Raw genomic sequence first — 331,558 nt, forward strand, 5'->3', positions numbered from 1 at the left:
AGAGCGAAGCCAACGAGAAGCGTCTGGCTGAGGAGCGGGAGTACGACCGCGTCCGTCTGGAGGTCACCCGCTTCAAGGCGGATGTGCTCAATTTGTACCGCAGCCACGTGGAGTCTTTGAGCCGTCTGCCGGAGTTCCAGAAGGAAACCAAGGACGCTGAAAAGGACGCCCCCGCACAGGACGCAGAGCCTGCGCAGGAAGCTGCCGCAGAGCAGCCCGCCGCACAGCCCGAGACTGCCCCTGCAGCCGATGCCGCAGCAGCCCCGGCACAGCAGCCTGCCGAACCGACCGAAACCACCGAACCTGCCGCCCCTGCCGATGACGACAAGGCGGCTGACAGCAGCGAGGATTTCTGGGCAAAGGACGAAAGCCAGCTCAAGCTGGACCCGCCTCCTGCTGATATGAAGCCGGACGAGCCGGACTACGACGCTTTTCAGGGCGTAAAGTTCAGCGAGTAAGGCACCCAACGCAAAAATAGAGGAGAGTGTAAACCATTGGCTAAGAACAAATCGCAGTACGACAGCACGTTGAATCTGCCCAAGACCCTGTTTGAGATGCGCGCCGGTCTGCCTAAAAAGGAACCGGTCATGCTCAAGGACTGGGACGACAACGACCTGTACAACCAGCTCATGAAGCACAACGAGGGCAAGCCCCAGTTCATTCTGCACGACGGCCCTCCGTATGCAAACGGCAATATCCACATGGGCACCGCCCTGAACAAGATCATCAAGGATATCATCATCCGCGAAAAGAACATGGAGGGCTATCAGGCTCCCTATGTGCCCGGCTTTGATACCCATGGCCTGCCCATTGAGCTGAAGGCTCTGTCCTCGGTGGGTGACAAGAAGAAGGACATCTCCAAGCTGGAGCTGCGCCAGATCTGTGAAAAGTTTGCCACCGAGCATATTGACATTATGAGCGACCAGTTCAAGCGTCTGGGCGTCATCGGTGACTTCGAGCACCCCTACCTGACCCTGAAGCCGGAGTTTGAAGCGCGTCAGATCGAGATCTTCGGCGAGATGGCCAAGAAGGGCTACATCTACAAGGGCCTGAAGCCCGTGTACTGGTGCCCGGACTGCCGCACCGCGCTGGCAGAAGCCGAGATCGAGTACGGCGAGGACGACTGTGATTCTATCTTTGTGCGCTTCCACGTCTCGCAGGACCCCAACGGTGTTTTGGCAAAGTACGGCATCCCCATGGATAAGACCTACTTCGTCATCTGGACCACCACCACTTGGACCCTGCCCGCCAACGAGGCTATCTGCCTGAACGGTCAGTTCGAGTACTCCTTCGTCAAGATCGGCGAGGAGTACCACATCATGGCGACCGATCTGGTCAAGAGCGTCATGGATGCCTGCCACATCGAGAACTACGAGATCGTGGGCGAGCCCGTTTCCGGCGCTGAGTTCGAGCTGATGCGCTACAACCACGTCTACCTGCCCAAGGAGGGCTGGGTCATTCTGGGCGACCACGTCACGCTGGAAAGCGGTTCCGGCTGCGTGCACACCGCAGGCGGCCACGGCGTGGACGACTTCAACGTCTGCCAGAAGTATCCGCAGGTGCCTATCACTGTGCCTGTGGACGACGGCGGTTACCTGACCGAACTGGCCGGTAAGTACGCTGGTCAGCGCGTGTGGGCAGCCAACAAGACCATTCTGGCCGACCTGACTGCCTCCGGCGCTGTGATGGGTCAGGTGCACATCAAGCACCAGTACCCCCACTGCTGGCGCTGCCACAACCCCATCATCTTCCGCGCTACCGAGCAGTGGTTCTGCTCCATTGCCAAGTTCCGCGAGGACGTGTACAAGGCAATTGATACCGTCACCTGGATGCCGGATTGGGGTCACGACCGCATGACCGGCATGGTGCGTGACCGCAACGACTGGTGCATCAGCCGTCAGCGCACCTGGGGCGTGCCTATCCCCGCTTTCTACTGCAAGAAGTGCGGCACCTACCACATTACCGATGCTACCATCAAGGCTGTCAGCGCCCTGTTCCGCAAGGAAGGCTCTGACGCATGGTATAAATACGATGCCGAGCAGATCATCCCCGCAGGCGAAGTGTGCGAAAAGTGCGGCGCTTCCGAGTGGGAGAAGGACACCGACATCATGGACGTCTGGTTCGACTCCGGCTCCACCCATGCCGCCGTGCTGGACGAGCGTCCCGAGCTGCGTTTCCCCGCCGATATGTATATGGAAGGCGGCGACCAGTTCCGCGGCTGGTTCCAGTCCAGCCTGCTGACCAGCGTTGCAAGCAAGGGCTGCGCACCCTATAAGTCCGTGCTGTGCCACGGCTGGGTTGTGGACGAGCAGGGCAAGCAGATGCACAAGAGCGCCGGCAACGGCGTGGAGCCCAGCGAGATCATCAAGGACTACGGCGCAGATATCATCCGTCTGTGGGTGGCTTCTTCCGACTACACCGTGGACGTGCGCGCCGGTAAGAACATCTTCAAGCAGCTCAGCGAGGCTTACCGCAAGATCCGCAACACCGCCCGCTTCATTCTGGGCAATCTGGACGGCTTTGACCCCAACACCGATTGTGTTGCAGACGACCAGCTGCAGGATATCGACCGCTGGGCACTGGCTGCGCTGGATGACCTGATCGTCAACACCAACGCAGGCTACGCTGTGTACGACTTCAACAAGGTCTACCACGCCGTGTACAACTTCTGCGTGGTGGCTATGTCCAACTTCTATCTGGACGTTACCAAGGATCGTCTGTACTGCACCAACGGCGCAGCCCGCAAGGCCGCCCAGACCACCATGTACAAGATTCTTGTCGCTCTGGACAAGATCATTGCCCCCATCCTGTGCTTCACCAGTCAGGAGATCTGGGACTTCATGCCCAAGACCGAGGGCATGAACAAGTATGTGGTGTTCGAGCAGATGCCCAAGGCTGGCCAGTACGCCGCCGACGATGCCTTCAAGGCAAAGTGGGCACAGCTCATCGCCGTGCGCGACGAGGTCAAGAAGGTGCTGGAGCAGGCCCGTGCTGAAAAACTCATCGGTGCTTCTCTGGAAGCTTCCGTCACCCTGTACTGCAACGATGCCGTCTATGACCTGCTGAACAGCATCCCCATGGACGAGCTGGCCGACCTGATGATCGTCTCCCATGTGGAGCTGGTCAAGGGTGAGGGCGGCGCTGCCAGCGCTGTCGAGGGCTTGGGCGTTGCAGCTGCACACGCCACCGGCGACAAGTGCGAGCGCTGCTGGAAGTACTCTGCTTCCATCGGCAGCCACCCCGCACACCCCACCCTGTGCGCACGCTGCGCCAGCGTTGTGGAAGCATAAGCGTCCCGCATAAATACAAATCTGTTTTGTAAAAGGGCGGCGCTCCCTTGACCGGGGAGCGCCGTTTTTTATAGCAGAAATGAGGTAGCTAATGGCATTTGTACTCTTCAATCTGGCAGCTGTGGCGGCTCTGGTCGGCATCGACCAGCTAATCAAGCTGTGGGCAGTGCAGGCGTTGCAGCCGGTAGGCGCTATGCCGTTCATCCCCCATGTGGTGGAGCTGCGGTTCGTGCTCAATCAGGGCATGGCCTTCAGCCTGCTCAGCGGCAAGCAGCTGTTCCTGATCATCGCCACAAGCGCGGCGCTGCTGGCGGTCGCCTACGGCCTGTTTTTCCGCAGCCGCGGCAAGTACTTGCAGCAGGCGGCGCTGGTGCTGGTGCTGGGCGGCGGTATCGGCAACCTGATCGACCGTGTGCTCAACGGCGAGGTAGTGGACTACATCAACCTGCTGTTCATGCGGTTTGCCGTGTTCAATTTTGCGGATATCTGCGTTTGCGTGGGTGTGGCACTGTGGGTGCTGGTGATCTTTCTGGATGAGCTCCACGCCGATGATGCCTCCAAGGAGCAGTAAATCATGGAACAGCGTGAATTTATCGTAGAGCAGGAGACTGCCGGGCAGCGCATCGACCGCTTTCTCAGCGGCGAGGACACCGGCCTGTCCCGCTCGGCGCTGCAGGCGCTGGTGGCCGAGGGGCATGTGCAGTGCAACGGCAAAACCGTTGCCAAAAGCCTGAAGCTCAAGGCAGGGGACACCGTGCTGCTGGAGATCCCGGACGCAAAGCCCATCGAGGCCGTGCCGCAGGATATCCCGCTGGACATCGTCTACGAGGACTCCCATCTGCTGGTGGTCAACAAGCCCAAGGGCATGGTGGTGCACCCCGCGCCCGGCAACCCGGACGGCACGCTGGTCAACGCCCTGCTGTGGCACTGCAAGGGCAGCCTTTCCGGCATTGGCGGCGAGATCCGCCCCGGCATCGTCCACCGCATTGATAAGGACACCAGCGGCCTGCTGGTGGTGGCAAAGGACGACGCTACCCACATCGGCCTTTCCCAGCAGATGGCGGTGCACAGCGTGGAGCGCGCCTACCAGACGGTGGTCTACGGCGGCTTTGCGCAGGACGAGGGCTTTGTGGAAGCGAACCTTGGCCGCAGCAAGACCGACCGCAAAAAAATGGCGGTCTACCCGGCCACCGAGCCCCACACCAAGTACGCTTATACCGGCTATAAGGTGCTGGAGCGGCTGGGCGAGTTCACCCTGCTGGAATGTCGCCTAAAGACAGGCCGCACCCATCAGATCCGCGTACACATGGCCTCCATCCACCATCCGGTGGCGGGGGATCCGGTGTACGGCCCTCACAACTGCATCACCAGCCTCCACGGTCAGTGCCTGCACGCCAAAACGCTGGGCTTTATCCACCCCATTACCGGGGAGCAGCTGCGGTTCGATTCTGAGCTGCCGGACTACTTTACCCATTTTCTCGCAACTCTCAGGAGGAAAAACACATGAACGATTCTCTGGCATCCACTCTGGTGCTCTGTGATCTGGATAACCTGCTGCTGGGCGAGGATGGCAATCTGACCCAGGTGGTGCGGGACGTTTTGCAGCTGTTCAGCAGCCGCGGCGGCAGACTGACCGTTTTTTCGCAGCGCTCTCCGCGTGCCGTGCGCTCCATTTTGGGCAGCGTGCGTCTGGCAGCGCCTGCGCTGGTGTGCGGCGGCACTATGGCCTACCACTATGCCGATGGCAACCGGGTGCCTCTGTGCAGCTTTGCCCAGCAGCAGGAGCTTTTCAATTGCCTGCCGGACACCCCCGGCGTGGGTGTCGCCGTGCAGATGCAGGATGGCACCACCCGGGTGCTGCGCATGAGCAACGCACTGGAGCGCCATCTGCGGCAGGAGTGGACCCCCTATCTGCTGGCAAACGCCGCTGATATCCACCCCGAGCAGGTGCTGCGGGTGCTGTTGTATCAGGACAGCAAGTCTGTGCCCCTGATCTCGCTGGCGGAAAAGGCCATTGGAGATCGTGTTGCCCTGCTGGGCGAACGTATCGCCCCGGACACCCTTGTCCTTACCCCCAAGCGCATCTCCGGCCGGGAAATGCTGGACACCGTCTGCACCATGGCGCAGGTGGGTGCAGAACAGGTTCTGGTGCTGGCTGGCAGTCAGCCCATGCTGGAGCTGGTGCAGGCTGTGGAGCACAGCGCTGTTGCCGCCGATGCCCCGGCAGAGCTGCGCCTTGCCGCCAGGCAGATCACCCTGACGGATGCCGCCGGTGGCGCTGCCGTGGAGGTTTTGTACCGCATGGTGCGTGCTGCTGAAAAATCCGTGTAAAACTTATGCAAAGTCCTCTGTGATTTTTCCGCAGAGGGCTTTCTTTTTGGCAAAAAATCAGGTAGAATGGGAGAAGAAACTATGCCGGACAAAAAGCGCCGCGAAAGGCTGTTTCTGCTGCTGTGCCTTGCCGTCGCAGGGGTCTGCGCAGGGCTGGCGTTTTGCTTCGCAGTGCCGCTGCGGTCGCAAAAGCCGCAGACACTGCCGGACACAAAGGAACTGGCAGCGTACACACAGGTGGAGCTGAACACAGCCGATGCGGATGCTTTGTGCACTCTGCCCGGTGTCGGCCCACGCAATGCTCAGGCTATACTGGACTACCGGGCGCAGTACGGCCCGTTTGCACAGGTGGAGGATGCCGCGCAGGTGCCGGGCATTACCCAAGCAATGGTGGATTCATGGGCAGGGCAGGCGTATGTCCGCTAGGGTGTAGCCTGCTTGCTGCCTTGGTCAAAGAGGAAATACGGAGATATATTGTTATGAGTGACGAATCGATCTTTATCAACCGCGAACTGAGCTGGCTGGATTTCAATCGCCGCGTTCTGGCGCTGGGCAAGGACAAGAACGTCCCGCTTGGCGAACGGATCAAGTTTCTGGCAATTTACGGCTCCAATCTGGACGAGTTTTTCATGGTGCGCGTGGGCTCCTTGCAGGAGCGCGCAAACCTTGAGCAGAGCAAGACCAAAAAGGAAAAGCGGGAAAACAAGACCAACATGACCGCCGCCGAGCAGCTGGCCGCCATTATGCCCAAAACGGCGCAGCTGCAAGAGGAATGCGATAAATTCTACGCAAAGGCGCTGGAAAATCTGGCGGAGAACGGCTACCATAAGGTGGATTTCGACCACCTGACCAAGGAGGAAGAGCATCTCTGGAAAAAATACTTCCAGTCGGAGCTGTTCCCCATCCTCAGCCCGCAGATCGTAGATAACCGCCATCCGTTTCCGTTTTTGCGCAATAAGGAGATCTATCTTGGTGTGCTTCTCAAGGAAAAGCATACGCAGGAGCAAAGTCTTGGCATCGTGCCTATCTCCAGCCAGATGGAGCGGATGCACTTTATCAAAAAGGACGGCGCTGTGCAGTTTGCACTCACCGAGGAGCTGGTGCTGCACTATGCGTCCAGCATCTTCGGCAAGGATTCCATACAGGAAAAATGTCTGTTCCGGGTCACCCGCAACGCGGATATCGACGTAAAAGAGGGCATGATGGATCACGATATTGATTATCGTGAGATCATGACCGAGCTGCTCCGGCGCCGCCGCAAGCTGGCCGCTGTCCGTTTGCAGATCACCCCCGCCCCGGCACCGGAGGTGGAGCGGCTGCTGTGCAGCCGTCTGGAGCTGACCCGCAAGCGGGTATTTCTGCAAAAGAGCCCGCTGGACCTGAGTTTCTTCTTCAAGCTTTCCGGCCGCATGGAGACCGAGGGGCACCCGGCGCTGTTCTATACCCCCGCACGCCCCATGCTGCCGCCGCCGGATTATGATCTGGCCACTGAGGTACAGAAGCATGACGTGCTGCTCAGCTACCCGTACCAGTCCATCCGCCCCTTTATCGCCATGCTCAAAAAGGCCGCACAGGACCCGGACGTCATCTCCATCAAGATGACCCTTTACCGCATGGCGCGGGAGTCCCAGATCGTGCAGGCGCTGATGGAAGCAGCCGAAAACGGCAAGGAAGTGGTGGCGCTGGTAGAGCTGCGCGCCCGCTTTGACGAGCAGAACAACATCGACTGGTCCAAGCAGCTGGAAAGCGCCGGCTGCACCGTCATCTACGGCTTCGAGGATTATAAGGTGCACTCCAAGCTGACCCTCATCACCCGCAAGGGCGCAGAGGGCTACTCCTATATCACCCAGATCGGTACCGGCAACTACAACGAAAAAACCAGCGAACTGTATACCGATTATTCCTTCATCACCGCAGACGAGCGCATCGGCGAGGAAGCCTCCAAAGTGTTCCGCAATCTGGCTGTGCAGCAGCTCACCGAGGAAAGCGACAAGATGCTGGTTGCCCCGCTGCGCTTCAAGAGCGTGCTGCTGGACGAGATGGATCACGTCATCGCTGCCGCCCGCATGGGTCGTCCGGCTTCCATGATCCTGAAAAACAACTCCATCAGCGACCGGGACATCATCCTCAAATTGCAGGAAGCCAGCTGCGCCGGGGTGCGCATTGATATGATCGTGCGCGGCATCTGCTGCGTGCGCGCAGAGGTGCCCGGCAAAACCGAGAACCTGCACATCCGCAGTCTGGTGGGACGGTATCTTGAGCATGGCCGTATTTACAGCTTCTTCGATGGCACCCATACCCGCATTTATATTGCCTCCGGTGACTTCCTCACCCGCAATACCGAGTGCCGCGTGGAGGTCGGCGTGCGGGTAGAGGATCCTGTTCTGGTGCAAAAGCTCACCGATATCCTTCAGTTGCAGCTGCGGGATAACGTCAATGCCCGGGTCATGGATGCCAACGGTAACTACCAGAAGGTAAAGCCCGCCGAGGGTGAACCGTTGGTCAACAGTCAGATGGGCATGTACGAGCTGCTGCGCAACGACTGGCAGCGCACCGAGCCGTGGAAGTGCACCACCCCTGCGCCTGAAGCAGAAAAACCGGCGGCAGTCTGTCAGGAAGTCACTGTGGAACAGCTCAAACAGGAGCTGCCCCATGTGTTCCAGCCTGCGCCGGAAAAGGCCGAGAAGGCCGCCCCGGCGGCACAACAGCCCGATCACTACGAGGCGCTGGAGCAGATGCTGAACAATAAGCCCCGCGCTGCGCAGCCCGCCCCCAAAGCTCCGGCTGCACCCCGCCCGGTTGTAAAGCCTGTTGTCACCGCACCTAAGAAAAAGAGCCTGCTGGAACGCATTGGGAGCTTTTTCCGGCGCTGATCTGTAAAATCATATAAACAAAAACCAGAGCTGCTGCGCAGAAATTTGTGCGGCGGCTCTGCTTTTTTGTTTATGTTCTCCCGCCTGCCGCTTGTGCATACACTTTTCAGGATAGGGGGGATAGCGTATGCGAGCAAAACGAAGTGGACAGGCAGCAAAAATACGCAGACGGCGGTGGGGCGTTGTGGCGCTGGTGCAGGCAGGGCTGGCACTCTGCCTGCTGGCTGCACTACCGGTGCAGGCCGCGCGGAATACGAAAAAGTACTGTTTTCCGCTGGATACTGCGGTGTGGCGCGTCTCGGATGTCTATGGCAAGCGAACAGACCCCTTTACCGGCAAGCCTGCGTTTCATCAGGGGCTCGACCTTGCCTGTGCGGCGGGTACAGCGGTGCGGGCAGTGCAGGATGGTGTGGTGACTGCGGCGGCATACAGCCCAAGCTACGGCAACCATCTGCGTATCCTGCACCCGGATGGCTGCGAGACCCACTATGCGCACCTGCAATACCTCTATGTCCGCTCAGGAGAGGTGGTACAGGCCGGGCAGACGCTGGGTACGGTAGGGCAGACAGGGCGCGCCACCGGTGCGCACCTGCATCTGGAGCTGTGGCAGCAGGGCGCTGCCTGCGACCCCGCCGCCCTGCTGGAGAATGCCCCATGAGCCGGGTACGGGCCGGGAAGCTTATATTCCGGGACCCTGTGCTACTGTGCGGTGTGGTATACCTGTTGCTGTATTTTGATGCCAGCGGCTTTCTGCGTCTGGGGCTACTGGCGGCTGTTCTGCACGAACTGGGGCACATCCTCGTCTACTGCATCCAGCAAAGGCATCTGCCGGTCATCGAGGTGACCATGACCGGCTTTTGTATGCGCACGGCAGGGGAGAGGCTTTCCCCGCGCCAGCGGCTCGTGCTTGCCGCCGCCGGGCCTGCGGTCAATTTTTTGCTTGCCGGGGTGTGGGCGCTGCGCCTTTCACAGACCACCACCATCCGCGGCAGCGCGTTCTGGGCGGCGAATCTGCTGACGGGGCTGTTCAACCTTTTGCCAATCCCGCCGCTGGATGGTGCACAGATGACGGCGTGTGCAGGGGCGCTGTGGCAGCAAAAACACGGAAAGTATGCACAAACCGCCGGAAACGATTGCAAAACCGGCACATTTGGGGTAAAATAAAAAGAACGCAAAAAACGGATTGTTTATGGAGGACCCGATGTTTGATCCCAAACTGAAAGAAGCGCTGGGACGGGTGCAGAAGCCCGGTCGCTATACCGGCGGCGAGCCCGGCAGTATCTATAAAGAAAAGGACAAGGTGGATGTGCGCTTTGCCTTCTGCTTCCCGGATACCTACGAGGTGGGAATGTCCTTTCTGGGCGAAAAGATCCTGTACGAGCTGCTCAACAGCCACGAAAACTGGTGGTGTGAGCGCGCCTTTATGCCCTGGCTGGATATGAAGGCAGAGATGGAGCGCCTGCAGCTGCCGTTGTACACCATGGAGAGCAAGGACCCTCTCACGGCCTTTGATGCTGTGGGCTTTACCTTGCAGTACGAGCTTTCCTATACCAATATCCTTGCCATGCTGGACTTGGCAGGTATCCCGTTCTACTCCAAAGACCGCGATGACCGCTGGCCGCTGATCGTAGCGGGCGGTCCCTGTGCCTGCAACGCGGAGCCTATTGCGGATTTCTTTGATGTTATCCAGCTGGGCGAGGGCGAAAACCAACTGCCCGCCATCTGCGCCGAGATCGAAAAGGCCAAAAAAGAGGGCATCTCCAAAAAGCAGCTGCTGTTCAACATTGCAAAGATCCCGGGCGTGTACATTCCGGCCTTCTACGATGTCACCTACCACGAGGATGGCACGGTCAAGGCCATCACCCCCAACGAGCCGGGCATCCCCGCGCGCATCACAAAGGCCATCATCAAGGATCTGAACCAGTTCGCCCCGCCCACCAACTTTGTGGTGCCTATGGTGGGTGCTATTCAGGATCGCGCCAGCATCGAGGTGCTGCGCGGCTGCGTGCGCGGCTGCCGGTTCTGTCAGGCGGGCTTCTTGTACCGCCCCATGCGCCAGCGCGATGCCAGTTTGCTGAACAAGGCGGCACAGGATCTGTGCGCCAACACCGGCTACGAGGAACTGAGCCTTTCCAGCCTTTCCACCTCTGACCACGGTCAGTTGGAAGAACTGCTGGACGATCTGAACGAGTGGGCACCCAAGGAGCACGTCAGCCTGTCGCTGCCCTCCCTGCGTGTGGACAACTTCTCCCAGAGCCTCATTGAAAAAACCACCAAGGTGCGCAAGAGCGGCCTGACCTTTGCTGCCGAGGCCGGTACCCAGCGCCTGCGCAATGTCATCAACAAAAACGTCACTTGGGACGAGATCGAAAAGACCTGTACCATCGCCTTTAACGCAGGCTATACCTCGGTCAAGCTCTACTTCATGATGGGTCTGCCCACCGAGACCATGGAGGATATCGAGGGCATTGCCGAGACCGCTCAGAAGGTGGTAGACCTCTACTACAAGAATACGAACCACTCCAAGGGACGCGGCGTGCAGGTGACCATCAGCTGCGCCTGCTTTGTGCCCAAGCCCCACACCCCCTTCCAGTTCGTGCCCATGGATACCGCCGAGACCCTGCAGGCCAAGCAGAAGCATCTGCTGGAAAGCGTGCACAGCCGCAAGATCAAGGTGAACTACCACGACAGTACCACCAGCTTTTTGGAGGGCGTGTTCGCCAAGGGCGACCGCCGCCTTGCCCCGGTCATCGTAGAGGCATACAAGCGCGGCTGCTACTTCGACGGCTGGGAAGAGTGCTTCAAGTACGATACATGGATGCAGACCTTTGCGGATCTGGGCATCGACCCCGCCTTCTACTGCCAGCGCCCCATCGCACTGGACGAGGTGACCCCGTGGTCTCACATGGACTACGGCATCACCCACGAGTATCTGGTGCGGGAGTACAACAAGGCTCTGGCCGCCCAGACCACCCCGCCCTGCAACCGTGCCTGCAACGCCTGCGGCGCCAACCATCTGTTAGGAGGTCCCTGCTTTGATTACAGTCAGAATCTCGTTTGAAAAGAAAAATGAAGCCTCCTATATCTCCCTGCTGGATCTGCAGCGGGTGATGCAGCGGGTGCTCAAGCGCAGCGGTCTGCCGGTGTGGCATACGCTTGGCTTTAACCCTCATATCTACATGACCTTTGCCTGCCCGCTCTCGCTGGGACAGGAGAGCGAGTGCGAGTGCGTGGACGTCAAGACCGAGGCCGAGGCCCCGGATTTTTCCCAGTGGCAGACTGCGCTCAACGCTATCATGCCCGCCGGTATCCACGTTACCCGTGTGGCTCCGGTGGAGATGAAGGCGGACAGCATCGCCTTTGCATGCTACTGCATCAGCTACCCGGCGGCTGCCGCTGCGGTGCTGGAGCAGTATAACGCGCTGGAGACAGCCCCCGTGGAAAAGCACAGCAAGCGCGGCAAAAAGATCGTGGATCTTAAAGAACATATCCCGCAGCTGCGCTATACCGCACTGGGGGACACCGTGCAGCTGGACCTTTGCCTGCCCGCTGCGCAGGAACTGAACCTGAACCCCTCGCTGCTTACCGGTTTTCTGGAAGAAAAGTTCGGCCTGCCTGCCGCAAGCGCTAACATCCTACGCACCAAATTTTTAACGGCAGACCGGCAGCTGTTTGTCTAAAGCTGCGCAAAAGTCCGTCTACCGGGCAAAACAGAAAATTTTTGCAAGATTTTTCGCTAAATTGCTTGCATTCAAGCCGGTTTTGTGCTATCCTATTAAGGCGTTAGTGTCCGCTGAGACCACAGCGGGGTTAATGACAAGTATTTATCATTAAACGGGCGGTCCTCTGACGGCTATGCCGTGCATGAACGTCTAAAAACAAATGGAGGATTCAAAAATGGACGCACTGAAGATTATTTCTGAAGGCAGCATCAAGGCTGAAAAGCCTCAGTTCAACGTTGGCGATACCGTCCGCGTTGATGTTCGTATCAAGGACGGCGACCGTGAGCGCATTCAGGCCTTTGAGGGCACTGTCATCGCTAAGAAGCACGGCGGCGTTGCAGAGACCTTCACCGTTCGCCGCGTGGCTTACGGTGTCGGCATCGAGCGTGTCTTCCCCGTCAACAGCCCCTTCGTTGAGAAGGTCACTGTTGTCCGCAAGGGCAAGGTTCGCCGCGCAAAGCTGTTCTATCTGCGTGGCCGTACGGGCAAGGCTGCCAAGGTCAAGAGCGATATTTGATCATCCCCGATTTGAAACCGGGAGAAAAGGGACAACTTGTTGTCCCTTTTTTCTTTTTCAAAGCCCGGGCGTATGTGTAAAATCAGGAAAGGCTGGTGGCAAGGCTATGGAAAAACAGCAGCAGTCTGCCCCCGCAGTGCGCGGGCAGGGCATACTGGAATGGTACGAAGCGCTCATCTCCGCAGCGCTGGTGCTGGTTCTGATCTTTTCGTTTTTCTTCCGCATCATTCAGGTGGACGGGCGCTCTATGGTGCCCACCCTGACCCACGGCGATAAGCTTATCGTCTGGGCGGCAGGCTACACCCCGCAGCGGGGCGATGTGGTCATCGTGGATAGCTACACCGTCTACGGTAAGCCGCTGGTCAAGCGGATCATCGCCAAAGGCGGCGACACCATCAGCATTGATTACGATGCCGGTACGGTCACGGTGAACGGTGAACTTTTGCAGGAGGACTACATTGCAGCTCCCACCTATCTGGGCTACGATGTGCAGTTTCCGTTCACGGTGCCTGAGGGCACTCTGTTTGTGATGGGGGACAACCGCAACGAATCGCTGGACAGCCGCTCCTCTTATGTCGGCTGCATTGACGAGCGTGATATTCTGGGCAAAGTGCTGCTGTGCTTTATGCCCTTTACAGATTTTGGGGTGGTAAAATGAACGAAATGGATACCCGGTTTACAAACCAATACAATATTCAGTGGTTCCCGGGCCACATGACCAAGACTTTGCGCATGATGGAGCAGGAGATCCAGCACGTTGATGCCAGCCTTGTGCTGCTGGATGCGCGCATCCCGCTTTCCAGCCTGAACCCGGAGATCGAGCGCATCACCGACCGCAAGCCCAAGCTCTATGCGCTGAACAAGGCCGACCTTGCCGACCCGGCTGTGACCGAGGAGTGGATCCGCTACTTCCACGCCGCAGAGGCCGGCTGCGTGGCCATTAGCGCCAAGCAGAAGGGCGGCGCAAACGCCGTAAAGGTGGCTATTGAAAAGGAGCTTTCCGGCTTGCTGGAGCGCCGCCAGAACCGCGGCATGGGCGGTGCCAAAACGCAGGTAATGCTGTGCGGCATCCCCAACGTGGGCAAATCCACCTTTATCAACACCTTTGCAGGCTCTGCCCGCGCCAAGGCGGCAGACCGCCCCGGCGTGACCAAGGGCAAGCAGTGGGTCAGCACCGAAAAGTTCGACCTGCTGGATATGCCCGGCGTGCTGTGGAAAAAGTTTGATTCCAAGACCATCGCCTCTAATCTGGCCTTCATCGGCTCCATCAAGGACGACATTCTGGATGTGGAAGAGCTGGCCATGAACCTGCTGGACGAGGTGCGCCGCAACTATCCCGACCTTGTGGCACAGCGCTACAAGCTGGATGCCGAAACGCTGTCGCTGCCGCCCTATGAGCTGCTGGAGGCCATCGGTCGCAAGCGCGGGCTGCTGGTGCGCGGCGGCGAGGTGAACACCGAGCGCTGCGCCATCATGCTGGTGGACGAGTTCCGCGCCTGCAAGTGGGGTCGCATCTCGCTGGAGCGCCCGCCGCAGCGGGACGATCTGGCCGACTTTGCCGAGGAGAACGAGGAATGAAGCGCCGCTCGGATGAGGAGATCTCGGCTCCGCTGTACGCCTTTGATGCCGAGGTGCGCAGACAGTACGGCTGCTTTGCCGGTGTGGACGAGGCCGGGCGCGGCCCGCTTTGCGGCCCTGTGTGCGTAGCGGCCTGTATTCTGGATCCGGAAAACCCGGTGTACGGCATCAACGATTCCAAAAAGCTGACCGAGAAAAAGCGCGAAGCACTGTTTGACGAGATCTGCGAAAAGGCGCTGGCCTACCGCATCGTCTTTGTGGGGCCGGAGGTCATCGACCGGGAAAACATCCTGAACGCCACCATGGGCGGGATGCAGCAGGCGGTGGAAGAGCTGGACATCGTGCCCAATCTGGTGCTGGTGGACGGCAACCGCACCCCCGCAGGCTTGCAGATCCCGGCACAGCCGGTGGTCAAGGGCGATGCCACCAGCGCCAGCATCGGTGCGGCCTCAGTGCTGGCCAAGGTCAGCCGTGACCGCTATATGCTGGAGCTGGACAAGCAGTACCCGCAGTATCAGCTGGCAAAGCACAAGGGTTACCCCACAAAGCTGCATTACGAGCTGATCGCGCAGTACGGCATCCAGCCGTTCTACCGCCGCAGCTTCCTTAAAAAGCAGGGCTACTGGCCGGAGAGCGGCAAATGAACCGCGCCGAGACCGGCCGCAGGGGAGAAGCTGCCGCTGCCCGCTGGTATCAGAAGCAGGGTGCGCAGCTGCTGGCGCATAACTATCATACCCGCATGGGAGAGCTGGATCTTGTGCTGCGGGAGCCGGACGGCACCATCGTCATCTGCGAGGTAAAGACCCGCAGCCAAGGAATGCTGCAGCGACCCGCTGCCGCCGTAGACCCGGCCAAGCAGCACCGGCTGATCTGCGCTGCACAAGGGTATTTGCAGCAGACCGGCCAAAGCGAAGAACCGGTGCGTTTTGACGTTGCAGAGGTAGTTCCTCTTGACAGCGGGCGCTGGATGGTACATATTATAAAGGGTGCCTTTCTCTGCGAACCTTAGGCAGAAACCGTGGCACCGGTGGGAAGTATGCGGCAAAGCGAGGGTTTTGCCGTACAACCGGGAACGTGCCCGGCACGTTCCGTGGCGAAAAGGAGCGATGACCATGCAGTTTTTCAGTACCAGAGATCAGAACCGCAAAGTAACTTCTTCTCAGGCAATTGCACAGGGGCTGTCCGATGAGGGCGGTCTGTTTGTGCCGGAAAGTTTTCCGCAGGTGGATGTAAAAGCCCTGTGCGGGCTGGATTACCCCGCGCTGGCAGCAGCCGTTGTGCGGGAGTACCTGACCGATTACGACCCCGCCTTCCTGACCGAGGCCACCCGCAGCACCTACGGGGCTGCTTTTGGCGGCAAGGCAGGCTATCTTGCCCCGGTGGAAGGGGACACCTATGCCCTCGAGCTGTGGCACGGCCCGACCTGTGCCTTTAAAGATTACGCCCTGCAGCTGATGCCCAAGCTGCTGGTGGAGGCCAAAAAGAATCTGGGCCGCACTGAAAAAACTCTGATCCTTGTGGCTACCAGCGGCGATACCGGCAAGGCTGCGCTGGACGGCTACCATGATATCCCCGGTGTGGAGATCGCTGTGTTCTACCCCACCGGCGGCACCAGCGAGATCCAGCGTTTGCAGATGGCAACGCAGGAGGGCGCTAACGTTGCTGTGTACGCCGTGCGCGGCAACTTTGATGATGCCCAGACCGGCGTAAAGAAGGTGTTCGGCGATAAGGCCATCGCTGCCGAGCTGGAAAAGCGGAACATCCGTCTTTCCAGTGCCAACTCCATCAACTGGGGCCGTCTTGTGCCGCAGATCGTCTACTATTTTGCCGCCTACGCCCAGCTGCTCAAGGCCGGTAAGATCACCTTCGGTGACGAGGTGGACTTCTGTGTGCCCACCGGCAACTTTGGCGATATCCTCGCCGGTTATTACGCAAAGCAGATGGGTCTGCCCGTGGGCAAGCTGGTCTGCGCCTCCAACGAGAACAATGTGCTGACCGATTTCCTCACCACCGGTACTTACACCGCAAAGCGGGAGTTCTTCAAGACCACCTCGCCCAGCATGGACATTCTGGTGTCCTCCAATCTGGAGCGCCTGCTGTACCATGTGACCGGCAGCGATGCCGAGGTGGCGGGCTTTATGCAGCAGCTGGCTGCCACCGGCAGTTACACCGTCCGTCCCGAGACGCTGGCTGCCATTCAGCAGACCTTCTCCTGCGGCTGGAGCAGCGAGAACGAGGTGGCAGAGGAGATCCGTTCCCGCTACGAAAAGGACGGCTACCTGTGCGATACCCACACCGCCGTGGCCTTCCATGTGGCTGCACAGAAAAAGCGGCAGGGCGTGCCCATGGTGGTGCTTTCCACCGCATCGCCCTTCAAGTTCCCCCGCAGCGTGCTGAGCGCACTGGGCAAAACTGCCCCGGAAAACGATTTTGAAGCCATGCAGCAGCTGGAGGTTGCCACCGGCCACGCCGCACCGGCAAGCCTTGCCGCTCTGCGCAGCAAGCCGGAGCGCTTTGATACCGTCATTGCCCCGGCACAGATCGCCGAGGTGGCGCTGGGCTATCAGGCATAAGCTTCTGCGGACAGACAGAACAGGAGTAAACAGACTATGGCACTTTTTGTGCTTGGCGACCCCCATCTTTCTCTGGTCGCATCCAAGCCGATGGATATCTTCCCCGGCTGGAACGATTATGTGGACAGGCTGGAGAAAAACTGGCGCAAGCTCATCACCCCGCAGGACACCATCGTGCTGGCGGGGGATATCAGCTGGGCTATGCGCCTGACCGATACCCGCAAAGACTTTGCCTTTTTGCAGCAGCTGCCCGGGCAGAAGATCATCATGAAGGGCAACCACGATTACTGGTGGTCCACCGCCAACAAGATGAATGCCTACCTCAAGGCAGAGGGCTTCGATACCCTGCATATCCTGCATAACAATTCTTACAGCGTGGAAGGGTACGCTATCTGCGGCACCCGCGGCTGGCTGTTCGATGTGGGCGAGCCCCACGATGAAAAGGTGATGAACCGCGAGATCGGCCGCCTGCGCATGAGCTTGCAGGCAGCGGAGCCAGGGCTGGAAAAGCTGGTATTCCTGCATTACCCGCCGGTCTACACCGGTACCAGCGCCCCGGAGATCGTAGCCACCCTGAAGGAGTACGGCATCAAGACCTGCTTCTACGGGCATCTGCACGGCAACGCCATCCGGTTTGCCGTACAGGGCGAGGTGGACGGCATCCGGTACAAGCTGGTAAGTGCCGACGGCCTGCGTTTTTGCCCCTACCGCATCAATTAACGGCGGTATAAAAGGGCAAAAACGACAAAATTTAAAAATTTGGTATGGCAATTGTGTCCAGAGCGTGCTATAATAAGTTTTGACGCGATTGTTGCACCCAATTGAGCGCGCGCGTCCCCGCATTCCGTGTGCATACAGCAAGGACGTGGTGCGCGGTTGCCCCGGGCAAAAACTTCCTGCCCTGAGCAATAGAATATTTGAGTGGAGGATAAACAAATGAATCTCATCAAGTGTGAAAAGCTCGAGAAGAGCATGGCAGAACTGCAGTTCTCCATCGACGCAGAGGCCTTCAAGAAGGCTGTTGCCGATGTTTTCAAAAAAGAGGGCAAGAAGTACCCTGTGCAGGGCTTCCGCAAGGGCAAGGCTCCCAAGGCTCTGATCGAGAAGATGTACGGCGCAGACGTCTTTACCTACGACGCTATCAACGAGCTGTTCCCGGAGGCTTTTGAGGCTGCCGTTAAGGAAGCCGGTGTGGAGCCCGTGGGCCGTCCTGAGGTCACCGTGGATTCTGCCAGCGAGGCAGAGGGCGCTACCCTGACCGTTAAGGTCGCCGTGAAGCCCGAGGTCAAGGTTGGCAGCTACAACGGTCTGACCGTGGAAAAGACTGTCCATACTGTTACCGATGAGGCTGTGGACGCTGAGCTGAAGCGTGTGCAGGAGCGCAACGCCCGTGAGCTGACCCGTGAGGGCGCTGCTCAGAATGGCGATATCGCTGATATCGACTTCGAGGGCTTTGTGGACGGTGTCGCATTCGAGGGCGGCAAGGCTGAGCACTACAACCTGACTCTGGGCAGCGGCAGCTTCATCCCCGGCTTTGAGGAGCAGGTCGTTGGCCACTCCGCCGGCGAGGAGTTCGACGTGAACGTCACCTTCCCCACCGAGTATCAGGCTGCTGAGCTGGCTGGCAAGGCTGCTGTCTTTAAGATCAAGCTGCACGAGGTCAAGTACAAGGAGCTGCCCGCTCTGGATGACGAGCTGGCAAAGGACTGCTCCGAGTACGACACTCTGGACGAGTTCAAGGCTTCCATCCGCAAGAACAACCAGGAGCAGCTGGACAAGCAGGACGATCTGGCTGTCGAGAATGCTCTGGTCGATCAGGTCATCGAGAGCATGGAGGGCGAGATCCCTCAGGCTATGTACGATGTCCGCATGGACGAGATGGTCAACGACTTTGCTTTCCGTGTGGAGCAGCAGGGTCTGCGTCTGGAGGACTACCTGAAGTATATGGGTCAGTCCATGGAGCAGTTCCGCGCCGCTTTCATGCCGCAGGCTGAGAAGCAGGTAAAGATCGGTCTGGCTCTGGAGGCTGTTGCCGCTGCTGAGCACATCGAGGCTTCCGAGGACGAGATCAATGCCGAGATCAAGCGCATTGCTGATCAGTACAAGATGGAAGAGGACAAGGTTCGTGAGCTGATCAACCTCGAGGATCTGAAGCAGGATCTGGCTCGCACCAAGGCCATCGACTTCATCAAGAGCCACGCTAACATCGTGGAGAAGCCCGCAGAGGCTGAGAAGGCTGCTGACGCTGAGTAATCAGTGCCGGGCCCTGTAAAGCGCCGCAGGCGTTTTATCAAAGGTTGTTAAAATTGACCGGTACGGCTGAACTTTACAGGGAACCCGTATCGGTCAATTTTGCCAATAAACTTAAACCATTTTCAGGAGGCGAACTTTATGAGTTTTGTTCCTTACGTTGTCGAGCAGTCGGCGCACGGAGAGCGTTCCTATGATATTTTCTCTCGTCTGCTGAACGATCGTATCATCGTGCTGAGCGAGGATGTCAACGATACCACCGCAAGCCTTGTGGTGGCGCAGCTGCTGTATCTGGAAGGGCAGGACCCGGATAAGGACATCAGCCTGTATATCAACAGCCCCGGCGGTTCCATCAGCGCCGGTATGGCCATCCACGACACCATGCAGTATATCAAGTGCGATGTTTCCACCATCTGCATGGGCATGGCTGCCTCTATGGGCGCATTTCTGCTGGCAAGCGGCACCAAGGGCAAGCGCTTTGCGCTGCCTAACGCCGAGATCATGATCCACCAGCCGCTGATCGGCGGTCAGGGCGGCGGCCTTTCCGGTCAGACCACGGATATCAAGATCCATGCCGAGCACATGGTCTATATCCGCGATAAGATGAACCGGATGCTCAGCGAGTACACCGGCCAGCCGCTGGAAAAGATCCAGCAGGACACCGAGCGCGACAACTACCTTACCGCGCAGCAGGCAAAGGAATACGGCCTGATCGATGAGGTCATTGCCCACCGGTAAACCGCTATAATCTATCCAGGATAAGGAAAAACAGCTATGGCAAATAACAATTCCGGCAAAAACGAAAAGGATCTTGTTTGCAGCTTTTGCGGCAAGCATCAGGACGAAGTGGAGCGCATGATCATCGGCCCCGGGGTCAATATCTGCAGCGAGTGCATCGGCCTGTGCCACGATCTGCTCTCTGACAAGCCGGATCAGCCCAAAAGCGCCCGTCCGGCTCGCGGCAGCGCAAGCCGCGCCCATGTCCAGCCCGCTGCCGCAGATCTGGATATCAACATCATGACCCCGGCCGAGATCAAGGAAGGTCTGGATCAGTATGTCATCGGTCAGGACGAGGCAAAGCGTGTGCTGTCCGTTTCGGTCTACAACCACTATAAGCGCATCCTCAGCGGCAAGGGCGGCGACGTGGAGCTGCAAAAGTCCAACGTACTGCTGCTGGGTCCCTCCGGCGTGGGCAAGACCCTGCTGGCCCAGACGCTGGCCAAGATGCTGGGCGTGCCCTTCGCCATTGCGGATGCCACCACCCTTACCGAGGCCGGTTATGTGGGCGAGGACGTGGAAAACATTCTGCTCAAGCTGATCCAGGCGGCAGATTTTGATGTGCAGAAGGCACAGATCGGCATCATCTACATTGATGAGATCGACAAGATCACCCGCAAGAGCGAAAACCCCTCCATCACCCGCGATGTGGGCGGCGAGGGCGTACAGCAGGCACTGCTGAAGATCTTGGAGGGCACTGTCAGCAACGTGCCGCCGCAGGGCGGCCGCAAGCACCCGCAGCAGGAGTTCATCCAGATTGACACCACCAACATCCTGTTCATTTGTGGCGGTGCCTTTGATGGTCTGGACAAGTATATCCTGCGCCGCACCGATAAGTCCGCGCTGGGCTTCGGCAGCGCGCTGAAGGATAACTCCACCGAGGCTGAGCGTGCATTGCTGCGTAAGGTGGAGCCCCACGATCTGGTCAAGTTTGGCCTGATCCCGGAGCTGATCGGCCGTCTGCCGGTCATCACCGTGCTGGATGATCTGGACGAGGATGCGCTGGTGCGCGTGCTCAAGGAGCCCCGCAACAGTCTGGTCAAGCAGTATAAAGAGCTGCTGGGCATGGATAACGTGGAGCTTACCTTCACGGACGAAGCCCTGCACGCCATTGCCCGCAAGACCATCGAGCGCAAGACCGGTGCCCGTGGTCTGCGCAGCGTGATGGAAAGCATTCTGCTGCCCATCATGTACGAGGTGCCCAGCGATGCCACCATCATCCGCGTGACTGTGGACGAGGACACCGTGGAGGGCGGCGAGGCACATCTGGAATACGGCGCTGTGCGCAAACGCTATAAAAATCAGGCCACTCTCAGCTGACGGCATCGCCGCACAGCAGGGGAGTGTACCCGCTTGCAAGGCCCTGTTTCAAAAGCTTTTTGCTTTTGACAGGGCTTTTTGCTTTCAAATTCTTGTTTCTGACAGGAAAATGTACTATAATAGTAAAGTGTGGATCGTGCGGCGTGTGTTCTCTGGCAGGGGCATACCGCAAAAGACGAGCCACAGTATCGGGTAACAGGAAGAGTACTATAAAGGAGTGTGTATTCAATGGCAAATTATCACGAGATGGATCGCGCTGCGCTGACCGCTGAAAAGGCAGCGCTGGAACAGGCTTATAAGCAGTTTCAGGCAAAGGGTCTGAAGCTGAATATGGCACGCGGCAAGCCCGGCCCCCACCAGATGGATCTGGCAATGGACCTGCTGAAGATGACCGACTACACCACGGATGCAGGCACCGATGCCCGCAACTACGGCGAGCTGGAGGGTCTGAGCGAGGCACGCGCCCTGTTTGCAGATGTGTTCGGCGTAAAGCCCAACGAGGTATTCGTGGGCGGCAACTCCAGCCTGCAGCTGATGTACAACCTCATCAACATCGGTTATGTGTTCGGTTTCCCGGAGTCTCCCTGCCCTTGGTCTCAGGTGGAGAAGCGCAAGTTCCTCTGCCCGGTGCCCGGCTATGACCGTCACTTTGCCATTACTGAGGAGTTCGGCTTTGAGCTCATCAGCGTGCCCATGACCCCCAACGGCCCCGATATGGACGTTGTGGAAAAGCTGGTGGCTGAGGACGATACCATCAAGGGTATCTGGTGCGTGCCGCAGTACTCCAACCCCGATGGCTACACCTACAGCGATGAGACCATCGAGCGCTTTGCCAAGATGAAGACCGCCGCCCCGGATTTCAAGATCTTCTGGGATGAGGCCTACATCGTCCACCACCTGACCGAGGAGATCATCGAGACCCCCGTTCTGCTGAACGTGAGCAAGAAGTATGGCACGCAGGATCGCGTGTTTATGTTCACTTCCACCAGCAAGATCACCTTCCCGGGTGCCGGCGTTTCTGCCATTGCATGCAGCGACAACAGCATGAAGTATATGTGCAAGCGCTTTTCTGTGATGATCATCAGCTACGATAAGATGAACCAGCTGCGCCATGTCCGCTTCCTGAAGAACAAGGAGGGCGTTCTGGCACACATGGCAAAGCACCGCCGCCGTCTGGTGCCCTGCTTCGATGCTGTCAAGACCGCCTTTGCCGCCAACCTCACCCCCTGCGGCGATATTGCCCACTGGACCAACCCCAAGGGCGGCTACTTTATCAGCCTGTATGTCATGCCCGGCTGCGCTAAGCGCGTGGCAGAACTGTGCAAGAACGCAGGTCTGGTGCTGACCGGTGCAGGCTCTGCTTACCCGTACCACAAGGACCCGCAGGACTCTCACCTGCGCATCGCCCCCACTTATCCCAGTCTGGACGAGGTGGAGACCGCTTCCGAACTGCTGTGCGTCTGCGTGCGTCTGGCCGTTGTGGAAAAGCTGCTGGCTGATATGGCCTAAGGCTTAAAATAATTTGTATATTCTCCTCTGCGGGGCTCTTTGCAGGGCTGGCAGGGGAGTTTTATCACAGAAAGGTCGGCACGACGGCTGCTCTGTGAGGAGAGGAACCGTCGGCAAAACTTGCGGTTCACAACAAAAACGGCGGCGGCTGCACAGCCGCCGCTTTTGGAGGTTCCCGACTTATGAAAACAAAAGGCAAAGCATGGCAGCTGGTCGTTACCGCGCTGCTGATCGTTGTGTTTGTCTACACTGCCTTTTTTGGCGTGGCGGCAAAATACGGCGATGTGACCACCACCTACATCAAGGGTGCAAAGGATATCCGCTTTGGTGTGGATATCAAGGGCGGCGTCAACGTCACCTTTGTGCCCTCGGATGGCTACGATGCAACGGACGAGCAGCTGGATGCCGCCCGTCTGGTCATCGAGAACCGTCTGGTCGCGTTGAACGTGACCGACTACGAGCTGTATGTGGACAACAACTCCGACAGCCTGATCCTGGAGTTTCCGTGGCAGTCCGGCGAGACGGATTTTGACCCCGAGGCTGCCATTCAGGAGATCGGCACCACCGCCTACCTGACCTTCCGCGAGGGAGCCAGCAAGGACGGCGAGCTGATTTTGGACGGCTCCATGGTCGAAAGCGCTTCGGCACAGTACGGTGCTGTGAGCAACGGCGGCAGCTCTGAGTATTACGTTGCCCTCAAGTTCACCACCGAGGGCGCCAAGGCCTTTGGCGATGCCACCACCAAACTGGCCGCCGATAAGGGCAGCATTAGCATCTGGCTGGACGACGAAAACGTGAGCACCGCCACCGTCAACACCGCCATTACCGACGGACAGGCCATCATCACCAGCTCGGCGTCCAATCCCTTTACGCAGGATGCCGTGGTCAAGATGGCACGCCAGATCAACTCCGGTGCACTGCCCTTTGCTTTGAGCGTGGACAGCTACTCCACCGTAAGCCCCAGTCTGGGCGAAAACAGCCTTGGCGCTATGGTGCTGGCCGGCCTGATCGCTTTTGCCCTCATCGTGGTGTTCATGACGGTGCTGTACCGTCTGCCGGGCTTTCTGGCCTGCATCGCGCTGGCCGGTCAGGTGGCGGCTACGCTGGCCTTTGTGTCCGGCTACTTCCCGGTATTTGAAAGCTTCACCCTGACCCTGCCCGGTATCGCAGGTATCATTCTGGCTATCGGTATGGGTGTGGATGCCAACGTCATCACCGCCGAGCGCATCAAGGAGGAACTGAAAAACGGCAAATCTCTGGACGGCGCACTGAAGAGCGGCTTTGCCCGCGGCCTGACCCCTATCATTGATGGCAATGTGACCATCGTCATCGTGGCCATCGTGCTCATGGGTGCCTTCGGCCCCTCGGATGGCCTGTTTGCCAAGGCACTGCACTTTGTATTCTTCGCCTTCGGACCCTCTACCGCAGGCACCATCTACGCCTTCGGTTATACACTGCTCACCGGCGTGCTGCTGAACTTTGTGTTCGGTGTGTTCGCTACCCGTGTTATGATCCGTGGCGCAGCTGCCATCAAGGCACTGCGCAACCCGTGGCTCTACGGTGCTGCAAAGCCCGGGCAGGAAAAGACTGAAAAGAAGCCGGTGGATTTCGTATCCCTGCGCAAAAAGTTCCTGACCTTCTCTGCCTGCCTGATGGCAGTCATCCTGCTGTGCGCCGCAGTGTTCGGTGTGCATCTGGATACCGAGTTCACCGGCGGTGCCATGATCACCCTGTCCTACGAAGGAAGCTTTGACCAGTCCGCAGTGCAAAAGACCGCTGCTGCGGCGCTGGAAAACACCGGCCTGACCCTGCAGACCGGCGAGAACGTGGCCACCGGTGACCAGACTTTAAAGATCTCCATGCCCGGCACCGAGACCGTGACCACCGAGCAGGTGGAGAACCTGCTGGATTCCCTGAACGAGAACTACCCGGATAACCAGTTTGCCCAGCTGTCCCTGAGCAATGTCAGCGCAGCCATGGGCACCAAGTTCCTGCAGAAGAGCTTGGTAGCTGTGGTGTTTGCACTGGTGCTCATTCTGTTGTATATCGCCCTGCGCTTCAAGAACATCGGCGGTCTGACCGGTGGTATGATGGCAGTGCTGGCGCTGGTCAACGACCTGATGGTGGTGTTCGGCACCTTTGTGCTGCTGCGCACCGCACTGGACGGCAACTTTATCGCCGCGATGCTCACCATCCTCGGCTACTCCATCAATGATACCGTTGTGGTGTACGACCGTATCCGCGAGAACCGCGCCCTGATGGGCAAAAAGGGCAGCTTTGAGGAACTGGTCAACCAGTCGGTCAACCAGTCTGCCCGCCGCACCCTGATCACCACCATCACCACTGTGATGGCATTGGGCGTGATGTGCATTGTGGCAAAGCTCTACGGTTTGGACAGTATCTTTACCTTTGCGTTCCCGCTGATGATGGGTATGATCAGCGGTGTGTACACCTCTCTGTGCGTTTCCACCTCGGCATGGGTGCTGTGGAGCGAGCGCAGCAAAAAGAAAAACTGAGGCGGAGGAACAAACGATGAAGTGCCCTTATTGCGGTGCGGAGGAATCCAAGGTGATCGACTCCCGCCCGACTGAAGATAACGAGCGCATCCGCCGCCGCCGCGAGTGCCTGAACTGTCATATGCGTTTTACCACCTACGAGGTGGTGGAAACAGTGCCGCTGGTAGTCATCAAAAAGGATAACTCCCGCGAACCCTTTGACCGGCAGAAGCTGTTCAACGCCATGCTGCGCGCCTGTGCCAAGCGTCCTGTCAGCTACGAAACGCTGGAACGTGCCGTCAGCAGCATTGAGCAGGCTTTGTTCAGCTCCTACGACCGCGAGATCCCCAGTGTGCGCATCGGCGAGCTGACCATGGAGGAACTGAAAAAAATCGACGAGGTGGCCTATATCCGCTTTGCATCGGTCTATCGCCAGTTTGCGGACGTGGAAAGCTTCCTTGATGAACTGAAAAAGCTTGTGGGCGACCGCAAGGAAAACCAGTAAACTATAATTTAAGACCGAGAGATGCTTTTGGGTGTCTCTCGGTCTGTTTTTGTTGTGAAAAAATTGCTTGTCGCGGCCCGCAGGACTCGACAAGCGTAAAAATAAATATAGTATTTCCGCTGATAATATCCAGAGCGTAAGCGGAGGATATTCAAAACGGTTATTCCCCCAAAAGACACTGCACGGCGTTTCGTGCAGTGTCCTTTTTGCTCATCTTAAACCAGCCGCCGGGCAAGCCATTCCAGCCGCTCCACCTCCACCTGTGCGCGGCGCAGTTCGCCCAGCGCCTCCTCTGCGGCCTGCTGCTCAAGGTATCCGTCTGCCGCCCGCAGCGCGGCTTCCAGTTCTGTGTAGTCGGCTGTGCGCAGCAGATGGCTCATAGTCTCCCGCATGGTGTCGCACAGCTCTGCACCCTCGGCAAGTGCCTGCCGCGCGGTGGGAAAGTCCTTCTGCCGTACAGCCTCAAGGGCACAGTCCAAGTCAGCTGAGATATCCTGTGCAAAGCCCTGCACCCGTCCGCTGCTGTAAAGGGATACCCCCAGCAGCGCCGCCACGATTAGGATACACGCATAGATCCGCTTCATCGTTTTCCTCCCGGCTGGCGGCCTTCCTTTTTTAGCAGAAAATAGTCCTCGGTCTCGTTGCCGATAAGCAGTAGGATTTCCTGCGGCAGAACAGTGTTTGCCGTGGCGGTGCGTTCCAGCCACGCACGGTCTTTGCCGCACCAGCGCAGATTATCCTCCAGCACCTGTCCGTCCAGCACAAAAGGGATGGTGGCCTGTGTCTGTTGCACCTTCAGCTGCAAGTCGGACAGAGTCGCTGCTTCCTGCTCCGGGCGCAGCGCCGCCGACAGTGTGCCGTTTGTTTCAATTACGGCGTAGGATACCCTGCGCGGGTCAAAGATATCCTTGCCGCGCAGCGCCTCCATCAGGTCAGCAGTGGTCAGCCGCAGCATCCGCAGTGCATTCTGATCAATCTTTCCGTCCAGAATCACCGTTTTGGGACGCCCAGAAAGAAAATTGAAGAATTTCTGGCTGCGGAAGCTCACTACTGAACCCAGCAGCTCCAGCGCCGCAATAAGAAACAGCGGGATCAGACTGGCGGTGATGGGCACATCTTCTGATTCAATGGAGATGGATGCCAGATTGGAGATCAGGATGGTGGATACCAGCTCCTCCGGCTGCAATTCTCCCAGCTGACGCTTGCCCATCAGCCGCATGGCAAACAAAACACAGAGATACAAAATAATAGTGCGGCAAAGCAGCAGTTTCATGCACAAACCCTCCCGATCCGGTGTGCGCGCGTATTCCGTTGCGGCAAAGCGGGTATACTGCACACACAAAGGAGTGATGGATGTGCAGCAGCTTTCGCAAAGCCTTGCGGAAAACCTGTCCGCGCTTGATGCTAGGTTTGGCAAATCGGCAGATTATTATGCGAAGAAGATCGTTTTGTACGGCTGCCCAGGGTGCATTGTATTGTTTGACGGCATGGCAAGCTTGGATTCGCTCTGGGAGCTGTTGCTGGACGCCGCCGGGCGGCAGTCTGCTTCTGTTCGGCTTACTGGTACGCAAGCCTATGCGCATATCCTGCACGGCTCGGCTTTTCCGGCCGAGAGCACTCCGGTGCAGGATATGCCGCAGCTGGTAGCGCGGCTGACGGCGGGCATGGCGGTGCTGCTTTTAGAGGGGTGCAGCAGCGGCATCGTTTTTTCGGTACAGGGGCTCAAGTTCCGCTCCGTGGAAGAACCATCCGGTGAGGGCAATCTGCGCGGCAGCAGGGAAGGCTTTACCGACCTTCTGCGGGTGAATCTGAGCCTTCTGCGCCGGCTTGTCCGTACCGATACCCTTATGCAGGAGGCCGCACAGGCGCACACTTGCTGCAATACCGAGTACGCTCTCTGCTACTGTAAGGACCGTGCCGACCCCGCCATGGTACAGCGGGTGCGCGCCATTTTGCAAAGCGCACGGCCGGAGCTGCTGCTGGATTCCAGCTATTTTGTACCGTGGCTGCTGCCCGGCAAGGCGCGGCTGTTCACCCCGGTGCACTACACCGAGCGCCCGGCGGTCGCTGCCGCAAAGCTCTGCGAAGGCAAGCTGGTAATTTTGGTCAACGGCAGCCCCTCAGCACTGGTGCTGCCCGCGCTGTTCAGCGAGCAGTTTGAATGTCTGGACGACTATGCCTCTACGGCGGCGTTCTCCTCTTTTTTGCGGGTGCTGAAATATTTTTCCTTCTACCTTACGGTGTTTTTGCCGGGGGTCTTTGTGTGCGTGGCGGTGTATCTGCCGGAGCTATTGCCCCCGCAGCTGCTGTATAAGATCGAAGCAGCCGAAAAGGCCACTCCGCTGCCCCTGTTTGCCGAGATGCTGCTGGTCATCCTGATCTTAGAGATCATCCGGGAAGCCGGGCTACGGATGCCGCAGTCACTGGGGCACTCGGTCAGTCTGGTGTCAGCGCTCATCATTGGCGATGCCGCCATTGCCACCGGGCTCATGAGCACCCCGGTCATCTTTGTTGCAAGTATTACTGCCATTGCAGTCTTTGTCACCCCAGGCCTGTACGAGCCTGCCACTCTGCTGCGCATTGGCACGGTGCTGCTGGCAGGGCTTGCCGGGCCGGTGGGACTTGCCGCAGCATTTTTCGGCTTTCTGCTCAGCATCGTCAGCACCGAAGCACTGGGCGTGTCCTATCTTGCGCCGCACCCGTTCCCGCAGCAGCCGCTTCCCGAGGACGGCGTTCTGCGCCGCAACTACCGACAGCTGTCCCGGCACGGGTTCAATATCTGGCAAAAACGGGAGAGGGGGAGAAAGCAGTCATGAAACAGCACACAGAACGTTTTACCCCGGCGGCGCTGACGCTCAGCGTGGTCACCGCAGCACTGGCAGACGGCATCCCGCAAAGCGTCCCGGTGCGTCGGGCGCTGTGGCTGGGCGCAGTCAGCACGGTGTGCCTGTGCATCCTTTCGGCGCTGGCAGCGGCGGCACTGCGGGATAAAGCACCCTCCTTGGCGGTGCGGCTGGCGCTGACAGCCGGGCTTTTTATGGAGCTGATGCACACCCTCGTGCAGGCACAAGGACTGTGTACGGCAGAGTTTTTCTCCATGGCGCTGCTGGGCTTTCTGCCGCTGCTGCTCTGGGCGGGGTGGGCCGTCCCACCCGCAAGCTGGAATGCTTCGGCGCGGGTGTTGTGGTGGTTTGTAGCTGTGGGCGGCGTGGTCTGCCTGTTGGGGCTTGCAGGGCAGCTGCACTGGTACCGGCTGTTTACCCCGGCACAGCCGGCCGCAGCAAACTGGGGCGTACCGGTCTACGCTGAATATTTTGCAGGAGCCCTTCTGTGCAGTGCGAGGTCTGCTCGCCACACGGTCTGGTTGCCGGTATGGGGCTTTGCGGTGCAGGCGGCGGCTTTGATGGGCAGTGCTTTGCTGTTTGGCAGCGGCGCATACCCTCGGCTGGAGTTGCTGCGGGCGTGGAGCAGCGGAAGCTTTTCCCGCATGGATGCGCTGCTTTTGCTGCTGTGGCTGCTGTGTGCCGTCTACCGGGCAGCCATGCTGTGTGCCGCTATCCGCTTGCTCTGGCGGCAGCCGAAGGCAGAGGTGCAGCCATGAGAAAACAGAAATCTTGCAAGCCGCTGCTGTATTTGCTGCTGACGGGGTGGTGCTTTTTGTTCCTGCGCTGCGAAAGCACCGAGAAAAGCATGGTGCGGGCGGTGTATCTGGCACAGACCGAACAGGGGTATCAGGCAGGGCTGCTCTATCAGGCACCGCAGGCCGCCGCCGATGCCGCCGAAGCCTCTGCCGCATTGCAGTTTGTGCAGGCAGAGGGGCAAACGATGGAGCGGGCGCTGGCTGCGGCAGAGCAGGCACTGCCCCAAACCGCAAGCTACCGCCTGTGTGACTACCTGTTGCTGCCAAAGGCGGCAGAGCCATTACTAACAGAGTACGAGCAGCTGGTGCTGCGGCGCGGCTGTGGGCGCACGGCTGCAAGGCTGTTTTGCGCAGAAGGAGAGATAGAGCACCTGACAACACAAGCCACACTGCCGGACGCCCTGATGGCACAGCTAAAGGCTGCCGCGCCCACCGCGCCCCGTCTGTATCAGCACACAGAGCCGGGGCTTCTGCCTGTTATCCGGTGGAGCGCGGAAGAAGTGACGATACAGGAAGGCGGCGTTCTGCATACTGTGGCAGCTAATACGCCCCTATCCCCGGAGCAGGCCGAGGTGTACCGTCTGCTTGCCGGGCAGGGCGGCACCAGGCAGCTCTGGCTGGAAGGGGAGCGCATCGGCATCCGGCGCAGCACCGTTTCAGTCACCTTGCAAAAGGCGCAGGTGCTTGTGCGGCTGGACTGCCAACGTGCCGCCCACAGCCCATTGCCCACGCAGGCGCAGCGGCAACAGCTTGCGGCGCAGTGCACCGCACTTTTGCAAAGCTGCTGGCAGCAGGGCGTGGATGTGCTGCACCTGCAAGCCCGGGAAGCGCTGCGGAGCGGCAGCGGCGCAAGCTTTGACCCAACAAAAAACGCCTGCCCGCAATGGCGGACAGACGTGCATTTCATGCTGTATTAAGAGGCGGTAGGAAAGGTGACAGTGATGGTGGTGCCAACGTCTACCTGACTTTCCAGCTTGATGCGGGCGTTGTGGATACGGGCAATGTGCTTGACGATGGCAAGCCCAAGCCCGGTGCCGCCGGTGGCTTTGCTGCGGCTCTTATCCACCCGGTAAAAGCGCTCGAACACGCTGGACTGCGCTTCCCGCGGGATGCCAATGCCGTTATCCGTTACGGTCAGGGAGCAGTGCCCGTCCCGGCTGCAAGTGGTAATGATCTGCACCTTGCCGCCCGGGCGGTTGTAGCGGATGGCGTTGTCGCACAGGTTCTGGCACAGCTCATCCAGCAGTGCGCGGCTGCCAAGCACCGGGGCGCTCTCGCCCAGATAAGTCAGGGAGATATACGCGCGCCGGGCGTTCAGTTTCTGGCGCTCCACGCACTCCTTGACAACCTCCAAAAGATCTACCGTTTCCATCACCGGGGCGTCTCCGGTCTCGCTTACGGTATCCAGCTTGGAAAGCTGCAAAATATCGTTGACCAGCTGGATCATGCGGGTGGCCTCGCTGTGGATCTTGCGGCCGAAATCCGGCACATCCTCCGGCTTTGCAATGCCGGTCTCGATCAGCTCTGCATAGCCGGAAATGCTGGTCAGCGGGGTCTTGAGCTCGTGGCTGACATTGGCGGTAAACTCCTGCCGCATCTTCTCGTTGTTTTCCCGCAGAATGCGGTCAGAATGGATGCTTTCCGCAAAGGGGATCAGCTCCCGGTAGGGCACGTTTTCCTGAATGTGATCCAGATCCTCGGTCATGTTCAGCACCGGCTGCACCAGAGCTTTGGTCAGCAGGGCTGCCAGCACCGCAGCGGCCAGCATCAGCGCCACACAGCTCAGTACGATGGCAGGGATGGTGGCATCATAGATGGACCACACGGTCTCAGCGTCCTGCGCCACACGCAGCACATCCCCGCCGGAAAGCCGGAGCGCGTAGTAATAGGTCTCGTAGCCCATGGTCTGGGAGTCGCGGATGTCCCGACCCTCGCCGTTTGCAATGGCATCGCGGATCTCCGGGCGGGTCAGATGGTTCTCCATGGGCTGGTCGGTGGCAGATTCAAACAACACGATGCCGTCCTGACTGATCAACGTCACGCGCAGATCATCGGTCACAAAGGTACTCAGCTGCGCGGGGTCTCCGGTCTGCTCGTACCCGGCGCGCACAAGGTCGGTCTCGCGCTCCAAAGCCGACCATGCCTGCGCCGTAAAGGCCTTATGAAACACAAAAATGCACAGCGCTGCGGTGAATATAAGCCCCAGAAAGCCCATCAGGAACAACCGGTAGCTGATCTTTTCTTCCATGCTGCGCAGCTTCACTCTTCTTCGGCCTCCTCATCGGTCAGCTTGTAGCCCACCTTGCGCACGGTGCAGATGTAACGCCCCGCATCGCCCAGCTTTTTTCGCAGGGTGCGGATGTGCATATCCACGGTACGGCTCTCCACCGAGATATCGGTGCCCCACACCACCTGCAAAATGGTCTCGCGGGTCACCACCAGACAGGTGTTTTCCAGCAGCAGCCGCAGCAGGCAGTATTCCTTGTAGGTCAACTCCACAGGGGTGCTGTTTACTGTAACGCTGTGGCGGGCGTTGTCCAGCTGAATTTCATGGAACACCAGCACGTCCGGCCTTACCTCCGGGGCAGAGCGCCGCAGCGCTACACGCACCCGGCTGAGAAATTCCATAATGCCAAAGGGCTTTGCAATGTAATCGTCCGCGCCGCAGTCCAGCCCGCGCACGGTGTCCAGCTCGCTGGATTTTGCAGTGACCATAATGATGGGCAGCTTGCGCAGGGAAGGAGTATTGCGCAGCTTTTTCAGGATGGAAAAGCCATCCTCGCCGGGCAGCATCACGTCCAAGATCACCAGCTCCGGCTCAGCAGCGTGCATGGCCTGCCAGAAGGGCTCTGCACTCTCAAAGCCCTGCACCTCGTAGCCGTTGGATTGCAGGGCGTACTGCTCCAGTTCGCGGATGGAAGCATCGTCCTCTACAATATAGATCATAACTCAGTTCTCCTCAGCAGTCTGTCCGTCCGGGAACAGATACCGCTCACGGTAGCGGCCCAGACGGCGGTGGAATTCTTCGCTTTCCTTAGTGTCGTTGCCGTGGCGCAGATCGTTCAGGTAAGCGTGGGTGTCAAAGCTGTCCTGTGCCACCTCGATCTGCGCAACTGCCACGTTGCTGCAATGGTCGCACACACGCTCGTAGTTGGTCAGCAGATCGTCCAGCACAAAACCGTACTCGATGGAGCAGCTGCCGGCCTGCAGCCGGGCAACGTGCCGCGCCTTGATGGCACGCACCAGCTCGTTGACCACGGCCTCCAGCGGCTCAACCTTGGAAGCAAGGTGCAGATCCCCCTTGCGGAAGGCGTCGGTAGTGCGGCTCAGGGTATCCTGCACCGCATCCTCCAGCACCTGCAGCTCCTCCTGTGCATCCTTGGAGAAGTGAATCTCCTTCTGGTGCATCTCCTCGGCAGATTCCAGCAGGTTAACGGAATGGTCGCTGATGCGCTCAAAATCACTGATAGTGTGCAGCAGGGTGTTCACGCTCTGGCTGTCGGTGTGGTTCAGCTCCCGGCCGGACAGCTTGACCAGATAAGTGCCCAGTGCGTCCTCGTACCGATCCACCCGGCACTCCTCATCCCGCACCTTCTGGGCAAGTTCATCGTTCCATTCGTGGGTCAGGCTCATGGCCTGCACCACGCCCACCCGGGCAAGCTCGGCCATTTCAGCGGTAGCGGCGCGGGCACGCTCCACAGCCACAGCGGGGGTGTTCAGCAGACGGTCATCCAGCAGAGCAAACTCCTCTTTTTCCGGGGAATCGGGAATGGTCAGGATGGCCAGCTTTTCCAGCCCGGTGGCAAAGGGCAGCAGAATTACGGTAGCCAGAATGTTAAATACCGAGTGCACGATTGCAATGCCCCATGCCTCGATGGTGGTATTCACAAAGGCAAAGTGGCAGACGGCGTTGAGCCCATAGAACCCGAACAGGAAGATGCTTACACCGATGATGTTGAAGTACAGGTGCACCATAGCGGCCCGGCGGGCGTTCTTATTCGCACCCACCGAGGACAGCAGTGCGGTCACACAGGTACCGATGTTCTGCCCCATGATGATGGGAATGGCACTGCCGTAGGTGATCACACCGGTGGCGCTCAGTGCTTGCAGGATGCCCACGCTGGCGCTGGAGCTCTGGATGATGCCGGTGACCAGTGCGCCCACCAGAACGCCCAGCAGGGGGTTGGAGAAGCGGGTGAACAGACTGGTGAACCATGCCTCGTTTTGCAGCGGCAGCACCGCGTTGGACATGGTGGTCATGCCGGTCATCAGCACGGCAAAGCCGATAAGGATGGTGCCCACGCCTTTTTTCTTCTCACTCTTACACATATACAGCAAAATGCCGATAAATGCAAGCACCGGGCTGAAAGAAGTAGGTTTGAGCAGCTGGATGAACAGGCTGTCGCCCTGCAAACCGGAAAGGCTCAAGATCCAGCTGGTCACGGTAGTGCCTACGTTGCTGCCCATGATCACGCCAATGGCCTGATGCAGCTCCATGATGCCACTGTTGACAAAGCCTACCACCATAACGGTGGTAGCGCTGGAACTCTGGATGACGGCAGTCACGCACAGACCCAGAAAAAAGCCCTTGAGGGGGTTATCGGTCAGTTTGCTGAGAATTTTTTGCAGCTGGCCGCCGGCCTGCTTTTCCAGTGCCTTGCCCATGATGTCCATACCGAACAAAAACAGGGCCAGACCTCCCAGCAGCGAAAAGACATTAAAAATGGTCATAAGTGGTTTCCTCACTTTATCTTGACGTGTTTTTCTCCTGTGCTTTAAGTATAGAAAAACAATGTAAAATCTGAAATCGCCGGAATGTAAAACCCATGTAAAGTAAGAAAAATGTAAAAATCCTGTGTACGGGCTGCGATGCAGCGTCGGTTTCCCGCCGTGGGTACAAAAACAGCGCCCCGGGCGTTGTATTTGCCGCCGAATTTTATTATAATAGAAATATGAGTGCCCGCAGCACAGCGCGGCAAAAGGATACAGGAGGAACCAGGATGGGTACGTTCAATGTTTCGCTTAAAACGCTGACCGACCGCGTCAGCATGGAAGTGGTATACACCCCCCGGGCGCTGGATGAGATCAGCGTGGAGATCGCCGAGGTCAACCGCCCGGGTCTGTTTCTGGCGGGCTATTATGATTACTTTGATAAGCTCCGCTTGCAGATCATGGGTCTGGCAGAGATGAACTTTCTGTCCGGTCTGACGGCAGAAAAGCGCTACGAGGCGCTGGAACAGCTGTTCCGGCAGCAGCCCCCGGCGGTCATCGTCTGCCGCAGCGAGGAACTGACCCCCTTCCCGGAGATGCAGGAGCTGGCGCAGAAGCATGATGTTGCCCTGCTGCGCTCCAACGAGACCACCTGCACCCTGATGGGCAGCCTGATCAGCGTGCTGAATCTGGAGCTCGCCCCCCGCATCACCCGGCACGGTGTGCTGGTGGAGGTGTACGGCGAGGGCATCCTGATCCTTGGCGACAGTGGCATCGGCAAAAGCGAGCTGGCCATCGAGCTGGTCAAGCGCGGTCACCGTCTGGTGGCAGATGACGCCGTGGAGCTGCGCAAGGTGTCCAACCGTCAGATCATGGGTACTGCACCGGAAAATATCCGCCACTTCATTGAGCTGCGCGGCATCGGCATCGTCAATGTGGCTCGTGTGTACGGCGTGGGTGCTGTCAAGCTGAGCGAAAGTCTGGATCTGGTGGTGCAGTTGGAGACATGGGACCCCACCAAGAACTACCAGCGCACCGGTCTGGAAAGTGAATACTACGACATTCTGGGCGTGAGCATTCCCAGCACCAGCATCCCGGTCTCTCCCGGTCGCAATCTGGCTGTGGTGCTGGAGACCGCAGCCATCAATAACCGCCAGAAGAAGATGGGCTACAACGCAGCCAAGGAGCTGCTGATCCGGCTGGGACTGGATGACAAAATGGACTGAACCTCTCTATAAAAAGGAGCCTGACCCTATGGAACAACTCAAGCAGCTGCTGATCGCAGCAGACATTGCTTATAAAGAAAATGAGCCGCTGGCGGCGCATTGCACCTTTAAAATCGGCGGCCCGGCGCGGCTGTTCGTGCAGCCGGTAGATCGGGCACAGCTTTGCCGCGCCGTTGCCCTGTGCAAGGCGCAGGGCGTTCGGTATTATTTGCTGGGTAACGGCAGTAATATCCTGTTTGCCGACGAGGGCTACAATGGCGCAGTGCTGGCTATTTCCTCCATGCAGGACACCGTGGAGGTGCACGGAACACAACTCACCGCCGGAGCGGGCGTGCGGCTCTCGGCGCTGTGCAAGACGGCGCTGGAACATGGCCTGACCGGGTTGGAATTCGCCTACGGCATCCCCGGCACGGTGGGCGGCGCGGTCTACATGAACGCCGGTGCTTACGGCGGTGAGATGAAGGACGTGCTGACCACAGTGCAGTACCTTACCGCCGAAGGCGAAATAAAAGAGGCTGCGGCAGCAGAACTTGATCTGCGCTACCGCCACAGCATTTTTGAAGAAAACGGCGGCTGCATCCTCTCGGCGCAGTTTGCCCTGACTCCGGGCGAGCCGGAAGCCATCCGCACCAAAATGGACGAACTGATGGCAAAGCGGCTGGACAAGCAGCCGCTGGATAAGCCTAGCGCAGGCAGCACCTTTAAGCGCCCGGTGGGTGCTTTTGCCGCTGCCCTCATTGACCAGTGCGGTCTGCGGGGCTACCGGCACGGCGGTGCCGCCGTCAGCGAGAAGCACTGCGGTTTTGTGGTAAATCTTGGCGGTGCCACCTGTGCCGATGTGCTGGCGCTGTGCGAGGAAGTACGCGCCATCGTAAAAGAAAAGACCGGCTATGATCTGGAAAAAGAGATCCGCGTAGTCCGCTGAACTGCGGGAATAGAGGGAGTGTGGAATACAGATGGAGCTATTGATCGTCAGCGGACTTTCCGGTGCGGGAAAGTCTGTGGCTATGAATGCGCTGGAGGATATCGGATTTTTCTGCATCGATAACGTCCCGGCGGGGCTGCTGCCCAGCATTACGGCGTTTTCCAAGGCTGGCGACAACCAGCTGGAGCGGGTGGCGCTTTCCATGGACGTGCGCGGCTGCCGCAGCAGGGAGCAAATTGAGACGGCCTTGCAGCAGCTGGACGAGCAGAAAACACCCTATAAGATCCTGTTTCTGGATGCACCGGACGATGTGCTGATGCGCCGTTACAGCGAGACCCGCCGCCGCCACCCCATCAGCATTGCAGAGGGCATCTCCACCCGGGATGCCTTTTTGAAGGAGCGGCAGATCTTACAGCCTTTGAAAGACCGCGCAGACTATACCATCAACACCGGTCTGCTCTCTACCTCCCAGAATAAAGAGCGCATCTGCGATCTCTTTCTAAAAAACGGCGGGGCAAAAAATGCCATGCGGCTCACCGTCATGTCCTTCGGGTTCAAGTTTGGTCTGCCGCCGGAGGCCGATCTTGTGCTGGATGTGCGCTGCCTGCCAAACCCCTTCTATGTGCCGGAACTGAAGCACAAGACCGGACTGGATCAGGAAGTGGTGGATTTTGTCATGAGTCACCCCGAAGCACAGGAGCTGCTGCACCGGTATGAGAACTTTTTACAGTACGCTCTGCCGCTCTATGTCAAGGAAGGTAAAAGCCAGCTGACCATTGCGGTGGGCTGTACGGGCGGTAAGCACCGCTCTATCACATTTGCACGCAAACTTGCGGAGTACTGCACCGCTCTGGGGTATGAACCCGGGGTGCAACACCGGGATGCCGTGCGCTGAAAACAGAGGAACTACTATGAGTTTTGCATCCAGTGCGCGGGAGGAAATCGCGCAGCGCAGCCCCACCAAGGAATGCTGTGTGCGTGCAGCTGCCTATGGCATTGCCTGCTTTGCCAAATACTTTGATGCCCGCGGCCTTGTGCTGCAAACCGAGCAGCCCCACACGGTGCAGCTGGCGCAGCAGCTGTTTGCACGCTGCGGCATCCGGGGCGAGATATTGGAAAAGCCCCGCGCCAGCGGTGTGCTGTACGAGTTCAATATCCGCGATGCGGAGCAGGTCACCCGCCTGCACGAGCTATTCGGCACTACCGGCAGGGAGACCAGCTTGCAGATCGACCCCGGGCTCATCCGCTGCCAGACCTGCGTCAGCGCCTATATCGCCATGGCCTTTTTGTGCAGCGGCACGGTCACCGACCCGCAAAAGGAATATAATCTGGAATTTCTCACCTCCCGGACAAATCTCGCCCGGGATTTTGAAGCGCTGCTGGCCGAGCACGAGTTTGCGCCCCACCGCACCCGCCGCAACGGCGTGAACCTGATCTACGTCAAGACCGGTGCCAATGTGGAGCGTTTGCTCCGCTTTATGGGCGCTGCGGATGCTGCGACCCAGATCAGCGTGCTCAAAGCATTCAAGCAGGTGCGCAACCAGACCAACCGGCAGACCAACTGCGATACCGCAAACCTTGGCAAAACGGCGCGGGCGAACGCCCAGACCCTGAAAGCCATCCGCTATTTGCAGGAGCAGCACGCACTGGAAACTTTGCCGGAAGTATTGCAGCAGGCAGCAGCCAAGCGTCTGCAATACCCGGATCTTTCGCTCACCGCGCTGTGCGGCTGCTTTGACCCGGCTGTGAGCAAATCCGGCTTATCGCACCGGATGAAAAAGCTGGAGGCACTGGCAGAGAATCTCCGTCAGCGCCAGCAGGAGGGACAGGAGGCAGTACAATGAGTGAACCCACCGCAAATACCCGTCCCTTTGCCCACCTGCATATCCATACGGAATACAGCCTACTGGACGGTGCTTGCCGCATCGACCAGCTGATGGAGCGGGTGAAGGAGTGCGGACAGACCGCCATTGCCTGCACCGACCACGGCGTGATGTACGGTTGTGTGCAGTTTTATAAAGCCGCTAAAAAGGCGGGCATCAAGCCCATTATCGGCTGTGAGGTCTATGTTGCCACCCGTACCCGCTTTGATAAGGTAAATAAAATCGATGGCAACAACCACCTGATTCTGCTGTGCAAAAACGAGACCGGTTATAAGAACCTGATCAAAATGGTCTCTGCCGGTTTTGTGGAGGGCTTTTATTCCAAGCCCCGTGTGGATAAGCAGCTTTTGGAGCAATACCACGAGGGACTGATCTGCCTTTCGGCCTGTCTTGCGGGCGAGATCCCGCAGGCCATTCTGGCAGGGGACTACGAGCGCGCAAAGGCGACTGCGCTGTGGTACCGGGACCTGTTCGGTGCAGAGAATTACTACATCGAATTGCAGGATCATGGCCTGAAGGAGGATACTACCGTTCTGCCGCAGCTTATCAAGCTTTCGCGCGAGACCGGCATCCCCATGGCAGCCACCAACGACGCCCATTATCTGCGCAAAGAGGACGCCAAGATGCAGAGCATCCTGCTGTGCATCCAGACCGGCAAGACCATTCAGGATGCCGATCGCATGGAGTTCCAGACCGATGAATTCTACGTCAAGACCACCGACGAGATGTACGAGCTGTTCTCCATGGTGCCGGAAGCCTGTGCCAATACGGCTAAGATCGCCGAGCAGTGCAATTTTGACTTTGAGTTCGGCCACACCAAGATTCCCTACTACAAAGCCCCGGACGGCATGGACAATCAGGCCTACTTTGAAAAGCTCTGCTGGGACGGCTTGGAGCGCCGCTATGGCCCGGACGTGCCGCAGGCCAACATCGACCGCCTGAAATACGAGATCGGCGTGGTCAAGACGATGGGGTATACCAACTACTACCTCATCGTGTGGGACTATATCAATTTTGCAAAAAGTCAGGGTATCCCGGTGGGGCCGGGACGCGGCTCCGGTGCGGGCAGTATCGCTGCCTACTGCGTGGGCATCACGGATATCGACCCCATCCGCTATAATCTAATCTTCGAGCGCTTTTTGAACCCCGAGCGCGTCAGTATGCCGGATTTCGATGTGGACTTCTGCTACGAGCGCCGACAGGAGGTCATCGACTACGTCAACCGCAAATACGGTGCGGACCATGTGGCGCAGATCGTTACCTTTGGTACCATGGCCGCCCGCAACGCCATCCGGGATGTGGGCCGCGTGATGGGTATTCCATACCAGCAGGTGGACGTGGTAGCAAAGCTTGTGCCCATGGAACTGAAAATGACCCTGAAGCGGGCGTTGGAGGTTTCCAGCAAGCTGAAAAAGCTCTACGATACCGACCCGCAGGTGACCGAGCTCATCGACACCGCACTGAAGGTGGAGGGTATGCCCCGGCACGCCTCCACCCACGCGGCGGGTGTGGTCATTACGCCGGAGCCGACGGATTATTATTTGCCGCTTGCCACCAACGACGGCCTGCCGGTGACCCAGTTCAACATGACCGAGATCGAAGAACTGGGTCTTTTGAAGATGGACTTTCTGGGTCTGCGCACCCTGACCGTCATCCGGGATGCGGAGGTTGCGGTGCAAAAGCAGCACCCGGAGTTTTCCATCCGCAAGCTGGACTATGACGACCCGGATACCTATAAAATGCTTGGTCAGGGCGATACCGAGGGTGTGTTCCAGCTGGAATCCTCCGGCATGAAGCAGGTGCTTGTGGGCTTGCAGCCGCAGAATCTTGAAGATGTCATCGCTCTGATCAGTCTGTACCGCCCGGGCCCCATGGACTCCATTCCCACCTATCTGCGCAACCGGCACGAGCCGGACAAGATCAGCTACAAGACCCCGCAGCTGGCGCACATTCTGGATGTGACCAACGGCTGCATCGTCTATCAGGAGCAGGTCATGCAGATCTTCCGGGAGCTGGCGGGCTTCTCCTTCGGACAGGCAGATAACGTCCGCCGCGCCATGAGCAAAAAGAAGCACGCCGTCATGGAAGCCGAGCGGGAACATTTTGTGCACGGCTGCACCGAGCCCGGCCACGAGTGCCCGGGCTGTGTTGCCAACGGCATCCCGGAGCAGGTAGCAAACCAGATCTACGACGAAATGTCCAGCTTTGCGTCCTACGCCTTCAACAAGAGCCATGCGGCCTGCTACGCCTATGTGGCTTTCCAGACCGCTTACCTCAAGTGCCATTACCCCAGCCAGTTCATGGCAGCATTGCTGACTAGTGTGCTGGATAATACGGATAAGGTCATTGAGTATTCCGGCGAGTGCGCCCGTCTGGGCATTAAAGTCCTGCCGCCGGATGTGAACATCTCCAACGGCGGTTTTACCGCCGATGATAATGGTCAGATCCGTTTTGGCCTGAACGCGGTGAAAAACGTGGGCCGCAACCTCATCGAGAACGCAGTCACTGAGCGCAGGGAAAAGCCCTACACCAGTCTTTACGATTTCTGCAAGCGGATGCACGGCAGTGAGCTGAACCGCCGCGCGGTGGAAAGCCTGATCAAAGCCGGTGCCTTTGACTGCTTTGGCTCTAACCGCCATAGTATGGTGGAAGCGGTAGAGGGCATTCTCAAAAGCATCGAGACCGACTCCCGTCGCAATCTGGAGGGGCAGCTGGATCTGTTCTCCGTGATGAGCGGGGAAGTGCAGCAAGGCCCGCAGGAGGATGTCTACGAGATCCGCCCCTTGGCAGAGTACACCCCTGCCGAGCTGTTGCAACAGGAAAAAGAGGTCAGCGGCCTGTACCTGTCCGGTCATCCGCTGGACGCTTACCGGGAAAAATCTGCCCGCATCGGCTCCCACACCATCAAAGACCTCACCGGCGAGGACGCCCATGTGCAGGACGGCGAAAAGGTGCGCATTGTGTGCGCAGTGGTCAAAAACCGCATGATGACGACCAAATCCAACAGCATGATGGCCTTTACCAGCGTGGAAGATCTGACCGGCACTATGGAAGTGATCGTGTTCCCCAAGGTGCTGGACAGGTTCCGGGATGCTATTCAGGAAAACGCTGTTGTGGTCATCGATGGTCGGCTTTCCGTGCGGGAGGATGAAGCCTCCAAACTGCTGGCAGACAGCATTCTGCCCATCGACAGCTACGATCCGACCCGCTTGGACAAAGGCCGCCCGGACCCTGTCAAAACAGCTGCCCGGCGGGTATTCATTCGTCTGCCGTCCCGCAGCTGCCCCCAGTACGATAAAGTGGTGAACCTGCTGGAGATTTTTGATGGCGATATCCCGGTGATCCTGTATCTGGAGGATACCAAGCAGAAGCTGGCCGCACCGCGCCGGCTGTACACTTCTGGGCATCCGCTCTTCTTCAAAGAACTGGAGCGGCTGCTGGGTGCAGAAAACGTTGCAACAAAATGACATATTTGTGCACGAATGGCACCGCATGGGACGATTTTAAATTTTCCAAGTGGCACAAAACGCAAAAATAACACGATATATCGCTACTATTTTGTACTGCATGGAATTGCATAAAGTCTCAAAACCCTATTGAAATTTGTCTGGATGGTGTGCTATAATCATTAAAGGCGAATCAAAGCTGTTGCAAAGCAACTGGCCTGTTTCTGGAAGAAGAGGGGACAGGCAAAAGGGTAAATGAAGAACTGAACTGTAAATTGGAGGGAATCTCTCGTATGGAAAAGCAAATCAAAACGATTGGCGTGCTTACAAGCGGTGGTGATGCTCCCGGCATGAACGCTGCTGTGCGCGCTGTGGTACGCACCGGCCTGCATAAGGGCTTCCGTATGATCGGCATTCAGCGCGGCTATAACGGCCTGCTGAACGGCGAGTGCTTTGAAATGAACCTGCGCAGCGTTTCTAACATCATCTCTGCTGGCGGCACCATTCTGTATACGGCACGCTGCCTGGAGTTCAAGACCAAGGAAGGTCAGGATAAGGGCGCTGAAAAGTGCCGCGAGCTGGGCATTGATGCGCTGGTCGTTATCGGCGGCGACGGCTCCTACCGCGGTGCCCGTGCACTGGCACACCGCGGCATCCCCATGATCGGCCTGCCCGGCACCATTGATAACGATATCGGCTGCACCGATTACACCATCGGCTACGATACCGCCATGAACACCGCGCTGGAAATGATCGACAAGCTGCGCGACACCACCCAGAGCCACGACCGCTGCAGTGTGGTCGAGGTCATGGGCCGCAACGCCGGTTATATTGCTCTGAACGTGGCCATCGCCTCCGGCGCTATGGCTGTGCTGCTGCCCGAGAAGGAATTCGATATGCAGCGCGACATTCTGGATAAGATCGCCGAAACCCAAAAGACCGGCAAGCGCCACTTTATCATCATTGTGGCCGAGGGCGTGGGTCATGCACAGGAGATCGCCAACGAGATTCAGGCACGCACTGGTATCGATTCCCGCGCAACCATTCTGGGTCATGTGCAGCGCGGTGGTTCTCCCACCCTGCGCGACCGCGTGAATGCTTCTGCTATGGGCTATCAGGCTGTCTGTCTGCTGGAGCAGGGCAAGTATAACCGCATCGTCGGCATGAAGGGCGAGAAGCTGGTGGACTACCCCGTGGACGAGGCTTTGGAGATGACCAAGAGCCTTGACCCCGTGCTGGTGGACGTGTGCAACACTATTTCCATCTGATCATAACATCAAATGCAAGAGCCATCCTCTCAGGTTTTCTGAGCGGATGGCTTTTTTGCTGCCAATTTTTCAGAATTGACGTATTATAAGTAAAAACCAACAACTTTTTGTTTACAAACGCCTCCGATTCAGTTATACTGAGAAAAACGGAGGTGCTGCCATGAAATACAGCTGGATCGACACGGAACTTCTGCAAAAGCCTAGCGTTACCAAAGACTTACAGGCAGAGTGGAACTGGATAAGGTATCACATCGGCGGCAAAATGTTTGCAGCCGTCTGTCTGGATGATGCCACGGGAAAGCCGGTGTATATCACCTGCAAGCTGGACCCCGCCGAGGGCGATTTTCTGCGCCGACAGTATGAGGATATCATTCCGGGCTACTACATGAACAAGGTGCATTGGAACTCCGTAAAAGCAGATGGAAACGTGCCGGACGCACTGCTGCGGGAGATGCTGGAAAAATCTTATCGGCTTGTGCTGGGCGGCTTTAGCAAAAAGAAACAGCGTGAACTGTTGGAAGGAGAAAAGAAAGATGCCGTTTGATTATAAGAAAGAATACAAAGAATTCTATCTCCCGCCGAAGAAACCGCAGATCATCACCGTCCCTGCGATGAATTTTGCTGCGGTGCAGGGCAAAGGCGACCCCAACGACCCGGCAGGGGAATACAAGGCAGCGCTGGAGTTGCTGTACGGCATTGCATTTACTATCAAAATGAGCTACAAGGGTAGCCATAAGATAGACGGCTATTTCGAATATGTCGTTCCGCCGCTGGAAGGATTGTGGCATCAGCCCGGGGCAGAGGGCGTGGATTTTTCCAACAAGGAGACCTTTATCTGGACCTCCATGATTCGTCTGCCGGAATTTGTCACCCGTGCCGAATTTGACTGGGCGGTGCAGGAAGCTACGGCCAAAAAGAAAAAGGATTTTTCTAAGGTGGAATTTTTTACCTACGATGAAGGCTTGTGCGTACAATGTATGCACATCGGCTCCTATGACACCGAACCGGAGACTCTGCGGCAGCTGGATACGTTTGCAGCGGAGCAGGGATATTGCCCGGATTTTTCAGACACACGCTTCCATCACGAGATCTATCTGGGAGACCCGCGCCGCACCGCACCGGAGAAGCTGAAAACCGTGCTGCGACATCCGATCCGCAAAAGAGAATAACAGAAAACTTCACAAAAACTGTCGCTTTTTGTTGTGAGATGTGCTATACTAAAACTATCTGTAAAACACACTTAAAAATGGAGGAAAACATCATGCAGCATGAAACTGTCATCGTGCTGGACTTTGGCGGACAGTACAATCAGCTGATTGCCCGCCGCGTCCGAGAAAATAATGTCTACTGCGAGATCTATTCCTATAAAACCGATCTTTCGGTCATCAAGGCCAAGAATCCCAAGGGCATCATCTTCACCGGCGGCCCCAATAGCGTTTATCTGGAGGACTCTCCCACCATCGACCCCGAGATCTTCAGCTGGGGTGTGCCTGTGCTGGGCATCTGCTACGGCAGCCAGCTGATGATGCACCTGCTGGGCGGTCATGTCTGCCGCGCTCCCGAGCGTGAGTACGGCAAGACCGAGGTGTTCGTAAACACCAAGAGCAAGCTGTTCACCGATGTACAGCCCTCTACCATCTGCTGGATGAGCCACAACGACTACATTGAGCAGGCTGCTCCCGGATTCCAGATCACTGCCCACACCGCAAACTGCCCTGTTGCAGCCGTTGAAAATGCCGAAAAGGGTCTGTACGCCGTACAGTTCCACCCGGAGGTGCTGCACACCGCCGAGGGCAAGAAGATGCTGCGCAACTTTGTGTACAATGTCTGCGGCTGCTCCGGCGACTGGAAGATGGATTCCTTTGTAGAGAACAACGTCAAGGCTCTGCGGGAGCGCATCGGCGAGGGCAAGGTGCTGTGCGCTCTGTCCGGCGGCGTGGATTCCTCCGTGCTGGCCGCTATGCTGGCTAAGGCCATCGGCAAGCAGCTGACCTGCGTGTTCGTGGACCACGGCCTGCTGCGCAAGAACGAAAAGGAAGAGGTATGCTCTGTCTTTGGCCCGGGCAATGCCAACGGCTTCGACATCAACTTCATCTGTGTGGATGCCCGCGACCGCTACTTCAGCAAGCTGAAGGGCGTCACCGAGCCGGAGCGCAAGCGCAAGATCATCGGCGAAGAGTTCATCCGTGTGTTCGAGGAAGAAGCCAAGAAGATCGGCAAGGTAGACTTCCTTGCACAGGGCACCATCTACCCCGACGTGGTGGAGAGCGGTTTGGGCGGCGAGTCCACCGTGATCAAGAGCCACCACAACGTGGGCGGTCTGCCCGATACCGTGGACTTCAAAGAACTGGTGGAGCCTCTGCGCAACCTGTTCAAGGACGAAGTTCGTCAGGCTGGCCGCGAGCTGGGCCTGCCCGAGTATCTGGTCAGCCGTCAGCCGTTCCCCGGCCCCGGTCTGGGCATTCGCATCATCGGCGAAGTGACCCCCGAGAAGGTCACTATCGTGCAGGACGCTGACGCCATCTGGCGCGAGGAGATCGCCAAGGCCGGTCTGGATAAGGAGATCAGCCAGTATTACGCAGCTTTGACTAATATGCACAGCGTTGGCGTTATGGGCGACGAGCGCACCTACGATTACGCCGTTGCGCTGCGCGCCGTGACCACCACCGACTTCATGACCGCAGAAAGCTACGATATGCCGTGGGATGTTCTCGGTACTGTCACCAGCCGCATCGTCAACGAAGTCAAGCACGTCAACCGCGTGTTCTACGATTGCACCGGTAAGCCGCCTGCAACGATCGAGCTCGAGTAATCCATAATAGCACCATCACCCCGGAGGGTTCCGTAAAAACGAAACCTCCCGGGGTGTTTTTCATCTTTTGGCACGATTAAACAAGCCGTAACATTCAAAGTGGTTCCTATATCAGCGCAAACTCTAAGCATTTTGACCGCAGTATTTTACACAAAAAAGCCCGAAACCCCTTTCTTCTCCGCCCGCAGGGGAGTATAATAAAATCTGTTGTTTGCAAAATAGGAAAGGGGAAGTATCAACTATGGAATCGAAGCAGAGGCTTTTAGAGCCGCAGCTCGTCCAAACAGGAAGGGCAGATCAGTTCAGCCGCAAGGTGTTCTGCGATGGAATGCGGGATGGCGTGCCCATTGCGCTGGGCTATTTTGCGGTATCATTTTCACTGGGCATTGCGGCGCGCAAGGCGGGCTTTACGCCGTTTCAGGGATTTCTTGTCAGCCTGCTGAACAACGCCTCCGCAGGCGAATATGCCGCATTTGCGCTGATTATGGCAAATGCCACCTATTTTGAGGTGGCGGTCATCACCCTGATTGCTAATGCACGGTATCTACTGATGAGCTGCGCGCTGGCACAGCGCTTTGCGCCGGAAACACCCTTCTGGCATCGGCTGCTCATCGGCTATGACGTCACGGACGAGCTGTTCGGCATTACCATCGCCCGCCCGGGCAGCCTGAACCCGTACTATACCTATGGTGCTATCCTGCTGGCGGCACCGGCTTGGGCATCCGGTACGGCGCTGGGCATTATAGCGGGCAATCTACTGCCGCTGCGGGTGGTCAGCGCCCTGAGTGTGGCACTGTACGGGATGTTTTTGGCCATCATCATCCCGCCGGCTCGCAAAGACCGGATCGTTGCGGTGCTGGTGGTCATCAGTTTTGCGCTGAGCTTTCTGTGCAGCTATCTGCCGGGCATCTCGGCGCTCTCCGAGGGCACTCGCACCATTCTTTTAACGGTGGCGATCTCCGGCGCAGCAGCAGTACTGTTCCCGGTCAGGCAGGAGGAAAACGAAGATGACGCATAACAACTATATCTATATTGCGGTCATGGCGCTGGTATCCTATGCCATCCGTATTCTGCCGCTGACACTGATCCGCAAACCGATTAAAAACCGCTTTATCCAGTCGTTTTTGTACTATGTGCCCTATGTAACGTTGGCTGTGATGACTTTTCCGGCCATCATTCAGGCAACGCAGAGCCCGGCAGCCGGTGCTGTTGCACTGGTAGTTGGCATTGCTGCCGCATGGTTTGGCGCGAGCCTGTTTCAGGTGGCTGCAGGCTGCTGTGCAGTGGTGTTCGTGCTGGAATTTTTTATCTGAGACCTTATAGCGGGGGAACAAAATGAAGAAGATCCTTGTAACCGGTGCAGGTGGCTTTGTGGGCTCCCGCGTGATGCAGCAATGGGCGGGGCGTTACGAACTGTGCACCTTTCCTAAAGGCTTTCTGGCAACAGCAGGGGAGGACGCCGTGCGGCAGGCTGTTTTGCAGCAGCGCCCGGATGTCATCCTGCACACCGCAGCCATTTCAGATACCGGTTACTGCGCCGACCACCCGGAACGGGCTTATCGTGCCAATGTGGAGCTGCCGGTCTGGTTTGCCCGGGCGGCAGCTGAGACCGGCGCAAAGCTGGTGGCCTTCAGTTCGGATCAGGTCTATGCAGGGGTGGAGCAGTCCGGCCCGCTGCCGGAAACCATTCCGTTACAGCCTGCCAATGTGTATGGGCAGGGCAAGCTGGAAATGGAGCAGCGGGTGCAGGCGCTCTGCCCGAGCGCCGTGTTGCTGCGCGCCACATGGATGTACGACCTGCCGGGCTACCAGCTGCCCATCCGGGGCAATCTGCCGCTGAATCTTTTGCGTGCGGCACAGCGGGGAGAATCTGTCCGCTTTTCTGTTCGGGATTTCCGGGGCATCACCTATGTCCGTCAGGAGGTGGCGCTGCTGGAGCCTGCCTTGACCCTGCCCGGCGGGGTCTACAACTTTGGCAGTGAGAATGCCGAAAATATGGTATTGACCGCCCGGCAGTTTGCTGAGACACTGGGAATTACAGTCGATATTCAGGAAGCTGACTGGGCACGGAACCTTGCAATGGATTGCAGCAAGCTGCGGGCGCAGGGCATCGTATTTGACACCACACAGACCGGTCTTACGCGTTGTCTGCGGGATTATGGACTGCTCTGACCACAGAGAATCAAATTTTTCCGTATCGCACAAAAAACAGAGAAAAGCACAAAAAAAGCAGGGGATTCTGTATGCTGCCAGCAACATCAGGCTGGATAAATCATGCAGAAACTCTGCTTTTTTGCTTGTCTGCCGGAGAAAAGTTCGATTATAGAATGCAGCAATTTTTCATATAAAAGTCATACTTATTTTACATCTTATCTGCATTTTGCTATAATATTTTCGCTTTTTTGCAAAGCATCCGAACCGCATAAACCTTTAAAACCTTGAGGAGAGTGGAATTTTTGAAGGAAGTCAAGCTTGAAGAAGCGGCTTATCAATTTGAAGCCAAAATGTCCCTGCGTCAGGCCATCCCGCTGGGCTTGCAGCATGTCTGCGCCATGTTCGTGGGCAACCTGACCCCGCTGCTGATCATTACCAGCGCCTGCGGCATTGCAGGCGGCGAGTTTGCAGACCTGCAGGTCACCCTGCTGCAGAGCGCCATGTTCGTGGCAGGCATCGTCACGCTGGTGCAGCTGTTCACCATCGGACCCGTGGGCGGCGCAGTACCTATTATCATGGGCACCAGCTCCGGCTTTATTGGCGTGTTCAACAGCGTTGTGGGCACGATGGGCGGCGGTGTGCTGGCCTATGGCGCGATCATGGGCGCATCCATCATCGGCGGTATTTTTGAAAGCGTGCTGGGCTTCTTCCTGAAGCCGCTACGCAGGTTCTTCCCGCCGGTGGTCACGGGTACGGTGGTGCTTTCCATCGGCCTTTCGCTGATCTCGGTGGGCATCAACTCCTTCGGCGGCGGCAACAAAGCCAAGGACTTCGGCTCTGTAGAAAATCTGCTGCTGGCGCTGTTTGTGCTGGTGGTCATCCTGTTCTTCAAGCACTGGACTACCGGTTTTCTCAGTTCCTCTGCCATCCTTATCGGCATTCTGGCCGGTTATGTGGTTGCTTTCATCATGGGGCTGGTACTGCCCACCACCGGTGTGACTGCTGATGGCGTAGAGTTCACCAAGGCATGGGTGCTCAACTGGAGCAAGGTGGCGCAGGCTTCCTGGTTCGCAGTGCCCAAGCTGATGCCGGTCAAGGTGGTATTTGACGCCCGTGCGATCCTGCCGGTGCTGATCATGTTCATCGTTACCGCAGTGGAGACCGTGGGCGATATCTCCGGCGTGATGGAGGGCGGCATGAACCGTGAGCCCTCTGATAAGGAGCTGTCCGGCGGCGTCATCTGTGATGGCCTCGGCTCTACCTTTGCCGCACTGTTCGGCGTGCTGCCCAACACTTCTTTCAGTCAGAACGTGGGTCTGGTGGCCATGACCAAGGTGGTCAACCGTATGGCACTGGCTTCCGGTGCTGTGTTCCTGATCCTCTGCGGTCTGATCCCCAAGCTGGGCGCGCTGATCTCCATCATGCCGCAGGCCGTTCTGGGCGGTGCTGCCGTTATGATGTTCTCTTCCATCGTGGTCAGCGGTATCCAGCTGATCACCAAGGAAAAGATGACCCCGCGCCACCTGACCATCGTTTCCGTGGCACTGGGCGTAGGCTATGGTATGGGTGCCAACAGCGGTATTCTGGCACAGGCACCGCAGGCTCTCCAGCTGATCTGCGGCGAGTCCGGCATCGTTCCGGCCGCCTTTGTGGCGATTCTGCTGAACGTGCTGCTGCCCAAGAACGATATGGCAGAGTAAGCTTTAGCCTTTTTGCCGGGCAAGGACTTCCAGCTGCTGCAACACCTCCGGGGTGTCTGCATCCAGCAGTTCTGCGCTGTCTGCAATGCAGATCGTGCGCACCTGCGCAGGGTACTTTTTAAGCAGCACGTTGCCGCCTTTGTTTTCCGGCAGGGTGAGCAGTTCCGAAAAGAAACTGCTTCCAAACAGAACGGGACTTCCAACAAGAGGTGTCGGGTCGTTATCGGCCACGGCGCCCAGACGGAAGATCTCCCGTTCTGTTTCTTTTTGCCATTCTGTCGGGGATGGCTGTTCGTGGCAAAAGCGCTCTGTCATGGTTTCTACCGTCTCCCGGCGCAGCAGGGGCTGATCCCCGGGCAGAAACATACAGCCGCTAAGCTCCGGCTGCTGCTCCAGCAGTGCCGAAAGGCCCAGCCGAACGGTATCATTGCGGCCGGGCAGACTGTGCAGCAGCACCGGGACGCCCTGCGCCCTGCACAACGCCTGCACCTCTTCCGAGCGGGTCACCACAATGCGGGCAGCGATACCGGGTGTGGCGGTAGCGTCAAAAGCACGGCAGAGCATGGGCTGCCCGCAAAAATCCGCCAGTAGCTTGTTTGTGCCAAACCGGCGGCTCAACCCGGAGGCCATGATCACGCAGCCGACCGTAAGCGACTTCTTCATACAAAAACACCCCTTCAGCAGCATTTTATAATAGTATTATATCGAAAGCTGTGCTAAAATAAAAGCAGAGATATCGCAGCGATAGAAAAGAGAGGTACTGCACATGATGACGATCCGAGAATACAAGCGGGCAGAAAGTCTGGAGGAAGCTTGGCAGCTGAACCAGAAAAAGCCAAACCGCATTTTGGGCGGCATGATCTGGCTGAAGATGGAAACCATCAATGTCGGCACCGCCATCGACCTTTCCGGTCTGGGGCTGGATACCATTGAGGAGACCGAGGATAGCTTTTCCATCGGTGCTATGGTCACCCTGCGCCAGCTGGAGCAGCATCCGGGGCTTGCTGCCTACACCCACGGTGCCATGCGTGAAGCTGTGCGCCATATCGTGGGCGTGCAGCTGCGCAATCTGGCAACGATGGGCGGCAGCATCTACAGCCGGTTTGGCTTTTCGGATGTGCTGACCATGTTCCTTGCCATGGATTGTGATGTTGAACTGTACAAAGGCGGCATCCTGCCTTTGCAGGAATATGCCCAGCGCCCCTACGACCGGGACATTCTGGTGCGGCTGATCGTAAAAAAGACACCGATGCAGCTTTATTACCAGTCGGTGCGCAACAGCCAGACCGATATCCCGGTGCTGACCTGTGCCGCTGCCCGGATGGAGACTGGAGATTACCGCATCGTCATCGGTGCGCGTCCGCTGCGCGCCGTGCGGTTCGAGCTCCCGGCAGAGCCTGCCCTTGCGGCAGAACAGCTTGCTGCACAGTTTGCCGAAAGCGTAAAGGCGCAGGTCATTACCGGCTCCAATATGCGCGGCAGCGCCGAATACCGCAGGCATCTGGCTGGCGTGCTGACAAAGCGCGCGGTATTGGAACTGGAACAGCGTAAAATGCAGGAGGAAAAGTAAATGCAGATCACACTTACATTGAACGGTGTCCGGGTATCCGAGGAGATCGCCCCGGATATGCTTTTGATCGATTTTGTCCGTGCACACGGCTGCAAGAGCGTTAAGCGCGGCTGCGAGACCTCCAACTGCGGTCTGTGCACGGTGTTCATGGACGATAAGCCCGTGCTGTCCTGCTCGGTGCTGGCAGCCCGCGCCGATGGACATAAGATCACTACGCTGGAGGGCTTGCAGGAAGAGGCTGCCGAGTTTGGTGCCTTTATTGCAGATCAGGGCGCAGAACAGTGCGGCTTCTGCAACCCGGGCTTTATCATGAACGCGCTGGCTTTATTCCGGGAGCAGCCGTACCCCACTGAAGAGCAGGTGAAGGAATACCTTGCCGGAAACCTGTGCCGCTGCTCCGGCTACGAGGGTCAGCTGCGCGGTATTATGAGCTTTCTGGCATGGAAAAAGCAGAAGGAGGGCGTACAGTGAAAACCGTCAACAAACCGTTCCGCAAAAAAGACGCGATGCAGTTGGTCACCGGCCAGCCTGTCTATATGGATGATCTCATCCCGCAGGACTGCCTGATCGTCAAGCTGCTGCGCTCGCCCCATGCAAACGCCATCGTCCGCACCATCAACACCGCCGTTGCCAAAAAAGTGCCCGGCATAGAAGCTATCTTCACTTGGGAGGATGTGCCGCAGGATGCCCGCCGCTACACGCAGGCCGGCCAGACCTACCCGGAAGCCAGCCCCTACGACCGTCTGCTGATCGATCGCCATGTCCGCTTTGTGGGAGACGTGGTGGCCATCGTAGCCGGTAAGGACGAAAAGTGCGTGGACAAGGCGCTCAAGCTCATTAAAGTGGATTATGAGGTGCTGGAAGCCGTGCTGGATTTCCACACCGCAAAGGATAATCCTATCCTTGTGCACCCGGAGGACAACTGGGAGAGCCTTGCCCCCGTGGGTGCCGACAATAAGCGCAACCTCTGCGCTCATGATGAATGCGGCAACGGTGATATCGACGCTGTGCTGGCCGGGTGCGATGTGGTCATCGACCATGTGTACCACACCAAGGCCTGCCAGCAGGCCATGATGGAAACCTTCCGCACCTATTGCTCCATCGATACTTACGGCCGGCTGAACGTGCTCAGCTCTACCCAGATCGTTTTCCATGCCCGCCGCAACATCGCCAATGCACTGCATATCCCCAAATCTATGGTTCGCGTTTCTAAGCCCCGCATCGGCGGCGGCTTTGGTGCAAAGCAGACCGCTGTCAGCGAGGTTTACCCGGCCTTTGTGACTTGGATGACCAAAAAACCTTCCAAACTCATCTTCAGCCGCGTGGAAAGCCAGACGGCTTCTTCGCCGCGCCATGAGATGGAAATGCACGTCCGTCTGGGTGCGACCAAGGACGGTATTGTGAAGGGCATTGACCTGTACACCCTGTCTAACACCGGTGCTTACGGTGAGCATGGCCCCACTACCGTGGGTCTGTCCGGTCATAAGTCCATTCCGCTGTACGGCAAGGCCGAAGCCTTCCGCTTTGTCAGTGATGTGGTATATACCAACCACATGTCTGCCGGTGCATATCGCGGCTATGGTGCTACGCAGGGTCTGTTTGCGGTGGAGTCTGCGGTGAACGAGCTGGCACATAAGCTGAACATGGATCCCATTGCACTGCGCCTGAAGAACACCGTGCAGGAGGGTGATGTGATGCCCGCCTACTACGGCGCGGTAAATACCAGCTGCGCGCTTGACCGGTGCGTACTCAAGGTACGCGAGATGATCGACTGGGAGCACAAGTACCCCGCCCGGGATATGGGCAACGGCAAGATCCGTGCCGTAGGCATGGGTATGGCCATGCAGGGCTCCGGTATCTCCGGCATGGACGTGGGCAGCGCTACCCTCAAGCTGAATGATGACGGCTTCTATACCCTGATGATCGGCGCAGCCGATATGGGCACGGGCTGCGACACCACGCTGGCACAGATTGCTGCCGAGGTGCTGGACTGCCCGCTGGATAACATTACCGTCTTTGGTGCGGATACGGATTCCTCTCCCTATGATTCCGGCTCCTATGCTTCCAGCACAACTTATGTCACCGGCAAGGCCACTGAGAAGTGCGCCATGAAGCTGCGGGAACAGATCTGCAAACTGGGCGCAGAGCTGCTGGACTGCCCGGCGGATGCTGTGGAGTTTGACGGCAAGGTCGTGTTTGAAAGCGCCGACCCCACCCGCCAAAAGACCCTGTCCGAGATTGCCTTTGCTTCCCAGTTCGGCCATAAGATCCCGCTGGAATTCACCGAGACTCACACCTCGCCTTTGTCGCCGCCGCCGTATATGGTGGGCGCTGCCGAAGTAGAGGTTGATACCGAGACCGGCGAGGTGAAGGTGCTGGAATTTGATGCCTGTGTGGACTGCGGCACCCCCATCAACCCCAACCTGACCCGTGTGCAGACCGAGGGCGGCATTCTGCAGGGTATCGGTATGACCCTGACTGAGAACATCACCTACGACAAAAACGGCTACCCGGAAGAGAACTCTCTGTTCCAGTACAAGATCCCTGCCCGCAACGATATCGGGCATATCCATGTGGAGTTTGAGAACAGCTACGAGCCCAACGGCCCCTTTGGCGCAAAGTCCATCGGTGAGGTGGTCATCAATACGCCGCTGCCCGCCATCTCGGACGCCATCTACAACGCCATTGGCACCCGCTTCTACGAGCTGCCCATCACCCCGGAGCAGATCGCAATGGCAGTTGCAGCCAAGCAGTAATAGCAGATGCTGAACGAAAAAGAGCTTCCGTTTCTGGCAGAGAAAGGGCATATCGTTTCTCTGGTAGGCGGCGGGGGCAAAACCACCCTGCTGTATGCCATGGCAGACCACTGTGCCCGTAAGGGCTGGCGGGTGCTTGTGACCACGACTACCCATATCCGGCAACCGGTAGCCTGCTACGCACCGGATGAAGCGGCTCTTTCTGCCCTATGGCAGGCGGGTCACTACGTAGTGATCGGCACCCCGGCAGAAAACGGGAAGTTGACCCTGCCGCCGCAGCAGCTTTTGCGCCGGATGGCGCAGGCAGATGCGGTATTCATTGAGGCAGACGGGGCAAAACACCACCCCTGCAAGCTCCCGGCGGCGCACGAGTCGGTGCTGCTACCCCAAAGCGATATTGTTTTGGCGGTAGCAGGGCTTTCGGCGCTGGGTAAGCCCCTGCGGGAGGTCTGCTTCCGCTATGATGCCATCCGTCCGCAGTTTTTAGCGGCTGCGCCGGATGCGCCCCTTACGCCGCCCATGCTGGCACAGCTGCTTGCAAGCACGCAGGGGGGGCGCAAGGCGGTGGGAGACCGGCAGTTTTACGCCGTACTCAATCAGGCCGATACGCCGGAATTGCAGCAGCAGGGCATACAAATACAACAGCTTTTGCGTCAGCAGGGCATTCCGTGCGTACTGACGCATTTTAAAGAGGAAGAACGTGCATGAGCAAGGAAGATAAGATTGTATTCTGTACCGGGGGTGGCTGCACCGCAAAGCTGGGTGCCGGGGTGCTGAGCCGTATTCTGGAAAAGCTGCCCCGGGGCGAAAAAGACCCGGATCTTCTGGTTGGCTACGACAGCCGGGATGACGCCGCAGTCTACCGCATTACGGACGACATTGCGCTGGTGCAGACCGTGGATTTTTTTCCGCCGATGGTGGACGACCCCTACACCTTTGGGCAGATCGCAGCCACAAACGCTCTGAGTGATGTCTACGCCATGGGCGGCGAGGTAAAGACCGCCCTGAATCTGGTCTGCTTCCCGGAGGATATGAATCTGAACGTGCTGGGCGAGATTTTGCGCGGCGGTGCTGAAAAGGTGGCAGAAGCCGGCGGCAGTCTTGCAGGCGGGCATTCCATTGCGGACAGCGGGGTGAAATACGGTCTTTCCGTAACAGGCCTTGTTGACCCACACCGGATGTACACCAACGATACCGGCGTGCCCGGTGATAAGCTGGTATTGACCAAGGCTTTAGGCGTGGGTCTGCTGTGCACGGCAAACCGCGTGGGTGAAGCTTCCCCGGAGGAGATGGAAGCCGCCATCCGCTCCATGACCACCCTGAACAAAACGGCGGCAGAGATCAGCCGCAAATACCGCGTCCATGCTGCTACGGATGTGACCGGCTTCAGCTTTCTCGGCCATCTGCATGAAATGATGGGCGGCAAGCTTTCCTGTATCATCCATGCAAATGCCGTGCCGGTGTTGCCGGGCGCAGAAAAGGCAGCCGATGCGTTTTTGTACACCGCCGCCGGGCAGCGCAACCGCAACCATACCGGGCCATTCGTCCGGTTTAAAAACGTAAGCTTTGCCATGGAGGAAGTTCTGTTCGACCCGCAGACCTCCGGCGGGCTGCTGCTGGCGGTAGACCCGGCGGATGCCGCGGCACTGGAACAGGCGTTGCGCGCCGCAGGGCTGCCGGCAAGCATCGTTGGAGAAATCCTGCCGAAGCAGGAAATTGAGATCACCGTAACAGACAAATGAGAGGAGTAATCAGCATGGCTGAATTTATCAAAGTGGATGCACTGGGCGATGCCTGCCCGCTGCCTGTCGTCAAGGCAAAAAAGGCGATTTCTGAGCTGCAGGGCGCGGGACAGGTGGAGGTACTGGTGGACAACGAGATCGCCGTACAGAACCTGACCAAGATGGCACAGCAGAAGGGCTATCAGTATAGCGCTGAAAAGCTGGAAGAGCGCAAATACCGTGTGCTGTTCACGCTGGGCGAAGTAGAAAGCGCCCCAGCAGAAGCTGCTCCTGTCTGCGTACCGGATGCCCGCACGGATACGGTGGTGGCTATTTCCGCTGCCGTTATGGGCGAGGGCAGCGAGGAGCTGGGCAAGACCCTGCTCAAGGCCTTTGTGTTCGCACTGACCCAGCAGGACAAGCTGCCCAAGACGATCCTGTTCTATAACGGCGGCGCAGCGCTGACCTGTGAAGGCTCTGCCATGCTGGAGGATCTTAAGGCATTGGAAGTACAGGGCGTAGAGATCCTGACCTGCGGCACCTGCCTGAACTTCTACGGCCTTACCGAGAAGCTGGCTGTGGGCAGCGTGACCAACATGTACACCATTGCCGAAAAGCTGACGCAGGCAGGGAACGTGGTAAAGCCGTGATTTATCTTGACAACGCAGCCACCACCCTGCATAAACCGCCGCAGGTGGAGCAGTCTATTGTGGAGGCACTGCATACGGCTGGCAATCCCGGGCGCGGCGCACACGAGCCCACGCTTCACGCCGCACGGGTCGTGCTGGACACCCGTCTGGCGCTGACAGAGCTTTTCCATGCGCCAGACCCCTCCTGCATCGTTTTTGCTGCCAACGCAACCATGGCACTGAACACGGTACTGAACGGCGTGCTGCATCCGGGTGACCATGTGATCACAACGGTATGCGAGCATAACTCCGTTCTGCGTCCGCTGTACCGGCTGCGGGCACAGGGGGTAGAGGTCTCTTTTACCGGGGTGGATGCAGCTGCCCGGCTGTGCTACGACCAATGGGAAGTATTGCTGCGTCCCACGACCCGGGCACTGGTGGTGACGGGAGCTTCCAATGTGACCGGCAACTGCACTGACCTTGCCCGCGCAGCAGACTTTGCGCACCGGCATGGTCTAGCGCTGATCGTGGACGCAGCCCAGACCGCAGGTGCGCAGCCCATTGATGTGCAGCAGCTTGGCATAGATGCTTTGTGCTTTACCGGGCACAAGGCGCTTTTGGGGCCGCAAGGCACCGGCGGCGCTTATGTGCGCCCCGGCCTGCGTGTTGCGCCGCTCCTTGTGGGCGGCAGCGGTGTGCACAGCTTTGACGAAACGCACCCCTTGCAGATGCCTACTGCACTGGAGGCCGGCACACTGAACGTGCACGGCCTTGCCGGGCTGTGCGCCGGGGTGCGCTGGCTGCTGGAGCAGGGTGTAGCAAGCCTTGTTGCCCGGGAAAGCTCCCTTGCCCGCCTGTTTTATGAGCAGGTGCGTACTGCGCCGGGCGTAACGGTGTATGGCGATATGACCCTACAGCCCCGCGCGCCCATTGTAGCACTGAACATCGGGCAGGAGGATTCTGCCCGGGTGGCAGATATTTTGTGGGAGGACTATGGCGTCTGCGTGCGTGCCGGAGCGCACTGTGCTCCGCTGATGCACAAGGCGCTTGGCACTGTGGAGCAGGGCGTAGTACGGTTCAGCTTTTCTCATTTCAATACGGAGCAGGAGGTGCAGCGGGCAGCGCAGGCGGTCTGCGCACTTGCCCGGGAACTTTTATGCGAATAAAACGAAATTATATCGTGCTTTCCTTCCGTACCACTTTAGAGGCTATGGAGTGGGAAAAGCAATGCCATGCCCGACAGGTGCCCGGGCGTCTGATCCCGCTGCCGCGTGAGATCTCGGCGGGGTGCGGGCTTGCATGGCGGATGCTGCCGGAGGACTGGCAAAGTTGGCAGGCAGCACTGGATCAAACACAGTTTGATAAGGTAACGCCTGTGGAGCAATAACAGAGGGAGAAAAACACCAATGAACAGACAAACGCTTGCAGACGTTCTGCAAGATACAAACCAGACCGGCAGCTATACGCTGGCTACCGTGCTGGAAGGTGCAGAGACGGGCAGTCAGCTGCTGCTGCGGGACGGTGCCGTTGTGTGGCAGACCCAGAGTACCGAGCTTTTGCAGCGCCAGCTTTCAGCCCTGCAAGCCTGTACCGCCACAGGCTTTCTTACACTGGACGGGCGGCGGGTATTTGCCGAGCGCTTTGGTGCTGTGCCGCAGCTGGTAGTCTGCGGCGGCGGTCATGTGGCTGCTGCTCTTGTAAAGCAGGCAAAGCTTCTCGGTCTGCCGGTGCTTGCCATAGACGACCGGGAGGAATTTGCCCAACAGCTGCGCGCCGCCGGAGCGGATACCGTGCTTTGTGCCCCCTTTGCACAGGCACTTCAAAATGTGCCCGGCGGGGCAGAGACCTATTTTGCAGTGCTGACCCGCTCCCACGCCTTTGATTTGGATTGCCTTACTCAGATTTTGCAAAAACCTGCGGCCTATGTGGGCATGATGGGCAGCCGTGGTCGTGCCGCACTGGTGCGCCGTCAGCTGTTGGAGAAAGGGCTGGACAACCAGCGAATCAATGCACTCTGCGCGCCCATTGGCCTTGCCATTGGGGCGCAGACCGCTGCGGAGATCGCGCTTTCCATTCTGGCGCAGATCGTGCAGGTCAAGAATGCCCGCCCCCAGACCGAGGGCTATCCCGTCACATTGCTGGATGCGATGGTGCAGGCAGAAAAAGCCAGCACCCCGGCGGTGCTGGCTACCATTGCTGCGCGGCACGGCTCCACTCCACGGGATGTGGGCGCAAAGATGCTCATTATGCCCGATGGCAGTACAGTTGGCAGCGTGGGCGGCGGTATTATGGAGCATTACACGGTACAGGCTGCTCAGAAGCTGTTGGCACAGGCTACGCCCGTTCTGCAATGCCTGCAGCTTTCGGCTGACGGCAAAAACGAGGATGCGGCCATTGCTGCCTGTGGCGGCTCCATGGAGGTGCTGTTGCAGACACTTTTCCCCGGGGAGAAAGCAAAATGAAAAAGGATGCCTTAATTATCGTGCGCGGCGGCGGCGACCTTGCCACTGGAACCATCCACCGGTTGTGGAGCGCCGAGCTGCGGGTGCTGGTACTGGAAACGACACAGCCCGCGGCCATCCGCCGTCAGGTGGCCCTGTGTGAAGCAGTGTATGAAGGCGAAACAACTGTTGAGGGTCTGCGCGCTGTCCGCATTGAAACATTAGAGCAGGCGCAGTCTGTCTGGGCGCAGAGCGCTGTTCCGGTGCTCGTTGACCCGGAGGGAGCCTGTATTGCCCGAGCAAAGCCTGATGTCGTGGTAGACGCCATTCTGGCTAAGCGGAACCTTGGCACCCGCCGGAATATGGCACCGCTGACCATTGCCCTCGGTCCCGGCTTTGTTGCTGGGCAGGACGTGGACGCCGTGGTGGAGACCAAACGCGGCCACCGGCTTGGACGGATCATTCGGGAGGGAAGCGCTATCCCCAATACCGGCATCCCCGGCATTATTGGCGGGTACGGTGCAGAGCGGGTGATCCATGCACAGGCTGGCGGTGTTTTTATGAATGTGCGTAAAATTGGCGATTTTGTAGAGAAGGGTGAAACTATTGCTACCATCCGCACCCCGGATGGGAAAGATATCCCGGTCACTGCACAAATTTCCGGTATTCTGCGCGGATTGCTGCGCAGCGGCTATCCGGTCACACCGGGCTTTAAGATCGCGGATATTGACCCCCGGCGGGAGGAACTTTCCAACTGTTTCCTGATATCGGATAAATCCCGCTGCATCGCCGGCAGTGTACTGGAACTTGTCTGTGCACAGGTGTGGCAGTAAAGCCTGTATAAAAAATAACCCCTGCCGTTTTGCGGAAAGGTCTGCAAATACGGCAGGGGTTTTAAGGTTCTATGTTAGTTGCGGTAGCAGCGGTCCTGTCCTACAAGCCAGTTTTCGCACAGGCGCTGGGCTTCCTCAAGACTGCGGCTCTCGCAGTCAAAGAAGACACCGCGCATGGAACAGTAGGAGTAGTGCACCTTAGAAACGCCGTTACCATCCTTGAAGCGCTCGTATCGTTCTTCACCGGGCATCAGAAAAAGCTGTTCCATGGTTCCTTCTCCTTTGTTTTCAAGCAGTATAAACGGCCGCCGGGCGGCGGCACACAACGCTTGCTATTGTATCACGATGGAGATCGGTTTGCCATTGTCTTTTTATCCAAAGATACGCCAGCTTTTTCTCTGCGGTTGTGTCAAAGAAGGGCTTGACAAATCATTCGTGCAAACTGCGTTCCTTTTCCAGCGCTACTTTCATGCCGTGGATACGCCCCAGTGCATAGGAGAGCATTGCTGCGCACAACAGGTTCAGCCAGCCGTAGCGAGCCTGATTTAAAGAGTTCGTTATACCAAGGATCAGATTTGCCAGACAGAGCAGGGAAAGCATCCGATTGATGCGGCTCAGGTGCGTCAGACGGGAGTCGATATCCGAGAGCAGCTCAAAGCTGCCAAGCTCCGCTTTCCGACGGAAGTACACCCAGTTGACACAGCCGCCGATATACTCTGCACCCAGTTCCTTTACAAAGGCGCGGTAATCGCTGCTGGGGTTCATCTCCAAGCGGATGATATATTCGCCCGGTTCGCAGCGTACAAAGGTATAAAAGGAAAACCCGGTATTGTCCAGTACCCAGCCCTCCTGCGCCATCTCGTTCAGCCAGCGCTCTTCTTTTTCAAAATCCCACACAAAGAAAAGCTTGAAAACGGTTTTCTTTTCCCTCATAAGGTTTCCTCCTTCAGGATGCTTTCACCATTTGCCACAAGCTGCTGCAAGCGGGCAAGCTCATGCTTTAAAACCTGTACGCCCTCTCCGGTAAGCTGGTATTCCTTTTTACGGCTGCCGCTCTCAGCAGGCAGGGGACGGATCCAGCCTTTTTCGCACAGAGAGGTCAATGCACCATACAGCGTCCCGGCGGCAAGATGGACTCTGCCGCCGGAAAGCTGCTCCGTCTGCTGCATGATGCCATAGCCGTGCTGTGGATGGTAAAGAGACAACAGGATGTAATAGGTTGATTCTGTCAATGCAAGGTTTTCCATACTGAAATACTCCATGGATTCTATCGGACGTCTTTATATCGTCAACCGATATATCGTGCTTAAAGTATATCGTCATCCGATATACTTTGTCAAGCGTTTTCAGAAAAAAGTCATCAAAAAGCTTTAAGACACAGTTCGTATGGAAAAACCGATGGAATGTAGGAAAATATTTTGTGCACTTTTCATAGTTTTCTTCTGAAGATTTTGGTGGTACAATATAGTCATCAAATTCTGCAATTCGGGAGGAGCTCCATGGCGGAAAAGTGTATTGAACTGGATAGTGTAGAGATCGCAGCGGCTGTTTTTGGCAACTGCGACCGGAATATTCGCTTGTTGGAAAAAGAGTTTTCGGTCACCGCTGTCTGCCGCGGTACACAGCTGCGCATTTCCGGCGAGCCTGCCAACGTGGCCGCTGCGAACCGCGCCGTGGAGGGAATGCTGCTTCTGATCGAGAACCGCACCCCGCTGGAGGATCAGACCGTGCACTACTGCATCAGTTTGGCGCATGATGGCGCGGAGAAGCGGGTAAAGGAGCTGACCGAGGATTTTGTTACTGTCACGGTCAAGGGACGGCCAATCCGCCCCAAAACGCTGGGACAGAAGGAATACCTGAGTGCTATCCGCTCCAATGCCATTACCTTCGGTGTCGGCCCGGCGGGTACTGGCAAGACCTATCTGGCCGTTGCCATGGCAGTGAAGGCCTTCAAGGCCAAGGAGGTATCCCGCATCATTCTGACCCGCCCGGCGGTGGAGGCAGGGGAGAAGCTGGGCTTTCTGCCCGGTGACCTGCAGCAGAAGGTAGATCCCTATCTGCGGCCGCTGTACGACGGCCTGTTTGATATGCTGGGCGCAGAGACCTACGAGCGTCTGGTGGAAAAGCAGATCATCGAGGTTGCTCCGCTAGCCTATATGCGCGGGCGCACACTGGATGATTCCTTTATCATTCTGGACGAGGCGCAGAACACCACCCCGGAGCAGATGAAAATGTTCCTTACCCGTATGGGCGTAGGCTCTAAGGTGGTCGTTACCGGCGATGTGACCCAGATCGATCTGCCGGGCAGCACCCGCAGCGGTCTGGTGGACGCGCTAAAGGTGCTGAAGGATGTGAACGGCATTGCACAGTGCTACTTTACCGATAAGGACGTTGTGCGTCACCGGCTGGTGCAGGAAATCGTTAAGGCTTACGAGCGTGCGGCCCATCCGGCTGCCGAAGCGGAAAATAAAGAAAACAAAAAGAATTTTAAGTAACCCTTTGAAAGGAGTGGACCGATATGTCCAACAAAGTTTTGATCACCAACTCCCAGAAAGCTGTCAAGGTGCCCTCTGGGCTCCGCATCCTCATCCGCCGTGCCTGCAATGCCGTGCTGGAATATGAGCATTTCGACCGCCCCGCCGAGATCAGCGTTACCTTTGTGGACAACGCTGCCATTGCCGAGCTGAATAACCAGTACCGCAACAAGCCCATGCCCACCGATGTGCTGAGCTTTCCTCTGGGCGAGAATGGCAAGTATGATATCGATGAGAATAACGGCTGCATGATGCTGGGCGATATTGTCATTAGCATGGAGCGTGCCATGGAGCAGGCGAATCTGTATGGGCATCCGCTGCAGCGGGAGGTAGCCTTTTTGACCGTTCACTCCATGCTGCATCTGCTGGGCTACGACCACGAAAACGGCGGTCTGGAAGCCATGCGCATGCGCGAAAAGGAAGAGGCTGTGCTGCTGCAGCTGGGTCTGCCCCGCACGGTCAGCTACACGGAATGATATTCCTTCACTGCAACAGAACATAAAAACAAGACAGGAGTTCACTTTGAGTACTACAACACCCGTTCAGGAGCATTACGACACCTCCTCTGTATTCGTTGCTGTCATCGGACGGCCGAACGTGGGCAAATCCAGCCTGACGAACCTCTTGGTCGGCGAAAAGGTGGCTATCGTCACCTCCAAGCCCCAGACGACCCGCACCCGCATCACCGGCGTGATCACCCGGGGGCCGCTGCAATATGTGCTGCTGGATACCCCCGGTGTGCACAAAGCTCACAATAAGCTGGGCAAACGCATGGATAAGACTGCCAGCGATTCCATTGCGGATGTGGATGTTTCCATGATGCTGTTCGAACCCTACGGTGCACTGAACGAATCCGAGATGGTGCTGGTGGAGGCGCTACAGCGCAGCGGCCCGGCCATTGCGGTCATCAACAAGACCGACCTTGTGAAAGATCCTGCCGACCTGGAAGCCCGCAAGGCAGAGCTGAAGGCGCTGGGTGTATTTGATGCAATCTACACTATCAGTGTGCGCAACAAGGAGGGCAGCGAGGAGCTGTTCGATGCCTTGAGCCGCTATGCCGTGGAAGGCCCCCATTACTTTGATGACGACGCCTATACCGATATGCCGGAAAAGGAGCTGGTGGCCGAGGTCATCCGCGAAAAGGCACTGCTCTTTATGCGGGATGAGATCCCGCACGGCATTGCAGTGGTGGTTGAGCGCTTCAAGGAGCGCCCGGGCACAGACCTGATCGACATTGATGTGAACATCTACTGCGAGCGGGAGAGCCATAAGGGCATGGTCATCGGCAAGGGCGGTGCCATGCTTAAAAAGATTGCCAGTGCTGCCCGCGCCGACTGCGAGGAGTTCTTGGGCTGCCGGGTCAATTTGCAGTGCTGGGTCAAGGTAAAATCCGACTGGCGGGACAACGAATTTTTGCTGAATAACTTCGGCTTCAAGCAGAATCCATCCAACCGCTGAGCGCTGCCAAAGCAGGACAGTTTTCCCTTGTATGCTGTGCTAGAATCAGGCTGACACTATAATAAAAGCAGCCTGTGTACAGGAAAGGGAAGGAGTGCTGAAAATGGATGCTGCTGCAAGCTGGCAGGCCTTTGCCTGCACGGGGAATATTCTCCGTTATCTCGATTACAAACAACGGGTGCAGCTGCCCGCCGAGCATCCGGCAGGAGAAACGGACGATGGAACCATTTGTGACCATGGGTCTGGTACTGAAGGAGACCCGTTATAGAGAAGCAGACCGTATTCTGACGATCCTTACCCCGAAACTGGGTGTGATCACGGCAATGGCTGCAAACAGTCTGCGACTGAAAAGCAAGCTGTTCAGTGCCTGCGGGCTGTTCTGCTATTCAGAGTTTACGCTGGTGCCCGGACGCAATATGTATACCGTGCGAGAAGCCGAGGTGCAGAACATCTTCCACGGCATTTCCTCTTCCATTGAAGGGGTAAGCCTTGCCATGTATCTGACAGAACTTGCTGCTGCGCTTTCGCCTACCGGCGAGGAAGCTGCCCGGGAATTGCGTCTAGTGCTGAACAGCCTGTATATGATCAGCGAGCATCGCACCGACCTGCGGGTGATCAAGGCAGTATTTGAGCTGCGCACTATGAGCGAGTGCGGCTTTATGCCGCAGCTGGTCTGCTGCCGGGATTGCGGCACCTACGATGAAGGAGATGCCTTTTATCTGGACGCACAGGAAGGGCATCTGCTTTGCGCGTCCTGTGCGGCAAAGGCAGGCAAGAACTGCAATCTGGACAAGGCTGCGCTGTTTGCGCTGCGCCACATCTGCTTAGTAGAGGACAAAAAAATATTTGCATTCAAGATCTCTGTGGGCAGTCTGGCAAAGCTTTCCACAGTGGCTGAAAACTATGCCCTGACGCATCTGGATAAGCCGCTGAAGAGCTATGCCTTTTTGAAAAGTGTGCTGCCCTGACCAAAAAGGAACAGTATGGAAACAAGCTACTTAAAAACATTAGAACTGGATAAGATCATTGCCCGTGCAGCAGAGGGCTGCGTATGCAAGGAAGCCCGTGCCATGCTGCTGGCTATTGAGCCGCAGTGCGACCCGGATGAGGTGCGCTATGCACTGGAGCAGACAGATGCCATCAACACCCTGCTGATCAAAAACGGCTCACCGCGCTTTGGCGGAGTGGAAGGGGTCAGTCAGCTTGCCGCCCGTGCCGTAAAGGGCGGTGTGCTTTCCATGGGCGAACTGCTGATGGTGGCTGGTGCGCTGCGCAATTTTCAGCACCTGACTAGCTGGTACGGCTCCTCCGAGCACGACGCGCTGCCGACCGATGATCTGTTTTACGCACTTGCACCGGAACCGGGTCTTGAGCAGCAGATCTCAAGTGCCATTCTGGCACCGGACGCCATGGCGGATACCGCCTCCCGCACTCTGGCAGAGCTGCGCAAAAAGATCCGAGCCACCGAAAACAGCATCCGCGACCGGCTGGAAAGCATGGTGCGCAATATGGACACCTCTAAATACCTGCAGGAAAGCGTGGTTTCTATGCGCAACGGCCGGTACGTTGTGCCGGTCAAGAGCGAGTACCGCGGCGAAGTGAGCGGTATCATCCACGATGTATCCTCTACGGGCGCTACGGTGTTTGTAGAGCCGCAGGCTGTGGTGGAGGCGAATGCCCGCATCCTGCAATACCGTGCACAGGAGGCGCAGGAGATCGAGCGCATTCTGGTGGCCTTTACCGCACAGGTGGCCGCCATTGAGCCGCAATTCCAGTACAGCTACAAGGCCATGCTGGAAATCGACATCCTACTGGCGAAAGCGCGGCTTGCGCTGGAACTGAAAGCCTTCAAGCCCGCTGTGCGGACGGATTCTTCTTTTAACCTGATCCGTGCCCGCCACCCGCTGATCGACCCGCAGAAGTGCGTTCCTGTGGATATTGCACTGGGCGGGGAGTATGATTCTCTTATCATCACCGGCCCGAACACCGGCGGTAAAACAGTTACCCTGAAAACCGCCGGTCTGCTGTGTGCCATGGCGCAGTGCGGCTTTCTGATCCCGGCTGACGAGCGCAGCGAGATTTGCGTATTTGATGAATTTCTGGTAGATATTGGCGATGAGCAGAGCATTGAGCAGAGCCTTTCCACCTTCTCCGGCCACATGAAAAAAATCACCGGCATTCTGGAACTGGCCATGCCGCACACCCTTGTGCTGCTGGATGAACTGGGTGCCGGCACCGACCCCGCCGAGGGCGCTGCGCTGGCAGTTGCCATCATTGAGGAGCTGCGACGCCGTGGCGTTCTGCTGATGGCGACCACCCACTATGCAGAGCTGAAGGTCTTTGCATTGGAAACGAAGGGCGTGGTCAATGCCAGCTGCGAGTTTGATTTGGAGACCCTGCGCCCAACCTATAAGCTGAGTGTGGGCGTACCGGGAAAATCCAATGCGTTCCTGATCAGCGAAAAGCTTGGCATCCCAAGCCGCGTCATTGAGGCTGCCCAGCAGCATCTGTCTGCCGAGGATAAACGTCTGGATGCAGTTCTGGGTCAGCTGGATGATCTGAAACTTCAACTGAAAGAAAGCCAGAACGAGGTGGAACAGCTGCGCAACGAAGCCTCCCATCAGCTGGAAGCTGCCCGTAAAAAGCGGGACGAGCTGATCCAGCAGGGCGAGAATGAATTGGAAGCTGCTCGTGCCAAGGCGCGCACGCTGGCACAGCAGGTGGAAACACAGGCCTATGCGCTGACCGACGAGCTGCGCCAGCTGCAAAAAGATGAGCGCATGAGCGCCCAGCAGAAAGCGCAGCGTGCCCGCGAGATTGCCAAAAAGGAGACCGAAAAGCTGTTTGCCGGTACGGAAGTGGTGCATAACCCCGTTAAGGAGTTTGTGCCACTGAAGGAGGTAAAGGTAGGGCAGGAGGTCTGCATTGCAGAGCTGAACCAGCTGGCCACCGTTCTGGCGCTGCCTGATAAAAACGGCGATGTGCTGGTGCGCGCCGGTATCATTAAGACCAAGGTACCCCTCAAGGGCTTGAAGCAGCCGGAAAAGCTGGTAAAAGAACCCACTGCACCAAAAACCAAGGCGCAGCAGCGGTATTCCCGCCTGACAGGCGATACCAACCGTCCCAACGGCAGGGTAGAGCGCGTACAGCGTACTGCCAAAATGGAGTGCAACCTGCTGGGACTTACGGTGGACGAGGCACTGTCGGAGGTGGATTCCTTTATCGACCGCGCCATCCTGAACGGACAGACGGTGGTCTATCTGATTCACGGCAACGGCACTGGCGCGCTGCGCACTGCCATTCATAAGCATCTGCGCGGCAACCGCATGGTCAAAAGCTTCCGTCTTGGTCGTTACGGCGAGGGCGAAAGCGGTGTAACGGTTGTAGAACTGAAATAACCCAGTAAAGACTGTCTTTTGAAAAATTGGCAGTCTTTTTTTGTTGCAGAGCAGGGAAAAGGCGAGTATACTCGTATTATAAATGTAAAACGAACAGGAAGTAAAACTTTATGCCAACCAGTCATCGCAGACACGCAAATAAGCATAGTAAACGCAAAACGCACCGCCGCAAAGCCCAGCGTCGGATTTTGCATGGACTACTGCTTGTTTTTGCGGCATTGATGCTCTGTTTCGGCCTGTTTTTATGGAAAGCGGCGCTGGAATTGAACGCACCCGCAGAACCCGCAGTCTCGTCCGCAGAGGATGATTTTCGTCCTGTGGTGGGCGACCCGCCGTACCGGGTGGCAATAGATGCCGGACATGGCGGCAGCGACCCGGGCGCAAGGGGAGTAGTCGAGGAAAAACAGATCACCGCAGCAACGACTGCTGCGCTGCTTCAGTGGTTAGAAGAGGATTCTAATTACATTCCGTTGCAGACCCGGGAAAGTTTTGATGAAACCGCGACACCTGCCCAACGTGCAGCCACCGCCAGTGCCCAAAGCCCGCAGCTGTTGCTGTCCATCCACGGCAACTCCGCAGCCAATGGCTCTGCGGCATCCGGCTTTGAATGCTATCCGGCAGTGCCCGGACGTACATGGCATCAGGAAAGCTTTTATTTTGCAAGACTGCTGGCCGGTGGAATGCAGAGCATCGGTGCAAAGCTGCGCGGACGTGGAGGAGTGCGGTACATTTATTATCTGGAAAACGACCAGAAGCAACTGGTGGAGAACACCTACACACAGGTACGGCCTGAGCGCAGCTTTACGCTGCTGGAAGATGTGGATTGTCCGGCAGTGTTGGCAGAGCAGTGCTTTGTAACGAATGCCGAGGATGTAGAGCGCTTTGGCAGCGAGGAGAGCTGCAAGACTGTGGCGCGCATTTATTACGAAGCCATCTGTGCATATTTCGGCACAGAACCGCTGCCGGTGAAATGAACATCGCATCACCGAAGCAGAAGAAACAATACTACTTTTATAACATGACCTGTAACGCACTAGAACAGCCAACCGCAGGCAGAAAGTCAAACGCTTGAACATACTGGTAATATGTCCAGCGGCGTAGAAGCGCGCGTGTGCAAACTGAAAAGCATCCACAGAAGCTGCCGGAAATCTGACAGAAAGAGAGAAGGGCAGCTTCTGTTTTTTTGATTACTGCTGTTTCGTATAATGCACGTTATGCGAAACTTAGGGAAGTGAAAAAAGCCAACTTCCCGGATTTTTGGCGTCTCAGCCTCGGCTGGCTCATTTTTTGGCTTGGCTTAACCGTTCTGCGCATTCTGCACTTTTTATTATATTTTATTGTTTTATTTGTCTCACGCTTACAGATACTTCCTGTGTTATGTGCTGCCGAATCGGTTCGATTATTCTTGCAGCGTCTTTGCGTTTGCTTTATAATGTTTCATGCTGCGTTTTATGATTTACAGTTTGCGGCTGTGGTTGATCATTCCAGTTGATTTTTGTGTGGACATGGCTTAGTACGTTTCTACCAGAATCTTCTGAGGACGCTCCTGTATGGCTGCTGACTGCTTACATTGTAAATTATAAAGACCCATGGCAGCATCCAGTCAAACCGGGTCGCGCCATGGGTCTTTGAACCGTCTTAAACGTTTTGTGTAGGTTTAAGTATTGCTTGATGAATCGTCAGTTTCTTCGATAGACATTGCCGAAATATCTGCCCGAAAGCCATCCTGTGCAGCGCCCTTAAAGGCGGTCATTGGGCCGGACGGTTCAGAAGCGTCCTCTCTCGCCGTGGCATTTTCGGCAGATGTCTCCCCTGCTGTTTCTGTTGTATCCAAGCTTGCTTTTGTAGCTTTTATGGGCAGTACCTTGCCCAGCGGATTTTCTTCAATGGCAGAGCGAACCTGAAATTCTTGTAGGTGCGTATAAATTTGCGTTGTTCCGACGCTGCTGTGACCCAGAAGCTGCTTGAGGGTAAGGATATCCACATTGCCGGTTTGATACATCAACGTAGCGGCAGTATGGCGCAGCTTATGGGTGGAAAAACCCTTCAGTCCGGCAGCCTTCATTGCGCCGGAGATCAGCTGTTCTACCCTGCGGTTCGAGATACGCTCCTTGCGCATCCGCGTAATGAACACGGCTTTTTCCTTGGGTGAAAGCCCTTCCATAGTATTGCGCTTGCGCAGATACAACTGCAACGCCTCCACGCAGGCATCGTTCAGGTAGACCATGCGTTCCTTATGGCCTTTGCCAAATAGGCGGATCTGTCGCTGCTCTAAGTCAATGTCTCCAAGGTCCATACCTACCAGCTCTGCAAGGCGCATACCGCAGTTGAGGAACAGCACCACCATGCAGTAGTCCCGCTCCGGGAAATCGCTCTGGGTCTGGGTGCTCTCCAAAAGCGAGATGGACTGCTCTGCCGTCAGGTACTTGGGCAATACTTTATCCTGCTTGGGCGGACGGATAGCCGCCGTAGGGTCCTCGGATAGGCGGTTGACCTGATTGACCAGATAATCATAAAAGCCGTGCAGGCTGGCCAGCCGCCGGGCGGTAGAGGATTTTTTGTTGCCGCACTCCCGGTTTAAAAAGTACAGATATTCGTAGATATCCTCTTTTGTTATGCTGCCCCAAAAGGCCGTATCCAGCCCTTTGGGGTCGATCTCCTTAAACTCTGCATCTGCGGCCACAAGCCCGCGGCGGCGCTTCATAAAGCGGCTGAAGGAGCGTAGGTCACAGTAATAACTGAACGCTGTATTGGCGCTTTTGCCGGCGATCACTTCAAGATAACGCACATATTCTACAATATCCGGGGCGGCATCCTCAAAGGGTGCATGCTTGCCGGGATTTCTTTCGTCCAGATAAATCGACATAGGTTCCTCGTTTCATCACAGGCGGTCATTTTTTAGCGCATTGATGGCATCTGCAATATACGCCGCACCGACCAGCTTCATGCCGGGATAGTCTGCGGCATTCAGGTGCGCAAGACTGTGCTTGGGAATGACCGCCCGCTCAAAGCCGATACGCTCTGCCTCGTGCAGACGCTGTTCCAGATTGGGCACGCTGCGCACTTCCCCGCCCAGACCTACCTCGCCAATGGCGATAAGCTTATCGCTGACCGGGCGATCGAGCAGCGAAGAGACCATGCTCAGACAGACTGCAAGGTCGCAGGCGGTATCCCGCAGTGCAATGCCGCCCACGATATTGACATAGACATCCAGATTGCCAAAAAAGTACCCTGCCCGCTTTTCCAGCACGGCGATCAAAAGATTCATGCGGTTATAGTCGTATCCACTGCAAGCACGGCGAGGTGCCGGGAAATTCGTCTTGGTGGCAAGTGCCTGTATCTCGCTCAGAATGGGACGGCTGCCCTCCATGGTGCAGGCCACACAGTTGCCGGAAACCCCCAGCGGACGTCCTTCCAATAGCATCTGGGAGGGGTTTTCGATCTCGGCAAGTCCTGTGCCGGTCATATCGAACATTCCCAACTCATTGGTGGAGCCATAACGGTTTTTGGCTGCCCGCAGAATGCGGTACGGCAGCATCTTGTCGCCCTCAAAGTAGAGCACCGTATCCACGATATGCTCCATGACCTTGGGGCCTGCAATTGCACCATCCTTGTTCACATGACCCACGATGAACATTGGAATTTCCTGCTTTTTGGCGACTGCCAGCAGCCGCGCGGCGCTCTCCTTCACTTGACTGACGGTGCCGGACGAGGACGAGATATCCATGCAGCGCATGGTCTGGATAGAGTCGATGACCACAAGGTCCGGCTTTTCCTTTTCGATCAGACCGCAGATCTCATCCACGTCATTTTCCGCCGCCAGAAAAATGTTATCCTGCGGTACCTTCAGCCGCGCTGCACGCAGCTTGACCTGCCGGACAGACTCCTCGCCGGTGATATACAATACGCTGTGCTGGTTGGAGATGGCGCCGCACAGCTGTAACAGCATAGTGGATTTACCCACGCCCGGCTCACCGCTCAAAAGCACCACGCCGCCCAGCACGATGCCGCCGCCCAATACGCGGTCCAGCTCCGAGATACCAGTCAGGATGCGGCTTTTTTCCTCCGTGGTGCTGATCTCTGACAGCCGCCGGGCGGTCAGGGTGGTCACGCCCTCCTGACGAGCCGCAGCAGCCTGCCGGGCAGCAGGAGTCCCCGCCTTGGGTGCCTCGGCTACAACGTCCTCGTTCATGGTATTCCAGCTGCCGCAGCTGGGGCAGCGCCCCATCCAGCGGGGGCTTGTCTCTCCGCAATTGGAGCATACATAGACGGATTTTAGTTTCATGTCTGTCCCTCATTTATTATGGTCTTTTGTTATTGTAACACACTGTGCCAAAACCCGCAAGAAAAGGATGCCGTTCACAGGCGGCTGCCCAGATACGAAAGCCCTGCCGCCGCGCCGCACAGCGGCAGCAGCACCACCATAGTCAGCAGATATTGTCCAAGCAGTGCCTGTACCCCGGGGCGGGCTTGTCCGCCGGGATGCCTGCGGAAGGAGTAGGCGTGGATCCGGCTGCTGACCTGCAAAGCACAAGCCCCGAAAAAGCACAGACAGCCGCTTGCTGCTGCCGCCGGCAGGCCTGTCCACGGCAGCGCCAGAAGTACCGTTTTCCATCCGCCTGCGGCGCAAAGCTGTACCATAAGCAACCCGCTGCCCAAACCGTACAACATCATGCTGCCAAAGATCATCACTGGCCCAAGGGCAGACAGCCCCAATACCAGAAACAGGCTGACCACAAGGCCGAGAGCCAGATATTCCATGCCGAAAAGCTGTACCGCCCCCTGCATACTGCCCGGTGCAAACAGCCCTTGCCATGCTTCCAGATAATACTGCAGCAGTTCTGCCTGCCGGGCATCGCATACGGCCTGCAATACACCGGCTGCCGAACTCCCCAGCAGAAAGGCCGCAGCCAGCAGCCAGCAATCCCGGGTGGCGTGCCGCTTTGACGGGATGCAGGGTTCTTTTTGCGGCAATTTCTCTACGGTTTCCGGTGCGGTTTCCGGTACAGTCGGCAGAGTGGGCTCCGCTTTCTGCACCGGCAGGCTGACCGTCTGCGGCAACAAAGACAAGGCTTCTTCCGGTTTGGTTTGTTCATAGATCCACATACGCTGTTTTCCCCTCTGATGTATTCGATTTGCCAGATTGATCAACGAAGTGCATGCCTGCGGCTGCGCAGGGTGACGCCAAACAGCCCGCCAATGCAGCCGCAGAGCAGCACCGCCAGAATGCGGCACACCACAGCAGACTCGGCGACTGTGCCGTTCCATACAGCAGAAAGCACAAGCGGTGCCGCCAGAAATGTACTTTGAAGCAGTCCTGTCAACAGACCGCGCGCCTTTTTTCGGAACGCTGCCGCCAGTGCACACAGCAAACTGCCCATGCATACGGCTGTTGTGGCAAGTATCGGCACTACGCTGCCGGAGCAGCCCTGCCCGGCCATCAGCTGCGCAAAACCGGCCAAAGCTGCCGCTGTTACAGCTACCCCCAACGCTCCGAAAAGCAGAAACGAAAGAAGTTCCGCCGGGAAACCTCGAGATTCAGACATAACAAAACCGCCTCCCTGCACATAGTCTATGCAGGGAGGCGGTTCACGTATGCACGGTGTAAACGCTTACTTCTTGTCGGCAGGAGCCTTGTCCATGTTCAGCTTTTCGACCGAAGAGATAGCAGACTTGGTGAAGCGGATCTTCACGCGGTCAGCGCCGGTCTCCAGAACAAAGGTGTCGTCCTTGATAGCGACAACGCGGCCAATGACACCGCCGATGGTAGTGACCTGATCGCCGATCTCCAGACTGCTGCGCATAGCGGCATCCTTCTTTTCCTGCTTCTTCTGGGGACGATAGATCATGAAGTACAGCAGGACCAGCATCAGTGCCAGCGTGAAGAACAGGCTGATATAGCCTTCGGACGTGGTAGTCAGAAATTGCATGGGGCAAAATCTCCTCTCAAAAATTCAGATAATGCTATTATACCCTCTTATCGGCCTTGTTGCAAGGCTAAAGTTTAAATTCGGGTATCCAGAAGCTTCACGTATCTGTCGTGGAAGGCGGTAAAGGTACCGGCATCCAGTTCATCCCGGATACGCTCCATCAGGTGGTTGTAGAACCACAGATTGTGCATCACGGTCAAACGCATACCCAGCATCTCGTCTGCCTTGAGTAGATGCCGGATGTAGGCACGGGAGTAATTACGGCACACCGGGCAGCCGCAGGCGGGGTCGATGGGACGCTCGTCCCGCTCGTACTTGGCATTTTTGATGTTGATGATGCCGCTCCATGTGTTCAGGTGACCATGGCGGGCGTTGCGGCTGGGCATAACGCAGTCAAACAAATCCACACCACGGGCTACGGCCTCGATGATGTTGCCGGGTGTGCCGACGCCCATCAGATAGCGGATCTTGTCCTTGGGCATGTGCGGTTCCACCTGACTGATCATCTCATACATCACTTCGGTGGGCTCGCCCACAGCCAGACCTCCAATGGCGTAGCCGTCCAACTCCAGCTCTGCGATCTGTTTCATGTGCTCCACGCGCAGGTCTGCATAGGTACAGCCCTGATTGATGCCGAACAGCAGCTGATCCGGGTTGACAGAGATGCCCTCGTGCTTCAGGCGTGCCATCTCAGCCTTGCAGCGCTTCAGCCAGCGGGTGGTGCGCTCGCAGCTGTCCTTGGAGTAATCGTGCTGGGCGGGGTTCTCCACACATTCATCAAAGGCCATGGCAATGGTAGAGCCCAGATTTGCTTGGATCTGCATGCTCTCCTCCGGGCCCATGAAGATGCGGTGACCGTCCAGATGGGAGGCGAAGGTCACGCCCTCCTCGGTGATCTTGCGCAGCTTTGCCAGACTGAACACCTGAAATCCGCCGCTGTCGGTCAGGATAGGCCCATTCCAGCGGGTGAACTTGTGCAGACCACCCATATCCGCTACCAGCTTATCGCCGGGACGCAGATGCAGGTGGTAGGTGTTGCACAGCATAACCTGCGCGCCAATATCCTTCAGATCCTGCGCCGATAGGCCGCCCTTGATGGCACCGGCGGTGGCAACGTTCTGAAAGGCAGGGGTCTGCACCGTGCCGTGCACGGTTTTGAACTCGCCCCGCCGGGCGTTATGCTCCTGCTTGAGCAGGGTGTAGGTCGTCAAAGAAGGCATGGTCTTTTCCTTTCTGCGCACGGAAAACAGCCGTGCAGCCTCGATGCAGGCCGCAAGCCTGCAAGTTATCAGAATAATCGTAACAACATTATGCTGTAATTACAAAATAAGCATCGCATCGCCAAAGGAGAAGAAACGGTACTTCTCTGCCACGGCTACCTCATAGGCGTGCATAGTCTTTTCGTAGCCGTACAGAGCGGACACCAGCATGATCAGGGTGCTCTCCGGCAGATGGAAGTTGGTGATCAGACCGTCGATGCAGTTGAACTTCACCCCCGGGTACAGGAAGATGGAGGTGTTGCCGCTGCAAGCCTTGATCTCGCCGTACTTGGCAGCGGCGGCCTCCAGTGTGCGGCAGCTGGTGGTGCCCACAGCGATGACCCGGTGGCCTGCGGCCTTGGTCTCACGGATGCGGCGGGCGGTCTCCTCGCTGATGGAGTACCACTCGCTGTGCATCTTGTGGTCGGAGATCTCGTCCTCCTGTACAGGGCGGAAGGTGCCCAGACCAACGTGCAGTGTGACCTCGGCAATGCCGACGCCCATGGCGCGGATGGTGTCCATCAGCTCCGGGGTAAAGTGCAGCCCGGCGGTGGGAGCAGCTGCGCTGCCCAGCTCCTTGGCGTAGACGGTCTGATACTGGCTCTGATCCTCCAGCTGCTTTGTGATGTAGGGCGGCAGCGGCATCTTGCCAAATTCATCCAGCTTTTCATAAAGCGTTTCGGTATCATAATAGAATGTAACGTACTTGTTGCCGTCCTCCATGGTCTCGTCCACCACAGCGGTCAGGCTTCCGTCGCCAAAGCTTACCTTTGTGCCGGGCTGCATCCGCTTGCCGGGCTTTGCCAGGCACTCCCACTGGTCGCCCTTCACCTGCCGCAGCAGCAGCAACTCGCATACGGCACCGGTAGGCTGCTTGACGCCCACGATGCGGGCGGGCAGAACCTTGGAATTGTTCACCACCAAAAGATCCCCCGGCTCCAGAAATTCCGGCAGGTCGCGGAACACCTTGTGCCGGATGCTGTCGTCCTTTTGGCTCAGAACCATCAGCCGTGCCGCATCCCGCGGGGACGCAGGTTCCTGTGCAATGAGCTCTTTGGGTAAATCATACCAAAAATCTTTTTTTAACATACTGTGCATTTGCCTTTCCGATGATTGACACGGACAACGTATCAATGATATCATAGAATCTGTATAAACAGTATCTATTATATTGCATCGCTGTCCGGTTTGCAAGCCGTGTTGTGCACAATGATAAGATTTGCTGTTTTGTTTTTTGAAAGGAAAGGTGCTGGAAATGGAAAGACAGTATAAAGTGGGTATTGTAGGCGCAACTGGCATGGTGGGTCAGCGTTTTGTGACTCTGCTGGAGAATCATCCCTGGTTCAAGCTGACCGTACTGGCCGCATCCGGCCGCAGTGCGGGCAAGAGCTATGAGGATGCAGTAGGCTCCCGCTGGGCCATGACCACTCCCATGCCGGAAAGCGTGAAGAAGATGACCGTTCTGGACGCTTCCAAGGTGGAGGAAGTGGCTTCGCAGGTGGATTTTGTTTTCTGCGCTGTCAATATGCCCAAGGACGAGATCAAGGCACTGGAGGAAGCATACGCCAAGGCTGAGTGCCCGGTGGTCTCCAACAACAGTGCCCATCGTTTCACCCCGGATGTTCCCATGGTGGTTCCCGAGATCAACGCCGACCATATCGAGATCATTCCTGCCCAGCGCAAGCGTCTGGGTACCAAACGCGGCTTCATCGCAGTCAAGTCCAATTGCAGCCTGCAGAGCTATGTACCCGCCCTGCATCCCCTGATGAAGGACTTTGGCGTGAGCAAGGCACTGGTGTGCACTTATCAGGCCATTTCCGGCGCAGGCAAAACCTTTGACCGGATGCCCGAGATCGTGGACAACGTGATCCCCTACATCGGCGGCGAGGAGGAAAAGAGCGAGCGCGAGCCGCTGAAGCTGTGGGGCCACATCGAGGGTGACCAGATTGTCAACGCCGAGAAGCCGGTCATCACTGCACAGTGCTTCCGTGTGCCTGTTTCGGACGGCCACACTGCAGCCGTGTTTGTAAGCTTTGACAAAAAGCCCACCAAGGAGCAGATGCTGGAAGCATGGGCGAATTTTCGCGGCCCCGCACAGGAGCTGAACCTGCCCAGCGCCCCCAAGCAGTTCCTGCACTACTTTACTGAGCCGGATCGTCCGCAGCCCAAGCTGGATCGCAACACCGAAAACGGTATGGCAGTATGCATCGGCCGTCTGCGGGAGGATACCCTGTTTGACTACAAGTTTGCCTGCATGAGCCACAACACCCTGCGTGGTGCTGCCGGCGGTGCTGTGCTGCTGGCCGAGCTGCTGGCAGCAAAGGGCTATATGGACTAATGCCTGAATTTTTGCGCGATACACGCAGCAAAGGAGTTTTTACTATGAAGAAGCCTGTCTTTACCGGTGCGGGTGTTGCCATCATCACCCCGATGTACGAGGACGGAAGCATCAACTTTGACGAGCTGGGCCGCATTATCGAGGATCAGATTGCCCGCCACACTGATGCCATCATCATCTGCGGCACCACCGGCGAGTGCTCTACCATGACCGATGAGGAGCAGCTGGCCGCCATCAAGTTTGCCGTGGATACGGTCAATCACCGCGTACCGGTCATTGCCGGTGCCGGTTCGAACGATACCGACCACGGCTGCGCACTGGCAGCAAAGTCTGCTGCCTGCGGTGCCGATGCCCTGCTGATGGTCACCCCCTACTACAACAAGACCTCACAGGCCGGTCTGGTGGCGCACTTTACCGCCATGGCTGAGGCTGGCGGCATCCCGGTCATCCTGTATAATGTGCCCTCCCGCACGGGTCTGAACATTGCACCCGAGACCGCTCTGGAGCTGAGCAAGCACCCGCTCATCAACGGCATCAAGGAGGCCTCCGGCAACATCTCTCAGGTGGCCAAGGTAGCTGCACTGTGCGGTGATGCGCTGAATATCTACTCCGGCAATGACGATCAGGTGGTTCCCCTGCTGGCACTGGGCGGCAAGGGCGTTATCAGCGTGGTGTCCAATGTTGCGCCGGAGCTGGTGCATAACTGCTGTCAGGCTTTCTTTGACGGCGACACCGCCAAGGCCTGCGCTTTGCAGCTGGAAATGCTGCCGCTGGAGGAGGCTCTGTTCTGCGAGGTGAACCCCATTCCGGTCAAGTACGCCATGAACGTGCTGGGCTGGAACGCAGGCGAATGCCGTCTGCCGCTGGTAGAACCCAGCGATGCCCACAAGGCAAAGATCGAGCAGGCTTTGCAGGCTGCTGGTCTGATCAAGGAATAAAAAGCGTACAGAATGCCCGGGAATTTTCAGCTTCCGGGCATTCTGCCATATTATAGAAACGAGGAAACAACAATGACAGAGATCGTGATTCAGGGCATTGGCGGCCGCATGGGCCATGTGCTGTGCGATATGATCGCACAGCGGGAGGACTGCCGTGTGGTGGCCGGTATCGATATGCAGGACGGCGAACAGAACGGCATCCCGGTCTACGACAGTCTGGAAAAGCTGAACGGCAAGGGCGATGTGATCATCGACTTCAGTTCCCCTGCCGCAGTGGAAAAGGCACTGCCCTACTGCCAAAGCCACAAACTACCCATCGTGGTGTGCACCACCGGCCTTTCAGAGGAGTTGCAGCTGAAGGTAGTACAGCTGTCCCGCAGCGTTCCGGTGTTCAAGAGCGCCAATATGTCCATGGGCATCAACGTGCTGGCCGAGCTGTGCAAGCGCGCCTCTGCTGTGCTGGGCGTCAACTACGATATCGAGATCGTAGAGCAGCATCACCACAACAAGCTGGATGCTCCCAGCGGAACGGCGCTGATGCTGGCAGACGCCATCAACGAGCAGAATGACGGCGCATACCATTATGTGTACGACCGCTCTTCCGTGCGCCAGAAGCGCGACCCGAAGGAGATTGGCATCAGCTCTGTGCGCGGCGGCAGCATCGTGGGCGACCACGAGGTTCTGTTCTGTGGCCCGGACGAGGTGATCACCCTGCGGCACACCGCCTACTCCCGCAGCATCTTTGCCAACGGCGCAGTGAATGCTGCGGTCTATCTGGCAAAGAAGGAGCCGGGTCTGTACGATATGGGCGACCTGATCGCCGCCCTCTGAAAAATAAGCTGCCCCGGCATACGCCGGGAGAAGAGGTAAACGATGAAGCAGGAACCTTTAAAGCGGCGGCGTCCGGCTGCCCGTAAGCGCGGCCGAAAGCAAACGTTCCGGGCGGTGGTGCTGTCGGTTCTGACTGTGAGCGTGATCGCACTATGTCTGGGGATCTGGACAAAGCTGCCGGGAAAAGATGTACCGGTGGGTGGTATCGAGCCGCCGGAGGATGCGCTATCCCCTGTTTCATCCGTTGTGACCCCGGAGCCGGAGCCTGAACCGCAGCCTGTGGTGGAAACGATCAGGTTTTCTGCAACAGGAGACAACCTGATCCATGCTCCTATCTATAAACAGGCCGCCCGCCGGGCAGGCGAAGATGGAACGTACAGCTTTGATTACTGTTATGAACATATTGCGCCTTTCTATGCCGAGCAGGATGTGAACTGGATCAATCAGGAGACCCTTTGCAGTGACACCCTTGCGCCCTCCACCTACCCATGCTTTTCTACCCCCGGCGACTGTGCGCGGGCACTGTACCGCGCCGGGGTGCGAGTGTTCAGCCTGTCCAATAACCACACCTACGACAAGGGCGCATCCGGCATTGCGGCTACACTGCAATTCTGGGAGTCCATGCCGGAGGATGTGGTCACCACCGGTCTGTGGCGCGGCGAAGAGGATTACGACCGCATCCCGCTGCAAACCGTCAACGGTGTGACCATCGCCTATCTCTCCTATACCGAGCACACCAACGGCATCCGCCAGAACAAGAATATGACGGCCAATGTCATCTACACCAGCCAGACCGATGTGATCGAGCGGCAGGTGCGCTTGGCGCGTCAGCAGGCAGACTTTGTGGTGGTGGGGGTACACTGGGGCGTTGAGGACAGCCACGCCATCGTGGACAGCCAACGCACACTGGCGCAGAATCTGGCAGACTGGGGTGCAGACGTCATTGTTGGCACCCACCCTCACGTATTGCAGGACGCCCAGTGGCTTATCGCAGCAGATGGACGGCGAAGCTTTGTTGCCTTCTCGCTGGGCAATTTCCTCAGTACCCAGAGCCACCCGGATCAGCTGGTTGGTGCCATCCTGACCCTGCAGCTGCAAAAGACCACCCAGCCAAACGGCTCGGTGCAGTGTGAGGTGCTTGCACCGCAGCTGCACCCCACCGTGACCCATTACGATGCCGGAAAATCCAATGTGCGCACCTACCTTTTGCGCGATTACACGCAGGAGTTGGCGGCAGCGCATGGCGTGCGGGCAAATTATTCTGATTTCAGCCTTGACAGGATACAAAAAATCGCGCAAAATAATATCAGCGCATCCTTTTTATCGCAAGACAAAAATTAGCGCAACGTGAAAACAGCGTATTTGCGATATGCAATTCAACGCTGTTGCTGTTGCATTAAAAAGTTGAATTGCGATAGCACTTACATAAAAATGTGAAATGATTGAGCGTTGTCCGGCAACCCGGGCAGAACGGAGGACTTTTTATGTACGGAGTATCGAAGATCAATATCGAGGCTGACCTGATGATGATCAGCGTGCAGGACGTAGCGTTTCGGGGCAACAGTCTGTCCCGGTATCTGGATATCTTTGCAGAGACCGGCGTGGTGGTGGATATGATCAGCCAGAGCGCTCCCCACGGCACCACCATTGATTTCAGCTTTACCGCATCCAGCAGCGATCTTCCGCTGGTGATGAAAGCAATCTCGGCGGCAAATCTGGACAAGGACGCCAAGGCTTCTCCCCTGATCAGCGTGGGCTATTCCAAGCTGAATCTGTTCGGCGAGGACATGGTCACCAGCTGCGGTGTGGCTGCGCGGGCACTGAATGCGCTGGCTATGGCCGGTATCGAGGTGCTGCTGATCACCACCAGTGATCTGGATATCTCTCTGCTCGTCCACGCTGAAAACGAGGACGCCGCTTATGAGGCGCTGAAAAAGGCATACAAACTGTAACAGTAATCAACCGGGGCCGAAGGGGCAGTTTCCCTTTCGGCCCTGTTTTTGAGGAATGCGCAGAAACAGGCAAAATTCCATGCTGAAAGAAGGAAACCGGAATGAAAGACCCCGCAACTCTTGTGCATAGCGTCCGGCAGCGGCTGCTGGCACATTTTGAGAAAAGCGCGCCGTTTGCCCCGGAATCCCCTGCAACGGAAGCTGCGCCTGCAGACAGCGGGCAGTTGCTTTATGCACCGGTCACGGGACGCATCCGCGCACTGACCCGGATCAAGGACCCGGTGTTCTCCAGCGAGGTGTTGGGCAAGGGCTGCGCCATCGAGCCAAGCTGCGGCGAGGTGGTAGCACCCGCAGACGGCATCGTGAAAAAGATCGCCAAGACCCACCACGCTGTCAGCCTGCTGTGCGACAACGGGTTGGAGGTACTGATTCATGTTGGCATGGACACCGTGGAGCTGAAGGGCAAAGGCTATGAGCTATTTGTACAGGCTGGTGACCATGTGCAGAAGGGACAGCTGCTTTTCCGGTTTGATCTGCAAGCCATCGCAGCAGCAGGCTACACGCTGACCACTCCGGTGATCGTGACCAACAGCAACCGGTTTGCACGGATAGAGCCTTTGCTCTCCGGTCGGGTAACTGCAGGGCAGCAGCTTTTACGCGCCAAAATGTAAAAATGGGCCAGAAACGTCCACAGACGTTTCTGGCCCATAAATTTTATAATGCTTTTTACAGCGTGACCTTGTGGTAGATCTTTTTGCCCTTCTTGATAACGATACCCTTGGCCAGCTGCTCTGCGGTAAAGCTGACGGTAGGAGCGGCGACCTTTTCACCGTCTGCCAGCACACCGCCCTGCACCACCAGACGGCGAGCCTCGCCGTTGGAAGCAGCCAGACCGGCCTTGACCATCATGGTCAGGATGCCAATAGCACCGTCAGTCAGGTCAGCCTCGGTCAGCTGGGTGCTGGGCATGTGTTCGGTGTCCATTGCGTTGCCGCTGAACAGTGCACGGGCAGCGTTCTGAGCCTTTTCGGCCTCTTCCTTGCCATGCACCATGCTGGTCATCTCGTAGGCAAGGATCTCCTTGGCCTCGTTCAGACGCTGATCCTGCCAAGTGCTCATCTCTTCGATCTGCTCCAGCGGTAGGAAAGTGAGCATACGGATGCACTTCATCACATCGGCATCGCCCACGTTGCGCCAGTACTGGTAGAACTCGAAGGGACTGGTCTTGTTGGGGTCCAGCCAGACAGCGTTGCCAGCAGTTTTGCCCATCTTCTTGCCCTGAGAGTCGGTCAGCAGAGTCACGGTCATAGCGTAGGCATCTTTGCCCAGCTTGCGGCGGATCAGCTCGGTGCCGCCCAGCATATTGCTCCACTGGTCGTCGCCGCCGAACTGCATATTGCAGCCGTAGTGCTGGAACATGTAGTAGAAGTCGTAGCTCTGCATGATCATGTAGTTGAACTCTAAGAAGGACAGACCCTTCTCCATGCGCTGCTTGTAGCACTCGGCGCGCAGCATGTTGTTCACGGAGAAGCAGGCGCCTACCTCGCGCAGCAGCTCAACGTAGTTCAGATCCAGCAGCCAGTCGGCGTTGTTCAGCATCAGCGCCTTGCCCTCGGAGAAATCGATAAACTTCTCCATCTGCTTCTTAAAGCAGGCAGCATTGTGGGCAATATCGTCCTTGGTCAGCATCTTGCGCATATCGGTGCGGCCGGAAGGATCACCGATCATAGTAGTGCCGCCACCGATCAGGGCGATGGGCTTGTTGCCTGCCAGCTGCAGGCGCTTCATCAGGGTCAGTGCCAGAAAATGGCCGGCGGTCAGGCTGTCGGCAGTGCAGTCAAAGCCGATGTAAAAGGTGGCCTTGCCGTTGTTGATCAGATCAATGATCTCTTCATCGGTGATCTGAGCTACCAGACCGCGGGCTTTCAGTTCTTCGTACAGCGTCATGGGAAAAACCTCCTGTTTTTGGGGCAGAGGAAACAAAAAACGCCCTCTGCCAAAATTGAATTTGGCAGAGGGCGAGATAACTTCGCGGTACCACCTCTGTTTGCCGCTTCCTCACGAAAGCGGCCTCACGAGTGCACACCCCAGAGTAGAGTGACACTCCTGCGTCTTTAACGCTCGCACGCGGCACAGCCTACTAGCCTTACGCATTCAGCCTGCAGCTCCGGGAGGTATTTCCCCTGCTGTTCTGTAATCCCTTGCACCAACCGGGACTTCTCTGGACAGAACGCTTCAGGGTACTTGTTCCCTTCATCGCCATTAACAATGTCTACTCTATCACAAGACCGTCGCCTTGTCAAGAGTTGCCTTTTTGCAAAAGCGCATTCTGCTAAATCAGCCGCCGTGCTTGTGCTCCTGCAGCATCTCTCGTGCATTGGCACGGGAAAGTTCGGTAACGTGGTCACCGGAAATCAGGCGTGCCAACGCCTCTACGCGGCCATTTTCGTCCAGCGGGTGGATCTCGGTATAGGTACGCTCGTTGGACACGTTTTTCTGGATAAGCAGATGACAATCGGCCAGTGCTGCGATCTGCGCCGTATGGGTGATACACAGGATCTGATGTCCCTGTGCGCTCTGGCGCAGTACCTCGCCAATGCGTCCGGCTGCCTTGCCGGACACACCGCTGTCGATCTCATCATAGATCACAGTAGGCACAGCGTCCTTATCGGCCATTGCATTCTTGATGGCAAGAGTGATACGGCTCAGCTCGCCGCCGGATGCGATTTTTGCCAGCGGCTTGGGCGCTTCACCGGGGTTTGTTGAGATGTAGAACTCGATGCTGTCCTGCCCATGGCTGGCCAGCGGGCCGCGGGTGTGCCGCAAAGTCATACGCACACCCGGCATATTCAAAAAGTCCAGCGTGCCGGAAATGCGGGTGTTCAGTTCCTCAAAGGCTTTCAGCCGGGTCTGGGTCAGCGCCTCTGCCTTTTCCCGCGCTTTTGCGTAAAGACGCAGCTTTTCGGCCTGCAATGCATCGTGGCGCTGCTGGGAATTCTGGATGTTATCCAGTTCCTCCCGGGCCTTCTGCCCAAAAGAAATCACGTCCTCCACCGTGCTGCCGTACTTGCGCTTCAGCCGATACAAGAGATCCAGCCGTTGCTCTACCTCGTCCAGTTCTGCATCGTTGGTGTCGTAGGCATCCAGCCGCCCGATCAGATCTGCGGCCACATCCTTGGCGTTATAGTATAAGTCCAGCAGCTGCCCGGCGGCGGCTGTAAGCGCGGGGTCCAGCTGCGCGGCAGCGTCCACCGCGTTGGAGGCTTCCCCCAGCAGATCCACTGCGCCTGCGGCATCATCACTGCCGGAAAGCAGCGCATAGCTTTGTGCCAGCCGGTCCCGGATTGCAGAGGCATTGGACAGCACCTTGCGGCGGTTTTCCAGCGTCTGCTCCTCACCGGCAGTCAGTCCGGCATCCTCGATCTCCTGCACCTGATATTGCAACAGGTCGATCTTGCGCTGTTTTTCAGCCTCATCCGTAATCAGGGCATCCAGTTCCCGCTTGACCCGCACCAGCTCACGGTACAGGGTATAGTACTCCTGAAAAACAGTGCGGTTCTGCGCATAATCATCCAGAATGTCCAGATGATGCGCCGGATTGAGCAGACCCACAGAATCGTGCTGACCGTTGATGTTGATCAGACCACCGCACAGCTCCCGCAGAACGGCTGCCGTGGCCGGCATCCCGTTGATGCGGCAGCTGCTTTTACCCTCGGCGGTGATCTCGCGGCTGAGCAGCAGTGCCTCCGAGCGCTCGTAGCCGGACTGTTCAAGCTTATCCAGCACAGCCGGCGGCACCTGCTCAAAGGCGGCGCGGATCACCGCCTTTGCAGCCCCGGTGCGCACCAAGTCCTTAGAGGTGCGGTTGCCAAGGATCGCATTGATGGAATCGATCAGGATGGATTTGCCCGCACCGGTCTCGCCGGTCAGCACATTCAGCCCCGGTTCAAAGTGCACCTCCGCCTTCTGGATCACGGCAACATTTTCAATTTGCAGGCTGCTCAGCATGGCTTCGTTCTCCTACTGTCATCTCTGTCCCACATAGCGGGTCAGCTCCGAACAAATGGTCTTTGCATCGCGCTCCGAGCGCGCAACAATTAAGAAGGTGTCGTCGCCGGAAAGAGTGCCGACAACGTTTTTCCACTGCAAGGCGTCAAAAACCTCGCAGGCAGCATTTGCCATGCCGGAATAGCATTTTACCAGCACAACGTGCCCGGCGTAATCCACCCCCAAAACGGACTCATGAAAGATGGTCTCAAAGCGCCCTTGGGTCTTGGGGTTGAAGCTTTCGTTCCGGCTGGAAACATAGCGGTAACCCTCGGTGGTGGCTGCCTTTACAAGGCACAGCTCTCGGATATCGCGGGAAACGGTGGCCTGCGTTACCTCAAAGCCTTCGTTCCGCAGGTGTTCCAGCAGCACCTCCTGTCGGCTGATGGGATGCTCCTGCACAAGACGCAGAATCGTCTGTAAGCGTTCCGCTTTTGTTTTTGTATCTTCTTTGCGGCTGCGTGCCATCTTAAAAATCGCCTCCCGTGTTATTGTCTTTTGCGCAGTTTCTGGTCAATGGCCTGAAACTGGTCTGCCCGCCCAAAGGTGATAAGCTTGACGTTTTGATCAGACAGACGGATCTCTGCGGTGGCACCCGCCTTGAGGGGGTAGCCCGTACCGCCGTCACAGCTGATAAACACTTCATCATCTGCCACCTGTCCCACGCAGACGTTCAGCTTGCGCTCCTGCGCAAACACCATGGCCGGGCTGGCCAGACTGTGAGGGCAGATGGGAGTCACCACGACGCCCTTGGTCTGCGAGTCCAGAATCGGGCCTCCGGCTGCCAGCGAGTAGGCCGTAGAGCCGGTGGGCGTCGCCACAATAACGCCATCACCCCGGTAGTGCTCTACCAGAATATCATCGCAGTAAATGCTGAAGTCGATGGCTTGCTGCAAGCGCCCTTTGGTCACCACCACATCGTTGAGGGCGTGACCCTCCCAGCCGTCCTGACCAAGCACCCGGGCATATAAAAGCATCCGGTTATCCAGCTGGAACTCACCCCGCGCCACGGCGGACAGCTTTGTTTCCATTTCGCCGATCTCGCAAGTAGCCAAAAAGCCGCAGCGTCCCAGATTGATGCCGAGGATGGGCTTTGCGTACCGGAGCGAAAGATTCGCTTCGTGCAGGATGGTACCGTCCCCACCGATGGTCAGGATCACGTCAGCACGCTCCAGACACTGCTCCAGCGGCAGATAAACGACCCCTGCCGTGTTGTTTTCTTGCAAAGCATCGTTCATCAGCACGGCTGCGCCGTGGGTCAGTAGGATCTGCGCCGCACGCAGCGCAATCTCGCTGGCGGAGGTCTTGCCCGGGTTGGGCGAAATGTAGATCGTCATGCCGGCTTCTCCTTTGCTGACGGCTGGGTCTTAACGATCCAGCGTGGTGTGGCTTGCTGCCACCACCTGTGCGGCGGCTTCATCGTCCAACACTGCGGGCTGGTCACTCTTCTGCACAAACATCAGGTACTCGATATTGCCCTCCGGCCCCTTGACCGGGCTGTAATCCAGCCCGCGCACCACGAAGCCGTTTTCCGCAGCATAAGACATGGCATTGTGCAGCACCTCACGGTGCACGGCGGGGTCGCGCACCACACCGTTTTTGCCTACCTTCTCGCGGCCTGCCTCGAACTGCGGTTTCACCAGACAGACGCCCATGGCGTCCGGGGTTGTGATGCGCTGTGCCACCGGGAAAATGTGGTGCAGAGAAATAAAGGAAACATCCACACTGAAAAACTCAATAGGCTCTGCCAGATCTTCCGGCGTGACATAGCGGATGTTCGTGCGTTCCATGTTCACCACGCGCTCATCCGTCCGCAGGCTCCATGCCAGCTGACCATAGCCAACGTCTACGGCATACACTTTCACTGCACCATTTTGCAGCATGCAGTCGGTAAAGCCGCCGGTGGACGCACCGATGTCCATGCAGACCTTGCCGTTAGGGGTAAGCGGGAAACACTTCATGGCCTTTTCCAGCTTCAGACCGCCGCGGCTGACGTAACCGATATCGTGGCCGCGAACCTCGACCACTGCGTCCTCTTTGATCATCTCACCGGCCTTGTCCACCTTTTGCTGATTGACAAAAACCACGCCGGCCATAATCAGAGCTTTGGCACGCTCCCGGCTCTGCACAAGGCCGTTCTGCACAAGATATTGATCCAACCGAATTTTCACAGCTCGTTTTCTCCTTTCATAAGGGCAGCCCGGACTGCCTGCACAAGATCCGCAGCATCCAGACCAGTGCACTGTTTGATCTGCGGAACAGTCGCGTGCGGCAGACAGGCTATGCGGACGGCGCAGTGCAAAAAGCGTCCGTCCCAGCCTTTTTGCTGCAAAGCATATGCCAGATGTTCGCCAATGCCACCGGCTGCAACACATTCCTCTGCAAACAGTACAATTTTATATTTCAACACAGCATCGATAAGTTTATCTGTAAAGGGATACAACTTTACAAGCTTCAGAACGTCCGTATTCTGCGATGCATCGTTCAATTGGTCGGCAGCTTCCAGCAGATCCTCCAACTCATCCGCATAGCTGACCAGAAGGATCTTTGCTCCGGGCGTCTGTTTCAGGAAATCGTAGTCCTGCTTTGTGCAGGGATACTGCGCCAGCTTTGCACTCTCGCCGCCGCGGGGATAACGGATAGCCCGCGGGCCGGAGACTGTATCCTGCAGTAAATAGTGCAGCCAGTATTGCAGCTCCTCGTAGTTGGAGGGCGCATAGACCGGGATGCCCATCTGGCTGAGGAAGGCTGCATCGTAGATGCCCTGATGGGTCTCGCCGTCTGCGGGAACAAAGCCCGCGCGGTCAATGGCAAAGACCACGTTTTCCTTTAAGAGGTTGACATCATGGATGATCTGGTCGTAGGAGCGCTGTAGGAAGGTAGAGTAGATGCACACCACCGGTAGCATTCCCTGACTGGCAAGACCTGCTGCAAAGGTGACAGCGTGTTGCTCTGCCATGCCCACATCAAAAAAGCGCTGCGGGTGACGATGGGCAAAGAATTGCAATCCGGTACCGTACTTCATGGCAGCGGTGATCGCGCAGAGCTTCGGGTTTTGGATTCCCTCCTGCACCAGCATCTTGCCGAAAACGGTGGAGAAGGACTCCTTCGGCGCAACCTCCGGGTCCGGCATTCCATCCGGGTCAAAGGCGGATACACCGTGATAGTTGCCCGGGTTCATCTCTGCCGGCTGATAGCCCTTACCTTTTTTAGTCACAACATGCAAAAAGTGCGGGCCCGGCCGCTGATAGATCGAGCGCAGAGTGCGCTCCAGTTCCTCCACATTATGACCGTCCACCGGGCCGATGTACTCAAAGCCCATATCCTCGAACATGGTGGAGTGGTACATAGCGCGGCGCACCAGCGTTTTTGCGCCCATCAGCGACTTTTTCATCGGCGTACCGATCAATGGCACGCCGTCCAGAAAGCTGCGCACATTATCCTTGGCATCATAATAGGCCGTAGTCGTGCGCAGATGGGTCAGATACCGCGCCAGCGCACCAACATTTTTAGAGATGGACATCTTGTTATCGTTCAGGATCACGAGCAGGTTGTCCAGCCCGCCGATATTGTTCATCCCCTCATACACCATGCCGCCGGTAAAAGCGCCATCGCCAATCACCGCCACCACAAGCCCGGATTCTCGCTTGATTTTTTTTGCCCAAGCCATGCCAATGGCCAGCGAAAGCGCCGTATTGCCATGTCCGGCAATAAAGGCATCGTGCACACTTTCATGGGGGTTCGGGAAACCGGAAATACCATCCAGCTGCCGCAAATGGTCAAACTGCTTCCGGCGTCCGGTGAGCAGCTTGTGGGTGTAGCACTGATGCCCCACGTCGAATACGATCTTATCCTTAGGCGTTTCCAATACACGGTGCAGCGCCACTGTAAGCTCTACGGTGCCAAGATTAGAGGCCAGATGCCCGCCCGTTTTGGAGATGTTTTCCAGCATAAAATGCCGTATCTCCGCGCAAAGCTTTTCCACCTGCTGTGTGTTCAGCTTTTTAAGATCGCTGGGCTGATCGATCTTGTCCAGCAACAACGATTCCATATTCACACGTCCTTTATGCGTTTGTACTTTGGGCGTTTCTGCCGTTTTTTACATGACCGGGAACAAAAAGCCTACCAGAGAGCCGAGCAGCACACCTGCCACGACCTGCAGCGGCGTGTGACCGACCATTTCCTTCAGGTGCATATTCTGCAAAAAGGGAGCGTTTTTCTCACTTACATCGATCCACTGGGCGATCATCTGGTTCAGCACCTTTGCCTGCTCGCCGGTCTCGTGCCGGACGCCCATAGCATCGTGCATGGTGATGATCGCTACAACGCAGGCAACCGCGAAAATGGGCGAAGAGATCCCGGCACTGCGCCCGGTAACAATGGCCATGGCGCAGACGGTCGCGCTGTGTGCGCTGGGCATACCGCCATCGCCCCACATCCGCTCTAGCTGGAACTTGCCCAGCAGAACAAAGTTGATGATGGTCTTTAACACCTGCGCAATGAACCAGCTGAGGAGCGATGCCGTCAAGATCTGATTGGCTGATAAGATGTTTTGAATAAACTGCATATCCGTATTCCCTTTTCTTTAGTTTTTGCGCACCAGAAGTTGCTGTGCCAACTGCCGCAAAAAAGCCGCTTTTACGCCAAAATGCTGTTGCAGATCATCGCAAATCTGCTCGTTCAGTTTTTGCGCCAGCGCCATTGCACCGTCTGCCCCGTACAGGGTGACGAAAGTTGTCTTGCCGTTTTCACTGTCGCTGCCAATGGGCTTGCCCAGCTGCTCCGGGGTGCTGGTAACATCCAGCACATCGTCCACGATCTGGAACACCAGCCCCAACCCGTATGCGTAGGAGGCCAGGATCTCGCACTGCTGCGGCGTTGCACCGGCTGCGGCAGCGCCCATCTGGACGGCGGCGTTGATCAGTGCACCGGTCTTGTTGCGGTGGATGAGGCGCAGCTGCTCCTCGGTGGCCGCCTGTGCCTCATATTTCAGATCCAACTCCTGTCCGTAGACCATGCCGCGGCTGCCTGCACCTGCACCCAGCGCACGGGCGGCTGCCACGCAGACTTGCGGCGCAGCGGGTGCGTTGGCGATCACCTCAAAGGCCTCGGTCAACAGCACATCACCGGCCAGCATCGCCGTGGACTCGCTGAAAGCCTTGTGGCAGGAGGGTCGGCCCCGGCGCAGATCATCATTGTCCATGCAGGGCAGATCATCGTGAATCAGCGAGTAGCAATGCAGCATCTCCACAGCTGCCGCAAACTGTGCAGCAGTCTGCATCTCGCCGCCCAGCATATCACAGACGCTGAGTGTCAGAATTGCGCGGATGCGCTTTCCGCCGCCCAGCAGGCTGTAACGGGCGGCTCTGCATACCTCCGATTCCTCGGGCAGAAAACGGGCGCTGGCAGCATCCAGCGCAGCCGTGGCTTGCAGCAGATATTCCTGGTATTGCGCCTTGTATTCCATTATTCTTCCTCCTGCTCCTGCGGGGCTTCTACGGTCTCAGCGATCTTTGCACTGATCTCCTCGATCTGCAACGAGGTTTTTTCCAACGTTGCATGGCAGTACTGCATCAGGGAGGCCGCTTCCGCATACAGCTTGACGGAATCTGCCAGCGAGGTGTCCTCCTGCTGCATCTGTGCAAGGATCGCGTTCAGTCGATCCATTCCTTCTTCAAAGCTTTTGGGTGCTCTCATTGATCTCCTCCACCGTTTCCACACGGCATCGTGCCTGATATTGTCGGCTGCGCACGCAGATGGTCTGCTCCGGTTGCAGCTGCTCCACGGTACAGACCTTTCCTTTTGTATCGGTTACAAGGGCATAGCCACGGGCCAGCACGCGGTATGGATCCAGCGATGCCGCCAGTGCAGCCGCGTGTTGAAGTTGCATATTTTTGTCATTCATACGCGTTTTTTGTTGCATCTGAATGACCTGCCGCATCTGTTGCAGACGGCCTGAATACTGCTGTAAGATTTTGCTCGGCGCGCTTTGCTCCAACAAAAAGTTGTATTGCTCCAGACCATTATAGCACAACGCAAGTCGTTTTTGTATATTTTTGTGAATATTTTCTTCAATATTTTCAAAAATGCGCTGCTGCTCCTCCCGATCCGGCACCGCAAGCTCTGCGGCGGCGGACGGCGTGGGCGCACGCTGGTCGGCTACAAAGTCCAGAAGGGTGTAGTCGATCTCGTGACCAATGGCGCTGATCAGCGGCGTTTTGCAGCGAAATGCTGCCCGGGCGATCTCCTCGGCGTTGAACACCCACAGATCCTCCCTGCTGCCGCCGCCCCGGGCCACGATGATCTCGTCCACCCGCCCGCTCTGGTCCAGCGTGCGGATGGCGGCGGCGATCTGCCGGGCGGCTTCAAAGCCCTGCACAGTGACCGGGCATAGCAACAACCGGACAGACGGCCAGCGGCGGCTGATCACGTTGCGGATATCCTGCAATGCCGCCCCGGTTTTGCTGGTGACGACACCAATACATTTGGGGTACACAGGCAGCGGCTTTTTATGTGCAGGGTCGAACAGGCCTTCCTTTTCCAGCCGGGCTTTCAGCTGCTCCAGTGCAAGCTGTGCTGCGCCCAGACCATCCGGGAACATCTCGTTCACATAGACCTGAAACGCGCCGTCCCGCTCGTAGAGGGTAGCGCGGCAGCGTACCACGACCCGCATCCCCTCCTCCGGGCGAAATGCCAGACGGCGGGCATCGGTGCGGAACATCACTGCTTTCACGCTGCAAGCTTCGTCCCGCAGAGAAAAGTAGCAGTGTCCGCTGCGGGCGTTCTGCACAAAGTTTGCGATTTCGCCCCGCAGGGCAAGATCAAACAGGCCATCGTTCACATCCAGCAGCGTTTTGACATAATGGTTCAGCTCGGATACCGAGATCACATCAGCCATAGACCGGCCTCCCGTGCAGCGAGAATGGACACGCCGATGGCGTTATCACTGGAATACTGCCCCGGCACAAAATAGACTTGCGGCAACCGCTGCTGCACCCATGTGCGGATGATATCGCTGCTCATCACGCCGCCGGCGCAGACCACCGGCAGACCGGGATATTCCTTCTGCGCGGCCTTTGTCATGCGGACAACGGTATCTGCCACACAAAGCAGACAGTACTTGCAGACGTATTCCGGCGCTTTGCCGGCAGCCAGTAAGGCGTTGCACTGGTTTTCCAGCCCGGAAAGGCTGCATTGCAGTCCCTTTACGCTGGACTTGGGGCGGATCTCCTCGGTGCACTGCGCTGCAAGGCGGGAGACCTCGACCCCAGCGGGAAAGCCAAAGCCCAGCCGTACGCCTACGCGGTCCACCGCCTGACCGGCGTACAGATCGGTACTGGTGCCAAGGGTGGTGATGGTGCGCACCTGATCACACAACAAAAGATCCGTTGTCCCGCCGGAAATATGGAACAACAGTACCTTCTGGGAGAACAGCGCCTCGCCTTTCGCTGCATACAACGCCGCCGCAGCGTGCCCCTGCTGATGGGTGGTGTGGATCAGCGGAATGCCCCGCGCCACTGCAAAGGCAGTTGCCGCACTGACACCGGCCAGAAAGCAGGGCATATAACTGCCCTCTACCGTACGCGGCTTTTGCGAAACACCCACGGCATCTATTTTTGTCAGGTCGAATTCCTGCGCCAGCTCCTGCAGCATCTCCGGCAGAGCTGCCGTATGATGGAACAGCGCATCGCTCTGCCGCAGGCCAAGCTGTCCGGCTTTTACCGGCAAAAAGCGCTTTTTTGCACAAACAACCTCCCCGGCTGTATCAAAAACTGCCAGAGAGGTTGCATAGTTGCTTGTATCGACCCCGAGCGTATAACGGCTCACTGTTCAGCCGACTCCGCGACGGCTTCATCACTCAGGCCATGGTCGCGTGCCACAGCACCCAGCAGGCCATTCACAAACTGATAGTCCTCGCCCGCGCCGTACTTCTTGGTCAGCTCCACAGCCTCATTGATTGCAACACCGGGCTTGTTTTCGCCGCCGAACAGCATCTCAGCCACGGCCAGACGCAGCACGGTCAGGCTGACGCGGGGCAGACGCTCCATGGTCCAGTTGCGCAGATGGGCACGGATCTCGTCATCCACCTCTGCGGAATGATCGTAGTAGGCGTTCAGCAGCAGACGGCTGAAGGCGTCCACGGGATGCTCCTCATCGTTCTCGGCGTGATTGGACAGTGCCTCGGCCAGAGGAATGTCACCGAAGGTCTGCGAAAATGCCAGCAAAAAGGCGTTTTCGCGGGCTTCTCTACGGGGCAGAATATTTTCCATAATGTTCCTTTCGCAATACAAACCCTCCCCGCCGGGCGTGCCGGGAGGAGGATCGTTTTCTGATATGATTTTTTGCTAAATTTGTTACTGCGCCTCGGCAAGGCCTGCAATGACCAGATCCACGCGACTGACCGTCACATTGGTCATGTTCTGTACAGCAGACTTGACGTTTTCCTGTACCTTTTCGGCCACGGAGGGGATCCGTGCGCCGAACTGCATCATCAGGTGCAGGGTGATGCTGGCCGTGCCGTCCCGCATCTCTACCGCCACAGGCGGCTGGATGCTGGCAGATTCCAGCAGGTTTTTCAGCTTTTTGTTCTGCACGCCGCAGGACACCTCGGCAACGCCGTCCACTTCCAATGCGGCACAGCGGGCGATCTTACCCACGACCTCGGTCGAAATCTGAAGGCTGCCGCCCTGAAGATCCATGTTCTGTAAATCCATTGTGCTGTCCTCCATCCAAAGGCGGTTGCGGCAGTGGTTTCAATACTCTGAAACTGGCCTGCCGTAGCTGCCTTTTTTGTTCAAACGCGCCCCTGCGCTATGCATAAAGGCACACGGCATTCGTTTTTGATAGAGTTATTATACCATCAATGCGGGGGCAATTTCAATACTTGTTTGGAAAAGAAAGATGGAAATCAGCACAGAATGGCACCCCGGCAGCGGGCGCGGCTTTCTGCCTGCAAGAAAAGCTGCACCTGCGCCGCCGGGGTGTCAGCATAAATAAAGAGCGCTTACTTTACCTCCACCACCGTGATGTTTTGGGCGCTCACACTGCTTTTGTTCATCACAACATCCCGGATCTGCGCCACCTGTGCCGCTGTGAGCGGCTCGCCTGCCGTCATCACGGTCAGATCCGCCCGCCCTGCCTGCAAAAAGCACAGGCAGTCCGCAAAGCCCTTGGCACGCACCAGCGTCTCGATCTCGTTTTCTGCGTTCAGATCTTCCAGCCCTGCCGCCATTTGTGCGGTGTACTCCTTTTTCTCCTCGGCTGTCAGGGAGGAGGACTTCAGGCTCTTTTGCAGGGTGTCCATGGCTTCGTCATGTGCCTTTTCCCGCTTGAGACGAGCCTGTTCAAAAAAGCGGGTACCGCTGTCGTTTGCAACGCTGACAAGCTGTGCTTCGCCATAGTTTTTACTGGCACCGGAGACGGCTTCCGCCTCTGTGGGCAGCGCATCCGTGATGGTAGTCTCTGCTTTTGCATCCACCGGTTCTGCCGAGACCATGAGGGTGTCATCCTCTGTCTGCGGGGTGATGTCTGCCCGGGCATACTGCCAATTTAAGTAGACGGCAACGACCAGTGCCGCCGCTAGCGTCAGAGCGGTGACCCTGCGGGTGTTTCTGGAAAGTGCTCTCATAAAACGGTTCCTCCTTTGGTATTTCGGTAAGCAATTGTGGTACTTGACAAAAGCAGCGGGTCAGCGCTTGCGCTGCTCCACACAGATGCGGTTTGTGGGCAGATCCAGCAGCGAATGCAGCAGCTCCGTGATACGGGCTGCAACGTGGACATCTCCCCCGCCCTCACACAACACGGCGACCCCGCAGACCTGTGGCAGATAGGTTGTCTCGGCCAGCGCAGAGCCATCCTGTAAAAGAACGTGCGTCTCCTGCTGTTGCATATCCCCCGTCTGGGTGTCTACTGCGTAGACAGTCTCCTCCCCGGTGGACAGAGTGACCATGACCGTGGTGTGCCCCGCCCCTTGCAGCTGGCTGATCAGTTCTTCCAGCTGCTGCTCCAGCCGGGCCTGGTACTGGCTGACGGCAGCTGTTTGGGCGGCGGATACCGCCGCTTTCTGCGTGTTCCCGCTGGGTAAAAGCTCCGACAGCAAAAGCAGCAGCATTGCCAGCACACCGACTACCACCACCAGCGAAGTGCGGTTTTTGCCGCTTTGCAGAGCGCGGAAAACGGAAAGAAATTCGTTCTTTTTCATGGTGCGCTCTCCTCCGCCGCCGTAGGAGCGGTGCCCAGCGTCTGCTGCAAAAAGCTGAGCACCGCCTGTTTTTGTGCAGCGGTACAGCCCGCCGGGAAGGCAGCAACAGCCTTTTTTACCACGACCTGCTGCCCGGCTTTTTCCAGCGTGACCGTCACACGAATATCCAACCCGAATTGCTGTCGGCACTGTGCAGTGCAATACTCTTCCAGTTGAGCCTTGGTCTCAGTCAGGATCTCCGTTTCCAGTGCATCCGGCTGTGCAGTGGATGTGGCCGCCGGGGCTGTATTCCCCGAAAAAGCGGTCATAACCTTGCCCGGCAGGTGCGGCAGCTGCGCAAGAAGGACTGCTAAAATATATAGCCCGGCTACGGCTTTTATGCACCGGCCAGCCCAGCTTTGCCCGCCAAAAAGGCTGACCAGTTCCGCCCCGATGCACGCCATGCAGAACACTGCCGCAGCCCGCTGAAACGCCTGCATCTAACCACCCCCTGTCAGCATCAGCAGCACGATGCCCACCACAAACAACATGAAAAACAAAGCTGTAACTGCCGCCATGCAGCGCACGGCTTCGGCAAAGCATTGCAGCAGCTTATGGCAATGCTCCAGCCCGCCGATCCCGGCAAGCCAGCCGCAGCAGGACAGTAAAAACAGATGCACCAGAAGCCCGAGATATAATGGCACAAATTCTGCCCCGATGCTGAGCAATGCGGCAATGCCAAGGGTGCTTTTGAGTAGCTGCATCCCGGCCAGCACTGCGTCTGCCGCGCTGCTCAGCGCCTGTCCCACAATGGGCACGCTGCCGGTCAGCAGCTGTCCCAGACGAGAGGCAGAACGATCCAACTGCACCGTGACTACGCGCTGCAGGCTCATCAGGGCGGCGAACGCTTTACCCGCCCAGCCGATAGCCTGCCGCAGCAACCGCCCGGTCAGGGTACAGCCCTCGGACAGGCTTTTGCGGGAGCTGATGCCACAGGCCATGCTGATGACAAGGTAGCTGCGCAGCAGTGGTTGCAGCCAGAGGGTGACCGCCTGTGCAATAAAGCACAGCACCGTGAGCAGAAAGCCATTTGCGGCAGCTCCGGCGTTCCATTCGCCTCCAGCTGCCAACACGCCGCTGTATACCGGCAAAAAGCCCAGCAGATAGCTTTTCCACCCAGCCATCCGGGTGCATAGCGCGGCAGCAAGCTTGTCCAGTTCCTGCCACAATAAAACGCCGCAGCCACCGGCAGCCGCCAGTTCCAGCAGTGCTTTGTCGGCGGTGTCCTGTAAGAGAAATGCAAGCCCGGCCGCCAGCGATAAAAACAGCAGAACACCGGCATATTGATGCAGCACTTCCCGCAGCAATTGCACCGGCTCGGCAGCAAACAAACGCAGCAAGGTGCCCAGCGGGTCTGCCGCAAACTGCTCGGCCTGTACAGGTGCTTTGTCGAGATAGGTCTGCCACGGCGTTGTCTCTGCCGCCGCAGCTTTCAGAGCGGTTTTGCTGCACAGGATGCTCAGTATTACCATGCAAATGATAAGGCCGCGTTTTTTCATCCCACCAGCCCCCAAATCGTCTGGAATATCTGTTCCAGCAGCGGCCACACCGCCACCAGCACGAGACACCGTCCCGCCAGCCCGGCGCACCATGCAAGCGTATCCGCTCCGGCTTCCTCGCAGAGGGTGCGGACGTAATCTGCCAGCAGCAAAATCCCTGCACTGCGCAAAAGACAGGAAAAAGCCTGTGCATTGGTACGCTGCCCTAGCTGCACTAATGCTTGCAGTACCCCGCGCAGCGGCTGTGCCAGACGGAGCAGCAACCACACCGCAGCGCCCAGCGAAAGCAGCAGTGCAAACGCCGGGGAGTACCGCTGCAATAGAATACCAGCAAAGGCCATTAGCAGCAGCGCCGTCAGCACCGGAACCGCCGCGCTCATAGCGCAAACAAAGACCGGATCGTGGCAAACAGGGCACTGATCTGCTTGACCAGAATGGAGAGCACCACAACAAGCCCCGCCAGCGTGGTCATCATGGCCTGATCCTCCCGCCCGGAGCGGATGAGCAGCTGATTGAGCACCGCGACTATGATGCCGATGGCCGCAATTTTGAACACAAGCTCGATATCCATCCGTTTCTCCTTTGTTCCGTACAGCCTTTACAAAAAGAGCAGTGCCAGCATTATGCCGCCTGCCAGTCCCAGACGGTGCGGCAGACCGGCCTGCCGCTGTGCTGTGCGGCGCGCCTGCTGTAAATAGTCCTCGAACCGCGCCGTATAGTAGCTAATCCGTTCGCATTCCTGTGCAGCCTCTGCGCGGCCGATGCCGCAAAAGCACTCTGTAAAACAGGCGCGCTCTGCCGCAGAAAGTTGTTCCGGCGCAGGCAGCTGCTGCAATGTACCGCCGGGAGTTTGCGTCAACAGGCCCTCGCGGCAAAGCTGCCGGTAGAGACTTTGCAGGTCTGCCCGGCGGTACTGGATCTCCTGCCGGATGCGCCGTAATAGCTCGATAGTGCGCTGTAAAGCGGCAAGATGCAGAGTTATTCTGACTTGTACTGCATCCCCTGCCAGCCAACCGCACAACGGGAGCAAAAACAAGCCGAACCCGCGCAGAAGGCCGCTCATACGGCGCACACTTCCCGGATGCAGCCCGGCGTCTCCCGCCCGGCAAGGACGACCAGCTGCCGCAGCATCCCGCGTTGCAGTAATGCCTGTACCTGCGGACGGCATCGTGCCTGTGCAGCGTCCGGAGCATGGATGCTGGCAATAAAGTCCACCCCGCTGAAAAAGCCCTGTTCCAGTGCCATCGTTTCCTCCAGACTGCCCAGCTCGTCCAGCAGGATCACCTGTGGTGCCAGCGTACGCAGCGCCATCTGGACGGCGCGGGCTTTATCCACCCCGCCAATGCGCTCCAGCGGCGGCAGCGGCCCTTCCGGCGGGAAAAGCTCGCCCCGCTCGTCCACTACTGCTACCAAACGCTGCCGCTCGGCTAGCGTCCGGGCAATGGTGCGCAACAGGGTGGTCTTGCCGCTGCCGGGTTCTCCCACCACCAGCAGCCCGGTAAAATGCTGCTCCAGCAGCTTGTCCAGTGCAGGCAGCAGACGGATGGTGCAGCTGCGTGCGATACGCAGGTTGAGCGAAGTGACCTTTTGCAGGGTGATGCCATGCCCTTCCCGCTGCACGAACTGCCCTGCCACGCCCACACGGTTTCCGGCAGCGGTGGTTAGGTAGCCCTCGGAAAGTTCCCTTTCATGGGTGTGCACTGAGCCGTTGCAAAGGGTGTGGAAGATCTCCTCTATTTGCAGCGCGTCCAGCCGCATTGCAACCAATGCCGGAGGACAACCCGGCAGTGCAGAAGCAGAGCATTGCCGCCCCTGCACGGTAAATGTGACCGCGCAGTCTGTGCGCAGCCGCAGCTCCTGTATGTGCACTACTGTTTGTGTGGGCAGCTGTGCCAGCGGCGCTGCCAGCCAAGCGGGAAGGGCTCTGACGGCCCGGTAATACTCGTCCACTTTGGTTTCTCCTTCCACGAAAGCTTTGTGCTAGCATTGTATGCGCTTTGTGCGTTCTTAGAACCGCGAATCAGAAAACAAAAAAGCCCCTGCAACAGCATTGCAGAAGCTTTTGAAATTATCTGTATTTCGACGTTCAGGAAAGCTGCTTTAAGTCGTTTCCGGTTCTGCCGGGGCATCTTGCAGCATGGTAAGAAATTCCTGTTCGGTCAGTACCGGCACGCCCAGCGCCTGCGCTTTGGTCAGCTTGGAGCCCGCCGCCGCACCGGCCACCACATAGGCTGTTTTTTTGGAGACGGAGCCGCTGGCTTTGCCGCCGTTTTTCACGATCAGTGCTTCGGCCTCGTTGCGGGAGAGGGTTTCCAGCGTACCGGTGACCACCAGCGTTTTGCCCGCCAGTTTATCCCCCTTCGGCTCGCCCTTCCACTGCATATTGACCCCGGCGTCTGCCAGACGGTGCACAAGGTCGGTGGTGCCTTCCTTGGCAAAGAATTCCACCACGCTCTGCGCCATCACGCCGCCAAAGCCGTCGATTTGACTGACCTGCTCTGCGGTGGCTTCTCGGATGGCTTGCAGCGTGCCGAAATGCTCTGCAAGCAGCGCGGCTGCCTTATCGCCGATATTGCGGATGCCAAAGCCGAACAAAAGTTTATCCAGATTGTTTTGCTTGGAGGCAGTAATGGCCTGTAACAGATTGTCTGCGCTTTTCTCCTTGAATTTGTCCAGCTCCAGCAGCTGTTCCCGGGTCAGCGTGTAGATATCTGCTGCAGAATGCACCAGCTCCTTTTCCACCAACTGGGTAGCCACTGCCTCGCCCAAGCCCTCGATATCCATGGCATCCCGGGAGGCAAAATGAATGATATTGCGCAGCGCCTGTGCCGGGCACTCCGGGTTCACACAGCGCAGGGCGGCTTCGTCCTCCAGATGCACCACCGGCGCGCCGCAGGAGGGGCAGACCGTGGGCATGGTGTAGGGCTCAGCGTCCTCCGCATGATGGGTGACTCCGATGACCTCCGGGATGATATCGCCCGCCTTGCGCACCTGAATGGTGTCCCCGATGCACAGCCCGAACTGCCGGATAAAGTCCTCGTTGTGGAGGGTGGCGCGAGCTACCGTAGTACCTGCCAGAAACACCGGGTCAAAGCAGGCGGTGGGGGTAAGCACACCGGTGCGGCCCACAGCAACCTCGATGCTGCGCAGGGTGGTCTCCTTGACCTCCGGCGGGTATTTGAAGGCAATGGCCCAGCGCGGGAATTTGTTAGTAGAACCCATCAGCTCCCGCTGGGCAAAATCGTTCACCTTGATAACGGCACCGTCCATGTCGAAATCCAGCTTTGCACGATTCTGGCCGATGTTCTCGATCTCAGAAATGGCGTCCTCGATATCATGCACCACATGGTAGCGCGGCGATACCGGCAAACCAAGGCTCTTGAGGTAATCCAGACTTTCGGAGTGCTTGGTCAGGGTTTTACCCCGGATCTGCTGCACATTGAACACAAAGATAGAAAGCCCACGGCTGCCGGTGATGCGGGCGTCCTTTTGCCGCAGAGAACCAGCAGCAGCATTGCGGGGATTTTTAAAAGGCGCAGCACCCTGCAATTCCTGCTCGGCACACAGGTGCTGAAAGGCCTTGTGGGGCATATACACCTCGCCGCGTACTTCCAGAAACTCCGGTGCATCTTTAAGGGTCTTGGGGATGCTGCGGATGGCGCGCACGTTTGCGGTAACGTCCTCGCCCACCACGCCGTCACCGCGGGTGGAGGCACGGACAAGCTGCCCGTTCTCGTACTCCAAGCTGCAGGAAAGACCATCGATCTTGATCTCCACAACATATTCCGGTTCTACTCCGGCCTCGCGGACGCGGCGGTCAAAGTCCCGCAGCTCATCGAAGGAGAACGCATCCAGCAGGCTTTCCATCTTGACAGCGTGGGTCACCTTGGGCAGCTTGCTGCTGGCGGTGCCGCCTACCTTCTGGGTGGGTGATGTTGCTGTAATCAGCTGGGGAAACTGTGCTTCCAGCTCCTTTAATTCCCGCGTCAGGGCATCGTATTCAAAATCTTCCAGCTCCGGCGCATCCTGATCGTAGTAAAGCCGGTTGTTTTTCTCAATAACAGCGCGCAGCTCTTCCACGCGCTTTTTAGCCTGTTCCAGTTCCAAATGTTCCACTCTCCTGCGATATCATTTTGCCGCCCGCCGTGCTGTTTTCCCGGCAGAAACAGTGCTGTACACCGGACACAGCAGACGAGCGGCAGTCGTTTGCATTTGCATCTTCCTTAGTATACCACATCCATGGATGGTCTGCAAAGCGTTAAATACAAATCGTATTTTTGAAGTGTTCTCATGCCTTGAAATCGATATCAGTACGGTTCGTGTGTTGATTTATAATCACTTGCATAAGATACTAAACGTATATTCGTTATGTTTTGTATTGATAATACGTTTTATTTTAGGAATCCTTTTGTAGTGACTTTTAGTAATTCTTTGTGCTGCTTTTTTCTGCGCAGGCACAGGCAAAAAGAATCCCCCTCCCCGGCGCGGTAGCTTGTGCCATCCGGGAAAGGGGTACAGTTAAGTTTGCAGCTCAGGTGACCGGGATCAGCAGCCGCTGTGCCTGCGGCAGCCTGGCAAGCTCCTCTTCTAGCTGATTCGCCGCAAGGATCTGCGCCGGAGCCACATGGAACCGCCGGGCCACTGCAAACAGCTCCTCCCCGGCCTGCGCGTAGTAGATTCGCAGAGCGATCTCGGGGTCGGTATCGGGCAGCGGGTCGCCAAGGGTGATGCTGCCGATGACCGGGCTGGTGGTGCAGCCTAAAATCGCGCCCTCTGCCCGGACAGTAATCGTAGCTTCCAGTGTGCCGCCCGCACAGGTGCATTGCACGTTCTCGGTGCTCAGCCAACATTCCGGCACAAGCACCGTTCCCTCCGGCGGCGTGATGGGCAGCGGGACAGCGACCTCCAAGGTTTTCTCGTAGCTTTCCAGTTCACCGAGGGTATTCTCCGCAAGGGCTGTTACCACCGCCTTTGCGGCAAGCACCCAGCCCTCCCCTTTTTGGATGGCCTGCTGAGGGCCATAGTGCACAAAGCAGGCTCGCAGCTGCGCCCCTGCATCCGGCAGCGGACCGGAGCCTGTGGCGGTAGCGGTATCGTTCAGGGTGCAGAGCAGTTGCTCTGTAACGAGCGGCTGCGGCGTGAGCTCCGTTTCAAATCGGGTGGAAAAAGCATCCACTGCCACCTGCAGCTGGTAGCTGCGCCATGCCCGCAGATGCAGCATGACATTCGCCGTCAGCTGGGCGGCGGCGCTTTCCGCCTGCGACAGGGTAAAGCCCACCGGCTCTGCCACGCACAGGCAGCGGCAGTCCTCGGTAATACCTTCTAAATCTATCACCTGCTGGAAGGGCAGCGCCGCCGCCTGACTTTGCAGGGCAGTGTCCCCTTCTGCCCGCCATGCACACTGCACCCGCAGCTCCCCCTTGACCACAGCCTTTCCGGCAAGAAGCTTTACCTCTGCCACACAGGCGTTTCCAGTAATATCCAGTACAGCCGCCGGGGGCTTTGCAAAGACAAGCTCTCCCTCTAAGGTAACCAGCTTATCCAGCACAGCCACGCTGCGCACACCTTGCAATGTACGCAGCTGCTGCTCAATGCCGCCATCTGCCAGTGCAGTGATGACCTCGGTCTTGCATTGGGTGTGCACCGTGACCACCAGCCCATAGGCACCCCGCATCTCAATACGGCGCGGGTCTGCCGCGCGGGTGTTGAGGTACTCTGTCTGCCCTTCCACCACGGCTGTCCATGCGGTAAAGGCAAGCTCCGGCAGCTCCAGCTGCCGGGTGAAGGGCAGCTTTTGCTCGGTCTGGCACAGGCCTTTTTCCGCTTCGCTCTGATAAAACACTGTGCAGCGCAGATAGCCCTCTAGGGTAAGCCTGCCCGGCTGCAACTGCCGCTGCAGCACCACCGGGCGGACAAAGCACTTGACCAGCTTACCCACCGGCGGTAGGTCATCCGAGATGCGGATCTCGGTTTCCAGAGGAAGTTCTGCTTTTACGGTACAGCCTGCCCCGCCCTGCGGCAGCGTGTCCCGGAATATCTTCAGTTCCATGTGTAGTGTGCTCCTTTCCCTGTCCGTTTCCGTAAGAGTGTATGCAGCGGCAGGCGGCGGTATGCCGACAGCAAAAGGCCGGTGTGCAGCAGCTGCCACACACCGGCCTTTTATGGATTTAGTTCTCTTTGCGGATGCCGAACAGCTTGCGCAGAATGCCGCACAGCGCTTTCGGGCTGCGAATGACCACTACCTGCATCTCCACCCCGCCTTTCGCTCATGTTTACCCCATTATAGCGTCTGACAGGCAAAAATGTTCCGGGAAGGGTTCAATCTGCGATGGTCTCCACCACCACAAGCGCACCCTGCCGGGTGCTGACGGTGATGCAGCTTGAGCCTTCGGCGTACTCGTTGCTCACACCCAGCGGATAGCCTGCTGTGAGCACGGCATCTTCCAGCTCATAGAAGGAGCCTTTTTCGTACACACCCTCGGCGCGCCCCTCCATGGGGAAGGCCGAGAAGTAGAAAAACTCCTCCTTGGGGTAGCAGCGGCTCTCGCCCGGCAGCACAAAGGTGATGCGGGAGCGCTCGTCCTGCAAGGCGGCACGGATGCCGCGCTGCTCCAGCCCAAGACCGGTGCACAGGTTTGCAAGGGTATGCTCCACCCGCCTGCCGCCCAGTGCACCCAGCAAAAGCACCTCGTCAAAGCCCTTTTGCGCCGCGAGCTTTGCGGCATACTCGGTATCGGTGTCGTCCTTGACGTGGGGCAACACAACGATATCGTCCGCATTCTGCTGCGGACAGGGAGCGGAATCAAAATCGCCTACAATGATATCCGGCTTGCAGCCCAGCCGTTCGCAGTTGCGGTAGCCCGCATCGCAGGCAATGATAAAATCATCACTGCGCAACAGGTGTTTGAGTTCCGGCTGCACCGGGCAGGCGGAAAGGATCACACAACGGGACATTTTATTCTTCCTTCCGTTTTACACTTTCGGGCGCTGCCAGTCCTTGACATCCTTTACCTCGTCGTACATGGCGCAGTAGCTGTCGTACCGGGTCTTGGAAAGCTTGCCCTCTGCCAGCGCTGCCCGCACAGCACAACCTTTTTCGCTGCGGTGGGAGCAGCCGGTAAACTGGCACTGACCAAGATAAGGGCCAAATTCCGGGAAGGCGTGCTCCAGATTCTCCTTGGGGATGAATCCGGCGCGGTTGGCTTCCAGACTGGCAAAGCCCGGGGTGTCGGCAATGCGTCCGCCGTAGGCTTCAAAGACGGTCACCTCACGGGTGGTGTGGCGGCCGCGTCCCAACTTCTGGCTGATGGCGCTGGTCTCGCGGGCAGCATCCGGCAGCAGCGCGTTCAGCAGGGTGGATTTACCCACGCCGGAGTTCCCGCAGAAAGCGCACAATCTGCCGTTGATCCACTGTTTTATTTCGTCCAGCCCGGCACCGCTTTCGTAGTCGATGCGGATAAACGGCAGAGTGGACTTTGCGTAGGCGTTTGCCAGAAAATCCGCCTCGACAAGGTCGCTTTTGGTGCACACCACCACCGGCTGTACGCCTTTATCCACCGCAATGGCAGAAAGCTTATCCAGCACCAAGGTGCTGGGGGTGGGCTGGGTAGTGCTTGCCACAAGGAACAGCACATCCAGATTTGCCACCGGCGGGCGCACAAAAACGTTTTTACGGGGGGCGATCTGCGCAATGACCGCTGCACCGTTCTCAGTTTCCAACGTCACCTCATCCCCTGCCACAGGGGTGATCTTCTGCTTGCGGAAGATGCCGCGGGGCTTACACTCCACGATACCGTCCGGCGTTTTTACATAGTAAAAGCCGCCAATGCCTTTTACGATATAACCGTTCATGCACATCCTCCGTCAGCCCAGCAGCGAGGACCACCAGTCCAGAATACCGCCGCCTGTGGAGCTGCTGCTGGAGCTCGGCTCGCTGCTGCCGCCGGTGCTCTCGCCGCCGGTAGAGCCTTCGCCCGTGGTGCCGGAAGTGCCGTCACCGCTAGGCTGCTCCGGTTCCTGTGCCGGTGCAGCGCCCGCGCTGACCACAACGTTTACGCGGCTGTTCAGCTTTGCGGTAGCACCTGCCGCCGGGTTCTGGCTGAGCACCGTACCTGCGGGCTGGTCGCTGTATTCTTCGCTCTGGCTGCCAAGACCCAGATGATTCTGCACCAGCAGGGTGCGGGCATCATTCACGCTCATGCCGGTAAGGGAGGGCACCTTGGTAGTGGTGGACACCTGCGGACGGCTGATATAAAGAATGACCGTAGAGCCTGCCGCTACCTGCGTACCGGCGGCAGGGTCGGTGCGGATGACCGCACCGGAGGCCACGGTGGTATCCACAGCCTGCGTGACCAGCACCGAAACGCCCAGTGCCTTGAGCTGCTGTTCGGCATCGGTCTGCACATAGTTGGTCAGATCCGGCACAGTGACATACTGGGTACCCAGACTGACGGTCAGCGTTACGCTTTGTCCCTCGCGGACGGTGCGGCCGGATACCGGCGACTGCTTATAGATATAACCGGCAGCATAGTTGCTGTTATATTCTTCTTCCCACTCCGGGGAGATCTGGCCGGATGCGATCTGATCCGTGGCCATGGCCTGATCCTTGGTCATGCCGATATAATCTCCAAGGGTGACATCGGCTTTGTTGTTCATCAGGTTGGAGGAATCGTTCAGGATCATCCAGCACAGTGCCATGCAGGCCAGTGCAAAGGCAATGGTGATGCCGAACAAGGCTGGCAAAAAGACGGTACGGCGCTTTTTGCCCGACCTGCTCTTGCCGTTTTTGCGGGGGGCTGGCTGTTCGTTCTGACGGATCGCGCGGTTCTGGTTCATGGTACGTTTCACCACCTTTTCGGGTGCTTCTTCTGTAATATACTGATATTCAAACAGCACGGAAGGGTTCTGCACATAGGTGTCCAGTGCTTCCAACATTGCCCGTGCCGAGGGGTAGCGGTTCTGGGGGAGCTTCGCCATGGCTTTTTCGGTGATCTCCACCAGCGCATAGGGAACCTCCGGTGCCAGTTCATGCAGCGAGCGGGGCTCGTCCGAGATCTGCTTGATGGCGACCTCCACCACATCATCGGCATCAAAGGGCAGATGACCGGAGAGCATCTCGTACATCATGACGCCTACCGAGTAAATGTCACTGGTGCAGTCGGTCTCGTCCCCTTTTGCCTGCTCCGGGCTGATATAATGCACGCTGCCCATCGCCTTGCCGGCCAGCATCTGGTTATCTGCCCGGGAAATACGGGCGATGCCGAAGTCCATCATGCGCAGCTGGCCATTATCCAGCAGCATAATATTCTGGGGCTTGATATCCCGGTGCACGACGCCGTTGGCGTGGGCATGCTCCAGCGCCTTGAGGATCTGGGAGATGAAGTGCACGGTCTCCCGGCTGGAAAGCTTGCCGCCCCGCTCGTTGAGGTACTCCCGCAGGGTCATGCCGTCCACATACTCCATGACGATATACTGCAGATGGTCGTTGACCGAAACATCGTACACCTTAACGATATTGGGGTGGTTCAGCAGCGAGATGGCCTTGGATTCATTTTTAAAGCGGCGCACAAGATCCGGGTCGTGCATATACTCCTGCCGCAGCACCTTGACCGCCACCACAGTCCCGGCGGGCACAGGGCCGTTCTGCCCCCGCATGACCGCCTTATATACGTTGGCCATGCCGCCGGAGCCAATCAGTTCCTGCACCTCGTACAGGCCGTCCAGTCTTTTACCGATCAGGTTATCCATGGCGCACCTCCATCGGCTCTATCCCCACCAGCAGGGCGGTGATGTTGTCCGGGCCGCCGTTTTCGTTAGCGGTGCGGATCAGAGCATCCGGCAGGTCGTAAAAAGACCCGCTGCGCAGCAGCTGTTCCAGCTGCTCCATAGGCACAGCATTGGTCAGACCGTCCGTGCATAGCAGCAGAACATCCCCTGCCTGCAGCGCCACGGTGGTGAACTCCGGCTCCAGCCGGTAGTCCACGCCCAGTGCCCGGGTAATGATGTTTTTCTGTGGGTGATGCTCTGCTTGCTCCTGCGTAATAGTGCCGCAGTCCACCAGCTCCTGTACATAGGAGTGGTCGTGGGTCAGCTGCGCCAGCTTACCGTCCCGGTACAGATAGGCGCGGGAATCGCCCGCATGGCTCAGATAGGCCTTGCCGCCGCGCACCAGAGCGCAGACAGCGGTGGTGCCCATACCTGCCAGGGACTCCTCCCGCAGTGCCTTCTGGAACACATAGCGGTTGGCGCTGAGCAGCGCCTTCTTTAGAAAAGTCTCCTCTTCGCCGGGGATGCACTGGCTGTACTGCTCCTGAAAGCAGCGCTCGATGACGCTGCACGCACACTGCGAGGCTTCCCGCCCGCCGCGTGCGCCGCCCATGCCATCGCACACCAGTGCCCAGGCTGCATCGCCGGGCAGCTCCCCGGCACGGTAGTCATCCTGATTGTCCTGCCGGACGCGTCCTACATCCGTTTTTCCTGCAAGTTTCATAGGTTTCTCCCTCTATTTATGCCTTGCCGTTCATTTCGTCGCGGCGTAGCTGGCCGCAGGCGGCACTGATCTCGCTGCCAAGGCGGCGGCGCACCGTGGCGTTTACGCCAAGACTTTCAAGCTTTTGCTGGAACCGGCGCACATTGGCTGCATCCGTAGCAGAATACGGACTGCCGTCCACCGGGTTGATGGGGATCAGATTTACATGCGCGCCCATGCCCCGGATCAGGTCTGCCAATTGCTTTGCGCAGACATCAGAATCATTGACACCGCGCACCATGGAATATTCAAAACTGACCCGGCGGCCGGTGGTCTCCTGATACCGGCGCACCGTCTGGATCAGCTGCTCCACCGGGTAGGCATCGTTGACCGGCATCATGCTGCTGCGGATCTGGTTGGTAGGTGCGTGCAGCGAGATGGAAAGGGTAAGCTGCAGCTTTTTCTCCGCCAGCTGGTCGATTTTGGGGACAAGACCGCAGGTGGAAAGGCTGATATTGCGCATGCCGATATTGACGCCCTCGGGCGAGGTGATGTTTTCCAAAAAGCGCATCACCTCGTCAAAGTTATCCAGCGGCTCGCCGATGCCCATAAGCACGATATGCGAGATACGCTCGCCGATATCCTTCTGGGCAGTGTAGATCTCAGAGCAGATCTCGCCTGCTTCAAGGTTGCGCACCCGCCCCGCCTGTGTGGAGGCGCAGAACCGGCAGCCCATGCGGCAGCCCACCTGCGTGGACACGCACACGGTATTGCCGTAGTGGTAGCGCATGACAACGGTCTCGATGCAGTTGCCGTCCGCCATGCGCAGCAGATACTTCACAGTACCGTCCTTAGCTTCCTGACGGCGTTCGATCTGCGGTGCAGCGATATAAAAGGTTTCTTCCAGCTTTGCCAGCAGGGTCTTGGGCTGGTCGGTCATGGCAGAAAATTCGGTGACCAGTTTCTGGTGTACCCAGTGGAAGATCTGCTTTGCCCGGAAGCCCGGCTGCCCCAGAGCTTTCAGCTCTGCGGTCAGCTCTGCCAGCGTCAGGGAAGAAATACAGCGTTTTTGTTCCATTCTGTTCTCCTATAACAGGATACGACCCTCAGAGAGTCGTGGTTATTGCGTTCCGGCGGCTTTTTGCAGCACACACAGGAAAAAACCGTCCATGCCGGTGCGAGTGGGCACTGAGAGGCAGCCGTACTCCCCTGCCGTCATCCCGGCGGGCAGCAGCACATCCGGTGCGCAGACCGCAAATTCCGGGTGGCGCTGCAAAAAGGCTGCGATCTGCTGCTGATTTTCTGCCGGGTCGATGGTGCAGGTGGAGTAGACCAGCCGCCCGCCCGCCTTGAGCAGCGCCGCAGCGGTATCCAGAATTGCCGCCTGTGTGGCAAGCAGTTCTGCCTGCCGGGCAGCTTCCAGCTTTTTATAGCGGAGATCCGGCTTTTTTGCCAGAATGCCCAAGCCGCTGCAAGGCACATCCGTCAGGATGCGGTCTGCCATGGGCAGTGCAGGGTTCGGTTTGGTGGCATCATTGCACAGGGTGTGCACCCCGGTAAAGCCCATGCGGTCTACCGCGGTGCGGATCAGCCCCACACGGTTTTCGGCTGCATCGCAACTGTACAGTGTTCCTGTGCCCTGCATCTGCTCGGCCAGCAAAATCGTCTTGCCGCCGGGGGCAGCGCACAGGTCCAGCACCGTTTCACCGGGGGCTGCGCCCACGCAAAGGGCTGCCAGCTGACTGGCCTGCCCCTCCACATGGTAGTACCCCTGCCGGAACAGCTCGTTATCTGCCGGGCTGCCCGCGAACCGTGCCAGCACACTGCCGGGCACGATGCCCTGCCGCACCTCTGCTGCGCCCTGCTCTGTAAGCAGCGCACACAGCTGTGCAGCGCTGGCCTTGAGGGGGTTTGCACGCAGACTGGTCAGACCGCCATCGGCCTGATAGGTCAGGATGCCCAGTGCTTCATCCGGGTAGTTTTTGTGGAGGAATTCTGCCACATCCCGCCCGGCAGAGCCTAAAACCATCAGGCGCTGGATCTCGTCTGTAAAGACGGCAGCGTCTAAATCATAGCCGCAGGCCTTGCGCAGCACAGCGTTGACAAGGCCGGAAGCGCTGGATTTTTTAAAGGTGCGGGTCAGCTTGACCGCTTCGTTCACCGCAGCGGAGACAGGCACCTGCATATAGCGCGCCTGTGCCAGAGCGGCGCGCAAGATTTCCCGCACAGGGGCATCCAGCTTCGCCAGACCCTTGGGCAGAAACTGCTCCAGAATATAGTCCAGCGTGCCGCGGTGCTCCAATACGGTGTAGAAGATGGCGCTTGCAAAGCCCTTATCCCGGCCTTCCAGCTTCTGGCGCTTGAGCTCTGCGTCCAGCACCAGATTGGAAAAGCCGTCCTGCTCCTGCCGTACCAGTGCGGCAACTGCTGCCGCACGCGGATTTGCCGCCATCAGAGGCTATCCCCCATTTTCAGGCGCAGACCCGCTGCAAAAGCAGTGCCGTCCATAGGCTTTTTGCCCTCCGGCACGACTTCCAGCAGCTGGATGGCACCCTCGCCGCAGGCTACGGTCAGGGGCTTTGTAGCCAGCACAGTGCCGGGGGCTTCACCGTTGGCGGCAGCCACGCGGCAGGACATCACCTTAAGCTTTTTGCCGCCGGAAGTGATAAACCATGCACCCGGCCAGGGATTCATGCCGCGCACCCAGTTGTGGATATGGGTGGCAGTGTCGGTCAGGTGGAACTCTGCCATCTCCTTGTTCAGCATGGGGGCAAGGGTGGCGTTTTCGTGCTTTTGCGGCACAGCCATCAGGGTGCCTGCGGCGATTTGAGGAATAGTCTCGCACAGAGCTTCGGCACCCACAGCGGTAACGCGGTCAAACAATTCGCCGCTGGTCTCCTCAGGGTCGATGGCAATCTTTTTGCAGTACAGCACATCGCCGGTATCCAGACCCTCATCCATCTGCATAATGGAAACGCCGGTCTCGGCATCGCCGTTCAGCACCGACCACTGCACCGGGGCGCTGCCGCGGTACTTCGGCAGCAGCGAAACGTGCAGGTTGATGCAGCCATAGCGGGGCATTTCCAGCACGGACTTTGGCAGAATGCAGCCATAGGCCACCACCACGATCAGCTCCGGGGCGAGAGCGCGGATGTTTTCATCCTCGCTGCCGTCCCGCAGGGTGCGGGGCTGGAACACGGGTGTGCCGTGCTCTAGAGCCACCTCCTTGACCGGCGGTGCGGTGAGCACCTGCTTGCGTCCGACGGGCTTATCCCGCCGGGTGTACACGGCACAGATATCGTGCCCGGCGGCATACAGGGCTTTCAGGCACTCGGCGGCAATATCCGGCGTGCCCATGAACAAAATGCGCATCAGTTGTTTCCTTTCGCTTCGCGGGCGGCCTTTTTGCCTTCCTCGGTATCCTCATAGAAGTACTCGCTGGATTCCATGATGGTGATGCCGTCCAGATGGTCGTTCTCGTGCTGGATGCAGCGACCCAGCAGGCCGTCAGCTTCCAGCTCGAACCATTCGCCGTTGCGGTCCTGCGCACGCACCTTGACAGCAACCGGGCGGGTCACAGCGCCGTTATGCCCCGGGAAGGACAGGCAGCCCTCGTAGGCAGTCTCCTCTTCCTCAGAAACGGCGAGGATCTCGGGGTTGACAAAATCAATGAACTTGTACTCGTAATCCTCGGGGATCTCCTCCGGGGCGTCGGTGGTGTCCCACACCACGAACAGGCGGCGCATCATACCCACCTGCGGGCCAGCCAGACCCACGCCGTCGGCGGCGATCATGGTCTCGCGCATATCGTCCAGCAGGGTGGCCAGACGGTCGTCAAAATTGGTCACGGGGCGGCAGACTTTGTTCAGGATGGGGTCGCCTTCTTTAACAATATTACGGATAGCCATAATGGTACCTCCAAATCAAGCTTTTAATTCTTATTGTATCCAAACTCTCTTGTCCGAAGTGTTTCTTTCCACCAGGACTCACGTCTCAAAATGTATTCGTCATCCATCCTTGCATTATAATTTTCAAGGATAGAATACTGGAAATTTTCTTTTACATAATCGAAGCCCTGCTTTTTTACGAGCTCTTTTAATGCTTCGTTTCCACCATGGCCATCAGCAATATAATTTGACCAACGTTGGAGAAGCATTCCCGTCTGCGATGTAGCAGAGCCAACATATAATTTACCGGTCTTGTTATCCGTAATCAGATAGACCGCTTTCTGGTTTTGCAGCGCTGCGATCCACCCCGGAAGATGCCGGTCGATTACATTTTTCAATTGCCGATAACTCAGCCGTACATTTTCATAACCCGGAAAATCCTCGCCAGTGAACTGGTCGTTTAAAATCTCAAGAACTTCCAGCTCGTCCATTACTGACGCATAAGTGCGCCCCATTGTACGGCAGGGATTATGATAACGCAGAACAAGCCGTCCGAAATATTTCCCGTAACGGGCATCATCCTGCGCCTCGTAACCAACACCGCCATTTGTTTCATCAACTTTTTTCTCCCCGGTTATCGTCTTGATGCACGTCATGAGCCATGTATCATTTCCGATTTTTAAAAAGCAGATTGCCGTTTGTCCTACACTAAAATAACGGCGGCGGTCACGCCACAGAAACCAGTCGATATTTACTTCATCCGGGTCAGTTTTATAAAGTTCCAACGGATCATCGTAACCATTGTAAATATTGAATTTCACGCGTACATTCGGAATCTCTTCTTTGCTAAAGTTCAGAATATCATTAATGCGTATTTTATCCATTTTACAATCCACCGTTCAGATGTCACCGTCCGAGTGCAGGTCTACCACGACCGATGCCTTGGACGGCAGTTTTTCTTTTTCATACAGTGCCAGTGCAGCACGCACAAGGTCGCGGAAGCGGCGGTCGTTGCGGCACTTGACAGTAAGCTTATAGCGGTAGGTGTCGTTGATCTTTTCAATGCTGCCGGGCGTAGGACCCAGAATGCGCAGGGGCAGATCCGGCTGCTTTGCCGCCTGCTGCCCTAAAAGCACCGAGAACCGGGCAGCAGCACGCGCTACCTCGTTCTCCTTTGCACCGGCAAAGCCGATGACGCACAGCCCACAGAAGGGCGGGTACAAGCCGAGCTTGCGGTAGGCGATCTCCTGCTCGTAGAAGGCGTCGTAATCCTGTGCGGCGGCAAGGGTGAGCACTGGGTTGTCCGGGTCGGTGGTCTGGATGATGGCAAAGCCGGGCTCTTTTGCGCGGCCGCTGCGTCCCACCACCTGTGTGATCAGGCTGAACACGTTCTCGTATGCCCGGAAGCCCTGCGCAAACAGCAGCGAATCGATGCCCAGAACACCCACAAGGGTCACGTCCTCGAAGTCCAGACCTTTTGCCACCATCTGGGTGCCCACCATGATGTCGTATTCATGCGCTGCAAATTTGGCAAGCAGCTTTTCGTGGGCGTCCTTGGCGGCGGTAGAGTCCTGATCCATGCGCAGCACCCGCGCCTCCGGGAAGAGCTTTGCCAGTTCCTCCTCGGCCTTCTGGGTGCCAAAGCCCCGGTACTGCAGCTTGCCGCCGCAGGCCGGGCAAAGGGTGGGCGGCGGCTCCTGCTGGGAGCCGCAGTAGTGGCACAGCACCTTATGCGCTGATTTGTGGTACACCATGGGCACGCTGCACTTGGGGCACTTGAGCACCTCGCGGCAGTCCTCGCACTGGGCAATGGTCTGATAGCCCCGGCGGTTGAGCAAAAGGATGGTCTGCTTTTCTGCCTCCAGATTACGGCGGATGGCGTCCTCCAGCGCAAGGCTGATCTCCCGGGGGTTGCCCGCAGCCAGCTCTGCCCGCATATCCACGATCTGCACGCTGGGCAGCGGGTTGCCGCCGTAGCGCTTGGTCAGGCGCACCAGCTGGGTGCGTCCGTTCTGTGCAGCGTAAAAGCTCTCGGTGCTGGGGGTGGCACTGGCCAGGAGCAGCAGTGCGCCGTTTTCGGCGGCACGCTGCCGGGCGACCTCGTGGGCAGAGTAGCGCGGCGCGGATTCCGACCGGTAGGTGTGCTCCTGCTCTTCGTCAATGATGATAAGGCCGATGTTTTCCAGCGGCGAAAACACTGCGCTGCGGGTGCCGACCACGATATCTGCGCCGCCGTCCTGGATCATCTGCCATTGCAGTAGGCGCTCGGTGTGGTTGAGCGCAGAGTGCTGCACCGCCACGCGGCGGCCGAACTGCCCTTTTAGCCGCAGGATCATCTGAGGGGTCAGGCTGATCTCCGGCACCAACACCAGCGCCTTGCGGCCAAGCTCCAGACAGCGGGCAATCAATTTTAAAAATACCAGCGTCTTGCCGCTGCCGGTCACGCCGTACAGCAGCGCCGAATGGGGCGCGGCATCTTCTAGCTTGGGCAGCAGCGTGTCGTAGGCTGACTGCTGCTGCTCCGTGAGGGTGATGGGGTCGTTGCGCAGCGGGATGGAGGCGTACAGGTCGATGGACTTATTCACCTTGCTGCATTCCAGCACGCCCTTGGTGCACAGATTATCCAGCACCGCGCGGCTGATACCTTTATCCTCCAACTCGTTCAGGGTGCGAGGGCCGCCGCTCAGCAGCGCCACCGCTGCCAGCTGTTTTGCCGTAGGCTTTGGCTTTTGCGGCAGTGTACCCACCAGCTTATAGGCGTTTTCGGTGTGGCGGGTAAGCTGCTTTTGCAGCACCGGGGTCACACCGTCTGCCGCCACGGCGGGCTTATACTGCGCACCATACGGAATGACCGCCTTGACGGCCTCGTAGTAGGTGCAGAAGGTGCGTTCCTTTAAAAAATGCACCAGCCGCAGCAGCTCCGGTGTCAGACAGGCCGAGGCCGGGGCTACATCGAACAGATATTTGAGCTTGGAGTGCTCCGGCTCGGCATCGCAGGCCAGTACCACGCCCATGCGGGCGCGGCTGCCCTTACCAAAGGGCACCAGCACCATACTGCCCAGACGCACCGCATTCTGGTGCTCCGGCAGAACAGCGTAGGTATACAGCTTATCAAAATGGAAGGTCGCATTGCTGACGGCAACGCCTACCGTCTTGGGCATTCGTCCAACTCCTTCAACGCTTGATTTTTAGCCTTGCAGCCCGGCGCGCTGGCAGATGACCTGATACAGCTCTGCGGCGCAGGGCTCGATCTGATTATTGACCAGCTTTACAGTAAACTTATCCTGCTCAGCCAGCTCCTGCCGGGCAGTGGCAAGACGTTCCTGAATGCTTTCCTCAGTCTCGGTGCCGCGGCCGCGCAGGCGATGCTCCAGCTCCTCCACAGAGGGCGGCAGCAGGAACACGGTGGTAGCGCCCGGGAACATCCGGCGGATATTGGCAGCGCCGTGCACATCGATGACCAGCACGACCACCTTACCGGCTTCCAGCCGCTTTTCCACCTCAGATTTCAGGGTGCCGTAGTAGTTGCCGTTATAGAAGTTGTGCTCCACCACCTGATCGTTTTCCAGCAGCTGCTGGAACTGTTCGCGAGTGCGGTAGTAGTAGTCCACACCCTCCTGCTCGCCGGGGCGCGGGGTGCGGGTGGTGGCAGAGACGGTCTTTTCGATCTCGGGGTGTGCCTCGCGCAGTGCCTTGACCACGCTGTCCTTACCAGTACCGGCTGCACCGGAAACTACAAACAGAAATTTATCATTCGCCATGAGATGCTTCTTCCTCCATTGATGTTCTGCCCTCCTGCCCTGCGGCGCGGCTTGCCACCGTTTCGGGCTGAAGAGCGGACAGCACGACGTGATCGGAGTCCATGATGAGAACCGCACGGGTGCTGCGGCCATAAGAGGCATCGATCAGCATTCCCCGCTCGCGCGCTTCCTTCACCAGACGCTTGACCGGTGCAGAGTCCGGGCTGACGACTGCCACCACGCGCCCTGCACTGACCATATTGCCAAAGCCGATGTTGATGAGTTTCATAGGCTCCTCCACAACATATTATTCCAGATTCTGGATCTGCTCGCGGATCTTTTCGATCTCCGCCTTCATATCCACCACAATGCGGGTGATATCCAGATCCTGACACTTGGAGCCGATGGTATTGGTCTCGCGGTTCAGCTCCTGCGTCAGGAAATCCAGCTTGCGGCCCACGGGCTCGTCCAGCTGCAGGATATCGCGGTACTGTGCAATGTGGCTGCGTAGACGGACAGTTTCCTCATCCACGGCAGTCTTATCGCCAAAGATGGCGGCCTCGGTCAGCACACGGGCATCATCAATGTCCCGATCCTGCAGGATGACCTTGAGCTTTTCGTACAGGCGGTTGGTGTAGTTTTCTACCCGGCCTGCACTCAGGCTCTCCACCTTGCCGACGCACTGTTCCAGAAACACAAGACGGCTTTCCACGTCTGCCTTCATCTTGGCGCCCTCGGCAGCGCGCATCTCCACAAAGCGATCCAGTGCCTGCGCGGTAACGGCAGACACATCCTGCCACAGCTGTTCCTCGTCCACATCGGCGTGGCGGGTGGTCAGCACATCCGGGAAGCGGGTCAGAACGGCGGTGGACACATCATTTTTGACCCCCAACTGCTCGGACAGGTCCCGCATGGCCTGCTGATAGCTGCGGGCAAGCTCCATGTTAACGGCGACCACGGTATCTGCCGCGTCCACATTCTGCACGGTCATGCTAAGCTCTACCTTGCCGCGGGAGATCCGCTGGTTGAGCTGTTTTTTCAGGCGGCTGTCCAGAGAACTGCAGGTGCGCGGGATGCGGGAGGAATACTCGAAATAGCGGGAGTTCACGCTGCGCAGCTCCACAGTGATCTCGCGGCCATTGAGTACGGCAGTCCCCCTGCCGAAACCGGTCATGCTTAAGATCATACTAGCTCCTATTCTTTTGCGGTTTAACTTCGGTTTTTCTGTATAGGTATCCGCTTTGGGCACACAAGCCCATGTTACGATACATATAGCATCATTTTACTATTCTTTTCTGAAAAATTCAAGGTGCAGACTGCATCCGCGCAAAAAACACAATTCCCATTTTTTACTGCTGCGCAGTCAAAATAACATGACTGCGGCAGTTACTGCCTTTTAGCAGCTTTTCGCTGTAAAAATTATAACCCCGCGTTTTCACGCAGGGTTATAACATCAGTTCGTCTTATAAACGCAGGTCACGCTGGTTTGCAGGATATCCGCGTTAAGCAGCGTGCGCTCCACCCAATGGATGTTGTCCGCAATGGTATCCAGAGAGACCTCGTATTCCTTGGCAATGCTTTCCATCGTGCGGTACTCGTAGCGATAGATCAAGGTCAGGATGAGCTTGTCCATCATGGAGATCTTGGTAAAACGGGTCTTGCGCTTGTGCTCCTGACGGTAAGCCTCATGCAGGGCCTGAAGCATCCGGTCAAATTCCAGCTTTGAAATGCCAAAATACAGTTGATAATCCTGCTCCTGAAACTCAGCAATGCGCTGCTCCGGGATGCTTCGCATAGCATTTTCCTCCACATCATTTGTTGTATTGTACGGCTATACCAACCATTATAAAAGGTATTAGGCTGCAAGTCAATGTGTAAGCAGAAGTTTTTCCGGTATTACGCGACAGAGTGCGCCCTGCACCTTTGCCGACTGCACAAAAAAGGGCTGCCGCACAGCATTTTGTGCAGCAGCCCTGAAAGGGACTTATTTATCAGACAGGATGGGACTGGTTGGTGTAGTCCACATGATCACCGTCCACGCCCTGCTTTTTGGCATTGCGCTTATCGAAGAACTTGGGTGCGACCTGCGGGAACATTGCGTAGGTCAGAACGTCCTCTTCCTGCGTTGCCCACTTGGCAGCTTCGGCCTTCAGCTTGTCCATCTCGGGAGCCAGCGTGTCGGCAAAGCGGCAGGTAATGGGCTGCTCGTCGCCAAGGATCTTCTTGGTGAACTCGGGCTTGATGGGAGCGGGAGTCTTGCCGTAGTCGCCGTGGACCAGACCCTTGAACTCCTTGGTAACCATCTTGTAGCGCTCGCCCATGATGACGTTGAACACAGCCTGCGTGCCAACGATCTGGCTGGTGGGGGTGACCAGCGGCGGATAGCCTGCATCCTCACGGACGCGGGGAATCTCGGCCAGCACTTCGTCCAGCTTATCTTCCTTACCGGCATCCTTCAGCTGCTTGAGCATGTTGGAGAACATACCGCCCGGCACCTGATACAGCAGAGTGTTGGCGTCCACGCCCAGGCTCTTGGGGCTGATCTGGCCGTTGGCAATGTACTTCTCACGCAGCTTTGCAAAGTAAGCGCGCACGACGTTCAGCTGCTTCAGATCCAGACCGGTGTCGTAATCGGTGCCCTGCAGGGCAGCCACCAAGCTCTCGGTGGGCATGTGGCTGGTGCCAAGGCTCAGGGGGCTCATAGCGGTATCGACGATGTCGGCACCTGCCTCGATGCCCTTGAGGATGGACATGGAAGCCAGACCAGCAGTGTAGTGGCTGTGGATATCCACAGGGATGCTGACGGTCTCCTTCAGCTTCTTGACCAGATCATAGCAGGTATAGGGAGTGAGCAAACCGGCCATATCCTTGATGCAGATGGAGTTTGCGCCCATCTCTTCCAAAGTCTTGGCGTAGGCTGCAAAGTACTCGTTGTTGTGCACAGGGCTCAGGGTGTAGCTGATGCAGCCCTGCACATGAGCGCCCTCCTTGTTGGCAGACTTGATGGCGGTCTGTAGGTTGCGGGGGTCGTTCAGAGCGTCGAATATGCGGATGACGTCGATGCCGTTGGCAACGGACTTCTGTACAAAGTACTCCACAGCGTCATCTGCGTAGGGGCGGTAGCCCAGCATATTCTGGCCACGGAACAGCATCTGCAGCTTCTGGTGGGGCAGCTCCTTGCGCAGGATGCGCAGACGCTCCCACGGGTCCTCGTCTAGGAAGCGGATGCAGCTGTCGAACGTAGCGCCGCCCCAGCACTCCACGGAGAAGTAGTTGATCTTGTCCATTTCGGGCAGGATGGGGCGCATCTCGTCCATGGTCATACGGGTAGCCAGCAAAGACTGGTGCGCATCACGCAGGACGACCTCGGTCACCTTGATCGGCTTTTTTGCCATGGTTGTCACCTCTTCCTTAGTTCATGGAAACCAGAACGTCACCGGAGTTGACGGTATCGCCCTTGTTCACGTTGATGGAAGCCACAGTGCCATCCTGAGGAGCAACGATCTCGTTCTCCATCTTCATGGCCTCGAGGATGACCAGCACGTCACCGGCCTTGACAGAAGCACCGGCAGCGACCTTGACATCCAGAATGTTGCCGGGCATGGGAGCCTTGACAGTAACAGCACCGGCGGCACCGGCGGCTGCCTTGGGAGCAGCTGCGGGAGCGGGAGCGGCCTTGGGTGCGGCGGGTGCGGCGGGAGCAGCGGCAACAGGAGCAGCGCCTGCGGCAGTTTCCTCAACGGAAACGCTGTAAGCAACACCATTGACAGTAATATTGTAGTACTTCATGGAAGGATCCTCCAATTCAAAATCGAACTCAATTAACTTACATTCGGACGCTTACAGGGCCATATTGCCGTGCTTCTTGGGCAGGCGGGCGGCGCGCTTGGTGCTCAGCAGCTCCAGTGCAGCCACAACGCTGGCGCGCACATTGGCGGCATCGCAGCTCATATCGGCAGCACCGGCATCCACTGCGCTGGCAGCGCTGCACACCTCTGCAGTGTAGGCAGCAGCCTTTGCCTTGGTGGCGGCAATGATGTTGTCGGAAGCATCGATCTCGTCCTTGTACAGCACGCTGACAGCGGCGCTGGGCTCCAGTGCGCTGACGGTGCAGCCGGTCACAGCGATGCGCAGGTCGGCAGCAGCCAGAGCGGTGTACACAGGACCCACAGCCTTACCGGCCAGCACAGCCACCTTTGCGGTGGTAGCATCGGCGTAGGTAGCGGCCAGACGGGCAGCCTCGCGGATGCCGCCAGCCACGTCATCAGTAACGCTGGGCACAAAGCCCTCGGTGTCCACGATGGTGACCACAGGCACGCTAAAGGCATCGCACAGGCGCACAAAGCGGGAAGCCTTGGCTACGCAGTTGTGGCACAGCTGCTTGCCGGTTGCCACAACGCCCACGGCGTTGCCGCCGATGGTTGCAAATGCAGTGTAGACAGACTTGCCAAAGCCTGCGTACAGCTCCACAGCGCTGTCCTTATCGATCACAGCGGCAGCAGCCTTTGCGGGCTCGGCATCGGCAGCCAGAACAGCGGTAGGCTGCTCGAACTCGAAGATTGCCGGGCCGGTCAGGTTGTTGGCGGGCAGCAGACCCACGATATGAGCAGCCTTTTCAGCAGCCTCTGCGGCGTCGGCAGCCACGATGGAAGCCACACCTGCCTTTGCGGCAGCAGCGGCGCTGCCTGCATCGGCAACCTTATCGCCCTTGGCAGCGGAGGTGAACGGAGCAGTGAAGAACAGCTCTGCGCCCTCGGCCATGATGCAGACGTCTGCGTTGGCAGCGCTCAAAGCGCTGGTGCCGCCGCAGACGCCCAGAACAACGGCCACCTGCGGAACAACGCCGGAGACCTTTGCAATCTGTGCATTCAGCTTTGCGCTGGCGGTCAGCACGTCCAGACCCTCGGCCAGCTTTGCGCCTACCGAGTTATAGAAAGTGACCACCGGGCAGCCGGTCTGTGCAGCCATTTCCAGAACCTTGATGTTCTTTTCAACATCCTTTACGGTGACAGCCTCGCCGTTCTGATAAACAGCGTAAGCCTGCTGACCTGCAGCATAGCCGCAGGCAGCGCTCACTGCACCATCAGCAAACAGTGCAGTGTATTCCCCGTCATCGAAGAACTTGGCGAGGATTTCTCCCTTATTGATCTTTGAAGCCATAATTAGACCTCCTGGTTGTCTGTGTGAGCTTTCAAAATTATATTTATTATACAGAAGCTGGCAAAAAAATGCAAGGGATTCTATAAAAATCCATGCGATTCAACATCCATCGCTTATGGAAAGCCAAATTTTTAACGATTCATCGTTTTGCGCGTTTTATCTGGGTAAATCATCATTTTGCGGATGTAGAAATTTTCCCGGTTTTTTTGGCGAAACTGCACCCGTCTGCTGCGTTTTCTTTCCCGTCTGTTTATGTTACACTATGGTTACAAAACATAGATTGCCGGGCAATCTGCCAAACTGTACTTATACAGCGCATGAGAACTGCCCGGTAAAAATGAAAAAGAGGTTGAAGCTATCTTGAAGCGATTTTCCGTCAAGTTCCGGCAGCAGGAGCAGATCTACCGTTTCCTGCACAATGCTGTCCGTTCCCTGCTTTCGCCAAAAGGACGGGTATTTCTGCTTTTTCTGTTGTTTTATAAGGTACTGACAAACCTCCTGTTCGTACCGGCGTTGCAGCTGATCTGGGCGCTGACGCTGCGGTTCGCGCCTATCCGCTACCTCAACAACAAGACGGCGTCCCGCATCTTTGCCTCCCCTGCCATTATCGGGTGTATCGCCGTGCTGGCGGTGCTGGCAGCTTTCTGGAGTTTGTACGAGGCCGCCACGATGCTGCAGCTGCTGACACGGATACGGCACGGGGAACCGCTGCGGGCAAGGGCGGTGTTCCGGGACGCCTTTTGCAGCCTTGTGCGGGTGTTTCTTCCACAGAACCTGCCGCTGCTGCTGTATGGCGCTGCTTTGATCCCGCTGACGAACTTTTTTCTGGCAGCAAACCATCTGACCCAGTTTGCCGTGCCGGAATATCTCTGGGGACTGCTGAAGGCGCGCATCAGCAACCGTTTGCTGTTTGCACTGGCGGTGCTCTGCGTGCTGGCACTGCTTCTGGACGGACTGGTAGTGCTGCCAAAATTTCTGCTGGAACGCAAAAGCTTTGGCTGTGCGTTTGTGGAGAGCCTGCGGATTTTGCGCAGCCGTACCGGGCAGCTGCTTGCACTGGCACTGCGCTGGATGCTGACCGCTGCCGTGTGCACCGGGCTGATGCTTCTGGGTGGCGCAGCACTGTTCTATTGCGTTATCCTTGGTGTCGGCTTCGCCAGCACTGCTGCCCTGCTGGCACTCTCCCGCGCGGCACTGCTGATTGGGCTGCCGTTCCTTTGCCTGCTCATGGACTGTGCCATGACGGCGGCGCAGAGCACCCTTACAGAGGTACTGTACGAAACGACCCGCCAGCCCGATGCAATACTGCCGACCGTTTCCGGTGCATTCCCTGCCCCGCACCGCGAACAGACGGTACTGGCCGGGATGATGGCCTGTGCCGCGCTGGTCACCTGCGGCGTGGCGGCGGTGTACCTGCTGTTCCCGCAAACGCAGCCGTTGCAGAGCGTGCTGGGGCTTGCCGACCCGGTGATCACCTATCACCGGGGCTATTCCTCCCGTGCGCCGGAAAACACCATGGCTGCCTTCGAGGCTGCGCTGGAAGATGGCAGTCCCCGCATTGAGCTCGACGTGCAGATGACCGCTGACGGCGTGGCTGTGGTGACCCACGACACCAGCCTGCGCCGGTGCACCGGCTGCAACGCCAACATCTACGACCTGACCTATGCACAGGTGCAGCAGCTGGATGCCGGACGCTGGTTCCATCGGCAGTTTACAGGCACTTATGTTCCAACGCTGGAAGAGGCTCTGGCGCTGTGCAAGGGTAAGGCAGAGCTGAACATTGAGATCAAGCCCAGCACCTTTACGCCAACATTGGAGTCTGAAACGGTGCGACTGATCCACGCATACGACTACGGCGCGGACTGCGTGGTCACCTCTCAAAGCTACGAAACCCTGTGCAAGGTGAAGGAGCTGGACCCGGACATTACCACAGGGTATATTCTGGCGCTGGGCGTGGGCACTTACTACGACCTGCCTGCCGCAGACTTTTTCAGTGTGGAGTCAACCTTTATCACCGCCGGTATGGTGCAGCAGATTCATTTGCGCGGCAAGACCATCTCCGCATGGACTGTCAACCGTCAGCAGGATGCCGAAAAGCTGTTGCAGCTTGGCGTGGACGACCTGATCACAGACAAGCCTGAAATCATTGCACCGCTGCTGGCACGGGATAAGGCGCTGGATAACCGTCTGCTCTGGTTGCGGGATCAGCTTCAGGAGCTATTCAACGCGCCGGACACTGAAGAAGCGATGGAGGTTGAGGAGACTATCGAGGACGCCATTGAGGACCCCGAAGAGGTTTTGGACGAAGCATAAACAAAAAACTTTTTACAGCAATACCGGGCAGCCCGCAGGCTGCCCGGTATTGCATTTTCACAAACAAAAAGGAGCCGCAGCACCCTGTTACAGGTACTGCGGCTTCCCTCTTTTGTCTTTGGAAGTTTAAATTACTTCACCATGCTTGCAACTTCAGATGCGAAGTCGTCAGCACGCTTCTCCAGACCCTCGCCCTTGACAAAGCGGGCGAACTTGACGATCTTGATCTCGCCGCCCAGGTCCTTAGCGACCTTAGCGGTGTACTGAGCAACGGTCAGGTCGCCGTCCTTGACGAACTCCTGATCGACCAGACAGTTCTCCTTGAAGAACTTCTTGATCTTGCCCTGGATCATCTTCTCCTTCACAGCCTCAGGCTTGTTAGCGGTCTTGGGATCCTGAGCCATCTGGGCCAGCATGATCTCCTTCTCCTTAGCCACGACCTCGGCGGGGACAGAAGCCTCGTCGACGTAGCCGGGGTTAGCAGCAGCGACCTGCATAGCGATGTCCTTGCCGTAAGCAACGAACTCGTCCTTAGCATCGATGTCGTTGGTGGTCTCGAAGTTGACCAGAATGCCGTGGGTGCCGCCGCCGTGGACGTATGCAGAGCAAACGCCCTCGTAACGGGTGAAGCGGCGAACCTTGATGTTCTCTTTGATGACCAAGATCAGGTTCTTCAGAGCCTCGTCAACAGTCTCGCCAGCCTCGGTCTTGCAAGCCATCAGAGCCTCGACATCAGCGGGGTTCTGCTTCATGATGACCTTGGTGGTCTCCTTGACGAAGTCAACGAACTTGTCGTTCTTGGCAACGAAGTCGGTCTCAGCGTTGACCTCGATGACAACACCGACCTTGCAGGCGGGGCAGTAGTCAGCGTAGACCATACCCTCAGCAGCAACGCGGCTTGCCTTCTTGGCGGCGGTAGCCAGACCACGCTCGCGCAGGATCTCGATTGCCTTCTCGAAGTTGCCGTCAGCCTCGGTCAGAGCCTTCTTGCACTCCATCATGCCGCAGTCGGTCTGCTTGCGCAGTTCCATAACGTCCTTTGCAGAAATAGCCATTTTTGTTTTCTCCCTTACACGTTATTTGTTTGGTTGCGGAATGGGAAATCAGGCGTTTGCTGCGTCCTCGGCGGGAGCGGCTTCCTGGTTGCCCTGCTTGCCTTCCAGCACAGCGTCAGCCATAGCGCCGGCGATCAGCTTGACAGCGCGGATAGCGTCGTCGTTGCCGGGGATCACGTAGTCGATCTCATCGGGGTTGCAGTTGGTATCAACGATAGCAACGATGGGGATGTTCAGCTTGCGAGCCTCAGCAACAGCGATGCGCTCCTTGTGAGGATCGACGATGAACATAGCCTTCGGCAGGGTCTTCATGTTCTTGACACCGCCCAGATACTTGTCCAGCTTCTCCATCTCCAGCTCCAGCTTAGCCACTTCCTTCTTGGGCAGCAGCTCGAAGGTGCCGTTCTCCTTCATCTTAGCCAGCTGATCCATACGGTCGATGCGCTTACGGATGGTGCGGAAGTTGGTCATCATGCCGCCCAGCCAACGAGCGTTGACGTAGTGCATGCCGCAGCGCAGAGCCTCGTCACGGATGGACTCCTGAGCCTGCTTCTTGGTGCCGACGAACAGGATGTCGCCGCCCTCGGCTGCAACTTCCTTCACGTAGTTGTAAGCCTCGTCCAGCTTCTTCACGGTCTTCTGCAGGTCAATGATATAGATACCATTGCGCTCGGTGAAGATGTACTTAGCCATCTTGGGGTTCCAGCGGCGGGTCTGGTGACCGAAGTGCACACCTGCCTCGAGAAGCTGCTTCATAGAAACGACTGCCATAATAAAATACCTCCAGATATTGTTTTGCCTCCGCACACCATGATCTGCACGGTACATCGGGTACCGGCGGACTGCCCTCAACCCAAAAGGGCACAAAAGGGCATAGTGATGCGTGTGTAATGCTTTGTTATAATAGCACAAAAAGAATGCGGTTGCAAGTAGTTTTCTCTGTTTTGTATAAAGAATTCCTTGCTTTTTCTCTTATTTGCCCGTATTCATCCCGCTCAGGCCCGCAACACCCATACGGTTGAGGGCGTATCCCTTGCCGAACATCAGGTCGTATTGCAGCATCCAGTGCTCGTTTGTCCAGCGCTGCTGGAACTCCGTGGGCTGCTGGGTGGTGGTGCCGTCTAAGTTCATGGTGGTGCCGCGAGTACAGCTGCGGCTGGCGACCCGCAGCTGCCGGTTGAGGAACTGGAAGTACAGCGGCTGCTCCAGCCCGAACAGTTCCATCATCACCGGGGAGATATCGTAAGCGGCAATGGTGCCAAAGTCCACCTGCTGCTGGCTGTAATTTGACCACATCAGCAGCGTGGTCTGGTGCAGACGGGGGTCTGTGCTGGAGCCGCTCGCGTAGCCGGTGGTGGTGTAGACATCGTAGTTGGAGTCAATGGGGTTATAGTGGTCGCCCCAGAATACCAGAATGACCGGCTCGTCCACCTGAGAGAAATACGCTGTCAGCTTGCCCAGCATTGCGTCCGCATCCCGGACGCCGGTAGCAAAATCTTCCAGCGCACCCACGGTGCTGCTCTTGAGCCCCACCGGATGGGATACAACGTGCACCCGCTCGTCGTCCGGGTAGTTGTCTCTATTATAATTGGTATGGTTCTGCATAGTGACCGCGTGCAGGAAGATGGGCTTATCAGAGGAAGTGCTCATCTTCTCGTACTGCTGAATGATCTGGTCGGCCATGGAGTCATCGGTCACAAGGCCGCTGGTCCAGTAGTGCTTGCGCACCTTGGTAACGCCGTGCATATCCTCCAGACTGATAAAATCGCTGAAGCCGAGGTTGGGGTAGGCCTTATCGCGGCTCCAGTATTTTGCCCAGAAGCAGTGCACCGCAGCGGTCTGATAGCCCTTGAGTTTAAGGTAATTGGGCAGGGCGAACATGGGCTTTGTGACGTGCTGCTGGTAGGGCTTGCTGCCGCTGGGCAGGAAGGACACCGAGTAACCGGTCAGAGCTTCAAACTCCACATCACAGGTGCCGCCGCCAAAGCTGGGGCTGTATGCCCTGCCGTAGGCGCTGGTCTGCTGCAAAGCGTGGAGGTTCTGCGATACATCGGTATCAAAGGTGATACCGTACTGTTCCAGCTCGGAAACATCCCAGTAGGACTCGTCCATCACATAAATAATGGTGGGCTGCTTTGCCTGCTCCTCCTTGGGGGTGGTGGCGGCATAACTGCCCGCATACATGGGGCCGGTAGAGAATTTTTCGCTCTCGGCTACGTTATCCAGAATATCGTCCACTGCCTGCTCCGAGTAGCCCTCAGGCTTGTCAATCTCCAGATTGGTGAGGTTGGTCATAAAACCGGTAAGTACACCGTAGTAGCGGTAGTAGCGATCCTGCATCCATGCATCCGGCGTGATGCCCAAAACCTGTGTGACAGCAGGCTGTAAGTAAACGCCAAACACCAGCAGGCATAGCGCCGCTGCCGAAGCACCGGTACCCGCAAGCCTTGGCAGCCAGCGCTGACGCAGCCGTCCACGGTAAATAAAGAAGCTTGCCACCGTCAGTACCAACACCAACACAATGGAGACCACCATGCTGGTCTGCAACTTGAGCCCGGCAGCAGAGGCCACACCGGCGGCTTCGGACACCTGCATCAGATCCCACGGCAAAAAGGGCTCACCCCGCAGCTGCATGGTATAGAAGTTTACCGCGCAGGGCGCACAGCCAAGAACAGCCATGCCCAGCGTGGCAAGCGGCGGGATGCGCAGCACCCAGTCCAGCAGTTCCCACACCAGAAACAGCAGCAGCCATGCCAGCAGATACGCCCCGAAATGGGGGAAAATAAAGCTGATAAAGGTATCAGCGGTCAGTGACCCGCGCGCGATCCACTCGCCCAGCAGCAGCACGATAAAGGAAGCTGCCGCCGGGAAGAGCATCCGCAGGGTCAACAGCGGTTTGGATGTTTTCATAGTCGATATCCCTTTCCACGTCCCGAACCCTATTTTCAAAGTGGCTGTGCTATTTGCACAAGCCTTTCTTGCCTATTATAGTCACTTTGCTGAAAATGTCCATTCATGATTTTACAAAAATTAGTGTTTGATTTTTCAAAATATTCCCCTATTTTTCACAGACCCAGCTTTGCCCGCAGCTGCTGCCAGAAGCCGTGAGGTGCTGCCGGTGCTGCCGGCACAGCGGTATGCACCAGAATGGCATCCGTGCCGATGGTTTCGATCTCCCGCCATGGGATGGTCAGGCTCTCGTCCCGGCCCAGCAGGCCCAGCAGCCGCGGTCTGCCCAGCAAGATCAGGCCTTGTAGCTGCGCCGTTGCGGGGTCAAACTCCAGATCATCCGCGCGGCCAAGGCATACTCCCTGTTCCAGCTGGACGACCTCCTTCTCGCACAATTCCCGAATCGTCACGGCGCTCTCCCCTTTCTGCCACAGCATACGCCAAGGCAGCACTTTCTATGCCAAAGGGGTGGAAAGCACCTGCCCGGTTGTGGTATACTATGGAAAAAACTTAAGAATATATCCAGAACAAGCGAGGACGCAGTTATGTATAAAAGCATTATTTTTGATATCGGCGGTGTGCTGGTGGATTTTGACCCCAGGGCATACCTTGTAGACCGGCTGTGCAACGCCGAAATGGAGGAGAAAGTTTACGACCTGACCTTTGGCAGCGAAGAATGGCAACTGCTGGACGCTGGTAAGCTTTCCCGCTATGACGGCAACCAGCGGATGCTGGAGCGTGCCCGCGCCGAGGGCTGCGCCTTTGAGGTGCAGGGCGTGCTGGACGACTGGATGCATATTCTGCGCCCGCGTCTGCGAATGCTGGAGCTGGTGCGGCGGCTGAAGAACCACGGCTATTGCGTGTATTACCTGAGCAATATTCCGCAGGACGTGCTGGAATTGCTGACCGAGCGCGGCGTACTGACCCAGTTTGACGGCGGCGTAGCCTCCTGTGAGGTACAGGTGAACAAGCCTGACCCACAGATCTACAAGGCTCTGCTGAAGAAATATCAGCTGAAGGCCAGCGAGTGTGTATTTATCGATGACAGACTGGAAAACGTGCAGGCGGCCTTTGCGCTGGGCTTTGCCGGCATCCAGATGAAAGATAGCGTAGGCACACTGATCCGCAGCCTTGCCACCTGTAACGTGACGTTGCGCTGAGCATTGATACAGTAAAACGCAGCAGCCCCTGCCGGAAAGATTTCTCCGGCAGGGGCTGCTTTGCGTTGGTGGGAACTTACTTTTCCTCGTAGCTCTGGCAGTAGTGCGGGGTCTCCACCTGCTGGGTGGTGCAGCTGCACTGCTCCGTCACCTTGATCTGCGGCAGATCACATTTGCAGCCGTCCACATTGTGGCAGCACGCGCAGACATCACAGGTCACGCCGATGTTTTCCATGCTTATCACCTCTTTGTCCATAGGTTGCCCCGTGGACAAAGGGTTTATACATGGGTTTTACCAAGCAGCCAGATCTGCGCCCAGCTTACGGCAGGCGGCTTGCACATCATCATCGGGCGTTTCGTTGCAGATGAGTCCCTCTTCGCTGAACAGCTGTGCGCCGTCGTCCTGTGCGCGCTGTGCCCAGTCACGCATCCACTGGCCATCGCCCCAGCCGTAGGAGCCGAACAGTGCGATCTTTTTGCCGTTCAGCGAGCCTTCCAGTGCAGCAAACATGGGCTCGAACTCGCTCTCTTCCAGCTGCTCTGCACCCATAGCCGGGCAGCCAAAGGCCACCACATCAAACTCTGCCAGCTTTGCAGGGGTCATCTCGGCGCAGGACACGATGGTGCCGTTGGCACCTGCGCCCTCGGCGATGCAGTTTGCCATGGTCTCGGTGTTGCCGGTGGCGCTCCAGAATACGATTGCTACTTTGCTCATAAAACTCTACCTCTTTCTCTGTGCAGTTAGTTTAGAATAACTTCAAGTTTTGAAAAAATGCGTCCATGTTTCATGACGCATTTTTGTAGTTAGCATCATCTAACCATCAACAGGATACCACAGCCCTGCCCTGCTTGTCAAGGTATTGGCGCAATGTTTGCATGATGCAACAATGCCGCCTTGCTCAAAAGTGCATGAAGCGTGTGTTTCAGCCGCCTAATACGCGGAAAACCACCAACAGCACCCCGTAGATGACCGGCTGATGCAGCAGATACAGCAGCAGCGAGTGCCGCCCAAGCCAGCCCAGCGGCGGGCAGACCGAGCAGCGCAAGGGCTCCATGCGCTGCCGCCCTACAATGCCGTAGAGAAAGTACCCCGCCCAGAACAGAAACAGCCACGGCAGAAGGGCAAAATAATCCGTAGAATAGAACCACCACGGATAAAAGCCAAAGTACGCTGTGACGTAGTTTGCATACAGTGTCTGCGGCAGCCAGAGGCGCAGGCTTCCAAAACCCAGATAGCCTGCCGAAACATTGCGGGTCAGGGCAAACAGCACTGCGGAGATAGCAAACCCTGCTGCGGGTGGAATGCGCCGCAGCGGCTTTTCCAAAAGGCCGGTCAGCAGCATAGCGCTGCCCAGCAGGGTCAGCACACCAAAAACGACCCTGTCCTCCGGCATAAAAAGCAGCGTGACCGCCGTGACAAGCACCCCTGCCCCAAACACCTGTGCGCCCCGGCGCAGGGTATGATGCCCCAGCTGCACACAAAAGCCGGACAGCAAAATAAACACCCAACAGATGCTCTGCTGCCACAGATGCCCGGGCAGGCCATAATACCAGTTTGCCTGAATGCCGAACAGATTGACCAGATCCCAGCAGCCGTGATAGAGCATCATGCTAACTAAATCCAGCCCGCGCAGCTCGTCCAGAAGGGCGTAGCGGCCAGAAGTGTTATTGTACTTCACGGCGTTTTCCTTCCTTTTTGTCACGATGTTACACCGTTTTCCGGCGCAGCAGGCTCATGGGCGGCAGCTCCGGGGTGGGTATGGTATATTTTTCCATGGCGTGAGGGGTGCTTTCCACCCGCTCCCCTGCTTCGTTTTCAATCCATTCCGGGGTAAGTGCAATGCTGCGGCCGTCCGGGCACAGCGCCTCCAGCGTATCTCCAAGGCTCCATTTGCCGCGCTGCTGGCAGTGGGCGATGCCGTTTTCCCAGCTGTCCACCGTGCCAACGAACTCCCACTCGCGGATGTAGGTGGCGCTGTCGGTGGCCTGTTTGGCCTGTTCGCGGCCAAAATAGAAGCCGGGGGAGTAGTGCCGGTGGCTGGTACGGGTAAGCTCTGCGTACACCTCCGGCGGCAGTTCAAAGTTATCGTTTGCCGGGTCGGCCAGATAGGCGTCCAGTGCCTTGCGGTAGGCAGCGGTAACGCTGGCCACATAGTAGAAGGTCTTGGCACGGCCTTCGATCTTCAGGCTGTCCACGCCCGCCTTGCAGATCAGGTCGATGAAGGGCGCGGTGCACAGATCGTTGGCGTTAAGAATGTAGCTGCCGTTCTCGTTTTCGCCGATCTCGTACAGCTGGCCGGGGCGGGTCTCCTCGCTCAGGTAGTACTTCCAGCGGCAGGGCTGGGCGCACTGGCCACGGTTGGCGTCACGTCCGGCCATGTAGTTAGACAACAGACACCGGCCGGACACGCTCATGCACATAGCACCATGCACAAAAGCCTCAATTTCAAGCTCCGGCGGAGTCTTATCGCGCAGGATGGCGATATCCTGCAAGGTCATCTCCCGGGCCAGCACCACCCGCTTTGCGCCCATTTTGTAGGCGGCGCGGGCAGCTGCCCAGTTGGTGATGCCGGTCTGGGTAGAAAGATGCACGTCAATGTCCGGGGCAAAGGTCTTACAGGCATCCAGCACACCAAGGTCTGCCACGATAAAGGCATCCACACCGGCCTTGGCAGCCTCCTTGATGGCCTCCGGCAGACGGTCGGCCTCCTCGTTGGTGGGCAAGGTGTTCATGGTCAGGTAGACCTTGCGACCACGGGCGTGGGCGTAGATGACGCTTTCCGTCAGCTGCTCCGGGGTGAAATTAGCCGGGGCAGAGCGCATACCAAACTCCGGCAGGCCGCAATAAACGGCATCGGCACCGTAGTTGATGGCATAACGCAGACGTTCCGCATCGCCCGCCGGGGCAAGCAGTTCCGGGATCTGTAACATTTGTAGTTTCCTCTCTTATGTATCACAGGTTTTAACTGGAAAGGGGCCGCTGCACCGTGTTTTAGTGCAGCGGCCTTTCCTCAGTTTTTCAGGCTTTTGTTCACAGCTGCGGCAGTTTTGCAGTTTGCGTTATGCTCTGCCAGCGTGTGGGCGTAGTAGTAATTGCCCTTGAGGTCGGTCACAAAGAAGTAAGCGTCCTTGGCTTCCTCATCGGGCTGTGGCTCCAATGCCGCCTTGATAGCGGCAAGGCCGGGGTTCGAGATAGGGCCTGCGGGCAGACCGGCGCAGCTGTAAGTGTCGTAGGCTGCAAGGATATTTTCCGGGATATCATCCCAGCCGCCGTAGTAGGGTGCGACCCAGTTCCAGAGATAGTTGTTGTCGGCGTCGCTCTGGATATGGCTGGAGGTGTTGCTTTGCAGCCGGGGGTAGGGCGAGCCCTCCGCCAGACGGTTGCGGAACACCTGCGCCACATTGGAGTCCTGACTGTTGCCCGCTTCCTCCTGCACAAAGGAGGCAAGGGTGACCAGCTCCGGCAGGGTCATGCCCTGCTTTTTGAGCGCTGCGTACATTTCCTTGGTAAATTGTGCATCGAACTGGGCGTAGAAGGTAGCCACATAGTTATGCACCGTATCGCCCTTCAAAAAATCGTAGGTCTCCGGGAAAAGATAGCCCTCGCACTTCATAAAGCGGTTCGGAGCATCCTTATCCTCCGGGACATACTGCCAGAAAGTATATGCGCTGAAATCGCCCTCGTTGGCTTCCTTCAAAAACTCCTCAGCGGTGCACAGACCGGCGGCTTCCATCTTCTGGGCAATGGCAATGGCCGTAGTGCCCTCCGGGATGGTCACCCGCACCGTTTCTGCCTTGGCGTACTGGGAAAGGGTGCTGATGAGTGCATCGTAGGAGCTGCCGGTGGTCAGTTCAAAATCGCCATACTGCAGCTTTGCGGCAGCGCCCTTTTCCCCTACATACCAGCGGAACAGATAGGCAGAGCGGATGACGCCCGCCTCCTTCAGCTTGTTGGCGATCGTGGCTACGCCGCTGCCCTGCGGGATGCTCACCGTTACCTCCGTGCCGGGTCTGCCATTGCCGCTGATCTCGTTGTGCGCAAACAGCAGCGCCCCGCCAACGGCCAGCGCCAGCAGTACCACCAGTACCAGCAGGATCTTCCCTACACCGCCTTTTTTGCGGGTGTTTTTTTTGTGTGCCATAAGCACCTTCCTTTTATCTTAGTTTTCCAGCATCAGGCGCATGTAGCTTTCGCTCACGTCAAAGGGCTCTGCGTCAAAGCGGATCATACCGTATTCCTGCCGGGTACCCTCGCCCAGAAACAGCGGCTGGGCAGCACCTACCGTGATGACTGCCTTTTCCACGATGACTTCCTTCTCGCGGGCGGCTTCCATCAGGATCTCGGCGGCGCGGTCGCTGTCGGCCATCATCTCCACAAAATACAGGGTATCCTCCTTGCGGAAGTAGATGCCGTAGCCATGTTCGTTGGACACGATGGTAGCGCCCCGGGCGTACAGCTCCTGCAACACCACCGCCATGCGTTCCGGGCTCAGCTGCACGGTATCCTTCCAGAACTGTTCCCGCAGCTCGCACAGCTTTTTGGCTGTCACCGTGTCAAATTCCGCCTGGCTCCACAGGTTGCGGCTCACCTCACGAGGCAGGCAACGCAGGGCAAAAGCCTTTGCAAAGCCTTTATCCTGCAGCAGAGCGGCCTGTGCTGCGTCTGCCGGGACTGCCACGGTAAAGCCTGCGCCCCGCAGCTTTTGCTGGGCACACAGGGTATCCAGCAGACCCGCCAGCAGCAGACTGCCCTCACCGCACAGGCACAGGTAATTACCCACCCGCCCCTGCAGGGTGACCGGCACGGCCAGCGCAGCCGCCACGATGGCGTCGTTTTCGTCGGCCACATAAATGTTCTGCACACCGGCAAAACGTTCCAGTACCATTTTTGCAAAATCTTCGGTATCATGATGTTGGCTCTGCCACAAAGCCAGCACTGCCGCCTCGTCGGACGGCTGCATCAGACGATACATCGTTCAGGATGCCCCCTCTTATCGTATTTTATTGTTCAGCCCAGTGTTTTCCGGGCAAGCTGCTGTACCTCTTGCTGGATCTCTTCAATACTGCGCATGGCGTCCCCGCTGGTGCAGTGCACGGTATCCCAGCCAAGATGCCGGGCGCAGAACTCGGCAGCGGCGCGGCTGCGCGCCAGATAGGCAGTATCTTTCTCGTGCACGTCCTTTTTGCTTTCGTCGCCGTGGTAGCGCTGGGTCATCAGCCGCTGGCTGACCGCCGGGTCTACCTGTAAATAGATGACCCTGTCCGGTGCGGGCAGCCCCAGCAGACGGAACTCGTAATCAAACAGCCAGTGCAGATATTCCTCCCACTGCTCCTGCGGAAGCTTCGAGCACTGGTGCACCGCGTTGGAGGTGGTGTATCGATCAGCGATGATCACACCGCCCTGCTCATAAAAGCTGCCCCAGCTGGTTTTATAGCTGGCATAGCGGTCCACCGCGTAAAAGCTGGAAGCCGCATAGGCGTTTACATCGTCCGGGTGCTGGCCGAACTGCCCTGCCAGATACATCTTGACCAGCGCGCTGGAATCGCTGGCATAATCCGGGAAGGTGATCTTCTGCACCGGCACGCCCTGCGCGGCAAGGTGCTCTGCCAAGAGCTTTGCCTGTGTGGCTTTGCCGCTGCCGTCCAGCCCTTCCAGCACGATGAGTTTTCCCTTGCTCATACAACGACACCTTCTTTAATGACGGCATATTTTGCGCGCACCTCCGCGGTCTTACCGCAGCACATCTTGCCCTCCGGGCAGGGGCCGCACAGGCAGGCAGGGCCGGCCTTGGCAAAGATATGGGGTGCCACCGGGTAAACCAGCGTGAACATTTTTTCAGCCAGTTCCCGGATCTCCCACTGGGCGCGGTTGCAGCAGCGCAGCTGGAAGAAGTTCATCAGGCTGCGGGCGTTCATAGTGACCACCATTTTGGTCTCGCAAGCGTTGGGCAGCACAAAGCGGGCGTCCTCGTTGGCCTGTTTAGAAGCCTTGGCGCGCGCCTGCTTTTCCGGCATTCCCTCGGCCATCAGGCGGGCGGTGTGCCCCTCCTCCAGCTTATGGGCAAGGTCGAGATAACGCTGGGCATCCTCCTCCATACTGGCAAGGAAAGCGGCCTTTGCTTCCGGGATAGCCTCGATCTCCGGGGGCGTCACATAGCGGAAATCATCCAGACGCACATAGCGCTGGCTCTGCACGCTGAAGGACGCGATGCGGTGCCGGGTGATCTGGGCAAGCAGGGTACGGCTGACCCCCTCGATGCCAAAGGTAAAGCTGGCGTGCTCAATGGGGCTGGCATGGCCAAGGTCACTGAGCATGGTCAGGAATTTTGCAGTTTTTTCCTCGTCCAGCCCGTCCAGAAGGTCGGTGATGTGGGCGTCGGAATAGCAGAGCTTTGCAGCAGCCGCCACCACCTTTTCCGGTTCCGGGGTGTGGGCGATCAAACGAACAGTCATCATAGGGTCATTCTTCCTCCATAATCTTGGTCAGGGGCGCAAAATTGGCCATCGTTTTCTTGATGCCCACTTTTTCAAAGTTGATCTCCACGATCTGATCCCCGGCAGCGGGCTTTACCTTCAGCACTGTGCCGCGGCCAAATACTTTGTGCTCCACGATGTCACCCGGTTCATAGTGCTTTGCGCCAGAAGCTGCCGGTTTTACGGCAGAATTTGCCGTAAAGGTTGTTTGCTTTACAGCGTTTTTTGCCGAATTTTCGTTGGAATATGCAGTTCCAAAGCCACTGCTTCTGGTGGTCGGCTGGGTAGAGCTGTTGCCATAGTGACTGCCAAAACCAGAGGAAGTGGTGCTTCTTCCACCGTAAGAGGAGCCAAAACCACGGCTTTCACCGGCGTTATATTCCCGGTTCAGGTAGCCGCTGCGGTTATTTGCGCTGTAACCGCTGCCATAACCGCCGCCGTAGCTGCTGCGGCTGTAACCGGAGGGGCCGGAGTAACCGGATGCCCCGCCGGGCACGGTATCGCTATAACTGCTGCCCCAGCCGCCCATACGGGAACGCTGTTCCAACACCGGACTGCGGGTCTCCTCTATATATTCCGGCTCGATCTCCCGCAGAAAGCGGCTGGGCTCGTTGCGCTGGGTGCGGCCATACAGCATCCGGGTGACGCTGTTGGAGATGTACAGCTCCTTTTTGGCGCGGGTGATGCCAACGTAAGCCAGACGGCGCTCCTCTTCCAGATCTGCCTCGGAGTACTTGCTCATCTCGCTGGGGAAAACGCCCTCTTCCATGCCGATGAGGAACACATAAGGGAACTCCAAACCCTTGGCCGAGTGAATGGTCATCAGCACCACCTGATCGCTACTTTCGTTGTAGCTGTCGATATCGCTGATGAGGGCGATATCCTCCAGATAGCCCTCCAACGTGGCTTCCTCGCCGTGCTGGTCGCAATAATTTTTGACGTTGTTTACCAGCTGGCCAAGGTTCTGCAGCCGGTCGGCGGCATCCTCGTGCCCCTTGGCGGCGTCTGCCTCCAGCATGGCTTTATAGCCGGTCAGCTCGATGACATCCGAGGCAAACTCGTCCAGTGTGCGGGTTGCAAGAGAATCCTGCAGGCGCTGGTAGATCTGCCAGAACTTGAGCAGCGGCATCACCGCGCGGGAAAGCTTCGCGTACTGGTCGGCATGGCTGATGATATCCAGCATACTGACCCCCTGCTGCCCGGCAAGGTCTGCAATAACGTCCACGGTGGTGGCACCGATCTTGCGGGCGGGCTCATTGATGATGCGGCGCAGCCGCACATCGTCCCGGGGATTGGCCACGATGGACATATAAGAGTGGATGTCCTTGACCTCCTTGCGGTCGTTGAAGCGCTGCCCGCCCACGATCTTATGCGGGATGCCCGCGCGGGTGAAGTAGCTTTCGATGGGGGCAGACTGGGCGTTCATGCGGTAGAGAATGGCGTGGTCTGCCAGATGCCCGCCCGCTTTCAGGTGCTGGCCGATGACATCCGCGATATGGCTGGCTTCGTCCTGCTCATTCTCGGCGGTATACACCTGTACCTTATCGCCCTCGCCGTTGTCCGTCCACAAGGTCTTGCCCTTGCGCTCGGTGTTGTGCTGGATGACGCAGTTGGCTGCGTTGAGGATGTTGGAGGTGGAGCGGTAGTTCTGCTCCAAACGGATCGTCTTGGTACCGGGATAGAGCTTTTCAAAATTGAGAATGTTCTCAATGGTAGCGCCGCGGAAGCGGTAGATGCTCTGGTCGTCATCGCCCACAACGCAGATGTTGCGCTCCGGCCCGGTGAGCAGGCTGACCAGACGGAACTGTGCCACGCTGGTATCCTGATACTCGTCCACCAGCAGGTAGCGGTACTTGTTCTGGTAGAATTCCCGCACGTCCGGGTGTTCAGCCAGCAGCTGCACCGTCTGGTAGATGAGGTCGTCAAAATCGAACGCACCGGCCTCTTTCAGCTTTTTCTCGTAAGCTGCGTAGATGCGGGCGGTCTGGGTGCTCTTCACGTCTCTGGCGTGGTCTGCAAGGGCCTGCTCCGGGCTGACCAACTGATCCTTCCAGCGGCTCATCTGGTTGATGGCAGCTTTGATGGGCAGAAATTTATCGTCGATGCTCAGCTCTTTATACACCGTTTTCATCACACGCTGGGCATCGTCTGTATCATAGATGGTAAAGCTGCGGGGGTAGCCGATCTCTTCGGCCCAGCGGCGCAGAATACGCACACAGGCCGAGTGGAAGGTGGAGGCGAACACTTCGTCTCCTTCCTCGCCGCCCAGCATCCGGCGCAGGCGTTCCTTCAGCTCCCCTGCCGCCTTGTTGGTAAAGGTAATGGCCATCACGTTCCAGCTGCGCACCGCGTTGCGGCGCAGCATCCCGTCCAGCCAGCTGGGGGCATCCGTACCAGTCATGATGGCGGTACGCAGAGCCTTGACGTCCTCCTCGGTCACCGGGCGGGGCGTTTCCTTGGAGCCGTGCGCCGAGCCGAACCGGATGAGGTTGGCGATGCGGTTGACCAGCACAGTGGTCTTGCCGCTACCGGCACCGGCAAGGATGAGCAGCGGGCCATCTGTGGTAAACACAGCCTGCCGCTGCATATCGTTCAGGCGGCCGAATTGCTTTTCAATGTAAGTATCACGCAGGGTGCAGAATTCCTGCCCGAGAGATGCTGCCATGGTTTCACCTGTTTCCTTCGCTGTTATTCATACCGTATAGTATAACACATTTCAAAAAGGTTGTACACCAAAACTGCATAGAGTTACAGCTGCTTTTCCAGCAGATAGCGGTCGTAGCCACCGTACATCTCCCGGCGGCAGCGGATGACAAAGCCGGAAGCCTGTGCGTTGTGCAGGCTGTAACTGTTATCCGGGCTGACGGTAGCCCCCAGATGGGTGATCTGCAGGGGCAGCAGCGGCAGAGCCGCCTGCAGCATAGCGCGCTGCAAGCCGTTGCCCCGCCAATCCGGGTGCACTACTGCGCTGTCTGCGTTGGCCCAGTGCTGCCACTGACTTTGCGGTACGCCCAGAAAGGCAGCGTAGTTTTCACTGCTCTGCCCGCACAGGCGCAGGATGAGGTATGCCCCCAGCCGCCTTTGCTGCCACGCACCGATACATATCCCGGTGCGCAGATAGCCGGTAATGTTTTCCAGCGTGTCCGGCACGAACTGCTCCGGGTGCGGCATGGCGGCGCGCACTTCGTTTTGCAGCGCGAACACCGCCGGTACTTCGACAGGGGTGCAGCGCCGCAGGGTGACAGCCTGCCGGGCGGGCTTGCCGCATACTTTTTGCAGAAAATAGTCCATCTGTACTATGCCCTCCAAAATAAAATCGTACTTTTCAGCAGATTCCAGTATAAATGACGCTTTTCTAAATGTCAAATTATGCTATAATAGGAGAGAAGGGGCTGTGGAGGAATCCTCCTTGCCCGTTTGTATGAAGTTCGGGGCGGCTTGCCGCCCGGAAACGGAGGAACCATCCATGAAAGATCCCGCACTGGCATCGTCCAGCCGTCTGGGCGGCGCTGTGATCAGCGACCGTGTTGTTGCAAGCCTGCTGGAGGAGCTGTCCAACGGGCGCTATGCCCAAGCCGACCGTCTGCCCGCCGAGGTAGACCTTGCCACCGAGCTGGGGGTAAGCCGCACCGTGATCCGTGACGCGCTGAGCGAGATGGAGCGCGCCGGTTATGTGGAGCGAGTGCGCGGCATTGGTACGGTAGTGAACCGCGCTGTGCTGGGGCTGCGCAGCCGCCTGGACCAGAAGCTGGAGTACTACCCGCTGATCCGCAGCTTTGGCAGCTACCCCCATGCCGACGGCATTCAGGTGATGCTTCTTCGTGCAGGCGAGGAGATGGCGCATGCGCTGGCGCTGGAAGTTGGTGAAGAGGTGATCTGCATCAAAAAGCGCATCCTTGCCGACACCACCCCGGTGATCTACTCCATCGACTACCTGCCCCGCAGCCTGTTCGGCAACCGAGACTACACCCGTATCGACCTGACCGGCGACATCTTTGAAATTTTGGAGCAGGAGTGCCACCAGCAGATCTCTTCCAACGTGGCGCACCTGAAAGCCAGCTGCGGCGACGAAGCCATCCGTGCAGCCATGCGGCTTGCCCCGGGCGAGGCCATGCTGCTGCTGGACGAAGTGTGTTTCAATCGTTTGTGCAGGCCGGTGATGCGCTCGCTGAGCTACTACACGAACTTTTTTGATTTTTCCATTTTACGCAAACTGCTTTAAAAGGAGGTATCCTATCTATGCGTCATCTGATCGATCCTTTGGATCTCACCCAGCAGGAGATCACGCAGCTGCTTGATCTTGCCGACCGTATCTGCGCCGACCCTGCCGCCTATCAGGAGGTAGCCAACCACAAAAAGCTGGCTACCTTGTTTTACGAGCCCTCCACCCGCACCCGCCTGTCCTTTGAGGCGGCTATGCTGAACTTAGGCGGTCATGTGCTGGGCTTCCCCAGCGAGAACGTGTCCAGCGCCACCAAGGGCGAGAGCGTGGCTGACACCATCCGGGTGGTGTCCTGCTATGCCGATATCGTTGCCATGCGCCATCCCAAGGAGGGCGCACCGCTGCGTGCTTCCCGCTATTCCCGCATTCCAGTGATCAACGCCGGTGACGGCGGCCACCAGCACCCCACCCAGACCCTGACCGACCTGATGACCATCCGCCGCCGCATGGGCAGGCTGGATGATCTGACCATTGGTCTGTGCGGCGATCTGAAGTTCGGCCGCACCGTCCACTCCCTGCTCAAGACCATGGCACGCTGCAAGAACGTCCGCTTTGTGCTGATCAGCCCGGAGGAACTGCGGGTGCCGGATTATATCATCAACGACGTGCTGGAGGCCAACGGCATCCCCTACAAGGAGACCCGCAGTCTGGAGGAATCCATGCCGGAGCTGGATATCCTGTATATGACCCGCGTGCAGAAGGAGCGCTTCTTCAACGAGGAGGACTATATCCGCCTGAAGAACAGCTATGTGCTGACCCGCGAAAAGATGGCGCAGGCCAAGCCCACCATGGCGGTGCTGCACCCCCTGCCCCGTGTGAACGAGATCGCACTGGATGTGGACGATGACCCCCGCGCCGCTTATTTTGAACAGGTGCAGAACGGCGTTTACGTCCGTATGGCACTAATCATGACCCTGCTGGGGCTTGCAGACCCCAAGGCACCGAAGGAGGAGAACTGATATGTTGAATATTGACGAGATTCAGAATGGTATTGTTATCGACCACATCAAGGCAGGTACTGCTGTTGGTCTGATGGATCTGCTGGGCATTGCGGGCAACCGCACTGCCAGCGTGGCACTGATCCAGAACGCACGCAGCAAAAAGACGGCCAGCGGCCGCAAGGATATCATCAAGGTAGAGGGCGACGCCTCGTGGCTGAACCTGGATGTGCTGGCCTATTTGGACCCGAACATCAGCGTGACCATTATTGAAAACGGCAAGGCTGTCCGCAAGGAGCAGCCCAAGCCCCCCAAGCGTCTGGTGAACATTGTGCGGTGCAAGAATCCCCGCTGCATCTCCAGCATTGAAGAGGAGTGCGACCAGATCTTTGAGCTGAGCTCCAATGGCAAGTACCGCTGCATCTACTGCGAGCAGGAGCTGCAGGTAAAGCCGGAGTAACTGCGCTTTTTACGATTTTAAATGCGCTCTGCTTCGCTCTGCGCATAGTTTAAGGAATTGCATTTTAGTTTTGCAGCTCAGCCAAGCCTGCGGGCTTGGCTGAGCTGCTTTTTCACGGGAGGGACGCAGAGGGAAACCGCAGCTGCCGCGCTGGTTTTCTACCGAAACAGTCGCGCGGCTGGTCGACTTTCTGCTGACTGGCAGATATGATGATTTAATAGATAAAAAGGACTGCTATACTGGGCAAAACCCATGTACAGCAGTCCTTTTTTGTGCAAAAGAAAACTGACGGAACTCTTTGCAGCGCACGAGACTCCGGTTTGCCTACGCCATTCCCATACAGCAAACAAAACCGGAATTGCGACGCATCGAGAAACTTTATCGACTGCAACCCCCAAAAGGCCCGCCGCAGAAAGTCCCGTCAGCAAGGCACTGTGCATTTCTGCACAGCCCAAAAAAGCAAAGGTAGGCAGCCCGCTTACACGCACCGCAGACTGTTTTTCCATCCAGCAACAAAGCTCTTAAAAAGAAGGGTGTTACCCTCCCACCGCAACGTGACAATGTCCGCACGGAAGGCTTCCTTTACCTGCTTTAGTATAGCAGAGTTACGCTTCTGTTGCACAAAAATTGTCATATTCTGACGGTACAGATGTCATGAATTGTCGGTGGGCACCGCACAGGTAAAGCGGAACCAATTGTCCCGGCAGCTCAGGGTATACTCCGCACCGTGGCGCAGCAGAACGTCCCGCACGTTGGAAAGCCCCATGCCGTGGCCGGGCTCTTTGCGGGTGGTGCGGGGCAACTGCCCATCCGGCGGCAGCTCCACATCCCGTTGCACCCGATTGCGCACCGAGAGAAGGTATTCCTCCTCCGTTTTTCGCACCCGCACATACACCTCCGGTGGGTATGCCTGCGCTGCGGCACAGATGGCGTTATCCAGCAGATTTGCCAGCACGGTGACCATATCCACCCCGCTCAAGGGAAAATCCCGCAGGTCGCAAAGGTCAAAATACACGCTTACGCCCTGCCGGGCGGCTTCCTCGTACTTGCGAGTCAGGATGGAGTCCAACAGCGGGTTGTGGGTGTCCATAATGGTGGTGCTGGCCGCCACAGCCTTATCCACACCGGCAATATAGTCCTGTGCACCGGCCACATCTCCCTGTGCCAGCAAGGCACGCAGCGCACTGATGTGGTTGGTGAACTCATGGGTCAGACGGCGCTGGGCGGTATAGGAATCCAGCAGAGCCGAGGCTCGCTGCTGCTCCAGCTCGGCCTGAAAATGCAGGCTGCGCCGCTGCATGACCTGATCATTGAACATCGCCACGATACACAGATGCACCATGACAGCCACCGTAAGCCCCACTGTCATCCCCATTGTGGCCATGGTGGCCCTTTTGTTGTTATCTGTGAGCATGAGCAGGATGTTCAGCACCACGACCACACCCGGAAAAAAGCTCATGGTCAGCGCCTGCAAAGGCTCCAGCGCATTGTATCTGCGCCACTTGCCCACAAAGAACGATACCCCGGTGCTGACTACCAGATTTGCGAATGACATTATGATCAGACAATCTGCGCGCTGGATGACCTGCTGTAGCTCACATTTCAGCACCCACGATATGACATACCGCACACTGTTTTCAACCAACAGGCACATGGTGCCGTTGATCAGACAGGCGGTAAATTTCTGCCCCGGTGTGCCGCCAAACAGCATAACTGTGATGAACAGAAAAAGAAGCGTGTAAACCACTGCCATCGGCGTAAAAAAGCCATGGTTGCGCACGACCGAGAGGGTCATTGTGAGCACGGTTATAATGCAGGACCACACCAGCGGGTGCTTTACCCTGCCCTTGCCAAGGTAAGCATATTCAACCATGATAAAGCCGAGCCATTGGGTCATGCAGACCCAGTGGCCGTACATATACCAGCGCCAGAATTCTTCATTCATCGCCGAACTGCCCCTTCCATTCCAGCCATGCGCTGCGGATAGCCGGAAAATCCTGTCGGCTTGCGTTCAGTTCTACCCCACTGCGCAGTTCTACCTTATAGTTGCGGATGGAACGCACATATTGCAGATTGACCACATCGCTGCGCCCTACCTGCAAAAAACCGTTTTCGTACAGCATGGCGGGCAGATCAGCGATTTTGCCGTAAAAGGTGCAGATGGGCTGGTGCGGGATATCGCCGTAGACGTTGATCTGCCGCAGATCACTTTCCAGATAATAGATCTGGTCGAGAGGTATCTCGCTGGTGGTACGGTTGTGGCGCACCTCCAGCGTCTTTTTAGGGTCGGTCATGCCGGCAAAGATATCCTCCAGACAGCTGGGCAGCTGGGCGGCAATATCGCGCTTGAGTAGGTAACGGTAGGCGTTGACCGTGTAGCCCTGCGGGGCAAATTCCAGATAAGCCGAGATGTACACCAGCACGATATCCGGGGCGACCTGCCGCAGCTTGCGCCCCAGCGCAATGCCGTCGGTTGTTTTCAGGTCTACATCCAGAAACGCCAGCTGGTAGTGCCCCAGCTCTGGGGTGGCCAGCAGCTGCTCACCGCTGGTGCAGACAGTGCTCTGCACCTGAATTTCCCGGGCGCGGAACCATTCCGAGATGTACTCGTCCATCTGCGCAGCGAACGCCGCATCGTCGTCACAGATAAGAATGTGCATGGGGTGTTTCCTCCTTTTGAATACAAAAAAGCATATAGCAGTGTTCCCCGCCGGGAGAAGCACTGTATATGCTTTTATATTACACTTGTGCCGCCCGTTCGTCAATCAAAGGCGGAGCAGACGCATGGAAATCAATTTTCCGACTAAAGGCTTCCCCCGGTCGGGGGAAGCTGTCACCGAAGGTGACTGATGAGGGCGCAGGTAAGCAGCAGCTTACGGGTAATTACCCCTCATCCGTCATTGCTGACGCAATGCCACCTTCCCCCCAAGGGGTGAAGGCTTTTGCTCTGGGTCAAACCTCAAAAGTTGATTTCCATGGAGCAGACGCCGGGATCACTTATGCAAGAAATTTGTCGTAAAGGCCAAACGCAAAGATGAACACCACGATGAGCGGCAGCACATAGGTCAGGTAGCCGCGCATCCAGTCCTGCACCTTGAGCCCCTCGCCGGTGTTGACCTCTTTTTTGTAGTTCTGCCAGCCCCAGCCGTAGCGGGTAACACAGAACAGCAGATACACCAAGCTGCCCAACGGCAGAAAGAGGTTGCTGACCAGAAAATCCTCTACATCCAGCACAGCACCGCCGAATACCGCAAAGCCATCCCATGCCCACAGGTTATAGCCCAGCACACAGGGCATGGACAGCAGGATGATGAGCACGAGATTCACCAGACTGGACTTTTTGCGGCTGCATCCGGTCAGCTCCATGCCGCAGCAGATGATATTTTCAAACACTGCCAGCACGGTGGACGTGGCTGCAAAGGCCATAAACAAAAAGAACAGGCTGCCCCACAGCCGCCCCATGGACATATTGGCAAAAATATTGGGCAGGGTGATAAAAATCAGGCTGGGGCCGCTGGTCTGGTCTACATGGTAGGTAAAGCAGGCCGGGAAGATGATCAATCCGGCGGTGATGGCTACGAAGGTATCCAGCACCACGATACGGACAGACTCGCCCAGCAGGGAGTGTTCCTTGCCGATATAGCTGCCAAAAATGGACATAGCACCGATGCCAAGGCTCAGGGTGAAGAAGGCCTGATTCATGGCGGAGACCAGCGTGTTGACCACGCCCACCTCCTGCATCCGGGCAAAGTCCGGCACAAGGAAGAAGGAAAGACCCTCTTTTGCCCCGGGCATGAACAGGCTGTTGACAGCCAGCACCACCATAATGAGAAGCAGGGCAATCATCATGCCCTTAGTCACGCGCTCCAGACCGCTTTGCAGACCCTTGGCGCACACCAGAATGCTCACTACCACCACAAATACCATCCAGAAGGTCATAGTAGCGGGGCTGGCCAGCATTTCGGTAAACTTACCGGCCACCTGCTCGGCGTCGAGCCCTGCCAGCTTTCCGGTGGCAGTCATGTAGAAATAGTGCAGCATCCAGCCCGCTACGGTGGTGTAGAACATCATCAGCAGGTAACAGCCGATGAGGGTAAAGTAGCCGTGGATGTGCCACTTCTGCCCCGGCTTTTCCAGTGCCTGATACGCCCGCACCGGGCTTTTGCGGGAGGCGCGCCCCACGGCAAACTCCATGGTCATGATGGGCAGACCCAGAATGACCAGAAAAATCAGGTAGAATAGCACAAAGGCACCGCCGCCGCCCTGACCGGCAATATACGGGAACTTCCATACGTTGCCGATGCCGATGGCACAGCCTGCGGAAAGCAGAATAAAGCCCAGACGGGATTTCAGAGTTTCTCGTTCCATGATCCGATAACTCCTTACTTCTGCTTCCGGGGTGCGTTTTTGCCCACGGGGCCGCGGGGACGGCGCTCGGCAGCCTTGGACTGCTGGACAGCAGAGCGGGTCTGTGCACGACCCTTGACCGCTGCGGCGCGCAGAGCGTTCACCTCGGCCTTGGTCAGCTCGCGGTAGGTACCGGGCTTGAGCATTCCCAGCTTGACCACACCCTCAGCGTTGCGCTTTAGACGCACCACCTCAAGACCCACGCTCTCGCACATCCGGCGGATCTCGCGGTTCTTGCCCTCTTTCAGGGTCATTTCCATCACGGTGCGGCCGGGCTCATCGGTGACCACGTTGATGGCGCAGGGCATGGTCTTGGTGCCGTCGTCCAGCACGACGCCGCTGCTCAGCTTGAGGATGGTGGCTTCATCGGCGCGGGGCTGCACGGTAACGCGGTACAGCTTGGAGATGCCGCCGGATGGATGGGTAACGGCCTGTGCAAAGGCACCGTCGTTGGTCATCAGCAGCAGACCCTCGCTGTCCTTATCCAGACGCCCCACCGGGTACAGGCGGGCGGGGATGTCGCTGACCAAGTCCATCACGGTCTTGCGGCCTAACTCGTCGCTAGCGGTGGTTACATAGCCACGGGGCTTGTACAGCGCCAGATAATACAGCTGCTGGTTCTTCTGGATGTAGATGCGCTCGTCATCCACATGGAGCACGTCACGGTTGGGGTCCATCTTGTCGCCCACCTTGACCGGGTGGCCGTTCACCTTGACGCGGCCCTCGGCAATGATCTGCTCGGCGGCGCGGCGGGAGCACAGACCCTGCTCGGCCATGATCTTCTGAATACGTTCTTCTGCCATAATATTACTCCTTGTGCGCCTCACGGCGCTCAAAACGCGCACCGCTCCCCTGCTTTTGCGGGGCACGGTGCGCGGCTATATAAACCGCAGGCCAAAAGGTCTGCGGCTGCGGCTTGATTTGTGTAAAGGGTTACTCTGCCTTGGGCTCCTCTGCGGGTGCCTTATCGCCCTTTTTGACCAGCGTGGTGAGCTTTTCCACCAGCTCGGGCAGCATGGTCAGGGCGCGGTCGATGCTGTTGGAGCTATCCGACAGCTGGATGGTGCGCACGCAGCCATCCTTGATGACCAGAAATGCCACCGGCTGGATGTTGACACCGGCACCGGAGCCGCCGCCGAACAGATCCTTGTTGGCAGCGTTCTTGCCGTTAAAATCGGTACCGCCGGAAGCGAAGCCGAAGCTCACCTTGGACACCGGCAGAATGGTGATGCCGTCCTCGGTGGTGATGGGCTTGCCGATGATGGTGTTGGAGTCCACCATCTGGTGGATCTTTTCCATTGTAACGTTCATCAGACCCTGAATAGGATGCTCTGCCATAAAAACAACTCTCCTTTATTCATCCGTACAGACGTTCGCCCGCCGGAAAGCATTCTGATATAGATTTAGTGTACCACACTTTATATAAAGATGTCCAATACTTTTTTGCGCCAGAACTCGTACAGCACACGCACGGCGGCAATGACGATGAACAGCGCCTGTGCGCTGACACGGAAGGACACCTTGTCCTGCACAGTGGGCTGGGCGCTGCCAAAGTCCGGCAGGACACGCAGCTGATCAAATTCCAGAAAGAAAAAGCGATCCAGCACGCCAAGGGTCGGGTACAGCCACGCTTGCAGCTTGCCGTAATTGCGGGCAGCTTCAGCGGGGTCGTCCCCGCGCACGCCAAAACAGACCGAGATCTTTGTAAAGCGGATGGCGCCAAACACTGCCCGTAGCAGCGTACCCACGCCCCGCAGCATGGTGCAGATCACATCCAGCGTGATCTTTGCTTTTTGGCGGGGCGGCTTTTCCGCTTTGGGCTTTGCGGGCTGCGCAGCCTTTTTTTCAGCTTTTTTGCGCTTGCGCTCCGCACGCCAAGTGCGGAATTTTGCTTTCAGTCTGCCGGTAAAGCCCTTGGGCTCCTCCGGCTGGGCGGGAGGTTCCGGCTTTGGGTATTGGAACACCGGAAAAGTGATGCCCAGTGCCCCGGCTTTTACGGTAAGCGTATCGTTTTGCCAGCAGACATCCGCACAGAAGGGGCACAGCAGCAACAGCGCCGCCAGCACCAGAATGATCAGCAGCAGGATGCCCACCACCTTGAGGATGAACAGCAGACAAGCGCCCACTGCGGAAAGAACCATGACCATGGGTCAACCCTCACTTTCGGTCGGATCATCTGCCGGTGTATCGCTGTGCACCGGCGGCAGGTCTGCCAGACTGGACAGACCGAACACACGCAAAAATGTATCGGTGGTGCGGAAGCTGACCGGACGACCCGGCAGGTCCAGACGACCGGCTTCCTCGATCAGACCTTTTTCCAGCAGGCCGGACACGCTGGAGGAGGAGTCCACGCCGCGCACCTGCTCGATAAAGGCGCGGGACACCGGCTGGTTGTAGGCGATGACGGTCAAGGTCTCCATAGCCGCAGGGCCAAGCGGCACAGCGCGGCGGCTGTCCAGCACGCGGCGTACACAGTCCGCCCACTGGGTCTTGGTGGCAAGTTGCCACCGGGTATTGAGATGCAGTAGGCACAGACCGCTGTCCTCCCGCTGGTAGCGGGTGTGCAGGGCTTCCAGCGCGGTCTCTACGGTAGACTGCGGCAGCTGCACCGCCTGTGCCAGCTTATCGGCAGCTATGGGGTCGCCGCAGGCAAAAAGCATAGCCTCCACGGCGGCAAGGGTTTGTTTCTGGTTCATGGGTTCTCCTTATTGCGTTCCGGGCGGGTACGGCGCATGGTCAACTCTCCCCTGTCGTCCAGCGCGATGCGTCCGCCGCGCACCAGCTCCAGCAGCGCCAGAAAGGTAGCTACGTTGGTGCTGCGGCTCTGGCTGCGGGAAAACAGCTGTTCCATCTTTGCCACGGTACCGCCCAGCATCCGGCGCAGGATATACACCACCCGGCTGGTGACCGACACCATAGGCGCGGTGACCAGCGGCTCAAACTGCTGCTGGGTGGGCACACGGCGGGTCTTGGTGCGTCCCGCCAGCGCCTGCCAGTAGTCCGCAAGCATCTGCGGGGCATGGTGCAGCGCGTAGGTGTTGTCCAGCTCCATCTCCATAGGACGGCGCACGAACACCGGGGCGGCTTCTCCTTTTGCGCGCAGCAAAGCCGCCATGCGGCGGCACTGGTCGTACTCGATCAGCTGACCGGTGAGTTCTTGCTTCATGCGCTCGCCCTCTTCGCTGCGGGGCAATAGCAGAAAGCTTTTCATCTCCACCAGATGCGCCGCCATCTCAATGAAGGCGCTGGCAGTCTCGGGATTGGGGTCGGCCTGCTCCACGGTGCGGGTGTACTGGTCGATGAGCTGCAAAATAGGGATATTATGCAAGTCCATTTTATGTTTGGCCACCAGCGCCAGCAATAATTCCAGCGGGCCGTCAAAATCTTCCAGATGGAAGGTCAATTCCTCTGCCACTCAGATCACCGCCCCAAGGCTGCTTGCATAAACGGCGTAGGCGATCTTATCAATATACCCGGTGCCTGCGCCCAAAAGCGACCACACCACGTTATTCAGGTAGTACAGCGGCACATCCAGAAAGCCGCCCCACACCGCTGCCAGCATGACGATCATAATATATTTTTCGTACCGCATCAGACCAAAGTAGATGCGCTGCGGCAGCACCACCAGCAGAATGCGGCTGCCGTCCAGCGGCGGCACGGGAATGAGGTTGAACACCGCAAGGCTCACGTTCATCAGCACCAGAGAGCGTAGGAACATGGCAATATAAATGATAGCGTTATTGACCGGTGCCCAGTAGTACAGCACCTTCCATGCCACCATGCCAAGGTAGGCCAGCAAAAGGTTTGCCACAGGGCCGGCCAGCGCCGTAAGCGCCATACCCCACTTGGGGTTTTTGAAGTTGCGGGGGTTGGTGGACACAGGCTTTGCCCAGCCCACGCCCGCGAACACCATGCACAGCGTGCCCAGCAGGTCAAAGTGGGCAAAGGGGTTCAGCGAAAGACGCCCTTCACGTTTGGCGGTGGCATCGCCCAGCAGCCATGCTGCCAGCGCATGGCCAGCCTCATGGAACGGAATGGCCACCAGCGCCACCAGTGCGCGGATGATAATTGCCTGTGCGGTCATGTAAATCTCCTGTCAAAACGAATTTCTTCCTTTATAATACTATTTTTTTGTGCCCTGCACAAGCCCCACAGAACCGGGAATGCAAAAAGCTGCAAGAAATTTAAAAAAAGACTTGCTTTTTCTTTGTATCTCTGGTAAAATAGTCAAGCTGATTATTTTGATTCCATACTTCACTGTAGGAGGTGCAATTACCATGGCTAAGTGTGAATGCTGCGGCAAGGGTGTTACCTTTGGTATTAAGGTTTCTCACTCTCATCGCCGTTCCAACCGTACCTGGAAGCCGAATGTCCGTCGTGTCAAGGCGGTCGTGGAGGGCTCTCCCAAGTATGTCTACGCATGCTCCCGTTGCCTGCGCGCTGGCAAAGTTACCCGCGCTGTCTAATTTGGTGTATGTGGCCGGTCACTTTGTCGAGTGGCCGGCTTTTTTATTTGCCGCAAGGAGAGGAATAAAATGTCTTTGCCTGTTGATCCCATCATGCTACTGAGCGTGGTGAACCTGAAACTGCGGGATCAGTATAAGGATCTCGATGCGCTGTGCGAAGATCTGGAGGCCGACAAGGCCGGTCTGTGCACAAAGCTGCACGCTGTGGGCTACGATTACGACCCGCAGCGCAACCAGTTTGTCTGATTATAGCTTCCAAATCCGGCACCGGTGCGCAGCGACTGTGCCCGAGCCGGTGAATGATAAAATAAGGAGTGCTTGATTTATGATCCAGGGTACCTATTACAAAGAGTGGAGCACGGTTCTTGGCCGTGAGATGGAGTTTAAAGTGTACGGCCATGCCGGTGTGCCGGTGCTGGCACTGCCCGCCCGCGGCGGCCGTTTTTACGACTGGGAGAATAATGGGATGCCCGATGCCATTGCCCAGCTGCTGAACGAGGGCAAGGTGCAGCTGTTCTGCGCGGATGCCGTGGACAGCGAGGGCCTTTTGAACGGTGATCTGCCCCAGCGCCGCCGTGCCGAGCTGCAGGAGAAGTATTTCGTCTACCTGACCGCTGAGCTGGCTCCCCGCATTCTGACCCTGAACAACGCCAAAAAGGGTACCCGGATCTGGACTGCCGGTGTGGATTTGGGTGCTTATCACGCTGTCCACTGCCGTCTGCGCCGTCCTGCCCTGTTTGCAGGTGCTGTGGGCATGGGCGGCATCTACGACCTGACCCGTTTCTGGGGCACCGACAGCGACGACATGGTGCTGCGCTGCTCTCCCCTTGCCTATCTGCAGGAGAACGGCATTGCCAACAAGCTGGCATTGACCAAGGCAGAAGAGAACTGCCTGATCCTCTGTGCCGGTCAGGGTGCCTACGAGGGCGATGCACTGGACGACACACAGGCATTGGCTGATCTGCTGAAGGATCAGGGTATGCCCGCACATCTGGAGATCTGGGGCGGTGACGTCTCCCACGACTGGTACTGGTGGGGCAAGATGTGGAGTCTGTTTGCACCGCGCATTCTGGAAGTAAAGTAAGAATTTTTAACGAGGGAAAGCCTGCGGGGCTTCCCTCGTTTTCTTATATGCAGCGGTTTTGAATGGTCTCCGCGTGTGCTCTGGCCATGTTCAGAGGTATTTTACTTTTAAATTTATGGTTCAGAAACACCTGCGGCGTTTCTGAACCATTTTTTGTTTGCAGCACCATTTATTCTTGATTTCCTACTTGAATTGTCGGATATTATGTGCTATACTGCTGTTGCAAGAAAATATACCCCATGGGGGTTTACGAAAGGAGCGATTCCGATATGGAAGAGACCAAAAAGCACTGTTGCTGCTGCGTTGATACGCCGGAAGCGGACGCTGCGGCAGATACTGCTGTCCCCTGCTGCTGCCGCCACAAGGAGCGCAGCCAAGAGGAATACAAAGCTCTGCTCAACCGCCTGAACCGCATTGAAGGACAGGTACGCGGCATCCGCGGGATGCTGGAAAAGGACGCCTACTGCGTGGATATTCTGGTTCAGGTGGCCGCAGCAAACGCGGCGCTGAACAGCTTTTCCCGGGAATTGCTGGCGCAGCACATCGGCAGCTGCGTGGCGGACGACCTGCGTGCCGGCAGCGACGAAAAACTGGAAGAACTGCTCCGGCTGCTGCCCAAGCTGATGAAATGACCGCCCGCCGGGCAGACTGACCACAAGGAGAAACAACAATGGAACAATTCAATGTTACCGGCATGAGCTGCGCGGCCTGCTCTGCTCGGGTAGAAAAGGCCGTAAAGAGTGTGCCGGGCGTCACCGGTTGTTCGGTAAGCCTGCTGACAAACTCTATGGGCGTGGAAGGCACAGCAGAGGATGCCGCCATTATCCGTGCCGTAGAGCAGGCCGGTTACGGCGCAAGCCCCAAAAAAGCCGCCGCAGCAGCCAGCACCAGCGCAGAGCTGGATGCACTGGCAGACCACGAAACGCCCAAGCTGAAACGGCGGCTTATCGCCTCGCTGGGCTTTTTGCTGGTGCTGATGTACTTTTCCATGGGGCACATGATGTGGGGTTGGCCGCTGCCCCACTGGTTTGACGGCAACCACATTGCCATGGGGCTGGTACAGCTGCTGCTGGCGGGCATCGTGATGGTGATCAACCAGAAATTTTTCATCAATGGCTTCAAAGGGCTGGTACACCGCTCCCCCAACATGGATACGCTGGTGGCTATGGGCTCGATGGCAAGCTTTGTATGGAGCACCTACGCCCTGTTTGCCATGACCGATGCGCAGCTGCACGGCAACGAGGAACTAGTCATGCACTACATGATGGAGTTCTATTTTGAGTCTGCCGCCATGATTTTGACCCTCATCACAGTGGGCAAAATGCTGGAGGCACGTTCTAAAGGTAAAACCACCGATGCACTCAAGAGCCTGATGAAGCTTGCCCCCAAGACTGCCACCTTGCTGCGGGACGGCGCAGAGGTGACTGTGCCCATTGAGCAGGTGCAGAAAGAGGACATCTTTGTGGTGCGCCCGGGCGAGAACATCCCGGTGGACGGCATTGTGCTGGAGGGCAGCAGCGCCGTAAATGAGAGCGCTCTGACCGGCGAAAGTATCCCGGTGGACAAGGCCGTGGGTGATAAAGTAAGCGCCGCCACCACCAACCAGTCCGGTTATTTGCAGTGCCGCGCCACCCGCGTGGGCGAGGACACCACGCTGGCGCAGATCATCCGCATGGTCAGCGATGCCGCCGCCACCAAAGCCCCCATTGCAAAGATCGCAGATACCGTATCCGGCTTTTTCGTGCCTGCGGTCATCAGCATTGCAGTGGTCACCACTCTTGTCTGGCTGCTGCTGGGGCGGGATGTGGGCTACGCGCTGGCGCGGGGCATCTCGGTGCTGGTCATCAGCTGCCCCTGTGCGCTGGGTCTGGCAACGCCGGTGGCTATTATGGTGGGCAACGGCCTTGGTGCGAAGAACGGCATCCTGTTCAAGACCGCTGCGGCGCTGGAAGAAGCCGGGCGTACCCGCATCGTGGCGCTGGACAAGACCGGCACTATCACCTGCGGCGAGCCCACTGTTACCGACCTTCTGCCCGCTGCGGGCGTGACCGAGACCGAGCTGCTCACGCTGGCAGCCGCGCTGGAGGGCCGCAGTGAGCACCCGCTGGCGCGGGCAGTGCTGGCCTATGCGGAGGAAAAGCAGCTGGAGCTGCCCTCTGTTACCGATTTTACCGCCCTGCCGGGCAACGGTCTTACCGCCACGCTGGAAGGCAAAGAGATCTTTGGCGGCAATGCGGCCTTTATCGGCGCAAAGGTCGCCATCCCTGCTGCGCTGCAAATGCAGGCCGCTGCACTGGCTGCGCAGGGTAAGACGCCCCTCTTCTTTGGCGGCGCGGATCATTTGCTGGGCGTTATCGCAGTGGCAGATACCATCAAGGAGGACAGCCCGCAGGCCATCCGGGAGCTGCGGAATATGGGCATCCGTGTGGTAATGCTGACCGGCGACAATCAGCGCACCGCCGAAGCCATTGGCCGACAAGCCGGGGTGGACGAGGTGATCGCCGGAGTGCTGCCGGAGGGCAAGGAGACTGTTATCCGGCAGCTGCAAAAGTACGGCAAGGTTGCCATGGTGGGCGACGGCATCAACGATGCCCCTGCTCTGACCCGCGCTGACACCGGCATTGCCATCGGTGCAGGCACGGACGTAGCCATTGACGCTGCGGACGTGGTACTGATGAACTCCAAACTGTCGGACGTGCCCGCCGCCATCCGGCTGAGCCGTGCTGCCCTGCGCAACATCCACGAAAACCTGTTCTGGGCGTTTATCTACAACATCATCGGCATCCCGCTGGCAGCCGGTGTGTTCATTCCCTTGGGGCTGACGCTGAACCCCATGTTCGGCGCAGCTGCCATGAGCCTTTCCAGCTTCTGCGTGGTGAGCAACGCTTTGCGGCTGAACCTGTTTGATCTGCACAGCGCAAAGCATGACCACCCGCCCAAACACGTCCCTGCCCTGCCTGCTGCCCTTGTGCAGCCCGCAGCGGAGGAAGATACAACTCAAAAGGAGGAGACCACAATGAAAAAGACCCTGACCGTAGAAGGTATGATGTGCCATCACTGTGAAGCCCGCGTCAAGAAGGCTTTGGAGGCTCTGCCGCAGGTGGACGAGGCTGTTGTCAGCCATGAAGCCGGTACCGCCATCGTTACCCTGAACGCTGAAGTGGACGATGAGGTGCTGAAGAAGGCCGTGGAAGCACAGGATTATCCTGTTACCGGCATCCAGTAAGGGTATCAGCACCACAAATGCAAAAAAGGCAGCTGCGTAAATTTCTGCGCAGCTGCCTTTTTTTGTAGGTAGGACGATTCTGAATGCGCTCCACGTTCGCTTTGCGCATCTTTAAGATCCCATTTTGTTTCGGAGCACCGGAGCGCCTGCGGATGCTCCGGTGCTCCATTTTAACGAAAGAAGTCGTCGCCACGATTGAAACACAAAAAGCCCGCTGCAGGGCAAAATGTCCTTGCAGCGGGCAGCATAGATAACCGGGGAACCCTTATCAGACTTCAGTGTTGAAGTAGCGCTTCAGCAGGCCCTCGAAGCCGCGGCCGTGACGGGCTTCGTCCTTTGCCATCTCATGGACGGTATCGTGGATGGCGTCCAGATTCAGAGCCTTAGCCTTCTTGGCCAGATCCATCTTACCGGCGCAGGCACCGCACTCGGCCTCGGCACGCATCATCAGGTTCTTCTTGGTGCTGTCGGTCACGACCTCGCCCAGCAGCTCTGCAAAGCGGGATGCGTGGTCAGCTTCTTCGTAAGCATAACGCTTGTAGGCCTCGGCGATCTCAGGGTAGCCCTCACGCTCTGCCACGCGAGCCATAGCCAGGTACATGCCGACCTCGCTGCACTCGCCCTCAAAGTTAGCGCGCAGACCATCAACGATCTCCTGCGGCACGCCCTCAGCCTTGCCGATGCCAACAACATGCTCGGTGACGTAGGTGTTACCGGTCTTCTCCACAAAAGCGGAAGCGGGAGCCTTGCAAACGGGGCACTGAGCGGGGATCTCACCCTCAGCGATATAACCACAAACGGTGCAAACGTATTTCTTCATAAGAATTTACCTCCATTCGATCTGTTAAAAATGATACAGGACGGAAACCACCCGCCTGTTGTTTCTATGCTGGGCAGCCGCGCTGCCGGGTATAGAAAGAGCCATGGAAAGAAGTTTTGTGCTTTGTGCACTTCCCTTTCCATGGCTCTATTATAGCGAATAATTCCTAGTTAGTCAAGTATATTTTTAAGAATTATTCCTACTTATTAAAATCTGGCAGAATGTCCAAATTCCACTGCAGAAAACTGGACGCATTACCGGAATCAGACCTGCAGGTTGCCGCTGGTAGCAGCATCGGTACCGGCAGTGGCGTCAAATTCGTAGTCATTGCCGGGCAGGATAGCGTTGAGCAGGATACCTGCAATCGCAGCCACAGCCAGACCGGACAGATTGATGGTGACGCTGCCAACGGTAAAGCCAACGCCGCCCACAGAGTTGAAGCCCAGTGCACACACCAGAATGACGGCGGCAACGATCAGGTTGCGGCTGTTGGTGAAGTCCACGCGGTTCTCGACTACGTTGCGCACGCCGATGGCAGAGATCATGCCGTACAGCACAAAGCTGATACCGCCGATAATGCCGGTGGGAATGGTGTTGATGACGGCCTCAAACTTGGGGCTGAAGCTCAGGATGATGGCCAACACAGCTGCAATGCGGATGACCAGCGGGTCGTAGATCTTGCTCAGTGCCAGCACGCCGGTATTCTCGCCGTAGGTGGTGTTGGCGGGGCCGCCCAGCAGACCGGCCATGGTGGTGGCCAGACCATCGCCCATCAGGGTGCGGTTCAGGCCGGGGTCGTTGATATAGTTGTGGCCGACGGTGGCGCTGATGGCGGCGATATCGCCGACGTGCTCCATCATGGTAGCCAGTGCGATGGGGATGATGGTGAACAGCGCGCTGATGAACTCCGGGCTGCCGTCAATGGCAAACAGACCCATAGCCTCCTTGTGCAGGGGGATACCCAGCCAAGCGGCCTCGGAGATCTTCTGGAAATCCACTGCGCCGGTGACCAGTGCCACCGCGTAGGAGACCAGCACACCAATGAGGATGGGCAGAATCTTGACCATACCCTTGCCCCAAATGTTGCACACGATAACAGTGCCCAGCGCCACAAAGGCCAGCAGCCAGTTGGACTGGCAGTTGGTGATGGCAGAGGGGGCAAGGATCAGGCCGATGGAGATGATGATGGGGCCGGTGACCACCGGCGGGAAGAACTTCATGATGCGGCGGATGCCAAAAGTGGAGATCAGCAGGCTGGCCACCAGATAGACCAGACCCGAGAACGCAACGGCAGCGCAGGCATACGGCAGCATCTTGGTGTTGGCAACGGTCAGGTTGCCATTGGCATCAGCCAGCATGGGAGCCACGATGGAAAAGCCGCCCAGATACGCAAAGGAGGAGCCGAGGAATGCAGGCACCTTCTTTTTGGTGATGAGGTGGAACAGCAGCGTGCCCAGACCGGCACACAGCAGAGTGGTGGAAACGCTCAGGCCGGTGAGCAGCGGCACCAGAACCGTTGCACCGAACATGGCAAACATGTGCTGCACACCCAGAATGAACATCCGGCCGGTGCCCAGCTTTTTGGCGTCATATACGCCCTTGGAGTAATCGATCTTTTCGCTCATAGAAAACCTCCTGTACTGTTATTCCCAAAAAAAGAGGCATTGCCGTTGAAACAGCAGTGCCTCTGAATTTCAGGAACAAGACCTCCACACAAAAACGGGAAAGAAACCGCTATGCAGTCGCTCACGCTTAAACATTGTGCTCCTCCCCTTCTTTTTGTGTTCCTTCCAACAACCGGAACCGCTCCGGCAAGGCAGCAGCAACGCTGCGGCCTTTTTTTATAAGTATAGCAGATTTTGGGCTTTCCAGCAAGGTGTTGACAGCTTTTTCTTGCCGGTTACACTGCACCGTGGGCTGCGGGGGTTGCGCTTTTGGACGGAATGCCCTATAATAGAGCCTGTTCTTATTTCCTACTATCATAATGTGTTGATATTACAGGAGGCTCTATGCTCTATCTGGATTACTCTGCCAACACCCCTGTGGACGAGGCGGTGCTGCAATGCTTCTGTGAAGCAGAGCGGCGTTACCCGGGCAACGCCAACGCCCACCATCAGGCAGGCACTGCCGCGAAAGCCGCTATAAACGAGGCGACCCGCAGCATCGCCCGCTGTCTGGGCGCACCGCCTGCGGGCATCATCTACACCTCCGGCGCAAGCGAAGCCAACAACCTTGCTGTAAAGGGGCTAGCGGCGCTGGGGCGTGCGGCAGGCAGGCACATCCTCTCTACTCCGCTGGAGCATTCGTCCGTCAGCGGCAGTCTGGAGGCCCTGCAAAAGCAGGGGTACGAGGTGGAGCTGCTGGACATCTGTTCGGACGGCACGGTGGACCTTGCAGACCTGAAAAACCGGCTGCGCCCGGACACTGTGCTGGTGGCTGTGACTGCCGTGGACAGCGAACTGGGCGTAGTGCAGCCCATTGCGGAAATTGCAGAGCTTTTAAAGGCATATCCCAACTGCCATTTCCATGTGGACGCCACGCAGGCTGTGGGGAAAATTCCCGTACAGTTTGAGGGCGTGGACACCATGAGCCTGACAGCCCATAAGTTTTACGGGCTCAACGGCATCGGTGTGCTGGTAAAACGGCTGGGACTGGCACTGCCGCCCCTCATTCATGGTGGAGAGAGCACTACTCCCTACCGCAGCGGCACACCTACCGTAGCGCTGGCTTGTTCGCTGGCGCTGGCCTTGGAAAAGGCTGCTGCGGAACTTCCCGCCCGCGCCGCAACTGTGCGCAGCCTGAACGATCGACTGCGTGCAGAACTTTCCCGCTATCCAAAAGTGCGCATCAACAGCCCGGCAAACGCTGTGCCGCATATCCTGAACCTGAGTGTGCAGGGCGTAAAGGGCACCGTATTCCAGCGGGAGCTGGACGCACGCGGGGTGTGCGTCTCGGTCAAATCTGCCTGTTCGTCCGATGGACTGCCCTCCCGGGCAGTGCTGGCGGTCAGTCAGGATCGGCGCAACGCCCTTTCCTCTTGGCGCATCAGCCTGAGCCACCTTACCACAAAGGAGGAAGTGACCGGCTTTCTGTACGCCTTTGCAGAATGTTACAGCACTCTGATCCGGTAAAAAACCAAGAAATCAAACCGTTTGCAGCTGCCATAAACAAACAAAAAGACCTTCCCGCTCTCCGGAACGGGAAGGTCTTTATAAATTGCTAGTTAGCCTTGGAACTTACGTTCAAGGACAAAATCACTCAATGATCTTGCCAACAACGCCGGAACCAACGGTACGGCCACCCTCACGGATAGCGAAACGCAGGCCCTCTTCCATAGCAACAGGGGTCAGCAGCTCAACGTGCATCATGACGTTATCGCCGGGCATGCACATCTCGGTGCCTTCGGGCAGGGTGATGATGCCGGTCACGTCGGTGGTGCGGAAATAGAACTGAGGACGATAGTTGGAGAAGAACGGGGTGTGACGGCCGCCTTCGTCCTTGGTCAGGACGTAGACCTGAGCCTCAAAGACGTTGTGGGGGTGCACAGTGCCGGGCTTAGCCAGAACCTGGCCACGCTCGATCTGGGTACGATCAACACCACGCAGCAGAGCGCCGATGTTATCGCCAGCCTCAGCGAAGTCCAGAGACTTACGGAACATCTCCAGACCGGTGATGGTGGTGTTCAGACGATCGGGCTTGATGCCGACGATCTCCATAGCGTCGCCAACCTTGGCGATACCACGCTCAACACGACCGGTAGCAACGGTACCACGGCCAGAAATGGTCATGACATCCTCGATGGGCATCAGGAAGGGCTTGTCCTCCTCACGATCCGGGTTGGGGATGTAGGAGTCAACAGCATCCATCAGCTCCTTGATGCAAGCGTAAGCAGGATCCTCGGGATCGTTGGGAGCCTCCAGAGCCTTCAGAGCGGAACCACGAATGATCGGGGTGTCGTCGCCCGGGAAGTCGTACTCGGTCAGCAGCTCACGGATCTCCATCTCGACCAGATCCAGCAGCTCTTCGTCGTCGACCATATCGCACTTGTTCATGAACACAACGATATAGGGCACGCCGACCTGACGAGCCAGCAGGATGTGCTCACGGGTCTGGGGCATGGGACCATCGGTAGCAGCAACGACCAGAATAGCGCCGTCCATCTGAGCAGCACCGGTGATCATGTTCTTAACGTAGTCAGCATGGCCCGGGCAGTCAACGTGAGCGTAGTGGCGCTTCTCGGTCTGGTACTCAACGTGAGCGGAGTTGATCGTGATACCACGAGCACGCTCCTCAGGAGCCTTATCGATGTTAGCGTAGTCCATGAACTCTGCATCACCCTTCAGAGCCAGGTACTTGGTGATAGCAGCGGTCAGAGTGGTCTTGCCGTGGTCAACGTGACCGATGGTGCCGATGTTAACATGCGGCTTAGAACGGTCGAACTTTGCCTTTTCAGCCATTGGAATATCCTCCCTTAATTTAGGTTTTGATATTGGTTACAACAACCCTGCAAAATGCAGACATTGCACTGCAAGGCTATTCTACTAAATTTGCCCTGTAAAATCAAGTGCTTTTACAGGAAATTTTGCCGGAGTTACACTACCCCGGCAAAATTCTTATGCTTTACAGCGCTTAGCCCTTGGTACGGCCAGCAATGATCTGGTCAGCAATGTTCTTGGGAACCGGCTCGTAGTGAGAGGGCTCCATAACATACTGGCCACGACCCTGAGTCTTGGAACGCAGGTCGGTAGCATAGCCGAACATCTGAGCCAGAGGCACAAATGCGTTGACACGCTGGGTACCGGCCATAGCCTCCATGCCCTGGATCTGACCACGGCGGGCGTTCAGGTCACCGATAACATCGCCCAGATACTCATCGGGAACGATAACAGCAACCTTCATGATGGGCTCGGTGATGATGGGATCAGCCTTGCGCATAGCATCCTTGAATGCCATGGAACCTGCGATGGAGAAGGCCATTTCAGAGGAGTCGACCTCATGATAAGAACCATCCCACAGGGTGACCTTGACATCAACAACAGGATAGCCTGCCAGAACGCCGGACTTCATAGCACCCTGAATACCGTTGTCGATAGCAGGGATGTATTCCTTCGGGATAGCGCCGCCAACGATGGCGTTGACGAACTCGTAACCCTTACCGGGCTCGTTGGGCTCGATCTTGATCTTAACGTGACCGTACTGGCCCTTACCACCGGACTGACGTGCGTACTTGGTCTCCTGGTTGGCCTCCTTGCGGATGGTCTCACGGTAAGCAACCTGGGGAGCACCCACGTTTGCCTCGACCTTAAACTCACGCAGCAGACGGTCAACAATGATCTCCAGATGCAGCTCGCCCATACCAGCAATGATGGTCTGGCCGGTTTCTTCATCGGTGTAGGTCTTGAAGGTCGGGTCCTCTTCGGCCAGCTTTGCCAGCGCGATGCCCATCTTCTCGTTACCAGCCTTGGTCTTAGGCTCGATAGCAACGCGGATAACGGGCTCGGGGAACTTCATGGACTCCAGAATGATGGGATGATTCTCATCACACAGAGTATCACCAGTGGTGGTGTTCTTCAGACCGACAACAGCAGCAATATCACCTGCATAGCAGCAGTCGATATCCTTGCGGTGGTTGGAGTGCATCTGCAGGATGCGGCCCATACGCTCCTTGCTGTCCTTCACGGAGTTGTAAACAGTAGTACCTGCCTCAACCTTACCGGAGTACACACGGAAGTATGCCAGCTTACCAACGAACGGGTCGGTAGCGATCTTGAAAGCCAAAGCTGCGAAGGGAGCGTCGTCAGAAGACGGACGGGTCTCCTCTTCCTCAGTCTCGGGATTCACGCCCTTGATGTCAGGGACATCGGTAGGAGCGGGCATATAGTCAACGATAGCGTCCAGCAGCTTCTGCACACCGCGGTTCTTGTAGGAAGAGCCACAGACAACGGGAACCAGAGTATTTGCAATGGTTTCCTTGCGGATAGCCTTCTTCAGCTCCTCGCGGGTGATCTCCTCGCCCTCAAGGTACTTCTCCATCAGCTCTTCGTCGTTCTCGGCAACAGCCTCGACCAGAATGTTACGGTACTCTTCAGCCTGCTCGACCATATCCTCGGGGATAGGCTCGGTACGCATATCGTTGCCCATGTCGTCGTAGTAAACCTCAGCGTTCATGTCAACGAGGTCAACGATACCGCGGAAGGTATCTTCCTGACCGATCGGCAGCTGGATGGCCACGCCGTTGGCGTGCAGACGATCATGCAGCATCTTGATGCAACGGAAGAAGTCAGCACCCATGGTATCCATCTTGTTGACGTACACCATACGGGGGACTTTGTATTCATCAGCCTGACGCCAAACGGTCTCAGACTGAGGCTCGACACCACCCTTTGCGGCCAGAACGGTCACAGAACCGTCCAGAACACGCAGAGAACGCTGAACCTCAACAGTGAAGTCCACGTGGCCCGGAGTGTCGATAATGTTGATGCGGTGACGATTCTTCTTGAACGCAACCGGATCCTTCTGGGTCTCGGAGTGAGACCAGTAGCAGGTGGTAGCAGCGGAAGTGATGGTGATACCACGCTCCTGCTCCTGAACCATCCAGTCCATGGTGGCACCGCCATCGTGGACCTCACCGATCTTATGGTTGATACCGGTGTAGTACAGGATACGCTCGGTAGTGGTCGTCTTGCCGGCATCGATATGAGCCATAATGCCGATATTTCTCGTCATCTGAAGAGAAACTTCTCTGGGTGTAGCCATGAAATTAACCTCCTACAGAACAGATCAATAACGGAAATGTGCGAAAGCCTTGTTAGCTTCTGCCATCTTGTGAGTGTCCTCACGCTTCTTCACGGCGTTACCAGTGTTGTTGGCAGCATCCATGATCTCAGCAGCCAGACGCTGTGCCATGGTCTTCTCACCACGGGTGCGGCTGTAGGCAGTCAGCCAGCGCAGACCCAGAGTCTCGCGGCGAGCGGGGCTGACCTCCAGGGGAACCTGGTAGTTAGCGCCACCAACACGGCGGGTCTTGCACTCGAGGCTGGGCATGATGTTCTCCATCGCCTTCTCGAAAGTCTCCAGAGGATCGTTGCCGGTCTTTTCCTGAATCATGGAGAAAGCTTCGTAAACGATCTTCTGAGCGACGCCCTTCTTGCCATCCAGCATGACGCTGTTGACCAGGCGGGTGACCATCTTGGAATTGTAAATAGGATCAGCTAAGACATCGCGCTTAGCAATGTTACCTCTTCTAGGCATCTTTCTTCCCTCCTTCACAGAATGATATCATCGGTACTCGAAAGTAATAAAACTCCCGTTGTGTCACAAAGAGCTGACCTTACATAAACCGTTACCCTCCGCTTTTAAGCGGACTTGTTATTTATATAAAGGAAAGCCGTTTATGGCGGTTGTCCTCAATTACTTCTTTGCAGCACCGGCCTTAGGACGCTTTGCGCCGTACTTGGAGCGGGCCTGATTACGGCCTGCCACACCCTGAGTATCCAGGGTACCACGGATGATGTGGTAACGCACACCGGGCAGGTCCTTAACACGGCCGCCACGGATCAGCACGACGGAGTGCTCCTGCAGGTTATGGCCGATACCGGGAATGTAAGAGGTGACCTCGATACCATTCGTGAGGCGGACACGAGCAACCTTACGCAGAGCAGAGTTAGGCTTCTTGGGGGTCATGGTACGAACTGCAGTGCAGACACCACGCTTCTGGGGGCTGCTCAGATCAGAGTACTGCTTCTTCTGAGAGTTATAAGTCTTCTGCAGAGCGGGAGCGGTGCTCTTGGTAGTCAGGACCTCACGGCCTTTGCGTACAAGCTGGTTAAAAGTAGGCATTTTGTTTCTCCTTTCTTAATGATGAACATCGGAAGCATTTTCCGACTTTTTTGCCGCACTATCCCCATGAGGGACGCGCAACAGTTATATAATACCCGCTTTGCAGCCGGATGTCAACAGTTTTTGCAAATTTTTTTGTATTTATTCCAGATTTTTTCTTTTGGGCAGTTTTCGGCAGAAAATATGCCTTTCCCCTCCCCTGCTGTGCCGCTTTTGCACGCAAAAACCGCCCCGTAGGCTTTCGCCCACGGAGCGGTTTTGTTTAACGGATCAGATCCTGACGGATGCTGCGCTTACTGTGCGGAGGCAGCCAGCTCGGCTGCGATCTCGGCGTCGCGCTCAGCCTCACGGTTCTTCAGATCCTCACGCACCTCCGGCAGACCGGTACCGGCGGGGATCAGCTTACCGATGATGACGTTCTCCTTCAGACCGGACAGCGGGTCAACCTTGCCCTTGATGGCGGCCTCGGTCAGCACGCGGGTGGTCTCCTGGAAGGATGCAGCGGACAGGAAGGAGTCGTTGGCCAGAGCAGCCTTGGTGATGCCCAGCAGTACCTGCTGGTACTCCACTAGCTTCAGACCCTCTTCGCCTGCATCAATGCGCTTCTGCAGATCGGCATTGATGTTCTCCACCTCCAGACGGCTTGCCAGAGCACCGCCGATCAGGTTGGAGGAGCCGGAGTCGGTCACACGCACCTTGCGGCACATCTGACGGACGATGACTTCGATATGCTTATCGTTGATCTCAACGCCCTGCAGACGGTAGACTTTCTGGACCTCGTTGATCAGGTAGTTCTGCACGTCCTCCAGACCCTTGATGGCCAGAATATCCTGCGGGTACAGCACGCCCTCGCGGGTGATGATGTCGCCCTTCTCCACACGGTCGCCGGGCATCACGCGGGCATGCTGGGTGAACGGGATGGAGTAGCTCTTGACTTCCTCTGCACCGTTCTCGTCCTTGCCGGTGACCTTGATGACCACGTTCTTCTTGGTGTCGTCCTGAGAGACCACACCGGAGATCTCACTCATGATAGCCATGCTCTTGGGACGGCGACTCTCGAACAGCTCCTCAACACGGGGCAGACCCTGTGTAATATCCTCGGCAGATGCGATACCGCCGGTATGGAAGGTACGCATGGTCAGCTGAGTACCGGGCTCACCGATGGACTCTGCGGCGATAACACCGACAGACTCGCCCAGACGGACCGGCTCGCCGTTGGCCATATCAGAGCCGTAGCAGCGTGCGCAAACGCCGGTCTTTGCACGGCAGGTCAGCAGGCTGCGGATCTTCAGGCGGGTGATACCGGCGGCCTCGATCTCGTTGGCGTCGTACAGGTCGATCATCTTACCCTCGGGCACGATGACCTTGCCGGTGATGGGGTTGACCACATCGCCCACGGCAAAACGGCCGATCAGACGCTCGCGGAAGCTCTCGATCTTCTCCTTGCCCTCGTGGATCTCAGAGACCCACAGGCCATCGGTAGTGCCGCAGTCGATCTCGCGGACGATGACGTCCTGAGAGACGTCGACCATGCGGCGGGTCAGGTAACCGGAGTCAGCGGTACGCAGAGCGGTATCGGCCAGACCCTTACGAGCACCACGGGCAGAAACGAAATATTCCAGAATGTTCAAGCCTTCGCGGTAGTTTGCACGAATAGGCATCTCGATGGTGTGACCGGCAGTGTTTGCCAGCAGGCCGCGCATACCGGCCAGCTGCTTGATCTGGTTCATAGAACCACGAGCACCGGAGTCTGCCATCATATAGATCTCGTTGTCCTTGGGCAGGTTGTCTGCCAGAGCCTTAGAGACCTTATCGGTGGTCTTCTGCCAGATATCGATGGTCTTGTTGTAACGCTCGTTATCCGAGATCAGACCACGGTTGAACAGCTTGCCGACCTTGGCGATCTCCTTGTCAGCCTCGGCGATCAGCTCCTGCTTCTGGGGCGGGATCACAGCATCGCACACAGCCACGGAGATAGCGGACAGAGTGGAGTACTTGTAGCCCTGTGCCTTGATGGCATCCAGCATCTTAGCACACTTGCGGGTGCCGTTGCGGGTCATGCAGCGGGAGATGATCTCAGGCAGGGTCTTTTTGGTCACGCGGAAGCTGACCTCGTACTCCAGCCAGTGCTCGGGATCGGTACGATCCACATAGCCCAGATTCTGGGGAATAGGATTGTTGAAGATGATGCGACCGGCGGTGGCATCCACCAGACCGGTGCGCTCCACGCCGTCAATGGTCATGGTGCGGCGCACCTTGATGGGTGCGTGCAGGGTGATGACGTGCTCGGCGTAAGCCATCAGAACCTCGTTCTCATCACGGAACACCTTGCCTGCGCCCTCGTCGTTCTCGCGGACGGTGGTCAGGTAGTAGCTGCCCAGGATCATATCCTGCGTAGGCACGGTAACAGGTGCGCCGTCAGAGGGCTTCAACAGGTTGCCGGAAGCCAGCATCAGCATCTTGGCCTCACGGCAGGCATCCTCGCTCAGGGGCAGATGGACTGCCATCTGGTCGCCGTCGAAGTCGGCGTTGAATGCGGTACAGGCCAGCGGGTGCAGTTTGACGGCACGGCCTTCCACCAGCACGGGATTGAATGCCTGAATACCCAGACGGTGCAGGGTAGGTGCACGGTTCAGCAGCACGGGGTGACCCTTGATAACGGTCTCAAGGCTGTCCCAGACCTCGGGCTTTGCGCGCTCGACCATCTTACGGGCGGACTTGATGTTGTTGGCAATGCCCTTCTCCACCAGATCCTTCATGACAAAGGGCTTGAACAGCTCCAGAGCCATCTCCTTGGGCAGACCGCACTGATCCATCTTCAGCTCAGGGCCGACAACGATAACGGAACGGCCGGAGTAGTCAACACGCTTGCCCAGCAGGTTCTGACGGAAACGGCCCTGCTTGCCCTTCAGCAGATCGGAAAGACTCTTCAGTGCGCGGTTGTTGGGGCCGGTGACCGGACGACCGCGGCGGCCGTTGTCGATCAGGCTGTCCACAGCCTCCTGCAGCATACGCTTCTCGTTGCGCACGATGATGTCGGGAGCGCCCAGCTCCAGCAGACGGCGCAGACGGTTGTTGCGGTTGATGACGCGGCGGTACAGGTCGTTCAGGTCGGAAGTGGCAAAGCGGCCGCCATCCAGCTGGACCATGGGGCGCAGGTCAGGCGGCAGCACAGGCAGCACATCCATGACCATCCACTCGGGGCGGTTGCCGGAGATGCGGAAGGCCTCGACAACTTCCAGACGCTTGAGGATACGCACACGCTTCTGGCCGGAGGACTTTTCTACCTCGGCGGTCAGCTCAGCGCTCAGCTGATCCAGATCGATCTCCTTCAGCAGGGTCTGGACAGCCTCGGCGCCCATAGCAGCCTCGAACTCGTCGCCGTAGCGATCGCGCATTTCGCGGTATTCCTTCTCGGTCAGCAGCTGCTTCTTGTCCAGCGGGGTCAGACCGGGATCGGTGACGATATAGCTTGCAAAGTACAGCACCTTTTCCAGCAGGCGGGGGCTGATGTCCAGCATCAGGCCGATGCGGCTGGGGATGCCCTTGAAGTACCAGATGTGGCTCACAGGAGCGGCCAGCTCGATGTGACCCATACGCTCACGGCGAACCTTGGCCTTGGTGACCTCGACGCCGCAACGATCACACACCTTGCCCTTGTAACGGATACGCTTGTACTTGCCGCAGTGGCACTCCCAGTCCTTGGTAGGTCCAAAAATGCGCTCGCAGTACAGGCCGTCACGCTCCGGCTTCAGGGTGCGGTAGTTGATGGTTTCGGGCTTTTTGACCTCGCCGTAGCTCCAAGCGCGGATCTGCTCCGGGGAGGCAAGGCCGATTTTAATGGAATCGAAAACGTTGTTTTCCATGAAACGAACCCTTTCTTAATCTCTAGTTGTCTCGATGATACAGGCGGCTTTTCTGTTGCAGGATCACAAGCACTTCTCCCCTGCCGCAGCACGCGGCTAAGGGGCGAAGGCTGTGTTCAGTATCCAGATCAGAAATCTACTTCGTCAGAAGCAGCCGGAGCCTCAGCACCGGAGTTATCATCCTCCAGCACAGAAGGATCATCGAAACCTGCATCGGCGTCCTTGATGTTATAATCGGTCAGTTCGCTCTCCTGCACCACAGTCTCAGTGCCGGCAACATCACGCATATCAAAGCCGGTCTCTTCGTCGTCGAAGTTCTGGCGCATGTCGATCTCGTTGCCGTCCTTGTCCTGCACGATCACGTCCAGACCCAGAGACTGCAGTTCCTTCAGCATAACGCGGAAGGACTCGGGGATGCCGGGCTGCGGGATGGGCTCGCCCTTGACGATGGCCTCGTAGGTCTTGACACGGCCCTCCACGTCATCGGACTTGACAGTCAGGATCTCCTGCAGGGTGTAAGCGGCACCGTAAGCCTCCAGTGCCCAGACCTCCATCTCGCCGAAGCGCTGGCCGCCGAACTGAGCCTTGCCGCCCAGAGGCTGCTGGGTAACCAGAGAATAGGGACCGGTGGAGCGGGCGTGGATCTTATCATCGACCAGATGATGCAGCTTGAGGTAGTACATATAACCAACGGTAACGCGGTTATCGAACTTTTCACCGGTACGGCCATCGTAAACGGTGGTCTTGCCGTCACGATCCAGCTCGATCTTGGAGAAGTCAATGATGTGACCCTTCTCGCCCATGATCTTGGGGAGCTTGGTGGGATATGCGGGAGCATTCTCGCCGTGCCACATCTCGCGGGCAGTATCAAAGGTATCGCCGATGTCGTTCTCACGAGCAGAGTCAAAGACGGGGGTCATAACCTTGATGCCGCAGGCCTTGGCAGCGTAGCCGAGGTTGACTTCCAGCACCTGACCGATGTTCATACGGGAAGGCACGCCCAGCGGGTTCAGCACGATGTCCAGCGGAGTGCCGTCGGGCAGGTAGGGCATATCCTCCTGCGGCAGGATGCGGGAAACGACACCCTTGTTACCGTGACGACCTGCCATCTTATCGCCGACGCTGATCTTACGCTTCTGGGCGATATAGCAGCGGACGACCTCGCGCACACCGGGCTGCAGCTCATCGCTGTTCTCCGGGGTAAAGACCTTGACATCCACAATGATGCCGTATGCGCCGTGGGGCACACGCAGAGAGGTGTCGCGCACCTCGCGGGCCTTCTCGCCGAAGATGGCGCGCAGCAGGCGTTCCTCGGCGGTCAGCTCGGTCTCGCCCTTCGGGGTGACCTTACCGACCAGAATGTCGCCGCTCTTGACCTCAGCGCCGATGCGGATGATGCCGCGCTCGTCCAGATCCTTCAGGGCATCCTCAGAAACGTTGGGGATGTCGCGGGTGATCTCCTCGGGTCCCAGCTTGGTATCGCGGCTCTCGGTTTCGTACTCCTCGATGTGGATGGAGGTGTACACGTCCTCACGCACGATCTTCTCGTTCAGCAGAACGGCGTCCTCGTAGTTGTAGCCCTCCCAGGTCATGAAGCCGATCAGGGCGTTCTTACCCAGAGAGATCTCACCGTTGCGCATTGCGGGGCCATCGGCCAGCACCTGACCGGCGGTGACGGTCTCGCCCACTTCCACGATGGGGCGCTGGTTGATACAGGTGCCTGCGTTGGAGCGGGCAAACTTGATCAGGGAGTAATCCTCCAGAGCACCCTGCTCGTTGCGCACGACAATGTGGTCAGCATCGACCTTCTCCACAATGCCGTTGCTCTTGGCCAGCACAGCGGTGCCGGAGTCGGTAGCAGCCTTGTACTCCATACCGGTAGCAACGATGGGCTGCTGGGTGACCATCAGAGGCACTGCCTGACGCTGCATGTTAGAACCCATCAGAGCACGGTTACAGTCGTCGTTCTCCAGGAAGGGAATGCAGGCGGTAGCAACAGAAACCATCATACGCGGAGAAACGTCCATGTAATCGACCTTCTCTGCGTCGATTTCCAAGATCTCGTCGCGGCGGCGGGCAGACACACGGGGACGGATGAAGTGCTTGCCTTCGTCCAGCGGCTCGTTGGCCTGTGCCACAACGTACTCGTCCTCCACATCGGCGGTCATATACTCCACCTCGTCGGTGACGACCTGCTCGATGAGGTTGTTGTTCTCGTCGTAGATCTTCTTGACCTTGCGGTAGGGAGCCTCCACGAAGCCGTACTCGTTGATCTTGGCGTAGGATGCCAGATAGGAGATCAGACCGATGTTGGGGCCTTCAGGGGTCTCGATGGGGCACATACGGCCATAGTGGCTGTAATGAACGTCGCGGACTTCGAAGCCTGCGCGGTCACGGCTCAGACCGCCGGGGCCCAGAGCAGACAGACGGCGCTTGTGGGTCAGCTCAGCCAGAGGGTTATTCTGGTCCATGAACTGAGACAGCGGAGAGGAGCCAAAGAACTCCTTGATAGCTGCCACCACAGGACGGATGTTGATCAGTGCCTGCGGAGTGATAACGCTCTGATCCTGGCTCTGCAGGGTCATGCGCTCACGGATGACGCGCTCCATACGGGAGAAGCCGATGCGGAACTGGTTCTGCAGCAGCTCGCCCACGCTGCGGATACGGCGGTTGCCCAGATGGTCGATATCATCGGTGGTGCCGATGCCGTAGCCCAGATCGTTCAGATAGTTGATGGAGGACAGGATATCGTCGATGGTGACGGTACGGCCGATGAGCAGGTCGTGATCCTTCTTCAGGCTCTCCATGACCTCCTCGGCGCTGGAAGCGTTATCAAGGATCTTACGCAGTTCCTTGAGGTTGCAGCGCTCGTTGATGCCGCACTCCTTGACATCCACACCCTTGAATGCGGGGTAGTAGTTGTCGATGATGGCCTGTGCGTCCACGCAGCCATTGGTGATGACCTTGACCTTGTGGGGCTTATCCTTCATGGGATCATCGATCTTCAGCACCACCAGATCCACGCCGGCGGCATCGATCTGCTCAGCCAGCTTGCGGTCGATCTTCTTGTCGGCCTCGACGAGGATCTCGCCGGTGAAGGGATCCACCACGTTCTCTGCTGCCACATAGTTCATGATGCGGCGTGCCAGAGACAGCTTTTTATTCATCTTATAGCGGCCGAAACGGGACAGGTCGTACCGGCGCGGATCGAAGAACAGCATATCGATCTGGCTGGTAGCGGACTCCACCGTGGGAGGCTCGCCGGGGCGCAGCTTGCGGTAGACTTCCAGCAGACCTTCCTCGCGGTTCTTGGTGGTATCCTTTTCCAGCGTAGCCAGAATGCGCTCGTCCTCGCCGAAGTAGTTCAGGATATCCTCGTTGGTGGACAGACCCAGTGCACGGCACAGCACCGTGACGGGCAGCTTACGGTTCTTGTCGATACGGACATAGAATACGTTGGCGGCATCGGTCTCGTACTCCAGCCATGCACCGCGGTTGGGGTTCATAGTGGCACTATACAGGTCGTTGCCGACTTTATCCTTAGCATGGCCGTAGAACACACCGGGAGAGCGGACCAGCTGGCTGACGATCGCACGCTCAGCACCGTTGATAACAAAGGTGCCTGCGTCGGTCATCAGGGGGAAGTCGCCCATGAAGATCTCCTGATCCTTCACCTCGCCGGTCTCCTTGTTCAGCAGACGGGCGGTGACGCGCAGGGGGGCTGCATAGGTAACGTCGCGCTCCTTGCACTCCTTGATGCTGTACTTCGGCTCCTTATCCAGCCGGAAGTCCACAAAGCTCAGTGCCAGATTGCCGGTGTAGTCCTCAATGGTGCCGATATCGTGAAAGACCTCCTTCAGGCCTTCATCCAGAAACCACTGATACGAGTTCTTCTGCACCTCGATCAGGTTCGGCATACTGATGACTTCGTCGATGTGGGAGAAGCTCATGCGCTCGGTTTTGCCGAGCTTAACGGGCTTGACTTTCATCATAAAATCAACCACTCCTTACTTTTATATTCTACGGGATGTCGTATACACGGGTCAAATTTGAGCAGACACACATAATTCGACCCGCGTCCTGCGGAACGTTCCGGCGTTTTGCACAAACTTTTCGGGGCACCCCCTCAAGCGGCAGCCATCGCAGTTCCTTTTTTGGCGCACTAGTCCATTATGTGATACTAATGCAGTATACACCCAAAAACCCCTGTTGTCAAGCCATTTTTCAGTTTTTTGCTGAAATAAATTTAATTTTCGTTTTGTTTTCGCACGCCCGGCAGCGTGTAGTCGTTTGTCTTCCAAGTACTTGATTTTTTTATTTTGCACGTTCCTGTTCATAAACCCCTTGTGCAATTTGTCTATCTTTACTCTTGTGCCCGGAAGTGTGACTTTTGCACTTTCCTACTGCAAAAAAGAGACCGCCGCACAAAATGCCGTGCGGCAGTCTCGTCCTATCATATAGAATGCTCATTCGTCCAGATAATCCCGCAGCAGCTTTGCGCGGCTGGGGTGGCGCAGCTTGCGCAGCGCCTTTGCTTCAATTTGCCGCACCCGCTCCCGGGTCACATTGAACTCCTTGCCCAGTTCTTCCAGCGTGCGGGCACGGCCATCCTCCAGGCCAAAGCGCAGGGTGATGACCCGCTCCTCCCGGGGTGTCAGGCTTTTGAGGACGTGCAGCAGCTCCCGCCGCAGCAGCTGACGCCCGGCTTCGTCTACCGGGACACCGGCATCCTCGTCCTGAATAAAGTCCTCCAGATGAGCGTCCTCTTCCTCCCCCACCGGCGTTTCCAGACTGATGGGTTCCTGCGACAATTGCAGCAGCTCCCGCACCTTGTCCGGCTCCATATCCAGCGCGGCGGCGATCTCCTCCACGGTGGGTTCCCGCCCGTTTTTGTGCAACAGATCACCCGCCGTTTTCTTGACCCGGTTGATGCTCTCTACCAGATGCACCGGGATACGGATGGTGCGTCCCTGATCCGCAATGGCGCGGGTGATGGACTGGCGAATCCACCACGTCGCGTAGGTGGAAAACTTGAATCCCCGCTCCGGTTCAAACTTTTCCGCCGCCTTCATCAGGCCGAGGTTGCCCTCTTGAATCAGGTCCAAAAAAGGCAGTCCCCGCCCGGCGTAGCGCTTGGCCACCGATACCACCAGCCGCAGGTTTGCCTCGCTCAAAGCGCGGCGGGCATCTGCATCCCCCGCCCGGGCGGCCTTTGCCAGCGCCATCTCCTGCCCAGCGGTCAGCAGCGGCACCCGACCGATCTCCTTTAAATAGGTCTTGACCGGGTCATCCAGCGCCACACCCTCCGAGGAAAGCTCATTCTCCAGCCTGCCGATCTGGGCATCATCCAGCACAGGCAGCTCGGCAGGCTCTTCCTCTGCCAGATGAACGCCCCGCTGTTCCAGCGCAGCGTAAAGCTCGTCCAGCTGTGCAACATCGAAATCCGTTTCTTCCATGGCACGGCTGATCTGCTCCGGGGTCAGGGTGTGACGGCGAGCCTTTGCGGCAAGGCTGCGGGCAAGTTCTTCCGTTTGCGACAATTTCTGCATGATTCCTGCTCCTTTTCTCTCCAGCTCCAGCCGGAGGGAAAACAGGGATCAGTCTTGTTCGGGCAGCGTCCCCTGCTTTTTTTCGCGCATCGACTGAAGATACTGTGTGATCTCATCGCCGGACATTGCAGCAGCTTTGCTTGCGACCGGCATCCCCCGGGCGATCCTGTCCAGATACAGATGGATATCCTCCGGGGTGCAGTTCACATCGCTGTATTGTGCCGCAAGTCGGCTCAGTTCATTCAATGCTTCTTCGCTTGCAAATGCCCGCAGTGCCGTCAGGCTGAGCTCCACGCCCTCCCGGCTGCAATTGAGCATTGCTTCGTATAATTCCTTCTGCTGCGGCTGGATAAATTGCTCCGCCGTCAGCTGCTGTTTGGCCAGTTCTAGATAGCGCGGCTCCCGCAGGATGGCTGCCAGCAGCCGCTGCTGGGCACTGGCGATGCCCAGCGCCTGACTGCCGCCTGCGCTGTATGGTACCTTGATCTGATCCATCTCGCCGGAGCGCAGCAGCTCACGGTTTTTCTCCCGGCGGTACTTGCCGCCCGCCCGCTTTGCTGCGGTGCCCAGCTGCGCCAGAATAGCGGTTTTGGAGATGTTGGTCTCCTCTGCCAGCCGCCCGGCGTACACCTCCTGCTCGGTGGGGTTGGAGCGCTCTGCCAGCATTTCCACAGCATCCTTTATATATTGCAGACGCTGTGCGTCCTGCGAGAGATCATACTGATCCCGCAGGCGCTTGAGCCGGAAGTCCAGCGCGTTGCCCACCCCATCCAGAAGCGCCTGAAAGCGCTCCGGGCCATATTTTTTGATATACTCGTCCGGGTCCTTTGCACCGGGGATCTGCAAGACGCCCACCTTTACCGGGCTGTTGCGGAACAGCTCCAGCGAGCGCAGGGTCGCCTTCTGACCGGCCTCATCCGAGTCATAGCTCAGAATGACCTCGTCGGCATATTCGCTGATGATGCGCACCTGCCCGGGGGTCAGCGCGGTGCCACAGGCGCAGACGGCGGTATCAATGCCCGCTTGCTGCATACTGATGACGTCCATGTAGCCCTCGCACAGCACGAACCGCCGGGAGGCGCTGCGCTTGGCGATCTGCATAGCAAACACCGTCTCGGATTTGTGGTAGACCAGCGTTTCCGGGCTATTGACGTATTTGGGCTTGGAGTCGTCCATCACGCGCCCGCCAAAGGCTATAATATTGCCGCGCAGGTCAAAGATGGGGGTCATGACACGCTTCCAGAACAGGCAGTAGATACGGCCGGACTGGCTGCGCTTGAACAAGCCGCTGGCGTCCAGTTCCTGCTGGTTGTAGCCCTTATCCCGCAGGTACTGGTACAGCGCTTGCCCGTCGTTGGGGGCATAGCCCAGCCCGAACCGGACGATGGTCTTATCGTCCAGCCCGCGCCGCCGCCAGTAGGCACGCGCCTGCCGTGCCTCCTCCACAGTAGAGTTCAGGCAGGCGTGGAAAAAGCGGGCAGCCTCCTTGTTCATAGAAAGCACCCGGCTGCGCAGACGTCCGGTCTTGTCGTCCTCCTGCGGCTCCGGCATACCGGCGCGGGAAGCCAGCATCTTGATGGCTTCGCCGCTGCTGATATTGTTGATCTTTTTGACAAAACTGATGGCATCTCCTGCCGCCTGACAGCCGAAGCAGTAAAAGCTTTGGGTGTCCGGGTACACATAGAAGGACGGTGTTTTTTCGCTGTGAAAGGGGCACAGACCGCCGTACAGACGTCCCTTACGCTTGAGCTGCACATAGCTGCCCACCAGTTCCACGATGTCGGTGCGGCGGGTAAGCTCCTCGATGTATTCGTGTGGGATCATGTTGATTTAAACGACCTCTCCAGTTTTAAAGGACGTGCCATTTTTGGGGCACGAACAGTTCTTCAAAGGTGCGGATGGCAAACTCATCGCTCATACCGCTGATGTAGTCAGTGACGGCGCGCTCCCGCCCCTCCTGATAGGCCAGCTGCACATAAAAGTTGGACATCCGGTCCACATGGGTCAGGTAGTACTCGTACAGCTCCGCGATAAGCTTGTCTACTTTCTGCTCCTCGCGCTTGGCATTTTTGTCCACATACACGGTGGCGTACATGAAATCCCGCAGGGCGAGAAACGCCTCGTATTCCTCCGTGCCCATGCGGACATCCCCCTCGCTGTGGGTGAGGATGCTGTTGATCATGGTGGTGATACGGGCGGATTTGGTCTGTCCCAGCACCGCTGTGCAGTCCTTGGGCAGGGTGGCAGCGTCCAGCACACCGGCGCGCACGGCGTCCTCAATATCGTGGTTAACAAAGGCGATCTGATCTGCCAAGCGCACGATGCGCCCTTCCGGGGTAGCTGCCCATGTGCCCTTGGTGTGGGTGACGATGCCGTTGCGCACCTCCCACGTCAGGTTAAGCCCCTCGCCGTCCTTTTCCAGCCGGTCCACTACACGCAGGCTCTGCATATAATGGTGAAAGCCTTCCGGGCAAAGATCGTTCAGCGCCTTTTCGCCTGCGTGGCCAAAGGGAGTGTGCCCCAGATCATGCGCAAGGCTGATGGCCTCGGTCAGATCCTCATTCAGGCGCAGGCCCCGGGCGATGGTGCGGGCGATCTGCGAGACCTCCAGTGTATGGGTCAGCCGGGTGCGGTACAGGTCGCCCTCCGGCGAGAGGAACACCTGCGTTTTCTGCTTGAGACGCCGGAAGGCCTTGCAGTGCAGCACCCGGTCGCGGTCCCGCTGAAACACCGGGCGCAGCGGGTCCTGCGGTTCCGGCACGACTCTGCCGCGGCTTGCATCACTGAAGGTCGCCCACGGTGCAAAGGTGAGGTGCTCGATCTCTTCGGTTCTCCGGCGCACATCCATACAGATCCTCCTTTTGTTTTTCGGGCTTCTCCCCCTCCCCTCTGCACGCAGCCGATCCCAATTGCTGCGCTGCAGCAATTGTAGCACATCGGCCGTGTCGAAGGGGGAAGTTCGGTGTCGGTTTGCAAAAAAGACTTTGTTTTTTAAAATGGTGCGTAGAACGGGTCAGACACCGTTACCTGAGCACTGCCCCGGGTCAGTTCTCGCAGCTGCTCCAGCAACGGCGCTTCGGTGTGCTCCGGCATCTGCCAGCGCAGGGTGACACGGTCTGCAAACTCCGGCGGTGCCTGTTTTGCCCCGGCGGCGTCAATGAGCAGAGATGCACGCTCGTAGAGGGCGTAGTCCACGGTGACCTGCAGCTCCACCACGCTGCGCACCGTGACCACCTCGGCATTTTCCAGTGCGCGGGCGGTAGCGGTGGTGTAGGCACGCACCAAGCCGCCGGTGCCCAGCAGCACTCCGCCAAAGTAGCGGGTGACCACCACGATCAGGTCTGTCAGGCCGCTGTGCTGCAGCACTTCCAGCGCGGGCGTACCGGCGGTCTTGGCCGGCTCGCCGTCATCGGAATAGCGCTCGCGGTTGCCCACCCGAAGGCGGTAGGCGTAAACATTGTGCCGCGCGGTGCGGTTGGCTGCCCGCACCTGCTCCAGAAAGGCAACGGCGGCTTCCTCGCTGTCGGCAAAGGAGAGCTGCGCGATAAAGCGGCTCTTTTTCTCTTCATATTCGCCGGTGGCCGTGCCCCGGACGGTACGGTAATCCTCCACGTTAGATCCTCCTGATAATAATTCAAAATAAGTATAACACAAACAGGCACAAATAAAAAGACTGACGAAGCCTTGCGGCCCCGCCAGTCTTTTTATAAGAAGAAAGCAGTTAATCACTTGGTAAAGATCTGGATCCACTGATGACCCCAAGTGCTGTTGCTGTTATAGTAGTAGCCAACACTCATCTTGCGAGCCTCAGGGTTCAGGATGTTAGCGCGATGGCCTTCGGAGTTCATCCATGCGTTGACGACCTCTTCAGGAGAGACGCTGCCCCATGCGGCATTCTCGCCGGTGGGGGTATCGGTGACACCGTAGTCCTTCAGGACGGTGAAGCACTTGGAGCCATCGGGACGGACGTGGGAGTTCACAACGGCGATCTCCTCGGCGCGGGTCTGTGCAGCGGCGGTCAGGTCGTCATCACCCATTTCCAGAGCGGTCAGACCGTACTTCGCGCGCTGGGCATTGACCAGATCCAAAACTTCCTGACGGTAATCTTCAGTGTGGGAATTTTCGGGGTAAGAGAAGATCAGCACCCAGTAGTTATTGTAGACGCCGCCTTCGTAGTGGCCAACGCTCACAGTAGTAGCATCGGCGTTCAGGATACGCTCGCGGGTAAAATCTGTAGCCATCCACTGATCCATTGCGGCATCGGGGGTGGAGCAGCCGGCCATGTAGTTCTCGCCGGTGGAAACATCGCTGATGCCGTTCTCTGCCAGAACGGTGAAATCGCGCTGACCGTTGGGACGAACGTAGGAATAAGAAACTGCCAGCTCCTCGGCACGCTCCATTGCAGCGGCGTTGTGGCTGCTGTCGCCCAGAGCAACGGGAGCCAGACCGGCCTGTGCGCGCTCGTTATTGACCAGAGTCAGGAAGCTGCGCTGGTAGGTGTCTTCCTCAAAGTAAGAGTTTTCTTCTTCCACAGATGCAGTAGAAGGAACGGCAGCCTGTGCGGCGTTTGCGGTGACGGGCTTGAAGCCTGCAAAGCCAAAAACCACAGCCAGCGTCATCACAGTCGCTGCGATATTCTTTACGGTACTCATTGCACGCTTCATAAGATTGCCTCCGGTCTGTTGCCTTATGCAGTGTGATGTTGGATGTTGCAACTCATTTGCAACTCTGTCGTATCACATCCGCAACTCTTGTGTCACAAGAGTATCACAAAACCATACAGACGTCAAGAGGTTCAGAGGCTGTTTTGAAGAAAAAATACAGATTTTTTAAAAAAATCCCGCCCTTTTATCGCAACTCAAGCGTAACAAACAATCCGAAAACGTTACAGTTGTGTTGCGCTTCTCCTCAAAATCAGCCGAGTGCAACAGGCATCGCACACTTTTGGGGACGTTCTGGTGCGCTCCGGTTTGCATATTATAGTATTTATATACATTTATTTGCATATCAAGGCTTTGTGTACGCTTTTGTGCCGCTTCGTTCTATTCCCTTTTCTGCTCCTTTCCCATGGAAAGCCAATTGGAGCTGCTGTGCAGTGTCCGGCACAACAGCTCCATCATTAAAAAACACAAAAAAGAGGCCGCTGCACAAAAATGTGCAACGACCTCTCACAATTCAGGCTATGCTATTGAATGATGCTCAGGAACAGGCGATCACAGAGCAGCCTTTGCTGCCTCGATCTGCTTGATCAGCTCAGGCACGACCTTGAACAGATCGCCCACGATGCCGTAGTCAGCAACACCGAAGATGGGAGCACCCTCGTTCTTGTTGACAGCGATGATGCACTCAGAATCCTGCATACCGGCGGTGTGCTGGATGGCACCGGAAATGCCCAGAGCCACATAGATCTTGGGGTGCACGGTCTTACCGGTCTGACCGACCTGATGGTCAGCGGTCATCCAGCCTGCATCGGTGACGGCACGGGAAGCACCCACAACGCCGCCGCCCAGAGCGGCTGCCAGCTGCTCGGCCAGCTCGATGCCCTTGTTGACATCCTTGCTAATACCACGGCCAACGGAGACGATGACGTCTGCGCCGATCAGATCAACCAGCTTCTCAGCGGCCTTCTCCACGCTCAGAACCTCGGTCTTGATGTCCTCAGCGGTCAGGCTGAAGGCGGGCTTGACGATCTGGCAGGCATCAGCCTTGGCCTGATCGAAGGGAGCCTTCTTCATAACACCGGGACGCACGGTGGACATCTGGGGACGGAAGCGGGGGCAGATGATGGTAGCCATCAGATGGCCGCCGAATGCGGGACGGGTCATCTTCAGGTTGCGGTCTTCCATATCGAACTTCTGCTTGGACAGGTCGATGGTGGAGCTCTCCTTCAGGAAGTCGATGTACTTTGCAGTGTCGATATCCAGATGGGTAGCGTCGGCGGTCAGGCCGGTGTGCAGACGGGCTGCGCAGCGGGGGCCGAGGTCGCGGCCAATGTTGGTAGCGCCGATCAGCAGCACCTCAGGCTTGTACTCGTTGACCATATCGCACACGACCTTAGCATATGCGTCGGTGGTGTAATCCTTCAGCAGGGGGCTGTCGCACACCAGAACCTTGTCGGCGCCGTAGCCGCCCAGTTCCTTGGCAATGCCCTCAACGTTGTCGCCCAGCAGCAGACCGGTGACTTCGCAGCCCAGCTCATCGGCCAGCTTACGGGCCTCGCTAACCAGCTCGAAGTCAGTGGACATCAGTGCGCCCTGGCGCTGCTCGCAAAAGACCCATACGCCCTTGTATTCGTTAAAATCAGCCATTGTAATCCTATGCTCCTTTCATCAGATCAGGTGCTTCTTGGCCAGGATGCCAGCCAGCTGGGCAGCAACATCGTTGCCCTGCAGCATGGTGCCTGCGCCCTTCTGCGGAGGAGTGAAGGACTTAAAGACGTTCGTCGGAGAACCCTTCAGGCCAATGGTGTCCACCTCGATCAGCGGATCGTCCTTCAGTGCGTTGTAATCAAACACTTCCATGGGCTTGTCGTAGCAGGTAAAGATGCCGTTCACGCTCATGTAGCGGGGGTCGTTCAGCTCCTTGATGCAGGTCAGCAGGCAGGGAGTCTGCACCTTGACCATCATGTAGCCGTCCTCCAGCATACGCTTCACGGTCAGGGTGTTGCCGTCCTTCTGGATGTCGGCAACGTAGGTGACCTGCGGCAGATGCAGCTTTTCAGCGATCTGGGGGCCGACCTGTGCGGTATCGCCATCGATTGCCTGACGGCCGCAGAACACAACGTCCTCGGGGCCAACGCCGATCTTGTTGACGGCAGCAGCCAGAATCTGGCTGGTTGCAAAGGTATCGGAACCGCCGAACTCACGGCCGGAAACCAGAACAGCCTTATCAGCGCCGCGGGCCAGCAGCTCACGCAGCATGCCCTCTGCCGGCGGGGGACCCATGGTGACAACAACGACCTCGCAGCCGGTGGCGTCCTTCAGCTTCAGGGCGGCCTCCAGAGCATTCAGGTCATCGGGGTTGGTGATGGTTGCCATGGATGCACGATCCAAAGTGCCATCGGGCTTGACGGACACCTTGCCGGAGGTATCAGGAACCTGCTTTACACAAACAATTGCTTTCATTGTAACTCTTGCCTCCCTTACTTCAGCAGCGCGCCGGAAATGACCATCATCTGCACTTCGCTGGTGCCCTCGTAGATCTCAGTGATCTTGGCATCACGCATCATGCGCTCGATGGGGTAGTCACGGGTGTAGCCGTAACCACCGAACAGCTGCAGGCAGCGGCGGGTCACATCGCTTGCAGTGCGGGCTGCGATCAGCTTAGCCTGTGCAGCCTCAACGCTGTAACGAACCTTTGCGCCATCCATAGCCTGCTGCTTCTTTAGAGCGGCAGCATAAACCAGATACTTAGCAGCCTCAACACGAGCCTTCATCTCAGCCAGCTCGAACTGGGTGTTCTGGAAAGCAGCAATAGCACGGCCGAACTGCTTACGCTCCTTGACGTAAGCAATGGTCTCCTCCAGAGCACCCTCGGCAATGCCCAGAGCCTGAGAAGCGATGCCGATACGGCCGCCGTCCAGCGTAGCCATAGCCAGCTGGAAGCCCTTGCCGCGCACGCCCAGCATACGATCCTTCGGGATGCGGCAATCCTCAAAGATCAGCTCGCAGGTAGAAGAACCGCGGATACCCATCTTGTCCTCTGCCTTACCAACAGAGAAGCCCGGGTCGGTGCGCTCCACGATGAAGGCGGAGCAGAGCTTGGTGGGACGGCCGCGCTTATCCAGCACGTTATCGGTAACGGCGATGACGATGAACACATCAGCAAAGCCTGCGTTGGTGATGAAGATCTTGGAGCCGTTCAGCACCCAGTAATCGCCATCTTCCTTGGCAATGGTCTGCTGGCCCTGTGCGTCAGTGCCAGCGCCCGGCTCGGTCAGGCCGAAAGCACCCAGCCACTCGCCGCTGCACAGCTTCGGCAGGTACTTAGCCTTCTGCTCGGGGGTGCCGTTCTCGTAAATGGGAGCAGCGCACAGGCTGGTGTGAGCAGAGACGATGACACCGGTGGTGCCGCAGACCTTGCTCAGCTCCTCCACGGCCATGACGTAGGACAGCACATCGCCGCCTGCACCGCCGACCTCAGTCGGGAAATAGATGCCCATCATGCCCAGCTTGCCCATCTTTTCGACGGTCTCCTTGGGGAAGTATTCCTCTGCGTCAACCTTCTTTGCCAGAGGCTTGACTTCGTTCTCAGCAAACTCGCGGTACATTTTCTGCACCATCTGCTGCTGCTTGGACAGAGTAAAATCCATCGCTATATCCTCCTAACAGGTCTTTTTCATTTACCGGAATAGCCCGGTGCAAACAAATTCCTCCCGACCGCTTTCCCCGCAGCCGGGAGAAATGTTTATCAGAACTTACAGCTGGTCAACAGGGGTCTTGGTGCGGTCTGCGTTGTAAACGTAGAAGCCCTTACCGGTCTTGCAGCCCAGATTGCCGCCGCGCACCATCTTGCGGATCAGCGGGCAGGCACGGTACTTGCTGTCGCCGGTCTCGTTGTACAGCACGTCCATGATGGCCAGGCAGATGTCCAGACCGATGAAGTCGCCCAGTTCCAGGGGTCCCATGGGGTGGTTAGCGCCCAGCTTCATGGCGGTGTCGATGCCAGCGATATCGGAAACGCCCTCCATCTTAATGAAGGCAGCCTCGTTGATCATGGGGATCAGGATGCGGTTGACCACAAAGCCGGCAGCCTCGTTGACCTGAACGGGGCTCTTGCCGATGGCAACGGCGATCTCCTTGATCTTCTCAACGGTCTCAGCGGGGGTGTTGCAGCCGGCGATGACCTCGATCAGCTTCATGCGGTCTGCGGGGTTGAAGAAGTGCATACCGATCAGGGGACGGGTCAGGCCCTTGCCGATCTCGGTGATGGACAGAGAAGAAGTGTTGGAAGCGAAGACGCACTCGGGCTTGCAGATCTTGTCCAGCTCGCCAAAGGTGGTCTGCTTGACCTTCATATCCTCGAAAGCAGCCTCAACGACCAGATCGCAGTCTGCGCACAGATCTTCCTTCAGGCCCGGGGTGATGGCGGCGACGATCGCGTCAGCCTTCTCCTGGGTCATCTTTCCCTTAGCGACCAGCTTCTCGTAGCCCTTCTTGATCTTTGCCAGACCATTCTCGGCCCACTCCTGCTTGATGTCGCACAGAGCAACGGTGTTGCCCTCAACCTGTGCAAATGCCTTTGCGATGCCCTGACCCATAGTGCCAGCGCCGATAACACCGATCTTCATAGGAAATCTCTCCTTTAATATCAAAATTATGTAATGGATTAGTTGTTGGTGAACACTGCCTTGGGCTTCGGTTTCTCACGGGACAGGAAGCAGGCCATGCCCTCCTTCTGGTCGTGGGTCTCGAAGCAATCGCCGAACAGCTTCTCCTCGACCTCAACAGCCTTCTCGATGGGCAGGCTGATGCCGTCGTTCATTGCCTTCTTGCAGTTGCGCACAGCAATGGGAGCGTTCTTTGCGATCTTGCCGGCCAGCTTCAGCACGTTCTCCATCAGCTCAGCCTGCGGATACACCGCATTGACCAGACCAATGCGGTAAGCCTCGTCAGCCTTGATGTTCAGAGCAGAGTAGACCAGCTGCTTTGCCATACCCATGCCGACCAGACGAGCCAGACGCTGGGTGCCGCCGAAGCCCGGGGTGATGCCCAGACCGACTTCCGGCTGACCGAACACAGCGTTGTCAGAGCAGACGCGGAAATCGCAGCTCATAGCCAGCTCGTTGCCACCACCCAGTGCAAAGCCATTGACGGCTGCGATGACGGGGATGGGGAAATGCTCGATCATCAGGAACACATCATTGCCCAGCTTGCCGAAGGCCTCGCCTTCTGCCTTGGTCATGGTGCTCATGGAACCGATATCAGCACCAGCAACGAAGCTCTTGTCGCCTTCGCCGGTCAGAACGATGCAGCGGACAGTCTCCTGATCGACTGCCTCAAAAGCAGCCTTCAGGTCAGCCAGAACCTCGGGGTTCAGGGCGTTCAGTGCCTTGGGACGGTCGATGGTAATGATCTCAACAGCGCCCTGCACCTCGGTTTTTACAAATGCCATTGTGAAAACCTCCATTTCATACAGTTCAGTTTTTTCAAAACAGCCCCCGGAACGCGGGAGGGCTCTCCGGTTCCCTCCGGCGCTCCGGGTCTGTGGTTCAATCAGGATTCAGAGAAAGAGTGCTTAGTCCATCTCAACGATGGTAGCGCAGCCCATGCCGCCGCCGATGCACAGGGTAGCCAGACCCTTGTGAGCACCACGGTGCTTCATAGCGTACAGCAGGGTGACCAGAATACGAGCGCCGGAAGCACCGACCGGGTGGCCCAGAGCGATTGCGCCGCCGTTGACGTTCAGCTTGTCCTTATCGAAGCCCAGAGCCTCGCCGACAGCGATGGACTGTGCTGCGAATGCCTCGTTGGCCTCGACCAGATCCATATCAGCAACGGTCATGCCGGTCTTGGCCATGACCTTCTTGGTAGCAGCGATGGGGCCCAGACCCATGACCTCGGGCTCAACGCCTGCCAGAGCACCGGCGACCCAGGTTGCCAGAGGCTTCACGCCCAGCTCCTTAGCCTTCTCCTCGCTCATGACGACCAGAGCAGCAGCGCCGTCGTTGATGGCGGAAGAGTTACCAGCGGTGACGATGCCGTCTTTGGTGAAGGCGGGCTTCAGCTTTGCCAGAACCTCGGGAGCGCTCAGACGGGGGCCCTCATCGGTATCGAACACGGTGTCGCCCTTCTTGCCCTTGATGACAACAGGAACGATCTCGTCCTTGAAGGCGCCGTCCTTGATGGCCTTGTCAGCCTTCAGCTGGCTGTTGTATGAGAACTCGTCCAGCATCTCGCGGGTGATGGGGCTGTAGCCGTACTTCTTCTGGTAGGTCTCGTTGGTGCAGACGTTCTCAGCGGTCATGCCCATGTGCTTGTTGAAGCCGCAGGCATCCCACAGTGCATCGTTGACCATGGTATCCACGATCTCGCTCTTGCCCATGGGAGCGCCCATGCGGTAGCCATAGCGAGCCTTCTGCAGTGCGAAGGGAGCCATGTCCATGTTCTCCATGCCGCCTGCAACAACGATATCAGCATCGCCTGCCTCGATCATCTGAGCAGCCATGTTCACGCAGTTCAGACCGGAGCCGCAGACCACGTTGACGGTGACAGCGGGGGTCTCGATGGGCAGGCCAGCCTTCAGGGCAGCCTGACGAGCGACGTTCTGGCCCAGACCAGCCTGAATGACGCAGCCCATGTAAACATGATCGACCTGCTCGGGCTTGACGTTTGCACGGTTCAGAGCCTCCTTGATGACGATGGAGCCCAGCTCAACAGCGGGAACGTTGGCCAGAGTGCCACCGAACTTGCCGATAGCGGTGCGGCATGCAGATGCGATAACGATCTTTTTCATGTGAATAGCCTCCTGAATTGTGTATGTGTGTTACTTATCGGTTACCCATTTATCAAAACGCCCTGCGGCATTTTTGCGGTATCAGATCTTTTCCCTCTCCCGGAGCTGTGCGTATTTTTCGTTGACGGCCTTTTCCACATTGGGTGTGACGAACTTGCTGATGTCACTGCCGTAGTACGCTGCTTCCTTTACAATGGTGGAGGAAAGATAACTCCATTTGATGCTGGTGGCAAGGAACATGGTCTCGATGCCGGGCATCAGTGCGTGGTTGGTTTGCGCAAGCTGGATCTCGTTTTCAAAGTCCGTTACTGCCCGCAGTCCCCGCACCATTACGGATGCGTGACGCTTTTTTGCGAACTCTACGGTCAGGCCGTCGAAGCCTTCCACGGTCACGTTGGGGATGTTCTTGCAGCATTCCTGCAGCATAGCCACCCGTTCCTCCACTGTGAACAGCGGATGCTTGGCGCTGTTGATCAACACCGCCACAATGAGGTGGTCGTTGATCTTTGCTGCGCGTTTGATGATATCAAGGTGTCCCTTGGTGACCGGATCGAACGACCCGGGATAAACTGCTGTTGCCATCGGTCAGTGTCCTCCTTGTGCGCTGTAATTACTAAGCGCGATGTGGTTCTGCCATGATAGCACTTTCCAGCCTTGGGTGCAACCTGAAACTGCTGCGGTGCGTTTTATCGTTAAATTTTAAACGAATCATCCCGCACTGCTCCGCAGTTGCTTCCCACGCTATTAGTAAAGCACATCGTCAAAATTTTATCAAGTCTTTTTCTCAACTTTTTTGTTTTTTGCATACCAAACAATCCCCACATAAAGCCAAGAAAACTGTTCATTATGCTATACTGGCTGTTTTTTAGCCAAAACTATTGATTCTACACTTTGTTAATGTTATAACTAAGTTGAGCTGTTCTGCGCGGAGCGGAGCACACACTGCTGCCTTGTTTATAAGGTTACCATACAGATGTGGCAAAACGGTGTGCATTCCGCAAAACAGGCGTAAAACAGCTGCATAATTTGTCCGCACAGAATTGTTTACAATTCTTTTATGTATTTTAAGAGAGGATGGTTTATAATGGATTGCAAGGAACTGTACGCACAGAAGCTTATGACTGCTGCGCAGGCTGCCGCTCTGGTCAAAAGCGGCGACTGGGTGGATTACGGCTGGGCTGTGAACACCCCTGTGGCCGTGGACGCCGAGCTGGCAAAACGCCTGCCGGAGTTGGAAGGGGTCAACTTCCGGGGCGGCATCCTGATGTGGGTGCCGGAGATCTTCCAGATCAACGACCCTGCTACCCACATGACCTGGAACAGCTGGCACATGGGTGGCATTGAGCGCAAGGCCATTGCGCAGGGTTTCGCCTTCTACTCCCCCATCCGCTACTCTGAGCTGCCCCGCTACTACCGCGAGAGCAGCGACCCCGTGGATGTAGCAGTATTTCAGGTGACCCCCATGGACGAGCACGGCTACTTCAACTTCGGTCCCAGCGCTTCGCATCTGGGTGCTGTGTGCGAAAAGGCCAAGAAGATCATCGTGGAGGTCAACACCAATATGCCGCGCTGCCTTGGTGGCATGGAGAACTGCGTACACGTTTCTCAGGTAAGCGGCATTGTGGAGGGCGCAAATCCCCCCATCGGCCAGATGGCAGCTGCCGGTGCCGCTACCGAGGTGGACCTGAAGGTAGCCAACCTCATCGTGCCGCAGATTCCCAACGGTGCCTGCCTGCAGCTGGGCATCGGCGGCATGCCCAACGCCATCGGCGGGCTGATTGCACAGAGCGATCTGAAGGATCTGGGCGTGCACACCGAGATGTATGTGGATGCCTTTGTGGATATTGCCAAGGCCGGCAAGATCAACGGCAGCCGCAAGCAGCTGGACAAGGGCCGTCAGGTCTACGCCTTTGGTGCCGGCACCCAGAAGATGTACGATTACCTGAACGATAACCCGGAGTGTATGTCTGCCCCGGTGGACTACACCAACGACATCCGCAGCATTTCCGCACTGGACAACTTTATTTCCATCAACAATGCTGTGGATATCGACCTGTTTGGTCAGGTGAACGCCGAGAGCGCCGGTGTGAAGCACATTTCCGGCGCAGGCGGTCAGCTGGACTTCGTGCTGGGCGCATACCTTTCCAAGGGTGGCAAGAGCTTTATCTGCCTGTCCTCCACCTTCTTTAATAAAAAGACCGGCCAGCTGGAAAGCCGCATCCGTCCCACGCTGGAGAATGGCAGCATCGTTACCGACACCCGCGCCAACGTGCACTATCTGTGCACCGAGTATGGCTGCGTGAACCTGAAGGGCTTGACCTCTTGGGAAAAGGCCGAGGCTCTGATCAGCGTGGCACACCCGGACTTCCGTGAGGAGCTGATCCGCGAGGCTGAAAAGCTGCACATCTGGCGCAGAAGCAACAAAATTTAATAAGCGCTGTGGGTATTCCCGCTGCCCGCAGCAGGAATGGAGTTTGTCATGATGGACAAAAAGCCGCACATCAAACCGTATCTCTATGGGATGCTCGCAGGGTTTGGTGCCATTGCACTGAGCATCATCTTCTTTTTCCTTATTTACCGCTTTGACGGCTTCGGCTCGGCCATCTCTACCCTGACCGGCATCCTGATGCCCTTTATCTACGGTGCCGTCATTGCCTATCTGCTCAAGCCGGTATGTAACAGCATCGAAAGCTTTCTGCGCCGGTTCATCCCGGAAAAGATGAATGGTCTGATCAACGCGCTGTCCGTGGCGCTTACCATCCTGTTCGGGCTTTTGCTGGTGTATGCACTGGTCATGATGATCGTGCCGCAGCTGATCACCAGCGTGACTACCCTGTACTACACCGCGCAGGCCAACATTACAAAGTTCATGAACTGGGCAAACCATCTGGAGTTTATTGAAAAGAACGAACAGATCACGGAGCTGCTCAATTCAGCCTACGCTGCTCTGAACACCAATCTGGACACATGGAACACATGGCTCAAGAACACCCTGCTGCCCTCCATGCAGAACATCCTGAGCGGCGCAGCCATTGGTGTGCTGAACGTGGTGACGGTGGCCAAAAACCTGATCATCGGCATCATCGTGGCGGTGTATATGCTGGCTAGCCGCAAGCGGTTCGTGCAGCAGGGCAAGCTGGTGTTGCACAGCATCGTCCGCCCCCGCTGGGCGCAGCTGATCACTGAAGAAGTGAAGTACGCAGACAAAATGTTCGGCGGCTTTATCAACGGCAAGATCATGGACTCTGCCATCATCGGCGTGCTGTGCTATATCGGCTGTCTGATCTTCAAGTTCCCCAGTGCGCTGCTGGTGTCGGTGATCATCGGTGTGACCAACGTGATTCCCTTCTTCGGCCCCTTTATCGGTGCCATTCCGGCCACGCTGCTCATCCTCATCCAGAGCCCCATCAAGGCGCTGTGGTTCGTGTTGTTCGTGCTGGTTTTGCAGCAGCTGGACGGCAACATCATCGGACCCAAAATTCTGGGCAACACCACCGGCCTTTCCAGCTTCTGGGTACTGTTCGCCATCCTGCTGTTTGGCGGCCTGTGGGGCTTTGTGGGCATGATCGTTGGCGTGCCGCTGTTTGCTGTTATCTACGATGTCATCAAAAAGCTGGTCATCCACGGCTTGCAGCGCAATCAGGAGCTGACCCTGCTGAACAGCTATCACGACCAGTTCGGCGACCCCACAGACGATGCAGCAGCACAGCCCGCCGCACCGCAACCTGCTGAGAACCAGTAAACCTTCCCTGCCCCGCATCAGAGCCCTTCCGATGCGGGGTATTTTTTAATCATATTACAAATTATAAATCGGAATTTGTGAAGGAGGAATATACTATGAATATAGGGTTTTGGCTATGTGGAGTTTTGGTTATTCCATTTGTGATTATAGGAGTGTTATTTGCAATATTTAAAGAAAAAGCGGCTAAATTTGTTTCGGGATTTAATTCATTACCGAAAGAAGAACAGGCATTGTATGATAAAGCTCATATTTCTCGTGATATAAAAAATCAGTGTTTTACATGGGCTGGCATAATGTTAGTAGGCGCAGTGTTGTCTTATTTTTTAACACCATATATGGCTATTCCGGCTTTTATTATTTGGCTCGTTTTATTTTTCAAAGAGGTTCACTTTGACACGCACAAAGCATTTGAAAAATATTTATTAAAATAAATTCCAGTTTACACAGCAAGACCCCCGCCTTATGTTCCGGGCAAGAACACAGGGCGGGGGTCGTTTATTGCTTTGATTCAGATTTCAGCTCAGTCCTGCGGCTGAGAGGGCTTCCAGTCCTTATAGTTCTCGTAGCGGCTCTCGCGGACCTTGTGGTGAGACCAGATCTCGTCAGCGGTGGGCTGCCAGTCGGCGGCGTAAGCCTTGCACTTCTCGCACAGGTGCTCGACGCTTTCCGGAGACTGCAAGTCGGTGCTGTGGGCACCGGTCTCGTGCACCATCTTTTCCAGCAGCTCGGGGTTTTCCAGCATCGGGCAGGGACGCAGATGGTTCTTGTTGAAGGGCTGACCGTTGTGGTAAGCCATGAACAGCGGGCTGTGCAGGATCTCCAGAATAGACTGGTCGTGGATGTTGGCATTGGAGTAGTGGATGAACACGCAGGGCTCGGCGTCACCGGCAGAGTTGATGTGGAAGTAGTTGCGACCGCCGGCGATGCAGCCGCCCACGAACTCGCCGTCGTTCTGGAAGTCCATGGGGTAGAACGGGATATCGCACGCAGAAGAGCGCAGATACCGAATGCGGTCGATCATGTACTTGCGCTGCTCCGGGGTGGGCATCAGCTCCGGGGCGGCCTCGTTGCCCACGGGCATATAGTGGAAGTAGAAGCCGAAGTGTGCCCCCTTCTCGCACAGAAACCGCATGAACGCATCGTTGGTAACAGCGTCGATGTTCTGGCGGGTGTAGCAGATGGAGGTACCGAAGAGGATGCCGTACTTTTTGAGCAGATCCATGGCGTGCATCACAGCGGCATAGTGGCCTTCGCCGCGGCGGGCGTCGTTGGTCTCCGGGGTGCCCTCGATGGACAGCATAAAGGCGATATTGCCCAGACGCTGTACTTCTTCACAGAATGGCTCGTCGATGAGGGTGGAGTTGGTGTAGATGGCAAACTGCACATCGTTATGCTTTTCGGCCAGCTTAAGCACGTCCTTCTTGCGCACCAGCGGCTCGCCGCCAGTCAGCATATACAGATACACGCCCAGCTCCTTGCCCTGCGTAACGATCTTATCCATGTCCTCAAAGCTGAGGTTGTTCTTGTGGCCGTACTCGCCTGCCCAGCAGCCCACGCAGTGCATATTGCAGGCAGAGGTGGGGTCGAACAAAATCAGCCAAGGGATGTTGCACTGGTATTTGACGCGGTTCTCGCGGATCATCTTAGTGCCGCGGAAGAAGGCTTCGTAGCCCAGATTCAGCGCAGTGGTGCGCGCAACATGGGGGTTGGTCTGGTCCAGCACGCAGTTGATGAGCTTCGTCCACTTGCTGTTGGGGTCGGTCAGCACCTTTTTGGCGTTCTCGTAGGTCTCGTCGCTGAAGCCGCTGCCGTAGAACTGCTTTGCAGCATCTACCAGCTGGCACATTGTTTTTTCACGGTCTTGCTCGGCGCGGGAAAGCGCCACGTCCACTATTTTACCAAGCGCAGCACGCTGCATCTTGTGAGTCAGGTTATCAAGAGATGTATTCATAGCTTTTTCCTCCCGAAATGATTCCTTTGGAAATTCTTATTTGCTTGACCACATCCTACCACTTTGCGTGTTTTTGTGCCATAAACAGAAAATACGCCGTGATGGAAAACCCATCACGGCGTACCCTTTGATAAAATTTTATTGAAGCCGCACAGCCACAAAGCACATCATTCCTCTATTTTCAAGCTGCCGCTGCTCAGGCGGCACAGTGCACGGCGGAAATCCCCGTGGATCATGGTGCTCACGCGCTCCACCATCTTCTTGGGGTCGCCTTTCATATCCCGGCGGGTCCATTCCAGCGTCATACCCACCAGTGCATACTTGTAAAAATCGACAACAAACTGCTTATCTGCATCCTGCACGGTGATATCGTGGCATTCACGGTCTGCAAAATCCTTCAGGATGGTGTCCAGCAATCTATAAAGGTACTGCTCCACCTGTTCCCTGCCCACCGAGCGGTAAACGTTGAGCACAAGGGTCTTGTTGTCCTGCAGCTGGTGTAGGACGTCCAGATAGGCTTCGCTCCATGTACCAAAGCCCCGGCGGCCTTCCATTGCCTTGGCGGCATCCTCCGCTAAGATCCAGTCCACCAGATCGTAAATGTCCTTGAAATGGTAATAAAAGGTCATGCGGTTGACCCCGCAATCCTCGGTGATATCGTTGATCGTGATCTTGTTCAGGGGCTTTTCCAGCAGCAGCTTCTTCAAAGATGCCTCCAGTGCCCGTTTTGTCGTTTGTGACACAAAAACCCATCCTTTCCCGGCAGACTCCTCTGCCGTTTCCGTGAAATATACCCCATAATTTATTTTACCGCAAAATACGACCTTATTTCAAGTAAAGATTTTACCTTTTTATGAAATTTGTGTGTGCGCTGCCCGCCGCGAAGGTGCTGTTTTTACATTATATCCGCCCAAAATAAGACAAAAGTCTTGATTTTCTCCCAGCGGTTGCTTAGAATGAATAAGAAGCAGAATTTTATGCAGTGCATACCTGCCGAGGGAGGGTTATTATTATGATGAAAACCATTGGGTTTTTAGGCTGTGGAAACATGGGCGGTGCTATTGCCCGCGCTGTGTGCAAAGCTACTGCGCCTGAGAATGTATTTCTGGCCAACCGCACGGTGGCCAAGGCTGAAGCACTGGCCGCAGAACTGGGCTGTCAGACAGCCACCAACGCCGAGGTCGTCGGTGACTGCGACCTGATCTTTCTGGCGGTAAAGCCCCAGATGATGGAGGCCATGCTGGAGCCGCTGCGGTTCATCCTTGCCGAGCGCGCCAAGCGGTTCGTGCTGTGCACCATGGCCGCCGGTCTGCCGGTGGCACGCATTCAGGAGATGGCGGGCGGCGACTACCCTGTCATCCGCATCATGCCCAACACCCCGGCGTCGGTAGGCGAAGGCATGATCCAGTATTGCTCTGCCAACGTGACCGCCGAGGAGGAGGCCGCATTCTGTCAGCTGATGGCTCCCGCCGGGCGTCTGGACGCCGTAGCCGAGGGCATGATCGATGCTGCAAGCTGCGTTTCCGGCTGTGGCCCGGCATGGGTGTACCAGTTTATTGAAGCGCTGGCCGACGGCGGCGTGGCCTGCGGTCTGCCCCGGGCAAAGGCACAGGAGTACGCCGCACAGATGGTGCTGGGCAGCGCAAAGCTGGTGCTGGAAGGCGGCAAGCACCCCGGTGCGCTGAAGGACGCTGTGTGCAGCCCCGGCGGCAGCACCATTCAGGGCGTGCGGGTACTGGAAGAACACGGGCTGCGCGGTGCGGTGATGGATGCCGTGCTGGCCGCTTACGACAAAACAAAGGAAATGGGAAAGGGTTAAAGGAATCATGCGCATCGTTGTGAAAGTAGGCACCTCCACATTGGCATACCCCACCGGGCGGCTGAACATCCGCCATGCAGAGGAACTGGTCAAGGTATTGAGCGATTTAAAGAACGAGGGACACGAGGTCATTCTGGTGTCCTCCGGCGCTATCGGCATGGGCGTTGGCAAGCTTTCGCTGCCTGCACGCCCAAAGGATACCACCACCAAGCAGGCCTGCGCTGCCGTGGGGCAGTGCGAGCTGATGTACACCTACGACCGGCTGTTCAGTGCCTACGATCACACGGTAGCGCAGATCTTGCTTACCGGCGTGGACGTGGAGCACACCGAGCGCCGGGTGAACATCCAGAACACGCTGACCCGCCTGCTGGAGCTGGGTGCACTGCCCATCATCAATGAAAACGACAGCGTTGCCACCGATGAGATCACCTCCATTGGCGACAATGACACGCTGGCCGCTATTGTGGCCTGCTGCTGCAAGGCCGACCTGCTGGTGCTGCTGAGCGACATCGACGGCCTGTACACTGCGAACCCCCACACTCACCCGGATGCGGCGCTCATCCCACTGGTGGAGGAGATCACCCCGGAGGTGATGGCGCTGGCAGACGGTGCGGGCTCGGCGCTGGGCACCGGCGGCATGGCCACCAAGCTGCGGGCTGCCCGCATGGTGACCGGCAGCGGTGCGGACATGGTGATTGCCAACGGCGCACACCCGGAGCTGCTGTATGATATCGCTGCGGGCAAGCCCATCGGCACCCGCTTTGCCGGGCATAAGCAGCCCGTACTGTCCACACAGGAGGTTTGAGCTATGACCACACAGGAAATTCTGGAAGCCGCCCGCGGGGCAAAGGCTGCGCTGGCACTGGCTGACGGCGCTACCCGCGCACAGGCACTGCACAGTATGGCTGCGCAGCTGTGCAGCCCGGCAAGCATGACTGCCATCCTTTCCGCCAACGCCGACGATATGGCCGCCGCAAAGGGACATATCAGCGAGGTGATGCTGGATCGTCTTGCCCTGACCGAGGAGCGTATCCGCGCCATGGCAAAGGGCATTGAAGAGGTTGCCGCCCTGCCCGACCCGGTGGGCCGGGTGCTGAAGCGTGTAGAGCGCCCCAACGGGCTGGTGATCGAAAAGACCGCCGTGCCCATGGGCGTGATCGCTATCATCTATGAGAGCCGTCCCAACGTGACCAGCGATGCCGCCGCCCTTGCCATCAAGAGCGGCAACGCCTGCATCCTGCGCTGCGGCAAGGAGGCATGGCGCAGCGCCAACGTCATTGTACAGGCGCTGCGGCAGGGGCTGCGGGAGAACGGCCTGCCGGAAAATGCGGTCTGCCTGATCGAGGACACCACCCACGCCTCTGCCAACGCCCTGATGACCGCCGTGGGCTATGTGGATCTGCTGATCCCCCGGGGCGGTGCAGGGCTGATCCGCGCCTGCGTGGAGAACGCCAAGGTACCCTGCATCCAGACCGGTACCGGCATCTGCCACATTTTTGTGGACGACACCGCCGATCAGGCCAAGGCGCTGAACATTATTGAAAACGCCAAGGCCAGCCGCCCCAGCGTGTGCAACGCCGAGGAGGTGTGTCTGGTGCATTCTGCCATTGCGCAGGAGTTTCTGCCCAAGCTTGCACAGCGTCTTGGCCCCGACCGCGTGGCTGCGGGCAAGCTGCCGGTAGAACTGCGGCTGGACGCACGCGCCGCCGCCATCATTCCCGGCACACCTGCCGGTCCTGCGGACTTTGACACCGAGTTTCTGGACTATATCCTTGCCGTCAAGGTGGTGGACAGCGTAGACGAAGCCATTGCCCACATCGCACAGCACTCCACCGGCCACAGCGAGGCCATCCTGACCCGGACGCAGGCAGACGCCGATCGGTTCACCGCTGCGGTAGACAGCGCCGCCGTGTATGTAAACTGCTCCACCCGCTTTACGGATGGCGGCGAGTTTGGTCTGGGCTGCGAGATGGGCATTTCTACCCAGAAGCTGCATGCCCGGGGTCCCATGGGACTGGAGGAGCTTTGCAGCTACAAGTACGTCATCCACGGTGACGGGCAGATCCGCTGATTTCCCCTGCCCTCCAACCATCGCGTTTAAATCGTTTCTCAGATAACAAAAGGCTTCAGAAATGTCTGCGGGCATTCCTGAGGCCTTTTTTCATAGGAAGAGCCTAGAGATAGGCGAAATCTGCAATTTTGCGTTTTATAAGCAAATATTTTTATGCAGAAGAACTGCCGCTCTCATGCTGCACCGCAAGCTTTTGATAGCTGAAAAAAATTTCCTGTACAGGCCGATGTAAGCTGCTTTGGCCTGTATTTTTGTTTTATCGGGATGGACTGTATTTCGATTCAAGTGAGAAAAGTGAAAAATATTTCACTTTTCTCAGAAAATGAATTCTCTTGGATGGTGGTATGTATCCAAGAATTCGCCGTTTCTCACAATGTAAAAGTAGTACTTTTATGTTTTTATAGGTAAAAAAAGCAAAATTTTCTCTTGACAGAGCGTTTTCTGTGCGGTAAAACTATAGTGTAAGATTTGATATCGATTTCACTTCCGTTTCACAGGATTTCAAAATTCGTACATCATAACTGGTACTATGTAAAAATAAGTAAAGGAGAGAGCATCTTATGACGATCGCAATTCTTGCCCATGATTCCCGCAAAGAACTGGCCCTGCAATTCTGTACCGCTTACAGTGCCATCCTTTCCCGCAATAATGTTATCGCCACCGGTACTACCGGCCGGATGCTTGCCCAGACCACCGGCCTGCCGGTGCACTGCTACCTCTCCGGTAAACTGGGCGGTGTGCAGCAGATCACCTCCCGCGTTGCCTGCGATGAAGTGGATCTGGTGCTGTTCTTCCGCGACCCGCTGAAGGCCGATGCCGCCAGCCTGACCGAGCAGAATCTGCTGCGCCTGTGCGATATGCACAGCGTACCCATTGCTACCAACATTGCTACCGCAGAGGTGCTGCTGCGCGGTCTGGATCAGGGAGATCTGGACTACCGTGAAGGGATGCACCCGGCCTTGATCGAGCCGATCCCCGTGGTGCAGGCCCGTGCCGTGTAAGCGTTTATTTGTGTGTTACTTTTTGTGTGTTACTTTGTGTATAGAGGGAAAAAAGGAGCTATCGCAGCGTGTTGTGCGATAGCTCCTTTTTGTTATAAGGATATCCTGCCCGCAGGGCAAACATTACTCCTTAAAATAAGCTTTCTGGATAGCCAGCAGCACACCGGCGCGGCTGGCGGCAAAGTTCAAGCCGCCCTGCAGATAGCAGGTGTAGGGGGCGCGCAGAGGGCCATCGCAGGAAAGCTCGATGGTGCTGCCCTGCGTAAAGCTGCCGCTGGCCATGACTACCTCATCGGTATAGCCCGGCTCCGGGCTGGGTTCCGGGGCGGCGTAGCTGTCCACGGGGCTGGCAGCCTGAATACCCTGACAGAAGCCGATGAGCGCCTCTGCCGTACCGGCATCAAAGCAGGTAACGATATCGTTGTGATCCTCGCAGTAGCGAGGGATGGGCTTTTTGCCCAGCAGCTCCAGCATACACTGGGCGTAGATGGCAGTCTTGATGGCCTCACACACCACGCCGGGAGCGTAGTAGAAGCCCAGATACATATCCCGGGGGGTCTCCAGCGTGCAGCCCAGCTCCTTGCCAAGGCCGGGGGCGTTCAGGCGGTAAGCGCACAGCTCCACCAGATCCTTGCGGCCCACGATGTAGCCGCCGGTGGGAGCAATGCCGCCGCCGGGGTTCTTGATCAGGCTGCCTACTGCAATATCCGCGCCCACCTGACAGGGCTCCTGCGTCTGGGTGAACTCGCCGTAGCAGTTATCCACAAAGATGATGATCTCCGGGTTTGCGGCGCGGGCGGTATCCGCAATTTTGCGGATAGTAGCCAGATCAAAGGCGTTGCGCTGTAAATAGCCGCGGCTGCGCTGGATGTGGCACACCTTTGCACCGGGGGCTTTCTGGGCGATCAGGTCGTAGTCCGGGGTGAAGTCGGGCTTGAGGGGGGCTTCGTCATAGTTTACACCGTAGTCCATCAGGGTGCCGGTGCCCTTTCCCTTGCCGTCCAGACCGATGACGCCCTCCAGCGTATCGTAGGGGCGGCCGGTTGCGGCCAACAGGGTATCCCCTGCCCGCAGCAAGCCGAACAGCGCCACCGCCAGCGTGTGGGTGCCACTCTGGAACTGGCTGCGCACCAGCGCATCCTCTGCGCCCATGACCTGTGCAAAGATCTGCTCCAGCTTGGCACGGCCGGTATCCCACAGGCCGTAGCCGGTGGTGCCCAGCATATCGGTGGAGGACATCTGGGTATCGGCAAAGGCCTTGAGCATCTTCAGCTGGTTGAAATCCCGGATCTCCTCCATCTGGCGGAAGTAGGGCTGGCACAGCTCCATGGCCTTTTCGTCCAGCGCCAGCACCTCGGGCTTATAATCAAAAAAGTGGTTCAGAATCGACATTATAACGTGATAGTTCCTTCCTGTTATTTTTGGGTTCTTTGTGTAAAAGCTTTGTCATTTCTCGGGCACATAGCGGGCGTACTCTGCTTGTTTTGCAAAGCCAAGGCGGGTATAAAACCGCACCCGCTCCGGTGCACAGAGGAATACCGGGCGCAGGCCTTCAGCGGCAAGGCTGTTTGCCATTTCCACAATGAGCCGCCCGCCGATGCCCTTGCCCCGCAGCGGCTCTGCGGTCTGCCCGCAGGCCATGTAGGCTTGCCCATTGCACAGGGCATAAGCACCCACGGTGCAAACGACTGTACTCCCCTGCTCCAACGCCCATGCCGCTGCCCTGCCCCGGCTGCGCTTTGTGCACAGTTCTGAGTAAAAGTCTGCCTGCCGGGTGAGGTCTGCAGGGTAAAGCGCCTGCGCCACCCGGACGGCGGGCGCTTCCCGGCAGAGGGTCAGCTGCGCCCACAAAGCTTCGTCCACGGCGGGCAGGGGCAACGGACCGCCCTGCGGTAGACCGAACACGGTCAGCGTTTCCGCCTTGTGCCAGCCGTCCGGCGGCGGGCAGACAGTCTCATCCAGAATGGCGCTCTCGCACCCACAGAAGGACAAAAAGCCTGCCAGCTCTGCGGGGTTTGCGTGCCCGGCCAGCCATGCCGTGCTGCCGGAAAGTTCCAGTGCCAGCGTGGGGCCCGCGTAGAACCGCCACGGCTGACTTTTGCGAAAGAGCGCGCAGTCCAGCGGCAGCAGAGCGTCCAGCACCGGCAGACCCCGGCAGGCATTCGCGAACCGGGTGCGGCGCTTTGCATCCTTTACCTGTGCGATCACTTGAGCGCGTTGACGATCTTTTTGAACTCGCGGCCGCGCACCTCAAAGTTGGGGTACAGGTCAAAAGAAGCACTTGCCGGGGACAGGATGATGATATCTCCGGGCTTTGCGGCGGCGCGCGCCAGCTCTACGGCGTGCTGCATATCATCTGCGTGCTGAATTGGCAGCGCAGTCTCGTCAAAGCCGGGGCACTCCCGCACAGCCTTTTCGATGCGGGGGCCGGTAGCACCCATCAGCACCAGATCCTTGACATGGGCGATGATCTCCGGTGCCAGCGGCTCGTAGGGGATGTGCTTATCGTAGCCGCCCGCGATGAGGATGACCTTCCGGTCAAAGCTGCGCAGACCGGCGATGGTGCGGGTGGGGCTGGTGCCGATGGAATCGTTATAGTACAGCACGCCGTCCAGAGTACGCACCGGCTCGATGCGGTGCTCCACGCCGGTGAAGGTGCTGCCCACCTGACGGATAGCTTCTACGGGCACCTCGCCCCACACGGCAGCGGCAGCAGCCAGCAGGTTCTCGATGTTGTGCAGGCCGCGCAGCTTGACATCCTTCTGGGCAAGGAAGGGGGTCACAACGCCATCCTCTGCCATGCAGAGCATGCCATCCTTGCGCAGGAAGGCACCGTTGTCAGTATCGTGCAGGCGGGTGAACCACACCTGCTTGCCCTTGCAGTCGGCCTGCATGGAGCGGCTGATCTCGTTTTCATAGCCCAGCACGGCGCGGCAGGGCTGCTTCTGGTACAGCAGGATATTGCGCTTTGCATCGATGTATTCCTGCATATCCTTGTGGTGATCCAGATGGTTCGGGGTCACGTTGGTGACCACCGCAATGTTGGGGCTGGCGTGCATACTGATCAGCTGGAAGCTGGAAAGCTCCACCACAGCCACATCCTCCGGGGATACCTCCGGCAGCATGGGCAGCAGCGCTGCGCCGATGTTGCCGCCCAGATGCACCTTGCGGCCTGCGGCCTCATAGAACTTGGAGATAAGGGTGGTGGTGGTGGTCTTGCCGTCCGAGCCAGTCACTGCCACGATCTCGCAGGGACAGAAGTCGAAGAACAGTTCCACCTCGCTGGTGACCATGGTGCCGGCGGCCATGGCGTCCTGCAGGGGCTTTTCAAAATAGCCCACAAAGCCCGGGGTGCGCATGATGATGTCCTGCCCCTTGAAGCCGTCCAGATAGTTTTCGCCAAGGCTCAGGTCAATGCCCAGCTCCCGGATGGTGGCGGCGTAATCGCCAAAGTCCTCCACGCTCTTTTTCTGGTCACACAGGGTCACATGAGCGCCCAGCTCCACAAACTCCTTAATAAGGGTCTTGTGGCTGACGCCTGCGCCGATAAAGGCGACCTTTTTGCCCTGAATAAGCTGGGCAAGCTTCTGCTGATCTTTCTGCATAAAAACAGTTCCTCCTCTAATAGGATCATGGTATAACACCGCGCCGCACGGGCAGCGCGGGGATCACTTTGCTGTACCATTATAGTCCATTTGCGCGCAATTGGCAACGGAAAACCGCACAGTCTGCTTCAAAAAGCCCGGTAAATTCACAAAAAGGCAATTGTTTTTTCTGTTGCTTTCTGCTACACTTGTCGTTGCAGAGCGTTTTTTGCCATTTCTGCGCGAAGATGAACGGAATGAGGTTATTCTTTTTGAAACGATGGTTACGTTTTACCGCAGCGGTGCTGGCTGCTGCGTTTCTTTTTGCCCTGACCGGCTGCGGCAGCTCCACAAACTCTGCCAGCTTTACATGGTTCGTGGACAGCATCCCTGCAAATCTGGACCCGCAGGTGGCCTCCGGTGCGTCGGATGTCATCGCCTGCGAGAATCTGTACGGCACGCTGGTGCGCAAGGACCCGGATGGCGAGCTTGTGCCGGGTCTCTGTGAGAAATGGACGGTCTCCCCGGACGGGCTGACCTACACCTTTACCCTGAAGGACGGCCTGACCTACGCAGCCGCCAAGGATGCCGCCACAGAGTACGACATTACCGCCGAGGATTTTGTGTTTGCGTTCCGGCGCATTTTCCGCGCCGATACCGCCTCGCCCTACGCAGTGGAGTTTTCCGCCATCCAGAACAGCGCCGCCGTGCAAGCGGGGCTGGCGGACGAAAGCAGTCTGGGCGTTTCGGCCAATGGGGCGCTGACGTTGGTGTTCCGGTTGAGCGAACGGGACGATAACTTCTTAGCAAAGCTGACATTGCCCGGTGCAGCCCCCTGCGACGAGGCCTTTTTTGAGAGCACCCGGGGCACCTACGGGCTGACCGCCAAGACCACGCTTGCAAGCGGCAGCTTTTACCTGTATAACTGGACGACAAACGGTCTGTTTTTACGCCGCACCGTGGAAAGCCCGCTGGTTGGCAGTCTGCGTCTGGTGCAGGACACCAGCGGCAGCGGCAAAAGTGCAGCCCAGCTTATTGCCGACGACAAATGCTCGGCAGCACTGGACGAGAGCGGCGAAGCCACCAGCTTACAGACGGTAAGCTATTCCGACACCACATGGGCGCTGCTGTTCAACGCGGCGGAGGGGTCGGTGTTCCAGAACCAGCAGCTGCGGCAGGCGCTGGCCGGTATTGCCCGGGAAAACGCCACCGTGCCCTCCGGCGGCCTGTATGCCGCTGCAAAGGGGCTTGTACCGGAGGGGCTGACCGTGGACGGGCTGGACTACCGCGATGCTGCCGGTGACCCCCTGCCCACCATCTCTGAACCTAAGGCTTTGTATCTGGCTGCCCGGCAGGGCATGGCTACCTCAGATTTTTCCGGTGTGACCCTGCTGCTGCCCAAGAACGCCGGGCTGGGCGAACTGGCCGACCAAATCAACAGCGCATGGCAAAAGGAGTGCTCCCTGTTCTTCTCGGTGGAAGAGGTAGAGCAGGACGAGTTTGACGCCCGCATTGCCGCCGGGAAATACACCATTGCCCTTGCGCCCATCCGTGCGGAGGGCGGCAGCGTGTACCAGATGCTGCAGCAATTCACCGCTGAGGGCGGCAGCCTGACCGGCTACGCCGATACCGTTTATGCCGACCGGCTGGCTTTGAGCGCACAGCAGACCGGCAAGGACCGTTGCGCTCTGTTGGCGCAGTGCGAACAGCAGCTGCTGGAAAGCTGCACCGTGGTGCCCCTGATGGCGCAGCAGAAGCGTCTACTGCTGGCGAACGGCGTGCGCGACTTGGTATTCGACCCGTTCTTCCCGGTGCTGGACCTGACATGGGCCAAAATGAGTTGACCGCAAATTTCGTGCGGAAAAGCCTTGACATTCCTGCCCTGCTTTGTTACAATAATGGAGCACTTGCAGGGTTAGCTCATCCGGTAGAGCGACTGCTTCCCAAGCAGTAGGCGGCGGGTTCGAGTCCCGTATCCTGCTCCAGAATATGGCGGTGAAACGTTTAAAATTCGTTCGTTTCACCGCTTTTTTGTTTCATCTTGCTTCCGTTCGCAAATCATGCTATACTCCTATCAACAGAAATGCCCGGGCGTTTATCGCCCTCCTCGGTCTTGAAGACCGTGACAGCGCATTTCTGCTTTTTTATTGCCTTTGGTAGCAGCTTGTGTTATGATAAAAAGTAGAAAGCAGCTTAGGGGCGTTACTGCCCTGCTCGGTCTTGAATACCGTGGTAAGGCTGCTTTTATTTTTGTTTGCTTTTAACGGCAGACCATGCTATAACTTTGAGCAGAGATTTTCCGGCTGTCTACTCCTTGAATCTTCAGATTCTACGTGGGTACCACCGGAGGGCTTTTATAAAGCCCTCTGGCAATCTACTTCTGGAATCTACGGATTCTACGTGGGTTTCGCCGGAGGCTTTATTTTTTGCTGCAAAAAAACACTCCCGGGCTTTTTATGGAAAGTCCGGGAGTGTTTGCGTTCAACTGATTTTATATCGTGTTACTTTGTCACGAGTTCTGCGGCAAGGGCGTCCATCTGTGCCTCAGCGGCGGCGTTAGCGGCAGAACGGATGGTGACCACGTTCTCGCAGAGGGTGATATTTTTCATACTCTCCAGCTCGGCACGCATAAGCTTTGCAGCCATGGGTGCCCAAGTGCCGTTTTCCATCAGGCCGACGGTGCGGTTCTGGAAGCTCTTGGTCTTGAGGTGAGTCAGCAGATTCTCCATCGGCGGGAAGAGGAAACCATCGTAGGTGGCGCAGGCCAGCACGATCTTACCGCAGCGGAAAGCCTCGGTGACGGCATAGGACACATCGGTACGGGTCAGATCCATCTCCACCACCTTTGCGCCCTGTGCGCGCAGCTTTTCAGCCATGGTGTGGGCGGCGGCGCGGGTGTGGCCGTGGATGGAAGCGCTGGCCACCAGAATCTTTTCCGGCTCCTCTGCCTTATAGCTGGACCAGAGATCGTAGTAGTTCAGGTACTTACCCAGATCGCCGGTAAGCACCGGGCCGTGCAGCGGGCAGATGGTCTTGATATCCAGTGCAGCAGCCTTTTTAAGCAGCGCCTGCACCTGCGGGCCGTACTTGCCCACGATATTCAGGTAATAGCGGCGGGCTTCGCTTGCCCAGTCGGCATTTTCGTCAAACTTTGCCACGGCACCAAAGCGGCCAAAGCCATCGGCAGAGAACAGCACCTTTTCGCTGCTCTCATAGCTGACCATGACCTCCGGCCAGTGCACCATGGGAGCAAACACAAAGGTGAGGGTGTGGGTGCCAAGGCTCAGGCTCTCGCCGTCCTTCACCACCACGCGGCGCTCCGGGGCAATGGCATCTGCGCCAAAGAACTGCTCCATATACTGGAAGGTCTTGGCGTTGCCAACCACCTGCATTTCCGGGTAAAGTGCTGCCAGCTTTGCCACGTTAGCACCGTGATCCGGCTCCATGTGGGAGACAACCAGATAGGCGGGCTTGCGGCCGCCCAGTGCCTCGGCAAGGTTTTCCAGCCAAGGCTCGGTAGCGCGGGCGTCCACCGTGTCCAGAATGGTGGTCTTTTCATCCAGAATGACATAGGAATTATAGCTGACCCCGGTGGGCACCGGATACTGGCTCTCGAACAGGTCGATGGTGGTATCGTCCACGCCCACACCAAGGATGGCTTCACTGATTTTTTTCATGCTCATACCGTTCAGACTCCTTTTGGGTTTATCTTGTGCCGTAAATTGGCAAATATTTCTGAGAACAATTCCTATTGTAGCACATCGTCAGAAATTTCGCAAGGGATAATGCGGGGAGCTTCTGCGCATCAAAGCTCTTCCCCGCTCTCCGGCAGACGTGCCGTTACCGGTCTGCCCGGCTCGGTGTCCAGCTCCAGCAGGGTGGCGGCGGTGTTTTCGTCCAGCGTCTGCACCGCACGCAGCTTGCGGCTGATGGCACGGCTGCGCACCCCGATGAGGTTGTCCAGCTCTTCATCGGTCTGGCGCAGGCGCTGCTGCATCTTGGAAAGCCCCTGCCCGAACTTATCGAACTCGGTCTTGACCGCACCCAGCAGCTGCCACACCTCGCCGGAGCGCTTTTGAATGGCAAGGGTCTTGAAGCCCATTTGCAGGCTGTTGAGCAATGCTGCCATGGTGCTGGGGCCGGCCACGTTCACCTGATAATCCCGCTGCAAAACTTCCAACAGCCCGGCGTTCACCACCTCGGCGTACAGCCCCTCAAAGGGCAGAAACAGGATGCCGAAAGCCGTGGTATAGGGCGGCTCCACATATTTTTCCCGAATGTCTTTTGCCTCGCTGCGCAGCACCAGTTCCAGCGCGTGGCGGGCGTTTTCCACCGCCTGCGCATCGCCGGAAGCCTGTGCGTCCTGCAAGTGGGCGTAGGTATCGCCGGGGAATTTGGAGTCGATGGGCAGCCAGACGCTGTTGCCGTCCACGCCGGGCATACGGATGGCGTACTCCACCCGCTGGGTGCTGCCGGGGATGGTGGCCACGTTGGTGTCGTACTGCTCCGGTGCAAGGATCTCTTCCAGAATCGCGCCCAGCTGGATCTCGCCCAGAATGCCGCGGGTCTTAACGCCGGAAAGCACCTGCTTCAGCCCGCCCACATCGGCGGCAAGACTCTGCATCTCGCCCAAGCCCTTGTACACCTGCTCCAACTGGTCGTTGACCGCCTTAAAGCTTTCGGTCACCCGCTTTTGCAGCGCGTCCTGTAATTGCTCGTCCACAGTATGGCGGATCTCATCCAGTTTCTGGGCATTCTGTGCCTGCATGGCGGCAAGGCCGTCTGCCAGCGCTTTGCGCATCTCCTCCAGCTTGCGGGCATTAGAGGCTTCCAGTCCCTGCAAGCGCTGCTCCATGGTCTGCTGCTGGGCGTTCTGCCCTGCCGTCAGGGTACTGCTCATGCCCTGCACTGCGGTTTGCAAGGTGTCGCTGATGTGCGCCATCGCGGCCAGATTCTGCTGTGCCTGCTGCGCCTGCTTTTCTTCCAACACCCGCGCCTGTGCTTCCAACTGCTGGCGCAGCCACTCTTTCAGAGCTTCGTCATCCTGCCGGGCGGCGGGCTTGCCGGTGCGGTACAGCAAAAGTGCCTGCAACAGGCAGATGGCCACCAGCAAAAGCGTATACAGTCCTGCCAAAAATCCCATAGACATTCTCCTTTAACTCAAAAATCCGGGTCTTGCGGTAATGGCAGACCCGGATGTGCTTATACTTCCTGATGCTTTACGATTTCATGTGTAGTCTCCACCTGCTGGCCGTACAGACCCACGCCGTCTACCTCTATCTCGCCTACCTGATTATCACAGGGGTCGGCGCGGAAGGAACACATGGGCGGGTCGAAGGGCGCGCAGATATCGCTGTTAGCTACCATGCGGTCGGTGTCCAGATTGCCGAAGTAGTGCAGGCGCATCTTCTCGTTGCCCGCACGCGCCATAGACGCACCGGCAGAGCAATCGGCGTACATCCAGCCCTTGGGGGCAATATAGAACATTGCCCAGTCGTGGCAGCCAGCTGTCTCCGGCCGTGCCACCATGCCGCTCTGCCACTTTGCCGGGATGCCTGCAATGCGGCAAAGGGTGATAAAGGTGGCAGCCATCACGCCGCAATCGCCCCGGCGGCTGCGGGCGCAGTTATCGGTGATGTTCTCGTGCACAAAATACATAGGCTGGAAGTGATAGTGCACATTCAGGGTGACAAAATCATAAATGCGCTTTGCCTTCTGCACTGGGTCGGTGATGCCCTCGGTCAGCTGCGCAGCCAGTGCCTTCATATAGGGGGTAAAGGCGATGTGGGGCAGCTGCTCGGCGGTGTCAAAATCCGGCTGCACCGGGTCGGCCTGCATTTCCAGCGGGGCAGCGTAGTGTGCAGTGCTGCGGTAGCTGTACTGTGCCCCAAAGCGGCAGTTCTCGGCAAGGTCTGCCTCCCAGTACGCGGTGCGCTGGGGTGCAGTTTCCGGCGCAATATAAGTGGGCTGGGCGGTGAAGCTGTCCAGCGTGATATTGCTCTGTGCCGGGCAGGCAGCGGGCAGCGGCAGCCATACCTTGACGTGCACGGTGTTTCTGCCCTCAGCCTTTGCGGCAGCAAGGGCGCGGGCAAAGGTCTCGTCCGTCATGCCGATGCTGGTGCGCAGGGTGATGTCTGCGCTGACGGCGCCGGTGCGCACCATCTGGTCGTGCTGGGGCTCAAAACGATCCCAGCTGCGCTCCGGGACGGGCGGGTCCAGCTGACGGGCGGCAAGGTCGGGATGGGTAGCCACCAGCGTTTCGGCGGCGCGGTAGATATAGCGCTTCTGCCCTTCCACAAAACGCCAGTCCATCTGACCGGCAGCATCCAGCGCGGCGAACTCCTCGGCGGTAAAGTCCCGCAGGGTGGCTTGCAGCTGGTTCAGCAGCTGCTCGGCGGTCAGGGTGTAGTCCTGCGGCAGACGGCGCAAAATCTCCCGGTGCGCCAGCAGACCCTGCCGCCATGCGTCCACACCGTGAGGAGTGGGGTTTACCGGCAGCGCGCCCTGCGGGTGCAGGGGCTGGTTCTGGCTGGCAGTCCAGTCCTCGGCCAGACAGGCGTCGATGCGCGCAATGGCGGCATCGTAGTAGCCTGCCTCCTTCAGGCGGCGGATGTCGTCCGGCAGCTCCATATTCAGGTATGCAAAACAAGTATTCTGATCCATCATACTCTACTCCTTTTTATTTATGGTCAAGCAGCGGTCTGCTGCTCCCAGAAAGCTACAGCTTCCGTCAGCCAGCCCTCGGCATCAGTGTTATCGCCTACCCCGATGCAATGGGGTGCAGACTCAAACACTTTTACAACATAAGGCACCTTATGAGCTTCCAGCGCCGCTTGCAGCGCCGGGCCCTGCACCTGATTGATCATCCAAGGCAGCACCTTGTCATCCTTCCCGTACCAGAAAAATACCGGCGGATAATCATCCGTGATAAGATCTGCCACACTGGAGCAGTAATAGTGCCACCCATAGTTGCCGGTATCCATAAACGCCTGATACGCGATCTTTACCTCTGAAAAGTTCACAACTGAATAACCCAGCAGCAATACGCCGGGTCTTGCAACGCCGTAATGGCCGTAGCCGCGCTCCTTGTTCGCAAACACACCCGCAAGCTGACCACCGGAGGAGTAGCCTACCAGCGCATAGTCCTGCGTCTGGATGGAAAGCTCCTCGTCAAGGCTCGTCACCAGCTGCACCGCCCGTGCCAAATCCTGAAGCGGGGCATTATCGCCCAGATCCAAGAAGGTGCGGTAGCGCAGCACAAACACAGCATAGCCCAGTTTATGCAGCTCGTAGGCGGTGGAGCCGCCCTCGCCCATCTCTGAGGTTATGGTCAGGGCGTTGCCGGGGATCACGATAGCCGTTTTGGCGTTGGGCGTCTCTGCCGGGTAATAAAACAGCTGCACACAACCCAGACTGGAATTTTGTTCGATCTCCTCCGGGGTGTAGACCTGATAGGTGACCTTGACGCCCTTATTATAGTTATCAATGATAAGGTTTAGCGCAGCAATGCCGGATTCCCGGTCGGTGTCGCCAAAATAATCGTGCAGGGTCTTGTTTTTCCAGCGTGCCACCATCAGCGGCGTCATCTCGCGGCAATATGTATAATAGCCGGTTCCTTGGATCGCCGGGTTTGCGCGCAGCTGTGCCATCGTAGTTTCCGCAGTAACATGGGGTGCGATTTCTGCGCCAAAGGCAGGCAGCGCCGCGCAAAGCACAAACCATACCATACACAGCAGCACATGTACAGTTTTCTTCATACATCCTCCATGGGAGACAGCACGCCCCTGCACTGCCCCGCTCCGTATTCTTGTTCCCCTATTGTATCACAAACGGGTGGGATGTCAAAGCAATTTCTGTGCAGTCCGCTTCTTGTACCGTCCGGCAAATTCTGCTATACTGAAACCTATCCGGGAGTGGAAAGAGAGTGCGGGCATTTTTCGGCCCGCCGAGGATGAAAGTATGGATAAGATCATCATCCGGCCTATGACGCCGGAGGACTGGGGCGCGGTCTCCAGAATCTATGTTGAGGGCATCGCTACGGAATACGCAACCTTCCAGACCGAATGCCCGCCCTATACCGCGTGGGACGCTTCCCACACAAAGGAGTGCCGTCTGGTCATTCTTTCCGGCGGGGTGCTGGCGGGGTGGTGCGCCTTGCACCGGGTAGACCCCCGCTGGTGCTACCGGGGCGTGGCCGAGGTGAGCATCTATGTGGGTGAGCAGTTTCGGGGGCACGGACTGGGATTCCGACTTTTGAGCGCCCTATGCGCCGCTGCCGAAAAGGCCGGCTACTGGACGCTGCAATCCACCGTTTTGCAGGATAACGTTGCCAGCCGCGCTCTGCATGCCAAGTGCGGCTTCCGGCTGGTAGGACGCCGGGAGCGCATTGCACGGGACTGCCACGGCCGCTGGCTGGATACCTATCTGATGGAGCGCCGCGCCGCCGCAGACGAACCGGAGGGGTTCAAAAAGCTGTAAAAAGCAGAAGGAGCCGCTGCACTTTTTTGGTGCAGCGGCTCCTGTTATTTGCGATGATCCAGTTTTACCACTCGTCGTATTCGCCGTTGGCGTTTTTGGCGGCAGCCACGCGGCTGCGCTTGAACATGCTTTCCACCACGGCGCAGTACTTATCGGCAAGGCAGACGATGATGGCCTCGCGGCAGCTGGGCACATGACGGAAGGTCAGCGGCCACATGTGGCTGGAAATGATGCTCTGTTCCTTTTTGGTGATATGGAACACCTTTTCTGCATTGACGCAGGCGCGGCTCGGGTGAGAGAAGCCGTGCATCTCGAACAAGCGGCGGATGCCATGGAAGGTACCTTTTTTATGCCAGTCGTACAGATAAAAATCGTGCAGGAAAGCACCGACAGCCAGCGAGGTCTCGTCTGCACCCAAATGCAGCCGATGGTTCAGCCACCAGCTGACCAGCACCACATTCTTGCAGTGCTGATAGGTGGTAACGTCCCCATGCTGGATGAACTCCCGCATCTGCTGCACCTTGGGGTTTTGATCGTATTTTTCCAAAATGGCATAAAGCTGTTCGCGTTCCGTAACAGAAAGCTGCATGAGCAAAATTTCCTTTCAACTCAATACGTTAACGTTTGTTCAGGAGCGGAGCTGCACCGGGTTGGAATTGCCGAAGTTTTCGGCCTCGGAAGGGTTTGCCCGCTTGAGGGTCAGATCTACCAGATACTGCTTGCCGTCGCCCAGTTCTTCCAGCTGGGCAATCTTTGCATTGGCAGCGGCTTCGTCCGGGTACCACTGGATGAGGAAGAAGTTTTCCGCTTCCACCCCGTAGTACAGCCAGAAGCCGTCTGCCCGCAGCAGATCATCCAAATGATCCACCTCTTCGCCGTCCGGCAGGCCAAGGCCTTCCTCTGCGTAGAGGTTTTCCGGCTCCACCTGAAGCATCTCAATAACCTGAATGGAGCTTTGCAGGTATTCGTCCTGCGAGGTGCTTTTATCGGAGCGCTCCCAGCCGGTGAGAAATGCCTGCATAAGCAGGTCGCGCACCTTGATGCGCGGCAGTGTGGGATCCATAACCATTTTTGTTTCCTTCTTTCGTGGTCTTATCCCCGTTGGACAGTATACGGCATACGCCTGTGCAAGTCAACGGTTTATTTGTGAATTTTTTGTAGGTACGGCCAAAATTTACAAACGCTTTTCCTGTTTCAGTCGGTTATCTCAGGCATGGAAGGAAAAGGTATCGTTCAGCCACTCCACCGCAAGCTTGACCCAGTGGTGGCGGTGGGCGCTGTCGGCATCCACCTCCGGGGTGGAGATGCTGGTGCCGTGGCATCCCTTTTCAAACAGGTGCACTTCGCATGGCACGCCTGCCTTGTGCAGGGCGCTGAGCAGCAGCAAGGTGTTTTCCACCGGGACAGTTTCGTCCTCCATGGTATGCCAGACGAACACCGGTGGTGTGGCGGGGGTGATCTTATCCTCCAGCGTAAAGCGCTGGTGGGCGGCAACATCCTGCGTGCCTGTCAGCTGCACAAAGCTGTCCCTGTGGGCGTATTCTCCGGCGGTAACCACCGGGTATGCCAGCAGCAGGGCGTTGGGGCGCGGCTGGTCTGCCATGCCGGGGATCTCCCACACCGCACCGGACAGTGCCAGATGCCCGCCGGCAGAAAAGCCGCACAAAGCGATCTGATCCGGCAAAATATTCCACTGTTCTGCGTGCTGCCGCACAAGGCCGATGGCCTGTGCCAGCTGCCGCATGGGCAGCGCATCCCGGGCGCTCTCCCTTACTGCGTAGTGCAGTACCGCCGTGTGGTAGCCAGCTGCCGCAAATTGCAGCGCTACGGGGTCGCCCTCCCGGGGGCTGACGTGGGTATAGCCGCCGCCGGGCACCACCAGCACCAGCGGGCGCTGCCGGAAATGCGGCATGGCCTCCACGCTCTCCCGCAGGTAGAGCGTCAGCGTACCGCCGCCGGTCAATTCCAGTTGTTCAATCTGCATTTACACATCCTCCTTATAAAATCCGTGCCGTCCCTCCGGGTGCGCCGCAATAAATTCTGCGCACAGTTCTGCGCACAGGCGGCATAATTCCGGGCAGGGGCGCTTTTTATAGTAATCTGCGGTGCGGTCCTCTGCCGCCGTGCCCCCAGTAGGAGCAGCACCCGCCTTTGCCAGCAGCTCCCGGCAGATGATGCTGCCGCCGCCGTTGCGGCTGCGGTACTGCTCTGCCGCCTGCTGCACCAGTGCGTACATCCGGGATTTATCCTTGGGGTCAGCAGGGTCGGCGTAGACCATGCTCAGCACGGTCACCACACCGCAGAACGCCCCGCACACCTCCCGCATCCGGCCAATACCTGCGCCAAAGCCTGCAGAAAGGCGCAGCGCTGTTTCTTCGGTCAGGCCAAGCTGGGGTGCAAACGCCGCCACCACGCTCTGACTGCAATTATAGCCCTTTAAGAACCATGCGTAGGCGGCATCGCCCTGTTTTGACATTTTCTCACATCCTTCCGGCATACTCGCTCCATTATAGCACAGTCTGCGCAAAAGTGGGAAAGCTTTTCAGGAAAAATTTCGTCCTCTATATAACAAACGATCCCGGAGCGCCGTTTCGTGCACCGGGGCAGCAAATCTTTTACTTTTTTAACTTTTTATGAAAAGCCTTGATTTTCCCTGCAAGTCGTTGTATATTAGCACTCAGAAGTTATGAGTGCTAAGTATCCCGGCAGTTTACCGGGTACGGCGCACCAAATATGTGATAAAAGAGGTTTTGTATTATGGCCAAGAAAGAATTTCAGGCAGAGAGCAAAAAACTGATGGACATGATGATCAACTCCATCTATACCAATAAAGAGATCTTCCTGCGGGAGCTGATCTCCAACGCTTCGGACGCCATTGATAAGCTGTACTATAAGAGCCTGACCGACACCTCCGTGGGCATGAACAAGAGCGATTTCCGTATTCTCATCACCCGCGATAAGGAAAACCGCATCCTGACCGTGGAGGATAACGGCATCGGTATGACCAAGGAAGAGCTGGAGCAGAATCTGGGCACCATTGCCCACTCCGGTTCTCTGGATTTCAAGAAGGACAACAAGGACGAGAACATTGATATCATCGGTCAGTTCGGCGTGGGCTTCTACTCCGCCTTTATGGTGGCCGATAAGCTGACCGTTATCTCCAAGGCTTATGGCTCGGACGAGGCTTGGCAGTGGGAGTCCTCCGGTGTGGACGGCTACGAGATGACCCCCGCCCAGAAGGATACCGTGGGCACCCAGATCATTCTGCACATCAAGCCGGATACCGACACTGAGAAATACGACAACTTCCTGGACGAATACGGCATCGTGGCCATTGTGAAGAAGTACAGCGACTATGTGCGCTACCCCATCCAGATGGAGCGCGAAAAGAGCCGTCAGAAGCCGGAACCGGACCCCAAGCCCGAGGACTACAAGCCGGAGTGGGAGACCTACACCGAGCTGGAGACCCTGAACAGCATGATTCCCATCTGGAAGAAGCAGAAGAGCGAAGTGACCGATGAGGAGTATAATAGCTTCTACAAGGATAAGTTCGGCGATTACGCCGACCCCGCCCGGGTCATCGTGAGCCGCACCGAGGGTACTGCCAACTACAACGCCCTGCTGTTCGTGCCCAGCCACCGTCCCTACGACTTCTACACCAAAGACTACGAGAAAGGTCTGGCGCTGTACGCTTCCGGTGTTCTCATTATGGAAAAGTGCGCCGACCTGCTGCCGGATTACTTCAGCTTTGTAAAGGGCATTGTGGACAGTCAGGATCTGAGCCTGAATATCAGCCGCGAGATGCTGCAGAAGGACAGCCAGCTGAAACTGATCCACAACGCACTGGAAAAGAAGATTAAGAACGAGCTGCACGCCATGCTGAACAACGACCGTGCAAAGTACGAGGAGTTCTGGAAGGAGTTCGGCCGTCAGATCAAGTTTGGTGCTTATTCTGATTACGGTATGCACGCTGAGCTGCTGCGTGACCTGCTGCTGTTCTGGTCTGCCAAGGAGCAGAAGATGGTCACCCTGCAGGAGTACATCGACAAGATGCCCGCAGAGCAGAAGTACATCTACTTTGCCGCAGGCGACTCCACCGACCGTCTGGCAAAGCTGCCCTCCGCAGAGCTGGTGCTGGACAAGGGCTTTGACGTGCTGCTGCTGACCGAGGATGTGGATGAGTTCTGCCTGCAGATCCTGCACAGCTACCCCCGCAAGGATGCCGAGGGCAAGGACGGCACCGTGGAGTTCAAGAACGTGAACAGCGGTGATCTGGGTCTGGAGTCCGAGGAGGAGAAGAAAGCCGCCGAGGATGCCACTGCCGAGAACAAGGCACTGTTCGATGCCATGAAGGACGCGCTGAACGGCAAGGTGAAGGAGGTTAAGGTCTCCACCCGCCTGAAGGATCACCCCGTCTGCCTGAGCTCTGACGGCCCGCTGTCCATTGAGATGGAGAAGGTGCTGTCCAAGCAGCCCGGCAGCGAGGGCGTGAAGAGCGACAAGGTGCTGGAGCTGAACGTGAACCATCCCGTGTTTGCTGCCCTGAAGGCCGCACAGGAAGCCGGTGACACCGAGAAGCTGAACAAGTACAGCGCCCTGCTGTACGCACAGGCACAGCTGATCGAAGGTCTGCCCGTGGATGACCCCGCCGCTTATGCCGAGGCCGTTTGCAGCCTGATGAAGTAAGTTTTTCACGCACAGAAATACCCCCTTAACAAAAAGGCCGCGCTCCGCTATAATAGAGTGGAACGCGGTCTTTTATTTTTATCTTTCTGTGAAAGGAAATTTATTTCATGGAGCCGAGAAAACATTATTTTGCAAAGATCCCCACCATTGCCATCTTTATCGTGATGGCGATGTCCGGGCCGTTAGGGGTGCTGTTGTTTATCCTGAAAGGCATCGACCAGAAGGTGCAGAAGGAAGAACAGGAAGCTGCCCGTGCCCGGGGTGACTACCGCCCCGCCCCAAACGCACCCATGCCTAAAACGCCGCCTTTCCCCGGGCAGGATGTTCCCACGGCAGAGCAGAAGAGCGCAAAGCAATGGCATAAAAACATTGCCACCCTCTGCACCATCATGGGTGCTGTGTTTCTGTTTGCCGGCGTGACGGACGCGGTGGATGTCATCAGTGTGTGGAAGTTTTGGCCCGACCCCGGGGAGCTGTTTTCCAATATTGCCATGGCCATTGGCGGCGGCGGTGCACTGCTGACCGGCCTGCGGATGAAGAGCACCCGCAAGCTGGAGCGGCTGCTGGATAAGGTGGTAGGCGAGCGGGATAATATCTCTTTGCCGGAGCTGTTCGCCGCTGCCGGGGTGGATGCCGCCCGCGGACGCGCTGCCGTGAAAAGCGCCATCGAGCACGGATACTTCGGCGCGGATGCCTATATTGACAACCGCACCGACACGCTGGTGGTGCGGGGTGCGGCACCACAGCCGAAAAAGCCTGCGCAAGCCCCGACACCTAAAGCTCAGCCCGCTGCAGAGGACGAGTACGCCGCCCTGCTGCGCCAGCTGCGGGAGGTGAACGATGCCATCCCTGACCCGGTGATGAGCCAGAAGATCTCCCGGCTGGAAGAGGTCAGCGGGCGCATCTTTGCGCTGGCGCAGAAGGACCCGGAGAAAAAGGCGCAGCTGCAAAAGTTTATGAATTACTATCTGCCTACCGCCCTCAAGCTGCTGAACACCTACGCCAGCCTTTCCGGGCAGGCAGTGGAGGGCACGAACATCACCGACGCCAAGCACAGCATTGAGCGCAGCATGGACCTGCTGGTGACCGCCTTTGAAAACCAGCTGGACAAGCTGTTCCAAGCCGATGCGCTGGACGTGAACGCCGACATTGCCGCACTGGAAGGAATGCTGAACCTTGACGGACTGACCGGCAGCGAATTTACCCGCTGAACCACACCCCCGCACCCGATGGCTGCATCGGTGCGGGGGTATTTTTTGTGCAAAGTGCAATTTTCCATCCCGTCTTTTTTGGGCGCTGCGCTCAAAATTCCGGGATTTGTGTGCATTTATGCCAAGCATTTTGATTTACCCAAGAAATTTTTATTTTATTTGTTTGCAAGCAGCCGATCAGCTTCCATCGGCGTTTTTTGCAACTTTTCATCGAGATGCAACAATAACACATGGTTTTTTGCGCTGCATTTGACTATTATAGAATCAGCTACGGCAGCTGCGAACGGCTGCATCGACTTTTCCGATCATAATAGTAGGAGGAAATTTCCATGATGAAGTCTATTTCCACCTGGAAGCAGGAACTGACCGAGGGTGCACACGCTGCGCGTCTGGCTGCGCTGTACTGCTGCGCCCCCGACGAGACCCCTGCACAGGCAGCCCGTTATACGGCTGTTCTGGACGGGTTAGAGACCACCTTCGGCGCACATACCGAGGCCGGTCTGTATAGTGCCCCTGGCCGCACCGAGATCGGCGGCAACCACACCGACCACCAGCATGGCCGTGTACTGGCTGGCAGCGTGAACATTGACATGATCGCTGCTGCCGCCCCCAACAGCCTGAACCAGCTGCGCGTACAGAGCGAGGGGTACGACCTTTGCGTCATCGACCTTGACGACCTGACTGCCCGCAAGGAGGAGGAGAACACCACCGCTTCCCTGCTGCGCGGCGAGTGCGAGGCTTTCCGTCAGCGTGGCGCAAAGCTGTCCGGTCTGGACGTGTACATCTCCTCTAACGTGCCCAAGGGTAGCGGCGTTTCTTCCTCTGCCGCCTTTGAGGTGCTGGTCGGCGTGATTTTGAACGACTGCTTCATGGCTGAAAAGGTCTCCCCCATCGCTATTGCACAGATCGGCCAGTGGGCTGAAAATGTGTACTTTGGCAAGCCCTGCGGCCTGATGGATCAGATGGCCTCCAGCGTGGGCAACATTATCACCATCGACTTTGCCGACAAGGCAAACCCAGACGTGGAACCGGTGCAGGTGGACTTTTCCAAGGCAGGTCTGGCACTGTGCATTCTGGACTCTGGTGCAGACCACGCCGACCTGACCGATGAGTATGCCGCCATCCCCAACGAGTGCCGCGCTGTGGCCGCTGTGTGCGGTGGCGAGGTACTGCGGGACGTGCCCTTTGAGACTTTCCTTGCAAATATCCCGGCCTGCCGCAAGCAGTGCGGCGACCGCGCTGTGCTGCGCGCTTTCCACTTCTACGCCGATAATGACCGCGTGCCCCAGCAGGTAGCCGCCCTGCGCGAGGGCGACTTTGAAGCCTTTTTGCAGTTGGTAACTGCCTCCGGCGACAGCAGCTGGGAGTATTTGCAGAACGTGATCCCCGCCGGTTACAAGGAGCATCAGGAGGTGGCTGTGACCATCGCCGCTGCCAAGCATTATCTGGGCGGCAAGGGTGCTGTGCGCGTGCACGGCGGCGGTTTTGCCGGTACGGTGCAGGCCTTTGTGCCGGTGGAGATGCTGGCAGACTTTAAGGCAAACATGGAAAAGATCCTCGGCGCTGGCCGCTGCCATGTGCTGAACATCCGTCCTGAGGGAGGTGCTGTGCTGTGATCTCCACCGCCATCCAGCAGCTCGTGAACTACGGGCTGGACACCGGGCTGATCTTGCCCGATGACGAGATCTATATCCGCAACCAGCTGCTGATGACCATGCAGCTGGACGACTTTACCGCCCCGGAGGGCGAAGCGTGCTACACCGACTTGGAAAGCATTCTCAAGACCCTTGTGGACGATGCCGTTGCCCGCGGCGTGTGCGAGGATAATTCCACCGCACGCGATCTGTTTGACACCAAGCTGATGGGCGTGCTGACCCCGCGCCCCAGCATCGTGCGCGCCAACTTTGAGGAGCGGTACGAAAACGAGGGGCCGCAGGCCGCCACCGACTGGTTCTACAAGTTCAGTCAGGACACCGACTACATCCGCCGCTACCGTATCAAGCGCGATCTGAAATGGGTCACCAAGACCGAGTACGGCGATCTGGACATTACCATCAACCTGTCCAAGCCGGAAAAAGACCCCAAGGCCATTGCCGCCGCAAAGCTTGCACCCCAGAGTGCTTACCCCAAGTGCCAGCTGTGTGCGGAGAACGAGGGCTACGCCGGCCGTATGAACCACCCTGCGCGCGAAAACCACCGCATCATCCCGCTGACCATTAACGACAGCGCATGGAATTTGCAGTACAGCCCCTACGTTTACTACAACGAGCACTGCATCGTGTTCAATAACCAGCACACCCCCATGAAGATTGAGCGGGCGACCTTCCGCAAGCTGCTGGATTTTGTGGGACTGTTCCCCCACTATTTTGTGGGCAGCAACGCTGACCTGCCCATCGTGGGCGGCAGCATCCTGAGCCACGACCACTTCCAGGGCGGTCACTACGAGTTTGCAATGGCCAAGGCTCCCATTGAAAAGGCTTGGGTGTTCCCCGGCTTTGAGGATGTGGAGGCCGGCATCGTGCACTGGCCCATGAGCTGCATCCGTCTGACCTGTGCCGACGATGCACGCCTTGTAGAGCTGGCCGATAAGCTGCTGACCGCATGGCGCGGCTACACCGATGAAAGCTGCTTTATCTTTGCCGAGACCGACGGCGAGCCCCACAACACCATCACCCCCATTGCCCGGATGCGGGACGGCAAGTATCAGCTTGATCTGGTGCTGCGCAACAACATCACCACCCCGGAACATCCGCTGGGTGTGTACCACCCCCATGCCAAGCTGCACCACATCAAAAAGGAGAACATCGGCCTGATCGAGGTCATGGGTCTTGCTGTGCTGCCTAGCCGCCTGAAGCAAGAGCTGTTCGACCTTGCCGATGTGCTGGTGGCGCATCGGCCCACCGCAGAGTACCCCGAAGCCCTGCAAAAGCATGCCGAGTGGGCGGAAGAGATCCTTGCAAAGCACCCGGAACTGAGCGCCGACAACGTCCACACCATCCTGCAGGACGAGGTGGGTCATGTGTTTGCACAGGTGCTGGCCGATGCCGGTGTGTACAAGCTGGATGAAGCAGGCCGCGCCGGTTTTGTCCGCTTCCTTGAAAGCGTAAAATAAACCATAACTCCCCGAGGCTGTTGCACATATCATGGCGCAACAGCCTTTTTTAGAACACAGCATCAAACAAAAGCACTTTTCCTTTGCTCTCCCCCCTGTGAAAAAATCAATGGGAAAATCCGCAGATTCTCCCATTGATAAATTAAAATATTCATTCCGCTGAAAATGGCCAAAGCAGCGCGGCGGCCATTCAAAATCGTTTTTTGTAGATGGAGGTATCGCTATGCACTGCACTTTGGAAGTATGCGTAGACAGCACCGCCAGCGCGCTGGCGGCAAAACGCGGCGGCGCTGACCGGTTAGAGCTGTGCGCCGACCTTATTATCGGCGGCACCACCCCTTCCCCTGCCCTGCTGCGTCAGGTCAAGGCTGAGACCGGTCTGCCGGTGCGGGCGCTTATCCGTCCCCGCTTCGGCGATTTCTGCTACGACCGTTACGAGCTGGCACAAATGGCCGAGTGCGCCGCCGAGCTGGTAGCCGCCGGTGCCGACGGCATCGTGACCGGCGTGCTGACCCCGGCGGGGGCGCTGGACACCGATGCTCTGCGCCCTATCTACGCCGCAGCCCGACAGGCGGCAGAAAAAGCACACCGCACCGTGGACTGCACCCTGCACCGCGCCTTTGATGTTTGCTTCGACCCCTTTGCCGCGCTGGAGGCTGCAAAGCAGCTGGGGCTTGCCACCATTCTGACCAGCGGACAGGCCGCAAGCGCCCCGCAGGGTGCTGCCCTGCTGCGGCAGCTGGTGGAAGCTGCCGGGCAGGAAGTGGAAATATTGGTAGGCGCAGGCGTATCTGCTGCCAACATCCCCGCCCTTGCCGCCCAGACTGGTGCCCGGGCGTTCCACCTTTCCGGCAAGCAGGTGCTGGACAGCCGCATGACCTTCCGGCGGCAGGGCGTGCCCATGGGTCTGCCGGGCTTTTCGGAGTTTGAGATCTGGCAGACCAGCGAAGCAAACATCCGTGCCGCCCGCACCGCATTGGATGCGCTATAACTGCAAAACAAAAAGCTTCACTGGTCTGCCGGCAGTGGCTGTTTTCCATTACGTTTCCTCCCGTGAAAATGCAAAATCGGGCAGTCCGCAGACTGCCCGATTTTGCTCTACTCAAATGAGTTTTTCCGCTGAATATGTCCAAAGCAAAGCGGAGGGCATTCCAATTCGTCCCACTTTAGTGCAGGGCGGCAAACCGGGCTGCGCCGCGGGTGCACAGCCAGCGGTGCAGCAGTAAATCCAGCCCCAGCAGCACAGCCAAACAAACAGTCTGTGCAGCCAGCGGCGGCACAGCGTAGTCCAGTAAGATCAGGGGCAAAAACAGCACCCCGCCCGCCAGCAGCCACCCGCCGAACATGGCAAGCATACTGGCGGCGCTCCGCTTGACCACGGCGGCTTCACTGACCCAATGGAGGTTGGGCAGGCACAACCCCAAAGCAAGCCCCAGCTGCGCTGTCAGCCACACAAAGGCTGTTAGCACGGCAAGCACCGGCAGCCACTGCCCTGCCGGAATGCGCAGCGCCGCCATGGCACACCCGGCACACAGCCACGCCGCCGGCAGCGTGAGCAGCAATTGCAGCTCCACCTTTGCCTGCAGCACCTGCTGCGGAGTCACCGGCAGGCTTTGCAGCAGCCAGAGGGTGCCACCCTCCAGCGACACCGACGGCGCTGTGATAAAGTTCATGGCGGCTATGGTGCACACCATCCCGCACACCAGCATGGGCAGGCTCTCCGGCAGGTAAGCAACGGTAAAGGTGCGCAGGTCTGCGGCCTTCCACAGTACTGCCACGCCCAGCACCGGCAGCAGCAGACTGCTCAGTGCACAGTTGAGCAGCCACATGGGGCAAGCGCCCAGATGCAGCAGTTCCCGCCGCAGCAATGCCCGGTGCGGGGGCTGCTTTTTTTGTGTCTTTGCGCGGTATTCCGTTTTGGCTCTGCCCGGTTCAAGGGTCAGCAGCCGCAGATAGGGCTTTGCCAGCGCCTTACCACACAGCGCCATACAGGCCGCAGCCAGCGCCAGAAACAGCAGCAGCGCCGGGACGTTGCCCACTGCCGCCAGACCCAGCAGACGCAGCGGCGCAGCAGCACGGCTGGCTGCTGCGCCCGCCTGCACGGCATCCAGCGCAAGGGCATCTACCGCGTTGCCCACCCATTGGAACACTGCATAGTAGACCGCCAGAAACAGCAGCGTACCGACCACGGTGACAAGGTTTTTGTGCCGGGCGCGGCGGTTGAGCAGCGCCACCGCCCAGCCCAGCAGAACAGCCAGCACCATGGAAACTCCCGCCAGCGCCAGTGCCACCGGCAGCGCTGCCAGCAGGGCTCCGCCGGGACAGGGTGCCGCCAGCGCATAGCAGACCACCGAGGGCACCCACGCCAGCAGCAGATAAATCAGCCCGGTCAGGTACACCCCGCCGCAGCGCACCGCAAAAATAGCGCCCGGCGGGATGGGCAGCGCCAGCAGTTGCTGGTTGTCCCGGCAGCGGAACAAATGCCCGTAGCTGGTAAAAGCGCTGGCCAGCACACTGACCGTCAGCGCCGAAAGCTCCATCAGCACAAAATAGAGCCAGTCCAGCCCCTGCGGCACCAGCGTTACCGCCAGCGGCAGCGCCATTGAGCCAAAGCTGAGCATGACCAGCAGAATCAGCACCGCAAACAGCAATGCATACCCGAATGCTCCTGCCCGGGAGCGCCGCTTGCCCGTTTTGCTGCTGCGCACAAAGGCCGCCCCCAGTTCCAGAAGCTGTTTTTTGAGCAATGCACGGATCATAATGCTCCCCCCGTATCCTCCAGCTCCAGAAATACCTCTTCCAGCGTGTCGTCGCCGCGCACCTGCTCCATGGCACCCTCGCGCACCAGCTGGCCTTTGCGCAGAATAGCCACCCGGTCGCAGAGCTTTTCGGCCACTTCCAAAACATGGGTGGAGAAGAAGATCGCGCCGCCCTGCGCACAAAAAGCTTTCATCTGGGTCTTGAGCTGATGGGAGGCCAGTGGGTCCAGCCCGACAAAAGGCTCGTCCATTAAAATCAGCTTTGGCTCGTGCAGCAGCGCCGCAATGATGGCAAGCTTCTGCTTCATGCCGTGGGAGTATGCCCCGATGGACTGCGCAAGGTCCTGCGTCAGGCCAAAGGCATCGCCGTACTGCCGGATACGCTGCGTCCGCTGTGCGGCGCTTACGCCAAAGATATCCGCGATAAAATCAAGGTACTGGATGCCGGTCATATACTCGTACAGCTGCGGGTCATCCGGCAGGTAGGCTAAGCGCCGCTTGCATTCCAGCGGATTTTCCCGCACTGAAATGCCGTCCACATAAATTTCTCCGGTATCGAATTGCTGGATGCCGCAGCAGCATTTTAAAGTAGTGGTCTTGCCCGCGCCGTTGTGGCCAATAAAGGCGCACAGCTCCCCCGGTCGGATATGCAGGCAAAGGTCCTGCACGGCGGGTTTGCCGCCGTAGGTTTTGGTCAGATGTTCTATCTTTAACATGAGCTGCCTCCTTGCTTTCAGTTTTGAGCCAAGTATACACCTTCCGACGGGGGGAAGGTCAAGCATTTCTCCGGTTTTTCTTGCGTTTTGTAAGGGGCTGTGCTATACTTTTTGTCGAACTGAACAGAAAACAACAGGTGCGTTCCGTCACTTTGCCCCATCGGGCGGCGGCAGGAACGTTAAAAGGGAAGCGGGTGCAAATCCCGCACGATCTCGTCACTGTGATAAGGGAGTCTACTGTCAGGGTGCTTTTGCACCGGTCACTGAGCCATCCGGCTTGGGAAGGCGGCAGCGGGCGTTGAGCTTTGAGTCAGGAAACCTGCCTGCTGTTGGTACCGGGGCTTTGCCGCCCCAGATCACGAGGAATTGGTTGTACCAAAAAGCCTGTAAAATACGGGGTCTTTTTGCTTTGCCATTTCGCAAGCAAAAGGCCCCGTTTTTTAGGTGTATCTGAAAACAAAGAAAATGACGGATATTTCGCAAGCACAAGCGGGATTTAAGGCAAATAGCCGCAGGAATCCTTTGTGGATTTCAAGGCTGATTCACGCAAAATCCAGCTGTGCTTGTAAAAATAGACTAAATTTTCGACTTTTCAGATACACCCTAGGTTCTCTTTCCTGTACCCTTCTGTTCGGCGCCGTATTTCACCCACATCAGGAAAGGAAAACAAGATGAAAAAACGCAACATCCGCAAAACGGCGGTCGCTCTGACCGCTCTGGCTCTGTGCGCCGGTGTACTGACCGGTTGCGGCGGGGCTGCATCCAGCACTGCCAGCTCTGCTGCTGCCAGCTCTGCCGCCAGCAGCGAAGCTTCCGGTGCAGACGCTGACGCACTGGCTGCACAGAATGTGGCAGACCTGATCGATGCCATCTATGTGCAGCAGCGCACCGACGATACCGATGCCCAGTGCGAAGCCGCCAAGGCCGCTTGGGACGCTTTGACCGATGCCCAGAAGGAGCTGGTGGAGGGCGAGAACGCCGACCCCGACTACTTTGGCCGCGACACCGGCGATGCCTCCAAGGACGATGCCCGCAACGCCGATGAGATCGGCAAGAACGAGCTGCTGGTGGTGTCCTTCGGCACCTCCTTCAACGACAGCCGCGCTGCCGACATCAAGGGCATTGAGGATGCCCTGCAGGCTGCCTACCCCGACTGGAGCGTGCGCCGCGCCTTTACCGCACAGATCATCATCAACCATGTGCAGGCACGCGATGGTGAGAAGATTGACAACATGCAGCAGGCGCTGGACCGCGCTGTGGCAAACGGCGTGAAGAACCTGATCGTGCAGCCCACTCATTTGATGCACGGTGCCGAGTATGACGAGATGACCGAGATGCTGGACCAGTACCGCGACAAGTTTGAGAGCGTTGCTGTGGCTGAGCCCCTGCTGGGCGAGGTGGGCGCAGACGCTTCCGTCATCAACGCAGATAAGGAAGCTGTTGCCAAGGCCGTTACCGCTGCCGCTGTGAAGGATGCCGGTTACGACAGCGCCGCCGCTGCCGCTGCCGATAAGACCGCTTTCGTCTTTATGGGTCACGGTACCTCCCACACCGCTAAGGTGAGCTACAGCCAGATGCAGACCACCATGCAGACCTTAGGCTACGACAACGTGTTCATCGGCACGGTGGAGGGCGAGCCTGAGGAGACCTCCTGCGAGGCTGTCATTGAGGCCGTGAAGGCTGCCGGTTACACCAAGGTCATCCTGCGCCCGCTGATGGTGGTGGCAGGCGACCACGCCAACAACGACATGGCCGGTGAGGACGCCGACAGCTGGCTGAGCCAGTTTACCGCCGCAGGCTGCTTTGAGAATGTGGACTGCCAGATCTCCGGTCTGGGCCGCATTGCGGACATCCAGCAGCTGTACATTGCACATACCAAGGCCGCTATGGATCTTCTGAACGGCTAATGGATTCAGAAGCCCTCTCCGGCGCTGCCCTGCACACGGAGAGGGCTTCTTTTATGGGCGCGTTCCCCGCGCGAGGAGAACATGCCCCCTACCCCGGAAAGCCAAATTCCGGGTCAAAATTTATGATACTGAGGTATTTATTTTATGCGCTGCAAACAGTTTATTACCGTTTCTCTGGCCGGCGTGGTGCTGGCTGCTTCTCTGGCAGGCTGCGGCGGGACTGCTGCTCCCGCTTCTTCCGTTGCCGCAAGCTCTGAAGCGGCTTCCTCCGTGGTGGCTTCCTCTGCTGTGGCCGAAACCGCTCTGCCGGACGGCGTGTACACCGCTGATTTCGAGACCGACAGCAGTATGTTCCACACAAGTGAAGCCTGCAACGGCAAGGGCACCCTGACCGTGGAAAACGGCGTGATGACCTTTCACGTCAGTCTGGCTTCCAAAAAGATTGTGAACCTCTACCCCGGCCTTGCCGCCGACGCCGAGGCCAACAAGACCGCATGGCTCATCCCCACCGTGGACACCGTTACCTACGCGGATGGCTCCACCGAAGAAGTGTACGGATACGACATCCCGGTGGAGGCACTGGACACCGACTTCCAGCTGGCATTGCTGGGCACCAAGGGCAAGTGGTATGACCACACCGTGAGCGTGCGCAATGCCGAGCCTAAGACCGAGCAGACTGCTGAGACCCCCGCAGACGGCAACTACACCGCTGCTGTGGTGCTGGAGGGCGGCTCCGGCCGCGCCACCGTAGAAAGCCCTGCTGCCCTGACCGTGGCAGATGGCAAGATGACCGCTACCATCGTGTGGAGCAGCCCCAACTACGACTACATGATCGTGGATGGTGAGAAGTATCTGCCCACCAACACCGAGGGCAACTCTACCTTTGAGATCCCGGTAGCTGCTCTGGGCACCCCGCTGGCTGTTACCGCCGACACCGTTGCCATGAGCAAGCCCCACGAGATCGAATACACCCTGACCTTTACTTTGGAGTAACCTTCCATGAAGCTGACCCGCGCTCAATTTTTAAAGGCTCTGCCCGCCGCCGCGCTGGTGCTTGCAGGCTGCACGGCCGCACCCACCGCACCCGCCGATACGGACGCGCTGGTTTTTGACCACGCCTACCCGCTGGACTACGCCACCCAGTTTACCGCCGACTGCTACGCGGACGGCTCTACCCTGCTGACCATCCCGGACGCACAGGCAAAGTTCCTTATCCGGCCGGAGGGCGCTGCCACTCTGCGCACCGTGCCTGCCGGGGTGACCGTTCTGCAGCAGCCGGTGCAGAACATCTATCTGGTGTCCACCTCTGCCATGGACTTATTTCTCCATCTGGACGCGCTGGACAGCATTGCCCTTTCCGGCACCCGCGCCGAGGGCTGGTATCTGGACGAGGCAAAGCAGGCCATGCAGGCCGGGCGCATCGCCTACGCGGGCAAGTACAGCGCCCCGGACTACGAACGCATCCTGACCGCAAACTGCGGCCTTGCGGTGGAAAATACCATGATCTACCACACCCCGGAGGTGAAGGAACAATTAGAACGGTTCGGCATTCCGGTGCTGGTGGAGCGCTCCAGCTACGAGAGCAGCCCGCTGGCACGGATGGAATGGATCAAACTGTACGGCATCTTGCTGGGCAAAGAAACCCTTGCCGAGGAGGTTTTCGCCCAGCAGGCACAGCGCATTGCACCGCTGCTGGAGCAGCCCTCCACCGGCAAACGCTGCGCGTTTTTCTCCATTACATCCAGCGGCCTTGCCACTGTGCGCAAAAGCGGAGACTATGTGGCGCAGATGATCGGCATGGCCGGGGGCGAATATGTTTTTGCCCACCTTGCCGACAGCGGCAACAGCCTTTCCACCCTGAATATCCCGCTGGAAGATCTTTACGCCGGGGTCAAGGATGCCGATGTGCTCATTTATAACGGCACTATCGAGGGCACCATCTCCACAAAAGAAGAACTGCTTGCCCGCTGCGCGTTGCTGGCAGAGTGCAAGGCGGTACAAAGCGGGAATATCTGGTGCACGACACCCAGCTTTTTCCAGCAGAGCATGGCGCTGGCGGATTTTATGCTGGACCTCCACGCTGTTTTTACCGGGGAAACTGCCGACCCCGACACCCTGCATTTTTTGACCAGGATCATCTAAGGAGCCGCTTATGACCAGCCGCAAACGCCTTGTTTTTTCCTATTGCTGCCTTGCCCTGCTGCTGGCGGTGCTGTTTGCCGTAAGCCTGTTCTGGGGCAGCGTTGCGCTTACCCCGCAGGCTGTGCTTGCAGCCCTGACCGGACGCGGACAGGACACGCTGAGCGTGGGCATTATTACCCAACTGCGCCTGCCCCGCGCGGTGATGGCCGCGTTGCTGGGCGCTGCGCTCTCGGCGGCGGGTTATCTGTTGCAGACCTTTTTTGCAAACCCCATTGCCGGCCCCTTTGTGATGGGCATTTCCAGCGGGGCAAAACTGGCGGTGGCGCTGGTAATGGTGCTGTTTTTGAACTACGGCCTGCTGACAAGCTCTGCCGTGCTCATCCTTGCAGCCTTTGCGGGCGCTATGGCGGCTATGGCCTTCGTGCTGGCTGCTGCCCGCCGGGTACAGCGCATGAGTATCCTTGTAATCTGCGGCGTGATGATTGGTTACATCTGCTCTGCCATCACCGAGTTTGTGGTGGCCTTTGCGCAGGACAGCAGCATCGTCAACCTGCACAACTGGTCACAGGGCAGCTTTTCCGGCATGACGTGGGGCAACGTGCGCACGGCAGCGCTGGTGGTGCTGCCCGCGTTGGCGGCAGCCTTCTGCCTTGCAAAGCCCATGGCCGCTTACCAGATGGGCGAGGCCTACGCCCGCAGTGTGGGCGTGGATGTGCGGCGGTTTTCCCGGCTTTTGGTGCTGCTTTCCAGCCTGCTGGCCGCCTGCGTTACCGCCTTTGCGGGGCCTATCTCCTTTGTGGGCATTGCGGTGCCGCACCTTGTTAAGCAGCTGCTGGGCAGTGCCCGCCCGCTGTATGTGCTGCCCGGGTGCTGTCTGGGCGGGGCAGCGTTCTGCCTGCTGTGTGATTTAATTGCCCGCAGCCTGTTTGCGCCCATGGAGCTCTCCATCAGTGCAGTCACCGCTGTATTTGGTGCGCCGGTAGTCATTGGGCTGCTGCTGCGCCGCAACCGGGAGGATGTGCGATGAAAAACTCCGTTGAAACCAAAGCGCTTGCCATCGGCTACGGCAAAGCTGCCCTTGCGCGGGATATCGCGCTGGGTGCTGCCAAGGGGCAGGTGCTGGCACTTATCGGGCCGAACGGTGCGGGCAAATCCACCCTGCTCAAAACGTTGGCGGGACAGCTGGCCCCTTTGGGCGGCGCGGTGCTGCTGGAAGGGCAGGAGCTGGCACGCATTCCCGGCAACGCCCGGGCGCAGAAGCTGGCGCTGATGCTGCCCCACACCCGCCGCACCGAGTTGACCACCTGCTTTGAGTTTGCGGCGGCGGGGCGCATCCCCTATACCGGGCGGCTGGGCATCCTTTCCGCCGAGGACAAAAAACAGGTGCAGAATGCACTGGAGCTGGTGGGCGCAGCGCATCTGGCTGGCCGGGACTTCAACTGCATCAGCGATGGGCAGCGGCAGCGCATTTTGCTGGCGCGGGCAGTCTGTCAGCAGCCGCAGGTGCTTCTGCTGGACGAGCCCACGTCATTTTTAGATGTAAAAGGCAAGATAGAGCTGCTGACCATCCTGCAAAAGTTGGCGCATGAGCAGCAGCTTGCGGTCATTGTCACCCTGCACGAGCTGGACATGGCGCAGAAGATCGCGGACGCGGTGGTCTGCGTTTCGCCGCATGGCGTCTCTGCCCCCATGTCCCCGGAGCAGGCCTTTGCCCGGGAAAATATCAAAGCACTCTACGGCCTGACCGAGGAACAGTACAGCGCTGTTTTTGACCCGCCAAAGCCGGAAAAACCGCAATTTGAGCACTATGTGCGCAGCGGGCAGAAGCTGCTGCGCTGCGGCTACACCACCGGCACCTGTGCGGCGCTGGCTGCTGCCGGAGCTGCTCGTCTGCTGCTGACCGGCACTGCTCCGGAAACCGTCGCTCTGCGCACGCCCAAGGGCATCGTGGTGGAGGTTGCCCCCCTGTTCTGCCGCGCTGCTGCCGAGGGCGCGGAATGCGCCATTGAAAAGGACGGCGGCGACGATGTGGACGTGACCACCGGTCTGCCGGTGACTGCCACGGTGACGCTGCTCCCCGGCACACCCGAGGTGCGCATTACAGGTGGCGCAGGGGTTGGCCGGGTGACGAAGCCCGGGCTGGACCAGCCGGTCGGGCAGGCCGCCATCAACCATGTGCCCCGACAGATGATCACCGAGGCGCTGCGCCGGGAGGCGGAAGCCGCCTGTTATCCCGGCGGCTTTGCCGTGACCATCTCCATCCCCGGCGGCGAGGAGGTAGCCCGGCGCACCTTCAACCCCCATATCGGGGTGGAGGGCGGGCTGTCGGTGCTGGGCACCAGCGGCATCGTGGAGCCAATGAGCCAGCAGGCCATTCTGGACACCATCCAGCTGGAAATGAATCAGGCGGCGCTACGGGCAAAAGACCACCGGCGGCTCATCCTTGCCCCGGGCAACTACGGGCTGGACTATCTGCACGAAACGTATCCGCAGTTTGCCACTATCCCGGTGGTCAAAACGTCCAACTTTATCGGAGATACGCTGGATATGGCAGCAGCAGCACACTTTGAACAGGTGCTGCTGGTGGGGCACGTCGGCAAGCTGTGCAAGCTGGCGGGCGGCATTATGAACACCCACTCCCACACGGCAGACTGCCGCACGGAGTTGTTCTGCACCCACGCCGCCCTGTGCGGTGCTGACCGGGAGGTGTGCACCGCGCTGTACAATGCAGCCACTACGGATGCCTGTCTGGAGATTCTGGATACAGCCGGGCTGCGGGAACCGGTGCTGCAAAGCCTGCTTGCCGCCATCCAGCTGCATCTCGACCGCCGCGCGGGCGGGGCATTCCGGGTGGGCGCGGTGCTGTTTTCAAACCAGCACGGCCCGCTGGGACAGACCGAAACTGCCGCCCGCCTGCTGAACGAATGGAAGGAGTAACGTACATGGTACATTTTGTGGGTGCCGGCCCCGGCGCACCGGATCTGATCACCCAGCGCGGTGCAGCATTTTTACAGGCTGCTGACTGCATTATTTACGCGGGTAGTCTGGTCAACCCGGCGCTGCTGGGGCTGGCAAAGCCGGGATGTGCTATCTATAACAGCGCCGAGATGACTCTGGAGCAGGTACTGGACGTGATGCATCGGATGGAAAACGCAGGCAAAACCACCGTGCGTCTGCACACCGGCGACCCCTGCCTGTACGGTGCCATCCGGGAGCAGATGGATGCACTGGACACAGACGGCATTTGTTACGATGATACCCCCGGTGTTTCCAGCTTTTGCGGCGCTGCCGCTGCGCTGAACGCCGAGTATACCTTACCCACGGTCAGCCAGACGGTCATTATCACCCGCATGGAAGGGCGAACCCCTGTGCCGGAGCGGGAAAAGCTGGCAAGCCTTGCCGCACATGGCGCGACCATGGTGATTTTCCTATCCATCGGGCTGATCGATAAGGTGCAGACGGCGCTTTTGCAGGGTGCGTACACACCGGACACCCCCGCTGCCGTAGTGTACAAGGCCAGCTGGCCGGAAGAAAAAATCGTGCGGTGCACAGTTGGTTCTTTGGCCGAGAGCACCCGTGCAGCGGGCATTACCAAAACAGCGCTTATCGTGGTGGGGGATTTTCTCGGCAAGCAGTACGAGCGCAGCAAGCTGTACGACCCCGCCTTTACCACCGAGTTCCGCAAGGGAGACCCGGTATGACCCGCGCCTACCTTGCCTTTACGGAGACCGGCCTTGCGCTGGCAAAACGCCTTGCCGACAGCCTGCCCGGCAGCGTTGCCCGGTGCGGACAGAATGGCGCTTCTCTTGCAGAATGGACAAGCGCACAGTTTGTGCAGTCGGATGCGCTGATATTTGTAGGGGCTGTGGGCATTGCGGTGCGGGCTATCGCGCCCCACTGCAAGAGCAAGACCACCGACCCGGCTGTGGTGGTGGTGGACGAATGCGGGCGCTTTGCCGTGCCCATTTTGTCCGGGCATCTGGGCGGTGCAAACGATCTGGCGCGGGCCATTGCCGCTGTATGCGGAGCCGTGCCGGTGCTCACCACCGCCACCGATGCCCACGGCATTTTTGCGGTGGACGAGTGGGCAAAGCACCAAAACTGCATGGTACTGGAGCCGGAACGCATCAAGCTAGTCAGCGGCAAATTACTGGCCGGGCAGCCGGTATATTACCAGGCTGATTTCCCGGTAACAGGCACTGTGCCCGCAGGGTTATTCCCCGCTGACACCCCGGAAAAAGCCGACTTTGCACTCACCCTTTGCCCCACCGGGCAGGCACTGCATCTTGTGCCGCGTATCGGGGTGCTGGGCATCGGCTGCAAGCGGTGCACTAGCGCTGACACGCTGGAAGCTGCTTTTGCCGCTTTCTGCGCCCGGCACGGTTTTGCTGCGCAGGCAGTTACCGCCGCTGCAAGCATCGACCTGAAACAAAATGAACCGGGCTTGCTGGCCTTTTGTCTGGCACACGGCTGGCCGGTGCGGTTTTACTCTGCCGCGCAGCTGCGCAGCGCGCCCGGGCAGTTCACCCCCTCCTCTTTTGTACAGAGCGTGACCGGGGTGGATAACGTCTGCGAGCGAGCGGCAGTGCTGGACGCAGGCGGCAACTTATTTTATCCGAAATTTGCCTGCAACGGCGTGACCTTTGCGCTGGCGTGCAGGCCCTTTGCCCCGGACTGGAGGTGGCAGAATGCTTGACGTGATGGATATTGACATTGACCGCCCCGAAAAGGTGGTTTATGTCGTGGGGCTTGGCCCCGGCGAGCCTTTTTATATGACCCAGCAGGCTGCAAACACGCTGGAAAGCGTTGACGCGATTTGTGGATACAAGGTCTATCTTGACCTCATCCGCGATGAATTTCCCTGCGAAGAATACTATTCTACCGGCATGACGCAGGAGCTTGCCCGCTGCCGCTGGGCACTGGAAAAGGCACACACCGGCAAGCGGGTGGCTCTGGTCTGCTCCGGCGATGCCGGGGTGTACGGCATGGCAAGTCCCCTGCTGGAACTTGCCCCGGACTACCCGGATGTTGCCGTGGAAGTTGTGCCCGGGCTGACCGCTGCCCTCAGCGGCGGGGCAGTGCTGGGCGCACCGCTGGCGCACGATTTCTGCGTCATTTCCCTTTCCGACCGGCTGACCCCGTGGGAAGTCATCGAGAAGCGGCTGGCCTGCGCCGCTATGGGGGATTTCTGCGTTGCACTGTACAATCCCTCCTCCAAGGGCAGGCCGGACTATCTGGCAAAGGCGGTGCGCATTCTGCTGGAAAACGGCAAAAGCGCCGCTACCGTCTGCGGCATCGTGCGCAACATTGGCCGGGAGGGGCAGACCGCGCGCGTTTTGACCCTTGCCCAGCTGGAAAACACTGCGGTGGATATGTTTACCACCGTGTACATCGGCAACGCCGCCACAAAACAGCTGGGCGACAGAATGGTCACCCCACGGGGGTACCGCAGATGAAGGCAGTGGTTTTCAGCGGCACGACCGAGGGACGGGTGTTCTCCCGGCAGCTGGCGGCGCTGGGCGCACAGGTGCTGGTCAGCGTCGCCACCCCGCTGGGCGCGGAGGAACAGGGCGAAGCGGACGGCATTACTGTGCACTGCGGACGGCTGACTACCGAGGAAATGACCGCCCTTTTGCAGGGTGCTGCCCTGTGCGTGGACGCCACCCACCCCTATGCGGTGGACGCCACAAAAAACATCCGGGCTGCGTGTGCCGCTGTCGGGGTGGAGTACCACCGGCTGCTGCGGGAAGAAAGCCCGCTGCCTGCCGGGAGCATGGTGTTTGCCACCGCCGCCCACGCCGCCGCGTTTCTGGCCGGATGCAGTGGCAATGTGCTACTGGCTACCGGTGCAAAGGAGCTTGCCGCCTTTGCGGCGCTCAGCCCGGAGCGGCTGTTCCCCCGGGTGCTGCCCACGCGGGAGGGCATTGCCGCCTGCGAGGCCGCCGGTATCCCGCACAAAAATATCATTGCCATGCAGGGGCCATTCACCTATGCGCTGAACTGCGCCCTGATGAAGCAATTCTCCATCCGGTATCTGGTCACAAAGGACGGCGGCGCTGTGGGCGGCTTTGCCGAAAAGGCACAGGCCGCGCAGGACACCGGCGCACAGCTGATCGTGGTGCGCCGCCCGGCTGAAAACGGACAAACTGCTGCACAAATTCTGACACGCTGCAAGGAGGTTCTGGTATGATCTCTCTCATCGGAATGGGCTCCGGCTGCCCGGAAAGCCTGACCGTGCAAGGGCTGGCCGCACTGCAAAGCGCAGGGCTGATTCTTGGAGCAAAGCGCTTACTGGAGCATTTACCGGCCGGGTGCACCTCCGACCGTAAGGCGGTGTATAAGCCCGAGGAAATCCTTGCCTGTCTTGCTGCGCAGCCGGATATGGATACCGCTGTTTTGTACAGCGGCGACACCGGGTTTTACTCCGGTGCGGCAAAGCTGCTACCCCTGCTGCGGGTCATGGGATACTCCGTCCGGGTGCTGCCCGGGCTTTCCAGTGTGCAGCTTTTAGCCGCCGCTGTGGGACGCCCTTGGCAGGACTGGAAGCTGGTATCTGCCCATGGCCGTGTCTGCGACCCGGTAGCCGAGGTTTTGTCGCATCCACAGGTATTTTTTCTTACCGGCGGCGGGGACTCTCCTGCCACTCTCTGCTCGAAGTTGACCGCCGCCGGGCTGGGCGCTGCTCACGCCCTTGTGGGCGAAAACCTTGGCACCCCGGCAGAAGCCATCCGCTTTGGCCTTGCCCGGGAACTGGCAGAGCAAGCCTTTGCACCGCTGAGCGTATTGCTCATCGAACGGGAGGCTTTGCCGTCCCGCCGCACCCCCGGCCTGCCGGACGATGCTTTTATCCGGGGCGCTGTGCCCATGACAAAGCAGGAGGTGCGCGCCGCCGCGCTGGCAAAGCTGGCAGTTACACCCACGGATATCCTATGGGATGTGGGCGCGGGCACCGGCAGCGTGAGCGTGGAATTGGCGCTTGCCGCCCCTGCCGGGCAGGTATATGCCGTAGAGTGTGACCCGGAAGCCTGTATACTTATCCAGAAAAACCGGGAGAAATTTGCTGCTTATAATCTGACCCTGATCGAGGGCAAAGCCCCTGAAGCTTTGGACACGCTGCCTGCCCCGGATGCTGTATTCATCGGCGGCACAAAGGGCAATATGGACGCTGTTATAGACGCTGTGCTGCACAAAAATCCAGCCGCACGGCTGTGCATCGCCGCCATTGCGTTGGAAACGCTCAGCGCCGCCGTGGCAGCCCTGACCGCCCACGGCCTTGCCGCGGAGGTGACACAGATCTCCGTCAGCCGCACAAAAGCGGCGGGTAGTCTGCATTTGCTGATGGCCAACAACCCGGTGTTTCTCATTACGGGGGCACGGACATGATGCAGTTTCTCATCGCCGCGCCGCGCTCCGGCAGCGGCAAGACCACCGTTACCTGTGCAGTGCTTACCGCCTTGCAGCGGCGCGGGGCTGACCCCTGCGCTTTCAAGTGCGGACCGGATTATATCGACCCTATGTTTCACCGCAGTGCGCTGGGGGTGGAAAGCCACAATTTAGACCTCTACCTCTCTGCCCCGGATACGGTGCGCACACTTTATGCCCGGTATGCCGCTGGGCACGGCGCTGCCGTATGCGAGGGTGCCATGGGCTTTTACGATGGGCAGGGACTGACAACCCGCGCAAGCGCATGGGAACTGGCCGACACGCTGGCACTGCCGGTGCTGCTGGTGGTGCAGCCAAAGGGGTCAAGCATCACCCTTGCCGCCGAGCTGCAGGGGCTTTTGCAGTTCCGCACACCCAGCCATATCGTGGGCATTCTGCTCAATGATTGCTCTGAAGCCTTGTACAAAACGCTGCGACCGATGCTGGAAGCCGAGACCGGTCTGCCGGTGGTGGGGTATCTGCCCCATCTGCCGGGATGCGCCATTGAGAGCCGCCACCTCGGGCTGAAAACCGCCGGGGAGGTTGCGGACTTACAGCAAAAGCTGGGCAAGCTTGCCGATGCTCTTGTGCTGAACTGGGCACAGCTGGCAGTGTTGACCGACCGCCCTGCCCCGGCTGTGCCGCCGCTTGCCGCACCGTGCGCACCCGCCGTGCGCATTGCCGTGGCGCGGGACGAAGCCTTCTGCTTTGCCTACACTGAAACGCTGGACGCCTTGCGGGATGCAGGTGCGGAGCTTATGTTTTTCAGTCCGCTGCGGGATGTCTCTCTGCCGGAAAATATCGGCGGGCTGTACCTGCCCGGGGGCTACCCGGAGCTGTACGCAAAGCAATTGAGCGAAAACTCCGCTCTGCGTGTTGCCATCCGCAAGGCGGTACAGGGTGGTCTGCCCACCGCTGCCGAGTGCGGCGGCTTTCTGTACCTAGGGCAGGCGCTGGAGGGTACGGACGGCAAGGTTTACCCCATGGCGGATGTGCTGCCGGGCAGCGGGCACAACGCCGGGCGGCTGGTGCGCTTTGGCTATGCCGCCATGACGGCAAAGGCCGACAGTATGCTTTTCCGCGCCGGAGAAGCGCTGCCCATCCATGAATTTCACCACTGGGATTCCTCCGAAAACGGTACAGACTTTTCTGTGTACAAAACCGAAAAAAGGCAGTGGGAATGCGGCTTTGCAAACGCGCATTTGTACGCCGGTTTCCCGCATCTTTACTGGGCGGGCACTGCCCTGCCCCGCCGCTTTGTACAGGCGGCGCAGCACTTTTTAAAACACAAAGGATGACGAAAATGACCGAAGCTGAACTGATGCAGCTGCTTGCTGCCATCACCCCGCCGGACGACGCTGCCCGTGCTGCCGCCCATGCCCATTGGGCAAGCCTTGCTAAGCCCTTGGGCGGGCTGGGGGCGTTGGAAACGCTGCTGGAGGACGCCGCCGCGCTGACCGGCAAGGCGCAGTTTGATTTTTCCCGCCGGGCAGTGGCGGTGCTCTGCGCGGACAACGGCGTAGTAGCGCAGGGCATAAGCCAGACCGACCAGAGCGTGACCCGCACCGTGGCCGAGAACCTTGCCGCGCGGCGCACCAGCGTCTGCCGGATGGCACAGACGGTGCACTGCGATGTACTGCCGGTGGACATGGGCATAGCCGGTGCGCCTGTGCCCGGGCTGCGGGACTGCCGCGTTGCCGCCGGAACTGCAGACTTTACCAAAGGCCCCGCCATGACCCGCGCCGAGGCGGTGGATGCCATTGGCCGGGGCATTGCCCTGACCCGGCAGCTTGCCGCCGAGGGCTACGGGTTGGTGGCTACCGGCGAGATGGGCATTGGCAACACCACCACTTCCAGCGCCGTGGCTGCCGTGCTGCTGGCACAGCCGGTGCAGACCATGACCGGGCGCGGTGCAGGGCTTTCTGATGCAGGGCTTGCCCGCAAGGTGGACACCATCCGGCGGGGCATTGCCTGCAACAGCCCCGACCCCGATGATGCCTTGGATGTCCTGAGCAAGCTGGGCGGCTTTGATATCGCCGGACTGTGCGGGATGTTTCTGGGCGGGGCGCTGGCGGGTGTGCCCGTGCTGATGGATGGCTTTATCAGCGGAGTGGCAGCTTTGTGTGCTGTGCGGCTGTGCCCGGCTGCGGCAAAGGCCGTGTTTGCCAGCCACTGTTCCACTGAGCCTGCCGCCCGGCTGGTGCTGGACGCGCTGGGCAAAACACCCCTGCTTACCGCCGGGCTGCATCTGGGCGAGGGCACCGGCGCAGTGGCCAGCATCCCGCTGTGGGACATGGCGCTGGCGGTGTACGATGGGTGCTATTCCTTTGCGGAGGGCGGCATTGCGCCGTATACGCCCCAATGCTAACGCTGGTACTGGGCGGCGCTGCCAGCGGCAAAAGCGAATACGCCGAAGCCCTTGTGCTGCGCTGCGGTTTGCCGCGGTACTATCTGGCAACCATGCAGGTGTGGGATGCCGAGTGCGCCGCCCGGGTAGAAAAGCACCGCAAAATGCGCGCCGCAAAACAGTTTGAGACCATCGAGTGTCCGCTGCATTTAGAGACGGTGTGTCTGTCCCGTAGGGGGACGGCGCTGCTGGAGGACTTGGGCAACCTGACCGCCAACGAGCTGTACGACCCCGCCGGGGCGGGCGATGCCGCTGCCGAGCACATTTTGCAGGGGCTGAATGCCCTTGCAGCGCAGTGCGAAAATTTAGTTGTTGTCTCTAACGAGGTTTTCAGTGGCGGCGCGGACTATGCCGGAGACACGGACCGCTATCTGCTGGCGCTGGCACAGGTGAACAACGCCCTTGCCGCCCGGGCAGATGCCGTGGTGCGGGTGGTGTGCGGCGTCCCTGTCTATTATAAAGGAGTGGAAAAATGATCGTTTTGCAGACTATTGCAGTGGCCTTTGCCATGTTTTCGGCGGTGCCGGTGCCGCAGTTTGCGTGGAACGAAAAGAATATGCGGTACGCACTGTGCGCCTTTCCGCTGGTGGGGCTTTTATGCGGGGCGCTGTGGTGCGTGTGCGGGGTGCTGCCGCTGCCTGCCCCGGTGCGGGCGGCAGGGTTCTGCCTTGTGCCGGTATGGGTGACCGGCGGCATCCATCTGGATGGCTACGCCGACACCTGTGACGCCCTTGCCAGCTACGGCGACCGGGAAAAGAAGCTGGAAATTTTAAAGGACCCGCACTGTGGAGCCTTTGCCGTTATCCGGCTGTGCAGCTATTTTGCGGCTTATCTCTGCCTTGCCGCCTGCGTGCAGTTCACGCCCCGGGTGGGTGCGCTGTGGACGCTGGTGCTGGTGCTGGAGCGGGCGCTTTCCGGCCTTGCGGTGGCGGCCTTTCCCATGGCGAAAAACACCGGCCTTGCCCACACTTTTGCCTGTGCCGCAGACCGCACCGCCGTGCGCAATGTGCTGACGGTGCTCGCAGTTCTGCTTTGTGGGGCGCTGCTTGCTTTGGGCGGCGGAGCACTGGCAGCAGTTGCAATTTTGCTGTTCTTGTGGTATCACCATGTGGCTGTGCAGCAGCTGGGCGGCATTACCGGCGATCTTGCCGGGTGGTTTTTGCAAAAGACTGAGCTGTGGATGCTGGCGGCGCTGTGTGCCTGCCAATGGGGAGGGATGTTATGATCTTCATCACCGGGCCGCTTTACAGCGGCAAGCGAACCTTTGCCCGCACCCTGCCCGGCCGCTGCATTGCAGACGTGCAGCAGCTTGCCGCCGGGTGCAAAGACAACGCTGAACTTGAGAAACTTGCGGACAAATTATCCGCTTATGATATCGTGCTGTCCACCGAGGTGGGCGGCGGTGTGGTGCCCATAGACCCCGCAGAGCGTGCCGCGCGGGAAAATGCCGGGCGGCTTGCCTGTATGCTGGCGGCACGCGCTGCGTGCGTGGTGCAGATGTTCTGCGGCATCCCCACCGTTTTGAAAGGAGAATTGCCGGAATGCTGATTTATTTATTGCGTCATGGCCTGACCGAATACAACGCCGAAAAGCGCTATCAGGGGCAGCGGGATATCCCGCTGTCTGCCTCCGGGCGCTCTGTACTGTGCAGGGCAGACATCTCCCCCAAGACCGTATACATCACTCCCCTTTGCCGCACCCGGCAAACCGCCGAGGTACTGTTCCCGGGCGCAAAGCTTATAGAAATAGACGGGCTGAAGGAGATGTGTTTTGGCAGCTTTGAGGGGAAAAATTATATTGAAATGGAGCACGACCCGGACTACCTTGCATGGGTAGCCGCCAACTGTGAAAGTCCTTGCCCGGACGGCGAGACCAAGGCCGCTTTTTGTGAACGTATCTGCGCGGCATTTTCTGCACTGGTGGACAAAGCTCTTGCGGACGGCGAGGAGATGCTGGTCATCTTAGCCCACGGCGGCACCCAGATGGCTGCCATGGAACGCTATGCCCTGCCCCACAAGGACTATTATGAATGGTGCGCTCCCAACGCCGGCGGCTTTGTACTGGACGCCCGGGATTGGGCGGCAAAGCGGGTGCTGCATCTGGTAAAGACCGTGCAGTACACGAAGGAGGCGCGGGAATGATCGGCTACGCGGTACTGGGCGGCTTTGTGCTGGATGCCGTTTTCGGCGACCCTGCGTGGCTTCCGCATCCGGTGGTGTACATGGGCAAGGCCATCTCTGCGCTGGAAAAAGGGCTGCGTGCCCGCCTGCCCAAAACGCCGGAAAGTGAGCTTTGGGGCGGGCGCATTTTAGCCTTTTGTCTGCCGGTGGGCACCTTTGCGCTCACAAGTCTTATCTGCATAGGAGCCGCCGCCCTGCACCCACTGCTGGGGCTGGCAGTACAGATGTTCTGGTGCGGGCAGGCACTGGCGGCAAAGGGACTTGTGCAGGAAAGTATGAATGTCTACCGGGAGCTGCTAAAACCCGACCTGCCTGCGGCACGCATTGCGGTAAGCCGCATCGTGGGGCGGGATACGCAGGCGCTTACCGCCGAAGGCGTGACCAAAGCCGCTGTGGAGACCGTGGCGGAAAACGCCAGCGACGGCGTGATCGCGCCGCTGTTGTATATGCTGCTGGGCGGCGCACCGCTGGCGCTTACTTATAAAGCCATTAACACCATGGACAGCATGGTGGGCTATAAAAACGAGCGGTATCTGCACTTTGGGCATGCGGCGGCAATGCTGGATGATATTGCAAACTTTTTGCCCAGCCGCATTGCTGCATTGCTGTGGGTTGCAGCTGCCGCCCTGACCGGCAACGATGCCCGCAATGCGTGGCGCATCTGGCGGCGGGACCGCCGCAACCACGCCAGCCCCAACAGCGCCCAGACCGAGAGCGCCTGCGCCGGTGCACTGAACGTGCAGCTGGCGGGCCCCGCCTATTATTTTGGTGAATACTACAAAAAGCCCACCATCGGCGATGCTGTGCGTCCCATTGAGCCGGAGGATATCCGCCGCGCGGACCGCATGATGTACGCCGAAAGCCTGCTGGCGCTGGCGCTTGGGCTGGTGATACGAGGTATTTTATGATGCAGCTTGTACATGGCGGCGACTGGGCCGGTTACCGGGCGCAGTACGGACAGGATGCGCTGGATCTTTCAGCAAACGTCAGCCCGCTGGGATTGCCGGAGGGGGTGGCAAAGGCCATTACTGCCGCGCTTGCCACCGCCGACCGCTACCCCGACCCCCTTTGCCGTGCTTTGCGGGCAAAGCTGGCAGTGCACGAGAAGGTGCCCATGGAGCACATCCTCTGCGGCAACGGCGCGGCAGACCTCATCTTCCGTCTGGTGTGGGCGGCAAAGCCCCGCACGGCGCTGCTGCCCGCCCCTACCTTTGCGGAGTATGCCGCCGCGCTGGAAACGGCAGGCTGCACCGTCCGGCGGCATTTCCTGCGGGAAAGCGAAGATTTTGCAGTGACGGAAGCGTTTGTTTCCGCTGTGGACGAGCACACCGACATGGTATTCCTCTGCCAGCCCAATAACCCCACCGGGCAGCTGACGCCGCTAGCGCTGGTGGAGGCGCTGCTGCACCGGTGCGAAGCTTGCGGTGCGCTGCTGGTGGTGGACGAGTGCTTTCTGGACTTTCTGCCGGAAAGCGAAGCGATGTCTGCCAAAAAGCTGCTGGCAAGCCCGAACCTCATCATCCTGAAAGCCTTTACAAAGCTGTACGGCATGGCCGGGGTGCGGCTGGGCTACTGCCTGTGCAGCAACACCGCCCTGCTGGAGAAAATGCAGGCCGCCGGGCAGCCGTGGGCAGTTTCAAGCCTTGCACAGGCGGCGGGGCTGGCGGCGCTGGACGAGACCGCCTATGTAGCCCGGGTGCAAGAATTGATTGCGCAGCAGCGTCCTGTTTTGCGGGACGGCTTGCGTGCGCTGGGGCTGCGGGTGCTGGATGGCAACGCGAATTATCTGCTGTTCCAGGCATCGGAAACGCTGGGCGACGCCTTGCGGCAGCGCGGCATCGTGCTGCGCGGCTGCGGCAACTACCCCGGGCTGGACGGCAGCTGGTACCGCACCGCCGTGCGCACCGCGCCGGAAAACCAGCAGCTTTTAAAAGCCTTACAGGAGGTGCTTGCATGAGCCGGGCAAAATGCATTATGGTACAGGGCACGATGAGCGGGGCGGGCAAAAGCCTGCTGTGCACCGCGCTGTGCCGTATTTTTGCACAGGACGGCTACCGGGTAGCCCCCTTTAAAAGCCAGAACATGGCGCTGAACAGCTTTGTCACCCGGGACGGACTGGAAATGGGCCGGGCACAGGTGGTGCAGGCACAGGCCGCCGGCATGGAACCGGATGTGCGCATGAACCCCATTCTGCTCAAACCCAGCAGCGATGTGGGCAGTCAGGTCATCGTGAACGGCGAGGTGCGTGGACAGATGCCCGCAGCCGCCTATTTCAAGCTGAAAAAGAGCCTGATCCCGGATATTTTAGCCGCGTACAATAGTCTGGCCGAAGAAGTGGATATCATCGTTATTGAGGGCGCGGGCAGCCCGGCAGAGATCAACTTAAAGACAGACGATATCGTCAACATGGGGCTGGCAAAGCTGGTGGACGCACCGGTGCTGCTGGCGGGAGATATCGACCGGGGCGGCGTGTTTGCACAGCTGTACGGCACGGTAGAGCTGCTGGAGCCCGCCGAGCGGGCACGCATCAAGGGGCTGGTCATCAACAAATTCCGGGGCGATGCCGCCATCCTGAAACCCGGCCTTACCATGCTGGAGGAAAAGACTCATCTGCCGGTGCTGGGCGTTGTGCCCTACCTGCGGGTGGATATTGAGGATGAGGACTCCCTCTCCTCCCGGCTGGAAAGCAGCAATGCTGTCAAGCCGCTGGATGCTGCCATTCTGCGGCTGCCGCATATCTCCAATTTTACGGATTTTATGCCGCTGGAGCAGCACCCGCTGCTGAGCGTGCGGTATGTGCAAAGTCCCCGGCAGCTGGGCGCACCGGATGTGGTCATTCTGCCGGGCACTAAAAACACCATCGATGACCTGCTCTGGCTGCGTCAGTGCGGTCTGGAAAGCGCGGTACAGAAGCTGGCGGCCTCCGGCACGCCGGTGCTGGGTGTATGCGGCGGCTACCAGATGCTGGGCGATACTCTTGCCGACCCCGAGGGCACTGAGAGCGGACGCAGCCAGACCGTGCGCGGGCTGGGGCTGCTGCCCATCCAGACTGTGTTTACGGACGCAAAGCACCGCACGCAGGACACCGCCACCGTCACCGCGCCGCAGCTGGCGGGGGCAGTGCTGACCGGCTACCAGATCCATACCGGACGCACTGCCGTGCAGGGCGTGCCCTTCTGCCGCCTTGCAGACGGCAGCGCCGAGGGCTGCGTGCAGGGCAACGTGGCGGGCACTTATCTGCACGGCCTGTTTGATACCGGGGAACTGACCGAAAAGCTGGTGCAGCTGCTGTGCAGCCGCAAGGGCATCTCCCCTGCCAATGCGCCGCTGCTTTCCATGCAGGAATATCGCCAGAAGCAGTTTGACCTGTTGGCTGACGGTGTGCGCCGGGCGCTGGACATGAACGCCCTGTACACCGCCATGGGACTGGAAAGGAGGAGCACCGTATGACCCCGCAACACCATCTGCCCGCCGACATTGAACGGACGAGCCTTTCTATCATCACCGCAGAGCTGGACGCAATGGGTCTGACTCCGCCGCCGGAGACTGCCGCCGTGGTCAAGCGGGTGATCCACACCACCGCCGATTTCGACTACGCCCGCAATCTGCGCTTTACCCCCGGCGCAGTAGCGGCGGGCGTGGCGGCGCTGCAAGCCGCTGCGCCCATCGTTACCGACACCAACATGGCGCTTTCCGGCATTACAAAGCCGGGCCTTGCGCGGCTGGGCGGCATGGCACTGTGCTACATGGCCGACCCGGAGGTGGCCGCGCTGGCAAAGGCCAACGGCACCACCCGGGCGGTGGCGTCCATGCAAAGAGCCGCCGCCGAGCACCCCGGTGCCATCCTTGCGGTGGGCAACGCCCCCACGGCACTGCTGACCATTGCCGACCTGATTGAAACCGCCGGGCTGCGCCCTGCGCTGGTCATCGGGGTGCCGGTGGGCTTTGTGAACGTGGTGGAGAGCAAGGAGCGGCTGTTCAGTGTCTGCACTGCCCATGGTGTGCCCGCCATTGTTGCCATGGGGCGTAAGGGCGGCAGCAACGTTGCCGCTGCCATCTGCAACGCGCTGGTGTATTCCGCCGCCGGGATGCTGGACCCCACCGACCGGGGATGGAAATAATATTTTTATTGTTCGCGTTTGAAGTGCTCTGCGGAACGCTTCAAACGCTTTTTTCAGCCAATTCTCCCCTAGATGGGTATACTTTCATTGGCTGGCATGGTATACTCGGCTTAGTTCAACAAATCGGAATTTATATATAAAGGAGAATATTGATGAAACTGTTTTTATGTTCGCACTTTTCAAGTGTAGGAAGTCTGATAAAGGAAGAAATTGAAAATAAAAAAGTCGCATTTATTCCAACAGCTTCGCTGCGTGAAGGCTACACCGGTTATGTCGGCTCGGCTCGAAAATTATTCAAAAAGTTGGGAGCAATCGTAACTGAAATTGATATTTCAACGGAGGCTTATTCAACGATACAGTCTGTTTTTGAAGATGCGGATGTGATATATTTTACCGGCGGAAATTCTTTTTTCCTTATAGACCAGCTCCGTAAAACGGGAACGGATGAGCTGTTGAAGAAAGAATTGGCAAAGGGAAAACTGATGATTGGTGAATCGGCAGGTGCGATTATATGCGCTCCAAGCATCCAATATATCGAGCAAATGGATGAAAAGCCGGAGGACTACTCACAAGAAGATGATGCAGGGCTTGATTTGATTGATTTCTATGTTCTTCCGCATTATCTTACAGCACCATTTAAGAAAGTTACCGAGAAAATAATGACTGAGTTTTCGGATTTGAATCTATGCCCAATTAACAACCGTCAGGGAATTGTAATTGATGGTGAAGGTTCAAAGGTTATTTGCAAAGACTAATTTGAAAATTCGCGTTTGTGGAGCGAAGCAGAACAATGAAAGCCCCAGTGGGGCTTTTAAGCGACAGAACGGTCTTGCGTAGCAAGATGGAGGGGCTTTGCCCCGACAAGTTCCAGTTTGTCGCACTCATTATTTTTCTTTCTTGTATAAACGGGATACCGGAGCGTCCACAGACGCTCCGGTATCCCGTTTTTATCTATAACTATAATTCTTCTCTTTTTATCTGCGGCTGCGCGCCGGGCGGCGGTGGAGGGCGCAGTAATAGCCGAAGGCGGTACCGCACAAACCGCCCACGATGTGCATAAAGTTTGCCACGTTATCGTGCACAAAGATGATATCGTACACCTGCTGGCCGAAGTACAGTGCCGCCACCAGCAGCATAGTGACCGGGATGCCGCCGGAAAAGCCCGCCAGCGAGGACAGCATGATGAGCATGAACACGATGCCGGATGCACCCAGCAGCCCCGTGTGGGGAAACAGGATGCATTGCAGCACGCCGGTGACCAGCGCGGTAAACAAAATGCCCTTGAGCAGCGGGATGCTGCCGTATTTTTCCTCCATGGGCGGGCCCACTACCAACAGCAGCAGCATATTGTTGAGAAAATGCTCCCAGTTGGCATGACCCAGCACATGACCGAACAGCCGGATGTAACCCAGCGGGTCCCGCCACGAGGAGCGGTACACGCAGAACAGGTTCATGGTGCTCCAGCCGTTCGTCCAGCCGTCTGCCAGCAGCACCAGCATGGACAACAGAAAAAAGGTAAGGATCACCGGCGAGTTATACTGGAGCTCCAGCTTCAGCTTGATCTTTTTCGTAAACAGTCATTCCCTTCACAGTATTGTTGGCGTTACCCTCTGGTTTGTGCCCAGTATGCGCCCATGCTCTGGCCGGGCTGGTTCGTCACTTCATCGTTGAGGTATGCCGCAAGGCCGCAGGCTTCCGGCTGCCAGCTGAGCGCGGCTTCCACCGTGGGGTACTCCACCTCGGCGTACCAGAACGCTGTGGGCAGGCCCTCGTCCACATGGTTCACCTCCAGCACCGTGCCGTCCGGCAGGCGATAGCTCCGGCGCACCTTTTTGATCAGGGGCTTGCCAATGATCTTCTCTTCCAGCTGCACAAACAGGTCTTTATCGATGCTGCGCTCGATCTCCTCCCGCGCCAAGCCCCCTGCGGACTTGAAGCAGAGGATATAGTCGGTGCTGCCGCCGGTCAGTGCTTCCTCCCGGATGCGCACCGTGGGCTGCACGCTGATATAGCCCTGCCGCATGGTGAACTCCTCCTCAAGGGGCAGCCCCTCCGGCCAGCCGGTCACCATCCATTTGCGTTCGATCTCCATAGCGTTTTCTTCCTTCCGCAAAATTTTGTATTTATTCTACCATATTTTTATGTTATGATAAAGAGCAGAACAAGCATCATTTTGCGCATTCTTAGTTGAAGGAGCATTTTATGAAAAGCGAACGCACTTATCCTGTATATAAAGTCAACAAGCACGCCGAGGGTCTTCTGGTGGGCGGGCACCCCTGGGTGTACGAGAACGACATTCTGGAAGCCCCCGGCACCGCGCCGGAAAACGGCACGCTGGTGGATGTGGTCAGCCCCAAGGGCGCTTATCTCGGCACCGGCTTTCTCTCGCTGCAAAGCAAGATCCGGGTGCGGCTCATTTCCCGCAATGCTAACGATACCTTTGATGCCGCCTTCTGGCGCCGCCGGGTGGAGTACGCATGGGCTTACCGCAAGACCGTGCTGGAGCCCGCCGACCTCTCTGCCTGCCGCTTCATTTTTGGCGAGGCAGACCAGTTCCCCGGCCTGACGGTGGACCGTTTCAACAACGTTCTGGTCACCCAGACCCTGAGCGTAGGCATGGAAAAGCTGAAGCCGGTGCTCTTCCCGCTTTTGGCTGAGGTACTGCGGGCGGACGGACAGACCATTGACGGCATCTACGAGCGCAACGATGAAACCCTGCGTGCCAAGGAGGGGCTGGAACAAAACAAGGGCTGGTTCACCCTGCCCGGCGAGAGCCACCCGGAAACCACCCAGACCGAGATCTGTGAAAACGGCGTGTACTACCATGTGGACTTTGAAAACGGGCAAAAGACCGGCTTTTTCCTTGACCAGAAATATAATCGTCGGGCGGTAGCACGCCTTGCCGCCGGGCATACCGTGCTGGACTGCTTTACTCACACCGGCAGCTTTGCCTTGAACGCTGCCAAGGGCGGGGCTGCCCGGGTGACTGCTGCCGACATCAGCGCCGAAGCCATTGCCATGGCAAAGCGCAACGCCGAACGCAACGGTCTCGACAACATGGATTTCCTCTGTGAGGACACCTTTGCCCTGCTGCCCCGGCTGGAAAAGGAGGGCAGCCCCTACGACTTCATCATTCTGGATCCCCCTGCCTTTACCAAGGCACGCCGCACGGTGGAGAATGCCATGCGCGGCTACAAGGAGATCAACTACCGCGCCATGAAGCTGCTGCCCCGGGGCGGGTATCTGGCTACTGCCAGCTGCTCCCACTTTGCCACCGAGGAGTTGTTCATCAAGATGCTGCGCGCCGCCGCCAAGGACGCTCACCGGCAGCTGCGGCAGATCGAGGTAAAGCAGCAGGCACCGGATCACCCCATTTTGTGGGGCGTACCGGAGACGAACTACCTCAAGTTTTTCCTGTTTCAGGTCATCTGACGCTTTTATAATAAGGGCAGCTGCCGCGCAGTGTGCACCTTTTAGCCGGAGAAAGCCGTTCTGAAGGGGGCTTTTCCGATGCAAAAGTCATACTAATCGCGGTTATTCCAAAAATCCGAGATCGTGTTTGTGCAGAATCGTCAGTTTTGTCAATTGCCTTTTTTGCCCGCAAAGACTATAATCTTAGCCATAGACAGCAACGGCGCTGTGGGTCACCTCCTGACTCGCAGCGCCGTTTTTGTTAAGATGTAAGCACGCTTTGGGTTTCTGCATTGCGGCAGACCCAAGGCGAAAGAAAAAAGTAAGATCAAGTAAGGAGTAGGATTTATGGCAGCAAATGTTATGGAGATCTACGGCAGCAAGGTCTTTAATGAGCACGTTATGAAGGAGCGCCTGCCCAGCGCTACCTACAAGAGCCTGAAGAACACCCTGCACAAGGGTGCTCCGCTGGACATTGAGGTGGCAAACGTTGTCGCCAGCGTGATGAAGCGCTGGGCTATGGAGTTGGGTGCTACCCATTACACCCACTGGTTCCAGCCCCTGACCGGCATCACCAGCGAGAAGCACGATGGCTTCGTCAGCCCCGTGGGCGATGGCACCGCCATCATGGAGTTCTCCGGCAAGGAGCTGGTACGTGGCGAGCCCGACGCTTCCTCCTTCCCCTCCGGCGGTCTGCGCGCTACCTGCGAAGCACGCGGCTACACCGCATGGGACCCCACCAGCTACGCCTTTGTGAAGGATGATGTGCTGTGCATCCCCACTGCATTCGTCAGCTACACCGGCGAGGCTCTGGATAAAAAGACTCCCCTGCTGCGTTCCATGAATGCACTGTCCGGTCAGGCTGTCCGCATCCTGAAGCTGTTCGGCAAGGATGTGGACTACGTCTCCACCACCGTTGGCCCCGAGCAGGAGTACTTCCTTGTCAAGAAGGAGGACTACGAGGCACGTCAGGATCTGATCCTCACCGGCCGCACCCTGTTTGGTGCTCCCTCTGCCAAGGGTCAGGAGCTGGAGGAGCACTACTTCGGCGTCATCCGTCCCGAGGTTTCTGCGTTCATGAAGGAACTGGACGAGGAGCTGTGGAAGCTGGGCGTACCCGCCAAGACCAAGCACAACGAGGTTGCTCCCTGCCAGCACGAGCTTGCTCCCATCTTCGATACCACCAACGTGGCCATCGACCACAACCTGCTGACCATGGAAATGATGCGCAAGATCGCACCCAAGTACGGTCTGGTCTGCCTGCAGCATGAGAAGCCTTTTGAAGGCGTGAACGGCAGCGGCAAGCACAACAACTGGTCCATGAGCACCACCCACGAGAACCTGCTGGATCCCGGCGACACCCCCATGGAGAACCTGCAGTTCCTGATCTTCCTGGCCGCTGTCATCAAGGCTGTGGATGAGTACGCCGACCTGCTGCGCACCTCTGTGGCTACCCCGGGCAACGATCACCGTCTGGGCGCTAACGAAGCACCTCCGGCCATCATCTCTATCTTCGTAGGCGAGGAGCTGGAAGCTGTCATCGATGCTATCGCATCCGATTCTCCCTATGCCGGCCCCGTCAAGATGAAGATGGATCTGGGCGTGGACGTTCTGCCCAAGTTCAGCAAGGACACCACCGACCGCAACCGTACCTCCCCCTTCGCCTTTACCGGCAACAAGTTCGAGTTCCGTATGCCCGGCTCTGCTGAGAACCTGAGCGATTGCAACACCATCCTGAACACCGCTGTCGCCAAGGAGCTGAAGGGCTACGCCGACGAGCTGGAGGGCGCTGAGGACTTTACCAGCGCAGCTATCGCTCTGGTCAAGCGTACCATCCGCGACCATCGCCGCGTTATCTTCAACGGCAACGGCTATACCGCCGAGTGGGAAGCCGAGGCAGCCAAGCGCGGCCTGCCCAACAAGAAGAATACCCCCGCTGCTCTGCCCGCACTGGTCGAGCCCAAGAACATCGCCCTGATGGAAGAGTTCGGCGTGCTGACCAAGGTGGAGATGGAAAGCCGCTACGAGGTCGAGATGGAGCATTACTCCAAGATCATCAACATCGAGGCTCTGACCATGCTGGAGATGGCCCGCAAGCAGCTGCTGCCCGCCATCAACGCCTACATGAGCGAGGTTGCCAACACCGCCGCCTCCAAGCTGGCTGTCAGCGAGCATATCAGCGTGCGCAGCGAGACCAAGACTTTGGAAAAGCTTTCTTCTGACGCCGATGCCATGAGCGATGCCATCGACACCCTGCAGGATGCCGTGAATGCCGCCAAGGCACTGCCCACCGAGAGCGAGAAGGCTGTTGCTTTCCACGATAACGTTCTCCCGGTGATGGACGCCCTGCGTGCCGCTGCCGACGATGCCGAGACCATCTGCGGCGAGGATTACTGGCCTCTGCCCAGCTACAGCAAGATGCTTTACTACGTCTGATAATCTCCTGACAACGTAAAAAATAAGCATCCGCCGGCTGCCGGATCAATTAGCCATTCTCCTTTTCCTATTTCTTACACCAGCCCAAAGACCTGCTCCCTTTTTGAGGGCAGGCCTTTGGGCGTTTTATTTGAAATGCAGTTTTTGTAAGGGGGGTATTTATGAGCTATTCCACCCAACAGGATATTCTGGATTTTGTGGAGGACAACAACGTCAAATTTGTGCGCTTTGCCTTCTGTGATATTTTTGGCACCCAGAAGAACATTGCCGTGCTGGCCAGTAATCTGTCCAAGGCTCTGGAAGAGGGCGTGTGCTTTGACGGCAGTTCCATTGCGGGCTTTATGCACGTTGAGGAAAGCGACCTTGTACTGCGGCCGGATCTTTCTACCGTGACCATCCTGCCGTGGCGTCCCACCGAAGGGCGGGTGATGCAGTTCTTCTGCGATGTGGAAATGCCGGACGGCGCAGCCTTTAGCGGCAACTGCCGGGGCTTTTTACGGGATATGAACCGCAAATTCAAAAAGCTGGGACTTACCTGCAACGTGGGTACCGAGTGCGAGTTTTATCTGTTTGAAAAGGACGACCGTGGCCGCCCCACCTGCATTCCCATTGACTTTGGCGGATATTTTGACGTTGCGCCGCTGGATGCGGGTGAAAACCTGCGCCGGGATATCTGCCTGACCATGGAGCAGATGGGTATGGCACCCCAGCACAGCCACCACGAAAGCGGCAACGGCCAGAACGAGATCGACTGCCGCTACGCAGGGCCGCTGAAAACTGCCGACAACGTGATGACCTTTAAGCAGATCGTCCGTGCCATTGCCATGCGCAACGGCCTGCACGCCAGCTTTCTGCCCAAGCCCCTGCCCCAGCAGGCCGGCAGCGGGCTGCACATCAACCTCTCGCTTTACATGGACGGCAAAAACCTGTTTGAGGGCGATATTGCCCCGGACAGCGTAGCAGGCAGCTTTATGGCCGGTGTACTGGCCCACAGCCGGGAACTGACCGTGTTCACCAATCCCCTGCCCAACAGCTACCAGCGCTTTGGCTGTGACGAAGCGCCCCGCTATGTGAGCTGGAGCCGCCAAAACCGCAGCCAGCTGGTGCGCATCCCCATGGTCAAGGGCGACAGCTGCCGCATGGAGCTGCGCAGCCCGGACCCTGCCTGCAACCCGTATCTGGCCATTGGCCTGATTTTGGCTGCCGGACTGGACGGCATTGAGCAGCGCATGGTCTTGCAGCCGCCGGTGAACCGCAACCTGTTCGATGCCGCCGAGGCCGAGGGACTGGGTCTTGAGACCCTGCCCGCCACCCTTGAGGAGGCGGTGCAGGTAGCCGAGGAGAGCGAGTTTTTGCGCAAGGTGCTGCCGGAGGGGCTTTCTAAGCGCTATTTCTCGGAGGAACTCAAGCGCTGCGCCGCATTGCGGAGTGCGCCTGACCAGGCCGAGCACGAGCGCGTCTACTATTTTAACGCCATCTGATCCCTGCCTGCGCAGGAGAAAGGAGTGCGGAAAATGGGACGCGCACTGATCGTAAGCGCCGGTGCCAACTCCAACGAGTATATCGCCACGCGGCTGTCCGAGATGGGTTACAGCCGCCCGGTGATCATTCCCAGCGGAGCCGAGGCGCGGCGCAGAATGTCGGAATCTGATTTTGAGTTGATCGTGGTCAACGCTCCCCTGCCCGATGAGTTCGGGCACGAATTGTGCATCACCGCTGTGGAGCAGACCGATGCCGGTGTGGTCTTTCTGGTAAAGGCCGCACAGGCTGAGCAATTGCTTGCCCCTCTGAACGAGCAGGGGGTGCTGCTGCTGAGCAAACCCTTCACCACCCCGTTGTTTTTGCAAGCCATGCACATGGCAGCTGCCGGCAACCACCGCCTGCAGCGTCTGCGGCAGGAGAACGCCCGCCTGCAGGACAAGATCGGGCAGCTGCGGCTGGTCAGCCGGGCAAAGTGCTGTCTGGTAGAACACGCCCACATGACCGAGGCCGAAGCGCACCGCTACCTTGAAAAACAGGCTATGGACACCCGCCGCGACCGCGCCGAGGTGGCGCAGGAGGTGCTGGAGGAGTACGCTGACAGAAGCGAATGAGACGCACCCGCAGGGAAAGGGGTGCGCCGGGAGCGAGCCTTTTATAGAAAAGTTTTATTTTACGAAAGAGGAAGGTATATTTTTATGGCAAAATTTATTTTTGTGACCGGCGGCGTGGTCTCCGGTCTGGGCAAGGGCATTACTGCTGCATCTCTGGGACGGCTTTTGAAGTGCCGCGGCCTGAAGGTGGCCAGCCAGAAGCTGGACCCCTATGTGAACGTGGATCCGGGCACCATGAGCCCGCTGCAGCACGGCGAAGTGTTCGTGACCGATGACGGCACCGAGACCGATCTGGATCTGGGACACTACGAGCGCTTCATCGACGAAAACCTGAACAAGTACTCCAACCTGACCACCGGCAAGGTGTACTGGAACGTGCTGAACAAGGAGCGTCAGGGCGCTTATCTGGGGCAGACGGTGCAGATCATCCCTCACATCACCAACGAGATCAAGAGCTACATCTACAATCTGGCCTCCTCTACCGAAGCCGATGTGGTCATTACCGAGATCGGCGGCACCACCGGCGATATCGAGAGCCAGCCCTTCCTTGAAGCCATCCGTCAGGTAGGTCTGGAGCAGGGACGGGAGAACTGCTGCTTCATCCATGTGGTGCTGGTGCCCTACATCTCCGGCTCGGACGAATACAAATCCAAGCCCGCGCAGCACTCAGTCAAGGAGCTGCAGGGCATGGGCGTAAGCCCCGACATTATCATCCTGCGCGCAGACGGCAGTGTGGGCAGCGATATCCGCCGCAAGATTAGCACCTTCTGCAATGTCAAGCCGGAGTGCGTCATTGAGAACCTGACCATGCCGAGCCTCTACCAGTGCCCGCTGATGCTGCACACCAACGGTCTGGACGATGTTGTGGTGCATCAGCTGCACTTGGATGTTCCCCCCGCCGACCTGACCGAGTGGAAGCAGGTGGTCTCCCGCATTGCCACCCGCAGCAAGACCTGCACCATTGCACTGGTGGGCAAGTACGTCAAGCTGCACGACGCTTACCTCTCGGTGATGGAAAGCCTTTACCACGCCGGGTTTGAGAACGACAGTCAAGTGGAGATTCGTTGGGTGGAAAGCGAGGATCTGACCGATCAGGCCGCCTGCAAAGAAGCCTTTGCAGACGTGGACGGCATCATCGTGCCCGGCGGCTTTGGCGACCGCGGCATCGAGGGCATGATCCAAGCCGCCCAGTATGCCCGCGAGAACCGTGTTCCCTGCTTTGGCATCTGCCTTGGTATGCAGATCATGGTCATTGAATTTGCCCGCAATGTGCTGGGCTACAAGGACGCTAATTCCAGCGAGTTCACCCCGGACGGTGCCCACAACGTCATCTCCCTGATGCCGGACCAGCAGGGCAACATCCCCAAGGGCGGCACCATGCGTCTGGGCAAGTACCCCTGCACGGTGAAGCCCGGCACCAAGATGGCCGAGTGCTACGGCGAGAGCGAGATCTGGGAGCGCCACCGCCACCGCTATGAGTTCAACAACGACTTCCGGCAGGAGATGCAGGACGCCGGGCTGGTCATCTCTGGCACTAGCCCGGACGGCCATCTGGTGGAAACTGTGGAGCTGCCCGGCCGCGACTTCCATCTGGGTGCACAGTTCCACCCGGAGTTCAAGAGCCGCCCCAACCGCGCACATCCCCTGTTCAAAGGCTTTATCGCCGCTGCGCTGCGCTACCGCGCTGCCGCCCAGCGGGATATGCTGCATCTGTAATAGCATAATATAACGGCAAGGCCGCAGCACAAAATACCGTGCTGCGGCCTTGCTTTATGTAAGACAATTTTAAATGCCTTCCGCGCCGTCCTGTCTGGCGTGGTTTGCCTGCTTATTCTCGTACATCCGCTGGTCGGCAATATAGCACACCTGCTGCACATCCACGCTTTCGGCTGGGTACAAGGCGTAGCCGCAGCTGGCACCCACGCTCACGGTGTTTCCATCGATCTCATAGGGCACGGCGATCATTTCACAGATCAGGTTCATCTTGCTGGCGCAAGCCTCCGATTCCATCGGGCCGATCAGCAGCAGGGCGAACTCGTCACCACCCAGACGGAAGGCGTAATCCCGGCTGCGGATGCAGCCCTGCAGCCGCTGGGAAACGCCCTTCAGCAGCTCATCGCCCACATCATGGCCGTAGGTATCGTTGACCGGCTTGAAGCGATCCAAGTCCATATAGAACAGCGCAAAGGGCTGGCTGTGCTGCTCCAGCACGGTCAGTACCTGGTCAAAATAGCGCTTGTTCAGCAGGCCGGTCAGGCCATCGGTGTTGGCAAGGCTTTGCAGCAGGTGCTGCTCTCCCATATCCTGCACGATCATCATCACGCGGGTCAGGCGGTCGCCCTTCCACGCCATGGGAACCACCGTCATCATGAAAAATGCGCTTTTATCGCGGGCGGCGTATTCCAGCTTGAGGGAGTCGTTGTCCGTTTTGATCAGCCTGCGCAGGTTCTCCGGGGCCAGCATCTGGGGGATCTTGGCGTTTTCGCTGTCGGTCAGCACCACATACTTGCGCGATATCTGCTCCAGCATCTGCTGGTAAGAACCCTCCGGCGGGTACAGTGGCTCTCCGTGCCGCTCATGGTACTGGTAGCGGTCACGGTCCAGATCGCACACCGCAAAACGTTCCACGACGCGTGCCATGCCCGCAAACATCATATCGCTCTTTTCCCGGCGGCGCTCCAGCTCCCGGCGGCGGTTGCGCTCCGCGTCACGCTGGATCTTTACCACGCCTGCCATGATCAAAAGCCCCAGCAGCGCAATGACTAAAATGGTAGCGTTTTGCACACTGCGCATCCCGGCATCCACCACCCCGGTGGGCACGATGCCGATGATGCTCCAATCCAGAATGCCCAGCGGCTGATAGATCAGGTAATATTTCTGGCTGTTCAACGTGTACAGTACGCAGCCCTCGCCGCCCTGCGGCAGGGTCTGCACCATGGTGTCATAGTAGGGCTGATCCACACGGGCGTTCTGCTGCAAGTAATCAAACAGGTTGGTCATCTGCTCGGTGATCTCGGTCTTTGTCTCGGTGGAAAGCACCACATCACCGTTTGAACGCACGATATAGCAATCGCTCTGTCCCTCATAGACCATGCTGCCCAGCAGCTTTTCCAGCACGGCGTTGTCGTAGCTGACCGCCAGCGCCGTATAGGTGGTGTCACCCAGCTGCAAGGGCTGTTCCATAGGCATGGCAAACATGATCTTACGGATGCCCTGACTGGAGGTGTAGCTGGTGATCACCGGAGCATTTGCAGTATACAGCTCCTCAAAAGCTGCCCTCATATGCTCTGCCGTGCCCTGCCGCCCGGCGGTGGTCCAAAACTCGCACTGCTCGTTGAACAGGTAAAAATCCGTGTACTGCCAGGTAGCCTTTTGGGCAATATACTCCTGCCACTGCCCCTCCTGCTCTCCCCGCTCCGCAAGGGCGCCCAGATAGCTGTCCCAGTCGGTCAGGATGTTCCAGTTGCGCTGCGCAAACATGGTAAAGGTCTTGGCAGACTGCCCATAGGTGGAAAGCAGATTTGCCGTGCTTTCCTGATAGACCTCCTTCTGGGTATAGGCACTGTAAGCAAGGATGCCGACCAGCAGCACCAGCAGCATCCCTGCTATGAGCAGTATATTTTTTTGTTTCTTCATCATAAGGCTGTTTCCTCCGACTGCCCCGCAGCCAGACCTCTTCACAATACGTTCTCCCAAAGGCTTTATCCTGAAGCGCCATGCACAAAGTTCCGCAAAAGTGCACAAGCGCCGCGTGTCAGCTCCCATATAAACCGACACTATTCCTAATAATTATTATACCATCCCGCAAAAAAGCCTGTCAACACATCCCCGGGGTGATTCGTGTCGTTTCAAGGGCGATTCACGCAGATTTGCTCTGTTTTTGCCGCTCAAAAGGACAAAAAGACCCGCAGAGGCCGCGCCTGAACTTTCAGGGCTGCTGCGGGTCTTTTCATTGGTGCAGAAGAAGGGACTTGAACCCTCACTCACAAGGAACTGGTGCCTAAAACCAGCGTGTCTGCCATTCCACCACTTCTGCTCATAGAAAAAAGGCAAGTCAAAAACCGACTTGCCTTCTGGTGCGAGGGAGGGGACTCGAACCCCCAAGGATAAACCACACGCACCTCAAACGTGCGCGTCTGCCAGTTCCGCCACCCTCGCATACCTGTTTTACAGTTCTCCGGTTTTTGAGGTAGAAAACCGTTGGTGCGGACTGCTTGCATATAGTAACACATTTCCGGCGTTTCGTCAAGTGGTTTCTTTGTTTCTCATAAGTTTTTTTAAGTTTCATATCTATAATAGCAGCGCAACGCGCGCGCAAAGGCAGCTTTTCTGGCAATTACACAGGTCATTTGTGCGCAGAAAATCTGCCTGCAGCGCTGCGCCCAGAGCAAAGGAGGGGGTTCGTGTATGAAACTTTTTGTGCGGCGCACCGGCGGGCGCATCGGACTATGGGGCGGGCTGCTGGCAGCAGCGCTGGCAGCGTTTGCGGCGGGGTGGCTGGTACCGGTACGCGCACCGGTGGGCTGCAAGCTGAACGAGCTGACCGCCGCGCCGGACTTCAGCCCCTTTTCCCCTGCTGCACCGGTGGTGGCTGCATCCGATGACGGTACGCCCGCAGCCCCTTCCCTGCCGGAAAAATGGGTCTGCCTGACCTTTGATGACGGCCCCAGCAAGACCACCCCGGAGGTGCTGGCTGCGCTGGATGCCGCCGGGGTGCACGGCACCTTTTTTGTGGTGGCCACCGGCTACAACGAGAAATATCTGCCCCTGCTCACACAGGCTGCTGCCGCCGGGCATCAAATCGCGCTGCACTCTGCCTCCCACGAATACAGCGACATCTACCGCAGCAGCGCCGCCTACTGGAAGGATATCGCCCTGCTGAAGGAGCGCATTGCCCCCTATGTGGACGCCGAGAACATCCGGTATCTGCGCTTTCCCGGCGGCAGCACCAACACCGTGAGCCGCCGTTACGGCGGCAAGGGGCTGATGCAACAGCTAAAAACCGAGGTAGAGCAGCGCGGCTGGCAGTGGGTAGACTGGAACGTCTGCGCCGAGGACGCCGTGGGCGGGCATCCCAGTGCGGATACCATCTACCGCAACGTGGTGCGGGAGACCGGCGAGCAGACCCATTGCGTGGTGCTGATGCACGACTCTGCCACCACCCGCACCACCGCCGAAGCACTGCCGGATATCATCCGGTGGTATACAGACAACGGCTATACTTTTTTGACCGTAGCTGAGGCGCTGCCGCTGGGGTAACGCGCCTTATAGCCACCTTTCAAAGCAGCGCCCCAGCAGCACTCCGGCAGAGGCCAGCACTGCAAGCCAGAGCCAGCCTGCGCCGCCGGTCACCACCCACCCTGCCGCCAGAATGGCAGCAAAGGTGCACACCGGCGGCACAGCGATCCGCAGGATGCGCAGCAGCTTCTCCCGCCGGGCGGGCAGTCCTGCGTCCAGCTGCTCGGGGTGCATGGCATCGCAACAAATCTCATCGCGATACTTGCCCGGGTTGCGGTAGGCTTTATACGCGATGCCGTCCAGCGAAAACTCCGGGTACATCCCCTCTTTGGTCAGGGTGAACTGCATTTCCTTTTCCTCTGCATAGGCCTGCAAAGCCGCCGTAAACTCCTGCGGGGTGTTGATGCTGCCCTGCGGGATAAAGAAAAAGTGCTTCTGATGCTGCACCTGCGCCAGCGTGCAGTAATCCTGCAGCCAGCCGGAGAAGAAGCCCTGCTGCGGGGCGGGGCTTTCCATGCGGGTCAGACAGGCGTCCACGTCCAGCGTGTCCGTCTGCGGAGCCTGCCGGGCAAGGTCGGCGCAGAACTGCATGGCTGCCGCCAGCTGTACTGCCTGCTGCTCCAGCACGGTCTGCTGGGCTTGCAGCGCCTGTTGCAGTGGCTGTTCCCCGCGCAGTACCGCCTTGATGGTAGGCAGCGGCACATCCAGCATCCGCAGCATACGGATAAGTTTAAGCGTGCGGACATCCCCGGCGGTGTAATCGCGGTAGTCATTGCCCTGCCTGCGTGCCGGTGTGAAAAGCCCTTCTTTTTCATAAAAGCGGATGTTCGGGGCGGACACGCCGCTTTGTTCGGAAGCCTGTTTGATGTTCATTTGCTTCACCTCCGCCCTTACATTACACCTTAAAGCCGGTTGAAGGTCAAGGCTTTTGCGCAAAAAAACCGAGCCGCCGCACAAAAATGTGCAGGCAGCTCGGTTTTTAATGCAAAATATCCGTCAGCGCGGGGGATCAGTCAGCAGACTGGCAGAACACAGAGAAGGCGCGGTATGCCATGTACAGGTCGGTCTTGTGGATGACCTCGAAGGGAGAGTGCATGGACAGCACGGGCACGCCCAGATCCAGCACCTTGATGCCGCGGTTTGCCACATACTTGGCAATGGTACCGCCGCCGCCCAGATCCAGACGGCCCATCTCGCCGATCTGCCATGCCACGTTGTTGGCATCCAGCATACGGGTGATGTCGCCCAGCAGCTCGGCGTTGGCATCGCTGGCAGAGCTCTTGCCGCGGCTGCCGGTGTACTTGAAGATGGCAATGCCGCGGCCGGCGTAGGTGCCGTTCTGCTTCTCAAAGGCGCTTGCCCAGGAAGGATCGTAGGCGGCGGTCACGTCCGCAGACAGGCACACGCTGTTGCGGAAGGCGAGGATGTCGTCCTGACCGGCAGCACGGCAGAGCAGCTGCATAAAGTGGAACACATACATGCTCTGCATACCGGTCACACCGTCAGAGCCGATCTCTTCCTTATCGGTCAGCACGCAGATGGTGGTGTGCACGGGATCCTTGGTCTCGATCTCGGCCAGCAGCGCGGGATAAGCGTCCACGCGGTCATCGTGGCCGTAGGCACCGATCATGGAGCGGTCAAAGCCCACATCGCGTGCCTTGGCAGCGGGCACCACCTCGATCTCGGCGCGGGTGAAGTCGCGCTCGGTAATGCCGTACTTCTGGTTCAGCAGGATGAGGGTGTTCAGCTTGACAGCCTCCTTGACGTCCTCTTCCTCCACGGTGTCAGAGCCGATGAGCACGTTCAGCTCCTCGCCCTTGATGCCCTCGCTGAGCTTACGCTCGTTCTGCTCGGCACCCAGATGGGGCAGCAGGTCGGTGATGCAGAACACGGGATCGTTCTCGTCCTCACCGATGGCAAAGTTGACGCTGGAACCGTCGGCGCGGGTGAACACGCCGTGGATGGCCAGCGGGATGGTGGCCCACTGGTACTTGCGTATACCGCCGTAGTAGTGGGTGCGGAAGTAGCTCATGTGGTCAGACTCGTACAGGGGGTTGGGACGCAGGTCCAGACGGGGGCAATCGATGTGGGCGATGACCAGACGGAAGCCCTCCTCATAGGGCTTCTGGCCGATGGTAGCCGCCACAACAGCCTTGTTCTCCTGAATGAAGTAGACCTTCTCACCGGGGGCGTAGGCCTTTTTAGGCTCAAAAGCCTTGTAGCCGGCAGCCAGCAGCATCTGCTCGCTGACAACGGCAGCCTCGCGCTCGGTCTTAGCGCTGTCCATAAATTTCTTGTAGCCCTCGGCAAAGGCAGCAGCCTTTTCCTTTACATCTGCCTGTTTGTCGGCAGCGTATTCGGGGGTGTAGAGCAGCTTTTCGGCGTACTCTTTTGCAGTAAATTTCTCGCTCATAATTTTACGCTCCTTAACTTTTTATCATTGACCTGCGTACAGACGCTGATAGGTCTGGTAGCAGGCGGTGATCTTGTTGACATAATGGTGCATCTGGTTATAGGGGAAGCCCTGCAGCGTTTCCCCGTCTGCGGAGTGTTCCTCCATTTGCAGCAGCTGATCCACCGTGCCCCAGCCGCTGTGGTAAGCCGCTGCCGCCGTGGATACATCTCCTTTGTAGCGCACCATACACAGGTGCAGATAATAGCACCCGAATCGGATGGCGGTATCGGGGCTGTACAGGTCTGCAAAGGTCAGCGGCTCATTCGGGGCAATTTTGCTGCGCATCCAGAGAAAGGTCTCCTCGGTCATTTGCATCAGGCCCCGGGCGTCCACACTGGAGGTAGCCTGCGGGTCAAAGCCGCTTTCGGTGCGGATAAAAGCGTAGACCAGCAGGGGGTCCAGCTCGTAGGTTGCCGCCCATTTTTCCACCAGCTGCTCGTACTTGCGGGGGTACAAAAGCTGCTCTGCCCGGTTGCACAAAGGCGGCACCACGCACACCGTAAGCACCACTGCCAAGCACAAAGCGACCAGCTGCCGTACCATCCGGCGGCGGCGCTGCTGTTTGCGGCGATGCAGTTTTTCCCGCGCGGCGCGGCGCTCCCGGGCGGCGATAGGGTCGTAGACTTTTTCATAATTTTGTTCGTTCAAAGCGCTGCCGTCACGCCCCCTTCTGCCTGCAGCCGCTCACACAGGCGGGCGGCTGCGGCTTGCAGCGCCTCCAGCCCGGCATCGTTATGCAGGGTGTAGTCCGCCTGTGCGGTCAGGGTCTGTTCCGGGGTCTGGGCGTTCAGGCGGCGGGCGGCCATCTCCGGCGAAATGCCGTCCCGCGCCACAATGCGCGCCACGCTGGTTTCAAAGGGTGCGGTGACCACGCACAGGCGATCGCATTCAGCCTGTGCCGCAGTACCCACGATGACCGCACCGTCCAGCACAAAAAGGGGCGCTCCGGCGACCTGCGCCGCCTGCTTTGCGGCGCGGATGCGTGCCACGATGGCGGGGTGGGTCAGGCTGTCCAGCGCGGCCTTGCCCTCCGGGGTGGCAAAGGCGCGGTCAGCCAGCAGGCGGCGGTCCAGCGTGCCATCCGGCTTTAAAATATCCACGCCGAACCGCGCCGCAAGCTGCGGCAGCAGCGGCGAGCCGGGCAACAAAATTTCCCGGCTGAGCTGGTCGGCGTCGGCCAGCGGCACGCCGTGGGCGGCAAATACCGCTGTGACGGTAGACTTGCCGCAGCCGCTGCGTCCCGTGATGCCCAAGGTGATCATAGGTCGATCACCCGGAAGGCGGCGGCGCGGATCAGGCGGTTGTACACTGCCATGGACAGGCCATCCTTCTGCGGGCAGCGGGCGTAGACCACACCATCGCCCTGCTCATCCAGCGCCCGCAGGGAGCGGAAGATGTGCTTTGCCTGATCGGCACCGTCCCCCTCGCGGCCGTATTCCACGCAGGGCACATCCAGCTTTGCGCTTTCGCCGGTAAAGCACAGGCAGCTGGGGTTCTCGTTTTTATGGGCGTCCACATAGGCCTTGAACTGCTCAAATGTGCCGTTGAGCAGGGTCACATCGGCCTTGGGGGCGTAGTGCTTATACTTCATGCCCGGGCTGCGCACCACAGCACCCTCCGGCAGCTTTTCCAGAATGGCCTTGGACACCTCCACCTCTTCACCGAGGGCGCGCTCCAAGTCCTCCAGCGTGATGTGACCGGGGCGGAACAGGGTGGGCTTTTCCCCCACCACCGACACCACGGTGCTCTCCACGCCCACATCGCACTCGCCGCCGTCCAAAATCAGCGGCAGGCGGCCATCCATATCGGTGAACACATCCTGTGCGTTGGTGGGGCTGGGCTTGCCGGAAAGGTTGGCGCTGGGGGCGGCAAAGGCGCAGCCGCTCTGCTGGATGACCGCCCGCGCTACCGGGTGGCTGGGCATACGGATGCCCACGGTATCCAGCCCGGCGCAGCATTCATCCGCCACCTCCGGCCCGCGCGGCATGATGATGGTCAGCGGACCGGGGCAGAAGGCTGCCATCAGCAGCTGGGCGCGCTCCGGCACCTCGCTGACAAGACCCGGCAGCATCTCCGGCCCGGTGACGTGGACGATAAGGGGGTTATCCTGCGGGCGCCCCTTGGCCACAAAAATATCGCGCACCGCCGCGCCGTTGCGGGCATCGGCGGCAATGCCATAGACCGTCTCTGTCGGCAGGGCTACAAGCTGCCCCTGCCGCAGCAGCTGCGCGGCCTCGGCTACGCCTGCTTCATCGGCAGGTAAAATTCTGGTTTTGATTTCCATACGAATCATCGTTCTTTCTATCTGTAAAGTATAATTGCTTGGCATCCGTTCGAGTGGTTTTGCACCCGCAAAACCGGGTTTTACCCGCCTAGCCTTTGCAGCTTTTCAGTCTGCTCGCGGGTGGCAAGGGCATCGATTACCTCGTCCAGATTGCCGTCCATGATCTTTTCCAGATTGTGGACGGTCAGCCCGATGCGGTGGTCGGTGCAGCGATCCTGCGGAAAGTTGTAGGTGCGGATCTTCTCGCTGCGGTCGCCGGTGCCCACCTGCCCCTGACGCTGGGCGTTGATGGCGTCCTGCTGCTCCTTCTGCTTTTGCGCCAGCAACCGGCTGCGCAGGATCTCCAATGCTTTATCCTTGTTCTGGAACTGGCTGCGCTCGTTCTGGCACTCCACCACCGTACCTGTGGGGATATGGGTCACGCGGATGGCACTGGAGGTCTTGTTGATGTGCTGACCGCCCGCACCGGAGGAGCGGAAGGTATCGATGCGCAGGTCCTTCATATCCAGCGCAAAGTCCACCTCCTCTGCCTGCGGCATTACCGCCACGGTGGCGGTGGAGGTGTGGATGCGCCCCTGCGTTTCGGTTTCCGGCACACGCTGTACCCGGTGCACCCCGCTCTCGTACTTGAGGCGGTTATACGCACCTGCGCCATCCACCGAGACGATGGCTTCCTTTACGCCGCCAAGTTCGGTCTCGTTCAGGTTGAGCACTTCCAGTGTCCAGCCACGGTTCTGGGCGTACATGGTGTACATGCGTAGCAGGCTGTGGGCAAACAGGGCGGCTTCCTCGCCGCCGGCACCGCTGCGGATCTCCATGATGACGTTTTTGCCGTCGTTCACGTCCTTGGGCAGCAGCAAAATTTTGAGATTATTTTCCAGCTTTGCCACATCTTGACTTTTTTCGCTGATTTCCTGCTGTATCATCTGCTTGAAGTCCGGGTCCAGTGAACCGGGCTCCTCCAGCAGGGCTTTGGCCTGTGCCAGATGATCCAGCGCGGTCTGCCAGTCCCGGTAAGCCTCCACCACCGGCTCGGTGTCGTGGTACTCCCGCATCAGCTTGCGGAACAGTGCCGGGTCGGCGGCGGTATCGGGCTGGTTCAGCCGCATGGAAAGTTCCTCAAAGCGGCGGCAGACCGCATCCATCCGGGAAGAAATATCTTGCATCCTTGCAGTTCTCCTTACAAAATTCGTTCCGGTTCGGGTGCGTTGGCTGCGCTACTGCGCGCTGCCGGGCTTTACCACCTTTTTGATGTTCTTTTCAATTTTGGCGCGGGGCAGCATGACCTCACGTCCGCAGCCGGTGCAGCGGATCTTAAAATCCATGCCCACCCGCAGCACCTCGAAGCTGGATGCTCCGCAGGGGTGCTTTTTGCGGGTGAGGATGGTATCTCCCACAGCGATGTCCATATTTATCCGACCTCTCCCTTCTTTTCTGCCGCGCAGATGCCCGGCAGAGCCAGTGTGTGCCGCCGCCCGCCCAGCGGGTGTTGCGCATACAGATATAGTATAATGCAAAGCCGCACAAAATGCAAATATCTGCGCACAGTGCTGCATATCGTTGTAGCATCGCACAGAGACCCGAAAACCATATAGAAAGAGGAATGAAACATGATGCAAGCTTATCGTACCGAAAATAGTTACCGTTCTGCCGCCCGCCTTTCTCCTGCCGAGCTGCGGGCTGCCATGGCCAGCGGCGAGATTTTGCAGGCCACCGCCCTTGCCTTTGATACCCGGCGGCAGCTGCGGTTTGAGCTGGGCGGCGTAAAAGCGGTGATGCCCTTTGCCCAGTGCGCAGACGGTGCCGAGACCGGTACCGTGCGGGATATTGCGGTGCTGACCCGGGTGGGACGCCCCACCTGTTTTGTCATCGAAGGGCTGGACACGGACGAGGACGGCGCACCCTGCTACCGGCTTTCCCGCGCCGAGGCGCAGCGGCTGTGCAAGGCGGAGTATCTGGACACGCTCTCGCCCGGGGATATCCTGCCCTGTACGGTGACCCACATCGAGCCGTTCGGCGCGTTTTGTGATGTAGGCTGCGGCATCAGCGCCCTGCTGCCAATCGACTGTATGTCGGTAAGCCGCATCTCCTCCCCTGCCGACCGGGTCAGCGTGGGGCAGCAGATTTTGTGTGCCATCAAGAACCGGGACGCGCAGGGGCGTTTTGTGCTGACCATCCGGGAACTGTTGGGCACATGGGCAGAGAACGCCGCCCGCTTCACCGTGGGCGAAACGGTGGTGGGCATCGTGCGCAGCGTAGAGGAATACGGCACCTTTGTGGAAATCGCACCGAACCTTGCGGGGCTTGCGGAGAGCTGCTCCGGCCTTGCACCCGGACAGGCGGTAAGCGTCTACATCAAAAACATCCTGCCGGAAAAGATGAAGATCAAGCTGGTCATCGTGAACCACGCCCTGAGCCAACCCCACCGGTTTGAGCTGCGGTACTTCATCACCGAGGGACATCTGGACAGGTGGATGTACTCCACACCGGAATGTCCCAAGCGCATTGAGACAGATTTTGCCGTTGCGGCTTGCAATCCGGGCTGAAAGCCTTTATACTAATAGAAAGAGTTTTTGTCTGCCCGCTGCCCACCCTTTTGGCAGCGGCGCAGACCCTTGATACCATGTGAAAGTGCAAGGGGGATGTAAGGAACGATGAGCGCCAATGATGCTTTTACCGCCGGTGTCCGTCCCGGCGGCCTGACCAGCAGCACCGAGATCCGGCTGCTATTGTGCTATCTGGTGAAAAACGCCGGTCCCATTACCCGGCAGGAGATTGAAAACGCCCTGATGGAGGAAGCCCTTGTCAACTATTTTGAGATCGGCTCCTGTCTGGACGATATCACAAAGCAGGAACTGGTCACCCTGACCGGCGACAGCTATACCATTACTGACAAGGGCCGCAAGGTGGCGCAGGAGCTGGCCTACGACCTGCCCCGCAGCGTGCGGGAGCGGGCGGTGGCTGCTGTGCTGCGCTGCCAGACATGGGCCCGCAAGGAGGCCAAGTACAGTGCCCACATCACCGAAAAGGCAGACGGTCACTGCACCGTGCGCTGCACCGTAAAGGGGCTGGACAGCGAGCTGTTTTGTCTGGAGCTGGGCGCGCCCGACCGGCTGAGTGCCGAGCTGGTGAAAAAACAGTTCATCCTGAAAGGCAACGAAATCTACCAGTTGCTGATCAACAAGCTGACCGAGGAAGAAAAATAAAAGCAGAACGATCCCCGCCCGCTGTAAGCAAACCTTACGGCGGGCGGGGATTTTTTTCAGATACGCCCTAGATCAGGATACAAATCAGCCCAGTGCAGCCCTCGTTGATAACCCGCTCCAGCGTTTCCTGCAGGCGGGTGCGGGCCTCCTGCGGAATGTGGAGCAGCTTATTCTGCAAGCCGTCGTTCACCAGTTCGTGCAGGCTTTTGCCGAAAATGTTGGACTCCCACAGCTGCACCGGGTCGTCCGCAAAGTCGGCCAGCAGGCTCTGCACCAAGTCCTCGCTCTGCTTCTCAGTACCCACGATAGGGCTCAGTTCGGTGTGGATGGTGGCCTTCATCATCTGGATAGAGGGCGCGCAGGCTTGCAGCCGCACCCCGCAGCGCCCGTCCTGATGCACGATCTCCGGCGGTTCCAGATGCAGCTCATCAATGGAGGGCATCACGATGCCGTAGCCCGTGGCCTCCACCTGCTCCAAGGCGCTGCGCACCTTTTCGTAGGCGCGTTTTGCCCGGGCAAGTTCCATGATGCAGGGCATCAGCCCGGCCTCGTCCCCGATATCCAGCCCGGTCTGCTCGCTGAGCACCTGATAAAAAATCTCCGGCTTTAACTCCACGCTCACCCGCACACTACCGGCAGCAGGGTCCGCCCCTGCCACCGCCGAGCGTTGCACGGCATCGCATTCCAGCGCAGGGGCGTCCGTTCCAGTGGGCAGATCCTTCATGCGGGACACCCGCTCTGCCAGCTGCATGGCAGCTGCGTACACCTGCGCTTGCAGCCAGTGCCCGGGCTCCAGCATCGTCACCCAGCGGGGCAGGGCAAAATCCAGCTCCTGCACCGGGAACTCGTACAGCACCCGCCGCAGGATCTCCCCAAGCATGGCGGCATCCAAGTCCACACATCTTACCGGCAGCACGGTGCGGCGGTAGTCCCGTGCCATGCCCTCGGCCAGCTGCCGGGTCTCCGGCGCGTCCGGGTGGGTGCTGTTAAGCAGAATGATATAGGGCTTGCCCAGCGCTTCCAGCTCTGTGATGACCCGCTTTTCTGCCTCTGCGTAGCCCGCCCGGGGGATATCGCTGATCGAGCCGTCCGTGGTGACCACCACCCCGATGGTGGAGTGCTCGCAGATCACCTTGCGGGTGCCGGTCTCTGCGGCAAGATCAAAGGGCACCTCCCGCTCGAACCACGGACTTTTGACCATGCGGGGCTTTGCGTCCTCCTCGTGCCCCATGGCACCCTCCACCATGTAGCCCACGCAGTCGATCAGCCGCACCCGACACGCCCCGCCGCCCTCCAGCTGCAAGGGCACGGCGGTCTCCGGGATGAATTTCGGCTCGGTGGTCATGATGGTGCGCCCCGCTGCCGACTGCGGCAGCTCGTCCCGGGCGCGTTCCCGGGCAGCGGCAGAGCCGGACATAGCGGGCAGCACCAGCTGCTCCATGAACCGCTTGATAAAGGTAGATTTGCCGCTGCGCACCGGGCCCACCACACCGATGTAGATATCCCCGCCGGTGCGTGCGCCGATCTCGCGACAGATGCTGTTCTGTTCCTGTTTTTCCAAAGCAATTCTCCCCTTCCTGTTGCGCTGCGCACCGCGCCCGTAGGGGTGGGTGTGCTCGTTGTATCGTATGAAAAGGGAGCGCTTATTATGCCGGGACGATCCTAAATGCCCTCCGCTTTGCTCTGGGCATAATCAGCGGAAAAATTATTTTACATAATTGCAATTGAGGAAAATCTGCGAATTTTCCTCAATTGCCTTTTCACGGGACTCAAAAAAGAGCTGCCGTGCAAAGCACAGCAGCTCTCAGAAAGGTTTTATGAAATCACGGGGTCAGGCGGTTGGGGCCACGGAACAGGAACTCGGCGTCCTTGATGCTCAGGCCGCACAGCAGCATGGTCAGGCGGTCGATGCCCAGACCAAAGCCGCCGTGGGGCGGGCAGCCGTACTGGAAGAACTCCAGATAGAACTTGACGTCCTCGGCCAGACCCTTCTCCTCGGCCTGCTTCTTCAGCACTTCGTAGCGGTGCTCACGCTGGGCACCGGTGGTGATCTCCACACCGCGCCAGATCAGGTCGTAGCCCTGCGGCACGCCGTTCTCATCGCGCATGTGGTAGAAGGCGCGCTTCTCGGCAGAGTAATCGGTAATGAACAGGAACTCGTGACCGTAGTGCTTCTTGACCCAGTCGTAGCTCAGGCGCTCGGCCTCGGTGGTCAGATCGCCCTTCTCGCTCTCGTCCACGGTGTAGCCGAACTCTTCCTCCAGACCCTTGTACAGGTCTGCCAGCTTGACCACCGGGAACGGGGTGGTGGGCACGATGACTTCCTGACCAAACAGCTCCTTGATCTGGTCGCCATAACTGTCCTTAACAGCCTGCAGACCGGCGGTCAGCAGTTCCTCTTCCATCTTCATCACGTCCTTGAAGGAGGTGATGTAGCTGAACTCCAGATCGAAGCCGGAGAACTCGGTAGCGTGCTTATTGGTGTAGCTCTTCTCGGCGCGGAACACGGGGCCGGTCTCGAAGATGCGCTCAAAACCGGCAGCCATAGCCATCTGCTTGTAGAACTGGGGGCTCTGTGCCAGATAAGCGTTACGGTCGAAGTAGTCCACCTTGAACACCTCAGAGCCGCTCTCGCTGGCAGCAGCGATCAGCTTGGGGGTGTGGATTTCGATGAAGTTGCGGTCCAGCAGGAACTTGCGCATGGCGTTGACGAAGCAGCTCTGTGCCTTGAACATCAGCTGGTTCTCGTCGGTGCGCAGGTCGATCCAGCGGTAGTCGATGCGCTGGTCGATGCTGGAGCGCTCCACAGCCTTCTTTTTCTTGGTGGCTGCGATCTCCTTGCGGACGATGGGCAGTGCATCGGCGGTGCTCTCCACCTCGATGCTCTCGGGAATCATCTCCACGCCACCCATCTTGACGTAGTCGTTCTCCATCACCTTACCGGTGACGGTGATGACAGAGTCCGGGGTGAGCTGGTCGATGGTATCCACCAGCTCGGGGTGGTCGGCCTTTTCCACCGTGATCTGCAGCTTGCCGGTAATATCCTTCAGCACGATAAATGCCATATACTTGCTGTTGCGCAGGTTCTCGATAAAGCCCTGCACCTTCACCGTGCCGCCGATGGCCTTTTGAGCCTCATTGATATAGGTGCGTTCCATAATACAGGAATCCTCCTTTAACGTCTTGTGTACTGTTTTATTATACGCTTTTCAGGGGATAAATCAAGAGATATGCCAATTTCAGCCGCTCTGTGCTGTGCTTTCTGTAAAAACGGAGACACCGGAGCGTCAGCCAAGGCTCCGGTGTCTCCATATAATAGATCATTTTTCATCATGCAGGGTGCCGGTGCCGCCCTCCACCACGCCGTCATGCCGGAGCACAGCGGTAATGGTGCCAAAGAAGCACTTCACATCCAGCCCAAAGCTGATATGCTCCACATACCAGCCGTCCAGCTTTGCCTTTTCGGCAATTTCCAGCTCGTCCCGGCCATGGATCTGCGCCCAGCCGGTCAGCCCCGGGCGCACATCGTTTGCGCCGTATTTATCCCGCTCGGCCAGCAGATCATACTGGTTCCACAGCGCAGGGCGCGGGCCGATGACAGCCATATCCCCCACAAGGATATTCCACAGCTGGGGCAGCTCGTCCAGACTGGTCTTGCGCAGAAAGCGCCCCATGCGGGTGATATACTGTTCCGGGTCGTGCAGCAGATGGGTGGGCATATCGTGGGGGGTGTCGATGCGCATGGTGCGGAACTTGAGGATCTGGAAATGCCGCTTGCCGATGCCCACACGCTTCTGCCGGAAGAAAACCGGCCCGGGCGAGTCCAGCTTGATAGCAACAGCCAGAAGCAACAGCAGCCACGAAAGGCACAGAATGCCGCAGGCTGACAGGAAAATGTCCAACAGTCGTTTGATCCGATTTCGATACATGAATAGAACTTCCTCCGTTTTCTACGGGTGTACCGCCTTATTATAGCAGTATGGGCAGCATTTTTCAATTGCAGGCTGCGGCCAGCGGGCGATATTTGCCGCTTTTGGGGAGAATAGGGCGCTTTGCCTCTTGTTTTTTACCTAATATCGCGCTATAATAGGCAATTGCTATGTTCACACAAGGCTTATTATAGGAGGTAGATAATTCATGGCAACGACCAGCCGTTCCGCAGACCTGACCAGCGGGCCCATGCTGCAAAAGATCATCTTGTTTTCCGTGCCGCTGGCGGCATCCAGCATTCTGCAATTGCTGTTCAACGCCGCCGACGTTGTGGTGGTGGGGCGCTTTGCGGGCAGCACGGCGCTGGCTGCCGTTGGCTCTAACGGCGCGTTGATCAACCTGCTGGTCAACCTGTTCGTCGGGCTTTCGCTGGGTGCCAACGTGGTGGCAGCCCGGTGCTTTGGTGCCCGGGACGAAAAAGGCGTGCAGGATACGGTGCACACCGCCGTAGCGCTGGGCTTAGTCAGCGGCGTGCTGCTGGCGGTGGTGGGCTTTTGCGCTGCGCGCGGCCTGCTGGAGCTGATGAGCTGCCCGGAGGACGTGATCGGCCTTTCCACCCTGTACCTGAAGATCTATTTTATCGGCATGCCCATGACCATGCTGTACAACTTCAGCAGTGCGCTGCTGCGGGCGGTGGGCGACACCAAACGCCCGCTGTACTGTCTGGCGGCTGCCGGTGCCATTAACGTGGTGCTGAATCTGGTCTTTGTCATCGGCTTTTCCATGAGCGTGGCGGGCGTGGCACTGGCCACCATCATCAGCCAGACCGTATCTGCGCTGCTGGTGACCGGGATGCTCGTCCGGGAGGAGGGCGCACTGCGGCTGGATCTGCGGCGGCTGGCCTTCCACGCCGGAACGCTGAAGCAGATCTTGCTCATCGGTCTGCCCGCCGGGCTGCAGAGCACGGTGTTCAGCCTTTCAAACGTGGTCATCCAGTCCTCCATCAACTCCTTCGGCTCCATGGTGGTGGCGGGCAACTCCGCCTCCTCCAATCTGGAGGGCTTTGTGTACACCGCCATGAACGCCTTTGCACAGGCCGCTGTCACTTTTACCAGCCAGAACATCGGTGCACGCAAGTACCACAACCTTGACCGGGTGATCCGCAACTGCCTGCTGTGTGCGGTGGTCACCGGCCTTGTGCTGGGCGGCGGCGCAGCGCTGGCAGGACATCAGCTGCTGCGCTTCTATTCCTCGGACGCAGCGGTCATTGCCACCGGTGCCGAGCGGCTGCGCCTGATCTGCGGCTTTTACCTGCTATGCGGCATTATGGACGTGCTGGCCAGCAGCCTGCGCGGGCTGGGCTACAGCGTATTGCCCATGGTGGTAAGCCTTATCGGCGTGTGTGCGCTGCGGCTGGTGTGGATCGCCACCATTTTCCAGCTGAACCGCACCCCCTTTATGCTGTACATCAGCTACCCCATCAGCTGGGCGCTGACCGCACTGGTGCACCTGACCTGCCTGCTGGTGGTGCGGCGTAAGCTGCGCCAGAAGCAGCCGCAGACGGTATAAATCCTTTTTGCATAAAAGCAATGCCGGGTAGGCCAAAAGGTCTGTCCGGCATTGCTTTTACTATATCATAGGGCCACATCCAGTGCCATCATCAGGGCAAAGCCCAGCACGATGCTGATGACACCGGCCACTTCATCCGGTTCCACCGCCTCAGGGATCATCTCCTGTGCGGTCACACACACCATACAGCCCGCCGCCGCGCTCATGAGCCATGGCAGCGCTGCGCCTACCCATTCGGCCAGCACAAAGGCCAGCACCGCGCCCAAGGGCTCCACCAGCCCGGAGGCCGCACCGGCGGCAAAGGACTGCCCCCGGGTGCGCCCGCTCTGGGTCAGCGGCAGACTGACCGCCGCACCCTCCGGGATATTCTGCAAGCCGATGCCAAGGCTCAGCGCCAGTGCTCCGCTTACGGCATCTGCGTCCCCGTGCAGCGCCAGTGCCGCTGCCAGCCCTACCACCATGCCCTCTGGCAGGTTGTGCAGGGTGACCGCCAGCACCATGCGCCCGCAATGCCCGGGACCGCCCGCCAGCAGCTGTCCGGCGGCATCCTCCAGCCGTAAAAGCCCCACAGCGCCTAAAATAAGCCCCAGCGCCGGGGGCACCCATGCTGCCCTGCCCTGAGACCGGGCAATGGCCGGCAGCAGCAGGCTCCACACGCTGGCCGCCAGCATGATACCCGCCGCCATTCCGCACAAAATACGCCGGGTAGCCGGTCTTGCCTGCCTGCGCAGCAAAAACACCCCTGCTGCTCCCAGCGCGGTGCACGCCGCCGGGAACAGCCAGATTCCAAGTGTGAAAACGATCCGGTTCAAGCCGCATTCCCCCTTTGCCCTTTGTATGCGCAAATGGGCAAAAAGGTGCGAACTTAGAAATCGTCCTCAGTGCTGTCGCAGCTGTCTGCATCGCAGTCCGCGTCATCGGACGTAAGGCTGTCGGTACTGTCCGTGCTGAAATTGCGCTCGAATGCGGTCATGTACTGGGCATAGCCCTCGTCACCGGTGCCAAAGTAGCCAAAATCAAAGTCTTTCATTGTATTATCCTCCACAAATGTTCTTGTCGTTCAGCCTTCCAGGGGATGTCCGTCCCCTGCTGTGCCTCTATTATCTACATTTGCAATCCAATAAAAAGGATTCTTTGATATTTTTTCAGATTTTTTCTACTTTGCGTTCCTCGTCCGGCAGCGCAGGCTCTATTCCGGGTTTTATTTTTGCCAAAAAGTCTTTTACTTTGGAGAAAGTTTATGACAACTATGCAGATTCTTTACATGGATTATAACTTTCGACCAAAATCCTCTTGATTTTTTTCAAAAACGGATTAGAATATAGCATCGCAGTGAGGTGTTACCGAAAGCCCGCTGCTAAACATTTACAAGAAGACTAAGGAGATCATTGATATGAAACTCAAGAATATTTGCATCGCTGTTGTTGCTCTGGCTCTGGCTGCTGGCATGACCGCTTGCGGTGGTACTTCTACCGCTTCTGCTTCCTCCACCTCTGAGGCTGCTTCCGCAAGCACCACCGCTGTTTCCGAGGCTGCTTCTTCTGAGGCTGCTTCCAGCGAGGCCGCTTCTTCTGAGGCTGCATCTTCCGAGGCTGCTTCCTCTGAGGCTGCTGTCAGCGAGGCTGCTTCTTCTGAGGCTGCTTCCACCACTGCCGCCTAAGTTTAACGCGCACAGCGTACATAACAGGATAGCAAAAGGCCGCTGCACATTGTTTTGTGCAGCGGCCTTTTTGGTTGCGCAGAAAGATTTTAAATGCCCTCCGCGTGCGCTATGGGCATAACCAGCGGAATGATTTTTTCTTTTTCGGGATACCGGGTCGTCCGTGGACGACCCGGTATCCCATTTTATGAAAAAAGACCGCCGCACAAAGCCATGTACAGCAGTCTCCTTACGTTTGAGAAGCAAGCTTCCCAGTATCATTTTTCAAGAATCGCGCGGATCTGGGCAAGGTCGGCAGCAAAGGTGATATTCCGCTGCCGTGCCGAGGTGGAAAGCCCCATGGCGATCATCTGCTGCAAAAGCTGATGCAGGGGCTGGTAGTAGCCATTCAGGTCGTAGAGGATGCAGGGCGCGTCCAGCTGCCCCAGAGACAGCTTGCTGATGACCTCGGTGATCTCCTCCAGCGTGCCGGTGCCGCCGGGGAATGCAATAAAGGCATCGCCCAGCTCGATCATTTTGGTTTTGCGGGCGGGCATATCCTCGGTCACGATCAATTCGGTCAGACCCTCGTGCTGCAGCTCTGCGTCCAGAAAGCACTTGGGCTCTACGCCGGTCACCCTGCCGCCTGCGGCCAGCACACTGTCGGCTAAAAGCCCCATCAGGCCGCTTTTGCTGCCGCCGTACACCAGTGCGTTGCCGCTTTCGCCGATCCAGCGCCCCAGCTGCTGCACAGCCTGTGGCAGTGCAGGGTCGTTGCCAAGGTTTGCGCCCAGATACACGGTAATGTTCATTGCAGTATCCTTTCTTGCCGGGTCAGATGCTCCACAGCACTGCGCCCAGCACCGCAGAAAGCAGAATCATCCCAATGGGGGACGGCGCTTTCTGCGTTTTCTTTTTATAGGCAAAATGCAGAATGCCCAGCAGGGCAAACACCGCCAACGCACGCACATCCGGGGCAAAGCCGCCGGCAAGGGTAGTAAAGCCCCCCAGCGTGGAAAGCCCCATGGTGCAGGCGGTGGCTAAGATCATAGCCACCACGCAGGGGCGCACCCCGGCCAGAAAGGCGTTGACCCCGGCATACTTCATCAAACTGTGCAGCGCCGCCGCAATGAGCAGGATGATAACAAAAGAAGGCAGCACCACCCCCACCGTTGCCACAAAGGAGCCTGCCAGCCCCGCCTGCGAAGCGCCGATAAAGGTAGCCATGTTCACCGCCAGTGGGCCGGGGGTGGACTCTGACACCGCGATAAAGCTGAGAAATTCGCTCTCGGTCAGCCAGCCGTGCCCCAGCACCGTTTCCCGCACCAGCGAGATCATGCCGTAGCCGCCGCCAAAGGACACCGCACCGATGACCAGAAAGTTCCAGAATAATTGCAACAAGATCATTTTGTGCCGCCTTTCTTCCCCTGCCCTACCGCGTAGGTCAGCACCCCGGCTGCGCCGCAAAACAGGATGCAGCAGATGGAGGAAAATTTTACCGCCAGCACAGAGCAGCCCACCATGGCCGCCAGAACCACCGCCACCACTGCCGTGTTGAAAGGGGTGCGCTGCAGATTTTTGAGCATCTTGACCCCTGCGGATAGGATCAGGTAGATGACGCAGGCCTGTATGCCTTTAAAGGCATTGGCCACCACCGTCAGCTGCAAAAAGCGGTCGAAAAAGAGTGAAATAACGTAAATGACTGCAAAGGACGGCAGGCACACCGCAAGGGTAGAGGCCGCCGCACCGGCTACCCCGGCCAGCTTATAGCCGATATAGGTGGCACTGTTCACCGCCACAGGGCCGGGGGTGGACTCGGCAATGGCGACCATATCCAGAAACTCCTCCCGGGTGAGCCAGCGCTTTTCCTCTACAAATTCGTGCTCCAGCAGCGCCACCATGGCGTAGCCGCCGCCAAAGGTAAAGGCACCGATCTTGAAAAAGGTGCAAAAAAGTTCCTTGGTCTTGGACATAGGCATTTTTCCTCCGGGCACTTACTGTTTGACCGGCTCCAGCTCCAGATAGCACTCGAAAGCCGTTTTGTCTGCGCGCTTGGCAATAAAGTACCAGCCATCATCCGAAGGCGTGTAGAACACCTCCACCTGCTGCCCCATGGGGACTTCACGGTGATAGTTGATGGAGGCAAACTTTACAACGTGATCGCGCATGATCTCCAGCGGCAGCGCGTCACAGACGATATCCAGATAAAAAGCGTTATTGATGTGGTAGTGCAGGTCGCATTGGGAGTAGCGCGCCGTAAACAGGCCGGCACTGGTCAGGCTGTCCCGGCGCTTATGCAGCAAAAGGGGCAGTTCCTCTTCCACCGTCTCGTTCCAGTATCCCTCTACCGTCCAGCCCGGCTGGCGCAGGATGTGCCCATTCTCAAGGCTGGACATGATCCAGCGGCTGTCCACCATGGCTACTTCCTGCCCGGCTTCGTCCGTAAGGGTGGTGACGCGCTTGATAGAGCCGCGAATGCTCTTCTCTGAGCGGGAGCAAAGGGTCAAGGTCTCGCCCCGGCGGGGCACGCGGCTGAACCGCAGCGCCTGCTTGCCCACCAGAAACGCTACGCCGTGATCCTCAAAGAACTTATCGTCCATGCCAAAGTGGCGGGCGTGCATGGTGGAGATCTGCTCCACATAGCGCAGCAGGGCACTGGCCTTGAGCAGGCTGTGGCAGTCTGCATCGGCATTTTCTACCACGGCGGTGCCTTCATAATAAAACTGTTCCATAGTCTTTTCCTCCTATCGGAAAAAGGCCGCCGCACCACGTCCGGGACGGCAGCCTTGGTTGAAACGATCAATACTGATTGCGGGTCTTTCTGCGCACTTTGCGCCAGATATTAAAGCAGGCAAGTGCCAACATAGCCAGCAGCAACAGCAAAAACAGATAGCTGCCACCGCCTTCATCGTAGCTCTTCATCTCGCTCCACTTCAGATCCAGCTCGCTGTTTACCTCGTCGCTCAGGGCGGTGAACACCTTCTCGCGGGCGGCATCCTCCTCAGACGGGTAGGCGATCTCGCTGGTCTTCAGATCCTCGTCCAGTACCTCCCATACATCGTGCATGGGGGTGGTGTAGCCGATATACTCGCTGTTGGCCTTGCCGATATCGGTCTCGCACATGAAGTTGATGAACATCTCGGCGGCTTCCTTGTGCTCGCTGGCAACGGGCACAGCCATGCAGTCCACCGAAAGCACACTGCCCTCCTCCGGGAACACCCAAGCCAAGTCCGGGTTATCATCGATCATGGTAATGGCATCACCGGAGTAGTACACGCCGATAGCTGCCTCGCCGCCGATCATCTTATCAAAGATCTCGTCCATGACGTAGGCCTGCACCAGCGGCTTCTGCGCCTTGAGCTCCTCCACCACCTCGTCCACCTCCTCCGGGGTGGCGGGGTTGATGCTGTGGCCGCTCTTAAATGCAGCGATAGCGTAGGCGTCGCGGCTGTTGTTGAACATCAGAATGTTGCCCGCATACTGTTCATCCCACAGGTCTGCCCAGCAGGTGGGGGCTTCGTCTACCATGGTAGTGTTGTAGATGATACCGGTGGTGCACAGCATATAGGGCACGGTGTAAGCGTTTTGCGGGTCGTAATCCGGGTTGCGGTAGCCTGCATCGATCTTTTGGAAATTGGGGATATTGTCGTAGTCAAGGGGTGCAAGCATCCCTTCGTTGATCATCTTTGCCACCATGTAGTCGGAGGGGATGATCACATCGTAGTTGGCTGCGCCGGACTTGAGTTTGGCGTACAGAGACTCGTTGGAGTCGAAGGTAGTGTAGTTCACCTTGATGCCGGTCAGCTTTTCAAAGGCGGCCACCACGTCCACACTGTCGTCCGAGCCGTTGGAGATGTACTCGCCCCAGTTATAGACGTTCAGGGTGACGTTCTGCCCCTTGAAGCGGGTCCAGTCGTAATCGTCCGACACCGAGACGTCCTCGGTCACCTCAATGGTACCGGCGGCAAGCACCGGCAGTGCGGCGCACAGCGCCACAGCCAGTGTCAGCAGCAATGCAGCAATGCGTTTCATTATGCACCCTCCCCTCGCAGCGTTTTCTGATCCTTGCGGTAGCTGCGGCTCTCCATGGCATTGGACACCAGAATGACGCTGAGGATGACCACAAACATGATGGTGGACAGCGCGTAGATCTCCGGGCTGACCTTTTTGCGGGTCATGGAGTAGATGGCAATGGGCAGGGTCTCTACCGTGCCGCAGTTGAAGTAGGAGATCATGAAGTCGTCGATGGAATAGGTCAGGCAGATGAGGAAGGCCGACAGGATAGCGGGGCTGATCTCCGGCAGGATGACCTTGAAGAAAGCCTGTCGGGGGTCGCAGCCCAGATCCAGCGCTGCCTCGTACAGCTTGATATCCAGCTGTTTGAGTTTGGGGCTTACGTTAAAGATAACGTAGGGCACATTAAACGCGATATGCGCAATAAGCAGCGTGGGCAGACCCATGATGTTGTCCGGCAGCCACGCGGACTGCGCAGCGAAGCGCTGGTAGGCCACGAACAGCAGCATCAGGGAGATGCCGGTGATGATTTCCGGGTTGACCACCGGGATATAGGTGATGTTGGTCACCAGCAGGCGGCTTTTACGGCTCATGGAGGCAATGCCAAGGCTGGCTGCCGTACCCAGCACCGTGGCGATGATGGCGGACAGGATGGCTACCTCAACGGACACCCACAGCGCATGGAGGATGGACGCATTCGTGAACAGGCTGCGGTACCATTTAAAGGTAAAGCCGGTGAACAGCGAGTAGCCCTTGCTTTGGTTGAAGCTGAACACGATCATGTAGGCAATGGGCAGATACATGAAGCAGAAGAACAGGATGATGTAGACCCGCTGCATCAGGCGCAGATGTTTTGTTTTCATCAGGATACGCCCTCCATTTCATCCTCGTCAAAGCTGGATGTAAAGCTCATGCACAGCAGCACAATGATCATGAGCACAAGACTCATGGCAGAGCCGACGTTCAGGTTGTAGCTGTTGCCCAAGAACTGCATCTCGATCAAATCGCCGATCAGCAGGTTAGAGCCGCCGCCCAGCATACGGCTGATGACAAAGGTAGACACCGCCGGCACGAACACCATGGTGATGCCGGTGCTGATGCCCGGCACGCTCATGGGGATAAGCACCCGCACAAGGGTCTTGGTGGTGTTGGCGCCAAGATCCTGCGCAGCTTCCACAAGGCTCTGGTCGATCTTGGTCATGCTGGTGTACAGCGGCAAGATCATGTAGGGTACATAATTATACACCATGCCCAGTACCACCGCGCCGGAGGTGTTGAGCATGGTATAGGGGCCAAGGCCGATAAAACCCAGCAGGGTGTTCACCGGGCCGTTGACGCTGAGCAGACCCATCCATGCGTAGGTACGCAGCAAAAAGTTCATCCACATGGGCAGCATGACCAGCATAAGCATGATGTGCTGCTTGTTCACCCGCAGGCGGGACAGAAAATACCCCACCGGGAAGGCGATGACCAGACAGATAACGGTTGCAATAAGCGCCAGCAGCAGACTGCGGGCAAACACCGAGCCGTAGCCGCTGATGGAGGTGAGGTTATTCAGGGTAAAGTTACCCTCGGCGTCGGTCATGGCGTAGTACACCACAATGAACAGAGGCACAACGGTAAACAGCACCATCCATACAAAGTACGGATAGGCCAGCTTTTTATCATAGATCTTCATGGCACATCACCCCTCGCTCCGCGCCATGATATGGATCTCGTTGGGGCCGATGCGCATACCAATGGTCTCACCGGGGGTGCAGGCGCGGGTGGAGTGGATCAGCCACTCGCGGCCCTCGCACTCCACGTGCATCTCAAAGTGCACGCCCTTGAAGATAACATCGTTCACCACGCCCACAAGCTGGCCTTCCACCGGGGATACCACCTCGATATCCTCCGGGCGCACCACTACCTGCACGCTCTGCTCCCGGGCAAAGCCGCGGTCCACGCAGGGGAAATCCACGCCGGAGAAGGACACCAGAAAGTCCTTGTGCATCACGCCGTCCACGATGTTGGAATCGCCGATAAAGTCCGCCACAAAGGCGTTTTTCGGCTCGTTGTAGATATCCTCCGGGGTGCCGATCTGCTGCACCTTACCGCCGTTCATGACCACGACGGTATCGGACATAGTAAGCGCTTCCTCCTGATCATGGGTAACGTAGATAAAGGTGATGTTCATCTCGCGCTGCAACCGCTTGAGCTCCAGCTGCATCTCCTTGCGCAGCTTCAGGTCCAGTGCGCCCAGCGGCTCGTCCAGCAGCAAAATCTCCGGCTCGTTGACCAGACTGCGGGCAATGGCCACGCGCTGCTGCTGACCGCCGGACATCTGGCTGATGCTGCGGCGCTCGAAGCCCTTTAAGCCCACGACCTCCAGCATATCGCGTACCTTGCGGCGGATGGTGTCCTCGTCCAGCTTTTTGAGCCGCAGACCAAAGGCCACGTTCTCGAACACATTCAGGTGCGGGAACAGCGCGTATTTCTGGAACACGGTATTCACCGGGCGCTTGTAGGGCGGCACACCGGTAATGTCCTTCCCTTTCAGCAGCACCTTACCGGCGTTTGGCTCCAGAAAACCTGCGATCAGGCGCAGGGTGGTGGTTTTGCCGCAGCCGGAGGAACCGAGCAGCGTTACAAACTCCTTATCATGGATATCCAGATTCAGCCCATCCAGAATGCGCTGTCCATCAAATTCCACTACGATATCCCGCAGTGAAACGACCACCGAGTTGTCCATTTTATATGTTATCCTCCTTGTTCTCAGATACGAAAAAAGACAGGGAACCTGCCCCATCTTTTTTGCGTATAAGGGATGCTCCGCCCCGCACAGAAGCATGATCTTGCGCGGCAGACTTACCCTGTCACGGTTTATAATAAACAATCACAGTCGGATTGTCAATCACTCTGCCGCTGTTTGCTGAAACTTTATAAAAAGCTGCAAAAAAATATACGCTGCACCTTGGTTTCGGTGCAGCGTACAAAAGGAATCATTCCTGCGTTTTCAGGTCGTTTTCCGTCAGCAGAAGCGCCTGCACAGTGCTTGTGTCCACCGTGTATACCGAAGGTTCCCCTTCCACCTGCAAATACCACCCGTCCGTGCCGCAGGCGTAGACCAGCTGCACGGTGGAGCCGTCCTCGCTGGTAACAGCTGCGGTGAATACCGGTGCATCAAAACCGCAGGCAGAAAGGTCGGCGTCCGTAGTCTGGGCGGTGGCATAGGTGCACAGAGCAGACAGCAGGCTTTGCACCTTATCCTGCGCAAGGCTGGCGGCGGGGTCAGAGGCCAGCCGCCACACTGTTTCGTAGGCAGAGGAAGAGGCGCTGTCTGCGTCCGTGCTGTCGGCGCTTTCGGTCGGCTCACTGACGGCGTTCAGGGTAACAGCTGTGCCGTCAGCCAGTGTGTAGGCTACCTGTGTAATGGTCGAGGCTGTGAGCCCGGTGGGGCAGAAGCTGCCAAAAAGCCCGGCCTTATCCAGCTGGAAACAGGCAGCTTTGTTGCCGCTGACGGTATAAATGGCATCGTCCCCGGCTTTTTGCACATAGAGATCCCCGGTGACCGGGTTCTCTGCTCCGAAGGTCAGAGTGGTGCTCTGCCCTGCCGCCGTTACCGTAACGGTGAGCTGCGGGCTGTCCAGCCCGTAGTCCTCCCCTGCCTGCGGTGTCAGGCTGCGTTTGGCATTCAGTGCCATCAGGGCGGTGCGCATGGTGTTGCAGGCGCTCTCGTCCAGATGATAGGCGGGGTCCTGTGCCAACTGCCAGCTGCCGCCGGAACACTGCAGGGTGTAGGTCTCGCCGTTATAGGTGTACTCGATCTGCTTCAAGTCCTCGGCGGCAAAGCTGGAAAGCGGGATGCTGCCCTCGGCGGCGGCGCTGGCGGCCTGCTCGGCCTTGGCGTTGCTGCGGATCACCGCCCACAGTGCCGCGCCCAGCAGCACTGCTGCTGCCAGCAATGCCAGCAGGGCACGCTGTTTTGTTTTCATGGCGGTCTCCTTATCTGCGGCGGCGCAGCAGCACCACCACTGCCCCGGCAATGAGCACCGCCGCCGGGAGCACGAACACAAAGGTCAGCCCCAGTGCAGCGGCGGTAGAGCCTGCCACCGTGATGGGCTCGGCTTCCAGCGCCTTGGTGTCCACAAGGACATCCTGCCCTACCAGCGAAGCGGCACAGCCCTGCAGGAAGGTCAGATTGCCGGGCATGGACTGATAAAGCTGCTCGTTATCCATGTTGGGACAGCCGATCCAGAGGACCTCGGCACCGGTATCTTCGTTCCGTGCCCAGACGGCCAGCGCAAAGGGGCCATCTGCGTCTCCGTCCTCCCGCTCCATGGTGGTAAGGTCGTCGATATCGGCCTTGGCATAGGCAGAGGAGGAACTGTTCAGCAGCGGCTCGGCGGTGACACCCTCGGTCTCGGTGACCGTGATGCCCTGCGCCACCGACAGCATGACATGGGTATTGTTATTCACGCCGTTCAGCGCGGTGCTCTCGGTGGGCGTGCCGTAGTCCGGCAGCAGCGACCATGCAGAGTTATACAGTGCCTTGCCGCTGTCGCCCTCCACCACCATGCCCTCTGCGCGGGCAAGGCCGAACTGCGCCAGCACGGCGTCCAGCTGCGGGGTCTGGGCGTAGACGCTGCTGGTCAGCAGCAGCTTGCCGCCCGCCGCCAGATAATCCTGCAGCTGGCTCACCTCATCCACAAGGCCGTCCCCCGCGGAAAAATCGGTGGTGGGTGCGTTGATGATAAGCAGGTCGCAGTCCTCCGGGATGGTGCTTGTGAGCAGATCCAGCGGCTGGGCGTCGATATTTTGGGCGTCCAGTGCGTCTGTCAGGGAATCGGTCAGGGTCTGCTCGCCGTGGTTGGTGGTATAGTAAGCGTGGCTCTGCCCCGCTGCGGTGAGCTTATAGATGGCAGAGGTGATCTGCTTTTCGCCGCCAAAGGTCACGCTGGCAGAGCCGGTGGTGTAGTAATCGGTGTAGTCGTACTCGTACAGGTCGGCGGCATCCAGTACGGTGCTGTTCTCCCCGCAGGTGACGATCAGACTGCCGGAGGAAACATTCTCCGCACCGTACTTGGCGGCAAAGGTGGGATACAGGGTGGGGTCTTTCTGCTCCCAGCTCAGATGCCCGCTCTCGGCGGCGTAGTGATCCAGCAGCTTTGTGATGATGGCATCCTCGCTGCCGGTCTCGCACAGATAATAGATATGCACATCCTTTTCCAGCCCCTCCACCAGTGTTTTGGTGCTGTCGCTCAGGGTGTACATTTTGGCCTCGGAGAGGTCGAACTCGGTATATTTTGCAGGGATGGCCCGTACCAGCAGGTTGAGCAGCACCGCCAGCACCAGCACTGCCGCCAGCATGGCAGTGGACAGCAGCCCGCTGCGGAATACTCTGCCTTTTTGAGAGGCTGCGTTCTTGTTCCATTTCATCGTTGTAGCCTCCTCTCAGTTCCAGCGGCGCTTTTCCAGCCCTTGCGCGGTGAAAAACAGGAACACCACTGCCACGGTCAGGTAGTAGACCAGTGTGGGGATGGAAAAGCTGCTGTTGACAAATTCTTCAAAGGGGGTAAACAGGCACAGGGCGCTGAGCACCGCGCTGAAGGCTTCGGTCAGCCAGCTGCTCTTGAGCAGAAACAGCGCCGTAAGCGCCACGCAGCACCCCGCAAAGGAAAGACAGCCCAGTGTAAAGCTTTTGCTGCGCAGCCCCGCCACCACGCTGAGCACGGCGGCAATGGCGGTGAACAATGCCAGCGCCACCGCGCTGCCGGTGGTGAACATGGTGCGCAGGCTGGGCATCATATAGGCCAGCAGCAGCGCCGCCACACCGGACACGGCGGCAATGATCTGGTTTTCGGTCAGGCTGGAAAGGAACACCCCGATGGCAATGGCGGCGCAGCCCATGAGGTAATAGCACAGCAGCGCGGAAAAATTGGCCAGTGTACTGGTGCCGGTAGCGCCCAGTAGTTTCAGTACAAGGATCATGCCCGCATCCACAAGGCAGGGCAGCGCAAAAATGACGCAAAGGGCAAAGTATTTGCCCAGCACGATGCCGCCCACCGACACCGGGCTTGTGAGCAGCAGCTGGTCGGTGCGGCTGTGGCGTTCCTCCGCAAAGGAGCGCATGGTGAGCACCGGGATGTAGAGCAGCAGCACAAAAATGGTGCGGTACAGCGTATAATAGCCAAAATCCGGCAGGCCGTAGCCCAGATTCAGCGCCACAAAATAGATAGCCGTAGCCGCCAGCATAAAGGCGGTAAGCACTGCGCCGATCATGCCGTGAAAGCAGCTGCGGAGCTCTCGTTTAAAGATGGCCAGCATCTCAGTTTCCCTCCCCTTCTGCCGGGGTATTCTGCTCCGGCGTTTTTTCGGTCAGCGCTAGGAATACCTCCTCAAGGCTGCGGTTCTCGGCGGAAAGTGCCAGCACGGTGCAGCCGGCCTCGGTCAGTGCCCGGGACACGGCGGCGCGGCGGTCGGCGGCGTCCTCGCTCTCGGCGGTAAAGGTGATCTGACCGTCTGCGGCGCTTTCCAGTTCTACCCGGCAGATGCCCGGCACATTGCGCACAGCGGCCAGCACGGTGTCAGTCTCGCCCTGCGCGGTAGCGCGCAGACGGCTGCCGGGATTCAGAGTCTCGCCCAGCTCCTCCGGGCTGCCCACAGCCACCAGATGCCCTTTAGACAGGATGAGCACCTGCTGACACACGGCCTGCACCTCGCTGAGGATGTGGCTGGACAGAATGACCGTGTGCGCCTTGCCCAGCTCCCGGATGAGGTTGCGGATCTCGATGACCTGCGCGGGATCCAGCCCTACGGTGGGCTCGTCCAGAATGATGAGCTGCGGGCTGCCCAGCAGCGCCTGCGCAATGCCAACCCGCTGACGGTAGCCCTTGGACAGGCTGCGGATGACCCGGGGCAGCACTTCCTCCAACCCGGTGCGGCGGGCAGCGGCCAGCACCTGCTGTTTGCGCTGCGCGTGCTTTACCCCCTTGAGCTCTGCCACAAAGTCCAGATACTCCTGCACGGTCATTTCCGGGTAGAGCGGCGGCTGCTCCGGCAGGTAGCCCACACAGGCTTTGGCCTGCTGTGCCTGCTCCGGCAGACGGAAGCCGGCTACCTTTACCTCGCCCTCGGTGGGTGCCAGATAGCCGGTAAGGATATTCATAATGGTGGATTTACCCGCACCGTTAGGGCCAAGCAGACCGTAGATTTGGCCGTCCGGCACCGTAAACGAGAGATCCTGCACGGCAGGGCGGCTGCCGTAGGACTTGCTCAGGTGAGAAACTTCGATCACAGCAAACTCTCCTTTTATTTCAGAAGCTGTTTTGCGGAAAGCGGCGTAGAACCAGCGCTTTCCGGTTTGGAACTGCTTTAGTTTAGATGGAAAATGTGTTTAAATTAAGACAATCCTGTGTGGGAAAACGAAACATTTGCCACCGCAAAACGCAAAAATGCCGCCTCCCGAAGGAAGCGGCATGAGATAGCCTATAATTACTTACGGCCGAAACGCTTGTTGAAGCGCTCAACACGTCCGCCGGTGTCAACCAGCTTCTGCTTGCCAGTGTAGAAAGGATGGCACTTGGAGCAAACTTCGACGTGGATCTCGGGCTTGGTGGAACGAGTTTTGATGACATTACCGCAAGCGCAGGTAATGGTGCAGTCAACATAGTTCGGATGGATACCCTGTTTCATTCTTTTCACCTCAATTCTGGTTCTGACGTATTGGGGCCATATTTAATGTATGTGCCCATCACAACCTTCAATATCGGCTACCCCGTCGAGCGGCCTTGGAAACGATTGCCTTACTATTATAGCACGAATTGGCCAGAATGCAAGAGGGAAATTTAAGTTTTTACAGCTTTTGCAGCGTCCAGCCCTTTTTTTCGGCCAGCTGCTCCAGCTCCCGGTAAGAAAGCCGCAGCTGCGCGATGTTAAAGCCCGGCAGCTCCGCAAGGCAGCTGCCGTCCTGTGCCCGGTGCAGCAGCTTGTGCACCTGCAGTTCCTGCTCGCCGTCCAGCGTATCCAGCCCGGTCACATATTCTCCGCACCGGGGCAGCGGCTGCTGCCAGTCGATGGTTTTGCAGACCCTTGCAAGCGTAAGGTGTTTGCAGGATACTGTCTGCCGGAATTCCAGTTTCATGATGTTCTCCCCTTTTGCGCCGGATATTCATAGTTGTGCCCGGCACGACACCATGATATAACATTTTGTTTTATATGTCAATATAACATTTCGTTATGCCTATACTTTACCTTAAATAAAGCCTTTGAGGTAAACACCATGTATCAACGTATCCGGGATCTGCGGGAGGATCGTGATCTGCTGCAAAAGGATGTTGCGGCGTATCTGAAATGCACCCAGGTCTGCTACTCCAATTACGAGACCGGCAAGCGGGATATCCCCACCGAGGTGCTGATCCAGCTTGCTCACCTTTACCATACCAGTACCGATTATATCCTTGGTCTGACGGACAACAGCGCCCCGCCCGTTCCCCGCAAAGCGTAAAAGAAAAAGCCCAGAATCATTCGAATCAACGAACGATTCCGGGCTTTTACATGCCGCCGACGGGGGTCGAACCCGTACTCTGTCTCCAGAAAGGGATTTTAAGTCCCTCGTGTCTGCCAATTTCACCACAGCGGCGCAACCCCGGCTTACAAAGCCCTGCTGCCCTCTGGCTTGAGAGGGAGCCGGGAATAACAGGTGTGAGGAAAAATTATTACAACCACACTGCTATTCGCAATCTGGTGGTAGTATCATTCTTATCAAAATCAGCGGCTTTTATGATACAATAGTTTCCCTGTTTTGTCAAGAAAAACCGCTTATTCGGTGCTGCTTACACCTTGCCGCCGTGCAGCTCGGCGTACATCCGGGAGCGGCACTCGGCCACTGCGGGGGTCATATTGACGTAGTGCTTGTGGGGGCACTCCAGACGCAGCTCGCTCTCCCAAGTTTCCTCGGTGAGCTGCTTTGCAATATAGGCCTTCTTCTCCGCAATAGAGGGCAGTTCAATGGCCAGCTTACCGCCCAGAATATGCGGCACCAGCAGCGGACGCACAGCGGTGGGGGTAAAGGTGATGGTGCGCTCGATGGCGTCCGAGTCCAGATTGACCATGGTGACCGGCTTACCGGCCTCGATGACCTCGCCGTCCATGGCAATCAGGTCACACTGCGCCTGACCGTTTTCATCGTACAGACGCCACGGCATCTTCTTGCCCGGGATGATGGCCTTGCTGGCAGAATCGGAGCACTTCATCTTGGGGGTGTAGCTGCCGTCCGGCTTCTTCACTGCCACCAGCTTGTACACGCCGCCGAACACGGGGTCGGAGGCAGAAGTGATGAGGTTTTCACCCACGCCGTAGGAGTCGAAGTGTGCGTGCTCGTACAGTTCCATGTTGGCGATCTTCTTCTCGTCCAGACCGTTGGAGGCTACCAGTTTGATGTAGGGCTTACCGGCGGCATCCAGTGCCTTGCGCAGCCGCTTGGAGCCGCGAGCAAGGTCGCCGGAGTCGATGCGGGCGCTCTTGACACGGCGGTTGGGATCGTTGGGGTATTTCTCAATGAGATAATCGTCCAGCTTGATCAGGTTGGGCAGGCCGCTTTCCATAATATTATAGGTATCCAGCAGCAGGCTGACCGAATCCGGGTAGGTATCGGCAAAGGCCTTGAAGGCATCGAACTCGGTGGGGAAAAACTCGATAAAGCTGTGTGCCACGGTGCCCACGGCCTTGACCTCTGCGCCGAACTTCATCTCTGCCAGACAGTTGGCCGTGCCGATGCAGCCGCCCAGCACTGCTGCGTAAGCGCCATCGTTGCCGGCACTCTCGCCCTGTGCGCGGCGGGTACCGAACTCCATGACGCTGCGGGGGGTGTGGGTGTTCAGACCGGTAACGCGGGTGGCCTTGGTGGCGATCAGGCTATGGAAGTTCATGGTCTGCAGCAGGTAGGTCTCGATGAGGATCGCGCCCACCAGATCGCACTCAATGCGCACCATCTGCACATGGGGGTAGCAGACCGTGCCCTCGGGCAGGGCGTACATATCACCCTTCCACTTGTAGGTGCGCAGATACTCGCAGAACTCCTCGCTCATGCCCTTGGTGCGCAGCCAGTGGATATCCTGCTCATTGAAGTGATAGTCCAACAAAAAGCGGGTCAGCTTGCGCTGGCCTGCGCTGATGGAATAGCCCTGATTGTCCGGGTTTTTGCGGAAGAACATGTCAAACACCAGCGTGGTATCCTTAAAACCATGCAGGAACAGGCAGTTCGCCATGGTGAATTCGTAAAAGTCCACCACCATCGCGGGGTTATCGTAGTCCTCGTCAGGGATATAAGGCTCGACCTTGATCTCGTTCATGAACGTTTTCCTCTCTATTTATGCCCGGCGCGGGGGTCTTCCCCGCTGCGCCGCCTGCCGCTTGCCCGGCAGGGGGATCTGCCGCCCTGTCAAGACAGAGCGTTTCTACCATGATAGCACGATTTCCCTGCCTGTGCAAGTATTTTTGTGCAAAAAGAAACCGCTGCACAAACGCTGTGCAGCGGTCTCTGTGTTCAAAGGAATCGCTTGCTCAGAACAGGCTTAGCCGTTCATGATGCTGGGGGTGGCGTTCTTCAGCACAACGTCGTGGCTGCCGCCCTCCACGATGGAGGTGGAGGAAACAACGGTCAGCTTGGCCTTCTGCTGCAGCTCGGGGATGGACAGAGCGCCGCAGTTGCACATGGTGCTCTTCACCTTGTACAGGGTGGTCTGCACGCCGTCCGCCAGAGGACCGGCGTAAGGCACATAGCTGTCCACGCCCTCCTCAAAGCTCAGCTTGGTGGAGCCGCCCAGATCGTAGCGCTGCCAGTTGCGGGCACGGTTGGAGCCTTCGCCCCAGTACTCCTTCATATACTGGCCGTTGATGCGCACCTTGTTCGTGGGGCTCTCGTCAAAGCGGGCAAAGTAACGGCCCAGCATCACAAAGTCTGCGCCCATAGCCAGAGCGAGGGTGATGTGGTAGTCGTGGACGATGCCGCCGTCGGAGCAGATGGGCACATAGATGCCGGTCTCCTTGTAGTACTCGTCACGAGCCTTGGCAACCTCGATGACAGCGGTAGCCTGACCGCGACCGATGCCCTTGGTCTCACGGGTGATGCAGATGGAGCCGCCGCCGATACCGATCTTCACGAAGTCTGCGCCAGCCTCAGCGAGGAAGCGGAAGCCCTCGGCGTCCACCACGTTACCGGCACCCACCTTGACGGTGTCGCCGTAGTGCTCGCGGATCCAGCCGATAGTACGGCTCTGCCACTCGGAGTAGCCCTCGGAGGAGTCGATGCACAGCACATCCACACCGGCCTCTACCAGTGCGGGCACGCGCTGGGCGTAGTCGCGGGTGTTGATACCGGCGCCTACAACGTAGCTCTTGTTCTTATCCAGCAGCTCGTTGACGTTGGCCTTGTGGGAATCGTAGTCCTTGCGGAATACCATATACACCAGATTGCCCTCGGCATCCACCAGCGGCAGTGTGTTGATCTTGTTGTCCCAGATGATGTTGTTGCAGTCGTGCAGAGAGGTGTTGGCCGGAGCGGTGACCAGCTTTTCAACGGGGGTCATAAAAGTGGTAACGCAGGCGTCGTCCGGGGTGTGGTTGATGCGGTAATCGCGGGAAGCCACGATGCCCAGCAGCTTGCCGCCCGGAGTGCCGTCGGCAGTGATGGCGATGGTGGAGTGACCGGTGCGTGCCTTCAGCTCCAGCACATCATGCAGGGTGGCGGTGGGAGCCAGATTGGAATCGGACACCACATAGCCGGCCTTGAAGCTCTTGACGCGGCGCACCATGGCAGCCTCGTTCTCGATGCTCTGAGAGCCATAGATAAAGGAAACGCCGCCCTGACGAGCCAGTGCAATGGCCAGCTTATCGCCGGAGACCGACTGCATGATGGCGCTGATCATGGGGATATTCATCTGCAGCGGGCACTCCTCCTGCCCCTTGCGGTACTTGACCAGCGGGGTCTTCAGGCTGACCGCCGTGGGCACATTCTCCGCAGAGGAATAGCCGGGGACCAGCAGGTACTCGCCAAAGGTGCGGGAGGGTTCTTCGTAGAAATAAGCCATAATCAAACTCCTTTTCTCTTAACGCATCCGATATAAATCAGCATCAAAATCATTCATGTTTGCTGCCTATAAATTGATTGTATATACTTTACCACAAAGCCTGCAAGAATACAAACCCCTGCCGCGCCAAACTTTATAATTGTCCTTTGCGGAAAAACAGACAAATTGCCAAGCGTTTTCGGGCATTGGTCATACTTTGATTTTTGAAGTATCACTTTTGCAGGTAAAACAGGGCTTGCAGAATGCAAAAAAGCTCGTCCGAAACACCGGACGAGCCCTTTTGCACACGAAGCGGGACACTGCCTGTGCGGCGCATGGATCATAGCTGTGAAGGAGAACAGCCGGAGGAGGAGGATCCGCGCCCAGTATCCCAAAAACAAGAAGAAAAAGATTTCACACACAGCCTTGGGGCTTTGCCCTTGCTGTAACCATATTGTAACTCTTTTGAAACCATTTTGCAATAGGGTTTTGTAATTTATTTGTAATTTATTTTGTTAACTTTTTATGTCCTGCCCCGCCGGGCTGCCGCAAACATCATTTTCCTTTTTGTACCCGATATGGTATACTAACTATGAATATGCTGCCACAGGCAGAAAAAAGGAGTTTAGGATACGGTATGAAAACAAAATTGGGTATTGTGGGCTGCGGTTTTCTGGGCAACATCGTGGCCGACGCGTGGAAGAAGGGTCTGCTGCCGGACTACGAGCTGGTGGGCGTGACCAGCCGCACCCGCGCCTCGGCTGAAAAGACCGCCGCCAATGTCGGCTGCGCCGTCTGTGCGGACGTGGACGCGCTGCTGGCGCTTGAACCGGAGTACATCGTGGAGGCTGCCTCGGTGGAGTCGGTACGCGCCATGGCCATCCCCGTGCTGAAGCGGGGCGTGAATCTGGTCATTCTGTCCATCGGTGCCTTTGCGGATCTGGATTTCTACGCACAGGTCAAGGCTGCCGCCGTGGAGGGCGGCGCCAAGGTGCATCTGGCCAGCGGTGCCATCGGCGGCTTTGATGTGCTGCAGACCGTCACCCTGATGGCACAGGCGCAGGGCCTGCCGGAGACCGCCGGCATCGAGACCCATACCGGTGCAAAGGGCTTCCGCAACACCCCGGTGTGGGCAGAGCATCTGCTGACCGACACCGAAAAGACCACCGTGTTCACCGGCAACGCAAAGCAGGCCATTGCCACCTTCCCCCGCCGGGTGAACGTGGCTGTGGCTACCTCTCTGGCCACCACCGGCCCCGAGATCACCGGCGTGACCATGCACTCCGTTCCCGGCTGGGTGGGCGATGACCACTGCATCACCGCCGAGATCGAGGGCGTGAAGGCTGTGGTGGACATCTGCTCCTCCACCAGCGCCATTGCAGGCTGGAGCGCCGTCTCTCTGCTGCGCAATCTGTCCTCGCCCGTCTGCTTCTACTAATATAAGGAGGAGTCCGTCATGTTTGAAAAGCTTGTTGCCATTGAGCCGGTCAGTCTGATTCCCTCTGCCGAGGAGGAGCTGCACCGCTACGCCAAAGAGGTGGTGCTGTACCGTGACGTGCCCGGCAGTGACGCCGAAATGGTGCGCCGCATCGGAGACGCCGATGCCGTGCTGCTGAGCTACACCTCCCGCATGGGCAAGGAAGTCATTGCACAGTGCCCCAACATCCGCTATATCGGCATGTGCTGCAGCCTGTACTCTGAGGAGAGCGCCAACGTGGATATCGCCTACGCACGCACCCGGGGCATCAAGGTGCTGGGCATCCGGGATTACGGCGACCGCGGCGTTGTAGAGTATGTTCTGCACGAGCTGACCGGCCTGCTGCACGGCTTTGGAATGCCTATGCTGCGGGACGAGCCGGTGGAGATCACCGGCCTGAAGGTGGGCATCGTGGGGCTGGGCGTTTCCGGTCGGATGATCGCCGACGCGCTGCAATTTATGGGCGCAGAGATCAGCTACTTTGCCCGCAGCGCAAAGCCGGACGCCGAGGCTGCCGGTATGACCTTCAAGCCCCTGCCCCAGCTGCTGGCAGACAGCGAAGTGGTGTTCACCTGCCTGAACAAGAATGTACTGCTGCTGGGCGAAAACGAGTTTGCCCAGCTGGGTGCAGGTAAGGTGCTGTTCAACACCTCCATCGGCCCCGGCTTCGACTCCGCTGCACTGGAAAAGTGGCTCGACCTGCCCGGCACCCGCTTCTTCTGCGACACCCGCGCCGCCGCAGGCCCCGTGGCCGAGGACTTCTTTGCCCGGGAAAACGTGCGCTGTGCCAATGTGTCCGCAGGCCGCACCAAGCAAGCCTTCGTTCTGCTGAGCAAAAAGGTGCTGGACAACATCCGCACCGCACTGGGCGAGTAAGCAGTGCGTTTTTGCGCAGCCTGTTTTTCTTGCATCTTTTCCCCGATTGTGGTATGCTTTCTATTATAAAAAGGGAGCCCGCGCAAAGCGGGCTGAGAGTGGGTTGTACTGCCCTGACCTGTGACCTGATTTGGATCATGCCAACGTAGGGAGATAGCGCTTTTATCTGCGGATATGTCTTTGCGGGCATATCCGCATTTTTGCTGCAAAGGAGCATTTTATCCATGAAAACTGCATTGACCATTGCCGGCAGTGATTCCAGCGGCGGCGCCGGGATCCAGGCCGATATCAAGACCATGACCGCCAACGGCGTGTTTGCCATGAGCGCCATTACCGCCCTGACGGCACAGAACACCACCGGTGTGACCGCCATTTTTGACACCACGCCGCAGTTTCTGGCGCAGCAGCTCGACGCTGTATTTACCGACATCTACCCGGATGCGGTAAAGATCGGCATGGTATCCTCTGCCCCGCTCATCGACACCATTGCCGAGCGGCTGCACTTTTACGGCGCAAAGCATATCGTGGTGGACCCTGTGATGGTGGCCACCTCCGGCGCAAAGCTGCTGCAGGACGATGCCGTGCAGGCGCTGACCGCAAAGCTGCTGCCGCTGGCTGAGGTGCTTACCCCCAACATCCCGGAGGCCGAGATCTTGTCCGGCATGACCATTGCAAACGCTGCCGACATGGAAGCCGCTGCCCGTACCATCAGCGAGCGCTACGGCTGCGCCGTGCTGTGCAAGGGCGGCCACCAGATCAACGATGCTGACGACCTTTTGTGGCGCGGCGGCACCGGCAAGTGGTTCAAGGGCAAGCGCATTGCAAACCCCAACACCCACGGCACCGGCTGCACCCTGTCCAGCGCCATCGCTTCCAATCTGGCCAAGGGGTACGACCTCGACACCGCCGTGGAGCGCGCCAAGGCCTACATTTCCGGCTGTCTGTCCGCCATGCTGGATTTAGGGCACGGCTCCGGGCCCATGGATCATACCTTCAACCTGAAGGGAGATTTTGTCCGTGACTGACCTGCCCTTCGTTTCGGCGCTGGTGCAGGCAGACCTGCCTGTGTGGGAGCAGTGCTTACAGACCGAGTTTCTGCAAAAGATGGAAAACGGCACCCTGAGCGAGGACTGCTTTAAAAGCTACCTTGTGGAGGACAGCCTGTATCTGCGGGAGTACGCCAAAATTTTTGCGTGGGGCATGACCAAGGCCACCACCATGGCTGCCATGCGCACCTACTATTCCCTGCTGTCCTTTGTGCAGGAGAACGAGGACCTGACCCGGCTGCGGTATCTGGAGCAGTACGGTCTGCGGGAAGCTGATATCCAGTCCCTGCCCCTGCGCCCGGAGAACCGCGCCTATCTGGACTGCATGATCGATGCTGCCCGCACCGGCGAAGGGGAAGCTGAGTGCCTGATGGCCTGCCTGCCCTGTATGCTGAGTTACGGGTGGCTATTCCAGAAGCTTTTGCAGCGCTCCCCCGCCGTAAAGGACACCTACTACGGCGCGCTGGTGCTGGACTACGCCGGCCCCGGCTATGATGCCGCCTGCCGCGCATGGGCAGAGCGCGCCGAGGTGGCCTGCACCGGCCTTTCGCCGGAGCGCGCCGCTCGCTGCCGCGCAATCTTCCGCGCCTGCTCGGAGCACGAGCTGCACTTCTGGGAGATGTGCGCCACACCCCGGACGGATATTTAAGAATAAATATAGAGAACCCGGAAGGTCCGCAGACCTTCCGGGTTCTCTTCTTATAAAATCTTTATCGCAGCACCGAGAGTTCCTCGATGCCGTAGTGCTGCATCAGGGCAATAGCCGCCGGGGTGATCTCCTCGCCGCTGACCGCCACAGGAATGGCGGGCGGGCAGGACACCGTAGGCATGGCACACACCCGTCCCAGTGCCTTGTGCACCGGAACGCGCACCTGTGCGCCCAGCACCGCCTGCCGGATGGTGCAGCGCTGCACCGCCTGTTGCTGCAAGGCGGCAAACTCCCCTGCCCGGTTCTCTGGGCGGGGCAGCCCGGCAGGCACAGCAGCCAGAAGCTGTTCCAGCGCGGTTTGCAGGCGTTCAAAGTCCTGCGACGGGTTCTCCGGGGTGAACATCAGCACCACATAACGCGGGTCTGCATACTCGCACTCCAGCTGTGCGCGGTGCAAAGCATCTGCCAGCGCTGTGCCAGTGCAGCCAAGGGCAGCGGCGTCCAGCGTAAGCTTCATCGGCTCCTGCTGCGCCCCGGCAACTGCCAGCGGCACCGGGCACTGCCGTACCGCTGCGGTCTTGTTCAGGCTGCGGCGCAGACTTTCCAGCGCGGCGCAGCACTGTGCCAGCCGCTGGGGGTAGTCCCCTGCCAGCACCGCGTTGCAGGCATCCAGCGACTGCAAAATGAGGTAAGAGGGGCTGGTAGAGCCGAACAGTGCCAGCGCCCCCCGCACGGCGGCTTCGTCCTGCACAGGGGCATCGTGCGCCAGATGCAGATACGCGCCGCCGGTGACCACCGGCAGGGTCTTGTGGGCAGAGTCGCAGCACATCGCCGCGCCCTGCGCGATGGGGTGGCAGTTTTGCGGCAGAAAGCGCAGGTAGGCCCCGTGGGCGTTATCCACCAGCAAAGGCACGCCCTGCATCCGGCAGACAGCGGCCAGCGCCGGGATGTCCTGCATCCCGCCCAGATAATCCGGGCTGGTGACGTACACACCAAAGGGGCTTATCCCCTGCTGCGTCAGCGCGTGCAAAGCCTCGGCCAGCGTTTCGGCTGTGACTGGGCAGCTGCACAGTGCACCCTCTGCCTGCGCAGACGGCCAAAGCCAGCGGATATCAAAATCCAGCAGCGCCGCCGCGTAGAGCAGCGCCTTGTGGGCGTTGCGGGCAGCCAGCAGCACCGGGCGCCTGCCGTTTTGCGGTACGCCTTGCAGCGCCAGAAACAGCATGGCGCGGATGCACTGAGACGAGCCCTCGGTGCTGTAATAGCTGTGCGCCGTGCCGAACAGCCGGGTGGCGTTGGCTTCGCTTTCGGCAATAATGCCCTCCGGCGCGTAAAGCTCGTCCGCACCGCAGATCTCGGTGATATCCAGCGGCTCAAAGCCTAAAAGGCTCTGCCCCTTGTGGCCGGGCATGTGCAGCCGAGCGGTGCCGGACTGTGCATAGCTGCGCACAAAATCCACGATGGGGGTGGTCACGCTCATTCGCAGGCTTCGCCGTCAGCGCAGGCGTTGCAGGTAGAGCCCAGCTCAATGGGCACCTCAATGCCCTTGGCTGCCAGTTCCTGATTCTCGGCTACCTTGATCATGATGGCGCACTCCATGCGCTTTTTGAACAGCTCACAGCCGTACTCGTACACGCCGGTAATGCTGCCGGTGGCATGGTAGGAGTTGGCAGCGCAGCCGCCGGAGCAGTACAGCTTTGCCCAGCAGTCCTGACACTCCTTGCGGGCGTAGGCGTTGCAGTGCTTGAACTCATCCCGCACGGCGGTGTTGGTAACGCCCTTCCAGATATCGCCCAGCAGGTACTTGGGGTCGCCCACGAACTGGTGGCAGGGGTACAGATCGCCCCAGGGGGTAACCGCCATGTACTCGGTGCCGGAGCCGCAGCCGGAGATGCGCTTATAGATGCAGGGACCGCCGGTCAGGTCGATCATGTAGTGGTAGAAGGTAAAACCTCTGCCCTCGCGGTCGCGCTTGATCATCTCCTTGGCAAGGATCTCGTACTGCTCCTTCAGGATGGGCAGATCCGCCTCAGTCAGGGCGCTGGGATCGCTGGGGTCACATACCACCGGCTCCATGCTCAGCTCGGTAAAGCCAAGGTCTGCCATGTGGAAGATATCGTTGGTGAAGTCGGTGTTAAAGTGGGTATAGGTGCCGCGCATATAGTAGTTCTTGTCGCCGCGCTTTTTCACGAACTCCTGGAACTTGGGCACGATGCGGTCGTAGCTGCCGTTGCCTGCACAGTCCACGCGGAAACGATCGTTGACCTCCTTACGGCCGTCCAGACTCAGCACTACGTTGTGGCACTCCTTGTTGCAGAAGTCGATGACATCATCATCGATCAGCACACCGTTGGTGGTCATGGTAAAGCGGAAGTTCTTGTTATGGATCTTCTCCTGCTCGCGGCAGTAGGCCACCAGCTTTTTGACCATATCAAAGTTCATCAGCGGCTCGCCGCCAAAGAAGTCCACTTCCAGATTGCGGCGGGTGCCGCTGTTCTCGATGAGGAAGTCCATGGCGCGCTTGCCCACCTCAAAGCTCATCAGGGCGCGGTCGCCGTGGTAGCGCCCCTGCGAGGCAAAGCAGTAAGAGCAGCTCAGGTTGCAGCTGTGGGCAACGTGCAGGCACAGTGCCTTTACCACGGTGTTGCGGTTCTTGAAGTCAAAGGCCATGTCCTTATAGACATCCGGGCTCCACAGCTTGCCGTTTTCCTTCAGGCTGGTCACGTCGTCGATGCACTGGCGCAAATCCTCTTCGGTTACATCCGGGCGGCTGCCGTACTTTGCCAGCATGGCGGCAACGATCTCGTCTGCGGTATGCTCCGGGTACATGGCGATGACATCGTAAGCCACCTCGTCCACAACATGCACCGAGCCGCTGCAGGTGTCCAGCACGATGTTATAACCGTTTAATTGATACTGATGTACCATTTTACACTCCATTCCAGATTACACAAAAAAATGCCGCCCGGCAAAGGCGGCATAAGGTTTGCAGAAATTACTTGTTGCTGTTCTCGCACTGCTGGTTAGCCACGCCGCAGGAAGTCTTGCAGGCGGACTGGCAGGAAGTCTGGCACTCGCCGCAGCCACCGGTCTTAACGCTCTTGGTCAGGTCACGAGTAGCAATAGTCTTGATACGCTCCATGATAGAAACCTCTCTAACTCTCAAAAATTTATCGCGCCGGACATAGTTCCGGTACGCTTTTATCTTGTAATAGGATATCACGCAGCGCGCCTTTTGTCAAGATTTTTTCGCTAAGCTCTTTCACCCGCCCATGGGCTGGTAGCGGGTAAGCACCGTATGCAGTCCCAGCTCCCGGGCGCGCGCCAGTAAGTACCGGTAACGGCACAGCAGTGCTTGCCGCTCGTAGATGCGCTGCTCGATGAGGTCGGTATCCACCTCCATGTCAAACATCATCTCGTTGCGCTTCAAACAAAACAGACATTCCTTTAGTTCCTCCTCCAGTTCCGGGTGATAGCGCTCGTGCTCGGTGTCCCGCGGGACGCGGGGTGAAAGCAGGGTCTGGGCGTTTTGTGTGGTTCGTTCCGGCATAGGCATCCTCCTTCTGGTACTTTGCAAGGTTTTGTACCTTCCAGTATAGGCGGTGCGGTGCGCAGAACCTGCCGAAGCGTGGCAGCGCTCCAGCATAGATTATCCGGCGATGCTGCGGCATTTTCCAAAAAAGTACAACTTTTTTCAAAAATATGCTTGACAACTCCGGGCTTTTCCCGTATAATAGCACACGTTGAGCGGCTCACCCCGCAAAACACAACAAAATATTGGGGATTTGCATAGTGGTAGTGCGGTAGACTCTGACTCTACTTGTGGGAGTTCGATTCTCTCATCCCCAACCAGAACAAAGCCATCTGAGGAAGCTCAGGTGGCTTTTCTGTTTGTATGATTCCGCGCGGAAAAAATATTATAGATAGAGCGAACCCGGAAAGTCCTGCGGACTTTCCGGGTTCGCCTTTTCACGGGAAATATAAATTTACAGAATGGTGATGCGGCCTGCGCCGTAGGGCTGCTCGTAGTTGAGCAGGTAGCCGGGATACGCAGCCAGCGGGCTGTTGGCGCTGGACAGGTGCGGCAGACCCGCAGCATCTGCGCCGTCAAAGATCATAGCGTAGGTAGACATCACCAGATAATCCTCGGACACATAGTCCTTGATCAGCTCTGCGCCGTCAAACATGGCAAAGCCGTCGCCCAGATTGCGCAGGGTGTAGTTCATGCCGGCCAGTGCGTAAGTAGCGCCCGGGTCCAGCGGCAGATAGCTGCCGGAAGCCTTATCGTAGATCTTCACGTTCTGCACGCGCGGAGTGCCGGTGGCGCTGCCGATCCAGACGTTCTTCTCGTCAGTCTGCACAGTGTTGGGGATATCGGTGTGGATCTCGTAGGTAGCACCGGCCACCTGCAGGAAGCCGCCGTTCTCCTTGCCGTCCTCGCCTGCAAAGCGGGCTGCAAACTCCAATGCGTCCTGGATCTGCTTACCGGTGACCGACATCAGGCAGGCCACGTTGCCAAAGGGGCTGACCTGCTTGCAGGTCTTGAAGGTCCAGTCGCCTGCGGGCACATCGGCGCGGATGCCGCCGCCGTTCATGATGGCCACGTCACAGTGCAGTTTTTCCACCTCGTTGAAGTAGGTGTAGATGCCGTCAGCCACAAAGTCGCCGAGGTTGGTCTCGGCAGAGCGGATGCGGCGCTTGCCGGTGGCGGGATCAGAGACGTAGAAATCGCTGTCGCCCACAGCGATCTTCTCGCCCAGCATATCGTCCACGGTGTTCACCCAGCTGGTCTGCATGGCGGCGATGCCTGCGTCCATGCCTTCGTGGGTGGGGATGAGCTTGGTGGTGATGGTGCCATCCGCAGCGATGGTCATCTCGCCAACGTTGGCAAAGTAAGAGCCGGTCTGGGTCAGGGTGACAGCCTTGCCGGAGGCATCCTGCACCTGCTTATTCTCCATTACGGTATGGGAGTGGCCGTCGATAAAGGCATCAAAGCCGCTGGTGTGGGCAATGACTTCCTCACTGGTCCACGGAGAGGAAGAGGGGTCTACGCCCAGATGGCCCAGACCGATGACCACATCTGCCAGAAGCTTTGCCTTATCAATGGCCTTCTGCACGGCATCGTAGAGCTTTTTGCCGTCCTCGCCGCCCTGAATATCGTAGATGTACTTGCGCTGTGCCTTATCCATAAAGTAGGCCGGGGTGGACTTGGTAAAGGTCTCGGGGGTGGTCACGCCCACAAAGGCAATGCGTCTGCCGCCGCGCACGAACACCTTGACGGAGGGCAGCACACGCAACGTAGTGCGCAGGTCTACCCAGTTACAGGACAGGTACGGGAAGTCCGCTTCCTTCATGATGGCCTTGGCGCGGTCCATGCCGTAGTCAAACTCGTGGTTGCCGGGGGTGGCGACATCGTAACCGGCAGCATTCATCAGCTTGATGATGGAAGCACCCTCGTCCATGGAGCCGTAGGCGGTGCCCTGCACATGGTCGCCTGCATCCACCAGCAGCACGTCCTTACCGGCGTCCTGATAGCTCTGCTTCAGGTCGGCAATGGCGGCGTAGGTCAGCTTGGGGCTCTGCTTGTCGATGTAGGTATGGACATCGTTGGTGTACAGGATGGTGACGTCAGACTTATCACCAAACCAGCAGGCCGATGCGGCAGGCGCACCGATGGCCATGGATGCAGCGGCAGCGGTCACACCAGCAGCCTTTAAAAAGCTGCGACGGGAAATAAGTTGTTTCACAGGAAAACGACCTCCTTTTATTTTTGGCGTATCGCATTTGGGGCAGGCTCTTCCCTCCTGCCCTTTCAATAGCTCTAGCATAGCACAGAACGCCGCCGCAAACAAGCCAAAATCATTCTTTTGTCACAAATTATTTTCACGTTCCGCTTTATTTTAACATATATTGTCCCATTTTTACACAAATTCCATGCAAAAAAAGACCTCTCCGCGCCCTGTCGCAGAGCAGCGGAGAGGTCTTTTTTAGGGGGTGTTGACCCGTTGCCGGGTCTATCGGAGGAGAGGGAAATATCAGATGGCGTTATACTCCTTGAGGAACTTCTCAAGGTCGGTGCCCTCGATCTTCTTCAAGGCTTCCTTCAGAGCCAGACGCGGGATCAGCGGCAGATCCATGTCGGTGATCTTCTTGCCATCGCGCAGCTTTACGGTGGCATCGATCAGAGCACGCACATCGTAGGTGCTGCCCCAGACCTCAGGCACGCCGCGGTCAATGTTCAGCAGGGTGTACACGGCCTCCATACCGGTGCGCATGGAGTACTCGGTGGTAAAGATGGTGTCGCGGGCGGTCTCGGCAAACTGACCAAGGAAGGCGAAGTTCACCGCACCCTCGGGCACAACATCGGGACGGTCGCCCATGGCACGGGGCATGAAGAAGGCGTCGATATAGGGCATCATCACAGGCACGGTGTTGGCGCTGTGCTCTGCCAGCTCCGCGATCTGATCCTCGGGCACACCGATGTGGTACAGCCACTCCATGCAGATCTCGCGGCCGGTGCAGTCACGCATGGGCTTTTTGACGTAATCGCCGGGCTTATCGCTGAACAGGCCGTACACCCAGACACACAGCTGATTCTTGGGCTGATCCTTGAACTGCTGCTGACGGTTCAGCGTCCAGCTGAGCAGCCAGCTGGAGTCCTTGACGGTAACGATGCCGCCGGTGACGGTATGGCCGCTGAAGGGGTCGCGCTTGCAGATCTTGCGGATATACTGAGGAATCTTGTCGTCCAGCGTGGTGATGGTGGCGCTCTCCCAGTTGCTCAGCTCCGGCTCAGAGCAGAACTTTTCCGGGTGACCGAAGGAGGGATCCTGTGCGGCGATCTTCTTCCACAGATCCCAGCCGTTGCCGGGCTGGATGGTGGGGTCGAAGCCGGTGGCCTTATTCTGTGCACCCACGGTGCAGCTTTCCACGCAGCCGCCGTTGGTGATGAACAGCAGATCGTTCTCGGTCAGGTCGATATTGGAAGTCTCGCCCTCGTGCTCCACGGTGACAGAGCTTGCCAGCTTACGGCCCTTCTGGATGTCGAACTTTACATCGGTGACCTTGGTGTTGTAGTGGAACTGCACGCCAAAGCTTTCCAGATAGCGCACCATGGGCAGGATGATGGACTCGTACTGGTTATAGCGGGTAAAGCGCAGAGCGGTAAAGTCCGGCAGACCGCCAATGTGGTGGATATAGCGCTTGAGGTACAGCTTCATCTCCAGCGCGCTGTGCCAGTTCTCGAAAGCGAACATGGTGCGCCAGTACAGCCAGAAGTTGGAGTTGAGCACCTCGTCATCAAAGAAATCGGTGATCTTTTTATCCTGCAGCTGCTCGTCCGGGGTGAAGAACAGCTTCATGATCTCCATGGCGCCCTTATCGGACAGGCCGAACTTGCCATCAGTGTGGGCATCCTCGCCGCGGTTGACGGTGGCACGGCACAAGGAGAAGTTGGGATCCTCCTTGTTCAGCCAGTAATACTCGTCCAGCACGCTGGCACCCTCGGTCTCCAGAGACGGGATGGAGTGCAGCAGATCCCACATAACTTCGAAGTGGTTGTCCATCTCGCGGCCGCCGCGCATCACATAGCCGATATCGTACTTGTAGCCATCGCAGGCACCGCCGGCCAGTGCGTTCTTTTCAAACACATGGACGTGCTCGCCCTTCATCTGGCCATCGCGCACCAGATAGCAGGCAGCGGTCAGCGCAGCCAGACCGGAGCCGATGATATAAGCGGATTTATGATCCACGCCCTCCGGCTTTTTGGGGTGTGCAAAAGCTTCGTAGTTGCCACTGGAATAGTACATAAAAAAGCCTCCCTGCTTCAAAAATATCTTTTTCACAGCCTTCGTCGTGCTGTTCTTTATGGCAACAGTATACCCCGCAAAGTGAACAGGAACAACAAACAAACTTTGCCCTGTGTATAGATTTTTTACATCCGCCCTCATTTGCTGGAAATGCGTACAAATTGTGACATAAAGCGCAGCGCAAAATCATTTAAAACACTCCCTCAAAAGTGCAATGCCGGGCAGCCCGCGGGCTGCCCGGCATTGCACTAATTTAAAATAATTTTCCGCTGTTCATGCCCAGAGCATAGCGGCGGGCATTCAAAATCGTCCCCGCGCAAAAAGAGAGCCGCCGCACAAGGTTCTGTGCAGCGGCTCTCCGGTGGGTTTAGTTCATCTCTTCCAGTGCCTTTTTCAGGTTCTTGGCGATCTGGTCCGGGCAGCTGGTGCTGCGGAAACCGCACAGCGTACCGTCCATGCGGGCAATGGCGTCCTCTGCCTTCATGCCGGTAAGCAGCTGGCAGATGCCTTTCAGGTTGCCATTGCAGCCGCCGATGACCTCGATGGATGCAATGGTGTGGTCATCGTTCAGTACAAAGTTGGTCTGCTTGGAGCAGGTACCCTTGTTCGGGAAGGAAAATTCCTTGCTCATAGTCTTTACGTCCTCTCTCTTTTACGTTTTTCAGCGATGGCGCGCAGCTGCGCTGCGGCTTCGTCCGGTGCGGTGCAGGTGCCGATGGGGTGCGGGTGCTTGTGGTTGCGGCCATGGAAGTCCGTACCTGCGGTCGCCACAAGGCCGTACTGCTTGCACAAAGCAAGGCACTCGGCGCTGTCCTCCGGGCTGTTACTGGGATGGTACACTTCAATGCCGTCCACTGCACCCTCTGCCGCCAGTTCGCGCAGCAGGGGCATGCTTTTGTACACCGTGGGGTGGGCAAACACCACCGCGCCGCCGCTGGCTTTAGCGGTAGCCAGCACCTGACGCACCGGCAGATACTCCGGCGAGTGCAGCACGATGCCCCGGGGGTTCCACCCGAACAGCTTGTGGTAGGTCTCGCCGTAGATGCTGCCATCGGTCAGACCCAGCAGTTCCAGTGCCTGCATCAGCCCGCTTTTGAACAGCACCCCGCTGGCCTTGGTGGTCTCCCACGCAAGGTCGGTGGTAAACTGCGGGTACAGCTGTTCCAGCTCCTTTGCGCTCTGCAAAGCGCAGGCGTTGCGGCGCTCTTTCATGATGGCGCAGTGCTCCCGCAGCGCCGGGCAGTCCACGTCCGGGTAGTAGCACAGCAGGTGCACCCGGTGCTGGCGCTCAAAGTCGTAGCCGGTCAGCTCCACGGCGGGGATCAGCTCTACCCCGTCCTGCCCGGTGTGGGCATAGGCATACTGGGCGCTGAGCAGAGTATCGTGGTCCGAAAGGGCGATGGCGTGCAGCCCGGTGCGGGCGGCGATGGGTGCCAGCCGCTCGATGGGCACAGCACCATCCGAGCAGGTGGAATGGATATGCAGGTCACAGGACATAGCGGGTTACTTCCTTAGTGCTTATAGAAATTGATCAGGCAGCCGTCAGCCAAAATCTGGCGCTCATCGGTAGTGAGCGGAGCCATATACAGGCTGAACTCCTTGACGGTATCGCCCAGAACATAGGCCTTGATGTTCTGCAAATCGCCCTTGAGTGCTTCCCGCACATTGGGGATGAGCACATAGTCTCCCAGACCAAAGGGGGTGGCGCCTGCCAGCTGCAGGGGCAGCATACCCCAGTTGATCAGGTTGGAGCGGTAACGCTTGGTGGCGTACTCGGTAACGATATTGGCACCGGCACCCAGCACACGCTGGCAGCTGGCGGCCTGCTCACGGGCAGAGCCGTCGCCGGGCTTGACTGCAAAGATGGTAGAGGCGATCTGGATATCGTTCCAGCTCAGCTGTTCGCAGCCGGGCACAGCGTTCACCTTAGCCAGCAGAGCGGCGTCCCCTGCACCGGCGCGGCGGGCAGCTTCCTCAGCCTGCACGGCCTTGGCGCGACTCACATACTCCGGGTCCTTGCGGCTGAGGGTGAACTCAGCCAGACCCAAGGGGTTGGAACGGTAAGAGGAAGTCTCGCCGGAGGGGATTAGCTCGTCGGTGGTGGTGACGGGGTCGGTGATATAAGAAGCCACCTTCAGCAACAGGTTGTCACCCAGCGGTGCGATCTCCGGCCAGTCCTTGATGTTGGGGCCAAACTTGAGCAGGGCATCGTAATCGCCCTTGCCAAAGCCCTGATACACGCGGGTGTCGTAGCTGGAGGCATCGTACTGGTACTCCGGCACGGTGGGATCGTAATCAATGTCGGTGGCGGGGGTCAGGATGCCGCCGTTTGCGGTGGTGGCTGCAATGCTGCGGGCATCCATCAGTGCCACACCGGCCAGCTGGCCGCTGCCGGGCTTGGAGCCCTCGCGGCTGGGGAAGTTGCGGGTGGTGTGGCGGATGGACAGTGCGCCGTTTGCGGGCACATCGCCTGCGCCGAAGCAGGGGCCGCAGAAGGCGGTGCGGATGGTAGCGCCGCTGGCCATCAACTCGCCGATGACGCCGGTGCGCACCAGTTCCATCATGATGGGCTGGCTGCCGGGGTAAACGCTCAGGGCGTAGTCGCCGCAGCCGCCGGTGTGCCCCTTGAGGATGGAAGCAGCCTCGTAGATGCTGTCGTACAGGCCGCCTGCGCAGCCTGCAATGACGCCCTGATCCACACGCAGCTTGCCGTTTTCGATCTTGCTGCACAGATCCAGCTGCACGTCCTTGCGGCCGATCAGCTTCTGCACATCCTGCTCGCAGGCGTGGAGAATGTCCTCCAGGTTTGCGTTCAGCTCCTCGATAGTAAAGGCGTTGGAGGGGTGCATGGGCAGGGCGATCATGGGACGGATGGCAGAAAGATCCACCTCCACCACGCCGTCATAGTAGGCAAGGTCTGCCGGTGCCAGCTTTTTATAATCTGCTGCACGGCCGTGCACTGCCAGAAAACGCTGGGTGGTCTCATCAGTCTCCCAGATGGAGGACAGACAGGTGGTCTCGGTGGTCATGGCATCAATGGCGTTGCGGGTATCCTGCCGCAGGGAGGCAATGCCGGGGCCCACGAACTCCATGACCTTGTTCTTGACGTAGCCGCTCTTGAACAGCTTGCCCACAAGGGCAATGGCTACATCGTGGGGGCCGCAGCCCGCCGGCAGACTGCCGGTCAGGTAGATAGCCACCACGCCCGGGCAGGCAACATCGTAGGTGCGGCCCAGCAGCTGCTTTGCCAGCTCGCCGCCGCCCTCGCCGATGGCCATGGTGCCCAGTGCGCCGTAGCGGGTGTGGGAGTCCGAGCCAAGGATCATTTTGCCGCAGCCCGCAAAGCGCTCGCGCATATACTGGTGGATGACTGCCATGTGCGGGGGCACAAAGATGCCGCCGTACTTTTTGGCAGCGGACAGACCAAAGCGGTGGTCGTCCTCGTTGATAGTGCCGCCCACAGCACACAGGCTGTTGTGGCAGTTGGTAAGCACATAAGGAATGGGGAACTTTTCCAGCCCGGAAGCACGGGCGGTCTGGATAATGCCCACAAAGGTGATGTCATGGCTTGCCATGGCATCAAACTTGATCTTCAGGTTCTCGGCATCGCCGCTGGTGTTGTGTGCCTGCATAATATTGTAGGCCATGGTACCGGTCTTAGCCTTGGCAACGGCAGCGGCATCAAAGCCCTTTGCTGCCAGTGCAGCGGGTGCATTGCCGTCTGCGGGCACCCACTCTCCGCGCGCATAGTACGCACCGCCGGTGCTGCATTTGATCATATCCAACATCTCGATTCGCCTCTCTTTTTGTATTTCCCGCCCGCCGCAATTGCGGGCATTGCCCCGGCAGTGCGGGGTCATCCCTGCCCTGCCCTGTTACGGCAAAGCCGTATTTACTTGTTATTATAGCATGAAAGGGCGAAAAGAAAAAGCACTTTTTATGAACCCTTACTGCGCCTTTGCGGCGGCTTCCTGCTGCTTTTCCTTTTGCAGTTTACGGAACACCACAAAATAGGCCGGGATCAGGAAGAAGCAGGCAAAGAACCATGCCACCGGGCTTGCGATGCAGGCGGCAAAGTAGCCCCACAGCGGCACGAACCAGAAGCCCACCATGGCGCGGGCGATCATTTCAGCCACACCGGCAAACATGGCAAGACCGGAGTGCCCCAGACCCTGAATGGTGTAGCGGTAGATGATAAGCACTGCCAGCGGGATGTAGAACACACTGTTCCAGAAGATGAAGTCCTGCGCATTGGCCATAATGGCGGTCTCGCCTGCGTCCAAAAACAGGCCGATCAGGGGCTTGTCCAGCACGCGCAGGATGAGGAAAGAGGCCACGCTGTACACGCAGCCGATGCCCAGTGCGGTGTTCACGCCGCGGTTCACGCGGTTCAGATCCTTTGCGCCCATATTCTGGCTGGTGTAGGTTGTCATGGCGGTGCCGATGCTCTCCAGCGGCACGCTGAGGAACTGCGCAGCCTTGCCGCCGGCGGTCTGCGCGGCCACGATATCGCTGCCCAGACCGTTCACCGCGCCCTGCAGCACCACGCTGCCAATGGCGGTAATGCTGCACTGCAGACCCATGGGGAGACCCATGGCGCAAAGCTTTGCGCAGTGCGGAGCGCTGATGCGGCCCTCTTCCCTGCTCCAGCGCAGTTCCGGGTAGTGGCGCATGATGTAAATAAGGCTGCCAATGCCCGCCACAGCCTGACTGAACACGGTGGCAAAGGCGGCGCCGAACACGCCCATGTTGAACAGGATGATGCAGGCAAGATCCAGCCCGATGTTCAGCACGCTGGCCACCAGCAGGAAATACAGCGGGCGCTTGCTGTCGCCCAGTGCACGCATCAGGGCGCTGGTCACATTATAAAGCAGAGTGAAGGGGATGCCTGCAAAAATGGTGCGGATATACACATCCGCAAGGTCGATGATATCGGTCGGGGTGTTCGTCCACACCAGCACCAGCCGGGTCATAGCCACCGTAACAATGGTGAGCACCGTGGCAAAGGCGATGGACAGCCACACGGTATTGGCGGTGTAGCGGCGCATCTCGTGGTGGTCGTGGGCACCGAAGGTCCATGAGATGGGAATGGAAAAGCCGCAGGCAATGCCGTTGACAAAGCCCAGCACCAGATAGTTCAGGCCACCCACGCTGCCTACCGCCGCCAGCGCTTCCACGCCCACAAACCGGCCCACAATGATGGTATCGGCCAGATTGTAGAACTGCTGGAACAGACTGCCCAGCATCAGCGGCACAGCAAAGGCAAGCAGCAGCTTCAGCGGGCTGCCCTGCGTCATATCTTTGGTCATGGAAATATACCTCCTGCCCACACAAAAAAGATGGATGTTCGCATTTTTGCCGTGAAAAACGCCCTGCCGGAAAAGCGGCAGGACGTTGTAAGGATTCATGAATGGTATTATAGCGGAGCAGCGCCGGTTTTACAAGACTTGGTTTGCATCAACATTTCCATTTTTTTGCGTAAAGAATTGGTGATTTTGCTCATTCCGCGTAGTGTGCCAAGAACTGCCGGGTGCGCTGTTCGCGTGGGTGGTCGATCAGCTGCTTTGCAGGGCCTTCTTCCACCACCACGCCGCCGTCCATAAACAGGATGCGGTCGGCCACATCCCGGGCAAAGTGCATCTCGTGGGTCACGATGATCATGGTGGTCTTGCGGTCGGCCAGTTCCCGCAGCACCCGCAGCACTTCGCCGGTCAGTTCCGGGTCAAGGGCGCTGGTGGGCTCGTCAAAGCAGAGGATGTCCGGGTGCAGTGCCAACGCCCGGGCAATGGCTACCCGCTGCTGCTGCCCGCCGGAAAGCTGGTGCGGGTAGTGGTCTGCCCGCTCCGAAAGCCCCATCTGCGCCAGCAGTTCCCGCGCCTGCTGTTCCAGCTGGGCGTGCACCGCCTTTTTGTTGGCGCGGTAGTCCGGGCGCTCCTTTGCCAGCAGCTCCCCTGCCAGCATCACGTTCTGCAAGGCGGTATACTGCGGGAAGAGGTTGAAGTTCTGGAACACCAGCCCGAAGTGCAGCCGCTTTTTGCGGATCTCGCTTTCCCGCTGGGTGGCGGGGTCGGCGGCGTCCCACATGGTCTCGCCGTTCACCCGGATGCAGCCGGTGTCCGGCCGCTCCAGAAAGTTCAGGCAGCGCAGCAGGGTGGTCTTGCCGGAGCCGGACGAGCCGATGATGGCCAGCGCCTCGCCCTGCTCTAAGGTAAGGGAAATATCTTTTAAGACCTTTGTATCTCCGAAATTTTTGCCAATGCCGGAGGCTTCCAGTAATGCCATATTTTAAAAACCTCCTCAGCAGCGGAAATAATCCAGTTTCTTTTCAGCCCAGTTAAACAACAGGGTGAGCGCACCTACGAACACAAGGAAGAACAGCGCCGTGGAAAACAGCGGCCAGATCAGACCCTTTGCGCTGTACTCCTTGGCCATCATGATGATCTCCTTGTTGGCAATGGTGTTTGCCAGTGAGGTGTCCTTGACAAGGGTGATGATCTCGTTGCCCATGGGCGGCAGAATGCGCTTGACCACCTGCAAAAGGGTGACCTTGAAAAAGATCTGCGTGCGGGTCATGCCCAGCACCTGCCCGGCCTCGGTCTGGCCTTTGGGCACAGCCTCGATGCCGCCGCGGTAGATCTCGGAAAAATAGCAGGCGTAGTTGATGGCAAAGGCCACAACCGCCGCCACCATGCGTCCGCCGGAGCCGGAGGGCCACGGGTTATTCATGCCCAGCAGACCGGGGCCCAGATAAATGACGATGATCTGCAGCATCAGCGGCGTACCGCGGATGACCCAGACAAAGGTCTTTACCGCACCGGACAGTAACCTGCACCGGCTCATGGAGCCAAAGGCCACCACCAGCCCCAGCGGCAGCGCAAACAGCAGCGTAAGGGCAAACAACTCACAGTTGAGCAGGAACGCGCCGGAAAGGCGCCCAAGGATCACAGACACAAAAACACACCCATCTATCGTTTTGTTTTACGCCCGGCTCAGTCGGCCAGCGCCAGCTCGTACTTCTCGGCCAGTGCCTGCATGGTGCCGTCAGCCTTCAGTGCGTCAAAGGCGGCGTCCACTGCGGCGGCGGCATCGCTGCCCTTGCGGAAAGCCACGCCGTATTCCTCGGCGTTCAGTTCGTCCACGATCTTCAGACCGGCGTAGTCGGTGCCTTCCCCGATCATGGCGTTGGCAAGGGTCAGGTCCAGCACAGCGGCATCTGCCGTACCGGCAGCTACCTCCATCAGGCAGTCGGTCTGCACGCTCTTGGAAACATAATCGGCCTTGGCAAGGTTTTCATCACCCTGAATGGCGGCTTCACCGGCAGAACCGGCCTCGGCCACCACGGTCTTACCGGCAAGGTCGGCGGTGGAGGTATAGGCGGTGCCCTCCTTGACCACCACGACCTGTGCGTTCTTGGCGTAGGCCTTGGTGGTAGCGGTGTTGGCCATGATATCCTCGGTCAGGGTCATGCCGTTCCAGATGCAGTCGATGCTCTTGGCGTCCAGCTCCACCACCTTGGTGTCCCAGTTGATCTCCACGAACTCCGGCTCTACGCCCAGCTTTGCGCACACAGCAGTGGCAAGCTCGGTATCAAAGCCGGTAAAGTTGCCGTCGGCATCGGTGTAGTTCATGGGCTCGTACACGGTGTAGCCGATGACCATTTTGCCCTTGCCCTTGATGTAATCCAGATCACTGCCCGTCGCTGCGGATACCGAACCGGCTGCACTGCCGGAAGCAGATGCCGCCGCAGAGGTGGATGCACTGCCGCCGCAGGCTGCAAGGCTCAGTGCCAGAGCACCGGCCAGAAATGCACTTGCAATACGCTTGAGTTTCATATCTTTTTCCTCCCATAGGGGACGTTCTGCGTCCCGCTTCCCTCTCGATTTACCGTTTTACCATGCTAAAGCGGTAAACTGTGGTTATAGAATAGCGCGTTTGCCGCCGTTTTGCAAGAGGAAACCTTTATTTTTTGCACATTGCACTGCTTTGCCCCGCCCGTAAGCCCGCTTTTTGTGGGAAAGTGTGCATACCCCTTCCGGCTTTGCGCCTGAGAGGACAGTTGCAAATACCCCTTCCGTCTGCTCACTGCGTTCGCAGCCACCTTCCCCAAGGGGACGGCTTAACTCCCTCAGTCAAAGCCTGACGGCTTTGACAGCTCCCTCGGAGAGGGAGCCTCTAGCGTATCCGCAAACTTTGTGCCCGAACCGGAAACTTTACCGCCATGCCAAAGGCCCCATCCTAGAGGGGGCTGTCGCCGCAGGCGACTGGGGGAGTATCCGCAAATGCCCTCCCGTGAAAATGAGATAGCGGAGCGTCCGCAGACGCTCCGCTATCTCGAAATTAAAAATAATTTTCCGCTGATCATGCCCAAAGCGCACGCGGCGGGCATTCCAAATTGTCCCCTACTGCTCCGCCATGGCCTTTAGCGCCGCCTTTTGCAGGTCGGTAACTGAGATGGTGCACAGCGCCTTCAGGTCGGCGTCCGTGCCGTCTGTGGAAAGCTTACCGATCTCCACGGCGTTTTTGCCCTTCAGGTAGCTGCACCAGCCTGCGCTGTGCTCATACCACTCCTTGCCTAACGCGCTTGCGCTGCGCATTCCGTAGCGGTCGCCCAGTTCGTTTTTGGTGTACACCGGCTCACGCGGGGCAGACACGGTGCCGTCCGCGCTGACCGTCAACTCCGGCTCGGTCATATCGCCGATGGCGCTGGTCACCCGGGCGTTCTCGTCCATAGTCACCACCGCCAGCGTGATTTTTGCCTGTACCTGCGCGTCCTTGTCGTCTGTGCCCACAAGCCCCTGCGGCATTTCGGCCACCTCTACGCCCAGCTTGACCGTATCGCCCCGGGCAGCGCCCAGCGCCTGCGCATTTTCGCAGGCGCGGACGATGGCATCCCGGTAGCGGTCCACCGCAATAGTGCAGCCAGAGAGAAGGTCTGCATCGGTGGGCTTGCCGTCCGCATCCGTTTTCAGCTTTTTCACTTCCTCCGGGGTCTTGCCCTCAAGCCAGCTGCTAAAGGCATCGGCCTGCTCCGCCCAGCCTTTTTTCAGGCCGGACACCTCTGCCAGCGGGTAGTCCTTCCCCTTCTGGCGCTTGGTGCGGGTGTCGGTGGGGGTGGTCACCTTGCCGGTGCCGTCCGCACTGACTGAAAGCTCCAACTCGTCCAGTGTTACCCCAGCCAGCTTGCCGTCTGCATCCAGCAGCACGGCAGCCGCCACGGTGTGGATGCTGCCCGCACGGTCTGTGCCGGCCGTTTCGGTCAGAACCCCCAACCCAGTACGCCACGCCGCGCCTTGCGCCGCGCTGCTGCCCGTAGAGGTGCTTCCGCTCACAGAACCGGAGCTGCTGCCGGAGTTTCCCCCGCCGCAGCCGGTCAATGCCAGTGCTGCCGCCAGCGTGCAGCACAAAAACCAACGCGATGCCTGTTTCATATCGTCACATACGCTCCCTTTCCGTGCCTGCATTGCAGACGCAGGCTTTGGAGCTAGTGTACCCCGCCGTGCGGGATTTTATGAGCAGGTGTTTACATCAGCGGGCTAAGCAGCCGCAGCACGCTGTCCAGCACCGTACCGGCCAGCCCGGTGCGGCAGTCCGCGCACTGCACCTCCCGGCACTGGGGCAGGGTGCGGCGCACATCGTCCCGCAAAGCCAGCACCTGACTGTTTTGCAGCAGCAGCACCCCGCACTCGAAGTGCAGGAACATACTGCGGTAGTCCATATTGATGCTGCCCACCACCGCCGCGCGGTCATCGCTGACGCAGCACTTGGCGTGGAGGAAGCCCGGGGTGTACTCGTAGATGCGCACCCCCGCCCGCAGCAGGGGCAGATAGTACGAGCGGCTCAGCCGGAACACCAGCTTTTTGTCCGGGATGCCCGGCAGCACCAGCCGCACATCCACCCCGCGCTTGGCGGCGTTGCGCAGCGCATCCAGCATTTCCTCGCCGATGGCGAGATAAGGCGTATAAAAATAAACGTATTGCTGTGATTGTGCCAGAATATCCAGATAGACCGTTTCTGCCACCGGCTCTTCGTCCAGCGGGCTGTCTGCGTAGGGCTGCACCACCCCATCGCTGGCAGGCAGCACCGCAAGCTGCGGACGGAAGGCGCTGTAATCCTGCTCAAAGGGACGGAAGGCGTTCCAGAAATCCAGAAACATCACGGTAAAGTTCCACACCGCAGCGCCCTCGATACGCAAGCCCGCATCCTTCCAGTAGCCGAAGCGGGTAATCGCGTTGATATATTCATCTGCCAGATTGATACCGCCGGTGTAGGCCACCTTACCGTCTATCACCACGATCTTGCGGTGGTCGCGGTGGTTCATCACCAACGAGAGCAGCGGCACCACCGGGTTAAAGGGGATGCAGCGGATATGCGCCCGCTCCATGCGCACCACAAAGTCCTTGGGCAGACCCAGCAGGCTGCCGAAGTCGTCGTAGATCAGCCGCACGTCCACCCCTTGTGCCGCCTTGCACCGCAGAATATCCTCCACGCCCTGCCACATCTTGCCCTGACTGACGATGAAGAACTCCAGAAAGATGCTCTTTTCCGCCTTTTCAAGGTCGGCCAGCAGTGTCGGATACATGGCTTCGCCGCAGGAGAAATACCGGGCGGTGGTGTTCTGCCATGCGGGATAGCAGCCGTATTGGGTCAGGTAGCGGCTCACGCCCCGGTTTTCATCGTACAGTCCGGCAGTCTGCCCGGGCTGCTGGGCGCGATCTGCCCGGTGCGCCTGCTCTACTGCCTGCATTTTGCTGCGCAGACGGCGGGAGGGGCGCTTGTTGCCAAAGGCCAGATACAGTGCCCCGCCCAGCAGCGGCAGCAGCCCGATGAGGGCGATCCAGCCCACCTTATAGGCGCTGTTTTCGTCCTTGCGCACCAGATACAAAACGATGAGCAGGCTCAGCCCATTGAGCACCCCTGTGACCCACACCCGCGCCGTACCGGTGGTGAGGGCAAAAAACACCCACGCCAGCCATGCAAGCTGCAGCGCTACCAGCACCACCGTGACCGTGATGCGGTTGAGGATGCGGTTGAAAAACTTGACGATCGGCAACCGGAACAGCATACCATTTCCCCTTCCCGTGTTTCCTTGCCTCTATAATACAGGTAAGTATAACGCGGTTTTTCCCCCTTTGCAAGTTTTTGGTGTCGGGTGCACCGGAATTATTCCGCATAAAAAATTCACCGGAGCGTCCGCAGATGCCCCGGTGAATCGAAATCATAGTATCATATTTTCCGCTCAGACGGTGGGTGCTTCGTTATCCTCGTAGCCCACCATCAGGCCACCGTACTCCGCGTAGTAGCTGCACAGAGCGCCGCAGGTGCCTACCTCCACTTTGGCCTCCGGGAACACGGCATGAACCATGTGCTTCAGCCGCTCCGCAGCGGCAGCGTTGCAGCAGTGGTCGATATGCACCCGGCCATTGGTCAGGCCGTGCGCCTTCATTTCCAGCACTATGCGCTCCAGTGCGCCGTGCTCGCCGCGGGTCTTGCACAGAACCTCCAGATCACCGGCGTCGCTGGCCTGACCGATGACCCGGATGCCCAGCATCCGCGCCACCGCAGCCACAGCGGGCTTCACGCGGCCATTGCGGGCAAGGTTTGCCAGAGATTCCAGCGCAAACAGCAGATGGGTGTGCTCGTGATACGCCCGGATCTCCTCGCACACGGTATCATAGGGCTTGCCTGCCTTGATCAGCGCCGCCAGACGCTCTACCAGCAGCCGGGACTCCGCACCGGTGGACAGGCTGTCCAGCACAAAGACCCGCGCGCCCTCGTGGTTCTGCTCGTATTCCTCGCCCGCCAGCAGTGCGGCATTATACGCACCGGACAGCGTACCGGTAATGGTTACAACATACACCTCGTCTGCGCCCTCGTAGGCAGTGAGCCAATCCGAGATGTTGGGGCAGGAGGTGCTGGTGCGTCCCTTATAGGTGCGCAGCTTCTCGGCCAGCGCGGGGGCGTCCACTTCTGCGGTATCCACATACTCCTGCTCGTCGGTCAGGATCTTCAGCGGCACACAGGCAAACCCTACATCGGGAAGCTCGTACACATTTGCAGAGGAATCTACAACGATTTTGCTTTTCATATTTTTCTCCATTTTCAAGCGGCGCACGCCGCAGTCATTCCTTTGTTCGTGACCATCATATCAGTTTTTCAAAACCCTGTCAACTGTTTTCTCGAATTCTTTTACAAAGTTTTCGCAGACCGTTGACCAATTTTCCAAAATGCGGTATACTATTTCACAGGCAGAAGTGCTTTTGCGGAAAGCAATTGCCCTGCCTTTGCACAAAAACAACGTCCCTGCTTGCAAAAAGTGCAGGAGCATGAACGGAACAAGATACTATGAAAGCTGAAACCAAACTCCGCGTTGCGGCATGTGCTGCGGGCTTTGCCCTGCCCCGGTACAACGATCTCCCCTCGGTAGGGCTGTATCTGGACCAGACGGTGCAGTTTGTCAACGGCTACTTCCGCAGCTTCTGCGGCGTGGAGCTGACCCCGTCTATGGTGAGTAACTACGTCAAAAAAGGGGTGATAGACCACCCCATCCGCAAAAAATACACCCGGGATCAGATCGCATCCCTGATGTACATTGCAGTTTCCAAGACCGTGCTCTCGATCGAAAACATCGACACTTTGTTCAAAATGCAGCGGGAGCACTGCTCTGCCGGGACAGCCTACGATATCTTCTGCGAGGAACTGGAGACCAGTCTTTCTGTGGTGTTCGGCGGCAAGGCAGCCCAGCCGGAGACTACGCTCAACGATGAGCGTCTGCTGCTGCGCAGCACCATTTTTGCCGCGGTCAATAAAATATATCTGGACTGCTGCTTCGATGCCTTGCGGCAGGAGCAGGCACTGTGGTCGGATATCCTGCCGGATCTGGCGTAACCGTACAGCACGGAATAGCAGATATAACAAAAGCCACCCGAAAACTTACGTTTTCAGGTGGCTTTTTTCTGGTGGAGGCGATGGGAGTCGAACCCATGTCCGAAAAGAGCTCAGTGTAGGTATCTCCGGGTGCAGGCGATCTACAACATTCCCGCCGCGCCACGCCGATCGTCAGGCTAGCGCTTTGGTAGCTTCATGAGTTCCTGCCGGTCCGCAAAGCTTAGGTCCGTTCAGGTGCTGTGTCTAAAGGACGCCCCGACCCCACACGACACAAGAGTGGGCGGAACGCGCAGCACTCAGGCTGCGAGCAACTGATAATTATTGTTGTCAGTTAATTTTTTTGGAGGAGTTATAGAGCAGTTCCCCCACTGCTACCCGCTGCCCAGACCTCGCTCCCCCCGTCGAAACCTTTACGCCCCCTTATAAAGCACATCTTGCGATGTGCGGAAAGCTTGGTTTTCTGCGGTGAGCCGCAGTCTGCAATTGGAATGCTTAATAGTACTTGCCGTTGGACTTCACAGCCCGGTCAATGGAGCGCTTTGCATCGCGCTGGGCGGCATCGGCACGCTTGTCGTACAGCTTTTTGCCCTTGCACAAGCCCACTTCCATTTTTACGCGGCCATGCTTGAAATAAAGCGAGAGCGGCACCAGCGTATAGCCCTGCAGCTTGCACTGCTGGTGCAGACGCCGAATCTCACTTTTGTGCGCCAGAAGCCGCCGGACACGCATGGGGTCCTGATTGAACAGGTTGCCGTGGTCGTAGGGGCTGATGTGCATCCCCTTTACCAGCAGCTCGCCATTTTCAATATCTACCCAGCTGTCCTTCAGGTTGACCCCGCCGGCCCGCAGGCTTTTCACCTCGGTGCCTTTGAGCTCCACACCGGTCTCCAGCGCTTCCAGAACAAAATACTCGTGACGCGCTTCGCGGTTGGTGGCGATGGTCTTGGTCGCCGGGCGCTCCTTTGTGGGTGCCATGCTGCGCGCCTCCTTTCTCCGTTCCGTTTGTTGTTTCAGTATACCATTTTTTCAGGGTAATGCAAGGGCTGTTTCTGACAGAATTGTAAATTTTTACAAACTCACAGCTCTCCCCGGCCGGAAAGTGCCCGGTACAGGGTGGTCTCGTCGGCGTATTCCAAGCTGGCGCCCACCGGCAAACCGGAGGCAAGCCGGGTGACCCGGATGCCCAGCGGCTTGATGAGCTTTGCCAGATACATGGCGGTAGCTTCGCCCTCCACGGTGGGGTTCATGGCCATGATGACCTCCTTCACCGTATCGTCCTTCAGCCGCGCCAGCAGCTCCTTGACGGTCAGCTGTTCTGCGCCCACACCGGCCAGCGGGTCCAGCAGGCCGTGCAGCACATGGTACAGGCCGTTATACTCCCGGGTGCGCTCAAAGGCCTGCACGTCCCGGGGCTTTTCCACCACGCAGATCACTGAAGTGTCCCGCTTGGCGCTGGCGCACACCGGGCACAGGTCGGCGTCCGTGTAATTCTGGCAGATGCGGCACCGGTGCAGCCGGGTGTGCGCACCGCGGATGGCGTCCGCCAGCGCCGCAGCATCCTTATCCGACATACTCAGCACCTGATAGGCCATGCGGGTAGCGCCCTTGCGGCCCACGCCCTGAAACTTGCCGAACTCTTCGATCAGCTTTTCCAGCGGTGCGGCAGTGTAGTCCATGGTATCTCCCCTTCCCGGCTCAGAGACCCGGAATGTTCAGGCCGCCGGTCAGCTTGCCCATCTCGGCCTCGGCGGTCTCATCCACCTGCTTCACGGTGGCGTTGATGGCAGCAGCCACCATGTCTTCCAGCATCTCGATGTCATCCGGGTCCACGGCCTCGGGCTTGATGGTGATAGACAGCACCTCGTGCTTGCCGTTCATCTTCACGGTCACCATCTCACCGGCGGCGCTGCCGGTGTACTCGGCGGCTTCCAACTCGGCCTGCTTGCTCTTCATGTCCTCCTGCATCTTCTGAGCCTGACGCATCAGGGCGTTCATATCGGGGCGGCCGTAGCCTGCGGGCATTCTTGCTTTCATAATGGTATTCTCCTTTATTATAAACAATTTTTATCGCTTTTTGCGGGCGGTATCCTCAATGCTGACCTCTAGCCCCAGTTTTTCCAACGCCAGAAGGGACTGCTCTGCGTTGGAGGCGGTCTTTTCGGCAACCTTGGGCTCGTAGGGGCCGATAGGCACCGGCACACCGGATACCTCGGCGATCAGCTTTTTGATCAGCTTCTGGCTGTCCTTGTTCACCCGGATAAAATCCCGGAAGGTCTTGCCGCCGTCGATCAGCACGCGGGTGCCGTCAAAGTAAGCCTTGGACTTGCGCAGATACATATACAGCATGGGGTCGATGCCTTCCAGCTTCTGCACGATCTGTCCCCAGTACGGGAAGGGGTTCGTGCCCTGCTGCGCCACGCTGCGGGGCTTTGTCAGCACCGGGTCGGCGGGGTGCTCCTGCGCCGGGGCTGGCGATTCCTCTGCTGCCGGGGCAGGCTGCGCGGGTTCTGCAGGGACAGATTGCTCCGGCTGACTGACCGGCTCCGACTGCTCCGGCGGCGGTGCCTGCGGGGCAGGCTCGTCCCAAGGCAAAGCCGCTTTGCTCTGCTGTACCGGCGGTTCCTCCGGCATAGGCGGCAGCTCGTCCGCAGGTGCAGGCGGAGCTTCCGGCGCGGCGGGCGGGGGTGTTTCCTGCATAGCAGGGGCAGGTTCTGCTACTGCTGCCGGGGTCTGGGGTGCAGCAGCTGCGGGGGCAGGCTGCACCGGGGCGCTGGCAAAGGGCTGCACCGCTGCCGTAAAGGGGCGGGGTGCTTCCGGCTGTGCCGCGCGGGCGGGGGCGGGTTGCACCGTTACCGCCTGCAGCTGCTGGGGCGGCTCGGACAGGCTGAACAATGCCAGTTCCAGCTCAATGCGCTGGTCGCTGCCGCGGGTCATGTGTTCCAGCGCCGTGCCCAACGTGCGGATGGCGCGGATAGCTTCCCGCTGGCCCATCTCCGGGCCTTTTTGCAGGTACAGTGCCTCTTCCTCCGGCGAAACACCGGACAGCAGCGCCTGCCCGCTGGGCAGTGCCGCCAGCATCAGGGCGCGGTAGTGGGCGATCAGTTCCTCGGTCAGACGTTTCACGTCCACCGACTGCTGCCGCAGCTGTGCCAGCTGTGCCAGCGCGGCAGCAGCATCCTGTGCTTCCAGCGCGTCCGAAATACGGAACAGGTAGCTGCGGTCGGTCACACCCGCCATGCGGCGCACCACGTCCGCGTCGATCTTTGCGGTAACGCCGGCGCAGGTGTCCAGAATGGACAGTGCATCACGCAGCGCACCATCGGCCAGACGGGCGATCAACTCTGCGCCGTCGGAGGTCAGCTCCAGCTTTTCCTCCCCGGCGATATACTCCACCCGCCGTGCGATATCCTCCGGCCCGATGCGGGTAAAATCGTACCGCTGGCAGCGGGAGAGGATGGTGGCGGGCACTTTTTGTATTTCCGTCGTCGCCAGAATGAAGATAACGTGTGCGGGGGGCTCTTCCAGCGTTTTCAGCAGCGCATTGAAGGCCGCTGTGGACAGCATGTGCACCTCGTCGATGATATACACCTTATACTGGCAGGCGCTGGGGGTATAGGCGGTCTCGTCCCGCAGGTCGCGGATATCGTCCACGCCGTTGTTGGAGGCTGCGTCCATCTCCACCACGTCCAGCAGACTGCCGTTGTCGATGCCCTTGCAGATCTCGCATTTCCCGCAGGGGTCGCCGCCCTCCGGGTGCAGGCAGTTGACCGCCTTGGCAAAGATCTTGGCGCAGGTGGTCTTGCCGGTGCCGCGCACGCCGGTAAACAGATACGCATGGCCTACGCGCCCTGCGGCAATCTGGTTTTTCAGGGCGGTCACGATAGCACGCTGGCCCACCACATCCTCAAACCGCTGGGGTCTCCATTTGCGGTAAAGCGCACGATACATGGCAATCTCTCCCCTTTCCCGGCCTTTGCGGCAAAAATAAAAGGACAGCGCACGACGGGGTTTTGTCCCCGCCTTGCGTAACTCGGCATACGGATGCAGGCTTACTGAAACGCACGAACGCACTGCTTAAGGCTGCTTGGTTCCCCACCTGACCTGGTTCACAGCGAGCCCATCGTACAGGACCCGCATCCGTATGCCGAACCACGCAGCAGGCGCTGTCCGACACATCCTTGTGGATGCTAAGATATTGTACCATAAACCCCGCCGGATTGCAAGAGGGGGCAAAACAAAAAGGAGAAGCCCGAAAGCTTCTCCTCGTTTGTGCCGAAATTGTTTAAGACTGGCAAGCGGTGATCAGGCTCATCTTGTACACCTCGTCTGCGTTGCAGCCGCGGGACAGGTCGTTGATGGGCGCGTTCAGACCCTGCAGGATGGGGCCGTAGGCAGCGTAGCCGCCCAGACGCTGTGCGATCTTATAGCCGATGTTGCCGGCCTCGATGCAGGGGAAGATGAAGGTGTTGGCCTGACCAGCCACCTTGCTGCCCTTGCACTTGACCTGTGCAACCTCGGGAGCAACGGCTGCGTCAAACTGCAGCTCGCCGTCCACAGCCAGCTCGGGGTCCATCTCCTGTGCCTTGATGGTGGCGTCGTGGCTCAGTGCCACGGTGCCGCCCTTGCCGGAGCCCTTGGTGGAGAAGCTCAGCACAGCCACCTTCGGGTCGATGCCGAACAGCTTTGCGGTGCGGGCAGTCTCCACAGCCACCTCTGCCAGCTTGGAAGCGGCAGAGATCTTGACCTCGCCGGTAGCCTTATCGACGGTATCGGTGTAATCAATGTTGACAGCGCAGTCGCCCATGGCAATGCGCTTCAGACCCTCTTCGCCGCAGTCGCGGTCCAGAATAAAGCAGGAGCTCACCAGATGTGCGCCCTTCTTGGTCTTGACCAGCTGCAGAGCGGGACGGATGGTGTCGGCGGTGGAGTAGGTAGCGCCGCCCAGCAGGCAGTCTGCCTTGCCCATCTTCACCAGCATGGTGCCGAAGTAGTTGGACTTTTTCAGCAGTGCGGTGCACTCCTCTGCGGACTGCTTGCCCTTGCGCAGCTCCACCATGGTGCTGACCATCTCATCGAAACCGGCGTAGTTCTCCGGGTCGATGATCTCGGCAGCGGAAATATCAAAGTTACCGGCGGCGGCAGCAGCCTTGCACTCTGCCTCGTTGCCCACCATAACGACCTTCAGCACGCCCTCGGCCAGCAGCTTGCTTGCGGCCTCCAGAATGCGGGGGTCATTGCCCTCGGTGAACACGATCGTCTTGGGATTTGCCTTCAGCTGTGCTACCAGCGGTGCAAACATATCAGCCATTGTGATTACCTCCGAAAATGCTTTCCAAAATTTGCTTCCTCTGTCTGTTGGACACAAGGATGCCTTTCTTCTTTATTCTAGCACAGACGGCAAAAAGTTCAAGACAAAATTGTGTTTTTGTGCTATATTTTAGGGGAGAAAGCCTTGTTTTATTTGTGAATAAAATATCATACTGGTTTTAAGGGATATTTTCCCCTGCAAATATAAAAAAGAGCCCGTGTCGTTCACAGGCTCTATGGGCAGATGCTCCATCATGCAGTTTTCTTTACGAGGATGCTGTTCTCATACAGCTCGTGGGGCGCAACGTCCTGCCCCTCCGGCCATTCGATACCCACGCCGCCGGGCAGCAGCTGCACCGCATTGAAATAGCTTTCGTCTTTCAGCTGTCCGTACCACGGACCCGTTGCATAGGGCGCAACATCAAAGAGCTTCACCTCACCCGTTTCGTAGAACAGGCGAAGCTTCAAGGGGCTTATGGTCTCCACCTTGGTCAATTTTGGCTGTAACATAAGATCACTCCTTATTTCAAAGGGTCAATACGGAAGAACTGCTCACCATTGCTCAACAGCTTCCAATTCGCTTCCAGATCATCGTGGTGTATTACCACCCACGCTTCCAGCAGCTTCAGCTTGTTTTTCGGAAAGCCGCCTTCCAAGATCGTCCCATCCAGCGTCATCACGATCTCTTCCCCGGAATATTCCGCATGGATATGCGGCATATTGTGTTTTCCACCCTGCTCTCGGTACATTCTGACGATGATGCCATAAAATATGCTTAGTACCGGCATTTTACCCACTCCCTTCTTCAAGCTCATTTTATCATACGCAGGTGTTTTTTTCAAGAAACCAAGATAATCTCTTTTGGGTATTTGCCGTACTCTTGAATCTGTGTTATAGTTTACAATGTTGTAATTTGCAAATAAACCGCCAATCTGATTTTAAAGGAGATGTTCTCCATGGATATGGATACTTTAAAGGCCGAATGCCTTGCCTGTACCCGATGCGAGCTGTGCGCCACCCGGACGAACGTGGTGTTCGGGCAGGGCGTGCCGGACGCCGAGGTGCTGTTTGTGGGCGAGGGTCCCGGCCAGAGCGAGGACGAGCAGGGTCTGCCCTTTGTGGGGCGCAGCGGCCAGCTGCTGGACAAATACCTGTTTGCCATCGACCTTGACCGCAGCAAAAACTGCTATATTGCCAACATCGTCAAGTGCCGCCCGCCCCAGAACCGCGACCCGCTGCCCGCCGAGAGCGAAGCCTGTATGCCGTGGCTGCGGGAGCAGTTCCGGCTGCTGCAGCCCAAGATCGTGGTCTGCCTTGGGCGCATTGCCGCCCAGCGGATGATCCGGCAGGATTTTTCCGTCACCCGGGAGCACGGGCAGATCATTGAAAAAAGCGGCATCCTGTTTATGGGCACCTTCCATCCCGCCGCCCTGCTGCGCCAGCCACAGAACAAGCCCGAAGCCTTCGCGGACTTTACCGTGCTGCGGGACACCATTGCCGCCGTGTGCGAGCATACCTATCATAAATAAGGCCATGAACCAACCGCGCCGCTTTTGCATACTGTAAAGCAAAAGCGAGGTGTTTTTGTATGGAAAGTTCCGTGCATCCTTCTGTGGATTTCTTTTTGGGCGCTACAACGCCCGCCGGGTTCAAGGGCTACTTTGCGCCGCTGCGCCGGGAGCCCGGGATGCAGCTGGTGCTGCTCAAAAGCGGGCCGGGCTGCGGCAAGTCTACCCTGATGAAGCGTCTGGCGCGCGCCGCACAGGATAAAGGCGAACCCATCCAGCGCATCCACTGCGCCAGCGACCCCGACAGTCTGGATGGCGTGGTGTTTCTGCGCCAGAAGCGTGCCATCATCGACGCCACCGCGCCCCATGTGGTGGAGCCGGAAGCCCCCGGCGCAGACGAGCGGGTGCTGAGTTTGTACCACACCATCGACGCCGATGCCCTGCACTCCCACAAGGACGAGGTAACCGCCCTGTTTGCCCGCAACCAGCTGCTGCGCAGCCGGGCGGCGCGGTATGTGGCCTCGGCAGGCAGCCTGCTGCTGGACAGCCGCCGCGCCGAAGCGTGCAGTGCCAACTTTGAAAAAGTGCGCCGCTACGTCAAGCGGCTGTGCACCCGCCTTTTGCCCCGCACTGAGGAGATGGGTTCTGAAGAGCTGCGGCTGCTCTCGGCCATCACGCCCAAGGGCGAGGTGTTCTATCAGGGCACGGTGCAGGCGCTGGCCGACCGGTGCATCCTCTTCCGGGATGACTACGGGGCAGTCTCCCGCCTGCTGCTAGAGCTCATCCGCGCCGAGGCGCTGGCGCGGGGCTACCACATCATCACCTGCCCCTGCGCCATGCACCCGGAGGATAAAATTGACCACATTATCATCCCTTCCCTGAGGCTGGCGTTTCTGACCGACAACCGCTGGCATCCGGTGCGGCTGTCTGCGGCGCAGACCGTGCGGTGCAGCCGTTTTGTGGACCGGGAGAACCTTTCTGCCTGCCGTGCACGGCTGCGCTTCAACGAGCGCGCCGCCGCCGAGCTGCTGGAACAGGCCTGTGCCCTGATGGCGCAGGCAAAAAGCTGCCACGATGAACTGGAGACCTACTACCGCACCGCCGTAGACTTTGCACAGGTGGATGTCGCAGCAGCACAGTGCATGGAGCTGTTCGGGGTAGGATAACGAAAAAAACGGAGGTGAAACGCCTTGGCAAGCATCCATCTGCCCATCCGGCAGCTGGTGGAGTTTTTGCTGCGCACCGGCAGCATCGACAGCCGCTTTGCCGGCTTTGACCGCGCCAACGAGGGTGCACGCATCCACCGCAAACTGCAAAAGGCCGCCGGGGAGGGCTATCAGGCCGAGGTATTCCTCAGCGCGGAGTGGGAGGCCTGCGGCATCGCCTTTACGCTGGAAGGCAGGGCAGACGGCATTTTCACCGACGAAAACGGCACCGTGACCATTGACGAGATCAAGACTACCACTGTGCCTTATGAGGAGATCACCGAGGAGCTGAACCCCTGCCACTGGGCGCAGGGCATGGTATATGCCGCCATTTTCAGCAGCCAGCAGGGACTGGATGCGCTTGCCGTGCAGCTGACCTATTATCAGGTCGATACCGACCAAATTCAGCGCTTTACCCGGCAGTTCTCCCGGCAGCAGCTGGAGCAGTTTTTGCAGCAGCTTTTAACGCAGTACGCCCCGTGGGCGCAGCGGCAGCTGGACTGGGACACCCGGCGCAGCCAGAGCCTTGCGGCGCTGCAATTCCCCTTTGCGGAATACCGCCCCGGGCAGCGGGCGCTGGCGGGCGAGGTGTACCGCGCCTGCCGCGCCGGGAAGAGCGCCGACCGCAAGGGCGGCACCCGCGTCTTTTGTCAGGCGCCCACCGGCATCGGCAAGACCATGAGCGCGCTCTTCCCTGCTTTAAAAGCCATGGGCGAGGGCTGCGGCGCAAAGCTGTTCTACCTGACCGCCCGCAACACCACCCAAGCCGCCGCCGAGGACGCCATCGCGCGGCTGCGTACCGCCCAGCCCGGTCTTGCCCTGCGCAGTGTGACCCTGACTGCCAAGGAAAAGGCCTGTCTGCACCCGGACGCCGAAGGGCACCCCGCCTGCCTGCCGGAGGTGTGTCCCTTTGCCAACGGCTACTACGACCGCCGCAAGGACGCGCTGGCGGCTCTGCTGGACGGCAGCGGCAGCTTCAGCCGCGCTGCGCTGGCAGACACCGCCCGACAGTTCTCGGTGTGCCCCTTTGAGCTAGGGCTGGACTTGAGCGAGTGGTGCGATGTGGTCATCGGAGACTACAACTATCTGTTTGACCCGGTGGTGCACCTCAAGCGTTTTTTCGATGCCGCCGGGGACTGGCTGTTCCTCATTGACGAGGCGCATAATCTGCCGGACAGAGCCCGCGCCATGTACTCGGCGCAGTTTGCCAAAAGCAGCCTGACCGAGGCAAAGCGGGCGCTGGGCAAGGGCAAAAGCAGCCTGAAAACCGCACTGACCAAGGCGGATAAAGTCTTTCTGGCGGCGCGCAAGGCCTGCGCACAGGCTGCGCCCCGCACAGGTGAAGAGCCCGCCGGGGAGACTGAGCCTACGCAGGTGAGCCTGCTGCCCGCCGAGACCGTCCCGGATTTTGCCCTGCCGGAGCCACTGTACGCCAGGGACGGCACCGTGTTTTTGCAGCAGCTGCCTGCTGCCCTGCCCGCCGCTCTGCGGGCGGTGCACCCCCCGTTACAGGACTGGCTGGAGCAAAACCCCGAGGACCCCGCCCACGCGCAGCTGCTGGAGCTCTACTTTGCCTTGCAGGATATTGCCCGCGCCGCCGACCGATACGACAGCCATTTTGTCACCCAACTCACCGCCCGGGGCAGCGAGTTAGAACTGCGTCTGCTCTGCTTAGACCCCGCGCCCTTTGTGGACGCCAGTCTGGCGGCAGGGCGTAGCGCGGCGCTGTTCAGTGCCACATTGACCCCGCCTGCCTTTTACCGCAGCGTGCTGGGCTGCGCCAATGCCCGGGCGGTGGCGCTGCCAAGCCCCTTCCCGCCGGAAAATCTGGGGCTGTTCTGCCTGCCGGGCATCTCCACCCGCTACCGCCAGCGGGAAGCCAGTGTGCCCGCCGTAGCCAATGCGCTGGCGGCGCTGGCAAAGGGCAAGACCGGCAACTATCTGGCGTTTTTCCCCAGCTACGCCTATTTGCAGCAGGTGTACGAGGCCTTTGCCGCCCGCTGGCCGGATATCTCCACCCTTGTGCAGCAGCGCAGCTTGGACGATGCCGGGCGCGCAGAGTTTCTGGCGCAGTTTGTGCCCCGCCCCGCAAAAACGCTGCTGGGCTTTGCCGTGATGGGCGGCATTTTCGGCGAGGGGGTAGACCTTGTGGGCGACCGGCTCATCGGCTGCGCCATCGTGGGGGTGGGTCTGCCGCAGGTGAATCCCCGGCAGGAGATGCTGCGCCGGTATTACGAGGAGCAGTCCGGCTGCGGCTTCGACTACGCCTACCGCTACCCGGGCATGAACAAGGTGCTGCAGGCCGCCGGGCGGGTGGTGCGCACCCCGCAGGACAAGGGCGTGGTGCTGCTTTTGGACGACCGCTTTGCGCAGCCCGACACCGCCCGTCTGTTCCCGCCGCACTGGCAGCACATCCAGTATCTGCCCGGTACCGCCGCGCTGGAAACGGCGCTGGCAGCGTTCTGGGGATAGTATCCTCGCCCTCTCAGGCGCTCCCGCGCCGGCTCCCCCAAAGGGGGAGCCAAGCCGTAAAGTTCAGCACTAAAGTATCAGGAGAAACAAAAAAGTTTCCGACAGCCGCAAAAGCCTTCACCCAAGGGGTGAAGGCTTTTGCCACATCAATACTCAATACCCTTCCGTGCGGCAATGCCCTTCTGGTAGGGGTGGCGGCGGCAGCACATCTCGGTGAGGTAATCTGCGGCGTCCAGCATCCACCCGGGGGCTGCGTGAGCGGTCAGGACGCATTCCTGCCCGGCGGGGCGGTGCAGCACCGCCTGCTGCAACAGGGCTTTATCCACCATGTCCAGTTCCCACGCGCTGCCAGCTTCGTCCAGCACCAGCATATCACAGGGCTGCGCCAGCGCCGCCGCAAGGTTTTGGTTCTGCAAAGCGCGGGTAGCAGCCTTTTCGGCTTCGTTCATCTGAAAGACGAATTTCTGCCCGGCCTTGCCCCGGTAAACGGTGGCACCCAGCTGCTCCAGCAGCGGGATCTCCCCGCTCTGCCCGCCCTTTAAAAACTGCACGATGACCACACGTTTTCCGCTGCCCAGCGCCCGCAGGGCAAGTCCCATGGCGGCTGTGGTCTTGCCCTTGCCGTCGCCGTAATACAGATGCAAAAGGCCTAAGCTTTCCATCGTCTTTCTCCTTTTTTGGCTCTCCCGTTTTTGTAACAAAAGGCACCCGCAGCAGAACGGCTGCGGATGCCTTGTTATTTACACGTTGCTTTTACTGGTACAGCGGGAACTCCCGGGTCAGGCGCAGAACGCGGGCGCTGATCTCGTCCTTCTTTTCCTCATAGTGCCAGATGCAGTCTGCAATGCAGTCCGCGATCACCTGCATCTCGGCTGCACCCATGCCGCGGGTGGTGACAGCCGGGGTGCCCAGACGCACGCCGGAGGTCACAAAGGGGCTGCGGGTCTCGCCGGGGACGGTGTTCTTGTTGGCGGTGATGTGCACGCTGTCCAGACGCTGCTCCAGGTCCTTGCCGGTGCACTCCTCGTCCCGCAGGTCGATGAGCATCAGGTGGTTGTCGGTGCCGCCGGATACAAGCTTTACCCCGCGCTGCTGCAAAGCCGCAGCCAGCGCCTGTGCGTTTTCCACGATCTTACGGGCATATTCCTTAAATTCCGGCTTCAGTGCCTCGCCAAAGCAGACGGCTTTTGCCGCAATGACGTGCTCCAGCGGGCCGCCCTGCGTGCCGGGGAACACGGCCGAGTTGATGCGCTTGGCAATGATGGGGTTGTTGGTCAAAATCAAGCCGCCGCGGGGTCCGCGCAGGGTCTTGTGGGTGGTGGTGGTCACCACATCGGCGTAGGGCACGGGGCTCTGGTGCTGACCGCCCGCCACCAGACCGGCAATGTGCGCCATATCCACCATCAGGTATGCGCCGTAGCCGTGGGCGATCTCGGCCAGCTTTTCAAAGTCGATGGCGCGGGGGTAGGCAGAAGCGCCCGCCACCAGCATCTTGGGGCGCACCTTGCGCACCTGCTTTTCCAGCTCGGCGTAGTCGATCACGCCGTCTGCGCCAACGCCGTAGGAGATGAAGTGGTAGTTTTTACCGGACATATTCACCGGGGAACCATGGGTCAGGTGACCGCCCTGTGAAAGGTCCATGCCCATAACGGTATCGCCCAGCTCCAGCAGGGCGAAATACACGGCAAGGTTGGCCTGTGCGCCGGAATGGGGCTGGACGTTGGCGTACTTTGCCCCGAACAACTGGCAGGCGCGCTGGATGGCAATGTTCTCCACCTCGTCCACATAGACACAGCCGCCGTAGTAGCGCTTGCCGGGCAGACCCTCGGCGTACTTATTGGTCAGCACGCTGCCCATGGCTGCCATCACGGCAGGCGAGACGATATTCTCGCTGGCGATCAGCTCAATGTTCTCGCGCTGACGGGTCAGCTCCCGCTCCATGGCTGCGCCCAGTTCCGGATCGGCTGCATTGACCATGCCAATGGTGTCCATCATATCCTTGTACATTTTACTTGCCCCTCTCCACAAAATGTTGTAGATTCACTCAGCGCAGCGCCCGCGCGGCGTTTGCTACTGTAACATAATCATAGCAGAAAGCGGCGGCGGCTTCAATCCTCTTTTCGCCAAAAGGCTTGCTTTTTTTGTCTGAAGTGTTTATTATGTTTGTATAAAAATGCGCTGTCGATTTTGTATATTTTTCAAGTTTCTTCCCCCACAGGTGAAGCGAGGTGTTTTGTATGACCATTGCCGAGGAAAAACAGGCGCAGCGTACCGCTGGCCGTGCCGCCCGCAAAGCGCTGGATGCGCCGCAGCGCGCCGCCGCCAACGCAGCGCTGTGCCGCCGGGTGCTGGAACTGGACGCCTACCGCGCCGCCCATACCCTTTTGCTCTACGCAGCCTTTGGGGGCGAAGCCGACCTTGCCGCCGTGGCTGCCGAGGCCGCACGGCAGGGCAAGACGGTGGCCTACCCGGTATGCGGCGAGGGCTTTTCCCTTACCGCAGCCGTGCCGGGCGCGGACGGCTGGGTGGTGGGACAGTACGGCATCCGCACGCCGGTGCCGGAGCGCTCTACCCTTTTGCAGCCGGAGCAGCTGGATCTGGTGCTGGTGCCCTGCACCGCCTTTGACGCAGGCTGCCGCCGGGTGGGCATGGGCAAGGGCTACTACGACCGCTACCTGCCCTGCTGCACCCGGGCGGTGAAGATCGGCATTGCATTGGAAGTTCAGCGCGTCCCCCGCGCCGCCGTGGACGCCCACGACCAGCGGCTGGACGCCTTTGTAACAGAGAGGGGTATCTACACATGGAAATAAACGATCTAAGCTGCGCACAGTTTCTGGCACAGCTTGCCAGCAAAGCGCCCACACCGGGCGGCGGCGGCACGGCCGCGCTGGTGGGCGCTGCCGGTGTGGCGCTGGGCAACATGGTGGGTTGCCTGACCACCGGCAAAAAGAAGTACGCCGCCGTGGAAGCGGACATTCAGGCACTGAACGCCCGGGCCAGTGCCCTGCGGCTGGAACTGGAAGCGCTGGTACAGGCCGATGCCGATGCCTTTGCGCCGTTGGCTGCGGCCTACGGTCTGCCCAAGGACACCCCGGAGCAGACCGCGCACAAGGCCGCTGTGCTGGAAGCCGCACTGGACGGTGCAAGCGCCGTGCCGCTGCAGATCATGGAAAAGTGCACCGAGGGCATCGCGCTGGCTGAGCAGTACGCCGCGAAGGGCAGCGTGCTGGCGGTATCGGACGCGGGGTGTGCTGCCGTGCTGTGCAAGGCCGCCCTGCAGGCCGCAAGCCTGAATGTGTTCATCAACACAAAACTGATGACAGACCGCGCCCGCGCCACCGCGCTGGACACCCGGGCAGACGCATTGCTTGCAGAGTTTGTGCCCCGGGCAGACGAAGTATTCAGCGCCGTCAGCGGGAAACTCCGCAATAAATAACATCATAAATGAGGGAAAGTATATGGCAACGATTTTAAAAGGTGCGCCGGTGGTGGCCGCCATGAACGAGCGCAACGCTTTGCTCTGCGAGCAGCTGAAAGCCAAGGGCATCACCCCCACGCTGGCCGTGGTGCGGGTGGGCGAGCGGGAGGACGACCTCTCCTACGAGCGGGGCGTAATGACCCGCTGCGGCAAGGTAGGGGTCGCTGTCAAGCAGTTCGTGCTGCCCGCCGACGCCACACAGGAGCAGCTGCTCCGTGTACTGGACGAGGTGAACACGGACGATGGTATCCACGGCTGTCTGCTATTCCGTCCCCTGCCCAAGCAGTTCGATGACCGCACCGTCCGCGCCGCCCTGCGCCCGGAAAAGGACATCGACGGCATCACGGACGCTTCGCTGGCTGGGGTGTTCACGAACACCGATTTGGGCTACGCCCCCTGCACCGCACAGGCCTGCATGGAGATTTTGAAGTATTATAACGTCCCCCTTTCCGGCAAGCGTGCCGTGGTGGTGGGACGCAGCCTTGTGGTGGGCAAGCCCGCCGCCATGATGCTGGACCGGGAAAACGCCACCGTGACCCTGTGCAACTCCCGCACCCGGAACCTGCCGGAGGTGTGCAAGCAGGCCGACATCGTGGTGGTGGCCATGGGCAAAATGGCCGCTGTGGGCGCAGACTGCCTGCGGGCAGGCCAGACGGTCGTGGACGTGGGCATCCATATAAACGAGGAGGGCAAACTCTGCGGTGACGTGCAGTTTGTCGCCGCAGAGCCGGTGGTGGACGCCATCACCCCCGTGCCCGGCGGCGTGGGCACCGTGACCACCTCGGTGCTGGTAGGGCATGTGGTGCAGGCGGCGGGGAAAAAGGCAGGGGTGGAATGCTGAGAAAATTATTTTAAGATAGAGCAAGCCCGGAAAGTCCGCAGACTTTCCGGGCTTGTATTTTTACGGGCAGAATTGTAACGGGTATCAACCCCGCACAAGGAGCAGCAGCAGGGCCGAGGCCACACACTGCAGGATGAGCCAGCGGGCTACCACCTGCTCATCGCTCCAGCCCTTGCGCTTGCGCACATGGTCGTGGAGAGGGGTCAGGGTGTTTTTCAAAATCCAGATGTGCAGAAAACGCTTCAGGCTGATCTTCAAAATGCCCAAGCTGCCGTCTGCGATGAACACAATGGCGGCAAGCAAAAAGGCAAACGGATGACCGCACTTGAGCGACAGCATGGCGATGAAAAAGCCCATGGCGCGGCTGCCGGCATCGCCCATCAGCAGGCTAGAGGGCTTGGCGTTGAGCCACAGGTAGGCCAGCAGCGCACCGATGAACACCACGCCAGCCGTAGCATACGCACCCAGTTCGGTCTTATAGGCCAGCAGGTAGGTGCCAATGGTCACCACTGCCAGACTGGCAGAAAGGCCGTCCACACCGTCGGTGCAGTTGACCACGTTGATGCTTGCCCAGATCAGGATGACGACGAGCAGCAGGTACACCGCGTAGGGCAGCGTGAAGCTCCACTGCAAGAAGTGCACCCCGCAGCCGTTGAAGTTCAGGTAGGTGACGCCCGCCAGCACCGCAATGACAAAATCAATGATGCCCTTTTTGTACTCGTTCCACGCGGTCTCGGCGGCATCGTCCAGATAGCCAGAGAGCATGGAGGCGATGAGCAGCACATTGTACACCACATACTCTGTGTTGAAGGGCAGGAACGCCAGCGACACCAGTGCGATGCACAGCACAAAGATCAGTCCGGAGCCTCGCGCCTTGCCCTTGGAAAGCTCGCCGTTCACCGCAAAGGCGCGGCCGTGGTCGTGGGGCAGTTTATCGCGGAAAATGGAATCTGTCAGGGCGGTCAGGGCAAACGCCAGCAAAAATGCCATGGCATCCACGCCCCGCTGCCCGATGACAGAGGTAAGCATTTGGATCATAAGATAACATTCCTCTTTCTTTCTGTATAGTACGTTGTGAGTGTATCACGCCCTTGCCCAAAAATCAATCCCGGCGGCAAAATTCACTTTGGATTGACTTTTCTCCCGCAGCTCTCTATAATAATGTATTAGTCTGTAATTTTTACCCACAACGCAGGAGGTTCCATGTCCATTACACTTGAGCAGCTCTCTGCCCGGATGCGGCAAGGCGAGCAGGTGCCGCTGCGCCACACCGCACAGGTGGCGCTGACGCTGAGCATCCCTTCCATTTTGCAGCAGATCGTGGTCACCGCCATGGAGTACATCGATGCAGCCATGGTGGGGCATATCGGTGCCGCCGCCACAGCTTCCATCGGCATCGTCAGCTCCAGCACATGGCTGCTGCACGGGATGCTGGCCGGGCTGTGCATGGCGTTTTCCATTCAGGTGGCACAGTATCTGGGCGCAGACCGCCAGCAGGACGCCCGGGGTGTTTTGCGGCAGTCCATGCTGTTCAATCTGGCGGTGGGTCTTGCCGCAGCGGCCTTTGGCGTGGGCATCAGCCGGTTCCTGCCCGGGTGGCTGGGCGCAGACACGGCATTGCAGGCAAACGCCTCGGCCTATTTTGCCATCTGGTCGGCTTCCCTGCCCTTCATCATGGCCATGGGCACCTACGCCGCCATGCTGCGCTCTACGGGTGATGCGCTTACCCCGGGCCTCATCAGCATCTTCACCTGCGTGCTTGACATCATCTTTAACTTTTTCCTCATCAACCCCACCCGGGAAATGACGGTGTTTGGCCAGAACCTCACGGTCTGGGGTCTGGGCTGGGGCGTACCGGGCGCGGCGCTGGGCACGGCGCTTGCCAACGCCGTGGGCGGCACGCTGGCGCTGGGCGTTCTGCTGCTGCGGGACGGCCCACTGTGCATCCGCAAGCCCGGCTCTTGGCACATTACCCGCGCCTGCCTGCACAACGTATGGAAGGTGGGCGCACCGCTGGCGGCAGAGCGCGCTGCCCTGTCCTCGGCACAGGTGCTGCTGGTGCGCATCGTGTCCGGGTTGGGCACTACCGCCATTGCCGCCAACAGTCTGGGGGTCAGCGCCGAGAGCCTGTGCTACATGGCGGGCTACGGCATTCAGGACGCTGCCCTTGCGCTGGTGGGACAGGCCGTTGGCGCGAACCGCCGGGACATGGCAAAGCGCTTTGCGTGGCTGTGCACCGCCATGGGCATGGGCATCATGGCGCTTACCGGCGTGGGGCTGTATGCGTTTGCCCCGCAGCTGATGGGCATTTTTACCGCCGATGCCGCTGTTATTGCGCTGGGTGCGCGGGTGCTGCGCATCGAAGCCTTTGCCGAACCGATGTTCGGGGCAAGCATCGTGGCCAGCGGCTCCATGCAGGGCGCGGGCGACAGCACCGGCTGCTTTGTGCTGAATCTTGTCAGCATGTGGGGCGTGCGGCTGACCTTGGCAGTCCTGCTGGCTCCTCGCTTTGGGCTGGTGGGCGTATGGGTAGCCATGTGCGCCGAGCTTTGCACCCGCGGCGCACTGTTTTTGCTGCGCATGGCACGAGGCAAATGGCTGGATAAGGGCGCGCTGGCGTAAAGTTTCTTATAAATTCAAAGAGCCGGAAAGTCCGCGGACTTTCCGGCTCTCTGTTATCTCAGCAGCTTACTTACGGCCGTGCAGGATGGGAGACAGGGGTTTATAGATCAGCAGGCACAACACGGCGTCCAGCAGACCCTTGACCAGCGTGAAGGGCATATTGAAGATCACAAGGCACTTGATTAGGCTGTCGGCAGAGGGCAGGATGGCCTGATACATGCCCAGAATGGCTTCCAGCGGCATGTGGTAGAACTTTACATAGGCCGGATAGGTGATGAAGTAGTTGGAGGGCACGCTGAACACCGCCATAACGGCTGCACCGGCAATGGCACCCAGAATGGCGGTTTTGCGGCTCTTATGGCGCTTGTAGACAAAGCCCGCCACAGCGGAGAACACCGCACCCAGCATAAAGTTGCACAGCTCGCCCACGCAGGCAGTAGAGGTGCCCTTGATGATGATGTGCAGCAGGTTCTTCATAAAGCTGATGACCACGCCGTACACCGGGCCCAGTGCAAAGGCACCCAGCAGGGCGGGCAGGTCGGAGAAGTCCATCTTGACGAAGGACGGGATGAGCATCGGCAGCGGGAACTCGATGAACATCAGGATAAAGGCGACCGCGCTAAGCATGGCGGCAACGGTCAGGTTGTGGGTGGTATTCTTTTTCATGGTAGTTGTCCTCCCCGGGGTGTACGCCCCGTTCAAATTTGTTCGGAAAGCCCTTTTCGCGCTGGATCGAACCGGAAAGACAAACCAAAAGCGCCCTGCTGCAACCAAAAAACTGCAACAGGGCGCACAGACGCAATTTGCCTGCCGTTTCTTGCATCCGGACTATACCGTTGGTCCCGGAGTTGCACCGGGTCAGCACCCTTGCGGGTGGTCGCGGACTTTACCGCCAGTGGGGAATTGCACCCCGCCCTGAAACGAACTTTCTAGCTTAGAGTATAGCGCGGTACTGCGGCGCTGTCAAGTCCCCTTTTCGAAAAGTTTGCGCATTTTTTATCAAAGTGTGTTTTCACCTTTCTTTCCTTGCCCCGGGCGGCAGAGTATGCTATCATAATATGCGTTGTGAAAAAACACAGGAGGTTTTCCATGATTTTCTCGATCCGTAACCTTGGCTTCGAGCTTGGCTCGCTGCTGCTGGAGGGCTGGGCGGCCTTTGCCGCCCGCGTGGTGTGCGCAGCGCTGCTGCTGGTGCTTGGCTGGCTGGCGCGGCAGCTGTTGTCCCGCCGGGTGTGCCCTGCCCTGCTGCGCCGCAGCTGGCGGCTGGCGGGTACGCCCATTCTGCTGCGCAGCTTTGCCGTGCCGGTGCAGCGGCTCACCCTTGCAGCGTTCATCTATGCCGCAGCTGCCAGCCTGCCGTGGGCCATTCCCGGCGTAAGTAAATTTCTGCTCACAGTCTTTGAGCTGGCCGCCACCTTTTTTGTGTGTCAGGGACTGTACGCCGCCGCCGACCTTACCGACCTTTTGCTGGCAAACTGCGGCGAGGAGGTGCGCGCCAACCGCACCCTGACCACCCTGCTGAACAAGGTGTACAAAGTTCTCATCGTGGTTCTGGGCATTATGACCATGGCGCAGGAGACCGGCCTGCCGGTGGGCAGCATCGTAGCCAGTGCAGGTCTTGTCGGTCTGACCATCTCTTTGGCTGCACAGGACAGCGCCAAAAACCTGTTCAGCGGGCTGGTCATCCTGCTGGACCGGCCCTTTTCCATCGGCGACTGGATCACCGTAGGCGATGTTTCCGGCGAAGTGGTGGACATCAACTTCCGCTCCACCAAGGTCCGCGCACTGGACAACTCGGTGTACATCCTGACCAACAGCACGGTCAGCTCTGCCACCATCAACAACGGCACTCTGCGCAACAAGCGGCTGTACCGCTTCACCCTCGGGGTCACCTACGACACCACCCGTCCCCAACTGGAACAGCTGATGACCGACCTGACCGCCATGCTCAAGGCTAGCCCCTACACCTACGAGGACTCGGTGCTGGTCAAGCTGAGCGGCTTCGGGGCTTCCAGCATCGACCTGCTGGTGTCTGCCTACCTGCGCACCGCCGACATGACCCGCTTTTTGCAGATGCAGAACGATCTGAACCTTGACCTGATGGACGTGATGCAGAAAAACGGCGTGGACTTCGCCTTCCCCTCCACCACCGTGTATCTGGAAAAGACCAGCGAAAACTAAAAGACGATCCAGAATGGCCGCCGCTTGCGCTTTGGCCATCTTCAGCGGAAGTCTATTTATACTTCATGTTTGCCGTGGCCCACAGGCCACGGCAAACGCATTTTCACGGATCAAATCAAAGAAACGCCTGTTTTGTTGTAAAAAGCAGGCGCTTTTGCCCTATGATTTCCCATCCGGTCATGTTATTCTTATAGCGCACCCGCATACACTGCGGGGCACGCCATCAAATCATCTGTGGAGGAATTCTTCCCATGACACAGCTTTTGCTGCCTATTATTTACTTGGCTTTTATCAGCCTTGGCCTGCCGGATTCCCTGCTGGGGTCTGCATGGCCCACCATGTACCCCCAGCTGGGCGTTCCCTTCTCCTACGCGGGCATCCTGTCCATGATCATCTCGCTGGGCACCATCGTTTCCAGCCTGAACAGCGACCGGCTCACCCGGGCGCTGGGCACGGGCAGAGTGACCGCCCTCAGCGTGGGCATGACCGCTGCGGCGCTGTTCGGTTTCTCGGTCTCCGGCCAGTTCTGGATGCTCTGTCTGTGGGCTGTCCCCTACGGTCTGGGTGCGGGCAGCGTGGATGCCGCCCTGAACAACTACGTTGCCCTGCATTACGAAAGCCGCCACATGAGCTGGCTGCACTGTATGTGGGGCGTGGGCACTACCATCGGCCCTGTGGTGATGGGCGCAGCGCTTTCCGGCGGGCTGAGCTGGAACAGCGGCTACCGGTACATCGCCCTGTTCCAGATCGCACTGACTGCCGTGCTTTTTTGCAGCCTGCCCCTGTGGCATAAACGCCCCGACGCCGCCCCGGACGGCACCGCGCCCAAGGCGCTGACCCTGCCGCAGGTGTTCGCGCTGCCGGGCGCGAAGGAAGTGATGCTTTGCTTCTTCTGCTACTGTGCGCTGGAGACCACCGCCGGGCTCTGGGCAAGCAGCTACCTGACCCTTGTGCGGCAGGTGCCCGCCCAGACGGCTGCCAGCTTTGCCAGCCTGTTCTATATCGGCATCACAGTGGGGCGGGGCGTCTGCGGCTTTTTGACCTTGAAACTGAGCGACGATCAGATGATCCGTCTGGGGTTTGCGGTGCTGGGCGTGGGCATTGCCGCCCTGCTGCTGCCCGGAGCGCAGGTCTTTGCTCTGGCAGGGCTTGTGCTGGTAGGGCTGGGCTGTGCGCCCATCTACCCCAGCGTCATCCACTCCACCCCGGCGCACTTCGGCGCACAGAATTCTCAGGCCGTCATCGGCATCCAGATGAGCAGTGCCTATGTGGGCAATCTTGCCATGCCGCCGCTGTTCGGTCTGCTGGCCAACAACATCACCCCGGCGCTGTTCCCCTTCTACCTGCTGGTATTTCTGGTGCTAATGGCGCTGATGCACCGGCAGCTGGTGCGCAAAACCAACTGCTGAGCTTTTACCCTTTTTCAAAACCGCCATTCTCTTTTTTCGTATACAGCAACACCAGAAAGGCCCGCGCTGTTTGGAGCAGCACGGGCCTTTCTGGTTTCTATGGACTTCCCGGGGATTGAAAGATGTGGAGAATGGCGTCTCCTTATGCCTGCAGCACTTTACCGGCGTATTTCAGCGCTTCGCGGCAGGTCTCTTTCCAGGTCGTCCAAGCGTGGATGCCGCCCTCATAGGGCACATATTCCACTTCTGCTACCTGGCTCAGTTTTTCGACAAATGCTTCCACATCAGCCGGGGGCACCACCGTGTCCTCAGTGCCATGGATGGCATAGAACTTTACCGGGCTGTTGGCAACGGTATAGGAAGCAAGGAAGGCTACCGGATGTTCTGCGTCCCAGGTTGCCTGGTCAAAGTTGTTGAACAGATGCAGCGAAGAGCAGGCATTGCCCTGACTATTGCGCCAGACTGCCGGGGACATCATCAGTGCCGCCGAGAACATCTGCGGATATTTCACTGCAAAGCGGGCTGCACCATAACCACCCATGGAAATGCCGCCGATGATGCGGCCTTCCTTGCTGGCCAACGTGTTGTAAGTTTTGTCGATAAACGGGATCAGATCATGGATGATGGCCGTTTCCATGGCAAGGCCGGGTCCATCGTAATAAAAGGAGTTGTAACCGTCAATGAACACTGCAATGCACTCGGGCAGTTCCCCGCTTCCGATCAGATCGTTGAGGATATCCGGTGTGGAGAAACGCTCAATCATATTGAGTTGATGGCCGCCTACGCCGTGCATCAGGTAAATGACCGGATAGGCCTGTGCCTTGTTGTTTTCATCGTAGCTGGCAGGCAGATAAACCGAATAGTTGCAGTCCTGCTTCAGTGTCTTGGAGTACCAGAACAGCGTTTTGCGGGTGCCCGCATAGGTAGTCTTGGGCGTTTCCTGCTTTTTGAACAGGAAATCCAAGCAGTTGGCATCCTCCTGCGGTGCAGCGGCACTGGCGGTGCACACATTAAGTGCCATCATGCCAAGACCAGCAGCACCCGCTTTCAGAAAAGTTTTACGAGAGAATTTGGTAGCCATAAAAAGTTCCTCCTTTAAATCAATCGTTTTCTTATACATCTTTCAGACAGCCTGCTTTTTGTACTGCAGTACTGTGCCGTGTTCTGTTTTCAGAACTTATTGAGCATCTTTTTCAGCTTTGCCAGTTCCTCTGCATCGCGGGTGTCATCCAGCAGGGTGAGGGCATCGTTGAAATAGTTGCGGTCCAGATAAGAGTGGGTGGCATTGGCGTGGGCAGCCATAGCCTCCAGCACGGCATAACCGGAGCGCACCAGCGGGTGGGTGGCAGGCACGCTGCCGCCCTCGGCCACCAGCGCAAACTTGCTTTCAGCCATATCCTCCAGCAGGGCGCTGTAAGCGTTGTTGGGGTCGGTGCCGTGGTTCTGCAGCCCCTGATACAGCAGCTGTGCCACAAAGCCCAGCGTAGAAGCCGTATACCAGTTGCCGTTGAACTTATTGGGGTTTGCGGCCTTATCGGTAACCGGAGAGTTGATCTTGTTGGTCAGGTACACGACCACCAGATTCTCCACAGGGTCGATCATGGTCAGCGTACCGGTCCAGCCCTGATGGCCAATGGTATTGGAGGGTGCCTGCGTACCGAAATACCAGCAGCGCTGGTTGTCACCCTCACGCCACCAGCCCAGACCCCAGTTGGCAGCGTCCTCCTTCTTGGGTGCGGTAAAGGCGTCCATCACGTTGCGGGAGAAGTAGCGGTTCTCGCCGTAGCCGCCGGTGAGCATGACCGAGGCCAGCTTTGCCAGTTCGGTGGCGTTGGAGAACAGGCCTGCGTGACCGGAGATGCCGCCCATAGCATAGTAGCACTTTTCGTCGTGCACCTGTCCCTGAATGGTGGCGGTGCGCACACCGGTAAAGGAGATGGCACCATCACGGGTGTTGCCGTTCAGCTCGGTAGCGGCGCAGTCGTTGGCGGCAAAGCCGTTCAGCAGGGGGTTATAGGTGGTATGGGTCAGCCCCATGGGGTCCCAGAAGGTCTCCTTCAGGAAAGCGTCCAAGCCCTTGCCGGTGATGGCTTCAATGGCGAAGGCCAGCAGCATATAGTCCACGTCGGAGTAAACGGTCTTGGTGCCGGGTTTATACATCAGCGGGGTCTTGAAGATGGATTTGAGGGTAGCGGCGCGGGTTGCAGCGCTGCCGTCCCAACCGGAGAAGAGCACGTTGGTAGAACCGGGGACGGTCTTTTGAGAGCACTGGTCAAAGGAATCGTTGTGGTACTGGGGGTCTGCAGGGAAGCCTGCCTGATGGCGCAGGATATCGCGCAGGGTCAGTTCTGCCTTCCACTGCTTGTTGACCTTCAGGCCCGGGTTCTCGTAGCCGTTGTAGGTAATGTCGATGGTGTCCTCCGCAAAGGCGCTGCCCAGCAGGTCTACCAGACGGCTGTCCAAATTGGCCTTGCCCTGCGTGACGAGGTACTGTAATGCGTAGTTTGCAGTGTACATCTTGGTGTTGGAGGCCAGATCGTACAGGGTATCGTTGGTCGCAGCCGGGCTGTCGGTCTTGGGGGTGCCGTCCGGATTATAGGAGTTCACCTTGCCCCATGCGTTCTGATACACCAACTTGCCGTTTTTCACAATGGCCATCTGTGCGCTGGGGAAGCCGTTGTCCACGTCTGCCTGAATGATCTGCTCCAACAGCTCCAGTGCATCGCGGTCGATGCCCACGTCCTGCAGGCTGCCCTCCTGCACGGTGGGGTAGCCCACCCGCACGGTCACCTTTTTGCCGCGGGGACGGATGCCGCCCACCTGAATGGTGTTGCGGCCGTTGATGGTCTGGCCGGAAATATCCACGTTCCACACGCCGCCTGCCGCCATGGCAGCGGTGTTGATCTGGCGGTTATTGACGAACAGGTTAAAACCGGTCACGCCCGCCTCGGGCTCCACGCACAGCGTTCCCTGCCCTGCGTAGCCCACAAAGGTGTACATGTGGTTCATGGCCAGCGTATCATCCAGACCCTTCCAGTTGGGGAACACCGGCTCGCCCTGCCAGCCGCCGCTCACGCTGCCGCGGCTGGTCACCTTGACCGAGGCCGCCTTTTTAGGGACGAGGTTCAGGGAGTTGGTATCCTCCGCTGCGGCGGCTGCGGGCTCGGCAGCAGAGGCTGCCCCGGCGGTGCACACGTTGAGCGCCATCATGCCCAGACCGGCAACGCTGCCCTTCAGGAACGTTTTACGGGAAAATTTGGTTGACATGGTAAGGTCCTCCCATTCTTTTTGCCGCAATGCGACAATATGCCTGTATTCGTGCTTTTTTGTCCCGCAGCAGCGGGACTGCCTTGTGCCCCGAATTGTACGCGAGACGAAACAAAATGTCAATCACGTTTTCATCTTGTGGCACAAAGTTTTGCGTTTCTCAGTTTTTCGCCTATTTTGGCACATTGTTTTACGTTTTGTTTCAAATTTTCATGCGTTTTGTATACAACCAGCCGCAAAAATGCGTAAAAAAAGCCGCCGCACAAACCCTTGTGCAGCGGCTTTGATTCATAATTTCTCTTACAAAATGCGGGCGCTGATGGCGTTTGCCACCTGAAACAGATCTTTCTGCCCGACAAAGCCAAACTTTGCCTCGTGGCCGTCCGCAAAGCAGACCGTCAGCTGGGACGCCTGTAATGGATCGCCAAAGCCCGCTGTCTGGATGCCGTAGTGCAGCACCTTGCGGTAGGGCAGCACAAAAAGCTGCTGCCGCGTGCCCGTAACCCCCTGCATATCCACCATGATGATGCGGTGGCTGGTGAACACCACCTGATCGCGCACCGTCTTGTAAGCGCCCACGATCTGCTCGCCCTCCAGCAGCAGGGCGTTGATATTTTTGCAGATATCCTTCTCCTGCAAGCGGATAAGATTCTCCATCGGTTTATCGCGGAATTCCATAGCAGCGTTCCTCCTTCAGCGTTTTGATGGCTCTATTGTAGCATTTCCGCCGCCGGTTGGCAAGATGGCTGCCCGGACAAAAAGAAAAGACCCGAACCGTTCAAGGTTCAGGTCTTGTGGAGCGGGTAATGGGAATCGAACCCACCTCCTCAGCTTGGAAGGCTGATATACTAGCCGATGTACTATACCCGCAATTGCAGAAAGAATTATACCATAACTTTGTGCAAATGTCCAGTATGAATTTAGGGGTTGCAAATCTGTAAACGCTTTGCAGTCTGTCCCCTGTGAGCGGGACGATTTGAAATGGTCTCCGCTGCGCTCTGACCATATTCCGCGGAAAGGTTCTTTATAATTTTACGTTTGTCGCACTCTGCGGAGTGCTCCAAACGCATTTTTCACCGGAGGGGCTGCGACCGGGAGCGGCATTTGCACATCTTGCCGTCCTCGCCCTCTCAGTCTTTGCTTCGCAAATCCAGCTCTCCCAAAGGGAGAGCCAAGAGCACTGCCGGAAGCTTTCTCATTACACCTAATGCTTTCGCAATGGGCTTTACGGCTTGGCTCCCCCCTTGGGGGAGCTGGCGCGGGAGCGCCTGAGAGGGCGTAACTGACGCGTCCGCAAACTTTGTACTTTAGCTGGAAACATCACCGCTATGCCAAGGGCTCCCTCCCCGAGAGAGCTGTCACGGTGTAAGCCGTGACTGAGGGAGTTCAGCACGGCAGATACAATCATAACCCCGCGTGAAAACGCGGGGTTTGCAGAAAGGCCCCATAGGGGCCATAATACCAGCCGCGCCTAAAGGCGC

General features: G+C 58.2%; 309 protein-coding genes, 6 tRNA genes, 2 other RNA genes, 3 riboswitches and 1 other annotated feature (1 of these 321 cut by a window edge). Of the genes, 136 read left to right on the forward strand and 181 right to left on the reverse strand.

Annotated elements, in window-relative coordinates:
- The 24 genes from DXB44_RS02050 to nrdR all read left to right on the forward strand — a co-directional run.
- Positions 1 to 458: the 3' portion of a DivIVA domain-containing protein gene (locus DXB44_RS02050; RefSeq protein ID WP_118657563.1), read on the forward strand. 388 nt of this gene lie to the left of the window's left edge; only the last 458 of its 846 coding nucleotides appear in the window; its start codon lies off the left edge, out of view; it ends in the stop codon at positions 456 to 458.
- A 36-nt stretch (positions 459 to 494) separates the two neighbouring features.
- A complete protein-coding gene (gene ileS / locus DXB44_RS02055) occupies positions 495 to 3,290 on the forward strand; it encodes an isoleucine--tRNA ligase (RefSeq protein ID WP_112089797.1) in 2,796 nt (931 codons plus the stop codon).
- A 91-nt stretch (positions 3,291 to 3,381) separates the two neighbouring features.
- On the forward strand, positions 3,382 to 3,861 hold the full coding sequence (gene lspA, locus DXB44_RS02060; RefSeq protein WP_118657564.1) for a signal peptidase II: 480 nt from the start codon (positions 3,382 to 3,384) through the stop codon (positions 3,859 to 3,861).
- Positions 3,862 to 3,864: 3 nt separating this feature from the next.
- Positions 3,865 to 4,797 (forward strand): RluA family pseudouridine synthase, encoded by a 933-nt coding sequence (locus tag DXB44_RS02065; RefSeq protein WP_097780393.1) that lies wholly within the window; start codon positions 3,865 to 3,867, stop codon positions 4,795 to 4,797.
- Positions 4,794 to 5,621 (forward strand): HAD hydrolase family protein, encoded by an 828-nt coding sequence (locus DXB44_RS02070; protein WP_097780392.1) that lies wholly within the window; start codon positions 4,794 to 4,796, stop codon positions 5,619 to 5,621. Before DXB44_RS02065 ends, DXB44_RS02070 begins: the two co-directional genes overlap by 4 nt.
- 81 nt (positions 5,622 to 5,702) lie before the next feature.
- Positions 5,703 to 6,047, forward strand: coding sequence for a helix-hairpin-helix domain-containing protein (locus tag DXB44_RS02075; RefSeq protein ID WP_055184257.1), 345 nt, complete (start codon positions 5,703 to 5,705; stop codon positions 6,045 to 6,047).
- A gap of 53 nt (positions 6,048 to 6,100) precedes the next feature.
- The gene (gene ppk1 / locus DXB44_RS02080) at positions 6,101 to 8,494 is read left to right on the forward strand and encodes a polyphosphate kinase 1 (RefSeq protein WP_118657565.1); all 2,394 of its coding nucleotides are present in this window, start codon (positions 6,101 to 6,103) and stop codon (positions 8,492 to 8,494) included.
- A gap of 127 nt (positions 8,495 to 8,621) precedes the next feature.
- Entirely contained in the window at positions 8,622 to 9,152 is a 531-nt protein-coding gene (locus DXB44_RS02085; protein WP_118657566.1) for a M23 family metallopeptidase, read from the forward strand.
- Positions 9,149 to 9,658 carry a peptidase gene (locus DXB44_RS02090; RefSeq protein ID WP_118657567.1) on the forward strand — a complete coding sequence of 170 codons (510 nt, stop codon included), beginning with the start codon at positions 9,149 to 9,151 and terminating at the stop codon, positions 9,656 to 9,658. Before DXB44_RS02085 ends, DXB44_RS02090 begins: the two co-directional genes overlap by 4 nt.
- A gap of 37 nt (positions 9,659 to 9,695) precedes the next feature.
- Positions 9,696 to 11,555: a TIGR03960 family B12-binding radical SAM protein gene (locus DXB44_RS02095; protein ID WP_118657568.1), complete on the forward strand. Its 1,860-nt coding sequence runs from the start codon at positions 9,696 to 9,698 to the stop codon at positions 11,553 to 11,555.
- Positions 11,530 to 12,174 carry a TIGR03936 family radical SAM-associated protein gene (locus DXB44_RS02100; protein WP_118657569.1) on the forward strand — a complete coding sequence of 215 codons (645 nt, stop codon included), beginning with the start codon at positions 11,530 to 11,532 and terminating at the stop codon, positions 12,172 to 12,174. The genes DXB44_RS02095 and DXB44_RS02100 overlap by 26 nt, the downstream gene beginning before the upstream one ends.
- A 217-nt stretch (positions 12,175 to 12,391) precedes the next feature.
- Positions 12,392 to 12,733: a 50S ribosomal protein L19 gene (rplS, locus tag DXB44_RS02105; RefSeq protein ID WP_015538550.1), complete on the forward strand. Its 342-nt coding sequence runs from the start codon at positions 12,392 to 12,394 to the stop codon at positions 12,731 to 12,733.
- A 106-nt stretch (positions 12,734 to 12,839) separates the two neighbouring features.
- Positions 12,840 to 13,391: a signal peptidase I gene (gene lepB / locus DXB44_RS02110; RefSeq protein WP_055184269.1), complete on the forward strand. Its 552-nt coding sequence runs from the start codon at positions 12,840 to 12,842 to the stop codon at positions 13,389 to 13,391.
- The gene (gene ylqF / locus DXB44_RS02115; RefSeq protein ID WP_118657570.1) at positions 13,388 to 14,311 is read left to right on the forward strand and encodes a ribosome biogenesis GTPase YlqF; all 924 of its coding nucleotides are present in this window, start codon (positions 13,388 to 13,390) and stop codon (positions 14,309 to 14,311) included. The genes lepB and ylqF overlap by 4 nt, the downstream gene beginning before the upstream one ends.
- Positions 14,308 to 14,955: a ribonuclease HII gene (locus DXB44_RS02120; RefSeq protein WP_118657571.1), complete on the forward strand. Its 648-nt coding sequence runs from the start codon at positions 14,308 to 14,310 to the stop codon at positions 14,953 to 14,955. Before ylqF ends, DXB44_RS02120 begins: the two co-directional genes overlap by 4 nt.
- On the forward strand, positions 14,952 to 15,320 hold the full coding sequence (locus DXB44_RS02125) for a YraN family protein (protein ID WP_117929290.1): 369 nt from the start codon (positions 14,952 to 14,954) through the stop codon (positions 15,318 to 15,320). Before DXB44_RS02120 ends, DXB44_RS02125 begins: the two co-directional genes overlap by 4 nt.
- Before the next feature lie 97 nt (positions 15,321 to 15,417).
- On the forward strand, positions 15,418 to 16,884 hold the full coding sequence (gene thrC, locus DXB44_RS02130) for a threonine synthase (protein WP_118657572.1): 1,467 nt from the start codon (positions 15,418 to 15,420) through the stop codon (positions 16,882 to 16,884).
- 36 nt (positions 16,885 to 16,920) lie between these two features.
- Entirely contained in the window at positions 16,921 to 17,604 is a 684-nt protein-coding gene (locus DXB44_RS02135; protein ID WP_118657573.1) for a metallophosphoesterase, read from the forward strand.
- A 216-nt stretch (positions 17,605 to 17,820) separates the two neighbouring features.
- Entirely contained in the window at positions 17,821 to 19,137 is a 1,317-nt protein-coding gene (tig, locus tag DXB44_RS02140) for a trigger factor (protein WP_118657574.1), read from the forward strand.
- Between the two features lie 138 nt (positions 19,138 to 19,275).
- Positions 19,276 to 19,872 carry an ATP-dependent Clp endopeptidase proteolytic subunit ClpP gene (clpP, locus tag DXB44_RS02145; protein ID WP_015538544.1) on the forward strand — a complete coding sequence of 199 codons (597 nt, stop codon included), beginning with the start codon at positions 19,276 to 19,278 and terminating at the stop codon, positions 19,870 to 19,872.
- 36 nt (positions 19,873 to 19,908) lie between these two features.
- On the forward strand, positions 19,909 to 21,231 hold the full coding sequence (gene clpX, locus DXB44_RS02150) for an ATP-dependent Clp protease ATP-binding subunit ClpX (RefSeq protein WP_118657575.1): 1,323 nt from the start codon (positions 19,909 to 19,911) through the stop codon (positions 21,229 to 21,231).
- A 228-nt stretch (positions 21,232 to 21,459) separates the two neighbouring features.
- Positions 21,460 to 22,740, forward strand: coding sequence for an aminotransferase (locus DXB44_RS02155; RefSeq protein ID WP_118657576.1), 1,281 nt, complete (start codon positions 21,460 to 21,462; stop codon positions 22,738 to 22,740).
- A 182-nt stretch (positions 22,741 to 22,922) separates the two neighbouring features.
- Positions 22,923 to 25,256 (forward strand): protein translocase subunit SecF, encoded by a 2,334-nt coding sequence (secF, locus tag DXB44_RS02160; protein WP_118657577.1) that lies wholly within the window; start codon positions 22,923 to 22,925, stop codon positions 25,254 to 25,256.
- A gap of 16 nt (positions 25,257 to 25,272) precedes the next feature.
- Complete coding sequence (gene nrdR / locus DXB44_RS02165; protein WP_005925688.1) at positions 25,273 to 25,740, forward strand: transcriptional regulator NrdR; 468 nt, start codon at positions 25,273 to 25,275, stop codon at positions 25,738 to 25,740.
- A gap of 215 nt (positions 25,741 to 25,955) precedes the next feature.
- On the opposite strand, the gene DXB44_RS02170 is transcribed toward nrdR, so the two are convergent.
- Entirely contained in the window at positions 25,956 to 26,324 is a 369-nt protein-coding gene (locus DXB44_RS02170; RefSeq protein ID WP_097780378.1) for a DUF4363 family protein, read from the reverse strand.
- Positions 26,321 to 27,013, reverse strand: coding sequence for a DUF421 domain-containing protein (locus tag DXB44_RS02175; RefSeq protein WP_112090016.1), 693 nt, complete (start codon positions 27,011 to 27,013; stop codon positions 26,321 to 26,323). The genes DXB44_RS02170 and DXB44_RS02175 overlap by 4 nt, the downstream gene beginning before the upstream one ends.
- Before the next feature lie 76 nt (positions 27,014 to 27,089).
- Here DXB44_RS02175 and DXB44_RS02180 point away from each other — a divergent pair, with 76 nt between their 5' ends.
- The 3 genes from DXB44_RS02180 to DXB44_RS02190 are packed head-to-tail and all read left to right on the forward strand — an operon-like array spanning position 27,090 to position 30,297.
- Positions 27,090 to 28,556, forward strand: a complete 1,467-nt coding sequence (locus DXB44_RS02180) for a spore germination protein (protein ID WP_243111007.1) — start codon at positions 27,090 to 27,092, stop codon at positions 28,554 to 28,556.
- The gene (locus DXB44_RS02185) at positions 28,553 to 29,341 is read left to right on the forward strand and encodes a hypothetical protein (protein WP_118657579.1); all 789 of its coding nucleotides are present in this window, start codon (positions 28,553 to 28,555) and stop codon (positions 29,339 to 29,341) included. Before DXB44_RS02180 ends, DXB44_RS02185 begins: the two co-directional genes overlap by 4 nt.
- Positions 29,338 to 30,297, forward strand: coding sequence for a hypothetical protein (locus DXB44_RS02190; protein WP_118657580.1), 960 nt, complete (start codon positions 29,338 to 29,340; stop codon positions 30,295 to 30,297). Before DXB44_RS02185 ends, DXB44_RS02190 begins: the two co-directional genes overlap by 4 nt.
- Here the strand turns inward: DXB44_RS02190 and DXB44_RS02195 are convergent.
- The 3 genes from DXB44_RS02195 to DXB44_RS02205 are packed head-to-tail and all read right to left on the reverse strand — an operon-like array spanning position 30,294 to position 34,111.
- Complete coding sequence (locus tag DXB44_RS02195; RefSeq protein WP_118657581.1) at positions 30,294 to 31,643, reverse strand: ATP-binding protein; 1,350 nt, start codon at positions 31,641 to 31,643, stop codon at positions 30,294 to 30,296. The two genes, DXB44_RS02190 and DXB44_RS02195, sit on opposite strands and share 4 nt — an antisense overlap.
- Positions 31,640 to 32,326, reverse strand: a complete 687-nt coding sequence (locus DXB44_RS02200) for a response regulator transcription factor (protein WP_118657582.1) — start codon at positions 32,324 to 32,326, stop codon at positions 31,640 to 31,642. Before DXB44_RS02200 ends, DXB44_RS02195 begins: the two co-directional genes overlap by 4 nt.
- A gap of 3 nt (positions 32,327 to 32,329) precedes the next feature.
- Positions 32,330 to 34,111: a Na/Pi cotransporter family protein gene (locus DXB44_RS02205; RefSeq protein ID WP_118657583.1), complete on the reverse strand. Its 1,782-nt coding sequence runs from the start codon at positions 34,109 to 34,111 to the stop codon at positions 32,330 to 32,332.
- A 269-nt stretch (positions 34,112 to 34,380) separates the two neighbouring features.
- On the opposite strand from DXB44_RS02205, the gene hprK reads away from it, so the two are divergent.
- From hprK to DXB44_RS02270, 13 genes are all read left to right on the forward strand, one after another.
- A complete protein-coding gene (gene hprK, locus DXB44_RS02210; protein ID WP_118657584.1) occupies positions 34,381 to 35,316 on the forward strand; it encodes an HPr(Ser) kinase/phosphatase in 936 nt (311 codons plus the stop codon).
- A 28-nt stretch (positions 35,317 to 35,344) separates the two neighbouring features.
- Positions 35,345 to 36,241 (forward strand): UDP-N-acetylmuramate dehydrogenase, encoded by an 897-nt coding sequence (gene murB, locus DXB44_RS02215; RefSeq protein ID WP_118657585.1) that lies wholly within the window; start codon positions 35,345 to 35,347, stop codon positions 36,239 to 36,241.
- A 31-nt stretch (positions 36,242 to 36,272) separates the two neighbouring features.
- A complete protein-coding gene (rapZ, locus tag DXB44_RS02220; RefSeq protein WP_055184305.1) occupies positions 36,273 to 37,136 on the forward strand; it encodes an RNase adapter RapZ in 864 nt (287 codons plus the stop codon).
- Between the two features lie 16 nt (positions 37,137 to 37,152).
- Entirely contained in the window at positions 37,153 to 38,085 is a 933-nt protein-coding gene (gene whiA, locus DXB44_RS02225) for a DNA-binding protein WhiA (RefSeq protein ID WP_118657586.1), read from the forward strand.
- A complete protein-coding gene (locus DXB44_RS02230; protein WP_118657587.1) occupies positions 38,082 to 41,591 on the forward strand; it encodes a DNA polymerase III subunit alpha in 3,510 nt (1,169 codons plus the stop codon). The genes whiA and DXB44_RS02230 overlap by 4 nt, the downstream gene beginning before the upstream one ends.
- Positions 41,592 to 41,863: 272 nt before the next feature.
- A complete protein-coding gene (pfkA, locus tag DXB44_RS02235; protein ID WP_005925738.1) occupies positions 41,864 to 42,838 on the forward strand; it encodes a 6-phosphofructokinase in 975 nt (324 codons plus the stop codon).
- Between the two features lie 160 nt (positions 42,839 to 42,998).
- Entirely contained in the window at positions 42,999 to 43,382 is a 384-nt protein-coding gene (locus tag DXB44_RS02240) for an MmcQ/YjbR family DNA-binding protein (protein WP_118657588.1), read from the forward strand.
- The gene (locus tag DXB44_RS02245) at positions 43,372 to 44,007 is read left to right on the forward strand and encodes a GyrI-like domain-containing protein (protein WP_118657589.1); all 636 of its coding nucleotides are present in this window, start codon (positions 43,372 to 43,374) and stop codon (positions 44,005 to 44,007) included. The genes DXB44_RS02240 and DXB44_RS02245 overlap by 11 nt, the downstream gene beginning before the upstream one ends.
- Before the next feature lie 92 nt (positions 44,008 to 44,099).
- Positions 44,100 to 45,650 carry a glutamine-hydrolyzing GMP synthase gene (gene guaA, locus DXB44_RS02250; protein ID WP_118657590.1) on the forward strand — a complete coding sequence of 517 codons (1,551 nt, stop codon included), beginning with the start codon at positions 44,100 to 44,102 and terminating at the stop codon, positions 45,648 to 45,650.
- Positions 45,651 to 45,891: 241 nt separating this feature from the next.
- Positions 45,892 to 46,668 carry an AzlC family ABC transporter permease gene (locus DXB44_RS02255; protein ID WP_118657591.1) on the forward strand — a complete coding sequence of 259 codons (777 nt, stop codon included), beginning with the start codon at positions 45,892 to 45,894 and terminating at the stop codon, positions 46,666 to 46,668.
- On the forward strand, positions 46,658 to 46,963 hold the full coding sequence (locus DXB44_RS02260) for an AzlD domain-containing protein (protein ID WP_005925791.1): 306 nt from the start codon (positions 46,658 to 46,660) through the stop codon (positions 46,961 to 46,963). Before DXB44_RS02255 ends, DXB44_RS02260 begins: the two co-directional genes overlap by 11 nt.
- A 22-nt stretch (positions 46,964 to 46,985) precedes the next feature.
- Positions 46,986 to 47,822, forward strand: coding sequence for a sugar nucleotide-binding protein (locus DXB44_RS02265; protein WP_118657592.1), 837 nt, complete (start codon positions 46,986 to 46,988; stop codon positions 47,820 to 47,822).
- Positions 47,823 to 48,154: 332 nt separating this feature from the next.
- Entirely contained in the window at positions 48,155 to 49,504 is a 1,350-nt protein-coding gene (locus tag DXB44_RS02270; RefSeq protein WP_173015355.1) for a nucleobase:cation symporter-2 family protein, read from the forward strand.
- Between the two features lie 3 nt (positions 49,505 to 49,507).
- On the opposite strand, the gene DXB44_RS02275 is transcribed toward DXB44_RS02270, so the two are convergent.
- Positions 49,508 to 50,167: a nucleotidyltransferase family protein gene (locus tag DXB44_RS02275; RefSeq protein WP_118657593.1), complete on the reverse strand. Its 660-nt coding sequence runs from the start codon at positions 50,165 to 50,167 to the stop codon at positions 49,508 to 49,510.
- A gap of 103 nt (positions 50,168 to 50,270) precedes the next feature.
- Here DXB44_RS02275 and DXB44_RS02280 point away from each other — a divergent pair, with 103 nt between their 5' ends.
- The 10 genes from DXB44_RS02280 to yqeB are packed head-to-tail and all read left to right on the forward strand — an operon-like array spanning position 50,271 to position 59,454.
- Positions 50,271 to 51,074 (forward strand): FAD binding domain-containing protein, encoded by an 804-nt coding sequence (locus tag DXB44_RS02280; RefSeq protein ID WP_118657594.1) that lies wholly within the window; start codon positions 50,271 to 50,273, stop codon positions 51,072 to 51,074.
- The gene (locus DXB44_RS02285; protein ID WP_055184347.1) at positions 51,075 to 51,545 is read left to right on the forward strand and encodes a (2Fe-2S)-binding protein; all 471 of its coding nucleotides are present in this window, start codon (positions 51,075 to 51,077) and stop codon (positions 51,543 to 51,545) included.
- Positions 51,542 to 53,830, forward strand: a complete 2,289-nt coding sequence (locus DXB44_RS02290; protein ID WP_118657595.1) for a molybdopterin cofactor-binding domain-containing protein — start codon at positions 51,542 to 51,544, stop codon at positions 53,828 to 53,830. Before DXB44_RS02285 ends, DXB44_RS02290 begins: the two co-directional genes overlap by 4 nt.
- 6 nt (positions 53,831 to 53,836) lie before the next feature.
- Positions 53,837 to 54,538 (forward strand): selenium cofactor biosynthesis protein YqeC, encoded by a 702-nt coding sequence (yqeC, locus tag DXB44_RS02295; protein ID WP_118657596.1) that lies wholly within the window; start codon positions 53,837 to 53,839, stop codon positions 54,536 to 54,538.
- Entirely contained in the window at positions 54,535 to 55,572 is a 1,038-nt protein-coding gene (gene selD / locus DXB44_RS02300; protein WP_118657597.1) for a selenide, water dikinase SelD, read from the forward strand. Before yqeC ends, selD begins: the two co-directional genes overlap by 4 nt.
- A 14-nt stretch (positions 55,573 to 55,586) precedes the next feature.
- Positions 55,587 to 56,201, forward strand: coding sequence for a sulfurtransferase-like selenium metabolism protein YedF (yedF, locus tag DXB44_RS02305; RefSeq protein WP_243111008.1), 615 nt, complete (start codon positions 55,587 to 55,589; stop codon positions 56,199 to 56,201).
- Positions 56,198 to 57,346, forward strand: a complete 1,149-nt coding sequence (locus DXB44_RS02310; protein WP_118657599.1) for an aminotransferase class V-fold PLP-dependent enzyme — start codon at positions 56,198 to 56,200, stop codon at positions 57,344 to 57,346. The genes yedF and DXB44_RS02310 overlap by 4 nt, the downstream gene beginning before the upstream one ends.
- A complete protein-coding gene (locus tag DXB44_RS02315) occupies positions 57,337 to 57,567 on the forward strand; it encodes a DUF3343 domain-containing protein (protein ID WP_097780340.1) in 231 nt (76 codons plus the stop codon). Before DXB44_RS02310 ends, DXB44_RS02315 begins: the two co-directional genes overlap by 10 nt.
- 19 nt (positions 57,568 to 57,586) lie before the next feature.
- Positions 57,587 to 58,642 carry an XdhC/CoxI family protein gene (locus DXB44_RS02320; RefSeq protein WP_118657600.1) on the forward strand — a complete coding sequence of 352 codons (1,056 nt, stop codon included), beginning with the start codon at positions 57,587 to 57,589 and terminating at the stop codon, positions 58,640 to 58,642.
- Positions 58,639 to 59,454, forward strand: a complete 816-nt coding sequence (yqeB, locus tag DXB44_RS02325; RefSeq protein WP_118657601.1) for a selenium-dependent molybdenum cofactor biosynthesis protein YqeB — start codon at positions 58,639 to 58,641, stop codon at positions 59,452 to 59,454. The genes DXB44_RS02320 and yqeB overlap by 4 nt, the downstream gene beginning before the upstream one ends.
- 74 nt (positions 59,455 to 59,528) lie before the next feature.
- Here the strand turns inward: yqeB and DXB44_RS02330 are convergent, their stop codons facing one another.
- The 3 genes from DXB44_RS02330 to DXB44_RS02345 form a co-directional block, all read right to left on the reverse strand.
- The gene (locus tag DXB44_RS02330) at positions 59,529 to 59,723 is read right to left on the reverse strand and encodes a DUF3873 family protein (protein ID WP_118657602.1); all 195 of its coding nucleotides are present in this window, start codon (positions 59,721 to 59,723) and stop codon (positions 59,529 to 59,531) included.
- Positions 59,724 to 59,883: 160 nt separating this feature from the next.
- Positions 59,884 to 60,387, reverse strand: coding sequence for a DUF2812 domain-containing protein (locus DXB44_RS02340; protein WP_118657603.1), 504 nt, complete (start codon positions 60,385 to 60,387; stop codon positions 59,884 to 59,886).
- Positions 60,384 to 60,701, reverse strand: a complete 318-nt coding sequence (locus DXB44_RS02345; protein ID WP_118657604.1) for a helix-turn-helix transcriptional regulator — start codon at positions 60,699 to 60,701, stop codon at positions 60,384 to 60,386. Before DXB44_RS02345 ends, DXB44_RS02340 begins: the two co-directional genes overlap by 4 nt.
- A 252-nt stretch (positions 60,702 to 60,953) precedes the next feature.
- On the opposite strand from DXB44_RS02345, the gene DXB44_RS02350 reads away from it, so the two are divergent.
- From DXB44_RS02350 to DXB44_RS02375, 6 genes are all read left to right on the forward strand, one after another.
- Positions 60,954 to 61,949, forward strand: coding sequence for a PhoH family protein (locus DXB44_RS02350; RefSeq protein ID WP_097780335.1), 996 nt, complete (start codon positions 60,954 to 60,956; stop codon positions 61,947 to 61,949).
- 23 nt (positions 61,950 to 61,972) lie between these two features.
- A complete protein-coding gene (ybeY, locus tag DXB44_RS02355) occupies positions 61,973 to 62,464 on the forward strand; it encodes an rRNA maturation RNase YbeY (RefSeq protein ID WP_005925846.1) in 492 nt (163 codons plus the stop codon).
- Between the two features lie 46 nt (positions 62,465 to 62,510).
- Positions 62,511 to 63,446: a GTPase Era gene (gene era / locus DXB44_RS02360; protein WP_055184371.1), complete on the forward strand. Its 936-nt coding sequence runs from the start codon at positions 62,511 to 62,513 to the stop codon at positions 63,444 to 63,446.
- Positions 63,447 to 63,664: 218 nt separating this feature from the next.
- Positions 63,665 to 64,414, forward strand: coding sequence for a DNA repair protein RecO (gene recO, locus DXB44_RS02365; protein ID WP_055184372.1), 750 nt, complete (start codon positions 63,665 to 63,667; stop codon positions 64,412 to 64,414).
- A gap of 15 nt (positions 64,415 to 64,429) precedes the next feature.
- Entirely contained in the window at positions 64,430 to 66,844 is a 2,415-nt protein-coding gene (locus DXB44_RS02370) for an endonuclease MutS2 (protein WP_055184374.1), read from the forward strand.
- Positions 66,845 to 67,107: 263 nt separating this feature from the next.
- Positions 67,108 to 67,818, forward strand: coding sequence for an N-acetylmuramoyl-L-alanine amidase (locus DXB44_RS02375; protein ID WP_243111009.1), 711 nt, complete (start codon positions 67,108 to 67,110; stop codon positions 67,816 to 67,818).
- Between the two features lie 683 nt (positions 67,819 to 68,501).
- Here the strand turns inward: DXB44_RS02375 and DXB44_RS02380 are convergent.
- The 7 genes from DXB44_RS02380 to queA form a co-directional block, all read right to left on the reverse strand.
- Entirely contained in the window at positions 68,502 to 69,710 is a 1,209-nt protein-coding gene (locus DXB44_RS02380; protein WP_118657606.1) for a tyrosine-type recombinase/integrase, read from the reverse strand.
- Positions 69,711 to 69,725: 15 nt separating this feature from the next.
- Positions 69,726 to 71,129: a DNA repair protein RadA gene (radA, locus tag DXB44_RS02385; protein ID WP_081028373.1), complete on the reverse strand. Its 1,404-nt coding sequence runs from the start codon at positions 71,127 to 71,129 to the stop codon at positions 69,726 to 69,728.
- A 74-nt stretch (positions 71,130 to 71,203) separates the two neighbouring features.
- On the reverse strand, positions 71,204 to 71,950 hold the full coding sequence (locus tag DXB44_RS02390; protein WP_118657607.1) for a hypothetical protein: 747 nt from the start codon (positions 71,948 to 71,950) through the stop codon (positions 71,204 to 71,206).
- A gap of 41 nt (positions 71,951 to 71,991) precedes the next feature.
- Positions 71,992 to 72,390 (reverse strand): TIGR04086 family membrane protein, encoded by a 399-nt coding sequence (locus tag DXB44_RS02395; RefSeq protein WP_118657608.1) that lies wholly within the window; start codon positions 72,388 to 72,390, stop codon positions 71,992 to 71,994.
- A 66-nt stretch (positions 72,391 to 72,456) separates the two neighbouring features.
- Positions 72,457 to 72,774 (reverse strand): preprotein translocase subunit YajC, encoded by a 318-nt coding sequence (yajC, locus tag DXB44_RS02400; protein WP_005925879.1) that lies wholly within the window; start codon positions 72,772 to 72,774, stop codon positions 72,457 to 72,459.
- A 74-nt stretch (positions 72,775 to 72,848) separates the two neighbouring features.
- Positions 72,849 to 73,994 (reverse strand): tRNA guanosine(34) transglycosylase Tgt, encoded by a 1,146-nt coding sequence (gene tgt / locus DXB44_RS02405; protein WP_055184384.1) that lies wholly within the window; start codon positions 73,992 to 73,994, stop codon positions 72,849 to 72,851.
- A gap of 99 nt (positions 73,995 to 74,093) precedes the next feature.
- Positions 74,094 to 75,122 (reverse strand): tRNA preQ1(34) S-adenosylmethionine ribosyltransferase-isomerase QueA, encoded by a 1,029-nt coding sequence (queA, locus tag DXB44_RS02410; RefSeq protein ID WP_118657609.1) that lies wholly within the window; start codon positions 75,120 to 75,122, stop codon positions 74,094 to 74,096.
- A gap of 166 nt (positions 75,123 to 75,288) precedes the next feature.
- Here queA and asd point away from each other — a divergent pair, with 166 nt between their 5' ends.
- From asd to DXB44_RS02440, 6 genes are all read left to right on the forward strand, one after another.
- On the forward strand, positions 75,289 to 76,371 hold the full coding sequence (gene asd / locus DXB44_RS02415; protein WP_097780241.1) for an aspartate-semialdehyde dehydrogenase: 1,083 nt from the start codon (positions 75,289 to 75,291) through the stop codon (positions 76,369 to 76,371).
- A gap of 44 nt (positions 76,372 to 76,415) precedes the next feature.
- Positions 76,416 to 77,309, forward strand: coding sequence for a 4-hydroxy-tetrahydrodipicolinate synthase (gene dapA, locus DXB44_RS02420; protein WP_112089891.1), 894 nt, complete (start codon positions 76,416 to 76,418; stop codon positions 77,307 to 77,309).
- A 72-nt stretch (positions 77,310 to 77,381) separates the two neighbouring features.
- Positions 77,382 to 78,140 (forward strand): 4-hydroxy-tetrahydrodipicolinate reductase, encoded by a 759-nt coding sequence (gene dapB / locus DXB44_RS02425; protein WP_055184392.1) that lies wholly within the window; start codon positions 77,382 to 77,384, stop codon positions 78,138 to 78,140.
- A 42-nt stretch (positions 78,141 to 78,182) separates the two neighbouring features.
- Positions 78,183 to 79,481: a CapA family protein gene (locus tag DXB44_RS02430; RefSeq protein ID WP_118657610.1), complete on the forward strand. Its 1,299-nt coding sequence runs from the start codon at positions 78,183 to 78,185 to the stop codon at positions 79,479 to 79,481.
- A gap of 143 nt (positions 79,482 to 79,624) precedes the next feature.
- Positions 79,625 to 80,092 (forward strand): ACT domain-containing protein, encoded by a 468-nt coding sequence (locus DXB44_RS02435; protein WP_097780237.1) that lies wholly within the window; start codon positions 79,625 to 79,627, stop codon positions 80,090 to 80,092.
- Between the two features lie 101 nt (positions 80,093 to 80,193).
- Positions 80,194 to 80,763 (forward strand): PTS glucose transporter subunit IIA, encoded by a 570-nt coding sequence (locus tag DXB44_RS02440; RefSeq protein ID WP_097780236.1) that lies wholly within the window; start codon positions 80,194 to 80,196, stop codon positions 80,761 to 80,763.
- 55 nt (positions 80,764 to 80,818) lie between these two features.
- On the opposite strand, the gene tyrS is transcribed toward DXB44_RS02440, so the two are convergent.
- The 40 genes from tyrS to DXB44_RS02645 all read right to left on the reverse strand — a co-directional run bounded on the left by tyrS (position 80,819) and on the right by DXB44_RS02645 (position 119,133).
- On the reverse strand, positions 80,819 to 82,039 hold the full coding sequence (gene tyrS, locus DXB44_RS02445; RefSeq protein ID WP_118657611.1) for a tyrosine--tRNA ligase: 1,221 nt from the start codon (positions 82,037 to 82,039) through the stop codon (positions 80,819 to 80,821).
- 64 nt (positions 82,040 to 82,103) lie between these two features.
- Positions 82,104 to 82,358, reverse strand: a binding site (T-box leader).
- A gap of 71 nt (positions 82,359 to 82,429) precedes the next feature.
- Positions 82,430 to 84,100 carry a DNA repair protein RecN gene (gene recN, locus DXB44_RS02450; protein WP_118657612.1) on the reverse strand — a complete coding sequence of 557 codons (1,671 nt, stop codon included), beginning with the start codon at positions 84,098 to 84,100 and terminating at the stop codon, positions 82,430 to 82,432.
- Between the two features lie 18 nt (positions 84,101 to 84,118).
- Complete coding sequence (locus DXB44_RS02455) at positions 84,119 to 84,607, reverse strand: arginine repressor ArgR (RefSeq protein ID WP_005925916.1); 489 nt, start codon at positions 84,605 to 84,607, stop codon at positions 84,119 to 84,121.
- Positions 84,608 to 84,627: 20 nt separating this feature from the next.
- Positions 84,628 to 85,476, reverse strand: coding sequence for an NAD(+)/NADH kinase (locus DXB44_RS02460; RefSeq protein ID WP_118657613.1), 849 nt, complete (start codon positions 85,474 to 85,476; stop codon positions 84,628 to 84,630).
- Between the two features lie 30 nt (positions 85,477 to 85,506).
- On the reverse strand, positions 85,507 to 86,310 hold the full coding sequence (locus DXB44_RS02465; protein ID WP_118657614.1) for a TlyA family RNA methyltransferase: 804 nt from the start codon (positions 86,308 to 86,310) through the stop codon (positions 85,507 to 85,509).
- The gene (dxs, locus tag DXB44_RS02470; protein ID WP_118657615.1) at positions 86,307 to 88,190 is read right to left on the reverse strand and encodes a 1-deoxy-D-xylulose-5-phosphate synthase; all 1,884 of its coding nucleotides are present in this window, start codon (positions 88,188 to 88,190) and stop codon (positions 86,307 to 86,309) included. Before dxs ends, DXB44_RS02465 begins: the two co-directional genes overlap by 4 nt.
- Before the next feature lie 48 nt (positions 88,191 to 88,238).
- The gene (locus tag DXB44_RS02475; protein WP_097780233.1) at positions 88,239 to 88,706 is read right to left on the reverse strand and encodes a divergent PAP2 family protein; all 468 of its coding nucleotides are present in this window, start codon (positions 88,704 to 88,706) and stop codon (positions 88,239 to 88,241) included.
- An 18-nt stretch (positions 88,707 to 88,724) separates the two neighbouring features.
- Positions 88,725 to 89,606, reverse strand: coding sequence for a polyprenyl synthetase family protein (locus DXB44_RS02480; protein WP_118657616.1), 882 nt, complete (start codon positions 89,604 to 89,606; stop codon positions 88,725 to 88,727).
- Positions 89,606 to 89,836: an exodeoxyribonuclease VII small subunit gene (gene xseB / locus DXB44_RS02485; protein ID WP_242852882.1), complete on the reverse strand. Its 231-nt coding sequence runs from the start codon at positions 89,834 to 89,836 to the stop codon at positions 89,606 to 89,608. Before xseB ends, DXB44_RS02480 begins: the two co-directional genes overlap by 1 nt.
- Entirely contained in the window at positions 89,814 to 91,037 is a 1,224-nt protein-coding gene (gene xseA, locus DXB44_RS02490) for an exodeoxyribonuclease VII large subunit (RefSeq protein ID WP_118657617.1), read from the reverse strand. The genes xseB and xseA overlap by 23 nt, the downstream gene beginning before the upstream one ends.
- Positions 91,025 to 91,867 carry a glycoprotease gene (locus tag DXB44_RS02495; protein ID WP_243111010.1) on the reverse strand — a complete coding sequence of 281 codons (843 nt, stop codon included), beginning with the start codon at positions 91,865 to 91,867 and terminating at the stop codon, positions 91,025 to 91,027. Before DXB44_RS02495 ends, xseA begins: the two co-directional genes overlap by 13 nt.
- Before the next feature lie 95 nt (positions 91,868 to 91,962).
- Positions 91,963 to 92,409, reverse strand: a complete 447-nt coding sequence (gene nusB, locus DXB44_RS02500) for a transcription antitermination factor NusB (RefSeq protein WP_055184420.1) — start codon at positions 92,407 to 92,409, stop codon at positions 91,963 to 91,965.
- Positions 92,410 to 92,493: 84 nt separating this feature from the next.
- Positions 92,494 to 92,868: an Asp23/Gls24 family envelope stress response protein gene (locus DXB44_RS02505; protein ID WP_118657619.1), complete on the reverse strand. Its 375-nt coding sequence runs from the start codon at positions 92,866 to 92,868 to the stop codon at positions 92,494 to 92,496.
- Positions 92,869 to 93,143: 275 nt separating this feature from the next.
- Positions 93,144 to 93,767 (reverse strand): SpoIIIAH-like family protein, encoded by a 624-nt coding sequence (locus tag DXB44_RS02510; protein ID WP_118657620.1) that lies wholly within the window; start codon positions 93,765 to 93,767, stop codon positions 93,144 to 93,146.
- 60 nt (positions 93,768 to 93,827) lie between these two features.
- On the reverse strand, positions 93,828 to 94,340 hold the full coding sequence (locus DXB44_RS02515) for a stage III sporulation protein AG (protein ID WP_118657621.1): 513 nt from the start codon (positions 94,338 to 94,340) through the stop codon (positions 93,828 to 93,830).
- Positions 94,337 to 94,819 (reverse strand): hypothetical protein, encoded by a 483-nt coding sequence (locus tag DXB44_RS02520; RefSeq protein ID WP_118657622.1) that lies wholly within the window; start codon positions 94,817 to 94,819, stop codon positions 94,337 to 94,339. Before DXB44_RS02520 ends, DXB44_RS02515 begins: the two co-directional genes overlap by 4 nt.
- A complete protein-coding gene (locus DXB44_RS02525; protein ID WP_118657623.1) occupies positions 94,820 to 95,878 on the reverse strand; it encodes a stage III sporulation protein AE in 1,059 nt (352 codons plus the stop codon).
- A complete protein-coding gene (locus tag DXB44_RS02530; RefSeq protein WP_118657624.1) occupies positions 95,875 to 96,258 on the reverse strand; it encodes a SpoIIIAC/SpoIIIAD family protein in 384 nt (127 codons plus the stop codon). Before DXB44_RS02530 ends, DXB44_RS02525 begins: the two co-directional genes overlap by 4 nt.
- On the reverse strand, positions 96,255 to 96,449 hold the full coding sequence (spoIIIAC, locus tag DXB44_RS02535) for a stage III sporulation protein AC (RefSeq protein ID WP_055184433.1): 195 nt from the start codon (positions 96,447 to 96,449) through the stop codon (positions 96,255 to 96,257). The genes DXB44_RS02530 and spoIIIAC overlap by 4 nt, the downstream gene beginning before the upstream one ends.
- Before the next feature lie 27 nt (positions 96,450 to 96,476).
- Positions 96,477 to 96,941, reverse strand: a complete 465-nt coding sequence (locus DXB44_RS02540; RefSeq protein WP_118657625.1) for a hypothetical protein — start codon at positions 96,939 to 96,941, stop codon at positions 96,477 to 96,479.
- A complete protein-coding gene (locus tag DXB44_RS02545) occupies positions 96,938 to 97,828 on the reverse strand; it encodes an ATPase, T2SS/T4P/T4SS family (RefSeq protein WP_243111011.1) in 891 nt (296 codons plus the stop codon). Before DXB44_RS02545 ends, DXB44_RS02540 begins: the two co-directional genes overlap by 4 nt.
- Positions 97,829 to 97,978: 150 nt before the next feature.
- The gene (gene ligA, locus DXB44_RS02550; RefSeq protein WP_118657627.1) at positions 97,979 to 99,994 is read right to left on the reverse strand and encodes an NAD-dependent DNA ligase LigA; all 2,016 of its coding nucleotides are present in this window, start codon (positions 99,992 to 99,994) and stop codon (positions 97,979 to 97,981) included.
- 415 nt (positions 99,995 to 100,409) lie between these two features.
- Positions 100,410 to 101,927, reverse strand: coding sequence for a DUF3794 domain-containing protein (locus DXB44_RS02555; RefSeq protein ID WP_118657628.1), 1,518 nt, complete (start codon positions 101,925 to 101,927; stop codon positions 100,410 to 100,412).
- A gap of 269 nt (positions 101,928 to 102,196) precedes the next feature.
- Positions 102,197 to 102,832 carry a thiamine diphosphokinase gene (locus tag DXB44_RS02565; protein WP_055184442.1) on the reverse strand — a complete coding sequence of 212 codons (636 nt, stop codon included), beginning with the start codon at positions 102,830 to 102,832 and terminating at the stop codon, positions 102,197 to 102,199.
- Positions 102,833 to 102,850: 18 nt separating this feature from the next.
- On the reverse strand, positions 102,851 to 103,729 hold the full coding sequence (gene rsgA / locus DXB44_RS02570; RefSeq protein ID WP_118657629.1) for a ribosome small subunit-dependent GTPase A: 879 nt from the start codon (positions 103,727 to 103,729) through the stop codon (positions 102,851 to 102,853).
- A gap of 12 nt (positions 103,730 to 103,741) precedes the next feature.
- Positions 103,742 to 105,625, reverse strand: a complete 1,884-nt coding sequence (gene pknB, locus DXB44_RS02575) for a Stk1 family PASTA domain-containing Ser/Thr kinase (protein WP_118657630.1) — start codon at positions 105,623 to 105,625, stop codon at positions 103,742 to 103,744.
- Entirely contained in the window at positions 105,618 to 106,367 is a 750-nt protein-coding gene (locus tag DXB44_RS02580; RefSeq protein ID WP_118657631.1) for a Stp1/IreP family PP2C-type Ser/Thr phosphatase, read from the reverse strand. The genes pknB and DXB44_RS02580 overlap by 8 nt, the downstream gene beginning before the upstream one ends.
- A gap of 16 nt (positions 106,368 to 106,383) precedes the next feature.
- Positions 106,384 to 107,424, reverse strand: coding sequence for a 23S rRNA (adenine(2503)-C(2))-methyltransferase RlmN (rlmN, locus tag DXB44_RS02585; protein WP_055184449.1), 1,041 nt, complete (start codon positions 107,422 to 107,424; stop codon positions 106,384 to 106,386).
- 42 nt (positions 107,425 to 107,466) lie between these two features.
- Positions 107,467 to 108,798 (reverse strand): 16S rRNA (cytosine(967)-C(5))-methyltransferase RsmB, encoded by a 1,332-nt coding sequence (gene rsmB, locus DXB44_RS02590; RefSeq protein WP_118657632.1) that lies wholly within the window; start codon positions 108,796 to 108,798, stop codon positions 107,467 to 107,469.
- On the reverse strand, positions 108,798 to 109,718 hold the full coding sequence (gene fmt, locus DXB44_RS02595; RefSeq protein ID WP_118657633.1) for a methionyl-tRNA formyltransferase: 921 nt from the start codon (positions 109,716 to 109,718) through the stop codon (positions 108,798 to 108,800). The genes rsmB and fmt overlap by 1 nt, the downstream gene beginning before the upstream one ends.
- Complete coding sequence (def, locus tag DXB44_RS02600) at positions 109,718 to 110,254, reverse strand: peptide deformylase (protein ID WP_005926004.1); 537 nt, start codon at positions 110,252 to 110,254, stop codon at positions 109,718 to 109,720. Before def ends, fmt begins: the two co-directional genes overlap by 1 nt.
- A 23-nt stretch (positions 110,255 to 110,277) precedes the next feature.
- Positions 110,278 to 111,117 (reverse strand): GIY-YIG nuclease family protein, encoded by an 840-nt coding sequence (locus tag DXB44_RS14755; RefSeq protein ID WP_118657634.1) that lies wholly within the window; start codon positions 111,115 to 111,117, stop codon positions 110,278 to 110,280.
- A 15-nt stretch (positions 111,118 to 111,132) separates the two neighbouring features.
- The gene (gene priA, locus DXB44_RS02610; RefSeq protein ID WP_118657635.1) at positions 111,133 to 113,394 is read right to left on the reverse strand and encodes a primosomal protein N'; all 2,262 of its coding nucleotides are present in this window, start codon (positions 113,392 to 113,394) and stop codon (positions 111,133 to 111,135) included.
- A gap of 27 nt (positions 113,395 to 113,421) precedes the next feature.
- The gene (gmk, locus tag DXB44_RS02615) at positions 113,422 to 113,994 is read right to left on the reverse strand and encodes a guanylate kinase (RefSeq protein ID WP_055184458.1); all 573 of its coding nucleotides are present in this window, start codon (positions 113,992 to 113,994) and stop codon (positions 113,422 to 113,424) included.
- Positions 113,984 to 114,262, reverse strand: coding sequence for a DUF370 domain-containing protein (locus DXB44_RS02620; RefSeq protein WP_055184460.1), 279 nt, complete (start codon positions 114,260 to 114,262; stop codon positions 113,984 to 113,986). The genes gmk and DXB44_RS02620 overlap by 11 nt, the downstream gene beginning before the upstream one ends.
- Positions 114,263 to 114,280: 18 nt before the next feature.
- Positions 114,281 to 115,159, reverse strand: a complete 879-nt coding sequence (locus DXB44_RS02625; protein WP_015538477.1) for a YicC/YloC family endoribonuclease — start codon at positions 115,157 to 115,159, stop codon at positions 114,281 to 114,283.
- Between the two features lie 267 nt (positions 115,160 to 115,426).
- Positions 115,427 to 115,768: a DDE transposase family protein gene (locus DXB44_RS02630; protein ID WP_055184463.1), complete on the reverse strand. Its 342-nt coding sequence runs from the start codon at positions 115,766 to 115,768 to the stop codon at positions 115,427 to 115,429.
- Between the two features lie 196 nt (positions 115,769 to 115,964).
- Positions 115,965 to 117,368, reverse strand: coding sequence for an oxaloacetate decarboxylase subunit alpha (locus tag DXB44_RS02635; protein WP_055184465.1), 1,404 nt, complete (start codon positions 117,366 to 117,368; stop codon positions 115,965 to 115,967).
- Positions 117,369 to 117,384: 16 nt separating this feature from the next.
- Positions 117,385 to 117,762, reverse strand: coding sequence for a biotin/lipoyl-containing protein (locus DXB44_RS02640; RefSeq protein WP_118657636.1), 378 nt, complete (start codon positions 117,760 to 117,762; stop codon positions 117,385 to 117,387).
- Between the two features lie 51 nt (positions 117,763 to 117,813).
- Positions 117,814 to 119,133 (reverse strand): carboxyl transferase domain-containing protein, encoded by a 1,320-nt coding sequence (locus DXB44_RS02645; RefSeq protein ID WP_118657637.1) that lies wholly within the window; start codon positions 119,131 to 119,133, stop codon positions 117,814 to 117,816.
- Positions 119,134 to 119,493: 360 nt separating this feature from the next.
- Here DXB44_RS02645 and DXB44_RS02650 point away from each other — a divergent pair, with 360 nt between their 5' ends.
- Entirely contained in the window at positions 119,494 to 121,446 is a 1,953-nt protein-coding gene (locus tag DXB44_RS02650; RefSeq protein ID WP_243111012.1) for a glycerophosphodiester phosphodiesterase family protein, read from the forward strand.
- 131 nt (positions 121,447 to 121,577) lie between these two features.
- Here DXB44_RS02650 and tsf read toward each other — a convergent pair whose 3' ends face one another.
- The 4 genes from tsf to DXB44_RS02670 form a co-directional block, all read right to left on the reverse strand.
- Positions 121,578 to 122,501: a translation elongation factor Ts gene (tsf, locus tag DXB44_RS02655; RefSeq protein ID WP_118657638.1), complete on the reverse strand. Its 924-nt coding sequence runs from the start codon at positions 122,499 to 122,501 to the stop codon at positions 121,578 to 121,580.
- Between the two features lie 48 nt (positions 122,502 to 122,549).
- On the reverse strand, positions 122,550 to 123,272 hold the full coding sequence (rpsB, locus tag DXB44_RS02660; RefSeq protein ID WP_015538473.1) for a 30S ribosomal protein S2: 723 nt from the start codon (positions 123,270 to 123,272) through the stop codon (positions 122,550 to 122,552).
- Positions 123,273 to 123,473: 201 nt separating this feature from the next.
- Positions 123,474 to 125,411, reverse strand: a complete 1,938-nt coding sequence (locus DXB44_RS02665) for an LTA synthase family protein (RefSeq protein WP_118657639.1) — start codon at positions 125,409 to 125,411, stop codon at positions 123,474 to 123,476.
- A 155-nt stretch (positions 125,412 to 125,566) separates the two neighbouring features.
- Positions 125,567 to 125,860: a YlmC/YmxH family sporulation protein gene (locus DXB44_RS02670; RefSeq protein ID WP_118657769.1), complete on the reverse strand. Its 294-nt coding sequence runs from the start codon at positions 125,858 to 125,860 to the stop codon at positions 125,567 to 125,569.
- A gap of 135 nt (positions 125,861 to 125,995) precedes the next feature.
- Between DXB44_RS02670 and DXB44_RS02675 the strand changes: the two genes are divergently transcribed.
- Positions 125,996 to 126,610 carry an HAD family phosphatase gene (locus tag DXB44_RS02675; protein WP_118657640.1) on the forward strand — a complete coding sequence of 205 codons (615 nt, stop codon included), beginning with the start codon at positions 125,996 to 125,998 and terminating at the stop codon, positions 126,608 to 126,610.
- A 76-nt stretch (positions 126,611 to 126,686) separates the two neighbouring features.
- On the opposite strand, the gene DXB44_RS02680 is transcribed toward DXB44_RS02675, so the two are convergent.
- The 10 genes from DXB44_RS02680 to DXB44_RS02725 all read right to left on the reverse strand — a co-directional run bounded on the left by DXB44_RS02680 (position 126,687) and on the right by DXB44_RS02725 (position 136,375).
- A complete protein-coding gene (locus DXB44_RS02680) occupies positions 126,687 to 126,845 on the reverse strand; it encodes a hypothetical protein (RefSeq protein WP_015538470.1) in 159 nt (52 codons plus the stop codon).
- 57 nt (positions 126,846 to 126,902) lie between these two features.
- The gene (locus DXB44_RS02685) at positions 126,903 to 127,325 is read right to left on the reverse strand and encodes a flavodoxin (RefSeq protein WP_118657641.1); all 423 of its coding nucleotides are present in this window, start codon (positions 127,323 to 127,325) and stop codon (positions 126,903 to 126,905) included.
- Between the two features lie 208 nt (positions 127,326 to 127,533).
- The gene (locus DXB44_RS02690) at positions 127,534 to 128,289 is read right to left on the reverse strand and encodes a heparan-alpha-glucosaminide N-acetyltransferase (RefSeq protein WP_243111013.1); all 756 of its coding nucleotides are present in this window, start codon (positions 128,287 to 128,289) and stop codon (positions 127,534 to 127,536) included.
- A 28-nt stretch (positions 128,290 to 128,317) separates the two neighbouring features.
- Positions 128,318 to 129,541 carry a U32 family peptidase gene (locus DXB44_RS02695; RefSeq protein WP_097780203.1) on the reverse strand — a complete coding sequence of 408 codons (1,224 nt, stop codon included), beginning with the start codon at positions 129,539 to 129,541 and terminating at the stop codon, positions 128,318 to 128,320.
- An 80-nt stretch (positions 129,542 to 129,621) separates the two neighbouring features.
- Positions 129,622 to 130,752 (reverse strand): endolytic transglycosylase MltG, encoded by a 1,131-nt coding sequence (mltG, locus tag DXB44_RS02700; protein WP_118657643.1) that lies wholly within the window; start codon positions 130,750 to 130,752, stop codon positions 129,622 to 129,624.
- An 18-nt stretch (positions 130,753 to 130,770) separates the two neighbouring features.
- The gene (locus DXB44_RS02705; protein ID WP_118657644.1) at positions 130,771 to 131,583 is read right to left on the reverse strand and encodes a hypothetical protein; all 813 of its coding nucleotides are present in this window, start codon (positions 131,581 to 131,583) and stop codon (positions 130,771 to 130,773) included.
- Between the two features lie 35 nt (positions 131,584 to 131,618).
- A complete protein-coding gene (locus DXB44_RS02710) occupies positions 131,619 to 132,290 on the reverse strand; it encodes a deoxynucleoside kinase (protein WP_005926082.1) in 672 nt (223 codons plus the stop codon).
- A complete protein-coding gene (thyX, locus tag DXB44_RS02715) occupies positions 132,287 to 133,066 on the reverse strand; it encodes an FAD-dependent thymidylate synthase (RefSeq protein ID WP_118657645.1) in 780 nt (259 codons plus the stop codon). The genes DXB44_RS02710 and thyX overlap by 4 nt, the downstream gene beginning before the upstream one ends.
- Positions 133,067 to 133,070: 4 nt before the next feature.
- Positions 133,071 to 135,749, reverse strand: coding sequence for a UvrD-helicase domain-containing protein (locus DXB44_RS02720; protein WP_118657646.1), 2,679 nt, complete (start codon positions 135,747 to 135,749; stop codon positions 133,071 to 133,073).
- An 83-nt stretch (positions 135,750 to 135,832) separates the two neighbouring features.
- Positions 135,833 to 136,375, reverse strand: coding sequence for a GNAT family N-acetyltransferase (locus tag DXB44_RS02725; protein ID WP_118657647.1), 543 nt, complete (start codon positions 136,373 to 136,375; stop codon positions 135,833 to 135,835).
- A 175-nt stretch (positions 136,376 to 136,550) separates the two neighbouring features.
- Here DXB44_RS02725 and DXB44_RS02730 point away from each other — a divergent pair, with 175 nt between their 5' ends.
- The 3 genes from DXB44_RS02730 to DXB44_RS02740 are packed head-to-tail and all read left to right on the forward strand — an operon-like array spanning position 136,551 to position 138,704.
- Positions 136,551 to 137,306, forward strand: coding sequence for a GntR family transcriptional regulator (locus tag DXB44_RS02730; RefSeq protein WP_118657648.1), 756 nt, complete (start codon positions 136,551 to 136,553; stop codon positions 137,304 to 137,306).
- A gap of 17 nt (positions 137,307 to 137,323) precedes the next feature.
- Positions 137,324 to 138,265 (forward strand): aspartate carbamoyltransferase, encoded by a 942-nt coding sequence (gene pyrB / locus DXB44_RS02735; protein ID WP_055184493.1) that lies wholly within the window; start codon positions 137,324 to 137,326, stop codon positions 138,263 to 138,265.
- 1 nt (position 138,266) lies between these two features.
- Positions 138,267 to 138,704: an aspartate carbamoyltransferase regulatory subunit gene (locus DXB44_RS02740; RefSeq protein WP_005926098.1), complete on the forward strand. Its 438-nt coding sequence runs from the start codon at positions 138,267 to 138,269 to the stop codon at positions 138,702 to 138,704.
- A 652-nt stretch (positions 138,705 to 139,356) separates the two neighbouring features.
- On the opposite strand, the gene DXB44_RS02745 is transcribed toward DXB44_RS02740, so the two are convergent.
- The 9 genes from DXB44_RS02745 to DXB44_RS02785 all read right to left on the reverse strand — a co-directional run bounded on the left by DXB44_RS02745 (position 139,357) and on the right by DXB44_RS02785 (position 147,195).
- Positions 139,357 to 140,649: a GHKL domain-containing protein gene (locus DXB44_RS02745; RefSeq protein WP_118657649.1), complete on the reverse strand. Its 1,293-nt coding sequence runs from the start codon at positions 140,647 to 140,649 to the stop codon at positions 139,357 to 139,359.
- Positions 140,642 to 141,364, reverse strand: a complete 723-nt coding sequence (locus DXB44_RS02750) for a LytTR family DNA-binding domain-containing protein (protein WP_118657650.1) — start codon at positions 141,362 to 141,364, stop codon at positions 140,642 to 140,644. Before DXB44_RS02750 ends, DXB44_RS02745 begins: the two co-directional genes overlap by 8 nt.
- A gap of 337 nt (positions 141,365 to 141,701) precedes the next feature.
- Complete coding sequence (locus DXB44_RS02755; RefSeq protein WP_118657651.1) at positions 141,702 to 143,072, reverse strand: sodium-dependent transporter; 1,371 nt, start codon at positions 143,070 to 143,072, stop codon at positions 141,702 to 141,704.
- Positions 143,073 to 143,086: 14 nt separating this feature from the next.
- Entirely contained in the window at positions 143,087 to 143,914 is an 828-nt protein-coding gene (locus DXB44_RS02760) for a pseudouridine synthase (RefSeq protein WP_118657652.1), read from the reverse strand.
- A 130-nt stretch (positions 143,915 to 144,044) separates the two neighbouring features.
- The gene (ytfJ, locus tag DXB44_RS02765; RefSeq protein ID WP_118657653.1) at positions 144,045 to 144,449 is read right to left on the reverse strand and encodes a GerW family sporulation protein; all 405 of its coding nucleotides are present in this window, start codon (positions 144,447 to 144,449) and stop codon (positions 144,045 to 144,047) included.
- An 80-nt stretch (positions 144,450 to 144,529) separates the two neighbouring features.
- A complete protein-coding gene (locus DXB44_RS02770) occupies positions 144,530 to 145,258 on the reverse strand; it encodes a DUF2953 domain-containing protein (RefSeq protein WP_118657654.1) in 729 nt (242 codons plus the stop codon).
- Positions 145,259 to 145,261: 3 nt separating this feature from the next.
- Complete coding sequence (scpB, locus tag DXB44_RS02775) at positions 145,262 to 145,807, reverse strand: SMC-Scp complex subunit ScpB (RefSeq protein ID WP_118657655.1); 546 nt, start codon at positions 145,805 to 145,807, stop codon at positions 145,262 to 145,264.
- Positions 145,804 to 146,526, reverse strand: a complete 723-nt coding sequence (locus DXB44_RS02780) for a ScpA family protein (protein ID WP_118657656.1) — start codon at positions 146,524 to 146,526, stop codon at positions 145,804 to 145,806. The genes scpB and DXB44_RS02780 overlap by 4 nt, the downstream gene beginning before the upstream one ends.
- Complete coding sequence (locus DXB44_RS02785) at positions 146,527 to 147,195, reverse strand: site-2 protease family protein (protein ID WP_118657657.1); 669 nt, start codon at positions 147,193 to 147,195, stop codon at positions 146,527 to 146,529. It lies immediately after the preceding gene.
- 193 nt (positions 147,196 to 147,388) lie between these two features.
- On the opposite strand from DXB44_RS02785, the gene rpmB reads away from it, so the two are divergent.
- The 5 genes from rpmB to DXB44_RS02810 all read left to right on the forward strand — a co-directional run bounded on the left by rpmB (position 147,389) and on the right by DXB44_RS02810 (position 151,887).
- Entirely contained in the window at positions 147,389 to 147,577 is a 189-nt protein-coding gene (gene rpmB / locus DXB44_RS02790; protein WP_080545321.1) for a 50S ribosomal protein L28, read from the forward strand.
- Positions 147,578 to 147,646: 69 nt separating this feature from the next.
- Entirely contained in the window at positions 147,647 to 147,823 is a 177-nt protein-coding gene (locus DXB44_RS02795; RefSeq protein WP_070101979.1) for a DUF4250 domain-containing protein, read from the forward strand.
- A gap of 79 nt (positions 147,824 to 147,902) precedes the next feature.
- Positions 147,903 to 148,661 (forward strand): alpha/beta hydrolase-fold protein, encoded by a 759-nt coding sequence (locus tag DXB44_RS02800; protein WP_118657658.1) that lies wholly within the window; start codon positions 147,903 to 147,905, stop codon positions 148,659 to 148,661.
- A gap of 269 nt (positions 148,662 to 148,930) precedes the next feature.
- Complete coding sequence (locus DXB44_RS02805; protein WP_118657659.1) at positions 148,931 to 149,293, forward strand: metal-sensing transcriptional repressor; 363 nt, start codon at positions 148,931 to 148,933, stop codon at positions 149,291 to 149,293.
- Between the two features lie 38 nt (positions 149,294 to 149,331).
- Entirely contained in the window at positions 149,332 to 151,887 is a 2,556-nt protein-coding gene (locus DXB44_RS02810; RefSeq protein ID WP_118657660.1) for a heavy metal translocating P-type ATPase, read from the forward strand.
- Between the two features lie 268 nt (positions 151,888 to 152,155).
- On the opposite strand, the gene DXB44_RS02815 is transcribed toward DXB44_RS02810, so the two are convergent.
- A complete protein-coding gene (locus DXB44_RS02815; protein WP_005926148.1) occupies positions 152,156 to 152,707 on the reverse strand; it encodes an NADH peroxidase in 552 nt (183 codons plus the stop codon).
- A 263-nt stretch (positions 152,708 to 152,970) separates the two neighbouring features.
- Positions 152,971 to 154,332: a uracil-xanthine permease family protein gene (locus tag DXB44_RS02820; protein WP_055184518.1), complete on the reverse strand. Its 1,362-nt coding sequence runs from the start codon at positions 154,330 to 154,332 to the stop codon at positions 152,971 to 152,973.
- Between the two features lie 384 nt (positions 154,333 to 154,716).
- Between DXB44_RS02820 and DXB44_RS02825 the strand changes: the two genes are divergently transcribed.
- Entirely contained in the window at positions 154,717 to 155,838 is a 1,122-nt protein-coding gene (locus DXB44_RS02825) for a cysteine desulfurase family protein (protein WP_118657661.1), read from the forward strand.
- 123 nt (positions 155,839 to 155,961) lie between these two features.
- On the opposite strand, the gene tuf is transcribed toward DXB44_RS02825, so the two are convergent.
- The 11 genes from tuf to DXB44_RS02880 form a co-directional block, all read right to left on the reverse strand.
- Positions 155,962 to 157,164 carry an elongation factor Tu gene (gene tuf, locus DXB44_RS02830; RefSeq protein ID WP_055184522.1) on the reverse strand — a complete coding sequence of 401 codons (1,203 nt, stop codon included), beginning with the start codon at positions 157,162 to 157,164 and terminating at the stop codon, positions 155,962 to 155,964.
- A gap of 172 nt (positions 157,165 to 157,336) precedes the next feature.
- Complete coding sequence (gene fusA / locus DXB44_RS02835) at positions 157,337 to 159,463, reverse strand: elongation factor G (protein ID WP_118657662.1); 2,127 nt, start codon at positions 159,461 to 159,463, stop codon at positions 157,337 to 157,339.
- A gap of 24 nt (positions 159,464 to 159,487) precedes the next feature.
- The gene (gene rpsG, locus DXB44_RS02840) at positions 159,488 to 159,958 is read right to left on the reverse strand and encodes a 30S ribosomal protein S7 (RefSeq protein ID WP_005926179.1); all 471 of its coding nucleotides are present in this window, start codon (positions 159,956 to 159,958) and stop codon (positions 159,488 to 159,490) included.
- Between the two features lie 159 nt (positions 159,959 to 160,117).
- The gene (gene rpsL / locus DXB44_RS02845; RefSeq protein ID WP_005926182.1) at positions 160,118 to 160,546 is read right to left on the reverse strand and encodes a 30S ribosomal protein S12; all 429 of its coding nucleotides are present in this window, start codon (positions 160,544 to 160,546) and stop codon (positions 160,118 to 160,120) included.
- 293 nt (positions 160,547 to 160,839) lie between these two features.
- A complete protein-coding gene (gene rpoC / locus DXB44_RS02850; RefSeq protein ID WP_118657663.1) occupies positions 160,840 to 164,412 on the reverse strand; it encodes a DNA-directed RNA polymerase subunit beta' in 3,573 nt (1,190 codons plus the stop codon).
- Between the two features lie 128 nt (positions 164,413 to 164,540).
- Entirely contained in the window at positions 164,541 to 168,404 is a 3,864-nt protein-coding gene (locus tag DXB44_RS02855) for a DNA-directed RNA polymerase subunit beta (RefSeq protein WP_118657664.1), read from the reverse strand.
- A 474-nt stretch (positions 168,405 to 168,878) separates the two neighbouring features.
- A complete protein-coding gene (rpoD, locus tag DXB44_RS02860) occupies positions 168,879 to 169,961 on the reverse strand; it encodes an RNA polymerase sigma factor RpoD (protein ID WP_118657665.1) in 1,083 nt (360 codons plus the stop codon).
- Between the two features lie 48 nt (positions 169,962 to 170,009).
- Positions 170,010 to 171,785, reverse strand: coding sequence for a DNA primase (dnaG, locus tag DXB44_RS02865; RefSeq protein WP_055184530.1), 1,776 nt, complete (start codon positions 171,783 to 171,785; stop codon positions 170,010 to 170,012).
- Between the two features lie 25 nt (positions 171,786 to 171,810).
- Complete coding sequence (locus tag DXB44_RS02870) at positions 171,811 to 172,809, reverse strand: deoxyguanosinetriphosphate triphosphohydrolase (protein WP_097780179.1); 999 nt, start codon at positions 172,807 to 172,809, stop codon at positions 171,811 to 171,813.
- A gap of 143 nt (positions 172,810 to 172,952) precedes the next feature.
- Positions 172,953 to 173,573: a YigZ family protein gene (locus DXB44_RS02875; protein ID WP_097780178.1), complete on the reverse strand. Its 621-nt coding sequence runs from the start codon at positions 173,571 to 173,573 to the stop codon at positions 172,953 to 172,955.
- Between the two features lie 113 nt (positions 173,574 to 173,686).
- Positions 173,687 to 174,625, reverse strand: coding sequence for a CAP domain-containing protein (locus DXB44_RS02880; RefSeq protein WP_118657666.1), 939 nt, complete (start codon positions 174,623 to 174,625; stop codon positions 173,687 to 173,689).
- Between the two features lie 143 nt (positions 174,626 to 174,768).
- On the opposite strand from DXB44_RS02880, the gene DXB44_RS14370 reads away from it, so the two are divergent.
- The gene (locus DXB44_RS14370; RefSeq protein ID WP_147366375.1) at positions 174,769 to 175,209 is read left to right on the forward strand and encodes a hypothetical protein; all 441 of its coding nucleotides are present in this window, start codon (positions 174,769 to 174,771) and stop codon (positions 175,207 to 175,209) included.
- Here DXB44_RS14370 and acrA read toward each other — a convergent pair.
- The 7 genes from acrA to coaD all read right to left on the reverse strand — a co-directional run bounded on the left by acrA (position 175,175) and on the right by coaD (position 181,997).
- On the reverse strand, positions 175,175 to 176,269 hold the full coding sequence (gene acrA, locus DXB44_RS02885; RefSeq protein ID WP_005926207.1) for an acryloyl-CoA reductase electron transfer subunit beta: 1,095 nt from the start codon (positions 176,267 to 176,269) through the stop codon (positions 175,175 to 175,177). The two genes, DXB44_RS14370 and acrA, sit on opposite strands and share 35 nt — an antisense overlap.
- Positions 176,270 to 176,290: 21 nt before the next feature.
- Positions 176,291 to 177,085 carry an acryloyl-CoA reductase electron transfer subunit gamma gene (acrB, locus tag DXB44_RS02890; RefSeq protein ID WP_055184538.1) on the reverse strand — a complete coding sequence of 265 codons (795 nt, stop codon included), beginning with the start codon at positions 177,083 to 177,085 and terminating at the stop codon, positions 176,291 to 176,293.
- Positions 177,086 to 177,102: 17 nt separating this feature from the next.
- A complete protein-coding gene (locus DXB44_RS02895; protein WP_005926213.1) occupies positions 177,103 to 178,272 on the reverse strand; it encodes an acyl-CoA dehydrogenase in 1,170 nt (389 codons plus the stop codon).
- A gap of 105 nt (positions 178,273 to 178,377) precedes the next feature.
- Complete coding sequence (locus DXB44_RS02900; protein WP_097780174.1) at positions 178,378 to 179,250, reverse strand: 3-hydroxyacyl-CoA dehydrogenase NAD-binding domain-containing protein; 873 nt, start codon at positions 179,248 to 179,250, stop codon at positions 178,378 to 178,380.
- 38 nt (positions 179,251 to 179,288) lie between these two features.
- The gene (locus tag DXB44_RS02905; protein ID WP_118657667.1) at positions 179,289 to 180,074 is read right to left on the reverse strand and encodes an enoyl-CoA hydratase-related protein; all 786 of its coding nucleotides are present in this window, start codon (positions 180,072 to 180,074) and stop codon (positions 179,289 to 179,291) included.
- Positions 180,075 to 180,197: 123 nt separating this feature from the next.
- Positions 180,198 to 181,415 carry an acetyl-CoA C-acetyltransferase gene (locus DXB44_RS02910; protein ID WP_005926222.1) on the reverse strand — a complete coding sequence of 406 codons (1,218 nt, stop codon included), beginning with the start codon at positions 181,413 to 181,415 and terminating at the stop codon, positions 180,198 to 180,200.
- 81 nt (positions 181,416 to 181,496) lie between these two features.
- Positions 181,497 to 181,997 (reverse strand): pantetheine-phosphate adenylyltransferase, encoded by a 501-nt coding sequence (gene coaD / locus DXB44_RS02915; RefSeq protein WP_118657668.1) that lies wholly within the window; start codon positions 181,995 to 181,997, stop codon positions 181,497 to 181,499.
- 502 nt (positions 181,998 to 182,499) lie between these two features.
- Between coaD and DXB44_RS02920 the strand changes: the two genes are divergently transcribed.
- The 3 genes from DXB44_RS02920 (at position 182,500) to DXB44_RS02930 (ending at position 185,588) form a co-directional block, all read left to right on the forward strand.
- Positions 182,500 to 183,846, forward strand: a complete 1,347-nt coding sequence (locus tag DXB44_RS02920) for a butyryl-CoA:acetate CoA-transferase (RefSeq protein ID WP_118657669.1) — start codon at positions 182,500 to 182,502, stop codon at positions 183,844 to 183,846.
- 48 nt (positions 183,847 to 183,894) lie between these two features.
- On the forward strand, positions 183,895 to 185,157 hold the full coding sequence (locus DXB44_RS02925) for an AI-2E family transporter (protein WP_173016263.1): 1,263 nt from the start codon (positions 183,895 to 183,897) through the stop codon (positions 185,155 to 185,157).
- 95 nt (positions 185,158 to 185,252) lie between these two features.
- Positions 185,253 to 185,588 (forward strand): DUF3784 domain-containing protein, encoded by a 336-nt coding sequence (locus DXB44_RS02930; RefSeq protein WP_040646272.1) that lies wholly within the window; start codon positions 185,253 to 185,255, stop codon positions 185,586 to 185,588.
- An 89-nt stretch (positions 185,589 to 185,677) separates the two neighbouring features.
- Here DXB44_RS02930 and DXB44_RS02935 read toward each other — a convergent pair whose 3' ends face one another.
- Entirely contained in the window at positions 185,678 to 187,108 is a 1,431-nt protein-coding gene (locus tag DXB44_RS02935) for a radical SAM protein (RefSeq protein ID WP_118657671.1), read from the reverse strand.
- A gap of 167 nt (positions 187,109 to 187,275) precedes the next feature.
- On the reverse strand, positions 187,276 to 187,851 hold the full coding sequence (locus DXB44_RS02940; RefSeq protein ID WP_055184553.1) for a TetR-like C-terminal domain-containing protein: 576 nt from the start codon (positions 187,849 to 187,851) through the stop codon (positions 187,276 to 187,278).
- Between the two features lie 269 nt (positions 187,852 to 188,120).
- Here DXB44_RS02940 and proC point away from each other — a divergent pair, with 269 nt between their 5' ends.
- From proC to DXB44_RS02960, 4 genes are all read left to right on the forward strand, one after another.
- On the forward strand, positions 188,121 to 188,927 hold the full coding sequence (proC, locus tag DXB44_RS02945; protein ID WP_118657672.1) for a pyrroline-5-carboxylate reductase: 807 nt from the start codon (positions 188,121 to 188,123) through the stop codon (positions 188,925 to 188,927).
- A 7-nt stretch (positions 188,928 to 188,934) separates the two neighbouring features.
- Positions 188,935 to 189,732, forward strand: coding sequence for a glutamate 5-kinase (proB, locus tag DXB44_RS02950; RefSeq protein WP_097783893.1), 798 nt, complete (start codon positions 188,935 to 188,937; stop codon positions 189,730 to 189,732).
- Positions 189,733 to 189,735: 3 nt separating this feature from the next.
- On the forward strand, positions 189,736 to 190,998 hold the full coding sequence (locus tag DXB44_RS02955; protein ID WP_118657673.1) for a glutamate-5-semialdehyde dehydrogenase: 1,263 nt from the start codon (positions 189,736 to 189,738) through the stop codon (positions 190,996 to 190,998).
- Positions 190,999 to 191,558: 560 nt separating this feature from the next.
- On the forward strand, positions 191,559 to 191,999 hold the full coding sequence (locus DXB44_RS02960) for a methylglyoxal synthase (RefSeq protein WP_055184558.1): 441 nt from the start codon (positions 191,559 to 191,561) through the stop codon (positions 191,997 to 191,999).
- 123 nt (positions 192,000 to 192,122) lie between these two features.
- On the opposite strand, the gene DXB44_RS02965 is transcribed toward DXB44_RS02960, so the two are convergent.
- From DXB44_RS02965 to murD, 3 genes are read right to left on the reverse strand one after another with little or no spacing between them, the layout of a single operon-like run.
- Positions 192,123 to 193,391: a methionine gamma-lyase family protein gene (locus tag DXB44_RS02965; RefSeq protein WP_118657674.1), complete on the reverse strand. Its 1,269-nt coding sequence runs from the start codon at positions 193,389 to 193,391 to the stop codon at positions 192,123 to 192,125.
- Between the two features lie 54 nt (positions 193,392 to 193,445).
- Positions 193,446 to 194,207, reverse strand: a complete 762-nt coding sequence (locus DXB44_RS02970; protein ID WP_118657675.1) for a GNAT family N-acetyltransferase — start codon at positions 194,205 to 194,207, stop codon at positions 193,446 to 193,448.
- The gene (gene murD / locus DXB44_RS02975; RefSeq protein WP_118657676.1) at positions 194,204 to 195,604 is read right to left on the reverse strand and encodes a UDP-N-acetylmuramoyl-L-alanine--D-glutamate ligase; all 1,401 of its coding nucleotides are present in this window, start codon (positions 195,602 to 195,604) and stop codon (positions 194,204 to 194,206) included. Before murD ends, DXB44_RS02970 begins: the two co-directional genes overlap by 4 nt.
- Before the next feature lie 251 nt (positions 195,605 to 195,855).
- Between murD and DXB44_RS02980 the strand changes: the two genes are divergently transcribed.
- Together DXB44_RS02980 and DXB44_RS02985 are read left to right on the forward strand one after the other, a co-directional pair.
- The gene (locus DXB44_RS02980; protein WP_243111014.1) at positions 195,856 to 197,427 is read left to right on the forward strand and encodes an ABC transporter substrate-binding protein; all 1,572 of its coding nucleotides are present in this window, start codon (positions 195,856 to 195,858) and stop codon (positions 197,425 to 197,427) included.
- A gap of 65 nt (positions 197,428 to 197,492) precedes the next feature.
- Positions 197,493 to 197,568: transfer RNA gene (locus tag DXB44_RS02985), tRNA-Gly, on the forward strand.
- 516 nt (positions 197,569 to 198,084) lie between these two features.
- Here the strand turns inward: DXB44_RS02985 and DXB44_RS02990 are convergent.
- The 4 genes from DXB44_RS02990 to DXB44_RS03005 all read right to left on the reverse strand — a co-directional run bounded on the left by DXB44_RS02990 (position 198,085) and on the right by DXB44_RS03005 (position 203,340).
- On the reverse strand, positions 198,085 to 199,266 hold the full coding sequence (locus DXB44_RS02990; RefSeq protein ID WP_118657678.1) for an MBL fold metallo-hydrolase: 1,182 nt from the start codon (positions 199,264 to 199,266) through the stop codon (positions 198,085 to 198,087).
- A 122-nt stretch (positions 199,267 to 199,388) separates the two neighbouring features.
- Positions 199,389 to 200,726 carry a DNA recombination protein RmuC gene (gene rmuC / locus DXB44_RS02995; protein ID WP_118657679.1) on the reverse strand — a complete coding sequence of 446 codons (1,338 nt, stop codon included), beginning with the start codon at positions 200,724 to 200,726 and terminating at the stop codon, positions 199,389 to 199,391.
- A gap of 59 nt (positions 200,727 to 200,785) precedes the next feature.
- Positions 200,786 to 202,249 carry a transglutaminase-like domain-containing protein gene (locus tag DXB44_RS03000; RefSeq protein WP_118657680.1) on the reverse strand — a complete coding sequence of 488 codons (1,464 nt, stop codon included), beginning with the start codon at positions 202,247 to 202,249 and terminating at the stop codon, positions 200,786 to 200,788.
- A 23-nt stretch (positions 202,250 to 202,272) separates the two neighbouring features.
- A complete protein-coding gene (locus DXB44_RS03005; protein WP_118657681.1) occupies positions 202,273 to 203,340 on the reverse strand; it encodes an alpha/beta hydrolase in 1,068 nt (355 codons plus the stop codon).
- A 202-nt stretch (positions 203,341 to 203,542) separates the two neighbouring features.
- On the opposite strand from DXB44_RS03005, the gene DXB44_RS03010 reads away from it, so the two are divergent.
- Positions 203,543 to 204,061, forward strand: a complete 519-nt coding sequence (locus tag DXB44_RS03010; protein ID WP_118657682.1) for a GNAT family N-acetyltransferase — start codon at positions 203,543 to 203,545, stop codon at positions 204,059 to 204,061.
- Positions 204,062 to 204,125: 64 nt separating this feature from the next.
- Here DXB44_RS03010 and DXB44_RS03015 read toward each other — a convergent pair whose 3' ends face one another.
- From DXB44_RS03015 to DXB44_RS03030, 4 genes are all read right to left on the reverse strand, one after another.
- Complete coding sequence (locus tag DXB44_RS03015) at positions 204,126 to 204,650, reverse strand: HD domain-containing protein (protein ID WP_118657683.1); 525 nt, start codon at positions 204,648 to 204,650, stop codon at positions 204,126 to 204,128.
- A gap of 39 nt (positions 204,651 to 204,689) precedes the next feature.
- A complete protein-coding gene (locus tag DXB44_RS03020) occupies positions 204,690 to 205,130 on the reverse strand; it encodes a hypothetical protein (RefSeq protein WP_097780158.1) in 441 nt (146 codons plus the stop codon).
- A gap of 138 nt (positions 205,131 to 205,268) precedes the next feature.
- Positions 205,269 to 206,045 (reverse strand): alpha/beta hydrolase, encoded by a 777-nt coding sequence (locus DXB44_RS03025; protein ID WP_118657684.1) that lies wholly within the window; start codon positions 206,043 to 206,045, stop codon positions 205,269 to 205,271.
- Positions 206,046 to 206,537: a C-GCAxxG-C-C family protein gene (locus tag DXB44_RS03030; RefSeq protein WP_118657685.1), complete on the reverse strand. Its 492-nt coding sequence runs from the start codon at positions 206,535 to 206,537 to the stop codon at positions 206,046 to 206,048.
- Positions 206,538 to 206,818: 281 nt separating this feature from the next.
- Here DXB44_RS03030 and htpG point away from each other — a divergent pair, with 281 nt between their 5' ends.
- From htpG to DXB44_RS03055, 5 genes are all read left to right on the forward strand, one after another.
- Entirely contained in the window at positions 206,819 to 208,747 is a 1,929-nt protein-coding gene (gene htpG / locus DXB44_RS03035; protein ID WP_118657686.1) for a molecular chaperone HtpG, read from the forward strand.
- 107 nt (positions 208,748 to 208,854) lie between these two features.
- Positions 208,855 to 209,958 carry a 5-bromo-4-chloroindolyl phosphate hydrolysis family protein gene (locus DXB44_RS03040; RefSeq protein WP_118657687.1) on the forward strand — a complete coding sequence of 368 codons (1,104 nt, stop codon included), beginning with the start codon at positions 208,855 to 208,857 and terminating at the stop codon, positions 209,956 to 209,958.
- A gap of 329 nt (positions 209,959 to 210,287) precedes the next feature.
- Positions 210,288 to 211,574: a galactokinase family protein gene (locus tag DXB44_RS03045; RefSeq protein WP_118657688.1), complete on the forward strand. Its 1,287-nt coding sequence runs from the start codon at positions 210,288 to 210,290 to the stop codon at positions 211,572 to 211,574.
- Positions 211,571 to 213,070 carry a UDP-glucose--hexose-1-phosphate uridylyltransferase gene (gene galT / locus DXB44_RS03050; protein WP_118657689.1) on the forward strand — a complete coding sequence of 500 codons (1,500 nt, stop codon included), beginning with the start codon at positions 211,571 to 211,573 and terminating at the stop codon, positions 213,068 to 213,070. Before DXB44_RS03045 ends, galT begins: the two co-directional genes overlap by 4 nt.
- Positions 213,071 to 213,293: 223 nt before the next feature.
- Entirely contained in the window at positions 213,294 to 214,061 is a 768-nt protein-coding gene (locus tag DXB44_RS03055; RefSeq protein ID WP_118657690.1) for a copper homeostasis protein CutC, read from the forward strand.
- A 175-nt stretch (positions 214,062 to 214,236) separates the two neighbouring features.
- On the opposite strand, the gene DXB44_RS03060 is transcribed toward DXB44_RS03055, so the two are convergent.
- Complete coding sequence (locus DXB44_RS03060; RefSeq protein ID WP_118657691.1) at positions 214,237 to 215,829, reverse strand: hypothetical protein; 1,593 nt, start codon at positions 215,827 to 215,829, stop codon at positions 214,237 to 214,239.
- The gene (locus tag DXB44_RS03065) at positions 215,826 to 216,545 is read right to left on the reverse strand and encodes an ABC transporter ATP-binding protein (protein ID WP_118657692.1); all 720 of its coding nucleotides are present in this window, start codon (positions 216,543 to 216,545) and stop codon (positions 215,826 to 215,828) included. Before DXB44_RS03065 ends, DXB44_RS03060 begins: the two co-directional genes overlap by 4 nt.
- A 118-nt stretch (positions 216,546 to 216,663) precedes the next feature.
- Positions 216,664 to 216,887: riboswitch (cobalamin riboswitch) on the forward strand.
- Between the two features lie 329 nt (positions 216,888 to 217,216).
- Here DXB44_RS03065 and DXB44_RS03070 point away from each other — a divergent pair.
- The 21 genes from DXB44_RS03070 (at position 217,217) to DXB44_RS03170 (ending at position 237,479) form a co-directional block, all read left to right on the forward strand.
- Positions 217,217 to 218,452, forward strand: a complete 1,236-nt coding sequence (locus DXB44_RS03070; RefSeq protein WP_118657693.1) for a sirohydrochlorin cobaltochelatase — start codon at positions 217,217 to 217,219, stop codon at positions 218,450 to 218,452.
- A 144-nt stretch (positions 218,453 to 218,596) separates the two neighbouring features.
- Positions 218,597 to 219,445 carry an iron transporter gene (locus DXB44_RS03075; RefSeq protein ID WP_118657694.1) on the forward strand — a complete coding sequence of 283 codons (849 nt, stop codon included), beginning with the start codon at positions 218,597 to 218,599 and terminating at the stop codon, positions 219,443 to 219,445.
- Positions 219,446 to 219,451: 6 nt separating this feature from the next.
- Positions 219,452 to 220,594: an ABC transporter substrate-binding protein gene (locus DXB44_RS03080; protein WP_118657695.1), complete on the forward strand. Its 1,143-nt coding sequence runs from the start codon at positions 219,452 to 219,454 to the stop codon at positions 220,592 to 220,594.
- 10 nt (positions 220,595 to 220,604) lie between these two features.
- Positions 220,605 to 221,621 carry an iron ABC transporter permease gene (locus tag DXB44_RS03085; protein WP_118657696.1) on the forward strand — a complete coding sequence of 339 codons (1,017 nt, stop codon included), beginning with the start codon at positions 220,605 to 220,607 and terminating at the stop codon, positions 221,619 to 221,621.
- Positions 221,618 to 223,531, forward strand: a complete 1,914-nt coding sequence (gene cbiD / locus DXB44_RS03090) for a cobalt-precorrin-5B (C(1))-methyltransferase CbiD (RefSeq protein ID WP_118657697.1) — start codon at positions 221,618 to 221,620, stop codon at positions 223,529 to 223,531. The genes DXB44_RS03085 and cbiD overlap by 4 nt, the downstream gene beginning before the upstream one ends.
- Before the next feature lie 5 nt (positions 223,532 to 223,536).
- Positions 223,537 to 224,295 carry a precorrin-4 C(11)-methyltransferase gene (cobM, locus tag DXB44_RS03095; protein ID WP_118657698.1) on the forward strand — a complete coding sequence of 253 codons (759 nt, stop codon included), beginning with the start codon at positions 223,537 to 223,539 and terminating at the stop codon, positions 224,293 to 224,295.
- Complete coding sequence (locus DXB44_RS03100) at positions 224,292 to 225,290, forward strand: cobalamin biosynthesis protein (RefSeq protein WP_118657699.1); 999 nt, start codon at positions 224,292 to 224,294, stop codon at positions 225,288 to 225,290. Before cobM ends, DXB44_RS03100 begins: the two co-directional genes overlap by 4 nt.
- Entirely contained in the window at positions 225,283 to 226,050 is a 768-nt protein-coding gene (gene cobJ, locus DXB44_RS03105; RefSeq protein WP_118657700.1) for a precorrin-3B C(17)-methyltransferase, read from the forward strand. The genes DXB44_RS03100 and cobJ overlap by 8 nt, the downstream gene beginning before the upstream one ends.
- A complete protein-coding gene (gene cobK, locus DXB44_RS03110; protein WP_118657701.1) occupies positions 226,047 to 226,784 on the forward strand; it encodes a precorrin-6A reductase in 738 nt (245 codons plus the stop codon). The genes cobJ and cobK overlap by 4 nt, the downstream gene beginning before the upstream one ends.
- Complete coding sequence (gene cbiE / locus DXB44_RS03115; protein ID WP_118657702.1) at positions 226,781 to 227,977, forward strand: precorrin-6y C5,15-methyltransferase (decarboxylating) subunit CbiE; 1,197 nt, start codon at positions 226,781 to 226,783, stop codon at positions 227,975 to 227,977. The genes cobK and cbiE overlap by 4 nt, the downstream gene beginning before the upstream one ends.
- Entirely contained in the window at positions 227,974 to 229,314 is a 1,341-nt protein-coding gene (locus DXB44_RS03120; RefSeq protein ID WP_118657703.1) for a cobyrinate a,c-diamide synthase, read from the forward strand. Before cbiE ends, DXB44_RS03120 begins: the two co-directional genes overlap by 4 nt.
- Before the next feature lie 5 nt (positions 229,315 to 229,319).
- On the forward strand, positions 229,320 to 230,384 hold the full coding sequence (gene cobT, locus DXB44_RS03125; RefSeq protein WP_118657704.1) for a nicotinate-nucleotide--dimethylbenzimidazole phosphoribosyltransferase: 1,065 nt from the start codon (positions 229,320 to 229,322) through the stop codon (positions 230,382 to 230,384).
- A complete protein-coding gene (locus DXB44_RS03130) occupies positions 230,378 to 230,899 on the forward strand; it encodes a bifunctional adenosylcobinamide kinase/adenosylcobinamide-phosphate guanylyltransferase (protein ID WP_118657705.1) in 522 nt (173 codons plus the stop codon). Before cobT ends, DXB44_RS03130 begins: the two co-directional genes overlap by 7 nt.
- Positions 230,896 to 231,648, forward strand: coding sequence for an adenosylcobinamide-GDP ribazoletransferase (locus DXB44_RS03135; RefSeq protein WP_118657706.1), 753 nt, complete (start codon positions 230,896 to 230,898; stop codon positions 231,646 to 231,648). The genes DXB44_RS03130 and DXB44_RS03135 overlap by 4 nt, the downstream gene beginning before the upstream one ends.
- A complete protein-coding gene (locus tag DXB44_RS03140) occupies positions 231,645 to 231,971 on the forward strand; it encodes a bifunctional adenosylcobinamide kinase/adenosylcobinamide-phosphate guanylyltransferase (RefSeq protein ID WP_118657707.1) in 327 nt (108 codons plus the stop codon). The genes DXB44_RS03135 and DXB44_RS03140 overlap by 4 nt, the downstream gene beginning before the upstream one ends.
- Positions 231,965 to 232,564, forward strand: a complete 600-nt coding sequence (locus DXB44_RS03145) for a histidine phosphatase family protein (protein WP_118657708.1) — start codon at positions 231,965 to 231,967, stop codon at positions 232,562 to 232,564. Before DXB44_RS03140 ends, DXB44_RS03145 begins: the two co-directional genes overlap by 7 nt.
- Positions 232,561 to 233,511: an adenosylcobinamide-phosphate synthase CbiB gene (cbiB, locus tag DXB44_RS03150; protein ID WP_118657709.1), complete on the forward strand. Its 951-nt coding sequence runs from the start codon at positions 232,561 to 232,563 to the stop codon at positions 233,509 to 233,511. Before DXB44_RS03145 ends, cbiB begins: the two co-directional genes overlap by 4 nt.
- Positions 233,511 to 234,560, forward strand: a complete 1,050-nt coding sequence (cobD, locus tag DXB44_RS03155; RefSeq protein ID WP_118657770.1) for a threonine-phosphate decarboxylase CobD — start codon at positions 233,511 to 233,513, stop codon at positions 234,558 to 234,560. Before cbiB ends, cobD begins: the two co-directional genes overlap by 1 nt.
- Positions 234,557 to 236,053 carry a cobyric acid synthase gene (locus tag DXB44_RS03160; protein WP_118657710.1) on the forward strand — a complete coding sequence of 499 codons (1,497 nt, stop codon included), beginning with the start codon at positions 234,557 to 234,559 and terminating at the stop codon, positions 236,051 to 236,053. Before cobD ends, DXB44_RS03160 begins: the two co-directional genes overlap by 4 nt.
- Positions 236,050 to 236,724, forward strand: coding sequence for a precorrin-8X methylmutase (locus DXB44_RS03165; protein ID WP_118657711.1), 675 nt, complete (start codon positions 236,050 to 236,052; stop codon positions 236,722 to 236,724). Before DXB44_RS03160 ends, DXB44_RS03165 begins: the two co-directional genes overlap by 4 nt.
- A gap of 152 nt (positions 236,725 to 236,876) precedes the next feature.
- Complete coding sequence (locus DXB44_RS03170) at positions 236,877 to 237,479, forward strand: Type 1 glutamine amidotransferase-like domain-containing protein (protein ID WP_015563755.1); 603 nt, start codon at positions 236,877 to 236,879, stop codon at positions 237,477 to 237,479.
- A gap of 219 nt (positions 237,480 to 237,698) precedes the next feature.
- Here the strand turns inward: DXB44_RS03170 and DXB44_RS03175 are convergent, their stop codons facing one another.
- Positions 237,699 to 238,223 (reverse strand): rhomboid family intramembrane serine protease, encoded by a 525-nt coding sequence (locus DXB44_RS03175; RefSeq protein WP_243140520.1) that lies wholly within the window; start codon positions 238,221 to 238,223, stop codon positions 237,699 to 237,701.
- 104 nt (positions 238,224 to 238,327) lie between these two features.
- A complete protein-coding gene (locus tag DXB44_RS03180; protein WP_118657712.1) occupies positions 238,328 to 238,816 on the reverse strand; it encodes a CYTH domain-containing protein in 489 nt (162 codons plus the stop codon).
- A gap of 110 nt (positions 238,817 to 238,926) precedes the next feature.
- Between DXB44_RS03180 and DXB44_RS03185 the strand changes: the two genes are divergently transcribed.
- From DXB44_RS03185 to DXB44_RS03205, 5 genes are all read left to right on the forward strand, one after another.
- On the forward strand, positions 238,927 to 240,156 hold the full coding sequence (locus DXB44_RS03185) for a class I SAM-dependent rRNA methyltransferase (RefSeq protein WP_118657713.1): 1,230 nt from the start codon (positions 238,927 to 238,929) through the stop codon (positions 240,154 to 240,156).
- 327 nt (positions 240,157 to 240,483) lie between these two features.
- Entirely contained in the window at positions 240,484 to 242,571 is a 2,088-nt protein-coding gene (locus DXB44_RS03190) for a glutamine synthetase III (protein WP_118657714.1), read from the forward strand.
- A 161-nt stretch (positions 242,572 to 242,732) separates the two neighbouring features.
- Positions 242,733 to 244,052 (forward strand): glutamine synthetase family protein, encoded by a 1,320-nt coding sequence (locus DXB44_RS03195; RefSeq protein ID WP_118657715.1) that lies wholly within the window; start codon positions 242,733 to 242,735, stop codon positions 244,050 to 244,052.
- Between the two features lie 33 nt (positions 244,053 to 244,085).
- Positions 244,086 to 244,664: an ANTAR domain-containing protein gene (locus DXB44_RS03200; protein ID WP_118657716.1), complete on the forward strand. Its 579-nt coding sequence runs from the start codon at positions 244,086 to 244,088 to the stop codon at positions 244,662 to 244,664.
- An 84-nt stretch (positions 244,665 to 244,748) separates the two neighbouring features.
- Positions 244,749 to 246,380: a CTP synthase gene (locus DXB44_RS03205; protein ID WP_055184657.1), complete on the forward strand. Its 1,632-nt coding sequence runs from the start codon at positions 244,749 to 244,751 to the stop codon at positions 246,378 to 246,380.
- 69 nt (positions 246,381 to 246,449) lie between these two features.
- On the opposite strand, the gene DXB44_RS03210 is transcribed toward DXB44_RS03205, so the two are convergent.
- The 3 genes from DXB44_RS03210 to DXB44_RS03220 all read right to left on the reverse strand — a co-directional run bounded on the left by DXB44_RS03210 (position 246,450) and on the right by DXB44_RS03220 (position 248,822).
- On the reverse strand, positions 246,450 to 248,303 hold the full coding sequence (locus DXB44_RS03210) for a sensor domain-containing diguanylate cyclase (protein WP_243111015.1): 1,854 nt from the start codon (positions 248,301 to 248,303) through the stop codon (positions 246,450 to 246,452).
- A gap of 314 nt (positions 248,304 to 248,617) precedes the next feature.
- Positions 248,618 to 248,700, reverse strand: a tRNA-Leu gene (locus DXB44_RS03215).
- A gap of 38 nt (positions 248,701 to 248,738) precedes the next feature.
- Positions 248,739 to 248,822 (reverse strand) — tRNA-Leu (locus DXB44_RS03220).
- A gap of 249 nt (positions 248,823 to 249,071) precedes the next feature.
- Here DXB44_RS03220 and DXB44_RS03225 point away from each other — a divergent pair.
- Complete coding sequence (locus tag DXB44_RS03225) at positions 249,072 to 249,923, forward strand: polysaccharide deacetylase family protein (RefSeq protein ID WP_118657717.1); 852 nt, start codon at positions 249,072 to 249,074, stop codon at positions 249,921 to 249,923.
- Between the two features lie 6 nt (positions 249,924 to 249,929).
- On the opposite strand, the gene DXB44_RS03230 is transcribed toward DXB44_RS03225, so the two are convergent.
- The 7 genes from DXB44_RS03230 to DXB44_RS03260 all read right to left on the reverse strand — a co-directional run bounded on the left by DXB44_RS03230 (position 249,930) and on the right by DXB44_RS03260 (position 256,050).
- Positions 249,930 to 250,775: a MerR family transcriptional regulator gene (locus tag DXB44_RS03230; RefSeq protein ID WP_118657718.1), complete on the reverse strand. Its 846-nt coding sequence runs from the start codon at positions 250,773 to 250,775 to the stop codon at positions 249,930 to 249,932.
- Between the two features lie 136 nt (positions 250,776 to 250,911).
- Complete coding sequence (locus DXB44_RS03235; RefSeq protein ID WP_055184663.1) at positions 250,912 to 252,315, reverse strand: aminopeptidase; 1,404 nt, start codon at positions 252,313 to 252,315, stop codon at positions 250,912 to 250,914.
- A gap of 24 nt (positions 252,316 to 252,339) precedes the next feature.
- A complete protein-coding gene (locus DXB44_RS03240) occupies positions 252,340 to 253,005 on the reverse strand; it encodes a lytic transglycosylase domain-containing protein (protein WP_118657719.1) in 666 nt (221 codons plus the stop codon).
- On the reverse strand, positions 253,002 to 253,619 hold the full coding sequence (gene coaE / locus DXB44_RS03245) for a dephospho-CoA kinase (RefSeq protein WP_118657720.1): 618 nt from the start codon (positions 253,617 to 253,619) through the stop codon (positions 253,002 to 253,004). The genes DXB44_RS03240 and coaE overlap by 4 nt, the downstream gene beginning before the upstream one ends.
- Entirely contained in the window at positions 253,616 to 254,641 is a 1,026-nt protein-coding gene (locus tag DXB44_RS03250; protein ID WP_118657721.1) for an L-threonylcarbamoyladenylate synthase, read from the reverse strand. Before DXB44_RS03250 ends, coaE begins: the two co-directional genes overlap by 4 nt.
- A gap of 80 nt (positions 254,642 to 254,721) precedes the next feature.
- Positions 254,722 to 255,807, reverse strand: coding sequence for a peptide chain release factor 1 (gene prfA / locus DXB44_RS03255; RefSeq protein ID WP_055184677.1), 1,086 nt, complete (start codon positions 255,805 to 255,807; stop codon positions 254,722 to 254,724).
- A 51-nt stretch (positions 255,808 to 255,858) separates the two neighbouring features.
- Entirely contained in the window at positions 255,859 to 256,050 is a 192-nt protein-coding gene (locus DXB44_RS03260; RefSeq protein ID WP_005926458.1) for a DUF951 domain-containing protein, read from the reverse strand.
- A gap of 201 nt (positions 256,051 to 256,251) precedes the next feature.
- Between DXB44_RS03260 and DXB44_RS03265 the strand changes: the two genes are divergently transcribed.
- The gene (locus DXB44_RS03265) at positions 256,252 to 257,187 is read left to right on the forward strand and encodes a S1 RNA-binding domain-containing protein (RefSeq protein ID WP_118657722.1); all 936 of its coding nucleotides are present in this window, start codon (positions 256,252 to 256,254) and stop codon (positions 257,185 to 257,187) included.
- A 108-nt stretch (positions 257,188 to 257,295) separates the two neighbouring features.
- Entirely contained in the window at positions 257,296 to 257,847 is a 552-nt protein-coding gene (locus DXB44_RS03270; protein ID WP_118657723.1) for a DUF4364 family protein, read from the forward strand.
- A 67-nt stretch (positions 257,848 to 257,914) separates the two neighbouring features.
- On the opposite strand, the gene spoIVA is transcribed toward DXB44_RS03270, so the two are convergent.
- The 3 genes from spoIVA to DXB44_RS03285 all read right to left on the reverse strand — a co-directional run bounded on the left by spoIVA (position 257,915) and on the right by DXB44_RS03285 (position 261,776).
- Positions 257,915 to 259,408: a stage IV sporulation protein A gene (gene spoIVA, locus DXB44_RS03275; RefSeq protein ID WP_118657724.1), complete on the reverse strand. Its 1,494-nt coding sequence runs from the start codon at positions 259,406 to 259,408 to the stop codon at positions 257,915 to 257,917.
- A gap of 262 nt (positions 259,409 to 259,670) precedes the next feature.
- Complete coding sequence (aspS, locus tag DXB44_RS03280; RefSeq protein WP_118657725.1) at positions 259,671 to 261,005, reverse strand: aspartate--tRNA(Asn) ligase; 1,335 nt, start codon at positions 261,003 to 261,005, stop codon at positions 259,671 to 259,673.
- A 162-nt stretch (positions 261,006 to 261,167) separates the two neighbouring features.
- Complete coding sequence (locus DXB44_RS03285; RefSeq protein ID WP_097780112.1) at positions 261,168 to 261,776, reverse strand: sugar transferase; 609 nt, start codon at positions 261,774 to 261,776, stop codon at positions 261,168 to 261,170.
- A 208-nt stretch (positions 261,777 to 261,984) separates the two neighbouring features.
- On the opposite strand from DXB44_RS03285, the gene DXB44_RS03290 reads away from it, so the two are divergent.
- Positions 261,985 to 263,346 (forward strand): MATE family efflux transporter, encoded by a 1,362-nt coding sequence (locus DXB44_RS03290; protein WP_118657726.1) that lies wholly within the window; start codon positions 261,985 to 261,987, stop codon positions 263,344 to 263,346.
- Between the two features lie 65 nt (positions 263,347 to 263,411).
- Here the strand turns inward: DXB44_RS03290 and DXB44_RS03295 are convergent, their stop codons facing one another.
- Entirely contained in the window at positions 263,412 to 264,158 is a 747-nt protein-coding gene (locus DXB44_RS03295) for a ZIP family metal transporter (RefSeq protein WP_070101981.1), read from the reverse strand.
- A gap of 53 nt (positions 264,159 to 264,211) precedes the next feature.
- Positions 264,212 to 264,376: a hypothetical protein gene (locus DXB44_RS14610; protein WP_199680555.1), complete on the reverse strand. Its 165-nt coding sequence runs from the start codon at positions 264,374 to 264,376 to the stop codon at positions 264,212 to 264,214.
- A 363-nt stretch (positions 264,377 to 264,739) separates the two neighbouring features.
- Here DXB44_RS14610 and DXB44_RS03300 point away from each other — a divergent pair, with 363 nt between their 5' ends.
- A complete protein-coding gene (locus DXB44_RS03300) occupies positions 264,740 to 265,006 on the forward strand; it encodes a hypothetical protein (protein ID WP_097780110.1) in 267 nt (88 codons plus the stop codon).
- 257 nt (positions 265,007 to 265,263) lie between these two features.
- Here the strand turns inward: DXB44_RS03300 and DXB44_RS03305 are convergent, their stop codons facing one another.
- The 14 genes from DXB44_RS03305 to DXB44_RS03370 all read right to left on the reverse strand — a co-directional run bounded on the left by DXB44_RS03305 (position 265,264) and on the right by DXB44_RS03370 (position 277,121).
- A complete protein-coding gene (locus DXB44_RS03305; protein WP_055184692.1) occupies positions 265,264 to 265,797 on the reverse strand; it encodes a TIGR00730 family Rossman fold protein in 534 nt (177 codons plus the stop codon).
- 22 nt (positions 265,798 to 265,819) lie between these two features.
- Entirely contained in the window at positions 265,820 to 266,392 is a 573-nt protein-coding gene (locus tag DXB44_RS03310; RefSeq protein WP_097780109.1) for a chromate transporter, read from the reverse strand.
- Positions 266,389 to 266,958 carry a chromate transporter gene (locus tag DXB44_RS03315; RefSeq protein ID WP_097780108.1) on the reverse strand — a complete coding sequence of 190 codons (570 nt, stop codon included), beginning with the start codon at positions 266,956 to 266,958 and terminating at the stop codon, positions 266,389 to 266,391. The genes DXB44_RS03310 and DXB44_RS03315 overlap by 4 nt, the downstream gene beginning before the upstream one ends.
- A gap of 21 nt (positions 266,959 to 266,979) precedes the next feature.
- Positions 266,980 to 267,717 (reverse strand): acyl-ACP thioesterase domain-containing protein, encoded by a 738-nt coding sequence (locus DXB44_RS03320; RefSeq protein ID WP_118657727.1) that lies wholly within the window; start codon positions 267,715 to 267,717, stop codon positions 266,980 to 266,982.
- 67 nt (positions 267,718 to 267,784) lie between these two features.
- Positions 267,785 to 269,017, reverse strand: coding sequence for a spermidine/putrescine ABC transporter substrate-binding protein (locus tag DXB44_RS03325; RefSeq protein ID WP_118657728.1), 1,233 nt, complete (start codon positions 269,015 to 269,017; stop codon positions 267,785 to 267,787).
- Positions 269,017 to 269,862 carry an ABC transporter permease gene (locus DXB44_RS03330; protein ID WP_097780105.1) on the reverse strand — a complete coding sequence of 282 codons (846 nt, stop codon included), beginning with the start codon at positions 269,860 to 269,862 and terminating at the stop codon, positions 269,017 to 269,019. The genes DXB44_RS03325 and DXB44_RS03330 overlap by 1 nt, the downstream gene beginning before the upstream one ends.
- Positions 269,862 to 270,677: an ABC transporter permease gene (locus DXB44_RS03335; protein ID WP_005926516.1), complete on the reverse strand. Its 816-nt coding sequence runs from the start codon at positions 270,675 to 270,677 to the stop codon at positions 269,862 to 269,864. The genes DXB44_RS03330 and DXB44_RS03335 overlap by 1 nt, the downstream gene beginning before the upstream one ends.
- 6 nt (positions 270,678 to 270,683) lie before the next feature.
- Positions 270,684 to 271,730 (reverse strand): spermidine/putrescine ABC transporter ATP-binding protein, encoded by a 1,047-nt coding sequence (gene potA, locus DXB44_RS03340; protein WP_044960643.1) that lies wholly within the window; start codon positions 271,728 to 271,730, stop codon positions 270,684 to 270,686.
- A gap of 250 nt (positions 271,731 to 271,980) precedes the next feature.
- Complete coding sequence (locus DXB44_RS03345) at positions 271,981 to 272,973, reverse strand: DUF4340 domain-containing protein (protein ID WP_118657729.1); 993 nt, start codon at positions 272,971 to 272,973, stop codon at positions 271,981 to 271,983.
- A 10-nt stretch (positions 272,974 to 272,983) separates the two neighbouring features.
- Positions 272,984 to 274,417 carry a Gldg family protein gene (locus tag DXB44_RS03350; protein WP_118657730.1) on the reverse strand — a complete coding sequence of 478 codons (1,434 nt, stop codon included), beginning with the start codon at positions 274,415 to 274,417 and terminating at the stop codon, positions 272,984 to 272,986.
- A gap of 15 nt (positions 274,418 to 274,432) precedes the next feature.
- Complete coding sequence (locus tag DXB44_RS03355) at positions 274,433 to 275,305, reverse strand: ABC transporter permease (protein WP_118657731.1); 873 nt, start codon at positions 275,303 to 275,305, stop codon at positions 274,433 to 274,435.
- A 1-nt stretch (position 275,306) separates the two neighbouring features.
- On the reverse strand, positions 275,307 to 276,275 hold the full coding sequence (locus DXB44_RS03360; protein WP_118657732.1) for an ABC transporter ATP-binding protein: 969 nt from the start codon (positions 276,273 to 276,275) through the stop codon (positions 275,307 to 275,309).
- 197 nt (positions 276,276 to 276,472) lie between these two features.
- Entirely contained in the window at positions 276,473 to 276,673 is a 201-nt protein-coding gene (gene rpmE, locus DXB44_RS03365) for a 50S ribosomal protein L31 (protein ID WP_005926533.1), read from the reverse strand.
- Positions 276,674 to 276,833: 160 nt separating this feature from the next.
- Entirely contained in the window at positions 276,834 to 277,121 is a 288-nt protein-coding gene (locus DXB44_RS03370; RefSeq protein ID WP_118657733.1) for a hypothetical protein, read from the reverse strand.
- 138 nt (positions 277,122 to 277,259) lie between these two features.
- On the opposite strand from DXB44_RS03370, the gene DXB44_RS03375 reads away from it, so the two are divergent.
- Positions 277,260 to 277,484 (forward strand): helix-turn-helix transcriptional regulator, encoded by a 225-nt coding sequence (locus DXB44_RS03375; protein WP_097780098.1) that lies wholly within the window; start codon positions 277,260 to 277,262, stop codon positions 277,482 to 277,484.
- A gap of 51 nt (positions 277,485 to 277,535) precedes the next feature.
- On the opposite strand, the gene DXB44_RS03380 is transcribed toward DXB44_RS03375, so the two are convergent.
- From DXB44_RS03380 to DXB44_RS03390, 3 genes are all read right to left on the reverse strand, one after another.
- Positions 277,536 to 277,619: transfer RNA gene (locus DXB44_RS03380), tRNA-Leu, on the reverse strand.
- A 193-nt stretch (positions 277,620 to 277,812) separates the two neighbouring features.
- A complete protein-coding gene (locus tag DXB44_RS03385) occupies positions 277,813 to 279,330 on the reverse strand; it encodes a nicotinate phosphoribosyltransferase (RefSeq protein WP_118657734.1) in 1,518 nt (505 codons plus the stop codon).
- A gap of 222 nt (positions 279,331 to 279,552) precedes the next feature.
- Positions 279,553 to 281,067, reverse strand: a complete 1,515-nt coding sequence (locus DXB44_RS03390) for an IMP dehydrogenase (RefSeq protein WP_118657735.1) — start codon at positions 281,065 to 281,067, stop codon at positions 279,553 to 279,555.
- A 616-nt stretch (positions 281,068 to 281,683) separates the two neighbouring features.
- On the opposite strand from DXB44_RS03390, the gene DXB44_RS03395 reads away from it, so the two are divergent.
- The 4 genes from DXB44_RS03395 (at position 281,684) to DXB44_RS03410 (ending at position 285,094) form a co-directional block, all read left to right on the forward strand.
- Positions 281,684 to 282,484, forward strand: a complete 801-nt coding sequence (locus tag DXB44_RS03395; RefSeq protein ID WP_118657736.1) for an aspartate dehydrogenase domain-containing protein — start codon at positions 281,684 to 281,686, stop codon at positions 282,482 to 282,484.
- 18 nt (positions 282,485 to 282,502) lie between these two features.
- Positions 282,503 to 283,399: an NAD(P)-dependent oxidoreductase gene (locus DXB44_RS03400; protein WP_118657737.1), complete on the forward strand. Its 897-nt coding sequence runs from the start codon at positions 282,503 to 282,505 to the stop codon at positions 283,397 to 283,399.
- Positions 283,400 to 283,459: 60 nt separating this feature from the next.
- Positions 283,460 to 283,568: riboswitch (TPP riboswitch) on the forward strand.
- Between the two features lie 55 nt (positions 283,569 to 283,623).
- Positions 283,624 to 284,424, forward strand: a complete 801-nt coding sequence (gene thiD, locus DXB44_RS03405; RefSeq protein WP_118657738.1) for a bifunctional hydroxymethylpyrimidine kinase/phosphomethylpyrimidine kinase — start codon at positions 283,624 to 283,626, stop codon at positions 284,422 to 284,424.
- Positions 284,417 to 285,094, forward strand: a complete 678-nt coding sequence (locus DXB44_RS03410; RefSeq protein ID WP_118657739.1) for a TENA/THI-4 family protein — start codon at positions 284,417 to 284,419, stop codon at positions 285,092 to 285,094. The genes thiD and DXB44_RS03410 overlap by 8 nt, the downstream gene beginning before the upstream one ends.
- A gap of 61 nt (positions 285,095 to 285,155) precedes the next feature.
- Here DXB44_RS03410 and DXB44_RS03415 read toward each other — a convergent pair whose 3' ends face one another.
- The 4 genes from DXB44_RS03415 to DXB44_RS03430 form a co-directional block, all read right to left on the reverse strand.
- On the reverse strand, positions 285,156 to 286,574 hold the full coding sequence (locus DXB44_RS03415; RefSeq protein WP_118657740.1) for an amino acid decarboxylase: 1,419 nt from the start codon (positions 286,572 to 286,574) through the stop codon (positions 285,156 to 285,158).
- Positions 286,571 to 288,022: a thioether cross-link-forming SCIFF peptide maturase gene (scfB, locus tag DXB44_RS03420; RefSeq protein WP_044960665.1), complete on the reverse strand. Its 1,452-nt coding sequence runs from the start codon at positions 288,020 to 288,022 to the stop codon at positions 286,571 to 286,573. The genes DXB44_RS03415 and scfB overlap by 4 nt, the downstream gene beginning before the upstream one ends.
- 67 nt (positions 288,023 to 288,089) lie before the next feature.
- Entirely contained in the window at positions 288,090 to 288,236 is a 147-nt protein-coding gene (gene scfA / locus DXB44_RS03425; RefSeq protein WP_005926683.1) for a six-cysteine ranthipeptide SCIFF, read from the reverse strand.
- A gap of 120 nt (positions 288,237 to 288,356) precedes the next feature.
- Positions 288,357 to 288,644: a hypothetical protein gene (locus tag DXB44_RS03430; RefSeq protein ID WP_015538363.1), complete on the reverse strand. Its 288-nt coding sequence runs from the start codon at positions 288,642 to 288,644 to the stop codon at positions 288,357 to 288,359.
- Between the two features lie 228 nt (positions 288,645 to 288,872).
- Between DXB44_RS03430 and DXB44_RS03435 the strand changes: the two genes are divergently transcribed.
- Positions 288,873 to 288,946 (forward strand) — tRNA-Gln (locus DXB44_RS03435).
- A 134-nt stretch (positions 288,947 to 289,080) separates the two neighbouring features.
- Here the strand turns inward: DXB44_RS03435 and DXB44_RS03440 are convergent.
- The 12 genes from DXB44_RS03440 to DXB44_RS03495 all read right to left on the reverse strand — a co-directional run bounded on the left by DXB44_RS03440 (position 289,081) and on the right by DXB44_RS03495 (position 304,987).
- Positions 289,081 to 290,841 (reverse strand): bifunctional UDP-sugar hydrolase/5'-nucleotidase, encoded by a 1,761-nt coding sequence (locus DXB44_RS03440; protein WP_118657741.1) that lies wholly within the window; start codon positions 290,839 to 290,841, stop codon positions 289,081 to 289,083.
- A gap of 288 nt (positions 290,842 to 291,129) precedes the next feature.
- Positions 291,130 to 292,902: an oleate hydratase gene (locus tag DXB44_RS03445; protein WP_118657742.1), complete on the reverse strand. Its 1,773-nt coding sequence runs from the start codon at positions 292,900 to 292,902 to the stop codon at positions 291,130 to 291,132.
- A gap of 367 nt (positions 292,903 to 293,269) precedes the next feature.
- Complete coding sequence (locus tag DXB44_RS03450) at positions 293,270 to 293,533, reverse strand: TIGR03905 family TSCPD domain-containing protein (RefSeq protein ID WP_118657743.1); 264 nt, start codon at positions 293,531 to 293,533, stop codon at positions 293,270 to 293,272.
- 5 nt (positions 293,534 to 293,538) lie between these two features.
- Positions 293,539 to 294,399 carry a PHP domain-containing protein gene (locus DXB44_RS03455; RefSeq protein WP_005926700.1) on the reverse strand — a complete coding sequence of 287 codons (861 nt, stop codon included), beginning with the start codon at positions 294,397 to 294,399 and terminating at the stop codon, positions 293,539 to 293,541.
- A gap of 14 nt (positions 294,400 to 294,413) precedes the next feature.
- Entirely contained in the window at positions 294,414 to 296,690 is a 2,277-nt protein-coding gene (locus tag DXB44_RS03460; protein WP_118657744.1) for a hydratase, read from the reverse strand.
- 159 nt (positions 296,691 to 296,849) lie between these two features.
- Entirely contained in the window at positions 296,850 to 298,211 is a 1,362-nt protein-coding gene (locus tag DXB44_RS03465; protein WP_118657745.1) for an MATE family efflux transporter, read from the reverse strand.
- 190 nt (positions 298,212 to 298,401) lie between these two features.
- Positions 298,402 to 299,184 (reverse strand): amino acid ABC transporter ATP-binding protein, encoded by a 783-nt coding sequence (locus tag DXB44_RS03470; protein WP_097780085.1) that lies wholly within the window; start codon positions 299,182 to 299,184, stop codon positions 298,402 to 298,404.
- 15 nt (positions 299,185 to 299,199) lie between these two features.
- Positions 299,200 to 299,847, reverse strand: coding sequence for an amino acid ABC transporter permease (locus DXB44_RS03475; RefSeq protein ID WP_005926715.1), 648 nt, complete (start codon positions 299,845 to 299,847; stop codon positions 299,200 to 299,202).
- Positions 299,848 to 299,891: 44 nt separating this feature from the next.
- A complete protein-coding gene (locus tag DXB44_RS03480; protein WP_118657746.1) occupies positions 299,892 to 300,734 on the reverse strand; it encodes a transporter substrate-binding domain-containing protein in 843 nt (280 codons plus the stop codon).
- Positions 300,735 to 301,301: 567 nt separating this feature from the next.
- Positions 301,302 to 302,330 carry a hypothetical protein gene (locus DXB44_RS03485; RefSeq protein ID WP_118657747.1) on the reverse strand — a complete coding sequence of 343 codons (1,029 nt, stop codon included), beginning with the start codon at positions 302,328 to 302,330 and terminating at the stop codon, positions 301,302 to 301,304.
- 92 nt (positions 302,331 to 302,422) lie between these two features.
- On the reverse strand, positions 302,423 to 303,964 hold the full coding sequence (gene cls, locus DXB44_RS03490; protein ID WP_118657748.1) for a cardiolipin synthase: 1,542 nt from the start codon (positions 303,962 to 303,964) through the stop codon (positions 302,423 to 302,425).
- A gap of 174 nt (positions 303,965 to 304,138) precedes the next feature.
- Positions 304,139 to 304,987, reverse strand: coding sequence for a DegV family protein (locus DXB44_RS03495; RefSeq protein ID WP_118657772.1), 849 nt, complete (start codon positions 304,985 to 304,987; stop codon positions 304,139 to 304,141).
- 257 nt (positions 304,988 to 305,244) lie between these two features.
- Between DXB44_RS03495 and DXB44_RS03500 the strand changes: the two genes are divergently transcribed.
- Positions 305,245 to 305,787, forward strand: a complete 543-nt coding sequence (locus DXB44_RS03500) for a DUF1836 domain-containing protein (RefSeq protein ID WP_118657749.1) — start codon at positions 305,245 to 305,247, stop codon at positions 305,785 to 305,787.
- Between the two features lie 69 nt (positions 305,788 to 305,856).
- On the opposite strand, the gene ssrA is transcribed toward DXB44_RS03500, so the two are convergent.
- From ssrA to DXB44_RS03545, 9 genes are all read right to left on the reverse strand, one after another.
- Positions 305,857 to 306,207: a transfer-messenger RNA gene (ssrA, locus tag DXB44_RS03505) on the reverse strand.
- 72 nt (positions 306,208 to 306,279) lie between these two features.
- Entirely contained in the window at positions 306,280 to 306,762 is a 483-nt protein-coding gene (gene smpB / locus DXB44_RS03510) for an SsrA-binding protein SmpB (protein ID WP_112091044.1), read from the reverse strand.
- A gap of 101 nt (positions 306,763 to 306,863) precedes the next feature.
- Positions 306,864 to 307,463 (reverse strand): recombination mediator RecR, encoded by a 600-nt coding sequence (recR, locus tag DXB44_RS03515; protein WP_055184757.1) that lies wholly within the window; start codon positions 307,461 to 307,463, stop codon positions 306,864 to 306,866.
- 19 nt (positions 307,464 to 307,482) lie between these two features.
- Positions 307,483 to 307,821, reverse strand: coding sequence for a YbaB/EbfC family nucleoid-associated protein (locus DXB44_RS03520; RefSeq protein ID WP_015538350.1), 339 nt, complete (start codon positions 307,819 to 307,821; stop codon positions 307,483 to 307,485).
- A gap of 30 nt (positions 307,822 to 307,851) precedes the next feature.
- Positions 307,852 to 309,735: a DNA polymerase III subunit gamma/tau gene (gene dnaX / locus DXB44_RS03525; RefSeq protein WP_118657750.1), complete on the reverse strand. Its 1,884-nt coding sequence runs from the start codon at positions 309,733 to 309,735 to the stop codon at positions 307,852 to 307,854.
- A 90-nt stretch (positions 309,736 to 309,825) separates the two neighbouring features.
- Positions 309,826 to 309,924, reverse strand: an RNA gene (gene ffs, locus DXB44_RS03530) — signal recognition particle sRNA small type.
- Positions 309,925 to 310,069: 145 nt separating this feature from the next.
- The gene (pta, locus tag DXB44_RS03535; protein ID WP_055184761.1) at positions 310,070 to 311,095 is read right to left on the reverse strand and encodes a phosphate acetyltransferase; all 1,026 of its coding nucleotides are present in this window, start codon (positions 311,093 to 311,095) and stop codon (positions 310,070 to 310,072) included.
- Positions 311,096 to 311,346: 251 nt separating this feature from the next.
- Positions 311,347 to 311,604: a DUF2442 domain-containing protein gene (locus DXB44_RS03540; protein ID WP_055184763.1), complete on the reverse strand. Its 258-nt coding sequence runs from the start codon at positions 311,602 to 311,604 to the stop codon at positions 311,347 to 311,349.
- A gap of 11 nt (positions 311,605 to 311,615) precedes the next feature.
- Complete coding sequence (locus DXB44_RS03545; protein WP_242958658.1) at positions 311,616 to 311,936, reverse strand: DUF4160 domain-containing protein; 321 nt, start codon at positions 311,934 to 311,936, stop codon at positions 311,616 to 311,618.
- Positions 311,937 to 312,050: 114 nt separating this feature from the next.
- Between DXB44_RS03545 and DXB44_RS03550 the strand changes: the two genes are divergently transcribed.
- The 3 genes from DXB44_RS03550 to DXB44_RS03560 are packed head-to-tail and all read left to right on the forward strand — an operon-like array spanning position 312,051 to position 316,279.
- Positions 312,051 to 312,623, forward strand: coding sequence for a uracil-DNA glycosylase (locus DXB44_RS03550; protein ID WP_118657751.1), 573 nt, complete (start codon positions 312,051 to 312,053; stop codon positions 312,621 to 312,623).
- Positions 312,624 to 312,682: 59 nt separating this feature from the next.
- Positions 312,683 to 313,768: a hypothetical protein gene (locus DXB44_RS03555; RefSeq protein ID WP_118657752.1), complete on the forward strand. Its 1,086-nt coding sequence runs from the start codon at positions 312,683 to 312,685 to the stop codon at positions 313,766 to 313,768.
- A gap of 24 nt (positions 313,769 to 313,792) precedes the next feature.
- Positions 313,793 to 316,279 (forward strand): ATP-dependent DNA helicase, encoded by a 2,487-nt coding sequence (locus DXB44_RS03560; protein ID WP_118657753.1) that lies wholly within the window; start codon positions 313,793 to 313,795, stop codon positions 316,277 to 316,279.
- 146 nt (positions 316,280 to 316,425) lie between these two features.
- On the opposite strand, the gene DXB44_RS03565 is transcribed toward DXB44_RS03560, so the two are convergent.
- Positions 316,426 to 316,941: a cob(I)yrinic acid a,c-diamide adenosyltransferase gene (locus DXB44_RS03565; RefSeq protein ID WP_118657754.1), complete on the reverse strand. Its 516-nt coding sequence runs from the start codon at positions 316,939 to 316,941 to the stop codon at positions 316,426 to 316,428.
- Between the two features lie 91 nt (positions 316,942 to 317,032).
- Positions 317,033 to 318,286: a serine hydroxymethyltransferase gene (glyA, locus tag DXB44_RS03570; protein WP_118657755.1), complete on the reverse strand. Its 1,254-nt coding sequence runs from the start codon at positions 318,284 to 318,286 to the stop codon at positions 317,033 to 317,035.
- 230 nt (positions 318,287 to 318,516) lie between these two features.
- Between glyA and DXB44_RS03575 the strand changes: the two genes are divergently transcribed.
- From DXB44_RS03575 to DXB44_RS03585, 3 genes are read left to right on the forward strand one after another with little or no spacing between them, the layout of a single operon-like run.
- A complete protein-coding gene (locus DXB44_RS03575) occupies positions 318,517 to 319,089 on the forward strand; it encodes a 5-formyltetrahydrofolate cyclo-ligase (RefSeq protein ID WP_118657756.1) in 573 nt (190 codons plus the stop codon).
- A complete protein-coding gene (locus tag DXB44_RS03580; protein ID WP_118657757.1) occupies positions 319,080 to 319,715 on the forward strand; it encodes a cyclodeaminase/cyclohydrolase family protein in 636 nt (211 codons plus the stop codon). Before DXB44_RS03575 ends, DXB44_RS03580 begins: the two co-directional genes overlap by 10 nt.
- A 22-nt stretch (positions 319,716 to 319,737) precedes the next feature.
- Positions 319,738 to 320,598 (forward strand): bifunctional 5,10-methylenetetrahydrofolate dehydrogenase/5,10-methenyltetrahydrofolate cyclohydrolase, encoded by an 861-nt coding sequence (locus tag DXB44_RS03585; protein ID WP_118657758.1) that lies wholly within the window; start codon positions 319,738 to 319,740, stop codon positions 320,596 to 320,598.
- A gap of 84 nt (positions 320,599 to 320,682) precedes the next feature.
- Here the strand turns inward: DXB44_RS03585 and DXB44_RS03590 are convergent, their stop codons facing one another.
- A complete protein-coding gene (locus tag DXB44_RS03590; RefSeq protein WP_118657759.1) occupies positions 320,683 to 321,636 on the reverse strand; it encodes a phospho-N-acetylmuramoyl-pentapeptide-transferase in 954 nt (317 codons plus the stop codon).
- A gap of 165 nt (positions 321,637 to 321,801) precedes the next feature.
- Between DXB44_RS03590 and DXB44_RS03595 the strand changes: the two genes are divergently transcribed.
- Positions 321,802 to 323,220: an MATE family efflux transporter gene (locus DXB44_RS03595; RefSeq protein WP_118657760.1), complete on the forward strand. Its 1,419-nt coding sequence runs from the start codon at positions 321,802 to 321,804 to the stop codon at positions 323,218 to 323,220.
- A gap of 66 nt (positions 323,221 to 323,286) precedes the next feature.
- Here the strand turns inward: DXB44_RS03595 and DXB44_RS03600 are convergent, their stop codons facing one another.
- Positions 323,287 to 323,886, reverse strand: a complete 600-nt coding sequence (locus DXB44_RS03600; RefSeq protein ID WP_118657761.1) for an ECF transporter S component — start codon at positions 323,884 to 323,886, stop codon at positions 323,287 to 323,289.
- Positions 323,887 to 324,027: 141 nt separating this feature from the next.
- Positions 324,028 to 324,147: riboswitch (FMN riboswitch) on the reverse strand.
- Between the two features lie 162 nt (positions 324,148 to 324,309).
- Here DXB44_RS03600 and DXB44_RS03605 point away from each other — a divergent pair.
- Both DXB44_RS03605 and DXB44_RS03610 read left to right on the forward strand, forming a co-directional pair.
- Positions 324,310 to 325,401: a mechanosensitive ion channel family protein gene (locus tag DXB44_RS03605; protein WP_118657762.1), complete on the forward strand. Its 1,092-nt coding sequence runs from the start codon at positions 324,310 to 324,312 to the stop codon at positions 325,399 to 325,401.
- 251 nt (positions 325,402 to 325,652) lie between these two features.
- A complete protein-coding gene (locus tag DXB44_RS03610) occupies positions 325,653 to 326,810 on the forward strand; it encodes an MFS transporter (RefSeq protein WP_118657763.1) in 1,158 nt (385 codons plus the stop codon).
- 142 nt (positions 326,811 to 326,952) lie between these two features.
- On the opposite strand, the gene DXB44_RS03615 is transcribed toward DXB44_RS03610, so the two are convergent.
- From DXB44_RS03615 to DXB44_RS03630, 4 genes are all read right to left on the reverse strand, one after another.
- The gene (locus DXB44_RS03615) at positions 326,953 to 327,891 is read right to left on the reverse strand and encodes an alpha/beta hydrolase-fold protein (protein WP_158581868.1); all 939 of its coding nucleotides are present in this window, start codon (positions 327,889 to 327,891) and stop codon (positions 326,953 to 326,955) included.
- Between the two features lie 89 nt (positions 327,892 to 327,980).
- Positions 327,981 to 330,077, reverse strand: coding sequence for a penicillin binding protein PBP4B (gene pbp4b / locus DXB44_RS03620; protein WP_118657765.1), 2,097 nt, complete (start codon positions 330,075 to 330,077; stop codon positions 327,981 to 327,983).
- A 300-nt stretch (positions 330,078 to 330,377) separates the two neighbouring features.
- Positions 330,378 to 330,755: a PH domain-containing protein gene (locus DXB44_RS03625; RefSeq protein ID WP_055184793.1), complete on the reverse strand. Its 378-nt coding sequence runs from the start codon at positions 330,753 to 330,755 to the stop codon at positions 330,378 to 330,380.
- 117 nt (positions 330,756 to 330,872) lie between these two features.
- Positions 330,873 to 330,947: transfer RNA gene (locus DXB44_RS03630), tRNA-Gly, on the reverse strand.
- Between the last annotated feature and the right edge of the window lie 611 nt (positions 330,948 to 331,558).

The sequence above is a fragment of the Faecalibacterium sp. OM04-11BH genome, assembly GCF_003482185.1.
GTDB classification, from domain to species: domain Bacteria; phylum Bacillota; class Clostridia; order Oscillospirales; family Ruminococcaceae; genus Faecalibacterium; species Faecalibacterium tardum.

What these genes read in the sequence shown, in the direction of transcription:
- lspA (WP_118657564.1), top strand. Translation starts at nt 3,382, where the DNA reads ATGGCATTTGTACTCTTCAATCTGGCAGCTGTGGCGGCTCTGGTCGGC.
- DXB44_RS02065 (WP_097780393.1), top strand. Translation starts at nt 3,865, where the DNA reads ATGGAACAGCGTGAATTTATCGTAGAGCAGGAGACTGCCGGGCAGCGC.
- DXB44_RS02070 (WP_097780392.1), top strand. Translation starts at nt 4,794, where the DNA reads ATGAACGATTCTCTGGCATCCACTCTGGTGCTCTGTGATCTGGATAAC.
- DXB44_RS02075 (WP_055184257.1), top strand. Translation starts at nt 5,703, where the DNA reads ATGCCGGACAAAAAGCGCCGCGAAAGGCTGTTTCTGCTGCTGTGCCTT.
- ppk1 (WP_118657565.1), top strand. Translation starts at nt 6,101, where the DNA reads ATGAGTGACGAATCGATCTTTATCAACCGCGAACTGAGCTGGCTGGAT.
- DXB44_RS02085 (WP_118657566.1), top strand. Translation starts at nt 8,622, where the DNA reads ATGCGAGCAAAACGAAGTGGACAGGCAGCAAAAATACGCAGACGGCGG.
- DXB44_RS02090 (WP_118657567.1), top strand. Translation starts at nt 9,149, where the DNA reads ATGAGCCGGGTACGGGCCGGGAAGCTTATATTCCGGGACCCTGTGCTA.
- DXB44_RS02095 (WP_118657568.1), top strand. Translation starts at nt 9,696, where the DNA reads ATGTTTGATCCCAAACTGAAAGAAGCGCTGGGACGGGTGCAGAAGCCC.
- rplS (WP_015538550.1), top strand. Translation starts at nt 12,392, where the DNA reads ATGGACGCACTGAAGATTATTTCTGAAGGCAGCATCAAGGCTGAAAAG.
- lepB (WP_055184269.1), top strand. Translation starts at nt 12,840, where the DNA reads ATGGAAAAACAGCAGCAGTCTGCCCCCGCAGTGCGCGGGCAGGGCATA.
- ylqF (WP_118657570.1), top strand. Translation starts at nt 13,388, where the DNA reads ATGAACGAAATGGATACCCGGTTTACAAACCAATACAATATTCAGTGG.
- DXB44_RS02120 (WP_118657571.1), top strand. Translation starts at nt 14,308, where the DNA reads ATGAAGCGCCGCTCGGATGAGGAGATCTCGGCTCCGCTGTACGCCTTT.
- DXB44_RS02125 (WP_117929290.1), top strand. Translation starts at nt 14,952, where the DNA reads ATGAACCGCGCCGAGACCGGCCGCAGGGGAGAAGCTGCCGCTGCCCGC.
- thrC (WP_118657572.1), top strand. Translation starts at nt 15,418, where the DNA reads ATGACCATGCAGTTTTTCAGTACCAGAGATCAGAACCGCAAAGTAACT.
- DXB44_RS02135 (WP_118657573.1), top strand. Translation starts at nt 16,921, where the DNA reads ATGGCACTTTTTGTGCTTGGCGACCCCCATCTTTCTCTGGTCGCATCC.
- tig (WP_118657574.1), top strand. Translation starts at nt 17,821, where the DNA reads ATGAATCTCATCAAGTGTGAAAAGCTCGAGAAGAGCATGGCAGAACTG.
- clpP (WP_015538544.1), top strand. Translation starts at nt 19,276, where the DNA reads ATGAGTTTTGTTCCTTACGTTGTCGAGCAGTCGGCGCACGGAGAGCGT.
- clpX (WP_118657575.1), top strand. Translation starts at nt 19,909, where the DNA reads ATGGCAAATAACAATTCCGGCAAAAACGAAAAGGATCTTGTTTGCAGC.
- DXB44_RS02155 (WP_118657576.1), top strand. Translation starts at nt 21,460, where the DNA reads ATGGCAAATTATCACGAGATGGATCGCGCTGCGCTGACCGCTGAAAAG.
- secF (WP_118657577.1), top strand. Translation starts at nt 22,923, where the DNA reads ATGAAAACAAAAGGCAAAGCATGGCAGCTGGTCGTTACCGCGCTGCTG.
- nrdR (WP_005925688.1), top strand. Translation starts at nt 25,273, where the DNA reads ATGAAGTGCCCTTATTGCGGTGCGGAGGAATCCAAGGTGATCGACTCC.
- DXB44_RS02170 (WP_097780378.1), bottom strand. Translation starts at nt 26,324, where the DNA reads ATGAAGCGGATCTATGCGTGTATCCTAATCGTGGCGGCGCTGCTGGGG.
- DXB44_RS02175 (WP_112090016.1), bottom strand. Translation starts at nt 27,013, where the DNA reads ATGAAACTGCTGCTTTGCCGCACTATTATTTTGTATCTCTGTGTTTTG.
- DXB44_RS02180 (WP_243111007.1), top strand. Translation starts at nt 27,090, where the DNA reads ATGGATGTGCAGCAGCTTTCGCAAAGCCTTGCGGAAAACCTGTCCGCG.
- DXB44_RS02185 (WP_118657579.1), top strand. Translation starts at nt 28,553, where the DNA reads ATGAAACAGCACACAGAACGTTTTACCCCGGCGGCGCTGACGCTCAGC.
- DXB44_RS02190 (WP_118657580.1), top strand. Translation starts at nt 29,338, where the DNA reads ATGAGAAAACAGAAATCTTGCAAGCCGCTGCTGTATTTGCTGCTGACG.
- DXB44_RS02200 (WP_118657582.1), bottom strand. Translation starts at nt 32,326, where the DNA reads ATGATCTATATTGTAGAGGACGATGCTTCCATCCGCGAACTGGAGCAG.
- DXB44_RS02205 (WP_118657583.1), bottom strand. Translation starts at nt 34,111, where the DNA reads ATGACCATTTTTAATGTCTTTTCGCTGCTGGGAGGTCTGGCCCTGTTT.
- hprK (WP_118657584.1), top strand. Translation starts at nt 34,381, where the DNA reads ATGGGTACGTTCAATGTTTCGCTTAAAACGCTGACCGACCGCGTCAGC.
- murB (WP_118657585.1), top strand. Translation starts at nt 35,345, where the DNA reads ATGGAACAACTCAAGCAGCTGCTGATCGCAGCAGACATTGCTTATAAA.
- rapZ (WP_055184305.1), top strand. Translation starts at nt 36,273, where the DNA reads ATGGAGCTATTGATCGTCAGCGGACTTTCCGGTGCGGGAAAGTCTGTG.
- whiA (WP_118657586.1), top strand. Translation starts at nt 37,153, where the DNA reads ATGAGTTTTGCATCCAGTGCGCGGGAGGAAATCGCGCAGCGCAGCCCC.
- DXB44_RS02230 (WP_118657587.1), top strand. Translation starts at nt 38,082, where the DNA reads ATGAGTGAACCCACCGCAAATACCCGTCCCTTTGCCCACCTGCATATC.
- pfkA (WP_005925738.1), top strand. Translation starts at nt 41,864, where the DNA reads ATGGAAAAGCAAATCAAAACGATTGGCGTGCTTACAAGCGGTGGTGAT.
- DXB44_RS02240 (WP_118657588.1), top strand. Translation starts at nt 42,999, where the DNA reads ATGAAATACAGCTGGATCGACACGGAACTTCTGCAAAAGCCTAGCGTT.
- DXB44_RS02245 (WP_118657589.1), top strand. Translation starts at nt 43,372, where the DNA reads ATGCCGTTTGATTATAAGAAAGAATACAAAGAATTCTATCTCCCGCCG.
- guaA (WP_118657590.1), top strand. Translation starts at nt 44,100, where the DNA reads ATGCAGCATGAAACTGTCATCGTGCTGGACTTTGGCGGACAGTACAAT.
- DXB44_RS02255 (WP_118657591.1), top strand. Translation starts at nt 45,892, where the DNA reads ATGGAATCGAAGCAGAGGCTTTTAGAGCCGCAGCTCGTCCAAACAGGA.
- DXB44_RS02260 (WP_005925791.1), top strand. Translation starts at nt 46,658, where the DNA reads ATGACGCATAACAACTATATCTATATTGCGGTCATGGCGCTGGTATCC.
- DXB44_RS02265 (WP_118657592.1), top strand. Translation starts at nt 46,986, where the DNA reads ATGAAGAAGATCCTTGTAACCGGTGCAGGTGGCTTTGTGGGCTCCCGC.
- DXB44_RS02270 (WP_173015355.1), top strand. Translation starts at nt 48,155, where the DNA reads ATGTCCCTGCGTCAGGCCATCCCGCTGGGCTTGCAGCATGTCTGCGCC.
- DXB44_RS02275 (WP_118657593.1), bottom strand. Translation starts at nt 50,167, where the DNA reads ATGAAGAAGTCGCTTACGGTCGGCTGCGTGATCATGGCCTCCGGGTTG.
- DXB44_RS02280 (WP_118657594.1), top strand. Translation starts at nt 50,271, where the DNA reads ATGATGACGATCCGAGAATACAAGCGGGCAGAAAGTCTGGAGGAAGCT.
- DXB44_RS02285 (WP_055184347.1), top strand. Translation starts at nt 51,075, where the DNA reads ATGCAGATCACACTTACATTGAACGGTGTCCGGGTATCCGAGGAGATC.
- yqeC (WP_118657596.1), top strand. Translation starts at nt 53,837, where the DNA reads ATGCTGAACGAAAAAGAGCTTCCGTTTCTGGCAGAGAAAGGGCATATC.
- selD (WP_118657597.1), top strand. Translation starts at nt 54,535, where the DNA reads ATGAGCAAGGAAGATAAGATTGTATTCTGTACCGGGGGTGGCTGCACC.
- yedF (WP_243111008.1), top strand. Translation starts at nt 55,587, where the DNA reads ATGGCTGAATTTATCAAAGTGGATGCACTGGGCGATGCCTGCCCGCTG.
- DXB44_RS02315 (WP_097780340.1), top strand. Translation starts at nt 57,337, where the DNA reads ATGCGAATAAAACGAAATTATATCGTGCTTTCCTTCCGTACCACTTTA.
- DXB44_RS02320 (WP_118657600.1), top strand. Translation starts at nt 57,587, where the DNA reads ATGAACAGACAAACGCTTGCAGACGTTCTGCAAGATACAAACCAGACC.
- yqeB (WP_118657601.1), top strand. Translation starts at nt 58,639, where the DNA reads ATGAAAAAGGATGCCTTAATTATCGTGCGCGGCGGCGGCGACCTTGCC.
- DXB44_RS02330 (WP_118657602.1), bottom strand. Translation starts at nt 59,723, where the DNA reads ATGGAACAGCTTTTTCTGATGCCCGGTGAAGAACGATACGAGCGCTTC.
- DXB44_RS02340 (WP_118657603.1), bottom strand. Translation starts at nt 60,387, where the DNA reads ATGAGGGAAAAGAAAACCGTTTTCAAGCTTTTCTTTGTGTGGGATTTT.
- DXB44_RS02345 (WP_118657604.1), bottom strand. Translation starts at nt 60,701, where the DNA reads ATGGAAAACCTTGCATTGACAGAATCAACCTATTACATCCTGTTGTCT.
- DXB44_RS02350 (WP_097780335.1), top strand. Translation starts at nt 60,954, where the DNA reads ATGGCGGAAAAGTGTATTGAACTGGATAGTGTAGAGATCGCAGCGGCT.
- ybeY (WP_005925846.1), top strand. Translation starts at nt 61,973, where the DNA reads ATGTCCAACAAAGTTTTGATCACCAACTCCCAGAAAGCTGTCAAGGTG.
- recO (WP_055184372.1), top strand. Translation starts at nt 63,665, where the DNA reads ATGGAACCATTTGTGACCATGGGTCTGGTACTGAAGGAGACCCGTTAT.
- DXB44_RS02370 (WP_055184374.1), top strand. Translation starts at nt 64,430, where the DNA reads ATGGAAACAAGCTACTTAAAAACATTAGAACTGGATAAGATCATTGCC.
- DXB44_RS02380 (WP_118657606.1), bottom strand. Translation starts at nt 69,710, where the DNA reads ATGTCGATTTATCTGGACGAAAGAAATCCCGGCAAGCATGCACCCTTT.
- radA (WP_081028373.1), bottom strand. Translation starts at nt 71,129, where the DNA reads ATGAAACTAAAATCCGTCTATGTATGCTCCAATTGCGGAGAGACAAGC.
- DXB44_RS02390 (WP_118657607.1), bottom strand. Translation starts at nt 71,950, where the DNA reads ATGTGGATCTATGAACAAACCAAACCGGAAGAAGCCTTGTCTTTGTTG.
- DXB44_RS02395 (WP_118657608.1), bottom strand. Translation starts at nt 72,390, where the DNA reads ATGTCTGAATCTCGAGGTTTCCCGGCGGAACTTCTTTCGTTTCTGCTT.
- yajC (WP_005925879.1), bottom strand. Translation starts at nt 72,774, where the DNA reads ATGCAATTTCTGACTACCACGTCCGAAGGCTATATCAGCCTGTTCTTC.
- tgt (WP_055184384.1), bottom strand. Translation starts at nt 73,994, where the DNA reads ATGCCTTCTTTGACGACCTACACCCTGCTCAAGCAGGAGCATAACGCC.
- queA (WP_118657609.1), bottom strand. Translation starts at nt 75,122, where the DNA reads ATGTTAAAAAAAGATTTTTGGTATGATTTACCCAAAGAGCTCATTGCA.
- asd (WP_097780241.1), top strand. Translation starts at nt 75,289, where the DNA reads ATGGAAAGACAGTATAAAGTGGGTATTGTAGGCGCAACTGGCATGGTG.
- dapA (WP_112089891.1), top strand. Translation starts at nt 76,416, where the DNA reads ATGAAGAAGCCTGTCTTTACCGGTGCGGGTGTTGCCATCATCACCCCG.
- dapB (WP_055184392.1), top strand. Translation starts at nt 77,382, where the DNA reads ATGACAGAGATCGTGATTCAGGGCATTGGCGGCCGCATGGGCCATGTG.
- DXB44_RS02430 (WP_118657610.1), top strand. Translation starts at nt 78,183, where the DNA reads ATGAAGCAGGAACCTTTAAAGCGGCGGCGTCCGGCTGCCCGTAAGCGC.
- DXB44_RS02435 (WP_097780237.1), top strand. Translation starts at nt 79,625, where the DNA reads ATGTACGGAGTATCGAAGATCAATATCGAGGCTGACCTGATGATGATC.
- DXB44_RS02440 (WP_097780236.1), top strand. Translation starts at nt 80,194, where the DNA reads ATGAAAGACCCCGCAACTCTTGTGCATAGCGTCCGGCAGCGGCTGCTG.
- tyrS (WP_118657611.1), bottom strand. Translation starts at nt 82,039, where the DNA reads ATGACGCTGTACGAAGAACTGAAAGCCCGCGGTCTGGTAGCTCAGATC.
- recN (WP_118657612.1), bottom strand. Translation starts at nt 84,100, where the DNA reads ATGCTGAGCAGCCTGCAAATTGAAAATGTTGCCGTGATCCAGAAGGCG.
- DXB44_RS02455 (WP_005925916.1), bottom strand. Translation starts at nt 84,607, where the DNA reads ATGGCACGCAGCCGCAAAGAAGATACAAAAACAAAAGCGGAACGCTTA.
- DXB44_RS02460 (WP_118657613.1), bottom strand. Translation starts at nt 85,476, where the DNA reads ATGACGATCTACATTTCGCCCAACCCGGGCAAGACCTCCGCCAGCGAG.
- dxs (WP_118657615.1), bottom strand. Translation starts at nt 88,190, where the DNA reads ATGGAATCGTTGTTGCTGGACAAGATCGATCAGCCCAGCGATCTTAAA.
- DXB44_RS02475 (WP_097780233.1), bottom strand. Translation starts at nt 88,706, where the DNA reads ATGCAGTTTATTCAAAACATCTTATCAGCCAATCAGATCTTGACGGCA.
- DXB44_RS02480 (WP_118657616.1), bottom strand. Translation starts at nt 89,606, where the DNA reads ATGGAATACAAGGCGCAATACCAGGAATATCTGCTGCAAGCCACGGCT.
- xseB (WP_242852882.1), bottom strand. Translation starts at nt 89,836, where the DNA reads ATGAGAGCACCCAAAAGCTTTGAAGAAGGAATGGATCGACTGAACGCG.
- xseA (WP_118657617.1), bottom strand. Translation starts at nt 91,037, where the DNA reads ATGGCTGATGTGATCTCGGTATCCGAGCTGAACCATTATGTCAAAACG.
- nusB (WP_055184420.1), bottom strand. Translation starts at nt 92,409, where the DNA reads ATGGAAAATATTCTGCCCCGTAGAGAAGCCCGCGAAAACGCCTTTTTG.
- DXB44_RS02505 (WP_118657619.1), bottom strand. Translation starts at nt 92,868, where the DNA reads ATGGAGGACAGCACAATGGATTTACAGAACATGGATCTTCAGGGCGGC.
- DXB44_RS02510 (WP_118657620.1), bottom strand. Translation starts at nt 93,767, where the DNA reads ATGAGAGCACTTTCCAGAAACACCCGCAGGGTCACCGCTCTGACGCTA.
- DXB44_RS02515 (WP_118657621.1), bottom strand. Translation starts at nt 94,340, where the DNA reads ATGAAAAAGAACGAATTTCTTTCCGTTTTCCGCGCTCTGCAAAGCGGC.
- DXB44_RS02520 (WP_118657622.1), bottom strand. Translation starts at nt 94,819, where the DNA reads ATGCAGGCGTTTCAGCGGGCTGCGGCAGTGTTCTGCATGGCGTGCATC.
- DXB44_RS02525 (WP_118657623.1), bottom strand. Translation starts at nt 95,878, where the DNA reads ATGAAAAAACGCGGCCTTATCATTTGCATGGTAATACTGAGCATCCTG.
- DXB44_RS02530 (WP_118657624.1), bottom strand. Translation starts at nt 96,258, where the DNA reads ATGAGCGCGGCGGTTCCGGTGCTGACGGCGCTGCTGCTAATGGCCTTT.
- spoIIIAC (WP_055184433.1), bottom strand. Translation starts at nt 96,449, where the DNA reads ATGGATATCGAGCTTGTGTTCAAAATTGCGGCCATCGGCATCATAGTC.
- DXB44_RS02540 (WP_118657625.1), bottom strand. Translation starts at nt 96,941, where the DNA reads ATGAGCGGCCTTCTGCGCGGGTTCGGCTTGTTTTTGCTCCCGTTGTGC.
- DXB44_RS02555 (WP_118657628.1), bottom strand. Translation starts at nt 101,927, where the DNA reads ATGGAACTGAAGATATTCCGGGACACGCTGCCGCAGGGCGGGGCAGGC.
- DXB44_RS02565 (WP_055184442.1), bottom strand. Translation starts at nt 102,832, where the DNA reads ATGTCCCGTTGTGTGATCCTTTCCGCCTGCCCGGTGCAGCCGGAACTC.
- rsgA (WP_118657629.1), bottom strand. Translation starts at nt 103,729, where the DNA reads ATGAACGGTTATATCGTAAAAGGCATTGGCGGCTTTTACTATGTAAAA.
- pknB (WP_118657630.1), bottom strand. Translation starts at nt 105,625, where the DNA reads ATGGATAACCTGATCGGTAAAAGACTGGACGGCCTGTACGAGGTGCAG.
- DXB44_RS02580 (WP_118657631.1), bottom strand. Translation starts at nt 106,367, where the DNA reads ATGAAACTTGCAGGAAAAACGGATGTAGGACGCGTCCGGCAGGACAAT.
- rlmN (WP_055184449.1), bottom strand. Translation starts at nt 107,424, where the DNA reads ATGGAACAAAAACGCTGTATTTCTTCCCTGACGCTGGCAGAGCTGACC.
- rsmB (WP_118657632.1), bottom strand. Translation starts at nt 108,798, where the DNA reads ATGGCGGCAAATCCGCGTGCGGCAGCAGTTGCCGCACTGGTACGGCAG.
- fmt (WP_118657633.1), bottom strand. Translation starts at nt 109,718, where the DNA reads ATGCGCATTTTGTTCATGGGCACGCCGGATATTGCCGCCGAGTGCCTG.
- def (WP_005926004.1), bottom strand. Translation starts at nt 110,254, where the DNA reads ATGGCTATCCGTAATATTGTTAAAGAAGGCGACCCCATCCTGAACAAA.
- DXB44_RS14755 (WP_118657634.1), bottom strand. Translation starts at nt 111,117, where the DNA reads ATGGATAAAATACGCATTAATGATATTCTGAACTTTAGCAAAGAAGAG.
- priA (WP_118657635.1), bottom strand. Translation starts at nt 113,394, where the DNA reads ATGCCCAAGACGGTAGGCGTTGCCGTCAGCAATGCGACCTTCCATTTT.
- gmk (WP_055184458.1), bottom strand. Translation starts at nt 113,994, where the DNA reads ATGGCGAATGATAAATTTCTGTTTGTAGTTTCCGGTGCAGCCGGTACT.
- DXB44_RS02620 (WP_055184460.1), bottom strand. Translation starts at nt 114,262, where the DNA reads ATGAAACTCATCAACATCGGCTTTGGCAATATGGTCAGTGCAGGGCGC.
- DXB44_RS02625 (WP_015538477.1), bottom strand. Translation starts at nt 115,159, where the DNA reads ATGATCTTAAGCATGACCGGTTTCGGCAGGGGGACTGCCGTACTCAAT.
- DXB44_RS02630 (WP_055184463.1), bottom strand. Translation starts at nt 115,768, where the DNA reads ATGCGAAGCATCCCGGAGCAGCGCATTGCTGAGTTTCAGGAGCAGGAT.
- DXB44_RS02635 (WP_055184465.1), bottom strand. Translation starts at nt 117,368, where the DNA reads ATGGCAAAAAAGCCGATCAAGGTGACCGAGGTCGTCCTGCGTGATGCG.
- DXB44_RS02640 (WP_118657636.1), bottom strand. Translation starts at nt 117,762, where the DNA reads ATGAAGTACTACAATATTACTGTCAATGGTGTTGCTTACAGCGTTTCC.
- DXB44_RS02645 (WP_118657637.1), bottom strand. Translation starts at nt 119,133, where the DNA reads ATGGCTTCAAAGATCAATAAGGGAGAAATCCTCGCCAAGTTCTTCGAT.
- tsf (WP_118657638.1), bottom strand. Translation starts at nt 122,501, where the DNA reads ATGGCTATTTCTGCAAAGGACGTTATGGAACTGCGCAAGCAGACCGAC.
- rpsB (WP_015538473.1), bottom strand. Translation starts at nt 123,272, where the DNA reads ATGGCAGTCGTTTCTATGAAGCAGCTTCTCGAGGCAGGTGTGCACTTC.
- DXB44_RS02665 (WP_118657639.1), bottom strand. Translation starts at nt 125,411, where the DNA reads ATGAAAACATCCAAACCGCTGTTGACCCTGCGGATGCTCTTCCCGGCG.
- DXB44_RS02675 (WP_118657640.1), top strand. Translation starts at nt 125,996, where the DNA reads ATGTATAAAAGCATTATTTTTGATATCGGCGGTGTGCTGGTGGATTTT.
- DXB44_RS02680 (WP_015538470.1), bottom strand. Translation starts at nt 126,845, where the DNA reads ATGGAAAACATCGGCGTGACCTGTGATGTCTGCGCGTGCTGCCACAAT.
- DXB44_RS02685 (WP_118657641.1), bottom strand. Translation starts at nt 127,325, where the DNA reads ATGAGCAAAGTAGCAATCGTATTCTGGAGCGCCACCGGCAACACCGAG.
- DXB44_RS02695 (WP_097780203.1), bottom strand. Translation starts at nt 129,541, where the DNA reads ATGTTACAGATCCCGGAACTGCTTGCCCCGGCGGGCGATGCGGAACGT.
- mltG (WP_118657643.1), bottom strand. Translation starts at nt 130,752, where the DNA reads ATGGCACACAAAAAAAACACCCGCAAAAAAGGCGGTGTAGGGAAGATC.
- DXB44_RS02705 (WP_118657644.1), bottom strand. Translation starts at nt 131,583, where the DNA reads ATGTATCGTCTGATGCAGCCGTCCGACGAGGCGGCAGTGCTGGCTTTG.
- DXB44_RS02710 (WP_005926082.1), bottom strand. Translation starts at nt 132,290, where the DNA reads ATGAGCAAGGGAAAACTCATCGTGCTGGAAGGGCTGGACGGCAGCGGC.
- thyX (WP_118657645.1), bottom strand. Translation starts at nt 133,066, where the DNA reads ATGATGACTGTTCGTTTGATCGCCCACACCCCGGAACCGGAAAAGGTG.
- DXB44_RS02720 (WP_118657646.1), bottom strand. Translation starts at nt 135,749, where the DNA reads ATGGCAGCATCTCTCGGGCAGGAATTCTGCACCCTGCGTGATACTTAC.
- DXB44_RS02725 (WP_118657647.1), bottom strand. Translation starts at nt 136,375, where the DNA reads ATGGACTATTTTCTGCAAAAAGTATGCGGCAAGCCCGCCCGGCAGGCT.
- DXB44_RS02730 (WP_118657648.1), top strand. Translation starts at nt 136,551, where the DNA reads ATGAAAGATCCCGCACTGGCATCGTCCAGCCGTCTGGGCGGCGCTGTG.
- pyrB (WP_055184493.1), top strand. Translation starts at nt 137,324, where the DNA reads ATGCGTCATCTGATCGATCCTTTGGATCTCACCCAGCAGGAGATCACG.
- DXB44_RS02740 (WP_005926098.1), top strand. Translation starts at nt 138,267, where the DNA reads ATGTTGAATATTGACGAGATTCAGAATGGTATTGTTATCGACCACATC.
- DXB44_RS02745 (WP_118657649.1), bottom strand. Translation starts at nt 140,649, where the DNA reads ATGAATGAAGAATTCTGGCGCTGGTATATGTACGGCCACTGGGTCTGC.
- DXB44_RS02750 (WP_118657650.1), bottom strand. Translation starts at nt 141,364, where the DNA reads ATGCACATTCTTATCTGTGACGACGATGCGGCGTTCGCTGCGCAGATG.
- DXB44_RS02755 (WP_118657651.1), bottom strand. Translation starts at nt 143,072, where the DNA reads ATGGAACGAGAAACTCTGAAATCCCGTCTGGGCTTTATTCTGCTTTCC.
- DXB44_RS02760 (WP_118657652.1), bottom strand. Translation starts at nt 143,914, where the DNA reads ATGGCAGAAGAACGTATTCAGAAGATCATGGCCGAGCAGGGTCTGTGC.
- ytfJ (WP_118657653.1), bottom strand. Translation starts at nt 144,449, where the DNA reads ATGGCAGAGCATCCTATTCAGGGTCTGATGAACGTTACAATGGAAAAG.
- DXB44_RS02770 (WP_118657654.1), bottom strand. Translation starts at nt 145,258, where the DNA reads ATGGTCATGGTTCTTTCCGCAGTGGGCGCTTGTCTGCTGTTCATCCTC.
- scpB (WP_118657655.1), bottom strand. Translation starts at nt 145,807, where the DNA reads ATGAACCAGAAACAAACCCTTGCCGCCGTGGAGGCTATGCTTTTTGCC.
- DXB44_RS02785 (WP_118657657.1), bottom strand. Translation starts at nt 147,195, where the DNA reads ATGACCGCACAGGCAATTATCATCCGCGCACTGGTGGCGCTGGTGGCC.
- rpmB (WP_080545321.1), top strand. Translation starts at nt 147,389, where the DNA reads ATGGCTAAGTGTGAATGCTGCGGCAAGGGTGTTACCTTTGGTATTAAG.
- DXB44_RS02795 (WP_070101979.1), top strand. Translation starts at nt 147,647, where the DNA reads ATGTCTTTGCCTGTTGATCCCATCATGCTACTGAGCGTGGTGAACCTG.
- DXB44_RS02800 (WP_118657658.1), top strand. Translation starts at nt 147,903, where the DNA reads ATGATCCAGGGTACCTATTACAAAGAGTGGAGCACGGTTCTTGGCCGT.
- DXB44_RS02805 (WP_118657659.1), top strand. Translation starts at nt 148,931, where the DNA reads ATGGAAGAGACCAAAAAGCACTGTTGCTGCTGCGTTGATACGCCGGAA.
- DXB44_RS02810 (WP_118657660.1), top strand. Translation starts at nt 149,332, where the DNA reads ATGGAACAATTCAATGTTACCGGCATGAGCTGCGCGGCCTGCTCTGCT.
- DXB44_RS02815 (WP_005926148.1), bottom strand. Translation starts at nt 152,707, where the DNA reads ATGAAGAAATACGTTTGCACCGTTTGTGGTTATATCGCTGAGGGTGAG.
- DXB44_RS02820 (WP_055184518.1), bottom strand. Translation starts at nt 154,332, where the DNA reads ATGAGCGAAAAGATCGATTACTCCAAGGGCGTATATGACGCCAAAAAG.
- DXB44_RS02825 (WP_118657661.1), top strand. Translation starts at nt 154,717, where the DNA reads ATGCTCTATCTGGATTACTCTGCCAACACCCCTGTGGACGAGGCGGTG.
- tuf (WP_055184522.1), bottom strand. Translation starts at nt 157,164, where the DNA reads ATGGCTGAAAAGGCAAAGTTCGACCGTTCTAAGCCGCATGTTAACATC.
- fusA (WP_118657662.1), bottom strand. Translation starts at nt 159,463, where the DNA reads ATGGCTACACCCAGAGAAGTTTCTCTTCAGATGACGAGAAATATCGGC.
- rpsG (WP_005926179.1), bottom strand. Translation starts at nt 159,958, where the DNA reads ATGCCTAGAAGAGGTAACATTGCTAAGCGCGATGTCTTAGCTGATCCT.
- rpsL (WP_005926182.1), bottom strand. Translation starts at nt 160,546, where the DNA reads ATGCCTACTTTTAACCAGCTTGTACGCAAAGGCCGTGAGGTCCTGACT.
- rpoC (WP_118657663.1), bottom strand. Translation starts at nt 164,412, where the DNA reads ATGGAAAACAACGTTTTCGATTCCATTAAAATCGGCCTTGCCTCCCCG.
- DXB44_RS02855 (WP_118657664.1), bottom strand. Translation starts at nt 168,404, where the DNA reads ATGATGAAAGTCAAGCCCGTTAAGCTCGGCAAAACCGAGCGCATGAGC.
- rpoD (WP_118657665.1), bottom strand. Translation starts at nt 169,961, where the DNA reads ATGCAGAAATTGTCGCAAACGGAAGAACTTGCCCGCAGCCTTGCCGCA.
- dnaG (WP_055184530.1), bottom strand. Translation starts at nt 171,785, where the DNA reads ATGATCCCACACGAATACATCGAGGAGCTTACCCGCCGCACCGACATC.
- DXB44_RS02870 (WP_097780179.1), bottom strand. Translation starts at nt 172,809, where the DNA reads ATGGATGTGCGCCGGAGAACCGAAGAGATCGAGCACCTCACCTTTGCA.
- DXB44_RS02880 (WP_118657666.1), bottom strand. Translation starts at nt 174,625, where the DNA reads ATGAAGCGTGCAATGAGTACCGTAAAGAATATCGCAGCGACTGTGATG.
- acrA (WP_005926207.1), bottom strand. Translation starts at nt 176,269, where the DNA reads ATGGCTGATTTTAACGAATACAAGGGCGTATGGGTCTTTTGCGAGCAG.
- acrB (WP_055184538.1), bottom strand. Translation starts at nt 177,085, where the DNA reads ATGAAAGCAATTGTTTGTGTAAAGCAGGTTCCTGATACCTCCGGCAAG.
- DXB44_RS02895 (WP_005926213.1), bottom strand. Translation starts at nt 178,272, where the DNA reads ATGGATTTTACTCTGTCCAAGCAGCAGCAGATGGTGCAGAAAATGTAC.
- DXB44_RS02900 (WP_097780174.1), bottom strand. Translation starts at nt 179,250, where the DNA reads ATGAAGATCGGTGTTATCGGCGCTGGCACTATGGGTCAGGGCATCGCA.
- DXB44_RS02905 (WP_118657667.1), bottom strand. Translation starts at nt 180,074, where the DNA reads ATGGCATTTGTAAAAACCGAGGTGCAGGGCGCTGTTGAGATCATTACC.
- DXB44_RS02910 (WP_005926222.1), bottom strand. Translation starts at nt 181,415, where the DNA reads ATGAAAAAGATCGTTATCGCATCTGCATGCCGCACCGCTATCGGCAAG.
- coaD (WP_118657668.1), bottom strand. Translation starts at nt 181,997, where the DNA reads ATGGCAACAGCAGTTTATCCCGGGTCGTTCGATCCGGTCACCAAGGGA.
- DXB44_RS02920 (WP_118657669.1), top strand. Translation starts at nt 182,500, where the DNA reads ATGGATTGCAAGGAACTGTACGCACAGAAGCTTATGACTGCTGCGCAG.
- DXB44_RS02925 (WP_173016263.1), top strand. Translation starts at nt 183,895, where the DNA reads ATGATGGACAAAAAGCCGCACATCAAACCGTATCTCTATGGGATGCTC.
- DXB44_RS02930 (WP_040646272.1), top strand. Translation starts at nt 185,253, where the DNA reads ATGAATATAGGGTTTTGGCTATGTGGAGTTTTGGTTATTCCATTTGTG.
- DXB44_RS02935 (WP_118657671.1), bottom strand. Translation starts at nt 187,108, where the DNA reads ATGAATACATCTCTTGATAACCTGACTCACAAGATGCAGCGTGCTGCG.
- proC (WP_118657672.1), top strand. Translation starts at nt 188,121, where the DNA reads ATGATGAAAACCATTGGGTTTTTAGGCTGTGGAAACATGGGCGGTGCT.
- proB (WP_097783893.1), top strand. Translation starts at nt 188,935, where the DNA reads ATGCGCATCGTTGTGAAAGTAGGCACCTCCACATTGGCATACCCCACC.
- DXB44_RS02955 (WP_118657673.1), top strand. Translation starts at nt 189,736, where the DNA reads ATGACCACACAGGAAATTCTGGAAGCCGCCCGCGGGGCAAAGGCTGCG.
- DXB44_RS02960 (WP_055184558.1), top strand. Translation starts at nt 191,559, where the DNA reads ATGACGATCGCAATTCTTGCCCATGATTCCCGCAAAGAACTGGCCCTG.
- DXB44_RS02965 (WP_118657674.1), bottom strand. Translation starts at nt 193,391, where the DNA reads ATGTCGATTCTGAACCACTTTTTTGATTATAAGCCCGAGGTGCTGGCG.
- murD (WP_118657676.1), bottom strand. Translation starts at nt 195,604, where the DNA reads ATGCAGAAAGATCAGCAGAAGCTTGCCCAGCTTATTCAGGGCAAAAAG.
- DXB44_RS02990 (WP_118657678.1), bottom strand. Translation starts at nt 199,266, where the DNA reads ATGAGCATGAAAAAAATCAGTGAAGCCATCCTTGGTGTGGGCGTGGAC.
- rmuC (WP_118657679.1), bottom strand. Translation starts at nt 200,726, where the DNA reads ATGGGATTTTTGGCAGGACTGTATACGCTTTTGCTGGTGGCCATCTGC.
- DXB44_RS03000 (WP_118657680.1), bottom strand. Translation starts at nt 202,249, where the DNA reads ATGATGGATCAGAATACTTGTTTTGCATACCTGAATATGGAGCTGCCG.
- DXB44_RS03005 (WP_118657681.1), bottom strand. Translation starts at nt 203,340, where the DNA reads ATGAAGAAAACTGTACATGTGCTGCTGTGTATGGTATGGTTTGTGCTT.
- DXB44_RS03010 (WP_118657682.1), top strand. Translation starts at nt 203,543, where the DNA reads ATGGATAAGATCATCATCCGGCCTATGACGCCGGAGGACTGGGGCGCG.
- DXB44_RS03015 (WP_118657683.1), bottom strand. Translation starts at nt 204,650, where the DNA reads ATGCAGCTTTCTGTTACGGAACGCGAACAGCTTTATGCCATTTTGGAA.
- DXB44_RS03020 (WP_097780158.1), bottom strand. Translation starts at nt 205,130, where the DNA reads ATGGTTATGGATCCCACACTGCCGCGCATCAAGGTGCGCGACCTGCTT.
- DXB44_RS03025 (WP_118657684.1), bottom strand. Translation starts at nt 206,045, where the DNA reads ATGCAGATTGAACAACTGGAATTGACCGGCGGCGGTACGCTGACGCTC.
- DXB44_RS03030 (WP_118657685.1), bottom strand. Translation starts at nt 206,537, where the DNA reads ATGTCAAAACAGGGCGATGCCGCCTACGCATGGTTCTTAAAGGGCTAT.
- htpG (WP_118657686.1), top strand. Translation starts at nt 206,819, where the DNA reads ATGGCCAAGAAAGAATTTCAGGCAGAGAGCAAAAAACTGATGGACATG.
- DXB44_RS03040 (WP_118657687.1), top strand. Translation starts at nt 208,855, where the DNA reads ATGGAGCCGAGAAAACATTATTTTGCAAAGATCCCCACCATTGCCATC.
- DXB44_RS03045 (WP_118657688.1), top strand. Translation starts at nt 210,288, where the DNA reads ATGATGAAGTCTATTTCCACCTGGAAGCAGGAACTGACCGAGGGTGCA.
- DXB44_RS03055 (WP_118657690.1), top strand. Translation starts at nt 213,294, where the DNA reads ATGCACTGCACTTTGGAAGTATGCGTAGACAGCACCGCCAGCGCGCTG.
- DXB44_RS03060 (WP_118657691.1), bottom strand. Translation starts at nt 215,829, where the DNA reads ATGATCCGTGCATTGCTCAAAAAACAGCTTCTGGAACTGGGGGCGGCC.
- DXB44_RS03065 (WP_118657692.1), bottom strand. Translation starts at nt 216,545, where the DNA reads ATGTTAAAGATAGAACATCTGACCAAAACCTACGGCGGCAAACCCGCC.
- DXB44_RS03070 (WP_118657693.1), top strand. Translation starts at nt 217,217, where the DNA reads ATGAAAAAACGCAACATCCGCAAAACGGCGGTCGCTCTGACCGCTCTG.
- DXB44_RS03075 (WP_118657694.1), top strand. Translation starts at nt 218,597, where the DNA reads ATGCGCTGCAAACAGTTTATTACCGTTTCTCTGGCCGGCGTGGTGCTG.
- DXB44_RS03080 (WP_118657695.1), top strand. Translation starts at nt 219,452, where the DNA reads ATGAAGCTGACCCGCGCTCAATTTTTAAAGGCTCTGCCCGCCGCCGCG.
- DXB44_RS03085 (WP_118657696.1), top strand. Translation starts at nt 220,605, where the DNA reads ATGACCAGCCGCAAACGCCTTGTTTTTTCCTATTGCTGCCTTGCCCTG.
- cbiD (WP_118657697.1), top strand. Translation starts at nt 221,618, where the DNA reads ATGAAAAACTCCGTTGAAACCAAAGCGCTTGCCATCGGCTACGGCAAA.
- cobM (WP_118657698.1), top strand. Translation starts at nt 223,537, where the DNA reads ATGGTACATTTTGTGGGTGCCGGCCCCGGCGCACCGGATCTGATCACC.
- DXB44_RS03100 (WP_118657699.1), top strand. Translation starts at nt 224,292, where the DNA reads ATGACCCGCGCCTACCTTGCCTTTACGGAGACCGGCCTTGCGCTGGCA.
- cobJ (WP_118657700.1), top strand. Translation starts at nt 225,283, where the DNA reads ATGCTTGACGTGATGGATATTGACATTGACCGCCCCGAAAAGGTGGTT.
- cobK (WP_118657701.1), top strand. Translation starts at nt 226,047, where the DNA reads ATGAAGGCAGTGGTTTTCAGCGGCACGACCGAGGGACGGGTGTTCTCC.
- cbiE (WP_118657702.1), top strand. Translation starts at nt 226,781, where the DNA reads ATGATCTCTCTCATCGGAATGGGCTCCGGCTGCCCGGAAAGCCTGACC.
- DXB44_RS03120 (WP_118657703.1), top strand. Translation starts at nt 227,974, where the DNA reads ATGATGCAGTTTCTCATCGCCGCGCCGCGCTCCGGCAGCGGCAAGACC.
- cobT (WP_118657704.1), top strand. Translation starts at nt 229,320, where the DNA reads ATGACCGAAGCTGAACTGATGCAGCTGCTTGCTGCCATCACCCCGCCG.
- DXB44_RS03130 (WP_118657705.1), top strand. Translation starts at nt 230,378, where the DNA reads ATGCTAACGCTGGTACTGGGCGGCGCTGCCAGCGGCAAAAGCGAATAC.
- DXB44_RS03135 (WP_118657706.1), top strand. Translation starts at nt 230,896, where the DNA reads ATGATCGTTTTGCAGACTATTGCAGTGGCCTTTGCCATGTTTTCGGCG.
- DXB44_RS03140 (WP_118657707.1), top strand. Translation starts at nt 231,645, where the DNA reads ATGATCTTCATCACCGGGCCGCTTTACAGCGGCAAGCGAACCTTTGCC.
- DXB44_RS03145 (WP_118657708.1), top strand. Translation starts at nt 231,965, where the DNA reads ATGCTGATTTATTTATTGCGTCATGGCCTGACCGAATACAACGCCGAA.
- cbiB (WP_118657709.1), top strand. Translation starts at nt 232,561, where the DNA reads ATGATCGGCTACGCGGTACTGGGCGGCTTTGTGCTGGATGCCGTTTTC.
- cobD (WP_118657770.1), top strand. Translation starts at nt 233,511, where the DNA reads ATGCAGCTTGTACATGGCGGCGACTGGGCCGGTTACCGGGCGCAGTAC.
- DXB44_RS03160 (WP_118657710.1), top strand. Translation starts at nt 234,557, where the DNA reads ATGAGCCGGGCAAAATGCATTATGGTACAGGGCACGATGAGCGGGGCG.
- DXB44_RS03165 (WP_118657711.1), top strand. Translation starts at nt 236,050, where the DNA reads ATGACCCCGCAACACCATCTGCCCGCCGACATTGAACGGACGAGCCTT.
- DXB44_RS03170 (WP_015563755.1), top strand. Translation starts at nt 236,877, where the DNA reads ATGAAACTGTTTTTATGTTCGCACTTTTCAAGTGTAGGAAGTCTGATA.
- DXB44_RS03175 (WP_243140520.1), bottom strand. Translation starts at nt 238,223, where the DNA reads ATGCTGGTGCTGCTGGCAGACGGCTGGACGAACGGCTGGAGCACCATG.
- DXB44_RS03180 (WP_118657712.1), bottom strand. Translation starts at nt 238,816, where the DNA reads ATGGAGATCGAACGCAAATGGATGGTGACCGGCTGGCCGGAGGGGCTG.
- DXB44_RS03185 (WP_118657713.1), top strand. Translation starts at nt 238,927, where the DNA reads ATGAAAAGCGAACGCACTTATCCTGTATATAAAGTCAACAAGCACGCC.
- DXB44_RS03190 (WP_118657714.1), top strand. Translation starts at nt 240,484, where the DNA reads ATGGCAGCAAATGTTATGGAGATCTACGGCAGCAAGGTCTTTAATGAG.
- DXB44_RS03195 (WP_118657715.1), top strand. Translation starts at nt 242,733, where the DNA reads ATGAGCTATTCCACCCAACAGGATATTCTGGATTTTGTGGAGGACAAC.
- DXB44_RS03200 (WP_118657716.1), top strand. Translation starts at nt 244,086, where the DNA reads ATGGGACGCGCACTGATCGTAAGCGCCGGTGCCAACTCCAACGAGTAT.
- DXB44_RS03205 (WP_055184657.1), top strand. Translation starts at nt 244,749, where the DNA reads ATGGCAAAATTTATTTTTGTGACCGGCGGCGTGGTCTCCGGTCTGGGC.
- DXB44_RS03210 (WP_243111015.1), bottom strand. Translation starts at nt 248,303, where the DNA reads ATGATGAAGAAACAAAAAAATATACTGCTCATAGCAGGGATGCTGCTG.
- DXB44_RS03225 (WP_118657717.1), top strand. Translation starts at nt 249,072, where the DNA reads ATGAAACTTTTTGTGCGGCGCACCGGCGGGCGCATCGGACTATGGGGC.
- DXB44_RS03230 (WP_118657718.1), bottom strand. Translation starts at nt 250,775, where the DNA reads ATGAACATCAAACAGGCTTCCGAACAAAGCGGCGTGTCCGCCCCGAAC.
- DXB44_RS03235 (WP_055184663.1), bottom strand. Translation starts at nt 252,315, where the DNA reads ATGAGCGAGAAATTTACTGCAAAAGAGTACGCCGAAAAGCTGCTCTAC.
- coaE (WP_118657720.1), bottom strand. Translation starts at nt 253,619, where the DNA reads ATGATCACCTTGGGCATCACGGGACGCAGCGGCTGCGGCAAGTCTACC.
- DXB44_RS03250 (WP_118657721.1), bottom strand. Translation starts at nt 254,641, where the DNA reads ATGGAAATCAAAACCAGAATTTTACCTGCCGATGAAGCAGGCGTAGCC.
- prfA (WP_055184677.1), bottom strand. Translation starts at nt 255,807, where the DNA reads ATGCAAGATATTTCTTCCCGGATGGATGCGGTCTGCCGCCGCTTTGAG.
- DXB44_RS03260 (WP_005926458.1), bottom strand. Translation starts at nt 256,050, where the DNA reads ATGGACATCGCTGTGGGAGATACCATCCTCACCCGCAAAAAGCACCCC.
- DXB44_RS03265 (WP_118657722.1), top strand. Translation starts at nt 256,252, where the DNA reads ATGATGCAAGCTTATCGTACCGAAAATAGTTACCGTTCTGCCGCCCGC.
- DXB44_RS03270 (WP_118657723.1), top strand. Translation starts at nt 257,296, where the DNA reads ATGAGCGCCAATGATGCTTTTACCGCCGGTGTCCGTCCCGGCGGCCTG.
- aspS (WP_118657725.1), bottom strand. Translation starts at nt 261,005, where the DNA reads ATGGAACGCACCTATATCAATGAGGCTCAAAAGGCCATCGGCGGCACG.
- DXB44_RS03285 (WP_097780112.1), bottom strand. Translation starts at nt 261,776, where the DNA reads ATGTATCGAAATCGGATCAAACGACTGTTGGACATTTTCCTGTCAGCC.
- DXB44_RS03290 (WP_118657726.1), top strand. Translation starts at nt 261,985, where the DNA reads ATGGCAACGACCAGCCGTTCCGCAGACCTGACCAGCGGGCCCATGCTG.
- DXB44_RS14610 (WP_199680555.1), bottom strand. Translation starts at nt 264,376, where the DNA reads ATGAAAGACTTTGATTTTGGCTACTTTGGCACCGGTGACGAGGGCTAT.
- DXB44_RS03300 (WP_097780110.1), top strand. Translation starts at nt 264,740, where the DNA reads ATGAAACTCAAGAATATTTGCATCGCTGTTGTTGCTCTGGCTCTGGCT.
- DXB44_RS03305 (WP_055184692.1), bottom strand. Translation starts at nt 265,797, where the DNA reads ATGAACATTACCGTGTATCTGGGCGCAAACCTTGGCAACGACCCTGCA.
- DXB44_RS03310 (WP_097780109.1), bottom strand. Translation starts at nt 266,392, where the DNA reads ATGATCTTGTTGCAATTATTCTGGAACTTTCTGGTCATCGGTGCGGTG.
- DXB44_RS03315 (WP_097780108.1), bottom strand. Translation starts at nt 266,958, where the DNA reads ATGTCCAAGACCAAGGAACTTTTTTGCACCTTTTTCAAGATCGGTGCC.
- DXB44_RS03320 (WP_118657727.1), bottom strand. Translation starts at nt 267,717, where the DNA reads ATGGAACAGTTTTATTATGAAGGCACCGCCGTGGTAGAAAATGCCGAT.
- DXB44_RS03325 (WP_118657728.1), bottom strand. Translation starts at nt 269,017, where the DNA reads ATGAAACGCATTGCTGCATTGCTGCTGACACTGGCTGTGGCGCTGTGC.
- DXB44_RS03330 (WP_097780105.1), bottom strand. Translation starts at nt 269,862, where the DNA reads ATGAAAACAAAACATCTGCGCCTGATGCAGCGGGTCTACATCATCCTG.
- DXB44_RS03335 (WP_005926516.1), bottom strand. Translation starts at nt 270,677, where the DNA reads ATGAAGATCTATGATAAAAAGCTGGCCTATCCGTACTTTGTATGGATG.
- potA (WP_044960643.1), bottom strand. Translation starts at nt 271,730, where the DNA reads ATGGACAACTCGGTGGTCGTTTCACTGCGGGATATCGTAGTGGAATTT.
- DXB44_RS03345 (WP_118657729.1), bottom strand. Translation starts at nt 272,973, where the DNA reads ATGAAAACAAAACAGCGTGCCCTGCTGGCATTGCTGGCAGCAGCAGTG.
- DXB44_RS03350 (WP_118657730.1), bottom strand. Translation starts at nt 274,417, where the DNA reads ATGAAATGGAACAAGAACGCAGCCTCTCAAAAAGGCAGAGTATTCCGC.
- DXB44_RS03355 (WP_118657731.1), bottom strand. Translation starts at nt 275,305, where the DNA reads ATGCTGGCCATCTTTAAACGAGAGCTCCGCAGCTGCTTTCACGGCATG.
- rpmE (WP_005926533.1), bottom strand. Translation starts at nt 276,673, where the DNA reads ATGAAACAGGGTATCCATCCGAACTATGTTGACTGCACCATTACCTGC.
- DXB44_RS03370 (WP_118657733.1), bottom strand. Translation starts at nt 277,121, where the DNA reads ATGAAACTGGAATTCCGGCAGACAGTATCCTGCAAACACCTTACGCTT.
- DXB44_RS03375 (WP_097780098.1), top strand. Translation starts at nt 277,260, where the DNA reads ATGTATCAACGTATCCGGGATCTGCGGGAGGATCGTGATCTGCTGCAA.
- DXB44_RS03385 (WP_118657734.1), bottom strand. Translation starts at nt 279,330, where the DNA reads ATGAACGAGATCAAGGTCGAGCCTTATATCCCTGACGAGGACTACGAT.
- DXB44_RS03390 (WP_118657735.1), bottom strand. Translation starts at nt 281,067, where the DNA reads ATGGCTTATTTCTACGAAGAACCCTCCCGCACCTTTGGCGAGTACCTG.
- DXB44_RS03395 (WP_118657736.1), top strand. Translation starts at nt 281,684, where the DNA reads ATGAAAACAAAATTGGGTATTGTGGGCTGCGGTTTTCTGGGCAACATC.
- DXB44_RS03400 (WP_118657737.1), top strand. Translation starts at nt 282,503, where the DNA reads ATGTTTGAAAAGCTTGTTGCCATTGAGCCGGTCAGTCTGATTCCCTCT.
- thiD (WP_118657738.1), top strand. Translation starts at nt 283,624, where the DNA reads ATGAAAACTGCATTGACCATTGCCGGCAGTGATTCCAGCGGCGGCGCC.
- DXB44_RS03415 (WP_118657740.1), bottom strand. Translation starts at nt 286,574, where the DNA reads ATGAGCGTGACCACCCCCATCGTGGATTTTGTGCGCAGCTATGCACAG.
- scfB (WP_044960665.1), bottom strand. Translation starts at nt 288,022, where the DNA reads ATGGTACATCAGTATCAATTAAACGGTTATAACATCGTGCTGGACACC.
- scfA (WP_005926683.1), bottom strand. Translation starts at nt 288,236, where the DNA reads ATGGAGCGTATCAAGACTATTGCTACTCGTGACCTGACCAAGAGCGTT.
- DXB44_RS03430 (WP_015538363.1), bottom strand. Translation starts at nt 288,644, where the DNA reads ATGCCGGAACGAACCACACAAAACGCCCAGACCCTGCTTTCACCCCGC.
- DXB44_RS03445 (WP_118657742.1), bottom strand. Translation starts at nt 292,902, where the DNA reads ATGTACTATTCCAGTGGCAACTACGAAGCTTTTGCACACCCCAAAAAG.
- DXB44_RS03450 (WP_118657743.1), bottom strand. Translation starts at nt 293,533, where the DNA reads ATGAGCAAGGAATTTTCCTTCCCGAACAAGGGTACCTGCTCCAAGCAG.
- DXB44_RS03455 (WP_005926700.1), bottom strand. Translation starts at nt 294,399, where the DNA reads ATGTCCTGTGACCTGCATATCCATTCCACCTGCTCGGATGGTGCTGTG.
- DXB44_RS03460 (WP_118657744.1), bottom strand. Translation starts at nt 296,690, where the DNA reads ATGTTGGATATGATCAAATGCAGCACCGGCGGTGCGTACTATGCGCGC.
- DXB44_RS03465 (WP_118657745.1), bottom strand. Translation starts at nt 298,211, where the DNA reads ATGACCAAAGATATGACGCAGGGCAGCCCGCTGAAGCTGCTGCTTGCC.
- DXB44_RS03470 (WP_097780085.1), bottom strand. Translation starts at nt 299,184, where the DNA reads ATGGCATTACTGGAAGCCTCCGGCATTGGCAAAAATTTCGGAGATACA.
- DXB44_RS03480 (WP_118657746.1), bottom strand. Translation starts at nt 300,734, where the DNA reads ATGAAACTCAAGCGTATTGCAAGTGCATTTCTGGCCGGTGCTCTGGCA.
- DXB44_RS03485 (WP_118657747.1), bottom strand. Translation starts at nt 302,330, where the DNA reads ATGAAACAGGCATCGCGTTGGTTTTTGTGCTGCACGCTGGCGGCAGCA.
- cls (WP_118657748.1), bottom strand. Translation starts at nt 303,964, where the DNA reads ATGCTGTTCCGGTTGCCGATCGTCAAGTTTTTCAACCGCATCCTCAAC.
- DXB44_RS03495 (WP_118657772.1), bottom strand. Translation starts at nt 304,987, where the DNA reads ATGAAAAGCAAAATCGTTGTAGATTCCTCTGCAAATGTGTACGAGCTT.
- DXB44_RS03500 (WP_118657749.1), top strand. Translation starts at nt 305,245, where the DNA reads ATGAAAGCTGAAACCAAACTCCGCGTTGCGGCATGTGCTGCGGGCTTT.
- smpB (WP_112091044.1), bottom strand. Translation starts at nt 306,762, where the DNA reads ATGGCACCCACAAAGGAGCGCCCGGCGACCAAGACCATCGCCACCAAC.
- recR (WP_055184757.1), bottom strand. Translation starts at nt 307,463, where the DNA reads ATGGACTACACTGCCGCACCGCTGGAAAAGCTGATCGAAGAGTTCGGC.
- DXB44_RS03520 (WP_015538350.1), bottom strand. Translation starts at nt 307,821, where the DNA reads ATGAAAGCAAGAATGCCCGCAGGCTACGGCCGCCCCGATATGAACGCC.
- dnaX (WP_118657750.1), bottom strand. Translation starts at nt 309,735, where the DNA reads ATGTATCGTGCGCTTTACCGCAAATGGAGACCCCAGCGGTTTGAGGAT.
- pta (WP_055184761.1), bottom strand. Translation starts at nt 311,095, where the DNA reads ATGGCTGATATGTTTGCACCGCTGGTAGCACAGCTGAAGGCAAATCCC.
- DXB44_RS03540 (WP_055184763.1), bottom strand. Translation starts at nt 311,604, where the DNA reads ATGTTACAGCCAAAATTGACCAAGGTGGAGACCATAAGCCCCTTGAAG.
- DXB44_RS03550 (WP_118657751.1), top strand. Translation starts at nt 312,051, where the DNA reads ATGGATATGGATACTTTAAAGGCCGAATGCCTTGCCTGTACCCGATGC.
- DXB44_RS03555 (WP_118657752.1), top strand. Translation starts at nt 312,683, where the DNA reads ATGGAAAGTTCCGTGCATCCTTCTGTGGATTTCTTTTTGGGCGCTACA.
- DXB44_RS03565 (WP_118657754.1), bottom strand. Translation starts at nt 316,941, where the DNA reads ATGGAAAGCTTAGGCCTTTTGCATCTGTATTACGGCGACGGCAAGGGC.
- glyA (WP_118657755.1), bottom strand. Translation starts at nt 318,286, where the DNA reads ATGTACAAGGATATGATGGACACCATTGGCATGGTCAATGCAGCCGAT.
- DXB44_RS03575 (WP_118657756.1), top strand. Translation starts at nt 318,517, where the DNA reads ATGACCATTGCCGAGGAAAAACAGGCGCAGCGTACCGCTGGCCGTGCC.
- DXB44_RS03580 (WP_118657757.1), top strand. Translation starts at nt 319,080, where the DNA reads ATGGAAATAAACGATCTAAGCTGCGCACAGTTTCTGGCACAGCTTGCC.
- DXB44_RS03585 (WP_118657758.1), top strand. Translation starts at nt 319,738, where the DNA reads ATGGCAACGATTTTAAAAGGTGCGCCGGTGGTGGCCGCCATGAACGAG.
- DXB44_RS03590 (WP_118657759.1), bottom strand. Translation starts at nt 321,636, where the DNA reads ATGATCCAAATGCTTACCTCTGTCATCGGGCAGCGGGGCGTGGATGCC.
- DXB44_RS03595 (WP_118657760.1), top strand. Translation starts at nt 321,802, where the DNA reads ATGTCCATTACACTTGAGCAGCTCTCTGCCCGGATGCGGCAAGGCGAG.
- DXB44_RS03600 (WP_118657761.1), bottom strand. Translation starts at nt 323,886, where the DNA reads ATGAAAAAGAATACCACCCACAACCTGACCGTTGCCGCCATGCTTAGC.
- DXB44_RS03605 (WP_118657762.1), top strand. Translation starts at nt 324,310, where the DNA reads ATGATTTTCTCGATCCGTAACCTTGGCTTCGAGCTTGGCTCGCTGCTG.
- DXB44_RS03610 (WP_118657763.1), top strand. Translation starts at nt 325,653, where the DNA reads ATGACACAGCTTTTGCTGCCTATTATTTACTTGGCTTTTATCAGCCTT.
- DXB44_RS03615 (WP_158581868.1), bottom strand. Translation starts at nt 327,891, where the DNA reads ATGGCTACCAAATTCTCTCGTAAAACTTTTCTGAAAGCGGGTGCTGCT.
- pbp4b (WP_118657765.1), bottom strand. Translation starts at nt 330,077, where the DNA reads ATGTCAACCAAATTTTCCCGTAAAACGTTCCTGAAGGGCAGCGTTGCC.
- DXB44_RS03625 (WP_055184793.1), bottom strand. Translation starts at nt 330,755, where the DNA reads ATGGAATTCCGCGATAAACCGATGGAGAATCTTATCCGCTTGCAGGAG.